Source organism: Cellulomonas sp. plas2 (assembly GCF_057221735.1).
On sequence record NZ_CM170155.1, the window covers coordinates 1,192,061 to 1,653,433 of the forward strand.

373 protein-coding genes, 6 tRNA genes, 3 rRNA genes, 6 pseudogenes and 2 riboswitches (2 of these 390 only partly in view) are annotated in these 461,373 nt (G+C 76.0%); of the genes and pseudogenes, 263 read left to right on the top strand and 125 right to left on the bottom strand.

The features are described 5' to 3' along the window. The 6 genes and pseudogenes from AC2TDM_RS05400 to AC2TDM_RS05425 form a co-directional block, all read right to left on the bottom strand. Window positions 1-1,152, bottom strand: partial view of an RtcB family protein gene (locus tag AC2TDM_RS05400; protein WP_484636035.1) — the 5' portion only. It extends 27 nt beyond the left edge of the window; only the first 1,152 of its 1,179 coding nucleotides appear in the window; its start codon is at window positions 1,150-1,152; its stop codon lies off the left edge, out of view. A 442-nt stretch (window positions 1,153-1,594) separates the two neighbouring features. Then, a pseudogene (locus tag AC2TDM_RS05405) lies at window positions 1,595-1,702 on the bottom strand (MerR family DNA-binding transcriptional regulator); the annotation flags it as partial. A 34-nt stretch (window positions 1,703-1,736) separates the two neighbouring features. Further along, on the bottom strand, window positions 1,737-2,600 hold the full coding sequence (locus tag AC2TDM_RS05410) for an ABC transporter permease (protein WP_484636036.1): 864 nt from the start codon (window positions 2,598-2,600) through the stop codon (window positions 1,737-1,739). Next, a complete protein-coding gene (locus AC2TDM_RS05415; RefSeq protein ID WP_484636037.1) occupies window positions 2,597-3,439 on the bottom strand; it encodes an ABC transporter ATP-binding protein in 843 nt (280 codons plus the stop codon). The genes AC2TDM_RS05410 and AC2TDM_RS05415 overlap by 4 nt, the downstream gene beginning before the upstream one ends. Window positions 3,440-3,481: 42 nt before the next feature. Further along, on the bottom strand, window positions 3,482-4,702 hold the full coding sequence (locus AC2TDM_RS05420) for an MFS transporter (RefSeq protein ID WP_484636038.1): 1,221 nt from the start codon (window positions 4,700-4,702) through the stop codon (window positions 3,482-3,484). A 44-nt stretch (window positions 4,703-4,746) separates the two neighbouring features. Next, entirely contained in the window at window positions 4,747-5,037 is a 291-nt protein-coding gene (locus AC2TDM_RS05425) for a hypothetical protein (RefSeq protein ID WP_484636039.1), read from the bottom strand. Window positions 5,038-5,131: 94 nt separating this feature from the next. On the opposite strand from AC2TDM_RS05425, the gene AC2TDM_RS05430 reads away from it, so the two are divergent. The 12 genes and pseudogenes from AC2TDM_RS05430 to AC2TDM_RS05485 all read left to right on the top strand — a co-directional run bounded on the left by AC2TDM_RS05430 (window position 5,132) and on the right by AC2TDM_RS05485 (window position 19,807). Next, window positions 5,132-5,614, top strand: a complete 483-nt coding sequence (locus AC2TDM_RS05430; RefSeq protein ID WP_484636040.1) for a MarR family winged helix-turn-helix transcriptional regulator — start codon at window positions 5,132-5,134, stop codon at window positions 5,612-5,614. Window positions 5,615-6,194: 580 nt separating this feature from the next. Continuing rightward, entirely contained in the window at window positions 6,195-7,433 is a 1,239-nt protein-coding gene (locus AC2TDM_RS05435; RefSeq protein WP_090033464.1) for an LLM class flavin-dependent oxidoreductase, read from the top strand. Continuing rightward, the gene (locus tag AC2TDM_RS05440) at window positions 7,430-8,707 is read left to right on the top strand and encodes an acyl-CoA dehydrogenase family protein (RefSeq protein WP_484636041.1); all 1,278 of its coding nucleotides are present in this window, start codon (window positions 7,430-7,432) and stop codon (window positions 8,705-8,707) included. The genes AC2TDM_RS05435 and AC2TDM_RS05440 overlap by 4 nt, the downstream gene beginning before the upstream one ends. Before the next feature lie 80 nt (window positions 8,708-8,787). After that, on the top strand, window positions 8,788-10,491 hold the full coding sequence (locus AC2TDM_RS05445; RefSeq protein WP_484636042.1) for an ABC transporter substrate-binding protein: 1,704 nt from the start codon (window positions 8,788-8,790) through the stop codon (window positions 10,489-10,491). Further along, on the top strand, window positions 10,488-11,333 hold the full coding sequence (locus AC2TDM_RS05450; RefSeq protein ID WP_484636043.1) for an ABC transporter permease: 846 nt from the start codon (window positions 10,488-10,490) through the stop codon (window positions 11,331-11,333). The genes AC2TDM_RS05445 and AC2TDM_RS05450 overlap by 4 nt, the downstream gene beginning before the upstream one ends. Then, window positions 11,330-12,286, top strand: a complete 957-nt coding sequence (locus tag AC2TDM_RS05455; protein ID WP_484636044.1) for an ABC transporter permease — start codon at window positions 11,330-11,332, stop codon at window positions 12,284-12,286. Before AC2TDM_RS05450 ends, AC2TDM_RS05455 begins: the two co-directional genes overlap by 4 nt. Next, window positions 12,283-14,076: a dipeptide ABC transporter ATP-binding protein gene (locus AC2TDM_RS05460; RefSeq protein ID WP_484636045.1), complete on the top strand. Its 1,794-nt coding sequence runs from the start codon at window positions 12,283-12,285 to the stop codon at window positions 14,074-14,076. The genes AC2TDM_RS05455 and AC2TDM_RS05460 overlap by 4 nt, the downstream gene beginning before the upstream one ends. Beyond that, the gene (locus AC2TDM_RS05465; RefSeq protein ID WP_484636046.1) at window positions 14,073-15,047 is read left to right on the top strand and encodes a LysR family transcriptional regulator; all 975 of its coding nucleotides are present in this window, start codon (window positions 14,073-14,075) and stop codon (window positions 15,045-15,047) included. The genes AC2TDM_RS05460 and AC2TDM_RS05465 overlap by 4 nt, the downstream gene beginning before the upstream one ends. Window positions 15,048-15,193: 146 nt before the next feature. After that, window positions 15,194-15,994 (top strand): annotated as a pseudogene (locus tag AC2TDM_RS05470) (sulfurtransferase); the annotation flags it as partial. A gap of 887 nt (window positions 15,995-16,881) precedes the next feature. Next, the gene (locus AC2TDM_RS05475; RefSeq protein ID WP_484636390.1) at window positions 16,882-18,234 is read left to right on the top strand and encodes an FAD-binding oxidoreductase; all 1,353 of its coding nucleotides are present in this window, start codon (window positions 16,882-16,884) and stop codon (window positions 18,232-18,234) included. Window positions 18,235-18,353: 119 nt separating this feature from the next. After that, complete coding sequence (locus AC2TDM_RS05480; RefSeq protein ID WP_484636047.1) at window positions 18,354-19,157, top strand: NADPH-dependent FMN reductase; 804 nt, start codon at window positions 18,354-18,356, stop codon at window positions 19,155-19,157. A 77-nt stretch (window positions 19,158-19,234) separates the two neighbouring features. Continuing rightward, window positions 19,235-19,807, top strand: a complete 573-nt coding sequence (locus tag AC2TDM_RS05485; RefSeq protein ID WP_484636048.1) for a flavin reductase family protein — start codon at window positions 19,235-19,237, stop codon at window positions 19,805-19,807. A gap of 57 nt (window positions 19,808-19,864) precedes the next feature. On the opposite strand, the gene AC2TDM_RS05490 is transcribed toward AC2TDM_RS05485, so the two are convergent. Both AC2TDM_RS05490 and AC2TDM_RS05495 read right to left on the bottom strand, forming a co-directional pair. Continuing rightward, complete coding sequence (locus AC2TDM_RS05490; RefSeq protein ID WP_484636049.1) at window positions 19,865-20,605, bottom strand: MBL fold metallo-hydrolase; 741 nt, start codon at window positions 20,603-20,605, stop codon at window positions 19,865-19,867. A gap of 103 nt (window positions 20,606-20,708) precedes the next feature. Then, the gene (locus AC2TDM_RS05495; RefSeq protein WP_484636050.1) at window positions 20,709-22,904 is read right to left on the bottom strand and encodes a DEAD/DEAH box helicase; all 2,196 of its coding nucleotides are present in this window, start codon (window positions 22,902-22,904) and stop codon (window positions 20,709-20,711) included. Window positions 22,905-23,523: 619 nt separating this feature from the next. Here AC2TDM_RS05495 and AC2TDM_RS05500 point away from each other — a divergent pair. Next, complete coding sequence (locus tag AC2TDM_RS05500; protein ID WP_484636051.1) at window positions 23,524-24,987, top strand: HNH endonuclease signature motif containing protein; 1,464 nt, start codon at window positions 23,524-23,526, stop codon at window positions 24,985-24,987. A gap of 474 nt (window positions 24,988-25,461) precedes the next feature. On the opposite strand, the gene AC2TDM_RS05505 is transcribed toward AC2TDM_RS05500, so the two are convergent. The 3 genes from AC2TDM_RS05505 to AC2TDM_RS05515 form a co-directional block, all read right to left on the bottom strand. Continuing rightward, window positions 25,462-26,718 carry a glycosyltransferase gene (locus tag AC2TDM_RS05505; protein WP_484636052.1) on the bottom strand — a complete coding sequence of 419 codons (1,257 nt, stop codon included), beginning with the start codon at window positions 26,716-26,718 and terminating at the stop codon, window positions 25,462-25,464. Beyond that, complete coding sequence (locus tag AC2TDM_RS05510) at window positions 26,715-27,869, bottom strand: glycosyltransferase family 4 protein (RefSeq protein WP_484636053.1); 1,155 nt, start codon at window positions 27,867-27,869, stop codon at window positions 26,715-26,717. The genes AC2TDM_RS05505 and AC2TDM_RS05510 overlap by 4 nt, the downstream gene beginning before the upstream one ends. A 166-nt stretch (window positions 27,870-28,035) precedes the next feature. Beyond that, on the bottom strand, window positions 28,036-29,448 hold the full coding sequence (locus tag AC2TDM_RS05515) for an aminotransferase class V-fold PLP-dependent enzyme (protein ID WP_484636054.1): 1,413 nt from the start codon (window positions 29,446-29,448) through the stop codon (window positions 28,036-28,038). A gap of 38 nt (window positions 29,449-29,486) precedes the next feature. Continuing rightward, window positions 29,487-29,603, bottom strand: a riboswitch (SAM riboswitch). Window positions 29,604-29,828: 225 nt separating this feature from the next. On the opposite strand from AC2TDM_RS05515, the gene AC2TDM_RS05520 reads away from it, so the two are divergent. The 3 genes from AC2TDM_RS05520 (at window position 29,829) to AC2TDM_RS05530 (ending at window position 32,029) form a co-directional block, all read left to right on the top strand. Then, window positions 29,829-30,323 (top strand): rhodanese-like domain-containing protein, encoded by a 495-nt coding sequence (locus AC2TDM_RS05520; RefSeq protein WP_484636055.1) that lies wholly within the window; start codon window positions 29,829-29,831, stop codon window positions 30,321-30,323. Beyond that, entirely contained in the window at window positions 30,320-31,567 is a 1,248-nt protein-coding gene (locus AC2TDM_RS05525; protein ID WP_484636056.1) for an O-succinylhomoserine sulfhydrylase, read from the top strand. The genes AC2TDM_RS05520 and AC2TDM_RS05525 overlap by 4 nt, the downstream gene beginning before the upstream one ends. Window positions 31,568-31,732: 165 nt before the next feature. Then, window positions 31,733-32,029, top strand: coding sequence for a WXG100 family type VII secretion target (locus AC2TDM_RS05530; RefSeq protein WP_090033484.1), 297 nt, complete (start codon window positions 31,733-31,735; stop codon window positions 32,027-32,029). Window positions 32,030-32,156: 127 nt separating this feature from the next. On the opposite strand, the gene AC2TDM_RS05535 is transcribed toward AC2TDM_RS05530, so the two are convergent. The 3 genes from AC2TDM_RS05535 to AC2TDM_RS05545 all read right to left on the bottom strand — a co-directional run bounded on the left by AC2TDM_RS05535 (window position 32,157) and on the right by AC2TDM_RS05545 (window position 36,390). Next, the gene (locus AC2TDM_RS05535; protein ID WP_484636057.1) at window positions 32,157-32,528 is read right to left on the bottom strand and encodes a hypothetical protein; all 372 of its coding nucleotides are present in this window, start codon (window positions 32,526-32,528) and stop codon (window positions 32,157-32,159) included. An 891-nt stretch (window positions 32,529-33,419) separates the two neighbouring features. Further along, window positions 33,420-34,208 carry a glycerophosphodiester phosphodiesterase family protein gene (locus tag AC2TDM_RS05540; RefSeq protein WP_484636058.1) on the bottom strand — a complete coding sequence of 263 codons (789 nt, stop codon included), beginning with the start codon at window positions 34,206-34,208 and terminating at the stop codon, window positions 33,420-33,422. 91 nt (window positions 34,209-34,299) lie between these two features. After that, window positions 34,300-36,390: a glycosyltransferase family 2 protein gene (locus AC2TDM_RS05545; RefSeq protein WP_484636059.1), complete on the bottom strand. Its 2,091-nt coding sequence runs from the start codon at window positions 36,388-36,390 to the stop codon at window positions 34,300-34,302. Between the two features lie 707 nt (window positions 36,391-37,097). On the opposite strand from AC2TDM_RS05545, the gene AC2TDM_RS05550 reads away from it, so the two are divergent. Beyond that, on the top strand, window positions 37,098-37,376 hold the full coding sequence (locus AC2TDM_RS05550) for a DUF6457 domain-containing protein (protein ID WP_484636060.1): 279 nt from the start codon (window positions 37,098-37,100) through the stop codon (window positions 37,374-37,376). 294 nt (window positions 37,377-37,670) lie between these two features. On the opposite strand, the gene mobA is transcribed toward AC2TDM_RS05550, so the two are convergent. Further along, window positions 37,671-38,402, bottom strand: a complete 732-nt coding sequence (mobA, locus tag AC2TDM_RS05555; protein WP_484636061.1) for a molybdenum cofactor guanylyltransferase — start codon at window positions 38,400-38,402, stop codon at window positions 37,671-37,673. A 3-nt stretch (window positions 38,403-38,405) separates the two neighbouring features. After that, window positions 38,406-39,497, bottom strand: coding sequence for a GTP 3',8-cyclase MoaA (moaA, locus tag AC2TDM_RS05560; RefSeq protein WP_484636391.1), 1,092 nt, complete (start codon window positions 39,495-39,497; stop codon window positions 38,406-38,408). A gap of 90 nt (window positions 39,498-39,587) precedes the next feature. Here moaA and AC2TDM_RS05565 point away from each other — a divergent pair, with 90 nt between their 5' ends. From AC2TDM_RS05565 to AC2TDM_RS05575, 3 genes are all read left to right on the top strand, one after another. Next, on the top strand, window positions 39,588-40,805 hold the full coding sequence (locus AC2TDM_RS05565) for a molybdopterin molybdotransferase MoeA (RefSeq protein ID WP_484636062.1): 1,218 nt from the start codon (window positions 39,588-39,590) through the stop codon (window positions 40,803-40,805). 107 nt (window positions 40,806-40,912) lie between these two features. Next, window positions 40,913-41,647: a phosphatase PAP2 family protein gene (locus AC2TDM_RS05570; RefSeq protein WP_484636063.1), complete on the top strand. Its 735-nt coding sequence runs from the start codon at window positions 40,913-40,915 to the stop codon at window positions 41,645-41,647. Next, the gene (locus AC2TDM_RS05575; protein ID WP_484636064.1) at window positions 41,644-42,363 is read left to right on the top strand and encodes a phosphatase PAP2 family protein; all 720 of its coding nucleotides are present in this window, start codon (window positions 41,644-41,646) and stop codon (window positions 42,361-42,363) included. The genes AC2TDM_RS05570 and AC2TDM_RS05575 overlap by 4 nt, the downstream gene beginning before the upstream one ends. Here AC2TDM_RS05575 and AC2TDM_RS05580 read toward each other — a convergent pair. After that, window positions 42,348-43,142: a DUF1206 domain-containing protein gene (locus tag AC2TDM_RS05580; protein ID WP_484636065.1), complete on the bottom strand. Its 795-nt coding sequence runs from the start codon at window positions 43,140-43,142 to the stop codon at window positions 42,348-42,350. The genes AC2TDM_RS05575 and AC2TDM_RS05580 overlap by 16 nt on opposite strands. 220 nt (window positions 43,143-43,362) lie before the next feature. On the opposite strand from AC2TDM_RS05580, the gene AC2TDM_RS05585 reads away from it, so the two are divergent. Both AC2TDM_RS05585 and AC2TDM_RS05590 read left to right on the top strand, forming a co-directional pair. Next, window positions 43,363-43,653, top strand: a complete 291-nt coding sequence (locus tag AC2TDM_RS05585) for a hypothetical protein (RefSeq protein ID WP_484636066.1) — start codon at window positions 43,363-43,365, stop codon at window positions 43,651-43,653. An 84-nt stretch (window positions 43,654-43,737) separates the two neighbouring features. Further along, entirely contained in the window at window positions 43,738-44,550 is an 813-nt protein-coding gene (locus tag AC2TDM_RS05590; protein ID WP_484636067.1) for a TSUP family transporter, read from the top strand. A gap of 13 nt (window positions 44,551-44,563) precedes the next feature. Here AC2TDM_RS05590 and AC2TDM_RS05595 read toward each other — a convergent pair whose 3' ends face one another. Further along, window positions 44,564-44,785 (bottom strand): hypothetical protein, encoded by a 222-nt coding sequence (locus tag AC2TDM_RS05595; RefSeq protein ID WP_484636068.1) that lies wholly within the window; start codon window positions 44,783-44,785, stop codon window positions 44,564-44,566. A gap of 91 nt (window positions 44,786-44,876) precedes the next feature. Between AC2TDM_RS05595 and AC2TDM_RS05600 the strand changes: the two genes are divergently transcribed. Further along, entirely contained in the window at window positions 44,877-45,830 is a 954-nt protein-coding gene (locus AC2TDM_RS05600) for a GlxA family transcriptional regulator (protein WP_484636069.1), read from the top strand. 63 nt (window positions 45,831-45,893) lie between these two features. Here AC2TDM_RS05600 and AC2TDM_RS05605 read toward each other — a convergent pair whose 3' ends face one another. Then, window positions 45,894-46,754: an NAD-dependent epimerase/dehydratase family protein gene (locus tag AC2TDM_RS05605; protein ID WP_484636070.1), complete on the bottom strand. Its 861-nt coding sequence runs from the start codon at window positions 46,752-46,754 to the stop codon at window positions 45,894-45,896. On the opposite strand from AC2TDM_RS05605, the gene AC2TDM_RS05610 reads away from it, so the two are divergent. Further along, window positions 46,735-47,253, top strand: a complete 519-nt coding sequence (locus tag AC2TDM_RS05610) for a hypothetical protein (RefSeq protein ID WP_484636071.1) — start codon at window positions 46,735-46,737, stop codon at window positions 47,251-47,253. The genes AC2TDM_RS05605 and AC2TDM_RS05610 overlap by 20 nt on opposite strands. Window positions 47,254-47,293: 40 nt before the next feature. Here the strand turns inward: AC2TDM_RS05610 and ppk2 are convergent, their stop codons facing one another. Next, on the bottom strand, window positions 47,294-48,136 hold the full coding sequence (ppk2, locus tag AC2TDM_RS05615; protein WP_484636072.1) for a polyphosphate kinase 2: 843 nt from the start codon (window positions 48,134-48,136) through the stop codon (window positions 47,294-47,296). Window positions 48,137-48,222: 86 nt separating this feature from the next. Between ppk2 and trmB the strand changes: the two genes are divergently transcribed. Both trmB and AC2TDM_RS05625 read left to right on the top strand, forming a co-directional pair. Further along, a complete protein-coding gene (trmB, locus tag AC2TDM_RS05620) occupies window positions 48,223-49,026 on the top strand; it encodes a tRNA (guanosine(46)-N7)-methyltransferase TrmB (RefSeq protein ID WP_484636073.1) in 804 nt (267 codons plus the stop codon). Continuing rightward, entirely contained in the window at window positions 49,023-49,826 is an 804-nt protein-coding gene (locus AC2TDM_RS05625; protein WP_484636074.1) for a LysR substrate-binding domain-containing protein, read from the top strand. The genes trmB and AC2TDM_RS05625 overlap by 4 nt, the downstream gene beginning before the upstream one ends. Here the strand turns inward: AC2TDM_RS05625 and AC2TDM_RS05630 are convergent. From AC2TDM_RS05630 to AC2TDM_RS05645, 4 genes are all read right to left on the bottom strand, one after another. Beyond that, window positions 49,756-50,634 carry a metal ABC transporter permease gene (locus AC2TDM_RS05630; protein ID WP_484636392.1) on the bottom strand — a complete coding sequence of 293 codons (879 nt, stop codon included), beginning with the start codon at window positions 50,632-50,634 and terminating at the stop codon, window positions 49,756-49,758. The genes AC2TDM_RS05625 and AC2TDM_RS05630 overlap by 71 nt on opposite strands. A 35-nt stretch (window positions 50,635-50,669) precedes the next feature. Next, complete coding sequence (locus tag AC2TDM_RS05635; RefSeq protein ID WP_484636075.1) at window positions 50,670-51,494, bottom strand: metal ABC transporter ATP-binding protein; 825 nt, start codon at window positions 51,492-51,494, stop codon at window positions 50,670-50,672. Then, on the bottom strand, window positions 51,491-52,528 hold the full coding sequence (locus tag AC2TDM_RS05640; RefSeq protein ID WP_484636076.1) for a metal ABC transporter solute-binding protein, Zn/Mn family: 1,038 nt from the start codon (window positions 52,526-52,528) through the stop codon (window positions 51,491-51,493). The genes AC2TDM_RS05635 and AC2TDM_RS05640 overlap by 4 nt, the downstream gene beginning before the upstream one ends. A 76-nt stretch (window positions 52,529-52,604) precedes the next feature. After that, the gene (locus AC2TDM_RS05645) at window positions 52,605-54,038 is read right to left on the bottom strand and encodes a glucose-6-phosphate dehydrogenase (protein WP_484636077.1); all 1,434 of its coding nucleotides are present in this window, start codon (window positions 54,036-54,038) and stop codon (window positions 52,605-52,607) included. Window positions 54,039-54,582: 544 nt separating this feature from the next. Here AC2TDM_RS05645 and AC2TDM_RS05650 point away from each other — a divergent pair. Further along, a complete protein-coding gene (locus AC2TDM_RS05650) occupies window positions 54,583-56,295 on the top strand; it encodes a mechanosensitive ion channel family protein (protein WP_484636078.1) in 1,713 nt (570 codons plus the stop codon). Then, window positions 56,292-56,978, top strand: a complete 687-nt coding sequence (locus AC2TDM_RS05655; RefSeq protein ID WP_484636079.1) for a nucleoside/nucleotide kinase family protein — start codon at window positions 56,292-56,294, stop codon at window positions 56,976-56,978. Before AC2TDM_RS05650 ends, AC2TDM_RS05655 begins: the two co-directional genes overlap by 4 nt. A 3-nt stretch (window positions 56,979-56,981) precedes the next feature. On the opposite strand, the gene msrA is transcribed toward AC2TDM_RS05655, so the two are convergent. After that, window positions 56,982-57,650, bottom strand: a complete 669-nt coding sequence (msrA, locus tag AC2TDM_RS05660; protein ID WP_090033511.1) for a peptide-methionine (S)-S-oxide reductase MsrA — start codon at window positions 57,648-57,650, stop codon at window positions 56,982-56,984. A 107-nt stretch (window positions 57,651-57,757) separates the two neighbouring features. Here msrA and AC2TDM_RS05665 point away from each other — a divergent pair, with 107 nt between their 5' ends. Continuing rightward, complete coding sequence (locus AC2TDM_RS05665; RefSeq protein ID WP_484636080.1) at window positions 57,758-58,954, top strand: AI-2E family transporter; 1,197 nt, start codon at window positions 57,758-57,760, stop codon at window positions 58,952-58,954. Window positions 58,955-59,047: 93 nt separating this feature from the next. Next, window positions 59,048-60,253 (top strand): threonine ammonia-lyase, encoded by a 1,206-nt coding sequence (gene ilvA / locus AC2TDM_RS05670; RefSeq protein WP_484636081.1) that lies wholly within the window; start codon window positions 59,048-59,050, stop codon window positions 60,251-60,253. Between the two features lie 77 nt (window positions 60,254-60,330). Here the strand turns inward: ilvA and greA are convergent, their stop codons facing one another. Together greA and AC2TDM_RS05680 are read right to left on the bottom strand one after the other, a co-directional pair. Further along, window positions 60,331-60,822, bottom strand: a complete 492-nt coding sequence (greA, locus tag AC2TDM_RS05675; RefSeq protein ID WP_484636082.1) for a transcription elongation factor GreA — start codon at window positions 60,820-60,822, stop codon at window positions 60,331-60,333. 210 nt (window positions 60,823-61,032) lie between these two features. Further along, the gene (locus AC2TDM_RS05680) at window positions 61,033-61,440 is read right to left on the bottom strand and encodes a DUF4307 domain-containing protein (RefSeq protein ID WP_484636083.1); all 408 of its coding nucleotides are present in this window, start codon (window positions 61,438-61,440) and stop codon (window positions 61,033-61,035) included. Between the two features lie 120 nt (window positions 61,441-61,560). On the opposite strand from AC2TDM_RS05680, the gene mca reads away from it, so the two are divergent. From mca to AC2TDM_RS05695, 3 genes are read left to right on the top strand one after another with little or no spacing between them, the layout of a single operon-like run. Continuing rightward, window positions 61,561-62,436 (top strand): mycothiol conjugate amidase Mca, encoded by an 876-nt coding sequence (gene mca / locus AC2TDM_RS05685; RefSeq protein ID WP_090033519.1) that lies wholly within the window; start codon window positions 61,561-61,563, stop codon window positions 62,434-62,436. Next, the gene (locus AC2TDM_RS05690) at window positions 62,433-62,717 is read left to right on the top strand and encodes a hypothetical protein (protein ID WP_484636084.1); all 285 of its coding nucleotides are present in this window, start codon (window positions 62,433-62,435) and stop codon (window positions 62,715-62,717) included. The genes mca and AC2TDM_RS05690 overlap by 4 nt, the downstream gene beginning before the upstream one ends. Further along, window positions 62,714-63,547, top strand: coding sequence for a nitrilase-related carbon-nitrogen hydrolase (locus AC2TDM_RS05695; protein ID WP_484636085.1), 834 nt, complete (start codon window positions 62,714-62,716; stop codon window positions 63,545-63,547). The genes AC2TDM_RS05690 and AC2TDM_RS05695 overlap by 4 nt, the downstream gene beginning before the upstream one ends. 102 nt (window positions 63,548-63,649) lie before the next feature. Here AC2TDM_RS05695 and trhA read toward each other — a convergent pair whose 3' ends face one another. Further along, window positions 63,650-64,336, bottom strand: a complete 687-nt coding sequence (trhA, locus tag AC2TDM_RS05700; protein WP_090033523.1) for a PAQR family membrane homeostasis protein TrhA — start codon at window positions 64,334-64,336, stop codon at window positions 63,650-63,652. 260 nt (window positions 64,337-64,596) lie between these two features. Between trhA and AC2TDM_RS05705 the strand changes: the two genes are divergently transcribed. Together AC2TDM_RS05705 and phoH2 are read left to right on the top strand one after the other, a co-directional pair. Further along, a complete protein-coding gene (locus tag AC2TDM_RS05705) occupies window positions 64,597-65,361 on the top strand; it encodes an isoprenyl transferase (protein ID WP_090033640.1) in 765 nt (254 codons plus the stop codon). Between the two features lie 331 nt (window positions 65,362-65,692). After that, a complete protein-coding gene (gene phoH2 / locus AC2TDM_RS05710; protein ID WP_090033641.1) occupies window positions 65,693-67,006 on the top strand; it encodes an RNA 5'-3' helicase PhoH2 in 1,314 nt (437 codons plus the stop codon). 99 nt (window positions 67,007-67,105) lie between these two features. Here the strand turns inward: phoH2 and AC2TDM_RS05715 are convergent, their stop codons facing one another. Genes AC2TDM_RS05715 through xseA form a run of 4 tightly spaced genes read right to left on the bottom strand, consistent with a single transcriptional unit; the run spans window position 67,106 to window position 70,460 of the window. Further along, the gene (locus AC2TDM_RS05715) at window positions 67,106-67,795 is read right to left on the bottom strand and encodes a carbonic anhydrase (RefSeq protein ID WP_239078744.1); all 690 of its coding nucleotides are present in this window, start codon (window positions 67,793-67,795) and stop codon (window positions 67,106-67,108) included. Window positions 67,796-67,828: 33 nt separating this feature from the next. Beyond that, window positions 67,829-68,851, bottom strand: a complete 1,023-nt coding sequence (locus AC2TDM_RS05720) for a carbohydrate kinase family protein (RefSeq protein ID WP_090033525.1) — start codon at window positions 68,849-68,851, stop codon at window positions 67,829-67,831. Then, window positions 68,848-69,189, bottom strand: coding sequence for an exodeoxyribonuclease VII small subunit (locus tag AC2TDM_RS05725; RefSeq protein ID WP_275407333.1), 342 nt, complete (start codon window positions 69,187-69,189; stop codon window positions 68,848-68,850). Before AC2TDM_RS05725 ends, AC2TDM_RS05720 begins: the two co-directional genes overlap by 4 nt. A 5-nt stretch (window positions 69,190-69,194) precedes the next feature. After that, window positions 69,195-70,460: an exodeoxyribonuclease VII large subunit gene (gene xseA, locus AC2TDM_RS05730; RefSeq protein ID WP_090033644.1), complete on the bottom strand. Its 1,266-nt coding sequence runs from the start codon at window positions 70,458-70,460 to the stop codon at window positions 69,195-69,197. Between the two features lie 210 nt (window positions 70,461-70,670). Here xseA and AC2TDM_RS05735 point away from each other — a divergent pair, with 210 nt between their 5' ends. Then, the gene (locus tag AC2TDM_RS05735) at window positions 70,671-71,711 is read left to right on the top strand and encodes a 4-hydroxy-3-methylbut-2-enyl diphosphate reductase (RefSeq protein WP_239078745.1); all 1,041 of its coding nucleotides are present in this window, start codon (window positions 70,671-70,673) and stop codon (window positions 71,709-71,711) included. A gap of 55 nt (window positions 71,712-71,766) precedes the next feature. Here the strand turns inward: AC2TDM_RS05735 and AC2TDM_RS05740 are convergent, their stop codons facing one another. Beyond that, a complete protein-coding gene (locus tag AC2TDM_RS05740; RefSeq protein ID WP_239078746.1) occupies window positions 71,767-73,194 on the bottom strand; it encodes a DNA recombination protein RmuC in 1,428 nt (475 codons plus the stop codon). A gap of 81 nt (window positions 73,195-73,275) precedes the next feature. On the opposite strand from AC2TDM_RS05740, the gene AC2TDM_RS05745 reads away from it, so the two are divergent. The 18 genes and pseudogenes from AC2TDM_RS05745 to AC2TDM_RS05830 all read left to right on the top strand — a co-directional run bounded on the left by AC2TDM_RS05745 (window position 73,276) and on the right by AC2TDM_RS05830 (window position 98,818). Next, complete coding sequence (locus tag AC2TDM_RS05745; RefSeq protein ID WP_090033648.1) at window positions 73,276-74,106, top strand: ABC transporter ATP-binding protein; 831 nt, start codon at window positions 73,276-73,278, stop codon at window positions 74,104-74,106. Further along, window positions 74,088-75,671, top strand: coding sequence for a hypothetical protein (locus AC2TDM_RS05750; RefSeq protein WP_090033528.1), 1,584 nt, complete (start codon window positions 74,088-74,090; stop codon window positions 75,669-75,671). Before AC2TDM_RS05745 ends, AC2TDM_RS05750 begins: the two co-directional genes overlap by 19 nt. A 37-nt stretch (window positions 75,672-75,708) precedes the next feature. Continuing rightward, window positions 75,709-76,794 carry a redox-regulated ATPase YchF gene (gene ychF, locus AC2TDM_RS05755; protein WP_090033529.1) on the top strand — a complete coding sequence of 362 codons (1,086 nt, stop codon included), beginning with the start codon at window positions 75,709-75,711 and terminating at the stop codon, window positions 76,792-76,794. 270 nt (window positions 76,795-77,064) lie between these two features. Further along, the gene (locus AC2TDM_RS05760; protein WP_484636086.1) at window positions 77,065-78,303 is read left to right on the top strand and encodes an extracellular solute-binding protein; all 1,239 of its coding nucleotides are present in this window, start codon (window positions 77,065-77,067) and stop codon (window positions 78,301-78,303) included. Then, window positions 78,300-79,265 (top strand): annotated as a pseudogene (locus AC2TDM_RS05765) (carbohydrate ABC transporter permease). The gene AC2TDM_RS05760 and the pseudogene AC2TDM_RS05765 overlap by 4 nt, the downstream one beginning before the upstream one ends. Continuing rightward, window positions 79,265-80,098, top strand: coding sequence for a carbohydrate ABC transporter permease (locus AC2TDM_RS05770; RefSeq protein WP_484636087.1), 834 nt, complete (start codon window positions 79,265-79,267; stop codon window positions 80,096-80,098). Before AC2TDM_RS05765 ends, AC2TDM_RS05770 begins: the two are co-directional and overlap by 1 nt. A 72-nt stretch (window positions 80,099-80,170) precedes the next feature. After that, on the top strand, window positions 80,171-81,427 hold the full coding sequence (locus AC2TDM_RS05775) for an ABC transporter ATP-binding protein (RefSeq protein WP_484636088.1): 1,257 nt from the start codon (window positions 80,171-80,173) through the stop codon (window positions 81,425-81,427). Continuing rightward, the gene (locus tag AC2TDM_RS05780; protein WP_484636089.1) at window positions 81,424-81,894 is read left to right on the top strand and encodes an OsmC family protein; all 471 of its coding nucleotides are present in this window, start codon (window positions 81,424-81,426) and stop codon (window positions 81,892-81,894) included. Before AC2TDM_RS05775 ends, AC2TDM_RS05780 begins: the two co-directional genes overlap by 4 nt. Window positions 81,895-82,124: 230 nt before the next feature. Then, window positions 82,125-83,954 carry an ABC transporter family substrate-binding protein gene (locus AC2TDM_RS05785; protein ID WP_484636090.1) on the top strand — a complete coding sequence of 610 codons (1,830 nt, stop codon included), beginning with the start codon at window positions 82,125-82,127 and terminating at the stop codon, window positions 83,952-83,954. Between the two features lie 176 nt (window positions 83,955-84,130). Beyond that, window positions 84,131-85,648 carry an ABC transporter permease gene (locus tag AC2TDM_RS05790; RefSeq protein ID WP_484636091.1) on the top strand — a complete coding sequence of 506 codons (1,518 nt, stop codon included), beginning with the start codon at window positions 84,131-84,133 and terminating at the stop codon, window positions 85,646-85,648. Window positions 85,649-85,729: 81 nt separating this feature from the next. Beyond that, window positions 85,730-86,752 (top strand): ABC transporter permease, encoded by a 1,023-nt coding sequence (locus AC2TDM_RS05795; protein ID WP_484636092.1) that lies wholly within the window; start codon window positions 85,730-85,732, stop codon window positions 86,750-86,752. Window positions 86,753-86,760: 8 nt separating this feature from the next. Continuing rightward, complete coding sequence (locus AC2TDM_RS05800; protein WP_484636393.1) at window positions 86,761-88,527, top strand: ABC transporter ATP-binding protein; 1,767 nt, start codon at window positions 86,761-86,763, stop codon at window positions 88,525-88,527. Between the two features lie 11 nt (window positions 88,528-88,538). Beyond that, window positions 88,539-91,220, top strand: a complete 2,682-nt coding sequence (locus tag AC2TDM_RS05805) for a hypothetical protein (protein ID WP_484636093.1) — start codon at window positions 88,539-88,541, stop codon at window positions 91,218-91,220. Beyond that, entirely contained in the window at window positions 91,217-94,039 is a 2,823-nt protein-coding gene (locus AC2TDM_RS05810) for a hypothetical protein (protein WP_484636094.1), read from the top strand. The genes AC2TDM_RS05805 and AC2TDM_RS05810 overlap by 4 nt, the downstream gene beginning before the upstream one ends. Then, a complete protein-coding gene (locus tag AC2TDM_RS05815) occupies window positions 94,036-95,001 on the top strand; it encodes an ABC transporter ATP-binding protein (protein WP_484636095.1) in 966 nt (321 codons plus the stop codon). Before AC2TDM_RS05810 ends, AC2TDM_RS05815 begins: the two co-directional genes overlap by 4 nt. Continuing rightward, window positions 94,998-95,681, top strand: a complete 684-nt coding sequence (locus AC2TDM_RS05820) for an ABC transporter ATP-binding protein (protein ID WP_484636096.1) — start codon at window positions 94,998-95,000, stop codon at window positions 95,679-95,681. The genes AC2TDM_RS05815 and AC2TDM_RS05820 overlap by 4 nt, the downstream gene beginning before the upstream one ends. Before the next feature lie 188 nt (window positions 95,682-95,869). Next, window positions 95,870-97,816 carry a translational GTPase TypA gene (gene typA, locus AC2TDM_RS05825; RefSeq protein ID WP_484636097.1) on the top strand — a complete coding sequence of 649 codons (1,947 nt, stop codon included), beginning with the start codon at window positions 95,870-95,872 and terminating at the stop codon, window positions 97,814-97,816. Between the two features lie 24 nt (window positions 97,817-97,840). Continuing rightward, the gene (locus tag AC2TDM_RS05830; RefSeq protein WP_484636098.1) at window positions 97,841-98,818 is read left to right on the top strand and encodes a PIG-L family deacetylase; all 978 of its coding nucleotides are present in this window, start codon (window positions 97,841-97,843) and stop codon (window positions 98,816-98,818) included. Between the two features lie 303 nt (window positions 98,819-99,121). Here the strand turns inward: AC2TDM_RS05830 and AC2TDM_RS05835 are convergent, their stop codons facing one another. Then, window positions 99,122-100,006, bottom strand: a complete 885-nt coding sequence (locus AC2TDM_RS05835) for a PRC-barrel domain-containing protein (RefSeq protein ID WP_484636099.1) — start codon at window positions 100,004-100,006, stop codon at window positions 99,122-99,124. A 158-nt stretch (window positions 100,007-100,164) separates the two neighbouring features. Here AC2TDM_RS05835 and AC2TDM_RS05840 point away from each other — a divergent pair, with 158 nt between their 5' ends. The 3 genes from AC2TDM_RS05840 to AC2TDM_RS05850 all read left to right on the top strand — a co-directional run bounded on the left by AC2TDM_RS05840 (window position 100,165) and on the right by AC2TDM_RS05850 (window position 103,275). Further along, the gene (locus tag AC2TDM_RS05840) at window positions 100,165-100,617 is read left to right on the top strand and encodes a hypothetical protein (protein ID WP_484636100.1); all 453 of its coding nucleotides are present in this window, start codon (window positions 100,165-100,167) and stop codon (window positions 100,615-100,617) included. Then, window positions 100,614-101,195, top strand: coding sequence for a flavin reductase family protein (locus tag AC2TDM_RS05845; RefSeq protein ID WP_484636101.1), 582 nt, complete (start codon window positions 100,614-100,616; stop codon window positions 101,193-101,195). The genes AC2TDM_RS05840 and AC2TDM_RS05845 overlap by 4 nt, the downstream gene beginning before the upstream one ends. Window positions 101,196-101,316: 121 nt before the next feature. Next, window positions 101,317-103,275 carry a VanW family protein gene (locus tag AC2TDM_RS05850; protein WP_484636102.1) on the top strand — a complete coding sequence of 653 codons (1,959 nt, stop codon included), beginning with the start codon at window positions 101,317-101,319 and terminating at the stop codon, window positions 103,273-103,275. On the opposite strand, the gene AC2TDM_RS05855 is transcribed toward AC2TDM_RS05850, so the two are convergent. After that, a complete protein-coding gene (locus AC2TDM_RS05855) occupies window positions 103,248-103,547 on the bottom strand; it encodes a putative acetyltransferase (protein ID WP_239078749.1) in 300 nt (99 codons plus the stop codon). The two genes, AC2TDM_RS05850 and AC2TDM_RS05855, sit on opposite strands and share 28 nt — an antisense overlap. Window positions 103,548-103,703: 156 nt before the next feature. Between AC2TDM_RS05855 and fdxA the strand changes: the two genes are divergently transcribed. From fdxA to AC2TDM_RS05870, 3 genes are all read left to right on the top strand, one after another. Further along, window positions 103,704-104,030 carry a ferredoxin gene (gene fdxA, locus AC2TDM_RS05860; protein ID WP_090033544.1) on the top strand — a complete coding sequence of 109 codons (327 nt, stop codon included), beginning with the start codon at window positions 103,704-103,706 and terminating at the stop codon, window positions 104,028-104,030. Window positions 104,031-104,043: 13 nt separating this feature from the next. Further along, window positions 104,044-105,207, top strand: coding sequence for a succinyldiaminopimelate transaminase (dapC, locus tag AC2TDM_RS05865; RefSeq protein WP_484636103.1), 1,164 nt, complete (start codon window positions 104,044-104,046; stop codon window positions 105,205-105,207). 196 nt (window positions 105,208-105,403) lie between these two features. Next, entirely contained in the window at window positions 105,404-106,702 is a 1,299-nt protein-coding gene (locus AC2TDM_RS05870; protein ID WP_484636104.1) for a citrate synthase, read from the top strand. 58 nt (window positions 106,703-106,760) lie between these two features. Here AC2TDM_RS05870 and AC2TDM_RS05875 read toward each other — a convergent pair whose 3' ends face one another. Together AC2TDM_RS05875 and dapD are read right to left on the bottom strand one after the other, a co-directional pair. After that, a complete protein-coding gene (locus AC2TDM_RS05875; RefSeq protein WP_484636394.1) occupies window positions 106,761-107,660 on the bottom strand; it encodes a hypothetical protein in 900 nt (299 codons plus the stop codon). 149 nt (window positions 107,661-107,809) lie between these two features. Beyond that, window positions 107,810-108,814, bottom strand: coding sequence for a 2,3,4,5-tetrahydropyridine-2,6-dicarboxylate N-succinyltransferase (gene dapD, locus AC2TDM_RS05880; protein WP_484636395.1), 1,005 nt, complete (start codon window positions 108,812-108,814; stop codon window positions 107,810-107,812). A gap of 63 nt (window positions 108,815-108,877) precedes the next feature. On the opposite strand from dapD, the gene dapE reads away from it, so the two are divergent. From dapE to AC2TDM_RS05910, 6 genes are all read left to right on the top strand, one after another. Further along, on the top strand, window positions 108,878-110,026 hold the full coding sequence (dapE, locus tag AC2TDM_RS05885; RefSeq protein ID WP_484636105.1) for a succinyl-diaminopimelate desuccinylase: 1,149 nt from the start codon (window positions 108,878-108,880) through the stop codon (window positions 110,024-110,026). Window positions 110,027-110,093: 67 nt separating this feature from the next. Beyond that, window positions 110,094-110,948, top strand: coding sequence for an LOG family protein (locus AC2TDM_RS05890; RefSeq protein ID WP_090033657.1), 855 nt, complete (start codon window positions 110,094-110,096; stop codon window positions 110,946-110,948). Between the two features lie 34 nt (window positions 110,949-110,982). Beyond that, window positions 110,983-111,954, top strand: a complete 972-nt coding sequence (folP, locus tag AC2TDM_RS05895; RefSeq protein WP_484636106.1) for a dihydropteroate synthase — start codon at window positions 110,983-110,985, stop codon at window positions 111,952-111,954. Continuing rightward, window positions 111,951-113,150 carry a hypothetical protein gene (locus AC2TDM_RS05900; protein WP_484636107.1) on the top strand — a complete coding sequence of 400 codons (1,200 nt, stop codon included), beginning with the start codon at window positions 111,951-111,953 and terminating at the stop codon, window positions 113,148-113,150. Before folP ends, AC2TDM_RS05900 begins: the two co-directional genes overlap by 4 nt. A gap of 199 nt (window positions 113,151-113,349) precedes the next feature. Further along, window positions 113,350-113,517: a DUF3117 domain-containing protein gene (locus AC2TDM_RS05905; RefSeq protein WP_090033554.1), complete on the top strand. Its 168-nt coding sequence runs from the start codon at window positions 113,350-113,352 to the stop codon at window positions 113,515-113,517. A 13-nt stretch (window positions 113,518-113,530) separates the two neighbouring features. Beyond that, entirely contained in the window at window positions 113,531-115,183 is a 1,653-nt protein-coding gene (locus AC2TDM_RS05910) for a leucyl aminopeptidase family protein (protein ID WP_484636108.1), read from the top strand. Between the two features lie 33 nt (window positions 115,184-115,216). Here AC2TDM_RS05910 and AC2TDM_RS05915 read toward each other — a convergent pair whose 3' ends face one another. Beyond that, the gene (locus tag AC2TDM_RS05915) at window positions 115,217-115,849 is read right to left on the bottom strand and encodes an O-methyltransferase (protein WP_090033660.1); all 633 of its coding nucleotides are present in this window, start codon (window positions 115,847-115,849) and stop codon (window positions 115,217-115,219) included. Between the two features lie 176 nt (window positions 115,850-116,025). Here AC2TDM_RS05915 and sigE point away from each other — a divergent pair, with 176 nt between their 5' ends. The 3 genes from sigE to AC2TDM_RS05930 all read left to right on the top strand — a co-directional run bounded on the left by sigE (window position 116,026) and on the right by AC2TDM_RS05930 (window position 119,212). After that, entirely contained in the window at window positions 116,026-116,655 is a 630-nt protein-coding gene (sigE, locus tag AC2TDM_RS05920) for an RNA polymerase sigma factor SigE (protein ID WP_484636109.1), read from the top strand. After that, window positions 116,652-117,701 (top strand): zf-HC2 domain-containing protein, encoded by a 1,050-nt coding sequence (locus tag AC2TDM_RS05925; RefSeq protein WP_090033558.1) that lies wholly within the window; start codon window positions 116,652-116,654, stop codon window positions 117,699-117,701. Before sigE ends, AC2TDM_RS05925 begins: the two co-directional genes overlap by 4 nt. A 359-nt stretch (window positions 117,702-118,060) precedes the next feature. Beyond that, a complete protein-coding gene (locus tag AC2TDM_RS05930; RefSeq protein ID WP_484636110.1) occupies window positions 118,061-119,212 on the top strand; it encodes a S1C family serine protease in 1,152 nt (383 codons plus the stop codon). A gap of 9 nt (window positions 119,213-119,221) precedes the next feature. Here AC2TDM_RS05930 and AC2TDM_RS05935 read toward each other — a convergent pair whose 3' ends face one another. Next, on the bottom strand, window positions 119,222-119,731 hold the full coding sequence (locus AC2TDM_RS05935) for an SRPBCC family protein (protein WP_484636111.1): 510 nt from the start codon (window positions 119,729-119,731) through the stop codon (window positions 119,222-119,224). Between the two features lie 138 nt (window positions 119,732-119,869). On the opposite strand from AC2TDM_RS05935, the gene AC2TDM_RS05940 reads away from it, so the two are divergent. The 4 genes from AC2TDM_RS05940 (at window position 119,870) to AC2TDM_RS05955 (ending at window position 123,280) form a co-directional block, all read left to right on the top strand. Beyond that, on the top strand, window positions 119,870-120,343 hold the full coding sequence (locus tag AC2TDM_RS05940) for a twin-arginine translocase TatA/TatE family subunit (RefSeq protein WP_484636112.1): 474 nt from the start codon (window positions 119,870-119,872) through the stop codon (window positions 120,341-120,343). 74 nt (window positions 120,344-120,417) lie between these two features. Continuing rightward, window positions 120,418-121,449: a tryptophan--tRNA ligase gene (gene trpS / locus AC2TDM_RS05945; RefSeq protein ID WP_484636113.1), complete on the top strand. Its 1,032-nt coding sequence runs from the start codon at window positions 120,418-120,420 to the stop codon at window positions 121,447-121,449. Beyond that, complete coding sequence (locus AC2TDM_RS05950) at window positions 121,446-122,063, top strand: 2'-5' RNA ligase family protein (RefSeq protein ID WP_484636114.1); 618 nt, start codon at window positions 121,446-121,448, stop codon at window positions 122,061-122,063. The genes trpS and AC2TDM_RS05950 overlap by 4 nt, the downstream gene beginning before the upstream one ends. 128 nt (window positions 122,064-122,191) lie before the next feature. Beyond that, the gene (locus AC2TDM_RS05955) at window positions 122,192-123,280 is read left to right on the top strand and encodes a YihY/virulence factor BrkB family protein (protein ID WP_090033563.1); all 1,089 of its coding nucleotides are present in this window, start codon (window positions 122,192-122,194) and stop codon (window positions 123,278-123,280) included. Between the two features lie 57 nt (window positions 123,281-123,337). Here AC2TDM_RS05955 and AC2TDM_RS05960 read toward each other — a convergent pair whose 3' ends face one another. The 4 genes from AC2TDM_RS05960 to sdhC form a co-directional block, all read right to left on the bottom strand. After that, window positions 123,338-124,153: a succinate dehydrogenase iron-sulfur subunit gene (locus AC2TDM_RS05960; protein ID WP_484636115.1), complete on the bottom strand. Its 816-nt coding sequence runs from the start codon at window positions 124,151-124,153 to the stop codon at window positions 123,338-123,340. After that, a complete protein-coding gene (sdhA, locus tag AC2TDM_RS05965) occupies window positions 124,153-125,988 on the bottom strand; it encodes a succinate dehydrogenase flavoprotein subunit (RefSeq protein ID WP_484636116.1) in 1,836 nt (611 codons plus the stop codon). Before sdhA ends, AC2TDM_RS05960 begins: the two co-directional genes overlap by 1 nt. 86 nt (window positions 125,989-126,074) lie before the next feature. Next, window positions 126,075-126,536, bottom strand: a complete 462-nt coding sequence (gene sdhD / locus AC2TDM_RS05970; protein ID WP_090033665.1) for a succinate dehydrogenase, hydrophobic membrane anchor protein — start codon at window positions 126,534-126,536, stop codon at window positions 126,075-126,077. Between the two features lie 2 nt (window positions 126,537-126,538). Beyond that, on the bottom strand, window positions 126,539-126,940 hold the full coding sequence (sdhC, locus tag AC2TDM_RS05975; RefSeq protein WP_275407334.1) for a succinate dehydrogenase, cytochrome b556 subunit: 402 nt from the start codon (window positions 126,938-126,940) through the stop codon (window positions 126,539-126,541). Between the two features lie 302 nt (window positions 126,941-127,242). Between sdhC and AC2TDM_RS05980 the strand changes: the two genes are divergently transcribed. The 11 genes from AC2TDM_RS05980 (at window position 127,243) to deoC (ending at window position 139,480) form a co-directional block, all read left to right on the top strand. Continuing rightward, the gene (locus AC2TDM_RS05980; RefSeq protein WP_484636117.1) at window positions 127,243-128,394 is read left to right on the top strand and encodes a mannose-1-phosphate guanylyltransferase; all 1,152 of its coding nucleotides are present in this window, start codon (window positions 127,243-127,245) and stop codon (window positions 128,392-128,394) included. Window positions 128,395-128,464: 70 nt separating this feature from the next. Further along, the gene (locus AC2TDM_RS05985) at window positions 128,465-129,661 is read left to right on the top strand and encodes an amidohydrolase (protein WP_090033666.1); all 1,197 of its coding nucleotides are present in this window, start codon (window positions 128,465-128,467) and stop codon (window positions 129,659-129,661) included. 378 nt (window positions 129,662-130,039) lie between these two features. Next, a complete protein-coding gene (locus AC2TDM_RS05990; RefSeq protein ID WP_484636396.1) occupies window positions 130,040-131,125 on the top strand; it encodes a BMP family lipoprotein in 1,086 nt (361 codons plus the stop codon). Window positions 131,126-131,273: 148 nt separating this feature from the next. Beyond that, window positions 131,274-132,791, top strand: a complete 1,518-nt coding sequence (locus AC2TDM_RS05995) for an ABC transporter ATP-binding protein (protein ID WP_484636118.1) — start codon at window positions 131,274-131,276, stop codon at window positions 132,789-132,791. Continuing rightward, window positions 132,788-134,128: an ABC transporter permease gene (locus tag AC2TDM_RS06000; protein WP_484636119.1), complete on the top strand. Its 1,341-nt coding sequence runs from the start codon at window positions 132,788-132,790 to the stop codon at window positions 134,126-134,128. Before AC2TDM_RS05995 ends, AC2TDM_RS06000 begins: the two co-directional genes overlap by 4 nt. Then, window positions 134,125-135,417 carry an ABC transporter permease gene (locus AC2TDM_RS06005; RefSeq protein WP_484636120.1) on the top strand — a complete coding sequence of 431 codons (1,293 nt, stop codon included), beginning with the start codon at window positions 134,125-134,127 and terminating at the stop codon, window positions 135,415-135,417. Before AC2TDM_RS06000 ends, AC2TDM_RS06005 begins: the two co-directional genes overlap by 4 nt. Window positions 135,418-135,421: 4 nt before the next feature. Further along, window positions 135,422-135,865, top strand: a complete 444-nt coding sequence (locus AC2TDM_RS06010) for a cytidine deaminase (protein WP_175499538.1) — start codon at window positions 135,422-135,424, stop codon at window positions 135,863-135,865. Then, window positions 135,862-137,178, top strand: coding sequence for a thymidine phosphorylase (locus AC2TDM_RS06015; protein ID WP_484636121.1), 1,317 nt, complete (start codon window positions 135,862-135,864; stop codon window positions 137,176-137,178). Before AC2TDM_RS06010 ends, AC2TDM_RS06015 begins: the two co-directional genes overlap by 4 nt. Window positions 137,179-137,302: 124 nt before the next feature. Then, complete coding sequence (locus AC2TDM_RS06020; RefSeq protein ID WP_090033579.1) at window positions 137,303-137,536, top strand: hypothetical protein; 234 nt, start codon at window positions 137,303-137,305, stop codon at window positions 137,534-137,536. 58 nt (window positions 137,537-137,594) lie between these two features. After that, window positions 137,595-138,782, top strand: coding sequence for an adenosine deaminase (locus AC2TDM_RS06025; protein ID WP_484636122.1), 1,188 nt, complete (start codon window positions 137,595-137,597; stop codon window positions 138,780-138,782). After that, window positions 138,779-139,480 carry a deoxyribose-phosphate aldolase gene (deoC, locus tag AC2TDM_RS06030; protein ID WP_239078751.1) on the top strand — a complete coding sequence of 234 codons (702 nt, stop codon included), beginning with the start codon at window positions 138,779-138,781 and terminating at the stop codon, window positions 139,478-139,480. Before AC2TDM_RS06025 ends, deoC begins: the two co-directional genes overlap by 4 nt. Before the next feature lie 18 nt (window positions 139,481-139,498). On the opposite strand, the gene AC2TDM_RS06035 is transcribed toward deoC, so the two are convergent. Next, on the bottom strand, window positions 139,499-141,394 hold the full coding sequence (locus AC2TDM_RS06035; protein WP_484636123.1) for a phospho-sugar mutase: 1,896 nt from the start codon (window positions 141,392-141,394) through the stop codon (window positions 139,499-139,501). Between the two features lie 36 nt (window positions 141,395-141,430). After that, a complete protein-coding gene (locus AC2TDM_RS06040; RefSeq protein ID WP_484636124.1) occupies window positions 141,431-142,264 on the bottom strand; it encodes a purine-nucleoside phosphorylase in 834 nt (277 codons plus the stop codon). Window positions 142,265-142,330: 66 nt separating this feature from the next. Between AC2TDM_RS06040 and AC2TDM_RS06045 the strand changes: the two genes are divergently transcribed. The 4 genes from AC2TDM_RS06045 to AC2TDM_RS06060 all read left to right on the top strand — a co-directional run bounded on the left by AC2TDM_RS06045 (window position 142,331) and on the right by AC2TDM_RS06060 (window position 147,135). Then, window positions 142,331-143,770, top strand: coding sequence for an NAD(P)H-quinone dehydrogenase (locus tag AC2TDM_RS06045; RefSeq protein WP_484636125.1), 1,440 nt, complete (start codon window positions 142,331-142,333; stop codon window positions 143,768-143,770). 31 nt (window positions 143,771-143,801) lie between these two features. Further along, on the top strand, window positions 143,802-144,848 hold the full coding sequence (locus tag AC2TDM_RS06050) for an LD-carboxypeptidase (RefSeq protein ID WP_484636126.1): 1,047 nt from the start codon (window positions 143,802-143,804) through the stop codon (window positions 144,846-144,848). 175 nt (window positions 144,849-145,023) lie between these two features. Continuing rightward, window positions 145,024-146,301 (top strand): outer membrane protein assembly factor BamB family protein, encoded by a 1,278-nt coding sequence (locus tag AC2TDM_RS06055; RefSeq protein WP_484636127.1) that lies wholly within the window; start codon window positions 145,024-145,026, stop codon window positions 146,299-146,301. A gap of 60 nt (window positions 146,302-146,361) precedes the next feature. Continuing rightward, window positions 146,362-147,135, top strand: a complete 774-nt coding sequence (locus tag AC2TDM_RS06060) for a maleylpyruvate isomerase family mycothiol-dependent enzyme (RefSeq protein ID WP_175499539.1) — start codon at window positions 146,362-146,364, stop codon at window positions 147,133-147,135. 44 nt (window positions 147,136-147,179) lie between these two features. On the opposite strand, the gene AC2TDM_RS06065 is transcribed toward AC2TDM_RS06060, so the two are convergent. Next, complete coding sequence (locus AC2TDM_RS06065; protein WP_484636128.1) at window positions 147,180-147,728, bottom strand: sensor domain-containing protein; 549 nt, start codon at window positions 147,726-147,728, stop codon at window positions 147,180-147,182. 746 nt (window positions 147,729-148,474) lie between these two features. Between AC2TDM_RS06065 and AC2TDM_RS06070 the strand changes: the two genes are divergently transcribed. Then, entirely contained in the window at window positions 148,475-148,666 is a 192-nt protein-coding gene (locus AC2TDM_RS06070; protein ID WP_484636129.1) for a hypothetical protein, read from the top strand. An 876-nt stretch (window positions 148,667-149,542) separates the two neighbouring features. On the opposite strand, the gene efeB is transcribed toward AC2TDM_RS06070, so the two are convergent. The 6 genes from efeB to AC2TDM_RS06100 all read right to left on the bottom strand — a co-directional run bounded on the left by efeB (window position 149,543) and on the right by AC2TDM_RS06100 (window position 156,582). Continuing rightward, window positions 149,543-150,982, bottom strand: a complete 1,440-nt coding sequence (efeB, locus tag AC2TDM_RS06075) for an iron uptake transporter deferrochelatase/peroxidase subunit (RefSeq protein WP_484636130.1) — start codon at window positions 150,980-150,982, stop codon at window positions 149,543-149,545. A 9-nt stretch (window positions 150,983-150,991) separates the two neighbouring features. Further along, the gene (gene efeO / locus AC2TDM_RS06080; RefSeq protein WP_090033606.1) at window positions 150,992-152,206 is read right to left on the bottom strand and encodes an iron uptake system protein EfeO; all 1,215 of its coding nucleotides are present in this window, start codon (window positions 152,204-152,206) and stop codon (window positions 150,992-150,994) included. Between the two features lie 80 nt (window positions 152,207-152,286). Further along, window positions 152,287-153,180: an iron uptake transporter permease EfeU gene (efeU, locus tag AC2TDM_RS06085; RefSeq protein ID WP_090033608.1), complete on the bottom strand. Its 894-nt coding sequence runs from the start codon at window positions 153,178-153,180 to the stop codon at window positions 152,287-152,289. Between the two features lie 139 nt (window positions 153,181-153,319). Further along, the gene (locus AC2TDM_RS06090; protein ID WP_484636397.1) at window positions 153,320-153,823 is read right to left on the bottom strand and encodes an NUDIX hydrolase; all 504 of its coding nucleotides are present in this window, start codon (window positions 153,821-153,823) and stop codon (window positions 153,320-153,322) included. Window positions 153,824-153,879: 56 nt separating this feature from the next. Continuing rightward, window positions 153,880-155,700 carry an acetyl/propionyl/methylcrotonyl-CoA carboxylase subunit alpha gene (locus tag AC2TDM_RS06095; RefSeq protein WP_090033609.1) on the bottom strand — a complete coding sequence of 607 codons (1,821 nt, stop codon included), beginning with the start codon at window positions 155,698-155,700 and terminating at the stop codon, window positions 153,880-153,882. Between the two features lie 177 nt (window positions 155,701-155,877). Beyond that, the gene (locus AC2TDM_RS06100; protein WP_090033611.1) at window positions 155,878-156,582 is read right to left on the bottom strand and encodes a Maf family protein; all 705 of its coding nucleotides are present in this window, start codon (window positions 156,580-156,582) and stop codon (window positions 155,878-155,880) included. Window positions 156,583-156,853: 271 nt separating this feature from the next. Here AC2TDM_RS06100 and AC2TDM_RS06105 point away from each other — a divergent pair, with 271 nt between their 5' ends. After that, window positions 156,854-157,552 carry a vitamin K epoxide reductase family protein gene (locus AC2TDM_RS06105; RefSeq protein ID WP_484636131.1) on the top strand — a complete coding sequence of 233 codons (699 nt, stop codon included), beginning with the start codon at window positions 156,854-156,856 and terminating at the stop codon, window positions 157,550-157,552. Between the two features lie 93 nt (window positions 157,553-157,645). On the opposite strand, the gene AC2TDM_RS06110 is transcribed toward AC2TDM_RS06105, so the two are convergent. The 5 genes from AC2TDM_RS06110 to AC2TDM_RS06130 form a co-directional block, all read right to left on the bottom strand. Further along, entirely contained in the window at window positions 157,646-158,329 is a 684-nt protein-coding gene (locus tag AC2TDM_RS06110) for a response regulator (RefSeq protein WP_484636132.1), read from the bottom strand. A 155-nt stretch (window positions 158,330-158,484) separates the two neighbouring features. Continuing rightward, entirely contained in the window at window positions 158,485-160,194 is a 1,710-nt protein-coding gene (locus tag AC2TDM_RS06115; protein WP_484636398.1) for a DUF885 domain-containing protein, read from the bottom strand. A gap of 135 nt (window positions 160,195-160,329) precedes the next feature. Further along, on the bottom strand, window positions 160,330-160,590 hold the full coding sequence (locus AC2TDM_RS06120; RefSeq protein WP_484636133.1) for an acyl-CoA carboxylase epsilon subunit: 261 nt from the start codon (window positions 160,588-160,590) through the stop codon (window positions 160,330-160,332). Then, complete coding sequence (locus tag AC2TDM_RS06125) at window positions 160,587-161,000, bottom strand: hypothetical protein (protein ID WP_484636134.1); 414 nt, start codon at window positions 160,998-161,000, stop codon at window positions 160,587-160,589. Before AC2TDM_RS06125 ends, AC2TDM_RS06120 begins: the two co-directional genes overlap by 4 nt. Before the next feature lie 248 nt (window positions 161,001-161,248). After that, window positions 161,249-162,865: an acyl-CoA carboxylase subunit beta gene (locus AC2TDM_RS06130; protein WP_484636135.1), complete on the bottom strand. Its 1,617-nt coding sequence runs from the start codon at window positions 162,863-162,865 to the stop codon at window positions 161,249-161,251. 107 nt (window positions 162,866-162,972) lie between these two features. Between AC2TDM_RS06130 and AC2TDM_RS06135 the strand changes: the two genes are divergently transcribed. From AC2TDM_RS06135 to AC2TDM_RS06145, 3 genes are all read left to right on the top strand, one after another. Further along, window positions 162,973-163,896: a biotin--[acetyl-CoA-carboxylase] ligase gene (locus AC2TDM_RS06135; protein ID WP_484636136.1), complete on the top strand. Its 924-nt coding sequence runs from the start codon at window positions 162,973-162,975 to the stop codon at window positions 163,894-163,896. A gap of 14 nt (window positions 163,897-163,910) precedes the next feature. Next, window positions 163,911-165,113, top strand: coding sequence for an adenylate/guanylate cyclase domain-containing protein (locus AC2TDM_RS06140; RefSeq protein ID WP_484636137.1), 1,203 nt, complete (start codon window positions 163,911-163,913; stop codon window positions 165,111-165,113). Window positions 165,114-165,405: 292 nt separating this feature from the next. After that, the gene (locus tag AC2TDM_RS06145; protein ID WP_484636138.1) at window positions 165,406-167,244 is read left to right on the top strand and encodes an HNH endonuclease signature motif containing protein; all 1,839 of its coding nucleotides are present in this window, start codon (window positions 165,406-165,408) and stop codon (window positions 167,242-167,244) included. 129 nt (window positions 167,245-167,373) lie between these two features. Here the strand turns inward: AC2TDM_RS06145 and AC2TDM_RS06150 are convergent, their stop codons facing one another. Next, on the bottom strand, window positions 167,374-168,141 hold the full coding sequence (locus AC2TDM_RS06150) for an SOS response-associated peptidase (protein ID WP_484636139.1): 768 nt from the start codon (window positions 168,139-168,141) through the stop codon (window positions 167,374-167,376). A gap of 107 nt (window positions 168,142-168,248) precedes the next feature. On the opposite strand from AC2TDM_RS06150, the gene AC2TDM_RS06155 reads away from it, so the two are divergent. Further along, window positions 168,249-169,742, top strand: a complete 1,494-nt coding sequence (locus AC2TDM_RS06155; RefSeq protein WP_484636140.1) for a multidrug effflux MFS transporter — start codon at window positions 168,249-168,251, stop codon at window positions 169,740-169,742. Window positions 169,743-169,910: 168 nt separating this feature from the next. Here the strand turns inward: AC2TDM_RS06155 and AC2TDM_RS06160 are convergent, their stop codons facing one another. The 5 genes from AC2TDM_RS06160 to AC2TDM_RS06180 all read right to left on the bottom strand — a co-directional run bounded on the left by AC2TDM_RS06160 (window position 169,911) and on the right by AC2TDM_RS06180 (window position 178,360). Beyond that, a complete protein-coding gene (locus AC2TDM_RS06160; RefSeq protein WP_484636399.1) occupies window positions 169,911-171,080 on the bottom strand; it encodes a pyridoxal phosphate-dependent aminotransferase in 1,170 nt (389 codons plus the stop codon). A gap of 368 nt (window positions 171,081-171,448) precedes the next feature. Further along, a complete protein-coding gene (locus AC2TDM_RS06165; protein WP_484636141.1) occupies window positions 171,449-171,991 on the bottom strand; it encodes a hypothetical protein in 543 nt (180 codons plus the stop codon). Window positions 171,992-172,188: 197 nt separating this feature from the next. Continuing rightward, window positions 172,189-175,002: a bifunctional acetaldehyde-CoA/alcohol dehydrogenase gene (adhE, locus tag AC2TDM_RS06170; RefSeq protein WP_090035001.1), complete on the bottom strand. Its 2,814-nt coding sequence runs from the start codon at window positions 175,000-175,002 to the stop codon at window positions 172,189-172,191. A gap of 267 nt (window positions 175,003-175,269) precedes the next feature. Beyond that, window positions 175,270-177,543 carry a cation:proton antiporter gene (locus AC2TDM_RS06175; protein WP_484636142.1) on the bottom strand — a complete coding sequence of 758 codons (2,274 nt, stop codon included), beginning with the start codon at window positions 177,541-177,543 and terminating at the stop codon, window positions 175,270-175,272. 64 nt (window positions 177,544-177,607) lie between these two features. Beyond that, window positions 177,608-178,360, bottom strand: a complete 753-nt coding sequence (locus tag AC2TDM_RS06180) for a ZIP family metal transporter (RefSeq protein ID WP_090035006.1) — start codon at window positions 178,358-178,360, stop codon at window positions 177,608-177,610. A 179-nt stretch (window positions 178,361-178,539) separates the two neighbouring features. On the opposite strand from AC2TDM_RS06180, the gene AC2TDM_RS06185 reads away from it, so the two are divergent. Then, window positions 178,540-180,039: an outer membrane protein assembly factor BamB family protein gene (locus AC2TDM_RS06185; protein WP_484636143.1), complete on the top strand. Its 1,500-nt coding sequence runs from the start codon at window positions 178,540-178,542 to the stop codon at window positions 180,037-180,039. 18 nt (window positions 180,040-180,057) lie between these two features. Here the strand turns inward: AC2TDM_RS06185 and AC2TDM_RS06190 are convergent, their stop codons facing one another. Continuing rightward, window positions 180,058-180,459, bottom strand: coding sequence for a four-helix bundle copper-binding protein (locus AC2TDM_RS06190; protein WP_484636144.1), 402 nt, complete (start codon window positions 180,457-180,459; stop codon window positions 180,058-180,060). Window positions 180,460-180,708: 249 nt separating this feature from the next. On the opposite strand from AC2TDM_RS06190, the gene AC2TDM_RS06195 reads away from it, so the two are divergent. Both AC2TDM_RS06195 and AC2TDM_RS06200 read left to right on the top strand, forming a co-directional pair. Beyond that, window positions 180,709-182,604, top strand: a complete 1,896-nt coding sequence (locus AC2TDM_RS06195) for a glycoside hydrolase family 15 protein (RefSeq protein WP_484636145.1) — start codon at window positions 180,709-180,711, stop codon at window positions 182,602-182,604. Between the two features lie 85 nt (window positions 182,605-182,689). After that, a pseudogene (locus AC2TDM_RS06200) lies at window positions 182,690-183,742 on the top strand (glucose 1-dehydrogenase). A gap of 2 nt (window positions 183,743-183,744) precedes the next feature. Here AC2TDM_RS06200 and AC2TDM_RS06205 read toward each other — a convergent pair. The 3 genes from AC2TDM_RS06205 to AC2TDM_RS06215 form a co-directional block, all read right to left on the bottom strand. Beyond that, window positions 183,745-183,817 (bottom strand) — tRNA-Arg (locus AC2TDM_RS06205). A gap of 34 nt (window positions 183,818-183,851) precedes the next feature. Then, complete coding sequence (locus AC2TDM_RS06210) at window positions 183,852-184,736, bottom strand: D-hexose-6-phosphate mutarotase (RefSeq protein WP_484636146.1); 885 nt, start codon at window positions 184,734-184,736, stop codon at window positions 183,852-183,854. Between the two features lie 26 nt (window positions 184,737-184,762). Continuing rightward, window positions 184,763-185,446, bottom strand: coding sequence for a FadR/GntR family transcriptional regulator (locus tag AC2TDM_RS06215; RefSeq protein WP_090035019.1), 684 nt, complete (start codon window positions 185,444-185,446; stop codon window positions 184,763-184,765). A gap of 123 nt (window positions 185,447-185,569) precedes the next feature. Here AC2TDM_RS06215 and argS point away from each other — a divergent pair, with 123 nt between their 5' ends. The 6 genes from argS to rho all read left to right on the top strand — a co-directional run bounded on the left by argS (window position 185,570) and on the right by rho (window position 194,899). After that, the gene (gene argS / locus AC2TDM_RS06220) at window positions 185,570-187,249 is read left to right on the top strand and encodes an arginine--tRNA ligase (RefSeq protein ID WP_090035020.1); all 1,680 of its coding nucleotides are present in this window, start codon (window positions 185,570-185,572) and stop codon (window positions 187,247-187,249) included. Window positions 187,250-187,353: 104 nt separating this feature from the next. Beyond that, window positions 187,354-188,706: a diaminopimelate decarboxylase gene (gene lysA, locus AC2TDM_RS06225; protein ID WP_484636400.1), complete on the top strand. Its 1,353-nt coding sequence runs from the start codon at window positions 187,354-187,356 to the stop codon at window positions 188,704-188,706. 150 nt (window positions 188,707-188,856) lie between these two features. After that, window positions 188,857-190,200: a homoserine dehydrogenase gene (locus AC2TDM_RS06230; RefSeq protein WP_484636147.1), complete on the top strand. Its 1,344-nt coding sequence runs from the start codon at window positions 188,857-188,859 to the stop codon at window positions 190,198-190,200. Then, complete coding sequence (gene thrC, locus AC2TDM_RS06235) at window positions 190,200-191,288, top strand: threonine synthase (protein ID WP_090035025.1); 1,089 nt, start codon at window positions 190,200-190,202, stop codon at window positions 191,286-191,288. Before AC2TDM_RS06230 ends, thrC begins: the two co-directional genes overlap by 1 nt. Window positions 191,289-191,293: 5 nt before the next feature. Beyond that, complete coding sequence (gene thrB, locus AC2TDM_RS06240; RefSeq protein ID WP_484636148.1) at window positions 191,294-192,217, top strand: homoserine kinase; 924 nt, start codon at window positions 191,294-191,296, stop codon at window positions 192,215-192,217. Window positions 192,218-192,619: 402 nt separating this feature from the next. Next, complete coding sequence (gene rho / locus AC2TDM_RS06245) at window positions 192,620-194,899, top strand: transcription termination factor Rho (protein ID WP_484636149.1); 2,280 nt, start codon at window positions 192,620-192,622, stop codon at window positions 194,897-194,899. A 69-nt stretch (window positions 194,900-194,968) separates the two neighbouring features. Here rho and AC2TDM_RS06250 read toward each other — a convergent pair whose 3' ends face one another. Next, the gene (locus tag AC2TDM_RS06250; protein WP_484636150.1) at window positions 194,969-195,733 is read right to left on the bottom strand and encodes a phosphotransferase; all 765 of its coding nucleotides are present in this window, start codon (window positions 195,731-195,733) and stop codon (window positions 194,969-194,971) included. A 110-nt stretch (window positions 195,734-195,843) separates the two neighbouring features. Then, window positions 195,844-197,136 carry a glycosyltransferase family 4 protein gene (locus AC2TDM_RS06255; RefSeq protein ID WP_484636151.1) on the bottom strand — a complete coding sequence of 431 codons (1,293 nt, stop codon included), beginning with the start codon at window positions 197,134-197,136 and terminating at the stop codon, window positions 195,844-195,846. 230 nt (window positions 197,137-197,366) lie between these two features. On the opposite strand from AC2TDM_RS06255, the gene rpmE reads away from it, so the two are divergent. From rpmE to nucS, 16 genes are all read left to right on the top strand, one after another. Further along, a complete protein-coding gene (gene rpmE / locus AC2TDM_RS06260) occupies window positions 197,367-197,582 on the top strand; it encodes a 50S ribosomal protein L31 (protein ID WP_090035034.1) in 216 nt (71 codons plus the stop codon). A 143-nt stretch (window positions 197,583-197,725) separates the two neighbouring features. Continuing rightward, a complete protein-coding gene (prfA, locus tag AC2TDM_RS06265) occupies window positions 197,726-198,826 on the top strand; it encodes a peptide chain release factor 1 (RefSeq protein WP_090035037.1) in 1,101 nt (366 codons plus the stop codon). Between the two features lie 104 nt (window positions 198,827-198,930). Further along, entirely contained in the window at window positions 198,931-199,815 is an 885-nt protein-coding gene (prmC, locus tag AC2TDM_RS06270; protein WP_484636152.1) for a peptide chain release factor N(5)-glutamine methyltransferase, read from the top strand. Further along, window positions 199,812-200,471 carry an L-threonylcarbamoyladenylate synthase gene (locus AC2TDM_RS06275; protein ID WP_484636153.1) on the top strand — a complete coding sequence of 220 codons (660 nt, stop codon included), beginning with the start codon at window positions 199,812-199,814 and terminating at the stop codon, window positions 200,469-200,471. The genes prmC and AC2TDM_RS06275 overlap by 4 nt, the downstream gene beginning before the upstream one ends. Further along, a complete protein-coding gene (locus AC2TDM_RS06280; protein ID WP_484636154.1) occupies window positions 200,468-201,763 on the top strand; it encodes an MraY family glycosyltransferase in 1,296 nt (431 codons plus the stop codon). The genes AC2TDM_RS06275 and AC2TDM_RS06280 overlap by 4 nt, the downstream gene beginning before the upstream one ends. Next, window positions 201,760-202,263 (top strand): Cg1360 family ATP-synthase-associated protein, encoded by a 504-nt coding sequence (locus AC2TDM_RS06285; protein WP_484636155.1) that lies wholly within the window; start codon window positions 201,760-201,762, stop codon window positions 202,261-202,263. Before AC2TDM_RS06280 ends, AC2TDM_RS06285 begins: the two co-directional genes overlap by 4 nt. A 321-nt stretch (window positions 202,264-202,584) precedes the next feature. Beyond that, a complete protein-coding gene (gene atpB / locus AC2TDM_RS06290) occupies window positions 202,585-203,376 on the top strand; it encodes a F0F1 ATP synthase subunit A (RefSeq protein ID WP_090035048.1) in 792 nt (263 codons plus the stop codon). A 211-nt stretch (window positions 203,377-203,587) separates the two neighbouring features. Next, window positions 203,588-203,818, top strand: coding sequence for an ATP synthase F0 subunit C (gene atpE, locus AC2TDM_RS06295; protein ID WP_090035051.1), 231 nt, complete (start codon window positions 203,588-203,590; stop codon window positions 203,816-203,818). Beyond that, complete coding sequence (locus AC2TDM_RS06300; RefSeq protein WP_484636156.1) at window positions 203,815-204,408, top strand: F0F1 ATP synthase subunit B; 594 nt, start codon at window positions 203,815-203,817, stop codon at window positions 204,406-204,408. Before atpE ends, AC2TDM_RS06300 begins: the two co-directional genes overlap by 4 nt. Beyond that, the gene (locus AC2TDM_RS06305) at window positions 204,408-205,220 is read left to right on the top strand and encodes a F0F1 ATP synthase subunit delta (RefSeq protein WP_090035057.1); all 813 of its coding nucleotides are present in this window, start codon (window positions 204,408-204,410) and stop codon (window positions 205,218-205,220) included. The genes AC2TDM_RS06300 and AC2TDM_RS06305 overlap by 1 nt, the downstream gene beginning before the upstream one ends. Window positions 205,221-205,313: 93 nt before the next feature. After that, complete coding sequence (gene atpA / locus AC2TDM_RS06310; protein WP_090035059.1) at window positions 205,314-206,939, top strand: F0F1 ATP synthase subunit alpha; 1,626 nt, start codon at window positions 205,314-205,316, stop codon at window positions 206,937-206,939. Window positions 206,940-206,941: 2 nt separating this feature from the next. Beyond that, entirely contained in the window at window positions 206,942-207,832 is an 891-nt protein-coding gene (locus AC2TDM_RS06315; RefSeq protein ID WP_484636157.1) for a F0F1 ATP synthase subunit gamma, read from the top strand. An 84-nt stretch (window positions 207,833-207,916) separates the two neighbouring features. After that, window positions 207,917-209,401 (top strand): F0F1 ATP synthase subunit beta, encoded by a 1,485-nt coding sequence (atpD, locus tag AC2TDM_RS06320; protein WP_090035065.1) that lies wholly within the window; start codon window positions 207,917-207,919, stop codon window positions 209,399-209,401. A gap of 110 nt (window positions 209,402-209,511) precedes the next feature. Next, complete coding sequence (locus AC2TDM_RS06325; RefSeq protein WP_090035076.1) at window positions 209,512-209,790, top strand: F0F1 ATP synthase subunit epsilon; 279 nt, start codon at window positions 209,512-209,514, stop codon at window positions 209,788-209,790. Window positions 209,791-209,803: 13 nt separating this feature from the next. Next, a complete protein-coding gene (locus AC2TDM_RS06330) occupies window positions 209,804-210,214 on the top strand; it encodes a DUF2550 family protein (protein ID WP_090035077.1) in 411 nt (136 codons plus the stop codon). A gap of 179 nt (window positions 210,215-210,393) precedes the next feature. Then, window positions 210,394-211,089: an endonuclease NucS gene (gene nucS / locus AC2TDM_RS06335; RefSeq protein ID WP_484636158.1), complete on the top strand. Its 696-nt coding sequence runs from the start codon at window positions 210,394-210,396 to the stop codon at window positions 211,087-211,089. Here the strand turns inward: nucS and AC2TDM_RS06340 are convergent. Beyond that, on the bottom strand, window positions 211,086-212,129 hold the full coding sequence (locus AC2TDM_RS06340; RefSeq protein WP_484636159.1) for a LacI family DNA-binding transcriptional regulator: 1,044 nt from the start codon (window positions 212,127-212,129) through the stop codon (window positions 211,086-211,088). The genes nucS and AC2TDM_RS06340 overlap by 4 nt on opposite strands. Before the next feature lie 181 nt (window positions 212,130-212,310). On the opposite strand from AC2TDM_RS06340, the gene AC2TDM_RS06345 reads away from it, so the two are divergent. The 3 genes from AC2TDM_RS06345 (at window position 212,311) to AC2TDM_RS06355 (ending at window position 215,128) form a co-directional block, all read left to right on the top strand. Beyond that, window positions 212,311-213,789 carry a glycoside hydrolase family 1 protein gene (locus AC2TDM_RS06345; protein ID WP_484636160.1) on the top strand — a complete coding sequence of 493 codons (1,479 nt, stop codon included), beginning with the start codon at window positions 212,311-212,313 and terminating at the stop codon, window positions 213,787-213,789. A 176-nt stretch (window positions 213,790-213,965) separates the two neighbouring features. After that, entirely contained in the window at window positions 213,966-214,280 is a 315-nt protein-coding gene (locus AC2TDM_RS06350) for a hypothetical protein (RefSeq protein ID WP_090035115.1), read from the top strand. 11 nt (window positions 214,281-214,291) lie between these two features. After that, a complete protein-coding gene (locus tag AC2TDM_RS06355) occupies window positions 214,292-215,128 on the top strand; it encodes an alpha/beta fold hydrolase (RefSeq protein WP_484636161.1) in 837 nt (278 codons plus the stop codon). Between the two features lie 103 nt (window positions 215,129-215,231). Here the strand turns inward: AC2TDM_RS06355 and AC2TDM_RS06360 are convergent, their stop codons facing one another. Then, entirely contained in the window at window positions 215,232-215,699 is a 468-nt protein-coding gene (locus AC2TDM_RS06360; RefSeq protein WP_484636162.1) for a hypothetical protein, read from the bottom strand. 14 nt (window positions 215,700-215,713) lie between these two features. After that, on the bottom strand, window positions 215,714-217,687 hold the full coding sequence (locus AC2TDM_RS06365) for a coiled-coil domain-containing protein (RefSeq protein WP_484636163.1): 1,974 nt from the start codon (window positions 217,685-217,687) through the stop codon (window positions 215,714-215,716). Between the two features lie 282 nt (window positions 217,688-217,969). Here AC2TDM_RS06365 and AC2TDM_RS06370 point away from each other — a divergent pair, with 282 nt between their 5' ends. The 6 genes from AC2TDM_RS06370 (at window position 217,970) to rrf (ending at window position 227,803) form a co-directional block, all read left to right on the top strand. Next, on the top strand, window positions 217,970-219,847 hold the full coding sequence (locus AC2TDM_RS06370; protein ID WP_484636164.1) for a DNA polymerase III subunit gamma/tau domain-containing protein: 1,878 nt from the start codon (window positions 217,970-217,972) through the stop codon (window positions 219,845-219,847). Next, window positions 219,844-220,854: a DUF8094 domain-containing protein gene (locus tag AC2TDM_RS06375; RefSeq protein ID WP_090035093.1), complete on the top strand. Its 1,011-nt coding sequence runs from the start codon at window positions 219,844-219,846 to the stop codon at window positions 220,852-220,854. Before AC2TDM_RS06370 ends, AC2TDM_RS06375 begins: the two co-directional genes overlap by 4 nt. 138 nt (window positions 220,855-220,992) lie before the next feature. Further along, window positions 220,993-221,937, top strand: a complete 945-nt coding sequence (locus tag AC2TDM_RS06380) for a co-chaperone YbbN (RefSeq protein WP_484636165.1) — start codon at window positions 220,993-220,995, stop codon at window positions 221,935-221,937. Window positions 221,938-222,500: 563 nt separating this feature from the next. Then, window positions 222,501-224,023, top strand: a 16S ribosomal RNA gene (locus tag AC2TDM_RS06385). Between the two features lie 447 nt (window positions 224,024-224,470). Further along, window positions 224,471-227,582 (top strand): 23S ribosomal RNA (locus AC2TDM_RS06390). 104 nt (window positions 227,583-227,686) lie between these two features. Continuing rightward, window positions 227,687-227,803 (top strand): 5S ribosomal RNA (gene rrf, locus AC2TDM_RS06395). Together the 16S, 23S and 5S rRNA genes form the textbook arrangement of a ribosomal RNA operon. A gap of 373 nt (window positions 227,804-228,176) precedes the next feature. Here rrf and glgB read toward each other — a convergent pair. The 5 genes from glgB to glgX form a co-directional block, all read right to left on the bottom strand. Beyond that, the gene (gene glgB / locus AC2TDM_RS06400; RefSeq protein WP_484636166.1) at window positions 228,177-230,363 is read right to left on the bottom strand and encodes a 1,4-alpha-glucan branching protein GlgB; all 2,187 of its coding nucleotides are present in this window, start codon (window positions 230,361-230,363) and stop codon (window positions 228,177-228,179) included. Between the two features lie 81 nt (window positions 230,364-230,444). Further along, a complete protein-coding gene (locus AC2TDM_RS06405; RefSeq protein ID WP_484636167.1) occupies window positions 230,445-231,917 on the bottom strand; it encodes a maltokinase N-terminal cap-like domain-containing protein in 1,473 nt (490 codons plus the stop codon). After that, window positions 231,914-233,692, bottom strand: coding sequence for a maltose alpha-D-glucosyltransferase (treS, locus tag AC2TDM_RS06410; protein WP_484636168.1), 1,779 nt, complete (start codon window positions 233,690-233,692; stop codon window positions 231,914-231,916). Before treS ends, AC2TDM_RS06405 begins: the two co-directional genes overlap by 4 nt. Next, the gene (locus AC2TDM_RS06415; RefSeq protein ID WP_484636169.1) at window positions 233,689-235,710 is read right to left on the bottom strand and encodes an alpha-1,4-glucan--maltose-1-phosphate maltosyltransferase; all 2,022 of its coding nucleotides are present in this window, start codon (window positions 235,708-235,710) and stop codon (window positions 233,689-233,691) included. Before AC2TDM_RS06415 ends, treS begins: the two co-directional genes overlap by 4 nt. Before the next feature lie 51 nt (window positions 235,711-235,761). Then, entirely contained in the window at window positions 235,762-238,062 is a 2,301-nt protein-coding gene (glgX, locus tag AC2TDM_RS06420; protein WP_484636170.1) for a glycogen debranching protein GlgX, read from the bottom strand. 131 nt (window positions 238,063-238,193) lie between these two features. On the opposite strand from glgX, the gene AC2TDM_RS06425 reads away from it, so the two are divergent. After that, entirely contained in the window at window positions 238,194-239,006 is an 813-nt protein-coding gene (locus AC2TDM_RS06425; protein WP_484636171.1) for an electron transfer flavoprotein subunit beta/FixA family protein, read from the top strand. A gap of 67 nt (window positions 239,007-239,073) precedes the next feature. After that, a complete protein-coding gene (locus tag AC2TDM_RS06430) occupies window positions 239,074-240,087 on the top strand; it encodes an electron transfer flavoprotein subunit alpha/FixB family protein (protein ID WP_090032788.1) in 1,014 nt (337 codons plus the stop codon). A 71-nt stretch (window positions 240,088-240,158) separates the two neighbouring features. Here AC2TDM_RS06430 and AC2TDM_RS06435 read toward each other — a convergent pair whose 3' ends face one another. Next, window positions 240,159-241,169, bottom strand: a complete 1,011-nt coding sequence (locus AC2TDM_RS06435; RefSeq protein ID WP_090032961.1) for a phosphotransferase family protein — start codon at window positions 241,167-241,169, stop codon at window positions 240,159-240,161. 86 nt (window positions 241,170-241,255) lie between these two features. Between AC2TDM_RS06435 and AC2TDM_RS06440 the strand changes: the two genes are divergently transcribed. The 11 genes from AC2TDM_RS06440 to AC2TDM_RS06490 all read left to right on the top strand — a co-directional run bounded on the left by AC2TDM_RS06440 (window position 241,256) and on the right by AC2TDM_RS06490 (window position 254,249). Continuing rightward, window positions 241,256-242,470, top strand: coding sequence for a cysteine desulfurase family protein (locus tag AC2TDM_RS06440; protein WP_484636172.1), 1,215 nt, complete (start codon window positions 241,256-241,258; stop codon window positions 242,468-242,470). Beyond that, a complete protein-coding gene (gene mnmA, locus AC2TDM_RS06445; RefSeq protein ID WP_484636173.1) occupies window positions 242,470-243,639 on the top strand; it encodes a tRNA 2-thiouridine(34) synthase MnmA in 1,170 nt (389 codons plus the stop codon). Before AC2TDM_RS06440 ends, mnmA begins: the two co-directional genes overlap by 1 nt. Continuing rightward, complete coding sequence (locus tag AC2TDM_RS06450; protein WP_484636174.1) at window positions 243,636-244,712, top strand: uroporphyrinogen decarboxylase/cobalamine-independent methonine synthase family protein; 1,077 nt, start codon at window positions 243,636-243,638, stop codon at window positions 244,710-244,712. The genes mnmA and AC2TDM_RS06450 overlap by 4 nt, the downstream gene beginning before the upstream one ends. A gap of 129 nt (window positions 244,713-244,841) precedes the next feature. Beyond that, window positions 244,842-247,367: an NAD-dependent DNA ligase LigA gene (gene ligA / locus AC2TDM_RS06455; RefSeq protein WP_484636175.1), complete on the top strand. Its 2,526-nt coding sequence runs from the start codon at window positions 244,842-244,844 to the stop codon at window positions 247,365-247,367. Beyond that, complete coding sequence (locus AC2TDM_RS06460) at window positions 247,364-248,686, top strand: GNAT family N-acetyltransferase (RefSeq protein ID WP_239079074.1); 1,323 nt, start codon at window positions 247,364-247,366, stop codon at window positions 248,684-248,686. The genes ligA and AC2TDM_RS06460 overlap by 4 nt, the downstream gene beginning before the upstream one ends. A gap of 61 nt (window positions 248,687-248,747) precedes the next feature. Then, on the top strand, window positions 248,748-249,170 hold the full coding sequence (locus AC2TDM_RS06465) for a pilus assembly protein CpaE (protein ID WP_484636176.1): 423 nt from the start codon (window positions 248,748-248,750) through the stop codon (window positions 249,168-249,170). Window positions 249,171-249,187: 17 nt separating this feature from the next. Then, complete coding sequence (gene gatC, locus AC2TDM_RS06470; protein WP_484636177.1) at window positions 249,188-249,487, top strand: Asp-tRNA(Asn)/Glu-tRNA(Gln) amidotransferase subunit GatC; 300 nt, start codon at window positions 249,188-249,190, stop codon at window positions 249,485-249,487. Beyond that, on the top strand, window positions 249,484-251,022 hold the full coding sequence (gatA, locus tag AC2TDM_RS06475; RefSeq protein ID WP_239079073.1) for an Asp-tRNA(Asn)/Glu-tRNA(Gln) amidotransferase subunit GatA: 1,539 nt from the start codon (window positions 249,484-249,486) through the stop codon (window positions 251,020-251,022). The genes gatC and gatA overlap by 4 nt, the downstream gene beginning before the upstream one ends. After that, complete coding sequence (gatB, locus tag AC2TDM_RS06480) at window positions 251,019-252,527, top strand: Asp-tRNA(Asn)/Glu-tRNA(Gln) amidotransferase subunit GatB (protein WP_484636178.1); 1,509 nt, start codon at window positions 251,019-251,021, stop codon at window positions 252,525-252,527. Before gatA ends, gatB begins: the two co-directional genes overlap by 4 nt. Before the next feature lie 13 nt (window positions 252,528-252,540). Beyond that, window positions 252,541-253,098 carry a GNAT family N-acetyltransferase gene (locus AC2TDM_RS06485; protein WP_484636179.1) on the top strand — a complete coding sequence of 186 codons (558 nt, stop codon included), beginning with the start codon at window positions 252,541-252,543 and terminating at the stop codon, window positions 253,096-253,098. A gap of 80 nt (window positions 253,099-253,178) precedes the next feature. Next, the gene (locus AC2TDM_RS06490; RefSeq protein ID WP_484636180.1) at window positions 253,179-254,249 is read left to right on the top strand and encodes a 2-hydroxyacid dehydrogenase; all 1,071 of its coding nucleotides are present in this window, start codon (window positions 253,179-253,181) and stop codon (window positions 254,247-254,249) included. 33 nt (window positions 254,250-254,282) lie between these two features. Here the strand turns inward: AC2TDM_RS06490 and AC2TDM_RS06495 are convergent, their stop codons facing one another. Then, window positions 254,283-255,665, bottom strand: a complete 1,383-nt coding sequence (locus AC2TDM_RS06495; RefSeq protein WP_484636181.1) for a cryptochrome/photolyase family protein — start codon at window positions 255,663-255,665, stop codon at window positions 254,283-254,285. 77 nt (window positions 255,666-255,742) lie between these two features. On the opposite strand from AC2TDM_RS06495, the gene AC2TDM_RS06500 reads away from it, so the two are divergent. From AC2TDM_RS06500 to AC2TDM_RS06545, 10 genes are all read left to right on the top strand, one after another. After that, on the top strand, window positions 255,743-256,408 hold the full coding sequence (locus AC2TDM_RS06500) for a VOC family protein (RefSeq protein WP_484636182.1): 666 nt from the start codon (window positions 255,743-255,745) through the stop codon (window positions 256,406-256,408). Between the two features lie 103 nt (window positions 256,409-256,511). Further along, window positions 256,512-258,374: a dihydroxy-acid dehydratase gene (gene ilvD / locus AC2TDM_RS06505; RefSeq protein ID WP_484636183.1), complete on the top strand. Its 1,863-nt coding sequence runs from the start codon at window positions 256,512-256,514 to the stop codon at window positions 258,372-258,374. A 69-nt stretch (window positions 258,375-258,443) separates the two neighbouring features. Continuing rightward, window positions 258,444-260,174: a dihydroxy-acid dehydratase gene (gene ilvD, locus AC2TDM_RS06510; RefSeq protein ID WP_484636184.1), complete on the top strand. Its 1,731-nt coding sequence runs from the start codon at window positions 258,444-258,446 to the stop codon at window positions 260,172-260,174. Between the two features lie 387 nt (window positions 260,175-260,561). Then, a complete protein-coding gene (locus AC2TDM_RS06515) occupies window positions 260,562-262,520 on the top strand; it encodes an acetolactate synthase large subunit (RefSeq protein ID WP_090032808.1) in 1,959 nt (652 codons plus the stop codon). Window positions 262,521-262,533: 13 nt separating this feature from the next. After that, window positions 262,534-263,061 carry an acetolactate synthase small subunit gene (ilvN, locus tag AC2TDM_RS06520; RefSeq protein ID WP_090032810.1) on the top strand — a complete coding sequence of 176 codons (528 nt, stop codon included), beginning with the start codon at window positions 262,534-262,536 and terminating at the stop codon, window positions 263,059-263,061. A gap of 58 nt (window positions 263,062-263,119) precedes the next feature. Next, window positions 263,120-264,148 carry a ketol-acid reductoisomerase gene (ilvC, locus tag AC2TDM_RS06525; RefSeq protein WP_090032812.1) on the top strand — a complete coding sequence of 343 codons (1,029 nt, stop codon included), beginning with the start codon at window positions 263,120-263,122 and terminating at the stop codon, window positions 264,146-264,148. Further along, a complete protein-coding gene (locus AC2TDM_RS06530; protein WP_090032814.1) occupies window positions 264,145-265,221 on the top strand; it encodes a 3-isopropylmalate dehydrogenase in 1,077 nt (358 codons plus the stop codon). The genes ilvC and AC2TDM_RS06530 overlap by 4 nt, the downstream gene beginning before the upstream one ends. 105 nt (window positions 265,222-265,326) lie before the next feature. Then, window positions 265,327-266,448, top strand: coding sequence for a branched-chain amino acid aminotransferase (locus AC2TDM_RS06535; protein ID WP_090032815.1), 1,122 nt, complete (start codon window positions 265,327-265,329; stop codon window positions 266,446-266,448). Between the two features lie 34 nt (window positions 266,449-266,482). Continuing rightward, complete coding sequence (gene cimA, locus AC2TDM_RS06540) at window positions 266,483-268,090, top strand: citramalate synthase (protein ID WP_484636185.1); 1,608 nt, start codon at window positions 266,483-266,485, stop codon at window positions 268,088-268,090. Window positions 268,091-268,203: 113 nt separating this feature from the next. Further along, on the top strand, window positions 268,204-269,229 hold the full coding sequence (locus AC2TDM_RS06545; RefSeq protein ID WP_484636401.1) for a lipoate--protein ligase family protein: 1,026 nt from the start codon (window positions 268,204-268,206) through the stop codon (window positions 269,227-269,229). Between the two features lie 86 nt (window positions 269,230-269,315). Here the strand turns inward: AC2TDM_RS06545 and AC2TDM_RS06550 are convergent, their stop codons facing one another. Genes AC2TDM_RS06550 through AC2TDM_RS06560 form a run of 3 tightly spaced genes read right to left on the bottom strand, consistent with a single transcriptional unit; the run spans window position 269,316 to window position 271,241 of the window. After that, window positions 269,316-270,071 (bottom strand): YggS family pyridoxal phosphate-dependent enzyme, encoded by a 756-nt coding sequence (locus AC2TDM_RS06550; RefSeq protein WP_484636186.1) that lies wholly within the window; start codon window positions 270,069-270,071, stop codon window positions 269,316-269,318. Further along, on the bottom strand, window positions 270,068-270,613 hold the full coding sequence (gene ybaK / locus AC2TDM_RS06555) for a Cys-tRNA(Pro) deacylase (RefSeq protein ID WP_090032820.1): 546 nt from the start codon (window positions 270,611-270,613) through the stop codon (window positions 270,068-270,070). Before ybaK ends, AC2TDM_RS06550 begins: the two co-directional genes overlap by 4 nt. 52 nt (window positions 270,614-270,665) lie before the next feature. After that, on the bottom strand, window positions 270,666-271,241 hold the full coding sequence (locus tag AC2TDM_RS06560; RefSeq protein WP_484636187.1) for a VIT1/CCC1 transporter family protein: 576 nt from the start codon (window positions 271,239-271,241) through the stop codon (window positions 270,666-270,668). A 211-nt stretch (window positions 271,242-271,452) separates the two neighbouring features. On the opposite strand from AC2TDM_RS06560, the gene AC2TDM_RS06565 reads away from it, so the two are divergent. The 7 genes from AC2TDM_RS06565 (at window position 271,453) to AC2TDM_RS06595 (ending at window position 279,738) form a co-directional block, all read left to right on the top strand. Continuing rightward, a complete protein-coding gene (locus tag AC2TDM_RS06565) occupies window positions 271,453-272,754 on the top strand; it encodes an extracellular solute-binding protein (RefSeq protein WP_484636188.1) in 1,302 nt (433 codons plus the stop codon). Window positions 272,755-272,763: 9 nt separating this feature from the next. Further along, on the top strand, window positions 272,764-273,780 hold the full coding sequence (locus AC2TDM_RS06570) for a carbohydrate ABC transporter permease (RefSeq protein ID WP_090032824.1): 1,017 nt from the start codon (window positions 272,764-272,766) through the stop codon (window positions 273,778-273,780). Continuing rightward, window positions 273,780-274,670 (top strand): carbohydrate ABC transporter permease, encoded by an 891-nt coding sequence (locus tag AC2TDM_RS06575; RefSeq protein WP_484636189.1) that lies wholly within the window; start codon window positions 273,780-273,782, stop codon window positions 274,668-274,670. Before AC2TDM_RS06570 ends, AC2TDM_RS06575 begins: the two co-directional genes overlap by 1 nt. Window positions 274,671-274,869: 199 nt before the next feature. Further along, window positions 274,870-277,284: a beta-xylosidase/alpha-l-arabinosidase gene (locus AC2TDM_RS06580; protein ID WP_484636402.1), complete on the top strand. Its 2,415-nt coding sequence runs from the start codon at window positions 274,870-274,872 to the stop codon at window positions 277,282-277,284. Further along, the gene (locus AC2TDM_RS06585) at window positions 277,281-278,852 is read left to right on the top strand and encodes a glycoside hydrolase family 43 protein (protein ID WP_090032826.1); all 1,572 of its coding nucleotides are present in this window, start codon (window positions 277,281-277,283) and stop codon (window positions 278,850-278,852) included. The genes AC2TDM_RS06580 and AC2TDM_RS06585 overlap by 4 nt, the downstream gene beginning before the upstream one ends. 178 nt (window positions 278,853-279,030) lie before the next feature. Beyond that, window positions 279,031-279,324, top strand: coding sequence for a hypothetical protein (locus tag AC2TDM_RS06590; protein ID WP_090032828.1), 294 nt, complete (start codon window positions 279,031-279,033; stop codon window positions 279,322-279,324). 210 nt (window positions 279,325-279,534) lie between these two features. Next, a complete protein-coding gene (locus tag AC2TDM_RS06595) occupies window positions 279,535-279,738 on the top strand; it encodes a hypothetical protein (RefSeq protein WP_484636190.1) in 204 nt (67 codons plus the stop codon). A gap of 82 nt (window positions 279,739-279,820) precedes the next feature. On the opposite strand, the gene AC2TDM_RS06600 is transcribed toward AC2TDM_RS06595, so the two are convergent. Beyond that, window positions 279,821-281,995, bottom strand: a complete 2,175-nt coding sequence (locus AC2TDM_RS06600) for a DEAD/DEAH box helicase (RefSeq protein WP_484636191.1) — start codon at window positions 281,993-281,995, stop codon at window positions 279,821-279,823. A 360-nt stretch (window positions 281,996-282,355) separates the two neighbouring features. On the opposite strand from AC2TDM_RS06600, the gene AC2TDM_RS06605 reads away from it, so the two are divergent. Continuing rightward, window positions 282,356-283,753 (top strand): dihydrolipoyl dehydrogenase family protein, encoded by a 1,398-nt coding sequence (locus AC2TDM_RS06605; RefSeq protein ID WP_484636192.1) that lies wholly within the window; start codon window positions 282,356-282,358, stop codon window positions 283,751-283,753. Window positions 283,754-283,835: 82 nt separating this feature from the next. Here AC2TDM_RS06605 and AC2TDM_RS06610 read toward each other — a convergent pair whose 3' ends face one another. Beyond that, a complete protein-coding gene (locus AC2TDM_RS06610) occupies window positions 283,836-287,924 on the bottom strand; it encodes an endo-1,4-beta-xylanase (protein ID WP_484636193.1) in 4,089 nt (1,362 codons plus the stop codon). Between the two features lie 216 nt (window positions 287,925-288,140). Beyond that, window positions 288,141-290,747: a DEAD/DEAH box helicase gene (locus tag AC2TDM_RS06615; protein ID WP_484636194.1), complete on the bottom strand. Its 2,607-nt coding sequence runs from the start codon at window positions 290,745-290,747 to the stop codon at window positions 288,141-288,143. A 151-nt stretch (window positions 290,748-290,898) separates the two neighbouring features. On the opposite strand from AC2TDM_RS06615, the gene AC2TDM_RS06620 reads away from it, so the two are divergent. After that, window positions 290,899-291,819, top strand: coding sequence for an oxygenase MpaB family protein (locus tag AC2TDM_RS06620; protein ID WP_090032836.1), 921 nt, complete (start codon window positions 290,899-290,901; stop codon window positions 291,817-291,819). A gap of 13 nt (window positions 291,820-291,832) precedes the next feature. Here the strand turns inward: AC2TDM_RS06620 and AC2TDM_RS06625 are convergent, their stop codons facing one another. Both AC2TDM_RS06625 and AC2TDM_RS06630 read right to left on the bottom strand, forming a co-directional pair. Beyond that, window positions 291,833-292,720, bottom strand: a complete 888-nt coding sequence (locus AC2TDM_RS06625) for a 3-methyladenine DNA glycosylase (RefSeq protein WP_484636195.1) — start codon at window positions 292,718-292,720, stop codon at window positions 291,833-291,835. Continuing rightward, a complete protein-coding gene (locus AC2TDM_RS06630; RefSeq protein ID WP_239078585.1) occupies window positions 292,717-293,784 on the bottom strand; it encodes a heparan-alpha-glucosaminide N-acetyltransferase domain-containing protein in 1,068 nt (355 codons plus the stop codon). Before AC2TDM_RS06630 ends, AC2TDM_RS06625 begins: the two co-directional genes overlap by 4 nt. 226 nt (window positions 293,785-294,010) lie before the next feature. Here AC2TDM_RS06630 and AC2TDM_RS06635 point away from each other — a divergent pair, with 226 nt between their 5' ends. From AC2TDM_RS06635 to AC2TDM_RS06670, 8 genes are all read left to right on the top strand, one after another. Further along, window positions 294,011-294,820, top strand: coding sequence for a methyltransferase domain-containing protein (locus tag AC2TDM_RS06635; RefSeq protein ID WP_239078595.1), 810 nt, complete (start codon window positions 294,011-294,013; stop codon window positions 294,818-294,820). A 64-nt stretch (window positions 294,821-294,884) separates the two neighbouring features. Further along, window positions 294,885-295,652: a deoxyribonuclease IV gene (locus AC2TDM_RS06640; RefSeq protein ID WP_090032838.1), complete on the top strand. Its 768-nt coding sequence runs from the start codon at window positions 294,885-294,887 to the stop codon at window positions 295,650-295,652. A 46-nt stretch (window positions 295,653-295,698) separates the two neighbouring features. Beyond that, a complete protein-coding gene (locus AC2TDM_RS06645) occupies window positions 295,699-296,490 on the top strand; it encodes a fumarylacetoacetate hydrolase family protein (RefSeq protein ID WP_090032840.1) in 792 nt (263 codons plus the stop codon). Window positions 296,491-296,566: 76 nt separating this feature from the next. After that, on the top strand, window positions 296,567-297,004 hold the full coding sequence (rnhA, locus tag AC2TDM_RS06650; RefSeq protein ID WP_090032976.1) for a ribonuclease HI: 438 nt from the start codon (window positions 296,567-296,569) through the stop codon (window positions 297,002-297,004). Next, window positions 297,001-298,521, top strand: a complete 1,521-nt coding sequence (gene gltX / locus AC2TDM_RS06655; protein WP_090032841.1) for a glutamate--tRNA ligase — start codon at window positions 297,001-297,003, stop codon at window positions 298,519-298,521. The genes rnhA and gltX overlap by 4 nt, the downstream gene beginning before the upstream one ends. After that, entirely contained in the window at window positions 298,518-299,321 is an 804-nt protein-coding gene (locus AC2TDM_RS06660; protein ID WP_239078584.1) for an HAD family hydrolase, read from the top strand. Before gltX ends, AC2TDM_RS06660 begins: the two co-directional genes overlap by 4 nt. A gap of 229 nt (window positions 299,322-299,550) precedes the next feature. Then, window positions 299,551-299,622 (top strand) — tRNA-Gln (locus AC2TDM_RS06665). Between the two features lie 121 nt (window positions 299,623-299,743). Continuing rightward, a tRNA-Glu gene (locus tag AC2TDM_RS06670) sits at window positions 299,744-299,816 on the top strand. Window positions 299,817-300,099: 283 nt separating this feature from the next. Here AC2TDM_RS06670 and AC2TDM_RS06675 read toward each other — a convergent pair. After that, entirely contained in the window at window positions 300,100-300,819 is a 720-nt protein-coding gene (locus AC2TDM_RS06675) for an IclR family transcriptional regulator (RefSeq protein ID WP_090032844.1), read from the bottom strand. 117 nt (window positions 300,820-300,936) lie between these two features. Between AC2TDM_RS06675 and leuC the strand changes: the two genes are divergently transcribed. From leuC to AC2TDM_RS06700, 5 genes are all read left to right on the top strand, one after another. Then, window positions 300,937-302,415, top strand: a complete 1,479-nt coding sequence (gene leuC, locus AC2TDM_RS06680; RefSeq protein WP_090032845.1) for a 3-isopropylmalate dehydratase large subunit — start codon at window positions 300,937-300,939, stop codon at window positions 302,413-302,415. A 59-nt stretch (window positions 302,416-302,474) separates the two neighbouring features. Further along, window positions 302,475-303,140: a 3-isopropylmalate dehydratase small subunit gene (gene leuD, locus AC2TDM_RS06685; RefSeq protein ID WP_090032846.1), complete on the top strand. Its 666-nt coding sequence runs from the start codon at window positions 302,475-302,477 to the stop codon at window positions 303,138-303,140. Between the two features lie 172 nt (window positions 303,141-303,312). After that, window positions 303,313-304,629 (top strand): UDP-N-acetylglucosamine 1-carboxyvinyltransferase, encoded by a 1,317-nt coding sequence (gene murA, locus AC2TDM_RS06690; RefSeq protein ID WP_090032848.1) that lies wholly within the window; start codon window positions 303,313-303,315, stop codon window positions 304,627-304,629. Between the two features lie 22 nt (window positions 304,630-304,651). Continuing rightward, window positions 304,652-305,404 carry a lysophospholipid acyltransferase family protein gene (locus tag AC2TDM_RS06695; RefSeq protein WP_090032850.1) on the top strand — a complete coding sequence of 251 codons (753 nt, stop codon included), beginning with the start codon at window positions 304,652-304,654 and terminating at the stop codon, window positions 305,402-305,404. Continuing rightward, window positions 305,401-306,414: an NAD(P)H-dependent glycerol-3-phosphate dehydrogenase gene (locus AC2TDM_RS06700; protein ID WP_484636196.1), complete on the top strand. Its 1,014-nt coding sequence runs from the start codon at window positions 305,401-305,403 to the stop codon at window positions 306,412-306,414. The genes AC2TDM_RS06695 and AC2TDM_RS06700 overlap by 4 nt, the downstream gene beginning before the upstream one ends. A gap of 17 nt (window positions 306,415-306,431) precedes the next feature. Here AC2TDM_RS06700 and AC2TDM_RS06705 read toward each other — a convergent pair whose 3' ends face one another. Next, window positions 306,432-307,721, bottom strand: coding sequence for a trans-sulfuration enzyme family protein (locus AC2TDM_RS06705; RefSeq protein ID WP_090032853.1), 1,290 nt, complete (start codon window positions 307,719-307,721; stop codon window positions 306,432-306,434). Between the two features lie 108 nt (window positions 307,722-307,829). Here AC2TDM_RS06705 and AC2TDM_RS06710 point away from each other — a divergent pair, with 108 nt between their 5' ends. After that, window positions 307,830-308,984, top strand: a complete 1,155-nt coding sequence (locus tag AC2TDM_RS06710; RefSeq protein ID WP_239078583.1) for a D-alanine--D-alanine ligase family protein — start codon at window positions 307,830-307,832, stop codon at window positions 308,982-308,984. A gap of 4 nt (window positions 308,985-308,988) precedes the next feature. Here the strand turns inward: AC2TDM_RS06710 and AC2TDM_RS06715 are convergent, their stop codons facing one another. After that, window positions 308,989-309,474, bottom strand: a complete 486-nt coding sequence (locus tag AC2TDM_RS06715) for a DUF3515 family protein (RefSeq protein WP_484636197.1) — start codon at window positions 309,472-309,474, stop codon at window positions 308,989-308,991. A 46-nt stretch (window positions 309,475-309,520) separates the two neighbouring features. Between AC2TDM_RS06715 and AC2TDM_RS06720 the strand changes: the two genes are divergently transcribed. Further along, the gene (locus AC2TDM_RS06720; protein ID WP_484636198.1) at window positions 309,521-310,642 is read left to right on the top strand and encodes a thiamine-phosphate kinase; all 1,122 of its coding nucleotides are present in this window, start codon (window positions 309,521-309,523) and stop codon (window positions 310,640-310,642) included. Here AC2TDM_RS06720 and AC2TDM_RS06725 read toward each other — a convergent pair. After that, window positions 310,627-311,151 carry a GNAT family N-acetyltransferase gene (locus AC2TDM_RS06725; RefSeq protein WP_090032980.1) on the bottom strand — a complete coding sequence of 175 codons (525 nt, stop codon included), beginning with the start codon at window positions 311,149-311,151 and terminating at the stop codon, window positions 310,627-310,629. The two genes, AC2TDM_RS06720 and AC2TDM_RS06725, sit on opposite strands and share 16 nt — an antisense overlap. A 198-nt stretch (window positions 311,152-311,349) precedes the next feature. Beyond that, window positions 311,350-311,541: a 50S ribosomal protein L28 gene (gene rpmB / locus AC2TDM_RS06730; protein WP_029289091.1), complete on the bottom strand. Its 192-nt coding sequence runs from the start codon at window positions 311,539-311,541 to the stop codon at window positions 311,350-311,352. Window positions 311,542-311,847: 306 nt separating this feature from the next. Here rpmB and AC2TDM_RS06735 point away from each other — a divergent pair, with 306 nt between their 5' ends. The 11 genes from AC2TDM_RS06735 (at window position 311,848) to AC2TDM_RS06785 (ending at window position 321,542) form a co-directional block, all read left to right on the top strand. Next, window positions 311,848-314,091 carry an ATP-dependent DNA helicase RecG gene (locus AC2TDM_RS06735; protein WP_484636403.1) on the top strand — a complete coding sequence of 748 codons (2,244 nt, stop codon included), beginning with the start codon at window positions 311,848-311,850 and terminating at the stop codon, window positions 314,089-314,091. A 73-nt stretch (window positions 314,092-314,164) separates the two neighbouring features. Further along, the gene (locus AC2TDM_RS06740) at window positions 314,165-314,854 is read left to right on the top strand and encodes an ABC transporter ATP-binding protein (protein WP_090032858.1); all 690 of its coding nucleotides are present in this window, start codon (window positions 314,165-314,167) and stop codon (window positions 314,852-314,854) included. Beyond that, the gene (locus AC2TDM_RS06745; RefSeq protein ID WP_484636199.1) at window positions 314,851-316,500 is read left to right on the top strand and encodes a DUF6297 family protein; all 1,650 of its coding nucleotides are present in this window, start codon (window positions 314,851-314,853) and stop codon (window positions 316,498-316,500) included. Before AC2TDM_RS06740 ends, AC2TDM_RS06745 begins: the two co-directional genes overlap by 4 nt. Next, on the top strand, window positions 316,497-317,060 hold the full coding sequence (locus AC2TDM_RS06750; RefSeq protein WP_090032859.1) for an RsmD family RNA methyltransferase: 564 nt from the start codon (window positions 316,497-316,499) through the stop codon (window positions 317,058-317,060). The genes AC2TDM_RS06745 and AC2TDM_RS06750 overlap by 4 nt, the downstream gene beginning before the upstream one ends. A gap of 10 nt (window positions 317,061-317,070) precedes the next feature. Next, the gene (gene coaD, locus AC2TDM_RS06755) at window positions 317,071-317,586 is read left to right on the top strand and encodes a pantetheine-phosphate adenylyltransferase (RefSeq protein ID WP_090032861.1); all 516 of its coding nucleotides are present in this window, start codon (window positions 317,071-317,073) and stop codon (window positions 317,584-317,586) included. Continuing rightward, window positions 317,583-318,086: a hypothetical protein gene (locus AC2TDM_RS06760; RefSeq protein ID WP_090032862.1), complete on the top strand. Its 504-nt coding sequence runs from the start codon at window positions 317,583-317,585 to the stop codon at window positions 318,084-318,086. Before coaD ends, AC2TDM_RS06760 begins: the two co-directional genes overlap by 4 nt. Before the next feature lie 147 nt (window positions 318,087-318,233). Next, window positions 318,234-318,809 (top strand): YceD family protein, encoded by a 576-nt coding sequence (locus tag AC2TDM_RS06765; RefSeq protein ID WP_090032864.1) that lies wholly within the window; start codon window positions 318,234-318,236, stop codon window positions 318,807-318,809. A gap of 2 nt (window positions 318,810-318,811) precedes the next feature. Next, the gene (gene rpmF / locus AC2TDM_RS06770; protein ID WP_090032866.1) at window positions 318,812-319,006 is read left to right on the top strand and encodes a 50S ribosomal protein L32; all 195 of its coding nucleotides are present in this window, start codon (window positions 318,812-318,814) and stop codon (window positions 319,004-319,006) included. A 15-nt stretch (window positions 319,007-319,021) separates the two neighbouring features. Beyond that, on the top strand, window positions 319,022-319,834 hold the full coding sequence (rnc, locus tag AC2TDM_RS06775; protein ID WP_090032867.1) for a ribonuclease III: 813 nt from the start codon (window positions 319,022-319,024) through the stop codon (window positions 319,832-319,834). Between the two features lies 1 nt (window position 319,835). Beyond that, entirely contained in the window at window positions 319,836-320,795 is a 960-nt protein-coding gene (gene mutM, locus AC2TDM_RS06780; RefSeq protein WP_090032869.1) for a bifunctional DNA-formamidopyrimidine glycosylase/DNA-(apurinic or apyrimidinic site) lyase, read from the top strand. Between the two features lie 120 nt (window positions 320,796-320,915). Further along, entirely contained in the window at window positions 320,916-321,542 is a 627-nt protein-coding gene (locus AC2TDM_RS06785; RefSeq protein ID WP_090032871.1) for a response regulator, read from the top strand. A 74-nt stretch (window positions 321,543-321,616) separates the two neighbouring features. Here AC2TDM_RS06785 and AC2TDM_RS06790 read toward each other — a convergent pair whose 3' ends face one another. The 5 genes from AC2TDM_RS06790 to AC2TDM_RS06810 form a co-directional block, all read right to left on the bottom strand. Next, window positions 321,617-323,374, bottom strand: coding sequence for a sensor histidine kinase (locus AC2TDM_RS06790; RefSeq protein WP_308439464.1), 1,758 nt, complete (start codon window positions 323,372-323,374; stop codon window positions 321,617-321,619). Further along, window positions 323,371-325,275, bottom strand: a complete 1,905-nt coding sequence (cydC, locus tag AC2TDM_RS06795) for a thiol reductant ABC exporter subunit CydC (RefSeq protein WP_090032872.1) — start codon at window positions 325,273-325,275, stop codon at window positions 323,371-323,373. Before cydC ends, AC2TDM_RS06790 begins: the two co-directional genes overlap by 4 nt. Further along, window positions 325,272-327,032 (bottom strand): thiol reductant ABC exporter subunit CydD, encoded by a 1,761-nt coding sequence (gene cydD / locus AC2TDM_RS06800; RefSeq protein WP_484636200.1) that lies wholly within the window; start codon window positions 327,030-327,032, stop codon window positions 325,272-325,274. The genes cydC and cydD overlap by 4 nt, the downstream gene beginning before the upstream one ends. A gap of 73 nt (window positions 327,033-327,105) precedes the next feature. Then, the gene (cydB, locus tag AC2TDM_RS06805) at window positions 327,106-328,215 is read right to left on the bottom strand and encodes a cytochrome d ubiquinol oxidase subunit II (protein WP_090032875.1); all 1,110 of its coding nucleotides are present in this window, start codon (window positions 328,213-328,215) and stop codon (window positions 327,106-327,108) included. 37 nt (window positions 328,216-328,252) lie between these two features. Further along, the gene (locus AC2TDM_RS06810) at window positions 328,253-329,725 is read right to left on the bottom strand and encodes a cytochrome ubiquinol oxidase subunit I (RefSeq protein WP_090032877.1); all 1,473 of its coding nucleotides are present in this window, start codon (window positions 329,723-329,725) and stop codon (window positions 328,253-328,255) included. 987 nt (window positions 329,726-330,712) lie between these two features. On the opposite strand from AC2TDM_RS06810, the gene AC2TDM_RS06815 reads away from it, so the two are divergent. The 12 genes from AC2TDM_RS06815 to AC2TDM_RS06870 all read left to right on the top strand — a co-directional run bounded on the left by AC2TDM_RS06815 (window position 330,713) and on the right by AC2TDM_RS06870 (window position 343,028). Next, window positions 330,713-334,363 (top strand): Rne/Rng family ribonuclease, encoded by a 3,651-nt coding sequence (locus tag AC2TDM_RS06815; RefSeq protein ID WP_484636404.1) that lies wholly within the window; start codon window positions 330,713-330,715, stop codon window positions 334,361-334,363. Between the two features lie 228 nt (window positions 334,364-334,591). Further along, window positions 334,592-334,912 carry a 50S ribosomal protein L21 gene (gene rplU / locus AC2TDM_RS06820; RefSeq protein WP_090032878.1) on the top strand — a complete coding sequence of 107 codons (321 nt, stop codon included), beginning with the start codon at window positions 334,592-334,594 and terminating at the stop codon, window positions 334,910-334,912. Window positions 334,913-334,985: 73 nt separating this feature from the next. After that, window positions 334,986-335,246, top strand: coding sequence for a 50S ribosomal protein L27 (gene rpmA / locus AC2TDM_RS06825; RefSeq protein ID WP_090032879.1), 261 nt, complete (start codon window positions 334,986-334,988; stop codon window positions 335,244-335,246). 177 nt (window positions 335,247-335,423) lie between these two features. Continuing rightward, window positions 335,424-336,935: a GTPase ObgE gene (gene obgE, locus AC2TDM_RS06830; RefSeq protein ID WP_090032881.1), complete on the top strand. Its 1,512-nt coding sequence runs from the start codon at window positions 335,424-335,426 to the stop codon at window positions 336,933-336,935. A gap of 14 nt (window positions 336,936-336,949) precedes the next feature. Continuing rightward, window positions 336,950-338,146 (top strand): glutamate 5-kinase, encoded by a 1,197-nt coding sequence (proB, locus tag AC2TDM_RS06835; protein ID WP_484636405.1) that lies wholly within the window; start codon window positions 336,950-336,952, stop codon window positions 338,144-338,146. Beyond that, window positions 338,143-339,498, top strand: a complete 1,356-nt coding sequence (locus tag AC2TDM_RS06840; RefSeq protein WP_090032882.1) for a glutamate-5-semialdehyde dehydrogenase — start codon at window positions 338,143-338,145, stop codon at window positions 339,496-339,498. Before proB ends, AC2TDM_RS06840 begins: the two co-directional genes overlap by 4 nt. Before the next feature lie 108 nt (window positions 339,499-339,606). Continuing rightward, complete coding sequence (locus AC2TDM_RS06845; RefSeq protein WP_175499478.1) at window positions 339,607-339,762, top strand: hypothetical protein; 156 nt, start codon at window positions 339,607-339,609, stop codon at window positions 339,760-339,762. Window positions 339,763-339,851: 89 nt separating this feature from the next. Next, the gene (gene nadD / locus AC2TDM_RS06850) at window positions 339,852-340,424 is read left to right on the top strand and encodes a nicotinate-nucleotide adenylyltransferase (RefSeq protein WP_484636406.1); all 573 of its coding nucleotides are present in this window, start codon (window positions 339,852-339,854) and stop codon (window positions 340,422-340,424) included. Further along, window positions 340,417-341,694, top strand: a complete 1,278-nt coding sequence (locus AC2TDM_RS06855; RefSeq protein WP_484636201.1) for a hypothetical protein — start codon at window positions 340,417-340,419, stop codon at window positions 341,692-341,694. The genes nadD and AC2TDM_RS06855 overlap by 8 nt, the downstream gene beginning before the upstream one ends. Next, window positions 341,691-342,110: a ribosome silencing factor gene (rsfS, locus tag AC2TDM_RS06860; protein WP_090032888.1), complete on the top strand. Its 420-nt coding sequence runs from the start codon at window positions 341,691-341,693 to the stop codon at window positions 342,108-342,110. Before AC2TDM_RS06855 ends, rsfS begins: the two co-directional genes overlap by 4 nt. Before the next feature lie 46 nt (window positions 342,111-342,156). After that, window positions 342,157-342,852 carry a histidine phosphatase family protein gene (locus AC2TDM_RS06865; RefSeq protein WP_484636202.1) on the top strand — a complete coding sequence of 232 codons (696 nt, stop codon included), beginning with the start codon at window positions 342,157-342,159 and terminating at the stop codon, window positions 342,850-342,852. Window positions 342,853-342,955: 103 nt separating this feature from the next. Continuing rightward, window positions 342,956-343,028 (top strand) — tRNA-Ala (locus AC2TDM_RS06870). A 110-nt stretch (window positions 343,029-343,138) separates the two neighbouring features. On the opposite strand, the gene AC2TDM_RS06875 is transcribed toward AC2TDM_RS06870, so the two are convergent. Then, the gene (locus AC2TDM_RS06875; RefSeq protein WP_239078581.1) at window positions 343,139-343,429 is read right to left on the bottom strand and encodes a DUF6480 family protein; all 291 of its coding nucleotides are present in this window, start codon (window positions 343,427-343,429) and stop codon (window positions 343,139-343,141) included. Window positions 343,430-343,516: 87 nt separating this feature from the next. Beyond that, entirely contained in the window at window positions 343,517-344,542 is a 1,026-nt protein-coding gene (locus AC2TDM_RS06880; protein WP_484636203.1) for a hypothetical protein, read from the bottom strand. A gap of 24 nt (window positions 344,543-344,566) precedes the next feature. On the opposite strand from AC2TDM_RS06880, the gene AC2TDM_RS06885 reads away from it, so the two are divergent. Then, the gene (locus AC2TDM_RS06885; RefSeq protein WP_090032891.1) at window positions 344,567-345,598 is read left to right on the top strand and encodes a pirin family protein; all 1,032 of its coding nucleotides are present in this window, start codon (window positions 344,567-344,569) and stop codon (window positions 345,596-345,598) included. Between the two features lie 25 nt (window positions 345,599-345,623). Here AC2TDM_RS06885 and AC2TDM_RS06890 read toward each other — a convergent pair whose 3' ends face one another. Beyond that, on the bottom strand, window positions 345,624-347,327 hold the full coding sequence (locus AC2TDM_RS06890) for an AMP-binding protein (protein ID WP_484636204.1): 1,704 nt from the start codon (window positions 347,325-347,327) through the stop codon (window positions 345,624-345,626). 354 nt (window positions 347,328-347,681) lie between these two features. Here AC2TDM_RS06890 and AC2TDM_RS06895 point away from each other — a divergent pair, with 354 nt between their 5' ends. The 3 genes from AC2TDM_RS06895 to AC2TDM_RS06905 all read left to right on the top strand — a co-directional run bounded on the left by AC2TDM_RS06895 (window position 347,682) and on the right by AC2TDM_RS06905 (window position 354,488). Then, window positions 347,682-350,969: a sensor domain-containing protein gene (locus AC2TDM_RS06895; RefSeq protein ID WP_484636205.1), complete on the top strand. Its 3,288-nt coding sequence runs from the start codon at window positions 347,682-347,684 to the stop codon at window positions 350,967-350,969. An 85-nt stretch (window positions 350,970-351,054) separates the two neighbouring features. After that, window positions 351,055-351,744: a Pr6Pr family membrane protein gene (locus tag AC2TDM_RS06900; protein WP_203708659.1), complete on the top strand. Its 690-nt coding sequence runs from the start codon at window positions 351,055-351,057 to the stop codon at window positions 351,742-351,744. Between the two features lie 68 nt (window positions 351,745-351,812). Next, on the top strand, window positions 351,813-354,488 hold the full coding sequence (locus AC2TDM_RS06905; RefSeq protein ID WP_239078579.1) for a phosphoenolpyruvate carboxylase: 2,676 nt from the start codon (window positions 351,813-351,815) through the stop codon (window positions 354,486-354,488). Window positions 354,489-354,603: 115 nt separating this feature from the next. Here the strand turns inward: AC2TDM_RS06905 and AC2TDM_RS06910 are convergent, their stop codons facing one another. Continuing rightward, a complete protein-coding gene (locus tag AC2TDM_RS06910) occupies window positions 354,604-356,139 on the bottom strand; it encodes a DEAD/DEAH box helicase (protein ID WP_090032897.1) in 1,536 nt (511 codons plus the stop codon). 230 nt (window positions 356,140-356,369) lie between these two features. Between AC2TDM_RS06910 and AC2TDM_RS06915 the strand changes: the two genes are divergently transcribed. The 6 genes from AC2TDM_RS06915 to AC2TDM_RS06940 all read left to right on the top strand — a co-directional run bounded on the left by AC2TDM_RS06915 (window position 356,370) and on the right by AC2TDM_RS06940 (window position 362,664). After that, complete coding sequence (locus AC2TDM_RS06915; protein WP_090032899.1) at window positions 356,370-357,032, top strand: CYTH domain-containing protein; 663 nt, start codon at window positions 356,370-356,372, stop codon at window positions 357,030-357,032. A gap of 184 nt (window positions 357,033-357,216) precedes the next feature. Further along, window positions 357,217-358,080, top strand: coding sequence for a VOC family protein (locus AC2TDM_RS06920; protein ID WP_090032901.1), 864 nt, complete (start codon window positions 357,217-357,219; stop codon window positions 358,078-358,080). Window positions 358,081-358,134: 54 nt separating this feature from the next. Continuing rightward, window positions 358,135-359,559, top strand: coding sequence for a sensor histidine kinase (locus AC2TDM_RS06925; RefSeq protein ID WP_484636206.1), 1,425 nt, complete (start codon window positions 358,135-358,137; stop codon window positions 359,557-359,559). Continuing rightward, the gene (locus AC2TDM_RS06930) at window positions 359,556-360,359 is read left to right on the top strand and encodes a response regulator (protein WP_090032902.1); all 804 of its coding nucleotides are present in this window, start codon (window positions 359,556-359,558) and stop codon (window positions 360,357-360,359) included. The genes AC2TDM_RS06925 and AC2TDM_RS06930 overlap by 4 nt, the downstream gene beginning before the upstream one ends. Window positions 360,360-360,520: 161 nt before the next feature. Next, window positions 360,521-361,495, top strand: coding sequence for an ABC transporter ATP-binding protein (locus AC2TDM_RS06935; RefSeq protein WP_090032903.1), 975 nt, complete (start codon window positions 360,521-360,523; stop codon window positions 361,493-361,495). Continuing rightward, on the top strand, window positions 361,492-362,664 hold the full coding sequence (locus AC2TDM_RS06940; protein WP_090032905.1) for an ABC transporter permease: 1,173 nt from the start codon (window positions 361,492-361,494) through the stop codon (window positions 362,662-362,664). The genes AC2TDM_RS06935 and AC2TDM_RS06940 overlap by 4 nt, the downstream gene beginning before the upstream one ends. Before the next feature lie 122 nt (window positions 362,665-362,786). Here AC2TDM_RS06940 and AC2TDM_RS06945 read toward each other — a convergent pair whose 3' ends face one another. Continuing rightward, entirely contained in the window at window positions 362,787-363,908 is a 1,122-nt protein-coding gene (locus AC2TDM_RS06945) for a glutathione S-transferase family protein (RefSeq protein ID WP_090032907.1), read from the bottom strand. 98 nt (window positions 363,909-364,006) lie between these two features. Here AC2TDM_RS06945 and AC2TDM_RS06950 point away from each other — a divergent pair, with 98 nt between their 5' ends. Both AC2TDM_RS06950 and AC2TDM_RS06955 read left to right on the top strand, forming a co-directional pair. After that, window positions 364,007-364,783 carry an LLM class F420-dependent oxidoreductase gene (locus tag AC2TDM_RS06950; protein ID WP_090032908.1) on the top strand — a complete coding sequence of 259 codons (777 nt, stop codon included), beginning with the start codon at window positions 364,007-364,009 and terminating at the stop codon, window positions 364,781-364,783. Further along, the gene (locus tag AC2TDM_RS06955) at window positions 364,753-366,744 is read left to right on the top strand and encodes a metallophosphoesterase (protein ID WP_239078577.1); all 1,992 of its coding nucleotides are present in this window, start codon (window positions 364,753-364,755) and stop codon (window positions 366,742-366,744) included. Before AC2TDM_RS06950 ends, AC2TDM_RS06955 begins: the two co-directional genes overlap by 31 nt. 6 nt (window positions 366,745-366,750) lie before the next feature. On the opposite strand, the gene AC2TDM_RS06960 is transcribed toward AC2TDM_RS06955, so the two are convergent. After that, window positions 366,751-367,152, bottom strand: coding sequence for a VOC family protein (locus tag AC2TDM_RS06960; RefSeq protein WP_090032993.1), 402 nt, complete (start codon window positions 367,150-367,152; stop codon window positions 366,751-366,753). Between the two features lie 138 nt (window positions 367,153-367,290). Here AC2TDM_RS06960 and AC2TDM_RS06965 point away from each other — a divergent pair, with 138 nt between their 5' ends. The 7 genes from AC2TDM_RS06965 to holA all read left to right on the top strand — a co-directional run bounded on the left by AC2TDM_RS06965 (window position 367,291) and on the right by holA (window position 377,493). Then, window positions 367,291-368,412, top strand: coding sequence for a sigma-70 family RNA polymerase sigma factor (locus AC2TDM_RS06965; protein WP_239078576.1), 1,122 nt, complete (start codon window positions 367,291-367,293; stop codon window positions 368,410-368,412). Continuing rightward, window positions 368,409-369,122, top strand: coding sequence for a metal-dependent transcriptional regulator (locus tag AC2TDM_RS06970; protein ID WP_090032909.1), 714 nt, complete (start codon window positions 368,409-368,411; stop codon window positions 369,120-369,122). Before AC2TDM_RS06965 ends, AC2TDM_RS06970 begins: the two co-directional genes overlap by 4 nt. Window positions 369,123-369,221: 99 nt before the next feature. Then, the gene (locus tag AC2TDM_RS06975) at window positions 369,222-370,583 is read left to right on the top strand and encodes an MFS transporter (RefSeq protein WP_373308379.1); all 1,362 of its coding nucleotides are present in this window, start codon (window positions 369,222-369,224) and stop codon (window positions 370,581-370,583) included. Next, window positions 370,580-373,501: a leucine--tRNA ligase gene (leuS, locus tag AC2TDM_RS06980; RefSeq protein ID WP_484636207.1), complete on the top strand. Its 2,922-nt coding sequence runs from the start codon at window positions 370,580-370,582 to the stop codon at window positions 373,499-373,501. Before AC2TDM_RS06975 ends, leuS begins: the two co-directional genes overlap by 4 nt. A gap of 143 nt (window positions 373,502-373,644) precedes the next feature. Then, on the top strand, window positions 373,645-374,691 hold the full coding sequence (locus AC2TDM_RS06985) for a ComEA family DNA-binding protein (protein ID WP_484636208.1): 1,047 nt from the start codon (window positions 373,645-373,647) through the stop codon (window positions 374,689-374,691). Window positions 374,692-375,077: 386 nt separating this feature from the next. Then, window positions 375,078-376,376 carry a ComEC/Rec2 family competence protein gene (locus AC2TDM_RS06990; RefSeq protein ID WP_484636209.1) on the top strand — a complete coding sequence of 433 codons (1,299 nt, stop codon included), beginning with the start codon at window positions 375,078-375,080 and terminating at the stop codon, window positions 376,374-376,376. A gap of 187 nt (window positions 376,377-376,563) precedes the next feature. Beyond that, window positions 376,564-377,493 (top strand): DNA polymerase III subunit delta, encoded by a 930-nt coding sequence (gene holA / locus AC2TDM_RS06995; protein ID WP_090032913.1) that lies wholly within the window; start codon window positions 376,564-376,566, stop codon window positions 377,491-377,493. 96 nt (window positions 377,494-377,589) lie between these two features. Here the strand turns inward: holA and AC2TDM_RS07000 are convergent, their stop codons facing one another. Further along, window positions 377,590-378,312, bottom strand: a complete 723-nt coding sequence (locus AC2TDM_RS07000) for an EAL domain-containing protein (RefSeq protein ID WP_090032915.1) — start codon at window positions 378,310-378,312, stop codon at window positions 377,590-377,592. A 288-nt stretch (window positions 378,313-378,600) separates the two neighbouring features. Here AC2TDM_RS07000 and AC2TDM_RS07005 point away from each other — a divergent pair, with 288 nt between their 5' ends. Continuing rightward, the gene (locus AC2TDM_RS07005; protein ID WP_484636210.1) at window positions 378,601-379,950 is read left to right on the top strand and encodes a helix-turn-helix domain-containing protein; all 1,350 of its coding nucleotides are present in this window, start codon (window positions 378,601-378,603) and stop codon (window positions 379,948-379,950) included. 214 nt (window positions 379,951-380,164) lie between these two features. Here AC2TDM_RS07005 and rpsT read toward each other — a convergent pair whose 3' ends face one another. Together rpsT and AC2TDM_RS07015 are read right to left on the bottom strand one after the other, a co-directional pair. Then, window positions 380,165-380,425, bottom strand: coding sequence for a 30S ribosomal protein S20 (rpsT, locus tag AC2TDM_RS07010; RefSeq protein ID WP_090032916.1), 261 nt, complete (start codon window positions 380,423-380,425; stop codon window positions 380,165-380,167). A gap of 208 nt (window positions 380,426-380,633) precedes the next feature. Further along, window positions 380,634-381,158, bottom strand: coding sequence for a type II toxin-antitoxin system PemK/MazF family toxin (locus AC2TDM_RS07015; RefSeq protein WP_484636407.1), 525 nt, complete (start codon window positions 381,156-381,158; stop codon window positions 380,634-380,636). A gap of 94 nt (window positions 381,159-381,252) precedes the next feature. Between AC2TDM_RS07015 and AC2TDM_RS07020 the strand changes: the two genes are divergently transcribed. From AC2TDM_RS07020 to AC2TDM_RS07045, 6 genes are all read left to right on the top strand, one after another. Continuing rightward, window positions 381,253-382,866, top strand: coding sequence for a circularly permuted type 2 ATP-grasp protein (locus AC2TDM_RS07020; protein ID WP_090033000.1), 1,614 nt, complete (start codon window positions 381,253-381,255; stop codon window positions 382,864-382,866). Further along, on the top strand, window positions 382,860-383,786 hold the full coding sequence (locus tag AC2TDM_RS07025) for an alpha-E domain-containing protein (RefSeq protein WP_090032917.1): 927 nt from the start codon (window positions 382,860-382,862) through the stop codon (window positions 383,784-383,786). The genes AC2TDM_RS07020 and AC2TDM_RS07025 overlap by 7 nt, the downstream gene beginning before the upstream one ends. Then, window positions 383,783-384,637 carry a transglutaminase family protein gene (locus AC2TDM_RS07030; RefSeq protein ID WP_090032919.1) on the top strand — a complete coding sequence of 285 codons (855 nt, stop codon included), beginning with the start codon at window positions 383,783-383,785 and terminating at the stop codon, window positions 384,635-384,637. Before AC2TDM_RS07025 ends, AC2TDM_RS07030 begins: the two co-directional genes overlap by 4 nt. A 4-nt stretch (window positions 384,638-384,641) precedes the next feature. Next, window positions 384,642-386,525 (top strand): translation elongation factor 4, encoded by a 1,884-nt coding sequence (lepA, locus tag AC2TDM_RS07035; RefSeq protein WP_090032920.1) that lies wholly within the window; start codon window positions 384,642-384,644, stop codon window positions 386,523-386,525. Beyond that, window positions 386,522-387,763 (top strand): radical SAM family heme chaperone HemW, encoded by a 1,242-nt coding sequence (hemW, locus tag AC2TDM_RS07040; protein WP_484636211.1) that lies wholly within the window; start codon window positions 386,522-386,524, stop codon window positions 387,761-387,763. The genes lepA and hemW overlap by 4 nt, the downstream gene beginning before the upstream one ends. A 151-nt stretch (window positions 387,764-387,914) precedes the next feature. Beyond that, entirely contained in the window at window positions 387,915-388,985 is a 1,071-nt protein-coding gene (locus AC2TDM_RS07045) for a DUF2189 domain-containing protein (RefSeq protein ID WP_090032923.1), read from the top strand. Window positions 388,986-389,064: 79 nt separating this feature from the next. Here AC2TDM_RS07045 and AC2TDM_RS07050 read toward each other — a convergent pair whose 3' ends face one another. Then, complete coding sequence (locus tag AC2TDM_RS07050) at window positions 389,065-389,937, bottom strand: DUF3097 domain-containing protein (protein ID WP_484636212.1); 873 nt, start codon at window positions 389,935-389,937, stop codon at window positions 389,065-389,067. A gap of 149 nt (window positions 389,938-390,086) precedes the next feature. Here AC2TDM_RS07050 and hrcA point away from each other — a divergent pair, with 149 nt between their 5' ends. From hrcA to dusB, 23 genes and pseudogenes are all read left to right on the top strand, one after another. Next, entirely contained in the window at window positions 390,087-391,112 is a 1,026-nt protein-coding gene (gene hrcA / locus AC2TDM_RS07055; protein ID WP_090032926.1) for a heat-inducible transcriptional repressor HrcA, read from the top strand. A gap of 62 nt (window positions 391,113-391,174) precedes the next feature. Continuing rightward, window positions 391,175-392,308 carry a molecular chaperone DnaJ gene (gene dnaJ, locus AC2TDM_RS07060; protein ID WP_090032927.1) on the top strand — a complete coding sequence of 378 codons (1,134 nt, stop codon included), beginning with the start codon at window positions 391,175-391,177 and terminating at the stop codon, window positions 392,306-392,308. Between the two features lie 28 nt (window positions 392,309-392,336). Next, the gene (locus tag AC2TDM_RS07065) at window positions 392,337-393,119 is read left to right on the top strand and encodes a 16S rRNA (uracil(1498)-N(3))-methyltransferase (RefSeq protein WP_090033002.1); all 783 of its coding nucleotides are present in this window, start codon (window positions 392,337-392,339) and stop codon (window positions 393,117-393,119) included. 174 nt (window positions 393,120-393,293) lie between these two features. Further along, a complete protein-coding gene (locus AC2TDM_RS07070; protein WP_090033004.1) occupies window positions 393,294-394,316 on the top strand; it encodes a PhoH family protein in 1,023 nt (340 codons plus the stop codon). 78 nt (window positions 394,317-394,394) lie between these two features. Further along, window positions 394,395-394,880, top strand: coding sequence for an rRNA maturation RNase YbeY (gene ybeY, locus AC2TDM_RS07075; RefSeq protein WP_484636408.1), 486 nt, complete (start codon window positions 394,395-394,397; stop codon window positions 394,878-394,880). Then, the gene (locus AC2TDM_RS07080; protein WP_484636213.1) at window positions 394,877-396,235 is read left to right on the top strand and encodes a hemolysin family protein; all 1,359 of its coding nucleotides are present in this window, start codon (window positions 394,877-394,879) and stop codon (window positions 396,233-396,235) included. The genes ybeY and AC2TDM_RS07080 overlap by 4 nt, the downstream gene beginning before the upstream one ends. Then, window positions 396,232-397,200, top strand: a complete 969-nt coding sequence (gene era / locus AC2TDM_RS07085; RefSeq protein WP_484636214.1) for a GTPase Era — start codon at window positions 396,232-396,234, stop codon at window positions 397,198-397,200. The genes AC2TDM_RS07080 and era overlap by 4 nt, the downstream gene beginning before the upstream one ends. Window positions 397,201-397,274: 74 nt before the next feature. Beyond that, window positions 397,275-398,792, top strand: coding sequence for an alpha/beta hydrolase family protein (locus AC2TDM_RS07090; RefSeq protein ID WP_484636215.1), 1,518 nt, complete (start codon window positions 397,275-397,277; stop codon window positions 398,790-398,792). Between the two features lie 146 nt (window positions 398,793-398,938). Beyond that, window positions 398,939-399,901, top strand: coding sequence for a PP2C family protein-serine/threonine phosphatase (locus tag AC2TDM_RS07095; protein ID WP_090032932.1), 963 nt, complete (start codon window positions 398,939-398,941; stop codon window positions 399,899-399,901). Continuing rightward, complete coding sequence (locus tag AC2TDM_RS07100) at window positions 399,898-401,313, top strand: FHA domain-containing protein (protein WP_484636216.1); 1,416 nt, start codon at window positions 399,898-399,900, stop codon at window positions 401,311-401,313. Before AC2TDM_RS07095 ends, AC2TDM_RS07100 begins: the two co-directional genes overlap by 4 nt. A 5-nt stretch (window positions 401,314-401,318) precedes the next feature. After that, entirely contained in the window at window positions 401,319-403,280 is a 1,962-nt protein-coding gene (locus tag AC2TDM_RS07105) for a serine/threonine-protein kinase (protein ID WP_484636217.1), read from the top strand. Window positions 403,281-403,306: 26 nt separating this feature from the next. Next, the gene (locus AC2TDM_RS07110; RefSeq protein ID WP_484636218.1) at window positions 403,307-409,591 is read left to right on the top strand and encodes an Ig-like domain-containing protein; all 6,285 of its coding nucleotides are present in this window, start codon (window positions 403,307-403,309) and stop codon (window positions 409,589-409,591) included. 120 nt (window positions 409,592-409,711) lie between these two features. After that, window positions 409,712-410,677: an AAA family ATPase gene (locus tag AC2TDM_RS07115; RefSeq protein WP_425319173.1), complete on the top strand. Its 966-nt coding sequence runs from the start codon at window positions 409,712-409,714 to the stop codon at window positions 410,675-410,677. Window positions 410,678-410,684: 7 nt separating this feature from the next. Next, a complete protein-coding gene (locus tag AC2TDM_RS07120) occupies window positions 410,685-411,995 on the top strand; it encodes a DUF58 domain-containing protein (RefSeq protein ID WP_484636219.1) in 1,311 nt (436 codons plus the stop codon). Beyond that, window positions 411,992-414,481 carry a transglutaminase-like domain-containing protein gene (locus tag AC2TDM_RS07125; RefSeq protein ID WP_484636220.1) on the top strand — a complete coding sequence of 830 codons (2,490 nt, stop codon included), beginning with the start codon at window positions 411,992-411,994 and terminating at the stop codon, window positions 414,479-414,481. Before AC2TDM_RS07120 ends, AC2TDM_RS07125 begins: the two co-directional genes overlap by 4 nt. Then, window positions 414,478-415,722, top strand: coding sequence for an FHA domain-containing protein (locus tag AC2TDM_RS07130; RefSeq protein ID WP_090032936.1), 1,245 nt, complete (start codon window positions 414,478-414,480; stop codon window positions 415,720-415,722). Before AC2TDM_RS07125 ends, AC2TDM_RS07130 begins: the two co-directional genes overlap by 4 nt. Window positions 415,723-416,123: 401 nt before the next feature. Further along, window positions 416,124-417,830 (top strand): 2-isopropylmalate synthase, encoded by a 1,707-nt coding sequence (gene leuA / locus AC2TDM_RS07135; RefSeq protein ID WP_484636409.1) that lies wholly within the window; start codon window positions 416,124-416,126, stop codon window positions 417,828-417,830. A 238-nt stretch (window positions 417,831-418,068) separates the two neighbouring features. Continuing rightward, a complete protein-coding gene (locus tag AC2TDM_RS07140) occupies window positions 418,069-419,643 on the top strand; it encodes a GGDEF domain-containing protein (protein WP_090032939.1) in 1,575 nt (524 codons plus the stop codon). A gap of 64 nt (window positions 419,644-419,707) precedes the next feature. After that, entirely contained in the window at window positions 419,708-420,439 is a 732-nt protein-coding gene (gene recO, locus AC2TDM_RS07145) for a DNA repair protein RecO (RefSeq protein ID WP_484636221.1), read from the top strand. Next, window positions 420,439-421,269, top strand: a pseudogene (locus AC2TDM_RS07150) (isoprenyl transferase); the annotation flags it as partial. The gene recO and the pseudogene AC2TDM_RS07150, both read left to right, overlap by 1 nt. Before the next feature lie 212 nt (window positions 421,270-421,481). Further along, a complete protein-coding gene (locus tag AC2TDM_RS07155; RefSeq protein ID WP_175499483.1) occupies window positions 421,482-422,276 on the top strand; it encodes a DedA family protein in 795 nt (264 codons plus the stop codon). A gap of 66 nt (window positions 422,277-422,342) precedes the next feature. Next, entirely contained in the window at window positions 422,343-423,728 is a 1,386-nt protein-coding gene (locus tag AC2TDM_RS07160; RefSeq protein WP_090032943.1) for a glycine--tRNA ligase, read from the top strand. 132 nt (window positions 423,729-423,860) lie between these two features. Beyond that, window positions 423,861-425,051, top strand: a complete 1,191-nt coding sequence (gene dusB, locus AC2TDM_RS07165) for a tRNA dihydrouridine synthase DusB (protein ID WP_484636222.1) — start codon at window positions 423,861-423,863, stop codon at window positions 425,049-425,051. A gap of 306 nt (window positions 425,052-425,357) precedes the next feature. Here dusB and AC2TDM_RS07170 read toward each other — a convergent pair. Next, window positions 425,358-426,041: pseudogene (locus AC2TDM_RS07170) on the bottom strand (HNH endonuclease signature motif containing protein); the annotation flags it as partial. 812 nt (window positions 426,042-426,853) lie between these two features. On the opposite strand from AC2TDM_RS07170, the gene AC2TDM_RS07175 reads away from it, so the two are divergent. The 3 genes from AC2TDM_RS07175 (at window position 426,854) to AC2TDM_RS07185 (ending at window position 430,166) form a co-directional block, all read left to right on the top strand. Then, entirely contained in the window at window positions 426,854-427,363 is a 510-nt protein-coding gene (locus AC2TDM_RS07175) for a Fur family transcriptional regulator (protein WP_090032946.1), read from the top strand. Next, window positions 427,360-429,015: a catalase gene (locus AC2TDM_RS07180; RefSeq protein ID WP_484636223.1), complete on the top strand. Its 1,656-nt coding sequence runs from the start codon at window positions 427,360-427,362 to the stop codon at window positions 429,013-429,015. Before AC2TDM_RS07175 ends, AC2TDM_RS07180 begins: the two co-directional genes overlap by 4 nt. A 362-nt stretch (window positions 429,016-429,377) precedes the next feature. Beyond that, the gene (locus AC2TDM_RS07185) at window positions 429,378-430,166 is read left to right on the top strand and encodes a hypothetical protein (protein ID WP_484636224.1); all 789 of its coding nucleotides are present in this window, start codon (window positions 429,378-429,380) and stop codon (window positions 430,164-430,166) included. On the opposite strand, the gene AC2TDM_RS07190 is transcribed toward AC2TDM_RS07185, so the two are convergent. Both AC2TDM_RS07190 and AC2TDM_RS07195 read right to left on the bottom strand, forming a co-directional pair. After that, complete coding sequence (locus AC2TDM_RS07190) at window positions 430,095-432,392, bottom strand: signal peptidase I (RefSeq protein WP_484636225.1); 2,298 nt, start codon at window positions 432,390-432,392, stop codon at window positions 430,095-430,097. The two genes, AC2TDM_RS07185 and AC2TDM_RS07190, sit on opposite strands and share 72 nt — an antisense overlap. Then, the gene (locus AC2TDM_RS07195) at window positions 432,389-432,721 is read right to left on the bottom strand and encodes a hypothetical protein (RefSeq protein ID WP_139224414.1); all 333 of its coding nucleotides are present in this window, start codon (window positions 432,719-432,721) and stop codon (window positions 432,389-432,391) included. Before AC2TDM_RS07195 ends, AC2TDM_RS07190 begins: the two co-directional genes overlap by 4 nt. 292 nt (window positions 432,722-433,013) lie before the next feature. Here AC2TDM_RS07195 and AC2TDM_RS07200 point away from each other — a divergent pair, with 292 nt between their 5' ends. Further along, window positions 433,014-433,397, top strand: coding sequence for a hypothetical protein (locus AC2TDM_RS07200; RefSeq protein WP_139224415.1), 384 nt, complete (start codon window positions 433,014-433,016; stop codon window positions 433,395-433,397). 39 nt (window positions 433,398-433,436) lie between these two features. Here AC2TDM_RS07200 and AC2TDM_RS07205 read toward each other — a convergent pair whose 3' ends face one another. Together AC2TDM_RS07205 and AC2TDM_RS07210 are read right to left on the bottom strand one after the other, a co-directional pair. Next, window positions 433,437-435,338: a glycoside hydrolase family 13 protein gene (locus AC2TDM_RS07205; RefSeq protein ID WP_425319174.1), complete on the bottom strand. Its 1,902-nt coding sequence runs from the start codon at window positions 435,336-435,338 to the stop codon at window positions 433,437-433,439. 194 nt (window positions 435,339-435,532) lie between these two features. Beyond that, window positions 435,533-436,615: a LacI family DNA-binding transcriptional regulator gene (locus tag AC2TDM_RS07210; RefSeq protein WP_090030939.1), complete on the bottom strand. Its 1,083-nt coding sequence runs from the start codon at window positions 436,613-436,615 to the stop codon at window positions 435,533-435,535. Between the two features lie 379 nt (window positions 436,616-436,994). Between AC2TDM_RS07210 and AC2TDM_RS07215 the strand changes: the two genes are divergently transcribed. The 6 genes from AC2TDM_RS07215 to dnaG all read left to right on the top strand — a co-directional run bounded on the left by AC2TDM_RS07215 (window position 436,995) and on the right by dnaG (window position 446,357). Next, the gene (locus AC2TDM_RS07215; RefSeq protein ID WP_090030563.1) at window positions 436,995-438,299 is read left to right on the top strand and encodes a sugar ABC transporter substrate-binding protein; all 1,305 of its coding nucleotides are present in this window, start codon (window positions 436,995-436,997) and stop codon (window positions 438,297-438,299) included. A gap of 152 nt (window positions 438,300-438,451) precedes the next feature. Beyond that, window positions 438,452-440,083: an ABC transporter permease subunit gene (locus AC2TDM_RS07220; protein WP_239078572.1), complete on the top strand. Its 1,632-nt coding sequence runs from the start codon at window positions 438,452-438,454 to the stop codon at window positions 440,081-440,083. Next, a complete protein-coding gene (locus AC2TDM_RS07225; RefSeq protein WP_090030565.1) occupies window positions 440,083-441,036 on the top strand; it encodes a sugar ABC transporter permease in 954 nt (317 codons plus the stop codon). The genes AC2TDM_RS07220 and AC2TDM_RS07225 overlap by 1 nt, the downstream gene beginning before the upstream one ends. A 5-nt stretch (window positions 441,037-441,041) precedes the next feature. After that, window positions 441,042-442,955 (top strand): glycoside hydrolase family 13 protein, encoded by a 1,914-nt coding sequence (locus tag AC2TDM_RS07230; RefSeq protein ID WP_484636226.1) that lies wholly within the window; start codon window positions 441,042-441,044, stop codon window positions 442,953-442,955. 79 nt (window positions 442,956-443,034) lie between these two features. After that, complete coding sequence (locus tag AC2TDM_RS07235; protein ID WP_484636410.1) at window positions 443,035-444,315, top strand: deoxyguanosinetriphosphate triphosphohydrolase; 1,281 nt, start codon at window positions 443,035-443,037, stop codon at window positions 444,313-444,315. A gap of 41 nt (window positions 444,316-444,356) precedes the next feature. Continuing rightward, complete coding sequence (gene dnaG, locus AC2TDM_RS07240) at window positions 444,357-446,357, top strand: DNA primase (RefSeq protein WP_484636227.1); 2,001 nt, start codon at window positions 444,357-444,359, stop codon at window positions 446,355-446,357. 53 nt (window positions 446,358-446,410) lie between these two features. Here the strand turns inward: dnaG and AC2TDM_RS07245 are convergent, their stop codons facing one another. Continuing rightward, entirely contained in the window at window positions 446,411-447,208 is a 798-nt protein-coding gene (locus AC2TDM_RS07245; protein WP_090030571.1) for a transglutaminase-like domain-containing protein, read from the bottom strand. Window positions 447,209-447,368: 160 nt separating this feature from the next. Here AC2TDM_RS07245 and arfB point away from each other — a divergent pair, with 160 nt between their 5' ends. After that, entirely contained in the window at window positions 447,369-447,803 is a 435-nt protein-coding gene (gene arfB / locus AC2TDM_RS07250; protein WP_090030573.1) for an alternative ribosome rescue aminoacyl-tRNA hydrolase ArfB, read from the top strand. Between the two features lie 120 nt (window positions 447,804-447,923). Here arfB and AC2TDM_RS07255 read toward each other — a convergent pair. The 3 genes from AC2TDM_RS07255 to AC2TDM_RS07265 all read right to left on the bottom strand — a co-directional run bounded on the left by AC2TDM_RS07255 (window position 447,924) and on the right by AC2TDM_RS07265 (window position 450,452). Then, window positions 447,924-447,996 (bottom strand) — tRNA-Asn (locus AC2TDM_RS07255). Between the two features lie 112 nt (window positions 447,997-448,108). Continuing rightward, window positions 448,109-448,735 carry a hypothetical protein gene (locus AC2TDM_RS07260; RefSeq protein ID WP_484636228.1) on the bottom strand — a complete coding sequence of 209 codons (627 nt, stop codon included), beginning with the start codon at window positions 448,733-448,735 and terminating at the stop codon, window positions 448,109-448,111. Window positions 448,736-448,823: 88 nt separating this feature from the next. Further along, window positions 448,824-450,452 (bottom strand): methyl-accepting chemotaxis protein, encoded by a 1,629-nt coding sequence (locus AC2TDM_RS07265; protein WP_090030576.1) that lies wholly within the window; start codon window positions 450,450-450,452, stop codon window positions 448,824-448,826. A 136-nt stretch (window positions 450,453-450,588) separates the two neighbouring features. On the opposite strand from AC2TDM_RS07265, the gene AC2TDM_RS07270 reads away from it, so the two are divergent. Then, window positions 450,589-450,662: transfer RNA gene (locus tag AC2TDM_RS07270), tRNA-Ile, on the top strand. Between the two features lie 62 nt (window positions 450,663-450,724). Here the strand turns inward: AC2TDM_RS07270 and AC2TDM_RS07275 are convergent. Next, complete coding sequence (locus tag AC2TDM_RS07275; RefSeq protein WP_484636229.1) at window positions 450,725-451,240, bottom strand: hypothetical protein; 516 nt, start codon at window positions 451,238-451,240, stop codon at window positions 450,725-450,727. Window positions 451,241-451,571: 331 nt separating this feature from the next. After that, window positions 451,572-451,646: riboswitch (cyclic di-GMP riboswitch) on the top strand. 16 nt (window positions 451,647-451,662) lie between these two features. On the opposite strand from AC2TDM_RS07275, the gene AC2TDM_RS07280 reads away from it, so the two are divergent. The 3 genes from AC2TDM_RS07280 (at window position 451,663) to AC2TDM_RS07290 (ending at window position 453,096) form a co-directional block, all read left to right on the top strand. Beyond that, window positions 451,663-451,893 carry a BldC family transcriptional regulator gene (locus AC2TDM_RS07280; protein ID WP_090030580.1) on the top strand — a complete coding sequence of 77 codons (231 nt, stop codon included), beginning with the start codon at window positions 451,663-451,665 and terminating at the stop codon, window positions 451,891-451,893. 82 nt (window positions 451,894-451,975) lie between these two features. After that, window positions 451,976-452,464 (top strand): peptide deformylase, encoded by a 489-nt coding sequence (gene def / locus AC2TDM_RS07285; protein ID WP_484636230.1) that lies wholly within the window; start codon window positions 451,976-451,978, stop codon window positions 452,462-452,464. 131 nt (window positions 452,465-452,595) lie between these two features. Beyond that, window positions 452,596-453,096 carry a DUF3145 domain-containing protein gene (locus tag AC2TDM_RS07290; protein WP_090030584.1) on the top strand — a complete coding sequence of 167 codons (501 nt, stop codon included), beginning with the start codon at window positions 452,596-452,598 and terminating at the stop codon, window positions 453,094-453,096. A gap of 52 nt (window positions 453,097-453,148) precedes the next feature. On the opposite strand, the gene AC2TDM_RS07295 is transcribed toward AC2TDM_RS07290, so the two are convergent. The 7 genes from AC2TDM_RS07295 to AC2TDM_RS07325 all read right to left on the bottom strand — a co-directional run bounded on the left by AC2TDM_RS07295 (window position 453,149) and on the right by AC2TDM_RS07325 (window position 459,288). Next, entirely contained in the window at window positions 453,149-453,610 is a 462-nt protein-coding gene (locus AC2TDM_RS07295) for a hypothetical protein (RefSeq protein WP_484636231.1), read from the bottom strand. A 13-nt stretch (window positions 453,611-453,623) separates the two neighbouring features. Next, on the bottom strand, window positions 453,624-454,025 hold the full coding sequence (locus AC2TDM_RS07300; protein WP_484636232.1) for a cupredoxin domain-containing protein: 402 nt from the start codon (window positions 454,023-454,025) through the stop codon (window positions 453,624-453,626). 139 nt (window positions 454,026-454,164) lie between these two features. Then, window positions 454,165-455,409 carry a beta-ketoacyl-[acyl-carrier-protein] synthase family protein gene (locus tag AC2TDM_RS07305; RefSeq protein WP_484636233.1) on the bottom strand — a complete coding sequence of 415 codons (1,245 nt, stop codon included), beginning with the start codon at window positions 455,407-455,409 and terminating at the stop codon, window positions 454,165-454,167. 88 nt (window positions 455,410-455,497) lie between these two features. After that, window positions 455,498-455,746: an acyl carrier protein gene (locus AC2TDM_RS07310; RefSeq protein WP_090030591.1), complete on the bottom strand. Its 249-nt coding sequence runs from the start codon at window positions 455,744-455,746 to the stop codon at window positions 455,498-455,500. A 193-nt stretch (window positions 455,747-455,939) separates the two neighbouring features. Next, window positions 455,940-456,944, bottom strand: a complete 1,005-nt coding sequence (locus tag AC2TDM_RS07315) for a beta-ketoacyl-ACP synthase III (protein ID WP_484636234.1) — start codon at window positions 456,942-456,944, stop codon at window positions 455,940-455,942. Continuing rightward, window positions 456,941-457,924 carry an ACP S-malonyltransferase gene (locus tag AC2TDM_RS07320; RefSeq protein ID WP_484636235.1) on the bottom strand — a complete coding sequence of 328 codons (984 nt, stop codon included), beginning with the start codon at window positions 457,922-457,924 and terminating at the stop codon, window positions 456,941-456,943. The genes AC2TDM_RS07315 and AC2TDM_RS07320 overlap by 4 nt, the downstream gene beginning before the upstream one ends. Window positions 457,925-458,070: 146 nt before the next feature. Beyond that, complete coding sequence (locus tag AC2TDM_RS07325; RefSeq protein ID WP_484636236.1) at window positions 458,071-459,288, bottom strand: PucR family transcriptional regulator; 1,218 nt, start codon at window positions 459,286-459,288, stop codon at window positions 458,071-458,073. 158 nt (window positions 459,289-459,446) lie between these two features. Here AC2TDM_RS07325 and AC2TDM_RS07330 point away from each other — a divergent pair, with 158 nt between their 5' ends. Continuing rightward, the gene (locus AC2TDM_RS07330; RefSeq protein ID WP_090030598.1) at window positions 459,447-460,169 is read left to right on the top strand and encodes a hypothetical protein; all 723 of its coding nucleotides are present in this window, start codon (window positions 459,447-459,449) and stop codon (window positions 460,167-460,169) included. Between the two features lie 138 nt (window positions 460,170-460,307). Here the strand turns inward: AC2TDM_RS07330 and aceE are convergent, their stop codons facing one another. After that, on the bottom strand, window positions 460,308-461,373 hold the final stretch of the coding sequence (aceE, locus tag AC2TDM_RS07335) for a pyruvate dehydrogenase (acetyl-transferring), homodimeric type (protein WP_484636237.1). 1,676 nt of this gene lie beyond the right edge of the window; only the last 1,066 of its 2,742 coding nucleotides appear in the window; its start codon lies beyond the right edge, outside the window — the gene reads right to left on this strand; it ends in the stop codon at window positions 460,308-460,310.

A 461,373-nucleotide genomic window follows, 5' to 3' on the forward strand; every position in this document is an offset into this window, starting at 1 on the left:
ACGCAGGGTGTGCCGGACCTCGACGAGGTCGGCGGCGTCGGCCATGACCTGGTCGATGTCCTTGTACGCCGCCGGGATCTCGTCGATGAAGGCGTCCGTGTCGCGGTACTCGATGCCCGCCATCGCCTCCCGCAGCTGCTCGCGCGTGAACAGGCGGCGGGCGGCGGACCGGGAGTGGTTCCGCCCGGCGCCGTGCGGGCTCGACTCCAGCGAGAGCCGGTCGCCCTTGCCGACCACGACGTAGGAGGCGGTGCCCATCGAGCCGGGGATGAGCCCCGGCTCGCCCGCCCGCGCGCGGATCGCGCCCTTGCGGGACACCCACACCTGCTTCCCGACGTGCGTCTCCTGCTCGGTGAAGTTGTGGTGGCAGTTGACCCGCTCGGCCTCGACGACGGGCTCGCCCATGTGCTCGGCGAGCACGCCGACGACCCGGTCCATCATCTCCTCGCGGTTCGCGGCGGCGAAGTCCTGCGCCCACCGCAGCTGGCGGACGTACGCCCAGAACTCCTCCGTGCCCTCGACGAGGTACGCGAGGTCCGGGTCCGGCAGGTCGATCCACCACCGCCGGCACAGCTCGGCCGCCACGGCGATGTGGTGCTGGGCGATCCTGTTGCCCACGCCGCGGGACCCCGAGTGCAGGAACAGCCAGACGACCCCGGTCTCGTCGACGGACACCTCGATGAAGTGGTTGCCCGAGCCGAGGGAGCCGAGCTGCAGACGCCAGTTGCGTGCCGCCGACGCGGGGTCGAAGCCCGCCGCGGCCGCCGTCTCCTCGAGCGCGGCGACACGGGCCCGTGCGGACGCGGTCAGCGACGCGTTGTGCACGCCCGCGGAGAGCGGCACCGCGGCCTCGATCGCCTCGCGGATGCGGACCAGCGGCCCGGCCGCCCGCACCTGCTCCTCGGACCACTGCGTCCGGACCGCGATCATGCCGCAGCCGATGTCGACCCCCACGGCCGCCGGGATGATCGCGCCGAGCGTGGGGATGACCGAGCCGACGGTCGCGCCCTTGCCGAGGTGGGCATCGGGCATGAGGGCCACGTGGGGGAACACGAAGGGCATGCGGGAGGTCCGCAGCGCCTGCTCGCGGGTGGTCGGCTCGAGGATCGAGGCCCAGCTGACGAGGCGCTCGGACAGGTGCTCGCGGGTCATGGCGGACATCCTGCGGGGACCAGGACCTGAGGTCACGGGCAATTGCCTCGCGACGACCTGCGTCCCTCGTCCGGGTCAGCTGGTCCGGGCCGCGCGTCCGGACACCCGCTCCAGCCGCGTCCAGCTCGCCCAGCCGCGCTCGCGCATGAGTTCGAGCATGCGCTGCATGCGCGGGTCGGTCTCGAGGGCCAGCGCGTCGAGCAGCTGCGAGGCCGCCGATCCCGCGCAGCGCCTCGAGGTAGGCGACGACCTCGGGCGGCAGGACGAGGCGGTCGCCCGCGGCGAGCTGCGCGATCTGCTCCCGGCTGCGGCTCAGGCGCGCGATCTCGTCGCGGAGGTGCTCGTCGATCCGCCGGACCGCCGCCGCGAAGGTGGCCTCGTCGGCGTCCAGGAGCCGGGCCACCTCCGACAGCGGCACACCCGCCTCGCCCAGCGTGCGGATCCGGACGAGCGCGACGACGGCCCTCGCGCCGTACCGCCGGTAGCCGGAGGCGTCGCGTTCCGGCTCCGGCAGCAGACCGATCTGGTGGTGGTGGCGCACGGCCCGCACGGTGGCCCGGCGTAGGCGGCGAGCTGGCTGATGGTCAGCACGGCGACGATCCTGCCCCTCGTCGCGCCCTGCGCGGGAGGGGTACGGGAGAGGGCACGGTCACGGGAACCGCCGGCGGAAGGTCAGCGCGGCGAGGATGGACGGCCACGACGAGCAGCCCTGCGCACCAGGCCAGGGCGGCCGCGGTGCTGCCGGCGGCGTCCTGACCCGCGAGCAGCGCCCGCAGGGCGTCGACGCAGGCGGTCACCGGCTGGTGCTCGGCGAACCACCGCACCGGCCCCGGCATGGACCCCGTCGGCGCGAAGGCCGAGCTGACGAACGGCAGCAGGATCAGCGGGTAGGAGAACGCGCTGGCGCCCTCCACGGACGAGGCCGTCAGCCCGGCGACGACCGCGAGCCACGTGAGCGCCAGCGCCAGCAGCACGAGGACCCCGACGACGGCCAGCCACCCGAGCACCCCCGCGCGGGGCCGGAACCCGACGACGAACGCCACACCGACGACGAGCGCCACGGGGACGAGGTTCGCCACCACCGAGGTCAGGACGTGCGCCCAGAGCACCGCCGACCGGGCGATCGGCATCGACCGGAACCGCTCGAGCAGGCCGCCCTGGAGGTCGAGGAACAGCCGGTAGGCGGTGTAGGAGACGCCCGTCGCGAGGGTGATGACGAGGATCCCGGGCAGGAGGTAGTCGACGTAGGAGCCGGTGCGGGACCCGGTGTCGATGGCACCGCCGAGGACGTAGGTGAACAGCAGCAGGATGGCGACGGGCATGAGGGCCGTCGTGATGGCGGTGTCGGGGCTGCGCAGCACGTGGGTGCGGGAGCGGCCGGTCAGGGCGGCGGTGTCCGCGACGACGGTGGCGAGCGGCGCCGTCGGCGTGGGGGTCGTGGTGGTCATCGGAGGTCCTCCTGCCGGGTGCTGGTGCTGGTGGTGGTGCCGGCGGTGCTGCCGGCGCTCGTGAGGGCGAGGAAGACCTCCTCGAGGCTGGGCCGCTTCTCGACGTGCTCGACGCGGGCGGGCGGCAGGAGGGCGGTGAGCTCGGCGAGGGTGCCCTCGACGAGGACCCGGCCGCCGTGCAGGATCGCGACGCGGTCCGCGAGCTGCTCCGCCTCCTCCAGGTACTGGATGGTGAGGAGGACCGTCGTGCCGCCGGCGGCGAGCTCCCGCACGGCCTGCCAGACCTCGCGCCGCCCCTCGGGGTCGAGGCCGGTGGTGGGCTCGTCGAGGACGACGACGCCCGGGTCGCCGACGAGGCTCATCGCCAGGTCGAGGCGGCGGCGCATGCCGCCGGAGTACGTGGCCGCGCGGCGGTCGCCGGCGTCGGCGAGCGAGAACCGGCGCAGGAGGGCGTCGGCGACCTCGCCGGGACGGGGCAGGTGCCGCAGCCGTGCGACGAGCACGAGGTTCTCCCGCCCGGTGAGGACGCCGTCGACGGCAGCGAACTGCCCGGTGAGGCTGAGCGCGGTCCGCACGCGGTGGCCCTGCGTGGTGACGTCGGCGCCGGCCACGGTGGCCGTGCCGCCGTCCGGTGGCAGGAGCGTGGCGAGGATCTTCACGAGCGTCGTCTTGCCGGTCCCGTTGGTGCCGAGGAGGGCGACGATGCTGCCGGTGGCGACGTCGAGGTCGACGCCGCGCAGGACGGCGAGGTCGCCGTAGGACCTCGTCAGGCCGCGGACGCTGATCGCGGCAGCGGCGGTGGGTCGGGCGGGTGGTCGGGGTGCTGTGGTGGTGTCCATGACGCGAGCGTCGGGGGTTGACGCTGCGTCAGGGTCAAGCGGTCAGCCCTGCGCGTCCGCGGGGAGCTCGCGGGGGACGCGGGCGATCCGCGTCCTGTCGGTGAGGGCGACGAAGAGCAGGCCTGCGGCCGTGATGCCGGCCGCGACGAGCGGGATCGCGGCCACACCCACGCCGTCGAGCACGAGCCCCCCGACGAGGGCCCCGAGGCCGATGCCGATGTTGAACGCCGTGGTCACGACCGAGCCCGCGAGGCTGCGGGCGCGCACGGACGCCGCGTGCAGGTTCCGGGTGTGCATCATCGGCGGCACGACGCCGAACGCGACGGAGTAGAGGACCAGGAGCGTCACCACGAGCCCTGTCGCGCTGCCCGCCAGGGCGAACGCCACGAGCAGGACCGTCGCCGCGGAGACGGCGACGGTCACCACCAGCCGCGGCCACCGGTCGCCCAGACCCCCGGCGAGCACCGCGCCGACGAGCCCCGCGACGCCGAGCGCCAGCAGCACGCCGCTGAGCAGGTCCGACGGCACCCCGCCGACCTGGATCGTCCACGGCGCGATGTAGGTGTAGAAGGCGTTGTGGCCCGTGGCCACCACCAGCGTGGAGACGGCGACGATCCCGACGCCGACCAGCGACGGGTCCCGCCGCAGGGGCGTGGCCACAGCCCCCGGCACCGGCTCGCGGCGGTGCTCCACCGGCGGCAGCGCCACGACGGCCAGCACCACGAAGACGACGACGATCAGCGCCATCACGCCGAACGCGGCGCGCCACCCGAGCGCGTGCCCCAGCGCGGCCGTCAGCGGCACGCCGAGGATGAAGGCGAGCGACCCGCCACCGGAGGTGATGGCGATCGCACGCGCCAGCTGCGTGCCCGGCACGAGGAACGACGCGTACGGCCCTGCCACGGACCAGAAGAGGCCGTGCGACAGGCCGCCGATCACCCGGGAGACGAGCAGCACCTCGTAGCTCGGCGCCAGCGCGGCGATCACGTTCGTCACGGCGAACACCGACAGCGTGAGGACGAGCAGCGGCTTGCGCGCGAACCGCTGGGTGGCCAGCGTCAGCGGGATCGAGGTCAGCGCCACCGTCCCGGCGAACACCGAGACGAGAAGTCCCACCCGGGACTCGCTGACGCCGACGCCGTCCGCGATCTCCGGCAGCAGACCGGTCGGGAGGAACTCGCTGGAGACGGAGGCGAAGATCGCCCCGGCGAGCACGAGGAGTCGGAACGTGGGCAGCGGGGCGTGCGGGTCGGGCGCGGGCACCGCAGGACAGTAGTCGAGCGCGGCCGGGCGTCGGTTCCGCCCGGTCAGGGCTCGTCGACCACGGGCCGTTCGACGAGGAAGGTGCGGCCGTCCGCGCCGGTGACGCGGACGAACTCCGTGCGCAGGGCGGCGTCGCGGGCGCGCTCGTCGTCGTTCGCGGGACGGCCGGCGGCGGCGGGGTGGCCGACCTGGGCCGGACCGAGGTAGGTGAGCAGGACCTCGGTGGGCCGGTCCGTGTCGGCTCCGGCCACCATGTCGCCCGCCCGGTCGACCACCCGGTCCCCGGACGTGGCGGCCGGGCGCGAGCGGGACGGACGGCGGCGGAGCAGGCCCATGGGACTCCCTCGGGGTGGCCCGGCGGTCCCGGAGCGATCGGGAGCGCGACGAGCAGATGCTGAGTGCACTCAGCATAGCCGCTAGGCTCGGGGCATGACGACGGGTGGCGGGCACGCGGTGGTCGGGTCCGTCGACGACCCGCTGGCCCTCGAGGCGCAGGTGTGCCTGGCGATGTCGGCGGCGGCGCGCGATCTCGTCGCCTTCTACCGGCCGCTGCTGGCCCCGCTCGGCCTGACCCATCCGCAGTACCTGGTGATGCTCGCGCTGTGGCAGCACGGGGAGCTGACGCTGACGCGCCTGGCGGCACTGCTGCACCTCGAGCCGGGCACGGCCTCGCCGCTCGTGCGCCGGCTGGAGGCGCAGGGCCTCGTCGAGCGGACGCGGTCCGCCGACGACGGACGCGCGCTGGTGCTGCGCGCGACGGCGGCCGGACGGGCGCTGCGCGAGCAGGCGCTCGCCGTCCCGGGCCGGATGCTCGCCGGGCTGGCGCTCACCGTCGAGGAGGCGGCCCGCATCCGTGAGGCGGCGGAGCTCCTGGTCGGCGCCTGCGCACGGGCGCGCACCGACCTCTCCTGAGCGGCGCCGGCACCCATCAGCACGCGCGATGTGTCCACATCGAGGAACGTCCTTGGACGGATGGTGGGACGAAGCCCTACTGTCGCTGCCATGACGAGGACCCGCCCCGAGGCGCTGCGCATGCCGTCCGGCATGCCCGCCACCGGCCGCCCCGTCGCCCCCGCCTGTGCCTCCCGCCCGGCCGGGGCCTGTCGCGCGTCGATGCGCGGCTGTCCCTGTCCGGCTCTCTGACCCGGACCGCGGATCCCGGGACGCACCTCGCGTCCCTCGCCCTCGCGCCGCACACCGCCTGATGGCCGCCTGACCTCGCGTCGGCCCCCGTCGTCCGGCGGTCGACGACCGCGTCGTCCTGTCCCGCGTCGTCCCGTGCCGCGCCGGCGCCCGCACCGCCCTCGTCGCCCCCGGTCCTGACCTCCCTGCCCCGGGAAGCGAGCAGCCGGTTCGCGACGCGGACCGCGGCGCCCTCGACGGGCGTACCCGCACCCGCGCCCGCCCGGCGCGCGGTGCTGCCGGGTGCTGCCCACCCGTCCCTCGTCGTACCCCGATCACCCCTGCCTGCCCGTCTCCGGAGGACCGTCCCGTGCCCGTCGAGTTCATCTCCGCCATCAACGTCAACCCGTCGAACGAGGTCAACGGCCTGTCCGACCCGGCGATCGACGTCGCCTACCTGCGCCGCTACGCCCGCGTCCTCGAGGACGGGGGCTTCGACTACTCGCTGGTGCCCTACGGCTCCGCCGGCCACGACCCCTTCACCATCGCCGCGGCGTTCACGCAGGTCACCGAGCACCTGCGGCCGATCGTCGCCCTGCGCCCCAACACCCTGTACCCGACGGTGGCCGCGAAGGCGCTCGCGACGCTCGACCAGCTCTCCGGCGGCCGGGCGGTCGTGCACCTCATCGCCGGCGGCAACGACGTCGAGCAGGCCCGCGAGGGCGACCGGCTGCCGAAGGCGGAGCGCTACGCCCGCCAGGAGGAGTTCCTGCGGATCCTGCGCCGCGTCTGGACCGAGACCGAGCCGTTCGACCACGCCGGGACCTACTACTCCTTCGAGGGCTTCGTCTCCCGGGTGCGGCCCGTCAACGGCACGATCCCGATCTCCGTCGGCGGCTCCAGCGACGAGGCGTACGCCCAGGGCGGGGCGCTGGCGGACATCTTCGGCCTGTGGGGCGAGCCGCTGAAGGACACCGCCGAGCAGATCGAGCGCATCGCCGCCGCGGCGCGCGCCGTCGGGCGCACCGACACCCCGCGGACCTGGGTGACGTTCCGGCCGATCATCGCGCCGACCGAGGAGCTGGCCTGGGAGAAGGCCGAGCGGACGCTGCAGGTGCTGCAGTCGCGCGGCGGCTCGGGCGCCGGTCAGCCGCTGGGGTCGCGCGGGGGGTTGTGGGTGCAGACGCCGGGTGCCGGCGGGCCGCAGAACCGCGGGTCGCAGCGCCTGCTCGAGATCGCCGCGCGCGGCGACCGGCACGACCGGGCGCTGTGGACGCCGACCGCGTCGGCCACCGGGGCGCAGGGCGCCTCGACCGCCCTGGTGGGCACGCCGGAGACCGTGGCGGCCGCGATCCTCGACTACGTCGACCTCGGCGCGGACCTCATCTCGATCCGCGGGTACGACAACCTGAACGACGCGATCGACTACGGCCGCTACGTCCTGCCGCTGGTCCGCGAGGAGCTCGTGCACCGCGAGGCGACGGGCCGGCGCGGCGAGGTCGTCGCGCAGCCGCCCCTGCCCGGGCAGGAGGCTCCGACCGGGGCTGACGGCGAGGCCCGCGGGGCCGCCCTCGCCGGCGACGACGCGCTCGTCGGGGCCTCCGCGTGACCGCGCTCGACGAGAGGGCGCCGGCGACGACGGTCGGGGCCGCCGGCAGCGCCACCACGGGCGGAGCCGGTGCCGACGTCCGGCAGCAGGCCGTCCCGCCGGGGCTGCCCGTGCCCGACCTGTCCGACGCGGCGCTGGCCGCGGTGACCGCGCGCCTGGCGACCACCGCCGAGGAGCACGACCGGACGGCGGCCTTCCCGTGGCGCGGGATCGCCGCCGTGCACGAGGCCGGGCTGCTCACCCTCGGCGTCGCGCCGCGGTACGGCGGCACGCCGCTGACCGCGGTCGACGCGGTGCGGGTGTTCGAGGCGCTCGGGCAGGGCGACCCGGCGGTGGCGCTCATCGCCGCGATGACGGTCCTGCAGCACGACGCGCAGGCGCGGTCACCGTGGTGGCCCGAGGACGTGTACCGCACTCTCGTCGCCCGGTCGGCGCGGGAGCCGCAGCTCCTCAACGCCGTGCGGGCCGAGCCCGAGTGGGGCGCGCCGGCGCGCGGCGGCCTGCCGGCCACGACCGTGCGGCGCGACGGCGACGGCTGGGTGCTCGACGGCCGCAAGGCCTTCGCGACCGGGTCCGAGGGACTTGCGTACCACCTCGTGTGGGCGGTCGACCACGACGGCCCCTCCGGCGAGCCCGAGGTCGCCCACGCCGTGGTCCCGGCCGGGCTGCCCGGCGTGCGCGTCGTGCGGACCTGGGACCACCTCGGCCAGCGGGCGACGAGCACGCACGACGTCGTCTACGACCGGGTCCGGATCCCGGACGACCACTTCGTCGGCGCGCCCGTGTCCGGCTCAGGTGGTGGGGCGCGCCGCGGCGAGCCCGGAGCCGGCGCGATCCTGTCCGTCCCGGCGCTGTACGTCGGCGTCGCCCGGGCCGCGCAGGCCTTCCTCGTGCGGTTCGCGCACGAGCGCGTCCCCACCTCGCTCGGCCGCCCCATCGCCACGACGGACCGGATCGCGGCCGTCGCGGGCGAGGTGGAGGCCCAGCTCGTGGGCGCGGAGGAGCTGCTGCTCGGCCTGGCCGCCCGCCTCGACGCGGGCGACGAGCGGGGGCGCGGACGCCTCGTCGTCGCCAAGCTCCTGGCCACCCGCGCGGCGGTCACGGCCGTCGAGACCGCCGTCGCCGCGCTGGGGAACCCGGCCCTCACGCGGTCGCACCCCCTCGAGCGGCACCTGCGCGACGTCCTGGCCTCGCGGGTGCACCCGCCGCAGGACGACGCGGCCCTGCTCGCCGCCGGCCGGGCGTCGCTCGCCGCCCTCGCGCCCACGTCCTGATCCGGACCCCTGACCCCACCCGTCTGACCCCGTCCCCGGCCGTCCCCGCGCCGGGCCCGACCCCCGAGGAACCCACCCCCATGCGCACCACGCGACCCCACCGCCGCCTCGCGGCCGCCGCAGCCCCCGCCCTCGTGGCCGTGCTGGCGCTGACGGCCTGCGCCGGCGGCAGCGGCAGCGCCGCGTCCGACGGCGCCACGAGCACCGACGGCAGCACCGCCGGTGCCACCGGCGACCCCGTCGAGGGCGGCCGCCTGCGCCTCGCGTACTTCCCCGACAACGCCGCCTTCGCGTGCGTCGACCCCTTCCAGACCTACTGGATCGAGCACCGCACGGTCATCCGCAACTACGCGGACTCGCTCACCGACCAGGACCCGGAGACGGGCGAGATCGTCCCGTGGCTGGCGACGTCGTGGACGGTGGACGACGCCGGCACCGAGTACACCTTCGACCTGCGGACGGACGTGACGTTCTCCGACGGCACGGCCTTCGGCCCGGAGGCCGTCAAGACGGCCTTCGACAGCCATGCGGCCGTCCTGCAGGAGCTCCCGACGGCGTACGGCGGCGTCTACCTGGCCGGGTACGAGTCGACGGAGGTGGTCGACGCGGACACGGTGGTGATCCGGTTCTCGACGCCGAACGCGGCCTTCCTGCAGGGCACGTCGACGACGAACCTCGCCGTCCTCGCGCCGGCGTCGTACGCGAAGACGCCCGAGGAGCGGTGCCTCGGGGACGTCGTCGGGTCCGGCCCCTTCGTCCTCGACTCCTACACCCCGGGCGAGGGCATCAGCCTGAGCAAGCGCGACGGCTACGCCTGGGGCTCCGAGCTGCGGGAGAACACGGGGGAGGCCTACCTCGACGGCATCGACATCACCTACGTCGCCGAGGACTCGGTCCGCATCGGCCAGCTCACGTCCGGGGCCATCGACATCGCGTGGCCCCGCCAGCCCATCACCGAGAACGACCAGGCCCTCGTGACCGCCAACGGCGCGCAGCTCGTCAGCCGTTCGCTGCCCGGCCCGGCCAACAACCTCTACCCGAACCTGTCGGAGGGGAAGGTCCTTGCCGAGGCCGACGTCCGTCGCGCGCTCCAGAAGGCCATCGACCGGCAGACGTACGCCTCGACGGTCTTCGGCGCCGACTACCCGGCTGTCACGAGCATCTACGACACGACCACGCCGGGCTACGTCGACCACTCCGAGGACCTCGCCCACGACCCCGACGGGGCGGCCGAGCTCCTCGAGGACGCCGGCTGGGCGCTCGAGGACGACGGGTACCGCTACCGGGACGGGCAGCGGCTCACGCTGTCGACCCCGGTCGTGCAGGGTTTCACCGCCGGTGACCAGCTCATCCAGGACCAGCTGAAGGCCGTCGGCATCGACCTGCAGCTGGACGTCATCACCCAGGCCCAGCGCAGCGACGTCCTGTCCTCGGGCGACTACGACCTCATCTCCACCTACTACACGCGGGCCGACCCGGGCGTGATCCAGTGGATCGTCGACTCCCGGTACGCCGGCTCGAAGGCCCAGGCGGACAACGCGCTGACGCCCGAGCAGGCGGCCCAGGTCCTGGCGCTGCTCGACGAGGGCACGACGACGACCGACCCCGACGCCCGGGCCGAGGTCTACGGCGAGCTGCAGGACCTGTACCTCGACGAGGCGCTCGCGTTCCCGACCTTCGAGCGGGTGCAGACCGCGGCGCTCGCGGCCGACGTGCACGGGTTCCGGTTCACCTCCGAGTCGTTCGGCGACTTCGCGGGGACGTGGATCGGGGACGCCTCGTGACGGCCGTGGTCGTCGACGGGCCGGCGGCGGGTGCCGTCGCCGGCCCGGCCTCCGGGCCGACGTCCGGGCTGGTGAGCGGGGCGGCCCGCGTCGCCCGGGGGGCCGACCTCGGCCGGTACGTGGCCGGCCGGGTCGCGCAGGCGCTCGTCGTGATGTGGGCGGCGTGGACCGCGACGTTCGCGATCCTGTGGCTCCTGCCGTCCGACCCGCTGGCGCTGCTGCTCTCGGCCAACAACGTCGAGGTGGACTCCCTGTCGCCGGCGGAGCTCGCGGCGGCCCAGGCCCGGTACGGGCTCGACCAGCCCGTGCTCGTCCAGTACGGCCGGATGCTCGGCGACGCGCTGCACGGCGACCTCGGCGTGTCCATCACGAAGAACGTGCCGGTGACGCAGCTGCTGGCCGAGCGGCTGCCCGGCACGCTGCAGCTCAGCGGCCTGGCGGTGCTGCTCGCGCTGGCCGGCGGGCTCACAGTGGCGTGGCTCGCGGCGTGGGTGCGCTGGCGGCCTGCCAAGGTGCTGCTGTCGCGGCTGCCGTCCGCGGGCGTGGCGTTCCCGTCCTTCTGGGTCGGCCTGCTGCTCATCCAGGTCTTCGCCTTCACGCTGGGGTGGTTCCCCTCCACCGGCGACGAGGGGCCCGTCGTCGTGCTCGCCGCCGCCGCGTTCGTGCTGGTCAACCTCCTCGTCGACCTGCTGTACCCGCTGCTGGACCCGCGCATCAGCCACGCCGTCCGCACGCCTGCCGTCCGCACGCCTGCCGTCCGCACGCCTGCTGCCCGCACGCCTGCTGCCCGCACGTCATCTCCTCGCACGTCCGCTGCCCGCACCCGCCGGAGGCCGTCATGACGCTCGCGCTCACCCGCCCCGCCCCGGCCGTCGCGTCCGGCGACGAGGGCCTGCTCACCGACGGCCCCGACGGCCCCGACGGCGACGAGGGTCGCCGCCGCGGGCGTCGCCGCCCGCTCGAGGGGCGGGCGGCCCGCCGGGCGACGACCGCGCGCCTGCTGCTGCGCCGAGCCGGCTTCCTGGTCGCCCTGGCGTTCGTCGTCCTCGTCGTCGTCTCCGCCCTGGCCCCCGGCCTGTTCACGTCCGCCGACCCGTATGCGACGGCTCCCGTCGACAAGCTCCTGCCGCCCGGCCCCGGGCACCCCTTCGGCACCGACGAGCTCGGGCGCGACCTGTTCTCCCGCGTCCTGCACGGCGGGCTGCTGACGGTGCAGGCCGTGGGGCTCGCCCTCGTCCTGGCGCTCGTCGTCGGGCTGACGCTCGGCGTGGTGGCCGGGTTCGTCGGCGGGTGGGTCGACGCCGTGGTCATGCGAGCCGTCGACGTGCTGCTCGCGATCCCGGGACTGCTGCTGGCCCTCGCGATCGTCACCGCCATCGGCTACGGCACGGTCCCGGTGGCCGTCGCCGTGGGCATCGGCATCGTCCCGGGCTTCGCGCGGACGACGCGGGCCGAGGTGCTGCGCGTGCGGACCCTGCCGTACGTCGAGGCGGCCCGGACGGGCGGCGCCTCGTGGGGTCGGGTGCTGCTGCGGCACGTGCTGCCCAACTCGTGGGGGCCCGTCGCCGTGCTCGCGGTCCTCGACCTCGGCGCCGCCGTCATCGCCGTCGCGGCGCTGAGCTTCCTCGGGTTCGGCGCCGCCCCGCCCGCGGCCGAGTGGGGGACGTTGATCTCGACCGGGCGCAACTACCTCGTCACCAGCCCCTGGCTGAGCCTGCTGCCCGGCGTGTTCGTCGGCCTGCTGGTCCTCGGCCTCAACCACGTCGCCCGGACCCTCGAGGAGGTGCAGCGATGAGCGCGGCCGTCGCCCCCGTCGCCCCTGCCGCCGGCCGCCCGGCCGCGCCCGTCGTCCGCCTCGAGGACCTGCACGTCGCGTACGGCCGCAGCCGCCGGGACGCCCGGCCCGCCGTACGCGGGATCAGCCTCGAGGTCGCGCCCGGCGAGGTCGTCGCCCTCGTCGGCGAGTCGGGCTCGGGCAAGTCCAGCACCGCGCACGCGGTCCTCGGGCTGCTGCCCGCGAGCGGCCACGTCACGGGCGGGCGCATCGAGGTCGACGGCCTCGACGTCACTCGGGCGCCGGACCGGGTGCGCCGGCGGCAGCGCGGGTCCGTGCTCGGGCTCGTCCCGCAGGACCCGGGCCTCGGGCTCGACCCCACGCTGCGCGTCGGCGTGCAGGTGGCCGAGGTCGTGCGGCGGCGCGGGGTGCCGCGCGCGGCGGTCGGCGCGGAGGTGCTCGTCGCCCTGGCCGACGCCGGCGTCGACGACCCGGAGCTGCGCGCGCGCCAGTACCCGCACGAGCTGTCGGGCGGCCTGCGTCAGCGGGTGCTCATCGCGCTCGCGCTGGCCGGGCACCCGCGGCTGCTCGTCGCCGACGAGCCGACCTCCGCGCTGGACGTCACCGTGCAGCGGCGGATCCTCGACCACCTCGAGCACCTGGTCGCCGAGCGCGGCATCGGGCTGCTCGTCATCACGCACGATCTCGCCGTGGCCGCCGACCGCGCGGACCGCGTGCTCGTCCTGTCGCAGGGGCGCGTCGTCGAGCAGGGGCCGCCCGCGCAGCTCCTCGTGCGCCCCGAGCAGGAGTACACGCGGCGGCTGCTGGCGGCGGCGCCGGGCCTCGTCGTGCCGGGCCTCGTCGTGCCGGGGAGCGTGGCCCCGGAGACGCCCGGGACGCGGACGCGGCTCGTCGTCCGGCACGCCACGCCCGACGACGCGACCGCCGGGTCGACCGCGGCCGAGCCCGTGCTGCGCCTGCACGACGTCACGGTCGACTTCCCCCAGCCCGGGCGGCCCGCCCTGCGCGCGCTCGACGGGGTGGGCCTGGCGGTGCCGCGCGGGCGCACGCTCGCGGTCGTCGGGGAGTCCGGGTCGGGCAAGACGACGGCCCTGCGCGTGGCGCTCGGGCTGCAGCCCGTCACCGGCGGCCGCGTCGAGCTCGACGGGCGGGACGTCACCGACGCCTCCTGGGCGGCATGGCGACCGCTGCGCCGGCGGGTGCAGCTCGTCCACCAGAACCCGTTCGCCGCCCTCGACCCGCGGTTCACCGTCGAGGAGAGCGTGACGGAGCCGCTCGCGTCCTTCCGCCTCGGCGGGCGTGCCGAGCGGCGGCAGCGGGCGCGCGAGCTGCTCGACCGCGTCGGGCTGCCCGCCGCGCACCTGTCGCGCCTGCCGGCCGAGCTGTCGGGCGGGCAGCGCCAGCGCGTGGCCATCGCCCGGGCGCTCGCGGTGGGCCCGGAGCTCCTCCTGCTCGACGAGCCCGTCTCCGCGCTCGACGTGTCCGTGCAGGCGCAGGTCCTCGCGCTGCTCGCCGACCTGCAGGCCGACCTCGGCGTGTCCTACCTGTTCGTGTCGCACGACCTGGCGGTCGTCGCGGAGGTGGCGCACCGCGTGGCCGTGCTGCGGCGCGGGCGGCTCGTGGAGGAGGGGCCGGCCGGGCAGGTGCTGCACGCGCCGGCGGACCCCTACACCGCCGAGCTGCTCGACGCGGTGCCGGGCGGCCGGCACGCCGCGGCGGTGGCGGCGCTCGCGGGCGCCGGGGTCGGCGCGGGGGTCGGCGCGGGGGCCGGCGCGGGGGTGGGGGCATGAGCGCGCCGCTCGACCTCGCGCAGCTGCGCACCCTCGTCGCCATCGCGGACACCGGCGGCTACACGCGCGCCGCCGCCGCGCTGCACGTCTCGCAGCCGACGGTCTCCGGGCACGTCCGCGCGCTGGAGCGGCGCCTGAAGCAGGTGCTCCTCGAGCGCGAGGGCCGCGGCGCGCGGTTCACGGACGACGGGGAGCGCCTGCTCGCCGAGGCCCGGCGCGTCCTGGCCGTGCACGACGAGGCGCTGGCCCGCCTGGAGACCGGCGCGCGGCGCACGGTCGTCGTCGGGTCCACCGAGACCGCCGCCGAGGGCGTCCTGCCCACGCTGCTGACGACGCTGCGCGACGCGTTCCCCGACCGGCCCGTGCGGTTCGTCATCGACCGCTCCACCGGCATGACGGAGTCCGTGGCACGCGGCACCATCGACCTGGCCGTCCTGCTCGGCTGGGGGCCGGCGACGCCCGGCCGCCAGATCGGGACGCTGCCGCTGCGGTGGTACGGGCGTCCCGGCGGGGACGCCTCCGACGGCGGCCGGTCCGACGGCGGCCGGTCCGACGACGAGGTGCCGCTCGTCGCCTACGCCGAGCCGTGCGGCATGCGCCGCCGGGCTCTCGCCGAGCTGGCCGAGGCCGGTCGGCGGGTCCGGCTGACGGCGGAGTCGACGACGCTCGACGGCGTCGTCGCCGCGGCCCGCGCGGGGCTCGGCGTCGCCGTGCTGCCCAGCGCCGGTGCTCCGCCGGCCGGGCTCGTCGAGCGGACGGACCTGCCGCCGCTCGGCGTCATCGGGCTGCACCTGGCCACCCGCGCCGGGCTCGACGTCGACCTCGAGGCCGCGGCGCTCGGCGCGCTGGAGACCTTCGTCGCCGCTCTCGCCGTCGCTCCCGCGCACGACGAGCCGTTCTGCACCGCCACCCCCACACCCGTCCCCCTTCCCACCCCTCTTCCCGACACCGACCGCGAGGACCTGACGTGACCGACACCCTCTCCACCGACGTCCTGACGCCCGACGCGCTCGAGGCCGTCACCCTCGCCGACGTCACCCTCGCCGACGACGTCCTCGCCGACGACGTGCTCGCCGGCGACGACCCCGCCCGGCGGCACCTCGTCGGGCCCGAGGAGCTGCACGGCCTGCTGCAGGGGCCGACACCGCCCGTCGTGCTCGACGTGCGCTGGAGCCTCGCCGCCCCCGACGGCCGACCGGCCCACCGCGCCGGCCGCGTGCCCGGCGCGGTGTACGTCGACCTCGAGAGCGAGCTGGCGGGACACGGGGCGCCGACCGACGGCCGGCACCCGCTACCGGCCGTGGCGGACCTGCAGGCCGCCGCCCGGCGCTGGGGCGTCCGCGCCGACCGGGCGGTCGTCGTGGCCGACGACGCCGGCGGCCAGTCGGCGGCGCGCGCCTGGTGGCTGCTGCGCTGGGCGGGCCTGGCGGGCGTGCGCGTGCTCGACGGCGGGCTCGGCGCCTGGCGCGCCGCGGGCCTGCCGCTGGAGTCCGGGGACGCACCGGCGCCGGTCCCCGGCGACGTCGTGCTGTCGGGCGGGCACCTGCCGACCGTGGACGCCGACGGCGCCGCCGCCCTCGCCCGCGACGGACGCCTGCTCGACGCCCGCGCCGGCGAGCGGTACCGGGGCGAGGTCGAGCCCGTCGACCCGCGCGCCGGGCACATCCCCGGCGCCGTCAGCGCGCCGACGGCCGAGAACCTCGGCCCGGACGGCCGTCTGCTGCCGGCGGACGCGCTCGCGGCGCGGTTCGCCGCGCTCGGCGTGCGACCCGAGGTGCCGGTCGGGGTGTCCTGCGGCTCGGGCGTCACGGCGGCGCACGAGGCGCTGGCGCTGACCGTCGCCGGGTACGCGCCCGTGCTGTTCCCCGGCTCGTGGTCGGCGTGGTCGAACGACCCCGCGCGGCCGGTGGCGACGGGACCGGAGCCCGACGGCACCCCCGCCGGCGCCACGGTCGCCACGCGGACCTGGACGGAGCCGGACGGCATCGCGCCGCGCGGCACGCTCGTCGTGCTCGTCGGGCGCGGGGAGACCCCGGAGGTCTACGAGCGGTTCGGGCGGCGGCTGTCCGCGGACGCGTACCGGGTCGTGGCGGTCGACGAGGGCCGGCACCGGCGGGAGGCCGTCGCGGCGCTCCTGGCCGACGCGACGCTGCCCGCCCCGCGCGTGCTGGTCGGCGTGGACGCCGGCGCGCTCGCGGCGGTGACGGCGACGACGACCGCCGCCGCGGCCGGCACGCCCGGGCCCGACGCGGTGGTGCTCGTCGGGCTGCCGGGGGCGGCCGAGCCCGGGTCCGGGCCGTGGGGCGGCTCGTGGTCCGACGAGGTCGCCGCCCGGACCGCGTGCCCGAACCACCGCAAGGTCCTCGACCGGGCGGCGCGCAGCGGGATCGGCGCGTCGGTGCTCGGCTCGTCCGCGACGACGGTGCTCAGCCCGGCGCGGGCGGCCCGGGCCGCGCTCGGCGTGCCGGTGCTCGCGCTGCACGGCGCCGCCGACGCCATCAGCCCGGCCGTCGACGCCGTGCCGCTGTACCGGCGGCTCGGCGCGGGCGAGGTCGTGCTCGTCGAGGACGGGCTGCACGACGTCCTCAACGACGTCGCCCACCGCACGGTCGCCGCCACGCTCGTGCTCTTCCTCGAGCGCCTGCGTCTGCGGTCCGCGCGTGGCGGCCTCGCGCCGATCGCGCGGGACGTCGCGGGGGAGCGCGCATGAGGGCGGCGCTGAGCGAGGCCGGGCTCGGCGGCGCGACGGCGTCGGGCGAGGCGCGGCATCCTGGCGACGGGGCACCCCGGACCGGGAGGGACGCGATGACGCCGACGGCGCTCGACGAGCTGGTGGCCGCCGTGACGGAGGTGCTCCGGGACGTCCCGGCGCGGACCGCGGCGCGCACGGACCGGTCCGGCTGGGGCCCCGAGGGCGTGCCCGACGCCGTCGTGCGCGCGCACGGGGTCGCCGACGTGGTCGCGACGATGCGGTGGGCGCACGCGCACCGGGTGCCGGTCGTGGCGCGCGGGTCGGGCTCGGGCCTCGCCGGCGGGGCGTCCGCGGGGCCGGGCCAGGTCGTGCTCGACCTGTCGGCGATGGACCGCATCGTCGAGATCCGTGCCGAGGACGCGGTGGCCGTCGTCGAGCCCGGCGTCATCGCCGGGGACCTCGACCGCGCCGCCCGGGCGCACGGGCTGCGGTACGCGCCCGACCCCGGCAGCGTCGACCTCGCGACGATCGGCGGCACCATCGCCACGAACGCCGGCGGCCTGCGCTGCGTGAAGTACGGCGTCACGCGCGACGCCGTGCTGGCCCTCGACGTCGTCCTGGCGGACGGGTCGCTGCTGCGCACGGGTGCCGGGACGCTCAAGGGCGTCACGGGGTACGACCTCACCTCGCTCGTCGTCGGCTCGGAGGGCACGCTCGGCGTCGTCGTCGGGGCGACGCTGCGGCTCGTGCCGCTGCCGGTCGCGACGGCGACGATCGCCGCGTCCTTCACGGACGTGGAGTCCGCCGCCGCGGCGGCGACCGCCATCACGGCGGCGGGCGTCCGACCCTCGACCCTCGAGCTGCTCGACCGGGCCACCCTCGCCGCGGTCGACGCCGCCCAGGGGACCGACCTCGGCGCGCACGGCGCCGCCCTGCTGCTCGTGCAGACGGACGGGTTCGCCGCGGCGGCCGAGGCCGATGCCGTCGTCGCGGTCCTGACGCCGACCGCTGCGCACCTGGAGGTCACGGCGGACCCGGAGCGGGCGGCGACCCTCGTCGCCGCGCGCCGGCTCGCGCTGCCGTCGATCGAGCGGCACGGGCACGTCCTCATCGAGGACGTCGCCGTGCCGCGGTCGGCGCTCGCGGCCGCCGTACGCGGGATCGAGCAGATCGCCGCCCGCACCGGCGTGAGGGTCTTCACCCTCGCGCACGCCGGCGACGGCAACCTGCACCCCGTCGTCCTCACCGACGACGGGGTCGTCACCCCGCGCGTGCAGGACACCGTCGACGCGATCGTGGCCCTCGCGCTCGCCCTCGGCGGGACGCTGACGGGCGAGCACGGCGTCGGCGTCCTCAAGCGGCCCTGGCTGGACGACGAGCTCGGCCCGGTCGCGCGCGACGTGCAGGCCCGCATCAAGCACGCCTTCGACCCGCACGGGCTGCTCAACCCCGGCAAGGCCATCTGAGACCCGTCGCCGGTCACCTCCGACCCGCACCCGGGCCTGCACCCCACCTGCACCCCACCTGCACCCCACCTGCACACCCCCCACCTGCACCCCGCCCTGCCCCCACCCTGGAGCCACCCGTGTCCCTCGCACCCACCCTCGGCGCCCCGCCGGCGACGACGAGCGCCCCCGTTGGCGGTCCGCCGGCACGCCGCGTCGTCGTCCTCACCGGCAACCCCCGCCCCGCCTCCCGCACCGCCGCCGCGGGAGCCGTGCTCGGCCGGCACCTGGCGGACGCCCTGACCGTGGCCGACGGCTCCGCGGCCACCGGCTCCGCGGCCACCGGCTCCGCGACCACCGGCTCCGCGGTCGAGGTCGCGGAGATCGACCTCGCCGACCTCGCCGCCGAGCTGCTCGTGCCCGTGCACCCCGGCGCGGACGCGGCACTGGCCACCGTGACCGCCGCGGACCTGCTCGTCGTCGCCACGCCGGTGTACAAGGCGTCGGTGCCCGGCCTGCTCAAGGCGTTCCTCGACCTCGTCGGGCCGCAGGGCCTCGGCGGCGTCGTCGCGGTGCCCCTCGTCGTGCCCGGGGACCTCACCCACGCGCTGGTGGGGGAGGTGCACCTGCGTCCGGTGCTCGTCGAGCTCGGGGCCGTCGTGCCGGCGGCCTCGCTCGTCGTCCCCGTGCCGGCGCTGGCCGGGCTGCCCGATGCCGTCGCCGCGTGGTGGGAGCGGTCGGGCACGGCCGTCCTCCGCGCGGTCGGCGTGGCGTCGTCGCCCGCCACGGCACCTCGCACCGAGACGGGCACCGCGACGGGCACCGCGTTCGTCGCCGCGTTCGTCGCTGCGCCCGTCGCTGCGCCCGTCGCCGCGCCCGTCGCTGCGCCCGTCCCTGCGCCCGTCCCTGCGCCCCTCGCCGTGGCGTCGGTGGTGGCGTCGTGACCGCGCTGAGCGCGGACCGCGGGGCCCGCGTCGTGCCGTCTCCCGTCGTGGCGCCTCCCGTCGTGGCGCCTCCCGTCGTGGCGCCTCCCGTCGTGCCGGCTCCCGTCGTGGCGTCGGCCCTCGTGCCGTCCGACGAGCTCCTGCCGGTGCCCGACCCCGACGGCCTCACGCCCGAGGAGTACAAGGACGTGTTCCGGCAGCACGCCGCGGGTGTCGCGGTGGTGACGCTGAGCGGTCCCCGGGGCCCGGTCGGGTTCACCGCCACGTCCGTCATCTCCGTGTCCGCGGCCCCGCCGCTGCTGGCGTTCTCCGTCGACTCGGGCTCGTCGTCCTGGCCCGCGCTGTCGGTGGCGCGCACGGTCGTCGTCAACTTCCTGGCGGAGGACCAGGCGGACGTGTCGTCGCGGTTCGCGACGCGCGGGCAGGACCGGTTCGCCGGGGGCGGCTGGTCGCGGCTGCCGTCGGGGGAGCCGGTGCTGCACGGCACGCAGTCGTGGGTGCGGGCGCGTGTGCTCGACCGGCTGCCGGTGGGGACGAGCTTCCTCGTCTCGCTGCACGCGCTCGAGCACGGGACCCGGCCCGAGGCGCGGCCGCTCGTCTACCGCGACCGTGCCTACCACCGGCTGGTGCCGGGGACGCCGGCGGCCTGACGTGCGTCGAGTCCTGCACCCGGCCGACGGGTGCAGGGCTCGACGCGAGCGCGCGGGTCAGTGCGCGCCGACCTCCCGGGCGCGGGCTGCGGCCTCCGCGACCCCGGCGGTCCAGGGGTCGCCGTGGCCGGGCAGCACGGTCGCGGCGCCCGTCGCCTCGAGCGCGTCGAGGGAGGCGAGGGCCGCGGCGGAGTCCGCGGTCGCGGCGCCGGCGACGATCTGCGGGCCGCGGCCGCCGGTGTACGGGTCGAGCGTGACGAGCGCGTCGCCGGAGAGCAGGACGCCGCGCTCCGGCAGGTGGAGGGCCACGTGCCCCCAGGTGTGGCCGGGGGAGTCCACGACGACCGGGCGGCCGGGTACGGGCAGGACCCCGCCGCTCTCGTACGCCCGCAGGCCGCGGGCGCCCCGGACGTGCCAGGCCCCGGCCGCCATCAGCGCCGCGAGGACCGGCACGCCGGCGGGATGCCGCAGCGGGTACGCGGCCCGCGGGTTCTCGTGCGCGTAACGGTACGGGTGCTCCACCAGCTCCAGGTCCTCCGTGCCGGCCCAGACCGGCACGCCGAGCACGTCCATCGCCCGCGCCACGTTGCCGGTGTGGTCGAAGTGCCCGTGCGTGAGCGCGACGGCCACGACGTCCGACGGTCGTCGGCCGAGCGCGCGCACGGCCCCGCCGATCCGGCGCCAGTGCGCCGGCACGCCGGTGTCGACGAGCAGGAGCCGTCCCTCCTCCTCGACGAGGTAGCAGTTGACGTACGCGTGGTCGATGCGGTGGACGCGGTCGGCGACCTCGGTCAGCACGGGCGCTCCTCAGGGCGACGACGCCGCGGGGGCCGGGGCTGGACCGTCGGGCGCGAGGTGTCGACCACGCTAGGTCGCCCCTCACGACCGTGCGCGCCGGACGTCACGCGACCGACGCCAGGGCGAAGGGCAGCACCTCGTCGGCGCCGGCCCGCCGCAGTGCGCGCCCGGCGACGGTCAGCGTCCAGCGCGAGTCGACGAGGTCGTCGACGAGCAGCACCGGCCCGCGCACCTGCGCGAGGCGCTCGGCCATCCCGGTCGGCACGGCGAGCTGGTCCCACACGCCCGCGAGCCGGAAGGCGCTGTTGCCGCCCGGCTCGCCGCGCGGCCCGCCGTCGGGCGCCTCGAGCGTGCCGAGCCACTCGAGCCGTCCCCGCTCGGCGAGGTGCTGCGCCACGGAGGCGACGAGCTGCGGGTGCCGGCGCGACGGCACCGCCGCGACCGCCACCGGCCGGCGTGCCCACCCCCACCCGGCGAGCACGGCGACGCAGGCGCCGAGCAGCGCCGGGTCGGCGGAGGCGTCGGGGGTCCTCGCGTCGAGCAGGGTGCGCAGGCGCTGGCCCCAGCCGAGGTCGGTGAGCCGCGCGACGACCCGCCCCTCGCCGACCTGCTCGTCGGCCGCGATCTTGCCCTTGACGGGCACGTCGAGCCGGTCCATGCCCGTCGGCCACTGAGCGCGGGGCGGCACCTCGACCCCGACCTGCCGCAGGCGCCGGTCGGCGTCCTCGCGGGCCTGCTCGGGCACGTCGGTGGGGAACCACGTGCCCGCGCACCGGTCGCACCGCCCGCAGTCGGCGGCCGACGGGTCGTCGAGCTGCTCGGCGAGGAACCGCATGCGGCAGCCGTCGGTCGCCTCGTAGTCGAGCATCGCGCGGGCCTCGGCGCGGCGGGCCTCCTCGACGCGGCCGTAGCGCTCGGCGTCGTACGTCCAGCCCTGCCCGGTCGCGGTCCACCCGCCGCCGACGCGCTCGAGGGCGCCCTCCACGTCGAGCACCTTGAGCAGGAGCTCCAGCCGGGTGCGGCGCACGTCGGTCACCGTCTCGAGGGCGGCGGTCGACATCGGCCGTCCCGCCCGGCCGAGGGCGTCGAGCACGGCCGCGGCCTGGTCCTGGCGCGGCATCGACGACGTCGCGAAGTACGACCAGATCTCCCGGTCCTCCTCGCCCGGCAGCAGCAGCACGTCGGCCCGGTCGGTCGCACGCCCGGCGCGGCCGACCTGCTGGTAGTAGGCGACCGGTGACGAGGGCGCCCCGAGGTGCACGACGAAGCCCAGGTCGGGCTTGTCGAAGCCCATGCCGAGCGCGCTCGTCGCCACCAGCGCCTTCACGCGGTTCTCCCGCAGGGCCTCCTCGGCCTCCTCGCGCTCGGCCACGTCCGTGCGCCCGGTGTAGGCGCGCACGGTGTGCCCGGCAGCCGCCAGCAGCGCCGCGGTCTCCTCCGCCGCCGACACCGTCAGCGCGTACACGATCCCGCTGCCCGGCAGCTCGTCGAGGTGCGCCGCCAGCCAGGCGAGCCGGTCCCGCGGTGCCCGCAGCGGCAGCACCCCGAGCCGCAGCGACGCCCGCGCGAGCGGCCCGCGGTGCGTCGTCACGGGGTGGTCGGAGCCGTCCGCGAGCTGCTCGGCCACGTCCTGCACGACGCGGGCGTTGGCGGTCGCGGTCGTCGCCAGCACGGGCGTCCCCGTCGGCAGGTCGCCGAGCAGGTCGCGGATGCGGCGGTAGTCGGGCCGGAAGTCGTGCCCCCAGTCGCTGATGCAGTGCGCCTCGTCCACCACGACGAGCCCCGCCCGCTCCCGCAGGCCCGGGAGGAGCTCAGCGCGGAACTTCGGGTTGTTGAGCCGCTCGGGGGAGACGAGCAGGACGTCGATCTCGTCGGCAGCCAGCGCAGCCGTGACCTCGTCCCACGCGTGCGCGTTGGCGCTGTTCATCGTCACCGCCCGGACGCCGGCCCGAGCCGCGGCGGCCACCTGGTCCCGCATGAGCGCCAGCAGCGGGCTGACGATGAGCGTCGGGCCGGCCCCGCGCGCCCGCAGCAGGGCCGTGGCGACGAAGTACACCGCCGACTTCCCCCACCCGGTGCGCTGCACGACGAGGACGCGCCGCCGGTCGACGACGAGGTCGGCCACGGCCTCCCACTGCCCGTCCCGGAAGTCGACGTCGTCCCGCCCGACGAGCGCGCGCAGCGCCGCCCGCGCCTCGGCGTGCACCGCCTCCCGCGGGTCGTCGGCGGTGCTGCTGGTCGTCGTGCCGGGCGGCGTCGCGGAGGGCGTCGTGACGGTGGGGGTCGTCGTCTGGTCCATGGTGCGACCGACGCTAGCCCCCGCCACCGACACCCGGTGTGCCGGGCCTGTGGACGGCGTCGGTCGGGCGGTGCGCGCGCCCCACCCCGCAAGGGCCGTGGTGTCGGAGAGCGCAGATGCGCCCGTCGTCAGTGACGCCGTCGTCGCCCGCTCATCCGCGCGTCCATCGTCCGGGTCGGGAATCCGGTCGTCGACCACGCGCACTGTGGAGAACGCGGGAGAAATCGAGGCTGTGGACGGCTCCCGTATTGCTGGCAACTCCTCCGAGTGATCTTTCTGTCCTCGATATCAGGTTCCGCCGCCGGTCGTGAGCAGCGGCGATGTGAAAAGGCAGAGGATCGCGTGCGCCCGTGCAGCGACCGCCGGCCGACCGGCGCGCGACGAGCTCCTCGTCCGCCCCTGTACTGCTCGACTGCCGGACGCGGTTGAGGAGCGTCCACGGTCATGGGATCGGACGACACGATCGTCGCGAGCCGAGCCTCCCTCGGCATCGTCCGCTGCATTCCTGCTGGTGGCCCCTCCCGAGGGCGCTACGACGGTCGTCGTGTCAGTGGTCGATGGCATCGTTCGAGCAGGAGGAAAAGGCCCGTCGGGCCGCCGTCGAGGATGAGGAGGTGCCATGGCCACCACCGGCGTGCTCGGTGCCCTCGGTGCGGTGGCCGAGGCGGTGGACACCGCTGCGGCCGCACTCCTGCGTCACGGAGCGGCGGGACGGGCCACCGAGGGGCAGGAGGCCCTGGAGGCCGTCCGCCTCGCGATGGCGCTCGCCGGGCGGCTCGAGGCGATCACCGCCGGCCTGCTGCCGGTGGTCGAGGCCGACGGGCTGTGGGCGCTGGACGGTGCGCGCTCGCTCGCTCAGTGGGTGTCCTCGGTGGGCCGCGTCCCTCACGTCCGCGCGGCGGCGCTGGTGCGCACGGGCCGCACCTTCCGCGACGTGGTCCCGGCGACGGCGGCCGCGGCGGTGGCGGGTGAGGTGGGGATGGAGGCGGCGCGGGCGATCGCGGCGGCGGCGAACACGCCGGTGCGGGCGGCGGTGTTGCAGGACGAGGGCTCGTCGGTGGGGGAGGGGTTCCTGCTCGCGCAGGCGCGCGACCTGCCGGTGAGCTCGTTCCGTCGGCTGGTGTCGCGGTGGTCGGCGTCGGTCGACCCGGAGGCCGACGAGCGCGGGTTCCGGGAGGTCTCCGAGCGGGAGTTCCTGGACCTGTCGGCCACCACCGGCGGCTACCACGTCTCGGGCTTCCTGTCGGAGGAGAACGGGGTGGTGGTGCGGGACGCCTTGGCGGCGGTGACGGGTGTGCCCGCGGCCGACGACGAGCGCACGTCCTCCCAGCGACGGGCGCGGGCACTGGTCGACCTGGCACGGCTGACGCTGGACCACGGGTTGGCGGGGCCCAGCGGGGAGCAGCGACCGCACCTGAGCGTCGTGGTGGACTGGGAGACGCTGCAGCGCGCGGTCGCGGGCGGCTCGGCGACCGGAGACCGCCACGAGGACGGTCACGAAGACGGCGACGAGCGGATCCGATCACGACGCGGTTCGTCGGGTAGGTCGCCCTGTTGGTCGTCGGGAGCGGCGTCGAGTCAGGGAGAGGACGGGAAGCGGCACGGGAGCTGCCTCTCCGGCGCGTCATCGGAGCTCGGGGTGTCCGGGGACGTGGAGAGGTTCGGCGTGGGTGAGCTGGTCGGCGGACGAGCGGTGCCGGCCTCGGTGCTGGCGCGGCTCGCGTGCGACAGCGTGCTGTCGCGGGTCGTGTTCGGGCCGCGCTCGGAGATCGACGTGGGCCGGTCGCAGCGTACGTTCAGCGGTCCCCGTCGCCGCGCGGTCGTGGCCCGTGACGGGCGGTGCCGGTTCCCGGGGTGCGACGCGCCGCCTGCGTTGTGCGAGGTGCACCACGTGCGGCACGGGGCGCGTGACGGTGGGGACACCGATGCCGACAAGGGGGTCCTGCTGTGCTGGCACCACCACGCCCGTGTCCACACCTTCGGGATCGAGATCGTTCGCCGCGGCAGCCGGTGGCACTTCACCGACCGTCACGGCGACCCGCTCACGGGTGCTCGTCGCCGGACCACCTCGCCGAGGACCTGACGGGTCGAGCCGAGGAGCTGAACGGGTGGCGCGCGCGTCCGCCTCCGACACGTCGGCCCTCACCCACGAGCACACCGAGCGGCGCGCGTCCCAGTCGGTGAGGGCGACGGACGCCGCGAGCATCGCCGCGGTGGCCAGCCACAGGGCCCGGGCGCGCGGCTCCTTGGCGATGCCCGTCACCAGGGGCAGCGCGAGGTAGAGCGGGTCCGCGAGCAGGTCGGCGGTGCGGTGCGCGCGCAGGGACAGCACGGGACGCACCGCCAGCGGGGTGCGGGTCAGGGCGTTCACCGTGGTCGCGAGCGCGCCGAAGGCCCCGAAGAAGACCTTCGCGCGGGTGCTCGTCCCCAGCAGGTGCGGTGCCGTCAGCAGCGTCGCGGCGACGCCGTAGTCGAGGGCGGCGTGGACGGTGGGGGTGATGGGCTTCGTCATCCACCGAGCGTGGAGCGGTGCCCGTCCCGCGCCGCCCGGGGGTCGTCAGCCGCGGACGAGGGCGACGTCCTCCGCGGGCCGGTCGGCGTGGGCGGCGAGGAAGCCCTCCACCGTGCGGTCCCAGCTGAAGTCCTCGGCCCGGGCGCGGCAGGCGCGGCGCGCGGCCGCACGCGGCATCGCGAGCACGCCTGCCGTGGCGGCGGCCAGGGGCTCGGGGGCGCAGGCGGTGGCACGGCCGGTCCCGGCGACGAGGAGCTCGGGCACCGCCGACGACGAGGCCGCCACCACCGGCGTCCCGCACGCGAGCGCCTCCAGCGCCGCGAGGCCGAAGGTCTCGGCCGGCGCGGGGGCCAGCACGGCGTCGGCCGCGGCGAGGGTGCGGGCGACCTCCCGCCGGTCGGCGACGAAGCCGCGCCACTCTACGGGCAGGTCGTGGGCGCGCCGCACCAGCGCTGCGCGCTCCGGCCCGTCGCCGAGCACGGTGAGCCGCACGCCGACGCCCTGGCGCAGCAGCGCGCGCACGGCGTCGACGGCGACGTCGGGGCGCTTCTCCGGGGACAGCCGGCTGCACAGCACGAGCCGCGCGGGCCCGGTGCGCACGCCCGTGGCCGCGTCCGCGGACGCCCCGGCGGATGGCCCCGCGGACGGCCCGACGGACCGCCGGACGCCCGGCCCCTCGTCGGGCCCCTCGTCGAGCTCCTCGTCGAGCTCCTCGTCGAGCACGGGCCGGAATGTCGCGAGGTCGACGCCGAGCGGGATCCGCACGGTCGGCACGCAGATGCGGTCGAACTCCGCGGCGGCGTGCGCGGTGGTGGCGACGATGCGGTCGAACGCGGCGGCGGTCGTCGCGTTGTGCCGGTCGGCGAGGCTGCGGGCCACCGACCCCGGCAGGTGTCCGACCGTCTGCAGCAGCCCGTCCACGCGCTCGTGCGCGATGCCGAGGAGGGGCGTGCCCGTGCCACGGGCCCACGCCCCGACGTGCCGCAGCGTGAACCGGTCGGAGACCTCCAGCCGGTCGGGCGCGAGGGTGTCGAGGGTGTGCCGTACGGCCCGGGCGTCGACGAGGGCCCGGTACCCGCCCGTGCCGGGCACCCGGGGCCCCGGGAGCTGGACGAGCGTGCCCCACGGGTGCGTGGTCACCTGCGTGCGCGCGCCAGGGACGACCACGGTCAGCCGGTGCCCGCGCGCGGCGTACCCGACCCCGAGGGCGACCAGCGTCGTGCGCACCCCGCCCGACCGGGCGGCCCACGCGTTGGTGAGGTGGACGACGTGCAGGCGGCGTCCGCCGGCGGAGGCGCTCACCGGGCGTCCACGGCGTCGCGGCGGCCCGTGGAGCCGCCGGCGCCTGCGGCGCGGGCGGCGACGGCGTCGGCGTAGTGGTCGAGGAGGCGCTCGACGACGACCGGCCAGGTGCGGCCCTCGACCGCCTCCCGGGCCGCCCGGCCCATGGCCCGGCGCTTGGCGGCGTCCCCGGCGAGGTCGGCGACCCGGGCGCGCAGCGTGGGCAGGTCGCCCGGCGGGTACAGCCAGCCGGTCCGGCTCGGGGCGACGAGCTCCGCGACGCCGCCCGCGCCGACCGCCACCACGGGGACGCCCGCCGCCATCGCCTCCTGCGCGGACTGGCAGAACGTCTCGTGCGGCCCGGGCTGCACCGCCACGTCGAGGGTCGCGACCAGGCGTGACAGCGCTGCCCCCGTCCGCACGCCGAGGAACCGCGCACCGGGCAGCAGCCGCTCCAGCCGCGCACGCTCGGGCCCGTCCCCGACGACGACGAGGCGCACGCCGGGCAGGCCCGCGACGGCCCGCAGGTCCTCGAGACGCTTCTCGGGTGCGAGCCGCCCCACGTAGCCGACGAGCACCTCGTCGTCGGGCGCGAGCCGCCGGTGCAGGCGCGGGTCGCGGTGGGCGGGGTGGAAGGCCGCGGTGTCCACGCCGCGCGGCCACAGCCGCACGCGCGGCACGCCGTGGTCCTCGAGGTCGGCGGCGGCGATGCGGGAGGGGGCCAGCGTGAGGTCGGCCGCCTCGTGCACCGCGCGGACCCGCCACCAGGCCGCCTCCGCCGCGGCGCCGAGGCCGTAGCGGGCGGCGAACCCGGCGACGTCGGTCTGGTAGACCGCGACGGTCAGCACGCCGAGCCGGGCGGCGGCGCGGACCGCCGGACCCCCGGTGAGGAACGGCGACGCGAGGTGCACCACGTCCGGCCCGAAGGCCCGCAGGTGGCGCTCGAGCGTCCGCGCCGACGGCACGCCGAGCGCCAGGCCGGCGTGCCCCGGCAGCGGCACCGACCGCAGCCGCACGACACGCGCCCCGTGCACCCGGGCGGGTGGTTCGCCGGGCGCGAGCACGAGCGCTGGGTGGCCGTGCCGCGACAGCTCGTCGAGCACGCGGACCACCGACCGGCTGACGCCGTTGACGTGCGGCAGGAAGGACTCGGTGACGAGGGCGACGCGCACGGTCCCACCTCACCGGACGCCGGCGACGCCCGGACGACGCACGAACGACGAACGGGCGACGTCACGGTGTCGGTCAGCCGTCGGTCGGCCGTCGGTCAGTCGTCGGTCAGCCGTCCACTCAGATGCCGCTCGCGCCCGGTCCGCTCGCCGGCCCGGGCGGCGCCCCTCAGGGGAGCGCGGGTCCGCAGGCCGCCGCCGTCGCGGCGATCGCGGCGACGCCGTCGAGCGCGGGCGCCGGCCGGGGGTCGTCGGCCACCGTCCAGCAGCCGTCGACGACGGCGTACCGCGCCCCTGCCCCCACCGCGAGGAACGTGCGCAGGCCCGCGAGCAGGTGCTCCACGTCGGCCAGGCTCGAGCCGACGCCGACAGACGCGCGCAGCGCACCGCCGCTGGCCCCGAGCCGCGCCAGCAGGGGGTGGGCGCAGAACCGGCCGTCGCGCAGGCCGATCCCGTGCTCGGCGGACAGGTAGGCGGCCACGAGGCCGGGGTCGTGCCCGGGCAGCGTGAACGTCACGACGCCGACCGGGTCCTCGGCGTCGGGCCACAGCCGGGCGACCTGCACGCCGTCGAGGGCCTCCAGCCCGGCGACGAGCGCGTCGCGCAGCGCCGTCTCGTGCGCGTGCAGCGCGCCGGCGGGGAGCCCGGCCAGCGTCGTGCAGGCCTGCGCCAGGGCGACGGCGCCCAGGACGTTGGGGGACCCGGCCTCGTGCCGCGCGGGGGCCGGGTGCCACGTGGCGCCGTCGGTGCGCACGTCGCGCACCGCGCCGCCGCCGGCCAGGTACGGCCGACCCGCGTCGAGCCAGTCCCGGCGCCCGACGATCGCGCCCGCCCCGAACGGCGCGTACATCTTGTGCCCGGACAGGACCACCCAGTCGACGTCCGTCTCCGCCAGCGACACCGAGCGGTGCGGGACGAGCTGGGCGCCGTCGACGACGACGCGCGTGCCCGCGGCGTGCGCCAGGCGGACGACCTCGGGCAGCGGCAGGGACTCGCCCGTGACGTTGGACGCACCTGTGACGGCCAGCAGCGCGTACGGCGTGCGCGCCAGCTCGGCCCGCAGGGCGACGAGCGTCTCGGCGACGGTGGCCTCGGCCGGCAGGACGGACCCGGTGGGCCGGCCGTCGGTGCCGTCGCCGCTGATCCACGTGAGCAGGTTCGCGTGGTGCTCGAGGTCGAGCACGAGCACCCGGCCGCCGGCGGGGACGCAGCCGGCCAGGAGGTTCAACGAGTCCGTGGTGTTGCGGGTGATGACGGCGACGTCGTCGGGCCGGGCGCCGACGAACGCGGCGATCGTCCGGCGCGACTCCTCGTAGAGGGCGGTCGACAGCTGGGACAGGTAGCCCGCGCCGCGGTGGACGGACGCGTAGTGCGGCAGCACCTCCGTCACGCGGGCGGCCACGGCCTCGAGCGCGGGCGTCGAGGCCGCATTGTCGAGGTTCGTGTACGCACGCGTGGTCCCGTCGAGCAGCGGAACGGGCGTCCGCGCGCCGACGAGCGGCAGGAGCGGGGCGGCGCCAGGACAGGCGTCGCCGGCGGGGACGGGGGCGGGGCGGTGCTGCGTCGCGACCGTCGTCGACATGGGGGCCTCCTGCTGCCGGGGGCAGGGCCGACCCGGCCCGCCCGCGCTTGCCGTCCGCCGGTCGGCGGCACGGCCGTGTCGTCACCCGGGGCACCCCACCGCGGCGGGAGGGTTGCCGGCCAGCGAGCCGGGGCTTCGCGCTGGCGCTCATGACCTCGCCGGAATGATCGGCAGCGGCGCACGCGGGCGTCAACGCGCGTCCGGCATGCGGGACGCCCGTCTCACGTCCGCGACGCCAGGCCGTACGCTGCGACGACCATCCAGAGCGGCCGAGAGATCTGGCTCGACAACGCCGCAGCAACCCGGCTCGACCCCGCCCGTCCCCGGACAGGTGCAGGTCGGCGCAGCAGGGTGCTTCCGCCAGGACCGATGGAGGAGCGATGAGCAGCACGCCCGACAGGCCCTACGCCGGGGACGTCACCCCGCAGGAGGCTTGGCAGACCCTGCAGGACGACCCGCGCGCGGTGCTCGTCGACGTCCGCACGGACGCCGAGTGGCGCTACGTGGGCATCCCGGACACCTCCGCCCTCGGCCCGGACGGCCCGCGGCGCACGGCGCTCGTCGAGTGGGTGTCCTACCCGTCCGGCCAGGCGAACCCGCACTTCGTCGAGCAGCTGCGGGCGGCGCTGGGCGACGACGCGGCCGGCGGTGACGGAACCGACGCGGCCGATGCGGGCGCCGGCGCTTCGGACCGGCCCCTGCTCTTCCTGTGCCGCAGCGGCGTCCGGTCGGTCGCGGCGGCGACGGCGGCGACGAGGGCCGGCCTCGGCCGGGCGCTGAACGTCCTCGAGGGGTTCGAGGGCGACGTGGGCCCGGACGCGCACCGCGGGCACGCCGGGTGGCGCGCCGCCGGCCTGCCGTGGCGGCAGGCGTGAGCGGCCCCGGGCCCCGGCACTGGCACGAGGGGCTCCCGCGCGAGGAGCTCGGGCCGGGCACGCTGGCGGTCCGCGGCGGCGGGGTGCGCACGCCGTTCGGGGAGACCTCCGAGGCCCTGTTCCTCACGCAGGGCTACGTCTACGACTCCGCCGCCCAGGCCGAGGCCGCCTTCGCGGGCGAGGCCGACCGCTTCATGTACTCCCGGTACGCCAACCCCACCGTGGCGACGTTCGAGGAGCGGCTGCGGCTGCTGGACGGCGCCGAGGCCTGCTACGCCACCGGCACCGGCATGTCCGCCGTGTTCACCGCGCTCGCGGCGCTCGTCCGGTCCGGGTCACGCGTCGTCGCGGCGCGGGCGCTGTTCGGCTCGTCCGTCGTCATCTTCGACGAGCTGCTGGCGAAGTGGGGCGTGCGCACGGACTACGTGGACGGGCACGTGCTGGAGCAGTGGGAGGCGGCGCTGGCCACGCCGGCGGACGTCGTGTTCTTCGAGACCCCGTCGAACCCCATGCAGGACATGGTCGACATCGCCGCCGTGAGCGCGCTGGCCCACGCCGCGGGCGCGACCGTCGTCGTGGACAACGTCTTCGCGACGCCGGTGCTGTCCCGGCCGCTGGACCTCGGCGCGGACGTCACCGTCTACTCGGCGACGAAGCACATGGACGGCCAGGGGCGGGTGCTCGGCGGGGCGATCCTCGGCCGGGACGACTACGTGCACGGGCCGGTCGAGACCTTCATCCGCCACACCGGCCCCTCGATGTCGCCGTTCAACGCCTGGGTGCTGCTCAAGGGCCTGGAGACGATGGCCCTGCGGGTGCGGCACCAGAGCGCCTCCGCGCTCGAGCTGGCCCGCTGGCTCGAGGGTCACCCCGCGGTGGCGTCCGTGCGCTACCCGTACCTGCCCTCGCACCCGCAGCACGCGCTGGCCACGGCCCAGCAGACCGCCGGGGGGACGGTGGTGACGTTCACGCTGCGCGTGCCGGAGGGGTCGACGCCGGAGGCCGCGAAGGCGGCCACGTTCGGCGTGCTGGATCGGCTGCGGGTCGTCGACATCTCCAACAACCTGGGCGACGCGAAGTCCCTGGTCACGCACCCCGCGACCACGACGCACCGGCGGCTCGGTGCCGCGGGGCGGGCGGCGGTGGGCATCGGCGAGACGACGGTCCGGCTGTCCGTCGGCCTCGAGGAGATCGACGACCTGCGGCGCGACCTCGAGCAGGCGCTGGCCGTCGTCGAGGGCTGAGGCCGCCGGTCGGGCGGGCGTGACCGTCGCCCCCCGCGGGGCCTCGTAGCCTGTGGACGACGACGCACGCGCCCCGGCCCGCCGTCGCTAGCGTCCGGCCCGCCGCGGGGAGGACCCGCGGCGCGCCGGGCGACGCGCCCGCGCCGACAGGGACGGAGGCCGACCGTGGCCAACCTCAGCGTGAGCTACCAGGACATGACCGACGCCGCGACGCGGCTGACCGGCGGGCAGGACTCGATGGTGGGTGAGCTCACCGCCATGCGGGCGTACGTCGACGGGCTCGTCGCCTCCGGCTTCGTCACCGACCAGGCGTCCGTGGCCTTCGGCGACTCCTACCGCCGGTACACGCAGTCGCTGACCGACGCGGTCTCGGCGCTCGGCGGCATGGCGCAGTACCTGCGCACGTCAGCGAGCGCGCTGGCCGACGTCGACAGCCAGCTCGCCGCGGGCCTGCGCGGCTGAGCCGGCGCGGCCAGGTCAGGTCCGATCGGGTCGGGCGCTGCCGGGTCGGGCCCTGCCGGGTCGGGCGCTGCCGGTTCAGGCGCTACCCGGTCGGGCGCTGCCGGGTCGGGCGCTGCCGGCCAGGCGCTCAGAGCGGGAACGGGACGGCGAGGGCGACGAGCGCCGCTCCCACCCCGAGGGCGCCGAGCGCGAGCAGCGTCTGCGCCCAGGCCACGCGGCGCTTCGTCGCCCCGGCGGCGCGCCAGTGCGCGAGCTCGATGCCGGCGGGGTCCGCAGGGTCGAAGGCCACCCGGGCGGGCTGGGTCGCGGTGAGCGCGACGAGGAACGCCAGCGCCAGCAGGACGGCCGGCACCGCGGCCGCCGCCGCGGCGACGAGCCCGGGTCGGAACGCAGCGAGCACGGGCACGCTCACGGCGACCCAGACGGCCCACGACGCCCCTGCGGCCCGCAGCACCGTGCGGGCCGCCGCCTCCCGGCCGGCCGTGGCCGCCTCGACCATCCGCCACCCCTGCGCGAGCCACGCCTCGTCGAGCCGCCGGCGGTCGGCGGCGGAGGTCGTGGGTCGAGCGGGGCCCGACCCAGACGTGGACGCCGACGCCGGTGCCGCCGACGCGGCGGGAGCGGCAGCAGGTGCGGTCGTCGCCGTGGGTGTGGCAGCGGGCGTCGTGACGTGTGCAGCGCCCTGCACCGACCCCGCCGCGGGTGCGCCAGCCGGTGTGGGCGAGGGCCGGGAGGAGCCGGCGGCGGCGGCAGCCGGTGCAGGTGCCGGCGAGGGCCGGGAGGAGCCGGCGGCCGGTGCGAGCGGGGGAGCGGGCGGAGCAGCGGGCGCTGGTGCGGGGGCCGCGCGCGGCTCCCGGCCCGGTGTGCCCGGGGTGCCGACGGCCGTCCGCGGCTCCGGCGTCCAGGAGGTCGGGCCTCGACCGGGGCTCGACGTCGGGCCCGCGGACGTCGGGGAGTCGGTGGGGGCGGCCGACGGGGCCGCGGCGGCGGTCGGCACCGGCGGTTCGGGCGCGGGTTCCAGGCGGACCACGTCGTCCTCGACGACGGCGTGCGCCTCGTGGCGACGCTCGTCGGCAGCAGCGGCAGCAGCAGCGGCAGCAGCAGGAGCGGCGGGCGCGGCGGTGGGCGCGGGGACGGGCGCGTGGACGGGCGCGGCGACGGTCGCCACGCCCCGGGGCCCGTCCCTGTCCGCCATCCGCACCCTTCCCCCGCCGTCCCCCTGCCGGCACCGGCGACCGGTACGGGCTGACCGTGCGCGCCGCACGTGCCGCTCATGGTCCGTCCCCGGGGCCCCTCCCGTCCACCGTGACGCGCCCGGGGGAGGTCACGACCTGCGAGGTCGCGCGCGCGCCCGGGTCCCGCGGCCCACCGCGACCGCCCGTCCGGAGGGTCAGCGGCCGCCCCAGGCCCCCCGCGCCCGCAGCACGTCGCGCAGCACGTCCGCGCGGTCCGTCACGAGGCCGTCGACGCCGAGGTCGAGCAGCCGCCCCTGGTCGGCCGGGTCGTCCACCGTCCACACGTGCACCTGGCGGCCGGCGGCGTGCGCGGCGGCGACGGTCGCCGCATCGACGACGACGAGCCGCCCGGACCGCTCGGGCACCTGGATGCAGTCCACGTGCCGCAGGGCCGCCCGGACGGCCGCGGCCCGGGTCCGCGCGGGCAGGCGGGGTGCGCGGACGGCGGCGAGGAACGCCACGACCTCCGCCTGGCCCGCCGAGGTCGCGACGGGACGGCCGAGGACCGCCACCGCGCGGCGCCGCCGACGGGTCGAGAACGACGTGAGGCACACGCGGTCGTGCGCGGCGGTCCGCTGGACGGCCTCGACGACCGGCCCGACGGCGTCGTCGCTCTTGACGTCGACGTTGACGCGCAGGTCGGGGAGCTCGCCGAGCACCTCGTCGAGCCGGGGGACGGGCTCGCCGCCGGCGATGCGGGCGCGCCGCACGACGTCCCACGGCAGGGCGGCGACGAGCCCCGTCGCGTCGGTCGTGCGGTCGAGGCGCTCGTCGTGCAGGGCGACCGCGACGCCGTCGGCGGTCGCGTGCGCGTCGGTCTCCACGTGCTCGAGCCCGAGCGCACGGGCCGCCGCGAAGGCTGCGAGCGAGTTCTCCCGCCCGTCGAGGCTGAACCCGCGGTGCGCCAGGGCGATGGCGCCGTGCCGGGTGCGCAGGTAGGGCACCACGTCGGCGGGCCCGGGAGGCGGTAGGGCTGGAGGGCGGCGCGGCACGACGCGAGTGGACACCGGGCGGCGCCCGGTGTCCACCCGGTCGTCAGCGGGCGGTGCTGACGGCGTCCGCCTCCGTCGCGGCGTCGGTGGCCGTCGGCGTGCCCACGACGGTCCGCTCGACTGTGCGCTCGACCCCGCTCGGCCCGGCCTGCGTCGGGACGACCAGGCCGGGGGCGTCGTGCCGGTCCACCGTCTGGTAGAGCGCGAGGGCGAGCCGCGCCTGCGCCGCGTCGTCGAGCCCGAGCAGCACGCCGACGACGAGGTCGCCGTCCTCGTCCTCGACGAGCGAGCGGACCGTCCCCGGGGCGGGGACCACCACGCGGTGGCCGTCCTCGACGACGGGGAGGTGCAGCGTGACGGCCGACCCCTCGTCGAGCAGGCGGCGGTCGTCGTCGCCCACGCGGATGCGGGCGCCCGTGATCGACAGGTCGAGCAGGTCCACGCGGAGCTCGCCACCTGCGGTGGTCGCGGGGACGCGCAGCTCGCCGGTCGGGAACCGCCAGGCGGACCGCCGGTTGCCGGCGAAGTCCAGACGCGTGATCCGCCGACGGGCGGCGACGAGGAACGCCGCGTTGAGGGCCACCCACGCCACCGCGGCGTGGTCGACCCAGGTGATCTCGCGGTGCACCGGCAGCAGACCGGCGAGCTGCGCGACGTACCAGAGGACCGCCGCCACGGAGGCGGTGATGAGCGCGGTGAGGACGACGGGCGTCTGGGCCCGTGCCCGCTCGGCGCGGGCCGCCTTCGGCGTCACCGCGAACGAGCGGGGGCCGGAGGTGAAGATCGCCGCGGTCGCCGCCAGCGTGGCCGGGAGCCGGACGAACTCGAAGAACGTCGCGTGCAGGAGGGGTGCGCGCCCCCGGCTGAGCGCCGACAGGGCCAGGCGCTGCAGCGCGAACGACACGACGAAGGCGACGAGGAACGGCGCCCACGCCGCGGCGATCGGCACGCCGCCGGACAGCACTGTGAGGATCGGCAGCAGCACGAGGCCGACCGTCCGCCACGAGTCGAACCAGCCGAGAAGCGTCGACAGGTAGGACAGGCGCTGGTGCAGGGACAGGCCGGGGCCGAGCAGCGGGTTGTCGCGGCGCAGCACCTGCATGGCACCGGCGCCCCAGCGGCGGCGCTGGACGAAGAACGCCTCGGGCCCGTCGGCGGCAAGCCCGCGGGCGACGACCTCGTTGTGGTGCACGCTGCGCCAGCCCTTGCGGTGCAGGCGCAGGGTGGTCTGGATGTCCTCGGTGACGCTGTCGGTGGCCACGCCGCCGACCTCGCGGAGGGCCTCGACGCGCACCATCGCGCCGGTGCCGCACCAGAAGGCGGCGCCCCAGCGGTTCCGGCCGGCGAGGATCGCCCGGTAGAACATCTCCTGGTCGGCGAAGAACCGGCCGTCGGGGCGGCGGACGTGCTCGAAGGACGAGTCGTTGTAGAACTCCTGCGGCGACTGCACGAGGGCGGTCCGCGCGTCGGCGAAGTACGGCAGGAGCGCCTCGAGGAACCCCGCGGTCACGACGTGGTCGGCGTCGATGATGGCCACGAGGTCCGCCTGCACCTCGTCGAGCGCCTCGTTGATGTTGCCCGCCTTGGCGTGCGCGCCGTGGGAGCGGGAGCGGTAGCGCGCCCCGAGGCCTGCGGCGAGCTCGCGCAGCCACGGGCGGTCGCCGTCGTCGAGCACCCATGTCTCGTGCGGGTGCCGGGCCGCGACCGCGGCGGCGATCGTCGGCAGCAGGATCGAACGGGGTTCGTCGTAGGTCGGCACGAGGAGCGCCACGCGCAGCTCCGCGGGATCCCGGTGCTGCTCGGGCGCGATGTCCGCCGGGTCGGGGCGCCGGTCGACGTCCCACAGGTCGTGCGCGAACAGCAGGAGGCTGAGGAAGGCGTGCACCTCGAGCAGCAGCAGCGGGACGCCGAGCCACAGGGTCGCGCCGTCGAGGGTCGAGGTCACGCGCCAGAGCAGGTACCCGACGGAGGCGACGACGCCGAGGAGGGCGGCGCCGCGGACGTAGGAGCGGCGGGCGAGCGGTTCGGGCGCCGGCCAGGCGTCGGCGGCGGGCCGCTGCAGCTGCAGGACGCCCTCGGCCGTACGGGCCGGGGTCGCCGCGCGGCCGGGGCTCGGGGGGAGGGTGGAGGTCATGACGCCCGGATCGTCCTCGGCCCGCGGCCGGTGAGACGGCGGGCGGGTGGTCCCGCCGGCCGTTCACCCGGCGACGCCGCGACGGAGGTCACGGCGTCCCCGGCACCACCCGCGCGGGTGAGCGGTGCGGCTGGGCCGGACGGGGGACCGGCCCGGCGCGGTCCCGCCGCCCGGCTCGCCACACCGCGCGCCCGTCCCGCGCCCGGGCCGGATCCGGCCCTGGTCCGGCCCGCCTCCCGCCCTGGGTCAGGCCGTCCAGGCGTCGCGTCGGACCGCCGCCTCGAGCCGCGCGACCGGCACCCGGGACGGCGAGCAGGAGACGTGGTCCAGCCCGGCGTCATGGAGAAGCGGATCGACTCCGGGTCCCCGACGTGCTCGCCGCAGACACCGAGCTTCATCGTCCCCTTCGTACCGCGCGCCCCGTCCACCCAGGCGCGCACGAGCGCCCCCACGCCGTCCGTGCCGATCGTCTCGACCGGGGAGATCGTCAGTCGGTCCCGGCGGTGTCGTCGGTCACGGCGTCGGTCACGGCGTCGAGCACGGCGTCGATCACCGCGTCCTGCACGTGACGCGGCAGGCAGGGAACTGCCATGCTCGGGACCGTGCGCGCCCCCGACGACGACGGCACAGGCTCAGTGTCCCCGGTGCCGCCGGCTCCGTCGCCCCCTCCTGGCGACCCTTCGGCAACTCCGGCGTTCGGCGACGACGTGCTGGGCCGGTGGCTGGCGCTCGTCTGCGCCGAGCTGGCGCTCGACGCGGCGGTCGTGGCCCCGCTGGTCCCGGCGGTGCTCGACCGGGTCCGCGATGTGGCCCACGACGTCGTGCGTCCGGGCGCCCCGCTGACGGCGTTCCTCGTGGGCCTGGCCGCGGGTCGTGCGGCCGGTGCTGACGGTGGCGGCGCGGGCGACGAGGGTGCGGCGGTGCGCGTGCGTCTCGCCCAGGTGGACGCCCTCGTCGCCGCGTGGGCGGCCGACTTCGCCCCATGACCGTGCCGTCCGGTGTCGTCCCGGCCCGTCGGGCGCCTCGGCGACGCTGCGCCGAGGTACCACCGGGCGAGCGGTCGCACCGGCGTGCCGTGGTACCTCGCTGCACCTGGCACCGGGCGCGGGTCGCCGTCCCGCCGGTGCTGCCCGGGTCGTGCCGGCCGACGAGGCCGCCCGTCCAGCGACGTCCTCGCGTCCCGGGACGTCGTCGAGATGCCACGACACGCCGTCGATGCGCGTCGGGACCTGGTACTTCGACGTAGCGGCGCGACCGTCCCCAGAGGGCGCACGCGCGGGTCAGTCGCCGGGTGCCGGCTCCTCGGGCGGGCGCGGGCGGTGCCGTGCGATCGTGCGGGCGCGCGCGAGGTCGGCGGGGGTGTCGACGTCGAGGGCCTCGTCGGGGGCGAGCGGGACCTCGACGACCTGGAGGCCCTCGAGCAGGAGCCGGGCGGGGCGGTCGTGGACGTGCCCCGCGAGCAGCGCGGCGACCGCCGGCAGGCGGTAGGCGGCGAGCAGCGGCTGCCGGCGCCCCGTGCCGTCGATGCCGACGGCCGCGTCGGGTCGCGGGCCGGGGCCGAGAGCGGCGAGCAGCCGCGGGACGACCTCGCCGGCCCAGGGCTGGTCGCCGGCGAGCACGACCAGGACGTCGGGCGACCCGGCCGCGGCAGCGGGACCTCTGGCCAGGCCTGCGGACAGGCCGGCGGCGACGCCGGCGAGAGGGCCACCGCCGGGCGGGTCCTCCCGGGCGACGAGCACGGTGCGGCCGCCGACGTCGGCGCGTCCGTCCACGCCGTGCGGTCCGACGACCACGACGGGCACCGGTGGCAGGGCGGCGACGAGGGCGTCGAGCAGCGAGGGGCCCACGCCGTCATCGGTGAGCGGCAAGTGCACCTTGTCGACCCCGCCCAGCCGGCCTCCGGTGCCGCCGGCGGTGACGACGACGAGGACGTCCCGATGCTGGCGGCCGGGCTCGCGGCCGGGCTCGAGGGTCGGCTCGCGGTCCGGCCCGTCGCCCGTGGCGCCGGCCACGGCTCAGCCGCCGATGGCGCTCATGAGGCGCAGGGGCTGGCGGAAGCCCTCCTCGTCGATGCCGTGCGCGGCGGGCTTTCCCCACATGGCGGTGCGCCAGGCGTCGGCCAGCTCCTCGTCGGAGGCGCCGGCGCGCAGCAGGTCCCGCAGGTCGGTCTCGCGGCGGGAGAAGAGGCAGGAGCGGACCTGGCCGTCGGCGGTGAGCCGGGTCCGGTCGCAGGCACCGCAGAACGGACGCGTCACGGCGCCGATGACGCCCACGGTGGCGGGCGGTCGCCCGTCCCCGCCGGTGCCGACGACCGTCCAGAGCTCCGCCGGTGCGGCGCCGCGAGCCACGTCACCGACCGGCTCGAGCGCGAACTCCCGGCCGAGCTCGGCCAGCAGCTCCTCCGCCGTCACCATCTGCGCGCGGTCCCACGCGTGCCGGGGGCCGAGCGGCATCTGCTCGATGAACCGCAGGTGCAGGCCGTCGGCGACCGCCCAGCGCAGCAGCGGCCGCACCTGGTCCTCGTTGACGCCGCGCATCGCCACGGCGTTCACCTTCACGGGCTGCAGGCCTGCGGCGACGGCCGCGGCCACCCCCTCGAGGACGTCCGGCAGCCGGTCACGCCGGGTCAGGGCGGCGAACTGCGCGCGGTCGAGGGTGTCCACGGAGACGTTGACCCGCCCGAGGCCGGCCTCGGCCAGGCCCTGGGCACGCCGCGCGAGACCGATGCCGTTCGTCGTCAGGGAGGTCTCGGGCGCCGTCCCGTCGGCGGTCCGCAGGGCGGCGACCGCCCCGACGATGCCCTCGAGCCCGCGGCGGACCAGCGGCTCGCCACCCGTGAAGCGCACCTCCCGCACGCCCAGCCGCTCGACGGCGACCGTCACGAGGCGGACGACCTCGTCGTCGGTGAGCACCTCGGGCGTCGGCAGCCAGTCCAGCCCCTCGGCCGGCATGCAGTACGTGCAGCGCAGGTTGCAGCGGTCGGTGAGGGAGACCCGCAGGTCGGTGGCGGTGCGCCCGTACCGGTCGACGAGCGCGCCGGTGCCGGGCCTGCCGCCCGTGCCGGTGCTCGCATCCGTCCCGGCGCCTGTGCTCGCGCCCGTGTCCACCACCGGCTGAGCATAGGCACGCCTCCGCGGGGCCGGTCGGCCCGTCCGGGTGGCGGCTGGTGGACGGCGGCTGGCGCTAGCGTGGCCGCCGTGCGGACGGTGGAGGAGCACGTGGCGGCGGTGCTGGCCCTCGTCGGGCCGACCCCGGTGGTCGAGCTGCCGCTCGGGGGTGCGGACGGGCTGGTGCTCGCGCGCGAGGCCGTCAGCGCGGTCGACCTGCCGCCGTGGGACAACTCGGCGATGGACGGCTACGCCGTGCACGCCGCCGACGTCGCCGCGGCAGCCCCGGACGCGCCCGTCGTGCTCCCCGTGGTCGCCGACGTCCCGGCCGGCGACGTACGCCGGCACCCCCCGGTCCCGGCCGGGTCCGTCGCCCGGATCATGACGGGGGCGCCCCTGCCGCCGGGCGCCGACGCTGTCGTCCCGGTCGAGCACACCGACGCCGGCCTGCCCCGGGTCCGCGTCGACCGACCCGCGCAGCCGGGGGCGCACATCCGCCGGCGCGCCGGCGACGTGCGCGCCGGCCAGGTGCTGCTGCCCGCCGGGACGCTGCTCGGCGCCGCGCAGGTCGCGCTGCTCGCCGCGACGGGGCACGCGGTGGTCGCGGTGCACCGGCGGCCCCGGGTCGCCGTCGTCGCGACCGGCGACGAGCTCGTCGCCCCCGGGCAGCGCCTGGACCACGGCCAGATCCACGACTCCAACGGCCCGGCCCTCGCGGCTGCGCTGCGCGCCGCGGGGGCCGAGGTCGTGGCGGTGGAGCGCTCCGGGGACGACGCGCCGGCGCTCCTCGCGCTGCTCGAGCGGTGCGCGGCGGGCGCCGACCTCGTGGTGACCAGCGGCGGGGTCTCGGCCGGGGCGTTCGACCCGGTCAAGGAGGCGCTCGCGGGGCTGCCGGGGGCGCAGTTCGTGGCGGTCGCGGTGCAGCCGGGCAAGCCGCAGGGGCTCGCGCGCGTAGCCGGCGTCCCCGTCGTCACGCTGCCGGGCAACCCCGTCAGCGTGCTCGTCTCCTGCGAGCTGTTCGTCCGCCCGGCGGTGCGGCGCCTGCGGGGCCTCGCAGCGACGGCCCGTCCGACGACGAGCGCGGTGCTGACGACCGACATGACGTCGCCAGCCGGCCGGCGGCAGTACGCGCGCGCCCGGCTCGACCGGACCGCGGAGCCCCGCACGGTCGCGCCGGTCGGCGGAGCGGGGTCCCACCTGCTCGGGGCGCTGGCGCTCGCCGACGCCCTCCTCGTCGTGCCGGAGGACGTGACGACGCTGTCCGCGGGGTCGGTCGTCACCGTGCTCGACGTCGCCGACGAGCGGTAGGCAGGACAGCTCGGCATCCGACGGGCCGCCGGGACCGCACCACCCGGACGGGCGGCGGGTCGCGTCGCGCAGCGCGCACCCGGCCGTGCCGCCCTAGGTTGACCGCCATGGAGACTTCCCACCCGCGGCGCGGCGGGGGACGGGGCCCGCGGACGACGGCCCTCGCTCGCGCGGCCGCGCTCGCCCTCGCCGCCGGCGTGCCCGTCGCCGCGCTCGCCTGGCTGGTCCGCGCCGAGCACGACGGCCTGACGGGTTGGGACGCGCGCGTCGTCGACGCGGCGACCACCTTCGCGCGGGAGCGACCCGGCCTGCCCCGGGCCCTCGTCGTCTGGCAGGAGACGACGCAGCCCGTGTGGCTCGTCCTGGGCGTGACCCTGGTGGCGCTCGTCGTGTGGCGTCGGTACCGCCTGCCGGGACGCGCGGCGTGGGCCGTGGCGACCGTGCTCGTCGTGTGGGGTCTCGGCGTCGCGCTCAAGTCCGCCGTCGGGCGTGCGCGGCCGGTCGTGCAGGAGGCGCTGGAGCACGCGCCCGGGTACAGCTTCCCGTCGGGGCACGCCGTCAACAGCTCCGCGGCTCTGACGGTCCTGCTCCTGCTGCTGCGGCCCGTGCTGACCCGCCGCGCCCTGGGTGTGGTCGCGGTGGTCGGTGGGCTCGTCGTGGCGCTGACCGCGGCGGACCGCGTGCTGCTGGGCGTGCACTACCCGTCGGACGTCGCAGCCGGGCTCCTCGTGGGCACCGCGGCCTCGCTCGCGTCCTACGCCGGGTGGTCCGGGGCGGCCGGCCGCGAGGCCCGCCGGACGGGCGCGGTCGGGACCGGTGCTGCCAGGACCGGTGCGCGGTGAGCCGCGCCGCCGTCCTCGCGCACCGGTGGGACGACGCGAGCCGCCCCCCGGTGGCGGCCGTCCTGCGGGACCTGGTGGTGCGCGCGGCGGCACCGGCGGTGCTGCTGTGGGCCGTCGTCACCGGCGTCGGCTGGGTGGTCATGGGGCCGCTCGGCGGGATCCCGGCGGAGCAGGACCTCGCGGAGCGGTTCGCCGAGGGGCGGACGGCCGCGCTCGACACGGTCTCGGCGGTGCTGTCGGGCTCGGCCTCGACCCTCGCGATCACGGCGCTGGCCCTCGTGACGGTCCTGGCCGTCGCCGTGCGCACCCGGCGGCTGTCGTTCGCGCTGGTGCCCGCCGTCGCGGTGGCCCTCGAGCTGGGCGTGTTCCTCACGTCGGCGGTCCTCGTCGACCGCGACAGGCCCGATGTGGAGCAGCTCGACCACGCGCCGCCCACGTCGAGCTACCCCAGCGGCCACACGGGGGCGGCCGCCGCGTGCTGGGTCGTCCTGGCGCTGCTCGCGCAGCGCGTGCGGCACCGGGTGCTGCGCGGGCTCCTCACCGCGGCGTGCCTGCTCGTGCCGGTCCTCGTCGCCTGGGCCCGCCTGTACCGCGGCATGCACCACCTCACGGACGTGGTGGCCGGCCTGGCCGTGGGCACCACGAGCGCCCTGCTCGCCTGGGGCTACCTGCGCCGCGCCGGCGCGGCAGGGACCCGACGTCAGACCCGGGCGTAGCGCGCGCGGGCGAAGGAGTACACGCCGTAGGCGGCCAGGCCCAGCGCGACGACCGTCAGGAGCCCCCGGCCCCACGGCACCTCGAGGAAGGCCCGCAGGGCGCCGTCGAGGCCCTGCGCCTCGGCGGCGTTGCCGGTCCAGGCCGCCTTGAGGAAGAAGAAGCCCACCACGGCGAGGGCCACGCCCTTGGCGACGTACCCGACCCGTCCCGCCTGCACGGCCCACCGACCCGGGTGCTCGGTCAGGTCCTGCAGGAACGTGCGCCGCCAGCCCTTGACCACGTGGTGCACCGCGACGCCCAGCACCGCCAGGCCCACGGCGGCCACCAGCGCCCGCCCGAGCGGGGCCTCCAGCAGCCGCCCGGTCGTGCTGCTGGTCTGCTGCGACCCGTCCTGCGACGTCCCCAGGAGCACCCGCACGGCCGTCCAGGCGAGCACGCCGTAGACCACGGCCTTGGCGCCGGCCTTCACCCGGTCACCGGTGTCGTGCCGCGTCACCAGCTCGGTCACCTGCCAGACGGCCAGCAGCGCGAACCCGACGACGACGACCCACAGCAGCGCGGTGCCGACGGGGTTGCCGGCCAGGGACCGCAGCGCCCCCGTCTGGTCCGCGCTGCCCGCCCCCGCCGACCACGCGAGCTGCACGGCGAGCCACGCGATGAGCAGGTGCAGCACGCCGTTGGCGGCGTAGCCGACCCGCGCCCCCTGCTCGACGAGCGGGTTGTCGCCGGCCTCGGTGGCGGCGCGCCGGGCGGAGGCGGGGGTGTTGTGCGTAGCCATGGCGTCACCCAAGCACCGGGGCCCCGCACCCGCACGCCGCCGGGACGGGGGTCCCCCGGGACGGTGAACGGCGCTCGACGGCACGGGGGCGTCACCCGGACCGACGCACCCGACGGGGCGAGCCCGGCCCCCGACACGTCACCGCGGGGGACGGCCCGACGAACGGACGGGACGGCACCGGTCCCGGTGCCGCGCCGCACCCGTCCCCGAGGACACCACCATGGCTGCACAGACCCCCACCCAGCCGGCCACGCCGTCGGACCCGACCGCCGGCCCCGCCGCAACCCCCGCCGAGGCCGTCACCCTCCGCGGGCTCGACCCGCTGACGGGCATCGGCGCGTCCTGGCGCGTCTCGCCCGTCGAGCGCGTCGAGGCCGGCGTCCCGCTGTACCGCGTCGAGTGGACGCCCGAGCTGGCCGAGCGCACCCCGTGGGTCCTGGCCCGCAGGACCACCGCGCTCGTGACGCAGCGCGAGGCCGAGACGCTCGTCGCGCGCCTCGAGAGGGTCTGACGCCTTGGCGCCGTCCCTCGTCTAGGGTCGCCGGGGCTCCGGCGTCACCCGGGCGCCGGCCGGACCGGGGGAGGCGTGTGGGCGATGACGCTCGAGCCCCTCGTCCTCGGCACGCTGGCCGCCGTGGTCTTCGGCATGTCGAGGACCGGGGTGCCGTCGCTCGGCGCCTTCGGGATGGCGCTGCTGGCGACGGCCGTCGACCCCGTGCGGGCGGCGGGGCTGGCCCTGCCGGTGCTCATCGTCGGGGACCTCGTCGCCCTGCGGCTGTACGCCCGGTCCGCCCGGCTGCGGCTGCTCGTCGTGCTGCTGCCGTCCGTCGTCGTCGGGCTCGCGGCCGGCTGGGCCGTGCTGCGGTTCCTCGACGCGGGGGCCGCCGGCAGGCTGGTCGGCGCGGTCCTGCTGGTCAGCGGGGGCTGGGAGCTGCTGCGGCGCGTGGCACGACGACGCGCCGACCACCGCGCGACGGTTCGTGCGGCGACGTCGGGGCCCGTCGCGCCGGCTCGCATCGCGAGCCCCGTACCCGCCGGGCTGCCCACCGTCGGCGACCGGCTCGTGCGCGGGCTGCTCGGGGCGGGGGCGGGCCTGTCGACGATGGTCGCCAACGCGGGCGGGCCGCTCATGGGCCTGTACCTGCTGCGCGCCCGGCTCGGTCCCGCCGCGTTCCTCGGCACCAACGCGTGGTTCTTCTTCGTCGTCAACCTCGCCAAGGTGCCGTTCAGCGTCGGGCTCGGCCTCATCACGCCGGGGTCGCTCGCGCTGTCGGCGGCGTTGCTGCCGGGGCTCGTCCTGGGGGCGGTCGGCGGCCGCTGGCTCGTGCGCCGGATGTCGTTCGACGTGTTCGGCCTCGTCGTGCTGGTCGCCACCGTGGTGGCCGGCGCGTGGCTCGTCGTTCGCTGAGCCGGCGTCCGTCCTACCCGGCCTGGACCCACCGCTCGGCGGGATCCTCGGGCTGGACGGGCGCCGGGTCGTACGCCCCGTCGGGCGCCTCGATCCCGGCCGGCCCCTCCGGGCGGGGCAGCGTGTCCACCTCGCTCAGGTGGTCCCCGGTTCGACGACGCGCGACGAGCACGACGAGCGGCCACAGCACGAGCACGGCGACGACGGTCCGAGCGAGGGCTTCGAGGATGTCCATGCCGACCACGGTCCTCGTCCCCTCCCGTGCCGACGAGTGGCAGCGATGACACCCATCGACAAGATGCTGCCACTCCCGCTAGGGTCGGCGCGTGCTGCGATCAGTAGCGGTTCTCGTCGTCGACGGCGTCGCTCCGTTCGAGCTCGGGGTGGTCTGCGAGGTCTTCGGCATCGACCGCACCGAGGACGGGGTGCCCCTCGTCGATCTGCGGCTGTGCGGGGTGCGCGCCGGGGATCCGGTGCGCACGTCCGTCGGGCTGACCATGACCCCGGACCACGGGCTCGAGGCACTCGCCGACGTCGACCTGGTGGCGGTGCCCGCCACAAGCCGGCGCGGGCACGACCCCGCGGTCCTCGCCGCCCTGAGGGCGGCCCACGAGCGGGGCGCGACGCTCTTGAGCGTGTGCTCGGGCGTCTTCGTCCTCGCGGAGGCCGGCGTGCTCGCGGGGCGGACCGTCGCGACGCACTGGCGGCACGCGGAGGAGCTCGCCGCCGCGTTCCCGGAGCTGCGGGTGGACGCCGACGTCCTCTTCGTCGACGAGGGCGACCTCGTCACCAGTGCCGGCACGGCCGCGGGCATCGACGCCTGCCTGCACCTGGTGCGCCGCGAGCACGGGGCGGCGGCCGCCAACGCGATCGCCCGGCGCATGGTGGTGCCGCCCCAGCGCGACGGCGGGCAGCGGCAGTTCGTGCCGCAGCCCGTGCCCGCCTGCAGCGAGGACTCCCTGCGCCTGGTGCTCGAGTGGGTCCTCGAGCACCTCGACGCGGACCACAGCGTGGAGTCCCTCGCGGCGCGCGCGCTGGTGTCGCCCAGGACCTTCGCCCGCCGGTTCGTCGCGGAGACGGGGACGACGCCCGTCCGGTGGCTCACCGCGCAGCGCGTCCTGCGCGCCCAGCACCTGCTGGAGGGGACGGACCTGCCGGTCGAGCTCGTCGCCCGGGAATGCGGCTTCGCCTCCGCGCCGCTGCTGCGGCACCACTTCCGGCGGGCGGTCGGGGTCAGCCCCAGCGACTACCGCACCACCTTCCGCTCCCGCGCCGCGTGACCGGCGCGGCGGGGGCAGGCCGTATCCGCGCCGCCCGCCCGCGGACGACGAGCCGCCACGCCGTCAGGAGACGTGGTCCCGCCACGAGTGCTCCGGCTCGTACCCCAGCAGCCGGCGGGCCTTCTCGATCGACAGGAGGGTGCCCGTGCCGGTGACGTCACCGCGGACGGGCACGTCGGGGAAGTGCTCCGCGAGCAGCCGCTCGTTCGGGGTCGTCATCACCGTGTCGGCGTTGGCGATGACGAAGGCCTCGAACCCCGTGACGTCGGCCGTCAGCGCCCGCCGCACCGCCTGCGCCCCGTCGCGCGCGTCGATGTAGCCCCACAGGTTCCACCGCCGGGAGGCGGGGTCGTCCTCGAAGGACGGGAACCGGGCGTAGTCCTCGACGTCCATGACGTTCGAGAACCGCAGCCCGACGATCGTCGCCCCCGGCTGCCACCGCGCGAAGTGCCGGGCCATCTCCTCCTCGACGGCCTTGCCCATCGAGTAGGTGGACTCCGGCCGCACGGGGTACTCCTCGTCGACCGGCACGTACGGCGGCGGCACGTCGAAGGGCAGGCCGAGCAGCGTCTCGCTCGAGGCCCAGACGACGCGGCGGATGCCGGCCCGCCGTGCGGCGTCGAAGACGTGGTGCGTGCCGACGACGTTGTTGGCGAAGGTCGCGCCGCTGGGGCGCAGGCCGGGCGCGGGGATCGCCGCGAGGTGCACGACGGCGTCCACGCCCGCGTACCGGTCGTCGATGCCCGTGAGCGCCTCCGTCACCTGCCCCAGGTCGGTCAGGTCCACCCGCGTCCACGACCCGGGTGCGTCCGCGGGCGGCGGGGCGGTGTCCACGTTGACCACGTCCCAGCCGTGGGCGGCGAGGTCGCGCACCACCGCCCGCCCGAGCTTGCCGCTGCCTCCGGTGACCACCACGCGCGCCATGCCGGACATCCTGCTGCCCGACGAGGGCCGCCGCGCGGCGGCAGGCCGCCGGCAGCACTCGTCGGAGCGCGCGTCGCGCGGCGCGACCCACGACGCGCCGCCGGACGGGTGCCCGCCTCGGCGTGTCGAACGCGCGTTCGATACTGTGCGGCGCATGGGCGCGGCGGAGGACGGCGGGGGGCCGGCGGCGACGGCGCGGGCGGCGGGCGGCGGCAGGCGCCGCGTCGCCAACGGCGAGGTCCCCCCGGACGTCCCCGTGCGGCCCATGGGCGACATCGCGGTGCTCGCGCACGTCGTGTGGGCCGACGGGGACCGGGAGTGGCGGGCGGCGCGGGCCGTGCGGTGGACGCGCACGCACGTCATGGTCGCCTGGCGCGACGACCCCCAGGACCCCCGCTCGGAGCGGCACGAGTGGCTGCGCGCCGACGACGTGGCGCGCAGCGTCCAGTGGCTCGTCGGGCCGGGCCCCGCCGACCCGCGGACCCGGGCGGGGCGCTGAGCCGAGCCGGCCGCGCGCGAGCGCGCCCCGTGCCGACCCGTCAGAGCGACTTCTCGGGGTCCCCGAGGAGCGTGGCGGCGTGGTCGGGCACGTACGTCGACCGCTCCCGCGGCGGGCGCTGGTACCCGCCGGTGCTGGGCGGCCGCTCGGGCAGGACGATGCGCTCGTGCGGCACGTCGGTGTACGGCACGGAGGAGAGGAGGTGGCTGATCATGTTGAGCCGGGCGTCCTTCTTGCGGTCCGACTCCACGACGAACCACGGGCTCGACGGCACGTCGGTGTGCGCCATCATCTCGTCCTTGGCCCGGCTGTAGTCCTCCCAGCGGTGGATGGACTCGAGGTCCATCGGCGAGAGCTTCCACTGCCGCACCGGGTCGTCCAGGCGCGAGCGGAACCGCTTGAGCTGCTCGGCGTCGGAGACGGAGAACCAGTACTTGCGCAGCAGGATCCCCTCGTCGATGAGCATCTGCTCGAAGACGGGCGCCTGCCGCAGGAACCGTGCGTGCTCCTCGTCGGTGCAGAAGCCCATGACCTTCTCCACGCCGGCGCGGTTGTACCAGGAGCGGTCGAACAGCACGACCTCCCCGGCGGTGGGCAGCTGGGCGACGTACCGCTGGAAGTACCACTGGCCGCGCTCGCGGTCCGTCGGGGCGGGCAGGGCGGCGATCCGCACCACGCGGGGGCTGAGGTACTCCGTGATGCGCTTGATGGCGCCGCCCTTGCCGGCCGCGTCCCGGCCCTCGAAGAGCACGACCACGCGCGCCCCCGTGGCCTGCACCCAGAGCTGGAGCTTCACGAGCTCGCTCTGCAGCCGGAACAGCTCGGCCTCGTACACCTCGTCGCTGAGCTTGGGCCGCTTGCGGGCCGCCGACGCCTTCGCCATCCGCCGAACCTAGCGGACGCGGTCGGTCCGGCGACGCAGGACGCCGCCCGACGCCCGCCCGGCGGCCCCCGTGCGACCCTCGTGCCGTGACGACCGCCCCGCAGGACCGCTTCATGCACGTGGCGGCGCGCCCCCACGAGCCGCTGCGGACCTTCCACCCCCGCCGCGCGGCCCTGGGCGCGGAGCGCCGGGACGCCCTGGACCGGCTCTGGCCGCGCTGGGGCTTCTCCGTGCACGACGAGGCGCTGGGTCCGCTGCCGCTGCGCGCCTCCCGCGCGCCCGGGTCGGCCGACGACCCCGCCGCTCCGGCGCCCGTCCAGGTGCTCGACGCTCCCGCGCTCTTCGGCCGCACGGCCCCCCTCGTCCTCGAGATCGGACCGGGCATGGGGGAGGCGACGGCGGCGATGGCCGCGGCGGACCCCGGCCGCGACGTCCTGGCCGTCGAGGCGCACCTGCCCGGCATCGCGGCCCTGCTGCTGCGGCTGGAGGAGGCGGGCCTGACCAACGTGCGGGTGGGCCACGGCGACGCCCTCGACCTCGTGCGGCGCCGGCTGCCCGAGGGCTCCCTCGACGAGGTCCGCGTCTTCTTCCCCGATCCGTGGCCCAAGCCGCGCCACCACAAGCGGCGCCTGGTGCAGCCCGCGCACGTGGCCCTGCTGCGCTCACGGCTCGTCGTCGGCGGCACGCTGCACTGCGCGACGGACTGGCCGGAGTACGCGGAGGCGATGCTCGCCGCGCTCTCCGCGGACCCCGGCCTGGCCAACGCCTCGACCCGGGCCGACGGGTTCGTCGTGCCGCGGCCCGCGCACCGCCCCGAGACGAAGTTCGAGCGCCGCGGGCGCGCCCTCGGCCACGAGGTGCGCGACCTGGTCTTCCGGCGGGTCGCGTGACCGCGGCGCCGGCGGTGTTCCGCCTGCTCCTGGCCCCGGGCGTGCACCCCGACCGCTGGGCGCGCGTGTGGCGGGAGCGGCTGCCCGACGTGCCGCTGGAGCTCGTGCCGGTGGCCGCAAGGGAGGCGCTGGCGGCCCTGCGCCGCGGAGAGGGGGATGCCGCCCTGGCGCCCGCCCCGGCACCGGGCGACGACGACGACCTGGCCGTCGTGCGCCTCTACGAGGAGACGACGGTCGTCGTCGTGCCGCGGGACCACTGGCTGACGGCAGGCGACGAGGTGGACGCCGCCGACCTGGCCGGCGAGACCCGTGTCGTCCCCGCGGACGACGTCCTGGTCGGTGACGGCACGGTCGCCCACCCCGCGGATGACGGGGTGCCGGGCAGTGTGGGTGTGGCGACGACGGCCGACGCCGTGGAGCTCGTCGCCGCGGGGACGGGCGTGCTCGTCGTGCCGCTGTCGCTGGCCCGGCTGCACGACCGGCGCGACGTCGTGCACCGGCCGCTGCGCGGCGCCCCGACCGTGACCGTGGTGCTCGCGTGGCGCCGCGACGACGAGGCGGTCGCCGACGGCGTCGACCTGCACCAGGAGCTCGTCGGGATCGTGCGGGGCCGCACCGCCCGGTCCTCCCGCGGCGGGGGCGCCGCGGCGACCCCGGCGACCCCGGCGGCCGCGCAGCCCCGCCGCGCACCGGGCACGCTCGGGCCGGGCCCGCTCAGGTCGGGCACGCTCAGGCCGGGCGGCGGGTCCAGCCGCGGCGGGTCCGGCGGCGGCCGAGGGCGAGGCAGACGAGGTAGATGAGGAACGAGATCGTCGTGACGTAGGGGCTGATGGGCACGGACCCGCCGAGCGCGAGGAGGATCCCGCCCACCGCGCTCGTCACCGCGAAGGCGACGCTCAGCACCGGCACGGCGACGGGCGACGCGCTGACCCGCGAGGCCGCGGCCGCCGGCGTGATGAGCAGCGAGAGCACCAGCAGCGCCCCCACCACCTGCACGGCCATGGCCACCGCCAGGCCCAGCAGCACCATGAACACCAGCGACAGCGCGCGGGTGGGCACGCCGCGCGCGGCTGCCACGTCGGGGTCCACCGAGGCGAAGGTCAGCGGCCTCCAGATGGCGATCAGCACCGCCACCACGACGGCCGAGAGGGCCACGAGCACGCCCAGCCGCGAGGTGTCGACCGCGACGATCTGCCCCGTGAGCAGACCGAACTTGTTGGCCGCGCGGCCCGGGTACAGCGCGAGGAACAGCACGCCCAGGCCCAGGCCGAAGGGCATGAGCACGCCGATGATCGAGTTGCGGTCGCGCGCCCGGCTGCCCAGCAGCCCGATGAGCAGCGCCGCGACGACCGACCCGAGCACCGACCCGAGCACGACGTCCGCGGACAGCAGCAGCGCGAGCGCCGCCCCCGCGAAGGACAGCTCCGAGATGCCGTGCACGGCGAACGCCATGTCCCGCTGCATGACGAAGACGCCGACGAGCCCGCCGACGAGCCCCAGCACCGCCCCGGCGACCAGCGAGTTCTGCACCAGCGCCAGCAGCGCGCCGTAGTCCTCGAAGGAGAACAGCCGCGACCAGGTGCCGTCGTCGACGGCCGCCGGCAGCACACCGGGCAGCGCCGCCGGCAGCAGGCCGACCGCCGTCACGACGCCTCCTCGAGGTGGTGGCCGTGGTGCTCGTCGCCGCCGACGATGACGACGCGCCCTTGCGCGCGCAGCACGTCGACGCGGGTGCCGTAGAGCCGCGACAGGTGCTCGCCCGTGAGGACGTCGGCCGGTGTCCCCACCGCGTGCCCGGCCGGCGCCAGGTACAGGACGCGGTCGGTGTAGGGGAGGACCGGGTTGATCTCGTGCGTGACGAAGACGACGGCGGTGCCCGTCGTGCGGCGCGTGGCGTCGATGAGCGCGGTCACCTCCTCCTGCCGGGCCAGGTCGAGGGACAGCAGCGGCTCGTCGCACAGCAGCAGGGCGGGCGACGAGCCCAGCGCCTGCGCGATCCGCACGCGCTGCTGCTCACCCCCCGAGAGGAGCCCGAGGGGGACGTCCGCGTAGGCCGTGGCGCCCACCGCCTCGAGCAGCTCGTCCACGCGCGCCCGGTGCCGGCGCCCGCCGAGCCCCCAGCGGTCCCCGTCGATGCCGAGGCGCACGAGGTCGCGGGCGCGCACGGGGGTGACCGGGTCGACGAGCCGCTGCTGCGGCACGTAGCCGACCGCGCGGCTGCCGCGGCGCGCCGCGCGGCCGAGGACGTGCAGGGTGCCGCCGGTGAGCGGCTGGAGGCCGAGGACCGCGCGCAGGAGGCTCGTCTTGCCCGAGCCGTTGGGGCCGAGCACCGTGACGAACTCCCCGCGGGCGACCTCGAGGTCGAGGCCGGACCACACCGTGCGGTCGCCGTAGGCCAGGGCGGCGCCGCGCAGCGCGAGGGGTGGCGGCGCCGGGGCAGGGGCGCCCGCGGGTGGTGCGGGGGTCATGCCCCCAGAGCCTGCCGCACCGCGGCGACGTTGGCGGACATCCACCCGACGTAGTCCTCGCCCTCGGGCAGCGTCTCGGTCATCTCGACGACGGGGACCCCGGCCGCCTCGGCCGCCGCGACCGCCTCGTCCGTCTGCGGTCCGGTGGTCTGCGGGTTCGCGACGAGCAGGGCCACCTGCCCCGACGGGAACAGCGCGAGCATCTCGGCCATGGCGGCCGGCGGCACGTCCGTCTCCTCCTCGATGGCGCCGGAGTACGCGGCCGGGGTGCGGTCCTCGAGGCCCGCCGCCTCCAGCAGGTACCCGGGCACCGGCTCCGTGGCGGCCACGCCCGTACCCCCGACGGCCGCCGCCAGGGCCGCGACCTCGTCCTGCACGCCGGCGACCCGCTCGCCGAAGGCCTCGGCGTTGGCCGTGTAGGTGTCGGCGCCCTCCGGGTCGAGCTCGCCCAGGTGCTCGGCGATGCGCGTGGCGACCTCCGCGACGAGGGGCAGGTCGTACCAGACGTGCTCGTTGCCCTCGGCGGAGTGGTCGTGCCCGGCGTGCGCGTCCTCGGCGTGCGCCTCCTCGCTGTGCGTATCCTCGGCGTGCGCCTCCTCGCTGTGCGTCTCCTCGGCGTGCGCCTCCTCGCTGTGCGTCTCCTCGGCGTGCGCCTCGTCGGCGACGGCCTCGACGACGGGAGGCGCCTCGTCGAGCGCGCCGAGCGCGGTGGTCAGCCAGTCGTCGTAGTGGCCGCCGTTCTGCACGACGAGGTCGGCCCGGGACACGGCGAGCTGGTCGCGCGCCGTCAGCTCGAAGGAGTGGGGGTCGGCCGACGGGTCGTCGACGATCGAGGTGACCTCGACGCGGTCGCCGCCGACCTGGGCGGCCACGTCGCCCCAGACGTTCGTGGACGCGACGACGGCCAGCGGCTCGTCGCCGGACCCCGCCGCACCGCCCGCGGACGCACCGCCCGCGGACGCCTCCCCGGAGGAGCAGGCGGCCAGCAGCAGGGCGGGCACGAGGGCGGCGGGCAGGAGAGCGCGATGGCGCATGGCGGATCCGATCGTGGAGGAGGCGGGGCTCGCTCGACGATAACAGTTCTCATGCGCGGCTCGACGGCCGCGGCCGTCAGCCCTTCGGGTCGCTGCCGTCGGGGTCGTCGGGCCCGAGCGCCCAGCCGAACGGCTCGACGAGCGCGTCGGCCGCGGCCGGTCCCCACGAGCCGGGGGCGTACGGCTGGACGTCCGGCCGCCCGTCGCCGAGCAGCGGCGCGAAGGCCTCCCACGCCGCCGCGAGGCCCTCCGCCGAGGTGAACAGGGTCCGGTCGCCGGCGAGCACGTCCGCCAGGAGGCCGGCGTAGGGCGGCAGGGACCGACCCGGCTCGACGTCCGCGAGCGGCAGGGACAGCGTCCCCGTGTCCAGCGCGAGGTCCGGCCCGGGCCGCTTGACGGTCGTCGTCACGCGCAGGGTCCCGGAGCCGGACAGCGACACCGACACCTGGTTCGGCCCCACGTCCTGCCCGAACATCCGGTCGGGGGCGCGCAGCACGAGCGTCACCTGCTGGGCGGAGGCGGCCATCCGCTTGCCGGTCCGCAGCACGAAGGGCACGCCCCGCCAGCGGTCGCTGTCCACCCAGAGCCGGGCGGCGACGAAGGTGTCGGTCGAGGAGTCGTCGGCCACGTCGTCCAGGTCGCGGTAGCCCTCGAACTGGCCGAGCACCACGTCGTGCGCCGGGTCGAGCGGGCGGAACCGTGCGAGCGCCTCGTCGCGCGCGGCCGCGAGGTCGCCCGCCGCGAGCCCCACCGGCGGCTCCATCGCGACGGTGGCCGCCACCTGGAACAGGTGGGTGACGAGCATGTCGAGGGACGCACCCGTCGCGTCGTAGAACTCGGCCCGGTCGGCCACGTCGAGGGTCTCGGGCACGTCCACCTGCACCTGGGCCACGTGCTCGCGGTTCCACGCCCCGCCGAACAGCTCGTTGGCGAACCGCACGACGTGCAGGTTCTGCGTGGCCTCCTTGCCCAGGAAGTGGTCGATGCGGAACACCTGGTCCTCGTCGAACGCCTCGTGCACGAGCGCGTCGAGCTCGCGGAAGGAGTCCGGTGAGGTGCCGTAGGGCTTCTCGTAGACGATGCGGACGCCGTCGGTGAGGCCGTGCCGGTGCAGGCTGCGCGTGATGCCGGCGAACGACTCGGGCGGGACGGCCAGGTAGTGCACGACGAGGAGGTCCTCGCCGAGCTCGCCGCGCAGCCGGTCCAGCGCCTCGGGCAGGTCGCCGGGGTCGTCGTCCGACGCGCTGACGTCCTGGCAGTACGCCAGGCGCTCGGTGAGGACGTCCGAGGCGCCCTGCGCCTCCTCGTCGCCGAACTCGGACAGGGCGTCGCGCACGAGGTCGGCGAACTCGTCGTCGGGGATGGAGCGCCGACCGGTGCCGAGCAGCGCCCACCGCTCGGGCAGCAGCCCGCGGGCGCCGAGGGTCGCCAGCGCGGGGAGGACCATGCGCTTGCTGAGGTCGCCGCGCGCGCCGTGCAGGACGAGGGCCAGCGGGGGGAGGTCGGGCACGACGGGGCCTCTCGGGCGGGGACGGGTGGCGCCCCGACGCTACGACGGCGCCCCGCCGCCCGCCCGGTGGGCAGCCGGGCGGGGCGGAGGGGTGCGGCGGCCGTCCGGCGGAGGGCGCGCCCGCGGCGGACGGCGAGCGCTGTCCTGAGGCGGTCCGGGGGTGCCGCCGGGACGTGGGTGGCACCACGTCCCCCGGACGGGGCAGATAGGTCATGCGGGAGTCAAATCCGACTAGTGGCGGAACCAGCACGGTGCTGCCACACTCGTGCCATCGTGAAGCCCAGGGCGAGAGCCCGGGCACCCTCCCCGGACGGCCAGGGAGGGCTCCGCAGGGCGTGACGCCTCGTGCCGGTGAGACGCCCTCGACGACCAGGTGCCCCGCACGTCGACGGTGCGGGGCACCTGCGCGTCACGGCGGACGTCGGCGTCCGCTCCCACCCTGATGTGGCGGCCGGCACACCGCGTGTGAGGGCGTCGTGAGGACCTGACGGTCGCCGCCGGTCCGGCGCGAGCACCGGCCGTCGCGGTGCCTACCCTGACCGCCATGCCGTCCCTGCCGCTGCCCACGACCCTCCTCGAGGCCGTCACGCCCGCCGCCGGGGAGGAGGACTCCGTCGTGCGGGAGGTCGTCGTGCCGCTGGCGTCCGTCGCGGTGGCGGTCGTGCTGGCGCTCGTCGTGTCCGCCGTGGTGGGTCTGGCGGTCCGGCGCCTGGCGCGGCGGTGGTCGGTGCTGGCGGACCTCTCGCACCGGTCGCGGCGGCCCCTGCGGTGGACGCTGGTGGTGCTCGCGGCCTGGTCGGCGATCGGGGTGAGCACCGCGCCGGCGCAGTGGCGCTCGATCCTCCAGCACGGGCTCCTCATCGCGATCATCGGGCTCGTCGCGTGGCTGCTGGGGTCGCTGGCCTTCGTCCTCGAGGACGCCGCGCTGGCGCGGTACCGGGTGGACGTCGTCGACAACCGGCACGCGCGCCGGGTGCGCACGCAGATCCAGGTGCTGCGGCGCATCACCGTCGCCGTGCTCGTGCTGTGCGCGCTCGCGGCGGCGCTGCTGACGTTCCCGTCGGCGCGGGCGGTCGGGGCGTCGGTGTTCGCCTCCGCCGGGCTGCTGTCGATCGTCGCCGGCCTGGCGGCCCAGAGCTCGTTGGCCAACGTCTTCGCCGGGCTCCAGCTCGCCTTCACCGACGCGATCCGCGTCGACGACGTCGTCATCGTCGAGGGGGAGTGGGGCCGGATCGAGGAGATCACCCTCACCTACGTCGTCGTGCACGTGTGGGACGACCGGCGCCTCATCCTGCCGTCCACGCACTTCACGACGACGCCCTTCGAGAACTGGACCCGCCGGGCGTCGCAGCTCCTCGGGACGGTCGAGCTGGACCTCGACTGGGACGTGCCGGTGGACGCGATGCGCGCGCGGCTGAGCGAGTTGCTGGCCCAGACGCCGCTGTGGGACCAGCGCGTGGGCATCCTGCAGGTGACCGAGGCGACCGGCGGGGTCGTCCGTGTGCGGGTGCTGGCCTCCGCAGCCGACGCCCCGACGCTGTTCGACCTGCGCTGCTACCTGCGCGAGGGCCTCGTCGTCTGGCTGCAGCAGTCCGCGCGCGAGGCGCTGCCGCGCAGCCGGTGGGAGGGCGCCGCGCCGCCGCCCGGGGAGGAGCCGGAGGCCCTCGCCCGCCGGCTGGCGGCCGCCGCCGCGCGCGAGCAGGACGCCCGGGCCGAGGGCAACCCCCACCGGCGGCCGGCCTCCGGCGCTACGCCCGAGGCGCGGGGCGGGCGGTCGGCGGACGTCGCGGCAGCGGCCGGCGCGGGACGCGCGGACGAGAGGCCGGGGCTGGCGGCCACGGCGGTGCAGCCGACCGTGCGGCCGGCCGCCGGCCCGGGCTCGCAGGGGACACCCGCGCCGGGCGGTTCGGGCCTGTTCACCGGGTCGCTCGCCGCTGTCGAGCGCTCGCGGGCCTTCGCCGGTCCCGGTGACGACGTCATCGCCGAGCGGGAGCGCACCGCCGCGGCGGCCGACGCCGAGGAGGCGGCCGCGGCGCGCGGCGCCGACGGTCGCGGGTCCGGCGCCACCGCGGTGGTCCTGCCCGCGGGCGTCGACGACCTGCCCGCCGACGAGGACGCCGCCGCCCCGACGACCCCCGTCGACGACGGCGCCACACAGGTCCTGCCCCCGGTCCGCACCCCGCGCACCGCGGGGTCGTCGGGCGCCCGGCCGCCGCGCACCGGCCCGTCGTCGGGCGACGCGGGCGGCGACGCATGAGCGGTGCCGGCCCGCGGGTGACGCCGCTGGACCCGGCCGCCGTCGTCGGGCGCGTCGTCGCCGCGGTCCTGGCCGCCGCACCGGACGCCGACGCCGCCGGTGGCCACCTGCGGGTCGCCGTCGACGGGGCGCCCGCGACGGACCCCCGCGGGTGGGCCGACCGTCTCGTCGAGCCGCTGCGGGCCGCGGGCCGGGCGGTGCTGCGCGTGTCGGCGGAGGACTTCCTGCGCCCGGCTTCCGTGCGGCTCGAGCACGGCCCGCGCGACGCCGACGCCTGGCTCGACGACCGGCTGGACGGCCGCGCGCTGGAGCGGGAGGTGCTCACACCGCTCGGCCCCGCGGGCACCGGCCGGTGGCTGCCCTCCCTGTGGGACGCGGCGCGGGACCGGGCCACCCGGGCGCCCTACGCGCAGGCGCCGCCGGGGGCCGTGCTCGTCCTCGACGGGTCGGCCCTCCTCGGCCGCTGGCTCGAGCTCGACCTCGTCGTGCACCTCGCGGCGCGGCCCGCCACGCTCGCGCGCCGCACCCCGCCCGAGGAGGCGTGGACGCTGCCCGCGCTGGCCCGGTACGACGACGAGGCCGGCCCGCAGGACGCGGCCGACCTCGTGGTCCGGGTGGACGACCCGCGCCACCCGGCGCTCGTCGAGCCGGGTCCGGGCGGCGCGGGCGCGCCCTGGTTCTGACCCTCAGACGTCCAGCGGACGGGGGCAGGTGACGCCGGTGGCGTGCACCGGGCAGTAGCCGTGCGGGTTCTTGTCGAGGTACTGCTGGTGGTAGCCCTCGGCGTAGTAGAACGGACCCGCCTCGGCCGCGGTGGCGACCTCCGTGGTGATGTCCCCGAAGCCGGCCGCCGTCAGCCGGGCCTGGAACTCCGCACGCGTGGACTCCACGGCCGCCGCCTGCTCGTCGGTGGTCGTGAAGACCGCCGACCGGTACTGCGTGCCGACGTCGTTGCCCTGGCGGTACCCCTGCGTCGGGTCGTGCTGCTCCCAGAACCGCCGCAGCAGGTCCACGTGGGACAGGCGCTGCGGGTCGTAGGCGACCATGACGGTCTCCGTGTGCCCCGTCATGCCCGTGCACGTCTCCTCGTACGTCGGGAACGGGGTGAAGCCACCCTGGTAGCCGACGGCCGTGGTGACGACGCCGGGCGTCTGCCACAGCTCCTTCTCCGCACCCCAGAAGCAGCCCATCGCGACGTAGAGCACCGCGGTGCCCTCCGGCCAGGGGCCCTGCAGGGGCGTGCCGAGCACCGTGTGCGTCGTCGGCACGGCGTAGGGGTAGGCCTCGCGGCCCGCGAGGGCGCGCTCCGGGGTGACCATCGTCGTCTTCAGGGCGGAACCGAACAGCCAGCTCATGGGTCTCCTCTCTCCAGACGTCCCCAACCCCGGCCGTGGCGCCCCTGTTCCCGCCTCCGACACGCCCCGCGGGGCCGCCCCGCGCGCCGGGGCCTAGCGTGTGCGGCGTGAGCACGAGCACCGGGGCGCCCGGCGTCCCCGACAGGCCGGCCGGGCGGTACGACGTGGCGGGGCACGTGCCGCCGTCGGTGCGGGGCGCGGCCGCGTGGTCCTGGCGCATCGTCGCCATCGCGCTGGGCGTCGCGCTGCTGTTCGTCGTCGTCTCCGAGCTCGAGGTGATCCTCGTGCCCGTCGCGGTGGCGCTGCTGCTCACGGTGCTGCTGACGCCCGTCGTGCACGGGCTGCAGCGCCTGCGGTTCCCGCGCGCCCTGGCGTCGATCACCGCCGTGCTCGGCCTGCTCGTCGTCGTCGCGGGGCTGCTCACCCTGGCCGGCAACTCCATCGCCAACGGCATCGGCGAGCTGTGGGGGCAGGCCTCGCAGGGCATCGACCAGGTGCTGGACTGGCTGTCCACCGGGCCCCTGGGCATCTCGACGACGGACCTGTCCGGCTACGTCGACCAGGCCCAGGAGGCGCTCTCGGGCGCCGGCACCGGCCTGCTGTCCGGGGCGCTGTCCGTCACGACGACGATCGGCCACGTGCTGGCCGGCACCCTCATCGCCCTGTTCTGCACGTTCTTCTTCCTGCTCGACGGCCGGGCCATCTGGCGCTGGGTCGTGCGGCTCATGCCGCGCGCCGCGCGCCAGCAGGTGCACGAGGCGGGCCGCCGCGGCGTCGTGACGCTCAGCGCCTACACGCGCACGCAGATCCTCGTGGCCGCGGTCGACGCCGTCGGCATCGGGCTCGGCGCGCTGCTGCTGGGGCTGCCGCTCGCCCTGCCCCTGGCGATCCTCGTCTTCGTCGGCTCGTTCATCCCGCTCGTCGGGGCCGTCGTCACCGGGTCGGTGGCCATCCTCGTCGCCCTCGTCTCGCAGGGGCCCCTGCAGGCGCTCATCATGCTGGCCGTCGTCCTGGGCGTGCAGCAGCTCGAGGGGCACGTCCTCCAGCCGTTCCTCATGGGGCACGCCGTGTCGCTGCACCCGGTGGCGGTGCTGCTCGTCGTCGCGGCGGGGTCCTTCCTCGCGGGCATCGTCGGGGCGCTGTTCGCGGTCCCGCTGGCCGCCGTCCTCAACACGGTCGTGCTGTACCTGCACGGGCACGACAAGTTCCCCGCCCTGGGCCGTGACCCGCTCCCACCCCCCGAACCCAGCGCCGGGGCCGTGCCGCCCGCCGGGGACGACGACCCCTCCGCGGCGCGCGCATAGAGCCCGGGGGCCGCGCCGGACGACCGCCCCGGAGGACCGCGCCCGACAGGTGCGCCCGACGAGCGCGCCGGGCGACCGGCCTACGATCCCGGGGTGATCGGACCCGCCGACGTGGCCGCCGCCGCCGAGCTCCTGGCAGGTGTCGTCCACCGCACGCCCCTGCAGCACAGCCGGGCCCTGTCCGACCTGCTCGGGCGGCCCGTGCTGCTCAAGTGCGAGAACCTGCAGCGCACGGGCTCGTTCAAGATCCGCGGCGCGTACACCCGCCTCGCCCGGCTGCCCGACGAGGAGCGCGCGCACGGCGTCGTCGCCGCCAGCGCCGGCAACCACGCGCAGGGCGTAGCGCTCGCGGCGGGCCTGCTGGGGCTCCCGGCCACCGTCTACATGCCGCTCGACGCGTCCCTGCCCAAGGTCGCCGCGACCCGGCAGTACGGCGCGCACGTCGAGCTCGTCGGCCGCAGCGTCGACGAGGCGCTGGGCCACGCACGCGAGCACGCCGCGCGGACAGGGGCCGTGCTCGTGCACCCCTTCGACCACGAGGACGTGGACGCGGGGCAGGGGACGGTGGCGCTCGAGGTGGTCCAGGACGTGCCCGACGTGACCGACCTCGTCGTGCCCGTGGGCGGCGGCGGGCTGGCCGCCGGGATGGCCGCAGCGGTGGCGGACCGCCCGGGCGTCCGCGTCGTCGGCGTGCAGGCCGCGGGGGCCGCCGCCTACCCCGCCTCGCTCGCGGCGGGCAGGCCCGTGCCCGCGACGGAGCTGCACACGATGGCCGACGGCATCGCCATCGGCCTGCCCGGCAGCGTCCCGTTCGAGCTCCTGCACGCCCACGCGGTGCCGGTGGCCACGGTGTCCGAGGACGACCTGTCGCGCGCGCTGCTCCTCGTCGCCGAGCGGGCGAAGCTGCTGGTGGAGCCCTCCGGCGCGGCCGGGGTGGCGGCGCTCATGGCCCGGCCCGGCGACTTCGCGGGCGACGGCACGCTCGTCGTCGTGCTCTCGGGCGGGAACGTCGACCCGCTCGTGCTCATGCGCGTGGTCCGCCACGGGCTCGTCGCCGCCGGGCGCTACCTGGGGCTGCGCGTGCGGGTCGCGGACCGGCCGGGCGTGCTCGCCGCGCTCCTGGCCGACCTCGCGCAGCTCGGCGCGAACGTCGTGCACGTGGCCCACGTGCGCACGGGGCCGGACCTGGCCGTCGACGAGGTGGGCATCGACGTGCAGGTGGAGACGAAGGGGCACGAGCACCGCGCGCTGGTGCTCGAGCGGCTGCGCGAGCGCGGGTACCGGCCGGACGCGGGCTGACCCCGCGCACCGGTGGGGTGCGCGGGGTCAGCGACGGCCCCGGGTCGAGCTCGAGGTCGGCCGGGCCGGTGTGACGGTCAGCCCTCGAAGGGGCTCGCGGCGCGGATCTCGACGGCGATCGTGCGGCCGTTCGGCGCCTCGTAGGACGTCGAGTCGCCGACCTTGCGGCCGTTGATCGCCGCACCGAGCGGCGAGGTGGGGGAGAACACGTCGATGTCCGAGGACCCGGCGATCTCGCGCGAGCCCAGCAGGAACCGCATCTCGTCGCCGGCGACGAGGGCGGTCACGACCATGCCCTGCTCGACGACCCCGTCGTCGGGCGGCGTGCCGATCCGCACGTTGCGCAGCTTCTCCTTGAGCTCGCGGATGCGCGCCTCGGCCTTGCCCTGCTCCTCGCGCGCGGCGTGGTAGCCGCCGTTCTCCTTCAGGTCGCCCTCGTCGCGCGCCGCGGCGATGCGGCCGACGATCTCGTCGCGGCCCGCGCCCTCGAGGTGCGCGAGCTCGGCGCTGAGGCGGTCGTAGGCCTCCTGCGTGAGCCACGTCGCCGCGGTGGTGCTCGTGTCGGTCACGATCGCTCCTCTCTCCGGTACCCGCCGCCACCGGGTCCGCGCGCGCCCGTGCAGGCGCACGTGGGCGGCGGCGGGGCCCGCGAGGGGCGTCCCCGGCGGCGGAGCTGAACGGCCCAGCCTACCGGGCGGCGGCGTGCGCGGACGACGACCGGCGTCGCGTGACGGGCGGCCGCAGCGACGGCCGGTCGGCGCGGGGGACGGGAGCGGCGCTCAGCCCTCGGCCGGTGCGCAGTCGACCAGCGACCCGGTGACGGCGCGGGACGTGGTGGGCACGTCGGCCGTCACGCGCTGGGACCGGACGTCCGACGGACCCACCGTCACGGTCCGGTACCCGACCTCCGTGAAGGACTCCGACAGCGCGCGCACGCGGCACGTCGCCGTGGCGTCGGGCGCCTTCGTCACCTGGAAGGACACCCGCGTCAGGCCGTCGTCGACCACGTCGTACCCGAGGTCCTTCCACAGCACCCGGTCCTGCCACAGCCCCACGACGACCCACACGGCGACCGCCAGCACGGCCGCGGCGGCCAGCGCGACGAGCGTCCACGTGCGCCGGCGGGCGCCGGCGGTCGGCACCGGGCCGTAGCGACCGGCGGGGGCGGCCGGGGTGGATGTGCTCACGGGTGCTCCTCGGGGGGTGGCATGGGGGATCATTGTCGCGCGCCGCACGGCCCGACCGCGCGGCCCCCACCTCGTGCGATCCCTCGGAGGGATCCTGTGCGACCCCGAAGGAGCTCCCCCATGGCGTCCGAGCGCTTGCGGCTGCTGGCGGTGCACGCGCACCCCGACGACGAGTCGAGCAAGGGCGCGGCCACGACGGCCCGGTACGCCGCCGAGGGGGCCGAGGTGCTCGTCGTCAGCTGCACGGGCGGGGAGCGCGGCGACGTGCTCAACCCCTCGTACGGCGAGGTGGCGCCCGGCGCGATGCCGGACGTGCGCCGGGCCGAGATGGCGGAGGCCGCGCGCGCCCTCGGAGTGCAGCACCGCTGGCTGGGCTTCGTCGACTCCGGGCTGCCCGAGGGTGACCCGCTGCCGCCGCTGCCGGAGGGCTGCTTCGCGCTGCAGCCGCTGGAGGAGGCGGCCGCGCCGCTCGTCGCCATCGTGCGGGAGTTCCGCCCGCACGTCATCACCACGTACGACGAGAACGGCGGCTACCCGCACCCGGACCACATCATGTGCCACAAGGTGAGCCGCGAGGCGTGGGAGGCGGCGGCCGACCCGTCCCGCTACCCCGACGCGGGCGAGCCCTGGGCCGCCCTCAAGCTGTACTACGACGTCGGCTTCAGCCCGGAGCGGATCCGCACCCTGCACGAGGAGATCGAGCGGCGCGGCGGCACGTCCCCCTTCGCGGACTGGCTGGAGCACATGGCCGACCGGCCGTGGCCGGCCCGGACCGTGACGACGAAGGTCCCCGTCGCGGACTTCTTCGAGGCCCGGGACGCGGCCCTGCGCGCGCACGCCACGCAGATCGACCCCGCCGGGTTCTTCTTCCTCGTGCCCCGGGACGTCGAGCGCGAGGTGTGGCCGACCGAGGAGTTCGAGCTCGCGGAGGCGCGGGTGCCGACCTCGCTGCCGGAGGACGACCTCTTCGCTGGCGTCCGCGGGGTCGTCGCGTGAGCGGGCTCCTGCTGGACGCGGCCGTGCGGCTGTCGCTGGCGACGACGCGCACCGCCGCGGGCGCCACCCCGACGCCCGGCCCGTCACCCAGCACCGCGGTCGAGCTGGGGGAGTCCGACCTCGGCTCGCCGGGCTTCCTCGGGTTCGTCGTCACCTTCGTCCTGGCGCTGGCCGTCATCGGGCTCCTGCTGTCCCTCACCCGCAAGCTCCGCCGGGTCAACCACGCCGGCGAGCAGCGCGACGCGGAGGACCGGGCGCCGGGCGCGCCGGGGCCGTCATGACCACGGGGGCCCGACCGGATCCGCCCGCGCGTCCCGCCGTGCGGGTCACGGTGGCGCAGGTGGCGGTGAGCGCCGACCGGGCGGCCAACCGGGAGGCGGCGGCCGACGCGATCGCGCAGGCGGCGCACGCCCGCGCCGACCTGCTCGTCCTGCCCGAGTACGCGTCCGCGTACGACCCCGCCGGGGTCGGGCCCGAGGCGGCCGAGCCGCTCGACGGGCCCTGGGTGTCGGCCCTGCGCGAGCGGGCGGCGGCCACAGGGGTCGCGGTCCTCGCCGGCACCGTGCTGCCGGGCAGCACCCCCGAGCGGGCGGTCAACGCGGTCGTCGCCGTCACGGGCACGGGCGAGCTGGCCGGGGTCTACCGCAAGGTGCACCTCTACGACGCGTTCGGCCACCGCGAGTCCGAGCGCCTCGAGCCCGGGCCGGCGGACGCGCCGCCGCTGGTGCTCGACGTGGCCGGGACGCGGTTCGGCGTCCTCACCTGCTACGACCTGCGGTTCCCCGAGTCCGCGCGGCGCTGCGTCGACGCGGGGGCGGACGTGCTCGTCGTGCCCGCGGCCTGGGCCGCCGGACCCCTCAAGGCGGACCAGTGGCGCGCGCTGGCCGTGGCCCGCGCGATCGAGAACACCGCCACGGTGGTGGCCGTCGGGCAGGCGGGGCACGGGGTCACCGGGCGCTCGCTCGTCGTCGGGCCGGACGGGGTCGTCGGGCTGGAGCTCGACGAGCGGCCGGCGGTCCGGACCGTCGACGTGGACCCGGCCGCCGCTGCCGCGGTGCGGGCGTCGAACCCGTCCCTGGCCAACCGGCGCTACACCGTCGTCCCGCGCTGAGCCGACCGCGCTGGGTCGACCGCGCTGAACCGACCGCTGAGCCGACCGCGGTGCGCCGCGCCGTGCCGCCGCCGGGCCGCGACGGTGCGGGGCGCCCCGGCGTCAGCCGGCCGCGGCCGTGGCGATGGCCACGGCGACGAAGTGGCACGCGAAGCCGACCACGGTCAGGGCGTGGAACACCTCGTGGAATCCGAACCAGCGGGGGCTCGGGTCGGGGCGCCGGAGCCCGTAGACCACGGCCCCCAGCGTGTAGGCCAGACCGCCGCCGGCGACGAGCCAGAGCACGGCGTCGCCACCGGACCGGCCGAAGGCCGGCATGAACCACACCGCCACCCAGCCCAGCGCGACGTAGACCGGCACGTACACCCACCGCGGGGCGGACAGCCACAGCACGCGCGCGAGCACCCCCGCCAGCGCACCGGACCAGACCACCAGCAGCAGCGTGCGCGCCGTGGACGCCGGCAGCAGCAGGACCGACAGCGGCGTGTACGTGCCCGCGATGATGAGGAAGATGTTCGTGTGGTCGAGCCGGCGCAGCACGGCCGCCGTCCGGGGCGACCAGGTCCCGCGGTGGTAGACGGCGCTCGTGCCGAACAGCAGGACGGCGGACAGGCCGAAGACGGCCGTCGACCAGCGGGCCGCCGGCGTCGGCGCGAGGGCGACGAGCACCACGCAGGCGGCGAGCACCAGCGGGCTCACCCCGGCGTGGAGCCAGCCCCGCAGGCGCGGCTTCACGGCGGCGACCACCTCGTCGACGGGTCCCGTCGGGGGGACGGCCTGCCTGCTCATCACGCCTCTGCTCCTGCTCGTCCTCGGCGGTGCGGACCGCCCCGGGGCGGTGAACCTACGTCACCGTAGGTTACGGGGGCGTAGGGAGGGTGTCGACGTCCGCCGCGGTCGTGCCGGACGCGGCCGCCCGGGCGGCGGTACGGTGTGCCGGTCCGGGCGACGGGTCACCCGCCGCGTCGGCGGCCCCGGGGGACCGGGCCGGCCGGTGTCGGCCGGTGTCGGCCGGACCGAGGTGCCGGACCTGGTGCGAGGAGGGGTGCGTGCGGCTGCCGAACCCGCTCTACCGGCTGTACGAGCGCCGGCTCGCCACCTCCCTGCGCCCCGAGCGCGTGCCGTGCCACATCGGGGTCATCCTCGACGGCAACCGGCGCTGGGCGCGGACGCAGGGGGAGTCGACCGCGACGGGCCACCAGCGCGGCGCCGACAAGATCACCGAGCTGCTCGGCTGGTGCGAGGACATCGGCGTCCAGGTCGTCACGCTGTGGATGCTGTCCACCGACAACCTCGTCTCGCGGCCCGTCGCGGAGCTGGGGCCGCTGCTCGCGATCATCGAGGACGCGGTGACGGCGCTGGCCGCCACGGGTCGCTGGCGGGTGCAGGCCGTGGGGTCGCCGGAGCTGCTGCCCGCCTCGACGCTCGAGGTGCTGGACCGCGCGGAGAAGGCCACGGCCGACGTCACGGGCCTGCACGTCAACGTCGCCGTCGGCTACGGGGGCCGCCAGGAGATCGCCGACGCCGTGCGCGCCTTCCTGCGCCGCCACGCCGAGGCGGGGTCGAGCCTGGACGAGCTCGCGGAGGCGTTCGACGTCGAGCACATCGCCGAGCACCTCTACACGCGCGGGCAGCCCGACCCGGACCTGGTGATCCGCACGTCCGGCGAGCAGCGCCTCGGCGGGTTCCTGCTCTGGCAGAGCGCGCACTCGGAGTTCTACTTCTGCGAGGCCTACTGGCCCGACTTCCGCCGCGTGGACTTCCTGCGCGCGGTGCGCTCCTACGGGGAGCGCGAGCGGCGCCTCGGCCGCTGAGGCCCGCGACCCGTCGCGACCGGTCCTCGTCCGCTCCGTCCTCGTCGCCGGGGCTCGTCCCCGCCCTCGTCGCCGCCCCTCGTCGCCCGTCCGGGTGGCGGCACGTGAACAGTGCGTGACGTGGCGCGCGCCACGCCGGGGACCTACCAGCGCCGGCGTGGTCCCGGCGTAGCGTCGCAGGGCAAGAGGGCGGCGCCCCGCCGCCGGAGGGAGAGCGCACGTGACCCACGAGGCTCAGGTCGTCGAGAACGGCACCACCCCCACCAGCACCGCGGCGAGCGCGGCCGGCAGGGCCGCCGGCGCGTCCGGCCCCAACGGCCGACGGACGCACGTGCTCGACACCTCGGTCCTGCTGTCGGACCCGAAGGCCATCTCCCGCTTCGCCGAGCACGACGTGGTGCTGCCCATCGTCGTCATCACCGAGCTCGAGGCGAAGCGGCACCACGCGGAGCTGGGCTACTTCGCCCGGTCCGCCCTGCGCCTGCTCGACGACCTGCGCATCCGCCACGGCGGACTCGACCGTCCGCTGCCCATCGGCGACGGCGGGGGCACCCTGCGCGTCGAGCTCAACCACATCGACCCCGGCGTGCTGCCGGCCGGGTTCCGGCTCGGCGACAACGACACGCGGATCCTCGCGGTGGCCGCCAACCTCGCCCGTGAGGGGCACGACGTCACCGTCGTCTCCAAGGATCTGCCGATGCGCGTCAAGGCGTCGGCGGTCGGGCTGCGGGCGGAGGAGTACCGCGCGGAGCTCGCGGTCGACTCGGGCTGGACCGGCATGGACGCGCTCGACCTCACCGAGGCGCAGATGAACGACCTGTGGGAGCACGAGTCGCTCCCGCTGGCGGAGGTGGAGCCGGGCGGGTTCGCCGGCACCGCCGCCGGGGCGCCGGCCGACCTGCCGTGCCACACGGGCCTCGTGCTGCACGGGCCGCGCGGCTCGGCGCTCGGGCGGGTCACGGCGGACAAGCACCTGCAGCTCGTCCGGGGCGACCGCGACGTCTTCGGCGTGCACGGCCGGTCGGCGGAGCAGCGCATCGCCATCGACCTGCTGCTCGACCCGGACGTGGGCATCGTCTCCCTCGGCGGCCGCGCCGGCACCGGCAAGTCGGCGCTGGCCCTGTGCGCCGGCCTCGAGGCGGTGCTCGAGAAGCGGCAGCACCGCAAGGTCATGGTGTTCCGTCCGCTGTACGCCGTCGGCGGCCAGGACCTCGGCTACCTGCCGGGGTCCGAGGCCGAGAAGATGAACCCCTGGGCGCAGGCCGTGTTCGACACGCTCGGCGCGCTCGTCGGCAAGGAGGTCGTCGAGGAGGTGCTCGACCGCGACATCCTCGAGGTGCTGCCGCTGACGCACATCCGCGGGCGCTCGCTGCACGACGCGTTCGTCATCGTCGACGAGGCCCAGTCGCTCGAGCGCAACGTGCTGCTGACGGTGCTCTCGCGCATCGGCCAGAGCTCGCGCGTCGTCCTCACGCACGACGTGGCGCAGCGCGACAACCTGCGCGTCGGCCGGCACGACGGCGTCGCCGCGGTGATCGAGGCGCTCAAGGGCCACCCGCTGTTCGCCCACGTCACGCTCACGCGGTCGGAGCGCTCACCCGTCGCCGCGCTGGTGACCGAGCTGCTCGAGGGCATCGAGGTCTGACGCACCGGCCGGGGTGCCCGACGGGCGCCCCGGCCGCGGCGGCGGCCGTCCGGCGGGGACGGCTCGACCCGGGCGTCAGGCGGGGACGGCCGTCGGGTGTCAGGCCGGGACGGCCGGCGCGGCGGTGGGCTGCTCGCCGATGTCGCCGACGACGGCCACCACCTCGGCCTCGCCGTCCGCCAGCGTGTACTCCACGCCCACGACGGCGCAGCGGCCCTCCGCGATCGCCTCGGCCAGCAGCACGGAGTAGCCCTGCAGCATCGTCACGGTGTTCCTGACGTGCTCGCGGCCCAGCAGGCCGGGGTCGATGTGCGCCAGGCCCGGCCCCTCCGGCCCGGCGAGCTGGACGATGCTCGGCACGACGCGGTCCACGACGGCGCGGACGAACCCGCGGGGCAGCGACCCCTCGTTGAGGGCGGTCGTCGCGGCGGCCACGGCCCCGCACCGGTCGTGCCCGAGGACGACGACGAGCGGCGCGCCCAGCACCTCGGTGCCGTACTCGATGGACCCGATGACGGTCGTGTCGAGCACGTGCCCGGCCGTCCGCACGACGAACACGTCGCCGAGGCCCTGGTCGAAGATGATCTCGGCCGCCAGCCGCGAGTCCGAGCAGCCGAAGATGACGGCGTAGGGGTGCTGCCCCTCCGCCAGCTCCGCGCGGCGCGCCACGTCCTGAGACGGGTGCTCCATGGCGCCGGCGATGAAACGGCGGTTGCCCTCGCGCAGCGCGCGCCAGGCCTCGGCCGGCGTGCTCGGGCGGGACGCGGGGGCGGCGGTGGGGGTCGTCACGGCGCCGATGGTGCCATGCGACCCCGCCGCTGGTCAGCCCTCGTCCAGCTCCGCGGACGTGGGCGGGTTCGCCCCGGGGCGCGAGACGGTGATCGCGGCGATCCGCACGCACCGGGCGAGGACCGCGGTGAGGGCGTCGGCGTCGATCGCGGCCAGCGCCGCGCGGCGGTCCGGCCCGAGCAGGCCCGCGCTCCACAGCCCGTCGATCAGGCCACCCATGAAGGAGTCGCCGGCGCCGACGGTGTCGGCCACCTGCACCCGCTGCGCCGGGAGGTCGACCTCCACGCCGGCCGACGTCACGGCGACGGTGCCCTCCCCGCCGCGCGTGACGACGACGAGGGCGGGCCCCGCACCGACCCAGCGCCGGGCCACGTCGGCGGGGTCCAGGCCGGGCAGCAGCCACGCCAGGTCCTCGTCACTCACCTTGACGACGTCGGCGAGCGCGACGAGGGCCTCGACCAAGGGCAGGACGTCCACCGGGTCCCCCATGAGGGCGGGGCGCAGGTTCGGGTCGTAGGTGATCGTGCTGGTCGCACGCCGCCGCTCCAGCAGCTCGGCCACGCGCGGGCCGCCGGGCCGCAGCACCGTGGCGATCGAGCCGGTGTGCACGACCAGCGCGTCGCCCGCGCCCTCGTCGACGGGGGCCGGCAGGTCCCACTCGAGGTCGAAGGCGTACGTCGCGACGCCGGCGTCGTCGAGCGTGGCGACCGCCCGGGACGTCCGTTCCGGAGCCCGGTCCCCGGTGAGCACCCGTACGCCCGAGGCCTCGAGGTGCGTGCGGACCGTCCGCCCGTCCTCGTCGTCCGCGAGCCAGGTGAGCAGCTCCGCGCGGCGTCCCAGCCGGGCCAGCCCGAGCGCGACGTTCGCCGGGCTGCCGCCGGGGTGCGCCGCCCCGGGCGCCCCCGTCCGGCGCACGACGTCGACGAGCGCCTCGCCGACGACGAGCGCCCGTGCGGCCGGTGCACCCGGTGCACCACCGCCTGCCGTGCCGCCGTGCCCGCCCGGGGCCGCCTCATCCGTCCGCCCGGTCGTCGGGCCGGCCGCCTGCTCGCTCATCGCTGCCTCTCCTCGTCGAGAACCCCCGCCGGCGCTGCGCCGGGGGCCGCTGCGTCGGCCCGGCGGACCTGCGCGAGGCGCTCCCGCGCCCCGTCGAGCCACTGCTGGCACCGGGCCGCGAGCGCCTCCCCGCGCTCCCACAGGGCCATGGACTCCTCCAGGGAGCCGGCGCCGGCCTCCAGGCGGGCGACGACCGCGACGAGGCCGTCGCGCGCCTCCTCGTAGGACAGTCCCGCGACGTCGGCGTGCGGGGCAGGTCCGGTACCGGTATCGGTGCCGGTATCGGTGCCGAGGCCGCGGTCGGCCGCACCGCCTGCGGGCTCGGGCTGGGCGCTCACGGCGGTCATCCAACCAGACGGGCCGTGCCCGCCACGGCCGTCGCCCCCAGCTCCCCGCGGGCCACGCGCACGCGCAGCCGCTCGCCGTCGGCCACCTCCCCGGGATCCCGCACGACGGACCCGTCCGCGTGCCGCACGACGGCGTACCCGCGCTCGAGGGTCGCGGCGGGGGACAGGGCCGTGACCTGCGCGCCGAGCCGCGCGACCTCGGCCGCGGCGACGTGCAGCCGGTCGGCGACGACCCGGTGCGCGCGCCGCGCCAGGTCGTCGACCTGGCGCTGGTGCGGCTCGAGCAGCGCGGTGGGCTGCACGAGGACCGGCCGGCTGCGCAGGTGGTCGAGGGCGCCCTGCTCCCGCTGGACGCGCTGGGCGAGCGCGGCGCGGGCGCGGTGCCGCGACTCCGTCAGCCGCGCGCGCTCCTGCGCGACGTCGGGGACGACGCGCTTGGCCGCGTCCGTGGGCGTGGACGCCCGCAGGTCGGCCACGAGGTCGAGCAGCGGGGTGTCGAGGTGGTGCCCGATGGCGCTCACCAGCGGCGTCCGGCAGGCCGCCGCCACGCGCACGAGCGTCTCGTTGCTGAAGGGCAGGAGGTCCTCGAAGGAGCCTCCGCCGCGAGCCACCACGACGACCTCCACCCGCGGGTCCCGGTCGAGCTCCTCGATCGCGGCGCACACCTCGGGGACCGCGCGCGGGCCCTGCACCGTCACGCGCCGCACCTCGAACTGCACGGCCCCCCAGCGCGCCCGGGCGTTGGAGACGACGTCGTGCTCCGCGTCGCCCTGCTGCGCGCACACGAGCCCGACGACGGCCGGCAGGAACGGCAGGCGCCGCTTGCGGCGCTCGTCGAACAGGCCCTCCGAGGCCAGGACGCCCTTGAGGTGCTCGATGCGCGCCAGCAGCTCCCCGATCCCGACGAGCCGGGCCGCGTCGGCCGCGAAGGACAGGTCCCCCTTCTTGGGGTGGAACTGCGGCCGCGCGTGCACGACGAGGTGCGCGCCGTCCGCCAAGCGGTCCCCGAGACCCGCCAGCGCCCGCGCGGGGGCCGTCACGGACACCGACATGTCGAGGTCCGTGTCCCGCAGCGTGAGGAACCACAGCGTGTTCCACCGCCGCAGGTTGAGCACCTGCCCCTCGACCCAGACCGGCGGCATCCGCGCCACGTAGTCCGCGACCTTCGGCGCCAGGTGGCGCACGGGCCACGGGCGCTCCGGCGTGGTGTCGGCGGCCCGCACGGGCAGGGGCAGCGGCCCGCGGGGCGCTGCCTCCGCCAGGTGGTCAGCCGTACCGGCCGGCGCGTCGGGGACCCCCGGCACGTCGAGGCCCCCCGACGCGTCGGGGAGGGGGAGGGGAACGCTGCTCACGGGACCAGCCTGCCCCACCCCACCGACAGGCCCGTCGGCGCGTGCCGGGGCGGCGGACGTCACGTCGCCCACGTGCTGCTCGGCACGGTGCCCTCAGGGAGCGCCGCCTAGACTCGTGCGGTGACCACCCCCGTCCCCTCCGCCGCCCCCGTCGCCCGCAAGCGCGTGCTGCTCGCGGCCCCGCGCGGCTACTGCGCCGGCGTGGACCGGGCGGTCGTCGCGGTCGAGAAGGCGCTCGAGACCTACGGCGCCCCGGTGTACGTCCGCAAGGAGATCGTGCACAACAAGCACGTCGTGCAGACGCTCGCCGCCCGCGGCGCCGTCTTCGTCGACGAGACGGACGAGGTGCCCGAGGGTGCGCGCGTCGTCTTCTCCGCCCACGGGGTCTCCCCGGCCGTGCACGCCTCCGCCGCCGCCCGGTCCCTGCAGACCATCGACGCCACGTGCCCGCTCGTGACGAAGGTGCACAAGGAGGCCGTGCGGTTCGCCGCCGAGGACCGCGAGATCCTCCTCATCGGGCACACGGGCCACGAGGAGGTCGAGGGCACGTACGGGGAGGCGCCCGACCACATCCAGGTCGTCAACGGCCCCGAGGACGTGGACGCCCTCGTCGTGCGGGACCCCGAGCGGCTCGTGTGGATCTCGCAGACGACGCTGTCCGTCGACGAGACGATGGAGACCGTCCGCCGCCTGCGCGAGCGGTTCCCGCACCTGCAGGACCCGCCGAGCGACGACATCTGCTACGCGACGCAGAACCGCCAGGTCGCGGTGAAGAAGCTGGCGCCGGCGTGCGACGTCGTCATCACGGTGGGCTCGGCCAACTCCTCCAACTCCGTGCGCCTCGTCGAGGTCGCGCGCGAGTCCGGCGCCCGGGCCTCCTACCGGGTCGACCACGCCGACGAGCTGGACCCGGCCTGGTTCGACGGGGCCACGACGGTCGGCGTGACCTCCGGGGCCTCCGTGCCGGAGATCCTCGTCACCGGGGTCCTCGAGCGGCTCGCCGGCTGGGGCTGGGGCGAGGTCGAGGAGGTCCGCACGGCGACGGAGGACCTCATGTTCTCCCTCCCGCGCGAGCTGCGGACCGACCTGCGGGAGCGCGGTGTCGACCAGCAGCGGCCGCGCCGCGACGGGCGTCGGTCGCTCGAGGTCCAGCCGGTCTGACGCCCTCGACGGCCGCCGCCGGCGGCGACGTCCCGAGGCTCCCCGCCGCGCGCGACTACGCGCCCGCGGCGCGAGGGTGGCCGTCCTGCGGCTCGCGCGCCGCGTCGGGCGTCGCCGCGTCGAGCGCCGCCGTGTCGCGCGGGCCCCACCCGCCACGGTCAGGGCCCGCGTCGTCGGGCTCGGCGAGCGCGGCCTCGAGCAGCTCGGGCGCGGACAGGGCGTGCAGCCGCGGGTCGACCGGCGCCGGCGCCGCCAGCGGCTCGTGCGCGACGCCGAGGTCGGTGAAGCGGCGCGCCGTGACGAGGACGCGCGTCTCCAGCGAGGCCACGGTCCGGTTGTAGGCGGACGCCGCCTGCTCCAGCGAGCGGCCCAGCCGCCCCAGGTGGCCCCCGAGCGTCGCGAGGCGCCCGTGCAGCTCCGTGCCGAGCTGGAGCACCGCCTGCGCGTTGGCCGCGACCGCGTCCTGCTTCCAGGCGTACGCGACGGTCCGCAGCAGGGCCAGCAGCGTGGCGGGCGTCGCGATGACGACGTCCCGGTCGAACGCGTGCTCCATGAGTCCGGGGTCCTCCTCGAGCGCGGCGAGCAGGAACGGCTCGGCCGGCACGAACAGCACGACGAACTCCGGCGCCGGCGCGACGCCCTCCCAGTACCGCTTCGCCGCCAGGCCGTCGACGTGCGCGCGCAGGTGCCGGGCGTGGGCGGCCAGCCGTCGGCGCCGCGTCCCCTCGTCGGCCGCCTCCACGGCCTCCAGGTAGCCGAGGAACGCGACCTTGGCGTCGACGACGACGTGCCGGCCGCCCGACAGGTGAACGACGAGGTCGGGCCGCTGCACGCCGTCGTCGGTGACCACCCGTTGCTGCTCGACGAAGTCGACGTGCGCGAGCATCCCGGCCGCCTCCACGACGCGGCGCAGCTGCACCTCGCCCCACCGCCCGCGCACCTGCGAGGAGCGCAGGGCCGTCGACAGCCGCCCGGTCTCCGTGCGCAGACCCTCCGCCTGCTCGCGCAGGGCCCGCACCTGCTCACCCAGCGCGGCCTGGCCCGCGGCCCGGTCCTGCTCGGCGGCGGCGAGCTGGGCGCGCACCCGCTCGAGCGTGCCCGCCAGGGGGTCCACGAGCGCCGCGACCGCCCGCTCGCGCTCCGCCAGCTCGCCCGCCTGGAGCTGGTGCCCGGCGGCGAGCCGCTGCTGCGCCAGGACGAGGAACTGCTCGGACGCGGTCGCCAGCACGTCGGAGGCCACGTCCCGGAACCGGTCGCCCAGCACGGCCGTCTCCGCCGCGTGCCGCTCCTGCTCCGCCCGCGCCGCCTCGCGCTCCGCCTCCCGGCGCTCACGGGCGCGGGCCGCCTCCACCTCGGCGCGCGCCAGGCGCGCCGCCCCCTCCCGCTCGGCCCGCGCGCGCCCGAGGACGTACCCGAGCGCGACCCCCGCGAGGAGCGCGACCACCGCGCCCACCAGCACCGCCACCACCGTCGCCGTCTGCACGACCGCACCCTCGCAGCACCCACCGACACGACCGCGCCGACGCGCCACGGCGGCCCCCGGCCCCGCCCTAGGGTGGCCGTCATGACCTCCGCCCCGCCGCCCGGCGTCCCCGGCGCGGTGCCCCCGGTGCCCCCCGTGCCCCCACCCCCGCCGACCCCGGGCGCGGCGCTCGAGGTGCGCGGCCTGTGGAAGCGGTTCGGGGACAAGGTGGCGGTCGCCGGGATCGACCTCGTCGTGCCGGCCGGGTCCTTCTACGGCCTCGTCGGGCCCAACGGCGCGGGCAAGACGACGACGCTGTCGATGGCCACGGGGCTGCTCGTGCCGGACGCCGGGCAGGTCCTCGTCGCCGGGCGGGACCTGTGGGCCGACCCGCTGGGGACGAAGGCGCTGCTCGGCGTGCTGCCGGACGGCGTGCGGCTGTTCGACCGGCTCACCGGCGCGCAGCTCGTCACGTACGCGGGCCTCCTGCGCGGCATGGACCGCCCGACCGTGGCCGAGCGGACCGCGGACCTGCTGCGTGCCTTCGACCTCACGGCGGACGCCGACACGCTCGTCGTCGACTACTCGGCGGGCATGACGAAGAAGATCACCCTCGCGTGCGCGCTCGTCCACGCGCCCCGCCTGCTCGTCCTCGACGAGCCGTTCGAGGCGGTCGACCCCGTCTCGGCGGCCAACATCCGCGACATCCTGCACGGCTACGTCGCCACCGGCGGCACGGTCATCGTCTCGTCGCACGTGATGGACCTCGTCCAGCGGATGTGCGACCACGTGGCCGTCGTCGCCGCCGGCCGTGTGCTCGCCGCAGGCACGGTCGACGAGGTCCGCGCCGGCGCCAGCCTCGAGGACCGGTTCGTCGACCTCGTCGGCGGCCGCGTGCACGGGGAGGGCCTGGCGTGGTTGCGCACCTCCTGAGGCTCAAGCTCCTCCTGCTGCGCAACGGGTTGCGGCGCAGCCCCTGGCAGGTCGTCGGGCTGCTGCTCGCGCTGCTCTACGGCCTCGTCGCGCTCGTCCTCGTGCTGGCCGGCATCGCCGGGCTCGCGGTGGTGGAGGACGTGGGGCTGCGGCGGGACGTGCTCGTCGCCGGCGGGGCGCTGCTCGTGCTCGGCTGGGCGCTGCTGCCGCTCGTCGCCTTCGGGGTGGACGCCACGCTGGACCCGGCGCGGTTCACCCTGTTCCCCGTGCCGCGCCGGCAGCTGCTGGCCGGCCTGGCGCTGGCGGGTCTGGTCGGGGTGCCGGGGTTCGTGACCGTGGTCACCGTGGCGGCGTCCGTGGTGGTGTGGTGGCGGCAGCCGCAGGCCCTGCCCGTCGCGGCCGTGGGCGCGGTGCTGGCCGTGGCGCTGTGCGTGGTCGGCTCGCGGGCGACGACGACCGCGCTGGCCCCCGCGCTGTCGGGCCGGCGCTCGCGGGAGGTCGTGGGCGTCGTCGCCGTGGTGCTGGCCGTCGGCGTGTACATCGGCTTCGGCCGCCTCACGCAGGGGCTGGGGGAGGGCGTGGACGTCGCGGGCCTGCGGGGCCTGCTGGCCGACCTCGCGGCGGTCCTCGCCTGGACGCCGTTCGGCGCCGCATGGGCGGCGCCGGCCGACGCCGCCCAGGGGCGGTGGGGCACCGCCGCCGCGCGCCTGCTCGTCCTGGCGGCGGCCGTCGCGGTGCTGACCGTCGTGTGGGACCGCGCCATGGCCCACGCCCTCGTGCGCCCCGCCGCCTCGGCCCCCGCCGGCGCGGTCGCCCGCGGGCTGGGCCTGCTCGGCCGCCTGCCCGCCACGCCGACGTGGGCCGTGGCGGCACGGTGCCTGACCTACTGGCGGCGCGACCCGCGCTACGCGCTGTCCGTGCTCGTCGTGCCCGTCCTGCCCGTCGTGCTGTGGGCGTTCGGCGCGGGCGCGTACGGCGTCCTCGCGACCGTGCCGCTCGCGGCGTTCCTGCTCGGCTGGTCCGTCAGCCAGGACGTCTCCTTCGACGGCACGGCGTTCTGGCTGCACGTGTCCGCCGGCCTGCGCGGGCGCGACGACCGCGCCGGGCGCGTGCTGGGCGTCGGGCTGCTGCTCGTGCCGCTGCTCGTCGTCCTGGCCGTCGTCGTCGCGCTGCTCACGGGCTCGGCGCGGCACCTGCCGGCCGTGCTCGGCGCCGCGCTCGGCACGTGCCTCACCGCGCTCGGCGTGGCGAGCGTGGTCTCGGCGCTGCTCGTCACGCGCGTGCAGCAGGCGGGGGAGAGCGCGTTCACCACGCGGCAGGGCGCCTCTCTGGCGGCGGTGGTCTCCCAGCTCGGCGGCATGACGGTGGGCCTCGTGCTCGCCGCGCCCGAGCTCGTGCTCGCCGTGCTGGCCGTCGCGTGGTCCTCCGCGCCGCTCGGCTGGGTCGCGCTCCTCGTGGGGGCCGTGCTGGGCGGGCTGCTGCTCGTCGTCGGCGTGCGGTGGGGCGGGCACCTGCTGGACCGGCGCGCGCCGCGCCTGCTGCAGGCGCTGGTGACCATGCGCTGAGCGGTCGCCCGGCGGACGGTCCCTAGACTGGTGCGACGTGGCCCTCACCATCGGCATCGTCGGACTGCCCAACGTCGGCAAGTCCACCCTCTTCAACGCCCTGACCCGCGCGCAGGTGCTCGCCGCGAACTACCCGTTCGCGACGATCGAGCCCAACGTCGGGGTCGTCCCCCTGCCGGACCCGCGGCTGGCCACGCTGGCGGAGATCTTCGGCTCCGAGCGCGTCCTGCCCGCGACCGTGTCCTTCGTCGACATCGCCGGCATCGTCAAGGGCGCGAGCACGGGGGAGGGCCTGGGCAACAAGTTCCTGGCGACCATCCGCGAGGCGGACGCCATCTGCCAGGTGACCCGCGCCTTCGCCGACCCGGACGTCGTGCACGTCAACGGGGCGGTCGACCCCGAGGACGACATCGAGACGATCGCGACCGAGCTCGTCCTGGCCGACCTCGAGACCGTCGAGCGGGCGGTACCGCGCCTGGAGAAGGAGGTGCGGGCCAGGAAGGCGGAGCCGGCGCTCCTGGCCGCCGCGCAGAAGGCCCAGGAGATCCTGGCGGCCGGCACGCCGCTGTCCCAGGGTGCGGCGGCCGCCGGGCTGGACCTGGCCGAGATCGCCCCGCTCGGCCTCATGACGGCCAAGCCCTTCATCTACGTCTTCAACACCGACGACGAGGGCCTGGCGGACACGGCCATGCAGGAGCGGCTGCGCGCCCTCGTGGCCCCCGCGGACGCGATCTTCCTCGACGCCAAGCTCGAGTCCGAGCTCGTCGAGCTCGACGAGGACGAGGCGCGGGAGATGCTCGCCGAGACGGGCCAGAGCGAGTCGGGCCTCGACCAGCTCGCGCGCGTCGGCTTCCACACCCTCGGCCTGCAGACCTACCTGACGGCGGGCCCCAAGGAGTCGCGCGCCTGGACCATCCGCCAGGGCTGGACGGCTCCGCAGGCCGCGGGCGTCATCCACACGGACTTCCAGAAGGGCTTCATCAAGGCCGAGGTCGTCTCCTTCGACGACCTCGTCGCCGCCGGGTCCGTGGCCGCCGCGCGCGCCGCCGGCAAGGCGCGCATCGAGGGCAAGGACTACGTCATGGCCGACGGCGACGTCGTGGAGTTCCGCTTCAACGTCTGACCCCGTGCCCGCCGCGGGCCGCTCCCCGACCCGGTCCTCCGGTGGCGGGACCCCCGCTGTCCCGGCACAGTGCTGGCAGGCAGGGTGAGCAGCGCCGGCCGCAGCACCCGTCGAGGAGCACCCGACGGGCGCGGCAGGGCACGGCAGCGGGCGAGGTTCACCGGACGACGACGACCGGGGGCCGCGGTGCGAGGACCGACGACGCGAGGGCACGCACGCGGAGGGCGTTGGCGCGGTGCCGTCGCCGCCGGGGGGACCGCCGCGCTCGCCGTGACGCTGGCCGCGTGCGCGCCGGAGTCCTCGACGCCGGAGCTGACCTGGTACATCAACCCGGACTCCGGGGGACAGGCGGAGATCGCCGCGCGGTGCACCGAGGAGGCCGGCGGGGCGTACACGATCACGACGACGCTGCTCCCGCGCGACGCCCCCGGGCAGCGCGAGCAGCTGCTGCGGCGCCTGGCCGCGAACGACACGTCGATCGACCTCATGAGCATCGACCCGCCCTTCATCCCCGAGTTCGCGCGCGCCGGCTTCCTGGCCGAGATCCCCGACGACGTCGAGGAGGCCGTGACCCAGGACGTGGCCGAGGGCGCGCTGCAGGGCGCCACGTTCGAGGACGAGCTCGTGACCGTGCCGTTCTGGGCCAACACGCAGCTCCTCTGGTACCGCACCTCGGTGGCGGAGGCCGCCGGGCTCGACATGTCGCAGCCCGTGACGTGGGACCAGCTCGTCGAGGCGGCGGAGTCCCAGGACGTGACGCTCGCGGTCCAGGGGACGCGGGCGGAGTCGCTGACGGTCTGGGTGAACGCCCTGGTCGAGTCCGCGGGCGGGCACGTCCTCGAGGACGCCGCCGCCGACCAGGAGGACGTCGTCCCGACGCTCGACTCCGACGCCGGGCGTCGGGCCGCCGAGATCATCGCGAGCATCGCCGACACCGGGGTCGGCGGGCCGCAGCTCGCCAACGCCACCGAGGACGTCAACGCGAGCATGTTCGAGGGGGACCGGGCCGGCTTCATGGTGAACTACCCCTTCGTCTGGCCGCGGGCGCAGGGCGCGGTGGAGGCCGGGTCCATGGACCAGGCGACGCTCGACGACTACGGGTGGGCGCTGTACCCGGCCACGGACGAGGGGCAGGAGGCCCGCCCGCCGTACGGCGGCATCAACATCGGCGTCGGGGCATTCTCGAAGCAGGCCGACCTCGCCTTCGAGGCCGTGCGCTGCATCGTCAGCCCCGAGAACCAGGCCGCCTACTTCGTCAGCGACGGCAACCCGCCCTCGAGCCTGTCCGCCTTCGACGACCCCGAGGTGCGGGAGTCGTTCCCCATGGCCGACGTCATCCGCCAGTCGCTGCAGCAGGCGGCGCCCCGGCCGCAGACGCCCTTCTACAACGAGATCTCCACGAGCCTGCAGCGCACGTGGCACCCGCCGGGTGGCGTCTCGCCGGACACCTCGCCGCGCCGTGCCGACGAGCTCATCACCGCCGTGCTGCGTCAGGAGGCCCTGCTGTGAGCACCGCGACCTCGGCCCCCGCCGCCCGTCCGCCCGCGGCGGGCCGCCCGCCCGGGCGCCGCCGCGGCGCGTCCTCCGACCGGCTGCACGGCGAGCGGCGGCTGGGCCTGCTCCTCGTCGCCCCCGCGATGCTCGTCATGGTCGGTGTCGTCGGGTACCCGATCCTCCAGGCCGCCGTCGACTCGCTCTACAGCTACCGGCTCACCGACCCGGGGGCCCGGCGGTTCGTCGGGCTGGAGAACTACGTCCTCATCCTCACCGACCCCATCTGGTGGCAGGCCTTCGGGGTCACGGTGCTCATCACGGTCATCACCGTGGCGGTCGAGCTCGTCATCGGCTTCGCGCTGGCGCTCGTCATGCACTAGGCGATCTCGGGGCTGCGGCCGGTCGTGCGCACGGCGATCCTCATCCCGTACGCGATCATCACCGTCGTCTCGGGCTTTGCCTGGTTCTACATGTTCGACCTGACGTCGGGCTTCGCGAACCGGTGGCTGCCGTTCGTCGACGACGGGACGGACTGGTTCGCCAGTTTCCCGACCGCCGTGACGGTCATCATCATCTCGGAGATCTGGAAGACGACCCCGTTCATCTCCCTGCTGCTGCTGGCGGGTCTCGCGCAGGTGCCGGAGGACCTGCAGGAGGCCGCCCGCGTCGACGGCGCCACGTGGTGGCAGCGGATGAGGCGCGTGACGATCCCCAACATGAAGGCCTCGATCATGGTGGCCCTGCTGTTCCGCACGCTCGACGCGTTCCGCATCTTCGACAACATCTTCATCATGACGAACGGCGCCGCCGGCACGGAGTCGCTCGCGTTCCTGGCCTACCGGCAGACCATCCAGCGGTTCGAGATCGGCATCGGGTCGGCCGTGTCGGTGCTGCTGTTCCTGTGCGTCATCGCGATCGCGATCCTGTTCGTCAAGGGGTTCCGCGTCGACCTGGCCAAGGCGAGGGGGGAGGCCTGATGCGCACCCGCGAGAAGGTCCTGTGGTGGCTGCTCGGCGCCGCGGTCGTCGTCTACGCGCTGTTCCCCGTGCTGTGGATCGTCAACCTGTCGCTCAAGCGGGCCGGCGACCTCGACGACGGGTCGTTCTTCCCGCAGACCGTCACGTTCGACAACTACGCGCTCATCCTCACGGGGGCTGCGTCGGACCTGTTCCTGCCGGCGCTGCGCAACTCCATCGGCATCTGCCTCATCGCGACCGCGATCTCCGTGGTCCTGTCCTCGCTGGCGGCCTACGCGATCGCGCGCCTGGAGTTCCCCGGCAAGCGTCTCGTGCTCACCACGGCGCTGGCGGTGGCCATCTTCCCCGTCATCAGCATCGTGACGCCGCTGTTCAACATCTGGCGGTCGATCGGGCTCTACGACACGTGGCCCGGCCTCATCATCCCGTACCTGTCCGTGACCCTGCCGCTGTCCATCTGGACGCTGTCGGCCTTCTTCCGGCAGATCCCGTGGGAGATGGAGCAGGCGGCCCAGGTCGACGGCGCGACCACCTGGCAGGCGTTCCGCAAGGTGATCGTCCCGCTCGCGTGGCCGGGGGTCGCGACCACCGCGATCATCGCGTTCTTCCTGGCCTGGAACGACTTCGTCTACGGCATCTCGCTGACCTCCACCGAGGCCTCGCGCCCGGTGCCGGCCGCGCTGGCGTTCTTCACCGGCGCCTCGCAGTTCGAGGAGCCGACGGGGGCCACGTCGGCCGCCGCGGTCGTCGTGACGATCCCCGTCGTCGTGCTCGTCCTGCTCTTCCAGCGCCGGATCGTCTCCGGCCTCACCCAGGGCGCCGTCAAGGGCTGAGCCGGCCCGACCGCGCGCCCGGCGCACCCTCGATCCCGTCACCGCGACCGTCATCGCACCAGGAGGACGTCCATGGCCGCCATCACCCTGAAGAACGTCGTCAAGCAGTACGGCGACGGGTTCCCGGCCGTCAACGACGTGAGCCTGGACGTCAAGGACGGGGAGTTCGTCATCCTCGTGGGCCCGTCGGGCTGCGGGAAGTCCACGCTGCTGCGCATGGTCGTCGGCCTGGAGGACATCACCTCCGGCGACCTCGAGATCGACGGCGAGCGTGTCAACGACCGTGCCCCGCGCGACCGCGGCCTGGCGATGGTGTTCCAGAACTACGCGCTCTACCCGCACCTGACGGTGTTCGAGAACATCGCCTTCCCCCTGCGGCTGAAGAAGGGGGAGTACAGCGAGGACGAGATCCGCGAGCGGGTGCGCAAGGCCTCGCGCACGCTCGAGCTCGACGAGCACCTCGAGCGCAAGCCCGCGAACCTCTCCGGCGGCCAGCGCCAACGCGTGGCCATGGGTCGCGCCCTCGTGCGGGACGCCCGCGCGTTCCTGTTCGACGAGCCCCTGTCGAACCTCGACGCCAAGCTGCGCGGGCAGATGCGCACGGAGATCGCCCGCATCCAGCGCCGCCTCGGCACCACGACGCTGTACGTCACCCACGACCAGACCGAGGCGATGACGCTGGGGGACCGCGTGGCGGTGCTGCGCAAGGGCGTGCTGCAGCAGGTCGCCAGCCCGCGGGCGCTGTACGAGCAGCCGGTCAACCTCTTCGTCGCGGGCTTCATCGGCTCGCCCCCGATGAACCTGCTGCCGGCCGAGGTCGACGGGAACCGGCTGCGGCTGCCGTTCGCCGACGTGCCTCTGCCGGACGTGGTCCGGCAGCGCCTGGACGGGCGCAAGGTGCTCATCGTCGGCCTTCGCCCCGAGCACCTCGAGGACTCCTCCCAGCTCGACCACGACAAGGCCGGCGTGCGGTTCACCGTGGACGTCGACGTCGTGGAGTGGCTCGGCGCCGAGCTGTACGCCTACGTGCCCTACGAGGCCCGCGACGACGTGCGGTCGACGCTCGAGGAGCTTGACCGCGACCTCGACGGCGAGGGGCTGCGCTCGCAGCTCGTCGCCTCGCTGGGGGCGGAGAGCCGCGTGCACGACGGGGACCAGGTGGAGCTGTGGTTCGACCCGGCGCGGCTGATGGTGTTCGACCCGGAGTCGGGTGACAACCTCACCTTCGACGCGGACGCCGCGCGGCGCGCCGACGAGGAGACGGAGGCGGACCGGCGCACGGCCCTCGAGCGGGCGCAGCGCCGCGAGCAGGCGCGCCGGACGGCATGAGCCCGGGGGGCGGCACGGCGGAAGGGACGGCGGACGGCACGGCGGAGGGCACGGGGACCGCCGGGCCGTTCGAGGTGGAGGTCGCCTCGGGGACGGCCCGCGACGGCCTGGCCGACCCGCTCGCCGTCCTGCCGCACGCCTGGACACCCGGCGGCGTGGCCGTGCGCGGGGCGCTGACGGGTGCGCACGTGCTGCACCTGGCGGTCGCCGTCTGCGTGCTCAACGACGTGCACCGCGAGGCGCAGCGCACGGGCGTCCGGGTCGACGGCGTGCACGTCGCGGTCACGGGGTCGTTCACGACGCCGGGATGGTCCTCCACCGGCGTCACGTGGACCGCACGCATCGACTCCCCGGCGCCCGCAGCGGACGTGGAGCGGTTGCTCGACGACGTCGAGCGCGCGGCGGAGGTGCCACGTGCTCTGCGCGGGGGCGTCGCGGTGCACCGGGGCGCGTCGGGGGCTGTGTAACGATCCCGTGTCGCGTATGTTTCACCCTGCCCGATCCCGGATGCTGGACCTTACCGACCAGTATCGATCAGGTAACGATCGCAGTGCGGCGACGAGGGGTGTCCGGTATGTCCCTTTCCGCCGGACTAGCGTTCCGGTGACCCCGTGGCGGGACGAGCGCGCCGGTGGCCCGTGCACACCTATGCGCGGGCTGCGGCGGGCGGGACGTCCCCCCCTTCCGAGGAGGAACATTGAGGACCAGACGAATCGGCGGCGCAGTCGCCGCCGCGGCCGCCCTGGCGCTCGCGGTCACCGCGTGCACGAGCCCGGAGCCCGCCGAGACCGAGGCGACGGGCGGCGGCGCCGGCAGCAGCGCGTCCGCCGGTGGCTCGACCTACGAGGGCACCGACAAGGAGGACCTCGGGGACGTCGAGACGGTCGACGACACCATCTACTACTCCCTCGGCGAGGACGAGTGGCTGGGGTACAACGGCAACACGCCGGAGACCTACAGCACCTACAACTCGGTGGTGAACGACCGGTTCCAGAGCCAGTTCACCTACTTCGGCACCGACGGCACCATCTACGTCAACGAGGACTTCGGCTCGATCGAGCTCGTCAGCGAGGACCCGATGGTCGTGGAGTACACGATCAACGACGAGGCCGTGTGGTCCGACGGCACCCCCATCACGTACGAGGACGCGCTGCTCGACTGGGCGACGCAGGCCATCACCGACGGCACGGACGCCGACGGCCTGCCGGTCCCGCTGTTCAACAGCGTGTCCGGCCTCGACCAGGGCACCCGCGTGCCCGACGGCCCCCAGGGGGAGCCCGGCGGCAAGACGTTCACGCTCGAGTACACGAACCCGTTCCCGGACTACATGATCGCCGTCTCCGGCTTCTTCCCGGCGCACATCGTCGCGGAGCAGGCCGGCATGACGCTCGAGGAGCTGACGGCCGCGATCCAGGCCAAGGACGTCGAGGCCCTGCGGCCCGCCGCCGAGTTCTGGAACACCGGCTGGCTGTCCCCGAACCCCGGCGAGCTGCCCGACCCGGCCATCGCACCGAGCTCGGGCCCGTACCAGCTCGCGTCGTGGGAGGCCGGCCAGAGCATCACGCTCGAGCCGAACCCCGAGTGGTGGGGCACCCCGCCCGCGACGAGCACGCTCGTCTACCGGTTCGCCGCGGCGGACACGCACGTCCAGGCGCTGCAGAACGGTGACCTCAACGTCATCGAGCCGCAGGCGACGGTCGACACGATCAGCCAGATCGAGGCGCTGGGCGACTCCGTCACCCTGCTCACCGGTCCGTCGCTGACCTGGGAGCACCTGGACTTCAACTTCAACGCCGGCGTCTTCGCCGACAGCCTCGAGCTGCGCCAGGCCTTCGCGTCCTGCGTCCCGCGCCAGCTCATCGTCGACAACCTCATCAAGCCGATCGACCCCGAGGCCGAGGTCATGAACGCCCGCGAGGTGTTCCCGTTCCAGGACACCTACGACGAGGTCGTGGAGGCGTCCTACGACGGCCGGTACGACGAGGTCGACATCGCGGCCGCGACCGACCTCATCGCCCAGTCCGGCGTCGCCACGCCGATCGAGGTCCGCATCGGCTACTCGGCGCCCAACCCGCGTCGTGCCGACGAGGTCGCGCTCATCAAGGACTCGTGCGACCAGGCCGGGTTCAACGTCGTCGACGCCGGCAGCGAGGCGTTCTTCGACGAGGTCCTGCCGAACAACGACTACGAGGTCGCCCTCTTCGCGTGGGCCGGCTCCGGCCAGATCGTCTCCGGCCAGAACATCTACTCCTCCACGGGTGCCCAGAACTACGGCGGGTACTCCAGCCAGGTCGTCGACGACGCGTGGAACACGCTGGCCTCGACGCTGGACGAGGCGGAGCAGCTCGAGCAGGTCAAGGTGATCGAGACCGAGCTGTGGAACGACCTGTACGGCATCCCGGTGTTCGCGCACCCCGGCGTCGTGGCGTACGACTCCACGATCCAGAACGTGCGTGACACCGCGACGCAGAGCACGGTCGCGTGGAACGCCGAGCAGTGGGTGCGCGAGAGCGCGACGGCCGAGTGAGGTACGGGCGCCGGCCGTCGCGCTGACGGCCGGCACCCGCTTCAGCTCGCGCACGGGTGGGACGGGGTGGGCCCCGTCCCACCCGTGTGGCGTGCGGCACAGGTCCCGCCCGCCCGTCGTCTACTGTCGTCGCCGCACGCCCGCCGTCGTGGCACCCTCCGAAAGGCCGCTGTCCCGTGCTCCGATTCATCCTGCGACGCCTGGGGATCTCGTTCCTGATCCTCCTGGGTGCGTCCCTGCTCATGTACGTGCTGACGATCAACTCCGGCGACCCGCTCGAGGACCTCCGGGAGTCCAACGCGGACAACCGCGAGCAGCTGATCGCCCAGCGCATCGCGTTCATGGAGCTGGACCGGCCCTGGTACGAGCGCTACTGGGGCTGGCTCGTCGGGGTGTCGAAGTGCGTGACCCTCAGCTGCGACCTGGGCGTGACGCGCAACGGCGTCGACGTCGTGAGCCTGCTGGGCCAGGCGGCCAGCGCCACCCTGCGGCTGGTCCTGCTGGCGACGGTGCTCGCCATCGTCATCGGCATCGCCGTGGGCATCATCACCGCGATCCGGCAGTACTCCGGGTTCGACTACGCGGTGACCTTCCTGACCTTCCTGTTCTTCTCGCTCCCCGTGTTCTGGGCCGCCGTGCTCCTCAAGGAGTTCGGCGCCATCCGGTACAACGACTGGATCGCCGACCCGCAGATCTCGCTCGTGCAGGCGGTGGTCGTGGCGCTGGTGCTCGGCTTCCTCCTGCAGTCCGTGCTCGGCGGCGACCTGCGCCGCCGGCTGCTCACGGGGGTCGTCACGGCCGTGTTCGTCGCGGCGGCGCTCACCTACTTCGGAGCGGTGGGGTGGTTCCGCCGCCCCGCGCTCGGCATCGGCGTCGTGGTCCTCGTCGGCGCCGCCGTGGCCGTCGGGTCGACGGCGCTCGTCGCCGGGCTGAGGAACCGGCGGGTGCTCTACGCGACCCTCACCACCGTGGCGGTGTGCGCCGTCGGCGCCCTGCTGGCCGACCCGCTGCTCGACGCGCCGTCCTGGGGCCGGCTGCTCCTCCTGCTCGTGGGCGCCGTCGTCGTCGCCCTCGGGGTCGGCTGGGCGTGGGGCGGGTACTCCCGCAGCACCGCCATGGCGCTGTCCGCCGTGACGGGGGCGGTCATGGTTCTCCTCGTCGTCGTAGACCGGGCCGTCTTCGCGTGGGCGTCGTTCCTGGGCCTCAAGCCCCGGCCCGTCTCGACCATCGGTGCGCAGACCCCCAACTTCGCGGGCGACTTCTGGCAGAGCGCGCTCGACCAGGGCACGCAGCTGCTGCTGCCGACCGTGCTGCTCACCCTCATCTCCGTCGCCAGCTACTCGCGCTACACGCGCTCGTCGATGCTGGAGACGATGCAGCAGGACTACGTCCGCACCGCACGGTCGAAGGGCCTGTCCGAGCGCGTCGTCATCGTCAAGCACGCCTTCCGCAACGCGCTGATCCCCATCACGACGATCGTGGCGTTCGACTTCGCCGGCCTCATCGGCGGCGCGGTCATCACCGAGCGCGTGTTCGGCTGGCGCGGGATGGGGGACCTGTTCGCGACCGGGCTCGACGCGGTGGACCCCGCGCCCGTCATGGCGTTCTTCCTCGTGACCGGCACGGCCGCCGTCCTCATGAACATGCTGGCGGACATCGCCTACGCCTCCCTCGACCCGCGGATCCGGCGGTGAGCGGCGCCGCGCGCGCCCTCGCGCCCACCGCGCTCGTCGTCGAGCCCGCCGTCCCCGCCGTGCCGTCGTCCGGAGGCCGCCATGTCTGACCACGACCCGAACCGCCCCGTCGACCGGGACCAAGTCCCGACGCCGAACGCCGGCGCCGGTGACGTCATCGGCGTGTCCGTCCACGACCGGCCCGCACCGCGGCCCGGGGAGGAGCGGTCCTTCAGCCAGGGCCAGCTCGTCCGGCGGCGCTTCTTCCGGCACCGCGGCGCGATCGTCGGCATGGTCGTCCTGGCGTCCATCACCGTGCTCGCGTTCACGTCGATCGGCATCGGCCCGATCCCGGGGTGGTGGGGCAAGAGCTTCACGACGACCGCGCCCGTCGTCGACGGCGGCCGCCCGACGATGGGGCTGTTCCCGCCCTCGATCGGGGAGCACCCGTTCGGGCAGGAGTCGACGGGCAAGGACTACTTCGCCCTGACGATGCGCGGCACGCAGATCTCCCTCATCATCGCGTTCACGGTGGGGCTCGTCTCGACGTTCCTCGGCACCCTGATCGGCGGCATCGCCGGCTACTTCCGCGGCTGGGTCGAGTCGGTGCTCATGCGGCTGACCGACGTGTTCATCGTCATCCCGCTGCTCGTGCTGGCGGCCGTGCTCGGGTCCATCGCCTCCGAGGCCGGGATCATCGGGCTCGCGCTCGTGCTCGGCCTCGTCTCCTGGACGTCGCTGGCGCGCCTCGTGCGCGGCGAGGTGCTGTCGCTGCGCGAGCGCGAGTTCGTCTCAGCCGCGCGCGCCGTCGGCACGGGCTCGGCCCGGATCATCGTGCGGCACATCCTGCCGAACACGGTGGGCGTCATCATCGTCGCCGCGACCTTCTCCATCGCCGCCGCGATCCTGCTCGAGACCTCGCTGAGCTTCCTCGGGTTCGGCGTGCAGGCGCCCGACGTGTCCCTGGGGTCGCTCATCAGCCAGTACCAGCAGGCGTTCACCGCGCGGCCCTGGCTGTTCTGGTGGCCGGGCGCCTTCATCCTGGCCATCGCGCTGTGCGTGAACTTCATCGGGGACGGGTTGCGCGACGCGTTCGACCCGCGACAGAACAGGACCGCCGAGTGAGCACGCAGATGCCGCCGACCCCGCCGCCGACCCCGTCGCAGACGCCGCCGCAGACCCCGCCGCCGACCCCGCCGGACGGCGCCGCCGGCCGGGCGCCGGTCCTCCGCTTCGAGGGCCTCGACGTGCGGTTCACCACGGAGTTCGGGTCCGTGCACGCCGTGAAGGGCATCGACCTCGAGGTGCGTCCAGGGGAGGTCGTGGCGCTCGTCGGCGAGTCCGGCTCGGGCAAGTCCGTCACGTCCATGACGGCCCTGGGGCTCATGCCGCGCAACGCCAAGGTCACCGGCACGGTCACCGTCGGCGGCCGCGTCGTCGGGGACCTCGACGAGCGCGAGCTGCGGGACCTGCGCGGCAACGACGTGGCCATGGTCTTCCAGGAGCCCATGACGGCGCTCAACCCCGTGCTGACCATCGGCACGCAGATCACGGAGGCGCTCGAGCTGCACGGCATCGCCTTCGGCAAGCAGGCGGACGCGCGAGCCGTCGAGCTCCTGCGCCTCGTCGGCATCCCGGAGCCCGAGCGGCGGCTGCGCCAGTACCCGCACGAGCTGTCCGGTGGGCAGCGCCAGCGCGTGGTCATCGCCATCGCCATCAGCTGCGACCCCAAGGTGATCATCGCCGACGAGCCGACCACGGCCCTCGACGTGACGGTCCAGGCGGAGATCCTCGACCTGCTGCGGTCCCTCAAGCACGAGCTGGACTCCGGCATCCTGCTCATCACCCACAACATGGGCGTGGTGGCGGACATCGCCGACCGCGTGGCGGTCATGCTCCGGGGCGACATCGTCGAGTCCGGGACGGTCGACGAGGTGCTCAACCGGCCGCGGCACGAGTACACCCGCCGGCTCCTGGGGTCGGTCCCGCGCCTGGGCCTCGGCCCCGGGCAGTTCGGCGGGGTCCAGCCCTCCACCGGGTCCGGCGACGACGACGCGTCCGGTCCTGCTGTGCGGCTGACGGACCTCGTCATCGAGTACCACCGGCTCGGGAGCCCCTCGTTCCGGGCCGTCGACGGCGTGTCGATCACGGTGGACCGGGGGGAGATCGTCGGCCTCGTCGGGGAGTCCGGGTCCGGCAAGTCCACGATCGCGCGGTGCGCGCTGGGCCTCATCCCCGCGGCGAGCGGGACGGTCGAGATCTTCGGCCAGCGCTTCGACGGCCTCAAGGGCCGGGAGGCGCGGGCGCTGCGGCGGCGGATCGGCGTGGTCTTCCAGGACCCGGCGAGCTCGCTGAACCCGCGCCTGCCCATCGGCGAGGCGATCGCCGAACCGCTCGTCGTGCACAAGGCCGGCAGCGCGCGGGAGCGGCAGGCGCGGGTGCACGAGCTGCTGGACGCGGTCGAGCTGCCGCGCAGCACCTACAACCGCTACCCGCACGAGCTGTCGGGCGGGCAGCGTCAGCGGGTGAGCATCGCGCGGGCGCTGACGCTGGATCCCGAGCTCCTCGTGGCCGACGAGCCCACGTCGGCGCTCGACGTGTCCGTCCAGGCCAGCGTCCTGCAGATGTTCACCGCCTTGCAGGAGCGGTACCGGTTCGCCTGCCTGTTCGTCAGCCACGACCTGGCGGTCATCGACCTGCTCTCCCACCGCGTGGTCGTCCTGCAGGACGGGCGCGTCGTCGAGCAGGGCGACCGCGAGGAGGTCCTGCAGCGACCGCGCCAGGACTACACGCGGCGGCTGCTGGCGGCGGCCCCCGTGCCGGAGCCGGGGGAGCAGCGGCGGCGCCGTGAGGCCCGGCAGGCGCTCGCGCGCGACCTCCCGGGCTCGCCCGCCGCCTGACGGCCGGTCCGGTGCCGTCCGCGTCGTCCGCGCCGGGGCTCGGCACCGCGGCCCTCGTGCGGGCGCGCGCCGGGGCTGCCCGGGGCCTGCTCGGCACCGTCGCGGTGCTCCTGGCGCTGACGTCCGGCGGGCTGGTCGCCCTCGTCGTCGGCGCGGACGGGGCGACGGGCGCCGCCGTCCGGGCGGCCCTCGAGGGCGCGCGGGGCCGCGACGGGGCCCTCGCGGTGCAGACGCGGCTCGCGCCGGACCCCGTCGCGCAGGAGGCGTCCGCCCGGGCGCTGCTCGACCACCTGGGTCCCGCTGCCGGGTGGCGGCGCTCGCTCCGGACCGAGCCCGTGCGCGCCCGCGGGGACGACGGCCGGGAGCACCGCCTCGTGGCCCTCGAGGACGACGGCGGCACGGGTGCGGTCCGGGTGGTAACGGGCTCGCGGCCGACCGACCCCGTCACGGCGGGACCCGACGTCCCGGTCGCCGTGCACCGCGGTGCGGCGGCCGCCCTGGGGGTCGGCACGGGCGACCGCCTGCGCACCGCGTCGGGCGTCGCGCTCGTCGTCGTCGGGGTCTGGGAACCGGTGCGGCCGGACGACCCGCTCTGGCTCGGGGAGCCGCTCGCCGTGGAGGGGGTGGGGGACCCGTCCGAGGCGGGGACGAGGTCCGCGGACCCGGCCGGCCGGCCGGGGCTGGTCCTCGTGGCCCCGGGTTCGGCCGCGCGGGTCACGGACGCGACGCCCTTCGTGCGGTGGACGGTCGTCGTCCGGCCCGGTGCCGTCGGTGCCGGGGACCTGGAGGGGCTGGCCGACCGGCTGGCGGCCCTGCGGGGCGCCGTGGACGGCACGGACGGGCTGGACGTCCGCGGCGTCACGCGGGCCGGTCGGCTCGACGAGGTCGTGGCCGGGCTCGCGACCGCCGCCCGGTCGGCGCGGTCGGCCGTGCTCGTACCCGTCGGGCTCGTGGCGGTGGCCGCGCTCGTGGTGCTCGTCCAGGTGGTCCGGGTCCTCGTGTCCGCGCGGGCGGCGGAGAGCGCGCTGCTGCTGGCCCGCGGCGCGTCGCCGGTCCGGGCCCTCGTGCCGCTGGCGCTCGTGGAGGCGGTGCCGCTGGCCGTCGTGACCTCGTCCACCGGCGCGGCGGCCGGCGCGGTCGTGGGCGGACTGCTCGGCGGGGGGCCGGGCGGTGCACCGGCGGCCGGTCTCGTCGCGCTCGGCGCCGCCGTCGCGGGCGCCGTGGCGGTCGCCGCCGTCGCGGCGCTGGTCGGTGCGGCGGCGCTCGACGCGCGGCGGCGCGCGGCCCGGGCGCGGGGCGGCCGGGGGCGCACGGGCGGCGTCGTCGTCCCGCTCCTCGCGCTGGCCGCGGCCGCGGGTGCGCTCGCGGTGCTGCGGCAGCCCGCCGCCGCCGGGGACGGGGCCGCGGTCCGTGCGGCGGGGGCTCTCGCCCCGGCGGCGCTGCTCGTCGCGGCGGCGGCCGTGCTGGTCGTCCTGCTGCCGCACCTCGCGAGGCTGGTCGCGCGCCCGCTGGCCGCGGCTCGGGGCACCGGGCTGGTGGCCGTCCGGCACGTCGCGGGCGGCGCCGGGACCGCGGCCGTCCCGGTCGTCCTCGTCGTGCTGGCGGCCGGCGCCGTCGTGCTCGCCGCCGGGCAGGTCGGCACGGCGCGCGCCGCGACGGCGACGTGGGCCGAGCGCGTCACGGGTGCGGACGTGCGGGTGACCGCCCCGCCGCAGGACGTCGTGTCCCTCGTCGGTGACCTGGGCGCTCTGCCCGGCGTGCGTGCCGCGGGACCCGTCCTGCGCACGCCGGTGGTGCTGGGCGAGGTCACGGCGACCCTCCTCGCGCTCCCCGACGGCGTACGGGTCGACCTCCCCGGCGCACCGTCGGGCGCCTCCCCGGGCACGACCGCCGCGCAGCGCGAGGCGGCGCTGCCCGTCGTGCTGACCGCCCGGCTCGCCCGCGGGCTCGCGGCCACGGGGGGCGACGAGGTGACCCTCGAGCTCGCCGGGGCCCGGGTGCCGGCCGTCGTCGCCGGGGTCGTTCCCGCCGTGCCCGGAGCCGGTGCCGACGACGCCGTCGTGGCAGAGCCGGACGCGCTGGCGTCGGCGCTGGGGGCGCAGGACGCGGTGGCGCCCGCGCCGCGCGAGGTGTGGCTGGTCGCCGGCGAGGGCCCGTCGGCGGCGCCGGACGTGCTCGGTGCCCAGGTGCGCGACCGGGTCGGTGCGGCGGCGGTCGTCGACGTGCGGGGCGGGGACCCGGCGAGCGCCGTCGCGGGCACCGGTGGCGCCGTGGTGCTCGGCGCGGCCCTCGTCGTCCTGCTGTGCGGTGCGGGGCTGGCCGCCGCCGCGGTCGCGGACCGTGGCGCCCGCAGGGCGGAGACGGCCGCGCTCGCCGCCGTCGGCCTCCGCGCCGCGCGCCGGGCCGTGCTGCGGGCGGCGGAGCCGGCCGTGCTGCTCGCCGTCGCCCTGGCCGTGGGCCTCGCGACCGGGTGGGCGGTCGGCGCGGTCGTGACCCCGGGGCTCGTGACGCGGACGGTGCCGGGCGCACCGGCCGGGCTCGTCACGACGACGAGCACCGACGTGGTGACGGGCGCCGGCCTCGGGGGCGCCCTGCTGGTCGTGCTCGGGGCGGTCGTCCTGGCCGCCGCCCGGGCGGGCCGCCACGGGGCCGGGACGGCCCGGGCGCCGCGCCGGCGGGGGTGGGCGCGGTGAGGCGTCGGGCGTCGTCGTCGGCCGGCGTGCTCACGGTGCCGCTGCTGGCGGCGCACCTGCGGGCCCACGCGCGGGCGTGGACCGGCGTCGCCCTGGTGGTCCTGCTCGTGGTGACGGTGCTCACGGCCCTCCCGGGCGTGCTCGCCGGGGTGGCGCAGGCCCAGCTCGAGCACGACGTCGACGGGGTCGGCCCGGTGCGCCGCGACCTCGTGGCCGTCGTCCCGGCCGCGCCCGCGGTCGGGGACGCGCAGGTCTCCACCCGAACGTCCACCGGCCCGTCCACCGGCCCGTTCACCGGCCCGTCCGGCGACGGCTGGGCCGCCGTCGACGCGGCGCTCGCCGCCCTGCGCGCCGACGCGCCGCGACCGTTGCGGGACGCGCTGGGTGCGCCCACGGTCACCGTGCAGCGGGCCGAGCCCGTCACCGCGCTGCCCGCCGTCGCGACGGACGTGCGCGACCCCCGCGTGCTCGTCACGGCAGACCCGGCCCTGCCCGCCCACGTCGACGTGGTGGAGGGCGCGCTGCCCGGTCCGCCCGACGGGTCCGCGCTGCCGCTCCTGCTGTCCGCCGAGGCGGCGCGGGTGCTCGGCTGGTCCGTGGGGGAGGAGCGGGCCACCCGGGGGTTCGCCGTGGTCCTGAGCGGCACGTACACCGTGCGCGACCCGGGCGACGAGCGGTGGGCGCACGAGCCGCTCGCCGTGGCCCCCGGCGTCGACGACGACCTCGACCGGGGCCGGACCGTGACCGCCGTGGCCTACGTCGACCCCTCGGCGGCGGGCGTCGCGGCACTGGGCTCGACGGGCGTGCGGACCCGGGTGGTCGTCCCGGTCGACCCGCACGGGCTCGACGCACGCCGGCTCGGGACCGTCGTGGACCAGCTCCGCGGGGTGCTGGCGGACCGTGGCCGGCTGCCCACGGCGGACGGCGACGCCCCCGTGGCGCTGGCGACGGGCCTCCCGGACGTCCTCGACGCCGTGCTGCGGGTCGGCGCGGGCACGGCCACGGTCCTGGCGTTCGTCACCGCCGGTCCGCTCGCCGTGCTGCTGGCCGTGCTGCTCCTGGCGGTGCGCCTGGCGGGGGAGGTGCAGCGGCCGGCGCTCGGGCTGCTGGCGGCGCGCGGCGCTGCCGACGGCCTCGTCCGGGCCGTGGCCGCCCTGCCGGCCGCGCTCGCCGCCGTGGTCGGGGCCGTCCCGGCGGTAGCGGTGGGCACCGCCCTCGGCGGACGCGCCGCCGGACCGCCCGGGACGTGGCGTGCCGTCGTCGTGGCCGCGGCCGCCGTGCTCCTCGTCGCCGTGCTCGCCGCCGCGGGGGCACCAGCCGCGGAGGTCCGCGCCGACGCGGTGCGGCGGGTCCGCCTCGGGGCGGCGCGGGCGGCACGGACGGTCGTCGTCGTCGGTGCGGTGCTGGTGCTGGTCCTCGTCGCGACGCGTGGTCCGGACCCGCGACTGGTCCCACGGGCCGACCCGGCGGCCGGCGTGGGGGGCGGGGCCGGTGCGGACCCCGTCCTGGTGCTGGCGCCGCCGGTGCTGGGTCTCGCGGCGACCGTCGGGGTGCTCGCGCTCGTGCCCGCCGTCCTGCGCCGGGTCGCGGCCGTCACCGTGCGCGGCCCCGGCGTGCTCGGGCACCTCGGTGCGGCCCGGGCCGCCCGCCTCCGTGCCGGGGGTGGTGTGCCGGCGCTCGCGCTGGTCCTGGGCCTGACGGTCGTGGTCTCGTCGCTGGCGCTCGTCGGCTCGCTGGCCGCTGCGGTCGACCGGTCGTCGTGGGAGCGCACGGGCGCCGACCTGCGGGTGACGGGCCCCGTGGTGCCGCCGGGGACGGCGGAGCGGGTGCGTGCGCTGCCGGGGGTGGCGGCCGCGGCGCTCGTCGGCGAGGTCGGCGGGGTCGCCCTCGACGGCGGCGGGCAGCGGCGGTTGGTCGACCTCGTGACCGTCGAGGCCGAGGCCCTGCTCCGGGTGCAGGACGCGCGGCTCGAGCCCGGGGCGCGGGAGGCGCTCACGGCACTGGCCGCGGGCCCGGGACCCGACGGCCGGCTGCCGGTGGTGCTGGCGGCAGGGCTGGGGGCGGCCGGGGACGGCGGTCGTCTCGTCGGGCCGCGCAGCGCGAGCCTCGACCCGGTGGGCACGACCGCGGCGCTGCCCGGGGTGGTCGAGGGCGCGGGCTGGGTGCTGGTGGACCGGGCCGACGCGGTGCGGGTGCTCGGGGTGGAGCCGCGCAGCCGCACGCTGCTGGTCGCTGTCGACGGGACGCGCGACGCGACGGACGACGGGACGCACGACGGGGCGTCGCTGCGGGCGGCGGTCCTCGAGCTCGTCGGGCCCGCCCGGGCGGAGACCCGTGCCGAGCGCGTCGCCGACGTCCAGGGGACGCCGTCCGCCCTCGCCGTGCGTCACGGGGTGGTCGTCGCGGCGGCCGCGGGCCTCGTGCTGGCCGCCGTGTCCGTGCTCCTCGTCGTGCTCCGCGGCACCGGTCCCCGGCGACGGCTGCTCGGCGAGCTGGCCCTGCTCGGTGTCAGCCGCCGGGCCGCGCTCGCGCTCACCGCCTGGGAGGTCCTGCCCCTCCTCCTCGTCGCGGCCGCGGCGGGTACCGTGACGGGCGCGGTGACGGCGTGGGGGGTGCTGCCGGCGGTGGACCTCGCGGCGTTCGTCGCCGGCACGGGTGCGGGGGCCGGCACCGGGACGGGCACCGGGACCGGTGCTGGGACCGGCACCGTCCCGGTGCAGGTGCCGGTGGTGCCCGCCGCCGTGGGCGCGGTGGTGCTGGTCGCGGCGACGGCCGTCGCGCTCGTGCCGCGGCCCCGACCCCGGGAGGTGCTGACGTGACGACGACAGGCCCGCCGCCGGCCGTGGGCACCGGACCCCGGGCGCCGGCGCCCGAGCCCGTGGTGCTCTGCCAGGACCTCGTGCGGATCTTCACCCGCGGCGAGGTCCAGGTGCAGGCGCTGCAGGGCCTCGACCTGCGCGTCGAGGCGGGCGAACTCGTGGCCGTCGTCGGGGCCTCGGGGTCGGGCAAGTCGACGCTCCTGTCGATCCTCTCGGGCCTCGACCGGCCCACGGGCGGGTCGGCGCGGGTGGCGGGGACCGACCTCACGGCGCTGTCCGCGGCCGGACGGACGCGTTACCGGCGGCGGACCGTCGGGTTCGTGTGGCAGGACACCGCGCGCAACCTCCTGCCGTACCTGACGGCGGCGCAGAACGTCGCCGTGCCGCTCGCGCTCGGCGGGGCTCGCACCGGCCGCGCCGGTCGCGCCGGTCGCCGTGAGCGCGACGAGCGGGTGGCGGACGCGCTCGACCTGCTCGGCTGCGCGGCGGTGGCCGACCGGCGGCCCGAGGCGCTCACGGGCGAGCAGCGGCAGCGGGTGGCGATCGCCGTCGCGCTCGTCGCGCGTCCCCAGGTCCTCCTCGCCGACGAGCCGACCGGCGAGCTCGACCGCGACGCCGCCGCCCAGGTGCTGGCGGCCCTGCGGGAGGCGAACCGGCGCACGGGGGTCACCACGGTCGTGGTCACCCACGACCCCGCCGTGGCCGAGCACGTGGGCCGGACCGTCCGCATCCGCGACGGGCGCACCGCGTCCGAGGTCCACCGCCGGACCGAGCACGACGCCGCCGGGACCCGGCGGGACGTCGTGGAGGAGTTCGCGGTGCTCGACCGCGTCGGCCGCCTGCAGCTCCCCGAGGAGTTCCGCACGGGCCTGGGCCTGCGGGACCGGGTGCGGCTGTCGCTGGAGAGCGACCGCGTCGAGGTCCGGCCGGACGTCCCGCCCGCGGACGGGGGGGCACCGTGACCGCGCCGTGGCTGCGGGCCCGCGACGTGCGGTGCAGCCGCGGGCACGGGGCGGCCCGACGTCCGGTCCTCGACGGCGTCGACCTCGACGTCGCGGCCGGGGCGGTCGTCGCCGTCCGGGGCCGCGCCGGCGCGGGTCGCAGCACCCTGCTGGAGGTCCTGGGCGGCTTCCGCCGCCCCGACGGGGGCACGGTCGTCGTCGGCGGCACGGACCTGGCCACGCTCGACGACGAGGGCCTGCTCGGGCTCCGGCCGGCGGGGGTCGCGCTCGTCGCCCAGCGGCTCGCCCTGGTGGGGTTCCTCACCGCCGCCGAGGACGTCGCGGTCCCGCTACGGGTGCTCCGGGTGGCGCCGGCGGAGCGCGAGGCGCGGGTGGCCGCGGCCCTCGACGAGGTCGGGCTGACGGTCCACGCCGCCCAGCGGCCCGACGAGCTGTCCGGCGGGCAGCAGCAGCGCGTGGCGCTGGCCCGGGCCCTCGTCGCCCGGCCGCGCCTCCTGCTCGCCGACGAGCCGACGGGACAGCTCGACCCGGCGACGGCGCGCGTGGTGCACGGCCTGCTCGTCGCCCACGCGCACGAGCGCGGGGCGGCCGTGCTGGTGACCACGCACGACGAGGGGCTGGTCGAGGCTGCCGACCACGTGGTCGAGCTCCGGGACGGTCGGCTCCTCCCGGCCGCCTGAGAGCTGCGCCGGGAGCTGCGCCGAGGGCAGGTGCCGACGTCCGAGGCGGACGAGCGTCACGTCCGCCTCGGGAAGGCCCGCGGGGGTGCCCGCGTTACCATGGGGCCGCGCGCCGGCCCCGTCGTGGCCGCGCCCACCCTCTCGCCGTGGTCACCCGCGGCCCCCACCGCGTCGAGATGAGACCGCCCATGTCCGTGCCCGTCGCCGTCCCCCAGGCCGGCACCTCCGTCCGCGCCGACCTGCGCAACGTCGCGATCGTCGCGCACGTCGACCACGGGAAGACCACGCTGGTCGACGCCATGCTGTGGCAGTCCGGCGCCTTCGGCGAGCACGCCCACGTCGACGAGCGCGCCATGGACTCCGGCGACCTCGAGCGCGAGAAGGGCATCACGATCCTCGCGAAGAACACCGCGATCCGGTACGCCGGTCCCGCGGCGGCCGCGGTGGGCCAGCCCGACGGCGTGACCATCAACGTCATCGACACCCCGGGCCACGCCGACTTCGGCGGCGAGGTCGAGCGCGGCCTGTCCATGGTCGACGGCGTCGTCCTGCTCGTCGACGCGTCCGAGGGCCCGCTGCCGCAGACCCGGTTCGTCCTGCGCAAGGCGCTGGCCGCCAAGCTCCCCGTGATCCTGCTGGTCAACAAGGTGGACCGGCCCGACGCGCGGATCGACGAGGTCGTGCACGAGAGCACGGACCTGCTCCTGGGCCTGGCGTCCGACCTGCACGAGGACGTCCCGGACCTCGACCTCGACGCCATCCTCGACGTGCCCGTGGTCTACGCCGCCGCCAAGGTCGGGCGCGCGTCGCTCACGCAGCCCGAGAACGGCGGTCTGCCGGACAGCCCCGACCTCGAGCCGCTGTTCGCGACGATCCTCGAGAAGATCCCCGCGCCGACCTTCGACCCGGCCGCGCCGCTGCAGGCGCACGTGACCAACCTCGACGCCTCGCCGTTCCTCGGCCGCCTCGCGCTGCTGCGCCTCTTCAACGGCACGCTGCGCAAGGGGCAGACGGTCGCGTGGGCGCGCCAGGACGGCACGCTGCAGAACGTGCGCATCACCGAGCTGCTCGAGACGAAGGCGCTCGAGCGGGTGCCGATGGAGGGCGAGGCGGGCCCGGGCGACATCGTCGCCGTCGCCGGCATCCCCGACATCACCATCGGCGAGACGCTCACGGACCCCGACGACCCGCGGCCCCTGCCGCTCATCACGGTCGACGACCCCGCCATCTCCATGACCATCGGCATCAACACCTCGCCGCTGGCGGGCAAGGGCGGCAAGGGCCACAAGGTCACGGCCCGCCAGGTCAAGGACCGCCTCGACGCGGAGCTCATCGGCAACGTGTCCCTCAAGGTGGTCCCCACCGACCGCCCTGACGCCTGGGAGGTGCAGGGCCGCGGCGAGCTCGCGCTGGCGATCCTCGTCGAGCAGATGCGCCGCGAGGGCTTCGAGCTCACCGTCGGCAAGCCGCAGGTGGTCACGCGCACGATCGACGGCAAGGTCCACGAGCCGGTCGAGCACATGACGATCGACGTGCCGGAGGAGTACCTCGGCGCCGTCACGCAGCTCCTGGCGCAGCGCAAGGGCCGCATGGAGACGATGTCGAACCACGGCACCGGCTGGGTCCGCATGGAGTTCGTCGTCCCGGCGCGCGGACTCATCGGCTTCCGCACCCGGTTCCTCACCGACACCCGCGGCACGGGCATCGCCTCGTCGATCTCGCACGGCTACGAGCCGTGGGCCGGCCCCATCGAGACGCGCCAGTCCGGCTCGCTCGTCGCGGACCGCTCCGGCCCCGCGACGCCGTTCGCCATGATCAACCTCCAGGAGCGCGGCTCCTTCTTCGTGCAGCCCACGCAGGAGGTGTACGAGGGCATGATCGTCGGCGAGAACAGCCGCAACGAGGACATGGACGTGAACATCACCAAGGAGAAGAAGCTCACGAACATGCGGTCCTCCACGGCCGAGAACTTCGAGAACCTCGTCCCGCCGCGCCAGCTCACGCTCGAGGAGTCGCTGGAGTTCGCGCGCGAGGACGAGTGCGTCGAGGTGACGCCGGAGATCGTGCGCATCCGCAAGGTCGTCCTCGACCAGACCGAGCGCGCGCGCATCACCGCCCGCAGCAAGCGCGGCTGACCCGCCGCCCGCACGAGCACAGGCATGAGCACGAGGCCGCCCGGCGCCCCCGAGGGGACGACGGGCGGCCTCGTCGCCGTCCACGCCCACCCCGACGACGAGACGCTCGCCACCGGCGCGCTGCTCGCCACGTGGGCGGCCGCCGGGCGCGACGTCGTCGTCGTCACCTGCACGCGCGGGGAGCGCGGGGAGGTCATCGGCGGAGCGCTCGCGCACCTCGAGGGCGACGGCCCCGCGCTGGCCGCGCACCGGGAGCGGGAGCTGGCGGCGGCGCGGGCGGCGCTCGGCGTGCGCGGGGTCTTCCTGGACACGCTGCCCGACGAGCGTGCGGCGTGGTCGGGCGCGGGCGCGGACGAGGGCGGGGACGACGTCGCGCACGAGCCGGCCGCCCGGTACGAGGACAGCGGCATGGTGTGGACGGGGTCCGGCCGGGCCGGGGCGACGGCCGACGTGCCCGCCGGCGCGTTCGTCGCGGTGCCGCTCGACGAGGCGGCCCGGCGCCTGGCCGGCCTGCTGCGGGCCGTCCGGCCGGCGGTGGTCGTCACCTACGACCCCGAGGGCGGCTACGGGCACCCGGACCACGTCCGTGCGCACGCGGTGACGCACCGCGCGCTGGGGCTCGCGGCGCGCGGGGACGACGGCGTGCACCCGACCGTGCTGCACGCCGCCCAGGGGGAGCGGGAGCTGCGGGCGGGCCGGGCGGCGCTGGCGGACCCGGCCGTGGAGGCCGCGCTGGGCGACGAGTCCGCCGCGCTCACCCTGCCCGACCCGGCCGGTCCCGTCCCGCCCGTGGCCGTCGACGACGAGCGGGTGGACGTGCGCGTGCCGGTCGGGCCCGTGCGGGACCGCGTGCTGGCGGCGCTGCGGGCGCACGCGACGCAGGTGCGGGCGGTGCGCGCGCTGGACGGCCCGGCGCCGCTGGCCGGGTGCTGGGCGCTGAGCAACGACGTGCTGGCGCCCCTGCTCGCCGAGGAGGGCTACGTGCGCGTCACCACGGCCTGAGGGCCGTGCGGTCCGGCGGACGCCGGGCGGCCGTCAGGCGCGGACGGGCTCCGCGAGCCGTTCGTGGACCACGGTGGCGGGGCAGGTCGGGTCCGGGATGACGATCGACCGCACGTCGGGCGTGCGCAGGCAGGTGCAGCGGACCAGGGCCATGGCCACCCCTCGGGCTCGGGCCGTCGGCGACGGCGTGCGCCCACCCCATCGGCAGCCGCGGCCCGCGCACCAGAGGACGTGCGTCACACGTCCTCCCGGTGCGCGGGCCGGGCTCGTCGTCGGTACCCGCGTCCGGCCCCGGCGCGACCCTCAGGCGCCGGACGACCAGGGGCGCATCCGGCTGCGACCCTCGTCCCAGGCGGTGCGCGCACCGGCCGCGTCCGCACCCCCCGTCGCGTGGCGCACCCCCGTCGCGGGGCCGGGGTCGCTGCTGCCGCGGCCGGCCTCGCCACGGTCGGCCTCGCCCAGGTCGTACCCGGGCACGGGCGCCGTACCGGGGCCGCCGGCCGGGCCCGCGGTGCCGTCCCCGGCCGTCGGGGCGTGGTGGGTGGACCCGGCGTGCGGCCCGCCGTCGAGGTCGGAGGGGCCGGGACCCGCGGCGGCCGGGCGCGGGTCGCCGCCGTACGCCCCCGGCTCGCCGGCGACCGTGCCGGACAGGCCCCGTCCCGTCAGGTCCTCGTCGGGGACCGGCGCCGGCGTGGGCGCCTGCGTGAGCTCTGTCGCGGGCACGGGCGACGCCGTCGGGGCCACGGGGGCGGGCGGTGTCGCGGCGTGGCGGCCGCCCGTCGTGCGCGCCTCCGGGTCCTGCAGGTCGGTGCCCGCCTCGGTCCCCATCCCGGAGCCCGGCCGCGCGACCGGCGCCGTCGCACCCGTCCCGCCGGCGTCGTCCACGTCGTAGTGGTCGTACAGCGTGCGCTCCTCCTCGAGCGTCAGGTGGGCGTCGACCTCCACGCGCGGCGCGCCGTCGACGCGGTCGGCGGCGTGCGCCAGGCGCAGCTCGTCGCCCGCCAGCGTCGCGTCCGTCAGCGGGACGAAGGACTCCGCGTCCCCGAACCGCCCGGTCCGCACGGTCACCCACGCCGGGTCCCCGGTGGCGTCGTCCAGGTAGACCCGGCCCACCGTCCCGAGCCGCTGCCCGTCCCTGTCGACCGCCGTGGCGCCTGCGATCGTCCGGACCTCGTCCTGCGTCAGCATCTCCTCGCGCTCCCTCCGGGAGGCGCCGCCGGCAGCCGGCGCGCGCACGTGCCGCCCGGCCGGGTGGCTCCCGGCTCCTGCGCGCGGCCCCTGGCCCCATCACAGCCCGACGAGGACGCGCCCGCCACCGGGCAGGGGCGGGGACTAGCCTGCACGCCGTGACCGGACCCCTGCCGCCGCTGCGCCGCGTGCTCGGCACCCTCGCGCTCGGCGTGCTCGTCGGCGTCGTCGGCTCCGCCGTGCACCGGGTGTCCTGGCCGGTGTCCTGGCCCGTCTCGTGGCCGTCGGGCCTCGTCGGCGCGCTCGCCCTCGTCGTGTCCGCCGGCGTCCTGGCGCGGTCGCTGGCCGGGGGAGCGGGCCTGCTCGGGACGGGCGCCGCCATGCTGGCGGTGAACGTGCTGCTCGCGCAGGAGGGGCCGGGTGGGGACGTCCTCATGCCCGCCGGCGACGAACGCGGCGTCCTCTGGCTGGCGGGCTCGGTCCTGCTGCTCGTGCCCGTGGCGTTCCTGCCGCGGTCGTGGTTCGACGACACGCCGCGCCCCCCGCACGACGCCGCGCCGGCGCCGGACGCACCGCCCGGGCTGCCGTCCGGGCCGGGGGATCCGGCGTGACCGAGCGGGTCCCGGTGCCGGACCCGGTGCCGGACCCGGTGCCGGACCCGGTGCCGGACCTTGTGCCGGACCCGGTGCCGGCGGTCCCCGCGCCGGTGGAGGCGGCGCTGCTGCGCGCCGCGGCGGCCCGGCTCCCGGGCGGCGTCGTCGTCGTGACGGTGCGCTGGCGGGGGCACGACCAGGCGATGACGGCGACGTCGGTGGTGTCGGCCTCCCTGGAGCCGCCGCTGCTGCTGCTCTGCGTGCACGCCGACAGCCGCTTGCGCGAGGCGCTCGACGACGTGCCGGGCTGGGCCGTGACGGTGCTCGACGACGAGGCGGCGCCGCAGGCGGACTGGCTGTCCTCGCCGGGGCGCCCCGCGGTGGACCAGCTCGCCCGCGTGCCGCACCACCGCGCGCCCTGGTCCGGCGCCGCGTGGCTCGACGCCGGCGCGGCCTGGTTCGACCTGCGGACGGTCGCGGTCCACCCGGCCGGCGACCACGACGTCGTGCTGGGGGAGGTGGTCGCCGTCCGGGAGGCCGACCCGGCGCGCGGCGGCCTCGTGCACCTGCGGGGACGGCTGCGGCCCGTGCGCTGACGGCGTCCGCGCCCCCGACCGGCTGAGGCGTGGCGGCCCGCGGAGCCGCCGTGCCGCCGCGGCTGGGTACGATCGCGGACGCGCGGCCCCCGGGGGCGGGCGCCGCGACAGGAGGCCGACGATGCAGGACCGCACGCAGCACCCGACGACGGACGGCGCGTCCACGGACGGCCACGGCGTCGACCCTGCCGCCGGGCCTGCCGTCGCCTCCTCCGGCACCCCGTCCGGCACGCACCCGTCCTGGCGGCCCACCGGCTCCGCGGACCCGGGGGAGGGCGCGCACCCGCTGTTCGACCGCGTGCCGGGCGAGGCACCGGCGCCGTCCCCGCTCGATGCCTTCGAGCCCGAGCGGCCGCCGCGCCGTGGTCGCCGTGCCCTCGTCGCCGTCGGCGTGCCCGTGCTGCTGCTCGGCGCCTACGCCGGCGCCTCCTGGGCGCTGGCCGACCGGGTGCCGCGCGGCGCGAGCGTCGCGGGCGTCGCCATCGGCGGGCTCGGCGCCGACGAGGCGGTGCGGGCGCTCGAGGACGGCCTCGCCGACCGTGCGGCCGAGCCGGTCGCCGTCACCGCGCAGGACGTGCGGGCCCAGGTCCAGCCCGCCGAGGCGGGGCTGACGCTCGACGCGCGGGCCACGGTCGACGCGCTGACCGGCTTCGACCTCCTGCAGCCCGCGCACCTGTGGTACCAGCTCGTCGGCGTCGGTGCGCGCGAGCCGGTGACCACGGTCGACGAGGACCGGCTGGAGGCGGCCGTCGAGGCGCTCGAGGGGCCGCTGGCGCTCGCGCCCGTGGACGGGGCGGTGCTGTTCGTCGACGGCGCCCCGGAGCGCACCGACGCGGCGGAGGGCTGGTCCCTCGACGCGGCCGGTGCGCGCGAGGTGCTCGTCGCGGACTGGCTGGACGCCGCGCAGCCGCTGCCGCTGCCGACGGAGGTCGTCGAGCCCGCGGTGGACGACGAGGCGGCGCAGGCCGCGCTCGTGGAGGTCGCCGAGCCCCTGGTCTCCGCGCCCGTGTCCGTGCAGGTCCGCGACCGGCTCGCGGTGCTCGAGCCGGCGACGCTGGCAGCCGCGGCCCGGATGGTGCCCCAGGACGGCGGGCTCGTGCTCGACCTCGACGGCGCCGCCCTGGCCGACGCGGTCCTGGCGCAGGTGCCCGACCTGCTCACCCCGGCCGCGGACGCGCGCTTCGAGTTCGTCGACGACCGGCCGGTCGTCGTGCCGGGGACGCCCGGCACGAGCCTGGACGCCGAGGCGCTGGCGGCGGCGGTGACGGCGGCCAGCACCGCCGAGGAGCGGACCGCCGCGGTCGAGCTCGTCGAGACCGACCCGGAGCAGTCCGCGCAGGAGCTCGAGGCGTTGGGCGTGACGCAGGTCGTCTCCGAGTTCGCGACACCGCTGACCAGCGAGCCGCGCCGCACGGTCAACATCACCAACGGCGCCGCCAAGATCAACGGCACGCTCGTCCGCCCGGGCGAGGAGTTCTCGCTCACGGAGGCGCTGGGGCCGATCGACGCCGCGCACGGCTACGTGGAGGCCGGCGCCATCGTCTCCGGCGAGCACACCGACGCCTGGGGCGGCGGGCTGTCCCAGGTGTCCACCACGACGTTCAACGCCGCCTACCTGGCCGGCATGGTCGACGTCGAGCACACGCCCCACAGCGAGTGGTTCTCCCGCTACCCGGCCGGTCGCGAGGCGACGATCTTCACGGGCGTGCTCGACATGCGGTGGGCCAACGACACGCCCCACGGCGCGCTCGTGCAGGCCTGGGTGTCCGACGGGCAGATGCACGTGCGCCTCTGGGGGACCCCGTACTGGACGGTGGAGACCTCGACGAGCGGGCGCTCGCGCGTCGTGCAGCCGACGACGGTCTACTCCCAGTCGCCGACGTGCGAGCCCCAGTCCGCGGGCAACCCCGGCTTCACCATCACCGTGACGCGCACGAAGAGCGCGCAGGGCGTCGAACCGCAGACCGAGCAGGAGACCTGGACCTACAAGCCGCAGAACCAGGTCGTGTGCGGCCCCGACCCGGCCGACGCCCCGCCGCCGGCGGACGAGGGTCAGCCGCCGGCCCAGGGCGGCGACTGACCCGACGGACCGTCGCCGCCCGCCGCCCGGGGCGCACGCCGGGCCGGGGGCGGCGGCACGGTCTTCGCGAGCACGACGTCGGCCGCCGGCACGTCCACGTCGCCGTGCCGCGTGCGGATGCGCAGCCCCGCGGCGTCCGACGTGAGCACGTCGCCCAGCACGTCGGTGAGCCGCGGCTCGCCCGGTGCCGCCTCGGGCCGCACGCGGCGCACGACGACCCGCGTCCCCGGCGCCCACGCGCGCCAGGCGGGCACCCCGTCACCACCGCCCACGCCTGCCCCCGTCCGTCCCACCTCCCGGCCGCGTGCTGCGGCGCCGGGCAGGTGGGGGATACTAGGCGGACCCGCTGGTGGCGGGCGTCCTGCCGGCCCGGCGCGCTGCGCCGGCCCTGATCGACCTGCTGCACCGACCCCGTGGAGGGACGACCCGTGACGTACGTGATCGCCGAGCCCTGCGTCGACGTCAAGGACAAGGCGTGCATCGACGAGTGCCCCGTCGACTGCATCTACGAGGGCAGCCGCTCCCTGTACATCCACCCGGACGAGTGCGTGGACTGCGGCGCGTGCGAGCCGGTCTGCCCCGTCGAGGCCATCTACTACGAGGACGACGTCCCCGAGCAGTGGAGCCAGTTCTACACCGCCAACGTCGAGTTCTTCTCCGACCTGGGCTCCCCGGGCGGCGCGGCCAAGATGGGCCGCATCGAGAAGGACCACCCGATCATCGCCACCCTGCCGCTGCAGGTCCACGGCGACTGAGCCGGACCGCCTCGTGGGCCTGGTCACCGGGACCCTGCCCGACTTCCCGTGGGACCGGCTGACGCCGTACAAGGAGCGGGCGGCCGCGCACGCCGACGGCCTCGTCGACCTGTCCGTCGGCACGCCCGTCGACCCGACGCCCGCGCTCGTGCGCGAGGCGCTCGTGGCCGCGGCCGACTCCCCGGGCTACCCGACGACGGCCGGCACGCCCGCGCTGCGGCAGGCCGTCGTCGACTGGTTCGCCCGGCGGCGCGGCGTGCCGGGGCTCGACCCCGCCGGCGTGCTGCCGACGGTGGGCTCCAAGGAGCTCGTCGCCCTGCTGCCCGCCCTCCTCGGGCTGGGCGCCGGGGACGTGGTGCTGCACCCGGTCACGGCGTACCCGACCTACGACGTGGGGGCGCGCCTGGCCGGGGCGACGCCCGAGCCGGTGGACGCGGTCGTCGAGCGCCTGACGGACGGGCCCGACGACGTGCGGCTGGTGTGGCTCAACACGCCCGGCAACCCCGACGGCGCGGTGCTGGGCGTCGAGGCGCTGGCGGCGGTCGTGGCGGCGGCCCGCGCGGCCACCGCCCGCACCGGGCGTCCCGTGGTGGTCGCCTCCGACGAGTGCTACGCCGAGCTGCCGTGGGACGAGCCGTGGGCCGGCGAGGGCGTCCCGTCGCTGCTCGACCCGCGCGTGACGGGCGGCGACGTGTCGGGGCTGCTCGTCGCCTACTCCCTGTCCAAGCAGTCCAACCTCGCCGGCTACCGGGCCGCGTTCCTCGCGGGGGACCCGGGGCTCGTCGGGCCGCTGCTCGAGGTGCGCAAGCACGCGGGCTTCCTCGTGCCGGGGCCGGTGCAGGCGGCGACGACGGTCGCGCTCGGGGACGACGCGCACGTGGCCGAGCAGCGCGAGCGCTACCGCCGCCGGCGCGCGGTCCTGCGGGCGGCCGTCGAGGACGCGGGCTACGTCGTCACGCGGTCGCACGCCGGGCTGTACCTGTGGGTGCGGCCGCAGGCGGGCCCCGACGGCGTCGTCCCGGGGTCCTGGGACACCGTCGCGGCCCTCGCCGACCGGGGCGTGCTCGTCGCCCCGGGGGAGTTCTACGGCCCCGCCGGGGCGGGCTACGTCCGCATGGCGCTCACCGCGACCGACGACGCCGTCGACCGGGCCGCCGCGCGCCTGCGTGCGGGGTGACGCCGCAGGTCGTGAGGGACCTCACAGGCGCGGCAGGGGGTCGGGCGGGGTTCGCCGACGGCCGCCCGCGGCGGGTACCGTCGACCCGCGCACGACCACAGGACCACGAGACCTCGTGGACCGGTGCCGCGCCACGACCGCGCGAGGAGGCCGTCGGGCACGGGGCACCGCTCAGGGGGCCGAGAGAGGAACACCGATGACCGAGGTCACCACCTCGCCCGTCCAGCTCGTGGTGGACGGCACGCCGCACGACCTGCCCGTCGTGCGCGCGTCGGAGGGCAACGACGGCCTCGTCGTCGCCAGCCTGCTGAAGGACACGGGCATGGTGACCGTGGACCCGGGGTTCATGAACACCGCGTCCTGCGAGTCGCAAATCACCTACATCGACGGCGAGGCCGGCGTCCTGCGCTACCGGGGCTACCCCATCGAGCAGCTCGCGGAGCAGTCCTCCTTCCTCGAGGTCGCCTACCTGCTCATCCACGGCGAGCTGCCCTCGCCCGCGGACCTGACCGCCTTCGAGGACCGGGTCAACCGGCACACCCTCGTGCACGAGGACTTCCGCACGTTCATGGGGACGTTCCCGCGCAACGCGCACCCCATGGCCGTCATGGCCTCGGCGATCAACGCGCTGGCGACGTTCTACCCGGAGTCGCTGTCCTTCGACGACCCCGAGGAGGTCGAGCTCGCGACGGTCCTCATCCTCGCCAAGACGCGCACCATCACGTCCTACGTGCACCGGTCCTCCAAGGGGGAGCCGCTGCTCTACCCGGACTACAGCCGCGGGTACGTCGAGGACTTCCTGCGCATGACCTTCGCGGCGCCCTACCAGCAGTACGACCCGGACCCGCGCGTCGTCGCGGCGCTGGACAAGCTGCTCATCCTCCACGCGGACCACGAGCAGAACTGCTCGACCTCGACCGTGCGGATCGTGGGCTCCTCCCACGCCAACCTCTACGCCTCGGTGGCGGCGGGCATCAACGCGCTGTCCGGTCCCCTGCACGGCGGCGCCAACGAGGCCGTGCTGAAGATGCTGGCCGAGATCCAGGCCAACGGCGGCGACGCGACGGCGTTCATGACGCGCGTGAAGAACAAGGAGCCGGGCGTCCGGCTCATGGGCTTCGGCCACCGGGTCTACAAGAACTACGACCCGCGCGCCGCCATCGTCAAGCAGTCCGCCGACGACGTGCTCTCCGCTCTCGGTGCCGGCAACGAGCTGCTCGACATCGCGCGCGGCCTGGAGGAGATCGCGCTGCACGACGAGTACTTCGTCTCGCGCAAGCTCTACCCGAACGTCGACTTCTACACGGGCCTCATCTACAAGGCGATGGGCTTCGACGAGTCGATGTTCACGCCGCTGTTCGCGCTGGGGCGCATGCCCGGCTGGATCGCGCAGTGGCGCGAGATGATGACCGACCCGCAGACGAAGATCGGCCGGCCGCGCCAGGTGTACACGGGCGCGACCGAGCGCGACTACGTGCCGGGCGACCGTCGCTGACCCGCCGGTGACGCGGCCGGGCGCACGGGCGCCCCGGCCGCCGTCGCAGGCCTGAGGGTCAGGGCGTGGCGGCGAACCCGACGACGGCCGTCCCGGGTGCCGGGGCCGCCGCGTCGGTCGGCGTCGTCGTCGCCCAGCCCGGCGTCCCGCGCTCCCAGCGGGCGGTCGCGGTCTCGACGCTCGTCGCGCCCGTCGCCCACGCCGTCGCGACCGCCCACTGCGCCGCCGCCCAGCCGCCGCGCGACGGGTCGTCCGGCGTGCGGGCCGCCAGGTCGAGCACGACCCGGGGGCTGCCGTCCGCCGCCGCGCCGGTCGAGACGGCGGCGCCGAGGTCCTGGGCGGCGCGCGCCCCGAGCGCCGCCGCGCGGTCGGCGGCCGTGGGCGCCGGGGTGCCCGCGGCACCGTCCACCGCGTGCAGGTCGCAGGTGAGGACGGCGGGGGACCAGCCCGTCAGGGCCGAGGCCCAGGCCCGGGACCGCACCTCGTGCTGGGCGTACGCGTCCGGGAACGCCGAACGCTGCACCGCCTGCGCCGCCACGGTGACCGGCAGGTCGGCCCAGCCCTCGACCCCGACGAGGGCGTCGTAGAACCGGCCCGTCGCGTGCACGCGGTCCTGCACCTGCTCGGCGGTGCCCCACCCCTGCGACGGCCGCTGCTGGAACAGCCCCAAGGAGTCCCGGTCGCCGTACGTGACGTTGACGAGACCCGACTCCTGCAGCGTCGTGGCCAGCGCGATCGTCGCCGCCCGAGCGGGCAGGTCGCGCGCGACCGCCGCACCCGCGACGAGGGCGGCGTTGTCGGCCTGCTCGGGGGTCAGGTGCCAGTCCGTGCCGTCGAGCGTCGCCGAGCACCGCTCCGCGGCGAGGCCCGGCGCTCCCCGGTCGAGGAACGCCAGCACGGCGGCCACCGCGCCGGTGCCCAGCGCCCCGAGGGCGACGAGCACGACGAGCGCGCGCAGCAGGCGGGCCGCGGGCCCGGGGCCCCGGCCGGCACCACGACCGCCGCCGGACCCGGCGCCGGACCCGGCGCCGGACCCGGCGCCCGACCCGGTCCTCGGCCGCGGCGGGCGCGGCGGCCGCGCCGGCCCGGCCGGACGGCCCGGCACGCTCAGTTCGCGTGCAGGGCCGCGTTGAGCTCGACGCCCACGCCCTCGCGCGGCACCGCCTCGACCCCGCCGGTGAGGGAGTTGCGCCGGAACAGCAGCCCGTCGGCACCGGCCAGCTCGCGCGCCCGCACCACGCGGGGGGCGGCCTCGTCGCCCGGCCGGGGGAGCAGCGTCACCTTGGCGCCGGCCGTCAGGTACAGCCCCGCCTCGACCACGCAGTCGTCGCCCAGCGGGATGCCGAGCCCGGCGTTGGCCCCCAGCAGCGTCCGGCGGCCGATCGACACGACGTGCTTCCCGCCCCCGGACAGCGTGCCCATGATCGAGGCGCCGCCCCCGACGTCCGACCCGTCGCCGACGACGACGCCCGCGGAGATGCGCCCCTCGACCATGGAGGTGCCCGTCGTGCCGGCGTTGTAGTTGACGAAGCCCTCGTGCATGACGGTCGTGCCCGGCGCGAGGTGCGCCCCCAGCCGCACGCGTGACGCGTCGGCCACGCGCACGCCGGCGGGGACGACGTAGTCCGTCATCCGCGGGAACTTGTCGACGCCGTGCACCGTCGGCGCCACCCCCGTCGCGGCGCGCACGCGCAGCCGCACGTCCTCGAACCCGTCGACGGCGCACGGCCCGCGGTCGGTCCACACCACCGTCGGCAGCACCCCGAAGATCCTTTCGAGCGCGAGCCCGTGGGGCGCGACCAGCCGGTGCGACAGCAGGTGCAGGCGCAGGTAGGCGTCCGCGGTCGTCGCCGGGGGCGCGGCAAGGTCCAGCACCGTCGTCACGACGGCCACCCGCACGCCGCGCAGGTCGTCCTCGCGCTCCGCGGCCGTCAGGCCCTCCGGCACGGGGACGGGGTCCGGGGCCGCCTCGCCCGGCGCCCCGAGCACCGGCTCCGGGTACCAGACGTCCAGCACCGTGCCGTCGGCCGCGTGGGTGGCGAGCCCGGCCGCCCAGGCGAGGGTCGGTCCGGTCGGGTCGTCGGGGGTGGTGCCGCTGACGGCCTCGCTCATCGGCACGCTCCTGGCCTCGCTCATGGGGGAAGGGTACGCAGCGGCCCGGTTAGGGTCGCCGCCATGACGTCCTCCGAGACACCCCCGCCGTCCGACGCGCCGCGCCCCGTCGTGGACCTGCCCGTCGGGCCGGGGCCGGACGGCACGCCGGACCTCGTCGCGCTGACGGCGGCGCTGTGCGACCTGCGGTCGGTCAGCGGCGAGGAGACGGCGCTCGCCGACGCCGTCGAGGCGGCCCTGCGGCGGGCCCCGCACCTGGAGGTGCTGCGCGACGGGGACGCGGTCGTCGCCCGCACGCACCTCGGCCGGGGCGAGCGCGTCGTCGTCGCCGGTCACATCGACACGGTGCCGGTCAACGCCAACCTGCCGACGCGCCTCGTCGTCGAGGACGGCGTCGAGGTGCTGCGGGGGCGCGGGACGGTCGACATGAAGGGCGGCGTCGCGGTCGCGCTGGCGCTCGCGGTCGAGCTCGACGCGCCCGTGCGGGACGTCACGTGGGTCTTCTACGACCACGAGGAGGTCGACTGGGCGCTCAACGGGCTGGGGCGCGTGGCGCGGCACCACCCGGACTGGCTCGCGGCGGACTTCGCGGTGCTCGGCGAGCCGACGGCCGCGGGCATCGAGGGCGGCTGCAACGGCACGCTGCGGGTGGAGGTGCGCGTGCGCGGCACCGCGGCGCACTCGGCGCGCGCCTGGATGGGGCGCAACGCCGTGCACGCCGCGGGGGAGGTGCTGCGGCGGCTCGAGGCGTACAGCCCGGCTCAGGTCGAGGTCGACGGTCTCGTGTACCGCGAGGGCCTCAACGCCGTCCTCGTCAGCGGCGGCGTGGCGACGAACGTCATCCCCGACCTGTGCGTCGTGACGGTGAACTACCGCTTCGCGCCGTCGCGGTCCGTCGCCGAGGCGGAGGCGCACGTGCGCGAGGTCCTCGCCGGGTTCGACGTCGTCGTCACCGACGCGGCCGCGGGCGCGCGCCCCGGCCTGGACCACCCCGCGGCCGCCGGCTTCGTCGACGCGGTGCTGGCCGTCACCGGCGGCGCCCCCGCCCCGAAGTACGGGTGGACCGACGTCGCCCGGTTCTCCGAGCTCGGCGTGCCGGCGGTGAACTTCGGCCCGGGCGACCCGTCGCTGGCCCACCACGACGACGAGCGGGTGCCCACGGCGCAGCTCCGCAGCGTGCACGAGGCGCTGCGCCGCTGGTTGACGGCCTGAGGAGCCCGCCCGGCGGGGCCGCGTGCCCGCGTCGTCGGGTCGGGCGGGCGACCCTACGCTGGCGGGCATGAGCGACGACGGCACGCCCAGCCCCGGCCGCGGGTACCGCAAGGGACCGGTGCTCCTGCGGCGCAACGAGATCCCGGCGACGACGTCCGACCAGCGCCTGCTGAGCCCCAGCCGCAGCGCCACCTGGCTGCACGACGACCCCTGGCGGGTCATGCGCATCCAGAGCGAGTTCGTCGAGGGGTTCGGCGCGCTGGCCGAGCTCGGCCCGGCCGTGTCGGTCTTCGGGTCGGCGCGCACGTCGCCCGACCACCCCGACTACGCGATGGGTCGCGCCGTCGGGCGCGGGCTGGCCGAGGCGGGCTACGCCGTGATCACCGGCGGCGGGCCGGGCGTCATGGCGGCCGCGAACCAGGGCGCCTGCGACGCGGGGGGCAAGTCGGTCGGGCTGGGCATCGAGCTGCCCTTCGAGCAGGGCCTCAACGAGTGGGTCGACCTCGGCGTCAGCTTCCGCTACTTCTTCGCGCGCAAGACGATGTTCGTCAAGTACTCGGAGGGGTTCGTCGTGCTGCCGGGCGGCTTCGGCACGCTCGACGAGCTGTTCGAGGCGCTCACGCTCGTGCAGACGCACAAGGTCACGAGCTTCCCCGTGGTGCTGCTCAACTCGGGGTACTGGCGGGGGCTGCTGGACTGGGCGCGGGAGACCCTCGTGCCGCGCGGGATGATCGCGCCGGCCGACCTCGACCTGCTGCGCCTCACCGACGACCCCGACGAGGCCGTCGACATCGTCGTGCGGCGTGGGGCCGAGCTGCGCGCGGAGGAGGCTGCGGCCCAGGCGGCGACGCAGGACGCGGTCGAGCGGTCGGAGCGCGAGACGCAGGAGGCGGGCGGCGCGTCCGCCGGCCCGGCGTCGTGAGGACGGCCGTCGGGGCGGGCGACCGAGGCGTCGCATGAGCGGTGCCCTGCCCGGAGCGCACCCGGCGCCGGGGGTCCCGGACGTCCCGCCCGCCGGGCCGCCCGTGCGCCTGGGCGGGCGGACCGTCGGGGTCGACCACCCCCTCGTCATGGCGGTGGTCAACCGCACGCCGGACTCCTTCTACGCGGCCGCGCGGCACACCGACGGGACCGTCGACGCGGCCGTCGACCGGGCCGTGGCCGAGGGCGCGGACCTCGTCGACATCGGCGGCGTGCGCGCCGGGCGGGGGCCGCGGGTCGACGTCGCGGAGGAGGTGGAGCGCGTCGTGCCCGTGCTGGCGCGGGTGCGACGGCGCCACCCGGACCTGCTGCTCAGCGTCGACACGTGGCGGGCCCCCGTGGCGCGAGCCGCCGCCGACGCCGGCGCCGACCTGCTCAACGACACCTGGGCCGGCTGGGATCCCGGCGTCGCCGAGGTCGCCGCGGAGCGCGACCTCGGCCTCGTCGTCAGCCACACCGGCGGCGCCCGCCCGCGCACCGACCCGCTGCGCGTCACGTACCCGCTCGCGGAGGGCGCGCCCGGCGACGAGGCGGCCGCCGACCCGCTGGACGGCGTGCTGCAGGACGTCCTGCGGACGCTGGCCGCGGGCGCGCGGCGGGCCGTCGACCTGGGCGTCCACCCGCGGTCGGTGCTGGTGGACCCGACGCACGACTTCGGCAAGACGACCTGGCACTCCCTGCACCTGGTCCGGCGGACGCAGGCGCTCGTCGGGCTCGGGCACCCCGTCCTCATGGCGCTGTCGCGCAAGGACTTCGTCGGGGAGTCCCTGGGGCTGCCGCCCGAGGAGCGGCTCGAGGGGACGCTGGCCGCCACCGTCCTGGCGGCGTGGTGGGGGGCGCGCGTGTTCCGCACGCACGACGTGCGGGCCACCCGTCGCGCGCTGGACATGGTGGCGGTGCTGCGCGGGGACCGGGCGCCGGAGCGGACGGTCCGGGGACTCGCATGAGGCCCGCCGCCTGGCCGTGGTGGGTCCGGGTGCTGGCCGTGTGGTCGGCGGCACGGCTCGTGTCGGCCGCGCTGCTGCTGGTGGCGGCCACCCGGCAGGAGGCGCTCGGCGCCGTGCCCGCGCAGCCCTCCTACGGCACCTTCGTCTCGCTCATGTTCGACGGGGACTGGTACCGGCGCATCGCCGAGGACGGCTACCCCTCGACCCTGCCGCGGGGCGCCGACGGGCTCGTCGTGCAGAACGCGTGGGCCTTCTACCCCCTGTTCCCCGGCCTGGTGCGCCTGCTCATGGCGGCGACCGGGGCGCCCTGGGAGGTCGCCGCGCCCGCGCTGGCGACCGTCCTCGGCGCGGCCGCGGCGCTCGTCGTGCACCGCGTCGTCGAGCGGGGGGCGCCGGCCGCCTGCGCCGCCCGGCCGGGCCTGCCGCTGGCGACCGTCGCGCTCCTCGCGGTGTTCCCCACGGCCGTGGTCACGCAGGTCGCCTACACGGAGTCGCTCGCCCTCCTGCTGGTCGCGCTGGTGCTGCTCGGGCTCGTGGGACGGCGCTACGCGCTCGTGGCGGTCGCGGTCGTCCTGCTCGGGTTCACGCGGTCCGTCGCGCTGCCGGTGGCCGCGGTCGTCGGCGTGCACGCGCTCGTGCGGCTCGTGCGGGCGCGGCGGGGGGAGGAGCCGCTGCGCCCGTCCGGCGCGGCGGGCCTCGTCGGGCTCGGCGTGCTCGCCGTCGCCTCGGGGTTCGCGTGGCCGGCGGTGACGGGCTGGGTGACCGGGGTCGAGGACGCCTACCTGCAGACGCAGGGGGCCTGGCGCGGCGTCCGGGAGGTGACGCCGTTCGGCGCGCTGGGGTACGCGACGCGGTTCTGGCTCGGCGGCTGGGCGGTGCCGGGGTTGGTGGGGGCGTTCGCGCTGCTCGGCGGCCTGCTCCTGCTGCCGGCGGCGCGGCGGCTGGCGCCGGAGCTGCGCGCGTGGCCGGCCGCCTACGTGCTGTACCTGGCGGCGGTGGTGGAACCGGGGTCGTCGACCGCGCGGTTCCTGCTGCTGGCCTTCCCCTACGCCGCCGTCGTCGCCGGTCTCGTGACGCGCCCCGCCGTCGCGCGGCGCGCCTGGCTGGCCGCGGTCGTGGTGCTGTCGCTGGTGCTGCAGGCCGTGTGGGTGCTGACGATCTGGGTGTTCACGCCGCCCGCCGACTGGCCGCCGTGACGGCCGCCCCGGTCGGTCGGGGGCCCGCGGCGCCGCGCCGCCTCACTCCTCCGGGGCGTCCCGGGCCAGGTCGCGGCCGTCGCAGGGTCCGGTGACCTAGGATCTACCCGGACATCCGGCACGCCGGCAGCCCTGACGCCCGCGCCGGGCGCCGGGGCGCGTCCCACCGCCCAGCGCACCACGCGAAGGAGACTCCCCCATGGCCGCGATGAAGCCGAGGACCGGCGACGGGCCGCTCGAGGTCACCAAGGAGGGTCGCGGCATCGTCATGCGTGTCCCGCTCGAGGGGGGCGGGCGCCTGGTCGTCGAGCTGAACGCGACGGAGGCCGCCGAGCTCGGGCAGGCCCTCACCGCCGTCGTCGGCTGACCCGGACGACGTCTTGGTCCCACCGCGCACCCGCCCGGGCAGCCCCACGGCTGCCCGGGCGCTGCCGTCCGTCCGCACCGCCGACGGCGCCGTCCCCACCACCGACCTCCTCACCGCCGCAGGGGTCGACGCGCTCGCCGTGCCCGTCGGGCCCGCGGCAGCCGGCGACGAGGAGCTGACGCCCGGCCCCGGCACGGCCGAGGCGGCCGCCCGCTACGGCATCGACCTCGCCGACGTCGCCGAGCGCGCACGTCTGACGGGGGCGGCGGGGGAGTCCTACGTCCTGCAGCTGCCGCGGCCGGTCGGGTCCCGCGCGGCCCTGCCGTGGGACGGGCTGCCGCTGCGCCTCGTCCTGCTCGGGGTCGGGGACGGGTCGGCGGGCGCCCTGCGCAGGGCCGGCGCCGCCCTGGCACGCGCCGCCCGCGGGCTCGGCACCGTGGTGAGCACGGTAGGTGCGGGCGACGAGCGCACACCCGGCGACGCCGCCGAGCGGGCGCGGGCCCTCGTCGAGGGGTACCTGCTCGCCGCGTACACCGTCCCGACGCGCTCCTCCGCCGCCCGGGTGGCCGCACGCCCCGCCGCGGCGCTGGTGCTGCTGGGTCGGGACGCCGCACGCCTGGACCCCGCGGTCGCCGCGGCGCGGACCGCCGCCACGGCCACGTGGCTCGCGCGGGACCTCGCCAACGAGCCGTCGGACGTCAAGACCCCGGCCTGGGTGGCCGACGTCGCCCGCCGCCGGGCCACCGCCGCCGGCCTCGAGGTCGAGGTGCTGACGCCGCGGGAGCTCGCCGCGCAGGGATTCGGCGGCATCCTCGCCGTCGGGCGCGGGTCGGCGTCGACGCCGCGGCTCGTGCGCGTCGCGTGGACGCCACCGGCACCGGGTGGCCCCCAGGGCGGCTCGTCGTCGGGTGCTGACGGGCACGGCGCCGTCGGGCGGCACGTCGTGCTCGTCGGGAAGGGCATCACGTTCGACACGGGCGGCATCTCGCTCAAGCCGCGCGAGTCCATGGTGCCGATGAAGACGGACATGACCGGGGCGGCGGTGGCGCTGGCCGCGGTGCTCGGCGCGGCGGAGTCCGGCGTGCCCCACCGCGTCACGGCGCTCCTGCCCCTGGCGGAGAACCACCTCGGCGGGGCGTCCTACCGGCCCGGGGACGTCGTCACGGTGTACGGCGGACGGACGATCCAGGTGGACAACACGGACGCGGAGGGGCGGGTCGTCCTCGCCGACGCCCTCGCCTACGCGGACGCCCGGCTCGAGCCGGACCTCGTCGTCGACGTCGCCACCCTCACCGGCGCGTCCACCCTCACGTTCGCCCGGACGCACGGGGCGCTCTACGCCACCGACGAGGCCCTGGCGGACGCGCTCGTGGCCGCGGGGTCCGCGGTCGGGGAGCCCGTGTGGCGGATGCCGCTGGTGGAGGACTACGCCGAGCAGATCCGCTCGGACGTCGCCGACGTGCGGCAGACCGCGCAGGACCGGTCGTTCGGCGCAGGGGCCGTGGTCGCCGCGCTCATCCTGCGCACGTTCACCGGCGGGCGCGCCTGGGCGCACCTGGACATCGCCGGCCCGGCGCGCGCGACCGCGGACAGCCACGAGACGACCGCCGGCGCGACGGGCTGGGGCGCGCGGCTCCTGCTGCGGTTCCTCACCGACCTGCGCTGAGGCGTCCTGGTCCGTGCGACCTGCGACCTGCCGTCAGCGGCGCGCGGCCAGCAGCAGGCCGTCGCCGCTGGTGACCAGCGCGGGGACGAGCCGCTCGTCGGCCAGGACCGAGCGCACCACCTCGCGCATCGTCGTCGTGGCGGGGTCCCGGCGCGCCGGGTCGGCGACACGGTCCCCCCACAGCGCGTCGTCGACGGCCAGCACGCCACCCGGCCTGAGCAGCCGCACGGCCTGCTCCACGTGGTCGGGGGTGCCCTCGGGGTCGGCGTCGACGAGCACGAGGTCGTAGGCCGCGTCCGTCAGGCGCGGCAGGACGTCCTGGGCGCGGCCGCTGATCATGCGCGTGCGCGCCGGCCGGATCCCGGCCTCGCCGAACGCGGCGCGGGCGGCCCGCTGGTGCTCCACCTCGACGTCGATGCTGGTCAGCACCCCGTCCTCGGGCATCCCGCGCAGCAGGTAGAGCGAGGCGACCCCTGTGCCCGTGCCGACCTCGACGACGGCGCGCGCCCGGGACGCCGCGGCGAGCAGCCGCAGGACGGCTCCCGCGCCGGGCAGCACCGCCTGGCAGCCGAGCTGGGCGGCGCGCTCGCGCGCCCGTCGCAGCACGTCGTCCTCGACGACCGCGTCCTCGCAGTACGCCCAGCTGAGGGCCTTGTCGGCGGAGATGGCGGCCTCCCGGCGGTGGTGGGTGCGGTGCGCCCTGAGCGTACCCGGCACGCCCGGGTCGAGCCCGCGGCGGCGACCTGGGAGACTGACGACCCGGCCCCGCGCCGGGATGCGTGCGGCACCGTGCCGCGCGCGCGAGGACCGGCGCCGCGGGCGCCGGAGAGGGAGCAGCCTCGATGCCCACGCCGTCCACCCCGGCGGCCGCCGACTGGCAGGCCCCGAGCTGGGAGGACATCGTCCGGGAGCACTCCGCCCGGGTCTACCGCCTGGCCTACCGGCTCACCGGCAACCGGCACGACGCCGAGGACCTCACGCAGGAGACGTTCGTCCGCGTGTTCCGCTCGCTGTCGAGCTACAGCCCCGGCACCTTCGAGGGCTGGCTGCACCGCATCACCACCAACCTCTTCCTCGACGGCGCACGCCGCCGCCGCCGCATCCGGATGGACGGCCTGGGCGACGACGCGGAGCGCTGGGCGAGCGCCGACCGGCTCACCGGTCCCGAGCACGCGTGGGAGCACGGCAACCTCGACCACGACGTCCAGCGCGCGCTCGACGCGCTGCCGCCGGAGTACCGCGCCGCCGTGGTCCTCTGCGACATCGAGGGGCTGTCGTACGAGGAGATCGCCGTCACGCTGGGCGTGAAGATCGGCACGGTGCGGTCCCGGATCCACCGCGCCCGCGCGCGCCTGCGCATCAGCCTGGCTGACCGGGCGCCGGTGACGGTCCTGCCCACGGCCCTGCCCGTGGCCGAGGACGGGACCGGGTCGGCCGGCACGAGGTCCGACGAGGTGCGGGCGCTGCCGTGAGCCACCTGGGGTCCCGCCTGAGCGCGCTCGTCGACGGCCGCCTGCCGCCGGCGGCGCTCGAGCGCGCCCTCGCGCACGTCGCCGACTGCCCGGTCTGCGCCGCCGAGCTGCGCGCGGCCAGGGCCGCCCGCGAGGCCCTGGCGCAGGCCCGGGACGTCGAGCCGGCCCCCGACCTCACCGCTCGCCTGCTCGGTCTCGCGTGTGCCCCGCCCGCGGACCGGTCGACGGCGCTCGGTCGGAGGTCGGCCGAGGGCCCCGCACCGCGCGACCCGATCGCGGACCGGGTGGTCGGCGGTCGTCGGCTGCCCGGCCACGCCCTGCGGGGGGAGGTCGGACGCCGCGGCCGGCCCGGCCGTGCCGTGGTCGGGTCGCTGGCCGGGGCCGGCGTGCTGGCGGCCGGGCTGTTCGCGCTCGGGGCGCGGCCGCCCGTCGTGCCGTGGGACCACCCGGGGGAGGCGCTCGACCTGCTCGCGCACGTCCCGGCGGCCGGCTCGACCTCCGGCGCGCCCGGCGTCGCCGCTGGCACAGTGGCGGGGGCGGTGCCCGCCGGCACCGTCGTGCGTGCCGGTCTGGGCCTACCGGCCGGCGGGACCAGCGGTGCGACGAGCGGTGCGACGACGGACCTCGCGACGTCGACCGCCTGGCTCCGCGCGCACGACTGGTCCGTGCCGGCCGAGCTGCCCGAGGGCTGGGCCGTCGCCGGCTGGCGCTGGTCGGGTGCGTCCGACGAGGTGCTCGTCGTCGACCTCGTCGGCCCCGGCGGGGCGACGGCCGTGCTCGTCGAGCAGCAGGGCGTGCTCGACCTGGCCGCGCTGACCGGCGTCGCGCAGGAGGACCTGGGCGGGCGTCCGGTGCACGTGCTGACCGACGAGCCGCTGCACGCGGTGTGGCAGTCGGGGGACTGCGTCGTGCAGCTCGTGGCCCCCTCGGCGGACGTGGCGGCCGAGCTCGTCGCGGCGGTGCCGGCGCGCGCCTTCGACGACGGCGTCGCCGCGCGGCTGACGCGTGGGTGGAGCACGGTGACCGCCGTGCTGGACGCACCGTGACGGACCCCGTGCCCGACGTCGGGCCCGACGAGGCGCGCGACGACAGGCGCGACCCCCTCGCCGGGCAGCCCACGCCGCCGACCCCGCTCTTCGCGGCACCGCACGTGCCGCGGCGCGCGACCGGCCCGACGCCCACGGGTCCGACCACGCCGTCCGCGTCCACCCCGACCCCGGCTCCGATCCCGACCGGTACGACCGCCGACGGCCCGACGGGTCCGGGGCGCGCTGCCCTGCAGCCGCCGGCGCGGACGCCCGACGACCCGCCGTCCGGTCGGGCGTCGGTGGCGGGCCTCGCGGGTCACCCGTGGGCGGAGGGCTGTGCTCCACCGCTCGGCGCGGGCCCGGTGACGGTCCGGCTGGTGCGCGAGCGCGGCCGTCGCCGCGGCGGTCGTCCCGGCGGGGACCGCCGTCGTGGCGGCGCAGGGCGGACGGCGGCCCTCGTCGCCCTGGCCCTCGTCGCCGGTGCCGGCGGGGGTGCGGCCGTGACCCGGTGGCTCCCCGAGGAGCGCCCGGCAGACGCGGCGCTGCCCGTCGCCGGTGCGGCGGCTGCCGGCGGCACCACGACGCCGGCCCCCGCGGCGGGGAGCGTCGCCGCGATCGCGGCGGACGTGCTGCCCAGCGTCGTCTCGCTCGAGGTCCGCACGGCGTCCGGCGCGGCCACGGGATCGGGCTTCGTGCTCCGCGCCGACGGGTACGTGCTCACGAACAACCACGTCGTCGCGGGGGCGCTCGACGAGGCCGGTGCGATCACCGTGCTGCTCGCCGACGGCAGCGAGGTCGCGGGCACGCTCGTCGGGGCGACGGCCGACTACGACCTCGCGGTCGTGCGCGTGGAGCGCGACGGCCTGACGCCTCTCGTGCTGGGCGACTCGGACGTGGTGCAGGTCGGCGACCCGGTGGTCGCGGTCGGGGCGCCCCTCGGGCTCGAGGGCACGGTCACGACCGGCATCGTCAGCGCCCTCGACCGGCCCGTCACCGCCGGCGAGCAGACGGGCACCGCCTTCATCAACGCCATCCAGACGGACGCGGCGATCAACCCCGGCAACTCCGGCGGACCCCTGGTGGACGCGGCCGGAGCCGTCATCGGCATCAACTCGGCCATCGCGCAGACCGCCGGCTCCGCCACGGGCGGTGCGGGGAGCATCGGGCTCGGCTTCGCCATCCCGTCCAACCAGGCGCGGCGCACGGCGGAGCAGCTCATCGAGACCGGCCGCGCCACCTACCCGGTCATCGGCGCGCTGCTCGACCGCACGTGGACGGGCGAGGGGGTCCGCATCGCCGACGAGCCCGACGAGGGCACGGCGCCGGTGACGCCGGGCGGTGCGGCGGACACGGCCGGCATCCGCGCGGGCGACGTCATCCTCGCCGTCGACGGGCGGCCGGTCACGGAGCCCGACGAGCTCGTCGTCGACCTGCGGTCGCGCACGCCGGGGGAGGCCGTGACCCTGCGCGTGCGCACGGGCGAGGACGAGCGCGACGTGCGGGTCGTCCTGCAGGAGTCCGCGGGCTGACGGATCGCGTCAGCGGGCGCCGCCGGCCGGGAGACGGAGGCGCGGCAGCGTCACCAGGCACCGCAGCGACCACCACGCCAGCGGAGCGTAGGCGAGCAGCACCGGCAGCGGCCCGTGCAGGACGAGCCACGTGCGGGACGCGGCACCGGTCGTGGCCCCGGTGCCCGCCCCGGGCCCGTGGGCGCCGGCGTGGACGCCGACATCCGTGCCGGCGTCCACGCCGTGCTCGAGGCGCAGCACGAGCGGGCCGGCGTGCACGCGCCAGGCCCAGCGGCGGCGGGGCCGGTCCACGGCGGTGACGACGAACCGCACGCGCACGCCCAGCGGGCCGTGCACGCGTCCGCCGGCGCCGGCCGCGAGCCGCGGGGGGCCCTCGACCCGCCGGATGTGCGGCGCCCACCCCGCCCACAGCCCGGGGTCGTCGTAGCGCCCCCACGCCACGTCGGCCGGCACCGGCCCGCGGGCGCCCAGCGTCAGGCGCCCGTGCCAGAGGCCGCCCGCGACCCGTCCGCCGCTCATCACCTGCCGATCCTCGTGCGCGCCCGGTCGCGGGGCCAGCGGGGACGGCGGGGACCGGCGCCGGGCGGGGCGGACGTCACGCCGGCGAGCGGTCCCCCGGGGGTCCTGCTCGCGGCCTCGCGCGGGTAGCCTGGCGACGTGCCCTTCGACATCAACGGTGGCGAGTGGCTGGTCCTGCTGCTGGTCGCCGTCGTGGTGATCGGGCCCGAGCGGCTGCCGGCGTTCGCGGAGCAGCTCGGTCGCTGGGTGCGCGGTGCCCGCGGCTTCCTGACCGAGGCCAAGGCGCGCGTCGACGCGGAGCTCGGCGAGGAGGCGAAGGACGTCGACTGGGCGGCGCTCGACCCCCGCCAGTACGACCCGCGCCGCATCGTCCGCGAGGCGCTCCTCGACGACGACGGCCCCCGCGGCCGCGCCCCGGCGAACCCGCGCAACGGCGCCCGCACGGCGACGCCACGGACAGGAGCGGCCCTGCGCACGGGCGCGACCGCGGTGGGTGCCGCGGTCGGCGCCGCCGCGGCGGGGAGTGCAGCCGCCGGCACGGCCGCTGGTGCGTCCGCCGGCACGGCGGCGACCGCCGCCCCGCCGGCGCCCTTCGACACCGAGGCGACCTGACCCGGCGGGTCGTGGGCGGTCGGACGTGTGCACCGGCGGCGCGACCACCGCGCACCACCTGCCATGATGGGGTGATGGGCCCGTCCACCTCCGCCGCCCGGATCTTCTCGGGCATGCAGCCGACGTCCGACTCCCTGCACCTGGGCAACCACCTCGGCGCCCTCACGCAGTGGGTGGCCCTCCAGGACGACCACGACGCCATCTACTGCGTCGTCGACCTGCACGCGCTGACGGTCGCGCCCGACCCGGCCGTGCTGCGGGACCGCACCCGCCGGACCGCGGCCCAGTACCTCGCCGCGGGAGTCGACCCGCAGCGGTCCATCCTCTTCGTGCAGTCCCACGTGAGCGCTCACGCGGAGCTCGCCTGGCTGCTCAACTGCATCACCGGCTTCGGCGAGGCCGGCCGGATGACGCAGTTCAAGGACAAGTCGCTCAAGCTGGGCGCCGAGGGCACGACGGTCGGTCTCTTCACCTACCCGGTGCTCATGGCCGCGGACATCCTGCTGTACGACACGGACCTCGTCCCGGTGGGGGAGGACCAGCGCCAGCACCTGGAGCTGACCCGCGACCTCGCCCAGCGCCTCAACAGCCGCTTCGGCGCGGGGACGGTCGTCGTGCCCGACGCGCACATCGTCAAGGCGACCGCGAAGATCTTCGACCTGCAGGAGCCGACGGCGAAGATGAGCAAGTCGGCGGCCAGCCCCAACGGGCTGATCGAGCTCCTCGACGACCCGAAGGTCGTCGCCAAGCGCATCCGCTCGGCCGTCACCGATACGGAGCGGGAGATCCGCTACGACCCCGTCGCCAAGCCCGGGGTCTCGAACCTCCTCACCATCTACTCCGCGCTGACCGACCGCTCGCTCCCGTCGCTGGAGGCCGAGTACGACGGCCGCGGGTACGGCGACCTCAAGAAGGACCTCGCGGAGGTCGTCGTCGCCTTCCTCACGCCGTTCCAGGAGCGCGTGCACGGGTACCTCGACGACCCCGCCACGCTCGACGCGGTCCTCAGCGACGGCGCGGAGCGCGCGGAGGCCCTCGCGCAGGACACGCTGGCGCGCCTGTACGACCGGTTCGGGCTGCTGCGGCGGGTGCGGGCGGCGCGATGACGGACGTCCCCCCGGTGCTCGTCGGGGTCTCCGTGCGCGTACCGGAGCCCTGGGCGGGCCAGCTCCAGGAGGCACGGGCCGGCTACGGCGACCCCGTCGCGCGGCACGTGCCCCCGCACGTGACGATCCTGCCGCCGACCCCGGTCGCCCCCGCGCAGCAGGCCGCGGTGCTCGAGCACCTCGACCGCGTCGTGGCGGCCCACCGGGCGTTCGTGCTGCACCTGCGCGGCACGGGCACGTTCCGGCCCGTGTCGCCGGTGGCCTACGTCGACGTGGCCGAGGGTGGCGACGCCTGCGCCCGGCTCGAGGCCGCGGTGCGGGGCGGGCCCCTGTGGGCGGAGCAGCGGTTCGCCTACCGGCCGCACGTGACCGTCGCGCACCACGTCGACGACGCGGCGCTGGACGCCGCCGAGCGCGACTGGGCGGACCTCGACGCGCAGTTCCTCGTCACGACGGTGGAGTGCGCCGCGCTCGACCCCGACGGCCGGTGGCGGACCCTGCGCGTGCACCCGCTGGCCGGTCCCGACCGTCCGGTCCCGCTGCCCGACCCCCCGACCGGGGAGCACCCGGTCGTGCGGGCGGCGCTGCGCCGCCTGCGGCACCGCCCCTCCTGACGCTCCGCCGAGACGCAGGACGGGACGGCCGGATCCTGCTCGACGCCGACGCCGACGATGGCTCCGATGCCGACATCGAGGCCGAGGCTGCGGTCGCCGGGCGTGCTGCACGCCCCTAGCCTGCGGGTATGAGCGCCACGGCCGGTCCCGCCGCCCGTCCCGACCCGCCGGGGTACGGCGGCACCGGGCAGGTGGAGGTGGGCCCCGCCCGCGGCGCGGGCACCGCGCACCTCCTCGTCGGGCACGAGCTGGGCGAGGAGGACCCGACCAACTCGCGCCGCCCGACCGGGTTCGCCGCGGTGTGGGCGGCCGTGCAACGGCTGCTGGCCGCCTGGAACCGCACCCGCGCCGCCCGCGCGAACGCGCGCTTCGGCCAGGCCGGCGGTGGCGTGCTCACCGGCGGCATCGCCTACTCCGCGCTGTTCTCCGTCGCCGCCGCGCTGACGCTCGGCTTCACGGTCCTCACCGCGGTGCTCGGCAACGACGTCGACCTGCGCGAGCGCATCGCGCGGGCGATCGACACCTCGCTGCCGGGCCTCGTCGCGGTCGACGGGTCGCAGGGGCTCGTGGACGTCGACGAGCTGCAGCTCAGCTCCCGGGGCGTCCTCGCCGGCGTCGTCGCCGCCGTGGTCCTGCTCGTGACGGCGACGAACGCGATGGCGGCCCTGCGCACCGCCGTCCGCGCGATGTTCGCCGCCCCGACGGCGGGCCAGAACCTCGTCGGCAGCAAGCTGCGCGAGCTGGTCGGCGTGGTGGGCATCGGTCTGGCGGTCGTCGTCTCCGCGCTGCTGGGCCTGGCGGTGACGACCGTCGTCGCCTGGCTGACCACGGTGCTCGGCGTCGGGGTGGGGGCCGGCGTCACGGCGGCCGTCGCGGGCGTCGCCGTCGCGTTCCTCGCCGACGCCGCGACGTTCGTGCTCCTCGTGCGCGTCCTCGCCGCGCAGGACCCGCCGCGGCGCGACCTCCTGCAGGGAGCGGCCATCACCGGGCTGGGGCTCGGCGTCGTGCGCGTCCTGGGGACGTCTGCCGTGGCCGGCAGCGCCTCGCGCAACCCGCTGTTCGCGACCGCGGTCACCCTGGCGACGCTGCTGGTCTGGATCAACCTCATCTCCCGCATCGTCCTGTTGGCGGCCGCCTGGACGGCGGACCCGTCGCTGGAGGAGCTGCAGGGCGAGGGACCCGGCGCGCGCACGGCCGAGGGGCCGGCGGCCGGCTGAACCGGCCACCGGCCCCTCGGGCTGGTGCTGCGCTGCTGAGGTGCGGCAGGTCGGGCGTCAGAAGGCGCGCGTGATCATCGCGCGCTTGACCTCCTGGATCGCCTTCGTGACCTCGATGCCGCGCGGGCACGCGTCCGTGCAGTTGAAGGTCGTCCGGCAGCGCCAGACGCCCTCCTTGTCGTTGAGGATCTCCAGGCGCTGGGCCCCGCCCTCGTCGCGGCTGTCGAAGATGAAGCGGTGCGCGTTGACGATCGCGGCCGGGCCGAAGTACTGGCCGTCGGTCCAGAAGACGGGGCAGCTCGTCGTGCAGGCTGCGCAGAGGATGCACTTCGTCGTGTCGTCGAAGCGCGCCCGCTGCTCGGAGGACTGCAGGCGCTCCTTCGTCGGCTCCTGCCCGGAGGTGACGAGGAACGGCATGATCTCGCGGTAGGAGGCGAAGAACGGCTCCATGTCGACGACGAGGTCCTTGAGCACCGGCAGGCCCTTGATGGGCTCGACGACGATCGGCTTGGACAGGTCGAGGTCCTTCAGCAGCGTCTTGCACGCCAGCCGGTTGCGGCCGTTGATCCGCATGGCGTCCGATCCGCAGACGCCGTGGGCGCAGGAACGGCGGAAGGTGAGCGAGCCGTCGTGCTCCCACTTCACCTTGTGCAGCGCGTCCAGCACACGGTCCGTGCCGTACATCGTCAGCGTGAACTCGTCCCAGCGGGCGTCGCCGGGCGCGTCGCCACCGACCTCCTGCTCGGCGGGCGCGGCGTCGTCGGGCGGCAGGTAGCGCTGCACCCGCAGCGTGACCTGGAAGCTCGGCACCTCGCCCATCTCGGACGTGGCGCCGCTCGTCGTGGCGCTCGTGTTCTCCAGGGTGGCGGTCATCAGTACTTGCGCTCCATGGGCTGGTACCGGGTCATGGTGACGGGCTTGGACCCCAGGACCACGCGGTAGTCGTCGAAGTCGGTGCTCCCGCTGAACACCCCGTCGCGGTCCCCGCCGGCGTCCTCGACCGGGACGGTCAGGGGACGGCGGTAGACCATCGTGTGGCGCATGTACTGCGCGTCGTCGCGGTGCGGGAAGTCCTCGCGGAAGTGCCCCCCGCGCGACTCGTCGCGGTTGAGCGCACCCACCAGGACCGTCTCGGAGATGTCGAGCAGGAAGCCCAGCTCGACGGCCTCGAGGAGGTCGGTGTTGAAGGCGCGGCTCTTGTCCTGCACGGACACGCTGGCGAACCGCTTGCGCAGGCCGCGCAGGTCCGCCAGGGCCTGCTCGAGGGACTCCTTCGTGCGGAACACCTGGGCGTTGGCGTCCATCGTGTCCTGCAGCGCCTTGCGCAGGTCGCCCACGCGCTCGCCGTCGGGCCGGGTCCGGATGTCCTCGAGCTCGGCCTGGACGAGCCCGGCGGGGCCCTCGGGCAGCTCGACCCACGGGGCGCCGACCGCGTACTCCGCCGCCGAGATGCCGGCGCGCTTGCCGAACACGTTGATGTCGAGCAGCGAGTTGGTGCCCAGGCGGTTGGAGCCGTGGACGCTCACGCACGCCACCTCGCCCGCGGCGTAGAGCCCACGGATGACGTCGGTCTCGTTGCGCAGGACCTCGCCCGCGATGTTCGTCGGCACGCCGCCCATCGCGTAGTGCGCGGTGGGGTAGACGGGGACGGGCTCCGTGTAGGGCTCGATGCCCAGGTACGTCCGCGCGAACTCGGTGATGTCCGGCAGCTTGGCGTCGATGTGCGCGGGCTCGAGGTGCGTGAGGTCCAGCAGGACGTAGTCCTTGTTCGGCCCCGCGCCGCGGCCCTCGCGCACCTCGTTCGCCATGGACCGGGCCACGATGTCGCGCGGCGCCAGGTCCTTGATGGTGGGGGCGTAGCGCTCCATGAAGCGCTCGCCCTCGGAGTTGCGCAGGATCGCGCCCTCGCCGCGGGCCGCCTCCGACAGGAGGATGCCGAGGCCGGCCAGGCCCGTCGGGTGGAACTGGAAGAACTCCATGTCCTCCAGCGGGATGCCGCGGCGGTACGCCAGCGCCATGCCGTCACCGGTGAGGGTGTGCGCGTTCGAGGTGGTCTTGTAGATGCGGCCGGCGCCACCCGTGGCGAGCACGACCGACTTCGCGCGGAAGACGTGGATCTCGCCCGTCGCCAGCTCGTACGCGACGACGCCCGCGACCGACACCTCCTCGCCGTCGGGCACGGCGTGCCCCGCGAGGTCGTGGTCGACGAGCAGGTCGAGGACGTAGAACTCGTTGAAGAACTCGACGTCGTTCTTCACGCACTGCTGGTAGAGCGTCTGCAGGATCATGTGGCCCGTGCGGTCCGCCGCGTAGCAGGAGCGGCGCACAGCCGCCTCGCCGTGGTTGCGGGTGTGCCCGCCGAACCGACGCTGGTCGATCCGGCCCTCGGGCGTCCGGTTGAACGGCAGGCCCATCTTCTCGAGGTCGAGGACGGCGTCGATGGCCTCCTTGGCCATGACCTCCGCGGCGTCCTGGTCGACGAGGTAGTCGCCGCCCTTGACCGTGTCGAAGGTGTGCCACTCCCAGTTGTCCTCCTCGACGTTGGCCAGCGCGGCGCACATGCCGCCCTGGGCCGCGCCGGTGTGGGACCGCGTCGGGTAGAGCTTGGTGATGACCGCGGTCCGCGTGCGGACGGAGGACTCGAGGGCGGCCCGCATGCCGGCGCCGCCTGCGCCGACGATGAGGACGTCGTACTGGTGGGTCTGCATCGGTGTGCCGGGCTCTTCTCTGCGATCGGGTGCGCGCCGGGGGTGACGGTGCGCCGGGAGGGTGGGGCGGAGGTCGTCCGCCGCCGTCAGATGTCGCTGCAGAAGCTCGGCAGCAGGTCCGCCGGGGCGCCGACGGGGCACGGGTCGAAGGTGAAGATCACGAGCGTGCCGAGCACCACGACGACCGCGAACGCGAGGTACAGCGCGCTCTTGAGCACCAGCCGGGTGCGGTCCTTCTCGGCGTAGTCGTTGATGATGGTCCGCATCCCGTTCGTGCCGTGGATCATCGCGAGCCACAGCATCGTCAGGTCCCAGACCTGCCAGAACGGCGTCGCCCACTTGCCCGCGACGAACGCGAAGTCGATCTGGCTGACGCCCTCGCCCACGACGAGGTTGGAGATGAGGTGGGCGAAGATCAGGACGAGCAGCAGCACGCCGGACACGCGCATGAACACCCAGGCGTACAGCTCGGTGTTGCCGCGGGTGCTGCGACGGCCGGGGCCGCTGCGCGGGATGCGCGGGGCCTTCGGGTCGGCGATGACGGTCACGGTCACTCCCCCCCGAAGACGTGCATGAGGTGCCGCGGCAGGAAGCCGGCCATGAGGACGACGAGCAGCCCCAGCACGACCCACAGCATCGCCCGCTGGCGGCGCACGCCCTGCGACCAGAAGTCCACGAGCATGATCCGCACGCCGTTGAGCGCGTGGAAGACGATGGCGACGACGAGGCCGGCCTCGGCCAGGCCCATCACCGGGTTCTTGTACGTCCCGATGACCGCGTTGTACGCCTCCGGCGAGACGCGGACGAGCGAGGTGTCCAGGACGTGCACGAGGAGGAAGAAGAAGATCGACACCCCCGTGATGCGGTGCGCGACCCAGGACCACATGCCCCCGGCGCCGCGGTAGAGGGTCCCCGGACCCTGGCGTCGCGAGGACGCCGCCGGGGCGGGCACCCGGCTCGGGGTGGACTGCGCTGTAGCCACGGGTACGGCCTCCTGGCACTTCGGGCGACGTCGGCGTCGACGTGTTGTCGGAGTCCATCGTAGGACCGCCGCGGGGCACGGTTGCCGTCCCCACCAGGGACGGTCGTCCCCCTTTCGCCCTTTGTGAAGAATCCCACAAGGTCCTCTCAGGTGCGGCGACGATCGGGCCCGGGCGGGCGGCGCCGCCGAGGGCGGCCGGAGGCCCCCGACGTGTCCCGGACCACGCGTCGACCTGCCCGTCCCGCCGGGGGGCCTTCGCTAGATTGCGCGGCATGTCGAGCCCCGTCGCGTCTGACGCCGTCCCCGCCGCCGGCCCCGTCCCCGGCTTCCACGCCGTCGTGCCGGCGGGCGGTGCGGGCACACGCCTGTGGCCGCTCTCGCGCGCCGGGCACCCCAAGTTCCTCCTCGACCTCACGGGCTCGGGGCGCACCCTGCTCCAGGCCACGGTGGACCGCCTCGCGCCGCTGACCGGCCCGGGCGGCGTGCTCGTCGTGACCGGTGCGCGGCACGCGGAGGCGGTGGCCGCCCAGCTCCCCGAGGTAGGTGCCCAGGACGTGCTGGCCGAGCCCTCGCCGCGCGACTCCATGGCCGCCATCGGGCTCGCCGCGGCGGTGCTCGTCGAGCGGCACGGCGAGGACGTCGTGCTCGGCTCGTTCGCCGCCGACCACGTCATCAGCGGCGGGGAGCTCTTCGCGCAGGCCGTCCGCGACGGCGTCGCCGGTGCGCGGGCAGGCTACGTCGTCACCATCGGCATCGGCGCCACCGAGCCGTCGACGGCCTTCGGCTACGTGCGCGCCGGGGCCCCGCTCGGGCTCGACGACGCGCCGGTCGTCCGTCACGTCGTAGGCTTCACGGAGAAGCCCGACGCGGAGACCGCGGCGCAGTACCTGGCGACGGGGGAGTACTCCTGGAACGCGGGCATGTTCATCGTGAAGGCCACCGTGCTGCTGGACCACCTGGCCGCCCAGCTGCCGACCCTGCACGACGGGCTGCGGCGCATCGCGGCGGCCTGGTCCGGCCCGGACCGCGAGGCCGTGCTGGCGGAGGTGTGGCCCGGCCTGACGAAGATCGCGATCGACCACGCCATCGCCGAGCCCGTGGCGGCGGCGGGCGGCGTCGCCGTCGTCCCCGGCGCCTTCGGCTGGGACGACATCGGCGACTTCGCCTCGCTGGCGGCGATGCTGCCGGCGGGTGAGCAGGGGGGCCCGACGCTCGGCGACGAGGCGTTGGTGCAGCGGCTGTCCGGCGCGGAGGACGCGTTCGTCGCCCCCGCCGCCGGTCGCGTCGTCAGCGTCCTCGGCGTGCCGGACGCCGTCGTCGTCGACACCCCGGACGCGCTCCTCGTGACGACGCGGGGGCACGCCCAGGCCGTCAAGCAGGCGGTCGACGGCTGGCGGGGACGCGGACGCGAGGACCTGCTCTGACTCCTAGGCTCGACCCGTGACCACCACCGCCGGCGCCGGGACGCCCGTCGCCCCCGTCGTCGCCCCGGACGTGCCGTCCGCGGACCCGGAGGTGCGCTCGCTCGTCGCGGCGGTGGGGGGCCTGCGCGACGAGCTCGTCGCCCTCCGGCGGGACCTGCACGCCCACCCCGAGCTCGCACGCCTGGAGGAGCGGACGACCGCCGTCCTCCTCGCGCGGCTGCGCGCCGCGGGTCTCCTCCCGCGCGCGCTGCCCGGCTCGGGCCTGGTGTGCGACCTCGGGGACGCCCGGCCCGGCACCCGGCGGGTCGCGCTGCGCGCGGACCTCGACGCGCTGCCGGTGCAGGACGCTTGCGGCCTGCCGTGGGCCTCGACGGTCCGCGGGGTCGCGCACGCGTGCGGCCACGACGTGCACACCGCGGCGGTGCTGGGCGCGGGGCTCGCGCTCGCCCGGCTCGCCGCGGAGGGGGTCGCCGTGCCCGGCGTGCGGCTGGTGTTCCAGCCCGCGGAGGAGGTGCAGCCGGGCGGGTCGCTGGACGTCATCGCCGCCGGGGGCCTCGACGGCGTCGGGCAGATCTTCGCCGTGCACTGCGACCCCAAGCTGGACGTGGGGCACGTCGGCACCCGCATCGGCCCCATCACGTCCGCCAGCGACGAGGTGACGGTCACCCTGACCGGGGCCGGCGGGCACACGTCGCGCCCCCACCTGACCGGGGACGTCGTCTACGCGCTGGGCCAGGTCATCACGCAGGTCCCCGCGATCCTCGGGCGGCGCCTCGACCCCCGCTCGGGGGTCAACCTCACGTGGGGTGCGGTGCAGGCCGGGCAGGCGCCGAACGCGATCCCGGGCCGCGGCGCCCTGCGCGGCACCCTGCGGTGCCTGGACGTGCGCGCGTGGGAGAAGGCGTCGGAGGTGTTCCACGCGGCGGTGGAGCAGGTGGTGCTGCCCTACGACGTGGGCGTGGAGATCCACCACCAGCGCGGCGTGCCGCCCGTGGAGAACCACGCCCGCTCGACCGGCGTCCTCGAGGCGGCGGCGCGCGACGTGCTGGGCCCGGCCGCGGTCGAGCTGACGGAGCAGTCGCTGGGCGGCGAGGACTTCGCGTGGTACCTCACGAAGGTGCCCGGCGCCATGGCGCGGCTCGGCACGCGGACCCCGGGCGGGCGCACCTACGACATCCACCAGGGCGACCTGCGCGTCGACGAGCGGGCCGTCGAGGCGGGCGCCCTGCTCCTGGCGCGCGCCGCGCTGCTCGCCGGGCGGTCCTGACCGCCGTCGGCGGCCGGCGTCACCGGGGGCGTCGTCGTGGCGTCACCCGGACGTGCGGCCCCCGGCGGCGCCGATGTTCCAAGTCGGTAACAGAACCGGCCCGTGACGTCGCCGTAACCTCCCGGTGACAGCGGGCTCACTAAGGTCGGCGTCGATCGGCGCGGGCGGGAGGCCCGGGCGGGACGCCCCACGGGCGGTCCCGCCGGGGCGGCAGGACCCCGCGCCGGGGTAGGAGCGGCCTGCCCGCACGACTACGCTCGTGCAGCCGGGCGCGCCGTGCGAGCACAGCACCGCGAGCACACCGATCGCGACCCGGCCGCGGGTCGTCGACGGGGACGACTGTCCGAGGACGGAAACAGGAGTGACGACGTGAAGACCATGACACGCAGCGCGGTGCTCGTCGCCGCGAGCGCCCTCGCGCTGGCGGCCTGCGGGGCCGCCCCCGAGGAGGAGGCCGGCGCCACGGGCTCGGCCGCGGCACCGGAGTCCGACTTCCGCGGGTGCATCGTGTCCGACGCAGGCGGGTTCGACGACAAGAGCTTCAACCAGCTCAGCTACGAGGGCGCGAAGGAGGCGACCGACGAGCTCGGGGCCGCCTTCTCCGAGGTGCAGTCCGACTCCGAGACCGACTTCCAGCCCAACCTCGAGTCCCTCGTGGGCGAGGGCTGCAACGCCATCGTCTCCGTCGGCTTCGCGCTGTCGGCGGCCACGGTCGGGTCGGCCACCGCCAACCCCGACATCGACTACATCCTGGTCGACGACGCGGCGGACAACGACTTCGACGGCACGAAGGACGCGGACAACATCAAGCCGCTCCTGTACGACACGGCGCAGGCCGCGTTCCTCGCCGGCTACCTCTCGGCGGGCTACTCGACCTCCGGCGTCGTCGGCACCTTCGGCGGCCAGCCCTACCCGACCGTGACGATCTTCATGGACGGCTTCAAGCAGGGCGTCGAGTACTACAACGAGCAGAAGGGCGCCGACGTGCAGGTCGTCGGCTACTCCGGCGGCGACCAGGGCTCGTTCACCGGCGGCTTCGTCGCCAACGACGACGCCAAGAACATCGCGGCCGGCCTCATCGACCAGGGCGCGGACGTCCTCCTGCCCGTCGGCGGCCCGATCTACCAGTCGGCGCGCGACGCCATCGCGGACGCCGGCGGCGGCATCGCCCTCATCGGCGCGGACGCCGACGTGTACGAGACCGACCCGTCGGTCCAGGACATCATCCTCACGTCGATCCTCAAGAACATGAAGCTGTCGACGTACGAGGCGATGCTCGCCGCCGGCAACGACGAGTTCGACGCCGAGGCCTACGTCGGCACGCTCGAGAACGAGGGCGTCGGGATCGCGCCGCTGCACGACTTCGAGGACGACGTCGACCCGGCCCTCGTCGAGGAGGTCGACGCGCTGCGCGAGTCGATCATCGCCGGCGACGTGACGGTCACCTCGTACCTGTCCGAGTGACGCGAACGCTCCCCGGGGACGGCTGCGGCCGTCCCCGGGGAGCGTCCTGCTGCCCGCACCGGGCCGCACGACCCGCACCACCCGCGCCACCCAGCACCACCCGCCCGGACCGGCCCCGCGCCGGCACCCCCGTCGTCGAGGGACCCGCATGAAGCTCGAGCTGCGCGGCATCACCAAGCGTTTCGGCGCACTGGTGGCCAACGACCACATCGACCTGCGCGTCGAGCCCGGCGAGATCCACTGCCTGCTCGGGGAGAACGGCGCCGGCAAGTCCACGCTCATGAACGTCCTGTACGGCCTCTACACGGCCGACGAGGGCGAGATCCTGCTCGACGGCGCCGTGCAGCAGTTCACCGGCCCCGGCGACGCCATGGCGGCCGGCATCGGCATGGTCCACCAGCACTTCATGCTCATCCCCGTCTTCACCGTGGCGGAGAACGTCATGCTCGGCCACGAGCAGACCCGCGCCGGCGGCCGCCTCGACCTCGACGCCGCCCGCACCCGCGTGCGCGAGATCGCGGACCGCTTCGGCTTCCACGTCGACCCCGACGCCCTCGTCGGGGACCTGCCCGTCGGCGTGCAGCAGCGCGTGGAGATCATCAAGGCGCTGTCCCGCGACGCCCGCGTCCTCGTGTTCGACGAGCCCACCGCCGTGCTCACGCCGCAGGAGACGGACGAGCTGATGGCGGTCATGCGTCGCCTCAAGGAGGGCGGCGCGGCGATCGTCTTCATCACCCACAAGCTGCGCGAGGTCCGCGAGGTGGCCGACCGCATCACGGTCGTGCGCCGCGGCAGGGTCGTGGGGGAGGCGAGCCCGACGTCCACCGACGCGGAGCTGGCGGCCCTCATGGTCGGCCGCGCGGTCGAGCTGACCGTGCCGAAGGGCCCGCCGCAGCCCACGCCCAACACCCTCGAGGTGCAGGGCCTGGAGGTCACCGACCCGACGGGCGCGGTCGTCGTCGACGACGTGTCCTTCACGGTGCACGGCGGCGAGGTGCTCGTCGTCGCCGGCGTGCAGGGCAACGGGCAGACCGAGCTGGCGGAGGCCCTCGTCGGGCTGCGCACCACGTCGGGCGGCAGCGTCCGGCTGGACGGCACGGAGCTGCTCGGCCGGTCCGTGCGCCAGGTGCTCGACGCGGGCGTCGGCATCGTCCCCGAGGACCGGACGCACGACGGGCTCGTGGGCGCCTTCTCGGTCGCGGAGAATCTCGTGCTCGACCGGACCGACGGCGCGCCCTTCGCCCGCGGCGGGGTGCTGCAGCTCGGCCTGCGGGACCGGTTCGCCCGGGAGAAGGTCGAGGAGTTCGACATCCGCACGCAGGGCATCGACACCCCCGTCGGTCGGCTGTCCGGCGGCAACCAGCAGAAGGTCGTTCTCGCGCGCGAGCTGTCGCGCGACCTGCGCCTGCTCGTGGCCTCGCAGCCGACGCGCGGCGTGGACGTCGGCTCCATCGAGTTCATCCACCGGCGGATCGTCGAGACGCGGGACGCGGGCGTGCCCGTGGTCGTCGTCTCCACCGAGCTCGACGAGGCCGTCGCGCTCGGGGACCGGATCCTCGTCATGTACCGCGGCCGCGTCGTCGGGATCGTCCCGGCGTCGACGTCGCGGGACGTCCTCGGCCTCATGATGGCCGGCATCCCGCAGACGGAGGCGGACGCGGCATGAGCACTACCGACCCCTACGGGCACGGCGCCTCGACGGCGGCCGGCACCTCGCCGGAGGCCGTGCCGCACAACCCGGCGACGCACGTCGGCCCGGGGAGCGAGGCCGATCCCGCGGCGCCGGGCCCCGCCGACGACGACGCCGCGCGCTGGCGTGCCGCCCTGCACCGGGTGTTCGCGGGCGGCTGGGCCGTCTCCGTCGGCGCCGTGCTGCTGGCCGTGCTCGCCGGCTCGATCATGATCGCCTTCACCGACGAGGGCGTGCAGAGCGCCTCGTCGTACTTCTTCGCGCGGCCGCTCGACACGCTGCAGGCCGTCGGGTCGGCGGTCGGCAGCGCCTACGCGGCGCTGTTCCGCGGCGCCGTCTACAACTACCGGGCCGACGACCTCGCCACGGCGATCCGGCCCCTGACGTCCTCGCTGAACTTCGCGACGCCGCTCATCGCGGCGGGGCTGGGCGTGGCCGTGGCCTTCCGGGCCGGCCTGTTCAACATCGGTGGCCAGGGGCAGATCCTCGCGGCGGCCGCGGGCGCCGGCTGGGTGGGCTTCGCCGCCGACCTGCCGGTGGTGGTGCACGTCGTGCTCGCGATGGTCGCCGGGGTGCTGGCCGGGGCGGTCTGGGCGGGCATCGCCGGCGTCCTCAAGGCCTACACCGGCGCCCACGAGGTGATCGTCACGATCATGCTCAACTACATCGCGTTCTACGGGATCTCCTACCTGCTGGCGACGCCGGGGCTGCTGCAGGCGCCCGGGTCCGCGAACCCCAAGACGCCGGCCATGCCGGACACCGCGATCCTGCCGCGGCTGCTGGGGGAGCGGTTCACCCTGCACGCCGGGTTCCTCGTCGCCGTCGCCGCGGTCGTCGTCGTGTGGTGGCTGCTCAACCGCTCGACGCTCGGCTTCGGCTTCCGGGCCGTGGGGGAGAACCCCGCCGCGGCCCGGGTGGCGGGGATCGACGTGCGACGGACCACGGTCGTGGCGATGCTCGTCGCCGGCGCCCTGGTCGGGATCGCCGGCGCGACGCAGGTGCTCGGCACGGTCACCACCGGGTTCTCCTACGACATCGACGCGGGCATCGGCTTCGACGCCATCACGGTGGCGCTGCTCGGCCGGTCCACGCCCTGGGGCGTCCTGGCCGCCGCCGTCCTGTTCGGCGCCTTCAAGGCCGGCGGCTCGACGATGCAGGCGTCGGAGAACATCCCCATCGAGATCGTGCTCGTCGTGCAGTCCCTCATCGTCCTGTTCATCGCCGCGCCGCCCCTGGTGCGCGCCGTGCTGCGGCTGCCGCAGCCCCAGGCGCGCCCCCGCCGCGGCGCCCGGACCCGGAAGGCGGCGGCATGACCGCGCTCGCGCCGTCCCCGCAGCCGGCGGCGGTCGCCGGCGCCCGGCACGTCACCGTCGTCAGCCGCAAGGCCGTCGTCGCCTCGGCCGTGGTCACCGCGCTGCTGGCCCTCCTCGTCGCGCTGGCGCCGCACAGCGGCAGCACGAGCTTCCGGTTCTCCTCGGAGACCGACCTCTTCCGCATCCCCGACGTGGCCGTGCCCGGGCAGGCCACCGCGTGGGTGTGCGTCGTGCTCGCCGCCCTCGTGACGGCGGCCATGGAGCTGTCCGTGCGCCGCGGGCGCCGGGTGCCGCTCGTGCTGTCGGCGGTGCTGGCGCTGCTCCTGATCGTCGGGTTCCTCGCGTGGGCCGGCGCGGGCAGCGATCGGGACTTCCCGGTGGTCCGCCTCGTCGGGGGCTCGGTGCTCCTGGCCGTGCCGATCGTCTTCGGCGCGCTCGGCGGCGTCATCGGCGAGCGGGCGGGCGTGGTCAACATCGCCATCGAGGGGCAGCTCCTGGCCGGCGCGTTCAGCGCCGCGGTCGTCGGGTCGCTGACCGACAGCCCGTGGGCCGGCCTCGTCGCCGCCGTGCTGGCCGGGGCCCTCGTCGCCCTCGTGCTCGGCCTGTTCACCATCACGTACAAGGTCGACCAGGTCATCGTCGGCGTGGTCCTCAACGTGCTGGTCATCGGCCTGACGAGCTTCCTGTACTCGCAGGTGCTCGTGCCCTCGGCGGACCGGCTGAACTCGACGAGCCGCTTCACGCCCGTCGCGATCCCGCTGCTGTCGGAGATCCCCGTGGTCGGCCCGGCGCTGTTCCGGCAGTCCGTCGTCGTCTACCTCATGTACCTCGCGGTGCCGGCGGTGTGGTTCGCGCTGTACCGGACGCGGTGGGGCCTGCGCCTGCGGGCCGTCGGCGAGCACCCCAAGGCGGCGGACACCGTCGGCATCAAGGTGCAGCGCACGCGCTACCGCGCGGTGCTCGTCGCCGGCGGGGTCGTGGGCCTCGGCGGCGCGTTCTACACGGTGGTGTCCGTGTCGTCGTTCGGCAAGGAGATGACGGCGGGCGCGGGCTTCATCGCCCTCGCGGCGGTCATCTTCGGCAAGTGGGACCCGGTCCGGGCCGCCCTCGCGGCGCTGCTGTTCGGCGCCGCGTCCAACCTCGAGGGGGCGCTGAGCATCGTCGGCGCGCCCGTCCCCAGCCAGTTCATGCTCATGCTGCCCTACGTCGTCACGGTGCTCGCGGTCGCGGGCCTCGTCGGCCGCTCCCGCGGCCCGGCGGCGGCGGGCCAGCCGTACGTGAAGGAGTGAGCGCGTGAGCGCCCCCACCGCAGCACCCACACCGACCGGTCCCGGGTCCGTCCCCGACGTCGACTGGGACGCCCTGCGCGCCGCGGCGCGCGAGGCCATGACGCACGCCTACGCGCCCTACTCGGGGTTCCCCGTCGGCTGCGCCGCGCTCGTCGACGACGGCCGCGTCGTGACGGGCTGCAACGTGGAGAACGCCTCCTACGGCGTCGGCCTGTGCGCCGAGTGCGCGCTCGTCGGGGCGCTGCACGGCACGGGCGGCGGCCGGCTCGTCGCGTTCGCGTGCGTCGACAAGCACGGCGCCGCGCTCATGCCCTGCGGGCGGTGCCGCCAGCTCCTGTGGGAGGCCGGCGGCGCGCGGCTGCTCGTCGACACGGTCAGCGGCATCCGCCCCATGACCGAGGTGCTGCCGGACGCCTTCGGTCCGGACGACCTGACGGACCGGGCGTGAGCGCCGCGACGGGCGGGTCCCGCCCCGAGCCGTTCGACGCCGTCGACGTCATCCGCACCAAGCGCGACCGCGGCGTCCTGACCGACGCTCAGGTGGACTGGGTCGTCGACGCCTACACGCGCGGGGTCGTCGCCGAGGAGCAGATGTCCGCCCTCGCCATGGCGATCCTGCTCAACGGGATGGAGCGCGCCGAGGTCGCCCGCTGGACGGCCGCGATGATCGCCACGGGCGAGCGGATGGACTTCTCCGGCCTGTCCCGGCCCACCGCCGACAAGCACTCGACGGGCGGCGTCGGCGACAAGATCACGCTGCCGTTGGCCCCGCTCGTCGCCGTGTTCGGCGTCGCGGTGCCGCAGCTGTCCGGCCGCGGCCTCGGCCACACGGGCGGGACGCTCGACAAGCTCGAGTCGATCGCGGGCTGGCGCGCGGCGCTGTCGAACGACGAGATGAAGGCGCAGCTCGAGGAGGTCGGCGCCGTCATCTGCCAGGCCGGATCCGGCCTGGCGCCGGCCGACCGCAAGCTCTACGCCCTGCGCGACGTGACCGGCACCGTCGAGGCCGTGCCCCTCATCGCTAGCTCCATCATGAGCAAGAAGATCGCCGAGGGGACGGGCTCGCTCGTCCTCGACGTCAAGGTCGGCTCCGGGGCGTTCATGAAGGACGAGGCGCGCGCCCGGGAGCTCGCCGAGGTCATGGTCGCGCTCGGCACGGATGCGGGCGTCACGACCGTCGCGCTGCTCACGGACATGTCGACCCCGCTCGGCCTGACCGCGGGCAACGCGCTCGAGGTCCAGGAGTCGGTGGAGGTGCTCGCCGGCGGCGGTCCGGCCGACGTCGTGGAGCTCACCGTGGCGCTGGCGCGGGAGATGCTCGCGGCGGCAGGGTGCGGTGACGTCGACCCCGCCCCGGCCCTGACGGACGGCCGGGCGATGGACGTGTGGCGCGCGATGATCCGCGCGCAGGGGGGCGACCCGGACGCGCCGCTGCCGACGGCGCGGGAGACCGAGACGGTCGTCGCACCGGCGGACGGGGTGCTCGCGCGGCTCGACGCGCTCGCCGTCGGGGTCGCCGCCTGGCGTCTCGGCGCCGGGCGCGCGCGCAAGGAGGACGCCGTGCAGGCCGGCGCGGGGGTGCGGTGGCACGCCCGCCCGGGGGACGTCGTGCGCGCCGGGCAGCCCCTGCTGACCCTGCACACGGACACCCCCGAGCGGTTCGCCCGTGCCCACGAGGCCCTGGCCGACGCCGTCGAGGTGGCGCCGCCGGGGACCGACGTGCCCGTGACGCCGCTCGTGCTCGACCGCATCTCCGCCTGACGCACCGCCGCCCCCGGGGCGGGTCGACGTCCTGGACGCGCCTTGGTCTCGCCCGGGGCGCGCCCGGTCGCGCCCGGGCCCGGTCGGGGCGACGATGGCCGCCCCGACGAGGTGGAGGTGCGCCATGAGCACGGTGCCAGGAGACGACGCGTTCCGGGACGCGGGGCTGGCGGCGTCCAGCCCGGGCGGCAACGGCCCGTTCGCGCCCGACGAGAGCTCGGCCCCGCGCCCCGCGCACGACGCGGGCGACGAGGACGAGGTGTCGGGCGACGGCGCGGGGCCGGCGGCGACCGGCGAGGGCGAGTCCGGCCTCGACGCCTCCCCGTTCGGCGGCGAGGACGCGCCCACCCAGCCCTGAGGCTCGGCGTCACGGCCACCCGTCACGGCGACCCGTGACGGGTCGGTACGGTGGCGCCATGACCTCCTCGACGGCCGCGCTGCTGAGGCCGCTGCCCAAGGTCCTGCTGCACGACCACCTCGACGGCGGCCTGCGGCCGGCGACGGTCGTCGAGCTGTGCGCCGAGGCCGGGCACGCGCTGCCGACGACCGACCCCGACGATCTCGCGGCCTGGTTCGTCGCGGCGGCGTCGTCGGGCTCCCTCGAGCGGTACCTCGAGACGTTCGCGCACACGGTGGCGGCGATGCAGACGCCGGAGGCGCTGCGCCGTGTCGCGCGCGAGGCGGTCGAGGACCTGGCGGCCGACGGCGTCGTCCTGGCGGAGGTCCGGTACGCGCCGGAGCTGCACGTGCAGCGCGGCCTGAAGCTCGACGAGGTCGTCGCCGCCGTGAACGCCGGCTTCGACGAGGGCGTGCGCGCAGCCGCCGCCGCGGGCCGGGCGATCCGCGTCGGCGCGCTGCTGTGCGCCATGCGCCAGACCCGTCGCAGCGCGGAGGTCGCGGCGCTCGCCGTGGCCCACCGGGTGGGCACGGGGTCGGGCAGGGACGGGGGCACGGGCGGGGGCACGGGCGGGGGCACGGGCGGGGGCACGGGCGAGGGCACGGGCGGGGGCACGGGCGGGGGCACCGGGGTCGTCGGGCTGGACCTGGCCGGGCCGGAGGACGGCTTCCCGGCCACGGACCACGCCGAGGCGTTCGCGCTGGCCCGGTCCGCGCTGCTGCCCGTGACCGTGCACGCGGGGGAGGCCGCCGGGGTGCCGTCCGTGCGCGGCGCGCTGCAGGTCGGCGCGCTGCGCCTCGGGCACGGCATCCACGTGGCGGACGACGTGGCGCCCGACGGGCGGCTCGGCGAGGTGGCGCACTGGGTCCGCGACCGCGGCACGGTCCTCGAGACCTGCCCGTCGTCGAACCTGCAGACCGGCGGCGCCACGAGCGCCGCCACGCACCCCGCCACGCGGCTGCGCGACCTCGGCTTCGCCGTCACGGTCAACACCGACAACCGCCTCCAGTCCGGCACGAGCCTGACGGCGGAGATGGCCCTGCTCGTCGACGAGGCGGGCTGGACCTTGGCGGACCTGCGCGACGCCACCGTGCGGGCCGCCCGCGCGAGCTTCCTGCACCACGACGAGCGCACCCGGCTCGTCGACACCGTGATCGCGCCCGCGTGGGCGGCCGTGCTCGACCCGACCCGAGAGGACGTCCCGTGACCGTCTCCGACCCCGCCGCCAGCCGGCTCGACCCCGCCGCGCTGGCCCGCTACGTCGACCACACCCTGCTCAAGCCGGAGGCGACGGCCGAGGACGTCGCGGCGCTCGTCGCCGAGGGCGCGCGGCTCGGCGTCTTCTCCGTCTGCGTGTCGCCGTCGTTCCTGCCGCTGGACCTGTCCGGGGCCCCCGGCCTGAAGGTCGCCACGGTCTGCGGGTTCCCGTCGGGCAAGCACCGCAGCGAGGTCAAGGCGGCCGAGGCGGCCCGGTCCGTCGCCGACGGCGCCGACGAGGTCGACATGGTGATCGACGTGGGCGCCGCGCGTGCCGGCGACTGGGACGGCGTCACCGCGGACATCGCGGCCGTGCGCGCCGCCGTGCCGGCCCCCGCGCTGCTCAAGGTCATCATCGAGTCGGCGGCGCTGGACGACGACGCCGTCGTCGGGGCCTGCCGCGCCGCGCAGAGCGCGGGGGCGGACTTCGTCAAGACGTCCACGGGCTTCCACCCGGCGGGCGGCGCGACCGTGCACGCGGTGCGGCTCATGGCGCAGACGGTCGGGGGCGCGCTAGGCGTCAAGGCGTCGGGCGGCATCCGCACGGCGGAGGACGCCCTGGCGATGGTCGCGGCCGGCGCCACCCGGCTGGGGCTGTCGGGGACCGCTGCGGTGCTCGCCGGCGTCGAGGCGGGCCCGGGCTACTGACGCCCGGACCCGCAGGGGTCAGGCGCTGAGCCCGAGCGCGGCGCGCACCTCGTCGGCCAGCGCGTCGAGCCGCTCCCGCGCCCGCTCCCGCGCGGCGCTCACGTCCTCGTACGACGCGTCCGGCGCGACCGCCTGCACCACCTCGAGGTAGCACTTCACCTTCGGCTCGGTGCCGCTGGGCCGCACGACGACGCGCGTGCCGTCCTCGGCGACGAGGCGCAGGCCGGCCGTCGGCGGCAGGCCACCGCGGTCGTCGTCGGTGCCGGCCGCCAGGTCGACGGTCTCGACCACGGGGGAGCCGCCGAGGGACGTCGGAGGCTGGTCGCGGACGCGGTCCATCGTCGTGCCGATCGCGTCGAGGTCGGTGAAGCGCGCGGAGACCTGGTCCGTCAGGTGCAGGCCGTGGGCGCGGGCGAGGTCGTCGAGCGCGTCCACGAGGGTGCGCCCCTGCGCCGCGAGGTCCGCCGCGAGCCGCGCGACCGCCAGGGCCGCCGAGATGCCGTCCTTGTCCCGCACGTGCGCGGGGTCGACGCACAGGCCCAGCGCCTCCTCGTAGCCGAAGGCGAGCCCCGGTACGCGTGCGATCCACTTGAAGCCCGTCAGCGTCTGCACGTGCCGTAGGCCGTGCGCCGCGGCGATCCGGCCCAGCAGGCGGGAGGAGACGATGGAGGAGGCGAGCGCCGGCCCGTCGGCGGCGGCATCCCCGGGGTCGTCGCCGGTCGGCCACGCGGTGCCGCCCGCCTCACCGCCGGCCACGAGCGCGGCCACGGCCGCGCCCAGCAGCGAGCCCGTCTCGTCGCCGTGCAGCATGCGCCACCCGTCGGCCGCGGCCGTGCCGGGGGCGGTCGGGAGGGCGGCCCGCGGGTCGCGCAGCGCGACGGCGCAGCGGTCGGCGTCGGGGTCGAGCGCGAGGACCAGGTCCGCGTCGACCGTGGCCGCCAGGACGAGCGAGAGGTCGATCGCGCCCGGCTCCTCGGGGTTGGGGAAGTCGACCGTGGGGAAATCGGGGTCGGGCGCGGCCTGCTGCGGGACGAGCTGCACCCGGCCGAACCCGGCCGCCTGCAGCACCCGCAGGGCGATCGCGCCGCCGACGCCGTGCATGGGCGTGAGCACGATGGACAGGTCCGCCGCGGGACGCCCGGGCGGCGCCGAGCCGAGCACGCTCGCCACGTACGCCTCGGCCACCTCCGGCCCGAGGACGGTCCAGCCGCTCGCGGCTCGCGGGACGCTCGCGACGGAGGGCACGCGCGCGATGGCCGCGGCGATCCCGCCGTCGTACGGCGGCACGATCTGGGCGCCCTGGCCCGCGCCGTGCACCACCCGGCCGCCGAGGTAGACCTTGTAGCCGTTGTCCTGCGGCGGGTTGTGCGAGGCGGTGACCATGACGCCGGCGTCCGCCCCGAGGTGCCGCACCGCGAAGGCCAGGACCGGCGTCGGCAGCGGCCCCGGCAGCAGGCGCACGTCGCACCCGACGGCCGTGAGGACGGCCGCCGTGTCGTGCGCGAAGTCCACCGACCGGTGCCGGGCGTCGTACCCCACGACGACGACGGGCGGGCCGCCCGCCCCCTCGGTCTCGCCGAGCAGGAAGTCGGCCAGCCCGGAGGCCGCCCGGATCACCACGGCCCGGTTCATGCGGTTGGGCCCGCCGCCGAGGCGCCCGCGCAGCCCGGCCGTCCCGAACTGCAGGGTGCCCGCGAACCGGTCGGCGAGCTCCTCGCGCGCGGCACCGGTGTCGGACAGCACGCTGAGCACGCGCAGGTCGTGCGTCTCCTGCCCGGGCTCCCAGCCCTCGGGCTGCGTGCGGGCCCGCCCGAGCAGGTCCCGCAGCTCCTGCGCGGTCGTCGCGTCGGGGTCGTCGTCGATCCAGGCCTGGACCTGCTGCTCGAGGATGGCCAGGTCGACGTCCGCGCTCATGGGGCCACGCTAGCGGCCGACCCGCCGCCGGGGACGTCAGAGGCGCCGGACGACGTCCGCCAGGAGCGCGCTGATCCGCGGGCCGGCGGCCCGGCCCGCCTCGAGGACCTCCTCGTGCGAGAGCGGCTCGGAGCCGACGCCGGCCGCGAGGTTCGTCACGAGGGAGATGCCCAGCACCTCCATGCCCGCGTGCCGGGCGGCGATCGCGTCGAGCGTCGTGCTCATCCCGACGAGGTGGCCGCCGAGGATCCCGGCCATCCGCACCTCGGCGGGCGTCTCGTAGTGCGGCCCGCGGAACTGCACGTACACGCCCTCGGGCAGCGCGGGGTCGACCTCGCGCGCGACCGCCCGCAGGCGGGAGGAGTACAGGTCCGTCAGGTCGACGAAGGTGGCGCCCTCCAGCGGCGAGGCCGCCGTGAGGTTGATGTGGTCGCTGATGAGCACCGGCGTCCCCGGGCCCCAGCTCGGGTCCAGCCCACCGCAGCCGTTGGTGAGGACCACGGTCGAGCAGCCCGCGGCCGCCGCCGTCCGGATCCCGTGCACGACGGCGCGCACCCCGCGGCCCTCGTACAGGTGCGTGCGCGAGCCGAGCACGAGGGCGTGCTTGGTGCCGGCGTCGGTCGTGATGCGCACCGAACGGAGCGTCCCGACGTGGCCGACGACGGCCGGTGCCGTGAAGCCGGGCAGGTCCGTGCTGGCCACCTCGGCCACCGTCTCCCCGAGCAGGTCGGCGGCCCCGCCCCAGCCGGAGCCGAGGACGAGAGCGACGTCGTGCTGCTCGACGCCGGTGGCCGCCGCGAGGGCCTCGGCGGCGGCGCGCGCCACCTGCATCGGGTCGGTCGTGGGGTCGTCGAGCGAGGGCGTCGTCATGGCGCCTGAGGCTAGCCCTCGTCGCGACGCCCGCCCGTGCGGGTGCGCGTCACCCGTTCGGGCAGAATGGGTGCCGTGAGCCCCACCACCGCGCCCCGCCCGGCCACCCGCGTCGTCGTCGTCGGGGGCGGGCCCGGCGGCTACGAGGCCGCGCTCGTCGCCCGCCGTCAGGGTGCGGAGGTCACGGTCGTCGAGCGGCAGGGCGTGGGCGGCGCCGCGGTGCTCACCGACGTCATGCCGTCGAAGACCCTCATCGCCACCGCCGAGTGGCTGACCATCGCCGACCGGGCCCCCGAGCTGGGGATCCGCGTCGAGGGGCTGCCCGGGTCGGGTACGGACGCGCGGCACGTCATCGACCTCGCCGCGGTGAACACGCGCGTGAAGGCGCTGGCGGCGGCGCAGTCCGCGGACATCCGCACGCGCCTGACGAACGACGGCGTGCGGGTGCTGCGGGGCCACGGCCGGCTGGACGGGCCCGACAAGGTCGTCGTCGAGACGGCCGACGGCGAGAGCGAGACGCTGGAGGCCGACGCCGTCCTGCTGGCGACGGGCGCCACGCCGCGCGCGCTGCCCGACGCCCAGCCCGACGGCGAGCGCATCCTCACGTGGACGCAGCTCTACGACCTGGACCGGCTGCCGGAGCGCCTGATCGTCGTCGGCTCCGGCGTCACGGGCGCGGAGTTCGCCGGGGCCTTCACCTCGTTGGGCTCGCACGTCGTGCTCGTCTCGTCGCGCGACCGCGTGCTGCCGGGGGAGGACGCCGACGCGGCGGAGACGCTCGAGCGCGTGTTCCGCCAGCGCGGCATGACCGTGATGAGCCGGTCGCGCGCGAGCAAGGCCCGCCGCACGGCCGACGGCGTCGTCGTCACGCTCGAGGACGGCCGCGAGATCGAGGGATCGCACGTCCTCATGGCCGTCGGTGCCGTCCCCAACACGGACGACCTGGGCCTCGAGTCGGCGGGCGTCGCCGTCAGCGCGTCGGGTCACATCGAGGTCGACCGCGTCTCACGCACCACGGCGCGCGGCGTGTACGCTGCCGGGGACTGCACGGGCATCTACCCGCTGGCCTCCGTCGCGGCGACGCAGGGTCGCATCGCCATGTCGCACGCGCTCGGGGACCTCGTGCAGCCGCTGTCGCTGCGGGCCGTGGCCGCCAACGTCTTCACCAACCCGGAGATCGCCACGGTGGGCCGCAGCGAGTCGCGGCTGCGGGAGCTGGGCATCAAGTACGAGACCCAGATGCTCCCGCTGTCCCGCAACCCGCGCGCGAAGATGCTCGGCGTGCGCGACGGGTTCTTCAAGATCTTCGCGCGGGAGGGGTCGGGCACCGTGCTGGGCGCGGTCGTCGTCGGGCCGCGCGCGTCGGAGGCGGTCTACCCGCTGACGCTGGCCGTCACGCACCGCATGCAGGTCGACGCGCTGGCCAACGCGTCCACGGTGTACCCGTCGATGTCGGGCACGGCCGCCGAGGTGGCGCGCCTGCTCTGGCACGGCATCGGGGATTGAGACGTCCGGCCTCCGGCAGGTGCCGCCCGTCGTGCGACCGCTCGTCCAGCCCGCCAAGGCGCAGCCGGGGGACCGCGTCGCCGTGCTCTCGCCGTCGTTCGCGGCGCCGGGCTTCGCACCCGCCGTGCACGAGCAGGCGATGCGACGCCTGACGGAGGTGACCGGTCTCGTCCCCGTCGAGTACCCGACGACCCGTCGCCTGGGCGCGAGCGCCGTCGACCGGGCCGCCGACCTCAACGCGGCGTTCGCGGACCCCCACATCCGCGCCGTGGTCGCGACGGTCGGCGGTGAGGACCAGATCACCGTCGTCCCGCACCTGGACGCCGCGGCCGTGCGCGACGACCCCAAGCCGTTCCTCGGGTACAGCGACAACACCAACATCCTGACCTGGCTCTGGACCAACGGTGTCGCGGGCTACTACGGCGGGTCGACGCAGGTCCACCTCGGGCCGGGGCCGCGGGCCGACGAGGTGCACGCACGGTCGCTACGGGCGGCGCTGCTCACCGGCGGGAGGCTCGAGGTGACGGAGCCTGGCGAGTCGGAGGACCTGGGGCACGACTGGCTCGACCCGCGCGCGCTCACGGAGCACGGCGAGCGGGAGCCGACCGAGCCGTGGACGTGGGCGGGGCCCGCGCGCACCGTCACCGGCCCCACCTGGGGCGGCTGCGCCGAGGTGCTGCAGTGGCTCCTCACGGCGGGACGGTTCCCGGCGGACCCGGGCGTGCTCACCGGCGCCGTCCTGCTGGTGGAGACCTCCGAGGAGCTCATCCCGCCGCGGGAGCTCGGCTGGATCCTGCGCTCCCTCGGGGAGCGGGGGGTGCTCGGGGCCGTGGCCGCCGTCGTGGCCGCGCGGCCGCCCACCTCGGACTTCACCGACCGCCCCGGGGCCGACGAGCGCCGTCGCCGCCGTGAGGCGCAGCGGGACGTGGTCGTGGACGTGGTCGGGCGCTACAACGCCGACGCCCCGGTCGTGGTCGGACCCCCGTTCGGCCACACGCGGCCGCAGTGGGTCGTGCCCTACGGCGGCACGATGACGGTGGACGGCGTCGCCCGTCGCCTCTGGGCCGACTACGGCTGAGGCCGTGCCGGTCGCCCCTGCGGTCCGGTGCCGCTGCACCGCGCCGGCGACTGACGCGCGCCGCGCCCCTGTGGTCTGATCGGGTCGGGCGGCAGCAGGAGGAGGCCCAGGTGCGCGCACGGGCGGGGCGGCGGGTCGAGCACGAGGTCGTGTGGGACGACGAGCCCGACGAGACGTGCCCGCGCCACCCCTGCGGGCGGGGGAGCCGCCGGTACGACCCCGGCGATCCGGCCGCCGTGCACGGGCCTTCATCGCCGGTGCCGCCGCCGCGGGTCTGGCGGCGTGGGTGGTGACGGCCCAGGTGCAGGTCGCGCGCGAGGACGCCCGCCTGCGCGCGCTCGACGGCCTCTCGGTGGACCTCGACCGCCCGCTCGTCGAGGCGTGGTCGGTGGAGGGCCGGTGGCTGCGGGGCACCGGGGACGACGTCGTGCTCGTCGCCCGGGAGCCGGCCGGCACCGACGCGGTCGACCTGGCCACGGGGCGGGTGCTGTTCTCCGACGTCGGGAGCTGCACCTTCCTCGGCGGCGAGGGGCCGGCGGCCCCGCGAGACGAGACCGTCGTCGTGTGCCGGCAGGACGGCACGTCCCTCGTCGGTGCCGGTGCGGTGACCGTGCGGGACGGCAGGACCGGCGCGCTGGTGCGCGAGGTGCCGCGCGACCTCCGCAGCCCGGTGGCGATGACGGCGTCGCTGTTCCTCGACCTCGTCCCCGGCGACGACGGCGGGGCGAGGCTGGTGGCGTCCTCCATCAGGACCGGCGCGACGGGCTGGACGCGCGCGTTCCCCGACGTCGACCCGCGGGCCACGTGGGTCGGGGTGGACGACGAGAGGCGGGCGGCCGTCGTGACCGCCGCCGGCAGGACCTGGTTCGACGCGACGACCGGCGAGGACGTGGCCGCGCCCGAGCCCGGCCCCGAACTCGCTACCGTGCCCGCTACCGTGCCCGGCGACCTCGTCGAGGTCCGGCTCGACGACGGCAGCGGGCCGGACGTCGTCCACGTGACCGCGGTCGTGCGCGGCGTCGAGGGCACGGTCCTGGCCGCCCACGACGCGACCTCCGGCGCCCGGCTGTGGGTCAGCGAGCCGATGCCCGGCCCGTCCGAGGGCACCACCGTGCTGGCGGAGCGCGTCCTCGTCCCGACGATGCGGGGCGTCACGGCGCTCGACGCGGCGACGGGCGCCGCGGTCTGGTCCCCGACGGGCACGGCCTACGGGCAGCCGGTCGGCTTCGCGACGGACGGGTGCCGCGTGCTGCAGGTCGAGCCGGCGGCGGCCGGCCCGGTCGTCGTCGCGCGGGACCTGCGGTCGGGCGAGGAGCTGTGGACGCTGCCGGACCCGGCCGGCGGGACCGTGCTGACCGCCAGCTCGATGTCCACGCACACGCTGGCCGACGGCTCGCTGGCCGTGGTCACGGGCGGTCGTATCACGCGCCTCGTCCCGCCGGGCGAGGAGTGAGAGACGGCGCCACGACCCGTGCCGGCCCTCTGGACCTCCTGGGCCTGGCACGCTCATCCCGTGAATCCGGATGCGCTGCTGCCGCCCCTCGACGGCGCGACCCATCTCAACGCCCTGCGCCAGGACGTGGCACGGCTGCGGGCGCTCGCCCGGGAGCTGGATCCGTCGGCGCCCGTGCCCGGCTGCCCGGGCTGGACCGTCGAAGACGTCGTCCGTCACGTCGCCGACGTCTACCTGCGCCAGTCGACGGCGATCGCCGTCGGTCACCGCGTGCCGCCGGGGGACGCGGCGGGCGCCCCGCTGCCCGACGAGGCCGCCCTCGCCCACCTCGACCGGGGCACGGGTGCCATCCTCGCGGCGGTCGACCGGCCGTCCCTGACGCCGTGCTGGACCTGGCCGACGCCGGACGGCCGGCTGTCCTTCTGGCAGCGACGCATGGCGCAGGAGACGTTGATCCACCGGGTCGACCTCGAGCAGGCGGCCGGCGAGCCGTCCCTCGTCGACCCGGCGCTGGCGCTCGACGGGATCGACGAGGTGCTCACGGTCTTCCTCCCGCTGTCGCTTCCCGCCGACGGTCCCTCGTCGGGCATCGGGCCGGACCTCCGGTCGTCGGTCGTCGTCGAGGCGGGCGGGAGGGCCTGGGGTGTCGAGGTCACGGGCGCGCAGGCGGAGGTGAGGTCCACCGACCCGACCGCGGCCGCCACGGTACGGGGCGCGCCGGACGCGGTGCTGCTGTGGCTGTGGGGCCGCGGCGACCGGGACGCGCTGACCGTCGACGGCGACGGTGCGCACGTCGCCGCTCTGCGCCGGGCACTGGCGGCCGCGACGCAGTAGCGGCGGCCCGCGCACCGCGCCGCCGACGAGGGCCGAGGCCGACCTCAGTCCGCGTCGAGCTCGTACCGCGCCAGGAGCTCCCAGGCCGCCTGCGCGTGCGCAGTCTCCTGAGCGCGGGCGTCGCCCAGGTTGCGTTCGCCCCCCTCGCCCCCGACGAGAACCACCGCGTTGCCGCGCCGGGTGAGCACGGCGTAGGTACCCAGCGCTCCGTCGTCGGTCCCGCCGTTGTACGACGTCGCGAGACCTGTGCCCTGCGCGCCGACGGCCACGTCCTCACGGACGTACACGGTCGTTGCGTCCGGTTCCTCAGGAGCGCACCCGGCGAGCCGGCCGCGGACGCGGTCCAGCTCCACCACGGCCGCCGCGGCGTCGGGGAACACGGCGACCTGCTGCACGGGGACGACCGCCTCGAACTCCCCGGTACCGAGCTCCTGGCCCCGCATGGCGACCGCCGTGTCCGGCTGCCCGGCGCCGCACCCCGGCGGCAGTCGCCAGGGGACGACGACCTCGACGAGCTGCCGCGGCAACCCCTGCCCGTCCAGCGCAGCCGGCGGCAGGAGGACCTCGTCGGGCACGTCTGTGGGAGCCACCACCGGCGTAGGGGCGAGGGACGCGTCGGGCGTCGCGGGCGCTTCGGACGGCGTCGCGCTCGCGGTGACCGACGCCAGCTGGCCGGTTGGGGACGCGCTCGTCGCGGGCGCCGCTGACGAGCCGTCCGAGGTGCAGGCGGTCACACCGCCAGCGGTGAGGACGGCCAGGACGCCGGCGCACGCGGTCGCCGTGCGGGCCCTGGAGGTGCGGGTGGTGCGCATGGCGTCTGCCCCTTCCGACGCTGCCAGCCGGTCGACCGGTGCCTCCTCACCGTCGTCCGTGACGGCAGGTGCCGGCAAGTGCACGAGCGGAGCCGGTGCGGACACCCCGCGACCCACGCCGCCGCTGCCGCCGACGCCGACGCCGGCGCCGGCGCGGGAGCGAGTCCTTCTGGCTGGCCGTTCCGGGTGTGCGTCACGATCGAGGTGTGCGCGGTCGAGGTGATCGTCCAGGACCGCGATCGGGACTGCTGCGGGTTCGGTTGACACCTGAGCTGTGGGGACGTGTGTCCCCTCGGGGAGCGGAGCGGCGTCACACCGGGGTCTACTTCCTGGCCTTCTCGAACGCCGAACGGGGACGACCCGAGTGCGCCCTTACCGCCAGGTCGGCCGCTCCGAGCACCCGTTGGCGAGCGTAGCGGCGGCGGACGAGGATGCGGACGAGCGCGTCGCCCCTCGACGCGGCAGATCCGGATGCCCCTCCGGCGGTCACCTACAGCCAGGAGTACGAGGCGCGCCACACTGAGGTCGTGGCGCGCGATGACGAACTGGGCCGGCTCCCGATCGACCGAACTACCGCTGACCTGCGGCAGCTCGCTGCCGCGCTCGATGCGCGCCTTCGGGCCGTTGCCGTGGTGCGACGAGAGCTGCCGGACGACTCGGGGATCGTCGAAGGCGTCGACGTGGACCCCCATCGCGAGGACGCAGTCGGTGTCTGGTGAATGCACTCGGCGGAAGACATCATCGTCGGGCTGGGCAAGGGGCGAGGGTGGGAGCTCCCGCGGTCAGTCGAAACGGTCGAGGTGGTGAGGTCCGTCGTACGACAGGCCGTGGCCGGCCAGATCGAGGTCGGGCGAGGCCGCGGGGTCACTCTCTACCGAGTACGAACATCCGACGGCGTCGTGCGCGAGGACACGCACGAGGGTTGGGCGGCGTTCCTGCTGTCGATGCCCTGGCGGCCGTAGATGCGGTGGAACGACGCGGCGCCCTACGACCGCGATTGATCGGCTTCCTGAGCATGCTGCTGCGACGGTGCTGCAGCAAGAGGAGTAGACCGACGGGGACGCGCCTCCTGCGCCGCCGCGACGCGCCGTGCGACGCACTGATCCGAGCTTCTTGGGCGAGGAGTTGAACGACACGTGGCCGTCGGCTGGGCCGCGATCGGCGGCAGGTCCGGACGGGGCGCGCGGTCCATCTCCTGCTCTGCGGCCCTGCTTTGCTGGCATTCTCCGCCGCACTCGCAGTCGACCTGGCGCTCGGCATCGCACTCGACGGTGGGGCCCGACGTCCGGGCGGCCTCACTGACGGCCTCTCGTACGTCTACACCGCGACTCTCCTCGCTTTCGTGTGCCACCTGCTGATGAGCGTGTTCATCCCTGGTGACGGACGTCGACGCTGGCACTGGTCGTCAAGCGCTCCGGCGGAACTGGTGCTGCTGGCGGCCGCCGTTCCCATCTCATTGGTCTAGCTCGACAACGTCGGCCGTTGGGCTCGAGCATCGCCTCGCGGCGGCCCTCGTAGCGGCACGAGCAGGCGCGCCGGTCATCGGCGGATCCGGACGTTCCTCGGCGCCGGGCGGTGGCGGAGCTCGTGCGCCGTCAGGCGAAGAGCGTCTCGCCGACGAAAGGCGCATCCTCGGTGAGGGTCGGAGTGCCGTCCGCGCCTGTGGGCACCGAGGGCACCCCCGGCGGGACCGCGAAGAGGCCCGAGCCCGTGTGCAGCAGGTACTCGCGCAGGGCGTCCCTCGTCGCCAGGGCCGACTGCACCGGGATGAAGTGCGTGCGCGGGTCCGTGACGAAGGCGAGGAAGAACAGGCCGGCGTCGAGGCGGCCCAGGCCGTCGTTGCCGTCGGTGAAGTTGTAGCCGCGGCGCAGCATGCGGGCGCCGCCGTGCATCGTCGGGTGGGCGAGGCGCACGTGGGAGTCCGCCGGCACCAGGGGCGCGTCGTCGGCGCCCGTCGCGGCGAGATCGGGCTCGGTGAACTCCGTTCCGCCGGACAGGGGGGCGCCCTCGCCCTTCGTCCGGCCGACGACGGCCTCCTGCTCGCGCAGGGAGGACCGGTCCCACGTCTCGATGGTCATGCGGATGCGCCGGGCGACGAGGTACGAGCCGCCCGTCATCCACGCCGAGTCGGTGCCGGCGGCCGCGTCCTCGTCGGCCGCGGACGCGGGAACCCACACGTGCTCGTCGAGCGCCTCGGTCTCCTCGGCCTTGACGTTCGAGGTGCCGTCCTTGAAGCCGAACAGGTTGCGCGGGGTGCGCTGGCTCGTCGAGGTCGACGAGGTGCGGCCGTAGCCGAGCTGGGCCCAGCGCAGCGTGGCCGTGCCGAAGGCGGCGCGCGCGAGGTTCCGCACGGCGTGGACCGCGACCTGCGGGTCGTCGGCGCACGCCTGCACGACGAGGTCGCCGTCGCTGCGCGCGGGGTCGAGGTCGTCGCCCGGGAAGTGCGGCAGCTCGACGAGGGCGGCGGGCAGCCGCGCCGCCAGGCCGAAGCGGTCGACGCCGGGGGAGCCGTCGGCTCCCGGCGTGCCGACGAACAGCGACCGGCCGAACCCGAACGTCAGCGTGAGGCCTGCGGCGGGCAGGTCGGCCGCCTCGCCCGTGTCGTCCGGCGGTGCGTCGTAGGGGCCCGACGAGGGCCCGAGCGACCCGGCCGGCAGGCCCTGCGTGAGCCGGGCGGCCATGACGGTCCAGCGGCGCAGGAGGTCGACGAGCCGGTCGCGGTCGTCGGTCGTCACGTCGAAGGTCGCCAGGTACAGCCGGTCCTGCGCCGGGGTGACGATGCCCGCCTGGTGCGGACCGGTGAAGGCGTAGGTGCGGTGCGCGCCGACGCCGGTGGCCCCCGGGTCGGGCGTCGCGGCCGGCCCGGCGGTCGGTCCGGCCGAGGCCCGTGCGACGCCGAAGCCGCCCGCCGCCCCGACGGCCGCACCCGCCGCCAGCCCGCCGCCCCAGCCCAGCAGGGCGCGCCGGGACAGCCCGCGCGAGGCGGGCTCCGCCGGGCGGCTCGAGGGGTCGGGGACGGCGTCAGCGGTGGGCACGGCGCGTCCTCACGCCCCGGTGACCGTGGCGGTCAGGCGCGAGAGCGGCTCGGACAGGGCGTCGACGGCCGCTGCGAGCTCCTTGACCTGCGCGTCGGTGAGGGTGTCGTAGCCCGCAAACCCGGCGTCGTACGAGCCGTGCTGCGCCAGGAGCCCCTGGAGGGTGTCGAACCGCTCGGTCAGCTCGGTCGCCAGCTCCGGGTCGCGCTCGGTGACGACGTCGGCGAGCACGCCGTAGGCGACGTCCGCCCCGTCGACGTTCGCCGCGAAGTCCCAGAGGTCCGTGTGGGACCAGATCTCCTCCTCGCCGGTGACCTTGCCCGTGGCGACCTCGTCGAGCAGCTCCTTGGCGCCGTTGGAGACCTGGAACGCGGCGACCGTGAAGTCCTGGGCGTTCACCTGGTCGACGAGGCGCTGCGTGTTGGCGACGAGGTCGTCCGCGGCGACCTGCCGCTGCTCCGGCGTGAGCGGCGTGTACGCGACGCCCCCGTTCGCCTCGGGCGCCGGCTGCCACAGGTCCTTCTCGACGAGGTGCCACCCCGTCCAGGTCGCGCCCTCCTCGAGGTCGGCCTCGCGCAGGTCCAGCAGCGGGTCGAGGTCGCCGAACGACTCCGCGACCGGCTCGATGCGCTCCCAGTGCACGCGGGTGGGCGCGTACAGGGATCGGGCCGTGGCGTCGTCGCCCGCGGCGTAGGCGGCCGCGAACTCCTGGGTGGCGGCGATGAGAGCGCCGGACTGGTCCCGGACGTAGGCCAGGTACGACGCCTCGGCCGCGGCCAGCTGCTCCGCGACGTCACCGGTCGGTCCGACCGGCGTGCCGGAGTCGGTCACCGTGAAGTCGCTGCGGATGCCGTCCCCGACCATGCCGGGCTTGCACTGGGCGACGTAGGTGCCGGGGGCGACCTGAACGACGAGGTCCCGGGACAGGCCGGGGCCGACGTTCTCCACCTCGGACACCACCCGTAGGCCGTCCTCGGCCAGCAGGTAGAACTCGGTGACGTCGCTGCCGTCGTTGACGACGGTGAACCGCAGCGTGCCCGACGGGGCGGTGTCCTCCGACAGCTCGCAGGCGTCGGCGGTGGAGCTCACCGTCACGGTGCCCGTGCCGCCGCCGGCACCCGCGGTCCCGGCCGCGGACACCTCCGCGGTCTCGTTGGGCACGCAGGCGGTCAGCGGCAGCGCGAGGGCGACGAGGCCGACGAGGGCCAGGGGGCGGCGGGGCATGGGGGCTCCAGGGTGACGGCGCGGGAGGGCGGGCGGCGGAGGGCCGCGGCGGGGGAGAGGGTCGGAAGAGGCGAGGGCTGTCAGGGCGTGACGGGTGCGGCCACCGGGGCTGACGTGCTCGTCGCCGTGCCCGTCCCCGTCCCCGTCCCGCCGACCGGGCGAGCCGGGGTCGAGCCGCCCCACGCGGACCGCACGAACAGGGCGAGCGTCGGCACGACGTAGGCCGTCCACGCCGCCGCCTCGAGCCAGGTGGTGGCGGGGGAGAAGTTGAAGACGCCCTTGAGGAGCACGCCGTACCAGCTCGTCGGCGGGACGGCGGCGGACACGTCGAAGGCCAGCGAGTTCAGCCCGGGCAGCACCCCGGCCTCCTGCAGGTCGTGCACGCCGTAGGACAGCACCCCGCCGGCGACGAGGACGAGGAACACCCCGGTCCAGGAGAAGAACCGCCGCAGGTCGATCCGCACCGCGCCGCGGTAGAGCAGCCAGCCGAGCAGCACGGCCGTGGCCAGCCCGAGGGCGGCCCCGAGCAGCGGCGCCGTCGTCCGGCCGGTGGCCTGGGCGCCGGCCCAGAGGAACAGCGCCGTCTCCAGGCCCTCGCGGCCCACCGCCAGCAGCGCCATCACGACGACGGCGCCCCGGCCCGCGGCGACCGCGTCGTCGAGCCGGTGGTGCAGGTCCGCCTTGAGGTGCCGCGCGGTGCGGGCCATCCAGAAGATCATCCAGGTGACGAGGCCGACGGCCACGATCGACAGGGACCCGCCGATGGCCTCCTGCGCCTCGAACGTCAGGCGCGAGGGCCCGAACGTCAGCAGCGCCCCGAACGCCAGGGCGACGGCCACGGCCGTGCCGACGCCCGCCCACAGCGCGGGCAGCAGGTCGCGCCGCCCTGTCCGCACCAGGTAGGCGACGAGGATCCCGACGACGAGCGCCGCCTCCAGGCCTTCGCGCAGCCCGATGAGGTAGTTCGCGACCATGTTCGTGGTGCTCTCTGGCTCCGGTGCCGGGGCGGCACGCCGACGCGGGACCGCGCGCGGACGGGCCGGCGGGCGGTGAGGGCGGCGCTGGTGAGGGCAGCCTAACCTCAGCCGGGAATGTACACCCGGGCGGAGGGGCTCAGGCGCCCGCGTCCAGGCGCCGTCTCAGCGCGGGCCAGGCCTCGCCGAACGCGGCCAGCAGCGGCCGGTCGGTGACCTCGTCGACGGGGACCCAGGCCATCTCGAGGCTCTCCACGTCGGTCACGGTGGGGACGACCGGCACGGCCTCCTCGGCCAGCACGGTCGTGTAGGACCACGTGCCGTGGTCGAGCAGCGACGTGCCGAGCACGCGGACCGCGGCCGGGTCGATCCCGGCCTCCTCGCGCGCCTCCCGCAGCGCGGCGGCGACGGGGGTCTCGTCGGGCTCGCGCGCCCCGCCCGGGATGCCCCACGTCCCGCCCTGGTCGCTCCACCCGACGCGGTGCTGCAGGACGACGTGCGTCACCGGGCCCCCGGGCTCCGGGCGCCGGGCCAGGAGCAGGCCCGCCGCACCGGCGCGGCCCCAGTGCCGGCGGCCGCAGGCGCAGGCGACCCACCCGTCCCCGGGCCGTGGCTGGCGCGCCGGCGGCCCCGCGGGCGTCACGCCGCCGTCCGGGGACGCGGGCGTGCCGGAGGACGGCTCCGCCGGCGCGCCGTCGCTCACGCGTCCGCGTCGACGATCTCGGCCAGCGCCGTGCCGGCCGCGACGGTCGCGCCGACCTCGGCCGCGAGGCCGCGCACGGTCCCCGCGCGGTGCGCGAGCAGCGGCTGCTCCATCTTCATGGCCTCGAGCACGACGACGAGGTCGCCCTCCGCCACGACGGCCCCCTCGCCGACCGCCACCTTCACGATCGTGCCCTGCATGGGCGAGGCCAGCGTCGTCCCGGACGCCGCGGCACCGGCCCTCGGCGCGGCGCGACGGGCCGGACGGCGCGGGGCGCCCGCCCCCCGGCGGCCGGCACCGCCGCCGAGGCCGCCGGCCAGCGCGGCGGGCAGGACCACCTCGAGCCGCTTGCCGCCGACCTCGACGACGACGCGCTCGAGCGCCGGCTCCTCGTCGGGCTCCTCCACCCCGGCCGCGGCAGGGGCACCGCCGGCGGGCGCCGCGGGCGCGAGCCCGGGCAGCCGGTCGGCGAAGGAGGTCTCGATCCACCGCGTGTGCACCGCGAAGGGCTGCGCCGGGTCGGCCGGCACGAAGTCCGGCTCCTCCAGCACCGCGCGGTGGAACGGCACGACGGTGGGGATGCCCCCGACCTCCAGCTCGGCCAGGGCACGGCGGGCGCGCTGCACGGCCTCCGCCCGGGTGGCGCCGGTGACGACGAGCTTGCCGATCATCGAGTCGAACGCGCCGGAGACCGTGTCGCCCTCGACCACGCCGAAGTCGCAGCGCACGCCCGGGCCGGACGGCAGCCGCAGGCGCGTCACCTTGCCGGGCGCGGGGAGGAAGCCCGCGGCGGGGTCCTCGCCGTTGATGCGGAACTCCAGGGAGTGGCCGCGCGTGGCCACCCGGTCGTACCCGAGCGGCTCGCCGTCGGCGATGCGCAGCTGCTCGCGGACGAGGTCGATGCCCGAGACCTCCTCGGTCACCGGGTGCTCGACCTGCAGGCGCGTGTTGACCTCGAGGAACGAGATCTGGCCGTCGAGCCCGACGAGGAACTCGCACGTCCCGGCGCCCTCGTAGCCCGCCTCGCGCAGGATCGCGATGGAGGACCGCTCGAGCAGCTCCACCTGCGCCGGCGTGAGGAACGGCGCCGGCGCCTCCTCGACGAGCTTCTGGTGCCGCCGCTGCAGCGAGCAGTCGCGGGTGGAGACGACGACGACCGTGCCGTGGCGGTCCGCCAGGCACTGCGTCTCCACGTGCCGCGGCCGGTCGAGGTACGTCTCGACGAAGCACTCCCCGCGCCCGAACGCCGCCACGGCCTCGCGGACGGCGGAGGCGTACAGCTCGTCCACGTCGTCGGCGTCGCGGACCACCTTCAGCCCGCGCCCACCGCCGCCGAACGCGGCCTTGATGGCGACGGGCAGCCCGTGCTGCTCGACGAAGGCGTGGATCTCCTCCACGCCGCTCACGGGGTCGGGTGTGCCGGCGACGAGCGGGGCGCCGGCACGCTGCGCGATGTGCCGGGCGCTGACCTTGTCCCCGAGCGCCTCGATGGCGGCCGGCGGCGGGCCGATCCACGTGAGCCCGGCGTCGATGACGGCCTGCGCGAAGGCGGCGTTCTCCGAGAGGAACCCGTAGCCGGGGTGGACCGCGTCGGCGCCCGACCGGCGGGCCACGTCGAGCAGCTTGGGGATGTCGAGGTAGGTCTCCGCGGCGCGGGCGCCGCCGAGGGCGAAGGCCGCGTCGGCGAGGCGCACGTGCAGCGCCTCGCGGTCCTGGTCGGCGTAGACGGCGACGGAGCGCAGACCGGCGTCCGCGCAGGCACGGACGATGCGGACCGCGATCTCCCCGCGGTTGGCGACGAGGACGCTGGTGATCACGCCCCGACCGTATAGCGCGCGGGACGGAGGTCCCGGTGCGGCACGAGGGGCGCCGGACAACACTGTCGCCGGCGGCCAGCGGGCCGGCGCGGCGTTTGTGGGGTTCCGACGAGGGGGCGCGCGCACCGCCGCGGGCGTGCGCGCACCGCCGCGGGCGCGCGTGAACCGCCGCGGGCGTCAGCGCCGGCGCGTGCCCGGTCGCCAGAGCGACGGCAGCGGGACGCCGACGTCGGCGAGCAGGCCGCGCAGCAGCGGCAGGCTCAGGCCCACGACGGCGTGGTGGTCGCCCTCGACGCCCTCGACGAACGGCCCGCCGAGCCCGTCGACGGTGAAGGCCCCGGCGACGGCCAGTGGCTCATCGGTGGCCACGTACGCGGCGACCTCCTCGTCGGACACGTCCGCGAAGTGCACGACGGTCGAGGCCGTGGCGCCCAGCGCCGCACCGGTGCCGCTGCCGCCGTCGACGGGCGCCGGCCGCACGTCGACGAGCCAGTGCCCGGTGTGCAGGGTGCCGGAACGCCCCCGCATCGCTTCCCAGCGGCGCACGGCCTCGGCGGCGTCGGCGGGCTTGCCAAGGATCTCGCCGTCGAGCTCGAGCATGGAGTCGCAGCCCAGGACGAGCAGGTCCTCGGGGTCCTCGTCGTGGCCCAGGCCGGGCAGCTCCGCGTCGTCCTCGGTGAGGCGTGCCGCCACGGCCTGGGCCTTCGCCTGCGCCAGCAGCAGCACGGCGTCGGCCGGGTCGAGGGGGCCGAAGCGCTCGCGGCCGGCGGCCAGGGCGGCGTCCTCGTCGACGGCGGAGACGACGACGAGGGGGTCGATCCCGGCGGCGACGAGGGTCGCTCGACGGGCGGGGCTGGCGGACGCGAGCAGCAGGCGGGTCACGCCGACGAGCCTACGAGGGCCCCGCGGCGGGTCCCGCCGGAGACCGCACCGGAGGCCGCACCGGAGGCCGCACCCGAGGCCGCACCGGGGGCCGTACCGGAGGTCCTGCCGGAGGTCCTGCCGTCCCGATCCGGCACGCATCACGTCCAGGCACCTCCCAGCCGTCGTGCGCCACACTGTGCACCAGGACGAACGACCCCTCCCGCCGCACGTCCGGGCACCGATGGTGGGGACGGACGGGTCGCACGACGGACGAGGGGGACGGTGGGACGTGAGCGCCACGCGCACGACGACGGGGACGGGCCGCGGCGGTGGCGGCGGGTTCGTCGACGAGCCCGATCTGCCGCGCGACGACGACCCGGAGCTGCGGCGGCCCTCCGGCCTGGCGTGGCGGCGCCGGACGGCGATCAAGATGATCGTGTCCGGCGTGCTGGGCCTGTACACGTCGTTCGTCCTGTCGATCGAGGCCGTGACGCTCGCGGGCGACCCGGACGCGTCGCTGTCGTGCGACATCAACGCCGTCATCAGCTGCGGCAAGGTCGCGCAGTCGTGGCAGGCGTCGCTGTTCGGGTTCCCGAACGCGTTCCTCGGCATCGCGGCGGAGGCCGTGGTCATCACCGTGGCGGTCGCCATCGCCGGCGGCGTGACCTTCCCGCGCTGGTTCATGCTGTCCGCGGAGGCGATCTACACGGCGGGCCTCGTCTTCGCGTACTGGCTGTTCTTCGAGGCGTACTTCGTCATCGGCGCCCTGTGCCCGTGGTGCCTGCTCATCACCGTCACCACGACGCTCGTGTGGGCGGGGCTCACGCGCATCGTCGTGCGGGACGGCCACCTGGGCCTGCCCGGGCGGGCGGGGCCGGCGGCGCGGCGGTTCGTCGCGGCCGGCAACGACTGGTTCGTCACCGCCGCCGTGCTCGTGCTCTTCGCCGCCGTGGTGCTCGTCAAGTACGGCCCGTCGCTGCTGGCCTGAGCGCCGACGCCCTCGCAAGGGGGAGACGCCAGCAGGGGCGCGACCGGGTTCCCGGTCGCGCCCCTGCTCGTCCGGGCCCCGGCGCCGCTCGCGTCAGCCGGCGGCGTCCGCCAGCCGGTCGACCGCCTGCCCGGCGGCGACCGGCGGGACGTGCCCGTCCTCCACGGCGCGCACCAGCAGGTCCAGCTTGGTGCGGGCCGGGCGCCCGGCGGCGAGGTACTTGCGGCGCACGCGCTTGAGGTGCTCCTTCGCGGTCTCCTCGCTGACGCCCATGCGGCGCGCCACGGACTTCAGCGGGAGGCCGCCGGCGTAGAGCCGGACGGCCTCGAGCTCGCGCGGGGTCAGCTGCGGGGCCCGCCGCCGCTCGCCGGGTTCGAGCACGGCCGCGAACGGCCCGCCGAGCCAGCGCTCACCCCGCGCCACGGCCCGCACGGCGGCGACGAGGGACTCCACGGGCTCGCCCTTGCCGACCACCCCGGCGGCCCCGGCGCGCAGGCACCGGGCGACGAGGGTCGGCCGCGGCTCCTGCGTGTGCAGCAGGACCCGCGCGCCCTGCTGCACGAGCGCCCCCACGGTCACCGCCGGGTCGACGCCGTCGCCGAGCTGCAGGTCCAGCACGACGACGTCCGGCGGCCGCGGCGCCGCGAGCAGCGCGTTCGGCGTGGACGTCAGGACGGTCCGCACCCCGGGCAGGCACGCCTCGAGGGCGGCCCGCACACCGAGGCGGACGGTGGGGTGGTCGTCGACGACGGCGACGCACGGCGCGGTGCTGGTCATGCGGGCAGCGTCCCAGCCGCCCGCGGCCGACACGCCGCCCGTGACCTGCGCGGGAACTCTTCGACGTCCCCCGTCCAGGGGATCCGGCTGCCGGATCGGGACCTCGGTCCCACCCGCGGCGGCGGCGAGGGACCGGAGGCCCGGCCCGGGCGGGCTCAAGCCGGCGTGAGAGCCGTCCGCAGGACGTCGAGCGGGAGGGCGCCGAGCGCGAGGGCGTCGTCGTGGAAGGCCCGCACGGCCACGGGGCGCCCGGCGGCCTGCGCGCGGGCGGCGTGCTCGTCGCGCAGCCCCCGCCAGATCCGCGCGCCGATCGCGTAGGACGGCGCCTGCCCGGGCCAGCCGAGGTACCGCAGGTGCTCGAACCGCACGGTCGGCTCCTCCATCGCGAGGTTGTCGCGCAGGAACGCCCAGCCGGTCGCGGTGTCCCAGCGCCCGCCGCCCCAGCGGGCGGGCACGGGCAGGTCGAGGTGCGTGCCGATGTCGAACACCACGCGCGCCGCGCGCATCCGCCGGCTCTCGAGGAGGCCCAGGCGGTCGGCGGGGTCGTCGAGGAAGCCCATCTCCGCCATGAGGCTCTCGGCGTAGAGCGCCCAGCCCTCGCCGTGGCCGGAGACCCAGCACTGCATGCGGCGCCACGCGTTGAGGGACCGCTCCGCCACGGCGCGGCCGATCTGCAGGTGGTGGCCCGGGACGCCCTCGTGGTAGACGGTCGTGCGCTCGCGCCAGGGGTGGAAGGTCGTCACGCCCTCGGGCACGGACCACCACATGCGGCCCGGCCGGCTGAAGTCGTCGGACGGGGAGGTGTAGTAGATGCCGCCCGTCTGCGTGGGGGCGATGCGGCACTCGAGGGCGCGCAGCGGGGCCGGGATGGTGAAGTGCGTGCCGTCCAGGGCGTCGACGGCGGCGTCGGACACCTCCTGCATCCAGCGCTGGAGGGCGTCGGTCCCCTGGAGCTGCCGCGCCTCGTCGGCCTGCAGGACGGCCATCGCGCGGGGCAGGTCGGCGCCGTCGCCCGCGATCCGCGCGGAGAGCGCGTCCTGCTCCGCGATGATCGCCTCGAGCTCGGCGACGCCCCAGGCGTAGGTCTCGTCGAGGTCGACGGCGGCCCCCAGGAAGAAGCGCGACCAGACGGCGTAGCGGTCGCGGCCCACGGCGTCGGCCTCCGGGGCCTGCGGGGCGAGCTCGCTGCGCAGCGTCTCGGCGAGCCGTTCGTAGGCCGCGCGGGCACCCTCGCCCGCCTCCGCGACCTCCCGCGCGAGCGACTCCGGCACCCCGGGCGTCGCGGCGGCGCGGGCGGCGAGCTGGGTGAAGAAGGACCGCGGCGCGTCGGCCAGGACGTCGGACTGCGCGGCGACCTCGGCCACCTGGCGGGCAGCGGCGACACGGCCGCGGTCCGCGGCCAGCCGCAGCGACACCGCGTACCCCTCGAGCGCGGCGGGCAGCGCGCGCAGGCGCCGGGCGACGACGTCCCAGTCGTCGGCCGTGCCCGTCGGCATGAGGTCGAAGGCGTCGCGCGCCGACTGGGCCGGTGAGGCGATGTTGTTCAGCTCGGCGAGGTCCTCGTGGGCGTCGGCGAGCTCGAGGCCGACCCCCAGGCGCTCCCGCATCGCGGCGACGGTGACGACGTCCGTGGCGTCCAGCGCCCCGCCGCCGGCCTCCAGGGCGTCGAGGGCGGCGAGCGTGTCGCGCGCCGCCTGGGCGCGAGCCGCGTGGCCCTCCGGGCTCCAGTCCGTCATCAGCGCGTCGAAGCCCGTGGCGCCCATCGACGTCGCGGCGATGGGGTCGAGGCGGCAGGACGTCGCGAAGAAGGCGTCCGCCAGGGCGTCGACGGGGCTGGGCTCACGCCCACCGGTCGCGGCGCCGATGGCGCCCGCGCTGGTGCTCGCGTCGGTGCTGGTGCCCGCGTCGGTGCCCGCGTCGGTGGTGGGGCTCGCGCTGGTGCTCGTCGGGCGGGGGGTCTGGGCGTCGCCGGTCACCCCGGCACCATAGGCGGGCCGGGGTCAGCCCCGCAGGCTCCAGCGCCACGCGTCGGCGCCGGCGGCGTGAGCGACCGTGCCACGGACCGAGCGCGCCCGGTCGCACCAGGCGCTCGGTGCCGGCCCGTCGTCGTGCCCGTGACCGGTCCCGCCCCCCGCGCCGGCCCCCGCGCCGGGTCCGGCCGCGGCGACGAGGCCGGCGACGAGCGCGGCGAGCTCGACGTCGTCGGGCTCTCCCCGCACGACCTGGACGTGCGGCGGCCGGTCGTCGGTCGGCGCGCTCACAGGCGGTCCTCGCCCTCGTCGTCGGCGTCGTCGTCCTCGAAGGAGACGGGACCGCCGCGGGCGGTGCCCCACTCGCCGACCTCGAACCCGGCGACCTGCAGCCGCTCGACGATCTCCGCGCCGCCGGCGTCGACGAGGTCGAGCGCGGAGTCGAAAGTCCGGTCCGCCGGCGGCCGGCTCACGACGAAGCCGAGGTGGAACGTCTCGACGTCGGGGTCGACCCCCAGCGCGTCCTCGTCGCCGTCGCCCTCGTCGTCCCACGCCATGCCGGTGAGGTCCGGGTGCACGCCGAGCGTGCCGTGCACGAGGTCGTACAGGCGCGCGTTCAGCCCGCCGACCTGCTGCTCGAGCGCGAGCACGCGCGGGTCGTCGTCGGCCTCGGTGGCGCCGAACTCCGAGCGCACGCCCACCGCCGTGTCGACGTAGGTGTGCAGGGCGGCCGCGAGCTCGTCGACGAGGGCGTGCAGCGGGGCCGGGTCGACCCCGGTGAGCGGGGTCGTGCCGTGCGTCCGCTCGTCGTGGTCGTGGTCGTGGTCGTGGTCGTCGTGCCCGTCCGGGGACGGCAGGTCGTGCTCGGTGATGATCGGCTCCGGGGGTCGTGTCGGGATCGGGGGCGCGCCGGCCGTCCGCGGACGTCACCGGCGGCGCGGGGCGCGGCCTACAGGGGGATGTTGCCGTGCTTCTTGGGAGGCAGGGTGGCGCGCTTCGTGCGCAGCAGGCGCAGCGCGGAGGTGACGCGGGCGCGGGTCTCGGCGGGGGCGATGACGTCGTCGACGTAGCCGCGGTCGGCGGCGTCCCACGGGTTGACGAGCGCGTCCTCGTACTCGGCGGTCAGGCGCGCGCGCTCGGCCTCCACGTCGCCGCCGGCATCGCCCACCTTCTTCAGCGCCGCGCGCTGGAGGATGTTGACGGCGCCGCCGGCGCCCATGACCGCGATCTGCGCGGTCGGCCAGGCGAGGTTGACGTCGGCGCCGAGCTGCTTGGAGCCCATGACGATGTAGGCACCGCCGTAGGCCTTGCGCGTGATGACGGTGACGAGCGGGACGGTCGCCTCGGCGTAGGCGTAGATGAGCTTGGCCCCGCGGCGGATGATGCCGTTCCACTCCTGGTCGGTGCCCGGGAGGAAGCCCGGGACGTCGACGAACGTGAGCACCGGGATGTTGAAGGCGTCGCACGTGCGCACGAACCGCGCGGCCTTCTCCGCCGCGTCGATGTCGAGCGTGCCGGCCATCTGCAGGGGCTGGTTGGCCACGACGCCGACGACGTGCCCCTCGACGTGCCCGAACCCGACGAGGACGTTGGGCGCGAACAGCGGCTGGACCTCGAGCAGCCCGTCGTCGAGCACCGTCTCCACCACGGCCCGCATGTCGTAGGGCTGGTTGTCCGAGTCGGGCACGAGCGTGTCGAGCGCGAGGTCCGCGTCCGTGGGCTCCAGCGGCGCCTCGTGCGGGTAGGACGGCGGGTCGGACAGGTTGTTGGCGGGCAGGTAGGCCAGCAGCGCCCGCGCGTAGTCGATGGCGTCGTCCTCGTCGGCGGCGAGGTAGTGGGCCACGCCGGAGCGGGTGTTGTGCGTCGTGGCGCCGCCCAGCTCCTCGAAGCCGACGTCCTCGCCCGTGACGGCGCGGATGACGTCCGGGCCGGTGATGAACATGTTGGACGTGCCGTCGGCCATGACGATGAAGTCCGTGAGGGCGGGGGAGTACACCGCGCCGCCGGCGGACGGGCCCAGGATGAGGCTGATCTGCGGGATGACGCCGGAGGCCGCGACGTTGCGGCGGAAGATCTCGGCGAACTGCGTCAGGCCGGCCACGCCCTCCTGGATGCGCGCGCCGCCGCCGTCGCTGATGCCGACGAGCGGCACGCCCGTCCGCAGCGCCAGGTCCATGACCTTGGTGATCTTCTGGCCGTGCACCTCGCCGAGGCTGCCGCCGAAGACCGTGAAGTCCTGCGCGTAGACGCACACCGGCCGGCCGTCGACCGTGCCGTGCCCGGCCACGACGCCGTCACCGGCGATCCGCTTGCGCTCGAGCCCGAAGTTCGTCGAGCGGTGCCGGACCAGCGCGTCGAGCTCGGTGAACGAGCCCGGGTCCAGCAGCTGCTCCACGCGCTCGCGGGCCGTCTTCTTGCCTCGGCCGTGCTGGCGCTCCCCGGCGGCGGTCTCGGCGTCGGCGGCCGCGCGGCGGCGCACGGCGAGCTCCTCCAGCCGGCCCGCCGTCGTGCGCGGGGCGGGGGCGTCGGGGCGCGCGGGGGCGGCCGCGTCCTCGGTCTGCGTCATCTGGCCCACGCTAGACGCCCCCTCCGACGCCCGGCGTGCAGGGCGCGGACGCAGTTGGCGTGGCGTGCTGGTGGAAACCTCCAACCGCGCGGCGGATGATGCGGGACGTGCGCGACGACGAGCAGGACACACCAGGCCCCGACGAGCGGTCGGAGACCCTGACCGGGAAGGACCGGGCCGGCGCGCGGTCGCCGCTGCGGGCGGACGTGCTGCGGGACCGGCTCCTCGCGCCGGCGGGCCCGCTGGCCCGGCTCGAGGTCGTACCCCGTGCGGGCTCGACGAACGCGGAGCTCGTCGCGGCGGTGCGGCGGGACCCGGCGGCCTGGCCGGCGCCGGCGGTCCTCGTCGCCGACCACCAGGAGGCCGGGCGCGGGCGGGCGGGCCGCACGTGGACGACGCCGCCGCGCGCGGCGCTGACCGCCTCGGTGCTGCTGCGTCCGGGTGTGCCGGCCGCCCGGCGGGGGTGGGCGCCGCTCCTCGTCGGGCTGGCGGCGGTGCGCGCGCTGCGGGGGGCGGCCGGGGTACCCGCGGCGCTGAAGTGGCCGAACGACCTGCTCCTGCCGGCGGCCACCGGCGACGCGCGGGACCTCGACGGGTGGGGCAGGTGGCGCAAGGTGGGCGGCGTGCTGACGGAGGCGGTCGACGACGCGGTCGTCGCCGGGGTGGGGGTGAACGTCGACCAGGTGGCCGACGAGCTGCCGGTGCCGTGGGCGACGTCGCTCGCCGTGGCCGGGGCCCCGCACGCGGACCGTGAGGGGCTCCTCGTCGCGCTGGTCACCGCGCTGGGCGAGGTGGGGGAGCGGTGGCGCGACGCCGACGGGGACGCCGTGGCGGCCGGCCTCGCCGCGGAGGTCGCGGACACGTGCGCGACGCTCGGGCAGGACGTGCGGGTGGACGCGCCCGGTGGGATGGTCGTGGAGGGCCGCGCCGAGTCGCTCGGCGACGACGGGTCCTTGCTCGTCCGGGTGACGGGCGACGAACTCCACCCGGTCCTGGCGGGTGATGTGGGTCACCTCCGCACGGGGTCGTGATCTAGTCTCGCCTCGTGTCCGTCGACCGTGGTGCTGACCCGCCCGCGCGCCGCGACCTCCCGGCACGCGCGCCGACGGACCGGGAGGGCACGGTGAGCCGGCTCGACGACGTGCTCCTGGGCGGCTCGCGGCGCTGGTCGGTGCGCGCGCTCGCGGAGCACCTGGAGCAGGAGGTCGACGACGTGCGGGCCTACTGGCGCACGCTCGGGCTCCCTCACCCCGACCCCGACGAGCCCCTGCTCACCGACGCCGACGCGGCCGCCATGGAGCGCTCGACCGCCCTCGGCCGCGAGCACGGCCTGGCGCCGGAGACGGTGACCTCGCTGGTCAGGGCGCTCGGGCACACCTCGGACCGGTTGGCGTTGTGGCAGGTCGAGGCGCTCGTCGAGGACCTGTCGACCCGCCTCGAGCTCGACGACGTCAGCGCGCGGCTGCTGCTCATCGACCTGCTGCCGCAGCTCGTGCCGCTGCTGGAGGCGCAGCTCGTGCACTCCTACCGGCGTCAGCTGGCCGCGATCGCCGGGCGCTACGCCGCCGAGTTCGGCGAGGCGAACCGGCCCGGCGCCGACCCGCTGGCGCTGCCGCTGGCCCGCGGGGTCGGGTTCGCCGACATGGTGTCGTTCACGCGGCGGACCGCGGCGCTCGGACCGGTGGACCTGTCGGTGTTCGTGCAGCGGTTCGAGGCGGCGACGCGCGACGTCGTGGCCGCGGAGGGCGGGCGCGTGGTGAAGACCATCGGCGACGCGGTGCTCTTCGCCGCCGACGACCCCGAGACGGGAGCGCGGGTCGCCGTGGGGCTGGCGGAGGCCTTCGGGCTGGACCCCGCCACGCCCGTGGACGTCGCGACCGGGGCGGCGCACGCCGGGCGCCTGCCGAAGCTCGGCGCGGTGCGCGGGCTGCGGGGCCCGCGCGCGCCGCGCCACCTGCGTCCCGTGCCCGACGACGCCGAGCCCGCCCCGGACCTCACGCACACCCCGGTGCGCGTCGGGTTCGTGTGGGGGCGGGTGCTGTCGCGGTTCGGCGACGTCTTCGGGCCGAGCGTCAACCTCGCGGCGCGGCTCAGCGACGCGGCCGAGCCCGGCACCGTCCTGACCGACGCCGTGACGGCTGCCGCGCTCGAGGGCCACCCCACGCTGCGGTGCGAGTCGCTGGGCACGCGCGAGCTGTCGGGGCTGGGGCCGGTGGAGGCGTTCCGGCTGCGGCGCGTGGGGGCGTAGCGCCGGACGTCGGTGCTGGTCAGCGGCTCGCGGCGGGCGTGTCGGTGGTCGGTGGTTGGCTTGCCGCATGCGGACGAGGGCGGGTGCGGCGGGGTCGGGGTCGACCCTGTTCGACGAGGGTGCGGGCGGGACCGGGCAGCGCAACCCGGCGGCCTCGACGACGTCGTCCACCTCGTCGTCCCAGCCGTGGTCGTCCCAGCCGTCGTCGTCTCGCCCGTCGTCGTCTTCGACCAGGTCGCCGTCCACCGCGTCGGCGGATGCTGGGGATGCGCTTGCGTCGGATGTGCCGGTGGTGGACATCGATCCGGTGGTGCTGGCGGGTGTGCCGGGGGCGTTGAGGCAGGTGGAGGGGCAGTTCGAGGCTCTGGTGTCGGCGGTGGCGTCGGCGGAGGCGGCGGTGCGGTCGGCGCAGGCGGTGCGTGCGGTGCTGCTGGCGGCGGCGGTGCAGGTGGGGGCGTTGGCGGACGAGGTGTCCTGTCACGTGCACGGCCGGCCGGTGACGGCGCAGTCGCGGGATCTGGCGGGGCGGTCGGTGCGGACGGAGCTGGCGACGGTGTTGCAGGTGCCGGAGGGCACGGCTACGGGTCTGGTCTCGGATGCGGTGGAGCTGGTGGGGTCCCGTCCGGCGGTGTTGTCGGCGTTGGCGCAGGGGAGGGTGTCGTACCCGCATGTGCTGAAGTTGTTGGAGGAGACGGCGTCGTTGCCGGTGCAGGTGCGGGTCGCCGCGGATGAGGCGTTGTTGCCGGGGTGCGTCTCGTGGACGCCGGTGCAGCTGGGGCGGCGGGCGCGGTCGTGGGTGGCGCGTCATCACCCCGAGCCGGTGGCGGTGCGGCATCGGCGGGCGTGCGCGGACCGGCATGTGTGGGTGACGCACGAGCGGGATGGGATGGCGTGGTTGCACGCGTTGTTGCCGGCGGTGCAGGCGGTGGCGATCTTCGAGGGGTTGTCCTTCGGTGCGCGGATGCTGGCCGCGGGTGCGGACGAGGGTGCGGACCGGATGGGGGAGGGTCGCCGGTTGGTGGGTCAGCTGCGCGCTGACCTGCTGGCCGAGGTGCTGCTGCCCGAGCTGACCGGCACCACCACCGTGCACCAGCACGACCACGACCGCGACGACCGCGACGACCACGACGACCACGACGACGGTGCTGACGGGTCGAGGGCCGGTGGCGCCGCCGCCAGCGGTGGTCGTGCAGGTGGCCCGGACGAGAGTCGCAGCGGCGGACGTCGCACTGGCCGGTCGCGGGTCCGGCGGGGCGGCGGTCACGGTCGTGCGGCCGGTGACGCTGGTACGCCTGACGTCCCTGGCCCTGACGCGTCGTCGAGCCCGCCGTCGTCGTCCTCGTCGTCGAGCCCACCGTCGTCGTCCTCGAGCTCTCCGTCCTCGTCGTCGTCCTCGTCGTCGAGCTTTCCGTCCGCGTCGTCGTCCTCGTCGTCGAGCTCTGCGTCCTCGTCGTCGTCCTCGTCGTCGAGCTCTGCGTCCTCGTCGTCGTCCTCGTCGTCGAGCTCTGCGTCCTCGTCGTCGTCCTCGAGCTCGTCGTCGTCTTCGGGGTCGTGCTCGGCGTGTGGTGGGTCGTCGTCGCGGGTGGGGGTGTTCCGGCCGACGGTGCTGGTGACGGTGCCGGCTCACACGGTGCTGGGTGGTGATGAGCCGGGGCATCTGGCGGGGTACGGGCCGGTCGATGCGCGCACGTGCCGGCAGGTGGCTGGTGCGGCCTCGTCGTTGACGCGGGTGCTGACCGATCCGGTCACGGGGGCGCTGCTGGGTGCGGACGGCACGTACGTGGTCAGCGGGGCGCGGCGGCGGTTCTTGGCGGCGCGGGACGAGACGTGCCGGTTCCCGGGGTGCAACCGGTCCACGACGGGCTGCGATGTGGACCACACGGTGGAGTGGGCGGCCGGGGGGTGCTCGGACGAGGGGAACACCGCGCACCTGTGTCGGCACCATCACCGGCTCAAGCACCGCACGCGGTGGCGGTTGACGCAGGACGTGGCGGGCACGTTGACGTGGACCTCCCCCGCGGGCCGGGTGCTGACCACGACCCCGGTCCTGCCCCTGCCACCAGCGCCACCACCACCGCCACCGGCACCCGAACCGGTCCCGGACCCCTGGGCCGGACCCATCCCCTTCTGACCACGCGGCCGCCCGCCGCGACGGGTGGTCGGCGTGCGCGACGGTCGGCCACGGGTGCAGTCGACGACCGTCGGCCGGGGGTGGCTGCACCACGTCACCGCCGGAGGGGGCTGTGGTGCTGGAACGCCGTCAGACCTGTGGTTCCGGGCCGTCCGCGGCGACCGCGGGCTCGACCGGCACCTCCTCGACGAGGTCCGGACCGTTGTTCGCGACGGCGTTGACCCGCGTCGAGACCGGGGTCGCGACGAGTGCCGGCGGTTCGACCTCGAGCAGCTCGCGGGCCTCGTCGGCGCCGACGGCGGGGTCGAGCCACGCGGCCCAGCGGTCGGGGGCGAGAGCCAGCGGCTGCCGGTCGTGCACGGCGGCGAGGGCCTCCGTCGCCGGGCGCGTGATGACGGTGGCGCTGACCAGCCAGCGGTCGGGGTCGTCGTCCGCCCGCGACGGGTCGCGCCAGAACTCGTACAACCCCGCCAGCGCGAGGACCGCCCCGTCCTCCGGGTGGATGTACCAGGGCTGCTTGCGGGCCCCGCGCGGCGCCCCCTGCGGCGGCTTCTGCCACTCGTAGCAGCCGTCCGCGGGCAGGAGCGCCCGCCGGACGGCGAAGGGCTTGGCGAAGGCGGGCTTGGTGAGCAGCGTCTCGACCCGGGCGTTGATCATGCGGCTCCCGACGGACGGGTCCTTGGCCCACGAGGGCACGAGACCCCACCGTGCCGGCCGCAGCTGCCGCGTCACCTCGCCCGTCCCGCGGTCCGCGCGCTCCACCACCATGCGGACGCCGTCCGTCGGCGCGACGTTCCACGACGGCGGCAGGAGCCGGACGTCGTCGGCCACCACGGCGACGGCGAACTCGTCGGCGAGCTGCTGGTCCTCCCGGAACGAGGCGTAGCGACCGCACATGCTCCGAGCGTGCCACGAGCGTGCCACGAGCGAGGCTGCACGCCCGTTCGGCACCACCAGTCGAATCGATTCGTCGGGCGCGCCCTCCGGTGCGACCATGGATCACGATGAGTCCCGAGCCCGCCCCCGCAGTCCCCGTCCGGGTCGATGCCGCCGAGCGCGTCCCCGACCCCTCGGCCGGTCCGGCCGACACCACCGAGCACACCGCCCGACGCACCGCTCAGCACACCGTGGAGACTGCCGTCGAGCACGTCCCGGACTCGCCGGCCGCCCTCGCGGCCGACGTCCCCTCCGACGTCGTCCGCGACCCGTCGGACGACGGCACCGCGGTCACGGGGACGCCACCGGCCCCGCCGGTGTCCGCCCGGTCCGGCAAGGCGTCTGTCGGCGACGTCGTCCTCCTCGGGTCGATGTGCGCCCTGCCGGCGATGGCGACCGACCTCTACCTGCCGTCGCTGCCCGACGTCGCCCGCGAGCTCGGCACGTCCGTGGCCGGCGCCCAGCTGACCATGACGGGCATGCTCATCGGCGGCGCCATGGGTCAGCTGGTCATGGGGCCGCTGTCCGACCGCTTCGGCCGGCGCCGGCCGGTGCTCGTCGGCATCGCCGGGCACGTGCTGACCTCGCTGCTCTGCACGGTCGTGCCCAGCATCGGCGTGCTCGTCGCGCTGCGCGTGTCCCAGGGCTTCCTGGCCGCCGCCGCGACGGTCGGCGCCATCGCGGTCATCCGGGACCGCTGGGTCGGGGCCGAGGCCTCGCGCATGATGTCCCGGCTCATGCTCGTCATCGGCGCCGCGCCGCTCCTGGCGCCCTCGCTCGGCGGGGGCATCGCCTCCCAGGTGGGGTGGCGGGGCGTGTTCGGCGCCCTGGCCGTCATGGGGGTGGCGCTCGCGATCTTCGTGCACCTGCGGCTCGAGGAGACGTTGCCGCCCGAGCGCCGACGGCAGGGCGGTGTGGGGACGGCCCTGCACGGGTACGGCCAGCTCCTGCACGACCGCGGCTTCGTCGCCCTCGCCGTGCTGCCCGGCCTCGGGATGGCGGTGCTCATGAGCTACGTCATCTCCTCGCCGTTCGTGCTGCAGGAGCAGTACGGCCTGTCGTCGCAGGCGTTCGCGCTGGTGTTCGCGCTCAACGGGATAGGGCTCGTGCTGGGTGCCCAGGCCAACGCGGCGATCGTCACGCGGGTCGGACCCCTGGGGGTGCTGCGCGTGGCGCCGGTCGTGACCCTCGTGCTGTCGGGCGCGCTGCTGGCGTTGGCGCTCACCGGAGCGGGCGGGCTCGTGCCGCTGCTGGTCGTGCTGTTCTGCATCCTCACGGCGGTGAACTTCACGCCTCCGAACGCCTCCGCGCTGGCGCTGTCCCGCCACGGCGAGGTCGCGGGGAGCGGCGCCGCTGTCGTCGGGTGCTTCCAGGCGGGCGTCGCGGGGGTCGTCTCGCCCCTCACGGGTGTGCTCGGCGGCGACGCCGTGGCCATGGCCGCCGTGATGCTCGGTGCGGCGGCGCTCTGCCTCACCGTCCTGGTCGTCGCCACGCCCGCGTACCGCAGGCGGTCCGCGGACCCGGCGGTCGCGGACGCGGTCGCGGGGGTCGGCGGGCACTGACCGGGGCCGGCCTGCGCCTCGCCGGGTCGGAGCGGCCCGCGCGTCGCCGGGTCGCTGTGGCCCATGTCGCGTCGGGCTCGCGCGGCGCGCGTCGCGTCGGGTCCGCGTGGCCCGCGTCGCGCTGGATCGGTGGGGCGAGTCGCACCCGGTGGGCGGTGCCCTGCCGGGTCAGCGGGGCATCGCGCGCAGCCGGGCCACCGCCTCGTGCAGGACGTCCTCGCGCTTCGTGAAGGTGAACCGCACCCACGAGCGCAGCTCGCGGTCGGTCGCGGACCCCTCGTGCGTGAAGGCCGTGACCGGCACCCCCGCGACCCCGGCCCGGCCCGGCAGCTCCCGGCAGAACGCGGCGCCGTCCTCGACGCCGAGCGGCGCGGCGTCGGCCAGGACGAAGTAGGTGCCCTGCGGCACGACCGCCGCGAACCCCGCGTCCCGCAGCCCGTCGACGAGCAGGTCCCGGCGCACGGTGAGCGAGGCGACGAGGTCGTCCACCCACCGCGCCACCCCGGGGTCGCCGAGCGCGAAGGCGATCGCCGGCTGCAGCGGCGCCCCGGACACGTAGGTGAGGTACTGCTTGACCGTCCGCACCGCGTCCACCAGCGCGGCGGGCCCGGTGACCCAGCCGATCTTCCAGCCCGTGAGGCTCAGGGTCTTGCCCGACGACGAGACCGTCAGCGTCCGCTCGGCCATCCCCGGCAGGGACGCGATCGGCACGTGCCGGGCCGCAGGGTCCAGGACGAGGTGCTCGTAGACCTCGTCGGCGAGCACGACGAGGTCGTGCCGCACCGCGAGGTCCGCGACGACCGCGAGCTCGTCGGGCGTGAGCACCGTGCCCGTCGGGTTGTGGGGCGTGTTGAGCAGCAGCACGCGCGTGCGGGAGGTGACCGCCTCGACGAGGGCGTCGAGGTCCGGGCGCAGGCCGTCCGGCCCCGGTCGCAGCGGCGCGGTGGTGTGCCGGGCGCCGCTCATGGCGACGACCGCGGCGTAGGCGTCGTAGAAGGGCTCGAGGGTGAGCACCTCGTCGCCGGGCCCGGCGAGGGCCAGGACCGCCGCCGCCAGCGCCTCGGTGGCCCCGGCGGTCACGAGCACCTCGCGGTCCGGGTCGACGCGCAGCCCGTAGTGCCGCTCCTGGTGCGCGGCCACCGCCTGCCGCAGCGCGGGGATGCCGGGGCCCGGCGGGTACTGGTTGTGGCCCTCGACGAGCGCCCGGGCCGCCGCGGCGACGACCTCGGCCGGCCCGTCCGTGTCCGGGAAGCCCTGACCGAGGTTGACGGCGCCCGTGGCCGTGGCGAGCGCCGACATCTCCGCGAAGACCGTCGCCCGCAGCGTGCCGCCGCGCATGAGGCCCGCGGCCCGCGCGACCTCCTGCCAGCGGGCGGGTGCGGCGGCGGTGCCCGACGGGCGCGTGGTCGGCGTGGTGCTGGTCACCCCGCGAGGATAGGCGCGGGCTCGTCCGCCGGCGCCGGAGGGTCAGGCGGGACCGAGGCCCGCGGCCGCCGCGAGGCCCGCGCCCAGCACGAGCACGAGCGAGCCCCACGCCGAGACGACCTACCACTCCGGGTGGGTGCGGCGCAGGCTGCGCTGCGGGGTGCGGGCGGACATGCCTCCACCATCGGCCCCGGCGCCGCCCGTCGTGAGGGTGCCGCGCCCGGGACGGACGGATTCACCCGGGTGCTGTCACGGACGGCCGGGCGGGCGACCCGGTCGGGTCAGCCCTGGGTGGCCGCGAGCTCCTCCGACAGGCCCTGCAGGCGCTGCGCCAGGTCCGCGAGCGCCGTCGCGGCGTCCCCGCCGGCCGAGCCCGCGAGGGCCTCGAGCTCGGCGCGAGCCTCCTCGAGGCGCGTGCGGGCCTGCTCGACGGCCTCCGCCGGGGCGGTGCTGCCCGCGGCGGTCGCGTCGTCGAGCACGCGCTGGGCGTCGTCGACGGCGGTCTGCGCGTCGGCCAGCGCGTCCTGGCCGCCCTGCGCGGCGTCGGCCCCGAGCCCCTCGACCTGGGCCCGGGCGGCGTCGATCGCGTCCTGCGCGCCGGTCACCTGCGCCCGGGCCTCCTCGACCGCGCTGCGCGCGCGGTCGACGGCGTCCCCGGCCTGCGCCGAGATGCTGGCGGCCGCGCCCTGCGCCTGGTCGATGGCCTCCTGCGCCTCGGCGCACCCGGCGAGGGCGGGCAGCAGCGCGCCGGCGACGAGCAGCGCGGTGGCGGCCGGCCGCAGGGGGTGGCGCCGTCGTCGGGGGAGGGCCGTGGTGCTCGACATGACCACAGTCTGCACCGGGGGGGCGGGGCCGCACGGTCCCGGCGTGCGGCTGCCGACGGCGTCGGACCGACCCTCGTCGTCCCCGGGCGCCCGGACGCGACGGTGCCCCGCCCGGCGCAGGCCGGACGGGGCACCTCGTGGCGGCGCTCCGGGGTGGCGGCGGCGGCACGACCCACCGCCCCCCGGACCGGGCCGGCTCAGGCGACGCCCGCGCCGACCCCCTCCGCCGTGCGACCCCGGACGTCCTCCAGCGACGTGCCGTAGTAGGCCGCGGTCATGATCGCCTTCATGTCCTCGATCATCGGCATGCGCGGGTTCGCCGGGGCGCACTGGTCCTCGTAGGCGCCCATGGCGACCTCGTCGAGCCGGCCGAGGAAGTCGGCCTCGACGACGCCCTGCGCCTGGAAGGAGCCGGGGATGCCGACCTTGGCGCGCAGGGACTCGACGGCCAGCGCGTAGGACTCGACGCCCTCCGCGGGGGTCGCCGCCGGCAGGCCGAGCATCGCCGCGACCTGCTGGAAGCGCTCGGGGGCCACGTAGTGCTCGTACTTGGGCCACGAGGTGAGCTTCGTCGGGACGGTGCCGTTGTAGCGGATCACGTGCGGCAGCAGCGTGGCGTTCGTCCGGCCGTGGACCAGGTGGAAGGTCGAGCCGACGACGTGCGCCATCGCGTGCACGATGCCCAGGAACGCGTTCCCGAACGCCATGCCGGCGATCGTGCCCGCGTTGTGCATCTTCTCGCGGGCGTCCTTCGTCGCCGGGTCGGCCGGGTCGCCGTTCACCGACAGCGCGAGGTTGTCGAAGATGAGGCGGATCGCCTGCAGCGCCATGCCGTCCGTGAAGTCGTTGGCGTAGACGGACACGAACGCCTCCGTGGCGTGCGTGAGGGCGTCGAAGCCGGAGTCGGCGGCGAGCGACCGCGGCATCTTGGAGGTCAGGACCGGGTCGATGATCGCCACGGTGGGCGTGAGCGCGTAGTCGGCCAGCGGGTACTTCTTGCCCGCGTCGGGGTCGGAGATGACCGCGAACGGCGTGACCTCCGCGCCGGTGCCCGAGGTGGTCGGGATGCAGACGAGCTTGGCCAGGTCGCCCAGCGTCGGGAACTTGAAGGCGCGCTTGCGCACGTCGAAGAACTTCTGCTTGAGGTCGGAGAACACGATCTCCGGGTGCTCGTACAGCAGCCACATGACCTTGGCGGCGTCCATGGGGGAGCCGCCGCCCAGCGCGATGATCGTGTCGGGGCGGAAGTGGCGCATCTGCGCGGCGCCGGCCTGGACCGTGCGCACCGAGGGCTCCGGCTCGACCTGGTCGATGATCTGCAGCGCGACCTTCGTGTGGCGCCGGTTGAGCACGTCGATGACCTTGTCGACGAACCCGAGGGTGGTCATCGTGGCGTCGGTGACGATGGTGACGCGCTCGACGTCGGGCATGTCCGCGAGGTAGCGGATGGCGTTCGGCTCGAAGTACGTCTTGGCCGGCACCTTGAACCACTGCAGGTTGTTGTTGCGGCGGCCCACGCGCTTGATGTTCACCAGGTTCACCGCCGAGACGTTGTTCGACACCGAGTTGTGGCCGTAGGACCCGCAGCCGAGGGTGAGCGAGGGGATGAAGGCGTTGTAGATGTCGCCGATGCCGCCGAGCGAGGAGGGCGCATTGGTGATGATGCGGACGGCCTTGACCCGGCTGCCGAACTCCTCCATGAGCGCCTCGTCCTGCGTGTGGATGGCGCCCGAGTGGCCGAGGCCGTCGAACTCCACCATCTGCTCGGCCAGGGTGATGCCCTGCTCGGTGGTGCTCGCGCGCAGGACGGCGAGGACCGGGCACAGCTTCTCGCGCGTCAGCGGCTCCGACGGCCCGACCTGCGACACCTCGGCGAGGATGATCGACGTGTCGGCCGGGACGCGGAAGCCCGCCTGCTCGGCGATCCACGCCGGGGACTTCCCGACGACCGCCGGGTTCAGCTTCGCGCCGGCGCAGTTCTCGCCGCCGGCCTCGACGCCGAAGATGAACCGCTCGAGCATCGCCTTCTCGGCGGGCGTCGTGCGGTAGGCGTGCAGGACTGCGAACTCCGCGAGGGCCTCGTCGTAGATCGCCTCGTCGAGGATGACGGCCTGCTCGGAGGCGCAGATCATGCCGTTGTCGAAGGCCTTGGACAGGACGACGTCGTTGACGGCCCGCTTGAGCTTCGCCGTCTTCTCGATGTAGGCGGGCACGTTGCCGGCGCCGACGCCGAGCGCGGGCTTGCCGCAGGAGTAGGCGGCGCGGACCATCGCGTTGCCGCCGGTGGCCAGGATGAGGGCCACGCCCGGGTGGTTCATGAGCAGGCCGGTGGCCGCCATCGACGGCGTCTCGACCCACTGGATGCAGTGCTCGGGGGCACCGGCCGCGACCGCCGCGTCGCGCACCACGCGGGCCGCGGCGACCGACGACTGCTGGGCGTTGGGGTGGAACGCGAAGACGATGGGGTTGCGGGTCTTGAGGGCGACGAGCGCCTTGAAGATCGCCGTCGAGGTCGGGTTGGTCACCGGCGTCATCGCGCAGACGACGCCCACGGGCTCCGCGATCTCGACGATGCCGTTGAGCTCGTCGCGGGCGACGACGCCGACCGTCTTGAGGTCCGCCATCGAGTTCGTCACGTGCTCGCACGCGAAGATGTTCTTCACGGCCTTGTCCTCGAAGACGCCGCGGCCGGTCTCGGCCACCGCGAGCTGGGCCAGGTGGCCGTGCTGGTCGAGCGCGGCGACGGCGGCCTTCTTGACGAGGCGGTCGACGTCCTCCTGCGTGAAGCGCGCGTACTCCGCGAGCGCCTTCGTGGCGTTGGCGACGAGGCCGTCGATCGCGGCGGCGACGGCCGCGTCGTCGGCGGCCGGTGCCGCGACGGTGGGGGTCGCGGCGGTGGGGGTCGCAGGCGTGGGGGTCGCGGGGGCGACGGGCGCCGTCGCTGCGGCACCGGCAGCGGCCCTGGGCGCGCGGGTGCGGGTGGCGGGGGTGCCCGTCTCGGTGGTGGTCACCGTGGTCTCCTGTCCGTGGGAGGGGGCCGGCGCGGGGCTGGAGCCCGTGCCCGCCTCGGTACGTCCACGACGCTAGGGACGGTCCGACGACGATCCCTGGGACCCACGTCCCGAAGTCGTCCCACCACCTCACGGGTGCGCGCGCGGGCGACGGGGGACCGGGACGGAGGTCCCCCTCCGCCGCCCGCCGTGCCGCCTGCCGTGCCGCCTGCCGTGCCGCCTGCCGTGCCGCCTGCCGTGCCGCCTGCCGTGCCCGCGGACGGCCGGTCAGGGACGGACGCGCTCCACCCACGAGGCCGACATCGCCTCGTCCTCCAGGTCGAGCTCCCGCAGCATCCGCCGCATGACCTCCTCGTCCAGCTCGCCGCGGTCGCGCCGCCGCACGAGCACGGCGCGCTGGGCGGCGACCAGCCGACGGCGCAGGTCCTGCACGCGCAGGCTCTGCTCCCGCGTGCTGGGGGAGGCGCCCGACGAGCGGGTCCCCGGGCGGCGCAGCCGCGCGAGGCGGGCGGCGCCGGAGCCGGCGCCGGCGCGGCGGTCGTCGTCCGGACGGCCGCGGTCGTCGCCGCCATCCCCGTCCCCGTCCCCGTCCCCGTGCCCGTCCCCGTGCTCGTCCCCGTGCTCGTCCCCGTGCTCGTCCCCGTGCTCGTCCCCGTGCTCGTCCCCGTGCTCGTCCCCGTGCTCGTCCCCGTGCTCGTCCGCCGTCAGGTCGTCGGAGTCCCCGTCGCCGCCGCCATCGGTCGCCGGTCGGCGCGACGAGCGGCCGGGGGCCTCCAGCGGCTCGGCCTCCTCGGCGAACGGGTCCGGTCCCGACCCGCCCTCGCCGGTCGGTCCGCCCGCCGAGGCGACGGCGGCCTCCGCCGCCTCCGCGGCGGCACGGGCGTCCGCCGCGGCCGTCGCGTCGAGGTGCCTGGCCGGGGCAGGGTCGTGGTCGTCGGCGAGGGCGTCCTGGTCGCGGGCGTGCTCGTCGCGGGCCTGCTCGTCGCGGGCGTGCTCGTCGCGGGGGTGCTCGTCGCCGGGGCCTTGCGCCGCGGTGGGCTCCGGGGACGCCGCGCCCGCGGGCACGGGGAGCGCGGCGACGACGACGTCCTCGTCCTCGTCGTCGGTGTGCGGGTCGAGGACCTGCGCGGCCGCCGTCGTGCGGCGTTGCCAGGCGGCGGAGATGCGGTCCAGCGCGACGTCCGCGCGCTCGCGGCCCAGCGCCTGCCGCCACACGGGCCGCTGGTCGGCGAGCACCTGCTCCACGGCCTCCTGCGCGGCGCGGCGGGCGGCCGCCTCCTGGGCCGCGTCGGCCCGCTCCTCGCGCTCCGACCCCACCCGGAGGCGGCGGATGACCGCCGGGAGCGTGAGCCCCTGCAGCAGGAGGGTCCCGATGGCCACGGCGTAGGCGGCGAGCTGCAGGGTGGCCCTTTCGGGGAAGTCGGCGTCGTCGATGGTCTGCGGGATCGCCGCGGCGGCGGCGAGGGTCACCACGCCGCGCATGCCGGCCCAGCTCACCACCGCCGACTCGCGACGGGTGAGCGCGTCGCCGGGCGGCCGGTGGCTGCCCGGCAGGCGCAGGTCGTCGAACCGCCGGGTGGCGTACACGTACAGGGGCCGGACGAGGACGACGGTCGCCGCGGTCGCCGCCGACACGAGCACGCCGTGCCCCAGCCCCTGGTCGGAGGCGACGAGGTCGCGCACGAGCCACGGCAGCTGCATGCCGATGAGCGCGAACGTGAACGCCTCGAGCAGCAGGTCGACCGTCGACCACAGCGGCCCCTGGTACAGCCGCGTCGCGTACCCCGCCCGCGGCGACTGGTGCCCCAGGTAGAGACCGGCGGCGACGACGGCCAGGACGCCGGACCCGCCGACGGCCTCCGCGGACCAGTACGCCGCGAAGGGGGTCAGCAGCCCGAACGCGGAGGCGACGACGGGGTCGTCGAGCCGCAGCCGCGCCCGGTGCAGCAGCCACCCGAGCGCGAGCCCCACGCCGACGCCGGCCACCACCGCCAGCGCGAAGGTCCCCGCCGCGTCCCCGAGCGCCCACGCACCGGTGGCGACCCCCGCGAGCGCCACCTTGTACAGCGTGAGGGAGGTCGCGTCGTTGATGAGGCTCTCGCCGGACAGCAGGGTCATGACGCGCCGCGGCAGCCCCAGCCGGCGACCGACGGCGGCGGCGGCCACCGCGTCCGGCGGCGCGACGACCGCGCCCAGCACGAGCGCCGCCGCGAACGGCAGCTGCGGCACCAGCGCCGTGACCACGGCCGCCACCGCGAACGCGGTGACCACGACGAGCCCCACGCCCAGGCGCGTGATGGAGCTCAGCGACCGGCGGAAGTCCCGGTAGGAGCTGGCCTGGGCCGCGGAGTACAGCAGCGGCGGCAGCACGAACTCCAGCAGCAGCTCCGGGTCCACCTCGTACCGCGGCACGCCGGGGACGAAGGACACGAGCAGCGCCACGGCGAGCACCACGAGCGGGGCGGACCAGCCCCGGCGCCGGCACGCGGCGGCGACGACGACCGCGCCGGCCGCGAGCAGGAAGACCTCGACGTGGTGCACACGACCTCCGGTCGGCACGGGTGCCGACGCGGGTGCGGCCGGCACGGGGGCGGGGGCGGGCGGACTACTCCCCGCGGGACAGGGCGAACGCGACGACGAAGCCCAGGCTCGCGACGAGACCGGTGAAGGTGCGGGTCCGCTCGAAGGCCTCGGGGATCATCGTGTCGGCGACCATCGTGAGGATGGCGCCGGCCGCGACGGCGGTGATGACCGCCACCGTGGTGGGGGAGGCCGTGCCGAGGACGGCGTACCCCAGGGCGGCGGCGATGCCGACGACCACGGCGATCGTCGTCCACACGCCGAAGACGTACCGCGCGGACCGGCCCGCCGCCTTCATCCCCGCCGCGCTCGACAGGCCCTCCGGGACGTTGGAGATGACGACCGCCGCGACCATGGCGGTGCTGACGCCCCCGCCGCCGAGCAGGCTCAGCCCGAGCACCACCGACTCGGGGATGCCGTCGAGCAGCGAGCCCACGGCGATCGCCAGGCCCGACCCCGCCTGCTGCCCCTCCGACGGCTGCGGGTGCGACGAGCGCTTGCGGTGCCGGGCGCCCCAGCGGTCGAGCGCGAGGTTCGCCCCGACGTAGGCCACGGCGCCCGCCAGCAGCCCGACCGCCGCCGCGGCGATCCCGCCCGTGTCCGCGGCGTCCGCCGCGAGGTCGAAGGCGAGCGCGGAGATGAGGACGCCGGACCCGAAGGCCATCACCCCGGCGGTGACCGCGGCGGGCACCTTGACGAACCAGGCCACGAGCGCCCCGAGCACCAGGGCGAGCCCGCCCACGAGGCCCCAGCCCCCGGCGACCAGCCATCCCGTCATGTGCGACCTCCCGGCGCCCGCCCGCGACCGGGCCGCGGGCCGGTGCTCGACCACGGGCCGCCCGTCGGACCGACGCACAGCCTCACCCCGGTGGGGAGGACCCGCCACCGCTGCCCGGCCCTGCCCGTCATGGGGAGGCCTCCTGTGGCACCCTCGTCGGGCACGGGAGGGGACGGCCGATGGCGGCGGGACGCCGGTACCACGAGGCGGTGTGGGACGACGAGGAGGAGCCCGTCGCCCCGCCCGTCGACGCGGCCGGGCCGGCGCGGCGACCGGCACCGCGTCCGTCACGGCGGCTGCTCGTCGGTGCGGCGGTCGTGGTCGCGCTCGCGGGCGGCGGCGCGCTCGTCGTCGACCGCGAGCGGGAGGCGCGGGTGGACGAGCGCCTGGCGCGGACCGACGGGCTCAGCGCCGGCCTCGGCCGGCCGCTCGTCGCCGCGTGGTCGGTGCCGGGCGAGGACCCGCGGTTCCTCGACGACCTCGTGCTCGTCCAGCGCGAACGCACCACCGTGGCCGTGAGGCTCGACGACGGCAGCGTCCGCTACGAGGCGGAGGGCCGGTGCGCACCGACCACCCCGACGGGGGCGGTGCCGCCCGACGAGGCCCTCGTCGTCTGCGAGCGCTACGAGGGCGACGGCGAGGGGCCCGGCTTCACGCGGGTCGTCGTGCTGACCGCCGCGACCGGTGAGCGGCTGCAGGCCTTCACCGTGCCCGCGGCGGGCGGTGGGTCGAGCGTCGTCGCCCGGCACCTCGTCCGGCACCAGGTCGACCTCGGCGGACGGTTCGAGGTGACGGCGCTGTCCCTCCGCACCGGCGAGGAGGCGTGGACCCACGAGGGCCGCGAGGGCGGCGGCTTCCCCGGCGTGTTCGCCTGGTCCTCGCGGCTCGACGAGGTGGTCCTCGACGTGTCGGGCGAGCGGGTGCGGTTCGACGCCGCGACCGGCGAGGTCCGCGCCGGGGAGACCCTCGTCGGCTGGGAGCCGGGCGGCACGGCCCAGCGCGGCGCCGGCTGGGAGGCGCGGCAGGTGCTCGACGGCAGCGGCAGGCCGGCGGTGCGCGTGGGGGCGGAGGACGGCGACGGGACCGGCGGCGAGGATGGCGTGCCCGGCGACGGCCCGCTCCTGCCGGGGGGGCTCGCCGTGACGGCCGTCGACGACGGGACGGCGCCGGGGCTCGTCGTCCTCCTGGAGGACGTCGACGGCGGGCAGGACCTCGTCGCCCACGACCCGGGGTCCGGCGACGAGGTGTGGCGGACGGGCGTGCCGCGCGGCGCGCTGCGGGCGGATCTGCTCGAGGGGCTGCTCGTCGTCGCGACCTCGGAGGGCGTGCGGGCCCTCGACGCGGCGACGGGCGAGGAGCGGTGGCGGACGGCGGCCGGGGCGGCGGTCGGCCGCGGGCAGCTGACCGACGGCCGACGGGTGCTCGCGCCGGAGACGGCGGACGGCGTGCCCGCCCTCGTCGCGCGCGCGCTCGGGGACGGGCGGCTGCTGTGGCGCACGCCCGTCACCGATGTCCTGCCCGCGTCGGCGGGTGACGGGCAGGACGGCAGGGACCGCGGCGGGGACGGCGGCGGGGACGGCGGCACGGACGACCTCGAGCTGCGGCGCGGCCCCGACGGCGCGGTCGTGGCCGCCGACGGCCGCACGGTCGCGCGGCTGGTGCCGCCGGGCGACGGGTAGGCCCCGATCCCGGGACCGTCAGGCGATCGTGGTGAGCAGCTGCCGGCACAGCTCCTCGCACGTGCGGCACGCCTCTGCGCAGATCCGGCAGTGCTCGTGCATGCCCGCGTGCTCCTCGCAGTGCGCGCCGCACGACCGGCAGGCCGTCACGCACGCCTGGAGCTGCGCCCGGGTGATCGCGGCGTCGTAGGCCGTGTGCCGGGACAGCACCCGCACGGTGGTGGCGCAGATGTCGGCGCAGTCGAGGTCCGCGCGGATGCACGCGCGCAGGTCTGCCACGGCGCCCTCGGACAGGCAGGCGTCGGCGCAGGCCGTGCAGGCCTGCGCGCACGTGGCCGCGCCCTCGACCGCCTGCGCCAGGAGGTCGTGGTCGAGGTCGACCTGGGCGGGGGTGGTGCGGATCATCTCGGCGACCTTCACGGCGGACCTCCTGGCTCGGCGGGGCGTCCCGGTGGGCGGTCGGGGCACCTCGTCGCGACCCGGCCGGTGGCACCGACGCTAGGGGCGGTGCCGGGGTCCCGCACCCGAGCCCGTCCCGCCCCCGGGGTGCCGACGCCTGCCCCGGGTCGTCCCGCCGGATCCTGCGGTGGCCGCGGTGCCCGTCGACGGGCAGCCTGGTCCCCGGGCGCAGGGCGCCGCCGGGGACGACCGAGCGGGACGGGGAGGCGCGTGATGCGCATCGAGGACTACGCCCTCATCGGCGACACGGAGACGGCGGCGCTCGTCGGGCGGGACGGCTCGGTCGACTGGCTGTGCCTGCCGCGGTTCGACTCCCCGGCGTGCTTCGCCGCCCTGCTCGACGACGAGCGCACCGGCCACTGGCGGATCGCTCCGGTGGGCGCCGGTCACGCCTCGCGGCGGCGCTACCGCGGCGACACCCTCGTCCTCGAGCAGGAGTGGGACACGCCCGACGGCACCGTCCGCGTCGTCGACCTCATGCCGCCGCGCGACGGCCTGCCGGACGTGGTGCGCCTCGTCGAGGGCGTGTCCGGGCGCGTCCGCGTGCGCAGCACCCTGCGCCTGCGCCACGACTACGGGAGCGTGGTCCCGTGGGTGCGCCGCACCGCGACCGGCGTGCGCGCGGTGGCCGGCCCGGACGCGGTCCACCTCGACACCCCCGTCCCGCTGCACGGCGAGGACCTCGCGACGATCGGCGAGGTGGAGGTCGGGCCGGGCGACCGCGTGCCCTTCGTGCTCACGCACGCACCCTCGTGGCATCCCCACCCCCGGCACGTCGACGCGTTCCGCGCCCTCGACGAGACGGTCCGCTTCTGGGAGGGCTGGCTCGAGGACTTCACGTTCACGGTCGACCCGACGAGCCCCGCCGGGCGCGTGCCGGGCCGGTCGGAGCGGTGGACGGCCGCCGTGCGCCGGTCCCTCGTGCTGCTCAAGGCGCTCACGTACGGCCCGACGGGCGGGGTCGTCGCGGCCGCGACGACGTCGCTGCCCGAGTGGATCGGGGGCGTGCGCAACTGGGACTACCGGTACTGCTGGCTGCGCGACGCCACGTTCACGCTCCAGGCGCTGCTCGGCACGGGCTTCGTCGAGGAGGCCGCCGCCTGGCGCGAGTGGCTGCTGCGGGCCGTCGCGGGGGACCCGGCCCGGCTGCAGATCATGTACGGGCTCGACGGCACGCGGCGGCTGCAGGAGTACGAGCTGCCGTGGTTGCGCGGCTACGAGGGGTCGTCGCCGGTCCGGGTGGGCAACGCCGCCGCGGACCAGTTCCAGCTCGACACCTGGGGCGAGGTGCTCGACGGCCTGCACCTGGGCCGCAGCGCCGGCCTCGAGACCGACGACACGGCCTGGGACCTGCAGAAGGCGCTGCTGGACCACCTGGAGGGGCACTGGCGGGACCCGGACAACAGCCTGTGGGAGGTGCGCGGGGAGCGCCGGCACTTCGTGCACTCGAAGGTGCTCGCGTGGACCGGCCTGGACCGGGCCGTGCAGGCCGTCGAGCAGTTCGGCCTCGACGGCCCGGTGGACCGCTGGCGGCGCACCCGGGACGAGATCCACGCGGAGGTGTGCGCGCGGGGGTTCGACGCGGACCGGGGCACCTTCACGCAGTCCTACGGCTCCCGCGGCCTGGACTCGGCGACCCTGCTGATCCCGCAGGTGGGGTTCCTGCCCTGGGACGACGAGCGCGTGGTCGGAACGGTCGACGCCGTGCAGCGCGAGCTGCTGCGCGACGGCTTCCTCCTGCGGTACGACACCGGCGCCGAGGGCGTCGACGGCCTGCCCGGCGACGAGGGCGCTTTCCTCGCCTGCACCTTCTGGCTGGCCGACGCCCTGCACGGCATCAGCCGGACCGACGAGGCCGTCGACGCCTTCGAGCGACTTCTCGGGCTGTGCAACGACGTGGGGATGCTCAGCGAGGAGTGGGACCCGCGCGCCGGCCGGCAGCTCGGCAACACGCCGCAGGCGTTCAGCCACGTCGGCCTCGTCAACACCGCCCGCCACCTGTCCGGCAGCCACCCGGCCGACCTGGACCCGCACCTCACCGCCGCGCACCGCGCCCGGCGCCGCGGCCTACCCGGCGGCGGCAGCGCGGAGCGAGGGCCCGTCTGAGCAGCACCCCCCGTCCGGCGTCCAGACCTGGGCGTCCCCGTCCGTCGCCGTCCGGCGCGGGCGGCCCGCACCCCAGGAGATCCCGATGCGCGCCCTCACCGTCGCCCCCGGCCAGGCCGGGTCCCTGCAGCTCACCGACCTGCCCGAGCCGGAGCCGGGTCCCGACGAGGTCCTCGTCGAGGGCCTCGCGCTCGGGGTCTGCGGCACGGACCGGGAGATCGCCGACGGCCTGTACGGCTGGGCGCCGGAGGGCCGCGACCGCCTCGTGCTCGGTCACGAATCGCTCGGCCGGGTCCTGCGGGCGCCGGACGGCGGCGACCTGGCGCCCGGCGACCTCGTCGTCGGCATCGTGCGGCGGCCGGACCCCGTGCCGTGCGGCGCGTGCGCCCACGGGGAGTTCGACATGTGCCGCAACGGGGGCTACGTCGAGCGGGGCATCAAGCAGGTGGACGGCTACGGCAGCGAGCGGTGGGTCGTCGAGGCGGACTACGCGGTCCGGCTCGACCCCGGCCTGGCCGAGGTGGGCGTGCTCATAGAGCCGACCACGGTCGTCGCCAAGGCGTGGGACCAGGTGCGTCGGGTGGGGGAGCGCGCCTGGTTCGAGCCCCGGACCGCGGTCGTCACCGGCGCCGGGCCGATCGGCCTGCTCGCCGCGATGATCGGCGTGCAGCAGGGCCTGGAGGTGCACGTGCTGGACCGGGTCGCCGACGGGGTCAAGCCCGAGCTCGTGCGCGACCTCGGGGCGACGTACCACCACGAGGGGCTGGAGGCGCTCGTGGAGCACGTGACGCCGGACGTCGTCATCGAGGCGACCGGCGTCGGGTCCCTGGTCCTCGGCGCGATCGGCGCGACCGCCTCGTACGGCATCACCTGCCTGACGGGCGTCTCGCCGGCCGGGCGCCGGCTGCAGGTGGACGCGGGCGCGCTCAACCGCGAGCTCGTGCTGGAGAACGACGCGGTCATCGGGTAGGTGAACGCCAACCATGGGCACTACCGGCTGGCCGCCCAAGCCCTCGCGCAGGCCGACGAGGCGTGGCTGCGGCGGCTCGTCACGCGGACCGTGCCCCTCGACCGGTACGCCGAAGCGTTCGAGGCGCAGGACGACGACGTCAAGGTCGTCGTCGACCTGACCTCCTGAGGTGCCCGCGAAAGGACTCGAACCTTCGACCTTCTGCTCCGGAGGCAGACGCTCTATCCACTGAGCTACGCGGGCGGGCGCCGGCGGACCGGCACGGGCAGGGAGCCTATCAGCCCTGCCGGTACGTGACCGTCAGCGTGTGCTGCTCGCCCGGCTCGAGCCGGACCGCGGCGGGGGCCACGGCGGCCGTCTCGACGCAGACGAACCCCCTGTGCTCGCCCGGTCCCACGTCCGCCATCCCGGCGGCGACCTCCGCGCCCGGGTTCCACACCACGGTCGCGGAGGCGCCGGCGGGCAGCACCTCCGTCGTCCCGTCGGCCGTGTCCAGCACGGTGCGCCCGCCGTGCGCGTAGGTCCGGTCGACCTGCCCGGGGAAGGTCACCGGCGTCCCGGCGGGTGCGTGCCGCCCGCCGTCGACGCGGTCGTCCCAGGGCGCGTCCTCCAGGCCGAGCACGCGGGTCCCGTCGAGGCCCGGCACCCGCAGGTAGGTGTGCAGCGCGGCCTCGTACGTCCAGGCCTCGTCGTCCGTGTTGGTGACGGTGAGCGCGAGGCCGAGCTCGCGTCCGACCGCCACCGCCAGGCGCGCGGAGAAGCGGTGGGGCCAGGCGCTCGCGCGCGTCGCCTCGTCGTCCTCGAGCCCGAGCACGACGCGGACGACGTCGCCGTCCACCTCGGACCCGACGAGGGACCACGGCACGCGCCGCGCGAACCCGTGCGCCGGGGCGGACCGGTCGTGCCCGTGCGGGCCGAACCACGGGAAGCAGACCGGGACGCCGCCGCGCACCGGCACGCCCGGCTCCCAGCGCGTCGCGGAGCTCAGCCACAGCCCGGGCCGGCCGCCCGCCGGCTGCCAGGACAGCACGTGCGCACCCTGCAGCAGCACGCGCGCCGTCGCCGCGGGACCTGTCACGTCGAGCGCCGGCATCCCGGGCGCGACCTCGACCGGGACGACCGCACCGCTCACCGCACCCCCGCTCACCGCGCCTCCGCTCACCGCGCCTCCGCTCACCGCGCCCCCGCTCACCGCGCCACCGCCGTGGGCCGCGCCTCGTCGTGCTGGGAGAGGAACTCCGACAGGTACGTGTTCGTCTCCTCCACGGCGCGCTCGACGTCCCCGGCGACGATGGCCTCGATGAGGCCGTCGTGCGCGTGGGGGCCGTGCGTGTCGCCGACGAAGTTGAACCGGATGTTCTCGCCGATGGCGTCGATGAGGTTGTCGTAGAGCGTCAGCAGCACCGGGTTGGCCGCGGCCAGCAGCACCGCGCGGTGCAGGGCGAGGTCCGTGGCGACCATGCGGTCCATGTCGCCGGCCTCGTAGGCGGCGGACCGCTCGTCGCGGCAGCGCAGGAGCGTGCTCGCGTCCGTGGCGGAGCGCCGCCGGGCTGCCAGGCGTCCTGCCTCGACCTCGAGCGCGCGGCGCACCTCGATGACGTCGCGCTGGCGGGCGTCGACCATGTGCCGACCCATGGACACCGCGAGCTCGGAGGTCGACAGCACGTAGGTGCCGGACCCCTGCCGCCGCTCGACGAGGCCGGAGTGCGCGAGGGACTGCACCGCCTCGCGCACGGTGTTGCGGCCCACGCCCAGCAGCTCGACGAGCGCCGGCTCCGGGGGGATGCGGGTGCCGACCGGCCACTCGCCGGAGACGATCCGTGCGCGCAGGGCCTCGACCGCGCCGTCGATGAGTCCGGTCCGTCGTGTCATCCCCGGAGGGCTCCCCGCTGCGGCATGGCGTGCAGTCAACACCGCGAGGTCGTCCCAGGGCCAGCGAGGTCGCCCCGGCGGACGACCGCCGGGCCGTGCCCACGGCCTCGGTACCCTGGCCCGGTGACCCCCCTCCAGCTGGCGCAGGCCGTCCGCGCCGCCCTCGTGCAGGCCGTCGAGGACGGCACCCTCGCGCTCGACCCGGCGCTGCTGCCCGACGAGGTGCGCATGGAGCGGCCGCGCCAGCGCGAGCACGGGGACTGGGCGACGAACGTCGCGCTGCAGCTGGGCAAGAAGGCCGGCACGAACCCCCGGGACCTGGCGGCCGACCTGGCGGCCCGGCTCGGCGCGACGCCGGGCGTCGCATCCGTCGAGGTGGCCGGCCCCGGCTTCCTCAACGTGCGCCTCGACGCAGCCGCCGCGGGCGAGCTCGCCCGCACCGTCGTCGAGCAGGGGGAGGCGTACGGCCGCAACGACACCCTCGCGGGGGTCGCGCTCAACCTCGAGTTCGTCTCGGCCAACCCGACCGGTCCGCTGCACATCGGCGGCGTGCGCTGGGCGGCGGTGGGGGACAGCCTCGCGCGCGTCCTGCAGGCCTCCGGCGCCTCGGTGACCCGGGAGTACTACTTCAACGACCACGGCGCGCAGATCGACCGCTTCGCCCGCTCGCTGCTGGCACGCGCCCTCGGTCAGGACGCGCCCGAGGACGGCTACGGCGGGCAGTACATCGCCGACATCGCCGACCGCGTCGTGGCCGACGCGCTCGCGGCGGGGGAGCCGGACCCGCGCACGCTGCCCGCTGCCGAGGCGACGGAGGCGTTCCGCGCCCGCGGCGTGGAGCTCATGTTCGGCGAGATCAAGGCCTCGCTGCACGCGTTCCGCGTCGACTTCGACGTGTACTTCCACGAGGACTCGCTGCACGAGAGCGGTGCGGTGGAGCGCGCGGTGGCCCGCCTGCGGGAGCTCGGCCACGTGTACGACGCCGACGGCGCCGTGTGGCTGCGCACCACGGACTTCGGCGACGACAAGGACCGTGTCGTCATCAAGTCCGACGGCGAGGCCGCGTACATCGCCGGTGACATCGCCTACTACCTCGACAAGCGCGAGCGCGGCGCCGACCGCGTCGTCATCATGCTCGGCGCCGACCACCACGGGTACATCGGCCGCATGATGGCCGTCTGCGCGGCCTTCGGGGACACCCCGCACGTCAACCTCGAGATCCTCATCGGGCAGATGGTGAACCTCGTGCGCGAGGGGCAGCCGATGCGCATGAGCAAGCGCGCGGGGACGGTCGTGACGATCGACGACCTCGTCGACGCGGTCGGCGTCGATGCCGCGCGGTACTCGCTGGCGCGCTCGTCGGCGGACTCGAGCATCGACCTCGACCTGGACCTGCTGTCCCGGGCGACGAACGAGAACCCGGTCTTCTACGTGCAGTACGCCCACGCCCGCACGGTCAACGTCGGGCGCAACGCGGCCGACGCCGGCGTGCGCCGCGAGGACGGCTTCGACGCCTCCCTGCTGGACCACGAGTCGGAGGCGGTGCTGCTCGGGCAGCTCGCGGAGCTGCCGCGGATCGTCGCGCAGGCCGCCGAGCTGCGCGAGCCGCACCGCGTCGCCCGCTACCTCGAGGAGCTGGCCGGCGCGTACCACAAGTGGTACGACCAGCGCCGCGTCACCCCCTTCGGCGACGAGACCGTCTCCGACACCCACCGCACGCGGCTGTGGCTCAACGACGCGACGCGGCAGGTCCTCGCCAACGGGCTGGGGCTGCTCGGGGTGAGCGCGCCGGAGCGGATGTGACCGGCGCCGCGGACGAGGCAGCCGGGGACGCAGCCGGCGACGGCCGTCCCGACGTCGCGGCCGGTCCCGCGCCGACGACGACCGGCACCCCCGTCCCCACCTCCGTGCCCGGCGAGCCGTGGTCGGCCGGCGTCACCCGGGGGCCCGACGGCGCCCTCCGGGTGGCCGGCGCCGACCTGCGCGAGCTCGTCGCCGCGCACGGCACGCCCGCCTACCTGCTCGACGAGGCCGACCTGCGTGCGCGGGCCCGCGCCTACCGGGACGCGTTCACCGAGGCCTTCGCCGCCGTGGGCGCCGGCGTGGACGTGTACTACGCCGGCAAGGCGCTGCTGACGGTCGCGGTGGCGCGGTGGGTGCACGACGAGGGGCTGCGCATCGACACCGCCACCGGTGGGGAGCTGGCCGTGGCGCTGCGAGCCGGCGTGCCCGGCGCCCACATCGGCCTGCACGGCAACAACAAGTCCGACGCGGAGCTCGAGGCCGCGGTGGCCGCCGGCGTCGGTCGGGTCGTGCTCGACTCGCTCGTCGAGATCGGGCGGGTGGCGGCCGTCGCGCAGCGGCACGACGTGCGGGTGCCGGTCATGGTGCGCGTGACCACCGGCGTGCACGCGGGCGGCCACGAGTACATCTCGACCGCCCACGAGGACCAGAAGTTCGGGCTGTCCGTCGCCGTCCCGGCCGGGGCGCAGGACAGCCCGGCGATGACGGCGCTGCTCGCGGTGCTGGACCACCCGGGGCTCGAGCTCGTCGGGATCCACAGCCACATCGGCTCGCAGATCCTCGACGCGGAGGGCTTCGTCGTGGCCGCACGGGCCGTGCTCACGCTGCGCGGCGAGCTGGCCCGGCGCACGGGCGTGCTCGTGCCCGAGGTCGACCTCGGCGGCGGTTACGGCATCGCCCACCTGCCGGGCGAGCGCGCGCTGGACCCGGTGGTCGTCGCCGGGCGGCTCGCGCAGGGGGTCGCCGCGGTGGCGGCCGAGCTGGACCAGCCGCTGCCGCGGTTCTCCATCGAACCGGGCCGTGCGATCGCGGGGCCGGCGGGGCTGACGGTCTACGAGGTCGGCACGGTCAAGCCCGTGCGCACCGAGGACGGGACCGTACGGACGTACGTCTCCGTCGACGGCGGCATGAGCGACAACCTGCGCACCGCGCTGTACGGCGCGAGCTACCACGCCGAGCTCGGCGACCGGGTGTCGGACGCCCCGGGGGTGCCGGCGCGCGTGGTCGGCAAGCACTGCGAGAGCGGTGACGTGGTCGTGCGCGACGTGGTGCTGCCCGGCGACGTGCGCGCGGGCGACCTGCTCGTCGTCCCGGCCACCGGCGCCTACGGACGGTCGATGGCGTCCAACTACAACCAGGTGCCGCGCCCGCCCGTCGTCGCGGTCCGCGACGGGGCCGCCCGCGTCCTCGTGCGCCGCGAGACCGTCGAGGACCTGCTCGCGCTCGACCTGGGATAGCGCGTCCCGCGGACGGGCGCTCGCGGACGGACGCCCGGTCCCCGGCACCGCCACCCCTATCCTGTGACCCGCCCGCCCCGGACCACGCGGGTGCCGTCCTCGTCCTCCGGACGAGCCGCCGTACCGACCCATCGCCAGGAGGCAGCCCCCGTGAGCGCACCGGACCCGCGGCCGACGACGACCGGGGGCGCGCCGCTGCGGGTCGCCCTGCTCGGCTGCGGCGTCGTCGGGACGGAGGTCGTGCGGCTGCTCACGACGCAGGCGGCGGACCTCGCCTCCCGCGTGGGCGCGCCGCTCGAGCTCGTCGGCGTCGCGGTCCGCGACGTGTCGGCACCCCGCGACGCCGTCGTCGACCGGGCCCTGCTGACGACGGACGCCGAGGCGCTGGTGGACCGCGCGGACGTCGTCGTGGAGGTCATGGGCGGCATCGAGCCGGCCCGCGGGCTGCTCCTGCGCGCGCTGCGCGGCGGCGCGTCGGTCGTCACCGCCAACAAGGCGCTCCTGGCGCAGGACGGGCCCACCCTCTACGCCGCGGCGGACGCCGCGGGCGTCGACCTGTACTTCGAGGCCGCGGTCGCGGGTGCCATCCCCATCGTCCGGCCGGTGCGGGAGTCGCTCGTCGGGGACCGGGTGCGCCGGGTGCTCGGCATCGTCAACGGCACGACGAACTACGTCCTCGACCGGATGGCCACCGACGGCCTCGACCTGGCCGCCGCCGTCGCCGAGGCGCAGGCGCTGGGCTACGCGGAGGCCGACCCGACGGCCGACGTCGAGGGCCACGACGCCGCCGCGAAGGCCGCCATCCTCGCCTCCCTCGCGTTCCACACCCGGGTGCGGCTCGACGACGTCGACCGCACCGGGATCACCGGGCTCACGGCGCAGGACGTCGCGTCGGCGGCGCGCACAGGCCACGTCCTGAAGCTGCTCGCGGTCGCCGAGCAAGTGGACGGGCCGGACGGCGGCGCCCTGGACGTGCACGTCCGCCCGGCGCTCGTCCCCGCCGGGCACCCCCTGGCCGGTGTGCGCGGCGCCTTCAACGCGGTCTTCGTCGAGGCGGAGGCCGCGGGGGAGCTCATGTTCTACGGGCGCGGCGCCGGCGGGGCGCCGACGTCGTCGGCCGTGCTGGGCGACGTCGTGTCGGTGGCCCGGCACCGCGTGCTGGGCGGTCGCGGCCCGGTCGAGTCCTCCTACGCCGAGCTGCCCGTGCAGGACCCCGGGCTCGCGCGCAGCCGCTTCCAGCTCCGCCTCGAGGTCGACGACCGGCCCGGCGTGCTCGCCCAGGTCGCCTCCGAGCTCGCCGAGCGCGGGATCTCCATCGAGGCGGTGCAGCAGACCGTCGAGCCCGACGGCGCGGCGGGTGCAGCCGTGCTCGTCCTCACCACCCACACCGCCACCGCCGCGGCCCTGCACGCGACGGTCGAGGCGCTGCGGGACCTCGACGCCGTCCGCGACGTGGTCTCCGTGCTGTCCGTCCTGCGAGTCGAGGAGCCCTGATGGCCCACCAGTGGCGTGGCGTGATCGCCGAGTACGCCGACCGCCTGCCGGCGCACGTGCAGCGCACCGTCGTCACCCTGGCCGAGGGCGGCACACCGCTCGTGCCGCTGCCGGTGCTCTCCGAGCGCATCGGGGCCGAGGTGTTCGCGAAGGTCGAGGGCATGAACCCGACCGGGTCCTTCAAGGACCGCGGGATGACGACGGCGATGTCGGCGGCGGCGGACCGCGGCGCGAAGGCCGTCGTGTGCGCGAGCACGGGCAACACCTCCGCGGCGGCCGCCGCCTACGCGACGCGCGCCGGCATGGTCTGCGCGGTCCTCGTGCCCGACGGCAAGATCGCCATGGGCAAGCTGTCCCAGGCGATCGCGCACGGCGCCCGCCTCCTGCAGGTCGACGGCAACTTCGACGACTGCCTCGTCGCCGCCCGCAAGCTGGCCGAGGCGTACCCCGTCGAGCTCGTCAACTCGGTCAACCCGGACCGCATCGAGGGGCAGAAGACCGCCGCGTTCGAGGTCGTCGACGCCCTCGGCGACGCGCCGGACATCCACGTCCTGCCGGTCGGCAACGCGGGCAACATCACCGCCTACTGGAAGGGCTACCGCGAGTACGCGGGGCTCGACGCCGGCGCGGACCTGCCGGCGCTCGCCACCCGGACCCCCGCCATGTGGGGCTTCCAGGCCGCCGGCGCCGCGCCGATCGTGCTCGGCCACCCCGTCACGCACCCCGAGACGGTCGCCACGGCGATCCGGATCGGCAACCCGGCCTCCTGGCCCCAGGCGCAGGAGGCGCGGGACACGTCGGGGGGCCTGGTCGAGGCCGTGACCGACGAGCAGATCCTCGCCGCGCACCGGTTCCTGTCCGCCGAGAACGGGGTCTTCGTCGAGCCGGCGTCGGCCGCAGGGATCGCGGGCCTGCTGGCGCTGCACGAGCAGGGGCGCGTCCCGGCCGGCGCCCGGATCGTCGTGACGGTCACCGGCCACGGCCTCAAGGACCCGCAGTGGGCCCTGCGCGCCGCCGACGGCAGCGACGTCGTCCCCGAGCGCGTGGGCGCCGACGTCGTGTCGGTCGCCGCCGCGCTCGGCCTCTGACCGCCGTGCGCCTGCGCACGGAGCACGTGCGGGTGCGGGTGCCCGCGACCAGCGCGAACCTCGGCCCCGGCTACGACGCCCTCGGCCTCGCCCTCGACCTGCAGGACGAGGTCGAGGTGTGGGCGCACCCGCGGGCGGCGGTCACGGTGGAGGTCGTCGGCGAGGGGGCCGGGGAGGTGGCCGACGACGAGCGGCACCTCGTCGCCCGCGCGCTGCTCGAGACGCTCGACGAGGTGGGGGCGCCGCGGACGGGCCTGCACCTGCGGTGCACCAACCGGATCCCGCACGGGCGCGGGCTCGGGTCGTCCGCCGCCGCGGTCGTCGGCGGCATCCTCGCCGCCCGCGCGCTGCTGGGGGAGCCCGACGAGCTCGACGCGGCCGCGGTGCTGACCCTCGCCACCCGGCTCGAGGGGCACCCCGACAACGCGGCGCCCGCGGTGCTCGGCGGGCTCACCCTCGCCTGGACGCCCGGGCCGCACGCGGTCGGGCTGCCGCTGCACCCGTCCGTGGTGCCGCTCGTCGCGGTGCCGCCGGTCCGCCTGGCCACCGCACGGGCGCGCTCGGTCCTGCCCGCGCAGGTGCCGCACGCCGACGCCGCGTTCGCGCTGGCGCGGGCGGCACTGCTCGTCGAGGCGCTGGGCCGCCGGCCGGAGCTGCTGCTCGCGGCGACCGCCGACCGGCTCCACCAGGAGTACCGGCGCGAGGTCATGCCCGACTCGCTCGCGCTCGTGGACGTCCTGCGGCGGGCGGGGGTGCCGGCCGTGGTGTCGGGGGCGGGGCCGACCGTCCTCGTGCTCGGCGTCCGCGACGCCGACGGACGGGTGCCGGCGGCGGAGGCGCTCGACGCCGCCTTCGGCGGGGCGATGGGGGGCTGGCGCGTCCTGAGCCCGGGCGTCGCGACGCGGGGAGGGCACGCCGTCGGGGCGTGACCCGGGGCGGCCGGCTGGTCCACCGGCCGGTCGATCGGCAGGTCGATCGGCAGGTCGATCCGAGGGGCGCGGCGCTGCGCCGTGCGGGTGGTCCTCGACGTGATCTGCGTCGCCGTCCAGGGCCGCGAGGGGCCCGGGTGCTATTGTCCTCCCGTCCCCCCGAGACCGGTGCTGCCCTACCGGTGCCGTCGGCGCACCTCCGCCGCACGGCCCCGCCCGAGCCCGCCGGCCCCGACGAGCCCCGCTCCATGGCGGAGTCGAGGCGGAGTCCGGCGGGGGACGATCCCAGCCGCTGCTCGCACCGACACCGGTGACCGCGGCGCTCCAACCCCGTGCCGGCACGCGCCCGCACGGACCGGCCGTCCCGCAGCGGCGGCCGCCGACGAGGGGGAAGGGTCCTTCGTGACAGACACCATCCAGCCTGCCGTGAGCACCTCCGGCGGGTCCGCCCCTGACGCCGCCATCGCGGCGATGCGCCTGCCGGAGCTGCAGGCGCTGGCCGCCCAGCTGGGCGTGCGGGGCACGAGCAAGATGCGCAAGGGGGACCTCGTGCAGGCGATCCGCGGGGCGAGCGGCGGGCAGCGCCCGCAGCCGCTCGAGACGTCCCGCACCGCGACGACCGTCACGGCCGACGGCACCGACGCCGCGCCGGCCACGCGCGCGCCGCGCCGCCGCGCCACGCGCGCCACGGCCCCGGCCGACGCGACGGCGGCGTCGGCCGAGGTCACCGCGACGACGACCCCGACGACGGCCCCCACGACGACCCCGAGCACGACCCCGAGCACGACGGCGGGCGCCGCTGCTCCGGGTGCCGACGAGCGTCCCGGCGCGACGGCGGTCGCCACGACGGCAGCGACGACGACGAGCGTGCCGGCGCTGGAGCTGCCGGCCGCCCGTCCCGAGGTGGCGGCCCGGCGCACCGCGCCCGACGCGACGGGGGCGCGCGGCGACGAGCGCCGTCGCCCCGTCCGTGACGAGCGGGGCGAGTCGCCGCGCACGGACGACCGGCGCCCGGACGCCCGCGGCACCGAGCCCGACGGCGACGCCGCGGACGCCCCGACCGGGGCCCGCGCCCGTCGCCCGCGGCGCGAGGACGCGCTCGCCGGGCTCGAGGCGGCCCTCGACGCCCGCCTCGGCGGCGAGGCGGACGACCGCGGCGGCGACCGTCGCACCCGCCGGGGCCCCCGCGGCACCGAGGGCGACGCGGTCGGCCAGCCGGCGCGCGGCCGCGACACCGCGGGGCGCGACGCCCTCGGGACCGGTGCCCGTGAGGGCCAGCCCCGCGAGGGCCAGGTCCGCGAGCTCCCGACCGGGGACGGCCTGACCGGCGACGGCCAGGGCTTGCGCCAGGTCGGCGGCGACGGCTACGAGGACGACGAGCGCGGCGGACGTCGCCGGCGCTCACGCGACCGGTTCCGCGACCGCGACACCCGCAAGCGGGGCCGCGGGCGCGTGCCCGGCGACCTCGTCGGCGACGTCGAGGTCGACGTGGCGGACGACGACGTGCTGCTGCCCATCGCGGGCATCCTCGACGTCCTCGACTCCTACGCGTTCGTCCGCACCACCGGGTACCTGCCGGGGCCGAACGACGTCTACGTCTCCCTCGGCCAGGTGAAGAAGGCCGGCCTGCGCCGGGGCGACGCCATCACCGGTGCGGTGCGCCAGCCGCGCGAGGGCGAGAGCACGGCGCCCGGCGCCCGGACGAACAAGTTCAACGCGCTCGTCCGCCTCGACACGGTCAACGGCCTGACGCCGGAGGAGGCGCGCCAGCGGCCCGAGTTCACCAAGCTGACGCCGCTCTACCCGCAGGAGCGCCTGCGCCTGGAGTCCGAGCCGAACCGGCTGACCCCGCGCGTCATCGACATCGTCGCCCCGATCGGCAAGGGGCAGCGCGGCCTCATCGTCGCGCCCCCCAAGGCCGGCAAGACGATCATCATGCAGCAGATCGCCAACGCGATCACCACGAACAACCTCGAGGTCCACCTCATGGTCGTGCTCGTCGACGAGCGCCCCGAGGAGGTCACGGACATGGAGCGGACGGTCAAGGGCGAGGTCATCGCCTCGACCTTCGACCGCCCCGCCTCCGACCACACGGTCGTCGCCGAGCTGGCCATCGAGCGGGCCAAGCGCCTCGTCGAGCTGGGCCAGGACGTCGTGGTGCTGCTGGACTCGCTCACGCGCCTGTCCCGGGCCTACAACCTCGCCGCGCCGGCGTCGGGCCGCATCCTGTCCGGCGGCGTGGACGCCGCGGCGCTGTACCCGCCGAAGCGCTTCTTCGGTGCGGCGCGCAACATCGAGCACGGCGGGTCGCTGACGATCCTCGCGTCGGCCCTCGTCGAGACGGGCTCGAAGATGGACGAGGTCATCTTCGAGGAGTTCAAGGGCACGGGGAACATGGAGCTGCGGCTGTCCCGCTCGCTGGCGGACAAGCGCATCTTCCCGGCGGTGGACGTCAACGCCTCCGGCACCCGCCGCGAGGAGATCCTCATCGCGCCCGACGAGCTCAAGATCGTCTGGAAGCTCCGCCGGGTCATGGGCGGGCTCGACCAGCAGCAGGCCGTCGAGCTGCTCATCGGCAAGCTGCGCGAGACGCGGTCGAACGTCGAGTTCCTCCTGCAGGTGCAGAAGACGACGCCCGCGGGTGCCGGCGCCGGCGACGACACGCTGGGCCGCACGGTCTGACGCCCTCGTCGCCCCCGCCCACGGCCCGTCCCGCACCTCGGGGCGGGCCGTCGGCGTCCGGGGCGCGCCTCAGGACACGTCCCAGAGCAGCCGGTAGAAGGCGTTGCGGCGCGGGTCGGGCGTGACGCCGTACGCGGCGACGACGAGGTGCTCGTACCCCGGCCCGTGGTTCCAGGTGAACGACCACGCCGCCACGGCGAGGTCCGCCCACCGGTCGGCCACCCCGAGCCGGCCGAGGTCGACGTGACCGGTCGCGGCGCCGTCGTCGCCGAGCAGCGTGTTGGGCGTGCAGGCGTCCCCCTGGCAGACGACGGGGTCGACGGGCGGCGGGTCCGCGAGCCGCACGAGGACCTCCGTGGGTCCGAGCGCGGCGTGCTCCGGTGCCCAGGCGGCGGGCCCGTCGCCGGCGGCGAGCCGGGCGCGGGCGGCCGCGACGCGGTCCTCGAGCGACCACGTGAACGGGCAGCCGGCGACGGGGAGGGCGTCGTGCAGGGCCCGCAGGCCGGCGCCCACCCCGGCCGCGGCCCGTGCCGGGTCGCGGCGCCAGCGCGCGTCGACGGCCGACGTGCCGGTCAGCGCGGCGGTGCGCAGCCAGGTGCCGTCCGCGTCCTCGCCACGGGCCAGGACCTCGGGGACCGCGGCGTGGGGCCGCGCCCACGCCAGCCGCGCGGCCTCGGCCGCGAGGTCGAGGCCGGACCCGTGCGGGGCCCACTTCAGGAAGCCCGTCGTCCCGGTGCCCGCGGGTGCGGTCTCCTGCACGCGGTAGGTCAGGCCCCCGTGCTCGTTGTGCCACACGGGCGTGGCGGTGGCGCCCGCGGCGACGAGCCGGCGCACGACCGCCGGCGTCGGTGTACCGGGCGGGGGCGGGCCGGCGAGGGGCGGGCGCCGGTCGGCCCCGGAGTCCGTGACGAGGGGCGGCGACGGGCGCCGGCCCGGGCGTGGGGTCACCGACGGCGGGCCGCCCGGGCGGCGGGGGTCGCCGGGGCCCTGGGGGCCGACCGCGCGGCGAGGGCACGGGCGTAGGCCGCCTCGACGCCGTCGAGCACCGCGTCGCGCTCGTGGCGCCGGGCGACGGCCCGCTGCCCGGCGACGGCCGCGCGACGAGCGGGCGGGTCGTCGACCCAGCGCGCGAGCGCCGCGGCGAAGGCGCGCACGTCCCGGGCCTCGACGAGCTGGTCCTCGAGGCCCTCCATCGTCGCCCGGTAGCCGGGGTTGTCCCCGGCCAGGACGACCCCGCGCGCGCACGCGAGCGCCTCCACCACGGAGATGCCGAAGCTCTCCCCGCCGGTGGACGGCAGCACGACGACGTCGGCGCCGGCCAGCAGCGCGGGCTTGTCCGCCTCCGCGACGAACCCCGGCAGCGTGACCCGGTCGGCCAGACCCGCCGCGGCCAGCGCGCGCCGGAGCTCGGCCTCCAGGGGACCGCGGCCGGCGAGCACGAGGTGCCACGGCCGGCGCGTGAGCCGGTGCCGGGCGAGGTGGTCCAGCGCGGCGACGAGCTCGCGCGCGCCCTTGCGCTCGACGAGCCGGCCGAGGAAGACGAGGCGCACGGGCCGGTCGGGGTCGTCCTCGTCGCCGACGGAGGTGCCGGGGGCGCCCGGGACGGGAGCGCCCGGGCCGGGGGCGTCCGCACCGACCCCGGCGCCGGCGGCCTGCAGCCCGGCGAGGTCCAGCGGCATGCCGAGCACCGTGGTGCGCAGCCCGAAGGCACGCCGCGCCAGGTCGGCGGCGGGCGTGGACAGGGCGAGGACCTCGTCGAACCGGCGCAGCGTCGGGCGTGCGACCACGGCCAGGGCGCGCGCGCCGGCCTCGACCACCGGCGACTCCGTCGCGATGAGGAAGGTGCCGACGACGCCGACGTGCGCCGGCACCCGCGCCACCACCCGCCCGGCGAGGAGGGGGGAGTACGGCATGGCGACGTGCAGCACGTCGACGGGCACCTCCGTCAGCAGGCGGCGCACCGCGGTGGCCGGCGCGGGCAGCGGGGTGCGCAGCAGGTTGCCGTTGAAGCTGACGCCGGTGTGCCGTCCGAGGACGTGCAGCCCGGGCAGGTCGGTGCGCTCGGTGGTCGAGGCGACGAGGTGCACGTCGTGACCGCGCCCCCGCAGGCCGGCGGCCACCGCCAGCACGTACTGCTGGACGCCGTCGGGGCGGTCCAGGCCGTCGTCGAGGACGAGGGCCACCGTGAGGCGACGGGGGGTGCCGGCGGCCGCGGCGGTGCGGTCGTCGGGCGGCACCCCGACAGCATAGGGACCGAGAGCATGGGGACCGAGAGCATGGGGACCGAGGCGGACCGGCAGGAGGACGGGTGCCAGGACCGGGCGGGGAGCCGGGACGACGGCGGGCACCTGGTTCGGGAAGGTGGAGGGGGTCCGCGGTGTTGTGGCAGACTGTCCGGTCGGTCTGCGGTTCACCTGTGCGAGCCCGCGCGGGACCCGGAGACGCAACCCCCTGAGGAGAACCCCCCGTGAAGGCTGACATCCACCCGCAGTACGTGCCCACCCAGGTGGTCTGCACGTGCGGCGCCACGTTCGTGACGCGCTCGACGGTGACCTCCGGCGAGATCCGCGCCGACGTGTGCAGCGCCTGCCACCCGTTCTACACGGGCAAGCAGAAGATCCTCGACACCGGCGGCCGCGTGGCCCGCTTCGAGGCCCGCTACGGCAAGCGGTCCGCCAAGTAGCACCCCCGCAGCGCCGGCACCGGCGCGGTCGACGGCCCTCCATGGTCGTGACCGCGTCCGGTGCCGGCGCTGTGTCGTTCCCGGACCGTGCCGCCCTGCCAGGCGCCGCGCGGTCCTGACCCCCCCTCTGCCGAAGGGCCCCCATGTCCGTCCCCGCCGCTGACGCGTTCGCCGCCGCCGGCCCCCTGCTGGCCGAGCACGCCGACATCGAGCGCCGGCTGGCGGACCCCGCCGTCCACGCCGACGCCGGCCTGGCGCGCCGCCTCGGCCGCCGGTACGCCGAGCTCGGCCGCGTGGTCGCCGCCCACGTCGCGTGGCGCCAGGCCCGGGACGACGCCGACGCGGCGGCGGAGCTCGCCGACCTCGACGAGGGCTTCGCGGCCGAGCTGCCCGGCCTGCTCGCGGCGGCGGACGCCGCGGCGGAGCGGCTGCGGCGCGTGCTGGTGCCGCGCGACCCCGACGACGGGCGCGACGTCATCCTCGAGATCAAGGCGGGGGAGGGCGGCGAGGAGTCGGCCCTGTTCGCGGGCGACCTGCTGCGCATGTACCAGCGCTACGCCGAGCGTGAGGGCTGGGCCACCCAGGTGCTGGAGGCGACGCAGTCGGACCTCGGCGGGTTCAAGGACGTGCAGCTCGCGGTCAAGGCCCGCGGCGCGGTGGCGCCCGAGGACGGCGTCTGGGCGCACCTGAAGTACGAGGGCGGCGTCCACCGGGTGCAGCGCGTCCCGGTCACGGAGTCGCAGGGCCGGATCCACACCTCGGCGGCGGGCGTGCTCGTCCTGCCCGAGGCGGACGACGAGGCCGAGGTCGCCGTGGACCCGAACGACCTGCGCATCGACGTGTTCCGGTCCTCCGGCCCCGGCGGGCAGTCCGTCAACACGACCGACTCCGCCGTGCGCATCACGCACCTGCCGACGGGCATCGTCGTGTCGATGCAGAACGAGAAGTCCCAGCTGCAGAACCGCGAGCAGGCGCTGCGGGTGCTGCGCGCACGGCTGCTGGCCGCCCGGCAGGAGGAGGCGGCCGCCGCGGCGAGCGCCGCGCGCCGGTCCCAGGTCCGCACGGTGGACCGCTCCGAACGCATCCGCACGTACAACTTCCCGGAGAACCGGATCGCCGACCACCGCACGGGGTACAAGGCGTACAACCTCGACGCCGTGCTCGACGGCGACCTCGGTCCCGTCGTCCGGTCCGCCGTCGAGGCGGACGAGGCGGCGCGGCTGGCCGGGCTGGCCGAGGCGTGAGCGGCGACGCTCCCGTGGACGGGCGGGCGGCCGAGAACCTGGCAGGGCCGTCGGCAGGGCCGTCGGCAGGGCCGTCGGCAGGGCCATCGGAAGGGACCCTGTCGGTGCGCGCGGCCGTGCAGGGCGCCGCGCGGCTGCTCGCGGAGGCCGGGGTCCCCTCGCCGCGACCCGACGCCGCCGCGCTGGCGGCGCACGTGCTGGGGGTGGACCACGTCCTGCTCGCGCCCGACGAGGCGCCGCCCGGGTTCGCCGCGCGCTACGCGGGGCTCGTCGAGCGGCGGGCGCGCCGGGAGCCGCTGCAGCACCTCGTCGGCCGGACGGGCTTCCGCCGGGTGGTGCTGCTCGTCGAGCCCGGCGTGTTCGTGCCGCGGCCCGAGACGGAGACGGTCGCGGAGCCCGCGGTGGCCGAGGCGCGGCGCGTGGCCGCGTCCGGGCGGCCGCCGCTCGTCGTCGACCTGTGCTGCGGCGCGGGACCCCTCGCGGTCTCCCTGGCCGTCGAGGTGCCGGGCGCGCGGGTCGTCGCGGTCGACGCCTCGCCCGCCGCCGTCGACCTCACCGCGCGCAACGCCGCCGCGCAGGGCGTCACGGTCGAGGCCCTCGTCGGGGACGTGCGGGAGCGGGCCCTGCTCGCGGAGCTGGACGGCATGGTCGACGTGCTCGTCTCGAACCCGCCCTACATCCCGCCCGACGCGGAGCCGGTCGACCCCGAGGTGCGCGACCACGACCCCGCCCTCGCCCTGTGGGGCGGCGGGATGGACGGCCTCGACGTGCCGCGCGCGGTGCTCGCGGCCGGCGCCCGCCTGCTGGCCCCCGGCGGCCTGCTCGTCGTCGAGCACGCCGAGGTGCAGTACACCGCGCTCCGTGCGGCCGCCGCCGCGGAGGGCTTCATGGACGTCGCGACGTTGCCCGACCTCACGGGCCGGCCCCGCACGCTCGTCGCGCGGCGGCCCCGGGGCGCACGGGCGCGCGTGACAGACTCGGCCCCGTGACCGCGCGCCTCCACGACGTCAGCGACCCGACCACCTGGGGTCCGGCCCTCGACGACGCCGTGCAGACGCTCGCCCGCGGCGAGCTCGTGGTGCTGCCGACGGACACCGTCTACGGCATCGCCGCCGACGCGTTCACGCCGCCCGCGGTGCAGGCCCTGCTCGACGCGAAGGGCCGTGGCCGGCAGATGCCGCCGCCGGTGCTCGTCGGGTCGCTGCCGGTGCTGGACGGCCTGGCCACCGCGGTGCCCGACGGCGCACGCGCCCTCGCCGAGGCGTTCTGGCCGGGCGGGCTCACGCTCATCCTCGCGGCGCAGCCGTCCCTCGCGTGGGACCTGGGGGAGACGCACGGGACCGTCGCGCTGCGGATGCCGGACCACCCCGCGGCGCTCGCGCTGCTGCGGCGCACGGGACCGTTGGCCGTCTCCAGCGCCAACCGGACCGGGCAGCCCGCGGGGACGACGGCCGCGGAGGCGCGCGGGCAGCTCGGCGACTCCGTGCGGGTCTACCTGGAGGCGGGTGCGGCCCCCGGCGGCGTCGCCTCGACCATCGTCGACGCGACCGGTCCCGTGCTGCGGGTCGTGCGCGAGGGCGCGGTGGGTCTGGAGGCCCTGCGCGCGGTGACGCCGGTCGAGGGGCGGGACGAGGCGGTGCCGTGAGGGTCTACCTCCTCGTCCTGCTCGTCGCGGCGGTCGTGACGTACCTGGCCACGCCCGTCGCGCGCCTGTGCGCGCTGCGGTGGCGCGCCGTCACGGCCCTGCGGGAGCGGGACGTGCACACCGTGCCGACGCCGCGCCTGGGCGGGCTGGCGATGTACGCGGGGATCCTCGCGGCGGTGCTCGTGGCCAGCCGGCTGCCGTTCCTCGAGCGGGTCTACGACGACCCGCGCCCCCTCGTCGGGATCCTCGGCGGCGCGGGGCTCGTGTGCCTGCTGGGCGTCGCCGACGACGTCTGGGACCTGGACTGGATGACGAAGCTGACCGGTCAGGTGCTGGCGGCCGGCTTCCTGGCGTGGCAGGGAGTGCAGCTCTACCAGCTCCCGCTCGGCGGGGTCACGGTCGCCTCCAGCCGGATGTGGCTGGCCCTGACGGTGCTGACGGTGGTCGTCGCGATGAACGCGGTGAACTTCGTCGACGGGCTCGACGGCCTCGCCGCCGGCGTCATCGCCATCGGCGGCACGGCGTACTTCCTGTACACGTACCGGCTCACGCAGGACGCCAGCCCCACCGACTACTCCAGCCTGGCGACCCTCGTCGTCGCGGTGCTCGTCGGGGCGTGCCTGGGGTTCCTGCCGCACAACTTCAGCCCCGCGCGCATCTTCATGGGCGACTCCGGCTCCATGGTGCTCGGCTTCGTCATCGCGGCCGCCGCGGTGGTCGTCACCGGGCAGATCGACCCCGAGGCCGTGACGGACCGGCAGTCCTTCCCGGCGTACGTGCCCATGCTCCTGCCGCTCGCGGTGCTGGTCCTGCCGCTCCTGGACATGGTGCTGGCGGTCGTCCGCCGCGTCGGCGCCGGCCGCTCGCCGTTCCACCCCGACCGCATGCACCTGCACCACCGGCTCCTGGCCCTCGGGCACACGCACCGGCGGGCCGTGCTCATCATGTACATCTGGACGGCCGTCGTGTCGTTCGGCACCGGCTCGCTGGTCGTGCTGCCGACGGCGCCGGCGCTCGCGCTGCTCGGCGTCGGGGTGCTCGTCGCGACGGGGCTGACCCTCGGGCCGCTGCGGCCCCGCGGGGAGGCGCCGCTGCCCGTGGCGACGCTGCGGGGGCTGTCGACCGCGCCGCCGGTGCCCCCTCGTCCCGACGAGCGCGCCGACGATCGCTCCGACGGACCCTCCGACGAGCGGCCCGACGACAGGCCGGCCGACGGGCCCGACGAGCGGTCCTCCGTCCTCCCGACGCCCCCCGGCGCCGTGCGCGCCCCCACCCCGGAGAAGACCCGATGAGCGCACCCGACCCCCGTCCCGCCCCCCCTGCCGGCAGCACGTCCGGCAGCACGTCCGGCAGCACGTCAAGCAGCACGTCAAGCAGCGCGTCCGGTACCGCGCGCGAGGTGGAGGCCGTCTTCCGGCTCGCCCTGCGCGACGTCCTCGTCCTCCTCGGCGTCCTGGCCGTGGTGGGGCTCGCGGTGGGCTGGTTCGCCGCCGGCACCGCCGGGGTGTGGGGGGCGCTCCTCGGGGTGGGCCTGGCCCTCGTGTTCTCCGGCACGACGATCGTGTCGATGCTGCGGACGGCCCACGCGACGCCGCAGGCGATGGCAGGCGTCGTCATGGGGGCCTGGCTGGTGAAGGTCGTCGTCGTCGTGGCGGCGCTGGCGGTGCTGCGCGGCATGGACTTCTACAGCCGGCCGGTGCTCGCGGGCGTGCTCGCGGTGGGTGTTATCGGCTCGGCGCTCCTGGACTACCGCGCGGTGCAACGGGCCCGGATCCCGTACGTCGGCGCCTGACGCCGGGCGGAGGCGACCGCCGTCGTCGAGCCGGTCGTCGTGCCCGTCGTCGAGCCGGTCGTCGAGCCCGTCGTCGAGCCCGTCCTCGTACCCGTCACCGGGTCGGTGGTGGGTGCCCGGTAGTTCCCGTTCGTCCCGGTCGGCAAGGTCACACCGCACGGCCGCGGCGGGCGCCCGGCGGGGCCCGGAGGGCGGGTGAGGATGGGTTAGGCTCTCCCCGTCCTCGACGGCCCGGGTGCCGACCGGCGTGGCCTGCGCTGATGCTCGCCCGCCCACCCCAGACCCCAGGAGTGCGACCTGTCCAGCACCGCGACCGCCGCCCTGACGCTCGCCGCCGAGGAGGGTGGGGGCTTCCACGCGCCCACCCTCGCCGACTTCTTCCCCGGCGCGATCGCCTTCGACGGCACGTTCGTCGAGTTCAACCGGATCATGATGGTCCGGGTCATCGCGACCGTCCTCCTGCTCACGATCATGGTCCTGGCGGCGCGGCGCGCGACGCTCGTCCCGGGGCGCGGGCAGAACGTCGTCGAGGTGCTCCTCGACTTCGTCCGGGTCAACGTCGCGGAGGAGATCCTCGGCAAGAAGGAGGCGCGGCGCTACGTGCCGCTCCTGACCGCGGTGTTCTTCGCGATCCTCGCCTTCAACATCACCGGTGTCATCCCCGGCCTGAACATCGCCGGCACGTCGGTGATCGGCCTGCCGATCGTGTTCGCCCTCATCATGTACGTGGTCTACCTGCACGCGGGCATCCAGCGGCAGGGCCTCGGCGGGTTCCTCAAGACGAACCTGTTCCCGGCCGGCGTGCCTGCGCCCATGTACGTGCTGCTGACGCCGATCGAGTTCCTCACGGTCTTCGTCTTGCGGCCGGCGACGCTCGCCATCCGGCTCGTGGCCAACATGATCGCCGGGCACCTCATGCTCGTCCTGTGCTTCGCGGCGACGAACTACTTCATCCTGGAGGCGGCGCCCGCCCTCAAGGCCTTCGGCGCGGTGACCTTCGTCGCCGGTCTGGCGATCACGCTCTTCGAGGTCTTCATCGCGGCGCTGCAGGCCTACATCTTCGTCGTGCTGAGCGCGGTGTACATCAACCTGTCGATCGAGACCGAGCACTGAGCCCAGCACGGGGCCGGGCACGGGGCCCAGCACCGGGCCCAGCACCGAGCCCAGCACGGGGCCTGGTCCCGACGGACCGCACGACCCAGCTCCACACCCTGTACAGCACCCCGCACCACCGGGGGGTCCCGGACCCCCACCACGCACGAGTGCCCGTCCACCCGGTCGGGCACCCAACGGAAGGAACGGACTCACCGTGGCAGACACCAGCATGATCCTCGCGGCGGCCGACGCGGTCTCCGGCAACATCGCCACCGTCGGCTACGGCCTCGCGGTGATCGGCCCGGGTATCGGCCTGGGCATCCTCATCGGCAAGACCATCGAGGGCATGGCCCGCCAGCCCGAGGTCGCCGGTCAGCTCCGCACCACGATGTTCATCGGCATCGGCTTCGTCGAGGTCCTCGGCCTCCTCGGCCTCATCACCGGGTTCCTCTTCCAGTGAGCGCGGCCGCGATCCCCGCGGCCCTCGTGACGGCCGCAGCGGAGACCCACGAGGAGCAGAGCGTCCTCATCCCCGCCGGCTACGACCTCTTCTGGTCGGCGGTCGTCACGCTCGTCATCCTCGTCGTCTTCATCCGCTACGTGATGCCGCGCTTCACCACGGTGCTCGACGAGCGGACCCGCCGCATCGAGGGCGGCCTGGCCCAGGCGGAGACCGCCCAGGCCGAGGCCGACGCGAAGCTCGCCGAGCTCAACCGCCAGCTGGCGGACGCGCGCACGGAGGCCGGCCGCATCCGCGAGGAGGCGCGTGCCGACGGCGCCGCCATCGTCGCGGAGGCCCGGACGAAGGCGCAGGAGGAGGCGGCCCGCGTCGTCGAGACGGCGCACCGCCAGATCGAGGCCGAGCGCCGCCAGGCGGCCGTGTCCCTGCGGCACGACGTCGGCGCCCTGGCCACCCAGCTGGCCGAGAAGATCGTCGGCGAGGCGCTGACGGACGAGGGGCTCCGCTCCCGCGTCGTCGACCGCTTCCTCGACGAGCTGGACGCCACCCAGCCCACCACCGCCGGCACGGCGGACACGAAGGGGTACTGATGCGCGGCACGAGCCGGGTCTCGTTCGAGGCGGCGGAGCAGGCCTTCGAGCCGGTGCTCGCCGCCGCGGGCGCGGAGGCGACGTCGCTGGGGCAGGAGCTGTTCGCCCTGGTCGACGCGCTCGACGGGTCCGGTTCGCTGCGGCGCACGCTGACGGACCCGGCCCTCGGCGGCGACGCCAAGGCCGGGCTCGTCGGGCGGCTCCTGGGCGGGGCGGACCCGCGGACGGTCGCGGCCGTCCAGGACCTCGTGCGTCGCCGCTGGTCGGCGCAGGAGGACCTGGCCGAGGCGGTCGAGGGGCTGGCGTTCCACGCCGTCCTGGCCTCCGCCCAGGCGCGGGGCGAGCTCGACCGCGTCGAGGACGAGCTGTTCCGGTTCTCGCGCGTGCTCGTCGCCCAGCGGGAGGTGCGGCAGACGCTCGTCGAGCCGCGCATCGCCCCGGAGGCGCGGGCGGGGCTCGTCGAGCAGATCCTCGGTGGGCGCGCGACCCCGGAGACGCTGCAGCTCGCACGCCGGGCCGCCGCGGCCCCGCGCGGCCGCCGCTACGCGGCCACGCTCGGCCGCCTGTCCGACGTGGCCGCGCAGCGCCGCAGCCGTTCGGTCGCCACGGTGACGACGGTGGCGCCGCTGCGGCCGGAGCAGGAGCGGCGGCTGTCGGACCTGCTGCGTCGCGCCTCCGGCCGGGCCGTGCAGCTGCACGTCGTGGTCGACCCCACCGTGATCGGCGGCCTGCGCGTGCAGCTCGGTCCGCAGGTGATGGACGCCACGACGCTGTCGCGCCTGGCCGACGCGCGTCGGCGGCTCGCCGGCTGACGCCCCGCCGCCCCGGCCGCGTGCCGGGGCGGCACCCCCCGAACGAAGCGTTACCCCGCCCCGTGACCCGGGCGCCACGACAGGAGATGAGCAATGGCTGAGCTGACGATCCGGCCGGAGGAGATCCGCGCCGCGCTGGACAGCTTCGTGCAGACCTACGAGCCGGCCGCCGCGGCGTCCGAGGAGGTCGGCCGCGTGGTCCTCGCGGGCGACGGCATCGCGCAGGTCGAGGGCCTCCCCGGCGCGATGGCCAACGAGCTGCTGCGCTTCGAGGACGGCACGCTCGGCCTCGCTCTGAACCTCGACGTCCGCGAGATCGGCGTCGTCGTCCTGGGCGAGTTCACGGGCATCGAGGAGGGCCAGGAGGTCCGCCGGACGGGCGAGGTCCTGTCCGTGGCCGTCGGCGACGGTTACCTCGGCCGCGTGGTCGACCCGCTCGGCAACCCGATCGACGGCCTGGGCGAGATCGTGACCGAGGGCCGCCGTGCCCTGGAGCTGCAGGCCCCCGGCGTCATGGCCCGCAAGTCGGTGCACGAGCCGCTGCAGACCGGCATCAAGGCCATCGACTCGATGATCCCGGTCGGTCGCGGCCAGCGGCAGCTCATCATCGGCGACCGTCAGACCGGCAAGACGGCGATCGCGATCGACACGATCATCAACCAGAAGGCCAACTGGGAGACGGGCGACCCGTCCCAGCAGGTGCGCTGCATCTACGTCGCCGTCGGCCAGAAGGGCTCGACGATCGCGGCCGTGCGCGGCGCCCTCGAGGAGGCCGGCGCGCTGGAGTACACGACCATCGTCGCGGCGCCCGCGTCCGACCCGGCGGGCTTCAAGTACCTCGCTCCCTACACCGGCTCGGCCATCGGCCAGCACTGGATGTACGGCGGCAAGCACGTCCTCATCGTCTTCGACGACCTGTCCAAGCAGGCCGAGGCGTACCGCGCCGTGTCCCTGCTGCTGCGCCGCCCGCCGGGCCGCGAGGCCTACCCCGGCGACGTCTTCTACCTGCACTCCCGCCTGCTGGAGCGCTGCGCGAAGCTGTCCGACGAGCTGGGCGCGGGCTCCATGACGGGCCTGCCGATGATCGAGACGAAGGCCAACGACGTGTCGGCCTACATCCCGACCAACGTCATCTCCATCACCGACGGGCAGATCTTCCTCCAGTCGGACCTCTTCAACGCCGACCAGCGGCCGGCCGTCGACGTGGGCATCTCGGTGTCCCGCGTCGGTGGTGCCGCGCAGGTCAAGGCGATGAAGCAGGTCTCGGGCACGCTGAAGCTCGAGCTCGCGCAGTACCGCTCGCTCGAGGCGTTCGCGATGTTCGCCTCCGACCTCGACGCCGCGTCCCGGGCGCAGCTCACCCGCGGCGCCCGGCTCATGGAGCTGCTCAAGCAGCCCCAGTACTCGCCGTACCCGGTCGAGGAGCAGGTCGCCTCGGTCTGGGCGGGCACGAAGGGCAAGCTCGACGACGTGCCCGTCGCCGACGTCCGCCGCTTCGAGTCCGAGATGCTCGACCACCTGCGTCGCAGCACGGACGTCCTGACGACGATCGCCTCGACCGGCAAGCTGGACGACGCGACGGAGCAGGCGCTCGAGGCCGGCATCGACCAGTTCCGCGCGGGCTTCCTGCGCGGGGACGGCCGGGGCCTGGGCGCGGAGGAGGGCGACGCCGAGGCGACGCCCGAGCAGGAGCAGATCGTCCGGCAGAAGAAGGGCTGACGATGGCCGGCCAGCAGCGCGTCTACAAGGCGCGCATCCGTTCGACGCAGTCGCTGAAGAAGATGTTCCGGGCGCAGGAGCTCATCGCCGCGTCCCGCATCGGGCGCGCCCGCGACCGCGTCAGCCGGGCCGTGCCGTACTCGCGGGCGATCACGCGGGCGGTGTCCGCCGTGGCCACGCACACGGACGTCCGGCACCGCTACCTCGTCGAGCGCACGGACACCCGCCGGGTGGCCGTGCTGCTCGTCGCCTCGGACCGCGGCATGGCCGGCGCCTACTCGGCGTCGGTCATCCGCGAGACGGAGCGCCTCGTCGAGAAGCTGCAGGCGGAGGGCAAGGAGGTCGAGCTGTACGTCGCCGGGCGGCGTGCGGTCTCGTACTACACCTTCCGCCGCCGGCAGCTGGCCGGTGTCTGGACCGGGCAGTCGGACGCGCCCCAGGTGGAGACGGCCGACGAGATCGCCGCCACGCTGCTCGACGCGTTCGAGCGCCCGGGGGCCGAGGGTGTCGGGGAGCTGCACATCGTCTTCACGCAGTTCGTCAACATGGTGACGCAGCGCCCGCGGGTCATCCGGATGCTCCCGCTGGAGATCGTCGACGGGGTCGAGGGGACGTCCGCCCACACGGCCTTCCCGCTCTACGAGTTCGAGCCCGACCCCGCCACGGTGCTCGACGACCTGCTCCCGCGCTACGTGCGCAGCCGGATCTACGCGTGCCTCCTGCAGGCCGCCGCGTCCGAGCTGGCCGCGCGGCAGCGGGCGATGCACACCGCCACGGACAACGCCGAGGACCTCATCCGCACCTACACGCGGCTGGCCAACCAGGCGCGCCAGGGCGAGATCACCCAGGAGATCAGCGAGATCGTGTCGGGCGCCGACGCGCTCGCCTCCTGACGCCGCGCACCAGACGCCGAGCACCAGAAGCACTGCACCATCCAGCCGGAGCGCCGCTCCGGACGAGCGAAGCGAGGCCTTCAGATGACCGCCACCATCGAGGAGACGCCGAGCACGGCCGGCACGCCGGCCGTCGGGCGCGTCGCCCGCGTGATCGGCCCCGTCGTGGACATCGAGTTCCCGGCGGACCAGATCCCCGAGATCTACAACGCGCTCACGGTCGACATCGACCTGTCGGGCCAGGGCGAGGGCGAGGGGCAGGGTCCCCAGCGCATGACGCTCGAGGTCGCGCAGCACCTGGGCGACTCCCTCATCCGCGCGATCGCGCTCAAGCCGACCGACGGCCTCGTCCGCGGCGCCGTGGTCACCGACACGGGCGCGCCCATCTCGGTGCCCGTCGGCGACATCACCAAGGGCCACGTGTTCAACGTGACCGGCGAGGTGCTCAACCTCCAGCCCGGTGAGCGATTCGAGGTCACCGAGCGCTGGCCGATCCACCGCCGCCCGCCGGCGTTCGACCAGCTCGAGTCGAAGACCACGATGTTCGAGACCGGCATCAAGGTCATCGACCTGCTCACGCCCTACGTCCAGGGCGGGAAGATCGGTCTGTTCGGCGGCGCCGGCGTCGGCAAGACCGTCCTCATCCAGGAGATGATCCAGCGCGTCGCCCAGAACCACGGCGGTGTGTCGGTGTTCGCCGGCGTGGGGGAGCGGACCCGTGAGGGCAACGACCTCATCGTCGAGATGGACGAGGCCGGCGTCTTCGACAAGACGGCCCTCGTGTTCGGCCAGATGGACGAGCCGCCGGGCACGCGTCTGCGCGTCGCCCTGTCCGCGCTCACGATGGCGGAGTACTTCCGCGACGTGCAGAAGCAGGACGTGCTGCTGTTCATCGACAACATCTTCCGGTTCACGCAGGCCGGCTCCGAGGTGTCGACGCTGCTCGGCCGCATGCCGTCCGCGGTGGGCTACCAGCCGAACCTCGCCGACGAGATGGGCCTCCTCCAGGAGCGCATCACCTCCACGCGCGGCCACTCGATCACCTCGCTGCAGGCGATCTACGTGCCGGCCGACGACTACACCGACCCGGCGCCCGCGACGACGTTCGCGCACCTGGACGCCACCACGGAGCTCTCCCGCGAGATCGCCTCCCGTGGTCTGTACCCCGCCGTCGACCCGCTGGCCTCCACCAGCCGGATCCTCGACCCGCGGTACGTCGGCCAGGCGCACTACGACACGGCCACGCGCGTGAAGTCCATCCTCCAGCGCAACAAGGAGCTCCAGGACATCATCGCGATCCTCGGCGTCGACGAGCTGTCGGAGGAGGACAAGACGGTCGTCGCGCGCGCCCGCCGCATCCAGCAGTTCCTCTCGCAGAACACCTACATGGCGACGAAGTTCACCGGTGTCGAGGGCTCGACCGTCCCGCTGGCGGAGACCGTCGAGGCCTTCAGCCGGATCGCCGACGGCGAGTTCGACCACATCGCCGAGCAGGCCTTCTTCAACATCGGTGGCCTCGAGGACCTCGAGCGCAACTGGGCCCGCATCCAGAAGGAGTACGGGGTCTGACGTCCCGCACGGGGCCGGCCGTCGTCGCGACGGACCGGCCCCGTGCGACGTCCCGCCCCCACCGCCGTCCGGCGCCGCCGGTCGACGGCCCGCACGCATCAGGAGGTCAGGTGGCAGAGCTCGAGGTCGACATCGTCGCGGCGGACGGCAAGGTGTGGTCCGGCTCGGCGCGCCAGGTGTCGGCGCCCGCGGCGGACGGCGAGATCGGGATCCTCGCGGGGCACACGCCGGTCCTCTCGGTGCTGCGCCCCGGCGAGGTGCGCGTCATCCCCGGCGGCGGCGGGTCGCCGCAGCGCTGGACGGTCGAGGGCGGGTTCCTGTCCGTCGACTCGGACCAGGTCACGGTCGTCGTGGACGCGGCGCGCCCGGTCGCACCGGCCGGGCGCTGAGGTCGTCACGGGCGTGAGCGGCTGGGACGTGGTGCTGACGGCGCTCGTCGTCGTGGTCGTGCTCGTCCTGCCCGCCCTCGCCTGGTGGCGCAGCGGCGTCCGTGCGCGCCGCACCGGCGCGTTCTCGTGCGCGCTCGGGCGGTCGGCGGACGGTCCCTGGCGCGCCGGGACGGCGACCTACGGCGCCAGCCGCCTCACGTGGACGCCGGGGCCGCTGACGCGTGCCCGTGGGCGCGTGGAGCTGGCGCGCCGCAGGCTCGCCGTCACCGACCGGGTGCCGGTGCACGCGCACGGGGTGCAGCTCCTCGTCGTGACGTGCCGCGCGGCGGACCGGACGGTGCACCTGCGCATGTCCCCGGAGGCCTACGCCGGGCTCACGTCCTGGCTCGAGGCCACCCCCACCGGCGTCGACGCGTACGTCTGACACGCCGCGCGCCGACCTGCTCGTCGGTGTCGCCGCCGGCCGACGTCCGCTCATCGACGTCCTTGCTCATCGACGTCCTTGCTCATCGACGTCCTTGCTCATCGACGTCCCTGCTCGTCGACGTCCCTGCTCGTCGACGTCCCTGCTCGTCGACGTCCCTGCTCCCCGAGGTCCCTGCCGTGCGACTCGTCGTCGCGGAGTGCGCCGCCCGGTACACGGGCCGCCTCTCCGCCCAGCTCCCGCGTGCGCCGCGGCTGCTCGTCGTCAAGGCCGACGGCAGCGTGCTGCTGCACTCCGACGGCGGCTCCTACAAGCCCTTGAACTGGATGAGCCCGCCGTGCGCGCTCGTCGTGGGCGAGCCGGACGCGGCGCAGGCGGCGGCCGGCGTCACCGAGGTGTGGACGGTGCAGCACGCCAAGTCCGACGACCGGCTCGAGATCGAGCTCTACGCGGTGCAGCACGACTCCGCCCACGAGCTCGGGGTGGACCCCGGGCTCGTCAAGGACGGCGTGGAGGCGCACCTGCAGCGGCTGCTGGCCGAGCAGGTCGCGCTGCTCGGTCCCGGCCACGTCCTCGTCCGCCGGGAGTACCCCACGGCGATCGGTCCCGTCGACCTGCTCGTCAAGGACCCCGCGGGCGGGACGGTCGCGGTCGAGATCAAGCGCCGCGGCGACATCGACGGCGTCGAGCAGCTCACCCGCTACCTCGAGCTCCTCAACCGCGACCCGCTGCTGGCCCCCGTGCGGGGCGTGCTCGCCGCCCAGGAGATCAGGCCCCAGGCGCGGGTGCTGGCCGTCGACCGCGGCATCCGGCCGCTCGTGCTCGACTACGAGGCCATGAAGGGCGTCGACGACGTGGACGCCCGGCTCTTCTAGGCGCCGACGCGGTCGTCGGCGGCGGCCCTGGTGACGGTGACCGGCGGGGCGGCCAGGCTCTCGTCGCCGAGCAGCGCCGGCGTCACCAGCCGCGTCTCCGGCACGGCGTCGCCGCCCAGGCGGGCCATGACCATCTCGACCGCCGTGCGGCCGATGCGCATGCCGGGCACCTCGATCGTCGAGACCGGCACCGGGAGCGCCGCCGCGATGTCGACGGGGGACACCGCGACGAGCGAGACGTCCTCGGGGACGCGCAGGCCGCGCCGCTCGAGCCCGGCCAGCACCCCCCCGAGGGCCGCCTCGTTGTGCACGACGAGCCCGGTGGTGCCCGGCTGCTGCGCCAGGACCTTGTCGACGGCGTCCACGCCACCGGCGAAACCGGGCGCCGCAGGGACGAGGAGCGCGTCGACGCCCTCCGCCCCGGCCTGCGCGCGGACGCCGTCGCGCATCCGCAGCGCGTAGTTCGCGTGCTGGGCGATCTCCTCCTGCGAGGCGCCGACGAGCGCGATCCGCCGGTGGCCGCGCCGCGCCAGCTCGCGGACGGCCAGCCGGCCGGCGGCCCCGAAGTCGAGGTCGACGCACGCGAGGCCCGTCGTGTCGTCGGGCACGCCGATGAGCACGCAGGGGACGGTGAGCGCCCGCAGCGCGGGCAGCCGCGGGTCGTCGGAGCCGATGTCCATCACCACGATCGCGTCGGCGGTCGAGCTGCCCGCGACCCGGGCCATGCCGGTCGGGTCGTCCTGCCTGAGGAGCAGGACGTCGTGGTCGTGCTCGCGGGCGGCGGTCACCACGCCGCCGACGAACTGCATGATGATCTGCACGTTGATGCCGGGCCGGAACGGCACGACGAGGGCGATGACGTCGCTGCGGCTGGACGCCAGGGCCCGGGCGCCGGCGTGCGCGTGGTAGTCGAGCTCGCGCACGGCGCGCTCCACGCGGGCGCGGGTGGCCGCCGAGATCGGCCGCTTGCCCGAGAGGGCGTAGGACACCGTGGAGACCGACACCCCCGCCGCGCGTGCCACGTCGTCGATCGTCGCCACGCCAGCCTCCGTCCGGACTGGCGCGCCTGCGCGCGCCTGCGGTCACTCTAGGGCGTCGAAGCGTTGCTCGAAACGCTTCGACCTGCAGAGGGCGACGTTCTGGTCCTGGTACTTGCGGGAGCGCTCCCACGTCACCTAGCGTGACGACCCGACACCGCTGTCCCACCCACCGGAGGACCTCATGCCGACCACCCGCCCGTCGGGCCGCACGTTCCCGACCGACTTCCTCTGGGGATCGGCCACCGCGTCGTACCAGATCGAGGGCGCCGCGGCCGAGGGGGGCCGCACGGCCTCCATCTGGGACACCTTCTCCCGCACGCCCGGCAAGGTCCTCGACGGGGACACCGGCGACGTCGCGTCGGACCACTACCACCACGTGGCCGAGGACGTCGCGCTCATGCAGGCGATCGGCCTGCAGGCCTACCGGCTGTCCATCGCGTGGCCGCGCGTGCAGCCGGGCGGCTCCGGCGAGTTCAACGAGGAGGGCATCGCCTTCTACCGGGACCTGCTCGACCGGCTGCGCGCCGCGGGCATCGCCCCGGTCGTGACGCTCTACCACTGGGACCTGCCGCAGGAGCTCGAGGACGCGGGCGGCTGGACCAACCGCGAGACCGCGGTCGCCTTCGGCGAGTACGCCCGCCGCATGGCGCTCGAGCTGGGCGACCGCGTCTCGCTCTGGACGACGCTCAACGAGCCGTGGTGCTCCGCGTACCTCGGCTACGCCTCCGGCGTGCACGCCCCCGGGGTCACCGACGGCGCCGCCGCGCTGGCCGCCGTGCACCACCTCAACCTCGCGCACGGCCTGGCGGCGCGGGCGATCCGTGAGGTCCTCGGCGAGGACGCGCCCGTCTCGGTGACGCTCAACCTGCACGTCACACGTGCGGCGAGCGACGACCCCGCCGACGTGGACGCCAAGGCGCAGATCGACACCATCGCCAACGAGGTCTTCCTCGGCCCGATGCTCGAGGGCGCCTACCCGGAGCGCGTCTTCACGGACACCGCCGCGGTCAGCGACTGGTCCTTCGTCCAGGACGGCGACCTCGAGACCATCCGCGTGCCGCTGACGCAGCTCGGCGTCAACTACTACTCCACCGGCCGCGTGCGGGCCGGTGTGCCGGCCGTCGGCGACGGCGGGCCGGGTCCGGACGGGCACAAGTCCTCCGGCCACAGCCCCTGGGTCGGCGCCACGGAGGTGGAGTTCCTGCCCCAGCCCGGCCCGCACACCGCGATGGGCTGGAACATCGAGCCGCAGGGCCTCGTCGACCTGCTCCTCGAGCTGCGGGACCGCTACCCGGCGCTGCCGCTGGTCATCACGGAGAACGGCGCGGCCTTCGAGGACGTGGTCGAGGACGGCCGCGTCCACGACCCGGAGCGCATCGCCTACGTCCACGACCACGTCGACGCCGTCGGCGAGGCCATGGCGGCGGGTGCCGACGTGCGCGGGTACTTCGTCTGGTCGCTCATGGACAACTTCGAGTGGGCCTACGGCTACTCCAAGCGCTTCGGCATCGTGCACATCGACTACACCACGGGCACGCGCACCCCGAAGGACTCGGCGGCGTGGTACGCCGAGCTCATCCGGACGCGGACGGTGCCGGCGCCCGACGCGCTGGCCGAGCTCGTCGTGCCGGGTGCGGCGGAGACGGTCACCGTCGCCTGACGCGCACGGCGCGGGTCGGCCAGGTCGACCAGCAGGTCGACCAGCAGGGCCGGCGGGGACGTCCACGGAGGTCGCCGCCGGCCCTCGTGCGTCACCGGACCGTCCAATCACGACGACCGGTCCACGGGACGGCCGCCGTGCGTGCCGCCGGCCGCGGGACGGGGGAGACTGGCGCCGTGCCCTCCTCCCGCCGCAGCCGCAAGCGCCCGTGGACGGAGCCGGTCCCGGAGCTCGACGTCCTGCGGGCCACCGGGGGCCGGACGGTCGAGGACGCCGGCGACGGCTCGTGGGTGGTCCAGCGCGTGCGCGGCTCGGACCGGTCCTACCGGTGCCCGGGGTGCGACCAGCTCGTCCCGCCCGGTACGCCGCACGTCGTCGCCTGGAGCGCCGAGGGCCTCTTCGGCGCGGACCGGGCCGTCGAGGACCGGCGCCACTGGCACAGCGCGTGCTGGTCCGCCCGCGGCCGACGCGGGCCGTCCCGTCGTCGCTAGGCTCGACGACCGTGAGCAGCGACGACCCGGTGACGCCGGTCCTCCACGTCCTCGCCGGTCCGGCCCCGGCGACGTCCGCCGGGCCCGGCGACCCCGACGGGGGCCCGGCCCTCCTCCTGCTGCACGCGTTCCCGCTCGACCACCGGATGTGGACCGACGTCGCCCCTCGCGTGCACGGCGCCGGGCGGGTGCTGGCCGTCGACCTCCCGGAGGCGGGCACCGAGGCCGCGGCCGCCCCGGCCGGGCCGCCGTCGCTCGAGGCCGCGGCCGACGGCATCGCGGCGGCGGTGCGCGCCGCCGGCGTGGACCGGGTGGTGGTCGCGGGGCTGTCGATGGGCGGCTACGTCGCACTGGCGCTCCTCGAGCGGCACGCCGACCTCGTCGCCGGGCTGGCGCTCGTGGACACCAAGGCGGCGGCCGACACCGGGGCGGCCCGGGCGAAACGGCTGCGGGTCGCGGAGGAGGCCGAGCGGACCGGGGGCACCGAGCACGTCCTCGCGGGGGTCGACGACCTGCTGGCGGAGGGGACCCGGCAGGTGCGGCCGGCCGTCGTCGAGCAGGTGCGGGCGTGGGCACGCGACCAGTCGCCGCGGTCGATCGCCTGGGCCCAGCGGGCGATGGCGGCCCGGCCGGACCGCACGGCCGTCCTGGCGGCGTGGCCGGGTCCGGTCCTCGTGGCGGTGGGCGACGAGGACACCGTGACCCCGCCCGCCGGCGCCGGGGAGCTGGCCTCGGCGGCCCGGGACGCGGTGCTCGTCGTCGTCGAGGGGGCGGGACACCTGTCCGCCGTGGAGCGCCCCGACACGGTCGCGGACGCGCTGTCGGACCTGCTCGCGCGCTGCCGCTGACCGCGCGCGCCCCGACCCTGCTGCCGGGCCCTGCTGCCGGGCCCTGCTGCCGGGCCCTGCTGCCGGGCCTGCTGCCGGGCCCTGCTGCCCGGCCCCGCCGGGGTCAGCCCTCCCGCAGGGCGCGCTCGAGCGCGTCGGCCAGGTCGATGGAGTCGCCGTCACGGCCGCCGGCGCCGATGACGAGCGGCGGGTCCGTCGGCACCGGGTCGACGCCCCGCAGCAGCGCGCCCAGGCCGGCCGGCGCGGTGAGGACGTAGAACCGGCCCTCGGTGTCGATGCCGACCGTGCCGTCGCGTCGCAGCGTCCAGCCCGACAGCGGGGTGCGGTAGGTGCGGCGGCCGTCGTAGGACCGCACGCGCAACGGGCTCGGGGCCGGGCCCTCGTCGCGGACGCGGACGAGGAACGCGTCGATGAGCACCTGAGCCTGCGCGCTCTCCGCGCGGCGCCGTGCCGCGAGCGCCTCGTCGTGGACGCGCGCGGCCTCGCTGCGACGATCGGCCCACGAGGTCAGGTCGCGGCCGTCCCCGCCCTCCTCGTGCGGCCCGCCGTCGGTCGGGGACGACGTGCTCACGCCGGCAACCCCGCTCAGCGCGCGCCCGCGGCCTGCTCGGCGCGGGTGCCGTCCTCGTCGTGCCCGTCGCCGTACCCGTTCCCGTACCCGTTTCCGTACCCGTCCGCCTGCCCGTCACCCGCGCGCTGGAACTCCTCCTCGAGCCGGCGGGCGCGTTCGAGGGCGGCGCGGTCCGGCTGCGAGCCGAGCATGCCCCGCAGCTCGTCGAGGTAGCCCGTGATCGACTCCCGCTGCCGGTTGAGGTCGTCCACCTGGCGCTGGGCGGTGCTGCGCTCGCGCTCGGCCTGGGCGGTCGCGTCGGCCACCTGCTTCTCCGCGTGCTCGCGGGCCTCGGCGACCACGCGGTCGGCGGTGCGGCGCGCGGAGGTGAGCAGCTCCTTCGCCTGGCGCTCGGCGTCCGCACGGACGCGGTCGGCCTGCTCCAGGGCCCGCGTGACCCGCACCTCGGCGTCCGCAGCGTGGGTCTCGGCGTCGGCGACGAGCCGCTCGACCTCGGCCCGCGCCGCCGCGTGGCGCTCGGCGTCGGCGCGCTCGGCCGCCTCGCGCCGGGCCGCGACCTCGAGGTCGGCGTCCTCGCGGGCCGTCGCGGCCGCCCGCAGGAGGTCGTCGGCCTCCGCCTTCGCGCGGGCGAGGGCGTCGGCGGCGGCGCGCTGCGCGTCGGTGACCATCCGGTCGACCTCGAGCCTCGTGCGCTCGCGCAGGTCGGACAGCTCCCGCTCGGCCGAGGCGCGCAGGTCGGCCACCTCGAGCCGGGCGGCGTCCCGCAGGCCGCCCACCTCCTGGTCGGCCACCGCCCGCAGGTGCGCGATCTCGGCGAGGACGCGCTCGCGCTGCTCGGACGTCTCCCGGTCGGCGCGCGCCCGCAGCTCGGCGTCGTACTGCTCGGCCTCGGCCCGCTGAGCGGCGATGGCCTGCGCCGCCTCGGTCGCCGCGCCGGCGATCTCGTCGGCGGTCGCGGCCCGCAGCTCACCCGTCTCGCGGTCGGCGGTGGCGCGGACGTACGCCGCGTACTGGTCGGCCTCGGCCCGCAGCGCGGCGACCTCCGCCGCGACGCGCTGCCGTTGGGCCGCCGCGTCCCGCTCGGCGGCCGCGCGGGTGGCGTCCGCCCACGCCTGCACCTCGCCGCGCAGGGACGCGACCTCGTCGCCGAGGGCCTGCCGCGTCTGCGCCACCTCGGCCGCCGCCTCGGACCGGAGGAGCGCGACCTCCCGCTCCGCGTCCGCCCGGAGCGCGGCCACGGCGGCCTCGGTCTCGCCGCGCAGGGCGGAGGTCTCGGCGTCGACGCGCTGCCGCAGGTCCACGGCGTAGCGCTCGGCGGAGGCGCGCACGGCGGCCGCCTCGTGCTCCGAGCCCTGCCGCAGCCCCGCCGCCGCCCGCTCCGTCGCCACGCGCAGCTGCGTCGTCTCGTTCTCCACCGTCGCGCGCAGCGTGGCCAGCTCCCGCTCGAGCGTCGTGCGGCGCTCGGCCTCCTCCGTCGTCACGGCGGCGGTGATCCGCGCGGCCTCGCGCTCGGCGGAGGCGACGAGCTCCTCGGCACGTCGCTGCGCCGACTCGAACGTGCTCGCCGACTCCGACCCCGCCGTGGTGCGCAGCTCCTCGGCCTCGCGACGCGCGGTCGCGAGCAGCTCGGCCACCTCGTGCTCGGCCCGGGCCCGGATCTGCTCGGCCGCCGTGCGTGCCCGCGCCAGCGTCTCCGCCGCCTGCCCGTTGGCCTGGGCGACGACGTCGCTCGACTGCTCCTCGGCGAGCCGCATGAGCTGCTCGATCCGTGAGCCCAGGCCGGAGTAGGTGGGCCGCTCGGCCTCCTGGGCCTGCCGCTGCGCCTCCGACAGCTCGCCCGCCACCTGCAGCACGCGCGCGTCGAGCTGCTCGACCTGGGCACGGGCGTTGTCGAGCTGCTGCTCGAGCTGCCGCACGCGGGCGTCCACCGACTCCCGGTCGTAGCCGCGGAAGCTCACGGTGGGGAAGGACGAGCGGGGGTCGGACACGGGCGATCCTCCAGCGGGGCGACGGGGGCGGCGGCCCGTGCGACGGTCGGTTCGGTCGGCCGCGCGGCCGACCGGGTCGGACCGCCGGCGTCGGACCACCGGCGGGTCGGCACGGGTCGGCGCGGGCACGGCCGGGCCCCGGCCGGGTCCGGCGCCAGGATACGCGCCGTCCCGGCATCGGACCCGGCCCTCGCCCGGTCCTGCGCGGCCCGCGTCCACACCCGGTTCGCCGCCCGGACCGGGCGATTGGCCGTCGTCGGGGCCCGCGGGGGAGGATGACGCGTGCTCACCCGCCTCATCCATGCCGCCGTCGGCGTCGTGGGCGTGGTCCTCGTGCTGCTGGGCGTGGCCTCCGCCACGCTGTGGCGCGCCGACGACGTCCTGCGCGCGACGGCCACCGCCCGGACCCCGCTGGTGGTCACGGACCTCGGCGTCCTCGAGCTCGGCGGCGACCCGGTGACGGTCCGGGTCACGGCGCCCGGCGGGGCCCCGGTGGTGCTCGCGGTCGGGCGGGACACCGACGTCGCCGGCTGGGTGGGGACGGACGCGGTCACCCGCGTGACCGGGCTGTCGGACTGGGACACGCTGGCGACGACGACGACGACGACGACCTCGACCGCGACGCCCACGCCCACCGCCGAGGGCTCGGCGTCCCCGACGCCGTCGGCGTCCGCCGAGGCGCCCGCCGAGGGGGAGGCCGCCGCCGTGGCCGACCCCGCCGGCTCCGACCTCTGGGTCGTCCAGGCCACGGGCGAGGGCTCGGCCGAGCTCGTCTGGCCCGCGCAGGAGGGTCGCTGGACGCTGCTGGCCGCCGCCCCGGGCGGTGAGCGCCCGACGATCAGCCTGGCGTGGCCGCGCGTGGTGACGACGCCGTGGCTGTGGCCGCTCGTCGTCCCGGGGGCGGTCCTCGTCCTGCTCTCCGCCGTCCTGCTGGCGCGCGGGGCTGCCCGTGCGCGGCGGCGTGAGGAGCCGTTGCCCGTCACCACCGGGTCGCTGCCCGTCGTCACCGACCCGGACGGCGTGCCGCTCACGCCGACCCGGCGCCGCCTGCGCGAGGCCGAGGAGGCCGCCCGCCGCGAGGCCCGGACGCGACGCCCGCGCACGGGCGAGGTCCCCCTCGCCTCCGCCGGCGCGGTCGCGACCGCCGCTGCCGCGGCCGCGCCAGACCCCGACGAGGCGGGGCCCGACGAGGTGACGCGCTCCACGGTGGCACCGGGCAGTCCGGTGGTCGATGGCGCGCAGCGGGACGAGGAGGTCGCCCTGCCGGAGCTGGCCCCCGACGAGGTCGCCCTGCCGGAGCTGGCCGCCGACGAGGTCGCCCCCGATGAGGTCGCCCTGGACGAGGTCGCCCCCGACGAGGTCGCCCTCGACGAGGCGCCGGGCGCGGTCACGCCCGCCGAGCAGGTCCCTGCCGACGGCGTCGACGGGGGGACCACCGAGGAGGTGCCTGCCGAGGAGAGGTCGGCGGACGAGCGGGCGGCCGACCAGGCCCTGCTGGAGGAGCGCGGCGTCGACGAGCGGCGCGCCGGCGGGGCGACGACCGACGGTCCGGCCATCGACGCCGCTGCAGAGGAGCCGACCGAGGCGGCGGCTCCTGGCGACGCGCTCGTCGCCGGGGCCGGGCCCGACCCGACGGACGCAGGCTCGTCGCCGGGCGGGGCGACAGCTGCCCCCGTCGTCGGAGCCGCTGCCCGACCCTGGTGGCGTCGCCTGCTCGGCGCCCCTGCCGCGGCCGTAGGCGCCACCGACGACGGCGGGGCGGGCTCGTCGGGCACGCCGGCAGCGGGGCCGGAGGACCACGGGCCGGGCTCGAGCACGGACGGCCCCGGCCCCGACGAGGAGCACGACCCGACCCTGCTGCCGGTGCCGGCCTGGCCCGCGACGGGGTCGTCGGCCCCGAGCACGCGAGGGGACGCGTGGCGCCGGACGTGGGGCCTGGCGGACGGCTCGGCGTCCACCCGCACGGCAGGACCCGCAGCCGACGACCAGGGCGACGAGGACGCGGACGCCGCACGCACCGGCACGTCCGCCGAGGACGTCGCGGTCGCGGGCGACGGGCACGACGACGCCCCGTCGGACGATGCCACGTCCGACGCCAGGCCCGACGACGCACAGCCCGACGACGCCCCGTCCGCCGACGACGAGAGGGACGACCGATGAGCCGCCTCCCCGCCCGCTCCCGGCGCCGTGGCGCGCGTGCCGCGGCGGTGCTGCTGCCCGGCCTGCTCGTCGTCGCCGGGTGCGCGACGCCGCTGCCGGAGCCCGTGCCGGCCCCCGCGCCGGCGGTGGCACCCGCGACGCTCGCCCAGACCCAGCTCGACCGCGTCCTGGGCGACCTCGGAGCCGTGCTCGCCGACGCCGACGCCACCTCCGACGCGGCACGGCTGGCGCCGCGGGTGGAGGGTCCGGCGCTGCGGACGCGCACGGCGGAGTACGTCCGCGCGACGGCCACCTCGGGCCAGCGGGGCCCGACCCCGCTGCCCGTGACCCCGGCGTCGGTGCTCGTGCCCGCGACGACGCAGTGGCCGCGGTCGACCCTCGTCGTGACGGAGCAGCCCGCCGATCTGCAGGCGCCCCGCATCCTCGTCCTGCGGCAGGACGACGCCAGGTCCCCGTACCGGCTCTGGGGGTGGGCCCGCCTGCTCCCCGGCGTGCAGCTGCCGGCCACGGCCGGCGCGGGCACGGGCGTGCCGGTGCTGGACGCGGGCTCGGAGGCCCTGCGCCTGGCGCCCGAGGCGGTCCTCGACCAGTACGCCGACGTCCTCACCAACGGTGACGCCTCCGCCGCCGCGCCGACGTTCGCGTCGGACGCCTTCCGCGAGGGCCTCGTCGCGGCGCGCACGCAGGCCGCCGCCAACGTCCAGGCCGTGGGCAGCGTGACAGAGACGTCGGCGGCCGTGCCCGACAGCGTCGTCGCCCTCGGCACCCTGGACGGCGGCGCGCTGGTGGTCGGGCAGCTCACCACGACCACCACCTTCACGGTCTCGCAGGGCAGCCTCACGCTGGACGCGACGGACGCCGCCCTCAGCGGGAAGACCAGCGTGTCCCGCACGCTCGTGTACACCTATGACGACGTGCTGGCCTTCTACGTGCCGCCCGCCGGCTCCACCGACCAGGTGCGGCTCCTCGCCGCAGAGCACGCGCGCGTGGGTGTGACGGGGGAGTGAGCGACGAGTGACCAGCAGCGACGGGCGGTGACGCGGCGTGGGCCGCTCAGCCGACCGTGACGGCGCGGCGCCCCCGGCGCCTGGCCGCCGCAGGACCAGGACCGCCGCCCCGGGCAGGGGCACCAGCGAGGGGACACGATGACCCAGCAGACACCCGGACCGCGACCGCGCCTCGACGTGCGGGGGGCGGTCGACCTCTCGAGCCTCGCGCGGCCGGCCACGCCGCCGCCCGGCAGCCCGGGCGGCGTACCGGTCGCCGGGACGTACGTCGTCGACGTCGACACCGCGTCGTTCCCGGCCCTCGTGCAGGGCTCGACGCAGCACCCCGTGGTGGTCCTGCTGTGGGCGTCGTGGAGCGAGGTGTCCACGGCGCTCGCGGCCGAACTGTCGTCCCTGGCCGACGAGGACGCCGGCGCCTGGCTGCTCGCGCGCGTCGACGCGGAGGCCAACCCGCAGGTGGCCGCCGCGTTCCAGGCGCAGTCCGTGCCGACCGTCGTGGCCGTCCTGGCGGGCCAGCCGCTGCCGCTGTTCCAGGGCGGGCTGCCGCGCGACCAGGTGCGCGCGGTGCTGGACCAGGTCCTCGCGGCCGCGCAGGCCAACGGCATCACCGGGCGCGTCGCGCCGCAGGCCGCCCCCGAGGAGGCCGCGCCGGAGCCGGCGGAGCCCCCGTTGCCCCCGCTGCACCAGGCCGCCTACGACGCCATCGACGAGGGCGACTACGCCCGTGCGGCCGCCTCCTACGAGCAGGCGCTCAAGGAGAACCCGCGCGACGACCTCGCCCGCGCCGGCCTCGCCCAGGTCGGCCTGCTGCTGCGCACGCAGGACGTCGACCTCCGCACGGCCCGCACCGCGGCCGCCGACGCCCCGGCGGACGTCGCCGCCGCCCTGGTGGTGGCGGACCTCGACGTCCTCGGCGGCCAGGTGGCGGACGCGTTCGACCGGCTGCTCGACCTCGTCCGGACGACGCGCGGCGACGACCGCGAGACCTTGCGGAAGCGGCTGCTCGACCTCTTCGAGGTCGTGGGCGGCGACGACCCGCGGGTCCAGGACGCGCGGCGCCGGCTGGCAGCCGCCCTGTACTGACGCCGGCCGTCCCGACGGTCCCGGCCCGTTGGCGGACGGTGACGCGGGTCACCGGGCAGGGAGTTGCTCGGCGGCCCTGCGACGTCCTACTGTTCTCGACGGCCGCCCGGCAGGGAGGAACGGTCGCCGCGAGAGCGGTGACGGTCACCGCGGGCCGGCTCACCCCCACTACAACCCGGCGGACGTGTCCGCCGACGTCGGTGTGCGGTGATCCCGACCGCCTGGTCACCACGACATCCGCCAGAACAGCGGGTTGACGGAGGCCCAGCAGGACGGATAAGTTAGAGCGGTTGCCCCGGAGCGGGTCTGGAGACGGACCAGCAGGTGTGCGTCTGTTCCTTGAGAACTCAACAGTGTGTCAAGTAGTCGATGCCAAATCGCCTGCCTGTGCTGGTGCTGGTCCCTGTTGTGGGGGTTGGTGCTTGTGGGGGTGGGTTGTCGTTTGGTTGATCTGGACAGGCCAGATGGCTTGTTCTGTCAGCTGGAGTTTTTCTCTGTGTTTGTCGACTGCCAGGCCGGTCGCGCCCCCTTGGGGGTGTGGGTGGTGAGGTTGTTGTCGATCATTGACGGAGAGTTTGATTCTGGCTCAGGACGAACGCTGGCGGCGTGCTTAACACATGCAAGTCGAACGGTGATCTCCAGCTTGCTGGGGTGATCAGTGGCGAACGGGTGAGTAACACGTGAGTAACCTGCCCCTGACTCTGGGATAACTGCTGGAAACGGTGGCTAATACCGGATATGACGTGTGCCTGCATGGGTGTGCGTGGAAAGTTTTTCGGTCAGGGATGGGCTCGCGGCCTATCAGCTTGTTGGTGGGGTGATGGCCTACCAAGGCGACGACGGGTAGCCGGCCTGAGAGGGCGACCGGCCACACTGGGACTGAGACACGGCCCAGACTCCTACGGGAGGCAGCAGTGGGGAATATTGCACAATGGGCGAAAGCCTGATGCAGCGACGCCGCGTGAGGGATGACGGCCTTCGGGTTGTAAACCTCTTTCAGCAGGGAAGAAGCGAGAGTGACGGTACCTGCAGAAGAAGCGCCGGCTAACTACGTGCCAGCAGCCGCGGTAATACGTAGGGCGCAAGCGTTGTCCGGAATTATTGGGCGTAAAGAGCTCGTAGGCGGTGTGTCGCGTCTGCTGTGAAATCCTCAGGCTCAACCTGGGGCTTGCAGTGGGTACGGGCACACTAGAGTGCGGTAGGGGTGACTGGAATTCCTGGTGTAGCGGTGGAATGCGCAGATATCAGGAGGAACACCGATGGCGAAGGCAGGTCACTGGGCCGCAACTGACGCTGAGGAGCGAAAGCATGGGGAGCGAACAGGATTAGATACCCTGGTAGTCCATGCCGTAAACGTTGGGCACTAGGTGTGGGGTCCATTCCACGGATTCCGTGCCGCAGCAAACGCATTAAGTGCCCCGCCTGGGGAGTACGGCCGCAAGGCTAAAACTCAAAGAAATTGACGGGGGCCCGCACAAGCGGCGGAGCATGCGGATTAATTCGATGCAACGCGAAGAACCTTACCAAGGCTTGACATGCACCGGTAACACTCAGAGATGGGTGCCCCGCAAGGTCGGTGCACAGGTGGTGCATGGTTGTCGTCAGCTCGTGTCGTGAGATGTTGGGTTAAGTCCCGCAACGAGCGCAACCCTCGTTCCATGTTGCCAGCGGGTCGTGCCGGGGACTCATGGGAGACTGCCGGGGTCAACTCGGAGGAAGGTGGGGATGACGTCAAATCATCATGCCCCTTATGTCTTGGGCTTCACGCATGCTACAATGGCCGGTACAAAGGGCTGCGATACCGCGAGGTGGAGCGAATCCCAAAAAGCCGGTCTCAGTTCGGATTGGGGTCTGCAACTCGACCCCATGAAGTCGGAGTCGCTAGTAATCGCAGATCAGCAACGCTGCGGTGAATACGTTCCCGGGCCTTGTACACACCGCCCGTCAAGTCACGAAAGTCGGTAACACCCGAAGCCGGTGGCCCAACCTCCTTGTGAGGGGGGAGCTGTCGAAGGTGGGACTGGCGATTGGGACTAAGTCGTAACAAGGTAGCCGTACCGGAAGGTGCGGCTGGATCACCTCCTTTCTAAGGAGCATCTGACGCGCGTCCTTGCCTGTCGTGGGTGGGGGTGGTGCGTGCAGGACCATGCCCTGGCCGTGCGTGCTGGGGGTGGTGCTCGAGGGTGGAACATCGACTGCTGCCGGTCCTGCGGGCCCGGGTGACCCTAGTACGTCGTGTGGTCGTGTCCTTGCTCCTCCTGGTGGGGGGTGGGGGTGCGGTGCGCGGGTGGGAACGGGTGGCCGGGGTGGTCTGGGGGTCGGCTGACACGCTGTTGGGTCCTGAGGGAGCAGCTGCCCGGTCGGGTGGTGTGTTCGTCTCGGGGCCATGGCCGGGGTGCTCGTACCGGCTCATGCCTGGTCCTCTTCCGTCGTGAGGGGGGTCGGGGGTGGGTGCTGGCGGTGCCGGATCCGGTCGTGGTGGTCGTTGTTTGAGAACTGCACAGTGGACGCGAGCATCTTTGAATGATCTTTGTGGCAAGTTTTTAAGGGCACAGGGTGGATGCCTTGGCATCAGGAGCCGAAGAAGGACGTGGTAGCCTGCGATAAGCCTCGGGGAGTCGGCAAACAGACTGTGATCCGAGGATGTCCGAATGGGGGAACCCCGCAGCAGTCATGTGCTGTGACCCGCACCTGAATATATAGGGTGTGTGGAGGGAACGCCGGGAAGTGAAACATCTCAGTACCGGCAGGAAGAGATATTCCGTGAGTAGTGGCGAGCGAAAGCGGATCAGGCCAAACCGTGCGCGTGTGATACCCGGCAGGGGTTGCGCGTACGGGGTTGTGGGACCTTGCTGGGCTGGCTGCCGCCGGCCCGGGGAGTGAGAAAGTCGCGCCATAGTCGAACGGCTTTGAATGGCCGGGCACAGAGGGTGGTACCCCCGTAGACGAAATGGTGTGGCCTCCCGTGAGGGATCCCAAGTAGCTCCGGGCCCGAGAAACCTGGAGTGAATCTGCACAGACCACTGTGTAAGCCTAAATACTACCTGGTGACCGATAGCGGACAAGTACCGTGAGGGAAAGGTGAAAAGTACCCCGGGAGGGGAGTGAAATAGTACCTGAAACCGTGTGCCTACAATCCGTCGGAGCCTCCCTAGCAGGGGTGACGGCGTGCCTTTTGAAGAATGAGCCTGCGAGTTAGTGGTACGTGGCGAGGTTAACCCGTGTGGGGAAGCCGTAGCGAAAGCGAGTCCGAACAGGGCGAGGTAGTCGCGTGCTCTAGACCCGAAGCGAAGTGATCTAGCCATGGGCAGGGTGAAGCGCGGGTAAGACCGTGTGGAGGCCCGAACCCACCAGGGTTGAAAACCTGGGGGATGACCTGTGGTTAGGGGTGAAAGGCCAATCAAACTTCGTGATAGCTGGTTCTCCCCGAAATGCATTTAGGTGCAGCGTCACGCGTTCCTTGCCGGAGGTAGAGCTACTGGATAGCCGATGGGCCCCACCAGGTTACTGACGTTAGCCAAACTCCGAATGCCGGTAAGCCACAGCGTGGCAGTGAGACTGCGGGGGATAAGCTCCGTAGTCGAGAGGGAAACAGCCCAGATCACCGGCTAAGGCCCCTAAGCGTGTGCTAAGTGGGAAAGGATGTGGAGTTGCACTGACAACCAGGAGGTTGGCTTAGAAGCAGCCACCCTTGAAAGAGTGCGTAATAGCTCACTGGTCAAGTGATTCCGCGCCGACAATGTAGCGGGGCTCAAGCACACCGCCGAAGCCGTGACACGTGCACAACAGCTCAGCCCGCAAGGGTTCAGGCGTGCAGGTGGGTAGGGGAGCGTCGTGTGGGCGGTGAAGCCGCGGAGTGATCCAGCGGTGGAGACCACACGAGTGAGAATGCAGGCATGAGTAGCGAATGACGGGTGAGAAACCCGTCCGCCGAATGACCAAGGGTTCCAGGGCCAGGTTCATCCGCCCTGGGTAAGTCGGGACCTAAGGCGAGGCCGACAGGCGTAGTCGATGGACAACGGGTTGATATTCCCGTACCGGCGAAGAACCGCCCATACCGAGCCCGGTGACACTAACCACCGCGTGCTCCCACCGTCCCTTCGGGGACACCGGGGGTGCGTGCTGGGACCTGATCCGGTAGTAGGTAAGCGTGTTAACAGGGGTGACGCAGGAAGGTAGTCCGGCGTGGCGATGGTAGTCCACGTCCAAGGCTGTAGGGCGTCCGGTAGGCAAATCCGCCGGGCATGTGCCTGAGAGCTGATGGTGACCGCACTCGCGGGAACAGGGTGATCCTATGCTGCCAAGAAAAGCCTCGACGCGAGGTTCTAGCCGCCCGTACCCCAAACCGACTCAGGTGGTCAGGTAGAGAATACCAAGGCGATCGAGACAATCGTGGTTAAGGAACTCGGCAAAATGCCCCCGTAACTTCGGGAGAAGGGGGGCCTGATGTGTGAACCGGCATGCCCGGGGAAGCACGGAGGGCCGCAGAGACCAGGGAGAAGCGACTGTTTACTAAAAACACAGGTCCGTGCGAAGTCGCAAGACGATGTATACGGACTGACGCCTGCCCGGTGCTGGAAGGTTAAGAGGACGGGTCAGCAACGCAAGTTGCGAAGCTCAGAATTTAAGCCCCAGTAAACGGCGGTGGTAACTATAACCATCCTAAGGTAGCGAAATTCCTTGTCGGGTAAGTTCCGACCTGCACGAATGGCGTAACGACTTCTCCGCTGTCTCAACCGCGAACTCGGCGAAATTGCACTACGAGTAAAGATGCTCGTTACGCGCAGCAGGACGGAAAGACCCCGGGACCTTTACTATAGCTTGGTATTGGTGTTCGGTGCGGTTTGTGTAGGATAGGTGGGAGACTGTGAAGCGGGCACGCCAGTGTCCGTGGAGTCATCGTTGAAATACCACTCTGACCGCTTCGGATGTCTAACCTCGGTCCGTGATCCGGACCAGGGACAGTGCCTGGTGGGTAGTTTAACTGGGGCGGTTGCCTCCTAAAATGTAACGGAGGCGCCCAAAGGTTCCCTCAGCCTGGTTGGCAATCAGGTGGCGAGTGCAAGTGCACAAGGGAGCTTGACTGTGAGACCGACAGGTCGAGCAGGGACGAAAGTCGGGACTAGTGATCCGGCGGTGGCTTGTGGAAGCGCCGTCGCTCAACGGATAAAAGGTACCCCGGGGATAACAGGCTGATCTTGCCCAAGAGTCCATATCGACGGCATGGTTTGGCACCTCGATGTCGGCTCGTCGCATCCTGGGGCTGGAGTAGGTCCCAAGGGTTGGGCTGTTCGCCCATTAAAGCGGTACGCGAGCTGGGTTTAGAACGTCGTGAGACAGTTCGGTCCCTATCCGCTGCGCGCGCAGGAAACTTGAGAAGGGCTGTCCCTAGTACGAGAGGACCGGGACGGACGAACCTCTGGTGTGCCAGTTGTTCCGCCAGGAGCACGGCTGGTTGGCTACGTTCGGAAGGGATAACCGCTGAAAGCATCTAAGCGGGAAGCCTGCTTCAAGATGAGGTTTCCACGCCCCCTTCGTGGGGTGAGAGGCTCCCCGTAGACCACGGGGTCGATAGGCCGGATGTGGAAGGCAGGACCAACGACTGCCGCAGCTGACCGGTACTAATCAGCCGACAACTTGCTCACACCATTCACTGCTACGCGTCCACTGTGCGGTTCCCGAACCACGACCCACCCCCACCCGCCACCACCAGGTGGCCGGGTGCGCGGGGTGCCAGGTTCGACCCCGTTACGGCGGTCATAGCGGTGGGGAAACGCCCGGTCCCATTCCGAACCCGGAAGCTAAGCCCACCAGCGCCGATGGTACTGCACCCGCCAGGGTGTGGGAGAGTAGGACGCCGCCGGACAACCATTACCACGAAAGGCCACCCCGACACGGGGTGGCCTTTCGTCGTTCACGAGACACGGCATGGTTTCTCGCCGGCGACACGTGACCCGCACACGCGGGGCGCAACGGTGCTCCTCGCCTCTCCTCGGCTCTCCTCGGCTCTCCTCGGCTCTCCTCGGCTCCTCGCCTCCTCGCCTCCTCGCCTCCTCGGCTCGACGGCTCCTCCATCGCGGTCCCGGTCGTCGGGCTAGCTGCTCGTCCGGTGCGGCATGCCTGCACGGCTGCTGTGTCGCATCCGGCAGCACGACGGTGCTGGGGTGCAGGAGTGGCGGGAACGGCGACGGCCCCGCACCTCCGGTGGAGGGGCGGGGCCGTCGGTGGGGCGGTGCTGGTCAGCCCTCGGGGGTGAAGATCACCGCGCCGAGCGGGGGGACGCGCACCGAGGCGGAGAACGCGCGGCCGTGGTGCGGGACGGCCTCGCTCGTCACGGCACCCAGGTTGCCCACGCCCGACCCGTAGAACTCCTCGGCGTCGGAGTTGTAGACCTCGGTCCACCGGCCACCGGACGGCAGTGCGAGACGGTAGCCCTCGTGGGGTGCGCCGGCGAAGTTGACGACGACGGCGACGGGCTTGGTGCCGTCGCGACCCTTGCGCAGGTACGCGAGCACGTTGTGCTCGGCGTCGTCGGACGTGATCCACTCGAAGCCCTCGGGGGAGTGGTCGAGCTCCCACAGCGCGGGGTGCGCGCGGTAGACGGCGTTGAGGGCCGCGAGGGAGCGCTGGACCCCGGTGTGGCCCGGGTCGTCGAGCAGGTACCAGTCGAGGCCGCGGGCCTCGCTCCACTCCTTCTGCTGGGCGAACTCCTGCCCCATGAAGATGAGCTGCTTGCCGGGGTGGGTCCACTGGTAGGCGAGCAGGGCGCGAACGCCGGCGAGCTTCTGCCAGTGGTCCCCGGGCATCCGCTCGTACAGCGAGCCCTTGCCGTGCACGACCTCGTCGTGGCTGATCGGCAGGACGTACTGCTCGGAGTACGCGTAGACCATCGAGAACGTGATCTCCCCGTGGTGCCACCGGCGGTTGACGGGGTCCTCCGCCAGGTAGCGCAGGGTGTCGTTCATCCAGCCCATGTTCCACTTCAGCCCGAAGCCGAGGCCGTTGTAGCTGGTGGGCGCGGTGACGCCGGGCCACGCCGTCGACTCCTCGGCGATCATGAGGATGCCTGGGGTGCGGCGGTAGGCCGTCGCGTTGGCCTCCTGCATGAAGGCGATGGCGTCGAGGTTCTCGCGGCCACCGTACTTGTTCGGCCGCCACTGGCCGGGCTGGCGCGAGTAGTCGAGGTACAGCATCGAGGCGACAGCGTCCACGCGGAGGCCGTCGACGTGGAACTCCTCGAGCCAGTAGGTGGCGTTCGCGACGAGGAAGTTGCGCACCTCGTTGCGGCCGAAGTTGAAGATGTACGTGCCCCAGTCCGGGTGCTCCCCGAGCAGCGGGTCCGGGTGCTCGTACAGCGCCGTGCCGTCGAACTGCGCCAGCGCCCAGGAGTCCTTGGGGAAGTGCCCCGGCACCCAGTCGACGATGACGCCGATGCCGGCGCGGTGCAGGCAGTCCACCAGGTACCGGAAGTCGTCCGGGTGGCCGAACCGCGAGGTCGGCGCGAAGTAGGACGTGACCTGGTAGCCCCACGACGGGCCGTAGGGGTGCTCGGCGACCGGCATGAGCTCGACGTGGGTGAAGCCCATCTGCTGCACGTACGCGGTGAGCTGCTCCGCGGCCTCGCGGTAGCTCGCGCCGGCGCGCCACGAGCCGAGGTGCACCTCGTAGACGCTCAGCGGCTGGTCGTGCGGGTCGGTGGACGTGCGGTGGGAGATCCACTCGTCGTCCGTCCAGGAGTAGGTCGACTCGACGACGACCGACGCCGTGGCGGGCGGCACCTCGGTGCCCTTGGCCAGGGGGTCGGCCTTCTGCAGCCAGGTCCCGTCGGGGCCGAGCAGCTCGTACTTGTACCGCTCACCGCCGGCGACGCCGGGCACGAAGAGCTCCCAGACGCCGCTGTCGCCGAGCGAGCGCATGGCGTGGGTGCGGCCCTGCCAGTGGTTGAAGTCGCCGATGACGCGGACGGCCCTGGCGTTGGGGGCCCACACGGCGAACGAGGTGCCGGTGACGGCACCCATGGCGCCGGGGTAGTGCTGCACGTTCGCGCCGAGCACCGTCCACAGCGTCTCGTGCCGGCCCTCACGGATGAGGTGCTGGTCGAGCTCGCGGACGGTGGGCAGGAACCGGTAGGGGTCGTCGTCGCGCGTCGTCGTGCCACCGTAGGTGACGTCGAGGCGGTAGTCGGGGACCGAGGTGCCCGGCAGGACGGCGACCCAGATGCCCTCGTCCTCGTGGACCGCGGGGTGGTGGCCTTCGTCGGTGACGACCACGACCGACTCGGCGAAGGGCCGCAGCACGCGGACGGTCACGCCGTCCGCCCCGGGGTGCGCACCGAGGACGCCGTGCGGGTCGTAGGAGGTGCCGTACGCGACGGCACGGAGGGTGTCGCGGTCGACGGGGACGGGTGCGGGAGCCGCTGCGGTCATGGGATCAGCCCACCATCTCCGGCGGGACCGCGCAGGTCGGCCCGCCCATCGCGTCGCGCCCGGCGGACACCGGGTGCGCAGTCATCGGTCGAGGAGCCGGTCGAGGCCGGCGAGCGGGATCGGCAGCCAGTCGGGGCGGTTGCGCGCCTCGTACACCGCCTCGTACAGCGTCTTGTCGAGCTCCATCGCGGTGAGGAACAGGTCCTCGGCGGACCCGGCGGGCGGCTCGCCCTCGGCGTGGGCGCCGGCGGACGCGTGCAGCGCCTCGGCGTAGCCCCCGAGCAGGGCGCCGCGTGCCGTGTCCGCCCAGGCCTGCGCCGTCGTCCCGGTGAGCCCGCCGACGGCGGCCGCGTAGTCCAGCGACCGCAGCATGCCGGCGACGTCGCGCACCGCGAGATCGGGGCGCGTGCGCTCCCCGAGCGGTGCGAGAGGCTCGCCCTCGAAGTCGGTGATGAACCAGCGGTCGACGGACCGCAGGACCTGGCCGAGGTGCAGGTCACCGTGCACGCGCTGCCGCGGCGGCGCCGTCGGGGCCGACCGCAGCCGCTCGACGACCGCCGCGACGGGCGCCTCGTAGGGGGCCAGCGCGGGGACCGCGGCCGAGGCCCACGCCCATCGCGTCGCCAGCGCGTCGGCCACGACGGCGGGGTCCGACCCACCGTCCGCCGTCGCCTCGACGCCGTAGGCGCGGGCGAGCGCGGCGTGCATGCCGGCGACGGCCCGTCCGAGCGCGGCGGCCTCGTCGGCGAAGGAGCCTCCCTCCCGCGCGACCGCGCACGCCAGCTCGAACCCGTCCTCCGCCGCGGGCACGAAGGCCGCGAGGGCGGCGAGGTACCCGGTCAGCGGCGGGCCGGCGGGGTCCCGCGGGTCCGGCCAGGTGCCCTCGAGCCAGGCGAGCGGTGCCGGGACGCCGTCCCAGCCGGCGTCGACGAGCCGACGCGGGACGTCGACGTCGGGGTTCTCCCCGGCCTGCACGGCGCGCAGCACCTTGAGGATGCCGACGGGGGCGCCGTCCTCGCCCCCGGTGCCGGGCAGGACGACCGAGGTGTTGGACTGCTCGCCGCGCAGCACGCGGGCACGGTCGACGTCCAGGTCGGCGCCGGGGCCGTCGGCCACCGCGAGCCATGCGCGCAGGAAGGCCGGGTCGCCGGCGCCCTCACGGACCGTGTAGGCGCCGACCTGCCCGAGCAGGCCCGGGTCGGGCTCCGCCGGCGACGAGGGTGCGTCGGAGTTCTCCAGCGCCTCGGGGGAGGACGGGTCGGCGACGGCCGGCACCAGGACGAGCGGGACCTGCAGGGTCACGTCCACCGAGGGGGCGAGCACGCGGACGAGCAGCAGGCGCACGCGGACGTCGCCGCGCGCGTCCGCCGTGCCCATGCGGATCGGCGTCGCGGCACCCTCCGGCCCGTCGTCGACGGACAGGTCGGCGGAGGCGACGACCGAGACCTCCGCGTCGACGCCCTTCGCGGGGTACCAGCGCCGGGCGGGCGCCCAGGCGCGCACGAGGGCGAGGAGCTCCTCGTCGTCGGGCCGGGGCGGGTCGAGGACGATCACGGTCGGATCAGCTCCAGCCAGAAGAACTCGCGCGAACCGAGGGTGACCTGCGTCCGCCCCTCGGCGGTGACCTGCGGGAACGCCGCGCCGCCGAAGACGTCGCGCAGCCCCCACCCGGCGTGGTCCGGCAGCTCGACCGTCGCCGCTCGGGCGGTGGCCGCCAGGTTGACGACGACGAGCAGCGTCTCCTCGGCGGTCGTGCGCAGGAACGTCAGCACCGACTCGTTGTCGGACGGCACGACGGTGAAGTCGCCGCGGCCGAGCGCGGGGTGGCGGCGTCGGACGGAGAGCATGCCGTGGACCCAGTGCAGCAGCGAGGTCGGCTGCACGAGCTGGGCCTCGACGTTGACGTGGTTGTAGTGGTGCGCGATGGACTGGATCAGCGGCAGGTTGAGCTTGCCCGGGTCGGCCGTGGAGAAGCCGGCGTTGCGGTCCGGCGTCCACTGCATCGGCGTGCGGACCGCGTCGCGGTCGTTGAGCCAGATGTTGTCGCCCATGCCGATCTCGTCGCCGTAGTACAGGCACGGGCTCCCGGGCAGCGACAGGAGCAGCGCGTGGGCGAGCTCGATCTCCTTGCGGGAGTTCTCCAGCAGGGGTGCGAGCCGGCGGCGGATCCCGATGTTCGCGCGCATGCGCGGGTCGGGTGCGTACCAGCCGTACATGGCCGCACGCTCCTCGGTGGACACCATCTCGAGGGTGAGCTCGTCGTGGTTGCGCAGGAAGGTGCTCCACTGCCCGCCGACCGCCGGGATGGGCGGGGTGTCGGCGAGGATGTCGATGATCGGCGTCGCCCGCTGGTCGCGGATGGAGTAGAAGATCCGCGGCATGACGGGGAAGTGGAAGCACATGTGGCACTCGGGCCGCTCCGGCGTGCCGAAGTAGTGCACGACGTCCTCGGGCCACTGGTTGGCCTCGGCCAGCGTGATGCGGCCCGGGAACTCCGCGTCGATCATCGCGCGCACGTCAGCGAGGAACTCGTGCGTCCGCGGCAGGTTCTCGCAGTTCGTGCCCTCCTCCTCGAAGAGGTAGGGCACGGCGTCGAGCCGGAACCCGTCGACGCCCATCCGCAGCCAGAAGCGGGCGACGTCGAGCATCGCCTCGCGCACGCGCGGGTTCTCGAAGTTCAGGTCCGGCTGGTGGCTGAAGAAGCGGTGCCAGAAGTACTGGCGGCGGACCGGGTCGAAGGTCCAGTTGGACGTCTCCGTGTCGACGAAGATGATGCGCGCGTCCTGGTAGCGCGTGTTGTCGTCGCTCCACACGTAGAAGTCGCCGTACGGGCCCTCCGGGTCCTGCCGGGACGCCTGGAACCACGGGTGCTGGTCGCTCGTGTGGTTCATGACGAGGTCGATGACCACGCGGATGCCGCGCGCGTGCGCCTGCTCCATGAGCTCGGCGAAGTCCGCCGTCGTGCCGTACTGCGGCGCGATCGCGGTGTAGTCGGAGATGTCGTAGCCGCCGTCGCGCATGGGCGAGGGGAAGAACGGCGGCAGCCACAGGCAGTCGATCCCGAGCCACGCCAGGTAGTCCAGCCGGGCGATGAGGCCGCGCAGGTCGCCCGTGCCCGACCCGTCGGAGTCGGAGAACGAGCGCAGCATGACCTCGTAGAACACCGCCGTGCGGTACCACTCGGGGTCGTCGGACAGGCCCGTCGTCGTCTCGTGGGGATGGGGGACGAGGGGCTGGCGGCGCGGGGGCAGCGCGGACAGGGCGATCTGGCCGGTGAGCGGCGCCGGCTCCGGGGCGGCGGCGGGCGTCGCGCCCGTCGTCGCCGTCACCGCTGCCCCAGGTGGACGACGTGGGCGCAGCGGACCTGCGGGTCGAGGCGCACGTACACCTGGGGCCCCCACTCGTAGGTCTCCCGCGAGAGCACGTCGTACGCCGTCACCGCGGCGTCGGGGGCGAGGCCGAACTCGGCCAGGTCGAGCTGCACGAAACCGTCCCGCGTGGTCCAGGGGTCGATGTTGACGACGACGACGACCGTGTCGGCACGGCCCGTCGGGGAGTGCTCCGCCGGAAGGTGGTGGGAGAACGCGACGAGGGCAGGGTCGCTCGTCGGGTGGATGCGCACGTTGCGCAACTGCTGCAGCGCCGGGTGCGTGCGGCGGATCTCGTTGAGCCGGCCGATGAGCAGCGAGATGCCGTACCGGTCCGCCTGCGACCAGTCACGGGGGCGGAACTCGTACTTCTCGTTGTCGACCTGCTCCTCGACGCCCGGGCGGGGCACGTTCTCGACGAGCTCGTAGCCGGAGTAGACGCCCCACGTGGGCGATCCCGTCGCCGCGAGGACCGCGCGGACCGCGAAGCCGCCCACCCCGCCCTGCTGCAGGTACGGCGGGAGGATGTCGTGGGTCGTCGGCCAGAAGCTCGGGCGCAGCCACGGCGCCTCCTCGCCACCGACGCGCGCGAGGTACTCCTCGAGCTCCTCCTTCGTGTTCCGCCACGTGAAGTACGTGTAGGACTGGTGGAACCCGACCTTGGCGAGGGTCAGCATCATGGCCGGCCGCGTGAACGCCTCCGACAGGAAGATGACGTCCGGGTGGTCGCGCCGCACGTCCGCGAGGAGCCACTCCCAGAAGCTCAGGGGCTTCGTGTGGGGGTTGTCGACGCGGAAGAGGGTGACGCCGTGGTCGATCCAGACCTGCAGGACGCGGCGGATCTCGGCCGCGATGCCCTCGGGGTCGTTGTCGAAGTTCAGGGGGTAGATGTCCTGGTACTTCTTCGGCGGGTTCTCCGCGTAGGCGATCGTGCCGTCGGCACGCGTGGTGAACCACTCGGGGTGCTCGGTGACCCAGGGGTGGTCGGGGGAGCACTGCAGGGCCACGTCGAGGGCGACCTCGAGGCCGAGCGACGCGGCGCGCGCGACGAAGGCGTCGAAGTCGTCGAAGGTGCCCAGGCTCGGCTCGATGGCGTCGTGGCCGCCGTCGGCCGATCCGATGGCGTAGGGGGAGCCCGGGTCGCCCGGCTGCGCGTCGAGGCTGTTGTTGCGCCCCTTGCGGTGCGTGGTGCCGATCGGGTGGATCGGCGTCAGGTAGACGACGTCGAAGCCCATCTGCGCGATCCGCGGCAGCTCGTCAGCGGCCGTCCGCAGCGTGCCGGACGTCCACTCGCCGGTCGCCTCGTCGTACGTCGCGCCGTGCGAGCGGGGGAACAGCTCGTACCAGGAGCCGTGCAGCGCGAGCGGACGGTCGACGCGCAGCGGGTACGCGGCCGACGCCGTGACGAGCTCGCGCAGCGGGGCCTCCGCCAGCGCGTCCCGCACCGCCGGCGTGAGGCCGGCGGCGAGCCGGGCGTCCGGGGTCAGCGTCGTGTCCCGCAGCTCGGCCACGGCGCGCTTGAGCGTCGAGGCGCCCGCGGCGGTCATCGCGTCCGGGCCCCGCCGGGCCGCGGCCCGCCCGAGCAGGAGCGCGCCCTCCGTGAGCATGAGCTCGACGTCGACCCCGGCGGCCACCTTGAGGGCGGCGTCGTGCACCCAGGTCGCGTACGGGTCGGACCAGCCCTCCACGCGGAACGTCCAGTCGCCGGGCCGGTCCGGCACCACGGTGCCCTCGTAGCGGTCCAGGCCCGGCGCGATGTCGCGCATCCGCTGCCAGGAGTGGTCCGAGCCGTCGGGGCGGGTGAGGACGACGGTCGCGGCGACGGCGTCGTGGCCCTCGCGGAAGACCGTCGCCTGCACGGCGAACGCCTCCCCGACGGCGGCCTTGGCCGGGAACCGGCCCGCCTCGGCGACGGGCCAGACGTCGACGACGGGGATGCGGCCGACCTTCGTGATCGATGTGGAGGTCACACCCGGCAACCTACTGTCAGGGTCGGGGGGCGGGCATCCGGTGGCGCGACGAGGGATCCCTCAGCCCGCGACGTACAGCCGCAGGCTGAGCGGCTCGAGCAGCGCGGTGCCGTCGGGCGCGGGACGCAGGCCGCCCTCGATCGCCGCCGACCGCTCCTCCGCCGGGTGCTCCCAGACGGAGTCCCAGACGAGGCGCCACGCGGCGCCCCCGCCGCCGGGCAGGTCCGGGCAGGCGGCCAGCGTGACCGTCACGGGCGCCAGGCCGCCGTGCACGACGAGGAGGGTGGCGTCGTGGCCGTGGCCGTGGCCGTGGCCGTGGCCGTGGCGGTGGCCGTGGTCGTGGTCGTGGCCGGTGCCGGGTCCGTCGTCCGTGCCGTCCGTCGTCCGCACCATCTGCAGCGTCCGCAGGTCCGTCGAGTGCCACCGGGCGTGGTCCATGGCGTCGCCGGCGGCGTCGTACCAGGCCAGGTCCGGCGGGCCGCCCTCGCGCCGCGGCCGCCCCGTGAAGAAGCGGGGCGTGCGCAGCGTCGGGTGCAGCGCGCGCAGCTCGACGAGCCGTCGCGCCGTGGCTAGGAGGTCCTCCCGCCACGGCGAGCGGTCCCACCGCACCCACGACGTCTCGTCGTCCTGGCAGTACGCGTTGTTGTTGCCCTGCTGGGTGCGGCCCATCTCGTCGCCGGCGGTGATCATCGGGGTGCCGGCGGACAGCAGGAGCGTGGCGAGCAGGTTCCGCACGGAGCGGCGTCGCAGCGGGACGATCGCGGCGCCGGGGGAGTCCGCCGTCACGGGGCCCTCGATGCCGTGGTTCCAGGACCGGTTGTCGTCGGTCCCGTCCCGGTTGTTCTCCCCGTTCGCCAGGTTGTGCTTGTGGTCGTAGGCGACGAGGTCCGCCAGCGTGAAGCCGTCGTGGGCGGTCACGAAGTTCACGGACGCCACCGTGCCGCGGCTCAGGGGCGGATCTCCGTGCCCGAAGAGGTCGACGGAGCCGGACAGGCGCGTGGCCAGGTCCCGCAGCCGGTGCCCGGGCAGGCCGTGGGCGGCGCGGCCGGGGTCGGCGAGCCAGAAGGAGCGCACGGCGTTGCGGAACCGGTCGTTCCACTCGGCCAGGGGCTCGGGGAACTGCCCCGTGCGCCAGCCGCCCGAGCCGACGTCCCACGGCTCGGCGACCATCTTCAGCCCGTGCAGCACGGGGTCGGTCACCAGGGCGACGAGGAACGGGTGCTGCGGCGTGAACCCGCTCCAGTCGCGGCCCAGCGTCACCGCCAGGTCGAACCGGAACCCGTCCACGCCGACCACCTGCGCCCAGTACCGCAGGGAGTCCAGCGCGAGCCGCACGACCGCGGTGCGCCGGAAGTCGAGCGTGCTGCCGGTCCCCGTGACGTCGGCGTACGTGGCCGGGACGTTCCCGTCGTGCAGGTAGTACCGCGAGTTGTCCAGGCCGCGCCACGACAGGTGCTGGCCGCCCTGCCCGCCCTCCGCCGTGTGGTTGTAGACCACGTCGAGCAGGACCTCGAGCCCGGCGTCGTGCAGCGCGTGGACCGTGGCGCGCAGCTCCGCCAGGACGGCCGCCGGCCCGGCCGCGCGGGCGGCCGCGGTGGCGTACGCGGCGTGGGGCGCGAAGAACCCGAGCGTGCTGTAGCCCCAGTAGTTGCGCAGCCCCTTGGCGACGAGGTGCGGCTCGTCGGAGAAGGCGTGCACCGGCAGCAGCTCGACCGCGGTGACGCCGAGCGCGAGCAGGTGCGCGACCACCGCCGGGTGCGCGAGGCCCGCGTAGGTCCCGCGCAGCTCCGGCGGCAGGTGGTGGGCGAGGGCGGTCAGGCCCTTCACGTGCGCCTCGTAGACGACCGTGCGGTCCCACGGGACCCAGGGCCGGTTGACCGCCGGGTCCGGACCCGGCAGTGCCGCGACGTCGACGACGACGGCGTGCGGCACGGACCCGGCGGAGTCCCGGGGGTCGGCGGCGCCGTACCAGTCGCCCCGCAGCGCGTGGTCGACGACGTGGCCGTAGCTCTCGGGCCCGTGCCCCACCGCGCCCACGAGGCCGCGGGCGTACGGGTCGACGAGGAGCTTGGCCGGGTTGTGCCGCAGACCCGCGGCCGGGTCCCAGGCGCCATGGGCCCGGAAGCCGTAGCGCTGCCCCGGCCGCACACCGGGCACGGTGGCGCTCCACACCCCGTGCGACGGGCCGCGGAGCGGGACCCGCCGCTCGGCGGTGCCGCCCGACGGGTCCTCGTCGAGCAGGCACAGGTCGACGCCCGTGGCGTGCGAGGCGAGGACCGCCACCTCGACGCCGTCCCCGGCCACGTGCACGCCGAGGCGTGGGGGGGCGTCGCGGCGCGGGCTCGGCTGCACGGGTCCCATGATGGGGCAGGGCCGGGCCGGGCGGTGCGCCCGACCGGGTGGAACCCACGCCGTGACGGGCTGTGGACGGCTCACGGGCTCCCGCGGACGCGCGGGCGGGGGCGTCGCCGGGGCGCGGTAGCCTCGCGGGCGTGAGGATCGTGGTCTGCGTGAAGCACGTGCCCGACATCCAGTCCGAGCGCTCCCTGGGCGACGACGGGCGGACCGTGCGGGACGGGGGCGACGGCACCCTGAACGAGCTCGACGAGAACGCCGTCGAGGCGGCCCTGGCGCTGGTCGAGGCCCGCGGCGGCGACGACGACGAGGTCGTCGCGCTGACCGTCGGGCCGGAGGACGCCGTCGAGGCCGTGCGCAAGGCCCTCCAGATGGGCGCGGGCGCAGCCGTGCACGTGCTCGACGACCGCGTGGCCGGTGCGGACGCCGTCGGCACCGCGCAGGTCCTCGCCGCCGCCGTCCGCCACCTGGGCCAGGAGCGGCCGGTCGACCTCGTCGTGCTGGGCATGGCGGGCCTCGACGGCCTGACGTCGCTGCTGCCGACGATGCTCGGCGAGCTCCTCGGCGTGCCGGCGCTGCCGCTGGCCTCCGCGCTGGAGGTCGAGGGCGACGCGGCCTCGGGCGGGACGGTGCAGGTGCGGCGCGACCTCGACCACGCGAGCGAGACCCTGCGCGCCCCGCTGCCGGCGGTGGTGTCCGTGACGGACCAGGCCAACGACCCGCGCTACCCCGGCTTCAAGCAGATCATGGCGGCGCGCAAGGCCCCGGTCACCGTCCTGTCGCTCGACGACCTGGGGGTCGACCCGGCGCTCACCGGCGCGGTCGGGGCGCGCACGCAGGTGCTCGTCGCCCGTCCGCGTCCGCCGCGCGAGGACCGGGTGCTCGTGCAGGACACCGGCGACGGGGGCGTGCGGCTCGCGCAGTTCCTCGTCGAGCGCGGGCTCGTCTAGGCCCGGCACCAGCCCCACCTCCCCGCACCCGCCGCACCACGCCGTCCGCCGAGAGAGGCACCCCACCGTGACCGACACGACGACCGCCGCGCCCGCCCCCGTGCTGGTGCTGCTCGAGCACACGGCCGACGGGACGCTGCGCGCCCCCACGGACGAGCTGTGCACGGCGGCGCGCGGCCTCGCCGCCGGCGGCGCCGTCGAGGCGGTCTGGGTCGCCGGTGACGAGGGGGACACCCCCGCGCCCGCCGTGCTCGAGCACCTCGGCACGCTCGGCGTGGCCCGCGTGCACCGGCTGGTGGCGGAGGGCGGCACGCACGGCACGGCCCTCGTCGCCCAGGGGCTGACGACGCTGCTCGACGAGGTCGCCGGCGCGCGCGCGGTGCTGCTCGCGTCCTCCTTCGAGAACAAGGAGGTCGCGGCCCGGCTCGCCGTGCGCACGGGTGCCGGGGTCGTCACCGACGCGGACGACGTCGTCGTCGAGGACGGACGGGTCGTCACCGGCAAGACCGTGTTCGCGGGCACGTGGACCACGCGGTGCGCCGTGGCGACGCCGCTCGCGGTCGTCACGCTGAAGGCCAACGCCGTGCCGGCCGCGCCGGCGGAGGCGGCCACGGCGCCGGAGGTCGTCGACGTGCCGCTCGTCCCCGACGCCGTGGCGGCCGCCGTGACGCTCGTCGAGCGCACCGAGCGGGACGTCAGCGGGCGGCCCGACCTGTCGAGCGCCCACGTCGTCGTCGTCGGGGGCCGCGGCACGGAGGGCGACTTCTCGCCGGTCGAGGAGCTCGCCGACGTGCTCGGCGGGGCGGTCGGCGCGACGCGCGTCGCCACCGACGAGGGCTGGATCGCGCACGACGCGCAGATCGGCCAGACCGGCGTGACGATCTCGCCGCGGCTCTACATCGGCGCCGGGGTGTCCGGCGCGGTCCACCACCGCGGCGGCATGCAGGCCTCGGGGACGATCGTCGCCGTCAACGCCGACCCCGACGCGCCGATCTTCGAGATCGCCGACCTGGGCATCGTCGGCGACCTGTTCACCGTGCTGCCGCAGGCGGCCGCCGAGCTGCGGCGGCTGCGGGGCTGACGTCGTCGCCGGCTGCCGTGCCGCTGCGCGGCCGCCGGGCGGCGGCCCCCCGGACGCGCGGTCCCGCCGCGTCAGCTCAGGCGGCGCAGCCAGCCCAGCGCGGCGATGCCCTGCGCGTGCTGGAACCGGCGCAGGTTGGGGATGCCCCGTGGCGCCGGCTGGCGGGCGTTCCACACGAAGTACCCCGACAGCCCGGCGAGCGCCGCGCGCAGCTCGTCGTCGTGCACGCCGTCCGCCACCGGGTGGGAGCGGAACAGCTCGTCGGGGCGGCCGCCGCCCTGGAGGCTGACGCTCGGCAGCATGAAGGCCAGGTCGATCCAGGGCGCGCCCACGCTGGCGTGCGGCCAGTCGATGAACCAGACCCGGCGCTCGGCGTCGATGAGGACGTTGTCGGCGCGCAGGTCCCCGTGCACCAGAGCCTCACCCGCGAGCACCGCCGTGGCGTCCTGCTCCCACAGCACGAGCTGCTCCAGCTCGTGGCGGGTCCAGGCCGCGAGCTCGGCCGGCCAGACGAGCTCGTCGTGCGAGCCCGGCCGGTGCAGGAGGGCGGGATCCCCGTCGGCCAGCAGGTGCAGCCGCCGCCAGCCGGTGAAGTCCTCGGCCAGCAGGTCGTCCGTGCGCGGGAGGGCGTGGCCAGGCAGGGGCTCGGCGTCCGCCAGGGGCACGAGCGCGTCCAGCACGGCGGCGAGGTCCTGCTCGCGCCACGGCAGCTCCGGCGACCAGCCGTGCACGACCTCGAAGCCGAGGACCACCCACGTGCCGTCGTCGAAGGACCACTGCAGGCGGGGGGCGGGCACGTCGAGCGGCAGGCCCGCCGACACGCGGAGCTCCGAGCGCGCGAGCTCGACCGAGGTGGGGTTCTGCTCGGGAGACACCGCCTTGACGAAGACGTCGCGCCCGTCCGACAGCTCCAGCACGGAGGCGAAGCCCGGGGAGAAGCCCGTGGTCGCGCCGATCACCGCCGAGACGCGCGCGTGGCAGTGCTCCTCGATGCGGGTGCGGACCGAGCGGGGCAGGTCGCGCCAGTCGAGCCGCTGACCGCTGAAGGCGATCGGCAGCTCGACGGCGTCCTCGGGGCTCACGGCGGTCATCCTGCCAGGTCACGCCCGGCCACCGGCGGGTGCGACCGCCGCGTGGCGCCCGTCGGGGCGTCCGTAGACTGGCGACGATGAGCGCCTACCTGGACCACGCGGCGACCACGCCGCTGCTGCCGTCCGTCCGGCAGGTCCTCGCGGAGGCCTGGGGGCGGACCGGCAACCCCTCCTCGCTGCACGCGGCGGGCCGTGCGGCGCGCCGCGTCGTCGAGGAGTCGCGCGAGGCGGTGGCGGGGGCCCTGGGCGCGCGGCCGAGCGAGGTCGTGTGGACCTCCGGCGGCACCGAGGCCGACAACCTCGCCGTCAAGGGGCTGTTCTGGGGTCGGCGCACCACCGCACCCGAGCGGCGGCGCGTCCTCGTCGCCGCGGTCGAGCACCACGCCGTGCTCGACCCGGCGTTCTGGCTCGCCGAGCACGCGGGTGCCGAGGTGGTGCTGCTGCCCGTCGACGGCGAGGGCGTGCTGGACGTGGGCGCCCTGCGGGCGGAGCTCGAGCAGCGCGCCGCGACGACCGCGCTCGTCTCCGTCATGTGGGCGAACAACGAGGTCGGGGCGCTGCAGCCGCTCGACGAGGTGGTCGCGCTCGCGCACCGCCACGGCGTGCCCGTCCACGCGGATGCCGTGCAGGCGGTGGGGCAGCTGCCGGTCGACTTCGCCGCCTCCGGGCTGGACGCCATGACGGTCTCGGCGCACAAGACCGGGGGGCCGGGGGGCGTCGGCGCGCTCGTCGTGCGGCGCGACGCGCCCGTGACGCCCGTGCTGCACGGGGGCGGCCAGGAGCGCGGCATCCGGTCGGGGACGCTCGTCGCGCCGCTCGTGGCGGGCTTCGCCGCGGCGGTCACGGAGTCGGTGTCCGGGCTCGACGAGCACGCCCTGGCGCTGGCCGCGCTGCGCGACGACCTCGTCGCCCGCGTCCGCGCCGCGGTGCCGGACGCGGTCCTGCGGGGGCCCGCCGACACCGGCCGGCGCCTGCCCGGCAACGCCCACTTCACCTTCCCCGGCTGCGAGGGCGACTCCCTGCTCTACCTGCTGGACTCCGCCGGCGTCGAGGCCTCGACGGGCTCCGCCTGCCAGGCCGGCGTCGCGCAGCCGAGCCACGTGCTGCTGGCCATGGGGGTCGACGAGGCGGACGCGCGGGGCGCGCTGCGGTTCAGCCTGGGCCGCACCTCCACGGCCGCGGACGTCGACGCGCTGCTGGCCGTCCTGCCCGGGGCCGTCGAGCGGGCGCGGGCGGCGGGGCTGGTCGGCGGCGCGCTCGACGCGGCGACGCCGGTCGAGGTGGCCTCCTGATGCGGGTGCTCGCCGCCCTGTCCGGCGGGGTCGACTCGGCGGTCGCCGCGGCGCGGGCTCAGGAGGCCGGGCACGACGTCGTCGGCGTGCACATGGCGCTGTCACGGCAGCGGGAGCAGCACCGCACGGGGTCGCGGGGGTGCTGCTCCATCGAGGACGCGGGCGACGCGCGGCGGGCCGCGGACGTCCTGGGCATCCCCTTCTACGTGTGGGACCTGTCGGAGCGGTTCGAGCGGACCGTCGTGGCGGACTTCCTGTCCGAGTACGCGGCCGGTCGCACGCCCAACCCGTGCGTGCGGTGCAACGAGCACGTGAAGTTCGCGGCGCTGCTCGACAAGGCGCTGGCGCTGGGCTTCGACGCGGTCTGCACCGGGCACTACGCGCGCCTCGTCGCCGGGCCCGACGGGGTGCCGGCGCTGCACCGCGCCCGCGACGCGGCGAAGGACCAGTCCTACGTCCTGGCCGTCACCGGCCCGGAGCGGCTGGCGCGCACGCTGTTCCCGCTCGGGGACGCCGCGTCGAAGGACGAGGTGCGCCGCGAGGCCGCCGCGCGGGGCCTGCCCGTGGCCTCGAAGCCCGACTCCTACGACATCTGCTTCGTCGCCGACGGGGACACGCGCGGCTTCCTCGACCGCGCCCTGGGGACGCGGCCCGGGGAGGTCGTCGACACGGACGGGGCGGTCCTGGGCAGCCACGACGGGGCGCACGGCTTCACCGTGGGCCAGCGCAGGGGCCTGCGGCTGGGGCGCCCGGCGCCGGACGGGCGGCCGCGGTACGTGCTGGCGGTCGAGCCCGTCCGCAACCGCGTGGTGGTGGGGTCGGCGGAGGACCTCGCCGTCGGATGGGTCACCGCGGACCGGGCTGTCTGGTACGTGCCGGCGCCGGGGGCGGAGCCCGTCGACGTCCTCGTGCAGGTGCGCGCGCACGGCACGCCGGTGCCGGCGGTCGTGCGCCTGCGCGACGGCGTGCTCGACGTGCGGGTCGCCGAGGAGGCCGGGCTGCGCGGGGTCGCCGCGGGGCAGTCGCTGGTGCTGTACGACGGCGACCGCGTGCTGGGCCAGGCCACGGTGACGGGGGCGGGTCGCGCCCGCCGCGCTCCTGCCGACGACGCGCCGCCCCCGGGTGCGTCGGCGGACGCCCTCGCCGGCGCATCAGGCGAGGGCCGGTGACCGCGGTCACGGGGGCGGGCCCCTGGCCCGGGACGGACCCGTTGGAGGCGCAGGCCACGGTCGTCGGCGACCTCGCGGAGGTGCCGGACGGCGTCGTCGGGCTGCCGTTCTCCGTGCTGCTGCCCGCGCGGGGGCCGTGGGCCGACGCGACGGGCCGCGCCGCGGCGCTGCTCGCGGACCTGCCGGTCGAGCTCGGGCCGCACGGCTGGCGCCTCGCGGACCGGCCGGGGCACGACGCGGCGCGGGCGGCGGCGCTCCTGCGCCAGGACGTCGACGCGCTGGCCGTCGCCGCACACGGCTGGGACGGCCCGTGGGTGGTGCCCGTGCTCGGGCCGCTCTCGCTGGCCGCGAGCCTCTACCTCGCGCGCGGCGACCGCGCGGTGGGCGACGAGGGGGCGCTGCGCGAGCTGGCCGAGTCGCAGGCCGCGGGTCTGGGCGAGCACCTGGCGGCCCTCCGGCGGGCGCTGCCCGGTGCGCGGCCGCAGGTGCTGCTGCACGAGCCCCTGCTGGCGGCCGTCGTCGCCGGGGTCCTTCCGTCGTTCTCCGGCTACGCGCGCCTGCGGGCGGTGCCCGCACCGGTCGCAGCGGAGCGGGTGCGGACCGTGGCCGACGGGCTGCGCGCCGCCGGTGCCGAGGCCGTCGTCGTGCACGGCGGGGCGGCGCGGCTGGCGGTCCGGGTGGCGACGACGGCCGGGGTGGACGGCGTCGGGGTGACCGTCGCCGGGCTCGACGAGGCCGCTTGGGAGGGCGTGGCGGAGGTCGTGGAGGGCGGTACCGCCCTGTGGGCCCAGCTGCCCCCGCAGGCGTCGTCGCAGTGCGCCGGCCCGGACGTCGCCGGCCAGGCCGCGACGCTCCTCGACCCGTGGCGCCGCACCGGGCTGGAGGTGGCGCGGCTGCGGGACGTCGTGCTGCTCGACGGCGGTGCGTCGACGGGCGGCGGCGCGGCGGGCGGTACGGCGGGCGGTGCGGCGGGGGGTGCGGGGACCGGTGGGCGGTCGTCGGCCGACGCGCGGGCGGCGCTCGCGGGCCTGGCGCGCGCGGCGCTCGTCGTGGCGGAGCGCGCCGAGGGCTGAGCCGGTCCGGACGTGCACGTGCCGACACGTGTCGGTGCACGTGTCGGTGCACGTCTCGGTGCACGTCTCGGTGCACGTCTCGGTGCACGTCTCGGTGCACGTGTCGGTGGGGTGGGCCACGATGGCGCCATGACCAGCGCCACCCCCGGAGCCGCCGTGCCGTCCGCCGTGCCGTCCGCCGTCCCCCCGGCGTCCGCGGAGGTCCGCCACCGGTGGGACGGGCTGGCGCGGCGGGTGCGGGACTGGCAGTTCGCGTACTACGTCCGCGACGCCCCGGTGGTCAGCGACGCGGAGTACGACGAGGTGCTGCGTGCGCTTGCCGCCCTTGAGGAGGCCCATCCCGACCTGCGGACGCCCGACTCGCCGACCCAGCGCGTCGGCGGCACGTTCTCGACGGACTTCGCCGCCGTCGAGCACGTGGAGCGGATGCTCTCGCTCGACAACGCCTTCTCCGCGGAGGACCTGCGGGCGTGGGCCGACCGGGTGCAGCGCGACCTCGACGTCGCCGGGGCGGACCTGCACCACCTGTGCGAGCTGAAGATCGACGGGCTCGCCATCGCGCTGCTCTACGAGCGCACGGACGACGGGCCGGCCCGCCTCGTCCGTGCCGCGACCCGGGGTGACGGTCGCACGGGTGAGGACGTGACCCTCAACGTCCGCACCATCGCGACCATCCCGGCCGAGCTCGCGGGGGACCCCGCCGGGCACCCCGAGCTCATCGAGGTCCGGGGGGAGGTCTTCCTGCCGGTCGAGGCCTTCGCGGCGCTCAACGAGACGCAGGTGCGCGCGGGCAGGGCGCCCTTCGCCAACCCGCGGAACGCCGCTGCGGGATCCCTGCGGCAGAAGGACCCGCGTGTGACCGCCTCGCGACCGCTGCGGATGTACGCGCACGGCATCGGGGCGCTGCGGTGGGGCGCCGGCGGCGGCACCGGCGTGCAGCGGCAGAGCCAGGTCTACGACCTGCTCGCCGGCTGGGGGATCCCCGTCTCCTCCCACTCGCGCGTGCTCACGGGGCTCGACGAGGTCCTCGCCATGGTCGAGAGCGTCGGCGCGCACCGCCACGACGTCGAGCACGAGATCGACGGGCTCGTCGTCAAGGTCGACGAGATCGCGCTGCAGCGGCGCCTCGGCGCGACGAGCCGGGCCCCCCGCTGGGCGATCGCCTACAAGTACCCGCCGGAGGAGGTGAACACCCGCCTGCTCGCCATCGAGGTGGGCATCGGCCGGACCGGGCGTGCCACCCCGTTCGGCGTCATGGAGCCCGTCGTGGTCGCCGGGTCGACGGTGCGGCAGGCGACGCTGCACAACCAGGACGTCGTGGCCGCGAAGGGCGTCCGGGTCGGCGACGTGGTGGTGCTGCGCAAGGCGGGCGACGTCATCCCCGAGATCGTCGGCCCGGCGCCCGCCGCGCCGGACGACGACGTCCCCCGCATCACCTGGCACATGCCGCGCGACTGCCCCGAGTGCGGCACGCCGCTGCGGCCGATGCGGGAGGGCGACGTGGACCTGCGCTGCCCCAACGCGCGGGCGTGCCCCGCGCAGGTGCGGGGACGGGTGGAGCACATCGGGTCGCGCGGCGGGCTGGACATCGAGGCGCTGGGGGAGGTGACGGCCGCGGCGCTGACCCAGCCCGAGACCCCGGCGGTGCCCCCGGTGGTCAACGAGGCGGACCTGTTCGACCTCGTCGCGTACCCGTTGGACGCGCCCGCGGAGACCGTGGAGCGGGTCCGCCGGGCGAGCCTCGAGCGGCTGGCGCAGGTCGAGGTCGTCGTGCGCGACCCCGAGACGGGACTGCCGCGGCAGGACGAGGACGGGACGGTCCGCCGGCGCACGCCGTTCCGCCGGGTGCTGCGGCACGGCCGTGCCGCCCGGGCGGCGGCCGAGGCGGAGGGGCGCACCCTGCCCGACTGGGCGCCGTCGGAATCGGCGCTCACGCTGCTCGACCAGCTCGACGCCGCCAAGGGCAAGGAGCTGTGGCGGGTGCTCGTGTGCCTCAGCATCCGCAACGTGGGGCCCACGGCCGCCCGCGCCCTGGCCACGCACCTCGGGTCGATGGACGCGCTGGAGGAGGTCGTGGACGTCGGCCCCGAGCACGCGGTGGCGGAGCTGTCGCAGGTCGAGGGCATCGGCCCGGTCATCGCCGAGTCCATCGTGGACTGGTTCACCGGGCCCGACGGGGACTGGCACCGCGAGATCGTCCGGCGGTGGGCGGCCGCCGGCGTCCGCATGCGCGACGAGCGGGACGCCGGCGTCGAGCGCACGCTCGAAGGGCTGACCGTGGTCGTGACCGGCAGCCTCGAGCGGTTCAGCCGGGACTCGGCCAAGGAGGCCGTCCTCGCCCGTGGCGGCAAGGCCGCGGGCAGCGTCTCGAAGCGGACCGACTACGTCGTCGTCGGGGAGAACGCGGGCTCGAAGGAGGCCAAGGCCCGCGAGCTCGGTCTGCGCATCCTCGACGAGGAGGCCTTCGAGGTGCTCCTGGCCGGCGGGCCGGCGGCGCTCGGCCCGGCGGAGCAGGACCCGGCGGAGCAGGAGCCGGTGGAGCAGGAGCCGGTGGAGCAGGAGCCGGTGGAGCAGGAGCCGGTGGAGCAGGAGCCGGTGGAGCAGGAGCCGGTGGAGCAGGGGTCGGCAGCCGACGGGACCGAGGGCGAGGCGTGACGGCGCGCACGGCGGCAGCGCTGCCGCTCGGGGGCATCCCGCTCGCGCCCTGGTCGGTGGGGCCGGTCCGCGAGGACGAGCTCGACGCCGTCGGGGCGCTGACCGCCGGCGCGTACCTCGCGGACGGGCTGCTCGACGGCGACGACGAGTACGAGGCCGAGCTGCGCGACGCGCGGTCCCGGTGGCGCGACGCGTCGTTGCTCGTCGCCCGCACCGACGACGGGGCCGTGCTCGGCTCGCTGACGGTCGCCCCGCACGGCTCGCCCTTCGCGGAGGTCGCGCGGCCGGGCGAGGTGGAGCTGCGCATGCTCGCGGTCGACCCGGCGGCACGCGGCCGGGGCGTGGCGGAGGAGCTCGTGCGGGCGGCCCTGGTCCGCGCGGTCCTCGACCGTCGTGCGGGGGTCGTGCTCTCCACCCTCGACTCCATGCTCACCGCGCACCGGCTGTACGCCCGCCTGGGCTTCCGGCCCGCGCCCGAGCGGGACTGGGACGCCGACGACGGGTTCGTGCTGCGGGTCCACACCTGGTCGCCGCCGCCCGCGCCCGGCGCCGCCGTCGAGCGCGCGGTGTGGCCGCCGCTGCGCACGACGACGACGGCCGCCGGCTGGACGGTCGGGCTGTCCGAGGGCCTGACGCGGCGCGCCAACAGCGCGACGCCGCCCCCGCCCGCGGACGGCGTCGCAGGCCCGGACGAGCGCGACGTGGCGACGCTGCTCGAGGGGCTCGACGAGGTCGAGGCGGTGTACGCCGCGGCCGCCCTGCCGACCACCGTGCGGGTCGACGGGCCGCTCGGTGCGCCAACCGGGCCGCTGTCCGCGGCGCTGCGCGCGCGGGGCTACGCCCTCCGGGCGACCACGCTCGTCCTGGTCGCGGCGCTCCCGGCCGTGCCCGCCACGGCCCTGCCGCCGGCCGACGGCGTCACGGTCACGGCGTCCCCCGAGCCCGACGACGCCTGGGTGCGGCTGTGGCTGGCGGAGAAGGCCGACGGCGACGGTCGCGCGGCCGACGTCGGCCGCCGGCTGCTCACCGGTGCGCCCGCCGCGTACCTCACGGCGTGGCGGTCCGGCGCCGCGGTGGGCGTGCTGCGGGTGGCGCCCGCCGACGGGTGGGCCGCGCTCGCGTGCCTCGTCGTCGACCCGCAGGAGCGACGACGCGGGACGGCGCGACGCCTCGTCGAGGCGGGGCTGCAGCACGCGGCCCGGGAGGGGGCGGCACGCGCGTTCCTGCAGGTCGAGGTCGAGAACCACGCGGCGCGCCGGCTGTACGCCCGGTGGGGCTTCCTGCCGGCCGACGCCTACCACTACGCGGAGCGCCCGTGAGTCGCGCCACGGGCGCGTCGCCCGCCCGGCGGCCCGCCCGGGCCACGGCGATACTGGCGCGATGATCTCCCTGCTGAACGCCGAGCGGCTCCGCGCCGCCGGGCTGCGCTGGTCGCCCGCGCCGGGCGACCGGTTCACCCTGCGGTCCGAGCAGCTCGAGGACCAGGTGTTCACGATCTCCGACATGGTCGTCGAGGCGCACCGGTACGAGACCGGGACCGTGCTGGGCTTCAACGGCACGACGGAGTGGGCGCTGGACTCCGTCCGGCAGGAGGACGCGCTGTGGCTGCCGCGCGAGGACCAGCTGCGCGACCTCCTCGGCCGGACGTTCCGGAGCCTCGCGCGGTCGACCGACGGCCGCTACCAGGTGCTCGTGGAGCTGGCGTCCCGTCCGGAGCAGGTGTTCACCGCCGACACGGCCGAGGACGCCTACGCCGAGGCGCTGCTGGCGCTGGTCTCGGCCGCCCGGGAGCCCGTGGCCTGACGTCTAGACTCGCGGCCATGTCCACCCTCTCCCGCGACGAGGTCGCGCGCGTGGCCGGGCTGGCCCGCATCGAGCTGACGGAGGCCGAGCTGCACCGGCTCGCCGGTGAGCTCGACGTCATCGTCCAGTCCGTCGCGCGCGTGAGCGAGATCGCGACGCCCGACGTGCCCGCCACCAGCCACCCGCTGCCCCTGACGAACGTCTTCCGGCCGGACGTGCCGGTGGCGCCGCTGGACCGCGGCGCGGTCCTGGCCGCCGCGCCGGCCGACGAGGAGGGCCGGTTCGCGGTCCCGCAGATCCTGGGCGAGGAGGCGTGAGCGCCGTGACGAGCGGGGCCCCCGCGGACCTGACGCGCCGCAGCGCCGCGCAGCTCGCGGAGGCGCTGGCCGCCGGCGAGGTCTCCAGCGTCGAGGTCACGCAGGCGCACCTCGACCGGATCGCGGCGGTCGAGCCGGCCGTCCACGCCTTCCTGCACGTCAGCGGCGAGGACGCCCTCGCCACCGCCGCGGACGTCGACGCGCGGCGCGCCCGCGGCGAAGAGCTGCACGCGCTGGCCGGCGTGCCGATCGCCGTGAAGGACGTGGTCGTCACGCAGGGGGTGCCCACCACCGCCGGCTCGCGCATCCTCGAGGGGTGGCGGCCGCCGTACGACGCGACCCTCGTCGCCCGCATCAAGGCCGCGGGCCTGCCGATCCTCGGCAAGACCAACATGGACGAGTTCGCGATGGGCTCGTCCACCGAGCACTCGGCGTACGGGGACACGCACAACCCGTGGGACCTCGATCGCATCCCCGGCGGCTCCGGCGGCGGGTCCGCGGCCGCGGTGGCCGCCTTCGAGGCGCCGCTGGCGATCGGGACGGACACCGGCGGCTCCATCCGCCAGCCCGCCGCCGTCACGGGCACGGTCGGGGTGAAGCCGACCTACGGCTCGGTGTCGCGGTACGGCCTCATCGCGCTCGCCTCCAGCCTCGACCAGGCCGGCCCCTGCACGCGCACGGTCCTGGACTCGGCGCTGCTGCACGCGCTCGTCGGCGGCCACGACCCGCTCGACTCGACCTCGATCCCCGAGCCGCTGCCCGACGTGGTCGGCGCGGCCCGGCGCGGTGCCGACGGCGACCTGTCGGGCGTGCGCGTCGGCGTCGTCCGCGAGCTGCAGGGCGAGGGCTACCAGGCGGGCGTGCTGGCCCGCTTCGAGGAGTCCCTGACGCTGCTGCGGGAGGCGGGCGCCGAGGTCGTCGAGGTGTCCTGCCCGCACTTCGGCTACGCGCTCGAGGCGTACTACCTCATCCTCCCGGCCGAGGCGTCGAGCAACCTCGCGAAGTTCGACGGCATGCGGTTCGGCCTGCGCGTGGAGCCCGAGGACGGCCCGGTCACGGCGGAGCGCGTCATGGCCGCCACCCGCGGCCGCGGCTTCGGCGACGAGGTCAAGCGCCGGATCATCCTCGGCACGTACGCGCTGTCCGCGGGCTACTACGACGCCTACTACGGGTCGGCCCAGAAGGTGCGCACGCTCATCCAGCGCGACTTCGCCGCGGCCTTCGCGCAGGCCGACGTCCTCGTCTCGCCGACCGCGCCCACCACGGCCTTCCGCCTGGGGGAGAAGCTCGACGACCCGCTGGCGATGTACCTCAACGACGTCGCGACGATCCCGGTGAACCTCGCCGGGGTGCCGGGGCTGTCCCTGCCGGCGGGCCTGTCGGACGACGGGCTGCCCGTGGGCTTCCAGGTCATCGCGCCCGCGAAGGCCGACGACCGTCTCTACCGCGTCGGAGCCGCCCTCGAGGCGGCCCTCGAAAGCCGCTGGGGCGGCCCGCTGCTCGCGCAGGCCCCCGAGCTGGAGGTGCAGCGATGACCACGACCACCCCGGCCCTCGTCGGCTACGACGACGCCGTCGCCCGCTACGACACCGTCTTCGGCATCGAGGTGCACGTCGAGCTCGGCACCCGCACGAAGATGTTCGACGGCGCGGAGGTCGCCTTCGGCGGCGAGCCGAACACCCAGGTGACCCCCGTCTCGCTCGGCCTGCCGGGCGCGCTGCCCGTCGTCAACGCCACCGCCGTGGAGTACGCGATCCGCATCGGCCTCGCGCTGAACTGCTCGATCGCCGAGAGCTGCCGCTTCGCGCGGAAGAACTACTTCTACCCGGACGTCCCGAAGAACTTCCAGACCTCGCAGTACGACGAGCCCATCGCCCACGACGGCTGGGTCGACGTCGAGCTCGAGGACGGGTCGACCTTCCGTGTGGAGATCGAGCGCGCGCACATGGAGGAGGACGCCGGCAAGAACACCCACGTCGGCGGCCTCACGGGCCGCATCCACGGCGCGGAGTACTCCCTCGTCGACTACAACCGCGCCGGCATCCCCCTCGTCGAGATCGTCACGCGACCCGTCGTCGGGGCCGGTGCCCGCGCGCCCGAGGTCGCGCGTGCCTACGTGCAGACCCTGCGCGACCTGTTCCGCACCCTGGGTGTCTCGGAGGCCCGCATGGAACGCGGGAACGTCCGAGCGGACGTGAACGTCTCGTTGCGCACGTCGCCCGACGCCCCCCTCGGCACGCGGACGGAGACGAAGAACGTCAACTCGTTCCGCTCGGTGGAGCGGGCGGTCCGCTACGAGGTGTCGCGGCAGGCGGCCGTGCTCGACGAGGGCGGCACCGTCGTGCAGGAGACGCGGCACTGGCACGAGGACCGCGGCGAGACGTCCCCGGGGCGCGTGAAGTCGGACGCCGAGGACTACCGGTACTTCCCCGAGCCCGACCTCGTCCCGGTCGTCCCCGACCCGGCGTGGGTCGAGAGCATCCGCGCGGCCCTGCCGGAGCTGCCCGCCGCCCGGCGCCGCCGGCTCCAGGGCGAGTGGGGCTACGCCGACGCCGAGATGCGCGACGTGGTCAACGCCGGCGCGGTCGAGCTCATCGAGGCCACCGTCGCCGGTGGCGCGAGCCCGGCGGCCGCCCGCAAGTGGTGGATGGGGGAGCTGGCCCGCACCGCCAAGCAGGACGGCACCGAGCTCGCCGAGCTGCCCATCACGCCGGCGCAGATCGCGGCGCTGCAGGGCCTCGTCGACGCGGGCCGCATCAACGACAAGCTCGCGCGGCAGGTCCTCGAGGGCGTGCTGGCGGGCGAGGGCGACCCCGAGGCGGTGCTCGTCGCGCGCGGCCTGGAGATCGTGTCCGACGACGGGCCGCTGCTCGCGGCGATCGACGCGGCGCTCGCGGCGCAGCCCGACGTCGCCGACAAGATCCGCGGCGGCAACCTCGGACCCGTCGGCGCGATCATCGGCGCCGTCATGAAGGCCACCCGCGGTCAGGCCGACGCGGGCCGGGTGCGCGAGCTCGTCCTCGAGCGCGTCGCCGGCTGAGGGGGCGCGGGGCGTGGAGAAGCCCACGCTGATCGGCGAGATGGTCGTCCTGCGGCCCGTCCGGGCCGGTGACGCCGACGCCCTCTGGGAGTCCGTCACCGACCCGGAGGGCCGCCGCCTGGCCGGGAGCACCCGGACGTTCACGCGCCGCGAGGTCGAGCGGTGGGCGGCCACGGTCGCCGACGCGGAGGACCGCGTCGACCTGGCGATCACCGCCCACGGCTCCGACGAGTACCTGGGCGAGATCGTGCTGAGCGACATCGACGAGGTCGCGGGCTCCGCGCGGCTGCGGCTCGCGATGCGGCCCGCCTACCGCGGTCGTGGGTACGGCACCGAGGCGATCGAGCTCGTCCTCGGGCTGGCCTTCGACGGGCTCGCCCTGCACCGCGTCGGCCTCGAGGTGCTCGCCATCAACCCCCGGGTGCAGTCGCTCTACGCGAACCTCGGGTTCGTCGTCGAGGGGCGGTTGCGCGAGGCGGCCCGCGACGGGGACCGCTGGTGCGACGCGGTCGTCATGGGCCTGCTCGAGGACGAGTACCGGGCGGGACGGCAGGCGCCGCAGCTCGGGTGACACCGCCGTGACACCGCCGTGACACCGCCGTGACACCGCCGGGAGACGGCCGCGCGCCGGCCGCAGGGCAGGATGGCGGCGTGCTCACCGTGACCCTGCCCGACGACGACCTGCTCACCCGCCTCGCAGACCTCGACGGGCGCCCCGTGCCCGAGGGCGTGGTGCTCGGTGCGGGGTCGGGGCTGCCCGGCCCGCCGCTGCCGGGCGGGCGCGTCCGGCTCGTCGGCTGGGACGTCGCGTCCCCGCTCGACCCGGCGGTGGCCGACGAGGTGTCGGTCGTCGTCATCCCGCACTACTTCGTCCGGCCCGGCGCCTTCGACGCCCTCGCGCAGGTGCCGCACCTGCGCCTGCTGCAGCTGCCGAGCGCCGGGTACGAGCACGCCCTGCCGCACGTGCCGCCGGGCGTCGCGCTGGCCAACGGGCGCGGGATCCACGACGCCGGCACGGCCGAGCTGGCGCTCGGGCTCGTGCTGGCCTCGCAGCGGGGGCTCGACGACGCCCTCCGCGACCAGGCGCAGGGACGCTGGGCGCCGCGCCTGCGGTCCTCGCTGGCGGACCGGCGGGTGCTCGTCGTGGGCTACGGCTCGGTCGGCGCCGCGATCGCGCGGCGGCTGGAGGCGTTCGAGACCGAGGTCGTGCGGGTCGCGTCACGGCCGCGGGAGGAGCCCGAGGGGCACGTGCACGGCGTGGACGAGCTGCCCGCGCTCCTGCCGGGCGCGGACGTCGTCGTCCTGGCCACGCCGCTCACCGAGCGGACGAGGGGACTCGTGGACGCCGCCTTCCTCGCCCGGATGCCCGACGGCGCCCTGCTGGTCAACGTCGCGCGGGGCGCGGTCGTCGACACCGCGGCGCTGCTGGCGGAGCTCACGTCCGGCCGGCTGCGCGCCGCGCTGGACGTCACCGACCCTGAGCCGCTACCCGCCGACCACCCGCTGTGGTCCGCGCCCGGCGTGCTCATCACCCCGCACCTCGGCGGCAACGTCGACGCCGCCCTGCCCCGCACGGCCGCGCTCGTCCGGCGCCAGCTCGAGGCGCTCCTCGCCGGCCGGCCGCCGGTCAACCTCGTCGCCGTGCCCGACCGCGCGCCCGACCGCGCGCCCGACCGCGCGCCCGACCGCGCGCCCGACCGCGCGCCCGACCACGTGAGCTGACCCTCGAACCCGTCGTGGCGGCGGAACCCTGCGTCAGTCCCGCGCGCGCTGCAGGTCTGCCAGGGCGCGCTCGCGCTCGCGGGCGTGGTCGACGATGCGCTCGGGGTAGTCCGGAGGTGCGGTCAGCCCGAGCTCCCACGGCTTGTGCACCGCAGCTCCGGGGACGTCCCGCAGCTCCGGCACCCACCGGCGCACGTAGTCGCCGTCCGGGTCGAACTTCTCGCCCTGCAGCACCGGGTTGAAGACGCGGAAGTAGGGCGCGGCGTCGCGGCCCGTGCCCGCCACCCACTGCCAGTTGAGCTGGTTCTGCGGCACGTCCCCGTCGACGAGCCGCGCCATGAAGTGCGCCGCCCCGCGCTGCCACCGGATGTGCAGGTCCTTGACGAGGAACGACGCGGTGATCATCCGCACGCGGTTGTGCATCCACCCCAGCGCCAGGAGCTGCCGCATGCCCGCGTCGACGACCGGGTAGCCCGTGCGGCCGGCCGTCCACGCCTCGAACAGGCGGTCGGCCTCGGGCCCGTCCGCCCACGCGTCGGCGGGCAGCACCTCGCGCAGCGACTCCTCCCGGGCCGCCGGCCGGTGCCACATGACGTCGGCGTGGAACTCGCGCCACGCCAGCTCGGAGCGGTAGGAGTCCACGTCCGCCTGCCCCGGGCCGCCCGGTCCCGGACGCACCGCCGCCAGGTCGGCCAGCAGCGTGCGCGGGTGCAGCTCACCCCACTTGAGCGGGATCGACATGACGGAGGTGACGTCCTCGTCGGGCCGGTTGCGGCGCTCGGCGTAGCCGGGCAGGTCGTGCTCGAGGAAGTGGTGCCAGCGCCGGCGGGCCGCCGCCTCGCCGGCCGTGGACAGCTCGACGTCCGTCGGGACGGCGGCGGGCACCCCGTCGGACGGCAGGACCGCCCACGGCACGGACCGGGGCCGGGGGGCGGGGGAGTGCCAGCCGTGCGCGAGCCAGGCCCGGCGGAAGGGCGTGAAGACCTTGAACTCCTCGCCGCCGCCCGTGCTGAGCCGGCCGGGCGCGACGGCGTACGGCGAGCCCGTCCGCACGAGCGCCACGCCCGCCGACGTCAGCGCCCGCTCCACGCGCTCGTCGCGCCGGCGGCCGTACGGCTCCGTCGCGGCCGTCACGTGGACGCTGCCCGCGCCGGCCTCCTGCGCGACGGCGGGCACGACCTGCTCCGGCCGGCCCCGCCGCACGACGAGCCGCCCGTCGAGCGACGCGTCGAGCGCGGCGAGCGCGGCCGCCAGGTAGGCCAGGCGCGGCGCGCCGGCGACGTCCCACAGGTGGTCGTCGAGGACGTACAGCGGGACGACCTCCGTCCCGTGCGCGCGGGCCTCCTCGACCGCCGCGACGAGCGCGGGGTGGTCGGACAGGCGCAGGTCCCGGCGGAACCACAGCACGGTGGGCACGCGCCGACGCTAGCGGCGCCCGCGCCGGCCGCGCGCTCCGGTCATCACGGGCGGCCCTCAGGTGGCACGGTGGGCCCATGGCTGACGACGAGGTCCTGGCGCACGGGCGCGTGCTGGCGGCGGTCGACGCCCGGCACTGGCGGGTCGTTCTCGGGACGCTGCGGGCGGTCTTCACGGGTCCCGACTTCGCCACCGGCGCCGAGCTGGTGCAGCAGGTCGCCGAGGCGGCGGAGGCCGCGGGGCACCACCCCGAGGTGCTGCTGCGCTTGGGCAGCGTGACCGTGACGCTCGTCTCCCACGACGTCGGCGGGCTGACGGCCCGTGACGTGGCGCTCGCCCGGACCGTCTCGGCGCTGGCCGACCGGCTGGGCCTCGAGGGCGCGCCGGAGCGGGTCCAGGCGGTGGAGCTCGCGGTCGACGCCCTCGACGAGCCGGCCGTGCGCCCCTTCTGGCGGGCCGTCCTCGGCTACGCCGACGAGCGTAGGGGTGACTCCCTCGTCGGGCCCACGGGCGAGGGGCCGTCGGTCTGGTTCCAGCGCATGGATGACCCGCGGCCGCAGCGCAACCGGCTGCACGTGGACGTGTCGGTGGGCGAGGACGAGGCGCCCCGGCGCGTCGCGGCGGCGCTCGCGGCCGGCGGGCGGCTCGTGTCCGACGAGCGCGCGCCGCGGTTCTGGGTGCTGGCCGACGCGGAGGGCAACGAGGTGTGCGTCTGCACGTGGCAGGGCCGGCCGACGTCCTGAACGACGGCCCCGCCGACGGGCTGACCGCAGGACGGACGCGCGCGGGAGGGCCGCGGACCGCGCCGTACCGTGAGGGCCCACCCCACCGAAGGAGCCGCTCGCGATGAGCCGTCCGCTGCGTTCGCGCACGTCCACCCACGGCCGGAACATGGCCGGCGCCCGCGCCCTCTGGCGCGCCACGGGCATGGGCAGCGAGGACTTCGGCAAGCCCATCGTCGCGATCGCGAACTCCTACACGCAGTTCGTCCCGGGGCACGTGCACCTCAAGGACATGGGCGACCTCGTCGCCTCCGCGATCCGCGAGGCCGGCGGCGTCGCCAAGGAGTTCAACACCATCGCGGTCGACGACGGCATCGCCATGGGCCACGGCGGGATGCTCTACTCCCTGCCCAGCCGCGACCTCATCGCCGACTCGGTCGAGTACATGGTCAACGCGCACACCGCGGACGCGCTCGTGTGCATCTCCAACTGCGACAAGATCACGCCGGGCATGCTCAACGCGGCGCTGCGGCTGAACATCCCGGTGGTCTTCGTGTCCGGCGGGCCGATGGAGGCCGGCAAGGCCGTCGTCGCCGACGGGGTGGCGCGCACGCCGCTCAACCTCATCAACGCGATCAACCTCTCCGCCGACGAGGGCGTCTCCGGCGAGGCGCTGGCGACGGTGGAGGAGAACGCTTGCCCGACGTGCGGGTCGTGCTCGGGCATGTTCACCGCGAACTCCATGAACTGCCTCACCGAGGCCCTCGGGCTCTCGCTGCCCGGCAACGGCTCGACGCTGGCCACGCACAGCGCGCGGCGCGAGCTGTTCCTCGAGGCCGGGCGCACGGTCGTCGCCCTCGCGAAGCGCTACTACGACGACGAGGACGACACCGCCGCCCCCCGGGGCATCGCCACCCGCGCCGCGTTCGCCAACGCCATGGCGCTCGACGTGGCGATGGGCGGCTCGACGAACACCGTGCTGCACGTGCTGGCCGCCGCGCAGGAGGCGGAGGTCGACTTCACGCTGGCCGACATCGACGCCATCTCGCGCCGGGTCCCGTGCCTGGCGAAGGTCGCGCCGAACCACCCGGACTACCACATGGAGGACGTGCACCGGGCGGGGGGCATCCCGGCGCTGCTCGGCGAGCTCGACCGCGCGGGCCTCCTCGACCACGACGTGACCAGCGTGCACACCCCGACGCTGCACGCGTGGCTCGACGACTGGGACGTGCGCGGCGGCAAGGCCACGGAGCGTGCCCGGGCCCTGTTCCACGCGGCGCCCGGCGGCGTGCGCACGACGCAGGCCTTCTCGACGAGCAACGTCTGGGACTCCCTCGACACGGACGCTGTCGGCGGCTGCATCCGCGACGTCGCCCACGCCTACACCGTCGAGGGCGGCCTGGCCGTGCTGCGCGGCAACCTCGCCGAGGACGGCGCCGTGCTCAAGACCGCCGGCATCGACCCCGACGTCTTCCACTTCGTCGGCCGCGCGCTGGTCTGCGAGTCGCAGGAGGAGGCCGTCGACCGGATCCTGCGCAAGGAGGTCGAGCCCGGCCACGTCGTCGTCGTGCGGTACGAGGGCCCGTCCGGCGGGCCGGGCATGCAGGAGATGCTGTACCCGACGTCCTTCCTCAAGGGCCGGGGCCTGGGCAAGGTCTGCGCGCTCATCACCGACGGGCGCTTCTCCGGCGGGTCGTCCGGCATCTCCGTGGGGCACGTCTCGCCCGAGGCGGCGGCCGGTGGGGTGATCGGGCTCGTCGAGGACGGCGACAGGATCGAGATCGACGTGGAGACCCGCCTCATCCGGCTGGACGTGCCTGACGAGGTCCTCGCCGAGCGCCGCGCGAAGATGGAGGCCTCGGAGCACCCGTGGCAGCCCGTCGCGCGCGACCGGTACGTCTCGAAGGCCCTGCAGGCCTACGCTGCCATGGCGACGAGCGCCGACCGCGGCGCCGTGCGCGACCTGAGCCGCACCCGCCGCGCCTGACGCCCCGGGGCCGCGCGCCGCCGCGGGCGTGCGCGACGTCGGGCGGTGGGGCGGACGTAGAGTCGCGCCATGACGGACACCGTGACGGACACCGTGGCCGGGGTCACCCCGGGCGTCGACATCAAGCCGCGTTCCCGCCAGGTCACCGACGGGCTCGAGGCCACCGCCGCGCGCGGCATGCTGCGGGCGGTCGGCCTGGGCGACGAGGACTTCGCCAAGCCCCAGGTCGGCGTGGCCAGCTCCTGGAACGAGATCACGCCCTGCAACCTGTCGCTGGACCGGCTCGCCAAGGCCGTGAAGAACGGCGTGCACGCGGCCGGCGGGTACCCGCTGGAGTTCGGGACGATCTCCGTCTCCGACGGCATCTCCATGGGCCACGAGGGCATGCACTTCTCGCTCGTGAGCCGCGACGTCATCGCCGACTCGGTCGAGACGGTCATGCAGGCCGAGCGGCTCGACGGGTCCGTGCTGCTGGCCGGCTGCGACAAGTCGCTGCCGGGGATGCTCATGGCGGCGGCGCGCCTGGACCTGGCCAGCGTCTTCCTCTACGCCGGCTCGATCATGCCGGGCTGGGTCAAGCTGTCCGACGGCACGGAGAAGGACGTCACGATCATCGACGCCTTCGAGGCGGTCGGGGCGTGCGCGCGCGGGCTCATGAGCCGCGAGGACGTCGACCGCATCGAGCGCGCGATCTGCCCGGGCGAGGGCGCCTGCGGTGGCATGTACACGGCCAACACCATGGCGTCCGTCGCCGAGGCGCTCGGCATGTCGCTGCCGGGGTCGGCGGCGCCGCCCAGCGCGGACCGTCGCCGCGACCAGTTCGCGCACCGCTCCGGGGAGGCCGTCGTCGAGCTGCTGCGCCGCGGCATCACGGCGCGCCAGATCATGACGAAGGAGGCGTTCGAGAACGCGATCGCCGTGGTCATGGCCTTCGGCGGCTCGACGAACGCAGTGCTGCACCTGCTGGCGATCGCGCACGAGGCCGAGGTCGACCTCACGCTCGACGACTTCTCCCGCGTCGCCGCGAAGGTGCCGCACCTCGGGGACCTCAAGCCGTTCGGGCGGTACGTCATGGACGACGTGGACCGGATCGGTGGCGTCCCCGTCGTCATGAAGGCGCTGCTCGACGCCGGCCTGCTGCACGGCGACTGCCTCACGGTGACCGGCCGGACGATGGCGGAGAACCTCGCCGACATCGCGCCGCCGGACCCGGACGGCAAGATCCTGCGGGCGCTCGACGACCCGATCCACCGCACGGGCGGCATCACGATCCTGCACGGCTCCCTGGCGCCGGAGGGCGCCGTCGTGAAGTCGGCCGGCTTCGACTCCGACGTCTTCGAAGGGACGGCGCGGGTCTTCGAGCGCGAGCGCGCGGCGATGGACGCGCTGGAGGACGGCACCATCCGCGCCGGCGACGTCGTCGTCATCCGCTACGAGGGCCCCAAGGGCGGCCCGGGCATGCGCGAGATGCTCGCCATCACCGGGGCGATCAAGGGGGCGGGCCTGGGCAAGGACGTCCTGCTCCTCACCGACGGCCGGTTCTCGGGCGGGACGACCGGGCTGTGCGTCGGCCACGTCGCCCCCGAGGCGGTGGACGCGGGCCCCATCGCGTTCGTCCGTGACGGCGACCGCATCCGGCTCGACGTCGCCTCGGGGACGCTCGACCTGCTCGTCGAGCCCGCCGAGCTGGAGGCGCGGCGCGCGGGCTGGGAGCCGCTGCCGCCGCGGTTCACGCGCGGCGTCCTGGCGAAGTACCAGAAGCTCGTGCAGTCGGCCTCGCGCGGGGCCGTGCTCATCTGACGGTCGCGGCCGTGGGTGCGGGCGGGCGGGTGCTCACGCCCGTCCGGCCGCACCATCGGTCTCGGACGTGGTGTCCGCAACACGGACACGTGAACCAGATGCTGAGACGAACTGGAGGAACGTGACACGGTCGCGGATCGAGGCGTACTGTCAGGGACGTGCAGACGATCGTCGTAGTACTCCCGCAGCGCGCAGGCTGAGTCCTCGCTCTCGGACCCGTCCGCGCGCTCACCCCTCGCCCGCCGTCCCGTGACGGCCGAGGGGTCTTTTCATGTCACGGGCAGCACGACGACGAGCACGACCAGCACCACCACCAGCACGACCACCGGCACCACCAGCACGACGACCACCCGAGCAGCACCCACCGCCCCACGCAGGGAGAGATCGATGTCGCAGGCTCCCCACCCGGCACCGCCACGGGGTCACGCCACCGCGCGGTCCACGACCACCGACACCCCGGCGCCCGTCACGGCGACGCCCGCCGGCGTCGCCGCGCGGCCCGCTCCCGTCCCGGCCGGTTCCACCATCGGCACGGCGACGGGCACGCCGACGAGCGTCGGTGCGCTCGCCCCGGGCGCCGGCACGACGACCGCCCCCGTCGCGTGCACCGGCGCGCAGTCGATCGTCCGGTCCCTCGAGGAGGCCGGGGTCGAGGTCGTCTTCGGCATCCCGGGCGGCGCGATCCTGCCGACGTACGACCCGCTGATGGACTCCACGCGCCTGCGTCACATCCTCGTGCGGCACGAGCAGGGCGGCGGGCACGCGGCCGCGGGGTACGCGTACGCGACGGGCAAGGTGGGCGTCACGATGGCGACCTCCGGCCCCGGGGCGACGAACCTCGTCACCGCCCTGGCCGACGCCAACATGGACTCCGTCCCGATGGTGGCCATCACCGGTCAGGTCGGCGCGGCCCTCATCGGCACGGACGCCTTCCAGGAGGCGGACACGCTCGGCATCACGATGCCGATCACCAAGCACAACTACCTCGTGACGCGCCCCGAGGACATCCCGCGCGTCATCGGCGAGGCGTTCCACATCGCCTCGACGGGCCGCCCCGGCCCGGTGCTCGTCGACATCGCGAAGTCCGCCATGCAGGCGCAGACGACGTTCTCCTGGCCGCAGGAGATGGAGCTGCCGGGCTACCACCCGGTGACGCGCCCGCACGCGAAGCAGGTGCGCGAGGCGGCACGGCTGCTGGCGACCTCGCGCCGGCCGGTGCTCTACGTGGGCGGCGGCGTGCTGCGCGCCGGCGCCAGCGCCCTGCTGCGGCGGCTCACCGACCTGTCGGGCGCCCCGGCCGTGACGACCCTCATGGCCCGCGGCGCGCTGCCGGACTCGCACCCGCAGCACCTCGGCATGCCCGGCATGCACGGCACGGTCGCCGCGGTGGCGGCGCTGCAGAAGGCTGACCTCGTCGTCGCCCTCGGCGCGCGGTTCGACGACCGCGTCACCGGGCAGCTGTCGAGCTTCGCGCCGAACGCCACGGTGGTGCACGCCGACATCGACCCGGCGGAGATCAGCAAGAACCGCTACGCGGACGTGCCGATCGTGGGGGACCTGGCCGAGGTGCTGGGCGACCTCGTGCCGGAGCTCGAGCGCCAGCACGCGCAGCACGGCCTGCCCGACCTCGAGGCCTGGTGGAAGCAGATCGACGACTGGCGCGAGACGTTCCCGCTGGGCTTCGACGAGCCGACCGACGGCCTCATGGCGCCGCAGCGGGTCATCCAGCGCATCGGCGAGCTGACGGGGCCGGAGGGGATCTTCGTCTCCGGCGTGGGGCAGCACCAGATGTGGGCGGCGCAGTTCATCCGCTACGAGCGGCCCGGGTCGTGGATCAACTCGGGCGGCCTGGGGACCATGGGCTTCTCCGTGCCGGCGGCCATGGGCGCGAAGGTCGGCGACCCCGACCGCGTCGTGTGGGCGATCGACGGCGACGGCTGCTTCCAGATGACCAACCAGGAGCTGGCCACCTGCACGATCAACGACATCCCCATCAAGGTGGCGGTGGTCAACAACTCCTCCCTCGGCATGGTCCGGCAGTGGCAGACCCTGTTCTACGAGTCGCGCTACTCCAACACCGACCTGCACACCGGCCACGGCACCCGCCGCATCCCCGACTTCGTCAAGATGGCCGACGCCTACGGCGCGGTGGGGCTGCGCTGCGAGTCGGACGCCGACCTGGACGCCACCATCAAGCGCGCCCTGGAGATCGACGACGTCCCCGTCGTCCTCGACCTCACGGTGTCGCGCGACTCCATGGTGTGGCCGATGGTCGCCGCCGGCGTGAGCAACGACGCCATCCAGTACGCCCGCGGCATCAGCCCGGCGTGGGACCGCGAGGACTGAGAGGAACCGCGACATGAGCACGCGCCACACCCTGTCGGTGCTCGTCGAGAACAAGCCCGGCGTCCTGACCCGCGTCGCCGGCCTGTTCGCCCGACGGGCGTTCAACATCCACTCCCTGGCCGTGGGCCCGACGGAGCACGACGACATCTCACGCATCACCGTCGTCGTCGACGTCGACGAGCTCCCGCTGGAGCAGGTGACGAAGCAGCTCAACAAGCTCATCAACGTCATCAAGATCGTCGAGCTCGAGGACGACGCCTCGGTCCAGCGCGAGCTGCTGCTCGTCAAGGTCCGGGCCGACCTCTCCCAGCGACGGCACGTCCTGGAGGTCGTCGAGCTGTTCCGCGCCCACGTCGTCGACGTGGTGCCGGACTCCGTCGTCATCGAGGCCACCGGCAGCCCCAGCAAGATCACCGCGCTGCTGGCGGCCCTCGAGCCGTTCGGCGTCCGGGAGATCGTGCAGTCCGGCATCGTGGCGATCGGCCGCGGGCCGCGCTCGATCACCGACCGGGCGCTGGAGCGCGTGACGCGCTCCGCCTGACACCCTCACCACCGCACCGCAGACCCGCACCACCGACGCACCGACGAGGAGTTCCACCGTGGCAGAGCTGTTCTACGACGACGACGCCGACCTGTCGATCATCCAGAGCAAGAAGGTCGCCGTCATCGGCTACGGCAGCCAGGGGCACGCGCACGCGCTGAACCTGCGCGACTCCGGCGTCGACGTCACGGTCGGCCTGCGCGAGGGGTCGGCGTCCCGCGAGAAGGCGGAGAACGAGGGCCTCGCGGTCGCCACGGTGGCCCAGGCCGTCGCGGGCGCCGACGTCGTCGTGATCCTCGCGCCGGACCAGGTGCAGCGGATCGTCTACCGCGAGGAGATCGAGCCGAACCTCAAGCCCGGCGCCGCGCTCGTCTTCGGCCACGGGTTCAACATCCGCTTCGGGTACATCACGCCGGCCGCCGAGCACGACGTGCTCATGGTCGCCCCCAAGGGCCCCGGCCACCTCGTGCGCCGCGAGTTCGCGGACGGCCGTGGCGTGCCCGTCATCGTCGCCGTCGAGCAGGACGCGTCCGGCTCGGCCTGGGACCTCGCGCTGTCCTACGCCAAGGGCATCGGCGGCCTGCGCGCGGCCGGCATCAAGACGACGTTCACCGAGGAGACGGAGACCGACCTCTTCGGCGAGCAGGCCGTGCTCTGCGGCGGCGTCTCGCAGCTCATCCAGTACGGCTTCGAGACGCTGACGGAGGCCGGCTACCAGCCCGAGGTCGCCTACTTCGAGGTGCTGCACGAGCTCAAGCTCATCGTCGACCTCATCTTCGAGGGCGGCATCACCAAGCAGCGCTGGTCCGTCTCCGACACGGCGGAGTACGGCGACTACGTCTCCGGCCCGCGGGTCATCACCCCGCAGGTGAAGGAGAACATGCAGGCCGTCCTCGCGGACATCCAGAACGGCGCCTTCGCGAAGCGGTTCATCGAGGACCAGGACGCCGGCGCGCCGGAGTTCACGGCCCTGCGCGCCAAGGGCCAGGACCACCCGATCGAGCCCGTCGGCCGCGACCTGCGCAAGCTCTTCGCCTGGGTCAAGCCGTCCGACTCGGACTACGTCGAGGGCTCCGCGGCGCGATGAGCGCGCAGACGGACGGTCCGGCGACCGGCGGCACCGTCGACCTGGCGGTGATCGCCGGCGACGGGATCGGCACGGAGGTCGTCGAGCAGGGCCTGCTGGTGCTCGAGGCGGCGCTCGGCGCCGACGGCGACGGCACGCGGCTGACGACGACGGACTTCGACCTCGGGGCGCGCCGCTGGCACGCGACGGGGGAGACGCTCACCGACGACGACCTCGCGGCGATCCGCACGCACGACGCGATCCTGCTCGGCGCGGTCGGCGACCCCGGGGTGCCGTCGGGCGTGCTCGAGCGCGGGCTGCTCCTGCGCCTGCGGTTCGAGCTCGACCACTACGTCAACCTGCGTCCCGGGAAGCTGTTCCCCGGCGTGCGCGGGCCGCTGGCGGACCCGGGCGAGGTCGACTTCGTCGTCGTGCGCGAGGGCACGGAGGGTCCGTACGTCGGCAACGGCGGTGCCATCCGCATCGGCACCCCCCACGAGGTCGCCAACGAGGTGTCCGTGAACACGGCCTTCGGCGTCGAGCGGGTGGTCCGGGACGCCTTCGCGCGGGCCGCCGCCCGTCCCCGCAAGAAGCTGACGCTCGTGCACAAGCACAACGTGCTCGTGCACGCGGGGCACCTGTGGCGCCGGACGGTCGAGGCCGTCAACGCGGACTTCCCGGACGTCACCGTGGACTACGCGCACGTCGACGCCGCGACGATCTACCTCGTGCAGGACCCGTCGCGGTTCGACGTGATCGTGACCGACAACCTGTTCGGCGACATCGTCACCGACCTCGCCGCGGCCGTCTGCGGCGGGATCGGCCTCGCGGCATCGGGGAACATCAACCCCGACCGCACGGCCCCGTCCATGTTCGAGCCCGTGCACGGCTCGGCCCCGGACATCGCCGGCCAGGGCAAGGCCGACCCGACCGCCACCGTGCTGTCGGTCGCCATGCTGCTGGAGCACCTCGGCCGGACCGCCGCCGCCGCCCGCGTGGAGGCCGCCGTCGCCGCGGACCTCGCCGAGCGCGGCACCGCGGCGCGGTCGACGTCCGAGGTCGGCAAGGACCTGGCCGCGCGCGTCGCCGGCTGAGCCCCCGCCGGTGGTGCGCCCGCGCACCGGGCGCACCACCGGCCAGCACGGACCACCAGCACCACCCGTCCCACCGGTCGTGACCGGTCCCGCGAAAGGCCGCCCATGAGCACCCTCGCCGACACCACCGCCGCGACGCCGACCGGCGGGGGCTTCGTCGTCCACGCCAACCCGGCTCCCGTGCCCGACGAGGCGCGCGAGGCCGAGCTCGTCGCCCCGCGGTTCGGGACGGTCTTCACCGACCACATGGCGCGCGTCTCCTGGGACGAGGCGCGCGGCTGGCACGACCGGCGCGTGGAGGCCTACGGGCCGCTGCAGATGGACCCGGCCTCGGCGGTGCTGCACTACGCGCAGGAGATCTTCGAGGGGCTCAAGGCGTACCGGCACGCGGACGGGTCGGTGTGGAGCTTCCGGCCGCAGGCCAACGCCGCCCGCCTGGCGCGGTCCGCGGCGCGGCTCGCGCTGCCCGTGCTGCCGGAGGAGGACTTCCTCGCCTCCATCGAGGCGCTGGTCCGGCAGGACCTGGCGTGGGTGCCGTCGGGGGAGGAGACGAGCCTGTACCTGCGCCCCTTCATGTACGCCTCGGAGGCGTTCCTCGGCGTCAGGGCGTCCCGGCAGGTCGAGTACCTCGTCATCGCCTCGCCCGTCGGGCCCTACTTCGCGCAGGGCGTGCACCCCGTCGCGATCTGGGTGTCCGACGACTACCGCCGCGCGGCCCCCGGCGGCACGGGGGCGGCCAAGTGCGGCGGCAACTACGCGGCGAGCCTGCTGCCGCAGCAGGAGGCCTCCGCCCGCGGCTTCGACCAGGTCTGCTACCTCGACGCGACGACGGGCACCACGCTGGAGGAGCTCGGCGGCATGAACGTCGTCGTCGTGCACGCGGACGGCACCGTGCGCACGCCAGCGCTCAACGGCTCCATCCTCGAGGGCGTCACCCGCTCGTCGATCCTGCGGCTGCTGGCCGACGCCGGGCACGCGGTCGAGGAGGCGCCGGTGCTGCTGGCCGATCTCGTCGCCGGGCTGGCCGACGGGTCCGTCACCGAGGTGTTCGCGTGCGGGACGGCCGCGGTCGTCACGCCGATCGGCCGCCTGGCCGGCGCCGGGTTCGACCACGTCGTGGGTGACGGCACCGCCGGTGCCGTCACCATGCGCATCCGCGAGCAGCTCACCGACATCCAGTACGGTCGCGCCGCCGACCCGCACGGCTGGATGCACCGGCTCGCCTGAGCTCCCGACCCCCTCGCCCGCGAAGGACCCGACCGTGACCGCGTCACCCGCCTTCCACGTCTACGACACCACCCTGCGCGACGGCGCCCAGCAGGAGGGCATCAATCTCTCGGTCGCGGACAAGCTCGCGCTGGCCCCCCTGCTCGACGAGCTCGGGGTCGGGTTCATCGAGGGCGGCTGGCCGGGTGCGGTGCCCAAGGACACGGAGTTCTTCCGGCGCGCGCGCAAGGAGCTCGACCTCGAGCACGCCGAGCTCGCCGCCTTCGGGGCCACGCGCAAGCCCGGTACCACGGCGGCCGAGGACCCGCAGGTCCGGGCCCTGCTCGACGCCGAGACGCCCGTGGTGACCCTCGTCGCCAAGAGCGACATCCGGCACGTGGAGCGCGCGCTGCGCACGACGGGCCCGGAGAACCTCGCGATGATCACCGACACGGTCGCGCTCCTCGTCCGCGAGGGGCGGCGGGTGTTCGTCGACGCGGAGCACTTCTTCGACGGGCACCGGTTCGACGCGGCCTACGCGCTCGAGGCGGTCCGGGCCGCCGCGGCGGCCGGCGCCGAGGTCGTCGCGCTCTGCGACACGAACGGCGGGATGCTGCCGCCGTGGGTGGCGGCGGCGGTCGAGCAGGTGCACGACGAGCTCGGCGGCGCCGCGCTCGTCGGCATGCACGCCCACAACGACTCCGGGTGCGCGGTCGCCAACACCCTCGCGGCCGTCGAGGCCGGCGCGACGCACGTGCAGGGCTGCGTCAACGGCTACGGCGAGCGGACGGGCAACGCCGACCTCCTGTCCGTCGTCGCCAACCTCGAGCTCAAGCAGGGCCGCCGCGTCCTGGCGGAGCGCGCCGGCGGCCTGCCCGAGATGACCCGCATCGCGCACGCCATCAGCGAGCTGACGAACATCTCTCCCTTCGCGCGGCAGCCGTACGTCGGCACGAGCGCCTTCGCGCACAAGGCCGGCCTGCACGCGTCCGCCATCCGCGTCGACCCCGACCTGTACCAGCACATGGACCCGCGGGGCGTCGGCAACGACATGCGGATGCTCGTCTCGGACATGGCCGGCCGCGCCTCCGTAGAGCTCAAGGGCCGGGAGCTGGGCTTCGACCTGTCCGAGCGCCCCGACGTGCTGACGGCCGTCACCCGCCGCGTGAAGGACGCCGAGGCCAACGGCTACACCTTCGAGGCCGCCGACGCCTCCTTCGAGCTGCTGCTCGTCGAGGAGGTCGAGGGCCGGCGGCCGCGGTACTTCACCGTGGAGTCGTGGCGCACGATCGTCGAGCGCGCGGGCGGGCGCGGCACGCCGGCCACGGCCGAGGCCACGGTCAAGCTGCGCGCCGGCGGGGAGCGCATCGTCACGGTGGGGGAGGGCAACGGCCCCGTCAACGCGCTGGACCACGCGCTGCGTCAGGCGCTGGGGCGCGTCTACCCGGAGCTGACCGCCTTCGAGCTCATCGACTTCAAGGTCCGCATCCTCGACTCCATGCACGGCACGGACGCGGTCACGCGCGTCCTCATCGAGACGTCGGACGGCGAGACGAGCTGGAGCACCGTCGGCGTCGGCCCCAACCTCATCGAGGCGTCGTGGGAGGCGCTCACCGAGTCGGCCATCTGGGGCCTGCGGCACCACGGCGTCGAGCCGCGCTGACCCCTGCTGCCTACAGTGGCGGGGTGAGCACGCCGCAGCCCCTCGACCACCTCGACGGCGAGCACCACGGCGACCTCAAGGTGCCGGGGGGCAAGCTCGTCGCGGTGGACCTCATGGTCGCGGACGGCACGATCACGCGCGCCGCCGTGAGCGGGGACTTCTTCCTGGAGCCCGACGAGGCGCTCGACGTGCTGTCGGCGGCGCTCGTCGGGCAGCGGGCCGACGCGGGCGTCGCCGCGCTGACGGCGGCCGTCACGGACGCGCTGCGGCAGGCGGAGGCCACCGGGGCCGTGCCGGCGCCCGTGGCGATGGTCGGCTTCGACGCCCGCGCGGTGGCGATGGCGGTGCGCCGGGCGCTCGGCTGGTCGACGGGCTGGGACGACCACGCCTTCGAGCTGCTGCACCCGGGCGTCCTGCCGCCGGCGCTGCACACCGCGCTGGACCAGGTGCTCACGGAGGAGCTCGCGCAGGGCCGGCGGGGGCCGACGCTGCGGTTCTGGGAGTGGGAGGACCCCGCCGTCATCATCGGCTCGTTCCAGTCCGTGCGGAACGAGGTGGACCTGGCGGCGGCGGAGCGCTTCGGCGTGGAGCTCGTCCGGCGGATCTCGGGCGGCGGCGCGATGTTCATGGAGGCGGGCAACTGCATCACGTTCTCGCTGGTGGTGCCGTCCTCGCTGGTGGACGGGATGACCTACGAGGAGTCGTACGCCTTCCTCAACCAGTGGGTGCTGGGGGCGCTGGCCGACGTGGGCGTGCGGGCGACGACGACGGGCCTCAACGACATCTCCTCGCCCGCGGGCAAGCTCGCCGGGTCGGCGCAGAAGCGCATGGTCGGCGGCGCCGTGCTGCACCACGTGACGATGTCCTACGACATCGACGCCGCCAAGATGCTGCAGGTGCTGCGCATCGGCCGCGAGAAGCTCTCGGACAAGGGCACGACGAGCGCCGTGCGCCGCGTGGACCCCGTGCGCTCGCAGACGCAGATGCCGCGGGTGGAGGTCATCGAGGCGTTCAAGGCCCACTTCCGCGAGCGGTACCGGACGGTCGACGGCGCCCTGCGGCGCGAGGAGCTCGACCGCGCCGAGGAGCTGCGCCGCACGAAGTTCACCGACCCGTCGTGGACCTACCGCGTGCCGTGAGCTGTGCCTGCCCTGGTGGCGCGCGGCCCTGGTCGGCGTGGGCGCGGGTCGCGCGATGCGACCCGGCCGGAGCGCGGACGGCCGGCTCAGGCGGGGGCAGCGGGCCGGGCGCCGAACACCGCCGTGCCGAGGCGCACGAGCGTGGCGCCCTCCGCCACGGCCGCCTCGAGGTCGCCGCTCATCCCCATCGACAGCTCCCCGGCGTCGGCGGTGCCCGGGGCGCCGCCCGCGAGCACCTCGTCGCGCACGTCGCGCAGCGCCGCGAAGCCCGCCCGCACGACGCCCTCGTCGGGGCTGCGGGCCCCGATCGTCATGAACCCGCGCAGCCGCAGCCGGTCCAGCGCCGCGACCCGCACCGCGAGGTCCGCCGCGCCCGCGGGCGGCACGCCGCTCTTCGTCGCCTCACCGGAGACGTTGACCTGGACGAGCACCTCGAGCGTCCGGTCGACGGCCTCGCAGCGCCGCTGCAGCCGCTCCGCGAGGGCGAGGTCGTCGACGGACTGCACGCACGCCGCCCAGCGCAGCGCGGCGTTGACCTTGTTGGACTGGAGCGGCCCGATGACGTGCCAGCCGGGTGCGAGGTCGGCGAGCTCCGGCGCCTTCGCGACGAGCTCCTGGACGCGGTTCTCCCCGAGGAGGACGGGGAGCTCGCCGGCGGGCCGGTCCGTCCCGTCCCGGTCGGCGACGAGGGCCGCCCGCACCACGGCGGCCTCCATCGTCTTCGTCGCCAGGAGCAGGCGCACCGACCCCGGCGGGCGCCCGGCCGACGCCTCGGCGGCCCGCAGCCGGCGGCGCGCCGCGGCGAGCCGCGCGGCCACCTCGGCCACACCGTCGTCGCTCACGGGCGACCCGGCCGCGCGATGTCGGCCACGCGCGCACCGGTCAGCGCGACGAGGTCCGCCGGCGGCAGGCTGACGTCCAGCCCGCGCCGGCCGCCGGAGACGTAGACCTCGTCGTACAGCCACACGGTCTCGTCGAGCACCGTGGGGAGGGCCCGCCGCTGCGCGAGCGGCGAGATGCCGCCGACGACGTACCCCGTGGCGCGCTCGGCGGCCGCCGGGTCGGCCAGGACGGCCCGCCGCCCGCCGGCGGCGTGCGCGAGCGCCTTGAGGTCGAGCTGGCCGCTGACGGGGACGACGGCGACCCACAGGTCGCCGTCGACCGTCGCGACCAGGGTCTTGAAGACCTGCTCGGGCTCGACGCCGAGGACGGCCGCGGCCTCGAGCCCGTAGCCGACCGTGCTGCCCGGGTCGTGCGCGTAGGGGTGGACGCGGTGCGGGACGCCGTGCTCGGCGAGGAGGCGGGTCGCCGGGGTGCCGCCCGTACCGGTGCCGGTTCCGGCGCCGGTGCCGGTGCCCGTTCTCGTGGCAGCCCTCCTCGTCACGGGGCCAGGGTAGGGCCGCCGCCGGCGCGCGTCCGGGCCGTCCGGCGCGTCCTCAGAGGGCCGAGCCGACCAGGGTCCCGACGCCGTACGTGACCGCCATCGCGACGCCGCCGCCGAGCACGTTGCGCAGCACGGCACGGACCACCGGCGCGCCGCCGAAGCGGGCGCTGAGCACGCCGGTGAGGACGAGCGCGGCGACGACGGCGACGACCGTGACCGGCAGGCGGAGCGCACCCGCGGGGGCGACGAGCACCGCGAGCAGGGGGACGAGCCCGCCGACGGTGAACGCGGCGCACGACGCCAGCGCCGCCTGCCAGGGGTTGACGTGCTCCTCGTCGTCCGGCGTGCGGTCGGCGCGCGTGGCGCCGGCCGCGGCCGCCGCCCGCTCCGCGTCGCGCTGGCTGCTGACGGAGACGTACTCGCCGGCGGCCATCGACAGGGCGCCGCCGACGAGCACCGCGACCCCCGCCACGACCAGGACGTGGGCGGCCGGGGCGGCCCCGGCGACGCCGAGCACGGCGGCCGCGACGGACACGACGCCGTCGTTCGCCCCGAGCACGGCCGCGCGCAGGCGGTTGAGGTCGGCGGCGGTGCGGACGGGCGTCCGGGCCGGTGCGAGGAGGGCCATGCGGCCGACGCTAGGCGTCCGCGCGACGTCTGTCACCGCAGGCGAGGCTGCCCTGAGCAGGCACGACGCAGGGCAGCCTCACCTGTGCGGGTGACGTCTCGCCATCGTGACGACACCGTTATCGAAAACGTTTGACATCACTCGCCTGTGCTTGCGAGAGTCCTCCCCGACAGGCAACTGCCACCCGTCGACGACGACAAGGGACTCCACGATGATGAGGAAGAACAGGGGCGCGGCGCTGGCCGTCGCGCTCGGCGCGAGCGTGACCCTCCTGGCTGCCGGCTGCTCGGGCGGTTCCGGCGGCGGCTCGGGCAGCGAGGACGGCTCGAGCGAGATGACGTTCTGGCACAACTCCACCACCGGTGAGGGCAAGGCGTACTGGGAGAGCACGGTCGCCGCGTTCGAGGAGGCCAACCCGGGCACGACCATCACGATCCAGGCCATCCAGAACGAGGACATGGACGGCAAGCTGCAGACGGCCCTGAACTCGGGCGACGCGCCGGACATCTTCATGGCCCGTGGCGGCGGCAAGCTCGCCGACGTGGTCGAGGCCGGGCAGGCGCAGGACCTCACGGACCTAATCACGGACGAGACGAAGGCCGCCCTCGGTGAGGCCTCGTTCGCGGCCTTCACGCTCGAGGACAAGATCTACGGCATGCCGATGTCGATCCTCCCGGGCGGCATCTACTACAGCAAGGACCTCTTCGCGGAGGCCGGCATCGAGGGCACGCCCACGACGATGGCCGAGCTCGAGGACGCCGTCGCCAAGCTGAAGGCCGCCGGCATCCAGCCGATCGCCCTCGGCGCCAAGGACGCCTGGCCCGCCGCGCACTGGTACTACTTCTTCGCGCTGCGCGCGTGCTCGCAGGAGACCCTGGAGAGCGCCGCGGCCGAGCGGTCCTTCGACGACCCGTGCTGGGAGAAGGCCGGTGAGGACCTCGCGTCCTTCGCCGAGACCGAGCCCTTCAACAACGGCTTCCTCACGACCTCGGCCCAGCAGGGTGCGGGTTCGTCCGCCGGCCTGCTCGCCAACCACGAGGCCGCGATGGAGCTCATGGGTGCGTGGAACCCGGGCGTCATCGCCTCGCTGACGCCGGACCAGCAGCCGCTGGCCGACCTCGGCTGGTTCCCCTTCCCGGCCGTCGAGGGCGGTGACGGCGAGCCCGGCGCGATGATGGGCGGCGCCGACGGCCTCTCCTGCTCCGCCGAGGCCCCGCCGGCCTGCGCCGACTTCCTCAACTTCGCGGTGCAGAAGGAGTACCAGGAGGGCTACGCGGAGGCGTTCCAGACGCTGCCCGCCAGCCAGGAGGCGCAGGGCGTCGTCGACACCCCCGCCCTGCAGGACATCCTCGCCACCTACAACGAGGCGCCCTACATCTCCCTCTGGCTCGACACGCTGTACGGCCAGAACGTCGGCAACGCGCTCAACACCGGCGTGGTCAACCTGCTCGCCGGCCAGTCCGACGCCGCCGGCGTCGTGGCGGCCGTGAACGACGCCGCGGCCAAGGAGTAGTCCCTCACCATGGTCGACGCCTCGCGCGAGGGCTCCCTCGCGGTGACGCCCCCGCCCGAGCGCGGCACGGCGGTCGGGGACGGTGCCCGCACGGCACCGTCCCCGGCCCGCCGGCGCGGCCAGGCGGACTGGCGCAAGCGCCTCGAGATCGGGGTCCTCGCCGGACCCGCGATCCTCATGTTCGTCACGTTCGTGCTGTTCCCGGTCCTGCTGGCCGCGTACTACGGCTTCTTCCGCTGGAAGGGCTTCGGGCCGCCCACGGACTTCGCCGGGCTGGACAACTACCTGACGATCTTCCGCGACAGCACGTTCATCGACGCGCTGCAGCACAACGCCGTCATCGTGGTCCTGTCGCTGGTCCTGCAGGGGCCGGCGGCGGTGCTCCTGGCGCTGCTGCTCAACCAGAAGATGCGCGGCCGCTCCCTCGTGCGCGTCCTCATCTTCGTGCCCTACGTGGTCTCCGAGGTCATCGTCGGGACGGGCTGGGGCCTCATGCTCCAGACGAACGGCGCGGTCAACGACCTGCTGGTCAAGGCCGGCTTCCCGGAGTGGACGGTCGACTGGCTGTCCGACCCGAAGGTCGCCATCTGGTCGCTCATGCTCATCATCACGTGGAAGTACATCGGCTTCGCCGTCATCCTCTTCCTCGCCGGGCTGCAGTCCATCCCGGAGGAGCTGTTCGAGGCGGCGGCCATCGACGGCGCGACCTACTGGCAGACGCAGCGGCGCATCACGCTCCCGCTGCTCGGCCCGACGATCCGCATCTGGGCGTTCCTGTCGATGATCGGCGCGCTGCAGCTGTTCGACCTCGTCTACATCATCTGGGGCCAGTACGTCGCCTCCACCGCCGGCACGTCGACCATGGCCACGTACATGGTCGCCAACGGGCGCAACGCGGGGAACTACGGCTTCGGCAACGCCGTCGCCGTGGTGCTGTTCCTCATCTCCCTGGTCCTCGCCCTGACCTACCAGCGGTTCGTGCTGCGACGCGACACCGAGGGCGCCCTCACGGAAGGCAAGAAGTGATGGCGACGCTCACCGCGCCCCCCCTCAGCCCCACGTCCGCGAGCCCCACGCGCTCGGGTCGGCGTCGACCCAGCCTGAGCCGTGCGAGCTGGGTGACCTACGTGGTCGCCTTCGCGCTCGTCGGGATCTGCATCGGGCCCGTCCTCTACATCATCATCGGCGGGTTCCGCACGAACGCCGAGATCACCACGGACCCGTCGGGCTTCCCGACGACGTGGCAGCTCGGCAACTACTCCTCGGTGCTGGAGAGCTCCATCTTCTGGCGCCAGGTGTCCAACTCGGTGATCTGCGGCGTGGCCACCACGGTCGGCGTCGTGGTCCTGGGCGTGGCGGCGAGCTTCGTCCTGGCCCGGTACAGCTTCTTCGGCCGGGGCGCCATGTACTCGCTGTTCGCCGCGGGTCTGATGTTCCCCATGACGGTGGCCATCACGCCGCTGTACATCCTCATCCGGGGCCTGGGACTGCAGAACACCCTCGGCGGGATCATCCTCCCGCAGATCGCGTTCGCGCTGCCCACGACGGTCATCATCCTGGTGCCGTTCCTGCGGGCGATCCCGAAGGAGCTGGAGGAGGCCGCGGCCATCGACGGCTCGAGCCGGCTCGGCTTCTTCTTCCGGATGGTCATCCCGCTGTCGATCCCGGGCGTTGTCACCGTCGGCATCCTGGCGTTCATCGCGAGCTGGAACAGCTACATGCTCCCGCTCTTCATCCTCAACGACGAGACGTCCTACACGCTGCCCCTCGGGGTGCAGGCCTTCGCGTCGCAGTACTCGGTCGACACCGCCCGCGTGCTGGCCTTCACCTCCCTGTCGATGATCCCGGCCCTCGTCTTCTTCTCGCTGTTCGAGCGGCGGATCGTCGGCGGCCTCACCGGGGCCGTCAAGGGCTGACCCGCAGCGGGCGGCGGCGCCCCGCGCCGCCGTCACCGGCCGCGCCGATCCGCGCGCGTCGCCGCCCGCTGCCGCGGCACACCTGCCGCCCACCCACCTGCACCTGCCCGCTAGGAGCCCTGCCGTGCCCGACCGTGCCGTCGACCCAGCCGTCGAGACTGCCGTCGACCGAGCGACCACCCCCGCCGGTGTCCCGGCGATGCCCGAGGTGTCGGAGCGCGTCCGCGCCCTGCACGCCCGGATGACGCTCGAGGAGAAGCTCGCGCAGATCGTCGGGTACTGGCTGGACCAGGGCGGGAACGTCGTCGCCCCCATGCAGGGGGAGATGGCCGCCGCCTCGGAGGGCGTCTCCCTGGCCGACATCACGGCGCACGGGCTGGGCCACTACACCCGCGTCTACGGCACCCGTCCCGTCGACGCCGTCGAGCGTGCGGCGTGGCTCTGGGCCGAGCAGCGCCGGCTCAAGCGCGAGACGCGCCTCGGCATCCCCGCACTGGTGCACGAGGAGGTCCTCACGGGCCTCGCGGCGTGGCGGGCGGCGACCTTCCCGACGCCGCTGGCGTGGGGCGCGTCCTTCGACCCGGACCTCGTCGCCGAGGTCGGGGCCGCGATCGGGGGCTCCATGCGCGAGCTGGGCATCCACCAGGGTCTCGCGCCCGTGCTGGACGTCGTGCGCGACCCGCGCTGGGGCCGCGTCGACGAGTGCATCGGGGAGGACCCGTACCTCGTCGGGACCGTCGGCACCGCCTTCGTGCGCGGTCTGCAGGGCGCCGGCGTGCACGCCACCCTCAAGCACTTCCTCGGCTACTCCGGCTCGCGGGCCGGGCGCAACCACGCGCCCGTGTCGGCGGGCATGCGCGAGGTGCTCGACGTCTTCCTGCCGCCCTTCGAGATGGCGGTCGTGGACGGCGGTGTCCGGTCCGTCATGAACTCCTACGCCGAGATCGACGGCGTGCCCGTCGCCTCCTCGCCGGAGCTGCTGACCGGGGTGCTGCGCGAGCGGCTCGGCTTCACGGGCGTCGTCGTCGCGGACTACTTCGCGGTGGCGTTCCTCGAGGTCATGCACCGCGTGGCCGCCGGGCGTGGCGACGCGGCGGCGCAGGCCCTCGTCGCCGGCATCGACGTGGAGCTGCCGGGTGGCGACGCGTACCTCGAGCCGCTGGCGGAGAAGGTCCGCACCGGCGAGCTCGACGAGGCCTACGTCGACCGTGCGGTGCTGCGCGCCCTCGCGCAGAAGGAGGAGCTCGGCCTCCTCGACCCGAACGCCTTCGAGGACGAGCCGCCGACGGTGGTCGACCTCGACACGCCGCACCACCAGGACCTCGCGCGCCGCCTCGCCACGGAGTCGGTGGTGCTGCTGGCGAACGACGGCGTGCTGCCGCTGGACCGCTGGACGGTCGCGCCGCGTCGGGTGGCGGTCGTCGGCCCCAACGCCGACCGCGCCGAGGCGCTGCAGGGCTGCTACTCCTTCGCCAACCACGTGCTGGCCCACCACCCCGACCACGAGCTCGGCTTCGCGATCCCCACGGTCCGCGAGGCGCTCGAGCAGGTCCTGGGCGAGGTGTCCGCCAGCACGGGCGCGGCGCCGGTCGAGCTCCTGGTCGCCGAGGGCTGCACGGTCGAGGGCGACGACACCTCCGGCTTCGCCGACGCGGTGGCCGCCGCGGCCGCCGCCGACGTGGCGGTCGTCGTCGTCGGCGACCAGGCCGGGCTCTTCGGCCGCGGCACGGTGGGCGAGGGCAACGACGTGGACAGCCTGGAGCTGCCGGGCGTGCAGCGGGCGCTCGTCGAGGCCGTCGTCGGCTCGGGCACCCCGGTCGTCATGGTGCTGCTCACGGGACGGCCCTACGCCATCGGCTGGGCGCTCGAGGGCGAGGGCCCCCGCCCCGCCGCGGTGCTGCAGGCCTTCTTCCCGGGCGAGGGCGGCGGCCTGGCCGTCGCGGACCTCGTGATCGGGCGGGCCAACCCCTCCGGGCGCCTGCCGGTGTCGCTCCCGCGGTCCGGGGGAGCGCAGCCCTACTCGTACCTGCACCCGGTGCTGGGCGGGCCGTCGGACGTGACGTCCACCGACCCCACCCCGCTGCGGCCGTTCGGCTTCGGCCTGGCCTACACGACGTTCGCCTACGACGGGCTCGTCGTCGACGAGCAGGCCGGTACGGACGGGGCCTTCGACGCGGCGGTGACCGTGACGAACACCGGCGAGGTCGACGGCGTCGACGTCGTGCAGCTGTACGGCCACGACGTCGTCGCCAGCGTGACGCGGCCGGTGGTGCAGCTCCTCGGGTACGCACGGGTGGCGCTGGCGGCGGGGGAGTCGCGCCGCGTGACGTTCCGCGTGCCGGCCACGCGCCTGGCCTTCTCCGACCGGCGCCTGGTCAAGGTCGTCGAGCCGGGTGACGTCGAGGTCTGGGTCGGCTCGCACGCCGGCGCCACGACCCCTGCGGCGGACGTGCGGGACATGACCGGCGGGGCGATCAGCAACGAGAAGCAGGCCGAGAAGCGGGAGATCCCGGGTACGGCCACGGCCCGTGCCCTCGTCCGCCTGACCGGCGCGGTGCACGAGGTGACCACCTCCGACGAGCGGCTGGTCCGCGCGACGGTGACCTCCGCGTGACCCTCGTCGCCAACCCGCTGCTGCCCGGGACGTACCCCGACCCGAGCATCTGCCGGGTGGGGGAGGACTACTACCTCGTCACCTCGACGTTCGAGTACGTCCCAGGCCTGCCGGTGCTGCACAGCCGCGACCTCGCGCACTGGACGCAGGTCGGGCACGTCGTCGACCGGGAGGGGATGCTCGACTACGAGGGCCTCGCCTCCTCGGGCGGTCTCTACGCGCCGACGATCCGGCACCACGACGGGCTGTTCTGGGTCGTGTGCACCCTCGTCGACCAGACGGACCCGACGCGCGGCGGCAACTTCATCGTCACGGCGTCGGACCCGGCCGGTCCCTGGTCGGACCCCTTCTGGCTGGCGACGGCCGGCATCGACCCGTCCCTCGTCGTCGACGAGGACGGGCGGATGTGGGTGCACGGCACGCGCCTCGTCGCCGAGCCGGAGTGGCCGCAGCAGACGGAGGTCTGGCTGCGCGAGCTCGACCGGTCCTCCATGCGGCTCGTCGGGCCGGAGCACGTGCTGTGGACGGGGGCCGTGCGCGGTGCGGTCTGGGCGGAGGGGCCGCACCTGTTCGCCAAGGACGGCCGCTGGTACCTGCTGGCCGCGGAGGGCGGGACGGAGTTCCACCACGCGGTGTGCGTGGCGCGGGCCGACCACGTCACGGGACCGTACGAGGGCTATGCCGGCAACCCCGTGCTCACGCACCGGCACCTGGGCCACGGCGGCGACGTCGTCGGGGTGGGGCACGCGGATCTCGTGGAGGCGGTCGACGGCTCCTGGTGGGCCGTCCTGCTCGGCATGCGGCCCTACGGCGGGTACCACCACAACCTCGGCCGCGAGACCTTCCTCGTGCCGGTGACGTGGGAGGACGGCTGGCCGGTCTTCGCGCCGGGCCTCGGGCGGGTGCCGCACGAGGTCGAGGTGCCGTTCGCCGAGCCGACCGCGCCGGCGGGCGTCCCGCAGGTCGTGCCCGGCGGCCCGGTGCTGCCGGGCGACCCCCGGTGGACGGCGTTGCGCGCGCCGGTGACGTCGGTGGCGACGGCCGACGGGGACGGCTGGCTGCTGCCGGTGCGTCCTTCGACGCTGGCCGACGCGACGACCCCGGCGTTCCTCGGCGTCCGTCAGCAGCACGTGGACGTCGACGTGCGCGCGGTCCTTGACCTCGGCGGTCTGGCGGCGGGGGAGAGCGCCGGCCTCGTCGTGCGGCAGTCGGAGCGCGACCACGTGACGCTGATGGCCACACCGGGGGGCGACGCGTTCGTCGTCCGGGCCGTGCACCGGCGCGGCGGCGTGGAGACGGTGCTCGGTGAGACCGTCGTACGGCCGGTGGACGGCGGGTTGACGCTGGGCCTCCGTGTGCGGGGCCAGGAGTACGGCCTCGTCGTGGAGGAGGCGGGCGACGACGTCGTCGTCGCGGTGGCGGACGGCACGACGCTGGACAGCGTCGCCACGGGCGGCTTCGTCGGTCTGTGGCTGGGCGTCGTCGCGACGAGCGCCGGGCGCCCGACCGACTCGACCGTCAGGGTGGAGCGCTTCGCGTACGACCCGCTGCAGCCCCTCGACCGCTGATCGACGGCCCGTCGGACGCTCCTCGAACGGGCGTCCCGACGGTGCCGTGGAGCGCTATGGCGCCTGGCTCGCCTGTCGGGCGCCCGGGGCACACGCTGCCCGGCGCGACGCGCTGAGCCTGCTGCGGCGATCCCTTCCCTCATCACCACGACGTGGGCCACTGCTACGGTCCGTCGTCGTGCTGGAGTTCCTCGAGTCGCACCGGGTGCTCGCAGGTGCCGTCGGCTGCATCGTGGCGCTGGCGGTCGCCGTCGTGTTCCTCCTCGTCGTGCCCGAGGAGGCGGCAGGAAGCACGGGAGCCAGGTATCTGGTCCTCCGGTACGGGCACTCGCTCTGCTGGCTCCTCCTTGCTGCCTGCAGCGCGCTCCACGCGCTGAGGGCTCCGTCCGGTCTGGTCGAGGCGACCGGGCTCCTGGCACTCGCGAGCTACGTCTCGTTCGTCGCCGTCCTGCTCTCGGCGCGGGGGCGGTGACGCTCAGGCAGGACGGAAGCGCCGACCCGGAGCCGGCGGCGACCCGTCTTGCGGTGTCAGGGACCGCACTCCACGACGGCGAGCCGGCGGTTCCCACCCACCGTCGGCCCGCTTCCTCGACATCTGGTTCGGGTGGCGCGGCCCCGCCCGGGCGCTGACGATGATCCCGATCTGGTCCGCGCTGGTCCAGGCAGGGCAGGAGGGTGACCGATGAGTGACGCACCGCAGGGCGGGGCCGCCGGAGCGACCGAGGAGGGTGGCTACGGCTACCCGACCCTCGAGCAGGAGGTGGCTCCCGAGGTCCTCGAGGACGGCGCCGGGACCGGCGGCTCCGGTACCGCGGCCGGCGGCGGCGACGGGGCGACGGACGACGAGCAGGCGGACGACGCGGCAGCGGACGCACCCGCCGAGTGACAGCCGGGGCCGGTCCTCGACCGAGGACCGGCCCCGGGCTCCGTCCAGGTCGTCGGGGCCCGGTCCGCGGCCGGTGTCGGCGTCAGACGACGCCCTCGGTTGCGAGGGCGTCCGTGAGCTGGCGCACGAGGGCCTCCAGCTGCACCGACGTGGCCGCGTCGTCGTCGAGGTCCTCCGCGCCGTCCAGCGCCCGCGCGGCCAGGTGGCTCTTGCTGTCGATGAGCCCCGCGATGGTCTGGTCGATGGTGTGGGCGGCGACGACCCGCCAGGCGGTGACGGGCTCGGTCTGGCCGATGCGGTGCACTCGGTCGATGGCCTGCGTCTGCTCCGCGTCGGTCCAGGACAGCTCGGCGAGGACGAGGTTCGACGCGACCTGCAGGTTCAGGCCGACGCCGGCCGCGGTGAGGGAGCACACCACGACGGCGACGTCCGGGTCCTCGACGAACGCGGCGACGTTGCGCTCGCGCACCTTCGTCGTCTGGTCGCCGCGGATGGAGGCGTAGCGGATGCCGCGGTCGGCGAAGGTCTGCTCGGCCGCGTCCATGACGTCCACGTGCTTGGCGAAGAAGACGACCTTGCCGACGTTGCGCGCGAGCTGGGCGGCGTAGTCCGCCGCGAGCCCGGCCTTCGCCTGGCCGATCCGCCGCACGAGCGAGAACACGTTCTCGCCGCCCGTCTCGCCGCTCGACTCGCGCAGCTCGGCGGCCGCGACGCGCCGGACGAGCTCGCGGTCGAGGTCGTGCCCGTGGGAGGCGGCCGCGGCCGCGCCGACGCGCATCTCCAGGGCCGCGCGGTAGCGCTGCACCAGGCTACGGGCCAGCGCCGCCTCGGCGGCACGGATCGAGCGGCCGGCCGCGCCGTCGAGCTCGACCGGCAGGTCCGCCACCCGGCGGGCGGGGATGTCCTCGACGACGTCCACCTTGCGGCGGCGCACGATGCCCATGTCGATGACGCTCGACCGCGCCGCGGCGGCGAAGCCCGGGTCGGCGGGCGTCAGCCCGGTCTCCTCGAGCGCGGTCAGCAGGGCGCCGCGCGGCATCGTCTCGTCGATCCAGCCGAGGAACTGCCAGATGGCCCGGAAGTCCTCGATGTCGTTGATGAGCGGCGTCCCGGTGAGCGCCATGAGCAGCGGGCGGCCCTGGCGCTCGCGGATGCGGTCGGCCAGCGCCAGGACGTGCCGCGAGCGCTGGGACCCCGTGTTCTTGATGAAGTGCGCCTCGTCGACGACCATCCCGCGGAACCCGTGCTCGCCGAGCCAGCCGACGTGGCGGTCGAGGAGCTCGTAGTTGACGACGACGACGTCGGCGAACCCGTCGATGTCCTCCCCGTCGCCGTGCACCACGGTGGACCGGCGCTGCGGCGTCCAGAGCCCCACCTCGTGCGCCCAGTTCGTCTTGACGACGTTCGGCGCGACGACGAGCAGCGGGTAGGCGTCGGCGGCGCGCGCTGCCAGCAGGGCCTGGGCCGTCTTGCCGAGACCCGGCTCGTCGGCCAGGAGGAAGGTGCGGTGGCCGCGCGCCGCGGCCGCGACGAGCTGGGCCTGGTGGGGCATGAGCTCGCGGCCCGGGGGTGTGGGCACGGGCCGGGCGTCGGGCAGCGGCATGCAGGCCGGCGCCCCGGCACCCGCCTGCTCGAAGGAGCGGAACAGCGGCTCGAGCAGCTCCCACCCGGCCAGCCGGCGCGGACGGGGGAGGACCCGCTCGGCGGCGGCCTCGAAGTCGGGGGCCAGGAAGGGGTTGGCGAGGCGCCGCGCGACGACGGACCGCGGCACGACGGTCCGGGGCGCCGCAGCCGGCTCCGCGTCCGGCGCCGGGGCCACGGGTGCGGCCGGCTCGGGCTCCTCCGGGGGCTCCTGCCCGCCGGCGCGCAGCACGGTCCGGGTGTACGCCCGCGCCGCCTCCGACACGGGGGCGTCCTCGGCCAGCAGCGCCAGCAGCGAGGTGTCCCGCGCAGCGGTGGTGGCCAGGGACGTCGCGACGGCGTCGAGCTGCTTCAGCTGCGCCGCGCGGCGGGAGCCCGAGGGCCCCTCGTCGGACAGGAGGCGAGCGCGCTCCTGGCGCACGAGCAGGGCGACGACCTGGAACTGCGTGCGCACGCCCGCACGGACCGGCGGGCGCTGCACCGCGCGGTCGACGTCACGCGCGATCCCGGACAGCACCGGGATGAGCCCGCGCTCGGCAGGACGCACCGGACGGCGGCGCTGGGCGCCGTTCTCCGTGCGTGCGCCGCCCGACCGCTGTCGGCCTGGTCGTGCCACATCTCCTCCTTCTGCGGGCGCGCGCCACGGCACGGCCCACGCCGCCCGCGGCGGCCGGCCGCTCCGGTGTCGGCGGCGCGGCGTGCCGCGGCGCACGCCGCCCGGACGAGGCGGTCCGGCGCGCTCGTGGACGGATCCGCCACGGCGCTCGTCGCGCTGCTCGTCACGCGGCTCGTCGTGGTGCCGGCACCCGTGTCCGGCCCGACGGTGCGTGCTCGTCCCCGATGGTGTCACGTCCGGCGGCCCGGCGGGCAATCGGCCACGCCGGGCGGGCGTTCCTGGCAGGCGGGTGAGGACGCGTCGCCCGGACGGGCGCCGCCCGCGTGGCCGGCGTGGCGGTCACCGGCGAGAGTCGTCGCCGTGAGCGATGCCTACGACGTCCTCGTGGTCGGAGCCGGACCCGCCGGCACGGCCGCGGCGCTGCGCGCGGCCGACCTCGGTGCCCGGGTCGCCGTCGTCGAGTCCGGTCCGCCCGGCGGCACCTGCGTGAACTCCGGCTGCGTGCCCACGCGGGTGCTGGCCAAGACGGCTCGGCTCATGCGCGAGGTCCGGACGGCCGACGCGTACGGGATCTCCGTGACCGAGCAGCAGATCGACTGGCCGCGGACGGTGGAGCGGGTCCGCGCGACGGTGGAGCGCGTCCGCGGGTCGAAGGACGACCTCGGGCGCTTCGCCGCTGCCGGGGTCGACGTCCTGCACGGCCGCGCCCGGTTCACCGGGCCGCACGACCTCGTCGTCACCTCCGCCGACGGCACGACGAGCGAGGTGCGCGCCGAGCGGGTGGTCCTGTGCGTCGGGGGCCACTCGCGCGTGCTGCCCGTGCCGGGCGCCGAGCTGGCGACGCTGCCGGAGCACGTCCTCGACCTGCCGGAGCTGCCGCGCCGCGTGGGGATCATCGGCGCGGGCAACACCGGCGCCCAGCTGGTGACGATCTTCAACGCGTTCGGCAGCGAGGTGACGCTGGTGGAGGTGGCGCCCCGGATCCTCGCGCAGACGGACGCGGACGTCTCGGCGCACGTCGCCCAGGCCTTCCGCGAGCAGGGCGTCCGGGTCGAGGCGGGCATCGACACCGTCACCGCGTTGGAGCGCACCGACGACGGCATCCGGCTGAGCTGGCGCGCGGACGGGCGCGACGAGGACGTGGTCGTCGACGCGGTGCTCATGTGCGCGGGCTGGCCGGCGTCGGTCGAGGGCCTCGGCCTGGAGGACGCGGGGATCGAGGTGGGCAGGGGCCGGATCCCCGTCGACGAGTACCTGGCGACGAACGTCGGGCACGTGTACGTCGCGGGCGACGCGAACGGCACCGCCATGCTCGTGCAGGCGGCGAACGCCGAGGCGGAGGCGGCCGCCCGCAACGCCGTGCTCGGCACGACCGTCCGGGCGCCGCACCACCTGCTGCCCGCCGGCGGGTTCACCGACCCCGACTACGCCGACGTCGGGCTCACGGAGGAGCAGGCGCGCGAGCGCGACGAGCACTGCGTCGTCGCGCTGGTGGAGCTCGCCGAGCTCGAGCGGCCCGTCATCGACGACCGCCCGCGGGGCTTCCTCAAGCTCGTCGCCGACCGGCGGCGTGAGTACCTGCTGGGGGCGCACGCGGTGGGGGAGAGCGCGGTGGAGGTCATCCAGTCGGTGACGACCGCGATGGCCGCGGGGGTCGACGTGGCCACGCTCGCGCGGGTCGAGTTCGCGTACCCGACGTACACCGCGGCGGTCGGCGTCGCGGCGCGGCGGCTGCTGGACGTCCCGGCCGTCCGCTGACGTCCGCGGCACGGCTCGCGCGACGAGGCGCGGCGCCCCCTGCCCGGGGACGCCGCGCCTCGCGCGGTCACGGCTCAGGCGGTCAGCGTGCCGCCGACCCGAGCCAGGACGGCCGCGACGGCAGGACGAGCACGCCGTCGGCGGCCCGCAGGTCGTCCTGCGTGCCCGTGATCGCGTACAGGCCGACCCCGGCCCGCCGCGGGATGGTCACCGTCGTCGTGCCGGTGCCGTCGGTGCCGACCTGCACCGCGCCGAGCGGGAGCACCCGCTGCGAGGGCCACAGGCCCTGGAGCGTGAGGTCGACCGTGGTGCCCGGGCGGTAGCCCGTCACCGCGACCGCGACCCGGTCACCGCCGAACACGATCACCTGGCTGACGTCGACCACCGGGTCGAGGACGGGCTCCGGCTCGGCCGGCGGGCCGACGAGCTCGGCGACGCCCCACCGTTCGGTGGTCTGGTAGCCCAGGCCGGTCGGGTCGGCCCACGACGTCACGGCGGTGCGGGCTCCGGCCGTCGCGTCGTTGACCTGCACGTCCAGGCCGTGGAAGGTGCCCAGCCCGCCCTGGTCGACGAGCCCGATCGCGGCCTCGACGACGTACCCGCCGTCGACGACCTGCGTCGCGCTCGTGACGCGGGCCTGCTGGAACGCCTCGTCGCCCGTGCCGAAGGACACCGCGTTCTCGTAGGAGATGCGGACCTGGGTGTCGTCGTACCGGTAGGGCCCGTTCTTGACGTTGCCCGCGTCGAGGAAGACCTCGACGGAGTCCTGGATCCACGGGTCGGAGCCCGTGGCGTCCAGCGTCGGGTCGGCGACCTCGGCGAGGAGGTACAGCGTGTCGCCCTCCCACAGGGTCCGGACGGTCGCCCGCGCCCCGTCCGTGGCACCGGAGACCGTCTTCTCGGTGCGGAACGAGGTGGCCGTGGCCCACGCGGCGTCGACGATCCCGTCGACCGACGGGGCCTGCGGCGCCTGGACCACCTGCGTGACCGACAGCGGCTCGACGAGCGTCAGCGTGCCCGTGTCGCCCTCGCCGGCCCAGCCCGTGGTGGTGGCGCCGTCGGTGACGCGCACGTCGAAGGCGACGAGGTCCCCCTCGGCGGCGGCGTCGAGGGGCAGGTGGGCCACGACGGCCCAGCCGCCCCCGACCGGCGACGCCACGGCGGTGCCCGGTCCGGACGTCACCGTCCCGTCCCGGCCGACGGTCGTCGTCGCGTCGCCCACAGTGAACGTCACCGCGTCGCCCGCCTCGACGTCGCCGTCCTCCACGCGCACGTAGGCCGTGAGGTGGTCGGGGCTCCAGCGGACGGAGAAGCCCGTCGCACCGGCGACCTCCTGCAGCGGCAGCTGCGCCCACGCCGGGGCGGTGGTGGCGCCGGCGTCGAGCGGCACGTCGCCGGCGAAGGCCAGCGCCGTGCGCAGCGGCGCGGGCAGCTCCTCGTCGACGGCGCCGAGGAAGGCGGGCTTCGCCGCCAGGGCGTCGTCGAACAGCAGCGGGGCGCCGTTCGCGCTGCGCCAGCTGCGGCCGTCGGTCAGGCCCCAGACGGTGACGGAGAACAGGTCCTCGGCGTGCTCGCGGAAGACCCGGAACACGTCGCGGTAGTAGTAGCCCTGCTCGACGAGCAGGGCCCGCGTCACCGGCGTGCCCGTCGTGACGTCGAGCTCGCTCACGACCTGCGTCACCGGCAGGTCCCGGAAGGCGACGATCGCGTCCTCCAGCGCGGAGACGGGCATCGCCAGGCTCACGTGGAACTGGTGCCCGACGGCGTCCACGGGCACGCCGCGCGCCAGCAGGCGCTCGACGAGGTCGTGCAGGCGGCCCTGCTTGCCCACCTGCTCGGTGTTGTAGTCGTTGATGGTCAGCGTCACGGGGCGGTCGGCGCCGGGGTCGGCGTACGTCCCGTTGAACGCCTCGTCGGCGTACCGGAAGGCGAGGTCGATGAACTCCTCGCCCAGGACCCGGTACCACTCGGACCGGCGCAGCCCGTCGGCCTCCCCGCGGCCGTCGGAGACGACCTCGTTGACGACGTCGAAGGCGACGACGGGGTTCTCGGGCGAGCCGAACAGGCCGTAGCCGCCGCCCGTGCTGAGGGCTTCGGCGACGGACGTGATGTGCGTGCGCATGCGCTCGCGCAGCAGCGTCTTGTCGGCCTCGCTCGTCGTGAGCGGGGTGCCGTCCTCGTGCTGGAAGAACCACGCCGGCGTCTGGCTGTGCCACACGAGGGTGTGGCCGTAGACGCGCAGGTCCTCCTCCTGGGCGAAGGCCATGAGGGCCTGCGCCTCCGGGTGCGTGCGGAACGTGCGCTCCTCGTCGTACCAGGCCTCGGGCTTCATGTGGTTCTCGCCCGTGATCTGGTCGAAGTGCCGCAGCAGCAGCTCGGAGGCCGCCCCGTTGGTCTCGCGCGAGTCGATCGCCACGCCGACGGGGAAGTCCACCGTGCTCTTCAGCGGCGTGCGCTCCTCGACGACCGGGGCGCCCTGCGGCGCGATGACGACGTCGTCGACGAGGAACGGGTCGGAGCCGCCGCCGTTGTACGAGGTCTCGAGGTAGAGGAACGCGCTCTCGACGCCCTCCGGCACGGTGTAGGTGGCGGTGATCTCGGACCAGGTTGCGGAGGTCACGTCGGGGAGCTGGGCCACCGTGTCGTACGACGTGGTGCCGCCCGCCGTGCGCGCCAGGCTCAGCCAGACGTCGTCCGCGGCGGACCCGTCGGCCATCCGCACCCAGACGCTGATCTCGTAGGTCGTGCCCGCGGACACCAGGCCCGTGAGGTCGACCCCGATGCCGTCGCCCTGCGTGGTGCGGCCGGACACGAGCGCCGACTGCGCCCCGCCGTGCGCCTGCGTGGTGGTCACGGCCACGACCGGGTCACCGTCGGCGTCGCCGCGGGGCACCCAGGGGCCGAGGCCGTCCTCGAAGTCGCTGACGAGCACCGGGCCCGTGGTGGTGGTGATGCCGCCGGCCGGCAGGCCGAAGGTCCAGCCCTCCGCCAGCCGCTCGCCGACGACGGTCTCCACCGCCGCGACGCTCGCGGTGCGGTCACCGCCGCCGTCGTGCACGAGGACGAGCTCCCCGGGCTTGAGCGCCGCGCGCAGGTTCGTCGTGAGCGTCGCCTCGTCCTGGGTCTCCCAGTCGTTGATGACGTTGACGACGCCGAGCGGCTGCATCCCCAGGGCGACCGCGACGGCGGGGGTCTTCCCCCAGCTGCCGTTCGGGGCGCGGAAGTACGGCACCGGGTAGGCAGGGTCGCCGAGCGCCTCGCGGATCACCGCCAGGTTGGCCTTGAGGTCGGCCTCGATCTCGGCCTCGCCCCAGGCGCCCATGTCCGCGTAGGACGTCGTGTGGTTGCACAGGGTGTGGCCCTCGTCGACCATCCGGCGCAGCAGCGCCGCCCCGCCCTCGGCCTGGATGTTCTGGCCGATGACGCAGAAGGTCGCCGTGAGCTCGTTCGCCGCCAGGAAGTCGAGCAGACGGTCGGTCTCGCCGGGGTTGGGGCCGTCGTCGAACGTCAGGGCCGCGACGTCGCCGGTCCCACGTGCGGCGGTGACCGGCGTGGTGACCGGGTTGGTCGCCCCGCCGGTCACGAAGGACGGGTCGGGGGTGGGCGTCCAGGGGCCGGTCACCGCGGTGCCCGTGATGGCGATGTCGTCGACGAGGTAGGAGTAGGCCTCCGGACCGGTCGAGAGGGCGTCCGTGCCCAGGTAGACGCGGGCCGTGGCCGGGTCGGCGTCCGCCGGGACCGTGTAGGTGCCCGTGACCGTGGTCCAGGCGTCGGCGGTCATCGTGGTCGGGCCGATCCAGGTGTAGCTGGGCTCGGCGACGAACCGCACGCCCGCGCTGCCGGCCGTGCCCTCGGCGAGCCGGACGTCCATGGTGAACGTGTACTGCCCGCCGGGTGCGAGCAGCCCGGGAGGCGTCTTGATGCCGTCGTAGTCGGCGGCGCGCCCGGCGACGAGCAGGGCCGGGTCGCCCTCGACGTCGACGACCGACAGGGTCGGGTTGCCGTTCTGGGTCCAGGGGGCCCAGGAGCCGTCCGAGAAGTCCGTGGTCAGGACGGGGACGGGGTCGGCCGCCGAGGCGACGAGGCCCGTGGCGGGCACGGTGCCGGCCGCCAGGGCGAGCGCGACGACGCCCGCTCCCAGGGTCCGGCGTGGTGGTCGTGCAGAAGTCATCCGCTTCGCTCCCTCGCGAGCACCGCGCGTGGGGCGTCGCTGCCCCTGTGACCGTGCGGTGGACCCTCTGAGTGAAAACGATGTCGAAACCGTTGTCCAGAGAAAGTTGCGGCTGAGTTTCCGCCCGTCTCGTGGGCAGCGCTTACCGCACCTGGACGCGGGCGGGACGGGCGGCCGGCGCGCCGAGGAGCGCCGGCCGGTCCTGCCGGCACCGGGTCAGAGCGCGCCGACGGCGACGACGTGCAGCCGGACCTCGCCGGCGGCATCGGTGGCCGCGAGGTCGACCACGGCGTCGATGCGCCAGTCGTGGTCGCCGGCGGGGTCGTCGAGCACCTGGCGGACCCGCCAGCGCACCTCGGCGCCGCCCGGACCCCGCTCGGGCGTCACCTGGAACAGGGCCGGGCCGCGGGCGGCGGGGCCGGTGAGGACCTCGTCGTGCTCGTCGTAGAAGGGGTCGAGGGCGGCTGCCCATCGGTCCGCGTCCCACGGCGCGCCGTCCTCGTCGAGGTCGCCCAGGGCCGCCAGGGCGGCGTACCGCTCCTGCGCGAGGAGCTCCACGCGACGGAACAGCGCCCCGCGCACCAGGGCGCGCAGCACGCGGGGGTTCGCCGTCAGCGGCTCCGGCTCGTCGTCATCCGTGCCGCCCGGGGTGACCGCGCCCGGCTCGTCCAGGGGGTTGGCCAGGCGCTCCCACTCGTCGAGCAGGCTCGAGTCGGTGCGCCGGACGACGTCGCCGAGCCACTCCACCAGCTCGTGCAGGTCCTCGGTGCGGCGCTCGGCCGGGACGGTCTGGCGCAGCGCGCGCAGGGCGTCGGCCAGGTAGCGCAGCAGGACGCCCTCCGTGCGGTCCAGCGTGTAGGCCGACACGTACTCGGGGAACGTCATGGCCCGCTCGTGCATCTCGCGGACCACCGACTTGGGGGACAGCGCGAGGTCCGCCACCCACGGGTTCGTGCGGCGGTAGGTGGCGAAGGCCGTCTCGAGGAGCTCGGCCAGGGGCTTGGGCCAGGTGACGCCCTCGAGCAGGGCCATGCGCTCCTCGTACTCGATGCCCTCGGCCTTCATGGCGGCCACCGCCTCGCCGCGGGCCCGGTTCTCCTGCGCCATGAGCACCTGGCGCGGGTCGTCGAGCGTGGCCTCGATGACGGAGACCACGTCGTGCGCGTAGCCGGGGTCCTCGGGGTCCAGCAGGTCCAGCGCCGCGTAGGCGAACGGCGACAGGGCCTGGTTCAGCGCGAAGGTCGCCGGCACCTCCCGGGTCAGCCGCACCGTCCTGCGGCGGCCCTTCGGCGCGTCCGGGTCCTCGACCCAGACGCGCTCGACGACGCCCGCCGCGCGGAGGGACCGGTAGACGTCGACGGCCCGCCGCACGTGCCGCATGCGCGCCGACGGCGGCTCGTGGTTGTCCAGCAGGAGGTGGGCCATGGCGGCCACCGGGTCGCCCGGGCGCGAGAGCACGTTGAGCACCATCGCGTGGGTGACGTGGAAGCTGGAGGTGAGGGGCTCGGGCGGCGCGTCGCGCAGGCGCTCGAACGTCTTGTCGGTCCAGTTGACGTGGCCCTCGGGGGCCTTCTTGCGGACGATCTTCTTGAGCTTCTTCGGCTCGTCGCCCGCCTTGGCCAGGAGCTTGCGGTTCTCGATGACGTGGTCCGGCGCCATGACCACCACCTCGCCCAGCACGTCGTAGCCCGCCCGGCCGGCGCGGCCCGCGATCTGGTGGAACTCCCGCGCGGACAGGTGCCGCATGCGCACGCCGTCGTACTTGACGAGGGAGGTCAGCACGACCGTCCGGATCGGCACGTTGATGCCGACGCCCAGGGTGTCCGTGCCGCAGACGACCGGCAGCAGGCCGCGCTGCGTCAGCCGCTCGACGACGCGGCGGTAGCGCGGCAGCATCCCGGCGTGGTGCACGCCGACGCCGTGGCGGAGCAGCTTGGACAGCGTCCGCCCGAACCCGGGCCCGAACCGGAAGCTGCCCAGCTCGTCGGCGATGCGGTCGCGCTGCTCGCGTGACGCCAGCGGGGTCGACAGCAGCGCCTGCGCGCGCTCCACCGCCTCCTTCTGGGTGAAGTGCACGACGTAGGCGGGGGAGCGGTGGGTGGTGACGAGCTCGTCGAGCAGCTCGGTCAGCGGCTCGACGGCGTAGGCGAACGACAGGGGGACCGGGCGCTCGGCGTCGGCGACCACCGCGACGTCGCGCCCGGTGCGCGCCCGCAGGTCGTCGACGAAGAACGACACGTCCCCGAGCGTGGCCGAGAGCAGGACGTGCTGGGTGCGCGTCAGCTCGACGAGCGGGACCTGCCAGGCCCAGCCGCGCTGCGGGTCGGCGTAGAAGTGGAACTCGTCCATGACGACCTGCCCGACGCTGCTGGCGGCCCCCTCGCGCAGCGCGACGTTGGCGAGGATCTCGGCCGTGCAGCACAGGATGGGGGCGTCGGCGTTGACGGCGGAGTCGCCCGTCATCATCCCGACGTTCGCGGCGCCGAAGGCGTGCACGAGGTCGAAGAACTTCTCGGAGACGAGGGCCTTGAGCGGGGCGGTGTAGACCGTGCGCCGGCCCTGCGCGAAGGCTGTGAAGTGCGCGGCCGCGGCGATGAGGGACTTGCCCGAGCCCGTGGGCGTGCTGACGACGACGTGCGCGCCCGTGACCAGCGCCAGGAGCGCCTCCTCCTGGTGCGGGTACAGGGTCAGGCCGCGGTCCAGCGCCCAGCCCGTGAACGCCTCGTACAGGGCGTCGGGGTCGTGCGGGTCGGCGGGGACGCGGTCGGCCAGCGTGCGGGTGGCGGCGGCGGGGCGCGGCGCGGCGGCGTCGAGGGCGGTCACGGGGCCAGTCTCCCAGGCGGCACCGACACGGCTGCGCGGGCCGGCGGCGAGGCCGACGGAGGAGCGTGCGCAGGTGCCGGCGCTGTGCCGGTGCTGAGACGGCCCGTCGAGGGCGTCGCCGGGACCCGCGCCCCCGGCGAGGATGTCCCCGATGAGCACCGACACGAGGTGGCCGAGCCCCGCCGAGCTGCGCCGGCGCGCCGGCACGGCCCTCTTCGTGCGCGTCGCCGGCCCGGACGGGGCGGAGAACCGGCACCGCATCCACGCGACCCCGGGACCGCGCTGGTTCGAGCCGGGCTCGCCGATCCAGCGCGTGCACGGCGACGCGTCGATGTTCGTCGGGGGGCTGCGCGCGCTGCTGCTGCAGTCGCTGCACCCGGCCGCCATGGCGGCCGTCGCCGACCACTCGGGCTACCGCGGCGACCCCTGGGGACGGCTGGCGCGCACGAGCACCTTCCTGGCCGTCACGACCTTCGGCACCGCGGACGACGCGCAGGCGGCGGTGGACCAGGTGCGGCGCATCCACACCCGCATCGCCGGCCGCACGCCCGACGGCACGCGCTACCGCGCCGACGACCCCGACCTCCTGCGCTGGGTCCACGTGGCCGAGGTGGACAGCTTCCTGCGCACCCACCAGCAGTACGGCGTCGCCCCGCTCGACGACGACGAGGCCGACGCCTACGTCTTCCAGGCGGCGCGCGTCGCCCGCGCGCTCGGGGCCTCGCGCGTGCCGGAGACGGTGGCGGGCGTGGCGGAGGCGATCGCGGCGTTCCGGCCCGTGCTGGGGCCGTCCGTCGCGGCCCGGGAGGCGGCGCAGTTCATGCTGCACGAGCCACCGATCCCGCGGGTCGTGCGGCCCGGCTACGGCCTGCTCGTGCGGGCCGCGCTCGGCTCGCTGCCGGCGTGGGCGCTCGCGGACCTGGACGTCGCGGCGCCGGGTCGCCTCTCCACGACCGCCGCGACGGCCGCGGGGCACGTCGGCACGCGGGCGATCCGCTGGCTGCTGGCCGCGCAGGGGGACGTGCCGGGCGAGCTCGTCGCCGAGCGCGAGCGGCGGGCCGCGGCCGCCTGACGGCTGGGTGCACCTAGAGCGCGGCGCACACGTCCAGCAGCCGCCGCCGCAGCTCGGCCGACCGCTGCGCGAACCCGCGCTGGCGCCGCACGTACTCGACCTTGCCCTCGGGCGTCTCGATCGCGACGGGCGGGAGCCCGAGGCCGCTGACGTCGTAGGGCGAGGCCTGCATGTCGAGCACACGGATCTCCCGCGCGAGGTCGAACGCGTCCAGGAGCAGCTCCCCGGGCACGGCCGGGCCGAGCTTCGTCGCCCAGCGGTAGACGTCCATGCCCGCGTGCAGGCAGCCCGGCTGCTCGAGGGCGACCTGGCGCTCGCGGGTCGGCTGCAGCTCGTTGCGCGGGACCGCCGCCGGCGTGAAGAAGCGGAAGGCGTCGGCGTGCGAGCAGCGGACCCGGTGGCCCTCGACCACCGCGTCCGTGCCCGCCGGGCCGAGCCGCAGCGGCAGCGGGTGCCGGGTGCGGCCGCCGTCGCGGTACACCATCGCCCACTCGTGCAGGCCGAAGCACCCCGTGAAGGCCGGCCGCGCGGCCGTGGCGGCGAGCAGTCCGGCGACGAAGCGCACGCCCTCGCGGCGGTCGGCGAGGAACGCCGCGCGGTCGAGCCGGACGGACCCGTCGGCGTCCGTCGTGTACCAGCGCCAGGCGCCCTGCGGTGCCGGGCCGTCGGCGCCCGGGGCGAGGGCGGTCCCGGTGCCGGGGTGCCAGCGTCGTAGCTGGGCCGGGCGCGTCGGGTAGTACTCGTAGAGGAAGTCCTCGACCGGGTGCCGCTCCCCGCCGGCGGCGCGACGGGCGCGGTGGCCGGCGGTCGCGGCGTCGGCCCGGGTCGCGTGCGCGTCGGTCCGCGCCGCCCACTCCTCGGGGGCCAGCACGACCTCCGTCCGGACGGGTGCGGCGCTCACCGCCCCAGGGTAGGCGGCCGTGCGGGGGCCTCGGACCGGGGGCGCACGTCTGCGGCACGCACCGACACCCGGTGCAGGACGGTCTCGAGCGGGCCGCGCCCCAGGGTCGCCCACCATGCCCAGCACGCGGCGACCACCCCGAGGGACAGGGCGAGCCAGGTGCCCGTCGTCGGCTCCCAGACCGCGTCCGGACCGAGCGCCGCGATGACGACGAGGTGCCCGCTGTAGGCGGTGAGCGACAGCGCCCCGGTGGCGACCACGGGGGCGACGAGCCGCGGCGCCCGTGCGGCGACCACGAGGCAGCCCGCCAGCACGAGCAGGGCCGCGCCGGTGTTCCCGACGACCTCCGCGGTCGTCGAGGAGTGCGGCTCGGTCGTCACCAGCGCCGTCGGCAGACCGAGCACCCGCTCCGCGACCCAGGACCCGCCGTGCCCGACGACGACGAGCACCAGCCCGGCCACGGCGAGCCGCCGCCGCGCTCCCGGCGCGCGCAGGTCCGTCCGACCCAGCGCGAGCCCGACGAGCAGGTACGCCGCCCACGTCACCGCCGGGTAGTAGGGGCCGACGAGGACGTCCCACAGCGTGGCCGGCGACGCGCCGCCGGTCGACAGGGGGGAGAACGCCTCGCGCAGCAGGGGTCCCACGAGCGCGGTCCCCGCGGCCGCGGCGAGCAGGGCGGGCGGCGGCAGCCGGAGCGCGGCGGCCCCGAGGACGAACAGCGCCCCGTACGTGCCGAGGATGACGACGACGGGCGTGCCGAGCAGCACCAGGAGCTGCCCGAGGCCGACGAGGAGCACCGCCCGCACGAGGACCCGGACCCGGGCCCGGACCAGGTCGACGCCGTCGGGCAGCCGGTCGCCGCCGGACAGCAGCGCCAGCCCCAGGCCGGCGAGCACCACGAACAGGGCGGCGGACCGGCCGTCGGCGAGCTGCAGGAGGTCCCCCCACGGCAGCAGGCCGTCGCCGTCGGGACCGACGTGCGCGGTCACCATGCCGAGCACGGCCACGCCGCGGGCGAGGTCGACGCCCACGAGGCGGGGACGGGACGGGGGCGCGGTGGGCACGTCGCACTGTAGGCACCGGCGGCTGTGCGTCGTGGTGGTCGGTCACCGCCGTCGTCGGCAGCCGTCGGCGGAACCGGGTCAGCTCGGTTCCGGTCCCGGCATGCGGGATGCCATGTCCCGATTCTTGAAACGTCCCCCCTGCCCGCGCCTACCCTGCCGCGTGACCACCGTCGTGCCGAGCCCCGTGCCGAGCCCCTCGTCGACCCCCGTGCCGTCCCACGCACCCCTGCCCTCGCGCTCGGACGTGTACACGCACGGGCACCACGAGAGCGTGCTGCGCTCGCACCGCTGGCGGACGGCCGAGAACTCCGCGGCGTACCTCCTGCCCTCGCTCTCCCCGGGGCTCCGCCTCCTCGACGTCGGCTGCGGGCCGGGCTCGGTGAGCATCGACCTGGCCGGGCGGGTCGCGGAGGTCGTGGGGGTGGACGCGGCCGAGGCCGTCGTCGCCGCCGCGCGCGAGGCCGCCCGGGACGCGGGGCGCGAGAACGTCCGCTTCGAGGTCGCCGACGCCTACGCCCTGCCGTTCCCGGACGCGTCCTTCGACGTCGTCCACGCCCACCAGCTGCTGCAGCACCTCACGGACCCCGTCGCGGCTCTGCGCGAGATGCGCCGGGTCGCCCGGCCCGGCGGCCTCGTCGCCGTTCGGGACGCGGACTACGCGGGCATGACGTGGTACCCGCCGTCGCCCGGGCTCGACGAGTGGATGGCGCTGTACCACGAGGTCACGGAGGCCAACAAGGCCGACGCCGACGCCGGCCGCAAGCTCCTGTCCTGGGTGCTCGACGCGGGCTTCGACCCGGCCGGCGTGCTGCCCAGCGCCGGCGTCTGGTGCTACGCGACGCCGCAGGAACGCGCCTGGTGGGCCGACCTGTGGGCGGACCGCTGCGTGGCGTCCGACTTCGCGGCGCAGGCCCTGGAGTACCGCCTCGCCGACGAGGTGGGCCTGGAGCTGCTCGCCGACGGGTGGCGGCAGTGGGGGCAGGAGCGCGACGGCTGGTTCGCGGTGCTGCACGGCGAGGTGCTGGCGCGCGTCTGAGGCGGCGCCGCGCCGTGCGGGCCGCCGCGGGTGCGTGTCGGTGGGGCTCGTTAGCCTGCGTCCCATGCCGCTCATCGGTGCCCACGTCCGTGACGACGACCCCGTCTCCGCCGCCGCGGAGGTCGGGGCCGCCGCCGTCCAGGTCTTCCTCGCCGACCCGCAGGGCTGGAAGAAGCCCGTGCCGCGGCCGGGCGACGACGCCCTGCGGGCCTCGGGCCTCGGCGTGTACGCGCACGCCCCGTACCTGGTCAACGTCGCCTCGACGAACAACCGCGTCCGGATCCCCAGCCGGACGATGATCGCGCAGCACGCCGCCGTGGCGGCCGCCCTCGGCGCGCGCGGGCTCGTCGTGCACGGCGGGCACGTGGGGGAGGGCGACGACATCGCCGTCGGCGTCGACAACTGGCGCAAGACCGTCGAGCGGGGGGTGGCGTCGTGGGGCGTGCCCGTGCTGGTGGAGAACACCGCGGGCGGGGAGAACGCGTGCGCGCGGGGCCTCGACCGGCTCGCCATGCTCTGGGACGCGATCGGCGGCTCCGGCGTGGGGTTCTGCCTCGACACGTGCCACGCGTGGGCGGCGGGGGAGGACCTGGAGACGCTCGTCGAGCGGGTCGTGGCCATCACCGGGCGCATCGACCTCGTGCACGCCAACAGCTCGCGCGACCCGCACGGGTCCAGCCGGGACCGGCACGCCAACTTCGCCACGGGGACCATCCCGGCCGAGCTCATCGCCCACGTCGCCCGCGAGGCCGGGTGCGACGTCGTCGTCGAGACGCCGGCCGAGCGGCAGGCGGAGGACATCGCGTTCCTCACCGCGGCGCTCGCGGCGTGAGCGCCTGCGGGCAGGGACGCACCGCGGACGTCCTAGGCTGACGGCCGTGCGCATCGCCAGGTTCACCACCGGGGGGGACCCCCGCTACGCGGTCGTCGACGGGGACGTGGAGGCCGGCACGGCCGACCTCGTCGTGCTGTCGGGCGACCCCATCTACACGCCGATCCAGGAGACCGGGGAGCGGGTGCGGCTGGACGACGACGCCGTCCGCCTGCTGGCCCCGGTGATCCCGCGCTCGAAGATCGTCGCGGTCGGCCGCAACTACGCCGACCACGCCCGCGAGATGGGCAACGAGGTGCCGACGACGCCGATGCTGTTCTTCAAGCCGAACACCTCCGTGGTCGGCCCCGACGACCCCGTCGTCCTGCCGCCGTGGAGCCGGGAGGTCTCCTACGAGGCCGAGCTCGCGGTCGTCATCGGCAAGGTCACCAAGGACGTCAGCCCCGAGCGTGCGCTCGACCACGTCTTCGGCTTCACCGTCGCCAACGACGTGACGGCCCGCGACGTGCAGAAGGCCGAGTCGCAGTGGTCCCGCGCCAAGGGGTTCGACTCCGCGTGCCCGCTGGGTCCCTGGGTCGTGCCCGGTCTCGACGTCGAGGACCTCGCCGTGCGCAGCCGCGTCAACGGGGAGACGCGCCAGGACGGCCGCACCTCGGACATGGTGTTCGACACGGCGTTCCTCATCTCGTACATCTCGGAGGCGTTCACGCTCCTGCCGGGTGACGTCGTCCTCACCGGCACCCCGGCCGGCGTGGGGGAGATCGTCGATCGCGACGTCGTCGAGTGCGAGGTCGAGGGCATCGGCGTCCTGCGCAACCCGGTGCTGCGGCGTGACTGAGGCACCCGGCGCCCGCGCGCCCGAGGTGGCGGTGGCCGCCACCGGCGTCGTCGCGCCCGACGCGGCCGTCGTGGAGATGTGGACCGACGGTGCCTGCAAGGGCAACCCCGGCGTGGGCGGGTGGGGCGCGCTGCTGCGGTCCGGCGGCCACGAGCGCGAGCTGTACGGCGGTGAGGCGGTCACGACGAACAACCGCATGGAGCTCACCGCGGTCATCGAGGGCCTGCGGGCCCTGACGCGGCCCTGCGCGGTGACGCTGCACGTGGACTCCACCTACGTCATGAACGGCGTGCAGAAGTGGATGCCGGGCTGGAAGCGCAACTCCTGGCGCACCGCCGACAAGAAGCCGGTGAAGAACCAGGACCTGTGGCAGGCGCTCGACGCGGAGACGGCGCGGCACCGCATCACGTGGCGCTGGGTGAAGGGCCACGCGGGTGACCCGGGCAACGAGGCGGCGGACGCCCTGGCCAACCGCGGCGTCGACGAGGTGCGCGCGAAGCCCGCACTACGCTGACGCGGGTGTCCAGCACCTCTCCCGCACCCGCCGCACCCGTGCGTGTCCGCTTCTGCCCCTCGCCCACGGGGACGCCGCACGTCGGCCTCATCCGCACGGCGCTGTTCAACTGGGCCTTCGCCCGGCACGTCGGCGGCACCTTCGTCTTCCGCGTGGAGGACACCGACGCCGCGCGCGACTCGGAGGAGAGCTACCACCAGCTCCTCGACGCGCTGCGGTGGCTCGGCCTGGACTGGGACGAGGGCGTGGAGGTGGGCGGCCCGCACGAGCCGTACCGCCAGTCGCAGCGCATGGACCTGTACGCCGACGTCGCGCGGCGCCTGCTCGAGGGCGGCTACGCCTACGAGTCCTGGTCCACGCCGGAGGAGATCGAGGCCCGTCACCGGGCCGCCGGCCGCGACCCGAAGCTGGGCTACGACGGCTACGACCGCACCCTGACCGAGGACCAGGTCGCAGCCTTCCGCGCCGAGGGGCGCGCCCCGGTGCTGCGCCTGCGGATGCCCGACGCCGACGTGAGCTTCACCGACGTCGTCCGCGGCGAGATCACCTTCAAGGCGGGGTCGGTCCCCGACTACGTCATCGTCCGGGCCGGCGGTCAGCCGCTGTACACATTGGTCAATCCCGTCGACGACGCGCTCATGGGCATCACGCACGTGCTGCGCGGCGAGGACCTGCTGTCCTCCACGCCACGCCAGGTCGCGCTGTACCGGGCGCTGCTGGACCTCGGCATCGCCGAGGTGATGCCGGTGTTCGGGCACCTGCCCTACGTCATGGGCGAGGGCAACCGGAAGCTGTCCAAGCGCGACCCCGAGTCGAACCTCTTCCTGCACCGGGAGCGGGGCTTCACCCCCGAGGGCCTGCTCAACTACCTGGCGCTGCTCGGGTGGTCCATCGGCCCCGACCGCGACGTGTTCTCCTTGGAGGAGATGGTCGCGGCCTTCGACGTGGCGGACGTCAACCCCAACCCGGCCCGGTTCGACCTCAAGAAGGCCGAGGCGATCAACGCCGCGCACGTGCGGCTGCTGCCGGCGGAGACGTTCCGCGACCGGCTGGTGCCGTACCTGCACGCGGCGGGCCTGGTACCGGCTGCGTCGTTCGCGGACCTGGCCGCCGAGCACCGCGACCTGCTGACCGCGGCGGCGCCGCTGGTCCAGGAGCGCATGACCCTGCTCGGCGAGGCCGTGGGCATGCTGGGCTTCCTCTTCGTGGCCGACGACGCCGTGGAGGTGGCCGAGGACGCGCGCGGCGCCCTGCGCGACGAGGCGCCGCAGGTGCTCGACGCCGCGCTGTCCGCCCTGCGCGCCCTGCCCGAGGACGGGTTCACGACGGCCGCCACCCAGGAGGCGCTGCAGGCCGCGCTCGTCGACGGGCTCGGGGTGAAGCCGCGGTTCGCGTACACGCCGCTGCGGGTCGCCGTCACCGGGCGCCGCGTCTCCCCGCCGCTGTTCGAGTCGATGGAGCTGCTCGGCCGCGCCTCGACGCTCGCGCGCCTGGAGCGCCTGCGCGCGACGTTGTGACGGCTGCGGGCACGGGCAGGGGCACGGGCGCGGGCGCGGGCGTGCCGGCCGGCGCCCTCGTCGGGCAGGTGGACGGGGTGCTGCTCGACGTCGACGACACGCTCGTCGACACACGGTCGGCCTTCGCCGCCGCCGTCGACGCGGTCTGCCGGCAATGGCTGCCGCACCTGGACGCCGACGGGCGGGCCGCCGCGCTCGCCCTGTGGCGCGCCGACCCCGAGGGGCACTACCGGGCGTACACGCGCGGCGAGACCGACGCCGACACCCAGCGGCGGCGTCGCGCCGAGGGCCTGCAGGCCGCGTTCGGGGGAGCGCGACTCGGGGACACCGGGTACGCCGCCTGGGTGGAGGTCTTCTGGTCCACCTTCGAGGACGCGTGGTCGGCGCACGCCGACGCCGTGCCGCTGCTGGCGACCCTCCGGGCGGCGGGTCTGCCCTCCGGCGCCGTCACCAACGCGGACGCCGCGCTGCAGACCCGCAAGCTCGCGCGGTGCGGCCTGGGGGAGGTGGACGTCCTCGTCACGCTGGACACCCTCGGCGTCGGCAAGCCGGACCCGCGCGTCTTCCACGAGGGGTGCCGACGCCTGGGCACGGCGCCCGCGCGCACGCTCTACGTGGGCGACGAGGCGGACGTCGACGCGCTGGCCGCGGTGGCGGCCGGCCTCGTCGGGGTGTGGCTCGACCGGCCCGGCGAGCGGCGGGGCGGGCCCGCGCACGAGGACCCCGACGCCGTGCGGGAGCAGGGCGCGCACGTGGTCCGGTCGCTGACGGAGCTGGGCGCGCTGCTGGGCGGTGGGTGACGCGGGCCGGTCCCTGCGCGTCCGCTGCCGCGCCCTGGGGTGGCTCCCATGGCGGCGCGAGGCACGGGGTCGAGCACGGGGTTGGGCACGGGGTCGGGCACGGCGAGAGGCACGGGCGGGCACGGTTTGGAGCACCCCTGCTGCTCCGGTAATGTTCTCGCCCGGCGCGCCAGCCGGTGCGGCCAGCAGGGGGAGACCCCAGGTGGTCGGACCAGGGCTTGACGTTCCTTGGGGTATGGTGTAATTGGCAGCACGAGTGATTCTGGTTCACTTAGTCTAGGTTCGAGTCCTGGTACCCCAGCTGCCGACGGGTCCGCCCGTCGGTGCCGGCGCGAGTACGGCCGGCCGGTTCGGAGCACTGCTCCGGATCGGGTACAGTTCTCACTCGGCAACGCGGTCCGGAGACGGACAGCAACGCCTAGGCCCCCGTTGTGTAGCGGCCTAGCACGCCGCCCTCTCACGGCGGTAGCGCCGGTTCGAATCCGGTCGGGGGTACGTCAGAGGCCCGGTCACCACAGGTGACCGGGCCTCTTGCGTATGTCTCCGGGCAGCACCCACGGCCCCGACAGCCGGGTTGGAGCAGCCGGCGGCGGCGCCCTGGCCGCCGCCCGCACCTCCCCCGCCGAGATGCCGCTTCGAGACGCCCGTGACGAGGCCTGCGCGTCCGGAACGGGCCCCTCGGCGAAGGGGCGGGGGTGGCCGGTCGGCCCCGAGCCGTGGCACGCAAGGTGCAGGCCCGGCGAGGGGCGGCGTCCCGGCGGGGCGGCGGCGGCTCGGGTCAGTCGCCCGAGCGGCGGAGGACCTCCGTGAGGCGGTTGGCGGCCGAGACGACGGCCGCCGCGTGGAGGCGACCCGGCTGGCGGGACAGGCGCTCCAGCGGGCCCGAGACCGAGACGGCGGCGACGACGCGCCCGGACGGGCCGCGGACCGGCGCCGAGACCGACGCCACCCCGACCTCGCGCTCGGACACCGACTGCGCCCACCCGCGGCGGCGCACCCCGGACAGGATCGTCGCCGTGAACTTCGCGCCCTGCAGGCCGCGGTGGAGCCGGTCCGGCTCCTCCCAGGCCAGGAGGATCTGGGCCGCGGAGCCGGCGTGCATCGTCAGCGTCGCGCCCACCGGGATGGAGTCGCGCAGCCCGACGGGACGCTCGGCGGCCGCGACGCAGATGCGCAGGTCGCCCTGGCGGCGGTAGAGCTGGGCGCTCTCGCCGGTGTGGTCGCGCAGCGCCGTCAGCACCGGACCCGCGGCGGCCAGGAGCCGGTCCTCGCCGGCGGCCGTCGCGAGCTCCGAGAGCCGGGGCCCGAGGACGAAGCGGCCCTGCATGTCGCGGGCGACGAGGCGGTGGTGCTCCAGCGCGACGGCGAGCCGGTGGGCGGTGGGACGTGCCAGATGGGTGGCCGTCACGAGCTGTGCCAGGGTGGCCGGGCCGGCCTCGAGGGCGCTGAGGACGGACGCGGCCTTGTCCAGCACGCCGACTCCGCTAGAGTTGTCCATAGGGCGATATTGGCGTCTCGGATGACGAGACGCAAGTTCCGGCCCCGGAGGAGTGAGCGCGACGCCGTCGCAGGTGGCGCGCCCAACGACGATCGTCGAGAGAACAGGACGCAGCACATGGGCCGCACGCTCGCGGAGAAGGTCTGGGACGCGCACGTCGTGCGCCGTGGCACCGACGGGGCCCCCGACCTCCTCTACATCGACCTGCACCTGGTGCACGAGGTGACCAGCCCGCAGGCGTTCGAGGGCCTGCGCCTGGCCGGCCGGCCGGTCCGCCGTCCCGACCTCACGATCGCGACGGAGGACCACAACACCCCGACGCTCGACATCGACCGGCCCATCGCGGACGCCACCAGCCGGACCCAGATCGAGACGCTGCGCGCCAACGCGCGCGAGTTCGGCGTGCGCATCCACTCCCTCGGCGACGCCGACCAGGGCATCGTCCACCAGGTGGGTCCGCAGCTGGGCCTCACCATGCCCGGCCTGACGGTCGTGTGCGGCGACTCCCACACCTCCACGCACGGCGCCTTCGGGGCGCTCGCGTTCGGCATCGGCACGTCCGAGGTGGAGCACGTGCTCGCCACGCAGACGCTCCCGCTGGCGCCGTTCAAGACCATGGCGATCACCGTCGACGGCGCCCTGCCCCCGGGCACCACGAGCAAGGACATCATCCTGGCGATCATCGCCAAGATCGGGACCGGCGGCGGCCAGGGCTACGTCCTGGAGTACCGCGGCGAGGCCATCCGCGCGCTGTCCATGGAGGCGCGCATGACGATCTGCAACATGTCGATCGAGGCCGGTGCCCGCGCCGGGATGATCGCGCCGGACCGGACGACCTTCGACTACCTCCAGGGCCGCCCGCACGCCCCCGAGGGCGCCGACTGGGACGCCGCGGTGGAGTACTGGCAGACGCTGCACACGGACGAGGACGCGGTCTTCGACGCCGAGGTCGTGCTCCGAGCCTCCGACCTCGAGCCCTTCGTCACCTGGGGCACGAACCCCGGCCAGGGCCTGCCGCTGTCCGGCGCCGTTCCCGTCCCCGAGGAGATCGCCGACGAGAACGAGCGGGTCGCCGCCGAGCGGGCCATCGAGTACATGGGCCTGACGCCCGGCCAGCCGCTGCGCGAGATCGGCGTCGACACCGTCTTCATCGGCTCGTGCACGAACGGCCGCATCGAGGACCTGCGCTCCGTGGCCAAGGTGCTGCGGGGCCGCGAGAAGGCCGAGGGCGTGCGGGTGCTCGTCGTGCCCGCGTCCGCCCGGGTGCGGCTCCAGGCCGAGGCCGAGGGCCTGGACGTCGTGTTCAAGGAGTTCGGGGCGGAGTGGCGCAACGCCGGCTGCTCCATGTGCCTGGGCATGAACCCGGACCAGCTCACGCCGGGGGAGCGGGCGGCCTCGACGTCCAACCGCAACTTCGAGGGCCGGCAGGGCAAGGGCGGACGCACGCACCTCGTCTCGCCGCTCGTGGCGGCCGCGACCGCCATCCGCGGGACGCTGTCGTCGGTGGCGGACCTCGGCCTGGCCGACGCGGACCCCGCCGACTACGACGGCTCCCCGCTGCGCCCGCTCGACCCCGCCGTCCCGGTCCAGGTCTGAGCGCCGGCCGCGCCCGGCAGACCCCCTCGTCGCCCCCCTCGTCGTCCAGGAGCACCGTCATGGAGAAGTTCACCACCCACACCGGGGTCGGCGTCCCGCTGCGCCGCAGCAACGTCGACACCGACCAGATCATCCCGGCCGTCTACCTCAAGCGGGTGACGCGCACCGGGTTCGAGGACGCGCTGTTCTCGGCGTGGCGGTCCGACCCGGCCTTCGTCCTCAACCAGCCGGCCTACACGGCCGGGTCGGTGCTCGTCGCCGGGCCCGACTTCGGCACGGGCTCCTCCCGCGAGCACGCCGTGTGGGCGCTCAAGGACTACGGCTTCCGCGTCGTCCTGTCCTCCCGCTTCGCCGACATCTTCCGCGGCAACTCCGGCAAGCAGGGCCTGCTCGCCGGCCAGGTCGCGCAGGAGGACGTCGAGCTGCTGTGGAAGGTGCTCGAGGCGAACCCGGGCACCGAGGTGACCGTCGACCTCGCGGCCAAGCAGGTGCACTGCGACGACGTCACGGTCCCGTTCGGCGTCGACGACTACACGCGCTGGCGCCTGATGGAGGGCCTGGACGACATCGGCCTGACCCTCCAGCACGAGGCGGAGATCACCGCGTTCGAGGCGACCCGCGAGGCGTGGCGGCCGCTGACGCTGCCCGCCAAGCACCTGCCGAAGGTCGAGATCGAGGCGGCGCGCCCCGTCGTCGTCGGCCTGGGCGCCACGCGCACCCTCTGACTCGCGGCCGCGCTCGTCCCGGGCGGACGGGCGTTCCGCAGCATCTCCTCGCACCCCGTGCACGCCCCGGTCGGACCGGGCCGTGCGCGGGGTGTGAAGGTTCTGGGCGGGCGCGACGCGCCGGAGGGGCGGACGGCGGTCGCGACCGCTCCGGTGGGGGACCATGGGTGCCATGACCGACCTGCTGTACGTCGCCGGGGGCAACCCGCTGTCGGGCGAGATCACCGTCCGCGGCGCGAAGAACTTCGTCTCGAAGGCCATGGTCGCGGCGCTGCTGGGCGAGACGCCCAGCGTGTTGCGCAACGTCCCGCAGATCCGCGACGTCGCGGTCGTCACCGGGCTCCTGCAGCTGCACGGCGTGCGGGTGGAGGCCGACGAGGCCGCCGGCACCCTGCACCTCGACCCCACGGACGTGGAGTCCGCGCACGTCGCGGACATCGACGCGCACGCGGGCTCCAGCCGCATTCCCATCCTCTTCTGCGGACCGCTGCTGCACCGCCTGGGGGAGGCGTTCATCCCCGACCTGGGCGGCTGCCGGATCGGCGACCGGCCGATCAACTACCACCTGGACATCCTGCGGCAGTTCGGCGCGGTGGTGGACAAGCGGGAGAACGGCATCCGCATCACGGCCCCGCAGCGCCTGCAGGGCACGAAGATCGCCCTGCCCTACCCGAGCGTCGGCGCCACGGAGCAGCTCCTGCTGACGGCCGTCCGCGCCGAGGGCATCACCGAGCTGTCCAACGCGGCCATCGAGCCCGAGATCATGGACCTCATCAACGTCCTGCAGAAGATGGGCGCGATCATCTCGGTCGCGACCGACCGGGTCATCCGGATCGAGGGCGTCGACCGCCTCGTCGGGTACCAGCACACGTCGCTGTCCGACCGGATCGAGGCCGCGTCGTGGGCCTCGGCCGCGCTCGCCACGGGCGGTGACATCTACGTCCGCGGCGCCACCCAGCCGGAGATGACGACGTTCCTCAACACCTTCCGCAAGGTGGGCGGGGAGTTCGCCATCGACGACGAGGGCATCCGCTTCTACCACCCGGGCGGGGACCTGCGGTCGATCACGCTGGAGACCGACGTCCACCCGGGATTCATGACGGACTGGCAGCAGCCGCTCGTGGTGGCGCTCACGCAGGCGACCGGCCTGTCCATCGTCCACGAGACGGTGTACGAGAACCGGTTCGGCTTCGTCGACGCGCTGCGCGGGATGGGCGCGACGATCCAGGTCTACAAGGAGTGCCTGGGCGGGCGGCCGTGCCGGTTCGGGCAGCGGAACTTCTACCACTCCGCCGTCATCTCGGGGCCGACGCCGCTGGCCGCCGCCGACATCGAGGTGCCCGACCTGCGCGGCGGGTTCAGCCACCTCATCGCGGCGCTGGCGGCCAAGGGTACGTCGGCCGTGCGCGGCATCAGCCTCATCGACCGGGGCTACGAGCACTTCGGCGACAAGCTGCTGGCGCTCGGCGCGGACATCAGCCGCGACTGACGCGCGGCTAGGATCGTCGACCGTGCCGTCGCCGACGCGTTCCACGCCCGCCTACCGCGCCGTCGCCCGGGTCGTGCGCCCCGCCATGCGCGCGATGACCCGGACCGACTGGCGCGGTGCCGAGCACCTGCCGGCGTCCGGGGGCTTCATCGCCGCCGCGAACCACGTCACGAACATCGACCCGCTGACCTTCGCGCACTACCTGTGGGACCACGGGTACGCGCCGAAGATCCTGGCCAAGGCCTCGCTGTTCGACGTGCCCGTGCTCGGCGGCGTGCTGCGGGCGACCGGGCAGATCCCCGTCGCGCGCGGAACCGCCGCGGCGGGGGACTCCCTCGCGGCGGCCGAGCGGGCCGTGGCCGCCGGCGACTGCGTCGCGGTGTTCCCCGAGGGCACCCTCACGCGCGACCCGGACCTGTGGCCGATGCTGGCGAAGACCGGGGTCGCGCGGCTGGCGCTGGCGACCGGTGCGCCGGTGGTCCCCGTGGCGCAGTGGGGCGCGCAGGAGCTGCTCGGCTGGTACTCCAAGCGGCTGCGGCCCGTGCCGCGCAAGCTCGTGACGGTCGTCGCGGGGCCGCCGGTCGACCTGGCGGACCTCGAGGGGCGCCCGGCCGACACCGCCGCCCTGCGCGAGGCGACCGCGCGGATCATGCGCGCCATCACGGTGCAGCTCGAGGGCATCCGGGGCGCGACCGCCCCCGCCGAGCCCTTCGACATGCGGCGGCGCGGCGCGGCGGGCGCAGGGACCGACGCCGGCACGGGCCCGGGGGCGTGAGCGCCGCGCCGGTCCGCGCGGCCGTCCTCGGGGCGGGGAGCTGGGGGACGACCTTCGCGGCCGTGCTCGCGGACGCCGGGTGCGAGGTCACGCTCTGGGGTCGTGACGCGTCCGTCGTCGGGCAGGTCGCGGACGAGCACCGCAACGAGCGCTACCTGCCGGGCGTGCGGCTGCCCGACGCCGTCGGCGCGACGGGCGACCTGCGGGCGGCGGTCGAGGGGGCGGAGGTCGTCGCCGTCGCGGTGCCCTCGCAGTCGGCCGCGGCGATCCTCGCGCCGCTGGCCGGGTCGCTGGGCGACGACGCCGTCGCCGTGTCGCTCATGAAGGGCGTCGAGCTGTCCACGGACCGCCGGATGAGCGAGCTCCTGGCGCAGACCCTCGGGCTGCCCGACGAGCGCGTGGCCGTGGTCTCGGGCCCCAACCTGGCGCACGAGATCGCCGCGCGGCAGCCGACGGCCACCGTCGTGGCGTCCGTCGACGAGGGCACCGCGCTGCGCGTCCAGGCGGCCTGCGCGACGGGCTACTTCCGGCCGTACACGAACACCGACGTCGTCGGGGTCGAGCTCTGCGGGGCGGCGAAGAACGTCGTCGCCCTCGCCGTCGGGGTGGCGCAGGGCCGGGGCTACGGGCACAACACGCGCGCGACGCTCGTCACGCGGGGGCTGGCGGAGATCACCCGCCTGGGGCTCGCCCTCGGGGCGGACCCGGCGACCTTCGCCGGGCTGGCGGGCATGGGCGACCTCGTCGCCACCTGCGGGTCACCGGACTCGCGCAACCACGTCCTCGGGGTGCACATCGGTGAGGGCATGACGCTCGACGAGGCCCTCGCGCACACGAACGGCACGGCCGAGGGCGCCAAGTCCTCGCGCTCGCTGCTGGAGCTGGCGCAGGGCCTGGACGTCGACGTGCCGATCACGCAGGGCGTCGTGCGCGTGCTGTACGAGGGTCAGGACGTCGACGAGATGGCCGCGGAGCTGCTGGGCCGGCAGCACCGTCCCGACGGCGTCTGACGCTCGGCCCGATCGGCTCAGCCCTCGTCGCCGCCGGGCCCCTCGTCGTCCAGCGGCAGCTCGCCCGCGGCGGCGCGCAGCGCCCGGTCCAGGTCGGCCCAGAGGTCCTCGACGTCCTCGATGCCCACGGACAGCCGCAGCAGGTCCTCCGGCACGGTGACGGACTCCGTGGCGAAACGTCGCCGCCGCTCGACGAGCGACTCCACGCCGCCGAGGCTCGTCCCCGGCACCCACAGCCGCAGCGCCGCCACGACGGCGTCCGCACCCGCCGCGCCGCCCACGGGCCGCAGGCCCAGGACCGCGCCGTACCCGTCCATCAGCCGGGTCGCCCGCTCGTGCCCGGGGTCGTCGGGCAGGCTGGGGTGCCGCACCTGCACGACCGCGGGGTGCGCCGCCAGCCGCCGGGCCAGCTCCGCCGCCGAGGCGGTCTGCTGCCGGACCCGCAGCGCCAGCGTGCGCACGCCGCGCAGCGCCAGCCACACCTCCATCGGCCCGGCCACGGACCCGTGCAGCGTCCGGTACGCCAGCAGGCGCGCGTGCAGGGCCGGGTCGTCGGCGAGGGTCGCGCCGAGCACGACGTCGCTGTGCCCGCCGAGGTACTTCGTCACGGAGTGCACGACGACGTCGGCGCCCAGGGCGAGCGGGCGCTGGCCCAGCGGCGTGGCGAAGGTGTTGTCCACGACGACGAGCGCGCCGACCGCGTGCGCCGCGTCGGCGAGCACGGGCAGGTCCGCGACCTCGAGCATCGGGTTCGTGGGCGACTCGACCCAGAGCATCGCGGCGGGGTCGTCGGCGCCGGCGTCGCCCGCGCCCTCGCCGGTGCCCTCGCCCCTGTTCGCACCACGCACGGCCGCCACGACGGCGTCGGTGTCGTCGATCGGCACGCGCGTGAGGCGGATCGCGCCGCGGTCGACGAGGTCCGCGGCGTAGGCGAGCGCGATCTGGTAGGCGTGCGTCGGCACGACGACGCGCCCCCCGTGCGGGACGAGCGAGAAGGCCGCCGCGATGGCCGCCATCCCCGACGCGAACACCAGGGCCGGCGCCGCGGACCCCTCCAGCCGCCCGAGCACCTCCTCGAACGGCTGCCACGTCTCCGTGCCCCCGCGCGCGTACAGGAGCACACCGGGGGCCGGGACGCCCTGCGACACGTAGGTGGAGGACAGGACGACCGGCGGATTGACCGGTGCGCCCTGCACGCGCGCCGGCCGGCCGGCCGCGACCGCCAGGGTCGCGGGGGACACGGCCGCCAGGGCGTCGTCGTGCTCGTCGTGCGGGTCGTGCGTCAGGTCGGGACCGGGGGAGGGCATGGGCGCCAGGGTAGGACCCGACCGGGCGCGGGGCCCCGGCTGCCCGCGGCGGACGCGCGGGCCCCGCGCTGCCCGTCCGACCGGGGGCGCCGCAGTAGGGTCGGCGCGATGACCGACGACCTCGCCCCCGCCGTCCCCGACGCGTCCGCCCGGCCCGGGAGGCCGCGCGTCATGGTGCTGTTCGGCGGGCGCTCCGGCGAGCACGCGATCAGCTGCGTGACCGCCGGCGGCGTGCTGCGTGCCCTCGACCGGGAGCGGTACGACGTCCTGGCCGTCGGGATCACCCGCGACGGGCGCTGGGTCCTCGCCGACGACGACCCCGACCGCTGGGCGATCGACGGCGACCGGCTGCCCGAGGTGGAGGACACGGCGCGTCGGGTCCTGCTGCCGCAGGCGGTGGGGGACCGCAGCGTCCAGCTCCTCGAGGACCGGGCGGCCCCGCAGGACCTGGGCGCCGTGGACGTCGTGCTGCCGCTGCTGCACGGGCCGTTCGGGGAGGACGGGACGCTGCAGGGCCTGCTCGAGCTGGCGGACGTGCGGTACGTGGGGGCCGGCGTGCTGGCCTCGGCCGTCGGCATGGACAAGCACATGATGAAGCTCGTGCTCGCCGGGCACGGCCTGCCCGTCGGGCCGTTCCGCGTGCTGCTGCCCGGCGTGCTGGCCCGCGACCCGCAGGCCGCGCTGACGGCGGTGAAGGAGCTCGGGCTGCCGGTGTTCGTCAAGCCCGCACGGGCCGGCTCGAGCCTCGGCATCTCCCGGGTCGACGCCCTGGAGGACCTGCATGCGGCGGTCGCGGAGGCGCAGCGCCACGACCCGAAGGTCGTCGTCGAGGCGGCGGTCGTCGGGCGGGAGGTCGAGTGCGGGGTGCTGGGCGGCCGTGCGGGCGCGGCGCCGCGGACGTCGCTGCCGGGGGAGATCGTCGTCACCGGCGGCGGCCACGCCTTCTACGACTTCTCGGCCAAGTACCTGGACGAGGGCAATGTGCGGCTCGAGTGCCCGGCGGACCTGCCGGCCCACGTCGTCGAGCGGGTGCGGCAGGTGGCGGCGGAGGCGTTCGAGGCCGTGGGCTGCGAGGGTCTGGCGCGGGTGGACGTCTTCGTCACGCCGGACGACGACGTGGTCGTCAACGAGATCAACACGATGCCCGGCTTCACGCCGTTCTCCATGTACCCGCGCATGTGGGCCGCCAGCGGGCTGGACTACCCCGCGCTCGTCGACGAGCTGCTGGCGCTCGCGCTCGAGCGGCCCACCGGGCTGCGCTGAGCGCTCAGACGCAGGAGCGCTCCACCTGCGTCCGGCTGACCGCGGGCCCGAGGTCGACGACGAAGGACGTCGAGCGATCCCCGGCGACGGCCGCCGGGACCTGGACCTCGACCGCCGGCGCACGCCCGTACGTCGTGAACGTCCAGGACCCGTCGTCGTCCTCGACGACGACCCAGTCGACGCTGCCGCCGTCGGGGGTCTCCAGGGTGACGCAGCGGTCCGTGGTCGGGCCGAGCGGTTCGACCCCGCACCGCAGGACGACCGCCGCCCGCGGGTCGCCCCACGCCGTGGTGGCCTGCGCGTCGGTGCGCTGCTGGACCAGGCCGTCGCCCAGGTCCTCCGGCAGCGCGAGGACGACCTCGGCGCAGACCGGGTCCGTCGCCTCGGGGCCTGCGATCGTCGGGACGGTGGCCGCGCACCCGGCCAGGACGAGCACGAGGAGGCCGGCGCCCGCGGCGGCCCGGCGACGACGGGTCGGGGGGAGGGGCACGGGTCCACGGTAGCCGCGCCGGTAGCGTGGTCGGCGTGAGGACCCTGTGAGCGGCCCGGCGACGACCCCTGACGCCGACCCCGGAACCCGCGTGCGGGACCTCGACGAGGAGGCGCTGCTGGCGGCGTTCGTGCCGCTGCTGCCCGTGGGCGACGCGACGCTCGTGCCGCCCGGGGACGACGCGGCGGTGGTGGCGGCCCCCGACGGGCGGTTCGTCGTGACGACCGACGTGCTGGTCGAGGACCGGCACTTCCGCCGTCGGTGGTCGACCGGGCGGGACGTGGGCCGGCGTGCGGCGGTGCAGAACCTCGCGGACGTCGCGGCGATGGGCGCCCGGCCCACGGCGGTCGTCGTGGCGCTCGCCGTGCCGTCGGACCTGCCGGTGGCGTGGGTCGTCGGCCTGGCGCAGGGGCTGGCCGACGTGTGCGCCCCGCTGGGTGTCGGGGTCGTCGGGGGCGACCTGTCGGGCGGCGACGCCGTCGTCGTGTCGGTCGCGGCGCACGGGGACCTGGAGGGGCGCCCGCCGGTGCGCCGCTCGGGTGCCCGGCCCGGTGACGTCGTCGCCCACGCCGGCCGGTGCGGCCGCTCGGCGGCGGGGCTCGCGCTGCTCACCGCCCACGACGCCGGGTGGTCGGGCCCGGGCTCCGCGGCGGGCCCGGGCGCGGACGACGAGCTCGTCGCCGCGTTCCTGCGGCCGGAGGCGCCCCTCGGGGCCGGGGCGGCGGCGGCCAGGGCCGGGGCGACGGCGATGCTCGACGTCTCCGACGGGCTGCTGCGCGACGCGGGGCGGCTCGCGCGGGCGTCGGGGGTGCTCGTCGACCTCGACGCGCCCGCCGTCGCCTTCGCCGCGGAGCGGGCGCGGCTCGCGCCGGTGGCGGCCGCGCTGGGCGTCGACGTCGACGCCTGGCTGCTCACCGGCGGCGAGGACCACGGCCTGCTCGCGACCTTCCCGTCGGGCGTCGCGCTGCCCGAGCCGTTCCGCGCGGTGGGCCGGGTGCGACCCATGGCCGACGCGTCCGCCGACGCGTCCGCCGGCACGGCGACCGGCGCGCGCGTCCTCGTCGCCGGGAGCCCTCCCCACGTCACGGGCACCGGCTGGGACCACTTCGCACGGGGCGTGCCCGCGGCCGGTCCCTCGTCGGGCGTGGCCGGTCAGCCGCGGCGGTAGCGGACCTCGAGGAGGTCGGAGCCGCCGATCTCCTCGTAGCGCTCGACGCCGTCGGGGTGGAAGCCGTGCCGGCGGTAGAACTTCTGCGCGCGCTCGTTCTGCTGGAGCACCCACAGGCTCATCGGGACGTCCCCGGCGGAGCCGACGACCGCCCGCATGAGGTCGCGCGCGATGCCGTGGCCCCAGCGGCCCGGGTCGAGGTACATGGAGTAGATCTCGCGCTCGTGGCGACGCGCGTCCTCGTCGCGGCTCGGGCCGACGCTGGCGAAGCCGGCGACCTCGCCGCCCACCTCCGCGACCCAGTGCTCGACGTCGTCCGCCGCGGCCCGCTCGAGGTAGACGGTCCAGGTCCGGGCCTTGTCCACCGGATCGAGCGCGGACAGGAACGCCGCGGGCACGATGTGCCCGTACGCCTCCTGCCAGGAGCGCACGTGGACGGCGGCGATGGCGGCCGCGTCCGAGCGCACGGCCGGGCGGACGGTGACCTCGTCGAGCTCCTCCTCGGGCATGGCCACACCATGCCACACCCGCCGCCGCGGGTCAGGTGCGTCCGCAGGTCACCGCGCCGGACGGCCGGAAGAGGACGCGCACCCGCGGCCACGTCGCCGTCGAGCGCGCCGGGCACGGCCGGGGGACGACGAGAGCCCGTGGGTCAGGACCCACGGGCTCTCGACGGAGGGGTGCCGGACGGTACCGGCCGGGCGGCGTCAGACCGCGCGCTGGACCTTGCCGGCCTTGAGGCAGGAGGTGCACACGTTGAGGCGCTTCGGCGTGCCGGCCACGACCGCGCGGACGCGCTGGATGTTCGGGTTCCAGCGCCGCTTCGTGCGCACGTGCGAGTGCGAGATGCTGTGCCCGAAGCTCGGGCCCTTGGCGCAGACGTCGCAGTTGGCAGCCACGGTTCTCTCCTGGATGTGCTGGTCGAGCAGCCGGTGGCTGCCGGGTCGGGGTCGGCGCGGGGCTCCCGGCGGCGCCCAGACGAGGGGCCGGCGCGGGTGCCCGCAGGCACCGCTGGGTGCCCGGGTGGCCGGGCAACCGGTACAGACTAGCCCATGGCCCGGACGGCGGGGAAACCGCGCGTGTCGGTGGCCGGTGCGACGATACGGCGGCGGCCGGACGCGCCGTCGCCCAGGTGGTGCGGGACGGTCGGGAGGAGGGCGCGGGTGCCGGGGTTGATCGTGGTGCACCAGCCGGACCGCCTGTCGATGTCCCTGACCCAGGCGGCCGGCAAGGCGCTGGTGCCGAGGCTCGAGCGGCTGGGGCTGCGCACGGTCGGGGACCTGCTGCGGCACTACCCGCGGCGGTACCTCGAGCCCAGCACGCTGACCGACATCGGCGCCCTCGCGACCGGCGAGCGCGTGACCATCGTCGCGGACGTCGAGCGCGTGCAGGGCCCGCGCCGCACGCGGACCGGGCTGTTCGTGCTGACGGCCTCGGTCACCGACGGCCGCGACCGGCTCGCCCTCACCTTCTTCGCCAAGCGCGAGGGGCCGCTGGCGTACCACGCGGCCCAGCTCGTGCCCGGCCGCCGGGGCACCTTCAGCGGCCAGGTGAGCACGTGGCAGGACGGCCGCCAGCTCACGCACCCGACGTACGAGATGCTCGACGACGAGCAGGCCGAGGGCCGGGCCCGCGAGCGCGCGGGCTGGCCGGTCCCGCTGTACCCGCTCACGGCCAAGCTCGAGCAGCGCCACGTGCGCGACCTCGTCCACCAGGAGCTCACCGGGCTGGGGCCGTCCCACTTCCCGGACCTCCTGCCCGACGAGGTGCGGGCGCGGCGCGGGCTGCTCACGTGGGCCGAGACCGTCCACAAGGTGCACGAGCCGCACGAGGAGGCCGACTGGCGCGCGGCCCACCGGCGGCTGCGGTACCAGGAGGCGTTCGTGCTGCAGGCCGAGCTCGCGCGCCGGCGTGCCCGCGCGGCGGCCGAGGAGGCCGTCGCCCGTCCGCCGCGCGCCGGCGGGCTCCTCGAGGCCTTCGACGCCCGGCTGCCGTTCACCCTCACCGCCGGGCAGCGGGAGGTCGGCGCGGAGATCGCCGCCGAGCTGGCGCGGCCGGTGCCGATGCAGCGGCTCCTGCAGGGCGAGGTCGGGTCGGGCAAGACCGTGGTCGCCCTGCGGGCGATGCTGCAGGTGGTCGACGCGGGCGGGCAGGCGGCGCTGCTGGCGCCGACGGAGGTGCTGGCCGCGCAGCACGCGCGCTCCCTGCGGGCGATGCTGGGGGACCTGGCCGAGGGCGGCCTGCTGGGCGGCGCCGAGACGGCCACCCGCGTGGCGCTCCTCACCGGGTCGGCGTCCTCGGCGGCGCGGCGGGCGGCGCTGCTGGAGGCCGCGTCGGGCCAGGCGGGCATCGTCGTGGGGACGCACGCGCTGCTGTCCGACGTCGTGCAGTTCGCGGAGCTGGGCCTCGTCGTGGTCGACGAGCAGCACCGGTTCGGCGTCGAGCAGCGCGACCGGCTGCGGGCCAAGGCCGGCGGGCACCCGCACCTGCTCGTCATGACGGCGACGCCCATCCCGCGCACAGTGGCCATGACGGTGTTCGGCGACCTGGAGACGTCCGTGCTGCGGGAGGTGCCGGCCGGGCGCAGCGGGGTGCAGACCCACGTCGTGCCCGCCGACCGGCCGACCTGGCTCGAGCGGACCTGGCGGCGGGTGCGCGAGGAGGTCGACGGCGGTGGTCGGGCGTACGTCGTGTGCGCGCGGATCGACCCGGACTCCGAGGCGGACCGGGACGCGGACCTCGTCGTCGACAGGGCGGCACCCGGCGACGACGCCGGCGACGACGCCCTGCTCGACGACGACGGGGGTGCGCCCGCGGAGGCTCCCGCCCGCCCGCCGCTGCGGGCGGTCCTCGAGGTCGTCGAGGAGCTGCGGGCCCTCCCCGTCCTGGCCGGCGTGCCGGTCGGGACCCTGCACGGGCGGATGGCGCCGGAGGACAAGGAGCGGGCGCTCGCCGACTTCGCCTCCGGCCGGGTCCCGGTCCTCGTCTCCACGACGGTGGTCGAGGTCGGCGTCGACGTCCCGGAGGCGACCGTCATGGTCGTCCTCGACGCGGACCGCTTCGGGGTGTCCCAGCTCCACCAGCTCCGCGGGCGCATCGGCCGCGGGTCGGCGCCGGGCGTGTGCCTGCTCGTCGCGCAGGTCGAGCCGGGCAGCCCGGCGGCCACCCGGCTGGAGACCCTCGAACGCACGACGGACGGCTTCGAGCTGGCCACGGTCGACCTCGGGCTGCGGCGGGAGGGCGACGTGCTCGGCGCGGCCCAGTCCGGCGCCTCGTCGTCGCTGCGGTTCCTGCGGGTCACCCGCGACGCCGAGGTCATCGAGCAGGCCCGCCAGGACGCGCGGGAGGTCGTCGCCGAGGACCCCGAGCTGGAGCGCCACCCGCTCCTGCGCGAGGCGATCGAGGCCGAGCTGCGCGGGGACCGGGACGAGTTCCTCGACCGCACGTAGGTCCGCCGGCGTCCGGTCGTGGAGGGGCCGTGCGGCGGACGGACCGCACCGAACCCGCGGCTACCCTCGCTGCGTGGCCGCCCCCGTCGTCAGCGCGCAGGACCTGCTCGTCGGGTACGGCGGGGCACCCGTGTGCGCGCCGGTGACGTTCGCGCTGCACCCGGGCCGGGCGGTCGCCCTGGTCGGCGCGAACGGCTCGGGCAAGTCCACGGTGCTGCGCGCGGTCGTCGGCCTGCTCACGCCGGCGGGCGGCACGCTGCGGGTGCTCGGCGCCCCCGTCGACGAGCGGTCCGTCGAGACCCGGCGGCAGGTGTCCGCCGTCCTCGACGACGACGCGTGGTTCCCCGCGCTGACCGTCGCCGAGCACCTGTTCCTCACCGCGCGCGGTCACGGCGTGCGCGGGGCGCAGGACCTCGTGGCGGAGCTGCTCGCGGAGTTCGGCCTCACCGAGCACGCGGCCGCGCTGCCCGTGGCCCTCTCGTCCGGGCAGCGGCGCCGCCTCCTCCTGGCCGCCGGGCTCGTGCGGCCGCGCTCGCTGCTCGTGCTCGACGAGCCCGAGCAGCGCCTCGACGTGCGGATGCGCACGCGCCTGGCCGAGCGGCTCGTCGCGGAGAAGCGGGCCGGTGGCGCCGTGCTGCTCGCCACCCACGACCCCGTGCTGCTGCGCGCCGTTGCGGACCGTGCCGTGCTCGTCGCCGACGACGAGACCCGCGTCCTGCCGCCGGCCGCCGCGGCGGACCTCATCGCCCGGGCGGACGTGTGAGCGCCGGGCCGGTGGTGCACCCCGGGCCGCCGGGCGCGGTGCCCACGGCGCGGGACGTGCGGCGCTACACGACGCGCGCCGGCAACGCCCGTGGCGGTGCGTCCTTCGGGGAGCTGCTGGGGGACGTGTACTACGCCGTGGTGCTCACGGCGATCGCCGTCGGCATGGCGCTCGGCGTGGCCGGTGCCCTGCGGACGGGCCTGCCCCCGGTCACGGCGGCGCCGGTGGCGGGCCTGAGCCTGCCGGCGCTCGTGGTCGCGGTGGTCGTCGCCCTGGGCGGGGCGCTGGTGCAGCTCGCCGGGCGGCTCGGGCCCGTGGGCGTGGGTGGTGCGGAGGCCGCCTGGTGGCTGCCGCTGCCCGTCGACCGCCGTGGGCTGCTGCGGCCCGCCGCGCGCCGCCCACCGGTGCTGGCCGCGCTCGTGGGCGGCGTGGTCGTGGGCGTGCTCGACGCGGGCCTGGCGTCCGCCTCGAGGGACCGGCTCCTGCGGACGGTGCCCGCGGCGGCGCTGGCGGCGGCCGCGCTCGTCCTCGCCGCGGCGCTCGCGCAGACGGCCGGGGCGTCCCGGCGCCTCATCGCTCGGACCGGCGAGGTCGTGGTCGCGGCGGTGCCGGTCGCGGCGCTCGTCGCCGCGCTCGCGGGTGCGCGCGTGGCGGCGGTCCCGACACCGCCGTGGGCGGCCGTCGGGGCGCTGGGCGCGCTCGTCGTCGTCCTGGCGCTCGTCGTCGACGGCCGCCTGGACCGGGTGCCGGGCCGCGCCCTGCGCGAGAGCGGCTCGCTGACCACGCAGGCGGTCGGCGCGCTCGTGTCCCTGGACTCGCGGGAGCTGGGCCGCGTGCTGACGGAGGGCGCGGCGCGGCCCCGGCGGCGGCGCTGGGTGCCCTTCGCCACGGTCCGCGGGCCGGCCTCGACGCTCGTGACCGCCGACCTCGTGGTGCTGCGGCGCTCCCCGCGGCACCTCGTGCAGCTCGCGGTGAGCGCCTGCGTGCCGTTCCTCGTCACGCTGGTGCCCGGGCTGGCGGGTCCGGCGGCCGTCCTGCTCGCGCTATTCGGCGCGGGCCTCGTGGCGACGAGCGCGACCGCCGAGGGGGCGCGCCGCGCCGAGATGGTGCCGGTCCTCGACCGGCTCCTCCCGCTGCCCGCGACGACGGTGCGGCGGCTGCGGATGGTCGTGCCCGCCGTGGCGATGCTTCCCTGGACCCTCGTCGCCTTCGCCGCGGTCGGCCGGTGGACGGGCGAGCCCGTCGGCTGGCTGGCGCTGGCCGTGGCGGCGACGCCCGTCTGGGCGGCCGCCGCCGTGCGGGGCGCGTACCGCCCGAGCCCCGACTGGGGCGCGCCGCTCGTCTCGACGCCCGCCGGAGCGGTGCCCACCGGGGTCGCGGCGGTCGTCGCGCGCGGCCCGGACGTCGTCGTCCTCGGCCTGCTGCCCGTCGCGGTGACGCTGCTCGTCGGCGAGGTGCACACGCTCGCGCTCACCGCGCAGGCGACGGCGGCGGTCGTCGCGGTCGCAGTGGCGTCGAGCACCGACACGCGCACCCTGCTCGAGCGGCTCTCCGACGCGGCCGAGCCGGCGGGCGGCGGGTCGGGCCCGGCCGGCTCCCCGGGTGCTGCTCCGGGCGGCCCGGCGCTCACCGGGCGGGTCCGGTGACCCGCCTCGTCGCCGGGACCGCCGGCGGCCGGACGCTGCGCGTGCCCGCGCGCGGCACCCGCCCGACGAGCGAACGCGTGCGCGAGGCGCTCTTCTCCCGGCTGGAGCATCTCGACGTCGTCGCCGGCGCACGCGTGCTCGACCTGTACGCGGGGTCGGGCGCCCTGGGGCTGGAGGCCGCGAGCCGCGGCGCCGCGCACGTCGTCCTCGTCGAGGCCGCGCGGGCGGCCGCGGAGGTGTGCCGGGCGAACGCGGCCTCCACCGGCCTCGCGGACCGGGTGCGGGTCGTCGCCGACCGGGCCGAGCGCGTCGTCGCCCATCCGCCCGCGCAGCCGTGGGACCTCGTCCTCGTCGACCCGCCCTACGAGCTGGGGGAGGAGGACCTCGGGCGCGTGCTGGACGCCGTGGCCCCGGCCCTCGCGCCGGGCGCCGTCGTCCTCGTCGAGCGATCCACCCGCACGCCGGAGCCGACGTGGGGCCCGGACCTGGTGCGCTTCGACGAGCGCGCCTACGGCGAGACGCGCGTGTGGTTCGCGGAGCCCGCCGGCGGGGACGACTAGGGTCGTCGCCGTGCGCACCGCCGTCTGCCCCGGGTCCTTCGACCCGATCACCCGGGGTCACGTCGACGTCGTGCGCCGGGCCCGGTCGATGTTCGACGAGGTCGTCGTCGCGGTCGCGCGCAACTCCGCCAAGACGCCGCTGCTGGACGTCGAGGAGCGCCTCCGCCTCGCCGCCGCCGCGGTGGCGGACCTGGACGGGGTCCGCGTCGAGGCGGTCGACGGGCTGCTCGCGGCGTACGTGCGCCGCACGGGCGCGGTCGCGGTCGTCAAGGGCCTGCGCAGCGGCGCCGACCTGGACGCGGAGCTGCCGATGGCGCTGATGAACCGGCACCTGATCGGCGTGGAGACGGTGTTCGTCGTGGGCGACGGGGCCCTGGCGCACGTCGCGTCGTCGCTGGTCAAGGACGTGGCCCGGCACGGCGGCGAGATCGACGACCTCGTCCCGCCGGGCGTGGGCGAGGCGGTGCGGGCGGCGCTGCGGGCGGCGCAGCAGGTCCGTGCGGACGAGAGGGGGAGCACACGATGACGCAGGCCGACGGAGGCGCGGTCGACCACCGGCCGGAGGGCCTGACGGGCGTCCTCGACGCCCTGGCCACGGCGGTGCGCTCGGCACGGGCCATGCCCATGTCCTCGAGCGTGCTGGTCAACCGCGCCGAGCTGCTCGACCTGGTGGAGCAGGCGCTGGAGATCCTGCCGGCGCAGCTCAGCCAGGCCGACGCCGTCCTCGCCCGCGCGGACGCCGCGCGCGACGAGGCCCGGGCCGAGGCGGACGCCCTGCTGGCCCGCGCCCGCGAGCAGGCGGCCGAGCTCGTGTCCGAGGAGCGGGTCGTGCTCGAGGCCCGTGCGGAGGCGGCGCGCATCGTCGCGGCGGCCGAGGCGACCGCCGAGGGCCTGCGGCGCGACGCCGACGACTGGTGCGACCGGCGTCTGGCGGACTTCGAGATCGACCTGGGCCGGGTGCTGTCCCAGGTGCAGGCCGGCCGGACGAAGCTCGCGGACCGCCTCGCGGCGCCGGCGGAGGACTGACGGCGGAGACTGCCGGCGGAGGCTGACGGTGGAAGCTGCCGGCGGTCACCCGCGACGGTGATTCGCGCAGCCGTGCCCGCGTGACGTAGACTCCTGCGCTGGTCCTGCCGCATCGGCGTGGACCGAGATCGACGAGGGAGACCGGACGTGCAGCGCCCTGCCCACCTCGATCCCCGCTCGCCCCTCGTGCTCGACACCCTCGAGCTCGGGAGACGTCCGGGATCGACGCGGACCGTGGCGCTCACCGTGGCCGCCCCCGCCGACCTCGGCACCGCGGTGATCGGCATCCCCGAAGGATCGGACCTCGCGCTGGACCTCCGGCTCGAGGCGGTCATGGAGGGGGTCCTCGTCTCCGGTCACGTCCGCGGTCGCGCGGTCGGGGAGTGCGTGCGCTGCCTCACGGAGGTCGTCGACGACGTCGACGCCCCCCTGCAGGAGCTGTACGTCTACCCGGAGCGCGCGTCGGCAGCCGCCGACGCGGGGGACGACGACGAGGACGTGCGGGAGCTCGAGGGCGACCTGCTCGACCTCGAGCCCGCGCTGCGGGACGCGGTCGTCACCGTGCTGCCGTTCCAACCCGTGTGCTCCCCGGACTGCCCGGGGCTGTGCTCGGAGTGCGGGGCGCGGCTGGCGGACGACCCGGACCACGCGCACGAGACGACCGACCCCCGGTGGGCCTCCCTGCAGGGGCTCCTGGGACACACCGACATGAAAGAGAGCTGATCGTGGCTGTTCCGAAGCGCAAGATGTCGCGCAGCAACACCCGTGCGCGTCGGTCGCAGTGGAAGACCACTGCCACGACGCTCCAGGCCTGCCCGGTCTGCCGTGCGCACAAGATGCCGCACACGGCGTGCCCCTCGTGCGGGTCGTACAACGGCCGCCGCTACGCGGAGGCCGTGCGCAGCTCGCACGAGAGCTGATCCGCACCCCCTGACGTGGCACGCGCACGACGCGGCGCGGAACCGGCGCAGCCGCCGTCCGCCGATGCCGCGGCACGACTCCTCGAGCAGCTCGGGGTCCACCTGGACCCCGAGCTGCTCGTGCTGTCCCTGACGCACCGGTCCTTCGCCCACGAGGCGGGCGGCATCCCGACGAACGAGCGGCTGGAGTTCCTCGGGGACACGGTGCTGGGCCTCGTTGTCACGGAGGCCCTGTACCGCGACCACCCCGACGAGCCCGAGGGTGCGCTGGCGAAGATGCGGGCGGCGACCGTCTCGCAGCGGGCGCTCGCGTCCGTGGCCCGGGGGCTCGGTCTGGGCGGCTACCTGCTGCTCGGCAAGGGCGAGAGCGCCACGGGCGGCGGCGACAAGGACTCGATCCTGTCCGACACGCTCGAGGCCCTCTTCGGCGCGGTGTACCTCTCCCACGGGCTGGAGACCGCGCGCCGGGTGGTGCTGCGCCTCGTCGGGCCGACGCTGACGGCGGCCGCGGGGCTCGGCGCCGGCCTCGACTGGAAGACGTCGCTGCAGGAGCTGTCCGCCTCGCTCGACCTCGGCGCCCCCGTCTACGAGGTGGTCTCGTCGGGACCCGACCACGCCCGCGTCTTCGAGGCCCGGGCGCTCGTCGCGGGCGTCGTGCGCGGGGAGGGCAGCGGCCCCGCGAAGAAGGTCGCCGAGCAGGAGGCCGCCGCCACCGCCCATCGGGCGCTCGTGGCCCTCGCCGCGGCAGGGGTCGGCGGCGACCCGGCGGGGGTGGGCACCGCCGGCGCCGTCGGCGTCGTCGGCGCCGCCGCACCCGTCGACGCCTGACGTGCCGGAGCTGCCCGAGGTCGAGACGGTCCGTGCCGGGCTCGCCGAGCACGTCCTCGGCCGGACGGTCACCCGTGTCGAGGTGCGCCGGGAGTACAGCGTCCGCCGGCACCTCGCGGGTCCCGCGGACCTGGCGGGGCGGCTGACGGGACGACGGCTGACGGCCGCCGTCCGGCGCGGCAAGTTCTGCTGGCTGCTGCTCGACTTCGGCGACGGAACGGGCGGCAGGATGGGCGACGGGGCGGCAGGTGACCCGCCCGACGAAGCCCTGCTCGCCCATCTCGGCATGAGCGGCCAGCTCCTCGTGCGCACCGGCGCGGACGAGGCGGCGGCCGGCGCGGAGCACCCGCACCTGCGCGTGCGCCTGCACCTCGACGACGAGGGCGCCCTGGACTTCGTCGACCAGCGGACCTTCGGGCACCTCGGCGTCCCCGACCTCGTGCCGACGCCCGACGGCGGTCCCGGTGGCCTCGGCGCGCCGGACCCCCTCCTGCCCGAGCCCGTGGCGCACATCGCCCGGGACGTCCTGGACCCGGCGCTGGACCGGGACGCGTTCGTCGCGCGGCTGCGTGCCCGCCGGACGGGCCTGAAGCGGGCGCTGCTGGACCAGACGCTCGTGTCCGGCATCGGCAACATCTACGCCGACGAGGCGCTGTGGCGCGCCCGGCTGCACTACGCCCGCGCGACGGACACCCTGCGCCGGGCCGACGTGCTGCACGCCCTGGACGCCGCGCACGAGGTCATGGGGGAGGCGCTCGCGCAGGGCGGCACGTCCTTCGACGCGCTGTACGTGAATGTCAACGGGCGCTCGGGCTACTTCGACCGGTCGTTGGCCGTGTACGGCCAGGAGGGCCGGCCGTGCCCGCGGTGCGGCACGCCCGTCCGGCGGGACGAGTTCATGAACCGCTCGTCGTTCACGTGCCCCCGCTGCCAGCCACGGCCGCGCTCGGGACGCTGGTGACCGGGCGCTCCTGACGACGCCGCGCGCCGCCACGGCGGGGCCGCACGGCCTGGCTACGATCGGCCCGTGCCACCGACCAGCGCCGCCCCCCGTCCCGAGCGCCCCGGACCCGTCTCGGTGATGATCGTCGACGACCACGAGGTCGTCCGCCGCGGCATCGCCGAGGTGGTGGACCGCTCCGAGGGCCTCACCGTCGTCGCCGAGGCCGCCTCCGTCGCCGACGGGGTGCGGCGGGCGCTCCTCGTCCGGCCGCAGGTGCTCCTGCTGGACCTGCAGCTGCCCGACGGCACGGGCATCGACCTGCTCACGGCGGTCCGCGAGCAGCACCCGGACGTCCGTGCGGTGGTGCTCACCTCCTTCGACGACGACGACGCCGTCGCCGCCGCGCTCGCCGCCGGGGCCGCGGCCTACGTCCTCAAGAGCGTGCGCGGGGCGGAGATCACCGACGTCGTCAAGGCCGTCGCGGCGGGGCGCACCCTGCTCGACGAGCGGACCGTCGCGCGCCGCCGCGCCGGCCACGAGGACCCGACGGAGAACCTCACGCCGAGCGAGCTGCGCGTGCTCGACCTCATCGGCGAGGGCCTGTCCAACCGGGAGATCGCCGAGCGCCTCGGCGTCGCCGAGAAGACGGTGAAGAACCACATCACGTCGCTGCTGGCGAAGATGGGCCTGCAGCGGCGCACGCAGGTCGCCGCGTGGGTCGCCTCCCGCAAGCACTCCGGCTGGCGCGCCGAGCCCGGGCACTGAGCCTGAGCACTGGGCCGCCGAGCCGGGCACAGGCCCTTTGGGGCGCCGCCCGGGCCCCGGCCCCGGACCTGTCCCTAGGCGAGCGGCGCCTGCCAGGTCAGCAGCGCGCCCCGGCCGGTCGGCGCCGACCCGAGCGTGAACGTCCCGCCGTGCTGGCGCGCCCGCGCCGCCAGGTTGCCCGTGCCCGAGCGCCGGTCGCGGTGCTCCGGCAGCCCGGCGCCGTCGTCCTGGACCTCGACGAGCACCGACCCCGTCGGGCCCGTGCCGGTGACGCGGACACGGACCGCCACGGAGGAGGCCTGGGCGTGCCGGGCGGCGTTCGCCAGCCCCTCGCGCACGACCGCCACGACGTCGTCGGTGAGGGCCGGGCCGACGCGCTCGTCGAGCTGGTCGGCCTCGATGTCGTCGAGCGACGCGAGCGTCGTGCCATCCAGGCACAGCACCATGGACGGCGCGAAGCCCAGGCCCGTGCGGGCCAGGGACGCCTCCCGGCGCAGCCGCTCGCTGAGCCCCGTGGCGGCGTCGGGGTCGCGCAGCGCGTGGACGATCTGCCGGATCTCGCGCACCGACCCGTCGACGTTGTCCAGGGCGTCCTCGACGATCGACAGCAGCTCGCCCGGGTCCACGCCGCGGGCGGCCCGGCGGCGCACGGTCTCGAGCTGCATGCCCGTGGCGAAGAGCTGCTGGATGGCCAGGTCGTGCAGGTCGCGGGCGATGCGCTCGCGCTCGTCGAGCAGGGCCGCGACGTCCTGCGCGTGCCGGGCCTCCGCCAGCACGTAGGCGAGCGCGGCCTGCGAGGCGAAGGACTCGGCCGTCGTGAGGTCGCCCTCCTCGAAGGGCTCGCGGCCGACGCGGCGCAGCAGCACGAGCACCCCGACGCCGCGCCCGGTGGTCTGCAGCGGCGCGAACATCGCGGGCCCGAACGTGCGCAGGGCGGGGGTGCCGACGGTGCGCGACTGCGACAGCGACGGCGTGAGCAGGCCTCTGCCCTCCGTCATGACGGTCCACGCGCGCCCACCGCGCGGCATGACGCTCCCGACGACGCCGTCCGCGTCGTACCCGTCCGCGAGCTCGACGACGAGGTCGCCGCCGACGCCCGGCAGCGCGAGCGCGGAGGTGTCCGCGTCGGCGACCTGGCGCGCGCGCCGGGCGATCTCGACGAGGGCGTCCTCCTCGTCGAGCCCCTCGAGGAGCATCGTCGTGATCTCCTGGCCGGCGCGCACCCACTCCTCGCGCCGCTCGACCTCGGCGTACAGCCGCGCGTTGGCGACGGCGACACCGGCGGCGGCGGCCAGGGCGACGACGACGTCCTCGTCGGCGGCGGTGAACGGCCCACCCTGCTTCTCCGACAGGTAGAGCTGGCCGAAGACGCGGTCGCCGAGGCGCACGGACGCCCCGAGGAAGGAGCCCATCGGCGGGTGCCCGGCCGGGAAGCCGCGGAAGGCCGGGTGCTGCGTGAGGTCGTCGAGGCGCAGGACGCCCTGGGCCGGGATCTCCCCGAGCACGCCGCGCGCGTGCGGGGCGGAGCCGAGCATCCGCGCGACGGCGGTCGGCATGCCGGTGTAGGCGAACATCGTCGAGGCGCCGTGCGGGTCCAGGACGTTGAGGGCGCCGTACGTCGCCCCGGTCATCGCGGCGCTGACCTGCACCAGCCGGCTGAGGACGGACGGCAGGTCGAGCTCCGCGGCGATCGACAGGATGGCCTGCATGAGGTCCGCCAGGGGGTCGCCGGTGACCTTCAGCGGCGCGACGTCGATGGGGAAGAACGACTCCCGCACCACCCCGGCGTCGCTCGCGCCGCCCCCGCCGCGCGGACCCGTCGTCGTCGTCACCCTGCGTCCCCCTCGCCCTCGCGCCTGCGCGCCTCACGGTAGTCCGCCCGGCGGGCCAGGAGCTCCGCGTGCGTCCCCCGGTCGACGACACCGCCGTCGCCCAGGAGCACGACCTCGTCCGCCGCGGCCAGCGGGGTCAGGCGGTGCGTCACGACGAGCACGCCCCGGCCGCCGTTCGGACCGTCCCCCGCACCGTCCGCCGCACCGTCCGCCGCACCGTCCGCCGCACCGTCCGCCGCACCGTTCGCCGCACCACGGAGAAGGTCGGTGACGAGTGCGTCGGCGAGCGCCGGGTCGAGGTGCTCGGCGGGCTCGTCGACGAGGAGCAGGGGCGCGTGGGTGAGCAGGGCACGCGCGAGGAGCAGCCGCCGGCGCTCCCCGCCCGAGACCGTGCGGGCGTCCGGGCCGAGCCGGGTGGCCAGCCCGTCGGGGAGGGCGGCGAGCCACGGGCCGAGGCCGACGCGGCGCAGGGCGGCGGCGGCCTCCGCCTCGGTGACGTCGCCGCGCGCGACGCGGAGGTTCTCCAGCACCGTCGTGCCGAAGACGTGGGCGTCCTCGAGCGTCGCGACGACGTGGTGGGGGAGGTCGGCGGCGGGCCACGCGCCGACGGGGCGGCCGTCGAGGGCGACGAGCCCGCCCGTCGGCGGCAGGAGGCCGGCGAGGGTGAGCAGCAGCGTCGTCTTGCCCGTGCCGGACGGGCCGACCACCGCGACGGACCGTCCGGGGACGAGGTCGAGGTCGAGCCCGGCGACGACCGGTGGACGGCCCGGCCAGCCGCACGCGAGGCCTCGGGCGTGCAGGCCGGCACCGGCGGGCACGGGGGCAGCACCAGGGGCGGGGGCGGCGCCCGACGTGGCAGCGGGTGCCGGGGTGGGGTGGGGCGTCGTCGCGTCGAGCAGCGCCAGCACGCGCGCGGCCGCGGCCCGTGAGCGGTGCAGCTGCGTGGCCGCGGCGGGCAGGAGCGCGGTGGCCTCGAAGGCCGCGAGCGGCGTGAGCACGACGACCGCGAGGTCGGTGGCGGCCAGGTCACCGCGGCGCACGGCCGGGATGCCCGTGACGAGCGCGGCGAGCACGGCCAGGCCCTGCGCCAGGGGGCCGAGCGCGGCGGCGAGGGCGGAGGACGGCGCCCCGGCGTCGACGGCGGCGGCCACGTCGGCGTCGGCGTCCCGCAGCGCCCGCAGCCGCTCGTCGGCCAGGCCGGCCACGGCCAGGGGACCGGCGTCGTCCACGAGCGCGAGCGCGGCGGCGCTCCGACGGGCGCGGCCCGCGGCGGCCCGTCGTTCCGTCAGCCGCGCCGTGCGCGCGGTGACCGCGGGTGCCACGACCCCGGCGAGCAGCAGCGCGAGGGCCAGCGCGGCCCCGGCGGGCGGCCAGAGGACCGTCATGGCGGCCACGGTCCCGACGCCGAGCAGGGCCGCGACCGCGGCGGGCAGCAGCCCGCGCACGACCACGTCGCCGACCGCGTCGACGTCCTCACCCACGCGCGCCAGGAGATCCCCCCGGCGCAGCGGGACCAGCGCGGCGGGCGACCCGGCCGCCAGCCGCTCGTACAGCGTGGTCCGCAGCTGCGTCATGCCGCGCAGCGCCACGTCGTGCGACACGAGCCGCTCGACGTAGCGGAGCACTCCGCGACCGACGCCGAAGGCCCGCACGCCGACCGTCGCGACGGACAGGACGAGCACGGGCGGCATCTGCGACGCGCGGGCGATGAGCCAGGCGGCCACGGCGGCGAGCGCGACGGCGCAGCCGAGCGCGAGCGTGCCGAGGACGACGGCGAGGAGCACGCGCCGCCGGTCGACGTCCAGCAGGGCGACGGCGCGCCGCAGCGTGCCGCGCGGGGGATCGGCGTCGACCGTCGCGCGGGCGTCGCCCGATACCGCGGAGGTGGTCGCGGCGCTCACCGGACGACCTCCGGGACCGGTGCGTCGAACCGACCCGCGGCCACGGTCGCGGCACGCGGGGTCCCGGCGGGTGCGGGTGCGGCCGGCCGGTCCGCCTCCATCTCCGTCGCCGCAGCGGCGCGCACGACGACCACGTCGTCGGCGACCGCGGCGAGGCTTGCGCGGTGGGCGACGAGCACGACGGCGCGGCCGGACGCCCGCAGCGTCTCGACCGTCCGGAGCACGACCTCCTCCCCGTGCGCGTCGAGGTGCGCCGTCGGCTCGTCGAGCACGACGAGAGGCGCGGGGGACACGAGCGCCCGGGTGAGCGCCACGCGCTGGCGCTGGCCCACGCTGAGGCCCGTGCCGCCGGCGCCGACCCGGTGCCCCCACCCGTCCGGCAGGGCGGCGACGACGGCGTCGAGGCCCGTGAGCGCGGCCGCACGCTCGCGCACGGGCGCGTCCCCGCCGACGAGTGCCGCCACGGTGCCGGGTTCGAGCACCGGCCGCTGCGGGAGCCAGGAGACCTGCGACCACAGCGTGGCGGGGTCGACGTCGGCGAGGTCGAGCGCCGGTCCCGTGCCGTCGACCGCGACGAGCCGCGCCGCGCCGGCGTCCGGGCGCAGGAGCCCCAGCAGGACCTCGACGGCCGTCGTCTTGCCGGACCCGCTCGTCCCGACGAGGGCCACCACGCGGCCCGGCCGGACCTCGAGGTCCAGGCCCTCCGGCGCGAGCGCCCCCGTGGGCTGGCGCACGGCGACGCCGTGCAGCCGCAGCGCGGTGCGGGCGAGGTCGGGTGCGGGGTGCGTGCCCCGCGGCGGCAGGGGGGTCTCGAGCACCGCGAAAGCGGCCTCGGCGGCCGCCACACCGTCGGTCGACGCGTGGAACTGCGCCCCGACCTGCCGCAGCGGCGCGTAGACCTCGGGCGCGAGGACCAGCACCGCCAGCCCGGTGACCAGGGGCAGGTGGCCGCCGACGAGCCGCAGCCCGATGCCGACCGCGACGAGCGCGACGGACAGCGTCGTCAGCAGCTCGAGCACCATGCCGGACAGGAAGGCGATCCGCAGGGTCCCCATGGTCGCGCGGCGGTGCGCGTCGCCGAGCTCGCGGACGCGTGCGGCCGGGCCGCGCTCGCGGCCCAGCGCGCGCAGCGTGGGCAGCCCCGCGAGCAGGTCCAGCGTCTGCGCGGCGAGGGTCTGCATGCCCCGCAGCCCCCTCGCCGAGCGCCCCTCGGTCAGCCGCCCGACGAGCACCATGAACACCGGCACGAGCGGCAGCGTCCCGACGACGACCGCCGCCGACACCCGGTCCAGCCCGAGCACCACCAGCAGGGCCGCCGGCGTCACCGTCGCCGCGAGCACGAGCTGGGGCAGGTAGCGGACGAAGTAGGGCTCGAGCGCGTCGAGCCCGCGCGTGGCGAGCGTGACCAGCTCCGGCCCCCGTCCGGCGGCGAGCCAGCGCGGGCCGAGGGCCACCGCCCGCTCGACGACCCCGGCCCGGAGCTCGGCCACCGCGCGGGTGGCGGCGCGGTGCGCGAACCGCTCCTGCACCCCGACGACGAGCACCCGCGCCAGCACGACGGCCGCGAGGGCGACGACCTCGTCGCCGACGGCCGCGAGGTCGAGGCCGTCCTGCACGGCGCCGCCGAGCGCCCGGGCCAGCAGCAGGGCCTGGGCGACCACGAGGCCCGCGGTCAGCACCCCGGTGGCCACCGTGAGCGCGAGGTAGGCGCGCGCGGCCCGTGCGTGCCGCAGCAGGCGCGGGTCGAGCGGCTTCACCGGGCGCCCCCCGCCGGCGCGACGACCGGCCCGCCGACCTGTGCGCCGACCTGCCCGCCGACCGGCGTCACGGTCACGGCGCGTCGGCGTCCCGACGCGCGTTGGCGAAGGTGACGGTGGTGGGGGTGGGGATGTGCTCGACGGAGACGCGCTTGCGGAACACCCAGTACGTCCAGGCCTGGTAGACGAGCACGACGGGCGTGAGCAGGACCGCGACCCACGTCATGACGCCGAGCGTGTAGGCGCTCGACGAGGCGTTGTGGATCGTCAGGGAGTACGCCGGGTCGACGGACGAGGGCATGACGTCGGGGAACAGCGAGCCGAAGATGAGCACGACCGCCGCGACGATCCCCACCGCCGAGGCCACGAACGCGCGGCCCTCCTGGCGGGTGCGCGTGAAGAGGACCCCGGCCGCCAGCGCGGCCGCGGCCACCACGAGCGGTACCCAGGTCCAGGCCTTGCCCGAGTACTCGAGCTGCAGCCAGATCGCCCACACGGCCCCGACGCCGAGCGTGAGCACGGACAGCCGCCCGGACAGCTCGCCCGCGCGCCGACGGACCACCCCGTCGGACTTCAGCGCGAGGAAGACGGAGCCGTGGGTGAGGAAGATGCAGGCCGTCACGACCCCGGTCAGCAGCGCGAACCCGTGGCCGTTGGTCAGCAGGTCGAGGAACGAGCCCGTGTACTGCAGCGTGTTGCGGGTGGTCTCGCCCTCGACGTTGCTCGTCGAGGTCACGACGGGTTCGATCCGCATGCCCGCCACGAGGTTGCCGAACGCGACGCCCCAGAGGACCGCCGGGACCCAGGAGCCGACGACCAGCGCCCACGTGTGCGTGGCCTGCCACCAGCCGGAGGCGATCTTGCCGCGCCACTCGAAGGCGACGACGCGCACGATGAGCGCGAGCAGGACCAGGACGAGCGCGAGGTAGGCCCCCGAGAACAGCGTGGCGTACCACTCGGGGAAGGCGGCGAAGGTCGCGCCGCCGGCGGTGAGCAGCCAGACCTCGTTGCCGTCCCAGACGGGGCCGATCGTGTTGATCATGACGCGGCGCTCGCGCTCGTCGCGCCCGACGAACGGCAGGAGCATCCCCACGCCGAAGTCGAAGCCCTCGAGGACGAGGTAGCCGGTCCACAGGACCGCGATGAGGACGAACCAGGTGATCTGCAGCGCCTCGTGGCTCATGGTGGGTCTCCTGCCCGGGTCGGTGGTGCGTCGGGCGTCAGTAGGCGAAGGACAGGGGTCGGTCGGCGTCGTCGTCGACGTCGGCGCGACGGGCGTCGGGGCTCGGGTCGACCGGGTCGGCCTCCACGCCCTCGACCGCGTAGCGGTGCATGAGCCGGTACCAGAACACGGCCAGCACGCCGTACAGCAGCGTGAACAGCACCATCGAGGTGAGGATCGCGCTCGCGGGCACCTGCGTGGACACGCCCCGCTCGACGAGGAGCCAGATGTCGTCGATGCCGGTCGGGTTGGGCGCCACCACCCAGGGCTGGCGGCCCATCTCGGTGAAGATCCAGCCGAACGACGAGGCGAGGAAGATCGTCGGCAGGGCGGCGATCGCGCTCCAGCGGAACCAGCGGGCGGTGGGCACCCGCCCGCCGCGCGTCAGCCACAGCGCCGCGACGGCGAGCAGGCCGGCGAAGGCGGCCATGCCGATCATGAGCCGGAAGGACCAGTAGGTGACCGCGAGGTCGGGCCGGTAGTCGATGCCGGCGCCGTACCGGGCCTCGTACTCCGCCTGCAGCTCGTCGACACCCTGGAGCTCGGCGGAGAACGAGTTGTCGGCGAGGAACGACGTCATGCCGGGGATCTGCAGCAGGTGCGTGACGTCCTCGCAGTCGTTCGACAGGTCGCCGACGGCCAGCAGGGAGAAGGGCACGCCGCTCTCCGTCGCGCACAGGCCCTCCGCCGACGCCATCTTCATGGGCTGCTGCTCGAACATGAGCTGGCCCTGCCAGTGCCCGGACGCGCCGACGACGACGGCCGCGCCGATCATGACGCCGACGCCGAGGCGTAGCCCGCTGCGGTAGACGCCGGTGGTCGCCACGCCGTCGCCGCGCCGGTGCGAGCGCACCAGCCACAGGCTGCAGATGGCGGCGACGAACGTGGCGGCCGTGAGCAGGGACGCCGAGATCGTGTGGGGGAACGCGGCGAGGACGGTCGGGTTGGTGAGGACCGCCAGGATGCTCGTCATCTGCGCGCGGCCCGTCTCGGGGTCGAGCTCGGCGCCGACGGGGTGCTGCATCCAGCTGTTCGCCGCGAGGATGAAGAACGCCGACAGGTTCGTCGCCAGCGCCACGGCCCAGATCGTCGCCAGGTGCACCCGCCGGGGCAGCCGGTCCCAGCCGAAGATCCACAGGCCGAGGAACGTCGACTCGACGAAGAAGGCCGCCAGCGCCTCCATGGCCAGCGGCGCGCCGAACACGTCCCCGACGAAGCGCGAGTACTCCGACCAGTTCAGCCCGAACTGGAACTCCTGCACGATGCCGGTGGCGACCCCGATCGCGAAGTTGATGAGCAGGAGCTTGCCGAAGAACTTCGTCAGCTTCAGCCAGCGCACGTCCCCGGTCCGCACCCAGGCGGTCTGCATGACGGCGACGAGGGGCGACAGGCCGATGGTGAGCGGCACGAAGACGAAGTGGTAGACGGTCGTGACACCGAACTGCCAGCGGGCCAGGGTGAGGGCGTCCACGCGGGTCTCCGTGGGGTGCGAGGGCGGGCGTACGGGGTGTCGGGGTGCGCGTCCGGCGGGTGTGCACGGCGGGCACGGGGTGCGTGCGCGGCGTGCGTCCGTGCCGGGCGAGCGGGGTCTGCGTGCGGGTCCGCCGGCGTCGTCGCCGCCGGTCCCGACAGGTGCGAACGTAGGGCGCGACCCCTGCCCGGCCGGTGGGACCTTCGTCCCCGGTGCTGACGCCGTGTCGTGACGTGGAGCACGCGCCTCCGGGGCGTCGGAGGACGCCTGTGCGATACTGACGGCGGCGAAGGGCGCGCCCACACCGCGCCCGAGCCCTTGAGCTCGTCGGTGTCAACCGCCGCGCGCACCAGCCGCCGCTGGTCCGCCGCCCCCGCAGGTCCTCCGGGACAGCGCGAGGGGCGCCGGTCCGAGCAGGCGACGGTGCCGGCGGGGCGCCGCGGCCACGACCGTCGACTTTCCGTCGCCGCCCAGCGCGCGACGACCGACCGCCGGGTGCGCGGGTGTGGCCGCGACCCGGCCTCAGGAGCACCCCGCGTGAGCCCCACCAGCACCCCCGACGACGCCACGACGACCGCGGGCGGGGGTGGCGCCGAGGACGCGTCGCCGACGACCGCGCCCGCCGCGCCGCGTCGCCGCCGCGCGACCCGGACCGCCGCCTCCCCGACGGCGACGACGGCCGGCACCGACGACGGCACCACCACCGCCGACGGCAGCACTCCCGACACCGCTCGTGCGGGCGCGTCGGACGGCACGGACGGCGCCGTCGCCACGGCGTCCGGCGACGCGACGCTCGACGTCGCCGCCGAGCCGGCCCCGAAGGTGGCGCGAGCGCGCCGCAGCCGTCGTGCGACGAGCGCCACGGCTGCCCCCGCGGCCGCCGCGCCCGGCACCGAGGTCCCGGCCGGGACGGACCCCGCGGCCGCAACCGGAGCCACCTCATCGATCGACGAAGTGGCTCCGCCGACCCAGGAGGCGACGCTCGAGATGGCCGTCGACACGCCGGTCGACGCGCCCGTCGCCGCGCCCGTCGCCGAGTCCGTCGACCCGACCGTCGCCGTCGAGGCGCCCGCCGCGCCGACGCGGCGCCGGCGCGCCGCGACGCGTCCGGCGGCGGCGCCCGACGCGGTGCTGCCCCCGGTGGCCGAGCCCGTCGTCGAGCCGGTCGCGGAGCCCGTCGCGGAGCCCGTCACGGCGGACGCCGAGGTCGTCGTCCCGGCTCCTGACGACGCGGCGGTCGTCGAGGAGGTCGTCGAGGAGGTCGCGGAGACCTCTGCGGTCGCGCCCGTCGCCGATGCCGCCCCCGAGGGCGTGGGCCCGACCGGCACCCTGGACGTCCTCGCCGAGCTGGCGGCGCGCGGCACGACGGCCGAGGACGCGCCGGCCCCGCGGACCCGCGCGCGCCGGGCGACCCGCGGCGCCTCCCGGGCGGCCGGCGCGGCAGCGCCCGTGGCCACCCCCGGGACGACCCCTGAGACCACCCCTCAGACCACCGCTGCGACCAGCCCTGCGACCAGCGCGGCCCCCGCCACGGGCACGGCCGAGCCGGCCCCCGCCGACCCGCCCGTCGGCGCCCGGGCCCGCACGTCCGACGAGACCCCCCGCGCGGACGCCGGCACGGACCCGGGTGCCGCCACCTCCGGCCGGACGACGGGGGCCCGCCGGGGCTCCGGGTCGGGCGGGTCGGCCGACGCGCCGGCCGCCGCGCCGCGACTGGCGACCACCGCGCTGCTCTTCCAGGCCCCTGACGCCGGGGCCCGTCCCCGTCGCCGTCGGGTGCTCGCGGAGGCCGGCTCGCCGGAGGCGATCTCCGGTGCCGCCCGCGCCGCGGAGGCAGCCTCCGCGGCCGCCGCCACGACCGGACCGGAGGAGGCGGCGCCGCAGGCCGACCGCACCGCGGCCGAGGAGACCACCGGCCGTCGCGGCGGCCGCCGTCGGGGCGGCCGGCGTGGCCGCGGCGGCGCGGACACCGCGACCGGTACGCCGGAGGACGCGACCAGCACGGCCGGGACCGACGAGGACGCGCCCCTCGCGGACGACGCCCTGCCCGTCGACGAGGACGCCGCCCTCACGGCCCCCGCCACGACCGGGCAGGCGCTCGACGGCGACGACCTGGACGCCGTCGACGAGGACACCGCCGACGACGAGGGCGAGGGCACGGACGAGGGCACGGACGAGGGCACGGACGAGGGCACGGACGGGTCCGATGGCGGTCCGCGCCGCCGGCGCCGCCGCGGCGGGCGCGGACGTCGCAGCCGCGGGGACGCCCCCGTCGCGGGCGACGACGTGCGCGCCGACGACGAGGACGCCGACGCCGGCCTCCCGTCGCCCACCGACCCCGACGCGTCGACGGGCGTCGGGTCCAGCGCCGAGCCCGACGACGAGGACGCCGACGACGAGGGCGGCGAGGACGTGGGCGACGACGAGGCGGGCGGCTCGAGCCGTCGCCGCCGCCGTCGTCGTCGCGGCGCGCGCGGCACGGGTGAGGAGCCCGAGGGCGGTCGCACCCGGACGCGCTCGGAGGAGCCGACCGCGCTGCGGGGCTCGACCCGGCTGGAGGCGAAGCGCCAGCGCCGGCGGGAGGGCCGCGACCAGGGCCGCCGCCGCCAGATCCTCACCGAGGCCGAGTTCCTCGCTCGCCGTGAGTCCGTGGACCGCACGATGCTCGTGCGCGAGCGCGACGGCCGCACCCAGATCGCGGTGCTCGAGGACGGCGTGCTCGTCGAGCACTACGTCTCGAACCAGGCGCAGGCCTCCATGGTCGGCAACGTGTACCTCGGCCGCGTGCAGAACGTGCTGCCCAGCATGGAGGCGGCCTTCGTCGACGTGGGCAAGGGCCGCAACGCCGTGCTCTACGCGGGCGAGGTCAACTGGGACGCCGCGGGCCTCGAGGGGCAGCCGCGCCGCATCGAGACGGCGCTCAAGAGCGGTGACCCCATGCTCGTCCAGGTCACGAAGGACCCCATCGGGCACAAGGGCGCGCGCCTGACGGCCCAGGTGACGCTGGCCGGGCGGTACCTCGTCTACGTGCCGGGCGGCGGCATGACCGGCATCAGCCGCAAGCTGCCCGACGTCGAGCGCAACCGCCTGAAGAAGCTGCTGCGCGAGCTGGTGCCCGACTCCGCCGGCGTCATCGTGCGCACGGCCGCGGAGGGGGCCAGCGAGGAGGAGCTGCGCGCCGACGTGGCCCGCCTGCAGGCGCAGTGGGAGGCCATCGAGAAGAAGCAGCGCACGGCCTCGGCGCCGGCCCTGCTGCAGGGCGAGCCGGACATGGCCATCCGCGTCGTGCGCGACATCTTCAACGACGACTTCTCCGCGCTCGTCGTGGAGGGGGACGCGGCGTGGTCGACGATCTCCGGGTACATCGGGGACCTCGCGCCGGACCTCGCGCAGAAGGTGCAGAGGTGGACCGGCACGGGTGACGTGTTCGCGCACCACCGCATCGACGAGCAGCTCGCCAAGGGCATGGACCGGAAGGTCTGGCTGCCGTCGGGCGGGTCGCTGGTCATCGACCGCACCGAGGCCATGACGGTCGTCGACGTCAACACCGGTCGCTTCACCGGCGCCGGCGGGACGCTCGAGGAGACGGTCACGCGCAACAACCTCGAGGCGGCGGAGGAGATCGTCCGCCAGCTCCGGCTGCGCGACATCGGCGGGATCATCGTCGTCGACTTCATCGACATGGTGCTCGAGTCGAACCGCGACCTCGTGCTGCGGCGGCTGGTCGAGTGCCTCGGCCGGGACCGCACGAAGCACCAGGTGGCCGAGGTGACGTCGCTCGGGCTCGTGCAGATGACCCGCAAGCGCGTGGGCCAGGGCCTCGTCGAGGCGTTCAGCGAGACCTGCGAGCACTGCCACGGGCGCGGCTTCGTCGTGCACGCCGAGCCCGTCGAGCGCGGCGCCGGCGGCGGGCGGTCCGAGGGCGCGCCTGCGGCGGAGTCCGCGGAGGGGGAGGGGCGTCGTGGCGCCCGTCGTCGCCGCGGCAAGGACACGGGGCCGGACGCGGGCACGGCCGAGCGGTCGGTGCCCGTGCTGCCGGCGGCCCGCGAGGCGGTCAAGGCGACGCTCGCGACGATCGCCGCCGCGGCGGCGCACGCGCACGAGGCGCACCCGCACGAGGCGGCGCAGCCGTCCGGCGGCAGGACGGACGGCGGCGTGCCGGCCGGTGCGTCGCCGGTGCCGGCGCAGGTGCTGGAGGGCGAGGAGCTGGCCGACGTCGTGGCCGAGCTGGGTGACGCGGCGGGCGGTGCGGCCGACGCCGAGCAGGTCGTCGTCGTGGCGTCGGTGCCGGGCACGGCCGACGCGGCTGCCGACGAGGCTGCCGACGAGGCAGCCGCCGCAGGCGCCGCGGAGGGCGTCCAGGGCGCTGCCGAGGGCCGGCCGGCGGGCGGGTCCGCCGGTGGGCGCACCGGCACGCTCGACGTCCTGGCCGCCTTCGCCGGTCGCGTCCGCACGGGCACCCCGGGGGCGACGGCCGGCGACGAGCACGGCGGCCGGCCCGACGAGCAGCGGTGGGAGCTGGCGGCCGTCGACCCCGACGTCTTCGCCCTCGAGCTGCCGAGCCGGGACCAGCGCGCGGACGGGGCGACGGACGAGCCCGCCGACGACCCGAACGCCCGCTCGGCCGAGGGCCTCTGACGGGACGGGCCGGGCGCGGCGGGTTTGACCCTGCCCCGCCCGGTCCGTACCCTAGGACGTCGGCGCGTGCTGAGCGTGCCGTCCCGCACGCCCCCGGCCCGCCAGCCTGGCGCCGACGCGAACCCCTCCGCCCCGCGCGCAGGTGGAGCGCGGGCGCCCCGGCACGTGGGGCGTCGGTCCGGGCCGTGGCCCGGCGTGCAGTGCAACGAGCAGTCCCGACCAGCAGAGATGAGCAGCAACGTGGTGTACGCGATCGTGAAGGCCGGCGGCCGTCAGGAGAAGGTCGCCGTCGGCGACGTCGTCGTCGTGGACCGCCTGGCCGCTGCGACGGGTGAGACCGTCCAGCTCCCGGCGCTGCTGCTCGTCGACGGCGCGACGGTGACGTCCGACGCCGACGCGCTGGCCAAGGTCACCGTGACGGCCGAGGTCGTCCGGGACGAGCGGGGTCCGAAGATCCGGATCCTCAAGTACAAGAACAAGACCGGCTACCGCAAGCGTCAGGGCCACCGCCAGGCGCTCACCCGCCTGAAGGTCACCGGCATCGCGTGACCCGTCCGACGGGCCCCCGGCCCGTCGTCGGTGACGCACCCCCATCGAGCTCTGAGCAGGAAGCAGGTCCCCCATGGCACACAAGAAGGGCGCGAGCTCCTCGCGCAACGGTCGTGACTCCAACGCGCAGCGCCTCGGCGTCAAGCGCTTCGGCGGCGAGGCCGTGAAGGCCGGCGAGATCATCGTCCGCCAGCGCGGCACGCACTTCCACCCCGGCGTCAACGTCGGCCGTGGCGGCGACGACACGCTGTTCGCCCTCGCGCCCGGCGCGGTCACCTTCGGTCAGCGCCGCGGCCGCAAGGTCATCGACGTGGTGGCGGCCGTCGAGGCCTGAGCCACCCGGTCCAGCACGAGAGGGGCGCACCGTCACGGTGCGCCCCTCTCGTCGTCAGCAGCACGCACGACCGGCACCCACGACCGGCCCACGCACCCAGCACACGCACCCAGCACACGCACCCAGCACGCACCCCGCCCCCGGCGACCCCGGGGGCCCCACAGGGAGGAGCAGCACGTGGCGACCTTCGTCGACCGTGTGGTCCTGCACGCCACGGGCGGGGACGGCGGGCACGGCTGCGCCTCCATCCACCGCGAGAAGTTCAAGCCGCTCGCCGGCCCCGACGGGGGCAACGGCGGCAACGGCGGCTCCGTCGTCCTCGAGGTCGACCCGCAGGTGACGACGCTGCTGGAGTTCCACCACCTGCCGCACCGGCACGCGCCGAGCGGGACGCAGGGCATGGGGGACCACCGGTCCGGCTCGCTCGGCGCCGACCTCGTGCTGGGCGTCCCGGACGGGACCGTCGTCAAGAGCCCGACGGGCGAGGTGCTCGCGGACCTCGTCGGCCCCGGCGCGCGCTACGTCGTCGCGGCCGGGGGGCGCGGCGGTCTCGGCAACGCGGCGCTGGCCTCGCCGCGCCGCAAGGCGCCGGGCTTCGCGCTCCTGGGCGAGCCGGGCGACTCCGCGGACGTCGTGCTGGAGCTGAAGACGATCGCGGACGTCGCGCTGGTCGGCTACCCGAGCGCGGGCAAGTCCAGTCTCGTCGCGGCCATGTCCGCCGCGCGTCCGAAGATCGCCGACTACCCGTTCACCACGCTGGTGCCGAACCTCGGGGTGGTGCAGGCCGGCTCGTCGCGCTACACGGTGGCCGACGTGCCCGGCCTCATCCCCGGCGCGTCGGAGGGCAAGGGCCTCGGGCTGGAGTTCCTGCGCCACGTCGAGCGCTGCGCGGTGCTCGTGCACGTGCTCGACTGCGCGACGCTCGAGCCCGACCGCGACCCGCTGACGGACCTCGCGGTCATCGAGGCCGAGCTCGCGGCGTACTCGGGCGACCTCGGCATCGAGGGCGGGCGCATCCCGCTGGGGGAGCGGCCGCGCGTCGTCGTGCTCAACAAGGTCGACGTGCCGGAGGCTCGCGACCTGGCCGAGCTCGTGCGCCCGGACCTCGAGGCCCGCGGCCTGCAGGTCTTCGAGGTGTCCACCGCGAGCCACGAGGGGCTGCGCGCGCTGTCCTTCGCGCTAGCCGGCATCGTCGAGCAGGCGCGGCGCGACGCGCCCGCCCCCGCGCCCACGCGCGTCGTGCTGCGTCCGCGGGCCGTCGACGAGGCGGGCTTCACCGTGACGCGCCGCGAGGGCGGCGGCTCGGTGTGGTTCGAGGTCCGCGGCGAGAAGCCCGAGCGCTGGGTGCGCCAGACCGACTTCTCCAACGACGAGGCCGTGGGGTACCTCGCGGACCGCCTCGCGCGGCTGGGCGTGGAGGAGCTCCTCTTCAAGCGCGGCGCCGTCGCGGGCGACGAGGTGCGCATCGGCAGCGACCAGAACGCCGTCGTCTTCGACTGGGAGCCCACCCTCCAGGCGGGCGCCGAGCTGCTCGGCCAGCGCGGCACGGACCTGCGCCTCGAGGACCGGTCCCGGCCCACGCGCGGCGAGAAGCGCGCGGAGTTCAAGGAGCGCATGGACGCCAAGGCGGCCGCCCGTGCCGAGCTGTGGACGGAGCGGGAGTCCGGCGTCTGGACGGACCCGGAGTGAGCACGGCGACCGGCATGGGCCCGGCGGCCGGCGGGAGCACGGCGACCGGTGCGAGCACGGCGGCCGGCGCGCCGGGCCCCGCCGACCGCGCCGCGCTGCCGTCGGCCGCACGCGTCGTGGTCAAGGTCGGCTCCTCGTCGCTGACGGACGCGCGCGGGCACCTCGACCGGGAGCGGCTGACCGCCCTCGTCGACGTGCTGGCCGCACGCCGGGCCGCCGGCGGGCAGGTCGTGCTGGTGTCGTCCGGGGCCATCGCCTCGGCGCTGGGTCCGTTGGGGCTGCCGGGCCGGCCCCGGGACCTGGCGACCCAGCAGGCGGCGGCGTCCGTCGGGCAGGGGCTGCTCGTCGCCGACTACGCGCGGGCCTTCGCCGCGCACGGGCTGCGCGTGGGGCAGGTGCTGCTCACCGCGGACGACACCGTGCGCCGCACGCACCACCGCAACGCCAGTCGCGCGCTGGAGCGGCTGCTGGCGCTGGGCGTCGTCCCCGTCATCAACGAGAACGACGCCGTCGCGACGCAGGAGATCCGGTTCGGCGACAACGACCGGCTGGCCGCGCTGGTCTCGCACCTCGTGCGGGCCGACGCGCTCGTGCTGCTCACGGACGTGGACGGCCTGCACACGGGCCCGCCCGGGCGGCCCGGGTCCGTGCGGATCCCGCTCGTGCGCGGACTGGAGGACGTCGCGGGCGTGGACGTCAGCGCGCGCGGCTCGGCGGTGGGGACGGGCGGCATGGTGACGAAGCTCGACTCCGTCGCGATCGCGACCGCGTCGGGCGTGCCCGTGGTGCTGACGGCGGCGGCCAACGCCGCCGGCGCGCTGGCCGGCGACGACGTCGGGACGTTCTTCGCGGCCACCGGGCGGCGGACCTCCGTGCGCCTGCTCTGGCTCGCGCACGCGGCACGGACGCGGGGGCGGCTGCTGCTCGACGAGGGGGCCGCGCGCGCGGTGCGCGACCGCGGCACGTCGCTGCTGCCGGCGGGGGTGACGGGCGTCGAGGGCGACTTCGACGCGGGCGACCCCGTCGAGATCGTCGGGCCGGACGGGGTGGTGCTGGCGCGCGGGCTCGTCGCCTACGACGTGGCCGAGGTGCCGCCGCTGCTGGGCCGGTCGACGTCCGACCTGCGGGCCGAGCTCGGCCCGGGGTACGACCGCGAGCTCGTGCACCGCGACGACCTCGTGCTCGTCGGGCGGACTACCCTGCTGCCATGACGACGCTGGACCACCCCGGGCTCGCCCTCCCGCACGGCACCGGCTCCCTGCCAGCGCCCGGGGACGCGGACGCGCCGGTCGCCGGTACGGACGTCGACGCCGCCGTGCGGGACGTCGCGCGACGGGCGCAGGTCGCGTCACGGGCCCTGGCCACCGCCACCCGCGCCCGCAAGGACGCCGCGCTGCACGCCCTGGCCGACGCGCTCGTCGCCGGGGCCGACCGGGTGCTGGCCGCCAACGCGGAGGACGTCGCGCGCGGCCGGGAGGCCGGGACGTCCGCCGGCCTGCTCGACCGGCTGGCGCTCACGCCGGAGCGGATCGCGGGCATCGCCGACGCGCTGCGCGAGCTCGCGGCCCTGCCCGACCCCGTGGGGGAGGTGGTCCGCGGCCAGACGCTGCCGAACGGCCTGCGGCTGCGCCAGCTCCGGGTGCCCATGGGCGTCGTCGGGATGATCTACGAGGCGCGGCCGAACGTGACGGTGGACGCCGTCGGGCTGGCGCTCAAGAGCGGCAACGCCGTCGTCCTGCGGGGCGGCAGCGCGGCCGCGCGCTCGAACGAGACCATCGTGGCGGTGCTGTCCGAGGCGCTGGTGGCGCAGGGGCTGCCCGCCGACCTCGTGCAGTCGGTGGACGCATGGGGACGCGCCGGGGGCGTGGCGCTCATGCGGGCGCGCGGCCTCGTCGACGTCCTCGTGCCCCGGGGCGGCGCGGACCTCATCCGGACCGTCGTCGCGGAGTCGGTCGTGCCCGTCATCGAGACGGGGACGGGCAACTGCCACGTCTACGTCGACGCCTCCGCGGACGTCGCCCAGGCGCTGCCGGTCCTGCTCAACGCCAAGACGCAGCGGATCGGCACGTGCAACACCGCCGAGACGCTGCTCGTGCACCGGGACGCCGCGGAGGGGTTCCTCCCGGCCGCGCTCGCCGCGCTGCACGACGCGGGCGTCACCGTGCACGGCGACGCGCGCACGCTGGCGCTCGCGCCCGCCGGGGTCCGCGCCGTGCCGGCCACCGACGAGGACTGGGCGACGGAGTACCTGTCCCTCGACCTGGCCGTGCGCGTCGTCGACTCCCTCGACGAGGCGATCGAGCACATCCGGACCTGGAGCTCGGGCCACACGGAGGCGATCCTCACGCGCGACCTCGCCTCCTCGGAGCGCTTCGTCGCCGAGGTGGACTCCGCCGCCGTCATGGTCAACGCCTCGACGCGGTTCACGGACGGCGGCCAGCTCGGCCTCGGTGCCGAGATCGGCATCTCGACGCAGAAGCTGCACGCGCGCGGCCCCATGGGGCTCGCGGAGCTGACGACCACGAAGTGGGTCGTGCACGGCGACGGCCACGTGCGTCCCTGACCCCCGCGCACGCCGACCCGTGCGCACGCGGTCCGCCCGGGTCGCACGACCACGGGCCGCGCCCGTGCCAGACTTGCCCGACCACCGCACCACCACCTGGAGGACGTTGTGCACGCTGCCCTGCTCGCCGCCGTCGAGGAGACCGCTGAGCACGTGAACGAGCTGCCCGTCCCGCCGATCGTCTTCGGCCTCGGCGCGTTCGCGGGCCTCATCGGGCTCCTGCTCTTCACGTTCGCGTTCCGGAGCATCGGCTCGCGCCACTGAGCGCGACGTCGACGCCGGGCCGGACGGTCGTGAGCGGGGCCCCGGTCGCCACCCCCGACGGGACGCCGCAGCGGCGCCGGGTCGGGGTGATGGGCGGCACGTTCGACCCGATCCACCACGGCCACCTCGTCGCGGCCAGCGAGGTCGCGGCGCGGTACGGCCTCGACGAGGTCGTGTTCGTCCCGACGGGCCGGCCACGGCTCAAGACCCACGTGGTCGTGACCGCGCCCGAGCACCGCTACCTCATGACGGTCATCGCGACCGCGTCGAACCCGCAGTTCACCGTCAGCCGCGTCGACCTCGAGCGGGCGGGGGACACGTACACGGTCGACACCCTGCGCGACCTGCACGCCGAGCGGCCCGACGCCGACCTGTACTTCATCACCGGCGCCGACGCGATCGCCCAGATCCTGTCCTGGAAGGACGCGGACGAGCTGTTCGCGCTCGCGCGGTTCGTCGCCGTGACCCGGCCCGGCCACGCGCTGTCGGTCGCGGGGCTGCCGGCCGACCGGGTCAGCGTCCTCGAGATCCCCGCGCTGTCCATCTCCTCCACCGACGTCCGTCAGCGGGTCAGCAGCGGCCTGCCCGCCTGGTACCTGGTGCCCGACGGCGTCGTCCAGCACATCGCGAAGCACCGTCTGTATCGAGGTAGTGATGAGTGACACCGGAGCCCCACCCCGCCGGCGCGACCTCCGCGCGGTCGCAGGCCCGGCCGCGCCGACCACGTCGCGCCCCGACGACCGGCCCGACGACCGGCCCGACGAGCGTCACGCCGACCGGCCCGACGAGCGCCCCGCGCAGCGCGGCGCCGGGCGCACGGCGTCCGCCGTGGGGTCCGCCACCGGCGTCCACGCGCGCGTCCCCGTCGCAGGGTCCCGTCGCGCCCTCCGGACCGCGGCGGTCCCGGTGGTGACCGAGGGGTCGTCCGGTGCTGCCGTGCGGCCCCGGACGGGGTCGACGGGCGTCGCCCGCACCGCCACGGCCGCGGAGCCCCCGGCGCTGACCGGCGGCATCGTCGTCGTCCCCGCCTCGCCGACCGAGCCCGTGCCCTCGCGCCGGGTCCTGCGCGCGCTGGCGGAGGCCGAGGCGGCGACCGGCGCGCAGCCCGTGGTCCCGGGCCCGGGGACACCCGCGCGGTCCCCGGGCGGCCCTGCTGCCGCCGAGGCGCCACGCCGGGTGCCGCAGCAGGGCGGGCGCGTCGGCGCACGGCGCGCGGTCGCGGCGGCGGAGGGAGGCCCGGCGCGCGTCAGCGCCCGCGTCCCGCCAACTGGGGCGACCCGGGCCGTGCCCGTGCGTCGCAGCACCCGCTCCGAGGCGGAGCCGCGCGACGAGCTCGTGCCCGCGTGGCCGGTCGACCCCTCCGACGGCGTCCTGCCCGGCGCGCCCGGGCAGGACGAGGCTATGCGGCCGGCCTGGGCGCCGATCACGGGCCAGGTGCCCGTCGTCGACCCGGCGCGGTCCCTGCTGCCGCTCGACGTGCCCGTGCCCGCGTGGCCGGCGCTGCGGCCGCCCGCCGACGAGGCCGCGGACCCTCGCGGAGGCGCGGAGGGCGGCGACCCCGGGCGCGCCGCGGACGACGGGGCACCCGCCGTGCCGGCCGCCGGGACCGGCGCCGACCGCGACACGGTCGGCGAGGCCTCGCGGGGCACCGGCCGCCCCCGTCGTCGGGGCCTGCCGTCGACGTGGGCGCAGGTGCTCGCCTGGTCCCTCGTCGCCGTCGTGCTCGGCGTGCTCGTCGGCGTGCTCGTCGACCGTGCCCGCGACGGCGGTGCCGACGGCGCCGCCTCCCCCCAGCCCCCGACCACGACGACCGTGACCACCGCGACCGTGACCACCGCGACCGTGACCACCGCGACCGTGACCACCACGACCGTGACCACGACGACCGCCGCCCCGGCACCGTCGTCGCCGTTCCTCCGAGGAGCCCTGTGACCGCCACCGCCCGTTCCGTCGAGCTCGCCGTCGCCGCCGCCCGTGCCGCGGCCGACCGCAAGGCCCACGAGATCATCGCCCTGGACGTGAGCGAGCAGCTCGTCCTGACCGACGTCTTCCTCATCGCCTCGGGCACCAACGAGCGGCAGGTCGGCGCCATCGTCGACGCCGTCGAGGAGGCGCTGCACGGGCTCGGCGCCAAGCCCGTTCGCCGCGAGGGCAAGACGCAGGGGCGGTGGGTGCTCATCGACTTCGGCGACGTGGTCGTCCACGTGCAGCACGCGGAGGACCGCGTCTTCTACGCGCTCGAGCGCCTGTGGAAGGACTGCCCCCTCATCGAGCTGCCCGACGACGTCCACGGCACCAGCGAGGACGAGGAGGAGGGCCCCGCCGCGCCCGCGGCCCCGCAGTGGTGACGGCCGCCGCTGCCACCGGCGCAGCCCCACGGCACCGGGCGACGGCGTGAGCGCGCGCCGGGTCGTCCTGTGGCGCCACGGGCGCACCGCGTACAACGCGACCGCGCGGCTGCAGGGGCAGGTCGACATCCCGCTCGACGAGGTGGGCCACTGGCAGGCCGCCACCGCCGCGCGGGCCCTGCTCGCACGGCGCACGCCCGACGCCATCGTCACGTCCGACCTCGTCCGCGCGCAGGAGACCGCCGCGTACCTCGGCTCGCTCAGCGGTGTCGAGGTCCGCACCGACGAGCGGCTGCGCGAGCGCTCGTTCGGCCGGTGGGAGGGGCTCACCGGCGAGGAGATCGAGGACGGGTGGCCCGAGGAGTTCGCGCTGTGGCGGGCGGGCGGCGACCCGTCGGGGGTCGACGCCGAGACCCGTGCGCAGGTCGGCGGCCGGGTGGCGGCGGCCGTCGTCGAGCACGCCGCGGCGCTCGACGAGCGCGCCACGCTCGTGTGCGTCGCCCACGGCGCCGCGATCAGCACGGGCCTGGCCGTCCTGCTCGGCAGGCCGGCGGAGTGGCGCGGGCTGACGGGCATGGAGAACGCCCACTGGGTGGAGCTCGTCTCGGACGCCCCGCGCACCGACCCCGCGTGGCGGCTGACGGGCTACAACCTCGGCCCCCTCGACCCCGACACGGACTGGGACCGCGGCCCCGAGCCGGGGCGCACCCGCGCGAACGAGGAGACCCGCGACCCCGATTAGGAGACGGGCCGGGTTTCGTCCTAGACTTCACGAGCGCCCCACGGGGCGCGGTGGCCTGCGGGTCCACCCAGCCGCAGGGTTGGGGTGGCACCCACGGATCCACGGGGCTGTGGCGCAGCTGGTAGCGCACCTGCATGGCATGCAGGGGGTCAGGGGTTCGAGTCCCCTCAGCTCCACCCCGCACGAAGGGCGCCGACCGGTGGTCGGCGCCCTTCGTCGTGCACGGGGCGGGAGCGGGACCCGGCCGGCCCAGCTCCCGCCGGGCCGGCCGGCCTCGTCGGTGGGCCTAGAGGAACCCGACGAGGTGCCCGACGCCGAACAGCGCGACGAGTAGCGCCACTGCGCCGATGGCCACGTACACGGCCCAGTTGGAGGCGGTGCGGGGGACCGGCGGCTGCCGGTCGGAGACGCCTGTCGTGCTGGACTCGCCCGGCGGGGTCTCGCCCGGGGGCACCCCGCCGCCCGGCTCGAGACCGGTGGTGGTGTCGGGGTTCGGGTCGGGCGCCACGGCGTCACGGGCGCGCTGGGGACCGGGGTCGAAGGACTCGCGTCCGTACCCGGGGTCGGAGGTGGTCATGGTGCTCCCGTCGTCGGCGTCCCGACCACCCTCACCGCGCGTGCGGACGGCGGCAACCGGGGGAGGCGCCCCGGCGACGGAGGACGCTCAGTCGCACCAGCTCGTGCCACCCGAGACCAGCACCACGGGGGCCGTCGGGGCACCGGACTCCGCCCACCACCGGGCGCCGCCGTCGCCGATCGTCCACACGTCGTACTCCTCCCACAGCGCGGCCGAGGCGCCGAGGCGGTCCTCCACGACGCCGAGCGGCGTGCCGACCGGCAGCCCGAGCGGCAGCGCGACGGGCACGGGCGTCGTCGCGCCGCGCACGGACCAGCCGATGAGCGTCCCGTCCCCGAGGAAGGCGGTGAGGTCGTCCCAGCCGTAGGTCGCGTCGATGCCCGAGCCGCAGGCGTCGCCGCCCTCGTCGCGGTCGTCCGGCTCGCCGAGCAGCGCGACGAGGGCGTCCAGCGCCTGGGGTGCGCCGACCGCCACGCCGCCGAGCGAGGACCCGGTGAGGACGAGCGTGCCCGGCCCGTCGGGGTCTGCCGGGTCCGGCGGGGCGGGGGTGGACGGGGGGTCGGTGGGCGAGGGGTCGGCAGGGGCGGACGGGGCGGGTCCCGACGGGGCCGGGGCCGGCGTGGCGGTCCCGGGCGCCGGGGTCGGCGGGGTCGTCGGACCGGGCGTCGGGGCCGCAGGGGCGGGAGCCGGTGCAGCGGGTGCGGTCGACGGCGCGGTGCCGGGGCGGGTGGACGGCGTCGTCGTCGGCCTCGGTGCCATGGACGGGGCGGTGGTCGGGGCGGTGCTCGGGCCGGCCGTCGGGGCCGCCGGCGAGGGCGAGGTGGTGGCGGCAGGGTCGCCCGTGGCGCCGGTGGCGCCCGTGGACGGCGTGCCGGGAACGGCAGGGACGGTGGCCGAGGGCTGGTCCAGGGCACCCACCGCACCGCCCGAGGCGCTCGGCGAGGCGGCGGCGCGGTCCTGCCCGTCGGCGGTGCACGCCGTCACCAGCAGCAGGGGCAGCACCAGCGCGGCGACGGGCAGCAGCCGGCGTGCGTCGCGAACCGGGTGGCCACGAGGTGGGCCACCAGACGGGCCGCCGGCGGGGCCACCGGTGCGGGGCGTGGGCAGGTGCACGGCGCACAGCCTATTCTCCGGCGCGTGACCAACCTCGAGGCACGGCCGACGGAGACCGTGAGCCGTGCCGGCGGCCCGTCGGGGGACGTCCAGCTCCTCGAGCCGCGCGACGTGCCGCTCGGCGGGGTGCGCGCCATGACCGTGCGCCGCACCCTGCCCTCACGGGCCCGGTCGCTCGTCGGCGCCTTCTGCTTCCTCGACCACTACGGGCCGGACGACGTGGCCGCGACGGGCGGCATGGACGTCCCGCCGCACCCGCACACGGGCCTGCAGACGGTGACGTGGCTGTTCGAGGGGGAGGTGCTGCACCAGGACGCGACGGGCGCCGTCCAGGCGGTGCGGCCCGGCCAGCTCAACCTCATGACCGCCGGGCACGGGGTCTGCCACTCCGAGGAGTCGCTCCGCGGCGGGGGACTGGAGCCCGACGGTGGAGCCACCGCCGGTGCCCCCTCGGGACGGCTGCACGGTGTGCAGCTCTGGACGGCGCTGCCCGACGGCGCCCGCGCGGGGGCGCCCGCGTTCCAGCACGTCGCCGACCCGCCGCTCGTCGAGCACGACGGGGCGCGCGTCCGGGTGGTCATGGGCAGCCTGCTGGGCGTCACCTCGCCGGCCCACGCCGCGACGCCGCTCGTCGCCGCGCAGCTCGACGTCCCCGCCGGCGCGCGCGTGGTGCTGCCCGTCGACCCCGCCTTCGAGCACGCCGTGCTGGTCGACGACGGGGACGTGCGCCTGCAGGGGACGGACGTGCCGCGCGCCTGGCTGGCCTACGTCGCGCCGGGTCGGGAGAGGCTCGTCCTCGAGGTGGGGGACGCCCCTGCGCGACTCGTCCTGCTCGGCGGGGTGCCCTTCGTCGAGCCGGTGCTCATGTGGTGGAACTTCGTCGGGCGCACGCACGAGGAGGTCGTGCGGGCGCGCGAGCAGTGGCAGGCCGCCCTGGCCGGCGACCCCGAGGGGCTGGCGCGGTTCGGCCGCGTCCCGGGCTACCCGGGTCCCGCGCTGCCGGCGCCCGTGCTCCCCGCCGTCCGGCTGCGGCCCCGCGAGCGGCCGCGCGCCTGAGCCCCGGCCGGAGGGTCGGTACGGCTCAGGCCGGCCGCGCCTCCCCGAGGAGCTGCTCGCGCACGACGCGCCGCAGCACCTTGCCGATGAGCGAGCGCGGCAGCTCGGGCAGCACCACGAGGTCGCGGGGGACGGCGTACCGCGCGAGCCGCTCCCCGCACCAGGCGCGCACCGCGGCGAGGTCCACGGCCGGCGCCCCGGGCTCGAGCACCAGCGCCGCGACCACCTTCTCGCCCAGGTCGCCCGCCGGCAGGCCGACGACGGCCACGTCCCGCACCCCGGGCATGCCCCGCAGGTGGTCCTCCACCTGGGAGGGGTACACCTTGAAGCCGCCGGTGACGATCATCTCCTTCAGGCGGTCGACGAGGACGACGAACCCGTCCTCCTCGACGCGGACGAGGTCGCCGGTCCGCAGCCAGCCACCGGGCAGGAGCTGGTGGGCCGTCTCCTCCGGCCGCCGCCAGTACCCGGCGAACACCTGCGGCCCGCGCACGAGCAGCTCGCCCTGAGTGCCGGGCGGAACGTCGACGTCCGGGTCCTCGGGGTCGACCACGCGGACGTCCGTCGACGGGAACGGCAGCCCGAGCGCCCCGGGCCGGCGGGCGGGGGACAGGGGGTTGCCCAGCGCGACGGGACCGGTCTCCGTCATGCCATACCCCTCGACGACGAGCCCGCCCGTGAGCCGCTCCCAGCGCGCCGCGGTCGCCGCCGGCAGCGCCATGGCGCCCGAGAACGCGTACCGGAAGGACGTGAGGTCGGCGCCGGACTCCTCGGCCGCGGCGGCGACGCGGTCCAGCATCGGCGGGACGGCCGGCAGGAAGGTCCCCGGGCGGCGGCGCTGCGCGGCGAGGAACATCGCGGGGTCGAACCGCGGCAGCAGCACGAGCGTCGCGCCGGTGCGGACCCCGTAGAACAGGCACAGCGTCAGCCCGAAGGCGTGGAAGAACGGCAGGACGGCGTAGAGCGTCTCGGTGCCCTGCGGGTCGCCCGTCCAGGCCGCGCACTGCACGGCGTTGGCGACGAGGTGCCGGTGGTGCAGGACGGCCGCCTTCGGGGTGCCCGTGGTGCCGCCGGTGTACTGCAGGAGCGCCACGTCGTCGGGCGCGGGACCGGGGTGGTCCGCGGGGAGGGGTGCGGCCGCGGCGACGAGCGCGTGCCAGGACGGGATCCCGGCGGGGACGGGGGCCCGCAGCTCGTCGCGCCGGCGACGGGCGGCCGGCACGGGCAGGCGCAGCGCGAGCCGGGCGCGCCGCGGCAGGTCCGTGGTGAGATCGACGGCCACGACGGTCCGCAGCTCCGGCGCGCCCTCGCCGCCGTCGCGGGCCGCCAGCACCGCCGCGAGGGTCCGCTCCCACACGATCGCCACCTGCGCCCCCGAGTCGCGCAGCCCGTGCCCGAGCTCGGCCGCGGTGTGCAGGGGGTTCTGCTCGACGAGCACCGCCCCGAGCCGGAGCACCGCGTAGGCGGCGACGACGTGCGCCGGGCAGCTCGGCAGCGCCACGGCGACGCGGTCCCCAGGCCGCACCCCGAGGGCGTGCAGCGCACCCGCCGCCCGCTCGACCTGCCGTGCCAGCTCCGCGTACGTGGTGGTCGCGCCGAGCAGGTCCAGCGCGACGCGGTCCGGCCACCGGGCGGCGGCCCTCGCCAGCCCGGCGGGCAGCGCCTCGTCGGGCACCTCGACGGTGCGGGGGCCGTGCGTCGGGGAGGCAGGGGCGTCGTCGGCGAGCACGGGCCCACCTTACCTACGCATGCGTAGGTTAGCCGGGCGACCCCCCGGACGAGTTGCCCGGGGGACCTGTGCGTTGGTTTCATGGCGGAGGCGTCCAGCGTGCGCCGGGCAGGGGGCCCGGTCGCAGCGGCGGCCCCCAGGTCGAAGCAGCGGCCTCGCCGGGCCGGTGGCGTCGGACAGGGGACCGATGCAGGCGCACGACGACGACGGGGTCGACATCGGACCCTCGGGCGTCGTCCCGGCGGGCACCACCGCGCCGGGCGCCCCCGACGCGCCCGGCGCGCCGACGGGCCAGGGCGACCCCGCCTCGGGCCACGACGGCGGCGCCCCGACGGCGCTCCTCGAGAGCTCGCGGTGGCAGTGCTCGTCGTCGACGACGAGCTCGTCGTCCGCTTCGCCAACCCCGCCGCGGGGCGGCTGCACGGCGTCGACGCGGCGGAGCGGCTCGTCGGGCGCGCGGCCCTCGCCCTCGTGCCGCCCGACGAGCACGACGTCCTGCGCACGGCGGTCGGCGAGGTGCTGGCGCGGGGGGTGCGGCAGGGCCGACGCCGCGTGCTGAGCGCCGCCGGCCGCCCCGACGAGTCGGTGCGCCTCGTCGACGAGCACGCGACCGCCATCGTGTGGGAGGGCCGGCCCGCCGTCCTCAGCACTCTGTCGGACGTGACGGAGGACGACGAGCGGCGGTCCCGCGCGCTCGCGGCCCGGCGTCCCGTGGCGCAGCTCGCGCGGGCCGCCGTCGGGTTCGTGCAGGTCCTGCCCAGCGGGGTCGTCGCGGAGGCGAACCCGGCCGCCGCGGCGCTCGCGGGACGTCCCTCCCTCACGGGCGTCCGCGTGCTGGAGCTCGTCGCACCCGGGGACCGGCCGGCGGTCGACCACCTGCTGCGCACGTTGCTGGCCCCGGGGGACCCGGCCCTCGCGTCCGTCCCGCCGGTGTCGGACGTCCGGCTCCGGGTTCCCGACGGCACCACCCGGCCCTGCCGCCTCAGCGGGTTCCGGCTGGGCGAGCCCGGGACGGCGGGCGGCGGCGCGGGGACCGGTGGTCCCCTGGCCGCCCTCGTGCTCGTCGACGACGCCGACCGGTCGGCCGCGCTGCAGGAGGCGGGCGCCCGTGCGGAGCGGACGGCGGCGCTGCTGCGCGCCGTCCCCGACGCGCTCGTCGTGTGCGGACGCGACGGCACGGTGCTGCAGGTCAACGACCAGGCCGAGCACCTGTTCGGCTGGGCCGCGGACGAGCTCGTCGGGCAGCCGATCGAGGTCCTCGTCCCGGGCGCCCGCCAGCCCGGTCACCGTCGGCTGCGCGACCAGTACGTGGGCACGCCGCACGCCCGGCCCATGTTCACGGGCGCGGGCATCGCCGCGCTGCGCAAGGACGGCACGGAGGTCCCCGTCGAGGTCAACCTCGCCGCAGCGGTGCTCGACGGCGAGAGCGTGGTCGTCGCCTCCGTGCGCGACACGAGCGAGCAGCGCCGCGTGCAGGAGGCGCTGCAGGCCTCGCACGACCTCGTCACCGGGGTGCTCGGCGCGGCGACGGAGCAGGCGATCCTCGCCATGGACCTCGAGGGGCGCCTCGAGCTGTTCAGCCGCGGCGCCGAGCGGCTGCTCGGCTACCGCGCGGAGGAGGTCCTCGGCGGCCCGGCGTCGCGGTTCGACCACCCGGACGCAGACCTGCGGGCGACCTGGGGCCTCGCGCCCGGCGAGCCGCTGCACGAGCGCATCCAGGCCCTCGTCGGCACCGGCGTGTCCTCCACCCGGCCCTGGGCCTACCGGACGAAGGACGGCGGCCGGCGGGAGGTCCTCCTGTCGGTGACCGTGCGGCCGGGGCCGACCGGCCCCAACGGGCTCATCGTCGTCGCCACGGACATCACGGCCCAGCTCGTGCAGGAGGAGGAGCTGGCCGCCAGCCGGCAGCGGTTCGAGGCCGCCTTCACGCACGCGCCGGTCGGCGTCGCGCTCGTGGACGTCCGGTCGGGCAGCGCCGGCCGCTTCCTGCAGGTCAACGAGGCCATGACGCGGATGCTCGGCTACACGGAGGCGGAGCTGCTCGACGCCTCCCTCGCCGCGCTGGCCCACCCCGACGACGCCGGCCTGGCCGAGGCCGGGTTCGCGGGGCTCGCCGCCACGGTGCGGTCCGACGTCGTCGAGCACCGGTTCCTGCACGCGGACGGGCACGACGTCTGGGTGGAGGTGTCCTTCGCCGCCGTCCAGGACGGCCACGGCAGCCCCGACTACGCCGTGTGCATGATGAACGACGTCACCGACCGCAAGCGCGCGGAGGCCGAGCTCGTGCACAACGCGCTGCACGACGCGCTCACGGGCCTGCCCAACCGGGCCCTGCTCACCGAGCACCTGCACCAGGCGCTCGCGCGCTCGCGGAGCGTGGGCGCCGGTGCCGGGGTGCTGTACATCGACCTCGACAACTTCAAGGACGTCAACGACTCCCTGGGCCACGCCGCGGGTGACCAGTTGCTGGCCGCGGTGGCCGAGCGGCTGCTGGGTGCGGTGCGCGAGCCGGACGTGGCCGGCCGGCTCGGCGGTGACGAGTTCGTCGTCGTCTGCGAGAACGTCGTGGACGCCGACGGCATCGCCGCCGTCGCCGAGCGGGTGGCGCGCGCGCTGTCGGTCCAGGTCCCCGTGGGAGACCGGACCGTGCAGGTCTCGGCGAGCATCGGGGTGGCCTACGCCTCCGGGCCGGACGCCCGGCCGGAGGAGCTGCTGCGCGAGGCCGACATCGCCATGTACCGGGCCAAGGCCAACGGGCGCGGGCGCTTCGAGTTCTCGGACCCCGGTCTGCAGGCGCGGGCGCTGCGCCAGCTCGAGCTCGAGGCGGACCTGCGGGCGGCGCTCGAGCTCGGCGTCGCGCCGTCCGTGCCGGGCCCCCGCCGGCGGGCCGACGCCGAGCCGGAGGGACAGCTCTTCCTCGACTACCAGCCGTGCTTCGACCCCCAGGACGGCCGCATGGTCGCCTGCGAGGCCCTGCTGCGCTGGCGGCACCCCACGCGTGGGCTGCTGTCGCCCGGGGCGTTCCTCGACGTGGCCGAGGAGCGGGCGCTCATGGTGCCGCTCGGCGCCTGGGTGCTGCGGGCGGCGTGCGCGCAGGCCGCGCGCTGGTGGCACGCCTTCGGCGACGAGGCGCCGGAGGTCTGGGTCAACGTCTCCGCGGGCCAGATGGGCCGCGACCGCTTCCCGCAGCGCGTCCGCGAGGTCCTCGACGAGACGGGCCTGCCGGCGCGGCTGCTGGTCGTGGAGCTCACCGAGCGGCAGGCGCTGACCCTCTCCGACGGCGTGCTGGCGGACCTGCGGGCGCTGGAGGGGATGGGCGTGCGGCTGGCCATCGACGACTTCGGCACGGGGTACGCCGGCCTGGACTACCTGCGCAAGCTGCCCGTGCACGTGCTCAAGCTCGACGGCTCCTACGTGGCGGCCATCGGCCGGGACAGCTCGGGGACGGCGCTCGCGGCGACGGTCGTCGCGCTCGGGCGCGCGCTCGACCTCACGGTGGTGGCCGAGGGCATCGAGACGGCCGAGCAGCGGGCGGCCGTGCAGGACTTCGGCGTGGACCTGCTGCAGGGGTACCTGCTGGCCCGGCCCGGGCCGGTGGAGCAGGTCGAGCGGCTCGTGGCCCGGCAGGCCGCCACGGGCTGAGCCGGGTGGCCCCGGTGGAGGCCGAGGTCGCAGGGCGCGGGGCGCTAGCGTGTGCGCGACCTGTCGAGCACCCCGGGGGACCACCGTGAGGACCGCACGCGCCCTGCACCTCGTCGTCGCGCTGGTCGCGCTGACCGGGGTGGCGATCGAGCTCGTCACCGCCCTCGTCGAGGGCCCGGGCACGGCTCCCACGCACCCGGAGCGCGTGGTCCGCCTCTTCAGCTACTTCACGATCCTGTCCAACGTGCTCACCGGCCTCGTGCACACACGGCTCGCGGTGCGTCCCGACCACGACGGCCGGGTGTTCCGGGTGCTGCACCTGGACGCGCTGCTGTGCATCGCGGTGACCGGGATCGTGTACCACGCGGTCCTGGCGGGGCTGCGCGAGCTCACGCCGTCCGGCGCGCTGGCGGACCTCCTGCTGCACACCGTGGCGCCCGTGGGGGCGGTGCTGACGTGGGCCCTCGTCGGGCCGCGGCCCCGCACCTCCACCCGGACGGTCCCGCTGGCGGTCGTGCCGCCCCTGCTCTGGATCGGCTGGACGTTCCTGCACGGGACCTGGGACGGCTGGTACCCGTACCCGTTCCTCGACGTCGCCGAGCTCGGGCTCGGGCGCGCGCTGCTCAACACCGGGGCCGTGGCCGTCGTGTTCCTGCTGCTCGCGGGTGGCGTGCGCCTGCTCGAGCGCGTGCTGCCGGCCGCCCCGCGCGGCGGTCGCGGCCCGCACGACGCCCCCCGGCCCGTGGGGGCGTCGGCGGGTCCCCCGCGCATGTGACCGTCCTCTCGCGGCCAGGGGGCGGGACGGGCGCGTCCCGGTGGGCCGCGGTGGCTACGGTGACCCCCGTGTCTGCTACCACCCCCGACGAGGACGACCTCCGCGACCTGGCCCGGCACGAGGTGCCGGAGCCGCTGCGCAACGACGTCCGCGTGCTCGGCGAGCACCTGGGCCGCGTCCTGCGCGAGGCGGGCGGCGAGGAGCTGTACCGCGACGTCGAGCGCCTGCGGGAGCTGGCCATCCGCGCGCACGACGGGAGCGACCCCGAGGCCTTCGCCGAGGCCGAGCGGCTCGTCGCGGAGATGGACCTCGACCGTGCCGAGCAGGTGGCCCGCGCGTTCACGTGCTACTTCCACCTGGCCAACGTCGCCGAGGAGAACCACCGCATCCGGATCCTGCACGAGCGGGAGTCGGCGCTGCCGCCCCGCCAGCTGACGGCCGACGACTCCCTGCCGGCGGCGCTGCAGCAGCTCGAGGAGGAGGTCGGCGCCGAGGAGGCGCGCCGGCGGCTGCAGGAGCTGGAGTTCCGGCCCGTCCTCACGGCGCACCCCACGGAGGCCCGGCGTCCGGCGGTCGCGCGCGCCATCCGCCGCATCGCCGAGCTCGTCGCGGAGCGGGACCGCCTGCACATCGGCGGCACGTCGTTGGCGGAGAACGACCGCCGCCTCCTGTTCGAGATCGACATCCTCTGGCGCACCTCGCCGCTGCGCACGGACAAGCCCACCGTGCTCGACGAGGTCCAGACCGTGCTGGGCGTCTTCGAGAGCACCTTCGTCGACGTCTTCACCGCGGTGTACCGCCGGCTCGACGACTGGCTGCTGGGGGAGCGGGCCGGCGTGACGGCACCCGTCGTGCGCCCCTTCGGCCGCCTCGGCACGTGGATCGGCGGGGACCGCGACGGCAACCCCAACGTCACCGCGCGCATCACCCGCGAGGCGGCGACCCTGGCGTCCTCGGCCGTGCTCACCGCGCTCGAGGCGTCGGCGCGGCGCGTCGCCGAGCGCCTCACCCTCGAGGCGACCGGCACCCCGCCGTCGCCGGCGCTGGCCACCCTCTGGCGGCGCCAGCGGATGCTGTCCGAGGCGCTGGCCGACGCCACGGCCGGCGAGGCGCCGGGCGAGGTGCACCGCCGCGTGCTGCTCGTCGTCGCCGGACGCATCGCCGCGACCCGCAGCCGCGACGCGGACCTTGCCTACGCGAACCCGGCCGAGCTCGAGGCCGACCTCGCCGTGGTGCAGGCCTCCCTGCTCGAGGCGGGCGCGCCACGCGTGGCCTACGGCGCCCTGCAGAAGCTCATCTGGCAGGTGCAGACCTTCGGCTTCCACCTGGCCGAGCTCGAGGTCCGCCAGCACTCCCAGGTGCACGCCGCCGCGCTGGCCGACATCGCCGAGCACGGCGTCGACGGCCCGCTGGCCGAGCGGACCGTCGAGGTGCTGGACACCTTCCGGGCGCTGGGGGCGGTGCAGCGGCGCTTCGGCCAGGCCGCCGCGCGGCGCTACATCGTCTCCTTCACGCAGTCGGCCGAGCACCTCGCGGCGGTCCACGAGCTGGCGGCGCACGCCTTCACCGGCTCCGACGAGCTGCCGGTCGTCGACGCGATCCCGCTGTTCGAGACCTTCGCCGACCTCGAGGCGTCCGTGGACATCCTGGAGGCGTCGCTGGAGGTCCCGGCCGTGCGCCGGCGCCTGGCGGAGAACGGCGGCCGCATCGAGGTCATGCTCGGCTACTCCGACTCCTCCAAGGACGTCGGGCCGCTGGCGGCCACGCTGGCCCTCGACGACGCACAGGCGCGGATCGCGGCCTGGGCGCAGGGACACGGCCTCGTCCTGACCCTCTTCCACGGCCGCGGCGGCGCGCTCGGCCGCGGCGGCGGCCCCGCCAACCGCGCGGTGCTCGCGCAGCCCCCGGGCTCGGTCGACGGGCGGTTCAAGCTCACCGAGCAGGGCGAGGTGATCTTCGCCCGCTACGGCGACCCGACGATCGCGGCCCGCCACATCGAGCAGGTCGCGGCGGCGACGCTGCTCGCGGCCGCGCCGTCGGTCGAGCGGCAGAACGCCGAGGCCAAGGAGCGCTACGCGGACCTCGCCGCGCGCCTCGAGGGCACCTCGCGCCGCCGGTTCCACGAGCTCGTGCGCGCCGACGGCTTCCCGCAGTGGTTCGCGGAGGTGACGCCGCTGGAGGAGCTCGGGCTGCTGCCCATCGGGTCGCGCCCGGCCCGCCGCGGGCTGTCGGTGTCCTCCCTGGACGACCTGCGCGCCATCCCCTGGGTGTTCTCCTGGTCCCAGGCGCGCATCAACCTCGCCGGCTGGTACGGCCTGGGCAGCGCGCTGGCCGAGGTGGGCGACGAGGACCTCCTGCGTGAGGCGTACGCCACCTGGCCGCTGCTGGCGACGTTCGTCGACAACGTCGAGATGTCGCTCGCCAAGACCGACGAGCGCATCGCGGAGGCCTACCTGGCCCTCGGCGACCGGGACGACCTCGCCGCGCTCGTCCTCGGCGAGCTGCGGCTCACGCGCGAGTGGGTCAACCGGGTCACGGGCAGCACGAGCCTGCTGTCGCGGCGCCGCATCCTCGGGCGCGCCGTGGCCCTGCGCTCGCCGTACGTCGACGCGCTCTCGCTGCTGCAGCTGCGCGCGCTGCGGGCGCTGCGGACGGGGGACGCGCCCGAGAGCACGGACGACCTGCGCCGGCTGCTGCTGCTCACGGTCAACGGCGTGTCCGCGGGCCTGCAGAACACGGGCTGACCGTCGCCGGCGCCCGCCGCCGGCCTGACGACGACGGCCCCCGTCACCTCCCGAGGGAGGCGACGGGGGCCGTCCGTCGTGCTGGGGGCGTCGACGCCGTGCCGGCGCGCCAGGGTCAGGCCTGGGCGGAGGACCCGCGGCCGCGACCGCCGCGCCGCCGGCGACGACCGGTCCCGTCGGCCGCACCGGCCGTCCCGCCGCCGGCGGCACCCGTGCCGGGGCCGCCCCCGGTGCGCGCGCCGCCGCCGGCGGCCGCCCGGCCGCCGGACGTGGCCGGCACGGGGAAGTGGTTGAGGGCCGTGCGGCGCCGCGCGCCGCCGCCGGCCGCCGCACCCGTGGCGCCGGAGCCGCCGCGGGCGGCCCGGCCGGTGGGGGCACCGGCGGACGCGGTCGTCGTCGTCGTGCCGCCCGCGGCCCGGGCGGCCCGCGGGGCGCGTGCGCGCTGGACCGGCGCCGGGGCGGCCGGCGCGGGCTCGACGTAGGGCGCCGCCTCGCCCGCGAGGGCCTCGACGACCGCGTCGCCCGGGCGCACGCTCTGCGGGCGGGCCGTGATCTTCGCGGCGCGGGTCAGGACCCGCACGTCCGAGCGCTCCTCCGGCAGCACGAGCGTGACGACGTCGCCGCCGGCACCGGCGCGGGCCGTGCGGCCCGAGCGGTGCAGGTAGGCCTTGTGCTCGGCCGGCGGGTCGACGTGCACGACGAGCTCGACCTCGTCGACGTGGATGCCGCGTGCGGCGATGTCGGTGGCGACGAGCACCTTGACCGCGCCGGTGGAGAACGCCTCGAGGTTGCGCTCGCGGGCACCCTGGCCCAGGTTGCCGTGCAGGTCCACCGCGGGGATGCCCGAGGCCGTGAGCTGCTTGGCCAGCTTCTTCGCGCCGTGCTTGGTCCGCGTGAACAGGACCCGTCGGCCGGTGCCGCCGGCGAGGCGGTGGACGACCTGGCGCTTGGCCTCCGGGTCCGCCAGCTCGAGCACGTGGTGGGTCATCGCGACGACGGGCGAGGAGGCCGTGTCGACGCTGTGCTCGACCGGGTTGCGCAGGTAGCGCTTGACGATGATGTCCACGCCGTTGTCGAGCGTGGCCGAGAACAGCAGGCGCTGGGTGCCCGCGGGGGTGCGGTCGAGGATGCGCTTGACGCCTGGCAGGAAGCCGAGGTCGGCCATGTGGTCGGCCTCGTCGAGCACGGTGACCTCGATGCCGTCGAGCGTCAGCAGGCGCTGGCCCAGCAGGTCCTCGAGGCGGCCGGGGCAGGCGACGACGACGTCGACGCCGGCATCCAGCGCGACGACCTGCCGGTGCTGGGACACGCCGCCGTAGATCGTCGTGGTGCGCAGGCCGTACGCCTGCGCCAGCGGCGCGAGCGTGGCCTCGATCTGGTTGGCGAGCTCGCGCGTCGGGCACAGCACGAGGGCGCGCGGCCGCCGGGCCCGGCGGGCCGGCTGCGGCGACGCGCCGGCGAGCCGGGCGACGAGGGGGAGCGCGAACGCGATGGTCTTGCCCGAGCCCGTCCGCCCGCGGCCGAGCACGTCCCGGCCCGCGAGGGAGTCCGGGAGCGTGGCGGTCTGGATGGGGAACGGGGTCTCGATGCCGCTGTCCGCGAGCGAGCGGACGAGGGGTGCGGGCACGCCGAGGTCGGCGAAGGAGGTCATGGGAACCTTCCGGGTCGTGGGCCGTGGGTCGCCGCCAGAGCACCGACCTGCGGCGCCCGGGAGGGGCGCGGGCAGGGGCCGGGGGATCTCCACGACGCGGGGCGCGCGGAGTCGCGCAGCCCATGTCGTCCCATGATCGCACACGAGTCCTGTCCTGCCCAGGGGCGCGGCGCCGACGCCACGCCCGGCGCGTCCCGGGGTGCGCGGCCCGTGCGTCCTACGCTCGGGGCGTGAGCGACGGCGGGAACGGCGACTTCGAGTTCGAGCGCCGGTTCTTCGTCCGCGAGCTGCCCCTCGACCTGCTCGACGGGTCGCCGGCGCTCGTCGTGCAGAGCTACCTGCTGGCGGACGAGGGGTGGGCCGTCCGCGTGCGCGTCCAGGTGCCGGCCGTGGACGTCGGCGCGCTGGGCGGGGGCCCCGGCGGCCCCACGGACGTGGACCCGCGGACGCTGCTGGAGCGGTGGGCCGGGGCCGTCGACTTCGCCGCGGTGACCGTCAAGGGGCCCATGGTGGAGGGCACCCGCTACGAGGCCGAGCGGGAGCTCGACCCGCTCGTGGGCGTCGAGCTCGTCCGGCGCGGTGGCGCGGTGGTGGGCAAGTGGCGGCACGCGGCCTGGCTGGGTGACGACGGCTGGGTCGTCGACGTCTTCGTCGGGGCGGACGCCCCGCTCGTCGTCGCCGAGGTGGAGCGCGGCGGGCCCGTCACGGACCTCACCGTGCCCGCCTTCTGCACGACGGAGGTGACCACGGACGGACGGTTCGCCAACGACGCCCTCGCGCACCAGCCGTACGGCGGCTGGGCGGGCCGCTTCGAGGCGGAGCTCGCCGCGCGCGGACCCGTGTTCCTCGAGGGGCTGGGGCACAACCACCTCGACGGGGGCGCGCGGGGCTGAGGCGGGAACACCCGGGGCGGCGACTTGGTTGACGCGACAAACAACCGCGCGTCACCCGGAGGCCCTCGTGAGCAGCACCAGCAGCACCGGTACCACCAGCAGCATCCCCCCGGCGTCGGCGTCGGCGCCGGCGTCGGCGTCGGAGCCGGCACGGCGTCGCGACGCCATCGCCGCGGGGACGGGGATGGACGCGGTGACGCTCCTCGTCGGGGACCTCGACCGGCAGCTCTGGTACTACCGCGACGTCCTCGGGCTGGAGGTGCTGTCCGGCACCCCTGGTGCGGGGTCGGCGACCGGGCGCGTGGCCGGCGACGACCGGCCGGACGTCGTCGTCCTCGGCCGGCGCGCGGTGCCGCTGGTCGTGCTGCGGCACGCGCCCGGGTTGCCGCCGGTGCCCCGGCACGGCGCCGGGCTCTTCCACACGGCCCTGCTGTTCGACGACCGTGCCGGGCTCGCCGCCGCGCTGGCCTCCGTCGCGCGGCTGGCCCCGCAGACCTACGTCGGGGCGGCGGACCACCTCGTCTCGCTGGCCTTCTACCTGACGGACCCCGAGGGCAACGGCGTCGAGCTGTACTGGGACCGCGGGCGCGAGCAGTGGCGGCGCACGCCCGACGGCGGCGTCGTCATGGACTCGCTGCGCCTGGACCCGAGCGCCTTCCTCGACGAGCACCTCGACGAGGCCGCCCCGACGTCGGGGGCCGTCGTCGGGCACGTGCACCTGCAGGTCGGCGACGTGCCGAGCGCGCGCCGCTTCTACGTGGACGCCCTCGGCTTCGACGTGACCGCGCAGTGGCACGGCGCCCTCTTCGTCTCGGCCGGCGGGTACCACCACCACCTGGCGATGAACACCTGGAACAGCGCCGGGGCCGGCCCGCGCGCGTCGACCCTCGGCCTCGGGGAGGTCCGCATCGTCGTGCCGGCGGCGGACGACCTCGGCGCCCTCGCCGACCGCGTCGCCCACGCCGGCGTCGTCGCCACGCCGGACGGCCCGAGCCTGCGGTTCGAGGACCCGTGGCGCAACGTCGTGCGGGTGAGCGCCGCGGCCTGAGCCCACCGGTGCCGTCGTGCCGCCGGTGGCCGGCGCGCCGGTAGCGTGCGGGGCGTGACCGACGCGCCCGACCCCGCGGACCCGGACGCCCCCGGCTGGTCGCGGCCCCGCCCCTCCGGGGGCGAGCTGCGCGCCGACGCCGCGCTGGCCGGCGTCCTGCTGGTCGCCGCGGTCCTCACGATGGTCCTGTACCGGTCGGCGGGGTTCTACCCGGAACCGGCGTCGGGCGCCGTGTCCGTGGCGGCGCTCGTCGGGGTGACGCTGCCGCTGGCCGTGCGGCGCCGGTGGCCCTCGGCGGTGGCGGCGGTCGTGGCCGCCGCGTTCCTCGTCGGGGGGCTGCTGCACGTCCCCGAGCAGGTCATCAGCAACATCGCGCTGTTCATGGCGCTGTACACCGTCGGCGCGTGGGAGCCGTCGCGGGCGCGGGCGTCCTGGACCCGCGGCCTGGTGGTGCTGGGGATGTTCGTCTGGCTCGTCGTCGCGCTGTACTCGGCGTCCGCCGACGCGGCGGACGAGGACGCCCCACCGGGTGCGTCCGGGCCGTTCTCGCCCTTCGTCGCGCTCTCGCTGGTCCAGCTCGTCACGAACGCGCTGTTCTTCGCCGGGGCCTGGTGGTTCGGGGACCACGCCTGGCGGTCCGCGCGGGAGCGGGCCCGCACGGCGCTGCGCACGCGGCTGCTGCAGGCCGAGCGCGTGCGGGCCGAGGCGCAGGCGGTGACCATCGAGCGCCTGCGGCTGGCCCGGGAGCTGCACGACGCGGTCGCCCACCACGTCTCCCTCATGGGCGTGGGCGCAGCGGCGGCGCGGACCCTGCTGCCCGTCGACCCGCCGCGCGCCGCCGAGGCCCTCGAGGGCGTGGAGGGCGCCGCGCGCGAGGCGCTCAGCGAGCTGCACGGGCTCGTGCGGACGTTGCGCCAGGACGAGGGTGCGCCGGACGCGACGCCGCACGCCGCCGGCGGCGGCCCGTCGGACGGCTCGTCGGACGGCGCGTCGTCCCCCGACGGCGGCTCCGGCCGGCGCGAGGCGCTCGGCTCCCTCGGCGTCGACCGGCTGCCGGCCCTCGTCGCCGAGACGACGGCGGGGGGCGTGGAGGCGACCCTCGCGGTCGTCGGGCAGCCGCGGCCGCTGCCGCCGACCGTCTCGCTGAACCTGTACCGGATCGCGCAGGAGGCGCTGACGAACGTGCGCAAGCACGCGGGGCCCGGCGCGCACGCCGACGTGCGGCTGCGCTGGCTCGACGACGCGGTGGAGCTCGAGGTGTCCGACGACGGGCGGGGCCCGCGGCGCGGCCGGGAGGCGGCGTGGTCGTCGCCGGGGTGGGGCGCCGGCGGGCTCGGGCTCGTCGGCATGCGCGAGCGGGTCGCGGCGGACGGAGGCGAGCTGCACGTGGGACCGCGCCGCGGCGGCGGCTTCCTCGTGCGCGCGTCGGTGCCGCGTCGTCGCGTCGAGGTCGGGGCGTCCGTCGGCGGTGGGGCGTGAGCGCACCGGGCACGACCGCGCCGGGCACGACCGCGCGGGGCACCACCGCGCCGGTGCGCGTCGTCCTCGTCGACGACCAGGCGCTGCTGCGCGCGGGCATCGCCGTCATCCTCGGGACGGAGCCCGGGATCGAGGTGGTCGGCGAGGCCTCGACGGGCGCGGAGGCGCTCGACGTCGTGCGCGCGACGCGTCCCGACGTCGTGTGCATGGACGTGCAGATGCCGGACATGGACGGTCTCGAGGCCACCCGCCGGCTGCTCGCCGACCCCGAGGTGCACGCTCACGTCCTGGTCCTGACGACCTTCGCGCGCGAGGACTACCTGGTCGAGGCGCTCGCGGCCGGGGCCAGCGGGTTCCTGCTGAAGAACTCGCGGCCCGAGCAGCTCGTCGCGGGTGTGCGGGCCGTCGCCGCCGGCGACGCGCTGCTGGCCCCCGAGCTCACGCGCGCCGTCATCGCGCGCGCCGTCGCGGCGGGGGCGCTCGCGTCGCGGTCGGCTCCGGCACCGGTCCCACCACCCGCTCCTGCACCTGTCCCCCCACCGGCCCCCTCACCGGCCCCCGCGCCGGCCCCCGCGCCGGCACCGGTACCGACCGGTCGGCTCGCCACGCTCACCGAGCGGGAGCTCGAGGTCCTCGGCCTCGTCGCGCGCGGCATGTCGAACGACGAGATCGCGGCGGCCCTGGTCCTCGGCCGGGCCACCGTGAAGACGCACGTGTCCAACGTCCTCATGAAGCTCGGCGTCCGCGACCGGGTCCAGGCCGTCGTGCTCGCGCACGAGCAGGGGCTCGTCGGGCGCTGAGACCCGTCCCGCCTCCGCCACGGGACGGAGGGCCCCGTCCGGCGACGACCGCGCGAGGGCTCGCCGGGCCGTCAGGATCCGTCCGCGGCCGGAGGACGCGCCGCCCCCGGCGGACCTAGCGTCGGGGCGAGGCGAGAGCCCGACGACGAGAGGGGTGCACCGTGCTGGTGCTGGAGGGGATCGAGCGCAGCTTCGGCGGGCGCCGCGTCCTGCAGGACGTGGGCTTCACCGTGCAGCGCGGCCGGCTGACGGGCTTCGTCGGCGGCAACGGGGCCGGCAAGACGACGACGATGCGGATCGTCCTGGGGGTGCTGGCCGCCGACGCCGGCACCGTGACGCTCGACGGCACGCCGCTCGACGCGGGCCGGCGCCGCCGGTTCGGGTACATGCCCGAGGAGCGCGGCCTGTACCCGAAGATGAAGGTCGCGGAGCAGCTCACCTACCTCGCGCGGCTGCACGGCTGGGACGCCGAGGCCGCGGCGCGCCGGGCCGGGGACCTGCTCGAGCGGCTCGGGCTCGCGGAGCGCGCCGGCGACCCCGTCGAGACGCTGTCGCTGGGCAACCAGCAGCGCGCCCAGATCGCGGCCGCGCTCGTGCACGGGCCGGAGGTGCTCGTGCTCGACGAGCCGTTCTCCGGTCTCGACCCGCTCGCGGTCGACGTGGTCCTCGGCGTGCTGAGCGACACGGCGGCGTCCGGGGTGCCGGTGCTGTTCTCGTCCCACCAGCTCGACCTCGTCGAGCGCCTGTGCGACGACATGGTCATCATCGCCGGCGGCCGCATCCGCGCCGCCGGTGCCCGCGAGGAGCTGCGGGAGCGCTACGGCACGCGCCGGCACGAGCTCGTCGCGGCCGGGGACGTCGGCTGGCTGCGCCAGGTGCCCGGCGTGCGCGTCGAGTCCTTCTCCGGCGGGTCCGCGCTCTTCGAGGCCGACGAGGCCACCGCGCAGGAGGTGCTGCGCACGGCGCTGGCGCGTGGTCCGGTCACCACCTTCGCCCCCGTGGTGCCCACCCTGGGGGAGATCTTCCGCGAGGTCGTCGCCGGCCCGCAGGACGCCGGGTCCGACCTCGGGACCGGTCCCGCGCCCGACGGCACCGCCGCTCCCGTCCGCCCGTCCCTGCAGGAGGTGTCCCGATGAGCACGGACGTCCGCCCCACCCCCGCCCACGGCGGTCCCGGCCGCACCGCGCCCGAGGTCCCGCCGCCCCCGCGCACCGGGCCGCTGGTGGCCCTCGTCGCCGGGCGGGAGGTCCTGGCTCAGGTCCGGACGCGGTCCTTCCAGGTCTCGACCGTCATCCTGCTGCTCGTCGTGCTGGCGGGCGTCGTGCTGCCGTCGCTGCTCGGCGGCCGGTTCGGCGGGGACACGCGCGTGGCGGTCGTCGCCGGTGCCGGCGCGGCCCTCGAGGGGCGCGAGGGCTTCGAGACCGTGCCGGCCGACGACGCCGACGAGGCCCGGCAGCTCGTGCGCGACGAGGGCGTCGACGCAGCCGTCCTGCCCGCGCCGGCGGCCTCGTCGGGGGAGGGGACGGGCGCCGACGTGCTCGTCGTCGCCCGCACCGAGGCGCCGACCGCGCTGGTCGAGGCGCTGTCGGTGACGCCGGAGGTGGAGCTCACGGACCCCGACGCCACGCCGGAGGCGCTGCGCTTCCTCGTGCCGTTCGCGTTCGGCCTCGTGTTCTTCATGGCCGCGCTCGGCTCGGGCACGATGATCGCCCAGAACACCGTGCAGGAGAAGCAGACGCGGGTCGTCGAGATCCTCCTGGCGGCGGTGCCGGCGCGGGTGCTCATGGCCGGCAAGATCCTCGGCAACGCCGCGCTGGCCATCGGGCAGGTGGCGGCGATCGCCGCCGTGGCCGTCGTCGGGCTCGTCGTCACGGGGCAGGACGACCTGCTCACCCTCGTCGGCGCGCCGGTGGCCTGGTTCGTGGGCTTCTTCGTCCTGGGGTTCGCGCTGCTCGCGGCGATCTACGCCGCGTCCGCCTCGCTCGTGTCCCGGCTCGAGGACGTGGGCTCGGTGCTGCAGCCGGTGACGTGGCTGGTCATGCTCCCGTACTTCGGCGTCGTGTTCTTCTCCTCGAACGCCACGGTCATGACGGTGCTGTCCTACATCCCCTTCAGCGCGCCGGTCGCGATGCCGGTGCGGCTGTTCTTCGGCGACGCCGCCTGGTGGGAGCCCCTGCTGGCCCTCGTGCTGCTCGCGGCCTCGACGGTGGTCGTCGTGCTCGTCGCCGCGCGGATCTACACGCGGTCCCTGCTGCGGACGGGGACGCGGGTGCGGCTGCGCTCGGCGCTGCGCGAGCGGGACTGACGCCCCCTCCCTGGATCGCGCGGGGGGCCGCGGCGGCGGTCGGCCGGGCCGGCCGCCGCCGCGTGCGTCGCGAGAGGTCGTCGCGTCGGGTCGTCGCGTCAGGTCGTCGCGTCAGGTCGTCGTCAGGCGGCCTCGGCGCCGTGCCCCGCCGGCACCCGCTCGCCGTCGCGGACGGGACCGGGGGGCGTGCCGTCGCCGAAGGGACGGCCGCCCAGGGCCTGCCGGCCGTGCGGCGTCAGCCACCCGGACAGGTCCGGCCCGGCGGGCACGATCCCCGAGGGGTTCACGTCCCGGTGGACGACGTAGTAGTGCCGCTTGATGTCGTGGAAGTCGACCGTGTCGCCGAAGCCGGGGGTCTGGAACAGGTCGCGCGCGTAGGCCCACAGGACCGGCAGCTCCGTCAGCTTCGAGCGGTTGCACTTGAAGTGCCCGTGGTAGACGGGGTCGAAGCGCACGAGCGTGGTGAACAGGCGCACGTCCGCCTCGGTGATCGTGTCGCCGACGAGGTAGCGCCGCGTGGACAGGTGCTCGGACAGCGTGTCCAGCCGCGCGAAGAGCTGCGCGTACGCCTTCTCGTACGACTCCTGGTCGCCCGCGAAGCCCGCGCGGTACACGCCGTTGTTGACGTCCCGGTAGACGTGCTCGGCCAGCTCGTCGATCTCGGCCCGCAGGTGCTCGGGGTACAGGGCCGGCGCGCCGGGCCGGTGGAAGGCGGTCCACTCCGTCGACAGGTCCAACGTGATCCGCGCGAAGTCGTTCGTCACGACCTGGCCGGACGGCACGTCGACGATGGCCGGCACCGTGATGCCCCGCGGGTACTCCGGGTCGCGCGCGAGGTAGGCGTCGCGGATGCGCGGGATGCGCAGCACCGGGTCGAGCCCGTCGGGGTCGAGGTCGAAGGTCCAGGACCGCTCGTCGTGCGTGGGCCCGCACACGCCCATGGAGAGGGCGTCCTCCAGGCCCAGCAGCCGCCGGACGATGATGGCCCGGTTGGCCCAGGGGCAGGCGCGCGCGACGACGAGCCGGTAGCGCCCGGCCTCCACGGGCCAGCCCTCGGCGCCGTCCGCGGTGATCCGTGTCGTGAGGTAGCGGGTGTCCCGGCGGAACTCCTGGCCGGGGGTGGAGTAGACGCCCGGGGTGCTGTGGGCGTCGGTCGTGCTGCCGGGCGTGCTGCCGGTCGTGCTGCCGCTCGTGCTGCCGGTCGTGCTGCCGGTCGGGGTCGTGGTCGGGGTGCCCGTGGTCATGCCCCGATCCTCGCCGCGCCGCGGCGGGCCCGCACGCCCCGTCGGCCCGTCGCCCCTTCCGGGTGACGGGTGTCGGTGCCCGCTCGTAGGGTGCGGGCATGGCCTTCCCCGTGCGCATCGGTGTCCAGCTCCATCCGCAGCACGCCGAGTACGGCCAGATCCGCGACGCGGTGCTCCGCGCGGAGGACCTGGGCGTGGACGTGATCTTCAACTGGGACCACTTCTACCCGCTCTACGGGGACCCCGACGGCAAGCACTTCGAGTGCTGGACCATGCTGGGCGCCTGGGCGGAGCAGACCGAGCGCGTGGAGATCGGCGCCCTCGTGACCTGCAACTCCTACCGCAACCCCGACCTGCTGGCCGACATGGCGCGCACGGTGGACCACGTGAGCGGCGGCCGTCTCATCCTCGGCATCGGCGCCGGCTGGTTCGAGAAGGACTACGACAGGTTCGGCTACGAGTTCGGGACGGCCGGGTCGCGCATCGCCGACCTGGCGGCCGCGATGCCGCGGATCACCGCGCGGCTCGCCGCCGGCAACCCGGCCCCCACGCGGCACATCCCCGTCATGATCGGCGGCGGCGGGGAGCGCAAGACGCTGCGTGTCGTGGCCGAGCACGCGGACATCTGGCACGGCTTCGGGGACGCGGAGACGGTGGCGCGCAAGAGCGCGATCCTCGACGAGCACGGCTCGGCCGTCGGGCGGGAGACGTCGACGCTCGTGGAGCGCTCGGCCGGCGTGCAGGAGCCGCCGTCGGAGTCGGGGGACGCGCTGCTGGCCGCGGGCGTCACGCTCTTCACCGTCGGGACGGGCGGTCCGGACTACGACCTGTCGCTGGTGGAGCAGTGGGTCCGCTGGCGGGACGAGCGCCGCTGACCCCCACCCCGCGGCGGCCGTTCCTGCGCCTCGGTCCCGCCGACGCCGCCTGGAACCAGCCGCTGCGCCTGCGCCGGCCGGACCGGCGCACGCTGCTGCGCCGCTCCGCGCTCGTCGTGGTCGCGGTCCTGGCCGCCCTGCTCGTCGGCGTGACCACCGCGCGGACCGAGGCGGGCTTCGGCCCGCACGCCGCGCGGTACGCCGTGACGCTCGACGGCACGGCGACGCTCGACCTCGGGCCGCTGGGCACGGTGCAGCTCGACTCGCCGGTGCCCGTGCTCGGGCTGCGCGTCACCGTGCGGGAGATCCCCGCGGAGCTGTCCGAGGTCGACCCCGCGACGACCCTCGCCTCGCTCAGCGAGGACGCGCAGAGCTACGTGCAGTTCTTCACCGCCCCGGGGGCGGCGGTCGAGGACGTGGTGCGCGGGCTCGTGCAGGACGCGGTGCAGCGGGCCACGGTGGTGCTGCTGCTGGGCGCGCTCGCGATGGCCGGGGTGCGCGTCCTGCTCGGGGCGGCGCGCCGGCGCGAGCTGGCGGTGCTCGTGCGCCGGCGGCGGCACGCCCTCGTCGGCGCCGGGCTCGTCACGGTGCTCGTGCTGGCGCTGGTGCCGGCCAGCACCCGGGCGGGGGCGGCGCGTCCCGCCGGCCGTGCCGTGTCGGCGTCCGTCTTCGCCGGCACGCCGCTGGAGGGCGCACGCGTCACCGGTCGTCTGGGCGGCGTCGTGGACACGCTGGGACGCGTCGTCGTCGGCGCCATCCGGGACAACCAGGAGTTCTACGCCCGTGCCGACGACGCGCTCGTCGCCGCCTGGGAGGAGCGGCCCGACCCGGAGGGCGACGCGACGCTCCCGTCGACCGAGGGGGGCCAGGACGACGAGGGCCAGGACGACGAGGGCCAGGACGACGAGGGCCAGGTCGGCGAGGCACCGGCCGGCGAGGGTCCGGTCGGCGAGGGTCCGGTGGGCGAGGCGCCGGCCGACGAGGGTCCGGTCGCCGAGGGTCCGGTGGGCGAGGCACCGACCGACGAGGCGCCGGCGGACGAGGGTCAGGTCGGTGGGGGGGAGGCCGACGAGGGCGGGCTCTCCGGCGGGGTGGGCGACCTCGCGCCCCCGGGCGTCCCCGGGGCGAGCGGCAGCCCGAGGAGCAGCCCGAGCGCGACGGCTGAGCAGGCGGAGGAGCCGGTCACGGTCGTCGTGGTCTCGGACCTGCACTGCAACGTCGGGATGGCCCCCCTCATCACGACGCTCGTGCGGCTGGCCGGGGCCGACCTCGTGGTCGACGCCGGCGACACCACCGTCGACGGCACGGCGGTCGAGGACTACTGCGTGCGCACCTTCGCGCGGGCCGTCCCCGACGCCGTCCCCGTGGTGACGTCGCCGGGGAACCACGACTCGGTCACGACGAGCGCGACGTACGCCCGCGCGGGGGCGACGGTGCTCGACGGGGGCGTCGTCGAGGTGGCGGGCCTGCGGATCCTCGGCGACCACGACCCGGCCGAGACGCGGGTGGGCGCCGGCGGCACGCGCAGCCGGGAGCCGGCCGTCGAGGTGGCGGCCCGGCTGGCGGAGGCCGCGTGCGCCGACGAGGCGGGGGTCGACCTGCTCCTCGTGCACACGCCCGACGTCGGGACCGACGTGCTCGACGAGGGCTGCGCGCCGGCCCAGATCAGCGGGCACCTGCACCAGCGGGTCGGGCCCGAGGTCGTCGGGCAGGGCGTGCGCTACGTGTCCTCGTCGACCGCCGGCGCGACGCTCGGCCAGCCGACGATCGGGCCGTTGCGGGGCACCGCCGAGCTGACCGTGCTGCGGTGGGACCCGGTGACGCGGCTGTTCGTCGACCTGCGCGTCGTCTCCGTCGGCACGGATGCGGGCGCCTCGGTGTCGGAGCGCCTGCCCTGGCCGGCGCTCCCGCCGGTGGACACCGTGCCGGGCGGTGGGGGCGCACCGCCGGAGCCCGCGTAGGGACGGTCACATGCCCCAGCCGCCCTCGGGCACGGCCATGTGCATGATCTCCCAGACGTGCCCGTCCGGGTCCGCCACGGCGCGGCCGTACATCTCGCCGGCGTCCATGGGTGCCCGGTACTCCTTGCCGCCGTGCGTGATGGCGGCGTCCACGAAGGCGTCGACCTCCTCGCGCGAGCCGGCCGACAGGCAGTTGAGCACCTGCGTGACCTGACGCGCGTCGGCGATCGGGCCGGTGACGAAGTCGGCGAACCGCTCGTGGTCGAGCAGCATGACGACGATGGTGTCCGAGACGATCACCGACAGGCAGTGCTCGTCGGAGAACACCTCGTTGATGCCGAACCCGAGCCCCGTGTAGAAGGTGCGGGAGGTCGCGATGTCGGCGACGGGCAGGTTGACGAAGATCATGCGCTGCACGGGGTGCCTCGTTCCGGTCGGTCGTGCGCTGCTGCTGGCACCCGGCTGGACCGGTGACCGCGGACTCATCGGGCCGCCGGTCGTCGCGACCCCTGTTCCGTGTCGGAGGGCGTTGCTAGGTTCGGCGACGTGACCCTCACCACGCCCCCCGGCACCGTCACCGCCACCGTGAAGACGACCGCGCCGGCCCTGCCGGACCCCCCGACGGAGGACGCGTTCCGCGCCGCCACCGACCCGATGCGCCGGGAGATCCTGGCGCACTGCTACCGCATGACCGGGTCGGTGCACGACGCGGAGGACCTGCTGCAGGAGACCTACCTGCGCGCCTGGCGCGCGCTGCACGGCTTCGAGCAGCGGTCCTCGCTGCGTACCTGGATGTTCCGCATCGCGACCAACGCCTGCCTCACCCACCTCGAGGGTCGCGCCCGCCGCCCGTTGCCCACCGGCATCGGCGCCCCGGCGGACCCCGCGCACCAGCCGCTCGTCGACGAGGCGGTGCCCTGGCTCGAGCCGATGCCCGACCGCCTCGTGCTCGTCGAGACGCCCGTCGACCCCGCGGAGCAGGCGGTCGAGCGGGACAGCATCCGCCTCGCCTTCGTGGCCGCCCTGCAGCACCTCACCGCCCAGCAGCGCGCGGTCCTGCTCCTGCGCGAGGTGCTGGCGTGGAGCGCGGCCGAGGTGGCGGAGGCGCTCGGGCTGACGGTCGCGGGCGTGAACTCCACGCTCCAGCGCGCCCGCGCCCAGGTCGCGCGCCTCGACGCGGACGCGCCACCCGCGCCGCTGGACGAGCGGGGGCAGGCGCTCGTCGAGCGCTACGTCGAGGCGTTCGAGCGCTACGACGTGGCCGGCATCGTCGAGCTGCTCGCGGCGGACGTCGTCTGGGAGATGCCTCCCTACCCCGCCTGGTACCGCGGCGCCGAGCAGGTCGGCCGGCTCATCTCCACGTGGTGCCCGGCCACCGGCCCGGACAGCCAGCGTCTCGTGCGGACCTCGGCCAACGGCCTGCCCGCGCTCGCGCTCTACATGCAGGACGAGGACGGGGTGCACCGCGCCTTCCACGTCCAGCAGCTGACGCTGGGGCCGGACGGGGTGCGGCACGTCGTCGCCTTCTTCGGCGGTGCGGAGCTGTTCGCCCGGTTCGGGCTGCCGTCGGTCCTCCCGACGACGGCGGGACCGACCCGCACGGGAGCGGGCACGGCGGCGAGCGCCGGGTCGGGCGCGGGCGCGGGGGCCGGCACGGCGGCCGGGTGAGCACCCCGCCCGTCCTGACGGCCGTCGCCGAGGACTACCTCAAGGTCGTCTGGTCGGCCCAGGAGTGGTCGCAGCAGCAGGTGACGACGACCATGCTCGCGCGGCGCCTCGGGGTCGCGCCGTCGACCGTGTCGGAGACGGTCCGGCGGCTGGCGGACGCCGGCCTGCTCGAGCACGCGCCCTACGGCGCCGTCGGGCTGACGGCGGAGGGTCGGCGGCACGCCGTCGCGGTCGTCCGCCGCCACCGGCTCATCGAGACCTTCCTCGTCCAGGTGCTCGGCTACGGGTGGGACGAGGTGCACGACGAGGCCGAGGTGCTCGAGCACGCGGTCTCGGCGCGTTTCGTCGAGGCGCTGGCGGAGCACCTGGGCCACCCGCGGCGCGACCCGCACGGCGACCCCATCCCGGACGCGGACGGGACGGAGCACCTGCCCGTCGCCGTGACCGCCGACGTGGCGGCGCCGGGGGAGGGCCAGGTCGTGCGCATCTCCGACGCGGACCCGGCGCTGCTGCGCTACCTCGAGGGCGTGGGCGTCGTGCTGGACGCCCGGGTCCGCGTGCTCGACCGGCCGGCGGCGGCCGGCGTCGTGGGACTCGCGGTGCTGGGGCCGGACGGCCCGGGCCGGGAGGTGGACCTCGGCCCGGCGGCCGCGGCGGCGATCTGGCTGGCAGCCCCCGGGGAGGGCTCGCCGCCCGAGCCGCTGCCCTAGGCTGGGCGCGTCCCCGCGGGTTGTCGACGGCGCTCCCGCCCCGTTCTCGAATCGTTTCGACGCTCGGCGTCGAACGATCGGTCCCGCCCCGGAGCAGCCGTGCAGCCGTCCGCCCCCGTCGTCGACCCCTCTCCCGCGCCCACTCCCGCGCCCGGTCCCGCGCCCCTGCACGAGCGGCTGACGCCTGGCCGCGCGCGGGCCGCGCTGCTCGCCCTGGCCCTCGGCGGCTTCAGCATCGGCACCACGGAGTTCGCGACCATGGGCCTGCTGCCCGAGATCGCCGACGACCTGGGTGCCAGCATCCCGGGCGCCGGGCACGCCATCACCGCGTACGCCCTGGGCGTCGTCGTCGGCGCGCCCGTCATCACCGCGCTGGCGGCCCGGGTGGACCGCCGGCCGCTGCTCGTCGCGCTCATGGTCGCCTTCACGCTGGGCAACGCGGCCTCGGCGTTCGCCGCCGACCTGGGCTGGCTCGTGCTCGCGCGGTTCGTCGCCGGGCTGCCGCACGGCGCCTTCTTCGGGGTGGGTGCGGTGCTCGGCACGGCCGTCGTCGGGCCGGCGCGGCGGGGGCGGGCCGTCGCGGCGATGATGACCGGGCTCACCCTGGCCTGCGCGGTCGGCGTCCCCCTGACGGCCGTCGTCGGGACGGCGGTGGGCTGGCGCTGGTCGTTCACGGGCGTCGGGCTCCTGGGCCTGGCGACGGTGCTGGCCCTCCTCCTGCGGGCCCCGTCCCTGCCCGTGCCGGCGGGGTCGAGCGTCGCCGGCGAGCTCGGGGCGCTCCGGAGCGGCCCGTTGTGGGTCGCCGTCGGCGGCGGCGCGGTCGGCTTCGGCGGCATGTTCGCCGTCTACTCCTACGTCAAGCCGCTGCTCACCGACGTCACGGGCCTCGGCGTCGGCACCGTCCCGCTCGTGCTCGGGCTGTTCGGGGTCGGGATGACCGTCGGGACGCTCCTGGGCGGGCGGCTGGCCGACCGGTCGGTGCTGGGCACGGTGCTGGGCGGCATGGTCGCCACGGCAGCGGTGCTCGTCGTCGTCGGTCTCGTGGCGCCCTTCCCCGTGCCGGCCGTGCTGGCGCTCGTCGCACTCGGGGTCGTCACGCAGGTGCTCGGGCTCGCCCTGCAGACCCGGCTCATGGACCTGGCCCCCGCGGCCCCGTCGCTCGGGGCGGCGCTGTGCCACTCGGCGCTGAACGTGGGCAACGCCGGCGGGGCGTGGCTCGGCGGGCTGGTCATCGCCGCCGGGTACGGGTACGTGGCGCCGGCCTGGGCCGGTGCCGCCGTGACGGTCGTCGGCCTCGTCGTCCTCCTGGTCGCGGGGCGCCAGCCGGCGCCGCACGCCGTGGCCACCCCGGCGGTCGCGTCCGCGGCGGCGTCCGCGGCCGCGTCGGCGGCCACCCCGGCCGCTGGGTCGGCCGCCGCGTCGGCGGGTGTGTCGGCGGGCGTCGGTACGATCGCCCGGTGAGTGCTGAGACCGCTGCGAGCCCCGGTGCCCCCGTCGGCACCTCCTCCGAGACGCCGTTCCGCTACACGGCCGCGCTCGCGGAGCGGATCGAGCTCGCGTGGCAGGACGAGTGGGCCCGCCGCGGCACCTTCTTCACCCCCAACCCCTCGGGCCACCTGACGGACGGCGAGGGCAGGCACGCCGACCCGACCGCGCCGGCGTTCATGGTGATGGACATGTTCCCGTACCCCTCGGGCGCGGGCCTGCACGTCGGGCACCCGCTGGGGTACATCGCCACGGACGTCGTCGGGCGGTTCCGCCGCATGCAGGGGGACAACGTCCTGCACGCGCTGGGTTTCGACGCCTTCGGCCTGCCGGCGGAGCAGTACGCGGTGCAGACGGGCCAGCACCCCCGCACGACGACCGAGGCCAACATCGCCATCATGCAGCGCCAGCTGCGCCGCCTGGGCCTGGCGCACGACGCGCGGCGCTCCTTCGCGACCATCGACCCGGACTACGTGCGCTGGACCCAGTGGATCTTCCTGCAGGTCTTCGGCTCCTGGTACGACGAGGACGCGCCGCGCCCCGACGGCGGCCGCGGCCGCGCGCGGCCGATCGCGGAGCTCGAGGCGGAGTACGCGGCGGGCACCCGTCCCGTCCCGGCCCTCGACGGGGTGCCCGCGGGCGTGGCCTGGTCCGCGCTGGACGCCGTGGCGCGCCGCCGCGTGCTCGACGCGAGCCGCCTGGCGTACGTGTCCGAGACCCCGGTCAACTGGTGCCCGGGCCTGGGGACCGTGCTGGCCAACGAGGAGGTCACGGCCGACGGCCGCTCCGAGCGCGGCAACTTCCCCGTGTTCCAGCGCAGCCTGCGGCAGTGGAACATGCGCATCACGGCGTACGCGGACCGCCTGACGGACGACCTGGAGCACATCGACTGGCCGGAGAAGGTCAAGGCGATGCAGCGCAACTGGATCGGGCGCTCGTCGGGGGCGCGGATCCGGTTCGAGGTCGTCGGCGGAGCCGAGGTGGAGGTCTTCACGACCCGCCCGGACACGCTGTTCGGCGCGACCTTCATGGTGGTCTCGCCCGAGCACCCGCTGCTCGACGAGGTGCCGGCGGCGTGGCCGGACGGCACGCAGGACGTCTGGACGGACGGCCACGGCAGCCCCGCGGCGGCGGTCGCGGCGTACCGGGCGTTCGCCGCCGGCCGCAGTGCGGTCGAGCGCCAGGCGGACGCGGGCCGCAAGACCGGGGTCTTCACCGGGCACCTCGCGCGCAACCCGCTGACCGACGACCTGCTGCCGGTCTTCACCGCCGACTACGTCCTCATGGGCTACGGCACGGGCGCGATCATGGCCGTCCCGGGCGGCGACGAGCGCGACTTCGCCTTCGCGCAGGCCTACCACCTGCCGGTCGTGCACACGCTGGAGGGCGAGGGCGAGGGCCCCCGCACCGGCGACGGCGTGGTGACGGCCTCGTCGAACGAGCACCTCCAGCTCGACGGGATGCGCGTCACCGAGGCCAAGGAGGCTGTCGGGGCGTGGCTGGAGGAGCGGGGCGTCGGCGAGCGGACGATCACCTACCGGCTGCGCGACTGGCTGTTCAGCCGGCAGCGCTACTGGGGCGAGCCGTTCCCGATCGTCTACGACGAGCACGACCTGCCGATCGCGCTGCCGCTGGAGAGCCTGCCGGTCGACCTGCCCGACGTGCCCGACTACGCGCCGCGCACGTTCGACCCGCAGGACGCGCAGTCGTCCCCGGAGCCGCCGCTGGGCCGCGACGACGCATGGGTCCACGTGACCCTGGACCTGGGCGACGGGCCGAGGGTGTACCGGCGGGACACCAACACGATGCCCAACTGGGCGGGGTCGTGCTGGTACCACCTGCGCTACCTGGACCCGCGGTCGCAGGACGCGGTGGTCGACCCCGAGCTCGAGCGGTACTGGCTCGGCCCGGGGCACGGGCACCAGGCGCCCGGCGGCGTGGGCGGCGTGGATCTGTACGTCGGCGGCGTGGAGCACGCGGTGCTGCACCTGCTGTACGCGCGGTTCTGGCACAAGGTCCTGCACGACCTGGGCCACGTCTCGTCGGGCGAGCCGTTCCAGCGCCTGTTCAACCAGGGGTACATCCAGGCGTACGCCTACACGGACGCGCGCGGCGTGCACGTGCCGGCCGAGGAGGTCGTCGAGGACGCCGGGTCGGCCACGGGCTACAGCTGGCAGGGCCAGGCCGTCGACCGGCAGTACGGCAAGATGGGCAAGTCCCTGAAGAACGTCGTCACGCCCGACGAGATGTACGCCCAGTACGGCGCGGACACGCTGCGCGTGTACGAGATGTCCATGGGTCCGCTGGACCTGTCGCGCCCGTGGGAGACCCGGACCGTCGTGGGGGCGCAGCGGTTCCTCCAGCGGCTGTGGCGCAACGTCGTCGACGAGGCGACGGGGAGGCTCGTCGTGGGGGAGGACGCACCGGCGCCGGAGACGCTGCGCCTGCTGCACCGCACGGTGGCCGACGTCACCGAGGACATGGCGGCGATGCGGGTCAACACCGCCATCGCCAAGCTCATCGTCCTCAACAACCACCTGACGACGCTGGACCCGGCGCCGCGGGCGGCCGTGGAGCCGCTGGTCCTCATGCTGGCGCCCGTCGCGCCGCACGTGGCCGAGGAGCTGTGGCAGCGGCTGGGCCACGAGGGGTCGCTGGCGCACGAGCCCTACCCCGTGGCGGACCCGGCGCTGCTGGTCGAGGAGACGGTGACCTGCGTCCTGCAGGTGCAGGGCAAGGTCCGCGGGCGGGTCGAGGTCCCGCCCTCGGTCTCCGACGACGAGCTGAGCGCCCTCGCGCTGGCCGACCCGGCCGTCCAGCGGGCGCTCGACGGCCGCGAGGTGCGCACGGTCGTCGTGCGGGCGCCGAAGCTCGTCAACGTCGTGCCCGCCTGACCGTCGGGCCCTGACCGTCGGGCCCTGACCGTCGCGGCGGCCGGCTGCTCGTCGAGCCGTCCCCAGCCCCGGCCCGCGTCGCGGGCTCGCGTCCCGCCCCGGCTCCTCCCGCCGGGGCGGGGGCACCGCTCTAGCGTCGCGGCGTGCCCTCTCCCGACGCGCCCCGGCCCTCCGGCGGGCCGCCGGCCGACCGGCTGGCGGCGCTCCTGGCGGAACGGCGCGGCACGCTCGGCGCGTCGGCGTCGGGGGCGGAGCGGACGGCGGAGCGGACGGGGGAGGTGCGGGCGCCGTCCTCCGGGCCGTCCCGGGCGGCAGGGGTGTCGTCCGAGGGTCCCGCCGGCATCCCCGCCCCCGGGGACGACCCCCCGCGTCGGGCCGCACGCCGGCCGGCGGCGGAGCGCGGGCCGCTCGTGCGGTGGCACGTGACCCCGCGGGCGGCGGCTGCCGCCGCGGTGGCGGTCCTGCTCGTCGCCGGGGCGGTGGTGCTGCGGCTGACGGGGCTGCGCGTCGGGGAGCCGGTCGCGTTCCCCGAGCCGCAGCCGGCCGTCGTGGCGGTGGACGGCTCCCCGGGCGGAGGGGCTGGTGGCACGGATGCCCCGGTGGCACCGACGGCGGCCGGCACGTCCGACGGTGGAGGTGTCCCGACGGGCGCACCCACCGTCGGGACGACCGGTTCCGCGCCGGCGCCGCTCGCCACCGCCGCCGCGACGGTCGTGCACGTGGTGGGGCAGGTGGCGGTACCGGGCCTGGTGCGGCTACCGGCCGGGTCGCGCGTGGCCGATGCCGTCGCGGCGGCGGGGGGCGCCCTGCCGACGGCCGACCTGGCCGCGCTGAACCTCGCCCGCGTCCTCGTCGACGGCGAGCAGGTCGTCGTGCCGCGGCCGGGGGAGGCGAACCCGCCCGCGTCCGCACCCACGGGTGGCGGCGCGTCGACCGGTGACGCCGCCACGGGGCCGGCGACCACGGGCGGGACGGGCGGCGACGGCCCGGGCGCCGGCCCGCTCGACCTCGGGACCGCGACCCTCGCGCAGCTCGACGCGCTGCCGGGGATCGGGCCCGTGCTGGCCCAGCGCATCCTGGACCACCGCGCGACGACGCCCTTCACCGCCGTGGCGCAGCTCGGCGACGTCGAGGGGATCGGGCCGACGCTGCTGGAGCGGCTCGAGCCGCTGGTGACGGTGCGGTCGTGAGACGGGCGCGGGGCGTCGCCCCGGTGCACCGCCGCTCGAGCCCGGCCCTCCGCGGACGGCCGGAGCCCGACGGCCCGCTGCCCGAGGTCCTGGACCTGCGGCTCGTGCCGGCCGCGCTCACCGCGTGGGCGGCGGCCTGGTCGGTGGTGCTGCTCCCGGTCGCCATGGCGGCGGCTGCGGCCGTCGCGGCGCTGCTGGCGGCGGTCCTCGTGGCCCTGCCCGCTGCACGCCCACCGGTCCCACCCGCGGCGCGACGCCGGGCAGGGGCAGCGGCCGGGACGGGCACGAGGACTGGGGCGACGAGGAGGGCGACGAGGAGGGCGACGAGGAGGGCGACGAGGAGGGCGACGAGGAGGGCGAGGGCGGAGGGAGGACCGGGGACGGGGGTGAGGCCGGCGGTCGGGCTCGCCCTGCTCGTGGCGGCGGCGGTGCTCGCGGCGGGGTCGGCACAGGTGCTCGCACGGGACCCGGTGCGTGCTGCGGCGCGGGAGGGGGCCGTGGTGACGGTCGACGGCCGGGTGGCGGGCGACCCGTCGCCGCTCCCCGCGCCGTGGCCGGGTGCCCCCGCCCGCCTGCGGGTGGTCGTCGCCGTCGACGCGCTCGCCGTCGGGGACGGGCCCGCCGTCCGGGCGGCCGCGCCGGTCGTCGTCCTCGCCCCCGCCGGCGCCCCGCCGGCGGGTCACGGCGACCGGGTCCGCGTGACGGGCCGGGCCGTGCCGACCGCCGCCGGCGAGGACGCGGCTGCCCTCGTCCTCGCCGGCGGACCCGTGCTGAGCTCCGCCGGCCCGGCTGCGCTCGACCGCTGGTCGCAGCGGCTGCGGGACGGGGTGCGGCGGCAGGCCGGCGGGGTCGGCGGCGACGCGGGTGCCCTGCTGCCGGGCGTCGCCGTCGGCAGCACCGCCGGGGTTCCCGACGACCTGCGGGCGGCGTTGCGGACGAGCGGCCTCACGCACCTGACCGCCGTCAGCGGCGCGCACTTCTCCACCGTGGCGGGGCTGGTGCTCGCGCTGGCCGGCGCGGCGCGCGTGCCGGCACGGGCCCGCGCCGTCGTCGCCCTCGTCGCCGGGGCCGCGCTCCTGCTCGTCGTGCACCCCGTCCCGAGCGTCGTGCGCGCCGCCGCCATGGGGGCGGTCGGCGTGCTGGGCATGCTCGTGGGGCGGCCGTCGCGGGCGCCCGCCGCCCTCGCCGCCGCCGTCGTCGTGCTGCTGGTCGCGGACCCGTGGCGGGCGCGGGACCTGGGGACGGCGCTGTCCGTGACGGCCACCGCGGCGGTCGTCCTGCTGGCACCGGCGCTCGTGCGGCGGTGGGAGGGTCGCCTGGGCCGCGCCGCGGCGACCGCGCTGGCGGTGCCCGTGGCCGCGCAGCTCGCCTGCGGGCCGCTCGTCGTCGTCGTCGGCGGCGGGGTGGGGCTGTGGGCGGTCCCGGCGAACCTGCTGGCGGCGCCGGCCGTCGTGCCCGCCACGGTCCTCGGCCTCCTCACGGCCCTGCTGGACCCGATCGCACCCGGCGTGGCGGCCGTCTGCGCCCACGTGGCCGGGGCGGCGTGCTGGTGGGTGGCGGCCGTCGCGCGGACGCTGGCGGGGCTGCCCGGTGCCGACGTGCCGTGGGTGCCGGGGACCGCCGGCGCGGTGCTCCTGGCGGCGGCCGGAGCGGGCCTGGCCGGGCTCCTGCTGCGCCGGCGGTGAGCCGGCGACGGGTCGCGGTGAGCCCGGGGACGGGACTGTCGGTGCCGTCTGGCACCCTGGGCGCGTGCCCCCCGCTGCCCCGTCCCGGTCCTCCTCCGGGTCGTCCTCGAGGCCCGCCCGGTCCGGCGCCCGCGGTCGCGCCGCGGCCCCCGGGCTCTCGTGGGAGGACGCGGCCCCGGCGCCGGTCGTGCTCGTCACGGGGCCGGAGGAGCTCCTCGCGGAGCGGGCTGTCGCCCGGGTCGTGGCGCTGGCGCGGGAGACGGACGCGGACGTCGAGGTGACCCGGCTCGACGCCGGTACGTACGTCGGCGGCCAGCTCGCGGTGACCACCAGCCCGTCGCTGTTCGCGGAGGACAAGGTCGTCGTGCTGCAGGGTCTCGAGCACGGCAGCGACGACGCCGTCGCGGACGCCCTGGCGTACCTGTCGGCCCCGGTCGCCGGCGTCGTCGTCGTGCTCGTGCACGGCGGCGGGACCCGGGGCAAGAAGCTGCTCGACGCGGCGCGTGCCGCAGCGCCCACGGTGGTGTGCGAGCGGCTCAAGACCCCGGCCGACAAGGAGGCGTTCGTGTCGGCCGAGCTGCGCCGCGCGGGTCGCCGCGCGGAGCGGCAGGCCGTCACCGCGCTGGTGGAGGCCCTGGGCAGCGACCTGCGCGAGCTGGCGGCCGGCGTCGCCCAGCTCGTCGCGGACACCACCGGCGTCATCGGCGTCGAGGCCGTGCACCGCTACCACGGGGGACGCATCGAGGCCTCCGGCTTCCAGGTGGCCGACGCCGCCCTCGCCGGGGACGCCGGCCGTGCGGTGGCGCTGCTGCGGCACGCGCTGGCGACCGGTCTGGACCCGGTGCCCTTCGTGGCGGCGCTGGCCGCGCGCCTGCGGACGCTGGCGAAGGTGGGCGCGCTGCGGGGCCGCGGCGGCTCGGCAGCCGCGGCGCTCGGCATGGCGCCCTGGCAGGTGGACCGCGCGCTGGCCGAGCTGCGCCGGTGGACGCCCGAGGGTCTGGCGGAGGCGATCGGCGCCGTCGCCCAGGCGGACGCGGAGGTCAAGGGCGAGGGCCGGGACCGGGAGTTCGCCGTGGAGCGTGCGGTGCTGCGGGTCGCTGCGGCGACGGGTCGCTGACGGGCTCCCGACCCCGCGCGGGGTGACGGCGTCGTCGGACCGGGGAACGGCGTCATCGGACCCGGGGACGGCCTCGTCGACGGGAGGAGCGGTCGGTCAGACCGGGTCGGCGAGCGGGGGGCCCGCGCGCTCGACGACCGTGGGCAGCTGCAGGAGGTTCCCCTGCAGCAGGGGGAAACCCATGTCCCGGGCCAGCCCCAGCAGGTGCGGCGTCTCGACGAACTCGGCGACGAGGAGCGCGCCGCACGACTGCGCGGCCTGCACGACGGGGCGGCCCTCCACGTCGAGGTCGCGGACGTCGAGGCGGACGAAGTCGGCGTGGGGGAGCAGGTCCTGCTGCGCGCGCGTCCCGACAAAGGACCGGATGGAGATGCGGTAGCCCTCGTCGCGCAGCCGCCTGATGCCCTCGGTCGTCGCCCGGTCCAGGTCGAGGTCGGGCACCTCGACGACGAGCCGGTCCGTCCGCGGCGGCAGGGAGAGCTCCCCGACGAGGAAGGGGCGCGGGCAGCGCACGAACAGCAGCCGGCCCTCCGCGACGTCCTCCAGCTCGGGCCGTGCGAAGGCCGCGTCCAGGACGTGCCGGGTGGCGTGCTCGTGCTGCAGCGGGCCCCAGCCCGCCGGGTCCCCGAGCTCGCCGACCGAGGAGCGGAACGACAGCTGGTACCCGAACGGGCGCCCGTCCGCACGGAAGATGCCCTGCCGCCCGACGAGCGACGTCGACCGGCGGACGTGGGCGTCCCACTGCGCGAGCAGCGACGCGGGCACGGCCGCGTCGACCGCAGCACGCAGGTCGGCGTGCGCGCGCGCGGGGAGGGCCATGGGTGCATCACACCACACGGGCGCGGGTGCGACGGCACCGCGACCCGGGTGGATTCGTCCGGGTGCGGGTCCGCCCCCGTCCAGGGTCGGTCGGTCCGCCCGTCGGTCCGCCTGTCGATCCGCCCGTCGACGCTCTCGTCCCCGCGCACGTCGACACTCCCGTCCCCGCGGACGTCGCCCTCACCGGATCCGGTGCCCGTGATGACTCAAGGAGGGGCTCGCACCTGCCGATCCCCCCCCGTGGGCGCCGACCGTGCGGCGGCGCCCGGCACCACGGGGGAGGGCGCGATGAGGGACGAGGACACCGGCGGCGACACCGCCGCACTCGCGGGGCGCCTGCGGGCGGCCCGCCGCGCGGCGGGCCTGACGCAGACGGCGCTGGCGGGCGAGGAGCTGTCCCCGAGCTACGTCTCGCTGCTCGAGGCGGGCAAGCGCGAGCCGTCGGAGGCCGCGCTGGCCGTGCTCGCGGCACGGCTCGGCACGACGGTCGCGCACCTGCGCGACGGCGAGGACGGCGCCGAGGAGACCCGCGTCCGGCTGGAGGTGTCCCGGGCACGGCTCGCGCTGCGCGACGGGGACCCGCAGGCGGCTCTGGACCGCCTCGGGCGCGTCGACCTCGACGCGGTCGGCCCGAGGGTGCGGCGGCAGGCGCTGGCCACGCTCGCGGCCGCGCACGAGGCGGTGGACGACGTGGCGCACGCCGTCCAGGTGCTGGAGCCGCTCCTCGAGTCCGCCCGGTCGCAGGGCCGCCCGCTGGAGGCCGCGCGCCTCGCCGCCACGCTGTCGGCGGTGTACCTGCGCGCCGGCGACACGTACCGCAGCGTCGACGTGGGGGAGCGCGCGCTGCTCGACCTCGAGGACGCCTCGCTCGCCGGGGGTGACGAGCACCTGCGGCTCGTCGCGACCGTCGTCGAGGCCTACGTCGAGCGGGGCGACGTCGCCTACGCCACGCACCGCGTCACCCAGCTCGTCCGCGTCGTGGAGGACCAGGAGTGCCCGCGCGGCCGTGGGCGCGTCTACGAGGTGGCGGCGGCGGTGGCGGAGGAGCGCGGCGACCTCACGGCGGCGTCCGCCTACCTCCAGCGCGCCCTGCAGGTGCTGCAGGAGGGTGAGCTCAACGCGGACCTCGCGGCGCTGCGCACGACGCACGCCCGCCTGCTGCTGCGCAGCGACCCGCCGGACCCGCGGGCCGCGCTCGACCAGGTCGAGCGGGTCTGGCCCGTCCTGGCCGCCCGGAGCGAGCAGAGCGCGCTCGCGGCGCTCGACGTCGACCGGTCGACGGCGTGCCTGCTGCTGCTCGACGCGGCCGCCGCGGCGCGCTGGGCGGCCTCCGCGCTGGCGCGGCTCGACGGCGAGCGGCACGTGGGCGTGGCGGCCGCGCACCTCGCGCTGGGCGACGCGCTGCGGGCGTCCGGCGACGGCCCCGGGGCGATGCGCGCCTACGACGCCGCCGCGGAGGTGCTCGCGGCGCTGCCGCCGAGCCGGCGCACCGCGGCCGCCTGGCGGGAGGTCGGCGACCGGTACCGCCGCGACGGCGACGCCGCGGCGACGATCCGGGCGTGGGACCGCGCCCTCGGCGACGCCGGGTTCCGCCGCTCGGTCGTGCCGCCGGGCGTCCCTCGCGCCCGCACCCGCTGAGGGTCCACCGTCGCCGTCGCCGTCGCCGTCGCCGTCGCCGTCGACGTCACCGTCGACGTCACCGTCCGCGTGACCGTCCGCGTGACCGTCCGCGTCACCACCCTCCGGCGGGGACGACGGGAGGGGCGCCACCAGCAGGTGGCGCCCCTCCGGGTGCTGCGTGCCGCTGACGGCGACGGTGCTCGGCCGGCACAGGTGCCGGCCGTGCGACGGCTCAGAGGCCGTTGACCGCCTTGGCGAGCGCGGACTTCTTGTTGGCGGCCTGGTTGGCGTGGATGACGCCCTTGGAGACCGCCTTGTCGAGCTTCTTCGACGCGACGACGAGCGCGGAGCCCGCCGCCTCCTTGTCGCCGCCCGCGACGGCCTCGCGGACCTTGCGCACGTACGTCTTCAGCTCGGACTTGACGGCCTTGTTGCGCAGGCGCGCCTTCTCCGCCGTCTTGATGCGCTTGATCTGGGACTTGATGTTCGCCACGTGTGGACTTCCTCGTTGTGCGCCGGTGCGCTGGGCACCAGGGAGCTCGGACAGGTCGAGAGGGCGCGCGCAGCGCCGGGACTGGGGCGTGGGGACACCCTCGGGAGGCGCTGGACGAGTGCCCGCCGACCCGGGCGGACACACGAGGGATCAGACTAGCAGCGACCGACCCGCCCCGGCGACACCCACGGCGAGCACGGCCCGGCCGTCACAGCGCCGCGACCACGCGGTCGAACACGGGACGCGGCAGGGCGGCGCCCTCCCGGCGCACCGCCGCCGGGTCGAGCCGCAGCACGCGGTCGAGCCGGACCTCGCTCGGGCGCCCGCGCGCGTCCCACCCGCCGGTGCCCACGTCCATCCAGCGCCGCCCGTGCCGCGCCTCGTCGGCGGCGTCGCGGTCGTGGTCCTTGCTCGTCATCGGCAGCCCGAGGAGCACGCCGCCCTCGCGCCCGACGAGGAGCACCGGGCGGTCCTTGCCGCGCGCCGGGTCGTCCTCGAACGGCACCCACGCCCACACGACCTCGCCCGGGTCGGGCCGGCCGTCGGCGCGCGGGGCGTACCGGGTGGCGGTGCCGGCGGGCGGGCGGCGGCGAGCGGCGGCGGGGGTGCCGGTAGAGGTGCCCGCAGAGGTGCCCGCAGGGGTGCCGGCGGGGGTCCGGGCACGCGTGCGGACGGCGTCGCCGGTGAGCCGCAGGACGGCCCGCAGCGCTCCGGCCAGGACGCGTCGGGTGATCACGCGGGCAGCCTACGGCGCCGCCGGCGACCCCCGTCGGCGCGCCGCCGCGCTCGTCACGCGACGGACACACGCGGCGGTTATCGTCCGGCGCATGGCCGACCTGTTCGACGACTACCCCACGGGGGCCGCCTGGGACGAGATGATCGACCCGGAGGGCGGGCCGACGGCCGCCTACCGCCACGTGCACGCCGCCCTCGCGCGCCTGTCCACCGGCGAGGTGCGGGGGCGTGCCGACACGCTGGCCCGGTCCTACCTCACGCAGGGCGTCACCTTCGACCTCGCGGGGGAGGAGCGGCCGTTCCCCATCGACGTCGTCCCCCGCGTCCTCGCCGGGGAGGAGTGGGAGGTCCTGGCGCCCGGGGTGTCCCAGCGGGTGCGCGCCCTGGAGGCGTTCCTCGCCGACGTGTACGGCCCCCAGCGCGCGGTCGAGGACGGCGTCGTGCCCCGCGCGCTCATCGTCTCCTCCACGAACTTCGCCCGGCAGGCCATCGGCATCGAGCCGCCCAACGGGGTGCGCGTGCACGTGTCGGGCATCGACCTCGTGCGCGACTCCCTCGGCGACTGGCGGGTCCTGGAGGACAACGTCCGCGTCCCTTCCGGCGTGTCCTACGTCCTGTCCAACCGCCGCGCCATGGCGCAGACGTTCCCGGAGCTGTTCGCGTCCCTGCGGATCCGCCCGGTCGCGGACTACTCGCGCCGCCTGCTCGCGGCCCTCGTCGCGGCGGCGCCGAGCGGCGTCGACGAGCCGAACGTCGTCGTGCTCACCCCCGGCGTCTTCAACTCCGCCTACTTCGAGCACTCCCTGCTGGCCCGCACGATGGGTGTCGAGCTCGTCGAGGGCAGCGACCTGTTCTGCGCCGGCGGGCGCGTGTGGATGCGCACCACGCACGGCCGCCGCCGGGTCGACGTCATCTACCGCCGCGTCGACGACGACTTCCTCGACCCCGTCGCGTTCCGCTCGGACTCCCTGCTCGGCAGCCCCGGCCTCCTGGCGGCGGCGCGCAACGGCACGGTCACCCTCGCCAACGCCGTGGGCAACGGCGTGGCCGACGACAAGCTCCTCTACACCTACGTGCCGGACCTCATCCGCTACTACCTGTCCGAGGAGCCGATCATCCGCAACGTCGACACGTGGCGGCTCGAGGAGCCCGCGGCTCTGGCGGAGGTGCTCGACCGGCTCGACGAGCTCGTCGTCAAGCCCGTGGACGGCTCCGGCGGCAAGGGCCTCGTCGTCGGGCCCAAGGCGTCCCGCGCCGAGCTCGACGCCCTGCGGGTGCGCCTCCAAGAGGACCCGCGCGGCTGGATCGCGCAGCCCGTCGTGCAGCTCTCCACCGTGCCGACCCTCGTCGAGGACGGGCTGCGGCCCCGGCACGTGGACCTGCGGCCGTTCGCCGTCAACGACGGCGACTCCGTGTGGGTCCTGCCGGGCGGGCTCACGCGCGTGGCCCTGCCCGAGGGGCAGCTCGTCGTGAACTCCTCGCAGGGCGGCGGCTCGAAGGACACCTGGGTGCTCGGCGGCCAGGTGCCCAAGCGGTCCGCCGTGCGGGCGGGCCTCGTCGCCCCCGCGGCCGCGCACCCCGGCGTGCCCATCGACGCGAGCCCGCACGACGGCGCGCCCGCCCTCGTCCAGATGCAGCAGCAGCAGCAACAGCAGCAGCAGCAGGGCCAGCGCCCGACGACGTCCGGGGGTGGTGCGCCGTGCTGAGCCGGATCGCCGAGTCGCTGTTCTGGATCGGCCGGTACGTGGAGCGCGCCGACGACACCGCGCGCCTCCTCGACGTCCACCTCCAGATCATCCTCGAGGACCCCTGGGCCTCGGAGGACCTGGCCTGCCGCTCGCTGCTCACCGTCATGGACCGGCCCGTGCCCGACGAGGGCCTCGTCGGGCGCGAGACGGTGCTGGACCTGCTGGCCTACGACCGGTTCGTCCCGTCCTCCATCGCCGGCTCGCTGACCGCCGCCCGGGAGAACGCGCGACGGGCGCGCGAGATCCTGTCCACCGACCTGTGGGAGAGCCTCAACGCGACGTGGAACCAGCTGCCGACGCGGGTACGGCCGGCGCGGGCCCACGACTACTTCACCTGGGTGCGCGAGCGCGCGGCGATGGTCAACGGCCTCGTCGACTCCGTGACACCGCGCGACGACACGTGGCGCTTCCTCGTGCTCGGCCGGTCCATCGAGCGGGCGGACATGACGGCCCGCCTGCTGACCACGCGCGCGCTCGCCGGCGCCGCGGGCCCCGGCTGGACGACGCTGCTGCGCTCCTGCGGCGCGTACGAGTCGTTCCTGCGGCTGCACAAGGCGTCGGTGTCCGAGGAGCGGGCGGCGGGGTACCTCCTGCTGGACCGGCTCTTCCCGCGCTCGGTGCTCTTCGCGCTCAACACGGCGGAGGCGATGCTCCTCGAGCTCGACCCCGTGCTCGAGCGCTCGCGGGTGGAGGACGCGCGCCGGCACATCGGGCTCGTGCGCTCGTCCCTGGAGTACCGCCCGCTGCTGGAGGTCCTGGACCACCTGCCGGAGGAGATGGAGAAGGTGCAGCGCGCGTGCTCGGCGGCCAGCGACGCCATCCGGTCCCGGTACTTCCCGGCGGACCTGACGACGCAGTGGATCGGGGAGGCGTTGTGAGCCGGCTGCGCGTGGTGCACACCTCGGCGTTCCGGTACGCCGGGCCCGTGCTGGCCTCCTACAACGAGGCCCGGATGAGCCCGCGCTCCGACGCGCGGCAGACCGTCGTCGCCTCGCGCCTGGACGTCATGCCGCAGACCTGGACCTCCGGCTGGACGGACTACTGGGGCACGTCGGTGACGGCCTTCGAGGTGCTGGCGCCGCACGAGGGCCTGCTGCTGACGGCGGAGCACGTCGTCGAGGTCGCCGGGCAGCCGGACCCCGTGCACGTGCTCGGGTGGGAGGAGCTGCGCGGCGCCGGCGTGCGCGACCGGTGGGCGGAGTTCCTCAGCCCCACGCGCACCACGGCGGTGCCCGACGAGGTCGTCGACCTCGCCCGGGACGCCGCGGCCGGGCTGGACCCGCACGAGGCGGGCCAAGCCGTGAGCCTCGCGCTGCGCGCCGAGCTGGAGTACGTGCCGGGCGTGACGACCGTGCACACGCCGGCCGTCGACGCCTGGCGCGCGCGCACCGGCGTCTGCCAGGACGTCTCGCACCTGACGGTCGGCGCCCTGCAGGCCCTCGGCCTGCCCGCGCGGTACGTCTCGGGCTACCTGCACCCCACCGGCGGGACGGGCGACGAGGCCTCGACCGGCGAGTCGCACGCCTGGGTGGAGTGGTGGACCGGCGCCTGGTACGGCTACGACCCGACGAACCGCATGGCCGCGGGCGAGCACCACGTCGCGATCGGGCGGGGCCGCTCCTACGACGACGTGCCGCCGCTGCGGGGCATCTACGCCGGCACCGCGACCCAGGACCTGACGGTGACGGTCCGCATCACGCGGGAGGACGAGGCGGCCGTGGGACGATAGGGCCGTGCCCCCCATCCCCGGTCCTGACGCCGCCGGCCGCATCCGCCCGGCCGCCACGGCGCCCGAGCTGCTCCGCAACTTCTGCATCATCGCGCACATCGACCACGGCAAGTCGACGCTGGCCGACCGCATGCTCCAGGCCACCGGCGTGGTCGACGCCCGGGTCATGCGCGCGCAGTACCTCGACCGCATGGACATCGAGCGCGAGCGCGGTATCACCATCAAGTCGCAGGCCGTGCGGATGCCGTGGGAGGTCGACGGCACGCCGTACGCCCTGAACATGATCGACACCCCGGGGCACGTGGACTTCACGTACGAGGTGTCGCGGTCCCTGGCGGCGTGCGAGGGGGCGGTGCTGCTCGTCGACGCCGCGCAGGGCATCGAGGCGCAGACGCTGGCCAACCTGTACCTGGCCATGGAGAACGACCTCGCGATCATCCCCGTGCTCAACAAGATCGACCTGCCCGCGGCGCAGCCCGAGAAGTACGCGGAGGAGCTGGCCACGCTCGTGGGGGGCGACCCGGAGGACTGCCTGCGCGTGTCCGGCAAGACCGGCGTGGGCGTCGAGGCGCTGCTGGACCGGATCGTCGAGCTCGTGCCCGCCCCGGTGGGCGACCCCGCCGCACCCTCCCGCGCGATGATCTTCGACTCCGTCTACGACACCTACCGCGGCGTCGTGACGTACGTGCGCGTCGTCGACGGCAACCTCAACCCGCGCGAGCGCATCGCCATGATGTCGACGAAGGCCTCGCACGAGCTGCTCGAGATCGGCGTCATCTCCCCGGAGCCGCAGCCGACCCCGGGCCTCGGCGTCGGCGAGGTCGGTTACCTCATCACCGGCGTGAAGGACGTGCGCCAGAGCAAGGTCGGCGACACGGTCACGAACCAGAGCAAGCCCGCCACGGAGGCGCTGGGCGGCTACCACGACCCGCTGCCGATGGTGTTCTCGGGCCTGTACCCCATCGACGGGTCCGACTACCCGGTGCTGCGCGACGCGCTCGACAAGCTCAAGCTCAACGACGCCGCGCTGAACTACGAGCCGGAGACGTCCGTGGCCCTCGGCTTCGGGTTCCGCGTCGGGTTCCTCGGCCTGCTGCACCTGGAGATCGTGCGCGAGCGGCTCGAGCGCGAGTTCAACCTCGACCTCATCTCGACCGCGCCGAACGTCGTCTACGAGGTCACGCTCGAGGACCGCACGGTCGTCACGGTGACGAACCCCAGCGAGTTCCCCAGCGGCAAGATCCGCGAGGTCCGCGAGCCCGTCGTCAAGGCGACGATCCTGGCGCCGTCGGAGTTCGTCGGGGCGATCATGGAGCTGTGCCAGACCCGGCGCGGGGACCTGCAGGGCATGGACTACCTGTCCGAGGAGCGCGTGGAGATGCGCTACCTGCTGCCCATGGCGGAGATCGTCTTCGACTTCTTCGACGCGCTGAAGTCCCGCACGCGCGGCTACGCGAGCCTCGACTACGAGCCCGTCGGCGACCAGGTGGCCGACCTCGTCAAGGTCGACATCCTGCTGCAGGGGGAGCAGGTCGACGCCTTCAGCGCCATCGTGCACAAGGACAAGGCCTACGCCTACGGCGTCATGATGGCCGGCAAGCTCAAGGACCTCATCCCGCGCCAGCAGTTCGAGGTGCCGATCCAGGCGGCCATCGGCGCCCGCGTCATCGCGCGCGAGACCATCCGCGCCATCCGCAAGGACGTCCTGGCCAAGTGCTACGGCGGTGACATCACCCGCAAGCGCAAGCTCCTGGAGAAGCAGAAGGAGGGCAAGAAGCGCATGAAGACCATCGGCCGGGTCGACGTGCCGCAGGAGGCCTTCATCGCCGCGCTCTCCTCCGAGCCCGCCGGGTCTGCCGGCAAGGACAAGGACGCGAAGAAGCGGTGAGCCCGGCCCTCCCCGAGGGGGACGCGGCCCCCGCCGACGGCGCCCTGCCCGCGTCCGTGCTGGCGGGCGCGCCGTCCCGCGACCTCGGCGTCTACGTGCACGTGCCGTTCTGCCGCGTGCGCTGCGGGTACTGCGACTTCAACACCTACACCGCGCCCGAGCTCGGGGGCGGCGCCAGCCAGGCGGCCTACGCCGCGACCGCCCAGGCCGAGATCGCGCTGGCGGCGGACGTCCTGGCCCGCTCCGGGCTGCCGGAGCGACCCGTGAGCACCGTCTTCGTCGGCGGCGGCACGCCCACGCTCCTGCCCGTCGCCGACCTCGCGGCGCTGCTCGGTGGCGTCCGCGACGCCTGGGGGCTGGCTCCCGGCGCCGAGGTGACGACCGAGGCCAACCCGGACTCGGTGACGCCGGCGTCCCTGGCGGCGCTCGCGGCGGCGGGCTTCACGCGCGTCTCCTTCGGCATGCAGTCCGCGGTCCCGCACGTGCTCGCCACGCTCGAGCGCACGCACGACCCCGCGCGCATCCCGGACGTGGTGCGCTGGGCGCGCGAGGCCGGCCTCCGCGTGTCCCTCGACCTCATCTACGGCACGCCGGGGGAGTCCCTCGACGACTGGCGGGCCAGCCTCGAGGCGGCGCTCGCCACCGGCGTCGACCACGTCAGCGCGTACGCGCTCGTCGTCGAGCCGGGCACCCGCATGGCCGTGTCCGTCCGCCGCGGGGAGCTGACGCTGCCCGACGAGGACGACCAGGCCGCGAAGTACGAGCTGGCCGACGAGCTGCTCACCGCCGCCGGCCTGCACTGGTACGAGGTGAGCAACTGGGCCCGCACGCCCGGCGACGCGTGCCGGCACAACCTCGCCTACTGGCGCGGCGACGACTGGTGGGGCGTCGGCCCCGGCGCGCACAGCCACGTCGGCGGGGTGCGCTGGTGGAACGTCAAGCACCCGCGGGCGTACGCCGACCGGCTGGCGGCCGGGCTGAGCCCCGCGGCCGGCCGGGAGGTGCTCGACGAGGAGGCCGCCCGTCTGGAGCACCTGCTGCTCGGCGTGCGGCTCGCCGAGGGTCTGCCGCTGGCCGACCTCGGGGCGGACGGGCGCCGGCGCGTGGCCGGTCTCGTCGCCGACGGGCTCGTCGACCCCGCCGGGGCGCTGATGGGCGACGCGGGGGGGCGCGTGCTGCGGCTCACCCGGCGGGGACGCCTGCTCGCCGACGCCGTCGTGCGCACCCTCGCCGCCTGAGCCGGGTCCCCGGCCGGGTCCCCCCGCCCGGGGGTCGGGGCGCGCCCTCCACCCGCGCGTGCGCTTCACAGCGCCACCTGCGTGTCGGTTCGCTCACCAGGTCCGACGCCGACGGCCGCCGCCGTCGTCGACCCCCGCGCCAGGAGCACCCATGAGCGAGAACCCGGGGCACCGCCCCGACCCCGACGGCACGAGGCCGTCGGACGACCCGAGCACGCCCGACCCCGCCGCCGGCGGCTACCCGCCGCCGCCCCCGGCCGGCGGGTCGAGCGCGTACCCGCCGCCCCCGTCGTCGGGCGGGTCGAGCGCCTACCCGCCGCCGCCGGGAGGCGGGTACGGGCAGGGGTACGGGCAGGGGAGCGGGCAGGGGTACGACCAGGGCGCGCAGGGGTACGGGCAGCCCGGTGGGCAGGGGTACGGGCAGGGCTACGGCCAGCCCGGCTACGGCGCGGGCGGCTACGGCCAGCCCGGGGGCTTCCCCGGGGCCATGCCGCCGGTCGGCGCGGGCGGCTACGGCCAGGCGCCGGGCACGAGCATCGGCGACGCGCTGTCGTACGGGTGGCGCAAGTTCGCCCAGAACGCCGGCGTCTTCATCGGCGCGCTCCTCGTCTACTTCGTCATCCTCGCCGTGCTGGGTGCCATTCTGTCCGCGCCCCTCATCAGCGTCTTCGCGGCCAGCTCCACGACGGACGCGTCGGGCACCCTGGCGTTCGACCCGGCGGTCGGCCTCGGGCTCGGCTTCGGCTGGACGCTGCTCTTCGCGCTCGTGTTCGGGATCGTCGGGGCGCTCTTCCAGGCCGGTCTCCTGCGGGCCTCCCTGCAGGCGACCTACGGGCAGCCGGTGTCGTTCGGGTCGTTCTTCTCGACGGACCGCTTCGGTCCCGTGGTGCTCACGGCGATCCTCGTCGGGCTCGTGGGCGGCCTCGCGAACTCGATCCCGTACATCGGGTGGGTCCTGTACATCGGCGTGACGGTGTTCACGCAGTTCGCGCTGCTGTTCGTCCTCGACAAGCAGCTGGGCACGCTCGACGCCATCCGCGCGAGCATCGACCTCGCGCGCGCGAACGTCTCGACGGCGGTGATCCTGGCGCTCGTCGTGCTCGTGCTCCTCGTCATCGGCACGTTCGCGTGCTTCGTCGGGCTGCTCGTCGCCGTCCCCGTGACGTCCCTGGCGACGACCGTGACGTACCGGCGGCTGCTCGGCGAGCCCGTCGCCGCCTGACCGCCGACCGTCCCGGGACGCGCGACGGGCCGCCCCCTCCTGCCGAGGGGGCGGCCCGTCGTCGTCGGGGAGGACCCGCTCAGTCCGCCGTGACGAAGTCGATGAGCTCCTCGACGCGGGCCAGCAGGGCCGGGTCCAGGTCGGCGTAGGTGCGCACGCTGCCGAGGATGCGCGCCCAGGCGCGGGCGGTGGCGTGCGGGGAGTCGGCGTCCCAGCCGATCCGCCGGAGCACGCCCGTCTTCCACTCGGTGCCCCGCTCGACGACGGGCCACGCGGCCAGGCCGAGCCGCTGGGGCCGGACGGCCTGCCACACGTCGACGTACGGGTGGCCCAGGACCTTGACCGTGCCCGCGGGCACCGCGCGCAGCGCCTCGGCGGCGATCCGGCTCTCCTTGGACCCCGGGACGAGGTGGTCGACGAGCACGCCGACACGGCGGCCCGGCCCCGGGCGGAAGGCGCGCAGCTCGTCGACGAGGTGGTCGGCGCCCTGCAGCGGCTCGACGACGACGCCCTCCACGCGCAGGTCGTCGCCCCACACCTTCTCCACGAGCTCCGCGTCGTGCTTGCCCTCGACCCAGATGCGGCTGGCCCGCGCGACGCGGGCGGGGGCGTCGGGCACGGCCAGCGAGCCGGAGGCGGTGCGCGTCGGCCGGGCGGGCGCGGCCGCGCGGACGGGCGGCGTCAGCAGGACGGGCTCGCCCTCGACCCAGAACCCCGGGCCGAGCGTGAAGGTGCGCGTGCGACCGCGGCGGTCCTCGAGCACGACGACGTGCTGGCCGCCCGACTTCTCCACGCGCACGACCGCCCCGACGAAGCCCGTGCTCACGTCCTCGACCACGAGGCCGGGCTCGGCCGGCTGGGGGCGGGAGGTGCGGGCCGGGCGGTGGTGCGCCGGGCGGGGGCCCGCGCGGCCGCTGGCGAGGACGTCGCTGCCGTAACGGTCGGTGCTCACGGCCCGTCACGCTAGGTCACGCCCGTGCCTGTGCCCGGCAGGTCGTCGTGTGGACACGCCGCGTAGGATTGGCACTCAGCACGGGCGAGTGCTACCCGGGACCCGCCCGGTGAGGCCCCCGCACGAACGGACGACGGCAGGAGGACGGCATGGGCAGCGGCGACGAGCGGCGCGTGGACGTCCTGCGCGCCATCGTGGAGGACTACGTCGCGACGCGGGAGCCCGTGGGGTCGCGGGCCCTCGTCGAGCGCCACAGCCTGGGCGTGTCCCCGGCGACGATCCGCAACGACATGGCGGCCCTCGAGGAGGGCGGCTACATCGTCCAGCCGCACACCTCGGCCGGGCGCGTGCCGACGGACAAGGGCTACCGGCTCTTCGTCGACCGCCTGTCGGAGGTCAAGCCGCTCTCGTCGCCGGAGCGGCGGGCGATCGCGTCCTTCCTCGAGGACGCCGTCGACCTCGACGACGTCGTGGACCGGTCCGTGCGGCTGCTCGCGCAGCTGACGCACCAGGTGGCCGTCGTGCAGTACCCGTCCCTGCGGCGCTCGGCGCTGCGGCACGTCGAGCTCGTGCCCGTCGGCCCGCGCCACCTGCTCGTCGTGCTCATCACGCGCACGGGCCGCGTCGAGCAGCGGACGGTCGAGCTGGACCACGACCTCGACGAGCTCGTCGTCGCCCAGCTGCGGACCCGGCTCAACGTGGCCGTCGCGGGGCGGGTGCTGGCCGACCTGGCCCGCGTGCGCGAGGAGCTGCGCGAGGCGTTCCCGCCCGCGGACCGGTCCCTGCTCGACGCGGTGCTCGCGGTCGTGGAGGAGACGCTCGCGCTGGAGGGCGAGGAGCGGATCGTCATGGCCGGCACGGCCAACCTCGCGCGCGGCGGGCCCGCCGACTTCGTGCGCACGCTCGGGCCCGTGCTCGAGGCGCTCGAGGAGCAGGTCGTCCTCCTGCGCCTGCTGTCCGACATGGCCGAGGACGAGACGGCGGTCAGCGTCCGCATCGGCCGGGAGAACCGGCACGAGGGCCTGGTGGAGACGAGCTTCGTCACCACGGGCTACGGCGACGGCGCGTCCGTCGCCCGCATCGGGTCCGTCGGCCCGCTGCGGATGGACTACCCGGGCACGATGGCCGCCGTGCGCGCCGTCGCCCGTTACCTCAGCCGGATCCTCGCGGGGTAGGCCCGCCCGGCCCCGACCCGACCCAGCCCCTCCCCGCACCACCCGCCCGCGAAGAGAGCGACGTGACCGACTACTACGCGATCCTCGGCGTCCAGCGCGACGCCACGCCCGAGCAGATCAAGAAGGCGTACCGCAAGCTCGCCCGAGAGCTGCACCCCGACGTGGCCGGGGCCGACGCGGGCTCGGAGGAGCGGTTCAAGGACGTCAGCCGCGCCTACGACGTGCTGGGCAACCCGGACAAGCGCCGGGCCTACGACATGGGCGCCGACCCCGCCTCCCCCGGGGGCATGGGCGGCGCGGGCGCCGGCTTCGGTTTCCAGGACATCTTCGAGACGTTCTTCGGCGCGGCCGCCGGCGCCTCGCAGGCCGCCCGCGGCCCCGTGCCGCGTGCCCGCCGCGGGCAGGACGCCCTCGTCCGGCTGGACATCGACCTCGCGGAGGCGGCGTTCGGCGTCCACCGGGAGATCCCGGTCGACACCGCGGTCGTCTGCCCGACGTGCTCGGGCACGTGCTGCCGCCCGGGGACGTCGCCGCGCACGTGCGAGGTCTGCGGCGGGCGCGGTTCGGTCCAGCGCGTGGCGCGCTCGTTCCTCGGTCAGGTCATGACGACGCAGCCCTGCGCGGCCTGCCAGGGCTTCGGCTCCGTCATCGCCGAGCCGTGCACGGACTGCTCCGGCGAGGGCCGGGTGCGCTCGCGCCGGACCCTGTCCGTCGACGTGCCCGCCGGCGTCGACACCGGCACGCGCATCAAGCTCACCGGTCAGGGCGAGGTGGGCCCCGCGGGCGGGCCCGCCGGCGACGTCTACCTCGAGGTGCGCGAGCGCCGGCACGAGACGTTCGTCCGGGAGGGCGACGACCTGCACGCCACGCTCGCGGTGCCCATGACGGCGGCGGCGCTGGGCACGGTCGTCCAGCTCGAGACGCTCGACGGCCCGCGCGACGTGGACCTGCGGCCGGGCACGCAGCCCGCGCAGGTCGTCACGCTCAAGGGCCTCGGCGTCGGCCACCTGCACGGCCAGGGCCGCGGCGACCTGCACGTGCACGTCGACGTCCAGGTGCCGACCGCGCTCGACGACGAGCAGGCCGACCTGCTGCGGCGGCTGGCGTCCCTGCGTGGCGAGGAGCGCCCCGACGCGCGCCTCGCGGCCCACGGCGGCGTGTTCTCCAAGCTGCGCGACAGGCTCGCAGGCCGGTGAGCCCGCGCCGCCGGTGGGCGGGCCGGCCGTGAGCGCGCCGGTCTTCCTCACGGAGCCGGGCGAGCTGGACGGCGTGACCGCCGGCGGCACGTTCCTGCTCGGCGGCGCCGAGGGCCGGCACGCGGGTGTCGTGCAGCGCCGCGCGCCGGGCGAGCGCGTGGACGTCGTGGACGGGCGGGGGGTCCGGCTCGTCGCGCGCGTCGCCGCGGCCACGGCCGACGGCGTGGTCCTGGACGTCGAGGACAGGGTCGAGGAGCCGGGACCGCGCGTCCGGCTGGTGCTCGTTCAGGCGCTGGCCAAGGGCGACCGCGACGAGCTGGCGGTCGAGGCCGCCACGGAGCTCGGGGCCGACGTCGTGGTCCCCTGGCAGGCCGAGCGGTCCGTCGTCGTCTGGCGCGGGGAGCGCGCCGCGAAGAGCCGCGCGCGCTGGCTCGGCACCGTCCGGGCCGCGGCCAAGCAGTCCCGGCGGGCGCGGGTGCCGGACGTCGAGGCGGCGCTCGACACGGCCGGTCTCGCGCGGCGGGCGGCGGAGGTCGTGGGGGCCGGGGGTGCGGTCGTGGTCCTGCACGAGGAGGCGACGACCCCGCTGGCGGCGGTGCCGCTGCCGGGTGCGCCCGACGTGCCGGTGGACGAGCCGGTCGACGTGCTCGTCGTCGTCGGGCCGGAGGGCGGGATCGCCGAGCGGGAGACCGAGCGGCTCCTCGCCGCCGGGGCGGTGGCCGCGCGGCTGGCGCCGCACGTGCTGCGCACCTCGACGGCCGGTCCGGTGGCGCTCGCGCTGCTCGCCCAGCGGCTGGGCCGCTGGGGCTGAGAGGCGGTCCCGCGGTCCGGACGGGGTCCGCGCACGGGCCGTCCCCCGCGGCCGCTGTGACCCCGGGCAGGTGCGTGCCGGGGGCCGTGGCTACGCTGGTGCGACGTGACCACCCGCGTCGCCGCCCCGGGCGGCGGCGCCCCGACGAAGGAGCGCACGGCGACCGCCGAGCACATGACCTCACCGACGCAGTCCAGCGCCCGCCGCGAGCGGGGCGAGCCCGGGGGCCACGGCGCCCCCGCCCGGGTCGAGCACCGGATCACGGTGCCGCCCGAGATCCCCATGGTCGAGCTGCTCGGCCTCCGCGACGAGGTGCTGACGGAGATCGAGCGCGGGTTCTCGACCGTCTCCGTGCACGTGCGCGGCAACGAGGTGTCGCTGGCCGGTCCGGCCGGGGACGTCGCGCTCGTCGCGCGCCTCGTCGACGAGCTGGTCGAGATGACCGCCGGCGGCACGCCGCTGACCCCCGACGTCGTGCGCCGCACGGTCGGCATGCTGACCGAGGGGGCGCACGCGCGCCCCGCGGACGTGCTGACCTTCAACATCCTCACCGCCCGCGGCCGGACGATCCGGCCCAAGACCGCGGGCCAGAAGGAGTACGTCGACGCCATCGACCGCCACACGGTCACCTTCGGCATCGGCCCGGCCGGCACGGGCAAGACGTACCTCGCCATGGCCAAGGCGGTGCAGGCGCTGCAGTCCCGGCGCGTGAACCGCATCGTCCTCACCCGGCCCGCGGTCGAGGCGGGGGAGCGGCTGGGGTTCCTGCCCGGGACGCTGACGGAGAAGATCGACCCCTACCTGCGGCCGCTGTACGACGCGCTGCACGACATGGTGGACCCCGAGTCGATCCCGCGGCTCATGGAGGCCGGCACCATCGAGGTGGCGCCCCTGGCCTTCATGCGCGGCCGGACGCTCAACGACGCCTTCGTCATCCTCGACGAGGCGCAGAACACCACCACCGAGCAGATGAAGATGTTCCTCACCCGGCTCGGGTTCGGCTCCACCATCGTCGTCACGGGCGACGTCACGCAGACCGACCTGCCGGGCGGCAGCGTCTCCGGTCTGCGGGCGGTGCAGGACGTGCTGGCCGACGTCGAGGACGTGGTGTTCTGCCGCCTCACCTCGCAGGACGTGGTCCGCCACCGGCTCGTCGGGCAGATCATCGACGCCTGGGCGCGCTGGGACCGGCGCTAGCCTCTCCCGCGGGCACCCGTCGTGGTGCCCGGCCCGCCCGACGAGCCGACGAGACGACGACAGGACGTGCACGCCACCGTGAGCATCGAGGTCACCAACGAGACCGGCCACGCGGTCGACGAGGCGGAGTTCGCCGCGCTCGCCCGGCACGTGCTGGACGCGATGCACGTGCACCCGCAGACCGACCTGTCGATCACGCTCGTCGGCACGGAGGTCATGTCCGACCTGCACGTGCGCTGGATGGACGAGCCGGGCCCCACGGACGTGCTGTCCTTCCCCATGGACGAGCTGCGACCCGGCCGCGAGGACGCCGTGACGCCCGCGGGGCTGCTCGGCGACGTCGTGCTGTGCCCGGAGGTCGCGGCCGTCCAGGCGCGCGCCGCCGGGCACAGCACCGTGGAGGAGCTCCTCCTGCTGACGACGCACGGGATCCTGCACCTGCTCGGGTACGACCACGCCGAGCCCGAGGAGGAGAAGGCGATGTTCGCGCTGCAGCGGCGGCTCCTGCTGACGTTCCTCGCCGGCCGCGGCGCGGACGGCTCCCTCGAGCGGACCCTCCCGTGACCGACGTCCCGGTGGCGCTGCTCGTCACCGTCGCGGTCCTGGCGATCGCGCTGGCGGCGACCCTGTCCGCGGGCGAGGTGGCCGTCGGGCGGGTCACGCGGGCCGCGGTCGCGGAGCTGGGGGCCGGCGGGCACCCCGCCGCCGCCCGCGTCGAGGCGCTGTCCCTGCACCACGGGCGCGTGCAGTCCGCGGCCTCGTTCGTGCGGATCGTGGCCGAGATGACCGCGACCGTCTGCCTCACGCTGGCGGTCGCGGACGCCACCGCCCTGCCGTGGTGGGGCGTCCTGCTCGTGTCCGTCGCGGTGTGCGCGCTCGTGGCGTTCCTCCTCGTGCGCCTGAGCCCCCGCCGCCTCGGCCGGCGCCACCCGGCGGCGACGCTCGCGCGGACCTGGCCGCTGCTCGTCGGCGTCACCGCGCTGGCCGGCGGCGTCGGGCGCCCCGAGAGCGTCGGGGAGCACGCGGAGGAGGAGCAGGAGGAGGAGCTGCGCGACATGGTCCAGCGCGTGGCCGAGTCCGAGGCCATCGAGGACGAGGAGCGCGAGCTGTTCCGCTCGGTGCTCGAGCTCGGGGACCGGCTCACGCGCGAGGTCATGGTGCCGCGCCCCGACATGATCACCGTGCACGCGGCGTCCCCGCTGCCCAAGGCGCTGTCGCTGCTGCTGCGCTCGGGATTCTCGCGGGCGCCCGTCACGGGGGACTCCGTCGACGACCTGCGCGGGGTGCTCTACCTCAAGGACCTCGTGCGGCACCTGCAGGACGCGGGCGACGACGGGCGCACGCTCGTGGCCGACCTGGCGCGCCCGCCGGTCTTCGTGCCCGAGTCCAAGCCCGTGGACGCGCTGCTGCGCGAGCTCCAGTCGGGCTCCTCGCACCTCGCGCTCGTCGTCGACGAGTACGGCGGCATCGCCGGGCTGGTGACCATCGAGGACGCGCTGGAGGAGCTCGTCGGGGAGCTGACGGACGAGCACGACCCCGACGCACCGGTCGTCGAGGAGGTCGAGCCGGGCGTGTACCGCGTCCCGGCGCGGCTGGGTCGCGACGAGGTCGGCGAGCTGTTCGGCCTCGAGGTGGACGACGAGGACGTGGACAGCGCGGGCGGCCTGCTGGCCAAGGCGCTCGGCAAGGTGCCGCTGCCGGGCTCCGAGGGGGAGATCCACGGGCTGCACCTGCGGGCCGAGCGGGTCGAGGGACGCCGCAAGCGCCTGGCGACGGTGCTCGTGAGCCGCGCCCACGAGCCCGAGGCCGAGGACGGGTCCGGCGGGGACGAGGACGGACGCGAGCACGGTCGTGAGCACGGTCGTGAGCACGGTCGTGACGACGAGCGCGTGCGCGCGCAGGACGGGGCCTCGCGGTGACCGGCGGGCGGCCCTTCCGCGCCGGGTTCGCGTGCCTCGTCGGGCGCCCGAATGCCGGCAAGTCGACCCTGACCAACGCCCTCGTCGGGCAGAAGGTCGCCATCACCTCGGACCGGCCGCAGACCACCCGGCACACCGTGCGCGGGATCGTGCACCGCGCCGACGGGCAGGTCGTGCTCGTCGACACCCCCGGGTTGCACCGCCCGCGCACGCTGCTGGGCGAGCGGCTCAACGACCTCGTGCGCGGCACGCTGGCCGAGGTCGACGTCGTCGGATTCTGCCTGCCCGCGGACCAGCGCGTCGGGCCCGGGGACCGGTTCATCGCCGAGCAGCTCGCGGCGCTGCGGCCGCCGGAGGGCACGGCGGGGGCGTCCGCGGGTGCAGGGACACCGGTCGTCGCGGTCGTGACGAAGGCGGACCTCGTCGGGAAGGGGCGCCTGGCCGAGCACCTCCTGGCCGTGCAGGAGCTGGGCGCCTGGACGGACATCGTGCCGGTGTCGGCGCGGTCCGGCTACCAGGTGGACGTGCTCGTCGACGTCCTGCTGGGCCTCCTGCCGGAGGGGCCGCCGCTCTACCCGGAGGGCGAGCTGACGGACGAGCCGGAGGCGGTCATGGTCGCCGAGCTCGTCCGGGAGGCGGCCCTCGAGGGCGTGCGCGACGAGCTGCCGCACTCCCTGGCGGTCGTCGTCGAGGAGATCGTCGCCCGCGAGCCGCGCGAGGGCCAGGCCGGGCGGCCCCCGGTCGGGCCGCCGCTGCTCGACGTCCGGGTGGAGCTCTTCGTCGAGCGCGACAGCCAGAAGGCCATCGTCATCGGCAAGAGCGGGGCGCGGCTGCGCGACGTCGGCACGCGCGCCCGCCGTGAGATCGAGGCCCTGCTGGGCGCGAAGGTGTTCCTCGACCTGCACGTGCGGGTCGCCAAGGACTGGCAGCGCGACCCCAAGCAGCTCGGCCGGCTCGGCTTCTAGTGGCCCCCGCCCGGGCCGCCGCCACCGGGCCCCGGTGGTGGCGGCGGCTGCGTCGCGTCGACCCGCACCGCGGCGTGCCCGCGACGGTCGGCGGGACCGCGGTGGCGCTCGTCGTGCTCGCCGTCGTCGGGTCCCTGCTCGGCCCGCAGTGGGCGCCGACGCCGCTGACCGATCCGCTGGAGGTCGCGGCGACCGGCACGACGGTGACGGGGGCGCCCCCGACGGCGGGGTACGCGACGACGCAGCGCGTGGTGGACGTGGTGCTCGACGGGGCGACCGTGCGGGCGCAGGTCACGGCGCCGGTCGGGGCCGGCGACGACCTGCCCGGCGTCGTGTTCGTGCACGGCGCGGGGACGGGCCGGTTCGTCCAGGCGTTCCGCGCGCAGGCCGAGGCGATGGCGCGCGCCGGGGTCGTCGCGATGGTCCCGGACAAGCGGCTGGACACCTACACGCTCCGGCACCGCGACTACGAGGCGATGGCCGCCGACTACGCGCGGTCCGTCGCGGTGCTGCGGGACCAGCCGGAGGTCGACCCGGCGCGGGTCGGCGTGTACGGGGAGAGCGAGGGCGCGTGGATCGCGCCCGTGATGGCCGCACGGGACCCGGGCCTGGCGTTCGTCGCGCTGGTGTCCGCGCCGGTCGTGCCGCCGCTGCAGCAGGCGGCCTTCGCGGCGGACTCCTACCTGCGCAACACCGGCGTGCCGCAGCAGGTGTTCCGCGCCATCCCGCGCGCCGTCGGGCTGTCGCTGCCGGGCGGCGGCTTCGAGTACGCGCGCTTCGACGTGACGCCCTTCCAGCGCCGCACGACCCAGCCGCTGTTCGTCGCCTACGGCACCGGGGACGCGTCCATGCCGCTGGTCCAGGGCGCGCAGCGGATCATCGCCGACGCCGCCGTGGCCGGGAACGTCGACGTCACCGTCCGCTACTACGCCGGCGCGAGCCACGGCCTGCGGGTGCACGGCGAGGTGTCGGCGGACTTCCTGCGCGACCTCACGGGCTGGGTCGCCGGCCTGCCCGCGACGACCGGCAGCGCCCCCCGCATCGCCGGTGCGCAGCCCGTGCAGACCTACCTGGCCGGACCGGTGCCGCAGCCGCGGTGGCTGCGCGACGGGACGGTCGTGCTGGGGACGGTCGCCGCCGGCGCCGTGCTGCTGCTGCTCGCGCCCGCGGCGGTCGGCGTCGACCGGGCCCTGGACCCGTGGCGGCGCCGACGGGCCGCGCGGCACGGCACCGCGCCGGTGCTGCGGCGGTTCGCCGCCGGCATCCGCGACCCGCTGCTGGTCCTGGCGCTGGCCACGGTGCTGACGGTCGCCGCGCTCGTCTGGTACCTGACGTCCGTGGCGCAGCTGGCGCTGGACTACGAGCGCAACGCGCTGGTCGTGCAGGGCGGGTGGGTGCTGGTGCGCGTCGTGGGGCTCGTCGCGGTGGTCGCGGGCGTGCTGCTGGTGCGGCGCGTGCGGGCGCTGCGGCGCGCGGGGCAGCGGGCGGCTCCCGGGGCGGTCCGGGCGGGGGCGCTCTCGCTCGTCGTCGTCGCGGCGGCGGTCCTGCTCGTCGTGCTCGCCTACTGGGGCGTGTTCCAGCTGGGCATCTGAGGTCCCGCCGCCTCCGCCCGCCGCCACCGCCCGTCGCCGGCCGCCGCCGGCCGGCCGCGGTGCCCGGGATCCGGTGATCGTTTTCCCTCACGGCCTCGGCCCCCCGACCGATGGGTGGGCGACGGCTGCCGGGCGGGAGGGGTGCGATGCGGACGCAGTGGGGTTCGGCCACCGACCGCGGCGCGGTGCGGGAGGTCAACGAGGACGCCCTGCTGGCGCACCCCCCGGTGTTCCTCGTCGCCGACGGCATGGGCGGGCACGACGCGGGTGACGTCGCCAGCCGCATCGCGGTCGAGGAGTTCGCCGACCTCGCGGGCCGCGGGGCCACGCCCGACGACGTGCACGCCTGCTTCCTGCGGGCCGCGCACCGCATCCGCACGGAGTTCACCGGCGGCCGCCAGGGCGGCACGACCGTCGCCGGCGTCGTCCTCACCCACGACGGCGGCCGTCCGCTGTGGCTGGTCCTCAACGTCGGCGACTCCCGCGTGTACCGGGTGACGGCCGACGGGCTGGTGCAGGTGAGCGTCGACCACTCCGTCGTCGGCGAGCTCGTCGCCGCCGGCGGCCTCGACGCCGCCGGAGCCCGGACGCACCCCGACCGGCACGTGCTCACGCGCGTGCTCGGCAGCACGGAGGTCGTCGAGCCGGACTACTGGCTGCTGCCGGCCGCCGAGGGCGACCGGCTGCTCGTGTGCTCCGACGGGCTCACGCGCGAGCTGCACGACGAGGACGTCGCCGCCCTCCTGGCGCACCCGGACCCCCAGGCCGCCGCGGCGGCGCTCGTGGACGCGGCGGTCGGGCGCGGGGCGCGGGACAACGTCACGACGGTGGTCGTGGACGCCGTCCCGGCCGGGCGCACGGCGACGGGCGTCCTGGTCGGCTCGGTCGGCGCGGCCCGGGCGGGGACCGGCCCGGTCGTCGGCCCGGCCGGTCCCGGCGTCCCCCCGGCCGACGGGTGGGACGACGCGCGGGACGGCGTCACCGTCCCCCGGACCCCTCGTCCCCGCCCGTCCCTCGAACCCGGCGCGGTGGCCCGTCCGGACGTCGTCCCGTCCTCGCCGCCCGTCCCGACCGTCCCGCCCGTCCCACCGCCCGGAGGTGCCGCATGACCGCCTCGTACCTGCCCGGTCCCTGGTGGGCCGTCGTCGGGCCCGGCGCGGTGGTCGTCGTCGAGCCTGCGGCGCCCGTCGCGCTCGTGCAGCGGCTCTGGGCGGCGGTCGAGCACCGGGGGCCCGTCGGGGTGGAGGCGGGCGACGAGCCGACCGGCGACGAGCCGGCCGGCGCGCAGGGCCTGCTCCGGGTCCTCGAGGTGCTCGCCCGCGACGGCCTGGGCGCAGTGCCCGCGTTCGCGGCCGTCGAGCTGCGCGACGGCACGGCCCACGTGGCCGCGCGCGGCGTGCTCGTGCACGTCGCCGGGGACCGGACGACCGGCGACGTGGACCCGGACGATCGCCGGGCCGCCCACGCGCACGACGCCGGGCTGCCGGTCGTCGTCGTCGACGGGCGCGGCGCGCTCACCTGGTCCGAGCGGTCGGTGCCCGGTGCGGGGTCGGTCGAGCTGCGCCCCGACGGCGTCGCCACGGGGACGGACCACGCGGCGGGCGACGGCGCGGCGGTCCTCTGGCCCGTGCACGCCGGCGTGGTGCGTGCGGCGACGCTCCGGCTGGGGCCGGTGGCCGCCGTCGTCGTCGAGCCGCCGTTCGCCGCCGTCGCCGCGGACCCCGAGGACGCCACCGCGGGCACGGCAGACCCCGAGCTGACCGTCGCGGCCGTGCCGGAGCCCGTCGTGGCGCAGCCCGTCGTGCTCGAGCCCGTCGTGCAGGAGACCGTCGTGCGGGAGCCCGTCGTGCGGGAGCCCGTCGTGCCGGAGCCCGTCGTCGTGCCGGACGTCGTGGTGCCGGAGAGCGTCGTCCTGCCGGACGTCGCCGTCGCCGAGGTCCCGGCTGTCCCTGCCGGGGCTGCTCCCGAGCGGGCCGTGACCGGTGCGGCGGCCCTCGTCCTCGACGACCACGACGGCATGACGATCCTCACCGAGGAGCTCGACGAGATCCGGCGCCTGCTGCCCGGCTGGGCCGCCGACCACGCGGCGCAGACCACGGCCGACCTGGACGCGCTGCTCGCACCGGCGCCCGCGCCGGACCTGCCGCCGGCCGGCGCGGTCGAGCCCGGTCCGGTGCCGCCGCGGCGCCCCGTGCTGGAGCTCTCGACGGGTGCGCTCGTCCCGCTCGACCGGCCGGTGCTCGTCGGGCGCGCGCCGCAGGTGACGCAGGCGACCCGCTCGGGCCTGCCGCGCCTCGTCGCCGTGCCGAGCCCGACGCACGACGTGTCCCGCACGCACGCGCAGGTGCACGCCGAGGGGCCCCTCGTCCTCGTGACGGACCTGCACTCGACGAACGGCGTCGTCGTGCGCGCGCACGGCGAGGAGGTCGTCCTCGAGCCCGGGCGCCCGACGCCCCTGACGGAGACGGACCTCGTCGACCTCGGCGACGGCGCGACGCTGCGGGTGCGGTGGGAGGACTGACGCCCGTGCCCGCCGACCTGTCCGCGACCGTGGCACGCGCCGCCGGGCCCGCGGGGCCCGTCGTCCCCGTGGAGCCCGGGCCCGCGGTCGTCCCGCCCGTGCTGCCCGGCCTGCGCTTCCTGCACCCCCTGGGCCGCGGCGGGTCCGCCGACGTGCTCTGCTACGAGCAGGAGCACCCGCGGCGGCTCGTCGCGGTCAAGGTGCTGCACGCCGCGCCCGCGCCAGAGGTCCGCGCACGCTTCCTGCACGAGGCGGACCTGGCCGCGCGCGTGTCGCACCACCCCTCGATCGTCACCGTGCACGCCGTGACCTCGACGGAGGACGGGCGCCCGTGCCTCGTCCTCGAGCACTGCCCGGGGCCCTCGCTGGGCGACCGCTACCGCACCGAGCGCCTCGAGGTCCCCGAGGTGCTGCGCACGGGCGTGCGGCTGGCCTCCGCGGTGGAGACGGCGCACCGCGCCGGCATCCTGCACCGCGACATCAAGCCGGCCAACGTGCTCACCACCGACCTCGGCCGGCCCGTGCTGACGGACTTCGGGATCGCCGAGCACCGGCGCGCGGCGGGAGCGGCGGGCGCCGCGGGCCTGTCGGTGCCGTGGGCGCCCCCCGAGCTGCTGGCCGACGGGTCCGAGGGCGACGAGCGCTCCGACGTGTGGAGCCTGGCGGCCACGCTCTACTCCCTGCTGGCGGGGCGGTCGCCGTTCGAGGTGCCCGGTGGGTCGAACACGGCCGTCGACCTCGTCCAGCGCATCGAGCGGGCCGCGCTGCCCCCGACGGGCCGCGCCGACGTGCCGCCCGCGCTCGAGGCCGTCCTCGCGCGCGCCATGAACCGGGCGCCGGCGCGGCGGCACGGCTCCGCGCTGTCCGTCGCGCACGCGCTGCAGCAGGTCGAGCACGAGCTCGGCCTGCCCGTCACCGCCGTCGACGTGCAGGGCGAGGACGGCGAGGGGCCGCTGGTCCTGCCGACCTCCGCCCGCCGTGCGGGCGCCGCCGCCGGCCCCGTGCGGACGCCCGGCGGACTGCCCGCCGGGGCTCGGGTCTCCGACCCGGTCGCGGCGCCGGTACCGGTCCCGCTGCCGCAGCCGCGCTCCGACGAGGACCTGCCCGACGTCACCCGGGCGCGCGCGCTGCGCCTGGCCGACGACGAGCCCGCCGGCGCGTCGTCGCCCGTCCCGGGGGCGGGCACCCCCGGCGGCACGAGCCGTGGCGCCCCCGCACCCGTGACTCTCGCCTCGGCCGACACCGGTGCCGCCCGGTGGCGGCCCCGCCCGTCCGCCGCTCCCGCACCCGCCCCCCCGGCACCGCAGCCGACCCCGCACGCGAGCGTGGACGGCGCGGTCAACGCCCGCGACGCCCGCGACGCCCAGGGTGTCGTCCCCGCGCCGGACGGGCTCGACGACGCGCCGACGGTCCTGCGCCGGGCCGCCACCCTCGCGCCGTCGGCCGTACCGGACCCGACCGCACCCGCCGCGGCCGTCGCGCCGGCCGTCGACGACCGGCGCACGGGGCCGGAGCACGTCCGGCCCGCCGCCGGCGCCCCCGCTCCGGCGACGACCCGACGGCGTCCGCGCCGGTTCACCCGGGCCGGTGCGATCACCGCGGTCGTCGTGCTCGTCGGCCTCGGCGTCGCGTCGCTGCTGCGGCCGCCCGGGTCCGGGCCGGACGGCACCGGCGACGCGCTGACCGCGCCCGCCGACGGCGGCCTGCGCACCGAGGTCGTCCCGGCGCCGTCGGGCCTGTCGGGCGAGGTGCTCGCCGACGGCACCGTGCGGTGGACGTGGACGCGCGAGCCCGCCCGGGACGGCGACTTCTGGCAGTGGGCGCCCGTCGACGGCTCGGCGGCGCCGGTCGACGTCACGGAGCCCGTCGCGCTGGTGCCGGCGTCCGCAGGGCCGTGCGTGGCGGTCTCGCTCGTCCGCGTCGACCGGCAGGCCTCGGCGTCGCCCGCGGTCGCGTGCGCGCCGTGAGGCGGCCGGCAGCCACCGCCCGGCGGGTGACCGCGCGACCGACGGCCCGCCCCACGGGCCGCGCGGCGGTCCTCACGGCGGTCCCGCCGCGGCTGCGGCGCGCGGCGGCCCTGGTGACGGTGCCCGTGCTGGTGGCGGTGCTCGCGCTCGTCGGGCGCGGGGTGCCGACGACGACGCTGGACCTCGACGACGGCGGGGTGTGGCTCACGGCCACCGACCTCGGGCGGCTGGGCCGCTGGAACGTGCCGGTGCAGGACCTCGACGGCGGGCTCGTCGCGACGGGGACGGCGGTCGACGTGCGGCAGGACGGCGCCGACGTCCTGCTGCTCGAGGCGACCGGGCCGGCGCTCGTCGACCCCGCGACCGTGACGGTCGCGGCCTCCGCGACCGCACCGGGCGCCGCGGTCGCGCTCGCGGGCGGCACGGTGGCGCTCGTCGGCCCGGAGGGCGGCCTGTGGGTCCGCACGCCGGCGACGCTCGGCGGGCTCGACACCGGCACGACGCCCACGGACGCGGACCTCGGGGCCGGCGGCCGGGCCGTCGTCACCCCGTCCGGCGCGGTGGTCGCCGTCACCGCGTCGGGCGAGCTGCTCACCGGCGTCCCGGCGCCGACCGGCACCGGCGCGACCCTGCGGCCCGCCGACGCACCCCTCGCGGACCTCACCGCCGACGCCCGCGACGGCGCCGCCGACGCCGACGACCCCGTCGCCCAACCCGTCGCCCGACCCGTCGACGCGCTGACCGCGGTCGGCGAGGTCCCCGTGGCGCTGGCCGGCAGCACCCTGCGCACGCCCGCGGGAGCGGTCAGGCTGACCGGCGACGACCTCGTCCTCCAGCAGCCCGGCCCCGCGGCCGGCACGGTCCTCGTCGCCTCCCGCACGGCCCTGCTCGAGGTGGCCCTCGACGGCTCCCGCACGGTCGAGCACCCGGCCGGTGGCGACGGGGTGCCCTCGGCGCCCGTCCGCGTGGCCGGCTGCCTGCACGGCGCCTGGGTCGGCGCAGCCGGCACCGGCACCTCGCTGCAGGCCTGCGGCGGCGCCGCCGACGAGCGGACGCCGCTGGAGGGCGTGGGCGCCGGCACCGACCTCGTCTTCCGCGTCAACCGCTCGCACGTGGTCCTCAACGACACCCGCGCCGGCCGTGTCTGGCTGCCCGGGGTCGACGCCGCGGTGCGCACGCCCGACTGGCTGCAGGCGGTCCCGGAGGAGGACGACGGCGACGACGACGGCGACGCGCAGGGCGACCTCAGCACCCCGGTCGACGAGGCCGCGTGCACGCCCGAGTCCGCGCCGCCGCGCGCGGTCGACGACGACCTCGTCGTGCGCGCCGGCCGCACCACCGTCCTGCCCGTCCTCGACAACGACGTGGCCAGCGCGTGCGGGCTGCTCGTCGTCACCGAGGTCGAGGCGCTGCCGGCGGCGGTCGGTCGGCTCGAGGCCGTCGACGGCGGCCGCCGGCTCCAGGTGACCGTGCCGCCCGACGCGCAGGGCGCCGCGGAGGTGCTCTACACCGTCGCCGACGGCCTCGGCACCTCGGCGCCCTCGACCGCGACGCTGCGCCTGACCGTGGCGGCGGAGGGCGCCGACGGTCCGCCGGTCCAGGAGACGCGCCCCCACCTCGTCGTCGAGGTGGGCGGGCAGGCCGCGCGGGACGTCCTGGCCACCTTCCGCGACCCCGACGGCGATCCCCTCCAGCTCGTGGGTGCGGCACCGGAGCCGACCGGCGCAGGTCCGGCCGCGGGAGCGGCCGCCGGGCCGGCCGCCGGGCTGACCGTCCGGTCCGAGCCCGGGGGACGCGTGACCGTGGCGGCGGCGCCCGGTGCGGCGACGGGCACGGCCACGGTGCACCTGCAGGCCTCGGACGGCAGCTCCGTCGTCGACGGCACCCTCGAGGTGGAGGTGCGCGCCGCGGGCGCGGCCGGCCTCGCGCTGGAGACCCTCCTCGTGCGGACCTTCGTCGACGAGCCCGTCGTCGTGGAGCCGCTGACCGCGCTGCGGCGCCAGCCGGCGGGGGAGCCGCGGCTGGCGGCGGTCGCCGACGCGCCGGGCGTCGCGCTGACGACCGACCTGGCCGGCGGCCGCTTCACCGCCCGGGCCGCGCGTCCGGGCACCTACGACGTCGGCGTGACGGTCGCGGTGGGGTCCGCGCAGGCCGAGGGGCTCGTCCGGGTCGACGTCGTGGCCCGGCCCGAGCAGGACGCGCCGCCGGTCGCGGTGCCCGACGTGGCCCTCGTCCGGCCGCTGGGCTCCGTGACGGTCGACCCGCTGGCCAACGACGTCGACCCGGACGGGGGCGTCCTCGTCCTGGGCGCCGTCCGCGTGCACGGCGGCGCCCCCGTCGACGTCCAGGTGCTCGAGCACCGCTTCGTCCGCGTGGAGCCGACGCGGGAGCTGGCGGCGCCGGTCGAGCTGGAGTACGAGGTCTCCGACGGCACGACGACCGTGCGGGGGCAGATCACGGTGCGCCAGGTCCCGGTGCAGGCCGCGCCGCGGCCCCCGGTCGTCGAGCCCGTCACCGTGGCGGTGCGCACGGGGGGCGTCGTCACGGTGCCGGTGCTCGACCACGCCACCGACCCCGACGGGGACGCGCTCGCGCTGGCCCCCGTGCTCGCCGAGCCGTTGCCCGACGGGGACGGCCTGCTCTTCGTCGCGGGCGACGTGCTGCGCTACCAGGCGCCGGCGCGTGCGCTCACCACGCACGCCACGGTCACCGTGACCGACGGGACGCACGCGGTCTCGACGCGGGTGACCGTCGTCGTGCACGCGTCCGACGCCGCGACGAAGGCCCCGCCGGAGCCGCGCGCGCTCACCGCCCGGGTCTTCGCCGGCGAGACCGTGCGCATCGCCGTGCCGCTGGTCGGCATCGACCCCGACGGCGACGGCGTCACGCTCCTCGGCGCGGACGGCGTGCCCGCCCGCGGGCGGGTGGTCGCGACCGGTCCGGACTGGCTCGAGTACGAGGCGATGTCGGGCGAGCACGGCACGGACACGTTCACGTACGCCGTGGAGGACTGGGTCGGCCAGCGCGCGGTCGGGGCGGTCCGCGTGGGCGTCGTGCCACGCCCTCCGGGTGCCGCGGACGTCTCCGCGCGCCCCGACGACGTGCTCGTGCGGCCCGGGCAGCGCGTCGAGGTGCGCGTGCTGGCCAACGACGTCGACTCCGGCGGCTCGCCGCTGACCCTGAGGCCCGACCTCGTGCTCACCGACGCCGCGACGCAGGCGGTGCCCGTCGACGCGAACGCCGCGGTCGTCGGCTCGCGCGTCGTCGTGGACACGCCGCCCCGCGACGCCGTCCTGCACGTGACGTACACCGCGGACAACGGCCGGGGCAGCAGCAGACGAGGGCTGCTCACCGTCACCGTGGCCGCCGACGCGCCGGTGCTGCCGCCCGTCGCGCGCGACGTCGTCGTGCCCGCCGCCGACACCCGCGACCGCACGCAGGTCGCCGTGGACGTCCTGGCCGTGGCCGCGAACCCGAGCGGCCCGCTGGAGGACCTGCGCGTCACCGTGCCCGCCTCCGTCGCCGACGTGGCGCGGGTGGACCGGTCGGGCCGCGTGGTCGTCACGCTCGTCGAGCACGCGCAGACCGTGCCGTTCCTGCTGACCAACACGGCCGCGCCCGCGGGGACGCCCGGGTCCTGGGCCTTCGTGACGGTGCCCGCGCTGGGCTTCTTCCCGCCCACCCCGCGTCCGCGCGCCCCGGAGCTGCGCGTCGCGGAGGGCGGCGTGCTCACCATCGACCTCGACGAGCAGGTGCAGGTCGCGCCCGGCCGCCGGCCCAGCGTGGCCGGCACCGTGCAGGCCAGCCGGTCCGCCGGAGCCCCCGTGGTCCTCGACGGGCGTACTGTGCAGTACACGCCCGCGCCCGGGTACGCCGGGCCCGCGTCGGTCAGCGTGCCGGTCTCGGACAGGACGGGCCCGGACGACCCGCACGCGCGCCTGGCGACCGTGACGCTGCTCGTCACCGTCTACGCCGTCACCGACCACCCGCCGACGTTCGCCGCGGACGTCCTCGACGTCGTCGCGGGCGGGGACGCGGTCGAGATGGACCTGAACCGCTGGGTGCACGGCCCCGCCGGCGCCGACGACGCGGCGCAGGGCTTCACCTTCACGCTCGCGGCCGCGGTGCCGGCCGGGTTCCGGGCGACCGTGGACGACGACGTGCTGCGCGTGTCCGCCGACCCGGCGACGCCGCGGGGGAGCACCGCGCGCCTGTCGCTGCTGGTCGGCTACGGGCGGGCGGGCCTGCTGCCCGTCGAGGTCGAGGTGCGCGTCCTGGCGAGCATGCAGCGCACGGCCAGGGTCGCGGACCGGACGGTCGTCACCGCGGCCGGGCGGCCCGTCGTCGTGGACGTGCTCGCCGGCGCCTACAACCCGTTCCCCGGCACGCCGCTGGAGGTCGTCGGGGCGACGGTCGACCCCTCGGTGGACGCCTCGGCCGGCGTCGCGGCGGGCACCGCCACCACCGACGGCACGACCGTCACGGTGGCGCCCGCGCCCCGCGGGTCCGGCACGGTCGTCGTACGGCTGCGGGTGCGCGACGCGACGCACGACCCGCAGCGCGAGGTCGCCGCGACCGTCACGGTCGTCGTGCGGGACCGTCCCGACGCCCCGGGCACGCCCGCGGTCGTCGAGGAGGGCGACCGCACGGTGGTGCTCGCCTGGTCGCCGCCCGACGCGCACGGCGACCCCGTGACGGGCTACCGCGTCGTCGCCTCGCCCGGCGGGCTCGAGCAGGCCTGCGCCGGCACGACGTGCACGGTCGGCGGCCTGACCAACGGGCAGACCTACACGTTCACCGTCGCCGCCCGCAACGGCGTCGACTGGTCCGAGGCGAGCGCGCCCTCCGCACCGGCGCACCCGGACGCCGTGCCCGGCGCCCCGGGCACCCCGGTGGCCACGCGCGGCGACGGCAGCCTCGTCGTGGAGTGGACCCCGGCCCCGTCCACCGGCTCACCGGTCAGCGGGTACGCCGTCGAGCTGAGCCCGGCCCCGGTCGGGGGCCCGGCCACCACGACGGTCACCGGGACGCGGGTCACGCTGCCGAGGCTGACCAACGGCACGGCGTACGCCGTGCGGGTGCGCGCGACGAACGCCGCCCCCGCACCCGGCCCGTGGAGCGCCTGGTCGGTGCCCGTCAGCCCCGCCGGCGTCCCCGCGGCGCCCGCCGTCACCGCGACGCGGCAGGAGAGCGCGGCGGACGGCGAGGCGACCGTCGAGGTGGCGTGGGCCGCGCCGGCCGGCAACGGCGACGACGCGCTCACCTACCAGGTCCGGGTCGACGGCGGTGCGCCGGTGGACGTCGGCACCGCGCTGGCCTGGACGATCACGGACGCGGTGCGCGGCCGCACCTACGCCGTCGACGTGCGGGCCCGCAACGTGGCCGGCACCGGGCCCTGGGGAAGCGCGACGGGGGAGACGTGGAGCGCCCCGGGCGCGCCCGTGCCCGGCACGGCGGCGGCGGTCGAGCCCGCGGCCGGGGTGCCCTGGGGCCGGGGCGTCGCGCGCTGGACCTGGACGCCGCCCGCGTCGGCCGGCGGGGCCTCGCTCCGCGTCGCGCGCTACGAGCTGGAGGGCTGCACGGCCGACGGTGCCACCGCCTGCACCCGGACGGACCTGATGGCCGGGACCGTCGACGGGGCGCGGGTGCGGGTTGTCAACGACCGCGGACTGGCGGGTCCGTGGACGGAGCTGGGGCAGGTCGTCGTGCGCACCGCCCCGGACGCGCCCGCCGTGGACGTGGGCCCGGGGACCGCGGTCGACGAGGTGGCGGTCGCCGTCACCGAGGGCGGTGACGGCGGGGCACCGGTGACGGTCCGGCGCTGGCGCGTCGACGGCGGCCCCTGGCGCGAGGGCCGACCGCCGGCGGTCCTCGAGGCGGACGGCGGTGCGGCGTCCGTGGCGGTGGAGGTGCTCGTCGGCAACGCGCTGGGCACCGCGACGGGCGCCGGCTCGGGCGAGCCCCGCAGGCCGAGCCGTCCCGACGAGCGGGAGGTCCGGGTCGCGGCGACCCCCACGGCGACGGGCACCCGTCTCGTGCTCACCTGGGACGGCGGCGGGACCGGCGGGCGGGCGATCGACGCCTACGCCGTCCGGGTGCTCGGTCCCGGGTCCGTCGAGCTCGCCGCCGACGAGGTGGACGGCCGGACGACGACGGCCCGGGTGGACGTGCCGTCGGAGCGGGCCGCGCCCGGGTCGACCGTGACGGTCCAGGTCCGCGCCCGCAACGCGCAGGGGTGGGCGGACTGGTCGTCGCCCGGCACGCACGTCGTCCTGCCCGACCCCGTCCCCGCCGACCCCGTCCTGCCCTGAGCCGTCCCGCCCGAAGTCCTCCAGCCCGGCCCGCCCCGGCCGATGGGCCGGCTGGGACCGGGGGACCGGTCCCGCGGGGGCCGGCCGGCACGGGCGGCCCCGCAGGACGGCAGGAGAGGGGTGCGCCACGTGGACGCCGAGCAGGGCGCCTGGTTCGCCGAGACGTTCGACCTCCTGGTCGCCGGGGTCGGCCAGGTGGTGCTGGGCAAGGAGCGCACCGTCCGCACGGCCCTCATGGCCATGGTCGCTGAGGGGCACCTCCTGCTGGAGGACGCCCCGGGGACCGGCAAGACGTCGCTGGCGAAGGCGCTCGCGGCGTGCGTGCAGGGCACCCACAGCCGCATCCAGTTCACCCCGGACCTGCTGCCCTCCGACGTCACGGGCGTGAGCGTCTGGGACCAGGGCCGGGGGCGCTTCGAGTTCCACCGGGGCCCCGTCTTCGCCTCCGTCGTCCTGGCCGACGAGATCAACCGCGCGTCGCCGAAGACGCAGTCGGCGCTGCTGGAGGTCATGGAGGAGGGCAACGTCACGGTCGACGGCGTCAGCCACCCCGTCGGCACCCCGTTCATGGTCATCGCCACGCAGAACCCCGTCGAGCAGGCGGGCACGTACCGCCTGCCCGAGGCGCAGCTCGACCGGTTCCTCGTGCGCACCTCTCTCGGCTACCCCGACCGCGCCGCCACGCTGGAGATCCTCGCGGGCGCCCGCGACCGCACGGGCGACCTCGAGCCGCTCGTCACCACCGCCGCCCTGGGGGAGATGAGCGCCATCGCGGGGCGCGTCCACGTCGACACGGCGGTGCTCGACTACGTCGCGCGGCTCGTCGAGGCGACGCGCGAGGACCCGCGCACGGTCCTGGGCGTCAGCGTGCGCGGTGCGCTGGCCCTCGTGCGGTGCGCGCGCGTCTGGGCGGCGTCGGCGGGCCGCGGGCACGTGCTGCCCGCGGACGTGAAGGACCTCGTCGGCCCCGTGCTCGCGCACCGGCTCCTGCTGACCCCCGACGCCGAGCTCGACGGGGTCGGCGCGCACGACGTCGTCGCCGACGTCCTCGAGCGGACCCCGGCGCCGACCGTCCGCCTGGTGTGAGGCGCCCGTGACGTCCACCGCCCCGACCGTGCGGGTGACGCCCGCGGGCGCGCTCGCGCTCGTCGTCGTGCCCGCGGCCGCGGTCGTGCACCGCGTCCTGGGCTGGGCCGAGGCGGGGGCCCTCGCGGCGGGGCTCGGCCTGGTCCTGGCCGTCGCAGCGCTCGGCGTCCTCGGGCGGGCGCCCTACGCCGTCACGCTGTCGCTGGGCGACGCGCGGGCGGTCGTCGGGGGGCGGGCCGTCGGCGCGGTGCGGGTCCGCAACCGGTCGCGCCGCCGCACCCTGCCGCACCGGCTCCGGCTGGCGGCCGGGTCCGGCCCGGGCGCGGAGCTGGCCGTGCCGGCCCTGCCGCCCGGCGAGGGCTGGGAGGAGCTGCTGGTCGTGCCGGCGCCGCGCCGCGGACGGGTCGTCGTCGGGCCGGTCGCCGCCGAGCGGGGCGAGACCCTCGGCCTCGTGCGCCGGACCGTGCGGTACGCGCCCGCCGTCGAGGTGCTCGTGCACCCGCGGACGCTGGACCTGCCGGCGGGCCGCGCCGGTCTCCTGCGGGACCTCGAGGGCGTCGCCGACCGCGCGAGCGCCGACCTGTCCCAGTCCTTCCACGCCCTGCGCGAGTACGTCGCCGGCGACGACCGCCGCGCCATCCACTGGCGCTCGAGCGCGCGGCTGGGCACGCTCCTCGTCCGGCAGGACGAGGACGTGCGCCGCACGCGCGTCCTGCTGCTGCTCGCGGAGGACCCCGCGCTCTGGGCGGACGCCGACGAGGTCGAGACCGGCGTGTCCGTGCTCGCGTCCCTCGCGCTGCAGGCCATGGCCGAGGGCCGGGAGGTCGCCGTCCTGGCCGGCGACGAGCGCCTGCCCACGACGACCCGCACGGCCCTGCTGGACGCGTGCGCCCGGTTCGAGGCACCCGTGCCCCCCGCGGGCGACCGCCGGGACGTCGCCCCGCCGACGGCGGGCGGGGCCGACGACCCCGCGGACGCCGGACCGCTCGACGCCGTGGCGCGCCGGGCGCGACGGCACGGCGGCGGATCCGCGCTGGTCGTGGTCGTCACGGGCTCGACCGCCGCGCCGCACGCCCTCGTCCGGGCCGCCCACGCGGCGCCGGCGGGCGCGCGCGCCGTGGTGCTGACGTGCGGCGACGGGCAGCGCCCCGACGAGCAGCGCGCGGACGAGCAGCGCCCCGACGATCAGCGCCCCGACCGGCGGCACCCCGACGGGCAGCGGCCGCGGGCCCGGGCGCACGCCGCCGGGCACCGCGCGGTGCTGCGCGTCGCGGCGCTGGCCGACCTGCCGGCCACCGTCCGGGCGGGTGCGGCGTGAGCGCGGGGCCCCGCATGCTGGACCCGGTCGTGGTCACCGCCCCGTCGACGGCTTCCTCGACGGTCTCCTCGACCTCCCCCTCGACCTCCCTAGCGGCCGGTGCCGCGGGACCGGCACGACGGGCGGCGGTCGTCGACCTCGTCGCCGGGCTCGCGGCGCTGGGCGTCGCGCTGGCGCCGCTCGTCGCGCTGCACGGCGGCACGGTGGCGGTGCCGGCGCTCGTCGGGGGCCTCGCAGCCGGCGCCGGCGTCGCGGCCCTGGCGGCGGCGCGGCGATGGTCCGCACCGGCCACGCTGCTGGCGGTGCTCGTCGTCCACCTTCTGGCCGGCGGCGCGCTCGCGGCGCCCGGCACGACGGTGGCCGGCGTCGTGCCGACCGCGGCGACCCTGCGCGCCCTCGGCCCCGGCGTGCTGGACGCCCCGCACGCGCTGCTCACGCTCACCCCGCCGATCGGCGGCGACGGGGAGGTGCTGCTCACCGCCTGGGTGCTCGCGCTCCTCGGCGCGGCGGCCGTGGCGTCCGGGGCGCTGCGGTCGTCGGCCCGCGGCCTCGCACGGGCGGCCGTCGTGCTCGTCCCGCCGCTCGTGGCGGCCGCCGTCGCCCTGCTCGGCACGGCGACCCCCCGGCCGGCGCCGGCGGTGACGGGCGCCGCGCTCGCGGGGCTGCTCGTCGCCGGTGCCGTGCTCCGGCGGCTCCCACGGGCGGGCGCGGCCGCGACCGCGCGCACCGCCCTCGTCGGCGCCCTGGCCGTCGGCCTCGCCGTCGGCGGCGGCGTCGCCGCGGGCGCGGGCGGCGCGGCGGGGGGCGCGCGCTTCGTCCTGCGCGAGCACGTGGTGCCCCCCTTCGAGCTGCGGGACCGCCCGAGCCCGCTGTCCTCGTTCCGCGCCCTCGTCGCCCGGGACGACGAGGTGCTGCTGCGCGCGACCGGGCTCGTCCCGGGAGCACGCGTCCGGCTGGCGACCCTCGACCGCTACGACGGGACGGTCTGGGGCGTCGCGGGCGGATCGGGCACGGGAGGGTCCGGGGTGCTGCGGCGCGTGGCGTCCGGGACCCCTCTCCCGCCGCGCGCGACGGGCCTCGCCCCGACGCGCGGTGCAGGGACGCGCGAGGTGACCGTGCGTCTGGAGGCCGCGGGGCTGCGCGGGGTCTGGCTCCCGACGGTCGGCCGGACGACCCAGGTGACGGCGGGGGCCGGTGTCGAGGCGACCGACCTGCGCTGGGACGACGCCACCGGCACCGCGGTCGACGCCGGCGGCCTGGCCGCGGGCGACGCCTGGACCGTCCGCGCGCTGGTGGACCCGGTGCCCCCGGACGCCCTGGTCGGGGACGCGCCGCCCGCCGACGTGCCGCTGCCCGACGTCACCGGCGTCCCCGAGGCCGTGGGCGCCCGCGCCCAGGAGGTCGCGCGCGGGGCCGGTGCCCCCGTGCAGGTCGCTCGCGCGCTGTCCGCCTGGCTCACCGACGAGGGCTGGTTCAGCCACGGGCTCGTCGCCACCGGCGACCACCCGTCGGCGCCCGGCCACGGTGCGGCCCGGCTCACCGAGCTCGTCGGGGGCGACCTCATGGTGGGCGACGACGAGCAGTACGCCGCCGTCCTCGCGCTCATGGCGCGGCGCGTGGGGCTGCCGAGCCGCGTCGTCGTCGGGTTCGCGCCTACGGACGAGCAGCTCGCCGCCGGCACGGTCGCCCTGCGCGGCTCCGACGTGCACGCGTGGGTCGAGGTCGCGCTCGCGGGCTGGGGCTGGGTGCCCTTCGACCCCACCCCGCCGCGCGAGCGCACCCCGCAGGAGGACCGCACGAGCGCGCCCGACGACGCCCAGCCGCAGGTGCGCCAGCCCCCGCCCGCCGAGCCCGAGGCGCAGGCACCGCCGGAGGAGGACACCGAGCAGCCGCGCACGGGGCGCCGGGACGTCCCCGCGCCGGAGGGCACGTCGTGGCGCGCGGTCGCGGCCGTCGTCGGCGTCGTCGGCGGGCCCGCGCTGCTCCTGCTGGGCCCGCCGCTGGCCGTGGTCGCGCTCAAGGCGTGGCGACGACGACGCCGTCGGCGCGGGCCCGACACCGTCCGGCGCGTCGCGGACGGGTGGCAGGAGCTGCTCGACCGGGCGCGCGACCTCGGGCACCTGCCGACGCCCTCCGCCACGCGCGAGGAGGCGGCCGAGGCGCTCGTCGCCGCCGTGCTGGCGCGCCGCGGGCGTCGCGCCGGACGGGCCGATGCGCCGTCCGCCGCCGCGCGGCTGCACGCCTCCGCCCGTGGCCTGGCGCGCAGCGCCGACGCCCACGTCTTCGCCCCCGGCCGCCCGACGCCCGCCGAGGCGGACGCCGTGTGGGCCGAGACCGACGGCGCCCTCGCCGCGCTCGACGCGGTCCTGCCCCCGCTGCGACGCCTGCGCGCCCGCGCCGCCGTCGCGTCCCTGCGTCGCACCCGGCCGGTGCGCCCGCGGTCCCTCGTCCGACGTCCCGCCGTCCTGCCTGGAGCCCTGCGATGACCACCACGGTCGAGCCCCGCCCGTCCTCGTCCGCCGCCGTGCGCGCCGGCGCCTCCGCCGGTGCCTCCGCCGCCGCACCCGCCTCCGCCGCCGCCTCCGCGGCCGAGTCGTTCGCGCCGGATGCGGTAGCGGCCGAGGTGGTCCCGCCCGACGCGGTCGCGCCCGTCCCGATGCCCGTCCCGGTGCCCGTCCCGATGCCCGTCTCGGTGCCCGTCCCGGTGCCCGTCCTCGCGCCCACCCGTGGCCTGCGCCGGTGGCGCCTGGCGCTGGCCGAGCGGCGCCGCCGGCGGGAGGACGACGCGGCCTGGATCCGGCGCGCCGCGGGGGTGGACGAGCCCGGCGCCCGCCCCCGGCCCTCCTGGCCGGCACGGGTCGACGGCCCGACGGGCGTCACCACGGCAGCGGCGTCGTCGGGCGGCCCCGGGCCCGTCCCGGGCGGGGCCGACCCGGTCGTGCCCGACGCGTGGTGGGAGGCCGTCGCCGAGCGGGAGCTGCCCGCGCGCGCCGCCCGCCCGCTGCGTCCCGCGCGCCCCGCCCGTGCGTCCGACGAGGTCGAGGCCGCGCTGACCCGGCTGCTCGTCCTGCCCCCGGACCTCGGCGGCGGCGCGGGAGCCCCCGACGGGCACCCCTGGGCCGGCGGTGCCCCCGACGGCCCGACCCTCCCCGAGGTGCTCGGCGGGCCCGCGACCGGCGCCCGCATCACGTTCCCGCACGTGCCGTCCGGTCCGGTCCGCGCGGTGCCGGCGTCGTCCGTGCGGGACTCGTCGGGCGCGCCGTCGGTGCGGTCGGTGCCGTCGTCGGCCCCGGACGCCGACCTCGAGGCGCTCGGCCCGGTCGCGCTCACCGTGCGCCGGCCGGCCCCGTCGTCGGCCCCGCAGGTCCCGCCGGTCGACGGCTCGGGGAGCGCGTCGCCGGCCGCCCGGCTCGTCACCGCCGACGGGCGGCAGGTCGTCGTCGGCGGCACGACGCTCGTCGGGCGGCGGCCCGTCCTCCGTGACGGGGTGGAGGTGCTCTGCCTCCTCGACCCGGCGCGGGCGGTGTCCAAGACGCACCTGCAGCTCGCGGTCGACCCCGGCGGCCTGTGGCTGACGGACTGCGGCTCGACGAACGGCACCCTCGTCGAGCTCGCGGCCGGCGGCCGGGTGCAGGCCGTGCCGGGCGTGCGCGTGCGCCTGCACGTCGGCGACGAGGTGCGGCTGGGGGACCAGCGCCTGCGCGTGGACGCGGTGCCCGTGGCGTGACCACCGGCGACGGCGGTGCGATCACGGCGTGCACCACGGCGAGCGACCACGACGTGCGACCACGGGCGCACGGACACGGGCGCACGACCACGACGTGAGGTCGACGTCACCGGTGCGGCGGACGGGCGGTAGGGTCGCCCCCATGACCGCCCGCACGCCTCGTCGAGCGCCGCTCGGCCATCCCCTGCGCGGCCTCCTCCTTCTCCGCCGCGACGAGGTCCTCTAGGCCGCACCCTCGTCGCGGAGCCCCTGCCGACGGCTGCCCCCGACGAGCACGGACCGAGGACACGATGAGCGAGACCACGACCCCCCAGCACGCCGCCCGACCTGTCGACGAGCGTCCCGGTGGCGACCTCGTCGCCGCCGCGTACGACGACCGCAACCGGCAGCGCCCCTCCGGGATGCCGGCGCACCGCTACCGCCCGTTCCACGAGCAGATCCGCGTCGACCTGCCGGACCGCACGTGGCCGGACCGCCGCATCGAGACGGCCCCGCGCTGGTGCGCGGTCGACCTGCGCGACGGCAACCAGGCCCTCATCGAGCCGATGAACCCTGCGCGCAAGCTCGAGATGTTCGAGCTGCTCGTCGCGATGGGCTACAAGGAGATCGAGGTCGGGTTCCCCGCGGCGTCGCAGACCGACTTCGACTTCGTCCGCATGCTCATCGACGAGGGCCGCATCCCCGACGACGTCGTCATCCAGGTGCTGACGCAGGCGCGCGAGCACCTCATCGAGCGCACGTACGAGGCGATCGCCGGCGCGAAGCAGGCGATCGTGCACCTCTACAACTCCACGTCCGTGCTGCAGCGCGAGGTGGTGTTCAAGAGCGACGAGGACGGGATCCTCGACATCGCCGTGCAGGGCGCCCGGTTCTGCAAGAAGTACGCCGAGCTCGTGCCCGACACCGAGGTCTTCTACGAGTACTCCCCGGAGTCGTACACCGGCACCGAGCTGGAGTACGCGGTCCGCGTCGTCAACGCCGTGCTCGACGTGTGGGAGCCGACGCCGGAGCGCAAGGTCATCGTCAACCTGCCGGCGACGGTGGAGATGGCCACGCCGAACGTCTACGCCGACTCCATCGAGTGGATGGGCCGCCACCTGCACCACCGCGAGAACGTCGTGCTGTCCCTGCACCCGCACAACGACCGCGGCACGGCCGTGGCGGCCGCGGAGCTGGGCTACCTGGCCGGCGCCGACCGCATCGAGGGCTGCCTCTTCGGCAACGGCGAGCGAACCGGCAACGTCGACCTGGTGACGCTGGGCCTCAACCTGTTCAGCCAGGGTGTGGACCCCCAGATCGACTTCTCCGACATCGACAGCGTGCGCCGCGTCGTCGAGCGCTGCAACCAGATGCCCGTGGCCGACCGCCACCCCTACGGCGGCGACCTCGTCTTCACGGCTTTCTCCGGCTCCCACCAGGACGCCATCAAGAAGGGCCTGGACGTGCTGGAGGCGAAGGCCGCGGCGGCCGGCACGGACGTGTCCCAGGTGGAGTGGGCGGTCCCGTACCTGCCCATCGACCCCAAGGACGTCGGCCGCTCCTACGAGGCGATCATCCGCGTGAACTCCCAGTCCGGGAAGGGCGGCATCTCCTACCTGCTCAAGTCCGAGCGGGACCTGGACCTGCCGCGCCGGCTGCAGATCGAGTTCTCCCAGGTGGTGCAGCGGCACACGGACGCGCACGGGACCGAGGTGACCGCCGACGACCTGTGGCAGATCTTCAACGACGAGTACCTGCCGGTGGAGCACGGCGGTCCGCTCGCGCCGTGGGGCCGGTTCCGGCTGCTGGGCACGCAGGTGTCCTCGGGGCACGACGGCCCGGACGCGTTGACCGTCGAGCTGGCGCAGGACGGCCAGGTCCGGACCCTCGAGGGGTCGGGCAACGGGCCCGTCGCGGCGTTCGTCGACGCGCTGGGCGCCGTGGACGTGCGGGTGCAGGTGCTGGACTACGCGGAGCACGCGCTCTCGTCGGGCGGGGACGCGACCGCCGCCGCGTACGTCGAGTGCGCGATCGGCGACCGGACGCTGTGGGGCGTCGGCATCGACCCGTCGATCACCACGGCGACGCTCAAGGCCATCGTCTCGGCCGTCAACCGCGCCGCCCGCTGACCCGGCGGCGGCGCCGCCGGCGTCGTCGGACCCCGGCCGGACCCGAGCCGTCCGTCCCGGAGGTCGGACGACCCGCCGGGCCGCGCTCACCGCACGCCCGGCCCGACGGGCAGGTACGGTGCAAGCCGTCGGCGCGAGACGGTGCGCGGAACGGCTCCCGAGCGGGCCTCGCCGTCCGATCGTGGAGGGGACGGACCGGGGCCGATGCCGACAGCCCCCGGCCCGGTGAGGAGACCTGGTGGAGCGCCTGCCCGTCCGCGTGGGCGAGTTCGGCGTGCTCGACGCCCTCACCGACGTGGCGCACGCGGAGTTCGCCAACGGGGACCCGCGGCGGGCCGCCGAGCTCGCGGCGGCCGGGGTCGCGGTGGCCGACGCCATGGGCGACACGGCGTCCGCGCGGTACTTCCTCTTCACGGGCGGCCGGGCGCTGTTCGCCCTCGGCCACCCGGACGTGGCGCTGCAGTGGGCGGAGGAGCTCGAGCGGCGCACGGTCGACGACGACGAGCCCTACTGGCGCGCGAAGGCCGTCATCCTGCGCGCGCTGTCCATCCGTCGCGAGGGCCGGTACCACGAGGTCCTGGAGCTCATCGCCAAGGCGTGGGTGCTCGTCGGCACGCCCGACGGCACCCGGTACAACCAGGTCTCCGCCGCCGTGCTGCTGTCGGAGGCCCTGCGCACCGTGGAGCTGTACGAGCAGGCCGACGCGGTCATGTGGCAGGTGGCGCCGCTCATCGGGCACGGCGCCGTCCCCGGGGTCCTGGTCGAGGGCCTGCGCACCCTCTCGGAGTGGGCCGCCGGCCTGCAGCTGCTCGGGCGCCCCGAGGGCGCGCACCGGGTCGTGGAGACCATGGCGTCGCGGGCGCTGCTGCTGCTGCGGCTGACCGAGCACACGCAGGACTCCGGCCCCCGGCTGTTCGCGCACGTCGGGCTCGCGTACGCCGAGCTCAGCGCGGGGGAGCCCGAGATGGCCCTGCGGCACGTGGAGAGCGTGCAGGCCGAGGTGGAGCAGCGCCGTGGGCGGCCCGAGTGGTTCGTCGGCACCGCGACGCGCGCCGTCGCCCTGCTGGAGCTCGGCCGGCTCGACGAGGCCGAGCACCACCTGCGCGCGCTGCGGTCGGCGGCGGAGACCGGGCTGCGCGACGTGTGGTCGACGATGGCCGACGACGCGCTGCTGACCCTCGCGGTCCGCCGGCACGGGGACCACCCGGCGCTGGAGCACGCGTCGCGCATGTTCCGCCGCGCCCAGGAGCTGCTGTGGGCGGAGCGGTCGGAGCGCTTCGCCGCCATGCTCGCCCAGGTGCAGATCCACGAGCTGCAGGTGGAGTCGCGTCGCGTGGCCGAGCTCTCGGTCCTCGACGGGCTCACCGGCGTCGGCAACCGGCGGGCCATCCAGGGCTTCCTCGACCACGCGCAGGGGTCCGTCGGTGCGCTGTTCATCGACGTCGACAACTTCAAGGAGGTCAACGACACCTTCTCCTACCTCGTGGGCGACGAGGTGCTGGTGCGGATCGCCGACGAGCTGCGGGCCTTCGTGCGCCCCGGGGACCTCGTGGCGCGCTACGGGGGCGACGAGTTCGTCGTCCTCTTCGACCCCTGGCCGGCGGATTCGCCGGACCTCGACGCCCGGGCCGCCGAGCTCGTGGCCCGGGTGCGAGGTCTGGCGTGGGACCAGGTCCACCCGGGGCTGCACGTGACGATCTCCGTCGGCGCGGCCATCACCGCGGACTCCGCCACCCTGCTGGGCGAGCTGAGCCACGCGGTCCTCGACGCCAAGCGTGCCGGCCGCGACACGCGCGTCACGCGTCGGTCCTGAGCGCCGCGCGGGCAGGGCCCGCCGTGCACGGCGTGCCGGGGGATGATGGGCCGGTGATGCGCGCATGAGCCTGTACCGCGACGAGGCGATCGTCCTGCGGACGCACTCCCTGGGTGAGGCCGACCGCATCGTCACCCTGCTGACGCGCGAGCACGGCAAGGTCCGGGCCGTCGCCAAGGGCGTGCGCCGGACCTCCTCGCGGTTCGGCTCCCGGCTCGAGCCCTTCATGCGCGTGGACCTGCAGCTCAGCACCGGACGCACCTTCGACGTCATCACCCAGGCCGAGACGCTGGACACCTTCGGCCGGTCGATCGCGGGGGACTACGCGCTGTACACCACGGGCACCGTCATGCTCGAGACGGCCGAGCGGCTCGTCGCCGACGAGCACGAGCCCGCCCTCCAGCAGCACCGGCTCCTCGTCGGGGCGGTGCGGTCGCTCGCGCTGCGGGCCCACGCCCCGGGCCTCGTCCTCGACTCCTACCTGCTGCGGGCGCTGGCCGTGGCCGGGTGGGCGCCGAGCTTCACCGACTGCGCGCGCTGCGGCGAGCCGGGCCCGCACCGGGCCTTCGCGGTCGCCTCGGGCGGGGCCGTGTGCGCCCGGTGCCGCCCGCCGGGCTCCGCCGCGCCGGCGCCGGAGACGTTCGCGCTGCTCGCGGCCCTGCTCGTCGGGGACTGGGGCGTCGCCGACGCCAGCGCCGAGCGGCACCGCGGCGAGGGCAACGGGCTCGTCGCCGCGTTCTGCCAGTTCCACCTCGAGCGCAGCCTGCGGTCGCTGCCGATGGTGGAGCGCGTCTGATGGCCGGGCTGCGCCGCACGCCACGCGGCACCACGCCGGCACCGGCGGCACGCACGCGTCCCGCACCCGTCCCCCCGCCGCCGCACCCCAGCGGCGCGCGCCCGCCGCAGATCCCGCGCGAGCTCGTCCCGCGGCACGTGGCCGTCGTCATGGACGGCAACGGCCGCTGGGCCAACGCCCGCGGCCTGCCGCGCACCGCCGGGCACACCGCGGGGGAGGCCTCGCTGCTGGACGTCGTGGCGGGTGCCATCGAGATCGGCGTGCAGCACGTGTCGGCCTACGCCTTCTCCACCGAGAACTGGTCGCGCTCCCCGGAAGAGGTGCGCTTCCTCATGGGCTTCAACCGCGACGTGCTGCGGCGCCGCCGCGACCTCATGGACTCCTGGGGCGTGCGCGTGCGCTGGGCCGGGCGACGGCCGCGGCTGTGGCGGTCCGTCATCGCCGAGCTCGAGACGGCCGAGGAGCAGACGCGGGACAACACCGTCTGCACCCTGACCATGTGCGTGAACTACGGCGGCCGCGCCGAGGTCGCCGACGCCGCCCGCGCCATCGCCGAGGAGGTCGCCGCCGGACGGCTGCGCCCCGACCGCGTCGACGAGAAGCTCTTCGCCCGCTACCTCGACGAGCCCGACCTGCCGGACGTCGACCTCTTCGTCCGCTCGTCGGGGGAGCAGCGCACCTCCAACTTCCTCATCTGGCAGGCCGCGTACGCCGAGCTGGTCTTCCTCGACGAGCCGTGGCCCGACGTGGACCGCCGCCACCTGTGGCGCGCGGTGGAGACGTACGCCCGCCGCGACCGCCGCTACGGCGGCGCGGTCGACGCCGTCGCGGACGAGCAGGCCGGCCCCGCCACGATCGACCCCGCCACGACCGACCCCGCCACGACCGGCCACGCCACGACCGGCCACGCCACGACCGGCCACGCCACCACCGGCCGCGCCACCACCGACCCCGCCACCACCGACCCCGCCACCACCGACCCCGACGGGGACGGGACCTCCGGTCCGGACGAGGGCCTGCCGGCGCGGCCTACCATCGCCCGGTGACGGATGCGGGCGCGGCGTACGGGCTGGACGGCCTGCCGGTCGCCGCGGTCCTCCTCGTGCTCTTCGGCGGCGCGCTGCTGCGCTCGCACGCCATCTACTGGGCGGGCCGCGGTGTCGCCGCCGGCGCCGGCCGGGAGCAGGACCGCCAGCGCCGCGACGGCGGCCGCGGACCGGCGTGGTGGCGCGTCGCCGTCGAGCGCACCGCTCGTTGGTCGACCACGCCCCTGGTCCGGCGGGGCGTCGCCCTGGTCAGACGCTGGGGCGTCGCCGCGGTGCCCGTCGCGTACCTGACGGTCGGCATCCAGTCCGCGGTGTTCGCGGCGGCCGGGCTCGTGCGCATGCCCTACCTGCGCTTCGCGCTGGCGTCCCTGCCGGGTGCTGTGGCCTGGGCCGTGGTCTGGTCCACCGTCGGCCTGGGGGCGTGGTGGGCGGCGGTCGCGCTCGCCGCCCGCTCGCCGTGGGCGCTGCCCGCCCTCGCGGCGGTCGTCCTCGCCGCGCTCCTCGTCGCACGCCGCCGTCGCACCCGACCTCCGACCAGCGCCTCCACCACTACCTCCACCGCCGCGTCCACCACCGCCTCTTCCGCCGCTTCCACCGCCGCGTCCACCACCGCCGCATCCACTGCCGCCTCCATCGCCGCGTCCACGACCCCCTCCAGCGCTGCGTCCAGCACCGCCTCCACCGCTGCGTCCAGCACCGCCTCCACCGCCGCGTCCACCACCCACTCCACCAGCGGGTCGGCCGCCGCCCCGACGGACGTCCCGGCCGAGAGGGCCGGCCGGCCCCGCTAGGCTGGCGCGACCCCCCGTCCCACGGCACCCAGCCGCGGGACCTGCCGACCCAGGAGTGGATCCACCGTGGCTGCACCGTCCCGTCTGGACAACGTCGTCTCCCTCGCCAAGCGGCGTGGCTTCGTCTTCCCCAGCGGCGAGATCTACGGAGGCACCCGCTCCGCGTGGGACTACGGCCCCCTGGGCGTGGAGCTGAAGGAGAACATCAAGCGCCAGTGGTGGCGCGCGATGGTCACGAGCCGTGACGACATCGTCGGGCTCGACTCCTCGGTCATCCTGCCGCGCCAGGTCTGGGTCGCCTCGGGCCACGTCGGCGTCTTCACCGACCCCCTGACGGAGTGCCTGTCCTGCCACAAGCGCTTCCGTGAGGACCAGCTCCTCGAGGAGTACGCCGAGCGCAAGGGGCACGAGGCCGAGGGCGGCCTCGCCGGCGTGCCGTGCCCGAACTGCGGCACGCGCGGCCAGTGGACCGAGCCGCGCGACTTCAACATGATGCTCAAGACCTACCTCGGCCCGGTCGAGGACGAGTCCGGCCTGCACTACCTGCGCCCGGAGACGGCCCAGGGCATCTTCGTGAACTTCAAGAACGTCTACACCGCGGCCCGCATGAAGCCCCCGTTCGGCATCGGCCAGATCGGCAAGTCGTTCCGCAACGAGATCACGCCCGGCAACTTCATCTTCCGCACCCGCGAGTTCGAGCAGATGGAGATGGAGTTCTTCGTCGTGCCGGGCACCGACGAGGAGTGGCACCAGTACTGGATCGACACCCGGACGGACTGGTACACGGGGCTCGGCATCTCCCGCGACAACCTGCGGCACTACGAGCACCCGGCCGAGAAGCTGTCGCACTACTCCAAGCGCACCGTCGACATCGAGTACCGCTTCGGCTTCACCGGCAGCGAGTGGGGCGAGCTCGAGGGCATCGCCAACCGCACCGACTTCGACCTGTCGACGCACAGCGAGCACTCCGGCCAGGACCTGTCCTTCTTCGACCAGGGCAAGGGCGAGCGGTTCACGCCGTACGTCATCGAGCCCGCGGCGGGCCTCACCCGTTCCCTCATGGCGTTCCTCGTCGAGGCCTACGCCGAGGACGAGGCGCCCAACACCAAGGGCGGCGTCGACACGCGCGTGGTCCTCAAGCTCGACCCGCGCCTGTCCCCGGTCAAGGCCGCGGTCCTGCCGCTCTCGCGCAACGAGCAGCTCTCACCGAAGGCGCGCGACCTCGCCGCCGAGCTGCGCCGGTCCTGGAACGTGGACTTCGACGACGCCGGCGCCATCGGACGCCGCTACCGCCGCCAGGACGAGATCGGCACCCCGTTCTGCATCACGGTCGACTTCGACACGCTCGAGGACCAGGCCGTGACAATCCGTCACCGCGACGACATGTCGCAGCAGCGCGTCGCCCTCGACCAGGTGACGGGCTACCTGGCGCAGCGCCTCGTCGGCGCCTGAGAACGCCTCCCGGCCCAGCGCGTCGCGTCTCCTGGGCCGGCGTGGCCGGTGGTGCGGGCCGCTGTGCCCGGTGGTGCCGTCCCCGCCCTCGCCGGGGCGGGGACGGCACCACCGAGGGGTGACAATGGGACGGTGACGACCCTCGCGCCCGCCGCCGCCCAGGCCTCCCGACCGGATCCGGCGTACCCCCCGCTGCGGATCGGCCCGATCGTCAGCCGGACGCCGGTCGTCCTGGCGCCCATGGCCGGTGTCACGAACGCCGCGTTCCGCCGTCTGTGCCGCGAGCAGGGCGCCGGCCTGTACGTGGCCGAGATGGTCACCTCGCGTGCCCTCGTCGAGCGCAACGTCGAGTCGCTGCGGATCATCGCGCCGGACGGCGACTTCCGGCCGCGCTCCATCCAGATCTACGGCGTCGACCCGGCGACGGTCGGCGCGGCCGTGCGGATGGTGGTCGAGGAGGACCGCGCCGACCACGTCGACCTCAACTTCGGCTGCCCCGTGCCCAAGGTGACGCGGCGCGGCGGCGGTGCCGTGCTCCCGTGGAAGCGCGACCTGTTCCGCGGCATCATCACCGCCGCCGTCGAGGCCGCTCGGCCGGCGGGCGTGCCGGTGACGGTCAAGATGCGCAAGGGCGTCGACGACGAGCACCTCACCTACGTCGAGGCCGGCCTCACCGCCCAGGAGGTCGGGGTCGCGGCGGTCGCGCTGCACGGCCGCACCGCCGCCGACCACTACTCCGGCACCGCCGACTGGGACGCCATCGCGACGCTCAAGGAGGCCGTCACCGACATCCCCGTGCTCGGCAACGGCGACATATGGTCCGCGGAGGACGCCCTCGCCATGGTCGAGCACACCGGCGTCGACGGTGTCGTGGTCGGCCGCGGCTGCCAGGGGCGGCCCTGGCTCTTCGCCGACCTCGAGGCCGCCTTCGCGGGCCGTCCCGACCGCATCCGACCGGGCATGCAGTACGTCGCCGAGACGATGCGGCGGCACGCCACGCTCATGTGCGAGGTCTTCCCCAGCGAGTACAAGGCCCTGTCGGAGATGCGCAAGCACATGGCCTGGTACCTCAAGGGCTACGTCGTGGGCGGCGACCTCCGCTCGCGCCTGGCCCAGGTGTCGACCCTCACGGAGCTCGACGACCTCCTCGCCGAGCTCGACCTCGACCAGCCCTACCCCGGCGAGCCCGCCGAGGGCCCGCGCGGCCGCGCCGGCTCCCCGAAGCGACCCGCGCTGCCCGACGGCTGGCTCGACTCCCGCGAGCTCTCCGAGGACTTCCAGCGCCGCCTCGCCGAGGCCGAGCTCAGCGTGTCGGGCGGCTGACCGGACCGCACCGACGCGTCCCGGCGTCCTCCCGCGCGGTCGACCCGCCCTGGCCGCCCCGGGGTCGCGGTGCACACGGCCGCCGTCCACGGGACGCACGCGGCACGCCTCGAACGCGGCACCGCTCCAGGTCGACGTCAGACCCGGACCCGGGCCTGGTCGAGCGACCGGGCTATCGCGTCGCCGGTGCCCGACGAGTCGTCCGTCGGGTGCCCGGAACTCGTACACCGCCGGTGGCAACGTGGTGGCCTTCACCGGTCCGGGTCGTCTCGTCGAACCGTCGACGATGCGTGTGATGGTCAGATCGGCGCGGTGCACCTCGTGGTGGTGCCGGGTGCACAAGAGGATCCCGTTCTCGATGTCGGTGTGCCCGTTGTCCCTGGCCCACCAGCGGATGTGGTGGACCTCGCACCAGCGGGCGGGGACGTCGCACCCGGGGAAGGTGCACCCCTGGTCGCGCACGACGATGCAGCGGCGCTGGCGCCCGGTGAACAGGCGTTCTTCGCGGCCGAGGTCGATGGGCTGCCCGTCGGGCCCGATGACCAGGGCGGCGGTGTCGACGTCGCACAGCATCCGCGCGACCAGCGAGGGAGCCAGGACGTGCCCGTCGTCGTCGACGACGGGCGTCAGCCCGGTCAGGACCGGGCCGAGCACGTCCACGTCGGGCAGGTCCTCGGTGCAGGCGACGGGCGCACCAGCGGCAGGCGGCGTGTCCTGGCAGGCACGGGCGGCCTCGCGCTGCCGCAGCGCCTCCACGACCGAGGTGTAGGTGGCGAGGTCCGTCAGCAGGGTCAGGTGCGGGCGGACCGAGGCACCCGAGGGGCCGCCGTTCTTCTCCGCCAACGCTGCCCGCGCCAACGCCTCGAGCGCGTCGGCCATGGCCTGCCCGGAGGTGCGGTCCCCACCCGGGATCTGCCGGGTCAGCTCCAGCGCCCGCCGCAGCGCTGTGCCGGCGCCGGGGTCCAGGCAGCCCTTGACCCGGGTACCCATGTCGGTCTCGACCAGGTGCAGGTACCGGGCCCGGTGCTGGGCCTGGTACCGGGTCTCCACCGCGGGCGCGTCGATCTCGGCGGCCTTCTGCAGCAGCTCGCGCTTGAACCGGGCCGGGTCGACCTGCCCGGCCAGGTCCGTCAGCTCCGCCTGCCCCTCCTCCGAGGTCAGCACGGCCTTGACCTGCTCCGAGGCCGAGGCCAGGACCCCGGCCAGGGCGTCCAGGTGCGCCTCGGAGCGCACACCCGCCGCCACCGCCGCCCCGAACACCGGCGCGGCCTCCACCGCGCCGGCCTGGCGTTCCTGCCGCCTGGCCTCCGGCAGCCCGACCCGGTCCCGCCCCGCGATGCCCTCCGCCGCGGATCTGTCCCCGACCCCCTTCGGGGTCAGCCTCGAGTCCGCCGCGATCCACGCCGCCCGCGCCGCCGCCGTCGCCCCCGACACCGCCTGGAACAGCGACAGCACGTGCTGGCGCTGCGCCCGCGTGAGCGCCTCGGCCTGCCCGGCCCGTGCCCCCACACCACCCAGGGTCGACCGCACGCCCTCGAAGTCGGCAAGGAGCTCCTCGTACACGCGCAACACCTCCCTCGGCAGTAGTCGAACGCTTGTACCAGACCCTAAGCCCACGGCTCGACGCCCCGGAAGACGCACGATCGGGTGTTCCTGCAGGCCAGTCGTCCACAGGACCCACCCTGGGGACGACTCGACGGCCGCGGGCGGCGCGGACGATAGTCCCGGGAGCGCCCGTACGCGCACCCCGACACGCACCGCCAGAAGTGGACTCGTTCCAGACTACGGGTGATGATGACGACATGACCCACGGCACCGAGGACCGGCTGCGCGCCGCCGGCCTGCGTGTCACGGCCACGCGCCGCGCGGTGCTGGACACCCTCGGCGCCGCCGGCCGCCACGCGGCCGACCCCGCCAGCCCCGACCACCCGCACCTCACGGCGGCCGACGTGGAGCACGAGGTCCGGGCCCGGCTCGGCACCGTCTCCACGCAGGCCGTCTACGACTGCCTCGACGCGCTCACCGCGGCGGGGCTCCTGCGCCGGGTCGAACCGGCCGGGCACCCCGCGCGCTACGAGACGCGCGTCGGGGACAACCACCACCACCTCGTCTGCCGCAGCTGCGGCGCGATGGTGGACGTCGCCTGCACGCACGGCACCGCGCCCTGCCTGCGGCCCGACGACGACCTCGGCTTCGTCCTCGACGAGGCCGAGGTGACCTTCTGGGGCACGTGCCCGTCCTGCCACCAGGCAGCCACCGCCGACCTGCCGGCCGGTGCCCACCCCACCCGCTCCACCGAGAGGACCTCATGACCGACGTCGCGAGCCAGCCGTCCGCCCCCGGCGACGACCGCCCCGTGCTCACCAACCGCCAGGGTCATCCCGTCTACGACAACCAGAACCAGCGCACGGTCGGGGCCCGCGGTCCCGCCACGCTCGAGAACTACCAGTTCCTCGAGAAGATCAGCCACTTCGACCGCGAGCGCATCCCGGAGCGCGTCGTGCACGCGCGCGGCGCCGTCGCATTCGGCTACTTCGAGGCGACGGGGCAGTGGGGCGACGAGCCGATCTCCCGCTACACCCGCGCCAAGCTGTTCCAGGAGGCCGGTAAGCGCACGGACCTCGCGATCCGCTTCTCCACGGTCATCGGCGGCCGCGACTCCTCGGAGGCGGCGCGCGACCCGCGCGGCTTCGCCGTGAAGTTCTACACCGAGGACGGCAACTGGGACCTCGTCGGCAACAACCTCGGCGTCTTCTTCATCCGGGACGCCATCAAGTTCCCCGACGTCATCCACTCCCTCAAGCCGGACCCCGTCACGTTCCGGCAGGAGCCGGGCCGCATCTTCGACTTCATGTCGCAGACGCCCGAGGCGATGCACATGCTGGTCAACCTCTTCAGCCCGCGCGGCATCCCGGCCAACTACCGGACGCAGCAGGGCTTCGGCGTGAACACCTACAAGTGGGTCAACGCCGAGGGCGTCAGCCACCTCGTCAAGTACCACTGGATCCCGACGGCCGGCGTCAAGAGCCTCACGGAGGCCGATGCCGCGGTCATCCAGGGCGGCGACCTCGGCCACGCCTCGAAGGACCTGTACGAGGCGATCGAGCGCGGCGAGTACCCCGAGTGGGAGCTGCAGGTGCAGCTCATGACCGACGACGAGCACCCCGAGCTCGACTTCGACCCGCTCGACGACACGAAGGTCTGGCCGGAGAACGAGTTCCCGCCGAAGGTCGTCGGCCGCATGGTGCTGAACCGCAACGTGTCGAACCACTTCACGGAGAACGAGCAGATCGCGTTCGGCACCGGCGTCCTCGTCGACGGGCTGGACTTCTCCGACGACAAGATGCTCGTCGGGCGCACGTTCTCCTACTCTGACACCCAGCGCTACCGCGTCGGCCCCAACTACCTGCAGCTGCCCGTCAACGCGCCGCAGGCGCCGGTGGCGACGAACCAGCAGGGCGGGCAGATGCAGTACCGCGTCGACCCGGTCGGCACGAACCCCCACGTGAACTACGAGCCGTCCATCACCGGCGGCCTGCGCGAGGCGCAGTACCCGACCCACGACGAGCAGGGCCCGGAGATCACGGGCCGCCTGACCCGCAAGCGCATCCCGCGCACGAACGACTACACGCAGGCGGGCCAGCGCTACCAGCTCATGGAGCCGTGGGAGCAGGACGACCTCGTGCACAACCTCGTCACGCTCATCGGCCAGGCCGTGCGCGAGGTGCAGGAGCGCATGGTGTGGCACTTCCTGCTGTGCGACGACGAGCTGGGCGCCCGCGTCGGCGAGGGCCTCGGCATCAGCGCCGACGACGTCCGCCACCTGCCGCCGCTGGCCAGCCAGACGCTGTCCGACGACGAGCTCGCCCGCCTGGCGAACCTCGGCAAGAACGGCCCGCGCGACGTCACGGGCCTGCGGATGACGCACTGCGTCCCGAACGAGCGGGTGGTCCTCGCCGGCTGAGCGAGCACGCCAGCACCCACGTCCGGGTGAGCGACGGGGTCCGGCCGGGTGACCGGCCGGGCCTCGTCGTCGTCGGGAGGTCAGGACGGGCGCGACCACGCCGATGGGCCGCCTGTGTGCCCCGCCCGACGCGCCGCCGGCCTGGCGGCCCTCGCCGTCCTCGGCCTGGCCGTCGTCGGGACGGCCGGCGCGGCGCAGGCCGCGTTTCGGCGCGCACGACCGTCGGCAGCGCGTACGCGGCGGAGACCCTCGACCCGCCGACGGGGCTGACCGCGACCCGCAGCTGTGCGGCCGCACCGGCCCTGCGGGGCACGACGACGGCCACCACCGACCCCGTCGGCGCGAACGCGTCCGCGGGCTCGGTGACCCTCGCCCGGCCCACCGGTGTCGTCGCGGGCGACGTCCTCGTCGCCGTGGTCATGCACCACGACGCGACCTCGGACCCGGTCCTGCCCGCCGGGTGGACCGTCACGTGGCGCAACGGGACCGACGCGTCCGCGGTCGTCGCGATGCGCGTCGCCACGACCTCGGAGCCGTCGTCCTACGCGTTCAGCGGCCTGGACCCCGACGACGCCACCGCCGCGGTGCTGCTCGCCTGGTCGGGTGCGGACGCCACGGCGCCCGTGCTCTCCTCCGAGGGCTCCTCGGGTTCCGGCACGACCGCGACCGCGCCGTCGCTGTCCCTGGCCACCGCCCCCGCCCGGCTGGTGACGGTCTTCCTCGTCGACGACACCGCTGCCGCCGAGCAGCTGACCGTCGCGGCCGGGCCGACCGTGCGCGCCTCCGTGCACGGCACCGGCGTCCAGCCGGTGCGCGCCGTCGTCGCCGACCGCGCCGTGACGGCGACGGGTGGCACGGGTGCGACGACGGCGACGCTCTCCGCGTCGCGCGGCTGGCACGCGGTCTCGCTGGCGCTGCGCTCCGACGGGCGGCCGACCCCGGTGCAGCTCGGGTGGACGGCTCCCACCGACCCCTTCACCACCGGGTACGCGGTCACCCGGCCCACCGGCGACGTCGTGACCGTGGCGGGCCGGACCACCACGACCTGGTCCGACACGGCCGCGCCGACGGCCGGCGGCCTATGGACGGTCCGCGCGACGTCGGGGACCGGGCGCTCGACGGCCGTGACGGCGTCGGTGCCGGCCTGCTGAGCCGCCCGCCTCCGCCCGCCTCTCCGCGCGCGGCCGCTCCGGCGACGACGGCACCGGCAGCGTCGCCGCCACCGGTAGGAGGACCGCCGCGGCGACGACCGCGACGAGGCGGCCGGCCTCACCCTGCCGCGCCCACACCGCGGGCAGCCCGACGAGCGGCACCCGCAGGCGCGCCACGCCGCGCACGTCCGCGGGTGCCAGCGGGGCCCCGTCGTCGGAGCCGTTGGCGTCCCCCCGGGTGACGAGCGCCCCGTCCGGGCGGACGCTGCGCACGCGGTGCACCCCCGTGCGGCCGGTGCCGCCCGGCTCGTCGAACACCACGACGTGCCCCGGCAGCACCGGACCCGGCGGTGGGGCCGTCACCACGAGGTCACCGACCGCCAGCGCCGGCACCATCGACCCCGAGACCACCACGCGCGTCTCCCAGCCGACCACGGCCGGCAGCAGCGCCCACGTGCCCAGCCCCCCGACGCACGCCAGCACCGCCGTCGCCGTCGTCGCCGCCGTCAGCCCCGCCACCGCCCGGACGCGGGCGCCGAGCGGCCGTCGCAGCACGTGCCGCGGCGCCCCCGCCGCACGCGCCCGTGCCCGCTGCGCCCGCCGGTGCCGCCCGCTGCTCACGCGGACGTCCCCGCGCGGGCGGCCTCGCCGTGCACGACGACGCGGTCGCGCCCCTCCGCCTTCGCGCCGTACAGCGCGAGGTCCGCCGCGTGCGTGCAGCAGCCTCTCCGGCGACGTCCCGGCGTCCGGCGCGACCGCGACGCCGATGCTCACGGTCACCGCCGGTGCGTGGGTGCGCGCCGCCACCGCGCGCCGCGCCCGCTCGGCGACGGCAGCCGCGCGGTCCACCGGGGTGGCGGGCAGCAGGAGGCAGAACTCCTCGCCCCCGTACCGCGCCGGCAGCGCCCCGGGCGGCGCGACGGACCGCAGGACGGCGCCCACCGTGCGCAGCGTCTCGTCGCCGACGAGGTGGCCGTGGCGGTCGTTGACGGCCTTGACGTGGTCGACGTCCAGCAGCAGCACGGCCGTGGGGGCCCCGTCGTGCGCGTCGTCGACGAGCGCCTCGGACAGGGTCCGGTCGAGCGTGGCGCGGTTGGGCAGCCCGGTCAGCCCGTCCGTCTCCGCGAGGCGGCGCAGGCGGGCGACGAGGGCCGCGCGCGCCAGCGACTGCGCCGCGTGCGCCGCGGCCTGCTGCGCCGAGAGCAGGCGCCGCCGCTCGACCCCGGGCACCGCCCCGACCGCCCGGGCGAGCAGGCCGGGCGGTGCGACGTCGAGCACGAGCGCACCCGCGGCGTCGTCGAGGGCCCACGGCACGACGACGAGGTGCGTCGCCCCCGGCAGGTGCTCCCGCAGCGCGGCGTCGGCGACGGGGTCCGGGTGCTCGACGAGCAGCGTCGTGTGCGTGGCCTGGGCCCGCCGCACGACGGAGGCCGGACGGAGGTCCAGCGGCGTCTCGAGCCGCAGCACGCCGCTCGCGACGGGGGCCGTCGCCGCGACGCGCGCGGGCCCGGCCGCCGGCAGGCTCACGACGAGCGCGCGGCGCGCCAGGAGCTCGTCGTGCGCCAGGTCGGCCAGGAGCTGCGCCACGCGCCGCGCGTCGGTGCAGGTCTCGAGCTCGAGCAAGAACCGCGCGAGGACGTCCGCGTCGTAGCGCCGCCGCCGCAGCTCGCGCTCGTTCACCGCGGCGAACGTCGCCGTGCCCAGCCCCGCGGCCCAGAGCACGGCCAGCAGCTCGACGAGCTGCCGGTACGGGTACGGCCCGCCGAGGGGCACGTCGGTCCCCGTGAGCAGACCGGTGCGTGCCGCCTCGACGGCGACGACGAGCGCGATGGAGTGCCAGAGCGCGACCTTGAGCCCGGTCCGGAAGGACGTCAGCAGCGTCACCGCGGTCAGGTGCAGCAGGAGCAGGTAGGGCACCGGCCCGTCGAACCCCTCGAGGACGACGAAGGCCCACGCGAGGTGGGCGCCGTCGACCAGCACCGCCGCCGTCAGGGTCGCGAGCGCCACCCGGCGGCCCAGCTGCAGCAGCGGCAGCGCCGCCAGCGCCAGCACGAGGTGCAGGACGGCGACGAGCACGAGTGCGGGCCCGTCCTCCGGGCGACCCGCTCCGCCGCCCGCCCACAGCAGCGGCGGCCCGACGACCACCACCGCGACCCGCAGCAGCGCCGTCCAGCGCAGCCGGTCGCCGAGCGGGACCAGGCCGTCGCCACCCGAGCGCACCCTCATGAGGTACGCCCCACGGGCGTCGTCGGGCGGAAGCGCTCGGGCGGCTCCTCGCGCAGCGGCGCGAGCGCGAGCTTCGGGTCGCGCCGGTCGATGGTGTCCTGCACGAGCAGGAAGAGCAGGACGACGGCGACGAGGCCCAGCGGGAACGGGCTGCGCACGGCCACGCCGAGGGCGGTGGCCAGCACCGCGGCCGGCAGCGTGAGGGGCCCGGGCCGGGCGACGACGCGCTCGTCGCCGGCGGGGCCGGCGGAGCCACCGGTCAGCCCGCCCCCGCCCGAGCCCGACGACCCCGCGCCCGCGGCGGCGGCGGACCCCGTGGGGGACGGCATGGAGGACGGGGTGGGGGACGCGGAAGGGGATGCGTCAGGGGACGCGAGGGGGGACGGGACGGGAGACGTCGTGGAGGGCGGGCCGGCGGGCGCTGCGGCGGGGGAGGAGGCGGACGCGCGGGGCACGTCGGTCCCGGGCGCCGGGGCGGGGGGCGTGCCCTCCGTCCCGCGGGCCGGGGGCGGGGTGGGGCCACCGGGGGCCGGGGGTGCGCCGCCCGGCGCGGTCGGCGCGGGCGACGGCCCGGGGAGGGCCGGGCCGGCCGCCGGGTCGACGCGCCAGACGAGGTCGGCGGTGGCGGTGCCCCCTTGCGGCGCGCCGTCCTGCAGCACGACGGTCACCGCGAAGGTCCGCGCCTCCTCCGCCGGTCCGGGCCGCCAGCGGGTCGTGGCGCCGTGGACGCCGGCGTCACCCCAGCGGCTCAGCGTCGCCGCGACGACGGCTGGGCCGTCCGTGCTGTTCGACGGCACGCGGCCCGTGGCGTCCGCGGGGACGATGCAGCGCCTCGTCGCCGCGCACGACAGGTACGCCACCGGTCTCGGCACGTGGCGCGCGGGTCCGGGGGGGACGACCACCCGGACGTACAAGGTGTCGTACCGCCTGGCCGACGACAACGCCGCCCAGGGCAGGAACGTGCTCGTCGACCTGCGCTGGGAGGCGCAGAGCGTCACGCCCTGAGCCCCGGCCGCGACGGCGGCCGGGGCCCCGGGCAGCGGCTCAGGCCCCGACGCGCACCCAGGCGGTCGTGTCCGTGGGGACGACGAGGTGGTCGCCCTCCGTCCCGAGCCCGCCGGAGGCGACGAGCACCTCGGCCCCCGCCGGCAGCGCGACGGGGTCGGCGCCGACGTTGGCCACGACGAGCACGTCGCCGTTGACGAAGGCGAGCACCCCCGTGCGGCTGGCGGGGTCGCGGTCCTCGCCGTGCTCGGTGGCGATGCCGTGCGCGCGCTCGTCGCCACCGCCACCGCCACCGCCACCGGCACCGGCACCGGCACCGCCCGACGCGGACACGCCGGCCGCGGTCACGGCCTGCGGACCCACCTCCGCCCAGCGCAGCCCGCCCTCGCCCAGCCGCAGCTCGCGCCGCACCCGCAGCGCCGCGCGGTACATCTCGAACGTCGAGCCCTCCACGCCGCGCTGCGCCTCGGCGGCGTACCCGCCCCACCCCTCGGGCTGCGGCAGCCAGGACAGCCCGGTGGGGGAGAAGCCGGCGGCCGGCGCCTCGACGGACCACGGCAGGGGCACGCGGCACCCGTCGCGGCCGAGCTCCTCGCCGCCCGTGCGGAAGAACGCGGGGTCCTGCCGCACCGCGGGGTCGAGCGCCGTGTGGTCCGGCAGGCCCAGCTCCTCGCCCTGGTACAGGTAGGCCGACCCGGGCAGGCCGAGCAGCACGAGCGTCGCGGCGCGGGCGCGGCGCAGGCCGAGCTCCGCGTCGGGCTGCACGTCGTCGGGGCCGATGCCGTTGGGCCGCTCCGTCGGGTCGGGCATGCCGAACCGGCTCGTGTGCCGCACGACGTCGTGGTTGCTCAGCACCCACGTCGTCGGGGCACCGACCGCGTCGTTCGCGCCGAAGGACGCCTCGACGACGCGCCGCAGCGCCCCGGCGTCCCACCCGGCGACGAGGAACGCGAAGTTGAAGGCCGTCTGCAGCTCGTCGGGCCGCACGTACAGGGCGAGGCGCGAGAGGGGCTCGACCCACGCCTCGGCGACCATCGCGCGGTCCCCGTCGTAGGCGTCGAGCACGCGCCGCCACGACCGGTAGACCTCGTGCACGCCGTCCTGGTCGAAGATCGGGTTCGGGTGCGCCTCGGCGGCACCGTCGGCGGCGGCGACCGGGTCGTCCTCCGCCCCCTCGACCATCCGCACGTGCCCGGCCCAGTCGGGCAGGCCCTCCGCCTTGACCAGCCCGTGCGCGACGTCGATGCGGAAGCCGTCGACCCCGCGGTCGAGCCAGAAGCGCAGGACGTCCTCGAACTCCTCGCGGACCACCGGGTTGGACCAGTCGAGGTCCGGCTGGCTCACGTCGAACAGGTGCAGGTACCACTGACCCGGTGTGCCGTCGGGGTCCGTCGTCCGCGTCCACGCACGCCCGCCGAAGATCGAGGACCAGTTGTTGGGCGGCTCGTCGCCGCCGGGCCCGCGGCCGTCGCGGAAGAGGTACCGGTCACGCGCGGGGGAGCCGGGCGGTGCCGCGAGGGCCTCCTGGAACCACGCGTGGTCGGCGGAGGTGTGGTTGGGCACGAGGTCGACGACCACCCGCAGGCCGAGCTCGTGCGCCCGGGCGACGAGGGCGTCGGCGTCCGCCAGCGTGCCGAACAGCGGGTCGACGTCGCGGTAGTCCGCCACGTCGTACCCCGCGTCCTTCTGCGGCGAGCGGTAGAACGGGGACAGCCACACGGCGTCGACGCCGAGCTCGACGAGGTGGTCGAGGTGGGCGGTGATGCCGGGCAGGTCGCCGATGCCGTCCCCCGAGAGGTCGGCGAAGGAGCGCGGGTAGACCTGGTAGATGACGGCGTGGCGCCACCACGGGCCGCCGGGGGCGTCCGGCGCGTGCACGAGGTCGTCGGACACCACCGCCCCGGGCAGGTCGGTGGCGGGCGTACGGGAGTCGGTGGTCACGGGGTGTGGCCTCTCGGTGGTGCGGTCGGGAGGGGTTCGGGAGGTCTGCTGCGCGAGCGGTGCCGCGGGCAGGCCGTCGATCGGGGGCGCGGTCGGGGGGACGGCGCGGGTGGTCCGGCGGCGTGGGTGGACGGGCGGTGCGGGTGGACGGGCGGTGCGGGTGGACGGGCGGTGCGGGTGGACGGGCGGTGCGGTCAGCCGGCGGCGCGGTGCGCCGGCGCGCCGTGGCGCGGGGCGGCGCGGGGGCCGTCGGCGTCGGGCAGCGCCGGCCCGGGGGCCGTGCGCGGCGCGGGCCCGGTGGACCCGCGCACGATGAGCTCGGGCTGGAAGAGCAGCTCCGTGCGCGCGGCGCTGCTGCGGTTGATCTCGGCGACGAGCGCGCTCACCGCCGCGTGGCCCATGGCCTGCACGGGCTGGCGGACGGTCGTGAGGGGCGGGTCGGTGTAGGCGACGAGGGGTGAGTCGTCGAACCCGACGACCGACACGTCGCCCGGCACCTGCAGGCCCATCGACCGTGCCGCCCGCACGGCGCCCAGCGCCATGAGGTCCGAGCTGCACACGACCGCCGTGTGCCCGCTCGCGAAGAGCTGCTGGGCCGCCGCCTGGCCGCCCTCGACCGTGTACAGCGTCGAGACGACGTGCGGCTCCCCGTCCTCGACGCCCAGGTGCTCCGCGAGGTTGCGCAGGAACGCGGCGCGCTTGCGCTGGGCCGGCAGGAACCGCCCCGGACCGATGGCGAGCCCGATGGACCGGTGGCCCATCTGGACGAGGTGGCGCACGGCCAGGTCGATCGCGGCCGCGTCGTCCGTGGACACCGTCGGCGCGGCGATGCCGTGCGCCGCGCCGTTGACGAACACCACGGGCATGTTGCGGTGCAGCAGGCGTTCGTAGCGCTCCGTCGAGGCGGTGGTGTCCGCGTGCAGCCCGGACACGAAGACGATGCCCGCGACCCCGTGCTCGAGGAGCACGTCGACGTACTGGTCCTCCGTCGTGCTGCCGGGGGACTGGGTGCACAGCAGGGGCGTGTACCCGCGCTCGGTCAGCATCGTCTCGATGACCTGCGCGAACGCCGGGAACACCGGGTTGCTCAGCTCCGGCACGATGAGCCCGACCAGGCCGACGGAGCGCGACCGCAGCTTCTCGGGGCGCTCGTAGCCGAGCACGTCGAGCGCGGCGAGCACCGCCTGGCGGGCCTGGGTCGACACGCCGTGCTTGCCGTTGAGCACGCGGGACACGGTGGCCGTGCTCACGCCGGCGAGCTCGGCGAGGTCGGCCATGCGCGTGCGCTCGGGCAGGGAGGGGGGTTCCACCAGACCTCCTCGTCGTGATGGTGGTGACGTCACGTGCTGCGGTGGTCGCAAGCGGTTTGCACGCCTTGCGTCCGCGTTTCGGCACACGGTATCGGCGGGTGCGCAGGCGCTGCAACGATCCGCGCCCGCGCGCCGCCCGGCGCCGCCCCGGTCGTGGGGCTCGGACGGTGCGCCCCGCGCGCCCGCGAGACGCGGATGTCGGCCAGGTCACAGTTCTGCAACGGAGTGAGAACGGCTTGCTGTCCGTGAAAAAGGATTGCTACGGTGCGGGGGTCGCAGCGACGCGCGCCTCCGAGGACGGACCGGCACTCGTCGCCAGCCCATTAAACGACGGAGGAACACCAACATGCGCAGGATCACTTCGACCGTGGCGATGATGGCGGGCGTCACGCTGCTCGCCGCCGCCTGCAGCGGCGGGGGCGGCAGCACGTCGGCGGAGGAGTCCCCCTCCTCCTCGGCCGCCGCCGAGCCCTCCGCCTCCGAGAGCGCCCCGCCGGTCCGCGGCGACGAGGAGCTCGTCATCTGGACCGACGCGCTCAAGCTCGACGCGGTGCGCGCGGTCGCGGACCAGTTCGCCGAGGACAACGGCATCACCGTCGGCGTGCAGGCCATCGTCAACACCCGCACGGACTTCATCACCGCCAACGCGGCGGGCAACGGCCCCGACGTCGTCGTCGGCGCGCACGACTGGATCGGCCAGCTCGTGCAGAACGGCGCGATCGACCCGCTGCAGCTCTCGGCGGCGGACCTCGGCGGCTACGCCGAGAACGCGATCCAGGCGGTCACCTACGACGGCCAGATCTACGGCCTGCCCTACGGCGTCGAGGCGCTGGGCCTGTACTGCAACAAGGCGTACGCGCCCGACACCTATGCGAGCCTCGACGACGTCATCGCCGCCGGCCAGGCCGCCGTGGACGCCGGCCAGGTCGAGACCTCGCTCAACGTCGCCCAGGGCGACGTCGGCGACGCGTACCACATGCAGCCGATCCTCACCTCGATGGGCGGGTACCTGTTCGGCCAGAACCCGGACGGCACCTACAACCCCGAGGACCTCGGCCTCGCGAGCCCCGGCGGCCTCGCCGCGGCGCAGAAGATCTTCGACCTCGGCGAGCAGGGCTCGAACGTCCTGCGCCGGTCGATCAGCGGTGACAACAGCATCGCGCTGTTCGCCGAGGGCCGCGCCGCCTGCCTCATCTCGGGCCCGTGGGCCCTGGCCGACGTCCGCGAGGGCCTCGGCGAGGACGGCTACACGCTGCAGCCCATCCCCGGCTTCGCCGGCCAGCAGCCCGCGCAGCCGTTCCTCGGCGCCCAGGCGTTCTACGTCGCGGCCAACGGCCAGAACAAGACCTTCGCGCAGGAGTTCGTCACGAACGGCGTCAACAACGCCGAGGGCATGACGACGATGTACGAGCTGGCCAACCTGCCCCCGGCGCTGACCGAGGTGCGCCAGTCCATCGCGGCGGACAACCCCGACTTCGAGGTGTTCGCGCAGGCGGCCGACAACGGCAACCCGATGCCCGCCGTGCCGGCCATGGCCGAGGTGTGGGCCCCGCTCGGCCAGGCCTACTCGGCCATCATCGGCGGCGCCGACCCGGCGTCGACGATGCAGCAGGCCCAGGACACCATCGCCGCGGCGATCGCCGCGTCCTGAACCGACGGGGCCCCGGGGACCGGCACGACCGGTCCCCGGGGCGCCCGTCGTCCCCGGGTGGCGCGTCGTCGCCCCCGTCGTCGTCCCCGGTCGTCGTCCTCGTCGTCGTCCTCGCCGTCCCCGCCTGTCAGCGCCGATTCCCGGAGCCCGCCGTGACCATCGCCCCCGACAAGACCGTCTCCCCGCCGCCGGACCGGTCCCGGCCCCGACCCACGTGGACGGCCACCGCCACGTCCGGCGTGCTGCCGCTCGTCGTCAAGATCGTCCTGCTCGGCCTCGCCGCCGCGCTCGCGGTGTCCGTGACGCCCGCGCTCGTGCGGTCCGGCTCCTGGGTGTTCCTCGGCGGCGTGTGGGCCATCGTCGTCGTCCTCCTCGCCGTGTACGCCACGAAGCGCGCCGTCCCGCTGAAGTACCTGGTCCCCGGCACGCTGTTCCTCGTCGTCTTCGTCGTCTACCCCATCCTCATGACGGCGCAGCTCTCGGCGACGAACTACGGCGACGGCACCCGCAACACCAAGGAGGCCACGGTCGCCCGCATCATCGGCGCGTCCGCGGTGCAGGTGCCCGACGCGCCCAGCTACACGCTCGCGGTGGGCACCACGGGGTCCGTGGACACGGGCCCGTTCACGTTCTTCCTCGTCGACGAGGCCACGGGCGACGCCTACGCCGGCGACGACGAGGGCCTGACCCCGCTGGACGCCGACGAGGTGACGATCACCGACGGCACGGTCACCGAGGCGCCGGGGTACACGCTGCTCACGCGCAGCGAGATCAACGACGCGGGCCAGGCCGGCGGCGAGCTCGAGGGCTTCACGGTGCCCGCGGGTGACAACAGCGTGATCCGGCAGCAGGGCTTCTCCGCGATCGAGCTGACGTCACCCCTCGTCTACGACGAGGCGACGGACACGATCACGAACACCGAGACGGGCGTGGAGTACACCCCGCAGCGCAACCAGAACGGCGACCGGTCCTACTTCACCGCCGAGGACGGCACGCGTCTGTCGGACCAGTCGTGGGGCGAGAACGTCGGGTTCGCCAACTACGTGCGGGCCTTCACCGACCCGGCGATCTCCCGCGACTTCGTCGGCATCCTCGTCTGGACGCTGGTCTTCGCGGTGGGGTCCGTCGGGTCCACCTTCGCGCTCGGCCTGTTCCTGGCCACCGTCCTCAACGACCCGCGCATGCGGTTCCAGCGGCTGTACCGCTCGCTCCTGCTGCTGCCCTACGCGATCCCCGGCTTCATCTCGCTGCTCATCTGGTCCGGGTTCTGGAACCGCGACTTCGGCCTCGTCAACGACCTGCTGGGGCTCGACGTCAACTGGTTCGGCGACACGACCCTGGCCCGGATCGCGATCCTGCTGACGAACCTCTGGATGGGCTTCCCGTACATGTTCCTCGTGTGCACGGGCGCGCTGCAGTCGATCCCGTCGGACCTCAAGGAGGCCGCGTCCCTCGACGGCGCCAACGGGTTCACCCAGTTCCGCAAGGTGATCCTGCCGCTGCTGCTCGTGGCCGTGGCCCCGCTGCTCGTCGCGTCGTTCGCGTTCAACTTCAACAACTTCAACGCGATCCAGCTGCTCACGGAGGGCGGGCCCTTCAGCCCCGAGAACCCGACCGCGGGCGGCACCGACATCCTCATCAGCTACACCTACCGGCTCGCCTTCGGCACGGCCGCGCAGCAGATCGGCTTCGCCTCGGCGATCTCCGTGCTGCTCTTCATCCTGACCGGTCTGCTGGCCGCGGCCCAGTTCCGCGCCACCCGCTCCCTCGAGGACGTGAACTGATGAGCACCGTCGCCCCCGCCACCGGCACGGCCGGTGCCGCCACGTCCACCCGTCGCCCCGGCCGGGGCGGGGACGGCGTCGACCCGTCCCGCGCGGCGGTGCGCCGCCGGCGCTGGTGGAAGGAGGTCGGCTGGCGCCACGTCGTCGGCATCATCGCCGTCGTGTACGCGCTGGTCCCGGTCGTGTACCTGCTCTCGGCGTCGGTGAACCCCATCGGCTCGGTCGTGTCCACGGACCTGTTCCCGACCCGCGTCAGCCTCGGCAACTACGCCGACCTGTTCAACAACCCCAGCCGCCCCTTCGCCCGGTGGTTCCTCAACACCCTCGTCATCGCGGTCGTGGTGGTGGTGGCCCAGCTCTTCGCGAGCTCCCTGGCGGCCTACGCGTTCTCGCGCTTCCGGTTCACCGGGCGGCGCGGCGGGCTGCTCACGCTGCTGCTCATCCAGCTCTTCCCGCAGTTCCTCGCGGCGGTCGCGCTGTACCAGATGTTCACGGGCATCGGGGAGGTGGCGCCCGCGATCGGCCTGGACACCCTGCCGGGCTACATCCTCGTGATGATGGGCGGCGCGCTGGGGCAGGTGTGGCTCATCAAGGGCTTCTTCGACTCCATCCCCGTCGAGCTCGACGAGGCCGCGAAGATCGACGGGGCCGGGCACGCCCAGGTGTTCTTCCAGGTGATCCTGCCGCTCGTGCGCCCGATCCTCGCCACCACGGGCCTGCTCGTCTTCGTCGGGGTGTTCGGGGAGTTCATCCTCGCGTCCATCTTCCTGCGGGAGACCGAGATCAAGACCGTCGCCGTGGGCCTGTACGGCGTGCTCGACGCCGACCGGTCCAACAACCTCGGGTGGTTCGCCGCCGCGTCGGTGATCGTGTCCATCCCCGTGGTGCTGCTGTTCCAGTACCTGCAGAAGTACATCGTCGGGGGCATCACGGCGGGCGCCGTCAAGGGATGAGCGGGATGAGCGAGTCCCACCCCCTCGGTCACCGCGCCCGCCCGCTGCTCCAGCCGCACCACGACGGGTCCCCGCTCTACGCGGGGACGGACGCACCGGGCCCGGGGGACACCGTCTCCGTGCGGGTCCGCGTGCCGTCCGTCCCCGGCGCCGACGCGCGCGACGCCCGCGTCGTGCTGCGCTGGGTCCGGGACGGCGAGCCCGTGCTGCGCGAGGCGGTCCGGGACGGCGACGACGACGCCGGCGCCTGGTTCACCGCGGACCTCGAGGTGAGCAACCCCGTCACCTCCTACCGGTTCGTCCTCGTCGAGGGCGGCCGGTACCGGGTGCTCAACGCGGAGGGCCTGCACGCGCGCGACGTCTCCGACGCGGGCGACTTCCTCGCCTCCTCGCACGCCGGCCCGCCCGGCTGGGTCGCCGACCAGGTCGCCTACCAGGTGTTCCCCGACCGGTTCGCACGCTCGGGCGTGCAGCGGCCGCTGCCGGACTGGGCGCTGCCCGCCGGCTGGGACGACCCGGTGGTGCACCGCGGGCCGGACACGCCCCGCCAGGTGTACGGCGGCGACCTCGACGGGGTCGCCGCCCACCTGGACCACGTGGCCGACCTCGGGGCGACGCTGCTGTACCTCACGCCCGTCTTCGAGGGCCGCTCCAACCACCGCTACGACGCGCGGACCTTCGACCGCGTGGACCCGCTGCTGGGGGGCGACGAGGCGCTGGTGCGCCTCGTGCAAGCCGCGCACGCGCGGGGCATCCGGGTCGTCGGCGACCTCACCCTCAACCACACGGGCGACGACCACGACTGGTTCCGCGCCGCGCAGGCCGACGCGGGCGCACCCGAGGCCGGGTACTACACGTTCCACGAGCACCCGCACCGGTATGCCTCGTGGCTCGGCGTGCCGAGCCTGCCCAAGCTCGACCACCGGGCGCCGGCCCTGCGGCGGGCGCTGTACGAGGGGCCGGGCTCCGTCGTCGACCGGTGGCTGCGCGCGGGCCTCGACGGCTGGCGGATCGACGTGGCGAACATGACGGGGCGCCTCGGCGCGACGGACCTGGCGCACGACGTCGCGCGGGCCGTGCGCGGCACCATGGCGCCCGACCGGTGGCTGCTGGCCGAGCACGGGCACGACGCCGCGCCCGACCTCGCCGGGGACGGCTGGCACGGGACCATGGACTACGCCGCCTTCACGCGGCCGGTCTGGACGTGGCTCAACGGCGGGGGGCCGCAGGGCCCCGGGCTGCCGCACGGCCTGGAGTACCTCGGGATCCCCGTGCCGGTGCCGGTGCTGCCGGCGACCGCGGCGGTGGCGACCCTGCGGGAGGTGCGCGCCCGCGCGCCCTGGCGTGCCTGGACGTCCTCGACCCTGCACCTCGACTCGCACGACACGCCGCGGTTCCGCACGGTGGCCGGCGGCGGCACCCACGGGGGCGTCGACCGCGAGGGGCACGGGCGGGCCCGGCACCTCGTCGGGCTCGCGCTGCAGATGACGCTGCCCGGCGTGCCGAGCATCTTCGCCGGCGACGAGCTCGGGCTCACCGGCACGGACGGCGAGCACTCCCGCACCCCGTTCCCGTGGGACCGGCGCGGCACGTGGGACGACGAGACCCTCGACGCCTACCGCACCTGGGTCGACACCCGTCGGGCGCACGTGGCGCTGCGCCGCGGGGGCCTGCGGTTCGTCGACGTGGGGGAGGACCACCTCACGTTCCTGCGCGAGCACGCGGACGGCACGGTGCTCGTGCACGCCGCGCGGGCGCCGCACGCGCCGGTGGGTCTGCCGGCGGCGGCGCTCGGCGTCGCCGGCGCGGCCGCGCTCGAGCCCCTGACCCCGGGCACCGGGGCGGCGGCCGACGTCGGCGCCGGCCTCGTCGTGCTGCCCGCGGACGGTCCCGCCGCCCACGCCTGGCGCCTGCCCTGACGGCCGGGCGGTCCCCGCTCGTTACCCTGGCCCCGTGACCGCCCTCGACGACGCCCGTGCGCCGCGGACGCCCGGGGCCCTGGTGGCCGGTGACGGGTACGACGACGCCGACCGCGAGCGGTGGGTGCCCGAGGGGTCCAAGAACGCCGAGCGCAGCGCCTTCGAGCGCGACCGCGCCCGGCTCGTGCACTCCAGCGCGCTGCGCCGGCTCGGGGCCAAGACGCAGGTGCTGGGCCCGTCCTCCGACGACTTCGTGCGCACCCGGCTGACGCACACCCTCGAGGTCGCGCAGGTGGGGCGCGAGATCGGCAAGGCCCTCGGCTGCGACCCGGACGTCGTCGACACCGCCTGCCTCGCGCACGACCTCGGCCACCCGCCGTTCGGGCACAACGGCGAGCGCGCGCTCGCGGCGCTGGCCCGCGGTATCGGGGGCTTCGAGGGCAACGCGCAGACCCTGCGGCTGCTCACGCGCCTCGAGCCGAAGGTCGCCCGGCCCGACGGCACCTCGGTCGGCCTGAACCTCACGCGCGCGAGCCTCGACGCGTCGGTGAAGTACCCGTGGCGGTTCGGGCAGGGGCCGCTGAGCCCGGCCAGCGGCCGTCCCACGCACAAGTTCGGCGTCTACGAGGACGACCTGCCCGTCTTCGACTGGCTCCGGGCCGGTGCGCCCGCGGGCCGCAAGTGCCTCGAGGCCCAGGTCATGGACCTCGCAGACGACGTGTCCTACTCCGTGCACGACGTGGAGGACGCCGTCGTCGGGGGACGCGTGGACCTCGTCGTGCTCGAGCAGCGCGAGGAGCGCGACCGCGTCGTCGAGGCCGTGCACACCTGGTACGGCGACGCGGTCGACGCCGCCGGGCTGCACGCCGCGATGGACCGGCTCGTCGCCGCGCGGCTCTGGCGCCCCGGCTTCGACGGGTCCCGCTGGGCGCTCGCGGTCCTCAAGGACGCGACGAGCCAGCTCATCGGCCGGTTCGCCAAGGCCGCGCAGGCCGCCACCCGCCAGCGGCACGGGCCGGGCCCGCTCACGCGCTACGCGGCCGACCTCGTCGTCCCGGTGGAGACCGTCGCCGAGATCCTCGTGCTCAAGGGCCTGGCGGTCGCCTACGTCATGGCCCCGCGCGAGCTCGAGCCGCTCTACCAGCGCCAGCGCGACCTGCTCGCCGACCTCGTGCTCGTGCTCTCGGACCGGGCGCCCGACGCCCTGGAGCCGCCCTTCGCGGCGGACTGGCGCGAGGCGGCCGACGACACCGCGCGGCTGCGCGTCGTCGTCGACCAGGTCGCGTCGCTGACGGACGTCTCGGCGGTGGCGCTGCACCGCCGGCTCGTACGGCCGACGGGCGCTGCACAGGTGGTGTGACCGCCGCCGTCGAGGGGTCCGGCCGCGCCTAGACTGCGCCCGTGGCGGGGCGCATCGTGCGGGAGGACGTGGACGCGGTCCGCGAGCGCGCCCGCATCGAGGAGGTCGTCGGCGCCCACGTCGGGCTGCGGCCCGCCGGCGTCGGGTCCCTCAAGGGCCTGTGCCCCTTCCACGACGAGCGCACGCCGTCCTTCCACGTCCGCCCGCAGGTGGGCCGCTACCACTGCTTCGGCTGCGGCGAAGGCGGAGACGTCATCGACTTCGTGCAGAAGGTCGACGGGCTCGGCTTCACGGAGGCGGTCGAGCACCTCGCGGGGCGCGCGGGCGTGCAGCTGCGGTACGAGGAGGGCGGCGCCGCCCGTCCCGGGGAGGAGCCCGGCCGCCGCCGCCGCCTCCTGGACGCGCACCAGGTGGCCGAGCAGTACTACCGCGAGCAGCTCGCGGCGCCCGGGGCGACGGCCGCGCGGCAGTTCCTGGCGGAGCGCGGGTTCGACCGCGCGGCGGCCGAGACCTTCGGCGTCGGCTACGCACCAGCGGGGTGGGACCACCTGCTGCGGCACCTGCGGGGACGCGGCTTCACCGAGCCGGAGCTCGAGGCCTCCGGGCTGGTGAGCCAGGGGCAGCGCGGCGTCTACGACCGGTTCCGCGGGCGCCTGGTGTGGCCGATCCGCGAGGTCACGGGCGACACCGTCGGGTTCGGCGCCCGGCGCCTGCTCGACGAGGACACGGGCCCCAAGTACCTCAACACCCCCGAGACGCCGATCTACCGCAAGTCGCACGTGCTGTACGGCCTCGACCTGGCCAAGCGCGCGATCGCGCAGGACAAGCGCGTGGTCGTCGTCGAGGGCTACACCGACGTCATGGCCATGCACCTGTCCGGGGTGCCGGGCGCCGTGGCCACCTGCGGGACGGCGTTCGGGTCGGACCACGCCCGGGTCCTGCGGCGCCTGCTGGGCGACGTGGGCTCCACCGCGGGCCTGCAGCTCACCGGCGGGCGGTCGCTCGGCGGGGAGGTCGTCTTCACCTTCGACGGCGACGCCGCCGGCCAGAAGGCCGCGCTGCGCGCCTTCGCGGAGGACCAGACGTTCTCCATGCAGACCTTCGTGTCCGTCGAGCCGCACGGGTACGACCCGTGCGACCTGCGCCAGCGGCAGGGGCCCGACGCCGTGCGGGCCCTCGTCGAGCAGCGGCAGCCGCTCTTCGAGTTCGTCGTGCGCTCGACGCTGCGGGCGTTCGACCTGCGGACGCCGGAGGGCCGCGTCAACGCCCTGCGCGCGGCGGCGCCGGCCGTCGCGAGCATCCGGGACGGCGCCCTGCGCCCGGAGTACGTGCGGCTGCTCACGGGCTGGCTCGGCATGGAGGACGAGGAGACCGTGCGACGCGCGGTGCAGGCCGCGGCGCGGCAGGGCGCGGGCGTGGCGGGGCGCGGTCAGGCGGGGCGCGGCGAGGCCGGCGTCCGGGCGGGCGGGCGCGGGCGGGGCGACGAGGGCGCCGGCCCGGGGGCGGACGCCGAGCGCCGGCCCGTCGCCGTCGCGCGCATGCCCGCACCCGACCGCCGCGACCCCGTCACGCAGGTGGAGCGGACGGCCCTGGAGGTCGTGCTGCAGCTCCCGGAGCTGGTGCCGGTCGAGTTCGACGACCTGGGGGAGTCCGCCTTCGAGGCCCCCGCCCACCGTGCCGTGCACGCGGCGGTGCGTGCCGCGGGCGGCGTCGCGGCGGGCCGCGCGCTGGCCGAGGCCGCGCAGGGGACCGCCGCGGGCTGGGTCCAGCGCGTGCTGGAGGAGGCGGCCCTGCCGGTGCAGCCGCTGGTGACCGAGCTCGCCGTGGCCCCGATCCCCGAGGACCGGCCCGACATGCTGGGCGCGTACGCGCGCGGTCTCGTGCTCAGCCTCGTCGACCTCGGCTACACGCGGCACATCGCCGACCTCAAGGGCCGGCTGCAGCGCATGGACCCCGCCCGCGAGCCCGACCTCTACCGCGACACGTTCGCCGAGCTCGTCGCCACCGAGACGCAGCGCATCACCCTGCGCCAGAGCGCCTGAGGGCCCCCTCCCAGGGCGAGGGTCACCGCCGGGTCAGCCGGGTCGGCGCCGGGTCAGCGCAGGGCGACGAGAGCGGCCGGGTCGTCGGCGGGCAGCCCGTCGAGCGCCACCGCGGAGACCGTCATCGACCGCAGGCGCACGTCGCCGCCGTAGGTCGACAGGAACGCCGTGTCGGTGGCGTCCCGGCCGGTGGCGATCCGGACCAGGGACGGCCGGGGTGCCAGGCGCGTGGCGTCCAGGACGTGCCAGGCGCCGTCGACGTACGCCTCGGCCACCGCGTGGAAGTCCATGGGCTTGAGGCCGGGCGCGTAGACCGAGGCGACCCGGGCCGGCACGTCCCGCGCCCGCAGCATCGCCACGACGAGGTGCGCGAAGTCGCGGCAGACGCCCCGGCGGGCCAGGAGCGTGTCGGTGGCGCCGTCGGTCGGGCCGCTGGAGCCCGACAGGTAGGTCACGTGCCGGGCGACCCAGGCGACGGCCGCGTCGAGCAGCTCCCGCCCGCGCAGGCCCGCGAACTGGTCGTCGGCGAAGGCCAGCAGCCGGTCGGAGTCCGCGTAGCGGCTGGGCCGCCGGTACTCCTCGAGGTCGAGGTCCTCGACGGCCGGCTCGTCGGCCTGCCCCGTGACGAGGGCGGTGTAATCGACGACCACCCGGCCGACGGGGGCGTCCACCCGGTGCAGGCGGCCGCCGTGCGGGGCCTTGATCTCGCGCGCGTCGAGCGGGCCCTCGTCGGTGCCGACCGTCAGCAGCTCCTGGCGGTCCCAGGCGCCGTCGGCCACGGCGACCGCCAGGACGAGCTCCGCCGGCGACCGCACGTCGAGCACGAGGTGCGAGGAGACGGAGCGTCGCACGGTCGGTTCCTTCCCCGGCCGCGGCGGCCGGACCAGACAGGGGAGGCGGGCGGGGGTGCCCACCAGCGGGGACGGACGGCGGCGTCCAGCCGTGCCCATCGGCGGGCGGCGGCGGAAATGTACACCGCGCGGGACGGCGCTGCGTGCGACGATGCGGCGCATGCCAGCGGACCCGGGTCTCGTCGTCGGGCCGTCGCTCGTCGTGCCGCGGGCGGAGCTGTCCTGGCGGTTCTCGCGGTCGTCCGGGCCGGGCGGCCAGGGCGTCAACACGGCGGACTCGCGGGCGGCGCTGTCGTGGGACCTCGTCGGGTCCGCGGTGCTGTCACCCGGGCAGCGGGAACGCCTCGTCGCCCACCTGGGGACCCGGCTCGTCGAGGGCGTGCTCACGGTGACGGCGTCGGAGCACCGCGAGCAGCTGCGCAACCGGGCGGCGGCGGAGGTGCGGCTCGTGGCCCTCGTCGCCGCGGGCCTGGCGCCGCCGGCCCGGCCGCGCCGTCCCACGCGCCCGACACGCGGTTCCGTCGAGCGGCGCCTCACCGCCAAGCGGCGGCGGTCCGAGACGAAGCGGTCGCGGTCGGGCCGCGACGGCGGCTGACCGCCGAGGTCGTGCGGTCGCCCTGCCGGTCGCCCTGCCGCCGCCGGAGCCGTCGCGGCGTCGCCGTCCCGGACGCCGAGAGCCCCCGTCCGCCCGGGCGGAGGGGGCTCTCGGGTGCTGCTCCCTCGACTGGACTCGAACCAGTAACCGTCCGATTAACAGTCGGATGCTCTGCCAATTGAGCTACGAGGGAACGTGGCGCGCGCAGAACTGTAGCAGCCCTGCGGGGGCAGCCTCGCACCACGTCCGGTCGGCAGACCCGTGGGCGGACCCGCCGACCAGCGCCGGGACCTGCACGCCGGGTGTCAGCGGGGCAGGCCGGCGGCGTCGAGGACGGCCTCACGGGCCGCGTGCACCGCGGCGGCGACGCGCTCGTCGGACAGGTCCGGCGGGACGTCGGAGAGGAGCTGGGTCGTCAGGGACTCGTCGGCCGCGCGGCGCAGCGCCACGCGCGTGCCGGCCGGTGCGGGGGTCCCGACGGGCAGCCAGTGCACGAGGGACCGCTGCACGCGCTCCCGCACCGTCTGCGCGAACGTCCAGGAGGCGCGGGAGTCGACGAGGGGCAGCGTCGTGGCGGTCCCGTCGACCCAGCGCACGGTGAGCGCACCCGTCCCGTCCGACGAGGCCGTGACGACGTCCGTCCAGGGCCGGTCGACCCGGACCTCGGGGACGTCGGCCGGGCCGCCCCCGTCCTCGGTGCCGTCCCGTGCGCCGTCGTCCAGCACGACGAGGCGCGCGTGGGTCGTCACGGCCCAGCCGTGGCCGTCGGCCAGGCGGACGGACGCGAGCACGCGGTCCGGCAGCCCCCCGGTCGCGGGCGTGACGGCCGTCAGGTGGCGTCGCCAGGCGCGCGGCAGGGTCTCGTTCCGGGCGTCGGTCCGGGCGTCGGTCCGGGCGCCGGTCGCGCGGCGCGGGCGCAGGAGGGAGGGCACGCCCGTCACCCTACGCACGCCGACGGCGCCGGCCCCGGGACCCGTGGGTCCGGTGCCGGCGCCGCCGGGGGCCGCACAGGAGCCGTCCTCAGAAGCGGAACTCCTCCGTGCGGGCGTGCAGCTCCGCCGACATGCGCGACAGGCCCTGGACGGACCCGCCGACCTGCTCGGCGACCTGCGAGCTCGTGCCCGCCGCGCCCGCGACCACGGAGATCGTCGAGGCGATCTCGCTCGACCGCTGCGCGGCCTCCGCCACGCCCCGCGACATCTCCGAGGTGGTCGCGGTCTGCTCCTCGACCGCCGAGGCGATCGTCATCTGGTAGTCGTTGATGGACGCAATGATCTGCGCGATCTGGCCGATGGCGCTCACCGCGCCCTGCGTGTCGGACTGGATCGCGTCCACACGGCGGGCGATGTCCTCCGTGGCCTTCGCCGTCTGGCCGGCCAGCTCCTTGACCTCGCCGGCCACGACCGCGAAGCCCTTGCCGGCCTCGCCGGCGCGCGCCGCCTCGATGGTGGCGTTGAGGGCCAGGAGGTTGGTCTGCTCGGCGATCTGCGTGATGGTCCGGACGACCTCGCCGATCTCCTGGCTGGAGACCCCGAGGCGCGCGACCTGGTCGTTCGTCGTGGCGGCGACCTCCGTCGCCTGGGTGGCGACCTTCGCGGCGGCCGCGGCGTTCTGCGCGATCTCGCGGATGGAGCTGCCCATCTGCTCGGCACCCGCGGCGACGACCGCGACGTTGCGCGACACCTCCTCCGCGGCGGCCGAGAGCTCCTCGGTGCGCACGCTGGTGTCCGCCGAGCTCGTCGCCACGCGCCGGGCGGCCTCGTCGAGCCCGCCGGTCGCGTCGGCGACCGACCCGGCGGCCACGGACACGCCCTGGAGCGTGTCGCGCAGGCGGGCCCGCACGTCGTTGAGCGTGGCGGCCATGCGGCCGAGCTCGTCGGCCGCGTGCACCTCGGCGGCCACGGTGAGGTCGCCCTCGGCGATGGCGTGCAGGGCGGTCTCCACGCCGCTCACGGACCGGCGGACCGAGCGTGCCACGGCGAGCCCGAGCGCCAGCGTCAGCGCGATGGTGCCCGTGATGCCGACGACGATCAGCGTCTGCACGCTGCGCGCGGTGGTCTGGGCGTCGGCCGCGGTCCCCGCCGCCCAGGCGTCGCCGCCCGCAGCCAGCGCGTCCAGCTCGTCCACGTAGGCGCTCTTGAGGGGTTCCGTGACGTCCGCCAGCACCTGCTCGTACGTCGCGGCATCACCCGACAGCGCCGCCGGGACGAGCTCCGCGTCACGGGCCTCCCGCCAGAGGGCGAAGGCCTCGAGGAACTCCTCCCAGTGCGGCAGCGGCGCCGTCGTGTCGACGAAGGTCTGCACGTCGGCGATCGCCGCGTCGAGCTCGGCGTCGTTCTCGACGAGCTCGGCCTGCCAGTGCTCGACCTCGTCCGGGCTGGCCACCGCGGCGAGCTGCGCGACGATCATGCGGGACTTGAGCTGGTTCTGGTGGATGGTCTGCGTCGGCCTCAGGACGTCGGTCTGCACCTGCGCCAGGTCCTGCGTCTGCCCGGAGACCGTGCCCAGCGCGGCGTAGGCGGCCGTGCCGAGACCGAGCCCGGCGGCGCAGAACACGCCGACGAGGCCGAGCAGCTTGGAGCGGACGGACAGGTCCGCGAACGGGCGGCGGCGGGGCGTCCCGGAGGTGACGGTGGTGGTGCGGCTCATGGTGCTCCTGTGCGCGAGGGCGGCAGACCGGGGGCGGCTGATGCGCACGGGTGCTCGTGCGACTCGTCCTGTCGTTCGGCAGCGGGTGCCGCGCGGTGAGCGGTCGCCCCCGGCTGGTAGCGTCCGTGACCCGAACGGGGCAGTAGCTCAGCCGGTCAGAGCAGCGGACTCATAATCCGTGGGTCGTGGGTTCAAGCCCCACCTGCCCCACCGATCGCCCGGCGGTGGCGGGGGAGTCGGCCCCGCGCCGTGCAGGGCGGCGGCGACGCCCCTCAGGAGACGTCGGGCAGCGGCAGGCCCAGGCCGAGGCGGACCGCGTTCTCCGGCATGCCCGTGGCCCGCGCCACCTGGAGGACGAGGGTCTCGATGAGGTCCCAGTGCGCCGGTCGGGCGGGCGTGGTGCCCTCCGCGGCGGCGCCCACCCACCGGTGCGCGACGCGCGCGTGCCGACGCTCGACGGCCGCGTGCCCGTGCGGCCGTCGCCGACCGTGCTCGTCCGCGGAGCCGGTGAGCTGCTCGTCGGGCCCCGGAGACGCGGTGTTGATGTGCTCGGCCAGGGCCCGGGCGTGGTGCTCGCTGCCCAGGCCCCAGCACTCGCCCGTGCGCACCGCGCCCGTGCGGAGGTCGACCTCCTCGTGGACGACGCCCCAGTCGAGCGTCATGCCGCCCGCGTCCAGCACGGGCTCGTGGTCCTCGCGGCCGGGTGCGCCCGCGCAGGGCCGGTGCTCGACCTCGGCGGGGTGCGGCGTGCTCCGCCGGTACCCGTCCTCGTGCAGGGTCGTCGTCATGGTGACCGTCCCCCTCTCTCACGCCGCATCCGTGCGGCATGTCACCTCATCGGTCGGGGGCCTGCCGTCCTTGACACTTGCGGCGGGACCACGTGCCCGGTGGACCCCGCTCTCGTCCGGTCGGCCCCGCTCGAGGGGGAGGAGACACCACCGCAGCGGGTGATACCACGGGTGGTCGACACGACCGGCGCCTGCCACGTCCGCGCCGGTGAGAGGCGTGCGACCCTCGACCGGTCACCCGGACGGCCCAGCCGCGGGGGGTTGCGTCCGCTTCCGTCCGGGGCGGGGGATCTTGCCGCGATGTCCGCCTTTCCGGCATAGTTCGTGCCGTCAGCGACAAGGGCAAACCCACCGCGAGGTGGGGACGCAGAGCCACGGGGCCCCACGGGTCAGCCGAGCCGCCGAACGACAGGAGAGCTCCCATGAGCACCGCCACCACGTCCCTCGCCGAGCTCCAGGCCGCCCAGGGCGCGCTCCTCACGCCGGGCGAGGTCGCCAGCCTCTTCCGCGTGGACCCCAAGACGGTCACGCGCTGGGCCCAGGCCGGCAAGATCTCCGCGGTCCGCACCCTCGGCGGCCACCGCCGGTTCCACGAGGCGGAGATCCGCCAGCTCCTCCAGGGCGTCCCGCAGCAGGCCGCCTCCGCCGACTGAGCCCCGGGAACCCGAGCTCGCCGCGCACCCGCCCGCCGGCCACGACGCCGGCGTGCGGGTCCGCGCGTGGGAGGATCGGGGCATGGCCATGCGTGACATCCGTGTCGTCCCCGACCCCGTGCTCCGCACCCCCTGCGAGCCGATCCGCGAGGTCGACGAGCGGGTCCGAGCCCTGGTCGAGGACCTGCTCGAGACCGTCGACACCGAGGGACGCGCGGGGCTGGCGGCCAACCAGATCGGCGTCTCGCTGCGCGCGTTCTCCTGGAACATCGACGACGAGGTCGGGTACGTCCTCAACCCGACGATCGTCGAGCTGAGCGGGGACGAGTACCAGGACGGCGAGGAGGGCTGCCTCTCGGTGCCCGGCCTGTGGTACCCGACCCACCGGGCCTGGTACGCCCGGGTCGAGGGCACGGACCTCGACGGTCGGCCGGTCGTCGTCGAGGGCACCGAGCTGATGGCCCGGTGCCTGCAGCACGAGGTGGACCACCTCGACGGGAAGCTCTACCTCGACCGGCTCGAGCGGTCCGTCCGCAAAAAGGCCATGCGCGCGCTGCGCGACCAGCTGTAGGGGTGGCGCGCGGGGGCCGGGGTCGTGCATCCTGTCCCCGGCGCACCGCGCGCCACCGCCGGGCACGCCGTCCCGGCCCGTCGTACCGAGGTCGTTGGGGAAGACGCATCTCGGACCGACAGGAGGACGGCATGGCAGGCTCGATCACGCGCGGTGTTCTTTTCGTGCACTCCGCGCCCCGCGCGCTGTGCCCCCACGTCGAGTGGGCGGCCGGCAACGTGCTGGGCGTGCGCGTCGCGCTGGACTGGACCCCGCAGCCGGCGGGCCCCGGTCTGCACCGCAGCGAGCTCTCGTGGCAGGGCCCGCAAGGCACCGGGGCGCGCCTGACGTCCGCGCTGCGCGGCTGGGCGCACCTGCGCTACGAGGTGACCGAGGAGCCCAGCCCCGGCGCCGACGGGTCGCGCTGGAGCCACACGCCGGAGCTCGGCATCTTCCACGCCGCCACGGACGTGCACGGCAACGTCGTCGTGCCCGAGGACCGGGTGCGTGCGGCGCTCGAGCACGCGGCCGACCCGCAGCGGCTGCGCGCCGAGCTCGACCTGGCGCTCGGCCAGGCGTGGGACGACGAGCTCGAGCCCTTCCGTTACGCCGGCGCCGGCGCCCCCGTCCGCTGGCTGCACCGCGTGGGCTGAGCGGGCGCGCCGAGCCGCCGCGCTGAGCGGGGGCTCCGAGCCGCTCGGTCGCTCAGCGGCGTCGCGGGCGGCCCCGGGCGGCCAGCGCCGCGAGGGCGACGACCACGGCGACGGCCGCGGAGCCCGCGGCGACGTACTTGTCGCCGTACCAGAGCGGCTCGTACATCGCGGGCAGCGGGCCGATGGCGGGCACCCGCACGTAGACGCTCGCGACGAGGGCGACGACCGACGCGGCCGCCACGACGAGGAACGCCGTCCACGCGGCCCGGCTGCCGCGGCCCAGGACGGCCAGCACGACGACCGCGCAGACCGCCGCCTGGGCCGCGAACAGCCCGCTGAGCGTGAGCGCGCCGTCGGCCGTCAGCGGTGGCCGGTCGAGCGCGATGCGGAGGTGCACCCAGCCCGAGACCCCGAGGGCCAGGGCGCCAAGGACGCGTAGGACCACCCCCGTCCGCGCGCCCGGCGGCCGCCCGCCGGCACGGCCGGGCGCGCCCCCGCGGCCCCTCTCGCGCACCGCGACCCCGCCCTCAGGAGACCGTGAACGTCTTGGTCATCGGCGGGTGCGGGTCGCACGTGTACGTGTACTCGCCCGGCTCTAAGGTCACCTGCCAGGTCGTGTCCTCGGTGCCCTCGACGGACGTCGTCTCGTCGACGCCGGCGCCCGTCAGGTGGAAGTTGTGGATCGTCGTGGCGTCCTCGACCCGGACGGTGTACTCGCCGGCCGGGAGCGTGGTCACCTCGGTGCCCGCCTCGTCGGTGAGCAGGATCTCGAAGGCGTCCGGGTCCTCTGCGGTCCCGAGGGTGGCGACGAGCACCGTGCCCTCCACCGCGGGCCCCGGGGTGCCTGCGGCCTCCTCCTCGGCACCACCGCAGGCGGCAGTGACGAGCAGCACCACGGCGGCACCGGCCAGCAGGGACCTCCTCCTCATGGGAGCACCCTCCGATCTGTTGAGGGAACAACCATTGCTGACACGAGGCCTCGCCCGCAAGCACCGGGCGGGCACGGGCGCGCCCTCGGCTCTCAGGCCGCGGCCACGTCCGCGCCGTTCGCGGACGGGAGGACGGGCGTCAGACGGTCGTGACGACGAGGGCGACGTTGTGGCCGCCGAAGCCGAAGGAGTTGTTCACCGCCGCCAGGTCGCCGTCGCCGAGCGGCCGCGGCGTGTCCCGCACGAGGTCGAGGACGAGCTCGGGGTCCGGGTCCTCGACGTTGATCGTCGGGGGCGCCAGGCGGTGGTGCAGCGCCAGCACGGTGAAGATCGTCTCGAGGGCGCCGGCGCCACCCAGCAGGTGCCCGGTCATGGACTTCGTCGCGGACAGGGCGACGTGGTCGGCGTCGTCGCCCAGCACGCCGCGGATCGAGCGGGCCTCGATGAGGTCGCCGACCACCGTGGACGTCGCGTGGGCGTTGACGTGCCGCACGTCCGCGGCGGCGACGCCCGACTCGGCCAGCGCCGCGCGCATCGCGCGGACCTGCCCGTCCCCGGACGGCTCGGGGGAGGTGATGTGGTACCCGTCGGCCGACAGGCCGACCCCGGCGATGCGGGCGTACACCCGCGCGCCCCGGGCGGCGGCGTGCTCGGCGGACTCCAGCACGACGACGCCCGACCCCTCGCCGACGACGAACCCGTCCCGGGACGTGTCGTAGGGCCGCGAGGCGTGCGCGGGGTCGTCGTTGCGCAGCGACAGGGTCCGCGAGGCGGCGAAGGCCGCGATCGGCATGGGGTGGATGGTCGCCTCGGTGCCGCCCGCGACGACGACGTCCGCGCGGCCCGAGCGGATCATGTCGACGCCGTAGCCGATGGCCTCGGCACCGGAGGCGCAGGCGGAGACCAGGGCGTGCGCCCCGGCGCGCGCCCCGAGCTCGAGCGACACGAACGCCGACGGAGAGTTGGGCATGAGCATGGGGACGGTCATCGGCAGGACGCGACGCGCACCCTTGCTCTGCAGGGTGTCCCAGGCGTCCAGCGTCGTCCAGATGCCGCCGATACCGGAGGAGACGACCGCCCCGAGCCGGAGCGGGTCCACGTCGGGGCTGCCGGCATCGGCCCACGCCTCGCGCGCCGCGATGACCGCGTACTGCGCCGAGGGGTCCATGCGCTTGGTCTCGGGCCGCGACAGCGCCTCCGTCGGCGGGACCTTGATCGTCGCCGCGAAGCGGACGGGGATCTCGTACCGGTCGGCCCAGTCGTTCTCCAGCGTCCGGGCGCCGGACTCACCCGCGAGGGCGGCGGCCCACGTGCTCGCCACGTCCCCGCCGAGCGGGGTGGTCGCGCCGAGTCCGGTGACGACGACGTCGCGGGCGGGGCTCATGGGGTCCTCCTGGCAGCGGTGGGCGGTGGGGCGGGGTCCTGCCGGCGCCCCGGCCGGCCGGTGGGGGCCGGACCGGGGCGCGCGGGTGTCAGGACTGGGCGCCGGAGATGTAGGTGACGGCGTCGCCGACGGTCGTGAGGTTCTTGACCTCGTCGTCCGGGATGGTGACGTCGAACTTCTCCTCGGCGAGGGTGACGATGGTCATCATCGACAGCGAGTCGATGTCCAGGTCGTCGGTGAAGGACTTCTCGGGCAGGACGGAGTCCGCGGGAAGGCCGGTCTCCTCGGCGACGATCTCGGCCAGTCCGGCCAGGATCTCCTGCTCGCTGTACGCCATCGGTCTCTCCTCGTGTCGGTGGTGCGGTCGGTGCTGCGGGGTGGTGCTGCAGGTGGTGCGGCAGTGGTGCGGCAGTGGTCCGGCTCGCTCGTGCTGGCTCCCTGCCGCCCGGGCTGCCGCGGTGCTGCTGCGGCCGTGCGGGCCCGGGTCTACCACACGGGGGTCGTCCGGCCCGGGACGCGACCGGTGGTGGTCAGGGCAGGACGACGACCTGGGCGGCGTAGACGAGGCCCGCGCCGAAGCCGATCTGCAGGGCCAGGGCGCCCGGCACCACCTGCCCCTCGCGGCGCAGCCGCTCGGCGGCCAGGGGGATCGAGGCGGCCGACGTGTTGCCGGTGTCGGCGATGTCGCGGCCGACGACGACGTGCTCGGGCAGCTTGAGCTGCTTGACGAGCTGGTCGATGATCCGCATGTTCGCCTGGTGCGGGATGAACGCGTCGAGGTCCTCGGCCCTCACGCCGGCGGCGTCGAGCGCCTTCTGCGCGACGGGCGCCATCTGCCAGACGGCCCACTTGAAGACCGACGGGCCCTCCTGCCGCAGCGTGGGCCAGCCGGCGTCCGCGTCGCGCACGTCGAGCCAGGAGTGCGTCTGGCGGATGGCCCTGGCCTGCCCGCCGTCCGAGCCCCACACCGTCGGGCCGATGCCCGGCGTGTCCGAGGGCCCGACGACGACCGCGCCGGCGCCGTCGCCGAGGAGGAACGAGATCGACCGGTCCGTCGGGTCGACGAAGTCGCTCATCTTCTCCGCGCCGACGACGAGCACGTGCCGGGCGGCGCCGGACCGGACGAGCGCGTCCGCCTGGCCGATGCCGTAGCAGTACCCGGCGCACGCGGCCGAGATGTCGAAGGCGGCGGCGGGGGTGGCGCCGATGCGGTCGGCGAGCACCGCGGCGCCGGCCGGGGTCTGGTGGAACCACGTCACCGTGGACAGGATGACGGCGTCGACGTCCGAGGCCTCGAGGCCGGCGTCGGCCAGCGCGGCACGGGCGGCACCCTCGGCGAGGTCGATGACGTCGGTCCCCGCGCCGGCGCGACGGCGGGTGACGATGCCCGTGCGCTGGCGGATCCACTCGTCCGAGGAGTCGATCGGCCCCGCGATGTCGTCGTTGGTGACCGTGCTCTCCCCGCGCACGCCGCCGAGCCCGAGGATCCGGGAGGCGGCGGGTGTGGAGGCCTGGGCCAGGGTGGGACGGGTCACTGCTCGAGCCTCTCGGTGGGGTCCGTGGCGGCGCCCCCGGCGTGCGCCGCGACGAGGGCGCGTGCGGCGTCGAGCCCGTCGGGCGACTTCAGCGCCAGGGTCTCGACCCCGGGCAGCGTACGCCGGGCCAGACCCGTGAGCACCCCGCCCGGCGCGAGCTCCAGCACGGCGGTGACGCCCAGCGCGAGCAGCCCCTCCTGGCACAGGTCCCACCGCACCGGCCGCGCCACCTGCCCGACGATCCGGGCGAGGGCGTCGGTGCCGGTGCCCACCGCGGTGCCGTCCGCGTTCGACAGCAGGGTCACCACCGGCATGCCGGGCACGAGGCGGCCGGCGGCCGCCGCCAGCTCCGCCACCGCGGGCTCCATGTGGGACGTGTGGAAGGCCCCGGCGACCTGCAGGGCGACGACGCGCGCCTTCGTGGGTGGGTCGGCGGCGAGCGCGGCCAGCGCGTCGAGGGTGCCCGCGGCGACGACCTGCCCGCCGCCGTTGACGTTGGCGGCCACGAGGCCGTGCCGGGCCAGCGCGGCCAGCACCTCCTGGGGGTCCCCGCCGAGCACGGCGGACATGCCCGTGGGCGCCGCGGCGGCGGCGCGCGCCATCGCGTCCCCGCGCACGGCGACGAGGCGCAGCGCCTCGGCCTCGGTGAGCACCCCGGTGATCGCGGCGGCCGCCAGCTCGCCGACGGAGTGCCCGGCGACGAGGTCCGCCGCGGCTGGCACCGCCGGGGCGAGGGGCTCGTCGGGCGCCAGGTCGAGGACGGCCCGCAGGCTGGCCAGCGCGGAGGCGACGAGCAGCGGCTGCGCCACGGCGGTGTCGCGGATGGTCGCCGCGTCCGACGTCGTGCCGTGCGCGCGCAGGTCGAGGCCGGTGACCTCGGAGGCGGCGTCGACGGCCGCCGCCACCGCCGGCAGCTCGAGCCACGGGGCGAGCATGCCGGGGGACTGGGCGCCCTGACCGGGGCAGAGGAGGGCGAGCACCTCCTCAGCCTGCCGTCAGCGCCGGGGGCCGCCGGGTCGCGGCGGGCACCAACTCTTCCGGGTGACGTTGTCCCACCCCTACAACGGCCGCGGGAGCGCCCGACCGGTAGGGGCGGTGCCGTCGCCCTGCCGGACGGGTGCGCGGGTCAGGCCGACGGGACCCGGGCCGTCGCGTCGCCGAGGCGGCCGACGGCGAGCGCGGTCTGCAGGACGTAGGACTCGCGCGCGTCGAGCGGGTCCCAGCCCGTCGTCTCGGCGACCCGCCGCAGCCGGTACCGCACGGTGTTGGGGTGCACGTACAGGGTGCGGGCCGCCGCCTCGAGCGACCGCCCGGCGCCGAGGTACGCGGCGAGGGTCTCCAGGAGCGCCCCGGTGTGGGCGGCCAGCGGTGCGTAGGCCTGCCGGACGAGCGCGGCGCGGGCCTCGAGGTCCCCGACGAGCACGCGTTCGGGGAGCAGCTCGTCGGCCGCGACCGGCCGGGGCGCGCCGTCCCACGCGGCGACCGCGGCCAGCCCCGCCATCGCCGCGCGCGCCGACCTCGGGTAGTCGGCCAGCTCGGTGACGGCGGGCCCGACGACGACCGGCCCCGGCCCGAACCGCGGCAGCAGCGACCGCGCGCCGGCCTGCAGGTCGCCCGTGCCGCCGAGGAACACGACGAGCCGGTCGCCGTGGATCCCGACGAGCGCGTCGTCGGCGGCCCGGCGCGTGGCCCGCCGGAGCTCGGCGGCGCGGACCCCGTCCAGCGGCCAGGCGGTCGTGCCCACGACGACGAGCGCGGCGCCGCGGGCGCGCCAGCCCAGGGCCCCGAGCCGGGAGCGCAGGGAGTCGTCGACGTCCCCGCGCACGAGGGAGTCCACGACGAGCGCCTCCAGCCGCGCGTCCCACGCCCCGCGGACCTCCGCGGCCCGGGCGTAGACCTCGGCGGCGGAGAAGGCGACCTCGCGGGAGTAGCGCAGCACGGCCTCGCGCAGCGCGCGCTCCTCGCCCGGGGCGGCGAGCTGGTCGGAGTGCGTCTCGACGACGTCGACGACGACGCGCACGAGCTGCAGGGTGTGCTGCAGGGAGATGGACCGCGTCAGCTCGGGCGGGGCGGTCGCGAAGATCTCGCCGACGCCCTGCGGCGGGCGGGAGGGGTCGGCGAACCACGTGACGAACGCCGTGATGCCGGCCTGCGCGACGAGGCCGACCCACGAGCGGTCGTCCGCCGGGAGCTGGCGGTACCAGTCGAGGTCGGCGTCCAGGCGGCGCAGCGCGGCGGCCGCCAGCAGCCCGGCGCCGTCCCGCACGCGCCGCTGGGTCTCGGTGCCCGGGGTGGTGGGAACGTCGTCGACCGCGGCCGCGACCCGGCCGGCTACGGAGGTCATGGCGCGAGCATAGGGGGAGGGTTGTGGGGAGTCGACAAACCTGCGGCCGGGTGGACGGCCCTGCGGCCGGGTCCCGCCGAGCGGAGGGAGGGCGCCGTCGCACCCGTTCTTGGCCTGCAGATGGGGTGGCGCGGGCGATTCCCCGTTAGTGTCGCCGCATGGCTCTGCTGCCCCGACTCCGTCAGCTGATGCGGCGGCCGGTGTCCGCGTCGCGGGTCGGCGCCCGCCGGCCGACCGGCGCCGCACGCCGCGGCGACACCCTGCACGAGGACGCGCTGCGCTCGATGCTCGGCGACGACCCGAACGACGAGAAGGCCTTCGTCGCCCTCGCCGAGATCGTCCGTCGCCGTGCGGCCGAGGCCGTCGCCCACGAGGACCCGCTGTCCGGCCACGCCGAGGAGGCCGTGACGGCCGACCGCGACGCCGAGCGGCAGAAGGCGGCCGACCTGGCCGTCTGGTCGCTGGGCGAGGAGCTGGCGGGCAACCCCCGGGCGTGGTACCCGCTCGTCGAGGTCGCGCGGCTGTCCGTCCGCGACGACCCCGAGGGCGCCGCGCGGCGCCTGTCGACCGCGGTCGAGCGCGACCACTCGGGCCGTGCCCTGGTCGCCGCCGTCGGGCTCCTGCGCCAGGCCGGCCGACCCGTCGAGGCGCTCAACCTCGGCGTGGGCCACTGGCGCCCGAAGGAGCACGACCCCGAGGTCGCGCGCGAGCTGGTGCTGGCCGCGCTCGAGGCCGACCGTCCGGGCGAGGCCAAGCAGCACATCGCCGCGCTCGACCTGCACCCGCGCCAGCGTGCCGTGGCGGACCTGCGCACCGAGCTGCAGGCGCTCGTCGCCCGCGCGGAGGGCTCGCCGGCCGGCGGCTCGCCGGCCGGCGCCTGACGGCCGCACCACCGGCACCACCGCCACCTGCACCACACGTCGTCGCACGCAGACCGCCGGCGGCGAAGACGAGGGGCCCGCCCCGACCGTCCGGTCGGAGCGGGCCCCTCGTCGTGCGTCAGGCGCTCGGCGCCGCGGTCAGGACTCCCCGCCCGCGTTGCCCGAGGTGCCGGCGGCCACGTCGTGCAGCCGGTACTTCTCGATGGCCCGCGCCGGGACGTCGGCGTCGACCGCGCCCTGCCGCGCGAGCTGCTGCAGCACGCGCACGGCGGTCGACGGGCCGTCGATCTTGAACCAGCGCCGGGCGGCGGCGCGCGTGTCGGAGAAGCCGAAGCCGTCCGCGCCGAGCGTCGCGTAGTCGCCGGGCACCCACGCGCGGACCTGGTCGGCCACGAGGTGGTCGTAGTCCGTCGTGGCGACGAAGGGACCCTCCGCACCGGCGAGCCGCTGCGTCAGGTAGGCCTGGCGCGGCTCCTCGCCGGGGTGCAGGAACGTGTGCTCGTCGGCGGCCAGGCCGTCGCGGCGCAGCTCGTTCCAGCTCGTCACGGACCACACCGCGGCGCGCACGCCCCAGTCGTCGGCGAGGAGCTGCCGGGCCTCGAGCGCCCACGGCACGGCCACGCCGGAGGCCAGGATCTGGGCGCGCGGCCCGTCGCCCTCGGCCTCGGCCACGCGGTGGATGCCGCGCAGGATGCCCTCGACGTCCACGCCCTCCGGCTCGGCCGGCTGGACGATCGGCTCGTTGTAGACCGTGAGGTAGTAGATGACGTCGGGGTCGCGGCCGTCGTCGCCGTACATGCGCTGCAGGCCGTCGCGCACGATGTGCCGCAGCTCGTAGCCGTAGGCGGCGTCGTAGTGGACGACGTGCGACATCGTGCCGGCCAGCAGCGGGGAGTGGCCGTCGGCGTGCTGCAGGCCCTCGCCCGTCAGCGTCGTGCGGCCGGCCGTGGCCCCGACGAGGAACCCGCGCGTGAGCTGGTCGCCCGCGGCCCAGAACTGGTCCCCGGTGCGCTGGAACCCGAACATCGAGTAGTAGAAGTAGAACGGCACGAGGGGCTCGCCGTGCGTGGCGTAGGAGGTGCCGACGGCCTGGAACGCCGCGGCCGACCCCGCCTCGTTGATGCCCGTGTGCATGATCTGCCCGGACTCGGACTCCTTGTAGCTCAGCATGAGCTCGCGGTCCACGGCGAGGTAGTTCTGCCCG

What these genes read in the sequence shown, in the direction of transcription:
- hrcA (WP_090032926.1), top strand. Translation starts at nt 390,087, where the DNA reads ATGGGCAGCGGCGACGAGCGGCGCGTGGACGTCCTGCGCGCCATCGTG.
- AC2TDM_RS06675 (WP_090032844.1), bottom strand. Translation starts at nt 300,819, where the DNA reads ATGGACAACTCTAGCGGAGTCGGCGTGCTGGACAAGGCCGCGTCCGTC.
- efeU (WP_090033608.1), bottom strand. Translation starts at nt 153,180, where the DNA reads ATGGTCGCGAACTACCTCATCGGGCTGCGCGAAGGCCTGGAGGCGGCG.
- AC2TDM_RS07225 (WP_090030565.1), top strand. Translation starts at nt 440,083, where the DNA reads ATGAGCACCGTCGCCCCCGCCACCGGCACGGCCGGTGCCGCCACGTCC.
- ilvD (WP_484636184.1), top strand. Translation starts at nt 258,444, where the DNA reads ATGACGGACACCGTGACGGACACCGTGGCCGGGGTCACCCCGGGCGTC.
- AC2TDM_RS06735 (WP_484636403.1), top strand. Translation starts at nt 311,848, where the DNA reads ATGTCCCTGACCCAGGCGGCCGGCAAGGCGCTGGTGCCGAGGCTCGAG.
- gatB (WP_484636178.1), top strand. Translation starts at nt 251,019, where the DNA reads ATGACCACGACCACCCCGGCCCTCGTCGGCTACGACGACGCCGTCGCC.
- AC2TDM_RS05950 (WP_484636114.1), top strand. Translation starts at nt 121,446, where the DNA reads ATGACGGACGTCCCCCCGGTGCTCGTCGGGGTCTCCGTGCGCGTACCG.
- AC2TDM_RS05430 (WP_484636040.1), top strand. Translation starts at nt 5,132, where the DNA reads ATGACGACGGGTGGCGGGCACGCGGTGGTCGGGTCCGTCGACGACCCG.
- AC2TDM_RS06215 (WP_090035019.1), bottom strand. Translation starts at nt 185,446, where the DNA reads ATGACACGACGGACCGGACTCATCGACGGCGCGGTCGAGGCCCTGCGC.
- AC2TDM_RS06815 (WP_484636404.1), top strand. Translation starts at nt 330,713, where the DNA reads ATGGCCGTCGACACGCCGGTCGACGCGCCCGTCGCCGCGCCCGTCGCC.
- sigE (WP_484636109.1), top strand. Translation starts at nt 116,026, where the DNA reads ATGCCCACGCCGTCCACCCCGGCGGCCGCCGACTGGCAGGCCCCGAGC.
- AC2TDM_RS06535 (WP_090032815.1), top strand. Translation starts at nt 265,327, where the DNA reads ATGAGCACCCTCGCCGACACCACCGCCGCGACGCCGACCGGCGGGGGC.
- dapE (WP_484636105.1), top strand. Translation starts at nt 108,878, where the DNA reads ATGACGTCCTCCGAGACACCCCCGCCGTCCGACGCGCCGCGCCCCGTC.
- AC2TDM_RS06575 (WP_484636189.1), top strand. Translation starts at nt 273,780, where the DNA reads ATGGCGACGCTCACCGCGCCCCCCCTCAGCCCCACGTCCGCGAGCCCC.
- AC2TDM_RS05960 (WP_484636115.1), bottom strand. Translation starts at nt 124,153, where the DNA reads ATGACCGCCACCCTGGAGAACACGAGCGCCACGACGAGCGGCGCCACG.
- AC2TDM_RS07280 (WP_090030580.1), top strand. Translation starts at nt 451,663, where the DNA reads ATGAGCACCGCCACCACGTCCCTCGCCGAGCTCCAGGCCGCCCAGGGC.
- AC2TDM_RS05415 (WP_484636037.1), bottom strand. Translation starts at nt 3,439, where the DNA reads ATGGACACCACCACAGCACCCCGACCACCCGCCCGACCCACCGCCGCT.
- AC2TDM_RS06035 (WP_484636123.1), bottom strand. Translation starts at nt 141,394, where the DNA reads ATGAGCGCGGACGTCGACCTGGCCATCCTCGAGCAGCAGGTCCAGGCC.
- prfA (WP_090035037.1), top strand. Translation starts at nt 197,726, where the DNA reads ATGTCCGTCCCCGCCGCTGACGCGTTCGCCGCCGCCGGCCCCCTGCTG.
- AC2TDM_RS05870 (WP_484636104.1), top strand. Translation starts at nt 105,404, where the DNA reads ATGACCGAGGTCACCACCTCGCCCGTCCAGCTCGTGGTGGACGGCACG.
- AC2TDM_RS06760 (WP_090032862.1), top strand. Translation starts at nt 317,583, where the DNA reads ATGACGCAGGCCGACGGAGGCGCGGTCGACCACCGGCCGGAGGGCCTG.
- AC2TDM_RS06640 (WP_090032838.1), top strand. Translation starts at nt 294,885, where the DNA reads ATGCCGCTCATCGGTGCCCACGTCCGTGACGACGACCCCGTCTCCGCC.
- AC2TDM_RS05640 (WP_484636076.1), bottom strand. Translation starts at nt 52,528, where the DNA reads ATGCGCCATCGCGCTCTCCTGCCCGCCGCCCTCGTGCCCGCCCTGCTG.
- AC2TDM_RS05475 (WP_484636390.1), top strand. Translation starts at nt 16,882, where the DNA reads ATGACGCCGACGGCGCTCGACGAGCTGGTGGCCGCCGTGACGGAGGTG.
- AC2TDM_RS05595 (WP_484636068.1), bottom strand. Translation starts at nt 44,785, where the DNA reads ATGGACATCCTCGAAGCCCTCGCTCGGACCGTCGTCGCCGTGCTCGTG.
- leuD (WP_090032846.1), top strand. Translation starts at nt 302,475, where the DNA reads ATGGAGAAGTTCACCACCCACACCGGGGTCGGCGTCCCGCTGCGCCGC.
- AC2TDM_RS05905 (WP_090033554.1), top strand. Translation starts at nt 113,350, where the DNA reads ATGGCCGCGATGAAGCCGAGGACCGGCGACGGGCCGCTCGAGGTCACC.
- AC2TDM_RS07180 (WP_484636223.1), top strand. Translation starts at nt 427,360, where the DNA reads ATGACCGACGTCGCGAGCCAGCCGTCCGCCCCCGGCGACGACCGCCCC.
- AC2TDM_RS06155 (WP_484636140.1), top strand. Translation starts at nt 168,249, where the DNA reads ATGAGTCCCGAGCCCGCCCCCGCAGTCCCCGTCCGGGTCGATGCCGCC.
- AC2TDM_RS05445 (WP_484636042.1), top strand. Translation starts at nt 8,788, where the DNA reads ATGCGCACCACGCGACCCCACCGCCGCCTCGCGGCCGCCGCAGCCCCC.
- AC2TDM_RS05605 (WP_484636070.1), bottom strand. Translation starts at nt 46,754, where the DNA reads ATGGCGCGCGTGGTGGTCACCGGAGGCAGCGGCAAGCTCGGGCGGGCG.
- AC2TDM_RS06785 (WP_090032871.1), top strand. Translation starts at nt 320,916, where the DNA reads ATGATCGTCGACGACCACGAGGTCGTCCGCCGCGGCATCGCCGAGGTG.
- trpS (WP_484636113.1), top strand. Translation starts at nt 120,418, where the DNA reads ATGGGCCCGTCCACCTCCGCCGCCCGGATCTTCTCGGGCATGCAGCCG.
- AC2TDM_RS05410 (WP_484636036.1), bottom strand. Translation starts at nt 2,600, where the DNA reads ATGACCACCACGACCCCCACGCCGACGGCGCCGCTCGCCACCGTCGTC.
- AC2TDM_RS06560 (WP_484636187.1), bottom strand. Translation starts at nt 271,241, where the DNA reads ATGGCCCTCCTCGCACCGGCCCGGACGCCCGTCCGCACCGCCGCCGAC.
- ligA (WP_484636175.1), top strand. Translation starts at nt 244,842, where the DNA reads ATGACCAGCGCCACCCCCGGAGCCGCCGTGCCGTCCGCCGTGCCGTCC.
- AC2TDM_RS06725 (WP_090032980.1), bottom strand. Translation starts at nt 311,151, where the DNA reads ATGCCCGAGGAGGAGCTCGACGAGGTCACCGTCCGCCCGGCCGTGCGC.
- AC2TDM_RS07230 (WP_484636226.1), top strand. Translation starts at nt 441,042, where the DNA reads ATGAGCGAGTCCCACCCCCTCGGTCACCGCGCCCGCCCGCTGCTCCAG.
- sdhA (WP_484636116.1), bottom strand. Translation starts at nt 125,988, where the DNA reads ATGCAGACCCACCAGTACGACGTCCTCATCGTCGGCGCAGGCGGCGCC.
- AC2TDM_RS07095 (WP_090032932.1), top strand. Translation starts at nt 398,939, where the DNA reads ATGCGGACGCAGTGGGGTTCGGCCACCGACCGCGGCGCGGTGCGGGAG.
- AC2TDM_RS06130 (WP_484636135.1), bottom strand. Translation starts at nt 162,865, where the DNA reads ATGACGCAGACCGAGGACGCGGCCGCCCCCGCGCGCCCCGACGCCCCC.
- AC2TDM_RS07020 (WP_090033000.1), top strand. Translation starts at nt 381,253, where the DNA reads ATGGCCGACCTGTTCGACGACTACCCCACGGGGGCCGCCTGGGACGAG.
- leuC (WP_090032845.1), top strand. Translation starts at nt 300,937, where the DNA reads ATGGGCCGCACGCTCGCGGAGAAGGTCTGGGACGCGCACGTCGTGCGC.
- AC2TDM_RS06515 (WP_090032808.1), top strand. Translation starts at nt 260,562, where the DNA reads ATGTCGCAGGCTCCCCACCCGGCACCGCCACGGGGTCACGCCACCGCG.
- AC2TDM_RS05500 (WP_484636051.1), top strand. Translation starts at nt 23,524, where the DNA reads ATGGCCACCACCGGCGTGCTCGGTGCCCTCGGTGCGGTGGCCGAGGCG.
- AC2TDM_RS07000 (WP_090032915.1), bottom strand. Translation starts at nt 378,312, where the DNA reads ATGGCCCTCCCCGCGCGCGCGCACGCCGACCTGCGTGCTGCGGTCGAC.
- gatC (WP_484636177.1), top strand. Translation starts at nt 249,188, where the DNA reads ATGTCCACCCTCTCCCGCGACGAGGTCGCGCGCGTGGCCGGGCTGGCC.
- proB (WP_484636405.1), top strand. Translation starts at nt 336,950, where the DNA reads ATGGGCCCGGCGGCCGGCGGGAGCACGGCGACCGGTGCGAGCACGGCG.
- AC2TDM_RS07005 (WP_484636210.1), top strand. Translation starts at nt 378,601, where the DNA reads ATGAGGGACGAGGACACCGGCGGCGACACCGCCGCACTCGCGGGGCGC.
- AC2TDM_RS07325 (WP_484636236.1), bottom strand. Translation starts at nt 459,288, where the DNA reads ATGACCTCCGTAGCCGGCCGGGTCGCGGCCGCGGTCGACGACGTTCCC.
- def (WP_484636230.1), top strand. Translation starts at nt 451,976, where the DNA reads ATGGCCATGCGTGACATCCGTGTCGTCCCCGACCCCGTGCTCCGCACC.
- AC2TDM_RS05465 (WP_484636046.1), top strand. Translation starts at nt 14,073, where the DNA reads ATGAGCGCGCCGCTCGACCTCGCGCAGCTGCGCACCCTCGTCGCCATC.
- AC2TDM_RS06710 (WP_239078583.1), top strand. Translation starts at nt 307,830, where the DNA reads ATGACCGACGACCTCGCCCCCGCCGTCCCCGACGCGTCCGCCCGGCCC.
- nadD (WP_484636406.1), top strand. Translation starts at nt 339,852, where the DNA reads ATGGGCGGCACGTTCGACCCGATCCACCACGGCCACCTCGTCGCGGCC.
- AC2TDM_RS06875 (WP_239078581.1), bottom strand. Translation starts at nt 343,429, where the DNA reads ATGACCACCTCCGACCCCGGGTACGGACGCGAGTCCTTCGACCCCGGT.
- AC2TDM_RS05520 (WP_484636055.1), top strand. Translation starts at nt 29,829, where the DNA reads ATGAGCAGCACGCCCGACAGGCCCTACGCCGGGGACGTCACCCCGCAG.
- ilvN (WP_090032810.1), top strand. Translation starts at nt 262,534, where the DNA reads ATGAGCACGCGCCACACCCTGTCGGTGCTCGTCGAGAACAAGCCCGGC.
- AC2TDM_RS06150 (WP_484636139.1), bottom strand. Translation starts at nt 168,141, where the DNA reads ATGTGCGGTCGCTACGCCTCGTTCCGGGAGGACCAGCAGCTCGCCGAC.
- AC2TDM_RS05850 (WP_484636102.1), top strand. Translation starts at nt 101,317, where the DNA reads ATGCAGGACCGCACGCAGCACCCGACGACGGACGGCGCGTCCACGGAC.
- efeO (WP_090033606.1), bottom strand. Translation starts at nt 152,206, where the DNA reads ATGCCCCGCCGCCCCCTGGCCCTCGTCGGCCTCGTCGCCCTCGCGCTG.
- atpE (WP_090035051.1), top strand. Translation starts at nt 203,588, where the DNA reads ATGATCCTCGCGGCGGCCGACGCGGTCTCCGGCAACATCGCCACCGTC.
- AC2TDM_RS06005 (WP_484636120.1), top strand. Translation starts at nt 134,125, where the DNA reads ATGACCGCGCTCGCGCCGTCCCCGCAGCCGGCGGCGGTCGCCGGCGCC.
- AC2TDM_RS05990 (WP_484636396.1), top strand. Translation starts at nt 130,040, where the DNA reads ATGACACGCAGCGCGGTGCTCGTCGCCGCGAGCGCCCTCGCGCTGGCG.
- AC2TDM_RS07175 (WP_090032946.1), top strand. Translation starts at nt 426,854, where the DNA reads ATGACCCACGGCACCGAGGACCGGCTGCGCGCCGCCGGCCTGCGTGTC.
- AC2TDM_RS06465 (WP_484636176.1), top strand. Translation starts at nt 248,748, where the DNA reads ATGATCTCCCTGCTGAACGCCGAGCGGCTCCGCGCCGCCGGGCTGCGC.
- AC2TDM_RS05795 (WP_484636092.1), top strand. Translation starts at nt 85,730, where the DNA reads ATGTCTGACCACGACCCGAACCGCCCCGTCGACCGGGACCAAGTCCCG.
- AC2TDM_RS05535 (WP_484636057.1), bottom strand. Translation starts at nt 32,528, where the DNA reads ATGGTCGAGGCGGCCACGGCCGGCCGGGAGGCGGCGGCCCGCACGGTG.
- AC2TDM_RS05900 (WP_484636107.1), top strand. Translation starts at nt 111,951, where the DNA reads ATGAGGCCCGCCGCCTGGCCGTGGTGGGTCCGGGTGCTGGCCGTGTGG.
- leuA (WP_484636409.1), top strand. Translation starts at nt 416,124, where the DNA reads ATGCCGGCGCACCGCTACCGCCCGTTCCACGAGCAGATCCGCGTCGAC.
- AC2TDM_RS06110 (WP_484636132.1), bottom strand. Translation starts at nt 158,329, where the DNA reads ATGACCAGCACCGCGCCGTGCGTCGCCGTCGTCGACGACCACCCCACC.
- AC2TDM_RS06375 (WP_090035093.1), top strand. Translation starts at nt 219,844, where the DNA reads ATGAGCCGCCTCCCCGCCCGCTCCCGGCGCCGTGGCGCGCGTGCCGCG.
- AC2TDM_RS06045 (WP_484636125.1), top strand. Translation starts at nt 142,331, where the DNA reads ATGGGTGCCGTGAGCCCCACCACCGCGCCCCGCCCGGCCACCCGCGTC.
- recO (WP_484636221.1), top strand. Translation starts at nt 419,708, where the DNA reads ATGAGCCTGTACCGCGACGAGGCGATCGTCCTGCGGACGCACTCCCTG.
- AC2TDM_RS06920 (WP_090032901.1), top strand. Translation starts at nt 357,217, where the DNA reads ATGGACGCGGTGACGCTCCTCGTCGGGGACCTCGACCGGCAGCTCTGG.
- AC2TDM_RS07300 (WP_484636232.1), bottom strand. Translation starts at nt 454,025, where the DNA reads ATGAGGAGGAGGTCCCTGCTGGCCGGTGCCGCCGTGGTGCTGCTCGTC.
- AC2TDM_RS06705 (WP_090032853.1), bottom strand. Translation starts at nt 307,721, where the DNA reads ATGCCCTCCCCCGGTCCCGACCTGACGCACGACCCGCACGACGAGCAC.
- AC2TDM_RS06960 (WP_090032993.1), bottom strand. Translation starts at nt 367,152, where the DNA reads ATGATCTTCGTCAACCTGCCCGTCGCCGACATCGCGACCTCCCGCACC.
- AC2TDM_RS06345 (WP_484636160.1), top strand. Translation starts at nt 212,311, where the DNA reads ATGCCGACCACCCGCCCGTCGGGCCGCACGTTCCCGACCGACTTCCTC.
- AC2TDM_RS06855 (WP_484636201.1), top strand. Translation starts at nt 340,417, where the DNA reads ATGAGTGACACCGGAGCCCCACCCCGCCGGCGCGACCTCCGCGCGGTC.
- AC2TDM_RS05570 (WP_484636063.1), top strand. Translation starts at nt 40,913, where the DNA reads ATGGAGACTTCCCACCCGCGGCGCGGCGGGGGACGGGGCCCGCGGACG.
- AC2TDM_RS05835 (WP_484636099.1), bottom strand. Translation starts at nt 100,006, where the DNA reads ATGCTGACGCAGGACGAGGTCCGGACGATCGCAGGCGCCACGGCGGTC.
- glgB (WP_484636166.1), bottom strand. Translation starts at nt 230,363, where the DNA reads ATGACCGCAGCGGCTCCCGCACCCGTCCCCGTCGACCGCGACACCCTC.
- AC2TDM_RS07210 (WP_090030939.1), bottom strand. Translation starts at nt 436,615, where the DNA reads ATGGCCGACCTCGCCGAGCTCGCCGGCGTGAGCACGGCCACCGTGTCC.
- AC2TDM_RS05515 (WP_484636054.1), bottom strand. Translation starts at nt 29,448, where the DNA reads ATGTCGACGACGGTCGCGACGCAGCACCGCCCCGCCCCCGTCCCCGCC.
- AC2TDM_RS06000 (WP_484636119.1), top strand. Translation starts at nt 132,788, where the DNA reads ATGAGCACTACCGACCCCTACGGGCACGGCGCCTCGACGGCGGCCGGC.
- AC2TDM_RS06595 (WP_484636190.1), top strand. Translation starts at nt 279,535, where the DNA reads ATGAGTGACGCACCGCAGGGCGGGGCCGCCGGAGCGACCGAGGAGGGT.
- AC2TDM_RS05980 (WP_484636117.1), top strand. Translation starts at nt 127,243, where the DNA reads ATGTCGAGCCCCGTCGCGTCTGACGCCGTCCCCGCCGCCGGCCCCGTC.
- AC2TDM_RS05460 (WP_484636045.1), top strand. Translation starts at nt 12,283, where the DNA reads ATGAGCGCGGCCGTCGCCCCCGTCGCCCCTGCCGCCGGCCGCCCGGCC.
- rnhA (WP_090032976.1), top strand. Translation starts at nt 296,567, where the DNA reads ATGTGGACCGACGGTGCCTGCAAGGGCAACCCCGGCGTGGGCGGGTGG.
- msrA (WP_090033511.1), bottom strand. Translation starts at nt 57,650, where the DNA reads ATGAGCTGGCTGTTCGGTTCCGCCCTGAAGACGACGATGGTCACCCCG.
- AC2TDM_RS06610 (WP_484636193.1), bottom strand. Translation starts at nt 287,924, where the DNA reads ATGACTTCTGCACGACCACCACGCCGGACCCTGGGAGCGGGCGTCGTC.
- typA (WP_484636097.1), top strand. Translation starts at nt 95,870, where the DNA reads ATGTCCGTGCCCGTCGCCGTCCCCCAGGCCGGCACCTCCGTCCGCGCC.
- cydB (WP_090032875.1), bottom strand. Translation starts at nt 328,215, where the DNA reads ATGAGCCACGAGGCGCTGCAGATCACCTGGTTCGTCCTCATCGCGGTC.
- AC2TDM_RS07305 (WP_484636233.1), bottom strand. Translation starts at nt 455,409, where the DNA reads ATGAGCCCCGCCCGCGACGTCGTCGTCACCGGACTCGGCGCGACCACC.
- AC2TDM_RS07070 (WP_090033004.1), top strand. Translation starts at nt 393,294, where the DNA reads ATGACCTCACCGACGCAGTCCAGCGCCCGCCGCGAGCGGGGCGAGCCC.
- AC2TDM_RS06570 (WP_090032824.1), top strand. Translation starts at nt 272,764, where the DNA reads ATGGTCGACGCCTCGCGCGAGGGCTCCCTCGCGGTGACGCCCCCGCCC.
- AC2TDM_RS07190 (WP_484636225.1), bottom strand. Translation starts at nt 432,392, where the DNA reads ATGAGGGTGCGCTCGGGTGGCGACGGCCTGGTCCCGCTCGGCGACCGG.
- mnmA (WP_484636173.1), top strand. Translation starts at nt 242,470, where the DNA reads ATGCGGGTGCTCGCCGCCCTGTCCGGCGGGGTCGACTCGGCGGTCGCC.
- AC2TDM_RS05770 (WP_484636087.1), top strand. Translation starts at nt 79,265, where the DNA reads ATGCGCACCCGCGAGAAGGTCCTGTGGTGGCTGCTCGGCGCCGCGGTC.
- AC2TDM_RS05545 (WP_484636059.1), bottom strand. Translation starts at nt 36,390, where the DNA reads ATGACCTCCACCCTCCCCCCGAGCCCCGGCCGCGCGGCGACCCCGGCC.
- AC2TDM_RS07275 (WP_484636229.1), bottom strand. Translation starts at nt 451,240, where the DNA reads ATGACGACGACCCTGCACGAGGACGGGTACCGGCGGAGCACGCCGCAC.
- AC2TDM_RS05695 (WP_484636085.1), top strand. Translation starts at nt 62,714, where the DNA reads ATGACCACGGGGGCCCGACCGGATCCGCCCGCGCGTCCCGCCGTGCGG.
- murA (WP_090032848.1), top strand. Translation starts at nt 303,313, where the DNA reads ATGACCGACCTGCTGTACGTCGCCGGGGGCAACCCGCTGTCGGGCGAG.
- AC2TDM_RS05745 (WP_090033648.1), top strand. Translation starts at nt 73,276, where the DNA reads ATGACCTCCGCCCCGCCGCCCGGCGTCCCCGGCGCGGTGCCCCCGGTG.
- AC2TDM_RS07330 (WP_090030598.1), top strand. Translation starts at nt 459,447, where the DNA reads ATGGCTCTGCTGCCCCGACTCCGTCAGCTGATGCGGCGGCCGGTGTCC.
- AC2TDM_RS07215 (WP_090030563.1), top strand. Translation starts at nt 436,995, where the DNA reads ATGCGCAGGATCACTTCGACCGTGGCGATGATGGCGGGCGTCACGCTG.
- AC2TDM_RS06565 (WP_484636188.1), top strand. Translation starts at nt 271,453, where the DNA reads ATGATGAGGAAGAACAGGGGCGCGGCGCTGGCCGTCGCGCTCGGCGCG.
- ilvD (WP_484636183.1), top strand. Translation starts at nt 256,512, where the DNA reads ATGAGCCGTCCGCTGCGTTCGCGCACGTCCACCCACGGCCGGAACATG.
- AC2TDM_RS07195 (WP_139224414.1), bottom strand. Translation starts at nt 432,721, where the DNA reads ATGCCGTCCCCCACGGGGTCCGCCGCCGCCGCGGGCGCGGGGTCGTCG.
- arfB (WP_090030573.1), top strand. Translation starts at nt 447,369, where the DNA reads ATGCCAGCGGACCCGGGTCTCGTCGTCGGGCCGTCGCTCGTCGTGCCG.
- AC2TDM_RS05995 (WP_484636118.1), top strand. Translation starts at nt 131,274, where the DNA reads ATGAAGCTCGAGCTGCGCGGCATCACCAAGCGTTTCGGCGCACTGGTG.
- AC2TDM_RS06950 (WP_090032908.1), top strand. Translation starts at nt 364,007, where the DNA reads ATGGCCTTCCCCGTGCGCATCGGTGTCCAGCTCCATCCGCAGCACGCC.
- AC2TDM_RS06530 (WP_090032814.1), top strand. Translation starts at nt 264,145, where the DNA reads ATGAGCGCGCAGACGGACGGTCCGGCGACCGGCGGCACCGTCGACCTG.
- AC2TDM_RS06180 (WP_090035006.1), bottom strand. Translation starts at nt 178,360, where the DNA reads ATGACGGGATGGCTGGTCGCCGGGGGCTGGGGCCTCGTGGGCGGGCTC.
- atpD (WP_090035065.1), top strand. Translation starts at nt 207,917, where the DNA reads ATGACCGCCACCATCGAGGAGACGCCGAGCACGGCCGGCACGCCGGCC.
- AC2TDM_RS07310 (WP_090030591.1), bottom strand. Translation starts at nt 455,746, where the DNA reads ATGGCGTACAGCGAGCAGGAGATCCTGGCCGGACTGGCCGAGATCGTC.
- folP (WP_484636106.1), top strand. Translation starts at nt 110,983, where the DNA reads ATGAGCGGTGCCCTGCCCGGAGCGCACCCGGCGCCGGGGGTCCCGGAC.
- AC2TDM_RS06440 (WP_484636172.1), top strand. Translation starts at nt 241,256, where the DNA reads ATGAGCGCCTACCTGGACCACGCGGCGACCACGCCGCTGCTGCCGTCC.
- AC2TDM_RS05585 (WP_484636066.1), top strand. Translation starts at nt 43,363, where the DNA reads ATGGCTGCACAGACCCCCACCCAGCCGGCCACGCCGTCGGACCCGACC.
- AC2TDM_RS06500 (WP_484636182.1), top strand. Translation starts at nt 255,743, where the DNA reads ATGGCTGACGACGAGGTCCTGGCGCACGGGCGCGTGCTGGCGGCGGTC.
- AC2TDM_RS05720 (WP_090033525.1), bottom strand. Translation starts at nt 68,851, where the DNA reads ATGAGCGAGCAGGCGGCCGGCCCGACGACCGGGCGGACGGATGAGGCG.
- AC2TDM_RS06315 (WP_484636157.1), top strand. Translation starts at nt 206,942, where the DNA reads ATGGCCGGCCAGCAGCGCGTCTACAAGGCGCGCATCCGTTCGACGCAG.
- AC2TDM_RS05800 (WP_484636393.1), top strand. Translation starts at nt 86,761, where the DNA reads ATGCCGCCGACCCCGCCGCCGACCCCGTCGCAGACGCCGCCGCAGACC.
- AC2TDM_RS06165 (WP_484636141.1), bottom strand. Translation starts at nt 171,991, where the DNA reads ATGTCGAGCACCACGGCCCTCCCCCGACGACGGCGCCACCCCCTGCGG.
- AC2TDM_RS05635 (WP_484636075.1), bottom strand. Translation starts at nt 51,494, where the DNA reads ATGACCCCCGCACCACCCGCGGGCGCCCCTGCCCCGGCGCCGCCACCC.
- dapD (WP_484636395.1), bottom strand. Translation starts at nt 108,814, where the DNA reads ATGAGCGAGGCCGTCAGCGGCACCACCCCCGACGACCCGACCGGACCG.
- AC2TDM_RS05780 (WP_484636089.1), top strand. Translation starts at nt 81,424, where the DNA reads ATGAGCCCGGGGGGCGGCACGGCGGAAGGGACGGCGGACGGCACGGCG.
- AC2TDM_RS05935 (WP_484636111.1), bottom strand. Translation starts at nt 119,731, where the DNA reads ATGAGCGGCGGACGGGTCGCGGGCGGCCTCTGGCACGGGCGCCTGACG.
- AC2TDM_RS05580 (WP_484636065.1), bottom strand. Translation starts at nt 43,142, where the DNA reads ATGGCTACGCACAACACCCCCGCCTCCGCCCGGCGCGCCGCCACCGAG.
- AC2TDM_RS05890 (WP_090033657.1), top strand. Translation starts at nt 110,094, where the DNA reads ATGAGCGACGACGGCACGCCCAGCCCCGGCCGCGGGTACCGCAAGGGA.
- AC2TDM_RS06910 (WP_090032897.1), bottom strand. Translation starts at nt 356,139, where the DNA reads ATGACCTCCTTCGCCGACCTCGGCGTGCCCGCACCCCTCGTCCGCTCG.
- AC2TDM_RS05495 (WP_484636050.1), bottom strand. Translation starts at nt 22,904, where the DNA reads ATGGACCAGACGACGACCCCCACCGTCACGACGCCCTCCGCGACGCCG.
- AC2TDM_RS06025 (WP_484636122.1), top strand. Translation starts at nt 137,595, where the DNA reads ATGACCTCCTCGACGGCCGCGCTGCTGAGGCCGCTGCCCAAGGTCCTG.
- AC2TDM_RS06380 (WP_484636165.1), top strand. Translation starts at nt 220,993, where the DNA reads ATGACCCAGCAGACACCCGGACCGCGACCGCGCCTCGACGTGCGGGGG.
- ppk2 (WP_484636072.1), bottom strand. Translation starts at nt 48,136, where the DNA reads ATGGCGAAGGCGTCGGCGGCCCGCAAGCGGCCCAAGCTCAGCGACGAG.
- AC2TDM_RS06305 (WP_090035057.1), top strand. Translation starts at nt 204,408, where the DNA reads ATGCGCGGCACGAGCCGGGTCTCGTTCGAGGCGGCGGAGCAGGCCTTC.
- rpmA (WP_090032879.1), top strand. Translation starts at nt 334,986, where the DNA reads ATGGCACACAAGAAGGGCGCGAGCTCCTCGCGCAACGGTCGTGACTCC.
- AC2TDM_RS07290 (WP_090030584.1), top strand. Translation starts at nt 452,596, where the DNA reads ATGGCAGGCTCGATCACGCGCGGTGTTCTTTTCGTGCACTCCGCGCCC.
- AC2TDM_RS05830 (WP_484636098.1), top strand. Translation starts at nt 97,841, where the DNA reads ATGAGCACGAGGCCGCCCGGCGCCCCCGAGGGGACGACGGGCGGCCTC.
- AC2TDM_RS05455 (WP_484636044.1), top strand. Translation starts at nt 11,330, where the DNA reads ATGACGCTCGCGCTCACCCGCCCCGCCCCGGCCGTCGCGTCCGGCGAC.
- AC2TDM_RS06940 (WP_090032905.1), top strand. Translation starts at nt 361,492, where the DNA reads ATGAGCACGGACGTCCGCCCCACCCCCGCCCACGGCGGTCCCGGCCGC.
- AC2TDM_RS06945 (WP_090032907.1), bottom strand. Translation starts at nt 363,908, where the DNA reads ATGACCACGGGCACCCCGACCACGACCCCGACCGGCAGCACGACCGGC.
- AC2TDM_RS06185 (WP_484636143.1), top strand. Translation starts at nt 178,540, where the DNA reads ATGGCGGCGGGACGCCGGTACCACGAGGCGGTGTGGGACGACGAGGAG.
- AC2TDM_RS05425 (WP_484636039.1), bottom strand. Translation starts at nt 5,037, where the DNA reads ATGGGCCTGCTCCGCCGCCGTCCGTCCCGCTCGCGCCCGGCCGCCACG.
- AC2TDM_RS06580 (WP_484636402.1), top strand. Translation starts at nt 274,870, where the DNA reads ATGCCCGAGGTGTCGGAGCGCGTCCGCGCCCTGCACGCCCGGATGACG.
- AC2TDM_RS07265 (WP_090030576.1), bottom strand. Translation starts at nt 450,452, where the DNA reads ATGAGCCGCACCACCACCGTCACCTCCGGGACGCCCCGCCGCCGCCCG.
- AC2TDM_RS05650 (WP_484636078.1), top strand. Translation starts at nt 54,583, where the DNA reads ATGCCGTCCCTGCCGCTGCCCACGACCCTCCTCGAGGCCGTCACGCCC.
- AC2TDM_RS07130 (WP_090032936.1), top strand. Translation starts at nt 414,478, where the DNA reads ATGACCACCACGGTCGAGCCCCGCCCGTCCTCGTCCGCCGCCGTGCGC.
- AC2TDM_RS06840 (WP_090032882.1), top strand. Translation starts at nt 338,143, where the DNA reads ATGACGACGCTGGACCACCCCGGGCTCGCCCTCCCGCACGGCACCGGC.
- trhA (WP_090033523.1), bottom strand. Translation starts at nt 64,336, where the DNA reads ATGAGCAGGCAGGCCGTCCCCCCGACGGGACCCGTCGACGAGGTGGTC.
- AC2TDM_RS07045 (WP_090032923.1), top strand. Translation starts at nt 387,915, where the DNA reads ATGAGCGAGAACCCGGGGCACCGCCCCGACCCCGACGGCACGAGGCCG.
- AC2TDM_RS05655 (WP_484636079.1), top strand. Translation starts at nt 56,292, where the DNA reads ATGAGCGGTGCCGGCCCGCGGGTGACGCCGCTGGACCCGGCCGCCGTC.
- mca (WP_090033519.1), top strand. Translation starts at nt 61,561, where the DNA reads ATGGCGTCCGAGCGCTTGCGGCTGCTGGCGGTGCACGCGCACCCCGAC.
- AC2TDM_RS07100 (WP_484636216.1), top strand. Translation starts at nt 399,898, where the DNA reads ATGACCGCCTCGTACCTGCCCGGTCCCTGGTGGGCCGTCGTCGGGCCC.
- rplU (WP_090032878.1), top strand. Translation starts at nt 334,592, where the DNA reads ATGAGCAGCAACGTGGTGTACGCGATCGTGAAGGCCGGCGGCCGTCAG.
- AC2TDM_RS06545 (WP_484636401.1), top strand. Translation starts at nt 268,204, where the DNA reads ATGGTCGCGGACGGCACGATCACGCGCGCCGCCGTGAGCGGGGACTTC.
- AC2TDM_RS05775 (WP_484636088.1), top strand. Translation starts at nt 80,171, where the DNA reads ATGGCCGCCATCACCCTGAAGAACGTCGTCAAGCAGTACGGCGACGGG.
- glgX (WP_484636170.1), bottom strand. Translation starts at nt 238,062, where the DNA reads ATGGGACCCGTGCAGCCGAGCCCGCGCCGCGACGCCCCCCCACGCCTC.
- AC2TDM_RS06160 (WP_484636399.1), bottom strand. Translation starts at nt 171,080, where the DNA reads ATGCGCGGCGGCACGCTGCGGGCGACGGTCTTCGCGGAGATGTCGGCG.
- AC2TDM_RS06285 (WP_484636155.1), top strand. Translation starts at nt 201,760, where the DNA reads ATGAGCGCACCCGACCCCCGTCCCGCCCCCCCTGCCGGCAGCACGTCC.
- AC2TDM_RS05955 (WP_090033563.1), top strand. Translation starts at nt 122,192, where the DNA reads ATGAGCGCCACGGCCGGTCCCGCCGCCCGTCCCGACCCGCCGGGGTAC.
- AC2TDM_RS05590 (WP_484636067.1), top strand. Translation starts at nt 43,738, where the DNA reads ATGACGCTCGAGCCCCTCGTCCTCGGCACGCTGGCCGCCGTGGTCTTC.
- thrC (WP_090035025.1), top strand. Translation starts at nt 190,200, where the DNA reads ATGGCCCACCAGTGGCGTGGCGTGATCGCCGAGTACGCCGACCGCCTG.
- AC2TDM_RS06020 (WP_090033579.1), top strand. Translation starts at nt 137,303, where the DNA reads ATGAGCACGGTGCCAGGAGACGACGCGTTCCGGGACGCGGGGCTGGCG.
- AC2TDM_RS06620 (WP_090032836.1), top strand. Translation starts at nt 290,899, where the DNA reads ATGAGCACCGACACGAGGTGGCCGAGCCCCGCCGAGCTGCGCCGGCGC.
- atpA (WP_090035059.1), top strand. Translation starts at nt 205,314, where the DNA reads ATGGCTGAGCTGACGATCCGGCCGGAGGAGATCCGCGCCGCGCTGGAC.
- AC2TDM_RS06040 (WP_484636124.1), bottom strand. Translation starts at nt 142,264, where the DNA reads ATGACGACGCCCTCGCTCGACGACCCCACGACCGACCCGATGCAGGTG.